Raw genomic sequence first — 461373 nt, forward strand, 5'->3', positions numbered from 1 at the left:
CCCCTCAAGATGAGATTTCCCAATTAGTAAGACCCCTTGAAGACGACGAGGTAGATAGGTTGGAGGTGGAAGCACAGTAATGTGTGGAGCTGACCAATACTAATCGGTCGAGGGCTTATCCTATTTGATTCAGAGCACGACACTTTCGCATTCAGTTTTCAAGGTTCAAACCTTGTAATTGTATCATGAATCGCGTATAATACGGTGGACAAGCGTATTGCGCACCTTAACGAATTGGAGAGATACCCAAGAGGCCGAAGGGGACGCTTTGCTAAAGCGTTAGGGTGTAACAGCCGCGAGGGTTCGAATCCCTCTCTCTCCGCCAGTTATATTCTGGTGATACAATTGATGATAATATGGCGGTGTAGCTCAGCTGGCTAGAGCGTACGGTTCATACCCGTGAGGTCGTGGGTTCGACTCCCTCCGCCGCTACCATATTACCTTTCTTACAACAACATGGACGCTTAGCTCAGCTGGGAGAGCATCTGCCTTACAAGCAGAGGGTCGGCGGTTCGATCCCGTCAGCGTCCACCATAATATGCCGGTGTAGCTCAGTTGGTAGAGCGGCTGACTTGTAATCAGTAGGTCGAGGGTTCGACTCCTTTCGCCGGCACCATTTTAACCATCCTGGAGCTGTGGTGTAGAGGCCTAACATGCCTGCCTGTCACGCAGGAGACCGCGGGTTCGAATCCCGTCAGCTCCGCCATTTTTATTTCAAGTAAAAGTGGAGGTCAATCCCCACTTTTTTTAATTGAATACGGCTTGGTAGCTCAGTCGGTAGAGCAAAGGACTGAAAATCCTTGTGTCGGCGGTTCGATTCCGTCCCAAGCCACCATGTAAATGCGGAGGCTTAGTGAAGTGGCTAAACACGGCAGACTGTAAATCTGCTCTCTACGAGTTCGGTGGTTCGAATCCATCAGCCTCCACCATTTGCGAGCCATTAGCTCAGTTGGTAGAGCACCTGACTTTTAATCAGGGTGTCGAAGGTTCGAGTCCTTCATGGCTCACCAGTTTATTCAATCAATCTCAGCGGAAGCTGAGGTTTTTTTGTATGTTCACAACTATACCGAATGTAGGTGAAGACAGCATGAACAAGTGGATCATACGAGTGATTGTGTTTATGGCAACTACGTTTATTGGCTTTGGTATTGCAAAATGTTTTGACGCAATCGGGAAGCCAAGGATAGCAGGTATTATTTATGCGTGCAGTATAGTGGCCGTGTTGGCTGCAGAAGAATGGATGAGAATGAAACAAAACAAACAGGCTGCTAAACAACGCATATAACACTCATCATACATAAGTACCGGACTGGGATTAGCCAGTCCGGTTTTTTTGTATCTTGATATGGTACAATGGAAGTAATTTATGCTGGATGAAATGGGTTGAGAGCGATGATGGATAAGCAAGCATTACAACTGCAAATCGAGCGACTAACAGGTATGCGCTTAGAGTCGCAACACATATCAACGGCACGGTGGGAAGATTGGATATCAGCAGCTGTGGGAGTGAAGGATGGAACTCCATCTCTTCGTACGATGGTGAAGCATGATGAGGAATGGTATTTGTTATGGAAGCCGGGTAAGACAACCACCGAAGTCATGAAGCTGCAAGGGAAATCGCTATCGGGACAAGAGCTGCAATGGCTTGAATTAGTGCTGTTGATGCAGCATCAGCCGAAACCGGCGATGGATACGGTTCATGTCACGGATGAGCAGCAGGCCTATCTAATCGGTCAATGGATCATCGAGCACATGCGAGATGGAGATACGGCCGCGGAAATTCCGGACTCCTTCTCATGGAAGACGAAAATGTTCACACAGACAGTGCCTTTCTTGCTTGTTGCGGAACATGCTCATCGAGATGGGCCAGGGTACAAGCATTTATATAAACTGCTCAAGTCTTATTTTGGCGGAGAATTGATCCTCCTTCCTTTATCGGATAAGGAGTGGCTGATCTTATGTCCCGAGCAACTGATTCAAGTTAGTGAGGCAGATGAGGATGTAGAAACGAAGGAGACGATGGAAGAGCAACTTACTTCTTTTTGTCTGGGACTGTATGAGCTGGTGGCCAGTGAATGGGTAGGTGACAGCCAGCTGTCCATTGGGTATCCTTTTGCACCGGTGAAGGGTATGCCGTCGGTCGTTAGCCAGCTGAGAGAAACGATGTACTTGGGGCGGACGTTTCATGTCACAGACAATATTCATCTTCCATGGGAGCTGCATCTAGAACGGCTTGTCAACAGTATACCAGATGCGGTTCGTAAGCAGTTTCTGCAGCGTGTCGTTACGAAGGCAGACAGCTTCAATGATGTAGAAACACTGTCTACGCTGGATACGTTCTTCCAGCATGACTGTAGTGTAAGCGAGACAGCCAAGCGTCTCTATATCCATCGTAATACGCTATTATACCGATTAGATAAGATTAAACATGAGACCGGGTTGGACGTTCGTCAATTTACGGATGCTGTGTTGGTAAAATTGATATTGCTATTGTACAAAGTAACAAAATAGGCCATTCATTTTTTGTGCAGTTTGTGTATGGTCATTTGTACAGGGTTCCGGTAAGATAAATGTATCGAAAGTAACCGATTACATTGTATCTAACTATAAGGGGGAAACGCACATGGCAGGCGTACGTTTAGAACATATTTACAAGAAGTATTCAGGTTCAGATAATCCAACAGTTAAGGATGTTAACCTGGACATTCAAGACAAAGAGTTCCTCGTATTGGTAGGCCCATCTGGTTGCGGTAAGTCGACAACACTGCGTATGATCGCAGGTCTTGAAGAAATCTCTGAAGGTAAATTGTTCATTGGCGACCGCCTTGTGAATGACGTTGCTCCTAAAGATCGCGATATCGCGATGGTATTCCAATCTTACGCGTTGTACCCGCATATGAACGTGTATCAGAACATGGCATTCGGTTTGAAACTGCGTAAGTTCAAAAAAGAAGATATCGACAAGCGCGTTCGTGAAGCAGCTCGCATCTTGGACATTGAGCACTTGCTTGATCGCAAGCCTAAGGCTTTGTCCGGTGGTCAGCGTCAGCGTGTTGCCTTGGGTCGTGCGATCGTTCGTGAACCACAAGTATTCTTGATGGACGAACCACTTTCCAACTTGGATGCAAAATTGCGCGGTCAAATGCGCGCGGAAATCTCCAAGCTTGCTAAGCGTTTGCAAACAACTGTTATCTACGTAACGCATGACCAAATCGAAGCGATGACGATGGGTGACCGTATCGTTGTTATGAAAGACGGTATCATTCAACAAGCAGCTTCCCCGGACGTATTGTACAATCATCCGGTTAACATGTTCGTTGCAGGATTCATCGGATCCCCTACAATGAACTTTATTACAGGTGTATTGTCTGAAGAAGGCGGCAACTTCCGCTTCAAGGCGACTGGCTTGGATGTAGCAGTTCCTGCAGGCCGTGCACAAATTTTGAAGGAAAAAGGATATGTAGGCAAAGAGGTTATTCTCGGCGTGCGTTCCGAAGATATCCATGAAGAGCCAGTATTCTTGGAAGCTTCCCCAAGCAGCATCTTCTCTGCAGCTATCGAAGTTACAGAGAACATGGGTCATGAAATGTTCTTGTACTTGACAGGTGTAGGCAAGGAAACGGTTATCGCTCGTGTAGACGGACGTTCTAACGCGAAAGAAGGCCAAAATGTGAAGCTTGCTATCGACATGAACAAAATCCATATTTTCGACAAAGATTCCGAGTTGAACTTGTTCGAAAGCTAATTGGATACAATAAATAGAAGGCTGGCCCTGAGGGCCAGCCTTTTTTGCATGTTTTTGTTTCGCAATCTGTATGTTCAGTGAATTATGGATGTTCGGATCGTGGAGGATTGAACCGCTTTTATTTTTGCTCAAAATCGAGACCTGTTTTTTGAATTTCTTAGATCCATAGTCCCCCAATTACTGCAACCCATTCAATGTGGTGCGTACAGGCTGGGAGAAGTTGTTTCCACTTGCTTGATCCCAGTTGATGGACCAGGTCATGACCCCACGGAAGTTGCGATAGCCTGAGGGTTTGATCAACTGATAAATCCCTCCGTATGCCGTTCCCTTGACGAGATATTGCAATGCCTTATCGATATTTGCAGGTGACGTATAACCGCCGCCTGCTGCAGCTGGAGCAGCTGGCAAGCCGATGGCGATTTGGTCTTCGCGCAATGCTGGGAAGCGGTTGGATGCGTTGCCGTTGACCGGGAAGCCTTGCAACAGCATTTCAGCCATAGCTACTTGGAAATCCGCTGTGCCCTGGCTATAGGAACGTCCATCCAGTGCGGTTATGGAGCCTGTATTGTAATGTTGAACATGAAGGATGTTCAAGCGATCTTTAAACGCATAAATTACAGGCAGATAAGCTCCCCATGGGCCACCGTATGCAACCATGCCACCCTGTACATATGCAGTTTCTGGCGCCATAGTTAGCATGAAGTCTGAGGATTTTCCTTGTAGAATCGTACGGATTGCGCTAATGAGATTAACAATCTTCGGTGTTGTTGGGTTTTTAAAGTCGGTATCGGCACCAGTCAAGGCAAGCGAGCTTCCTTCCAAATCAATGTCGATTCCGTTGAATCCATATTCTTGAATGAGATCATTCATAGAACGTACGAAGCTATCTCTAGCTGTGGTAGAGGTGAGTTCGACGGTTCCATTTGCCCCACCAATCGAAATAAGCACTTTTTTGCCTTGGGATTGAAGTAAAGCGATATCAGCCTTGAATTGTTCCTTCGTTGCGTTGTAAGGAGTGAAGGCCATCGTTACTCGATCGCCGATTGGCTCAGCGAATGCAACCTGGATGATATCGTAGCGCGGAGATATATCCTTTAAGCGGATATTGGTCGAACCATTATCGAAGTTATGCCAGTAGCCGATTAATTGTTTTGAGCCGCTGCCAATCGGAACTTGAGGGGTATCAGCAGTAAGAATGTTGCTGTCCGCAGAACGATTGCCGGCAGCGTCGTAGGCACGAACGAGAATCGTGTAAGAGGTGGCTGCAGTGAGCCCAGTCAATGTGTAGGTCGTGTTGGATGTTGAAACAGCATTGGTTCCGTTAAGGAGAACATCATATCCGGCGATGCCAATATTGTCGGTCGATGCATTCCACGAGAGGGTTAAACTGGTTGGTGTAGCAGACAACAGTTGTAATCCTGTTGGGGCAGTTGGGGGTTCTGTATCCACAGGGGCCGTATTCGTACGGACGGATAGACTGTTGCTCGCATCTGAACGGTTGCCAGCAGCGTCGAGGGCTTTGACACTGAATGAGTAGGCTGCGTCTGGGGTAAGCCCTTTGGCGGTGTACGATGTGGTATTCGTAGTGCCTGCCAGTTGCGAGCCCTTATACACCTCGTAAGATACGACACCCACATTATCTGTAGCTGGGTTCCAGGCTAATGCGACTTCAGTAATGCCAATCGAAGATGTGCGCAGATTGGTTGGGGCTGTAGGAGGTGTCGTGTCAACAGGATCATCTGCTGACAGCTTCCATAAAGCGGGGACATTCGATGGTTCCCAGCCGGTAAGTGAAGTATGCGGCTGAATGCAAGCATAAGTCTTGCCGCTGTAGGAGACGAGATCCCCCGTTTTGTAGGCGGTATTCGGTGACCATGGGGCTGCTGCCCCTAAAACAGTGGCAGGGAAGAGTGACAACAAGAGGATAAAAACGAGAGCAAGGGCTGGAAATGATTTTGGAAGCGGATTCATTGGCAGACGTAAGGAACCTCGTTTCATATGATTGCCTCCTTCGTTCAAATATAAGGTTATGGACGAATGGGCCTGACAAGGAAGTCGTCGTAGGTGATTTTGGATTCATCGTCCTGCTCGTTCAGCCTATTTGTCGGCTAGGACGGGAATCGGGATAAATATCATACACCTCCTTATCGATAGGTAGTTTGGAATATTCGTGGAGATAGGGTGATTTTCCTGCATCCCTTCAACAAATATGGAAAAAAATCGTGGAATATGCCAAGGTTGTGCTTGCGAAAGATGGAACGTTGAAAAAAGCTAGTTTTTCCTATACGATGAATACAAAGAGATACGGCATTATTGGCATCATAACAGGACGTAATCGATTGTGAGCAATGCCGGAGACGAAGGAGTGAACGACGATGGCCAAAAAGGTAAAGGTCTCCGAAATGGTGGAACAGTTCCACCTGGAGGTGCTGGCTGGCGATACAGGCTTGAAGCGAACAATTACTGTTGATGATTTACATCGCCCAGGCCTCGAGATGGCCGGATATTTCGAATATCACCCGAAGGAACGAGTACAGCTTCTTGGTAAGACTGAGCTTGCCTTCTTCGAAATGCTCTCCCCCGAGACGAAGCGAGAGCGTATGCAATTGTTCTGCTCGGAAGAGATGCCTTGCATCATCGTAACAAGAGGACTCGAGGTTCCGCAGGAAATTCTCGACGTATGTCAGGAGCAGGGAGTGCCTCTGCTGCGCTCGCGCACCGCAACAACGATTCTATCGAGCCGAATTACGAGCTTCCTTGAGAAAAAGCTGGCACCAACGGCTACCATTCATGGTGTACTGGTCGATGTATACGGTGTTGGTATGCTAATTACTGGCGGCAGCGGGATTGGTAAGAGTGAGACTGCCTTAGAGCTGGTTAAACGCGGACATCGTCTAGTAGCGGATGACGCGGTAGAGATCCGTCAAACTTCTGACAATGTATTGCACGGTTCGGCACCAGAGCTGATCCGCCATCTGCTTGAAATTCGCGGTATCGGCATCATCAACGTGATGACGTTGTTCGGGGCAGGTGCTATTCGGAACAATAAGCGAATCAGCGTGGTCATCTCTCTAGAGAATTGGCAGCAAGATAAGCAATATGATCGTCTTGGCATTGATGAAGAGACAACGAGAATTATTGATACGGATGTCCCTCTTGTTACCGTACCGGTTCGCCCAGGTCGGAACTTGGCCGTTATTATTGAAGTAGCAGCCATGAACTATCGCCTCAAGCGTATGGGTTACAATGCGGCATTGCAGTTTACGAACAAGCTGACGGAAACGATTGCCGAGGATATGGACGATTTCGATTGATCATCAATGTAGCCTAATATAATGAAGGAGTGTAGAGCATGGCAACGATGCTGCTAGACCCGATAGCCATTCAGCTCGGACCATTGAAAGTGCATTGGTACGGGATTATTCTTGGTACCGCTGCACTGGTTGGGCTGCTGCTTGCGATTCGGGAAGGGAAGAGATTTGGCATATCCCAAGATTTCTTTATGGATTTGGTATTGTTCGGTGTACCCTCCGCATTAATCGGGGCACGCGCGTATTACGTCGCGTTCAAGTGGGATGAATATAAGGACAATTGGGTAGATGTCTTTAAAATATGGAACGGGGGCATTGCCATCTACGGTGCTCTCATAGGTGCAGTCATCTGCGCGCTCATCTATGTCCGTAAGAAAGGATATACTTTTTGGCGGATTGCAGATATTTGTGCACCAGGACTTCTCATCGGACAAGCGATTGGACGGTGGGGGAACTATGTGAATCAAGAAGCATATGGAGGGCCGGTTGAGGAATCATTTTTGCGCAATAGCTTGCACCTCCCTGATTTTATTGTGAATCAAATGAACGTCCAAGGCACATTCCATCACCCTACCTTTCTGTATGAGTCTCTGTGGAGCTTCATAGGAGTGTTGCTGTTATTCGGCTTGCGACGTCTGCGTAGTGTTCGCAGTGGTGAAGTATTCATCAGCTACCTCATCTGGTATTCCATCGGCCGATTCTTTATCGAAGGCCTTCGCACGGATAGCTTGGCTTACCAAGGTTCAGACTGGGTAGTGTCGCTTATTGATGGATTGTGGTCGCCAATGACGGTTGTATTCGAGCCAGGCTTCCTTGATCCTGCGTATGGAAATGTACGTATCTCGCAGCTACTCGCGATCTTCTTGATTGTGGCCGGTGTAATTACGATTATCATTCGTCGGATGACTGGTGCCGCGCGAGTTCCTTATCATGCGCCGATTGTGTCTACCCTTCGTACGGAGGCTGCTGGTAGCATGGAAAAAGAAGTAACTACACAGGTGGATAAGGCCGAAGAGAATGTACATGAGGCAGGAGCATCTGCGGAAGAGCATTCAGACAATGCACAAACTGAAACTGTCAAAACCGAAACTGCACACACCGAAGCTGTGCAGGAATCATCAGACATTGATGATGGGAATGAAGCGAAAGATAATCAACAAAAAGATCATAACGAGAGCAAGAAGGAGTAATTAATGAAAATGATACGAACGGTACTGTTTGACTTAGACGGCACGATTATCGACACGAACGAGCTGATTATCGAGACATTTCTCCACGTTCTGCGGGACAAGACGCCGTCACCGTTCACTCGTGAACATATTATCCCGAGTATGGGATTAACGCTTGAAGAGCAGCTTCGAATTTTTACAGGGCAGGATCAGGTGGACGAACTGGTAGCAGCGTATCGTAAATACAATTTAGCACGCCATGATGAGCTTGTTCGTGAGTTTCCTTATGTGAAGAAAGTGATGGCGGATTTGCATGCATCAGGCATTCAGCTTGGTGTCGTGACGACAAAAATGAGGGCGACAACAGAGCGGGCGCTGCGTATGTTCGGACTCATTGATTACTTAAGCACGATTGTTACTGTACAAGATGTCAATCATCCGAAGCCGCATCCTGAACCGGTGCTGCGAGCCGTTGAAGCACTGCAGGCAAATCCAGCACAGACGATTATGGTTGGTGATAGTCCGGCTGATATTCTATCTGCGAACGCTGCCGGCGTAATATCATGCGGTGTAGCTTGGTCGCTGAAGGGAGAAACTGTCCTTCGCCAATACGAGCCACGCCATATTATTCATGACATGCGGGATCTGTACGCATTGGTCGGATTGGAGCGGAAATAGAAGTGAGAGATGTGGAGCGGCATCCTGTCGAAGGGCCGAACAGTCTATGGCAAATCTACCGAACCGTCAGTCCTTGGAAGGGAATGTGGAATTTCATTTGCATTCAGCTTGCACGATACAGCCCCTCCTTGCGTTTGAAGTTGTGGATATATCGCAAGCTGCTGCGCATGAAGGTAGGTGAATGCACAGCCTTTGGTCTAATGGCGATGGTGGATGTCTTTTTCCCTGAACGAATCGAGATTGGGGATAATACGATAATCGGCTATAATTCCACGATCTTGGCACATGAGTATTTGATACACGAATATCGGCTTGGAACGGTTCGGATTGGCAGTCATGTGATGATTGGAGCCAATAGTACGATCTTGCCGGGTGTCACGATTGGGGATCACGCTGTTGTCGCGGCGGGAACGGTCGTGCACAAAGACGTATTGCCTGGTCAAATGGTTGGCGGCAATCCCATGCGGGTTATTCGTGATGCAGCTCTCATGATAGAAGCATCCTCACAATAGAAGGATAAGCTGAGAAGTGGTAGGAAAGGGGCTCCCCACCTGCCACTTTTTTTGATATTTACAAACAATTTGAATATGGAAACAAAAATGACAACACTTGCGAAGTATGTTAGATTAAAATAAATGTAATGTTACTGGAAGAAGAGGGAAGTTCGACATGCGAAAGAAACGCACTGTAGGTGTCATATTGCTCATAGCTCTTCTAAGCAGCACGTTGTTCTTGAATACGGATGGGGTACAGGCGCTATCACATCGTATTGTATGGGACGGGTACAACGGTTCGGAAGAGCAGGCATTGTTAATGGGGAATGAATGGTATGTCCCAGCCGACGCCCTGAAGAATGCCTTCGGCATTCAAGTGCGTACGACAGACAAGCAATTAGACATGGCACCAACGGATAATCTGGACTCACAATGGGTGTATACACCAGTCCATTATCGTGATGAAGTAGTGACACTGATGTACCACAATGTTCAGAAGAATCCAGATAACGTCACATTTATTTCACCGAATCAGTTGGAAGAGCAGATTCAGGCTTTACTCCATAATAACTATCATTTCATTTCCATGGATCAGTATATGAACTTTATGCTTCATGGAGGGTCGGTTCCACCGAATGCGGTCTTGATGACCTTCGACGATGGGTACGAATCTTTCTATACAGAAGTGTACCCGATCATGCAGAAGTACCATATACCTGCGACGAACTTTGTCATTGTCTCTACGATTGACAACCGCAAGAGTGCCGGACGACCGAAGCTGACATGGGAACAGATGCGTGAGATGAAGCGAAATGGAATGAGCTTCTTCAGCCATACATACAATTCGCATGTATATACGGTGGTTAATGAGCAGGGTTCCTTGAGACCGATGTTGTCCAAGCCAGAATATTTGAAGAAGCTGCATCGCAAGGAGACACGCACGGAATTTACAGCGAAGGTTAAAAAGGATCTTAAGCGAGCTGAAGATCGCTTAAAGCAGATGCTTGGCAATACGTATAGTGTGGTTGCTTTCCCGTACGGGGCGTATAACAAGGATGTATTGGAAGTGTGCAAGCAGCTAGGTATTCATGTTACCTTCACGGTAAAGCCAGGTATCAATCAACGGACGACAACAAATGGATTCCGTATAAATGCAGGCAATCAGAAAATTCGAACATCAGAATTATTAGAACGCATGGGGAACAAGGGGAAAAATGTGCAGCTTGGGCGTGCAAAGACTTCCTATACAGTAAGTTGGGATCAAGCACCCATATATTCCGAGCTTACGCCGGTTAAAAAAAAGGACATTTGGTATCTGTCACTGCACCAGCTTCATCAACTATTCGGTATAAAATACGAAATTGACGACGTTCAACAAATTGTGAGGTTGTTTCCCGGGAAATAACCTCGAACGTTGTCATACGATAAACTTACTTATTATTTGCCGAGTTACCTCTTAGATTCGACACCCTTGATTCCTCGGTATGGGGAGAATAGATGACATGAGCAATAAGTCGAGCATTTCATCTTTATCGATATATAGAGCTATCGCGATGATGGCAGTTCTGTGCATCCATGCTACATCGCAGACGATTAAGGCGACACAGACAACCGATTCATTTGTTGTCTATAATTTTTTAAATGTGTTCAGCAAATTTGCTGTTCCTGCTTTTTTGCTGCTGACAAGCTTCGTCATGTTTTATAATTATTGCGACAAAGGATTAACCTCATGGAGCTCCTTAAAGGAATTCTACACCAAGCGATTAAAACTAATTCTTCTCCCTTATGTAATCTGTTCTACTTGCTATTTTTTGTTGAATCATTGGCTAGCCTATCGCAGTCGTGGTCTGGGAGATACCTTACAGGCCTATGTTGTCAGCTTAATTAAAGGAACAGCATACACACACCTATACTATGTCATTATTCTAATTCAATTTTATTTGATATTTCCGGTCATATTGTACTTCTTTCGCTCCGTAAAATCAGCGATATGGGCCATTCCTATTGGAATAGCCCTACATTGGGGCTTTGTCATTTGGAACAAGCTAGACCTGCATATTGTATACAAGGGGAGCCTGCTTGTGTCCTACTCGATCTATATCATGGTAGGGGCGTTCATCGGTGTGTATTGGAACCGCATACAAGGTTGGTTCAATGCACTAACCCCTGAAGGCATCAGACGTGATCGCTGGATTACAGCGCTGGTGTGGCTCGTGTGGATTGCAGCTTCACTCGGCCATGTTCAGCTATGGTATGCAACTTATAAATATGGTATGCGCTTCAATACGTTATGGTATGAGGCAGCTTGGAATGCCCACGCTTTGCTGTCGTGCGTCGTACTCATTCAATTATCTCAATACATTGAACGCAAATTCCCTGAGAGATTTGTGAAGCTAATTACTAGATTCGGAGATGTCTCATTCGGCATTTATCTGATTCATCCCGTGATCTTATATCTCTATCGCAAGATTCCGCTAGGAGGGGGAGACTCGATTAGTTATGCGCTGTATATCGGGGGAGGGTTCCTGTGTGCGTTCCTTCTGTCTTGGGCTATTGTAGAATTATGTCATCGCTATATTCCGTTCAGTTGGATGTTCTTTGGGGCGGTACCGAAAAAAAGAAGCGGGAATGTACAGAGGCAGAACCAACCAACACAGACGACAGTGCAGCCTCCCAATTAGGTTATCACAATACATACAAAGGCAAAGGTCTATCCTCATGAAGTTGGATCGTATAACGAACCCCACAAAGTGAATGGAGGGATGCAATAGTGGCACGGAAAGAACGGATTTCGACTCTTTCTATCGTGCGCGCACTTGCCATGCTTGGTGTTATCAGTGTTCATGCAACTTCGGAAACCGCAGCGATGATGAGGACATCAAGTTTATTTTACGGGTATACCTTTTTCAACATCTTTTTCAAGTACGGTACACCAACATTTATTTTACTTAGCAGCTTGGTGCTCTTCTATAACTATGGTGGTGGAAATAAGCTGCAGCCTCAGGTGCTGGGGAAGTTCTATAAGAATCGATTTCGCTATATATTCATCCCTTATCTAATCTGCTCTGTCTTCTATTTTATGCTTGTGCAGGTAACTTGGTATCCAGATCGTTCGTGGAGTGAAGCAGTGCCTATGTTCGTTACGAAGCTATTAACAGGAACTGCTTATACGCACTTGTATTTTGTATTTATTAGTATACAGTTCTACTTATTGTTCCCGTTGCTACTATTGCTATTTCGCTCCCGGCGAGTTGTCACTTGGGCCATCCCACTCGGCCTGGCCTTGCAATGGGGGTATGTATTATGGAACAAATATGGCGTGCAAATTCCGGCAAAAGGGAGTATTTCGCTGTCATACATAAGCTTTTATTTCGCAGGTGCTTACTTGGGGATTAACTTTCATAAAGTACGTCCTTGGCTTAATTCTTTGGGGCGAGTCTGCTCGGTACGCTATAAGCTGATAACAGGTTCAATCTGGTTGTTATGGCTTGGATTTGCGCTGCTGCATGTGCAGATATGGTATTGGACACGCTCCACGGGCAAAGAGATGAACTCACTTATTTATGAACTGCTCTGGAACGGACATACGTTGTTATCTGCAATTGTACTCATCCAACTTGCCTTCTATCTGGAACGTCGTCTACCAGAGCTCGGAAGAAGACTACTGTCTCAGCTTGGCGATCTATCCTTCGGCATTTACCTCATTCATCCCGCGTTCCTTGCCCTGTATCGACAGTTTCCGTGGCATAATGGGAGCGCATCGTTATATCCAATATTCATCTTTATTGGTTATGTGTTCGCTCTCGGGATGTCATGGATCATCGTGTATGGTGCACTTCGATTTATACCGGGCGCTTCATTTGGATTAGGAGCCCCGCCGCGCGATTGGATGCAGAATCGGAAGAATCCAGCCGCTGCATTTGAAATGATTAGGAGTACGAATGCTTCTTAAAGTCACTGGAAGAGTAGAAAATGAATACATCTACACTCAAGGAACACCCTGTTATCTTGCAGCTTGCAAGAATACAGGGTGTTCCTTTTCTTTTATGGAGGAAGCTCGGATGGGGATTGTGGGGGAGGAGAGAAATAAAGGGAATTGCGTTGAAAATGGATTGACGATGAGAATGTTACGTGATAATATTACCAGTAAAATTTCTTTGGTTTGCTAATAAGGTAACATGTTAATATATTAACTCACTAAAGCAACTAATTCCGAGGTGACGCAATGACAAAGCCGAGAATGTTCGAGAAGCCTTCGGGTGTTCGTGATTATTTGCCAGAAGCTGTGCGCCGGTTGCGTGCAGTAGAAAGGAAAGCACTTTGCACGATGGATAGCTGGGGCTACGCGCAAATTATTACACCGACAATGGAATATTACGAGACGGTAGGTACGGCGAGCTCTACCTCTGATCACAAGCTATTCAAGTTGTTAAATCAACGCGGCACAACAATGGTGCTTCGTTCTGATATGACTGCACCAATAGCGCGAGTTGTGGCATCCTTGCTCGGCAAGGAGCCGTACCCTATTCGATTGTCTTACCATGCGAATGTGTTCCGCTCAATGGAGGAGGAGGCGGGACGTGAAGCTGAATTCTACCAGACAGGAGCAGAGATGATTGGGGATGGGTCTCCTGACGCCGATGCTGAGGTAATAGCACTGTCGATTGCTTGCTTAGAAGCAACGGGGATTGAACGGTTTAAGGTCGCACTGGGACATCATGGCTTTTTGGAAGGGCTGCTCGAATATGCACTTCCCCAGCAGGACGAGGTACAGACACAATTGAAGCTGCGCCTAGTACAACGGGATGTAGTTGGTTATCGAGAGCTCATTCATAACTTGCCTATAGATCAAGAGCATCGAAGCTGCCTGGAGCAAGTGCTGCACTTGCGGGGAGGCCGAGATGTACTGAAGTCAGCTCGCGGTATAGCTGATGTGCCAGCGATGATGGAATCCATCCATCATTTAGAGAAAGTGTGGGATGTGCTGGAAGCCTATGGGGTGGAAGAGCATATTTTATTGGATTTAACGATGCTAGGTGACTTTTCCTACTATACAGGTACCATATTCGAAGGTTATGCGGCGGATACTGGATTCCCTGTCTTAAACGGAGGACGATATGATAATTTGCTGCAGCAGTTCGGTCGCTCGGCGCCCGCAACTGGATTTGCTCTTCAGACGACCCGTATTGTAGATGCCTTGTCCATTAATAGAGATGCAGCAGATGAAGATATAGCGATACTCACTATTCAATATGATGAGCTTCACCGTCAGGAGGCATTCCGGGAAGCGGCACGCCTGCGGAAGGAAGGTAAGAAAGTGGTGACGCAATATATCGATTCGGTAGGTGAGAAACGATTGGACGGAAGTGTTGAGGCGGGGGTGCAGCCCGATACATGTGGTGATCGAGGAAGCAAGGTGCTTGCTTTCACGAACCGTGCTTGACGACGAAGGAGGAACGACTTATGCAAGATTGGCTTAAGGTTGCAATGCCTAAGGGCCGCATTTACAAGCAGGCATCTGCCTTGTTCCGTCAAGCTGGACTCTATGTTCCAGAGGATGAGGATGAGTCGCGCAAGTTGATTATAGATGTGCCGGAAGCGAGCATGCAGTTCATTATGGCGAAGCCTGTTGATGTCCCGACTTATGTGGAGTATGGAGCGGCTGATATCGGCATCGTTGGCAAAGATGTATTAATGGAGGAAGACAAGGACGTATACGAGCTGCTGGATCTAGGGATTGCACGCTGCCGGATGTCGGTCATCGGATTGCCATCATGGAAGCCGGTCAGCCACTTGCGGGTCGCAACGAAGTATCCGAATGTAGCCTCTCAATATTTTCGTGAGCAAGGTCAGCAAGTAGAGGTGATTAAGCTCAATGGTTCCATCGAGTTGGCTCCCTTGATTGGTCTGGCTGATCGAATTGTGGATATGGTGGAGACAGGCAAGACACTGAAAGAGAATGGCTTGGTAGAGCTAGAGGAGATGTTCGGCATTACAAGCCGACTGATCGCCAATCAGGTAAGTTATCGCATGAAGAGCGAGGCCATTCAGAGCTTGTGCGAACGGCTTCAACGGATTGTGCCCCAGACATTGGAGAAGTCAGCGGCCATTCGTTAGGATGTTCTTAGTCATCAGTCTAGATGAGCAACGAAGTCTACTGCAGCAGGGGATTAGGAGGGAGAGAGTGAGATGCGGATCATACAAGCAGCGGATTGGAGCCTGGATCGGAAAATTGATTACGGTACCCCCGAGCAATTGAGCTGCGTAAAGCGGATTGTTAGCGATGTGCGGCATGAGGGAGATGCTGGACTTATCAAATATACAAGTGAGTTCGATAAGGTCGCCCTTACCCAAGGGCAGCTTCGTGTAGAAGAGTCGGATATTGCGCTGGCTTACGAGCAGGTTGATCAAGCGTTCTTAGTGGCCATTCGTCAAGCTGCAAGCAACATCAGACGGTTCCATGAGCGACAAAAGCGGACATCATGGATGGAGTTCGAACCAGATGGGACTCTGCTTGGACAGATTATGCGTCCACTGAAGCGCGTAGGTGTATATGTGCCAGGCGGCAAAGCTGCATACCCGTCATCTGTTCTCATGAACGTGATTCCTGCTCAAGTAGCAGGAGTAACGGAGATCGTAATGGTCACTCCTCCAGCTACTGGTGGGAGGGAAGGAATCAATCCATACATACTCGTAGCGGCTGCCGAAGCGGGTGTAAAGGAAATGTATCGGGTTGGCGGTGCACAGGCGATTGCTGCATTAGCTTATGGAACGGATACAATTGCCCCAGTAGATAAAATATGCGGCCCGGGGAACATCTTCGTAGCACTAGCGAAGCGTGAAGTGTATGGGGTCGTTGATATCGATAGTATGGCAGGGCCCTCAGAGATTGTCGTGTTAGCGGATAAGCAGGCTAATCCTGTATTTGTGGCAGCTGATTTATTGTCCCAAGCTGAGCATGACGAGATGGCATCGGCTGTCCTGGTGACAGACTCCATGGATCTGGCTCAAGCTGTGTCAATCGAGGTTGAACGTCAATTGAAGGAACTGCCTCGCCGTCACATTGCCTCTGCTTCTATAGAACAATATGGTGCAATTATCGTGGTTGAGGATCTGCGCGAGGGTGTCAAAGTCGTGAATCGATTGGCTCCTGAACATTTGGAAATTATGACAGAAGAGCCTATGGAGTGGCTCGGGCTTATAGAGAATGCCGGGGCAATCTTCCTTGGTGCTTACAGCTCTGAGCCGGTTGGAGATTACTTCGCGGGACCGAACCATATTATTCCGACGAATGGAACCGCGCGCTTCTCTTCCCCCGTCGATGTAGATATGTTTATGAAAAAGTCGAGCTTAATTCGTTACAGCAAGGAAGCATTGCTGACGAATGGGGCGGCCATTATCGAACTGGCTCGCCATGAAGGGCTAGAGGGACATGCCAGGGCAATTGAGGTTCGTCTGCAAGAGCAGTCAAGCGTGGGGTTTGAAGCTGCACATAGCGTCATAGAACAGTTGCGATAGCAGTAAGAGAAGGATTAAGAGAAACAGCTAGCAACAGAAATCTCAGGAGTTACAGCAGTACTATATCAATAACGATAGTAAGGATAGTGGCAATAAAAAGAGATAGCAGCGATAGTAGAAATAGTAACAAATGTCTGATTTGGCGGACATACCCGATTTGACAGACATACCTGATTTAGCAGACATAGTGGGGATAAAAATTTATAGAGATATTAGAAATCATAGAGATAGAGTGGAGAACATAAATAGAAACCTGGCGGAGCGGCACGGAAAGTAAAGAGAGACAGTGAAAGACAGGGAACAGTGGAGAGGGAACCGTGAGAAGCTAGGTGCAGTCAACGAGCTGCGAAGCTTATATCGGAATAGTGGATTCTTAGATCATAGAAAGTAAGAATAAAAACTGCAATCTTCAACAGAAGGGCGGAACTCTTAATGGTACAGGAAGCAATTAGCCATATACGGCAAGCAGATATTGCCCGCAAGACGAATGAGACGAATATTCAGTTGTCATTCTCGATTGATGGGACGGGAAAAAGTGAGTTGGATACTGGCGTGCCGTTCCTTACGCATATGCTGGATTTATTTACGAAGCACGGTCACTTTGATCTGAAGGTTGATGCAACCGGTGATATCGACATCGATGATCACCATACAGTTGAGGATATCGGCATTTGTCTCGGGCTTGCATTAAGAGAGGCTTTGGGCGACAAGTCGGGGATCAAGAGGTATGCGTCTGTGTTTGTTCCGATGGATGAAGCATTGGCTCAAGTGGTTATCGATGTAAGCAACCGACCTCATTTCGAATACAGAGCTTCCTATCCATCCGCCCAAGTGGGCACGTTCACCACGGAGCTTGTGCATGAGTTTCTGTGGAAATTAGCGCTGGAGGCGAGAATTACACTTCATGTCATCGTTCATTACGGTCAGAATACGCACCATATGATTGAAGCGGTATTCAAGGCGTTAGGGCGGGCGCTTGATGAAGCGACATCGGTTGATCCGCGGGTACAAGGTGTTCCTTCTACGAAGGGAGTGCTGTAGCTCATGATCGCCGTGGTCGATTATGGGATGGGGAACCTTCACAGTGTTAGCAAGGCAGTGGAGCGATTAGGATATGAGGTCGTCCTGACCAGTTCCCGTGAGGAATTGCTGACTGCTGACGGCATCATTCTTCCAGGGGTTGGGGCATACGGGGATGCCATGCAGGCGCTTCGGGGAAGCGGGCTCATTCCCACTCTGCAGAAGGTAGTTGAAGGAGGCAAGCCAATGCTCGGCATCTGCCTAGGCATGCAGCTGTTGTTCGAGGGAAGCGATGAACATGGCTACCATGAGGGATTAGGCATGCTGCCAGGGCGTGCGGTGCGTTTCGAGGGTGGATCTTATAAGGTGCCGCATATGGGCTGGAATGAGCTGATGTGGCAGCAAGCAGCACATCCATTGGTGGGAGAGGCGGAGAATGGTTATGTGTATTTCGTACATTCCTACCGAGTAGTTGCGGAAGAGCAATCAGATGTACTTGCGACGTGCAGCTATGGAGGCGTTGAAGTCGCGGCAATAGTAGGGCGCGCCTCTGTATATGGAATGCAGTTTCATCCGGAGAAGAGCGGAGCATTGGGACTGCGCCTGTTAGGGAGATTTTTGGCGCTGACTGGCTCGGGCAGGCAATCCATACAACTGGCCAGATCATAGACAGGAGAATGATGGGAGAGGAAGGCGAGGCAGATGGCAGCGTTCACGATATATCCAGCAATCGATATTCGCGGGGGAAAGTGTGTCCGGCTTGTACAAGGGGATTATGGGCAAGAGACGGTCTACGATGAGCGCCCTGTAGAAGTAGCGCAGCGTTGGGAAGCGAATGGCGCTTCTTGGATTCATCTGGTGGACTTGGATGGAGCGAAGGAAGGGCGCCCGATCAATGCGGACCTCATTGGTGAAATTGCACGGTCTGTAGCGGTTCCGATACAGGTTGGCGGCGGCCTGCGCACGCTTGAGGACATTGAGCAGCTGCTGGAAGCGGGTGTGGCACGTGTCATATTGGGCACAGCGGCAATAGAGGATCGTGGCTTCGTTGAAACCGTACTTGGCAAGTATGGCGACCGCATTGCGATTGGCATCGACGCCCGCAATGGATTCGTTGCCACACGTGGTTGGCTGGAGACCTCGGAAGTGAAGGCGGGCGTGCTTGCGGCTGAACTTGCTGCGGCAGGGGCGAAGACATTCATCTTCACGGATATCTCTCGAGACGGCATGATGAAGGGGCCGAATATCGAGGCAATTGTACAACTTGCGAAGGTCTCGGGGCAGACCGTAATTGCTTCTGGGGGCGTCAGCAGTATGGATGATATTCATGCTCTATCCAAGTATGCGGTTGATGGTGTAGGTGGAGCAATTATTGGCAAGGCACTCTATACAGGCAGCATTGATTTGGCAGATGCAGTACGGCTGGAGGCAGCCGTACGAAGCTAGCCATACGGAACGGGGGCGATTGCGGTGTTGGCGAAGCGTGTAATTCCTTGTCTAGATGTGAAGGATGGCCGTGTTGTAAAAGGCGTCAATTTTGTTCAGCTTCGTGACGCTGGAGATCCGGTGGAACTCGCTGCGCTGTATGATCAGGAGGGCGCAGATGAACTGGTGTTCCTAGACATCTCCGCGTCTATCGAGGGTAGGGCAACGATGGTGGAGGTAGTACGGCAGACCGCAGGAGAAATCTCGATTCCTTTTACAGTGGGTGGCGGGATCTCTTCTGTCGATGATATGATGCGCATGCTGCGTGCAGGTGCGGACAAGATCGGCATAAATACAGCGGCTGTGAAGCAGCCAAGTCTCATAACGGATGGTGCGCGGCGATTCGGGTCGCAATGCATCGTAGTAGCCATCGACGCCAAGTACAATGAGACCTGGGGAGAATGGGAAGTGTATATTCACGGTGGGCGTACACCTACTGGATTGCGTGCAGTGGCTTGGGCACAAGAGGTGGAGCGGCTTGGGGCAGGGGAATTGCTGCTGACAAGCATGGATGCGGACGGAACGAAGGATGGCTTCGATAATAAGCTGACACGTGCAGTAACCGATGCTGTCGGCATCCCCGTTATTGCTTCAGGCGGTGCAGGGCGAGCAGGTGACTTTGTGGAGGCATTTACGGAAGGACATGCCGATGCTGCGCTTGCAGCGTCAATATTCCACTATAAAGAAGTATCGATTGCAGAAGTGAAGGAGGCGCTTCACGCGGAGGGGGTTCGTGTACGATGATGCAACAAGCAATAGTAGATGGAGAACGCTTGGCCGCATCCATCCGTTGGAATGAATTCGGCCTCGTGCCGACTGTTGTGCAGGATTCCGTCACGAAGGAAGTCCTTATGGTGGCGTATATGAATCAGGAATCCTTGTTCTTGTCGTGCGAGACAGGAGAGACGGTATTCTGGAGCAGGTCTCGTCAAGAACTGTGGCACAAGGGCGCAACGTCAGGCAATACGCAGCGAATCGTATCCATAGCTGTGGATTGTGATCAGGACACACTGCTCGTGCAGGTCAGTCCAAGCGGACCGGCTTGCCATACCGGAAGCCGTACTTGCTTCGATAGTGGTCATATGGGATATGTGAGGGAAGAAGAGAATCATGCGCCAGTTGTAAATTCGGTGCTGGCAGAGCTGGAGAACCTTATAGGACAGCGGCAGATTGAGCGTCCTGAGGGATCATATACAACCTACTTGTTCGAGAAGGGTCTCGATAAGATATTGAAGAAGATAGGCGAGGAGTCTACCGAGGTTGTGATCGCAGCAAAGAGTGACAACAAGGAGGAACTAGTTGGGGAGATTGGAGATCTGCTGTTCCATATGCTTGTTCTGCTACGCGAACGCAACATTGCGCTGGGAGACGTGTTATCCGTACTGGAGGCGCGCCACCGTGGGTCTAGACGGGATACGTATAATCAGAATGGGAAAGTAAAGTCGTGAATACAAGCTGCATAGGATGGCGGGCGATGTCATGTGTTCCTTATAAAAGGTGCGCAATGAAATTGCCCGCCTATTGTTCGTTGTCTGCGTGGTTGTGAACATAAATATGAACATATCTAAATAGGGATCAACAGATTGCCTGTGTTCAAGATTTGAGTTATAATAAGATAAGAATTATTATTATATAAAAATAATACATCGAAGTTGATAATGTATTACCGATGTGCTTCTTCTGAATCTCCGGCCCTTGCGGTTATGGGAAATATAGAGGCTTGTGCCTGAATCTACAGAGAAACGCGAGGTTTGAATCTGTCCCTTGGAAAGACTTCGCGAAAGGGATGCAGGAATTGAGCGTCAATATGATATACTGTTGGGTATGTGTACAGTATATGAGTGTCAGGAGGGGCCTTGGCGATGGCAGAACAGAACAAGGTAGTTATGTTCCCGATGGATGCTGCTTCGTTCTCTGAACGTGCGGTACAATCGTTGGAACGACTGCACTACGACAAGGCGTTGACATATTTTCGCAAGGCGGTGGAGTGCGAACCGGACAACCCTATCCTGCAGTGCAATCTTGCAGGAACTCTTGCAGAAGCGGGACGGTTCGAAGAGTCTAACGATACATTGCACCACATCTTGCATGAACTCGATCCGAATATGAATGAATGCTACTATTATATGGCGAATAACTTTGCTTATATGGAGCAGTTCGAGGAGTCGGAGGCGATGCTTGAGACGTATTTATCCCGTGATCTCACAGGAATGTATACGGAAGAAGCGGAGGAAATGCTCGAAATGATTCGTTTCGAGGGGAAGCAGTCTTCTTCATCACAGCATCGCGGTGAGCAGAATGTGGGAGCTCAATCGTCAGCTGCGAAGCTGCCGTCAGCGCTGAGCGACGAAGAGATGGGAATCTCTGAGCAGGCAGAGGATGAGCATGCAGAAGCACGCATGCTGCTCGAAGCAGGCCGGTTCGTAGAGGCAGAGAAATTGTTGAAGCGGGTTGTGGATTCGGATCCAGATTATTTGGCCGCATGGAACAACCTGGCGTTAGCTTATTATTATATGGGGCAGTTCGATGAAGCGCGGGAGGCACTTGATGCCGTGCTAGAGAGAGATCAAGGGAATCTGCACGCATTGTGCAACTTGGCGATATTCGAGCGCCATGCCGGCAATGAAGCTGTCGTCCAGCAGCTTATTGCGATGATTGGCAAGATTCAGCCCTTCTATCGGGAGCATCTGTTCAAGATTGCGACTACGATGGGTATGTTGGATGAGCATGAGCTTGCTTATCAGCATTTGCGCCGCTTAGTAACAGGCCATATGCTGCGGGAAGCGAGTATTTACCATTATGCGGCTGTAGCGGCTTGCCGTTTAGGTCGATATGAGGAAGCATCTCGCTGGTGGGCAGTATGCCGCAGACTGGATCCCGATTCCGGCATTGCAACGTACTATATGGAACGATTGCAGCAGCGTGATGGGGGAGATATCGATCCTATGCCAACCTATCATTATCGTCTACCTTATGAGGAGGCTAGCCGCAGGGCTGCTTCGAAGGCTGCTTCAACTGATGGCAGTCGTTCGAGTCGTTCAGGGGACGGCAAGGATTGGGAGCAGCAGCTCAAGAAAGATCCGCTCGTACGAGCTTCATTATTCTGGGCACTGCGATTCGGTGAGCCGGATGTCAAGCTTCAGGCACTCCAAGCGATGAGCTTGCTCGGTGACGATGAGGCAAATGATGCGCTTCGCTCTATGCTGCTGGATCCAGATCAGGATGCATACATGAAGCAGGTTGCTGTATATGTGCTGCGTATGCATGGGGTAGAAGATCCAATTGAGGTAGAATGGAAGGGCGAGTACATTCAAGTTCACCGTAATCATATTGCGAATCGTCTGCCAGTCTGGGAGTCGCAATGGCAGCAGGTACTGGATATATTGCGTGATTCTATGAAAGAGCGGTACGATCTGTTTCAGATGCATGATGCAGAGACGCTTTGGATTGAATTTATTACGCACTTATATCCCGATGAGGTGCCACGAATTGGCAAGGCGGAAAGCTGGGCTGCAGCGATCGAATTCATTATCGCGAAGATGATACGCCGTGAGATGTCCTATCAGCTTGCAGCAGAGCAATATGGTGTATCGGCAACTACCGTTGCCAAGCATGTGAAACGAATGGAAGACACTTGTCAGGTAGAAGCTAAAATCAAGCAATCCTTTACATGAAGATAAAATAAATACTTGATTATAAGGGAGGCCAACCCCATGGAGAACAAAGTATATAAATCAGTTGTTATCGGCACAGGACCTGCTGGTTATACAGCAGCGATTTACTTGGCTCGCGCCAACTTGAACCCGCTTGTGATCGAGGGGCCACAACCAGGTGGACAGTTGACGACGACTACAGAAGTTGAGAACTTCCCTGGGTTCCCAGAAGGCATCCAAGGTCCTGAATTGATGGACAATATGCGTAAGCAAGCTGAGCGCTTCGGTACGGAGTTCAAGACAGGCTGGGTAAACAGTGTTGATGTGTCTAGCCGTCCATTTAAACTTCAAGTTGAAGGTGTAGGCGAGATTGTCACAGAAACGTTAATTGTAGCAACAGGCGCTTCTGCGAAATATATGGATATTCCAGGTGAGCAAGAGAACCTGGGTAAAGGGGTCAGCGCTTGCGCGACATGCGACGGATTCTTCTTCCGTGGGAAGAAAATCATCGTTGTCGGCGGTGGCGACTCTGCGATGGAGGAAGCAAGCTTCTTGACTCGCTTCGCTTCCGAGTTGACACTCGTTCATCGACGTGACGAGCTTCGCGCATCGAAGATTATGCAGGATCGCGCGAAGAATAATGAGAAGATCAAATGGGGCTTGAATCGTACTCCAATTGAGGTCGTATCTACAGGCATGGGTGTTACAGGTCTCAAGGTGAAAAACAATGAGACAGGCGAGGAAGAAATTCTGGAAACGGACGGCTTGTTCGTTGCTATCGGCCACAAGCCAAACACAGATTTCTTGAAAGGTCACATTGAACTGGACGATCATGGCTATGTAATTGTGAAGCCAGGTTCTACGGAAACGAGTGTACCAGGCGTATTTGCTGCAGGTGACGTGCATGATACGAAGTATCGCCAAGCGATAACAGCAGCAGGTTCTGGCTGCCAAGCAGCTTTGGACTGCGAGAAGTTCTTGGAAGGACATATTACGCAGGACTGGAGCCAGTCTTTGAATCAATAAGGTACAAAAGTACTCACTATTCGAAAGTTGGGAGCCAGTAGGCTCCCTCTTTGTTTTCGTACGATTAGTGCAGGAGGTCGAACGAGAAAAGTGGGGACAGCGAGCGTGTCGAATGGACTGGAATGTATGGCCGAAAATTAGGCCGCAGAAAGGGTTTATACGCGCTTCTGGCGCGGCTTAACAACGCTTGGCTAGGGGCTCCGTTCTCTTGACCTGACTAGTGGGTTCGCGTATAGTGGGTACTGAAAGTACCATAATTCGATTACGTATATAAAAGGTGGATGACGCATGTCTGAGCAGATCTACGTGGGTGTCGATTTGGGCGGTACGGCCATTAAAGTTGGAATCTGTGATGCGGAAGGCAAGCTTCTGCATACATTTGAGGGACCAACTGAAGTAGCTAAGGGTCCGGATACTGTCATGGATAATATCGAAAAATATGTTCGTCTCATTGTGGAACAATCTCCTTACGATTGGGCCCAAGTGGCTGGCGTCGGCGCAGGAGTCGCAGGATTTACGAATGTAAAGGAAGGCGTTATCATCTTGGCGCCCAACGTAGGATTCAAGGATGTGCCGATCCGTTCCATATTAGAAGAACGTCTAGGCAAGCCAGTTAAGATTGACAATGATGCAAATGTTGCCGCACTTGGCGAGGTGTGGAGCGGCGCAGGCAAGGGCATTGACCATTGTGTTTGCTACACGCTCGGAACGGGTGTCGGCGGAGGCATTATTATTAACGGTAGAATTGTACAAGGATTCTCAGGTCTAGCAGGAGAGCTTGGCCATATGGCGGTAATCCCTGATCTGGAAGCGATCCAATGTGGCTGCGGCAAGATGGGATGCTTGGAGACAGTATCTTCGGCTACAGGCATTATTCGAATGGCCAATGATGCAGTTGAACGCGGAGATCGCACTTCCTTATCCTTGGTAGAGAGCATTACAGCAAAAGATGTATTCGATGCGGCGAAGGCGGGAGATGAGGTCGCAGTACGCATTGTATCTCGTGCAGCTTATTACTTAGGCAAGGCGATGGCTGCTGTAGCAGTGACACTGAATCCAGAGCGGTTCATTATTGGCGGAGGCGTATCGAAGGCAGGCGAGTTCCTGTTCGAGCAAATTCGTGAAACATTCATGAAGTTAACACCTGACCCGGTTACGCGCGGCGTATCCATCATTCCAGCAGAGCTAGGCAATGATGCGGGTATGATTGGTGCGGCAGGCTTGTTCTTGCGTTCGTAGCCGAATCTTGTAAGAAGGAGAGGACGAACGATGATGGAATCGACAGAGATGACAGCTCTTGCGAAGCTGGTTATCATTACTGGGATGTCTGGTGCAGGGAAGACAATAGCTGTACAGAGCTTGGAGGATCTCGGTTTTTTCTGCGTGGACAATTTGCCACCAGTACTTATACCGAAATTTGCTGAACTCATCGAGCAGTCCAAGGGTAAGATTGGCAAGGTAGCGCTTGTCATTGACTTGCGCGGCAGAGAATTTTTCACGGCCTTATCAGAATCCATTAATTATATTCGGGAGCACTTTACCATTAATTGTGAAATATTGTTCTTGGATGCAACGGATGCTGTTCTCGTGCAGCGTTATAAAGAGAGCCGTCGTCGTCATCCTCTCAATCCAGGCGGCATGCCGCTTGAAGGAATTAAGCAGGAACGCACACTGCTGGAAGATTTGAAGGGTTGGGCGACACAGGTTATTGATACGAGCAATTTGAAGCCTGTACAGTTGAAGGAACGAATTGCGGCACGATTCACGCACGCAGATCAGAATATGATGTCGGTGAATGTGACTTCGTTCGGTTTCAAATATGGGGTGCCGATTGATGCGGATCTCATTTTTGACGTACGTTTTTTGCCGAATCCGCATTATGTGGAGCAATTGCGCCCGAGAACTGGACAGGATATTGAAGTATATGATTATGTCATGAAATGGCCAGAAACACAGGCTTTCCTTGCTAAGCTGCTTGATTTGCTGAATTTCCTTATGCCGCAGTATCGCAAGGAAGGGAAAGGTCAGGTTATCATCGGCATCGGATGCACAGGCGGCAAGCACCGATCAGTGGCCATTGCAGAATATTTAGGTCGTACAATCGGAGCGAGTGATACGGAGGTTGTCCGTGTCAGTCACCGTGATGCTGAGAGAGATCGGCATTAGTGGAGGGTCGTTATGGCATGTGAAAAAGAAGAGCGCGTAAACCCACGTATCGTAGTTATGGGCGGCGGCACAGGGCTGTCGGTCATGCTTCGAGGGTTGAAGGAGAAGCCGCTCGATATTACCGCAATCGTTACTGTGGCGGATGATGGAGGCAGTTCTGGCATATTGCGCAGCGAGCTGCAGATGCCCCCGCCAGGAGATATACGCAATGTATTGACAGCGTTGGCTGATGTGGAGCCATCGCTGTCGGAAATGTTGAAGTATCGCTTCAAGAGCGGATCTGGACTTGCAGGACATAGTCTGGGTAATTTGTTGTTGGCAGCGATGACGGACATTACCGGCGACTTCGTTGCAGGCATTCGAGAGCTGAGCCGCGTACTTGCGGTTCGGGGCCGGGTACTGCCTGCAGCCAATCAAGCAGTTGTCCTGAAGGCCGAGATGGAAGACGGGTCTATTGTGTCTGGCGAATCATCAATCCCGCAAGCCGGCCAGCGCATTAAGCGTGTATTCTTAGAACCGGAACAGGTGGAGGCGTTGCCTGAGGCAGTTGAGGCGCTCCGTCAGGCGGATGCCATCCTGATTGGACCAGGAAGCCTGTATACGAGCATTATTCCTACCTTGCTCGTACCGAAGCTGGCACAGGCAGTATTGGAATCAAATGCGGTAAAGATTTTTGTATGTAATGTGATGACTCAGCCGGGGGAAACGGATAACTATTCCGTGAGTGATCATTTGGAAGCTGTTCAGCTTCATGTCGGCACTCAATTGTTCGATTATGTTATCGTGAATAATGGGGAGATTCCGCCGCAAGTTCAGGATAAATATGCCGAACAGGGGGCAAAGGCTGTCCATTTGGATATGGAAGAAGTGACGAAGCGTGGATATCAGGTAATCGCGGATTCTTTAGTGCTGTTCCGCACCTATCTGCGTCACGACGCAGATAAGCTTAGTCATCATATTTATCAGCTTGTGGAAAATTGGATGTTACGAAAGAGGTGAGCCGCTATGTCTTTTGCAGCACAGACAAAAAAAGAATTAACCATGATCGAATCCGAGTCGTGCTGTGAGAAGGCGGAACTGTCTGCGCTAATGCGCATGAACGGTTCTGTGCAGCTCTCGTCCAACCGCAAGGTAATATTGGACATTTCTACTGAGAATGCAGCGATCGCACGCCGCATTTATACGCTTGTTAAAACGTATTTTCAAGTGCATACGGAGCTGCTTGTACGCAAGAAGATGCGCTTGAAGAAAAATAATGTGTACATTGTACGTATTCCGACGCGTGTGCAGGAGATTTTGCGTGACCTGCACATTGTATCGGAAGGGTTCTTGTTCACGGACGGCATTGACACGCAGATTGTTGAAAATAACTGCTGCAAACGCGCATATTTGCGAGGAGCGTTCATGGCAGGAGGATCGGTGAATAATCCAGAGGGATCTTCCTATCACTTGGAGATATCCTCGATGTACGAGGAACATTGCCGCGCATTAGTTGATCTGGCGAATGAGTTCCAGTTGAATGCAAGATTCATTGAGCGCAAGAAGGGCTTCGTCCTGTACATCAAAGAGGGCGAGAAAATTATTGAGTTCCTCAATATCATCGGTGCTCACCAGGCGCTGTTCAAGTTCGAGGATGTCCGTATTATGCGGGATATGCGCAATTCCGTGAACCGAATCGTCAATTGTGAAACGGCTAACTTGAATAAGACGATTGGTGCTGCTGTTCGCCAAATCGAAAATATTCGTTATCTGGATAGGCATCTTGGATTAGATAAGCTCCCAGATAAGCTGAGAGAAGTTGCCGAGGTCAGATTGGCACACCCGGATATTAATCTGAAGGAAGTGGGAGAGCTTCTGGGCGGTAAGGTTAGTAAATCCGGTGTCAATCATCGACTGCGCAAGATAGACGAGCTGGCTGAGCGAATGCGTAACGGATAGCGAGATAAACTTTATTCCTCGCTTAAAATCGTTTATAATGCTAATATGTGATGAAATAGAGCAAATTAGCGTAAATTTGTGTAATGTAAACTACATGGAATATAGGGGGTATGATTCGCATGGCTCAACAACCAATTGTCGTACGTTTGAAGACTGGACTGCACGCAAGACCTGCGGCCTTGTTCGTTCAAGAAGCGAATAAATATTCTTCGGATATCTTCGTTGAAAAAGAAGATAAGAAAGTCAATGCTAAGAGCATCATGGGTATTATGAGTCTCGCAATCAGCACCGGCACGTCAATTACCATTACTGCGGATGGCGCGGACGCCGATCAGGCTGTAAGCGCTTTAGTCGGGCTTGTAAGCAAAGAAGAATTGGACAGCTAATCTGTAGCTGACATCGTGTTCAATCATAGTGGAAGCAGCGAGCTGCCACTGTGATCAAGAGAAGAGCCATAATGGCTCTTTTTTTATTATGGTAAGCTTGTTGAATGGTGCATCAGATGAACGGTATGAAATGTGATACAGCCTGATCTCCTTCAAGAGATCAGGCTGTGTTTGTGTGCCGCTGTTACGATTAACTGTCGAGCGCACCTATTCTCTATAGACGTCAACAGATCCTTTTACATTCCCATTGATGCGCAGACGATATGTATTGCCTGGTTTGAGCTTATAGAAGTATACAGGTGCATTTTGATAACCTACACTAAGTTCGCGTGATTCTTCGATCATATAACCTGTCCATGGGTAGTACATCTCTAATTCGACTTTGAATTTAGCATTGCTGCCGGTATTTTTCTCTGAGCTGACGTTCAATTGGAGGGTAGTACGGAGAGTATCACTTGGGATCACGATGTCCTTCTTAATTTGTTGTTGGGTTGTCGTGGAGAAATCAGCTGACCATTCGTATACAGCGGTTAATGCCTTAAGAATGTCTTGCTTTTGGTATACATTTGAATACCCCGTTTCTGGTCCGTACTTCTGTTCGATCATCAATTCATCAGCAGATTTGGCCGATAATGATGCAGGAGCAAGCATGCTCAATGCAAGAGCAACAAGCAAAGCGTATTTTCCTTTGTTACGAATCACATGTATTCCTCCTCAGACGTCTTTTGATTGAAATTACAGCTCTACCATATCATGGTTTTTCACCGATAGACAGGTCGAAATAAGCATAAAATGACAAAAATTGTATAAAACTGCAGATTAATGATTATAAAAATGAATCTGCAGCGTTCATTTGTACCGACTCAATAACTGCAGAAAATACATCTAAAGTTATGACCGGACTTGCAACAATATTTATCTTATTAACGTTTAGAAGACAAGAAGCAAGTCAATCTTACATTCTATAACGTGATGGAGGAATGGATTATGACGCAATTGACAGGAAGAATGACATGGCGCCGAATGACGATGGCGGTTATGCTTACAGGAGCGCTGCTTGTGGGGACAGGAGTTGCAGCACCAGTGCCTGTTCATGCAGCTGCGGCAGAATTCAGTGTGAAGGATACAGTGAACGTGTCGGGCATGGGAGAATTGGAAGTAACGCCTGATGTGGCTTATGCGGAGCTTGCAATAGATACACGTGGGAAAACAGCGGCTGAAGCACAAAAGCAAAATGCAGTGTTGTTCGAAAAAGTGAAACAGGTGCTTACTTCGAAATATGGTGTTCAGGAAAAGGATCTGAAGACGGTCAATTTCTCGGTTAATCCTGAATATAAATACGTGGAAAATAAAGAGCCTCAAATCATAGGTTATCAAGCAACGCATGCTGTGCGTGTGACGTATCGTGATTTGAATCGACTAGGGAGCTTAGTAGATGCAGCTACTGATGCAGGTGTGAACCGAGTAGTCCGTATTCAATTCGATACGGAGAAGCGTGCTGACTATGAGGCACAGGTGCTGGAGAAAGCAGTACAGCATGCAGCGAAGAAGGCATCCGCACTCGCGAGAGCGGCAGGCCGTGAAGCAGGTGCAGCACTTACGATTACAGAGTCTGGGGCGGATTGGTCCCCGATACGCGTGATGTACGACGCAGCAAGCCCGTCGGATATGAAAAAGGATGCGCCTTCAACTTCTTTGCAGGGCGGCCTTATTAAGTTGAATGCACAGGTGCAAATTCAATATCAATTGAAATAAAGAACGCTGTAACAACTGAAATGAAGCGTGCAGTAAACAACGTCGGCATGGGTGAAAGCATTCTGTAAAAACAATGAAATATTCCCAATTAGGCAGGTAAGAGTACATCAGAAATGGCGCTGTATCAAGGGGCACTCGTGTCAGAAATGACATAGTGCCTTTTTGTATGGAGGCCATCTTGGATTAGGGGTTGTATTTTAGGGAACAAAGCCCTAGAATGTAACAGGGGAAATGAATATTATCGTATTCTCCGATAGTTCGAATGTAAATAAGTGCCTCATGGCCTGATTGCTATTGGAAATAGGTCGAACCGTTGAAAAGAAATGTATGTTTTTGTCGAAATTACGTTAAAATAAGTTGTATCGTCAGACAAAACGATGTATATTGGATATGCAAAAACGCCAACGTGAACGGGACGTAGAAGCCATACCAATGGATATGGCTTTTTTTGCTTAATGAATAAGAACGTATCCTATACACTGCGCGCATTCTTGTTCATCCCATTTGGGGTGGTGCTGCAGAGCGTGTTAGCTTGCCATTCGATGGCATGCTGCATGCAGGAACAGCTGCTCCAATTGGCAGACTGACGATGTAAGGGGTTGATGCTAATGATTGAACTGGTAAATGTGGAGAAGCATTTTGCCGGGCAACCCGTTGTGCATCCTCTGTCGCTTACGATTGGCGAAGGGGAATTTTTGACGCTGCTCGGTCCGAGTGGTTGTGGGAAGACAACCATTTTACGCATGATTGCTGGCTTTGAACAGCCTTCATCTGGCCATATCCGCCTAGATGGAGAAGATGTTACGAACTTACCTCCGAACAAGCGGAATTTGAATCTTGTATTTCAACATTACGCGTTGTTCCCTCATATGACGGTCGAGCAAAATATTCAATTCGGCCTAAAGATGAAGAAAATTCCGCAAGCTGAACAGCGCAAGCGTATTGATGAAGCCATTCGCTTGACGCAGCTAACAGCACTTGCTAAGCGTTATCCGCATCAATTGTCTGGTGGACAGCAGCAGCGTGTTGCGATTGCACGGGCAATTGCTAACAAGCCGAAGGTGCTGCTATTGGACGAGCCGCTTGGTGCACTTGATTTGCAGCTGCGCAAAAATCTACAGGCTGAACTGAAGCAATTGCAGCGGAGCTTGGGCATTACATTCGTATATGTAACCCATGATCAAGAAGAAGCGATGATGATGTCGGATCGAATCGTGATTATGAATAACGGACGTGTCGAACAGATCGACTCTCCTAAAAATATTTACGAACGCCCGGAGACGTTGTTTGCAGCTACGTTTGTAGGGGAGAACAACGTATTCCATGAAGAGAACCTCTTCACCGTACGTCCAGAGAAAATTCATGTGACAGCGGATGTGGAAGGTGCGCCTCGTACTGGAATTATTCAGGATATCGTTTATTTGGGGAACATCCACAAGCTGATCGTGCACTTGGATAACGACCAAACGAACGTATCGGTTGTGCTTGACTTCAAGGACGAGCGGACGTGGGAGATTGGCCAGCATATTGGAGTAAGCTGGAGTAAGCAAGATGAGGTGATGATCGGCTCATGAAACGCTCATTTGGCATCATTGCGCCGGTCGTATTGTGGCTGACGATATTCCTTGTTGTGCCGATGATCGCGGTCATCGCTGTATCCTTCATGCAGCGCGACGAGCTCGGCAATATCGTCTTTTCGTTTACGCTGAACAATTATGAACGATTTTTCGATCCCTTATACTTGGGTATTTATTGGGATACGCTGTGGCTATCCGTGCTAACAACGGCAATTTGCTTGTTGTTCAGCTATCCGCTTGCGTATTATATCTCGACGACGAGCCCGGCGAAGCAGAAGCTGCTGCTCATTCTCATTACGGTTCCGTTCTGGATTAACTTCCTGATTCGGACATACGCATGGGTACTTTTGCTGCGTACGCAAGGGGTCGTCAATCAGACGCTCCTTGATCTGGGATTGATCGCGGAGCCTCTGCAAATGCTCTATACCAAGGGAGCAGTACTGCTTGGAATGGTCTATACGTTCATTCCGTATATGGTGCTTCCGATTTATGTTTCTTTGGAGCAAATGGACAAGCGATTGCTAGAGGCATCCAGTGATTTGGGTGCTACCAAATGGAAGTCGTTCTGGCATATTACGCTGCCGCAGACGAAGTCTGGCATGATGACAGGCAGTGTGCTGGTCTTCGTGACAACAGCGGGGATGTTCGTTGTTACAGACATTCTGGGCGGTGCTAAGGCGCAAATGCTCAGCAATATTATACAGAATCAGTTCCTAGGTGCGCGTGACTGGCCATTCGGTTCCGCGCTGTCAGTCGTGTTCGTGATCAGTTCCCTAATTATTATTGGGCTGTTCAACCGAGCACTCCGCTCCAAATATGATGCATCGAAGGAGGCGGGGGCATGAAGGCAGCAACCAAAAAGAATCAGAGTCCGCTTCTTGCGCTCCATTCGATACTGTTAATTCTATTTATTTATATACCTGTATTTTTGATTATCGCGTACTCGTTCAACAATTCACGGATTAATTCGAATTGGAGCGGTTTCACGTTCAAATGGTACAGTTCACTATTCGACAACCGACAAGTAATGGAAGCACTTAGCAACAGCTTGTCGATCGCATTGATATCTACAGTCATCTCGACTGTACTTGGCACGATAGCCGCAATTGCTCTTCGCCGAATGACTGCCAAGCGCAAGCAAGGCGTAATCGGATTGTTGTACTTGCCGATTATTGTACCGGATATCATTATGGGCTTGTCCCTACTGGTGCTGTTCAGCCAATTTAAGATTGATCTGGGCAAAATGACGGTTATTATTGCACATATCACGTTCAGTATTTCATACGTGTATGTGATTGTTGCTTCTAGGCTTGCCAATATGGGTAAGCAGCTTGAAGAAGCGGCATCTGACCTTGGTGCTACACCATGGCAGACATTCCGCTACGTTACGCTGCCTTCGATATGGCCAGGCGTGCTTGCCGGAGCGATCATGGCTTTTACACTGTCGATTGATGACTTTATGATCAGCTTCTTTGTTGCCGGACCGAACTCGACAACATTGCCGATTTACATTTATGGATTGGTAAAACGGGGGATCTCTCCAGAGATCAACGCCTTGTGTACGCTAATGATTATCTTGAGCGTTGTGCTGATCGTACTGGCGCAATGGTTGTTGAACCGCGGTAACGGAGAGAAGAAAAGCTCTATGCTGCCGTTCTAATTCACTGTTCACCCGATGTGAGCAAGTGAATTTCAATCATAATAATTATTACATTCTAAGGATCTGTTGCAGGATCAGAGAGGGGTAACAAGAATTGAACAAAAAGAAATGGTTCGCGGTCGTATTGGCCGGGATGTTGGCACTTACTGCACTGGCAGGCTGCTCTTCTAAGCCGGAGCAAACATTGAATTTGTACAGCTGGGCAGATAACTTCGATATGGATATGATCAAGAAATTCGAATCGGAGAATAACGTAAAAGTTAACTATGCGATTTTTGCCAACAACGAGGAACTGCTGGCGAAGTTGAAAGCCGGCGGCGCGAATTATGATTTAATTCAACCGTCCGACTATATGGTGGCTAGCATGATTAAGCAAGATTTGCTGGAGCCGCTTGATTTAAATCATATTCCGAATTTCCAATACGTCACGGATCGTTTCAAAAACCCTGAATTTGATCCTGGCAACAAGTACTCTATTGTATATACATGGGGTGTTACAGGCATTGCCTACAACACAAAATATGTGAAGCAAGCTCCAACCGATTGGGCGGATTTGTGGAAGGATGAGTACAAGGGTAAAGTACTTCTTCTGGATGACAACCGCGAGATCGTAGGTATGGCGCTGAAGAAGGCAGGCAAGTCGAACAGTTCCCAAAATGAAGCGGAAATCAACGCGGCTGTTGATGACCTGCGCAAGCTTGTTCCGAACGTGCTTGCATTCGATACGGACAACATCAAGCAGAAGATGATTGCGGAAGAAGGCTGGATCGGTACGGTATGGTCTGGCGATGCATCTGTCATTCATGGTGAGAACCCAGATGTTGCATTCATGATTCCGAAGACAGGAAGCACGATCTTCTCGGACAACTATGCGATTCCAAAGGGTACGAAGAATAAGGAATTAGCGGAGAAGTTCATCAACTTCATGCTTGATCCAGAGAACAGTGCGAAGAACTATGAGGCTATCGGTTACAGCAATCCTGTGACGAAGGCAAAAGAGCACCATAGCAAAGAGTATCTGGACAACAAGATGATTAACTTAACTGACGAAGAACTGGGTCGAACAGAATGGCTCGGTGATGTTGGTAAAAATATCCAATTATATGATCGCTTGTGGACAGAACTGAAGAGCGGAAGATAATCGCATAGTATTGATTGAATAATAAATGCCCTTAATCCACACCTAATGTGGAGTAAGGGCATTTTTATGTGGATTACAGATTCAGGAGCAGCTTGGACAACGGTTCGGGTTGAGTCTTCATGAGCCAATGCCCTCCTTGCTCGAGACTCATATGGCGCCAGCCGGCATCCCGGGCGCGTAAGGCCATTGCGCGGAAAAAGGCAGCCATCGGCCAACTATCAGGATGATCCAGCGGTTCTATGTAGATGTGAGGAAGGGCAGCGGCACGCTCATTGGTAATTGATAGCTCCTGCATATACGAACGTGTCGGCATTGGCGATTTACGCGGATCTGTTAAGTTAGGTGGTGCAATAAACGCCGGTGTGTCGCCATCTGCAGTACTTGGATAGGGATTATCCAAGTACGGAGCTGAGAGGGTCGCCACAGATTCTCCATGGCGTGGAACCATGGCATCAACATAGACCAGCTGCTTGATTCGATCGGGTACAATTTCAGCTACCCCGGTGATTACCATTCCGGAGAAGCTGTGTCCAACAAGAATAACATCCTCGAGCTGTTCATAAGTAAATACCCCTACAATATCCTCAATGAAGGTATGTAGATCAATGTCTGGATGAGCTAGATGTGTTCGCTCTCCAAGTCCAGTGAGGGAGGGTGTGTACACATCATGACCAGCTTGTCGAAGCAGGGATGCGACTTCCCTCCATACAAATCCGCCATCCCATGCTCCGTGGACAAGAAGATAAGTAGACAATTGAATCTTTCCCCTTTCTTATACATGTGTCCAAGTATGTAAGTTTATAAATTCATTAGTTCTATGATTATAGAACTATCATACATCCTGATGCAGAATTCAGCAATAGATGGAAGGGTTGGAAGCTGAATATTAAGCGTTGTAATCAGCCTTGTTCGATATGTTTTTCCTGACAATGTGTAATATATGGTGTGTGATCGGTAACATCAAAATGTACCAATTTCGCCTGCAACTGAGGTAGTACCGACGCAGGGTGCGTGATCAAAAAACGCGCAGTGGCGCGGTTGTAAAGGATATGTTAACGACAATGCGGAATCGACATATTTACGATATTGGTAAAGGATGCCTAAAATGTTCTCATGAAAGCGTTAGCATGACTTCATGCACAGTTCATCGTTCATCAATGAAAGTGACTGTGAAGACCATGCCATCATTTGAAGGGAGGGAGTGGACACGATGCAAGGAAATGGACAGAGTGCCCTTTCAATGAACGTGGTTCCAAATAAGAAGAAACCGACGTGGAAGAAGATGCTTCAGAATTGGGAGTTGTATTTATTTATTGCTCCTGCATTTTTGTACTTCCTCATTTTCCATTACGGCCCGATGTACGGGATTCAAATTGCATTCAAAAACTTCATCCCAGCGAAAGGGATTATGGGGAGCCCATGGGTCGGATTCGACCACTTCGAGCGCTTCTTCAACTCGTACTACTTCTGGGATCTGCTGTGGAATACGCTGAGCATCAGCTTGTATGAGCTGGCGATAGGCTTCCCGCTGCCGATTATATTGGCGCTTGCCTTCAATGAAGTTAAGGATGGGGTATTCAAGCGGGCAGTACAGACGGTAACCTATGCACCACACTTCATTTCTGTTGTCGTCATGGCAGGTATCATTATTACGTTCCTGTCTCCTTCAACTGGTATCATCATTCATATTATTAAGTTCTTCGGGTTTGAGCCTGCCGCTTTCCTTACGGATCCGGCATGGTTTAAGACAATGTATGTCTTGTCTGGCGTGTGGCAAGGTACAGGCTGGGGGACAATCATTTATTTGGCAGCCTTGTCCGGTGTCGATCCACAGCTGCACGAAGCAGCCGTCGTGGACGGTGCGAACCGGTTCCAGCGTATCTGGCATATTAACATTCCGGCAATTATTCCAACGATTACAATCTTGCTCATTTTGAACATGGGCAGCATTCTTGGTGTCGGATTTGAGAAAATATTGCTCTTGCAAAACCCACTTAACAAAGAAGCGTCAGATGTTATTTCCACCTTCGTGTATCGATCTGGTCTAGTCGATGCGCAATATAGCTTCTCGACGGCAATAGGCTTGTTCAACTCAGTCGTGAACGCGATCTTGCTCATCGTAGTCAACCAAATCGCACGTCGCACGAGCGAAAACAGCTTGTGGTAGGAAGGAGGAGAAAAGCTCATGGCAGCTTCTGCAGTGAAAGAAACGAGAGCGGATAAAATATTCATCGTATGTAACTATATCTATTTGACAATTGCATTGATTTTGGTACTTTATCCAGTCCTATATATCCTTAGTGCATCAATCAGTGATCCGAAGTATGTAGCATCCGGCGAAATGTGGCTATTCCCTAAAGGAATCACATTCAAAGGTTATATCAATGTATTCGAGAATTCGAAGATTTGGAATGGTTATGGGAATACGATTCTTTATACGGTCATCGGAACTTGTGTGAATTTGGCTGTAACGCTTCCCGCAGCATATGCGCTGAGCCGCAGTGATTTTATCGGTCGCGGCTTCTTCATGGGGATGTTCCTGTTCACGATGTTCTTCGGTGGAGGTCTGGTTCCAGGCTACCTGCTCATGAAGGAGCTGGGGCTTATCAATAGCATGTGGGCCTTAATCCTGCCGGGTGCAGCATCGGTATGGAACATTATCGTTGCACGTACGTTCTTCCAGTCTACGATACCTAAGGAGCTCCAAGAAGCAGCAAGCATAGATGGTTGTACGAATTTGCGGTTGTTCCTGCGCATCATATTGCCGCTGTCAGCTCCAATTATTGCGGTTATGGCGCTCTTCTATGGAGTTGGACACTGGAACAGTTACTTTGGTGCCTTGATTTACTTGAATGATGAAGCGAAATATCCATTGCAAATGGTTCTGCGTCAAATCTTGGTGCTGCAAGAGATGTCGGCGGAGACAACGGGGGCTGCAGTTAGCAGTTCAGTAGCAACTGCGTTGAATAATAAGGCTGAGATTGCAGCTTTAGTGAAATACGCCGTCATTATCGTGTCGACCTTGCCGGTCATCATCGTATATCCATTCTTGCAGCGGTATTTCGTTCAAGGTGTTATGATTGGTTCTGTCAAAGGCTGATTACTAATGTGTATTGATTGTATGCCTCTATATAAGATTCATGTAAGCATGTCAGATGTACGGCTTGTTGCTGGTTGAATGCTTCAACGGTAATAATCGAAGGTGCCAACGCCTTTGTTTATTATAAACAGTAAGGACATTATACGAATCATCAAAGGGAGGATCATCGCCATGCAGAAATGGAAAAAAACATGTGCGCTGCTGTTGTCTATGAGCTTGGTCTTCACAATGCTCGCAGGATGCGGTTCATCGTCGGATAAGCCTGCGGCAGAGGCGAGCCAGGGTAATGTAGAGAACTTGAACAAGGAAGGCTATCCAATCGTTAAAGAAGCGATTACCTTGACGATGATGGGCCAGGATGTCGGCATTCAGAACTGGAAGGATATGGACTTCTTCAAGAAGATGGAGGAGAAGACAGGTATCAAATTCGAATTCCAAAATGCGCCGCTCGACAGCTTTGATACGAAGCGCAACCTGGTATTCGCAAGTGGGGAATACCCAGATGTATTCTTCTCAGGTACACTGAAGCCTTCGGATGAAGTGAACTATGGCGCACAAGGAGCCTTGATCCCTCTGGAAGGACTTCTTGAGCAGTATGCACCGAACTTGACCAAGATTTTGAATGATCACCCTGATATTCGTAAGTCGATTACAACACCGGATGGACATATCTACTCCTTGCCGAACATTGATTTGGATGCAGGCTGGTATCGGGGTCCGCTCTGGTATAACGGTAAGTTCCTGAAGAAGCTTGGCATCGAGAAGGTGCCATCGACAATTGATGAGTTGTACACGTACTTGAAGCGTGTTAAAGAAGAAGATCCGAATGGTAACGGCAAACAGGATGAAGTGCCATTGGCTTCGGTAAAATTGAACGATATTCGGATGTGGCTGCTTGGCTCTTGGGGCATTTATAAAGAGGACATCTATTCAGATAAAGACAACAAAGTGCACTACACACCTATGGAAGAAGGATACAAAGGCTACCTTACCTTCTTGAACAAGCTGTGGAATGAAGGTTTGTTAGATAAGGAAACATTCTCACAAACGGATGAGCAGAAGAAGGCGAAAGGGAAAAACAATCAAATTGGATTGTTCCCTGACTACCATGCCTACTTCACATTGGGCGGCGATCCTAGCATGACAGATCCAATGTACGCTCCAGTGAAGAGTGACTTCTCCGATCCTGTAGCTGCGAAGCACCCAGGCCTAGTTAGAGGCACATTTGCCATTACGAACAAGAATAAGAATCCAGAAGCGACAATTCGCTGGATTGATTATATGTACTCGGTTGAAGGCGCTGAATTGCTGAGCTTTGGCCCAGAAGGCGTACTGTGGGAGTATGTGAACAAGGACGATCACACGAAGAAGTGGCTGCCAGTTCCAGGGGGCGGCGATCGTGAAGAATACCGTGCGAAGCTGACACCGGACTATGGTACGGTTGTACCAAAGCTGGCTAGTGAAGAAGTGGGTCGCGGTTTCCAAGGCGACTTCGAGAAGTGGCTGAAGAAAGAAACAGAAGAGAAGATTAACCCAATCGCGAAAGTTCCATTCCCAAGCGTATACTTGTCCGAAGAAGATCAACAGCAAGTGAGCAGCATGCGTTCTGATCTCGATAAGTATGTTGAGCAAATGGAAGCGAAGTTTGTAACCGGCCAAGAATCCCTTGCGAACTGGGATAAATATGTAGATACATTGAAGAAAATGGGCGCTGAGAAAATCGTTGAGGTTTATCAAAAAGCCTATGACCAATGGAACTCAGGAAAGTAAGGGCACATCTTATTTAGTGTATACTCGTAAACAGTCCTATTCTAATCGAATAGGGCTGTTTTTGTTTTAGGTGTATTCGATGATCGTGTTCTAGACTAGAATGTTTCTTTATATTGGTTGTGATATAATAGTTCCAAAAAAAGGATGTAATCTCTTCATACTGAAATATTAAGGTGAGGTGATTGGAATGGTGTTATTAAAGGACAGTTTGAATTTAGAAGAACTCAGGGCTAGTTATCAGCAACTATGGGACGAACTACAAGATGTCGATGATGAAAGAGTGGAAGAAATTATTGAGAATGTAAGATACGAGCTAATGCCTTTAAACAGAAGAATAATCTATAAACTTCACATGATTAAGAGTCATTTACTTTGGATTATTCCACTGAGTGTAATTGGAGTCACTATTCTCGGATATGTATTATTTGTTTGGATCGCCCTGTTAGTCGAATAAACTTAAACCCAGTTTGACATTTAAAGGTGAACTGTCAAACGGGGTTTTTACTTTGGTTATTATCGATTTTTGTAAATATATCCTTTTACGAATACTCCGCTTATGCTACTTGCATTCTTTGCTTTTAAATATACACCTTTAGGTGCTGATGCTGCATCCGTAATCTTAATAGTAATATAGAATGAATTGCTAGAAGGATGTTCATCCGAATAATATCCGGTTAACGTTTTTTCTCCTTTTACGTCATCACTAAAAAAGCCTTTATCGACAATTTGGTATACAACTGTTCTATCATCTGAAAATCCGGGTTGATATTGCCATCCGGATACGCCGATGCTACTACCAACCATATCAAATTTACCGCTGTAGGTTGAATCAGCCTTTTTTAGCCACTCCTCATAATTACCTAAGTTTACGGAAGCTAATGGGCTAATAATGGCTTCATTCATTCCATCTAGTTTCTTTTCTATTTGTATTCTTTCTCTGACTGCGTTACTCATTGTTTCTGTTCCTTCAATTAACAGTTTCCATTCCCCATTGTCATTTACAACTGGAAGGGATATTTTGTTGAGCTCATTACTATCCTTCCGGACTAAATTAAGGATTGCAGTAAACGAGGAGTCTGAATTGGGAACGATACTTTCTAAGTACACCTTTGAAAAAGGATTTGTAGAGAGTGAATCTTGGTACTCAGCAATTTGTTCATCAATAGCTTTAAATCGAGAATCAATAACCCATTTCGTCGCTTCAATGATATCACCTGTTTGAACTGCCTTGATGTAATTGCTGACGGATCGCTCTGCTAATTCCTTTGCATTTGCGGAGTAGGCTTTTGACGTGTTTGGGAAGACAGTTACCAACATTAAACCTACTACTGCAATTAAACTACACAACCTTTTCACTGCACCAGTCTCCTTGATATTGGAATATTTATCAATATTAGTCTGCCATTTTTTCTAGTAATTTCAATATATAACACGAAAAACCTTAACATATTGATTATTTAATAGACAGTAACATGTTCTGCGCATATTTATTAGAATATGTTGTTGAGTAATCTGATAATGGGAGTTTTGTAAAATTGTAACTTGAGCCAATCTTAACGCTTGGAGTTGGCTCAAGTTACAATTTGGAGATAATATCCTATTTAATCGGAAGGAGAATAGAGGTGATATAAAAATAATTTATCTCAGTCTAATAAATTGAGTGTTTAAAATGAGAATGAAGTCAGTTAAAAATATTAATCTTTAGATTTGTGTTCATTGGTTATTATTCATCGTCTGCATCTGCTGCGGCTTTCGCTTGCTCGCTTGAAGCATGAAGCTTTCGGTATTGGCCTGGTGTATATCCCGTCTCTTTCTTGAACTTGCGAATAAAGTTCGGTGTATCCAAATATCCGACCCTGACGATGATGTCCTTCAGCGGATCACTAGTCGTCAGCAGCTGGCGAATGACCTCATCCATGCGGCGCTGCCATATATATTGAGAGAAGTTGCAGCCTGTCTTCTCCTTGAACGAACGGCTGAGATAAGAGGACGAGATAGAGAACTTCTGTGCGGTCGCTTCCAAGCTCAAGCTGTAGTCGGTATACTGTTGATCTACGTACGCAATGACGCTGTCCATTAAAGAGAGCTGTTCATTTTCCGAGTTGCGCTCTACTTGTTCGCAAATATGTGCGGCAAGGAGCTGAAGCTTCTTCTCAAGCTCCTCCAGTGACTCGAAGGAGGTGAAGCTCGGAATATCGCGAATTAACTCGTTCAAGCCGAGCTCAGACGCTGTCTTCAGCAAGGTATTTATAATATCGAAGCAAATACAGCGAAGGAGAGAGATCGATACGCGCTCTGCCTTCAGCTTGTTGAATATCGCTTCAATCATTTGCATTGCAACGGTATCATTGCCCTGCTTCAAGCTTTGTGTAAGCTTAAGCAGGGAGTCCTTAGCGATCCAGAACGTATCGTTTGGTGTATGGGACAGCTTGTTGAAATAAGTAATGCTGCCCTTGCCGTTCGCCATGCGATACTCCAGCGCAGAAGCTGATTCGATATAAGACTGATTCAAGAGCGCTGCATCCTCATAGGCATTACCAACACCAATGGATGGAATGAGGTGCGTGCTCTCCATCACGATGATTCGAAGAGCTTCGACGATTTGTTCTATCTGGTGCTCCACGGAGATTCTTGAGTCCTCATTCATACTGACGATGAGGGCGAATTGATCAAAATGCGGCAGCTCAATGCCATATGCGTGTGCACCGTATTCCGGAATTTCGATCTCTTCGAGCAGTTCTACAATCTGCTGACGATGCTGCAATGCATCTGCGACGCCAGGATACTCGTCCCAAGAGATTGCAATGATGAAATAGTACTTGCCTGTCAGTTCAATGCCGATCATCTCCATAATATGTGCAGATTCTGGGTTGTCCAGCTTCCCATGCTTAAGCAGCATGAGCAGGAATTGATTTCGGGCAAATGGCTCTTGAATATCGACGCGGGCACTATAGTCATGCAGAGTTTTACGAATCCACTCCAACTCATTGCGTCTCTTAGGTGCCGGCTGTGCAGCAGAGGCTTCTTCATTCAACAAGGCAAATTCCATAAGATCATGGATTGGATGGTATTGCTTGCGTGCCAGGATTATGGCTGCTAGAATGCCGGCGATGACCACTACAGCGAACGCAAGCATGAAGAAGGTCTGAATATGGAACACACGCCCGAAAAATTGCTCGCTCGGCATGGCCGTTACATAGGTCCATCCATTCATAGAAGATTTAACAGACACAATGGATTGCTGCATATTATCCAGCTTCAAGCTATGGATGCCGGGCCCGAGCTCTGACAGCAAGTGAATCTCATTCTTCGGGAGGGGTTCTCCATGATTATTCTGGGTAAGCACACGGCCTTTCTCGTCGAAGATGTAGGTATTGCCTTTGAATCCATTCAGAACGGTGTCCATAAGCCCCGTTAGCTTCGATTCCTCCATCAGGAACAGCACGGTTCCGTGTGGAGATGAACTGTTAGGAGTGATTGGGATCATGTACGCAAGCATGGACTTGGTAATATTCATGCTCAAGTTAACGGATTCCGCTGGTCGCACGACAGGATAGAGCTCACTTTCCAGCTCCTTAATAATATCCTTCTTGCTCCAGTCCTCGAAAAGATAGTATTGATCAAAGAGGACATCTACATTGGTCATCCCTTTTGACGAGTAGATGGCGTGGCTGTTCCTGTAGAAAAGGAATAGCTCTTCTAGAATGGAACTGTTCGCTTTATATTTGCCGAGCGCGGATATCGCATCGCGGCTGTAATAGGGATGCCGTATCATATAAGGTGTCAATTGTTCATCATAAGCGATGCGAGAAGCAATGTCTCGAAGCTCCGTCATGCGAGAATCGATGTTCAGCTTCACCTGATTGAGCTGGTTCACGTTCGATTGCTCAATTTCGGAACGAAGATTGTTTACGGCATTTTGATAGATAAAGATCGTGAGAACCACTAATGGGATGAGAAAAATCAATATATACGACCATATGTACTGTAATAGCAGCTTCGACCGAAAATAGTTCCAACTCATCCTAACAAGCCTCCTAGTAGTCTCTTGATGTAATCTTGCTATGAAGTGAATCTGGCAATTAGTAAGAAGACAAATTAATAGAGAAAAGATGCTGATGATTTGTAATTATTGTATACGTTTCGCTTCATCTGTAAAGCGAGAAATTGAAAAAAAGCGGCAATATTCATATTGTAAACGATTCCAATCGGAAATGGAATGACTTCGTAGTGTGTACAACAATTTCTGTAGAGTGGACATTGTAGGTGTATAGCCATTGAGGGAACTGCTTTTTATCTTATTTTAAGGTTCGGTTCAGTTTTCTTTAATGTAACTCTAGTATTCTAACAATGGACCGAATGACAGATGAGTTCTTGCGAAGGAGGGTTGCCGGCAGCGATTACTGGCCTTGGTCAACCGGAGTCTTCCGTTGCACAAGGTGATCCGTTTCATCTTTCTCATGGTTTACAGTTTACCCCTAGAACATATATAGACCGCATCGGCATTTGCGCGATGCGGTCCTTTTTTTTGTAGCTAAATGAATTGAATTCGGTATTTAACAGGTCGACCCGAAGTTGTTTCAGTGCATACAGGCCTAGGTCTATGTAGGTTATTATTTACATATATTAGTTTTAATGCAAGATATTATTTCGAATCCCTGTAAATCGAGGAAGAGTTGTGACTGAAGCTATGTTGCATGGTTAAGGAGGGGAGAGGTTGAATGATGAAATGGATTCAAGAGCATGAAGTGCTGCCATTATCTCATTACAAAACTATGCGATCAGAGAGTCCTTTGTTGTGGTCAGAGAGCTCTCTGTTGCGTTCAGAGAATCCTCAGCTGCTGGGGGGGACGTTCTGGCATGCGTACCGATACGATCATATTAAGAGGATATTTGCTGATTACAATCATTTTTCCTCCGAATTGCGAAGCGAAGACAAGCGGCCGATTGAATACAGCATCCTCCGCACCGATCCGCAGAAGCATAGCCAGCTTCGAACATTAGTCTCACAAGCCTTCACACCTAGATCCATTGAAAAGATGATTCCACGAATTGAAGCATTGGCGGATGAGCTTCTAGATAAGGTGGAAAGCAAAGGACGAATGGATGCAGTTCAAGACTTCGCAGTTCCGCTCCCGATTATTGTAATCGCAGAAATACTCGGCATACCGGTACATGATCGAGATCAGTTTCGAGAATGGTCGGAGGCATTAGTGAGTGGTGACATTGACCGCAATAGCAATTGCCAGAAGGAGATGGCTGTATATTTCGAGGCGATCGCAGAAGAACGCCGCCGTAATCCACAGGATGATCTGATCACTAGGCTTGTGCATGCAACGTCAGACGGAGAACCGTTATCCCCCTTTGAGCTCATTGGGTTTTGCATTTTGCTGCTTGTGGCTGGCAATGAAACGACAACGAATTTGCTCTCTTCTGCTCTAGCGTGTTTCGACAGTGAGCGCATCGCATGGGACGATATTAGATCCGATCGTTCTTTACTGCCTGGCGCTATTGAAGAAGTGCTGCGGTTTACCTCGCCGGTACAGTTAATGTTTCGCCGTGTGAAGAAGGATGTGGAAGTAGATGGCATGATGTTAACTGAAGGGCAGTTCGTCATGTTGTGGATCGGGTCAGCGAATCATGACGAATCTGTGTTCGAGCAGCCAGATCTCTTCCATATTCGTCGTCAGCCGAACCCGCATTTAGCGTTTGGTCATGGTATCCACTTCTGCCTGGGGGCCCAACTTGCACGGCTGGAAGCGAGGATAGCGTTGAATGCAATGCTCGATCGTTTCCCGAACTACCAATGTGATCATTCCAAGTCGTTGAAGCGCATCCAGAGCGAGTTTATGTTCGGTTTCGAGTCCTTGCCGATCATTCTTACCTAAGTAAACCTAGCTTTTCGTTATTCATGTCAGTTGAAATAAGCAATAAAAAACAGCCTCTCTACATGCAAAATAGATCGCATGAGAGAGGCTGTATCACGTTTACTGTTTACTCTTTGCCAAGAACCTTATCAACCAGACCGTATTCATACGCTTCTTGGGCAGACATGAAGTAGTCGCGATCCGTATCGCGCTCCACGCGCTCAAGTGGTTGACCTGTGCGATCCGCCAAAATTTTGTTCAACGTGTCGCGCATCTTCAAGATGCGCCGTGCGCGAATCTCGATATCGGACGCTTGCCCTTGTGCTCCGCCAAGCGGCTGATGAATCATAATTTCGCTGTTCGGCAGGGCGAAACGCTTGCCCTTGGCACCTGCATTAAGCAGGAACGCTCCCATGGAAGCTGCCAAGCCCACGCAAATCGTAGATACGTCCGGCTTGATGTGCTGCATTGTATCGTATATGGCCATGCCGGCTGAGATTGAACCGCCTGGGCTATTGATGTACAAATGAATATCCTTCTCCGGGTCATCTGCAGCCAAGAACAACAGCTGGGCGATAATCGAATTCGCCACGAGATCGTTCACTTCTGTTCCGAGGAAGATGATGCGATCCTTCAACAATCGAGAGTAAATATCATAGGATCTTTCGCCACGATTCGTCTGTTCAACAACTACGGGTACATAACTCAAGATAACCCCTCCTAACTAATATCATTACACATTCAATATAAAGGACTTGAAACAAAAAGTCAAAGATGGTCAAACTATGTAGAGAAAAAAACATCTATCGTTTCGCTTCTGCAAAATTCAAGATGTTACTTCCGTGCTTATTCACCTAAATATATGCGTAACGTAGCTTCTTATCCTGTACCAAATAAGGACAGGAGTGTAAATGGCGCGCCCGCAAGGAATCGAACCTTGATCTCAGGCTCCGGAGGCCTACGTCATATCCATTGGACCACGGGCGCATTCATACAAGAGCAAAATTTATTATATAAGAAAGCGTATAACAAAGTCAAGTGAGCGCCACTGAATATTTATTTTAAAATAATTCTTTCTATAATAAGTGGACGGTGCCGAATAAGGTGTATGTTGCCCGATCTAAGTGAGCAATGTCGATGTCTAAACTACATGGGGATGTGGAGAGCGAACAGGATGTGAAGGAAAGCTCAAAACTTTTGTTGTAAACACAGGTACGAGCAGGGCATGATGTCCGTCATTAATGTCTATACTGAGGAATGTCTAAAATTTTTGCGAAATATGTATTAACTTGTCGTATTTTGGGTTAATTACATCATAGGCAGTCGTATGCCCTTCTAGATATGTTGTCTGATAATGAATAACTTCGATATTGCTTGCTTATTATAGAAGTTGTTTATAGGCAGAGAATTCGCGGTTTTGGGCGCAAAATCAGGGGTTCAGGATACTTGCAAGTTGCTGCGTTATTCGGTAGAATAGTGGTGGGACAAAAAATGTAGAGATGGGACGTTTTTAGTCCAATGGTTGCTTATGGGAAGCAGGAGTGGAGAGAATGCGTGAGTGGTTAGAAATACAGAAGCGACTTCTACCTGAACTCATTGAACTGTTGAAGAAGCGTTACACCATCCTGCATCAAATCATGTTGTCCGACTCCATTGGGAGAAGAACGCTGGCAACGTCATTGCAGATGACCGAGCGTGTGCTCCGTGCAGAGACCGATTTATTGAAGGCGCAAGGCCTGATTGATTCGGATAACACGGGTATGCGAATCACTGATGAAGGCCGGCAACTTGTCCGGAAGCTGGAATCCGTGATGGGCGAATTGCTCGGGATGCGCCAGCTGGAGGAGAGTATCCGCCAAGCATTCGGTTTGAAGCAGGTCATTGTCGTACCCGGCAATTCGGATGTATCGCCTGCCGTGAAGCAAGAACTCGGGCAAGCGGCTTGTAGAGCGCTCAGCAGCGTAATGGACAAGGAAGATGTCGTGGCGGTGACAGGCGGCTCCACATTGGCTGCAATGGCAGATCAATTGACGAGTTCATCACCGTTGAAAGGCAATTGGTTCGTACCCGCACGTGGGGGACTTGGGGAGAGCTTGGAATACCAAGCGAACACAATCGCATCCACGATGGCGAAGCGCGTAGGCGCTCAGTATCGGCTCTTGCATGTGCCGGATTTGCTGAGTGAGGAAGCTTACCAGTCGCTTAAGCAGGAACCGAACATCCAAGACATTTTGCGAGTAATTCGCCAAGCACGCATTGTCGTGCATGGCATTGGAGAAGCTCTCGTTATGGCGAAGCGCCGCCGTGCGGATGAAGAGACGATCCAGCAGCTGCTCGAAGAAGGGGCGCTTGCAGAAGCTTTCGGGTATTATTTTGACCGAGACGGGCATGTCGTTCATACGATGCTAACACTGGGCCTTCGCCTAGAGGACATCTCTCGTATGGAGGTAGTCATTGCCATTGCTGGAGGTCAGAGCAAAGGTGAATCGATTACTGCAGTGCTTCGTGCAGGACACGAAGACATTCTCGTTATCGATGAAGCAGCAGCAGTTGAAGTATTGAAACATTGTGGTCTCGATGTGCCATACAGGCCGTCTTGAGATATATAAAAAAATTGCGAAGGAAATGGGAGGAATCATCAATGGTTAAAGTTGGTATTAACGGCTTTGGTCGTATCGGACGTAACGTATTCCGCGCAGCATTGAACAATTCAGAAGTAGAAATCGTTGCAATCAACGATTTGACAGACGTAAACACTCTGGCTCACCTGTTGAAATATGACACAACTCACGGCAAATTCGAAGCTACTGTAGAAGCTAAAGAGGGCGCTTTGGTTGTTAATGGCCGCGAAGTGAAAGTATTCGCTGAGCGCAACCCTGAGAACTTGCCTTGGGGCGCTAACGGCGTTGAAATCGTTGTTGAGTCCACTGGTATCTTCACAGCGAAAGACAAAGCTGAAATGCACTTGAAAGGCGGCGCGAAGAAAGTTATCATCTCCGCACCTGCTACTAACGAAGATATCACAATCGTTATGGGCGTTAACGAAGATAAGTATGATGCTGCAAGCCATACAATCATTTCCAACGCTTCTTGCACAACAAACTGCTTGGCGCCATTCGCTAAAGTATTGAACGACAAGTTTGGTATCGAAAAAGGTATGATGAACACAATTCACTCCTACACTAACGACCAAAACGTTCTTGACTTGCCGCACAAAGACTTGCGTCGTGCTCGTGCAGCAGCTCAAAACATCATCCCTACTACAACTGGTGCTGCTAAAGCGGTATCCCTTGTATTGCCTGAATTGAAAGGCAAATTGAACGGTATGTCCATGCGCGTTCCTACTCCTAACGTGTCTGTTACAGACTTGGTAGTAGAACTTAAGAAAGACGTTACTGTTGAAGAAGTAAACGCAGCTTTGAAAGAAGCAGCTGAAGGCCCATTGAAAGGCATCTTGAACTACACTGAAGAGCCATTGGTATCCAGCGACTTCAACGGCGACCCAGCTTCCTCCACTATCGATGCTTTGACAACGATGGTAATCGGCGGAAACTTGGTTAAAGTTGTATCCTGGTACGACAACGAGTGGGGCTACTCCAACCGCGTTGTAGACTTGGCAGCTTTCATCGCAAAAAAAGGTCTGTAATCGCATAGCACTTACAATCAAAGAGGAGTGACCGTTCAGGCCTCCTCTTTTGATCCTTATAGTGCCTAGAGCATGTCGAGAACCAGTGCGGACACAGATTTTTAGATATACAGAGATAGAGAGTACAGAGAGAAACCAGAACATACTAACGAACGATATACGATATATAGAGAGAAAGATTTAGATGGAACCCATACAGAACAAGAACACAGAACATACCGAACAACACACCAGAGAGAGGCGTGTGCCGGTGTAATCGACGATAGGAGGAACACGGGGATGAACAAGAAAAGTGTGCGTGATGTAGAAGTTAAGGGTAAGCGCGTATTTGTACGTGTAGATTTCAACGTTCCATTGGAGAATGGTGCAATTACGGATGATACACGTGTACGCGAAACGCTACCGACAATTAACTATTTGGTGGAACAAGGTGCGAAAGTTATTTTGGCAAGCCACATGGGTCGTCCGAAGGGCGAAGTTGTGGATTCCATGCGTCTGACACCTGCAGCAGTACGTCTTGGCGAACTGCTTGGTAAGCCCGTTAAGAAGCTTGACGAGTCAATTGGTGAAAACGTAAAAGCTGAAATTGCAAAAATGGAAAACGGCGACGTTGTCGTGCTTGAAAACGTTCGTTTCCACAAAGGCGAAGAGAAGAACGATCCAGAATTGGCTAAAGCCTTCGCAGAACTTGCGGACTTGTTTGTGAACGACGCGTTCGGCGCGGCTCACCGTGCACATGCATCCACTGAAGGCATCGCACATCACTTGCCAGCCGTGTCCGGTCTGTTGATGGAGAAAGAATTGAATGTACTTAGCAAAGCGCTGACAAACCCTGAGCGTCCATTTACGGCAATCGTAGGTGGTTCCAAGGTTAAAGATAAAATCGACGTTATCAACAAAATGTTGGAAATCGCCGACAATATCGTGATCGGTGGCGGCTTGACATACACATTCTTCAAAGCACAAGGCAACGAAATCGGGAAGTCGCTTGTCGACAACGAGAAGCTTGATGTTGCTTTAGGCTTCATCGAGAAAGCCAAAGAACTTGGCAAAAACCTCTACTTGCCAGTAGATATCGTAGTTACAGATGACTTCAGCGCAGATGCAAACACACAAGTGGTAGCGATCGACAGCATTCCTGCAGAATGGGAAGGCATTGACATCGGTCCGAAAACTCGTGAAATCTATGCTGATGTTATCAAGAATTCCAAGCTTGTTGTATGGAACGGGCCTATGGGCGTATTCGAAATCGAGCCGTTCTCTCATGGTACGCGTGCAGTAGCAGAAGCATGTGCGGAAACTGCTGGTTACACAATCATCGGCGGTGGCGACTCTGCAGCAGCGGTTGAGAAGTTCAAGCTGAAAGATAAAATGGATCACATCTCCACAGGCGGCGGCGCTTCCCTTGAATTCATGGAAGGCAAAGCATTGCCAGGCGTGGTTGCATTGAACGATAAGTAAGAGAGCAAGTAAGGGGATGGCGGCTTCGGCCGCTCCCTTATGCGTAAAGGAGTGAATCGTGTGAGACAACCGATTATCGCAGGGAACTGGAAAATGTTCAAAACGGTATCGGAAGCTGTCGCTTTCGTATCCGAAGTGAAAGGCAAAGCAGAAGTGGAAGGCGTAGAGAGCGTACTCTGCGCACCATTTACAAACTTGCCAGCATTGGTTGAAGCAGTGAAAGGCACAAGCATCAAGATTGGTGCGCAAAACCTTCACTTTGAAGATTCCGGTGCATTCACAGGCGAAATTTCCGGCGCTATGTTGAAAGACCTTGGCGTACACTACGTCATTATTGGTCATTCCGAGCGTCGTGCATACTTCGCGGAAACTGATGAAACAGTAAACAAAAAAATGCATGCAGCATTCCGTCATGGCTTGACGCCAATCGTATGTGTGGGTGAGTCGCTTGAAGAGCGTGAATCCGGCAAAACGAACGACGTGTGCAAAGTGCAAACAGAAGCAGCATTCCAAGGATTGTCTGCTGAACAAGCAAAAGAAGCTGTCATCGCTTATGAGCCAATCTGGGCGATCGGTACAGGCAAATCCTCCACAGCGAAAGACGCGAATGAAGTTATCAGCTACATCCGCAGCGTTGTGAAGGGCTTGTACAATGATGAAGTTGCTGCTGCTGTTCGCATTCAATACGGCGGAAGCGTAAAACCGGAAAATGTACGTGAATACATGGCAGAAAGTGATATTGACGGCGCATTGGTAGGTGGCGCAAGCTTGCAACCAGCTTCCTTCATCTCCTTGGTGGAAGGGGCGAAGTAAGATGTCCGCACCTAGACCGGTAGCACTTATCATCATGGACGGATTCGGACTTCGCGATACATTAGTTGGCAACGCAGTCGCGCAAGCGAACAAGCCAAACTACGACCGTTACATGAGCCAATTCCCTCATACGACACTGACAGCTTGCGGCGAAGCGGTAGGCTTGCCAGAAGGTCAAATGGGGAACTCCGAGGTAGGTCACTTGAACATCGGTGCAGGCCGCATCGTATATCAAGACCTGACTCGTATTACGAAATCGATCCGTGAAGGCGACTTCTTCTCGAACGAAACACTGCTTGCAGCAGTGAAGACTGCGAAGGAGAACAATAAGGCGCTTCACATTTACGGATTGTTGTCTGATGGTGGCGTACACAGCCATATCGACCACGCGCTTGCGATGCTCGATCTCTGTGAGCGTGAAGGCTTAAAGGACGTATACATTCACGCATTCTTGGATGGCCGTGACGTTGCGCCTGATAGCTCCCGCGGATATATCGAAAAGCTGCAAGCCAAAATCGCTGAAGTTGGCATAGGCCGTATCGCTACGGTTCAAGGCCGCTACTATGCGATGGATCGCGACAAGCGCTGGGAACGTGTTGAGAAATCGTACCGCGCAATGGTATACGGCGAAGGCCCGAAATACCGCGATCCAATTGCTGCAGTTGAAGAATCTTATTCCCAATCCGTATATGACGAGTTCGTTATGCCTACGGTAATTGTGGATGAGAACGATCAGCCGGTTGGCTTGGTTCAAGAAGGCGACTCCGTCGTATTCATGAACTTCCGCCCAGACCGTGCGATCCAGCTTGGCCAAGTGTTCACCAACGATGATTTCCGCGGCTTCGATCGTGGCGACAAGTTCCCTAAGAACTTGCATTTCGTTGCGCTTACGCTGTTCGCAGAAACAGTTGGCGGATATGTTGCTTACTCTCCAAAAGAGTTGGACAACACGCTTGGTGAAGTGCTCGTGCAGCATGGCAAGAAGCAGCTTCGCATTGCGGAAACTGAGAAGTATCCGCACGTAACGTTCTTCTTCAGCGGCGGCCGCGACGTTGAACTTCCTGGTGAGAAGCGTGTGCTTATCAACTCGCCTAAAGTAGCAACTTACGACCTGCAGCCTGAAATGAGCGCTTACGAAGTTGCAGAAGCAGCAGTGAACGAAATCAACTCTGACCAGTTCGATACGATTATCCTGAACTTCGCGAATCCTGATATGGTTGGTCACTCCGGTATGCTGGAACCAACAATCAAGGCCGTAGAAGCTACGGATGAGTGCATGGGCAAGGTCGTTGAAGCGGTATTGGCGAAAGGCGGCGTCTGCCTCATTACGGCGGATCACGGCAACGCGGATATGGTATTCGACGAGCAAGGCCGTCCATTCACTGCACATACGACGAACCCAGTTCCATTCATCGTTACTTCGAATGACGTGGAATTGCGCGAAGGCGGCATCTTGGCGGACATCGCTCCGACGATTCTTGACTTGATGAACGTTCCTCAGCCAGCAGAGATGACGGGACAAAGCATGATTAAGAAGTAAGTTTTACAACTTACTTAGATATATAGTAATTTATATATAAACAATCAAAAAAGGAGTTGTACACACCATGACAATGATTATGGACGTATACGCACGCGAAGTGCTTGACTCCCGTGGTAACCCTACGGTAGAAGTAGAAGTAAAATTGGAATCCGGCGGCTTCGGCCGTGCAATCGTACCTTCCGGTGCATCCACTGGTGCTCACGAAGCAGTTGAGCTTCGCGATGGCGACAAAGGCCGTTACGTTGGTAAAGGCGTAGAGAACGCTGTTAAAAACGTAAATGAAATTATCGCTCCAGAAATCATCGGTTACGATGCTCTTGATCAAGTTGCAATCGATAAAGCGATGATCGAGCTTGATGGCACGCCTAACAAAGGCAAATTGGGTGCTAACGCAATCTTGGCTGTATCCATGGCTGTAGCTCGCGCTGCTGCACATGCATTGGATATGCCTTTGTACACGTACCTTGGCGGATTCAACGCGAAGCAATTGCCAGTACCAATGATGAACATCATCAACGGTGGTGAGCATGCTGACAACAACATCGACGTTCAAGAGTTCATGGTATTGCCAGTAGGCGCACCTAACTTTAAAGAAGCACTTCGCATGGGTGCTGAAATCTTCCACAACCTGAAGTCCGTATTGAAGGGCAAAGGCTTGAACACTGCAGTAGGTGACGAAGGTGGATTCGCTCCTAACCTTGGTTCGAACGAAGAAGCGCTTCAAGTTATCATCGAAGCAATCGAAAAAGCTGGCTACAAGCCAGGCGAAGAAGTATTCTTGGGTATGGACGTTGCGTCCACTGAGTTCTACAAAGACGGTAAATACACATTGGCAGGCGAAGGCAAGTCCTACACATCTGCTGAGTATGTTGACCTTCTTGCTTCTTGGGTTGATAAGTACCCAATCATCACAATCGAAGACGGTATGTCCGAAGACGATTGGGATGGCTGGAAGTTGCTCACTGAAAAATTGGGCGGCAAAGTACAACTCGTTGGTGACGACTTGTTCGTTACAAACACGGAGCGTCTTGCTCAAGGTATCGAAAAAGGAATCGGTAACTCCATCTTGGTTAAAGTTAACCAAATCGGTACGCTTACAGAAACATTCGAAGCGATCGAAATGGCAAAACGCGCTGGCTACACAGCTGTTATCTCCCACCGTTCCGGTGAGTCCGAAGACAGCACAATCGCTGACATCGCGGTTGCAACAAACGCTGGCCAAATCAAGACAGGTGCTCCTTCCCGTACAGACCGCGTTGCGAAGTACAACCAATTGCTTCGCATCGAAGACAACTTGGGAAGCACAGCTCGTTACGACGGCTTGAAATCCTTCTATAACTTGAAAAAATAATTAGCTTGCCGCACAAGCGGCCTGCTGATCCGATAGAAGCCAGACTCCCTTGAAGGGGTCTGGCTTCTTTTTTATGACCCCATATCCATATGTGAGGAAGGCATATTGTGCTCTTCCTTTAATCTACCTTTTACTCTTGCTTGCCTTTCGTACTTGTCCTTCTTGTCTTCCCTTATTTCCCTTATTTCTCTTTGTTCTTACCCGTTCTGATCCTTGTGAAATTATGCTTCACTGCTTCATTCCGACTCTAGTTGGGTTTTACCTAGACCTGAGGCTAGTTTTGGAAATAACCTATTGTGGAACACTATTCCAGGGGATATAATCATCGTGTACTACTAATCAATATACAATACTGAATCATAAATTATAATTCATCACGTTATGGAGTGGGGGTGACTCGATTGAAGGAAATCGTTCAATTTAAAAAAGGGGTGCTCGGACTGTGTGTCATGGTTCTCATTAACCAGAGAGATCGTTACGGCTTCGAGCTGGCCCAGCAGATATCCAAGCATGTGGAGGTTGCCGAAGGTGCTCTATATCCAGTTCTGCGACGGATGGTTGCGGATGGTCACTGTACAACCTATTTGCAAGAATCTACCGAGGGACCGCCACGGAAATATTATAAGCTTACTTCAGTAGGCAAGGATTATATGAATGAACTCGTGACCGAGTGGGATAAATTTGTGTCGGGAGTAGCCAATCTGCTTACCGAGGCGGAAGAAGAAGAATCCAAGGAGAAGTGAGAGGTGAACAACATGCATAAGCAGTTATTTATGCTGCAATTGAAAATGGGCCTACTGTCGCTTCCAGAGGCGGAGCGCAATGAAATATTAGCAGAGTATGATGCACACTTTGAATTCAGCAAGCAGCAGGGACGAACAGAAGAAGAGATTGCTAGAGAGCTTGGCGATCCGGAAGAGCTTGCGGCCGAGCTGCTGTTAGGTGAGCGAGGGGATAAAGAGGTTGAGCGGGAGCCGGTGACAGAGCCAGGGTCGTTTATTCCTAGTCATCAAGGTCAAGCGTCACAAGTGCCTCCACTCTTCGAGGATCCTAGCTTCCTGAAGAATGCTGAGCAGCCGTTAGATTTGAATCGACACTATGGGGAACCAAATCGATATTCTCAAGAGTACGGCGGAATACCGAATACTGCTTACCCACCATATCAGCAGTCCGAAGGACGACGTCCCCGTTCAGCTATCGCCTACGTAGGTACGATTTTTATTAGCATTATGGTTGTCCCGGTTATGTTCGGGCTGTGGGCAACGTGGTTTGGGCTTGGTGTAGCGGCAATAGCGTTATTGGCAACTCCTCTTTTGTTCGCATTCAAAATTGGGTTTGGCGGAGAGTTTTATCGTGCAGAGTTGTCGATCGTAGCGATTGCGTTCGGCATCGGAATATTTTTAATACAAGCGATAGTTGCTGTAGGACGTGCATATATGAAATGGAACCGAATCTATTTCCATTGGGTCGCCTATGAAGGAAGGAGTGAGGTTAGATGAATTGGAATCGTGCAACTATGAACATGGTCGGAATTGTATGTATCGTGGCAGGTGCTGCGGGCTTGATGTATTACGGACCAAGTCAGTTATTTAAGTCACAACTGCCATCTTATGAGTACCGCATCTCTGCGGAAGGATCACAGAATGCATCTGGTCAGGAAAAAGGGGCAGATAAGACATCTGATTACGAATCTCGCATTGATGTAAGGGAACTTGAGAGTATAGATATCAAAGCGGATTATGGGGATGTTAAGGTAAGTTGGATCAATGATAACAAGAATATGATTGAGTTGAAGGGGCAGGCGCCAGAAGCGGTTATTAATCAAATCCGTGATGTACAGGCGGAGAATGGAACACTAGAGCTGAATTTTGAAGACAATACCAATACCAAAGCAGGATGGTTGAATATCAACTTCGGCATTACGCAGCGCCGTTACCATGAAATTATCATCCATACATCGGAAGATTTTGTGCTCGACAATTTGTCATCGATGGTGTCTGCTGGGACGTTTGAATTGACAGGTGGACATATTAAGCGGCTTGAAGCTTCAAGTAATTTGGGAAGGGTAAAGGTAAAGAACGTAACAGGGGATTTCGTTAGCCTCAGATCGGACTCAGGTCAAGTGGTAGCAGATAATGTCGATGCAGAGATCGAAGCAAGCTCTTCACTGGGAAGTGTTGACTTGAATCAGACGAAGAAGAATGTTCAGGCTTCAGCCGATGCAGGCTCCGTCTCGATTGTTCAAGCTGCGGCACATCCGATTGATGCGGCGAGTCAGCTTGGAAGCGTAAATATTCGTATTGTTCCTGAATACAACGGGAAGTTTGATCTGAAAACAGAGTTAGGAAGCGTCTCCGCACCGAATGAGAAACATGGAAGCGATATGGTTATTAAGGCGCGGACAGAAGCGGGCAGTATAAAGATTGTCGAAAAATAGTATTGGCTGTCTCGGAAGATTCATGTGAATCGGTTATAATGTACTTATCTTAAATTGTTGATATCAGGTAAAGGGGTAAGGATACATGAAACCGATTCATAAAGTGCTGACATTAGCTGGTTCGGATACGAGCGGTGGAGCTGGCATTCAAGCTGACCTAAAAACATTCCAAGAACGCGGTGTGTACGGCATGACCGCATTGACGACCATTGTAACGATGGATCCGGAAGAAGGATGGGCGCACCGGGTGTTCCCAATCGCGCTCTCTACGATAGAAGAGCAATTGAAGACAATCATGAGTGTCGGTATTTCAGGCATGAAGACCGGTATGCTGGGTTCTATCGATATTATTGATCTGGCAGCACGCACCATTGATAAGCATAACATTCCGAACGTCGTTGTTGACCCGGTTATGGTGTGCAAGGGTGCTGACGAGGCACTTCATCCAGAGACGAACGAGGCTTTGCGAGACATACTCGTACCGAAGGCTGTCGTGGTTACACCGAACTTGTTCGAGGCTTCACAGCTGGCAGGAATAGCGCCAATTCGTACGCTCGAAGAAATGAAGGAAGCCGCTGCCCTCATTCAAGAGCAGGGAGCGAAGTACGTATTGGTGAAGGGCGGCTCCAAGATTGGATTGCCTACTTCAGTCGATGTATTGTATGACGGCAAATCCTTCGAAATATTGGATGCTGATCTGATCGATACAACCTATACGCATGGCGCTGGCTGTACGTATTCAGCAGCAGTAGCAGCAGAACTAGCGAAGGGGAATGATGTACGTGAGAGTGTTCATAAGGCGAAGAGCTTCATTACGGAAGCGATCCGTCATTCTTTCCCACTTAATCAGTATGTTGGACCTGTGCGCCATAATGCACTGCGCTTGCTGCAGCATGGCGAAGAATAAGTAAGCGACGTATTCATGTAAGAATGCCTGGTAACCTGAGGTAGCTTTCCGGAAGAGAAAGGAAAGGGAGAGAGGATAAGCCTTGCCTGCTTCTTATTCGTGTGATACAATAAAAGTACTGTTTTTGGCTTTTCGAACGTGTATCACGCATTAGGAGGTGTAACTGTGGAAATTTTCTTGAAAATTTTGCTTGTCATTTTTTCTATCGGTTTGATTAGCATTGTGCTTCTGCAGAAAGGGAAAAGTGCCGGCTTGTCAGGTGCCATCTCCGGCGGTGCGGAACATCTATTCGGAAAGCAGAAGGCACGCGGTCTGGACTTGTTCCTGCAACGTGCAACGGTTGTATTGGCAGGAGGATTCTTTATCTTGTCACTGATCGTAGCTTATTTCCTTAAAGGTTAATTCCCATTCGTAAGCAAAGCGAGGACATGCTCCTCGCTTTTTTTTGTACCCATTTTTCCGGCGGAGACAAGAAACTTGTTACGATGTGGATCGAACGGAAAAAATGTAGGAAAAGCGCCGGGATGTAACGATTTTATTTCGTGTATACTAGGTTATATATTGTTATACTGTATCATGCAGGTCATGGCAAGGTGAGGTGAAGGAATGGTAACAGAACAACAGTTGTTGGACTTTATGCGTGAAACCGCTTATAAGCCGATGACCTATCAAGAGCTGGAGCAGCATTTCGATATTGAAGGCGCTTCAGAGTTCAAGGCATTTCTAAAAATGTTGAATCAAATGGAAGAAGAGGGTAAGGTGCTGCGCACTCGCACAGACCGCTACGGTGTGCCGGAGCGTATGAACTTGCTGCGCGGACGCTTGCAGGCGCATGCCAAAGGCTTCGCATTCTTGATTCCGGAAGAAACGGGGCACCCCGATGTATACATTCACGCAAATGATTTGAAGACTGCGATGCATGGGGATACCGTGCTTGTACGCGTGACGAATAAAGGCTTTGACGGCGCTCGATTGGAAGGCGAAGTTGTGCGCATTGTGAAGCGTGCAGTGGAGCGTGTTGTCGGCCTTTTTCAAAATTACGAATCATATGGATTTGTCATTCCAGATGACAAGCGAATCAATCGCGACATCTTCATTCCGAAGGAAGATATGCATGGCGCGGTTACCGGGCAGAAGGTCGTTGTCCATATTGTAAGCTATCCGGAAGGAAGAGCAGCAGCGCAAGGCATGGTGGCCGAAATTCTCGGTCATAAGGATGATCCTGGCGTTGATATTTTGTCCGTCATCCGTAAGCATCAGCTTCCGGAGGCGTTCCCTGATGAAGTGATGGCAGAAGCAGAAGCTGTGCCGGATTCCATAACCGAGGAAGAAATCATCAGTCAGCGACGCCGTGATTTACGGGGCATGAATATCGTCACGATCGATGGAGAAGATGCGAAGGACTTGGATGATGCGGTATATGTAGAGCAGCTTCCGAATGGACATTACAAGCTTGGCGTCCATATTGCAGACGTCGGCTATTATGTGAAGGAAGGTTCTGCGCTGGATCGCGAGGCATATGCTCGCGGTTGCAGTGTGTATCTGGTGGATCGAGTTATTCCGATGCTGCCGCATCGATTGTCCAACGGAATATGCTCTCTCCATCCACGTGTGGATCGTTTGACATTGTCCTGCGAGATGGAGTTCGACGAGAAGGCGAAGCTCGTGAAGCATGATGTATTCCCGAGTGTAATTCGTACCGTTGAGCGCATGACGTACACCAATGTACGGAAAATCGTTGAGGATGAGGATCCTGAGGTATCAGCACGCTACGCTTATTTGGTTGACAGCTTCAAGCTTATGAAGGAATTGGCGCTGAAGCTCCGCCAGAAGCGGATGAACCGTGGCGCAATTGATTTCGATTTTGTGGAATCGAAGGTATTGGTTGATGAGAAGGGTGTACCGACTGATATCATTAAGCGGGAACGTACGATTGCGGAGCAGATTATTGAAGAGTTCATGCTGGCAGCTAACGAGACGGTTGCGGAGCATTTCCACTGGCTCAGAGTTCCGTTCCTATACCGGATTCATGAAGAGCCGAACAGTGAGAAGCTGTTCAACTTCATGTCCTTCGCGGCGAACTTCGGATATGTTGTTCGAGGCAAGGGCAATTCGGTGCATCCTCGTTCCTTGCAGATGCTGCTTGAGGAAATTGAGGGAACGCGTGAGCAGACTGTGATCAGCACGATGATGCTTCGCTCAATGAAGCAGGCGAAGTATGATGCGGAGATGACAGGCCACTTCGGACTAGCTGCTGAATTCTATTCGCACTTCACATCACCTATCCGCCGTTACCCAGACTTGGTCATTCACCGAGTCATGCGGGAAGTGATGGATAATGGAGGAGCGTTGCCTGAGAAGCGCTTGGAGCAGCTACATGCGCGCATGCCGGATATTGCGCAGCAGTCCTCAGAGCGTGAGCGGGTAGCCGTTGATGCAGAACGCGACACAACAGCGCTGAAGAAGGCCGAATTCATGCTCGATAAGGTCGGCGAGGAATTTGACGGCATTATTAGCAGTGTGACAAGCTTCGGGATGTTTGTTGAGCTGGATAATACGGTTGAAGGGCTTATTCGACTAAGTGAATTGAATGATGATTATTACCACTTCCATGAGCAGCATATGGTGCTGATCGGGGAACGGACGGCAAATGTATTCCGTATTGGCGATGAAGTTCGTATTCGGGTAGCTCGTGTCAATATGGATGAGCATACGATTGATTTTGAGCTGATTGAGAGCAAGTCTCGCCATAACGGACGTGACTTCGGCTTCGACATCCGGAAAAAACGTGGTCGCGGATTTGGTGCCGAAGGACGCGGTGGAACTGGACGTAGCGACTATAAGGGCCGTAAGGATGGAAAAGGCGGCCGTCCAGGAGAACGCGACCGTGGTGGACAACCGCGAAATGGCCGCGATGCGGATAGAGGAGCAAGAGGCGGTCGTTCGGATCGATTGGGCGGTCGAGATAGTCGTCCGACAGAACGTTTCGATCGTGGTCGTCGTGCAGATCAGCCTGCTGGTCAAGGTGCACGTGGAGACGGTCGTGTAGATCGGCACGCTGGTCAAGGCATGCCTGGAGCTGGTCGTGCTGATAGACGTGTCACTGGCATAGATCCTGCGGAACAGCAAGCTTATGAACAGTATGGTGCTTCTTCGACCCAGCAGTTGCGTGGGGGTTACGGACGAGATCAGCACCAGCATGAGGAGCAATTGGAGCGGGATGCTCGTTATGAGCGTCACAACAATGGTGATGCTGTGGAGCATGAGGCCGACGCATTCGCTGGCGATTGGTATAACCAAGGCGAATTCCGTGAGCAGCAGAGGGGCCGCCGTGGACGCAAAGGACGGCGCGAAGAGCAGGGACGTGGATACAACCCATACGACAAGTCATCCGCTTCTTCTCAGCCGCGAGGCAAGGGAGGCATTAACTTTGGAGCGGGACAAGGGAATGCGGAGCGTCCAGCCCCAGCGAAGAAGGAGTATGATGACTCCAATTGGGTAGATCGTCTCATTGCAGATGCGGAACAAGAAGCTGATCGTCCACGCTCCTTCGACTTTGGCTCTGGCCGAGGCGGTTATGGTCGATCAGGTGGCAATGATCAGGGTGGTAGAAAACCAGGGCGCGATGGAGGCTCCTATCGAGGTAGCGGCACATCTGGCGGCAAGAAGGGGCGGAGAACGACGTCCGAAAGCGGGATCTTCATTGGAGAAGATGCGGCAAAGGCTCGTAATCAAGGCGAATCTGCCCACAAAGCAGCAAAGCAGAAGGGGAAAGCAAACAGCAAGACTGCAAAGTTTGTTCGTAAGAAGCGATAAGTTTTCCGTTTTCAACAAGTAAGAAATAACGGCTTTGGTTCCGCTTAAGAGCGGGACTGGGGCCGTTTATTATTTTCTGTGAGATGGAAGCTGGGGTTTCGATTTCAACGCTTAGGTGGGCGTACGGACAATCAAACGGAATACATATGATACAATGTACATATCTTAGGAGACGCTGCTTTTTACTTCATTAGAGAGGTGAGTAAGATGAGCCCTTCAGATATATCGATGTATCATGTTATGCTGCGTATGGTGCTTGCATTAGTGCTAGGTGGCTGTATTGGATTGGAACGGGAGAAGCGAAGTCAGGCTGCAGGGCTAAGGACGCACATGTTGGTGAGCCTCGGATCTGCGCTTGTCATGCTCATATCGGTATACGGATTCCCAGATTTAAGCGGTGATAATAAAGCCGCTGTGGATGTGGCGCGTATTGCGGCTCAGGTCGTCAGCGGTGTTGGCTTCCTTGGAGCAGGGACGATAATACGCAATGGAACTAGTGTGAAGGGGCTAACGACAGCTGCTTCCTTGTGGGTTTCGGCGGCGATTGGGCTTGCTTGCGGCTCTGGCTTTATTTCTGCGGCCTTATTCGGTTGTGCCTTATCTCTCGTCGCTTTGTGGCTGCTGAATAAGTATGATATTAAAAATCGGGTTGCACATCGAATTCACGAGTTGGAAGTCGTTGTGGAGGAACGTGAAGGATGGCTGTCAGAATTGACAAAGGTTGCAGAGGAGCAGGGACTTACGGTACGAAGCATTCGCATGCGGCCGGAGCGCAATGTAGGGAAGTCATGGACGAAGTGGCTTGGAGCGGGACAGGGCTCAGAACAGAAGGATAGAAGCGACCACTTGTCTGAAAGCGATATGGAAGTGGTCAGGGAGGGTGGCCACCCCGAAGACATGGATGACAAAGAGCGAAACTTGGCAAGTGCGAGACGTTTGCAAATTGAACTGAAGGTGCTGTCTGAGGATTTAAAATCGGTAGCCGTATGCTGCGAGACGATACTTCGATTACAGGGAGTCTCGGATGTTCATATGTTATCGTAATTGGAGTTACTTTACGATTACGAGATATGAATTGAAGAACACCTTAAGCCAAACATAGTCTGTGCTTATTCTTGCCTAATAACATTTGAATCCGATATGTTTCTTGCTTGAGTCGAGGGTGTTCTTTTTGGTACAATATACTTCTAAGCAACAAGCTATAGTGACGTGGTTCAAAGCAATTTTGCCTTGTTCACTTGGTGATGATGTCATTGTCGTAACGTTGGAGGGCAATCATGGGTAAGAAGAATGATAATAAAGTTTTAGCCCAAAATAAGAAGGCGTCCCATGATTATTTTATTGAGGACACTTATGAAGCGGGCATGGTGCTGACAGGGACAGAAATCAAGTCGCTGCGCATGAGCAAAGCGAACATTAATGACTCCTTTGCTACGATTCGCGGTGGTGAGGCGTTTATTCACAATATGCATATTAGCCCATTTGAGCAGGGTAATCGACACAATCCTACTGATCCGACGCGTGCGCGCAAGCTGCTGCTGCACAAAGAGCAGATTAACAAGCTGATCGGGCAGACGAAGCAGGAAGGGTACACGCTTGTTCCGTTGAAGGTATACGTTCGTAACGGATACGCGAAGCTGCTGATTGGACTCGGTCGAGGCAAGAAGAACTATGATAAGCGTGAAACGGCTGCGAAGCGGGATGCGGATCGTCAAATTCAACGTGCGCTGCGTGAGAAGCAAAAGTATTAAGGTTGGCTTGAGGGCATAATGCGATTTGCTACTGTTGCTAGCAGGTATTCCTTTTGGATCATTTGTACCAAGGAAATGGCATGTAACACTGGCAACAAGTTGACTAACAACTTTCGTTTGAGTGTGTTATAATAAACGTGTCGGTAACGAACAGAGCTGCACAGCATGGTATCGCTGCTGACCGAATACAAACATCATTGACAACTGAATAGTGTGGAAGGATACACTATCTGTGTCTTAACTAGATTCTCTTTAATTCAAGATTCTATTCCCCTGATGGGCGAGGTTCGCTTATCACTTATGGGGGCGTTCTTGGATTCGACGGGGATAGTTCGGGCTCGGGTAGCGGGTAGTGGGGACGCGTCCACTTCATCAACGCTAAAGCCATTTAAACGGCAAACAACAAACAAACTACGCTTTCGCAGCTTAATAACCTGTGAGCGTGCTTCTACTCTGCATCGCCCATGTGCCGAGATAGGGGCTCAACTTTTAGTGGGATACGCTGTCACATCTCCGCCTGGGGTGTGCTGAAGAAGACAATCAGGCTGACCCAAAGCATAGCCGGTTACGGGGCGATGCTCGGGTGACATCAAAACTGTGACTACACCCGTAGAAGCTCGTGTTGCGTTATCTTCGGACAGGGGTTCGAATCCCCTCGCCTCCACCATGAAAAACCCGACCGCATGAGGTCGGGTTTTTGTCATGCTCGCGAAATTGGGGATGAGAACCCCTGGGGTTCGTTCCGCGCGCAGATAGCGTAGGATTTTGCTTCGAAGAAAAGACAACAGCGGACGAGCACGGCATCGATATCCAACCGCTAAGAACGTCATCTGGGAATAATCTGCGAAGCAAAGTTAATGGAGATATCGATTATCCCCTCGCTTCCACCATCATTAAGCCGACCGCATGAGGTTGGCTTTTTGCGTTAGTGGTGTAGCATGGGAGACGCCATTGTCAGGGGTTCAGTCTCACGCAGGAGTGAGTAAGAAGCATCGAAGGGAGACTTCAACGTACAAACAGTTTTTTGCTGTTGCTAATAAGCACGTCCACATACAAAGTTTTCTTGCTATAGTTATTTATATAATAGTATTCATAGGTTAACGCCGTATCTTCCTCACATGATAGAATTAAATATATTAATTGATTGGTTGGTGAAATTTGAATGAGCGAAAAATTCTGGTTAGTGGTACAATATCCACTGAAAAGTGCCAAAGGCAGTCAACGTGATCACTGGTTAAGAGATAAAGTAATGGAATATTTGGAGATATCTCTAGCAGATGCTAACTTAGGCTATGTTGATGGCTCAGATATGGGGAAATGCATGTCCGACTCGAAAAAGTATGCTCTAAATATATTTTGTGTTGTTACGGAAGAAGAACGGAGTATTGCCCTGGTGAAAAGAATTTTAAAAGATAGCAGGCTTGATTATACTCGTATAAAAATCGCTACAATGCCCTATGGAAAAGAAGAAACATACACTCTGAAATATACATATAAGAAGGGCGTTACTAATTTTTCACTATAGTATGAGACACCGACACCCCTGTATGGCACGGCCAATGAATAACTGCCACTTGAACATATATGCTTGCAATTTCTTTCCTCACTGATAAGCGTGAGATACACCAAAGGATGAGAGGCAGGGATAACGATATTTTTTGTACTATTAATTACGTCTCAAATGACGTGATTTTCTAATTGTCGCGTTCAAATAAATCGGCAGATGAAAATAGGCACTATACCGATTTAAACCCCTTCATAATGAGATCCCAATGATGGTCTGAGCCTCTCCAATTTTTTCCCGGCGGAATTTTGACAGAAGAAACGCGCTGCAGTCCCCAATCGTCATAAATGACGCCTTTTCCCCACTGATTATGGAAATTAACGATAAGTATCCTGAAATCTTTGTTCGAAATTCCATATAGAGCTTGCTCCAGGAGCCGCGCTTCCGAGCTTGAGGTATCTGTACGCACGAAACAAATAGGGCCGGTCTTTATCGTTTTTAAAAATCTAGATACCCTACGATCCACTTGCTCTTTAAATTTGGGGTACAACTGGTTGGGATTATAAGGAACGGGGAAATCATGATACGAATCTACATGGTATTCCGTATCACGTAAAACATAATGATTATCGACTATGTTTATAAGACGCAAATTGTTTACTTCCATAAATCCATTGAACCTTGTCTTAAGGAGATGTGAAATTTTCGAGGAAGGAGAGGATATGAACCAATCAAGTGGGCCACTAAATTTACGGAGTTTTAGTCTTCTTAATTGATGCGCAGTCTGGCACGTTGCTCCAAGGCTGATAAATGCATGGTAAGTTCCTCTATTTTGATTCCAGTCCAAAGACCTTCACCTCAAATTTATATAATTGGGCCGATACATTAGCATTTCTCCTATTCTTTTCCTATTGTATGGGTATCTAGAGATTTAGCCTGTTCAAATGCCTAGATGAACATTTTACGCTACGCCCAAAAAAGGCGAACATCTAATGAAAAAATCAAAAGGGTTGGAAAAGATTCGTAATGGAATTAGGATTATTTCCTGACATTTGCAAGGCTTTTCTTGCTCTACAGGGGATAGGAATTAGGGATGAACGGCTGCAGAAAAAACTAAACAGCCTCAGCCCGTTGGAAGTACGAGCTAAGGCTACTTAATCATTGTATTCTAATGTCTACTGACGGGTTTAGTTCAGACCAGGTGGCTCTATTGTTATTTAAATATTTAGCCTTTTTTAGCTGTTTTAAATGAACTGCGTATTTGATCATACGTATCCGGAGCCGTGTTCTGTAGACTAAAATGCATGTAAACTTTATTTTCGGTAATCAGCGCAATCATTTCTTTATCGTCTGCCGATTGAATGAGTACTAATGATCCTTTTGTGTCTCCGTCATCATAATCAGCAGATTCTACAACCTTCGGATCCTTCAGCTGCTCGTCCTCCGGAAGCGCTCTCTTAGCACCAACACGGAATTTACCTTGCACATCAGGGTGTATACTCTCATCAACAAACTTCGTTTTGGCCTCTTTCGTCCCATTGTGGTAGTTTGTGACATAGGATAATGCCAGCTTTTCATCCGCAGATCGATCCTTCGAATCTGCAGCATTATTACTTGAGCATCCAGATAATATAATCACTGCGGCTAATAAAATAGATAGAAATTTTGTGATGTTCTTCATGTTTTCCCCCTTGAAATATAATACTATTCGTTAGTCTATCAGGTATAGGGGGTATTTGGTAGTAAAATCCAGGATGTTTCCATTAAATTAAGTATTAATTTGTAAAAAATGATAGAAATGACAGATTTAGATTCACTTAAAACGCTCCACTGCATCCATAAAACGCCCATCCATCAGTCGAACAATGTGGTTCACGATCACCTCACAGGGTGTTTTCATCCCATCCTTAATCCAATCCAGCAGCGTTCCTGCAAAGGCATGACTGTAAAATTGAACGATGAACGTTTTGTCCTCTTCCGAGATCACACGGGAATCCGAAACTTCATTGATAACATTGCTTAGAAGTTCAAACAAAACCTGATTTAAAAACATCTCCAAATGATCTTTTCCAAGGGAACGATATGTGTTCATGCAAAGCGCCTTGTTGCTTTCCACATATTCTAAAATGATCAATAGCCCCTGCTGCCAAGTCGCATAGGATTTGTTGTTCTGGATAGCGCCTAGTGCCTCCGTTTTATATATCCATCCAAGCAGATCATAAATATCCTGAAAATGATAGTAAAAGGTTTGGCGATTCAACTTGCAGTCTTCCACCAAGTCTTTTACCGTGATTTTATCTAAAGTCTTGGTGCCCAGCATATCCTTCAATGCATCAGCTAATGCATGTTTGGTGTACGGATGAATTGGAAACCTCTCCTTAGGATGCAATGTTTCTTATTATTTTACCATAACCTATGGATTTTTTAGACATATGGCACATGAAGTTTAAATTTTAGACACAGGGCTTTACTTGTCTATTTTTATTGCATTCATACTCCTATAAAGTGGAGGTGTCAGGACCACTAAAGGAGGTTGTAAGGATGTATTATAGCAATGGTAACTATGAAGCTTTTGCCCGTCCAAAGAAACCACTCGGTGTTGATCAAAAATCCGCCTATCTGATCGGCTCTGGTCTTGCATCACTGTCCGCAGCCGCATTCCTCATACGGGATGGTCAGATGAAGGGGGAAAACATTCATATTCTTGAAGAACTCGATATTGCCGGAGGTGGATTAGACGGCATCTACGATGACGGTCGAGGGTTCATTATCCGCGGTGGCCGGGAAATGGAGAACCACTTCGAATGCCTGTGGGATCTATTCCGCTCTATTCCTTCACTTGAAACAGAGGGGGCATCGGTATTAGATGAATTTTACTGGCTCAACAAGGAGGATCCGAACTTCTCCTTACAGCGTGCTATCCTCAATCGTGGTGAGGATGCACATACTGATGGCAAATTCACACTGACTCAAACCGCTTCGATGGAAATTATCAAATTGTTCTTTACTCCAGAAGAAGCGCTTGAAGATATGAAAATTACAGATGTCTTCTCTGAAGATTTCTTTAACTCGAATTTCTGGCTTTACTGGCAGACGATGTTTGCATTTGAGCCTTGGCATAGCGCGATGGAAATGCGCAGATATATCGCTAGATTCATTCATCATATCGGGGGATTGCCAGATTTCTCAGCGTTGAAATTTACAAAATACAATCAGTACGAGTCTCTTGCACTGCCGCTAATGAAGTATTTGCAAGGCCATGGTGTCACCTTCCAATATGCAACGACCGTAACGAATGTTGAGTTTGATATTACGGAGAACAAGAAAGTTGCTAAAAAGCTGGTCTATGTTCAACACGGACAAGAAAAATACTTTGACCTGACTGAAAATGATCTGGTATTCATCACGAATGGCAGCAATACCGAGAGCTCCACTTTAGGCGACAACAACACTCCTGCCATTATGAATACCTCCCTCGGGGGAAGCTGGGAGCTTTGGAAGAAGATTGCGGAGCAGGATCCTGCCTTCGGCCGTCCAGACAAATTTTGTGGCAACATTGCGGAAAGCAACTGGGAGTCTGCTACGGTTACAACGTTGGATGACCGAATCCCTCCTTACATCGAGAAAATTTGCAAGCGGGATCCATTCAGTGGCAAGGTCGTTACCGGCGGTATCGTGACAGTAAAAGATTCAAAATGGCTGATGAGCTTTACCTTGAACCGACAGCCTCACTTCAAATCGCAGCCAAAAGACCAGCTTGTCGTATGGGTATACAGCTTGTATTGCGACGTGCCGGGTGACTACATCAAGAAACCGATGAAGGACTGCACGGGTATCGAGATCACGAAAGAATGGCTCTACCACATGGGCGTACCTGAAGCAGAGATTCACGATCTTGCCGTAAACTCCGCAAACTGTGTCCCTTGCATGATGCCTTATGTTACATCTTACTTCATGCCAAGAGCTGCGGGAGATCGTCCGAATGTAGTTCCTGATGGTTGTATCAACGCTGCCTTTATTGGTAACTTTGCCGAAACACCGCGAGACACGGTATTCACTACAGAGTATTCGGTACGTACCGCTATGGAAGCTGTATACACGCTTCTTGATATTGACCGCGGCGTGCCAGAAGTATTTGGATCCGCTTATGATGTCCGTGTGTTGTTAGACTCTACAGCGAAAATGATGGACGGCAAGAAACTAACCGATATGGAGCTGCCACCAGCAATCCAATTAGCAGCAGTGACGGGTGTGCAAAAAGTTTCTCACACCAGAATCATGCAGCTGCTTAAAGAGTATAAGTTGATTTAAACGTAGACGAATAGATGTAAAGCGATGAGGCTGTTGCACAATGGTGAGAGATCAAATCACTGTGCTTCAGCCTCATTTTTATGTCCTACGAACATAGCTGATAGCTAGATGAGCTCCCGATTGTTGTCGTTCTCCGTATAGATGGATATTAGAACGATGGCAGTGTCATCACCGATGTTTTTCACCAAATGGGGTGTACATGCGTTCCAACTGAAGGAATCACCTTTTTCAAATTCGGCCGCGTCTTCTCCCTGCTCTGCGTAGATTCTACCTTCAATGACAATATGAACCTCCTCACCTTCATGCGCATGTGGAGCAATTCCCGTTGAAGCCCCTGGAGGGAACTCTACGACCATCATCCTTACGTTCTTCGTAGAGCTTAAGTGCTGCACTATTAACTTATCTGAACCGCTTGTCGTAATGCTTCGCTCATCTTTACGAACAATATTCATCCGATCTTCTTTCTTTAATAGCAAGTACGCTAAAGGTACTTTTAGTGCTTTTGCGATGTTTTCTAGAGTTGATATGGAAGGGGAAGTCTTATTTGTTTCCACTTGACTCATGAATCCTTGAGACAGACCGGTTTCTTCGCAGATTTGAGCAATAGTTATATTTTTTCGTTTTCGGATAGCACGTATTGTGGAGCCAATATCCATAGGACTGCACCTCTTTAATATTAGTGATAACAAATATAATTATATATTAGCAATTCTTTTGTTGACACGCTACTTGCTTTTGATTAGTATTACTAATATGAATTTTATTTCTTTATAACTAATATTATTTTGAGGGTGATTAGTGTGACGAAGACAGCTGCAGTAACAATTATTATGCGTGTAGTGCTGGGAATCATATTTATGTTTCATGGTATCGCGAAATTTCAAATGGGCATGACTAATGTTGAGGCGTGGTTCAGTTCCATTGGTATCCCTGGATTTGCGGCTTATATCGTGGCGCTGCTTGAGCTTGTGGGCGGTATTATGCTGATAGCGGGGTTGTTTACCCGTTATGTATCGGCGTTATTCGTAGTCATGCTTATTGGTGCAATACTGACTGCAAAACTCTCCGCCGGACTTCTTGGCAATGCTCAAATGGCTGGCTATGAGTTGGATCTTGGATTTATGATGGTTTCTTTATACCTTGCAGTGGCCGACCGGTCGCCATTCTCGCTTGACCGCATTATTATGGCAGGAAAAGCGTCTCAAAAAGGGTGGTTCAAATGACTCCGTTTTACCAATATGACGTTCACCTGCCTGCCAATGTAGTACCGAATAAGAAATACCCGGTTATTTTTACGCTGCACGGTAAAGGTTCTAATGAAGGAAATATGTTTGGCTTGGTAGCACCTATAAGTGATGATTTCATTGTCATTGGGATTCGCGGCAATCTACCGCTTGGTGCAGGATATCAATATTACGAACTGAAAAGTTTGGGCAATCCCATTCGAGAGATGTTTGATGAGGCGGTAAAACAGCTCGAAGCTTTCATTCAATATGCGATGGATAAGTATCCGATCGATCCGGACAAATGTTACTTGCTCGGCTTCAGTCAAGGCGCCATTTTATCCATGACGCTTGCACTTACAATGGGAGATCAACTAAAGGGAATCGTTGCGTTGAACGGATACATTCCTGACTTTGTAAAGACGGAATATTCACTTCGAAGTCTGAATAATGTATCGGTATTTGTCTCGCACGGTGAGTATGATTCCGTATTCCCAGTCAGGATCGTGCATGAAACGGCGACATATTTAAAGGAACACACGAAACGAATCACATTAAAGATATACCCGACCGACCATGGCGTTTCGGAAGAAAATCAACGTGATGTTCTGGATTGGCTTAGGCAGGATGCTGGTTTAACTATTAACAGGGTATAAAAGTTGTTTCGTTCACAATAAGACATAAACATTGGTTAAAAGAGGAGTTGTGTTAATGCCTGCTGTTAAGGAGTTTGATCCGAAAGTCATTTCTCTTCTACAAGAGAGAATTAAAATGATCAACACGGAAAACGGAGCCATTTATCTAGTCGGACCAATAAATCTTCCGATTAATTTGCGGGGGAAGACCGTTCAGTTTAAATGGTATTGCTGGTTGAATTGCAGCGAGGTAACGGAAGATTTTGAGCGTATTGTTGCCAAATTATCGAATGTGAATTTAGCTGAATTTCAACAATCGAGTGTGCTGGTGCACGGAGACTTCGAGAATGCAGATCATGCTTTAATCCGGTTCCATTCCATTTGCCACACCGGGGATATTTTCGGCAGCAAACGCTGTGATTGCGGATATCAGCTAGAACAGTCATTGGTGCATATTGCCGAGCATGGAACTGGCGCGCTGTTTTATCTTGCCAACCACGAAGGCAGAGGGATCGGGCTTTTCAGTAAAGCGCTGGCTTATATCCTTCAGCAAAATGGTTACGATACCGTAGATGCCAATCTTAAACTTGGATTTGTTGACGATGCCCGTGATTATAGTGATGCGATACAAGTATTAAATGTCCTTCGGACCAAACCGGTTACACTGATAACCAATAACCCCAAAAAGATTGATGCGCTTCGAAACGCAGGCATGGCAGTGGAAGATCGGGTACAGCTTTGGGGGGATGTATCGGAATTTAATGAAAAATACTTAAAAACCAAAATCGAGCGGTCGGGGCATATAAACGAAGGGAATGGCTCCTGCAACAATGATGAATAACCATGAATTCTATATGCGGCTGGCCATACAGAATGCAAAGGCCATGAAGGGGCAGACTGATCCCAACCCGCTTGTAGGGTCTGTGATTGTCAACGAAAACCGCATCGTGGGCATCGGGGTTCATATGAAGGCAGGCGAACCCCATGCCGAAATCCATGCGATCCGCATGGCTGGAGAGCTTACGCGGGGAGCGACCATCTATGTAACGCTTGAGCCTTGTTCCCATTATGGTAGAACAGGGCCATGCGCAGTTGCTATTGTTGAAGCAGGCATTAAAAAAGTGGTGATCGCAGCACTTGACCCTAACCCGCTCGTTTCGGGGAGAGGGGTGGATATACTCCGGGAAGCAGGAATCGAAGTCATCACGGGAGTATGTGAAGAAGAATCTTACCAAATGAATGAGGTTTTCAATAAATTCATTGTTCAGCATATTCCGTTTGTGACTTTAAAAACAGCTATCACGATGGATGGGAAAATCAATAGCTACTCATCCGATAGCAAATGGATTACTTCAGAAGCGGCTCGGGAAGATGTCCACGTTCTCCGCAATCAGAATGCCGCGATCTTAGTTGGCGTCAACACGGTGCTTACAGATGACCCCGAGCTTACAACAAGGTTGCCTAACGGTAGGAATCCGATACGTGTGGTTTTGGATTCCTCTTTACGGTTACCTTTGGATGCTAAGGTGGTTACAGATGGAGAAGCTCCTACTTGGGTGTTTACAACAACTTCCCACGACGTCGAGAAGAGGGAGGCATTAGAAAAGGCAGGCGTTAAAGTCTTTGTTACGGAACAGACGGGCAGGGTCAATCCAACCGAAGTTATTCAGCTTTTGGGCAGGGAGTTGATCTCTTCCGTTTTGATAGAAGGCGGTGGTGAAATCAATGCAGCCTTTTTTGAGAATAAACTCATCGACAAAGTCATTATATACATGGCTCCGAAGCTGATAGGTGGTCGGAATGCATCGTCCTTTCTCGGCGGGACAGGGATCGAAAAGATGAGTGGCGCTGTAGAGCTTCACAATGTCAGTGTGCAGCCATTAGATAAAGATTTTAAATTTGTGGGTTACCCGTATGCAAAAGCCCAGCACCGGTAAGGTACTGGGCCGCTATTTTCTTCTCTAAAAACATGTAAATGACACAATGCTTCTTAGATCGACTCCCGTAAACATCCATCCAAAACCGGTCCATCTAAAACCTGCAACGGATCTACGTCCTACAAAGGTTGGGAAGAACCAAAACGAGTTCCCATTTCTCAACCACACATACGTATTGCGGAATAAACAACCGGAAATAGCTCCGGGGTCGATGGCGAACGCTGTAGCAGCGGGTTGTGGCGGTGCAAATTGTGGTGGAGGGGAGGATGGTGCCTGCTGTATTCCTTGTGGTCCTTGAGGCGATACAAATGCCATAAGATTTCACTCCTTAGATTAGGCTTGATCAGGCCTATATTAATGAAATGGCGAGTAAATTGAACAGCACTAGGGGCAAGACAAAATCATTTTGGAAACCAGGAACAAAACCGCGACTAGCCCCATGGCTTGGAAGTCGTAAGTATAAAATTCCTCTTTCACAGTGGATAAGTACCCCTTCAAAAACATCGCCATCCATCGTCTCCACTAGAACATGTTTATTCATATGGTTGCGGCATATATGTCCTATGTGATCTTGAATGGATCTTACGTTATGCATAGTCGTTGGATCCATTCGATACAGTGTTTGTTCTTGTTGCCCCTGTTGTTGCAAGCTCATGGTCGTAACCTCCAATTTAGATTTGTTCATTTTCTCCATCGTATGCAGATGCCTATAGGGGAGTGACGATCTATTCAGAAGATGAGGGGTGATAAAATAAACAAATGTCCTAATGATCTGTTTTAGCACCTAAGAGTTCATCGTCATCCTTGCGTATCGTGATATCTATTATATGGATAGAAAATATCCTGCATTGGAGATTTTCAACTTTACGAATATTCGCTTATCAGCAAATTATTCAGCTTGTTGAAAGCAATAAAGGTACCTTGTACGATATTAATGAAGCATCTCTCACGTATATAAAATAAGGTGTACCTAAAAAACCCGACCTCTCAAGCGGCCGGGTTTTCCTATGTGTAAAGGGAAAAATTCTATTTTGCATTCTTATCTGGCTGATGAATCCCAAAAGTATTTCCCTCGGTGTCAATATAATACCCCTGCCATGCCATTCCGGGTAGTGCATGCTTCGGCAATGCGACTTTGCCTCCAAGATTCAGGATTTTTGTCTCAGTAGAATCGTAGTCTTCCACTCCCATTGTACATGCATAGCCATTCAAAGGCTGACCTGATTCAGGGGTAGTGCCTTTACGTTGCATCAAAGCCCCGTTAATGCCCAGTTCATTTGCATCCCCCGTCGTAGCTCCGAAATAGGGCATTCCAGCATAATCGCTCCAATCCTCAAATGTCCATCCAAATACCTCTCCATAAAACTTCTTAGCACGTTCCATGTCATCTACATGAATTTCAAAATGAACGATTCTGCCCATGATTACCTCCTACGTTTTGATTTTCTAAAATCCTATTATGCATGCTTTTTGTTTCCCCTAGATCATTATTGTAAATACGCAAAAAAATAATACATTTCATAATATGATCAGTTAAAGGAGAAGACTTACACATTACAGGTGTATAAAGAAATGTTAGAGGATCTAAGGTTGGTTTCTGTTCACTTTGTTATTAATAAAATAGGTGTCGTAAGATTCCTTGAACGTGTATCCCAGCTTTTTTGCTAGCTCAACAGACTCAGCATTCGCCGCATCCCAACTCGGGTATTTCCCTCTATCCAGACAATCTAAAATCAGTACAGAGGCAACAGTTGCTGCAAGTCCCTTTCTTCTATGGTTAGGGTGACTCGCAATTTCGATCTCGATTCCGTCATCATAGATGCTAAATGATGTTGCCGCAGAAACAACCTGCCCTTTATGTAAAATAGCATACCCGATTCCTCTTTCCATAAAATCATCAATCGAATCAAACTGACTGACAAAGTCTTCTGAGAGCTCATGGAAGGAAGGGGCGTTAGCTATCTCTTTATCAATTTTTTTAATTTCATATTCTTCAGGTAATGCAGACAGTAGATTCTGTATGTGTGCTCTATCCAAATCCACAGAATCTTTTTTAAATCTGAATCGCTGAAATTTCTCATAGGATCCTTTGTAAACCGTTTCTATCCGCTTTTTCCACCCATCCGAATCAACAATTGCAAGCGTAAATTCAGGAAGATTGTGAAGTAATTCTTCAGATTCTTCTGCGCTGGGGTTCCCCGCATAAAACACAAAAATCCCCACAGTGATTTGAGCAACAGTTGGATTTTCAAGGTTGTCTACCCAAGCGTCACCCATATGTCCTTGGAGATAGGAGAGAACAATCGTGCTATCCATATGTTCGAACATAGGTACCAATTTTTCTCTTACATTGTGATCTGCTTTATAAATCATTCAATTCCTTCTTTCTAATAATAGTTTCCTGTATTACCATATCATGCACCCACAGATATTACTATATTAGGATTCCGGCCATGGCCAGTTAAGCAGCTGCAAAAATACGAAAAGGGGATATACAGGTCATTTCACATGACTTGTATATCCCCTTTGTATGAGAACTGTTCAACTTGTTATGTACAAATTAGAACAGTTTCTTGATCGAATCAAAAACACCGCTGGCTTTATCTACGGTCAATTTCGCTTTTACACCCTCGATTAATGCATTGATCTGATCATTTGGCAGGTCAATCCCTATTACAGATTCGATCGCCGAGACAGGATCACTCATAAATTTAGATGAGAAGTCCGGATCGTTTTTGACTTTTGCAACGACTTCTTCAATTTTTGCTTTGATATCCATGTGCAATCCCTCCTTTGGATTTGTACTATTTTCATTCTTCGCTATTATACTAGAACTTATTCGTTAAGTAAAAAGCGGGGGACTGTTTGGAAAAAGATATGGCGCCAACTTCGCTGCAATCACTTGGTGGCCCCTGTTGTTCGGGTGTATCGGCAAAAATCCGCCCAGTGCATCTTCAATCTTTCCATGTTGAAATCCATAGATAAGCTCGGCCTGCTTCCCTTCAAACCACTTATGAGCGGGAGCTACCGTAACATCAAAATGACGGGAAATTTCACTGATTAGAAGATTTAATTTGCTTACCGCATCAACGGCAAGAGGGCTTTTGGGAAATGGATTGTATTGGGTGCAGCAAACGATTCGAGCACAGCTTCCTGCTTGAATTTGAGTGAAAATGGAACTTAAATTCCGTTCATAGTTTGCAATCATATGTTTTACTTCCGGTGCTGTTTTAGATCTAAGCGCGGCTAGTGCCGTGTTCGCTAAGTCCACCCCGCCAATCCATACCGAAACGACTGAGGAATGACTGATTACAGGGGCCCCGCGCCAAATCAAAGCATCCAATAGATCATAGCTGTTCCAACCAGGCTGAGCCAGAACAAAGCCTTGGGCCCTGCATGATTTTGAATGTAACGCAGAGACGATCAATCGGGGATAAGACTACGCTAGTGAAGAAGCATTTTCCCCAAATGTGATGGAGTCCCCAAGAGCCGTATAGATCATAATGATATCACCCGTTCCATTCTTTATCATAAAGACAACGTCAACCACCAGATGAAAACAATAACAATGATAACGTTTGACCGAATGCTCGTGTATTTTCGTCACATACAGCCTAGAAACATTATATTGCGGCTGCGTATTAGTTGTGAGTCAGGAATGTATGATTCGGAATGTAGAGGTAAAGGTGAGAGTGGTCTGTACCTTCCTAAAAATTAGTAGAGCTGAATGACCATTTTATGGTATCTTATTTTTGTGATTGATGTCATTAACTGGGGGATACCTAAGGATGATCGGGAACGCGACGGAGAAAGAACGTACTATTTTTGATCATGTCGGAAGCACAATTAAGACAGAAGATCGAGAGATTCGAATCCTTGCCAAATATGAGGAGCCCTTGGTTATGGTACTAGGAAATGTCCTTAGTAATGAAGAGTGCGATGAACTGATTGAACACTCAAGAGACCGGCTGCAGCGCTCCAAAATCGGAGAAGACCGTTCGGTCGATCAAATTAGAACGAGTAGTGGAGTATTTTGTGAAGACAGTGAGTCGATCGCAAGGATTGAGAAGCGAATCGCTCAAATCATGAATATTCCCATCGAGCATGGTGATGGTTTGCAAGTGCTGCTCTATACCCCCGGTCAGGAGTATAAACCGCATTATGATTACTTCGCTGAGACGAGTCGGGCAAGTGGCAATAATCGAATTAGTACACTAGTTATGTATCTGAATGATGTGGAGGAAGGCGGAGAAACGACCTTCCCTAAGCTTAATTTATCCGTGTTCCCTAATAAAGGCATGGCGGTCTACTTCGAATATTTTTACAGTAATCCTGAATTAAACGAACTTACCCTGCATGCAGGTACACCTGTAAGCAAAGGCGAAAAGTGGGTCGCCACGATGTGGATGAGAAGACAAACCTTTCGAATTTCATAGGTTTGGAAGGAATGCCCTTGCCCTTTGCCGAAATACTCCTTGATTACAGGTTATGGATATTTTTTCTTACGGTACAGTAATCCGGTTTTTGGATAGATGATGATGAAGACGAAATAGTGGTTGCTTTACAAAAGGCTCGACCTGATTAGGTCTGAGCTTTTTTAATACCCAACAAAAGCGTTAAGGGATACTTATTAAACCCTTCCATGTATTCAAACTTTTTAGGGCAAAAGTCCTTTTTTAATAGATTGGTTTATGTTAACATCTAACAGACAGGCAGTCGGTCTACTAAAGAAAGAGGTATATGGATGAGAATTGTAAAAGAAGCCGAAGAGCGTAGAAATGAAATTCTTGACGCAGCGGATGAGCTTTTTGGCCTGAAAGGCTTTGACGGTGCAAGTACAAACGATATCCTCGATAAGGTCGGGATTGCACGTGGAACCTTATATCACCACTTTAAATCGAAGGAGGATATATTAGACGCGCTGATCGAGCGGTACAATGTCCGCCTATTAGGTGCGGCGCAGGATATTGCTGCTGACAAGAGCATCCCTGTAGTCGAGCGTATTATCCGTGTAGTCATGGCACTGAACATAAGCGGCGGGAGCAGCAGGGAGATAATGGAGCATATTCACAAGCCGCAGAACGCACTTATGCATCAGAAAGTACAGAAGGTCATCATTAACGGCGTTACGCCGATACTGGCGGAAATTATCCGCGAAGGCATCCAGGTGGGCATGTTCCATACGCCGTTCCCATATGAATGCATGGAGATGATCGTGATCTATGCAAATACCGTGTTGGATGATGATGTGGTTGAATTGACGGACGAAGAGCGGATGTTACGTATGCAGGCATTTGTTTATAACATAGAGAGACTGCTTGGGGCTGCAGAGGGAAGTCTCATTCACACGATGAGGATGTTCGGAAACATAAACGGAAAACATGCCGAGTAGTTAAATAGAACTACATCATTCGGAAAAAAATGTGAATTTTTTCTTGAGATCATGAAGGTTTCGTATCCGACCAAAACGTCCTAGTTTCAAACGGAGCCGGAACATATAAGTTCTCGTTCTATCATCAGGGAAGATAGCCATATGACTAGTGACAGATAACAGGGAAGGGTTGCTTAGGTTACTTATGAACATCGCTGACTTATTGCTGCAATTTTGTTCTGCATGGCTTTTGTGATTCTGTACGACTTGAAATCGGCTAAGAAGTTCGAGGAACAGAGGTGACGTATGCATTTCAGGATAATCCGTAATGACATGTTGAAGAGCAAGGCAATAACCCTGACAACGATGATATTTGTTGCCGCTGCGGCAATGCTTGTCTCACTGGCGGCAATTCTCATCGTCAATCTAACAGGCGCGTTAGACACACTTATGATTCAGGCGAAAACGCCGCATTTTATGCAGATGCACTCAGGTGCACTTAACACAGCACGGCTGAATGCTTTTGCGGAGCAAGATGCTAATGTTGAAGACTTTCAGGTGCTTGAGTTTTTGAATATGGACGGCTCGCAAATCCACTTTGGCAATGGTTCACTTGCTAATAGTGTGCAGGACAATGGTCTTACTGTCCAGAGCGAGAAGTTCGACTTCCTCTTGAATCTTGACGGCAGTCCTATCCAAGCATCCGATGGAGAACTGTACGTTCCGATCAGCTACATCAAGGACGGAATCACGAAGATTGGCGACAAGGCGAACATAAGCGGGAAGGAGTTCACGGTTGCGGGCATGCTTCGAGATTCGCAAATGAATTCCTCGTTAGCTTCTTCGAAGCGAATGCTGGTCAGTAAGCATGATTATGAGGAGTTAAAACATGCAGGGAACGTCGAGTATTTGATCGAGTTTAGACTCAAGGATTTGTCTAAGACGAGTGAATTCGAAACGGCTTATGCCTCTTCTGGACTCGAAGCGAACGGGCCAGCGATTACATATTCTCTCTTCAAAACACTTAACGCGATTTCCGACGGGATGATGATAGGGGTGATCCTTCTAGTCAGCGTACTTGTTGTAGCAATCGCATTGATGTGCATCCGCTTTACACTCCTGGCGAAGATCGAAGACGATTACCGCGAGATTGGCGTGATGAAGGCCATAGGGCTTCGCATTTCCGATATCAAGGGAATTTATCTGGTGAAGTATGCGGCGATTGCAGCGGCAGGCTGTGTGCTCGGTTATGCACTTTCTTTTGTATTCAAAGGGATGCTCCTTGAAAATATCCGCATGTATATGGGAGAAAGCGAGAACACTTCTGTTGCTATGCTCTTCGGAGTAATCGGCGTACTGCTTGTATTTGGGGCAATTATTGCTTTTGTAAATGGAGTGCTAAGGCGCTTCCGGAAAATATCCGCCGCTGAAGCCATTCGCTATGGAACTTCTCAGGAAAAGGCCTCGGGCGCAAAACGCTTCAATCTGAGTAACAACAAACTGTTCCATACCAATGCTTTTCTTGGTATCAAAGATGTGCTTGCGAGGAAGAAGCTATACGTCACCATGCTTGCCGTGTTGGTGATTTCGGCATTTATCATCATCGTTCCTCAGAACCTCTACAACACCATTTCCTCAAAAAGCTTCATCAAATATATGGGGATAGGCAACAGCGATATGCGTATCGATATACAGCAGACTGACCATATGTCTGAGAAGGCGGCTGAAACGCTCAAAACAATGAGCAGCGATAGCGCGATCTCCAAGTATGCGGTACTCACAACCAAAACATTTAAAGCTAAGATGGAGAATGGCTCGGAGGAAAGGGTAAAGATCGAGCTCGGAGACCATTCCGTATTCCCAGTGCAATATTCGGAGGGTACGGCTCCACGTGTAGAAGATGAAGTGGCGCTGTCGGTCATGAACGCCAAAGAGCTCGACAAAAAAGTCGGCGATACCATGATTCTAGTGATAGAGGGGAAAGAAAAAAATCTCAAGGTAAGCGGCATTTATTCTGACATTACCAATGGAGGCAAAACCGCAAAGGCGGTGTTTACCGATCAGTCGGCAGAGATGATGTGGGTTGTGATCAGTGCGGTAATTGCTGACAAATCGCTTATCGGTAGTAAAGTTTCAGAATATGCGGATAAATTCCCTTTTGCAAAGGTGTCAGACATCGATGAGTTTATGGCACAGACATTTGGCTCGACAATCAGTGCTGTTGGCAAGGCATCCTATTCCGCAATTGCCGTTGCGTTGTTGATAGCGGTACTGGTTACCTTGTTGTTTATGAAACTGCTTGTTGCAAAGGATAGATACTCCATTGCCGTTATGAAGGCATTCGGTTTTACAAATTCGGATATTCAGGCGCAGTATGTGACGCGTTCCGTGTTCGTGCTGATTGTGGGCATTGTCCTTGGAACGCTTCTAGCCAATACGCTCGGTGAGATGCTTGCGGGGGCAATGGTCTCTTACTTTGGGGCGTCGGCGTTCCAATTTACGGTCAATCCACTGTCAGCATATCTGCTTAGCCCACTAATGATGATCGGTACTGTGCTTATCGCAACCATCATCGGTACATCGAGAGCAGGGCAAATCAAAATTTCCGAAAGTATAAAGGAGTAGGCATATGAAGAAGATCATTATCGGCGATCAACTCGTAAAATCTTTCGGCGAGGGTGATGAGAAGCGCAATGTTCTCGACGGTGTATCCGTTGAAATCAATGAAGGCGAATTCGTCGCGGTCATGGGGCCTTCAGGATCGGGAAAATCAACACTGATGTTCGCACTGAGCGGAACAGATGGCGTAAATGGCGGTAAAGTCATCATGGACGATAAGAATTTAGCGGAGATTGGCGAGAACGAGTTGTCTGATATACGCAGAACAAAAATGGGGTTTGTCTTCCAACAGCCGACGATGTTGAAAAACCTGAATATCCTCGACAATATCATTCTTCCCTCTATGAGGGACAATCGAAAGAATGCTGCACAAATTACGGAAAAGGCAAGGGCACTCATGAAGAGGGTAGGTATTGCGGAGCTAGAAAAGCGCGACATTACACAGGTGTCGGGTGGTCAGCTTCAGCGTGCAGGGATATGCCGTGCGCTTATGAACAGTCCCAAAATTATTTTTGGCGATGAACCTACGGGTGCGCTTAATTCGAAGTCGGCACAGGAGATTATGGACATCTTTTCTAAAATCAACGAAGCAGGTACTGCTGTCATGCTTGTTACTCACGACGCCAAGGTTGCGGCACGGACGGAACGGATCATGTTTATGCGTGACGGAGCGATTGTGAGCGAGTTGAGTCTCCCTAAGTTTACGGGGATAGATATGGACGGCAGGATTGAGCAAATTACAGTGAAGATGAGGGAAGTTGGCATCTAATTTGTCGGTTCTCGATAGACATCCAACGTCAATTGCATACTTATATATGGTAGTTACGGGAATTCACATGCATCAGAATTGAGTATAAAGGGGGCAGCTGCGTTGACGGTTATAGAAACGAATCGATTAATTCTTCGCAAGTTGACTTTGGATGATGCGGAATTCATGTTAAGGCTCTTGAATGATGAAGCGTGGCACCGATATATTGGCGATAGAGGGATTAGAACGGTTGAAGGTGCGCGTGACTATATTGTGAATGGTCCGATGGAGAGCTATGAACGACTCGGTTTTGGTTTGTTTTTGACGGAATTGAAGGAAGATTCGACTCCTATCGGATTGTGCGGACTTATCAAGAGGGACTCCCTGACAGATGTGGACATCGGCTTTGCCTTCCTCCCTGAGTTCCGTGGGCGGGGATACGCCTACGAAGCGGCTGCCGCAACATTGGAATACGGTCGAACGACGCTTGGTTTAGAACGCATAGTAGCCATCACCACGATAGACAACGAACGATCCGGGCATCTGTTAGAGAAGATAGGAATGAAGTTAGAGGGGCACATTGCTACAAATAAAGAGGAACTGAAATTGTATGCATCTTGCTTCGCGGGGAAGTCGGAGCAAGACGAGTAGACCTATTACGATTTAGGTAGATCAGAGTTTTTTTCATTCAAAAGGAGCTCATCCAAATGGACGAAGCTCCTTTTTGTATAAGAAGTTATTGATTTCATTTATTCTTATTTGGATCTGATCGCTTAGGACTCGGTGAATAATCATTCATTCTACAATGATGATGTTGATGACTAGACCGACCCAAATGTTGAGGTGGTGCTATATTACAGGGTTGATCCCTGGCAAAATCAAATAAAATGATGTCTTGATAGAGTAGGTAAACAAAAGTATACAAAAGTAATGATTAATCTATTTGAATAGGACAGAAAGTCTCTTATTTTAAAAGTAAGCGCTATCATATACGTGGGTTTTATCAGTTGAAAAGGGAGGGGGATATGAAACCGCAATAATATTCAGTCAAATTACATGCTTACCGAATTTGATGACATTCATAATCTTACATATAGAAAGGGAGTTCAATTAATGAAAAAGAAATGGTTATCCATCGTAATGTCTACGGTGTTAGCCCTCTCAATGATGGTTCCATTAGTACAGGCGGAGGAGGCGAATACGTCGTTGCCAGCGAGTGAGCAATATACGGCGCAGCAAGCTGCTGAACCTCAGCAAGGGGAGCGCAATCTCGCTCTAGGTCTTCCTTATGAATGGTCGCAAGCACCAGAAGCAGGGTATGCTGATGATGGCTATAAGCTGACAGATGGCAAGTACGGCAAGGTCACGAAGTCAGACCCGGCATGGGTTGGACATTTGAAGAAGAGAACGCGTGAAGTGGTGTTTGACCTTGGCGAGAACAAATCAATCTCTTCCGTTAAGGCTCATTTCTTGCAGGATTGGCCCAATAACAATGTCCTTCTGCCGTTAACCGTGTCCATTTATGTATCGGACGATAAGGAAAATTGGGGTTTGTTATCTCATAATGCACTCCAAACGTTATGGATAGACGGACAGCATGAAGAGACGTTTGAATGGAAGGGCAACAAAGAGGGAATCAAGGATCCGAACAAAGAAGGATTGGCGTACGGTGGCATCGCTTATGCACGCTATGTGAAGGTAAGCTTCATGATGCATAACAGGGCGATGACGTTAGTCGATGAAATTGAAATTCTAGGCGAAGACGGCAAGGTGCAAGGTGCAGATACTGTTCCTACGCAGACGCCAGCCTTCCAAGCACCGGGAGAAGCGACTGCCGGAATTAGCGATCTTGGGCTGCTGTACAACGGGCACTATGCGAATGGCAAGGGTGATTGGTCGAAGGAGCGCATCATTCCGAATATTAGCTACGTAGATGAGGCAGGCAATCCGAAGGATTGGCTGTTCGATGGAGTTCTCTATCTTGGATTAGATACGCCAATGGGTCGTAATTTAGGACTGAACAGCAAGCTGGACGACTGGAAATGGTACTTAGAAAAGACATTTGCAGCGCAAGGCGATATGTATCAATTAAATGAAGCGACCAAAGAAGTCGGGGCGAAGCTGAACGATCCTAACCGTAAAACGAAAGTCGTGTATATGATCCCATATCCAGCTGAAGGCATCGCTGACTTCGGTGATATTGGCGATGGCAACTTGAGCTTCAGCGACTCGATCGGTGTGGAACAGGCACTTGCTAACCGGGTGAAGGCTGTTCACTGGTGGCTGGATCAAGTGAAGCAAAAGTGGGCTGCTGCCAACTACTCCAATTTGGAGCTTGTCGGCATGTACTGGTTAGATGAGCAGATCAGCACACATAGCAAGGGACCAGATCTGCTACGTGCAACAAGTGCCAAGGTGCATGACATGGGCATGAAGCTGTTCTGGGTTCCGTTCTTCTCAGGATACAAGTCATTCATGTGGAAGGATGTTGGCATCGACAATGTGGCTTACCAGCCAAATTACTTCTTCGAGGATGACATCGACCCTGAGCGCTTGCCGGACGCAGCGTACTTAGCGAAACAGCACGGCATGGGCATGGAGCTGGAGTTTGATGACCGGATGCTGACGGATAACCATTTCCGTGAGAAGTATATCGAGTACTTGAACAATGGTGCAGAAACTGGGTTTATGCAAAATGGATATAATGCTTACTATCAGGGCAATGACGCTGTATATAATACGGCTGTAAGCAAGGATCCATCCAATCGAATCTTGTATGATTGGCTGTACCAATTCGTGAAGGGCACATACAGCGTGAATAGCGGCGTTCCTTCCGATGCTGACGTACAAATGAACGAAAAGCCGTTGGAGAGCCATACAACAGTGCCGGCCACAGAGACGGTGCAATTTACATGGCAGCTCAAGGATGACGACGGAAGCGGCATTACTAAAGTTACTGCGACATTCGACGGTAAGCCGTACACGGCAGGTACGCCAATTAACTTTGCAGGCAAGCTTGGCAAGCATGAACTTACGGTTACGGTGACTTCGGGCAAATCAAAAAAGACAACTTATATCATTGATGCAGGAACAAATGTGGATCTCATCAAAACATTAGTTGATCAATTCGAACAAGAGAACCAGTTCAAAAATCCGGGGGCGGCTCGCTCCTTGCAGGCTCATTTGGATAATGCGAAGAGATTCGAAGGTAATGATGAAAAGTTCAATAAGTTTATCAAGATGTTCAATGCAATGTTGGAGTTCCAAAAGATCAAAGGCCACATTGCAGATGGTGCTTACAACACGCTGAAGGATAATGCTTACTACCTTCTTGGCAACTTGGCGGAAAATAAGGCGGTTGAAGCTTCCTCGGTAGAGAGCAATAGCCCGAATTACGTGCCGCAAAAAGCTGTGGATGGTTCCCCTGCGACAAGATGGGCAAGCAATTATGTAGATGATTCCTGGTTCACGGTTGATCTTGGCGAGGTGAAGGAGTTCGATACGATCCGCATTGATTGGGAGTACGCTCGCGCCAAAACATACAGAATCCTCGTGTCTAACGATAAGAAAGAATGGGTAAATGTCACGACGAAGAACGATGGAATCATTACGGCTCAAGATGGGCGAGATACGATTCACTTCACGCCAGCAGAAGCGAGATATGTGAAGTTCGAAGGAATTCAAAGAAACACGGACTATGGCTACTCCTTCTATGAATTTGGGGTATACAATATTTTTGGAGCCGATGGCATGAAGACGCTGGAAAGCTTCGAACCTACAATGTAAAGCCATAACAGACAGAGAGGGCGAGTATCTCCTCACTGACTGTATACCATTTAGCAAAAAGCCACTCGGCTCATAAGAAAATAAGCCGCTCGAATGGCAGATGCATCTCTGCCATTCGAGCGGCTTCTTCACGTTAATTCCATTCGCTCGTCAAGTATTTCTCTGTCAGCACGGACAGCATATGAATGCCTACCTCGTTCTGACCGCCTTCTGGAATAATCAGGTCAGCGTACTTCTTAGAAGGCTCGATAAATGCATCGTGCATCGGCTTGACCGAAGTCAGATACTGGTTGTAGACCGAATGAATCGTCCGACCGCGCTCTTCAATGTCGCGAAGTACACGGCGTAGAATCCGTACATCTGGATCGGTGTCCACAAATACTTTAATGTCGAGCAATTGACGTAAATTTTCATCGAACAGCACATGAAGCCCTTCGATGATGATGATATTATTCGGCTTCAGCTCTACCGTCTCATCCGTGGAACGGGCATGAACGGTAAAGTCGTATACCGGTGCATAAGCAGTTTTGCCTTGCTTGAGCAGGTTCACATGCTCAAGCAGCAGCTCGTTGTCGAATACGAGCGGGTGGTCGAAGTTAATCACTTCGCGTTCAGCCATGCTGAGGTGAGAATGATCTTTGTAATAGTTGTCTTGGGAAATGAATGTGACTTTATCTGATCCAAGACGGTCAATGACGGACTTGGCAACCGTTGTTTTGCCGGATCCGGTGCCTCCGGTGATACCGATAATGAGCATGGTGATTCACTAAACCTCCCTAACAAAATAGCGGGTGCAATTACAGTATTTTAACACAGCTTTCTGTTTTTTACACCTTTGTACGAATTAACAGTGTGACCGGATATCCTACTTGCTAGAAATGTCTGAATTTTAACGGGGAAATCGCCAATATAACTAGCTAAGAATTGAAATTCAAAAGTTTTCATATTTGCCCAAGCTCTCTTGAAAAGATATAATTATATGGAGTATGCATACTTTATGCGGAAAGAGAGCGAGATACAGTATGGGGCGTAAATGGAATAATATTAAGGAAAAAAAAGCATCTAAGGACACGAATACGAGTCGTATATATGCGCGTTTCGGGAGAGAGATCTACGTTGCAGCGAAGCAAGGCGAGCCTGATCCCGAGCTGAACCAATCATTGCGATTCGTGGTTGAACGTGCCAAAACATACAATGTACCAAAGGCGATCATTGATCGCGCGATCGAGAAAGCAAAGGGCGGCTCTGATGAGAACTATGATGAGCTTCGCTATGAGGGCTTTGGTCCAAGCGGTTCCATGGTGATCGTAGACGCTTTGACCAATAACGTGAATCGCACTGCTTCGGAGGTCCGTTCCACATTTAACAAAAATGGCGGAAGTCTCGGCGTAAGCGGCTCTGTAACGTATATGTTCAGTCCGACGGCCGTTATCGGTCTGGAGGGCAAGAGTGCAGACGATGTTCTGGAAATCTTGATGAACGCCGATGTAGACGCACGCGACATCTTGGAAGAGGATGAAGCGGTAATCATCTACGCGGAGCCGGATCAATTCCATGTTGTTCAGCAAGCGCTGAAGAATGAGGGCATTACGGAATTCAGCGTAGCTGAAATTACGATGCTGCCCCAGACCGAAGTAGTCTTGGACGGCGATCAGAAGGCACAGTTCGAGAAGCTGATTGATGCGCTCGAAGACCTTGATGATGTGCAGCAAGTCTACCACAACGTGGATCTGGAAGGATAGTCAGCCGCAATACGATATGAATCATGAAAAAAGACACCCGAATGGTGTCTTTTTTCATTTCTGTGGAGAGAAAAACAGCCACCTACGTCGAGGTACCAATGGTCAATAAGTTATAACGCTTAAATTTTTGGCCGACACGAAATACGAGGTTACTGGTAAAAATGCTACTAGCTGCGTCACTTGATTGGGCAAAATGCCGGTATTTTACTCGCTTGTGCTGCTTGCGTCGCAGGATCAGGTACAGTAAATCCGCTGCTAGGCTGCCCCATCCATATGTACACGGTCATCATACTGAAGATCATAATGGTGAAGTGCAGCACCACGAAGAAGCTGCGTAGTTTGGGAGCGCGTCTGGAGAGCAGAAATGTCGTATAGCCGTCCCGGCCAACAATAAGGAAGATGAGCAGTATCGTATGCATAATCATATGGCCGATGATTTCGGTAAATCCGAATACAGTGGTTGTGACGAGGAATAATCCGGTTAATAGCAGAGCTGTGAATCGATTCATAATACCGACGATAAATGCCCACGCAAGGCCGAGCTCAATAAAGGCGCTAATCAGTACGAAGTCTTCAACGGTAAAGCCTAGTGACGGAATTCCGTATTCGTGCATCAGGGAGCACGCCAGCTTGGCGAGGGTCAGCTTCTCCATTGCAAGCCAAGCAAGAGACAAGCCGGTCCATACATAGAGGACAGGGATGCCAGAACGGCTCCACCTCGTGTTCGCAACAAGCAAATAATAAATGATGCCGAGGTAGAACATATAGTCCAGCATGTGGAACATTCCATAATCAGCGAGTGCCTTCACATATAAGGTGCCTAAAGTGATACCGCTTATAAACAAGGTCTTGCGATGAAGCAGGCCAAGCAAGCTGATAAGAAGAAGTGCATAGACCCACCATGTCTCGATTCGCAATGTGGGAGCCAGATAGGAGCCTGTGCTTATCTGCATCAGCAATGCAATGCCAACACCTACTCGCATAATCAATAGGTGAAAGCGTTTTAACTTATTGAGAAAAGAATGCACCTTCACAACGATAGGGACGCGCTCCAAAGCTGCGTTATACCTTGAAACAAGCAACAATACAACAATCGTGAAGCTAAACCAGAACAGAAAGGTAGGGGTGAGCACCTTGCTCATTGCTTGAGGTGTCCACTCGTGATCGGTAGCGAACCATTTAACATGCAAATATAGCCCACTCCCAGGCTGTATTCCAACATTCATCAATACTCCTCCTTCATTATCAGAACATTCCGTCTTCTAATCATGCGTAGAGCCAAGCTGGTTAGCTAAGATCCCTCCTTTTAGACACAGGTTGTAAGCCATCTATGTATTAACGGCGGTATCTCATACGTCCATATTCCGTGCATCAGGCAGTCGAGAGCACCTATCCGATTCTTTTATCCGATTTTCACAATAAGGAATTTGAATGTCGTGTGGATGAAACAAACAAGGGAAGAAGAAAGACTGAGGGTTAACTTGCAGGTACTGATGATAACCACTATTGTAGCGGATTTCTGTACTGATTTCCATATTGTAGTATAAGTCTTAAGCCCTGTAATTTTATGAAGATTTCACGCTTATCGGATGTAGATCCCATCTTCTGACATGAACCCGAGTAGATGGGGGCGCATAGAGTACTGTAGGTTACACCTAATTAATCAGGAGTACGATCCGCTTCATGTGTTCCGATTCCTACAAAGCGTTCGGTAATCAGAGGATTTAGGAGGGGAGTAAGGATGATCGAGATTGCAGGTGTTAACACAGGGCAGCTCAATACATTGGGATTATCGGAGCTGGAGAGGAATGTAATTGCGGCTAAGCAGAAGAGTCCTGTCGTTTATCGATATAATTCCCTTGATGACTTGAAATTCGAATTGAGAATGCGCTCCAATATCGTGAATGCGGCGAAGACACTGCACGATAGTGGGGTGGACTTTGCTGGATTCGACGATTCCAGATGCAACGAAAGGTATTGGATACGCACGGACAGAGGGGGATTTCAATTAAGAAGAGGTGTCTCGCCTTCTGCTGCCATCAACGATATTTTCCATAATGGTGGACAGTATGCATTTGAATGTGCGACAGCTATTATTATTGTTCTGTATAAGGCAATCATAGATACGCTGGGTGAAGCCGTTTTTGACCGTTACTTTCAGGATTTGCTTCTATGGGATTGGAATTATGACCGCAATCTTCGACTGGTGTCGAACTCGAACCTCGTTGAGGCATTTTTAGGGGATATTCTTTATTTTAGAAATCCAGACTACAATCCACGCACGCCGGAATGGCAGGGAGAAAATGTTGTGAAGCTGGGCAACGATCTCTATTACGGGCATGGAATTGGTATTACCTCTTCACAGGGTATGATCACAGCCTTGAATGGAGCGAGGAAGCCTGGAAGCAAGACCTCAGCTTATTTATCCAATGAGGTCATTCATCCGGATTTTGATGCCCTACAGCAACTTCAATATGGTCGTGACAATCGAATTGTGGCTATCTCCGAGCATCGTGGATGGGGTGTTAATGTTAGAATTGGTGCGAAGACATACAGAGATTCTGGCAGGGAGACTTAGTTTCGAAGGAAGGCGGCGGTATTGAAGTCTTGAAGCCCTATTAGAATGAATTGCTCTACTGCCGTCAATCGCCGCTAGGTTCGTTGTGCAATTTAGATTGTTGCTATAGAATGGTAGAGATTATGGACGATATGGATGGCCATGGTGTGCGATGAGTGATGCAAGTCATGAGCGAAGCTAGATAGAAAAATGGGGGACATCAATTTCATGAAAATAAAAGTAAGTATTCTGCTCAGCATCGTGATGATGCTAGGAATGGCTGCTTCCGTTCAGGCTGCAGACAAATCCGTAATGGCACGGCCGACTCAGGCCAATGTGAGCATTAATGGACAACCGATGAATCAGATGGATGCCTACAATATTGGGGGCAGCAACTACTTCAAGTTGAGAGATGTTGCAATGGCATTGAAGGGGACGAAGAGCAGCTTCGATGTAACCGTTGATACCACGAGTAATGCGATTCGTGTGCATACAGGACAAGCCTATACCCCAATCGGAGGGGAGCTAGAGCCTGCCAAGAAGTCTGCAAAGTCAGGCAAGGCAGCTGAACGACAGGCGATACCGACTTCCTCCAAAGTATATGTGGATGGCAAAGAAATTCAATTGACGTCTTATAATATCGGGGGCAGCAATTATTTTCAACTGCGGGAATTAGGGGAGCAGCTGCAAGTTCCCGTTCTGTGGCGGGCGTTGAGCAACTCAATTCATATCATTGCCCATCCAGAGATGACGATCTGCTCTATAGAAGGGATCACCCAGCTGCGTACAACCAATGATTATCATTATGGGAATTGGTTCGAGCCAGCTGCCCGTTATTTGTTCCAGAAGGATGGACAGCCGAATCTGCTGCAATTGGACTCGGATAAGCAGAAGATACATATTCAGCAATTCAATAAGGATTATACCGTAGCGGGAAGTAAGACGCTGAACATAGAGCTGCCCAAATTCGGAGGCTTCCATCAAGGTGAGGACGGCAATTATTATCTCGTATTCGGACAAGACAACATGGAGGAAGCCAGCACAAAGGCAGTATATCGCGTAGTGAAATATAATGCTTCGTGGGACAAGCTTGGTCAGGTAGATGTATCAGATGTGTACGTATCAGAGCCGTTCAGATCCGGGAACGTTACGATGGACAGCGCAAATGGCAAACTCGTGGTTCAATCGACTCGTCTTCGCTATAAGACTGCTAAGGATGGTTTGCGGCATCAGTCGAACATGACCTTTTCTATTGATATGGCAGCGATGAAGGTGCTTAGTAAGAGTGGTCAATTCCCGTCTAACCACGTGAGCCATTCTTTTGCCACTTATGTTCGCATGGATGGTGATCGCATCGTATATGCTGACCATGGTGATGCGTATCCGCGTTCTATTCTACTGCAGGTGGAGCAGGGTGGTAAGATTACGGAAAAAATTGACCTCATTAAAATACCGGGCAAGATCGGTGATAATTACACAGGCGCCTACTTGGGCGGACTAGAAGTATCTGCATCGAGCTACCTTGCCATTGGGGCGAACAGCAACACCGGTTCACAAGATGGGAAAGGCATAAATGTATTCCTTAGTGTCGTTCCAAAAAATGCGCAGGATCGATCAAGCATCAAGCCAATATGGCTGACACAGCATACGTCTGAGGCTGGCGTGTTCATCCGGGATACGTATATTCGCAAGATCAATGAAAATAAGTTTGTCTTGTTATGGACGGAGTCGAGCCGACTCGGAGAAGGAATGAAGTATGCGATCGTGGATGGCCAGGGAACGATGCTTAAGCAGCCGACCCATCTTGGGGGCGTTCCATCCCCTGGGAACATGATGCCGCTTGTGCAAGATCAGTCGATTACGTGGTACTATGCCAACCCAATGGCGGGTCAGATCACGAGCAAGCCTTCGGCAATCGAATTGTATACGCTGCGTGTCGAATAGCAGATGAGTGATAGTCGATAGAGTAACAATAGATAGAGAATGAACAGATAGAGTAACATTAGACAGAACAATAATAGATACTGGTAGAACGATGACAGGGTAGGTTAACTTGTATGAGGCGAGGGGCGAGGAGCTCTTCGCCTTTTTTAGTAGATATTAAAAATGGGCAAATGTTCCAAAATGCAGGAAAAAGAAGGTTGCTGTAGAAAACCTCATAATATGATGAACAAGAAAAAAATCATTGTGAGCACGTTATTGTTCGTGCTTCTGCTTGCTGGTATCCACGTAACGTGGCTTATGACTCTGGAAGCATCTCAGCATGTCAAGGTGGCTAATGGGGTTGCTGATCTGCGCGGAATGGAGCTAGACAACAAGCACACCGTATATTTGGATGGACAGTGGGAGTTCTATCCAGATGCATTGATATCTAATGAAAATGAGCTGCGTCAGTTCCAAGGCCAATCCAGCTATGTTCAGGTTCCCGGAGATTGGAGAGAGGGCTGGCGCCAGCATAAAAGCAATTCATATGGCTATGGGACGTACCGGCTTCGGGTATTGGTCGATCAACCAATAAATCAGCCCTACCATTTTTGGATAAGAGAAATTCAAGCGGCCAACGTCTTTCTAATCAATGGACAAATCAATGCGAAATCGGGAGTAGTGTCCACCGATGCGAAGTCATATCGACCCGTTCAGACATCCTTTACCACTTCCTACGAGGTCGAGGCAGAGGATCAAGGCGTCATCGAGGTTCTGCTTCAAGTCTCCAACTTCGACAACCCCTATAAAGGAGGCATCGCTCGCTCTATAAGATTCGGAACGCAGGCGGCGGTTGAATTTCAACGCTGGTATTCCATCGGTTTTCAATTAGTTACCTTTATCATTTTGATGCTGCATGGCCTATATGCTGTCATTTTGTATTGCTTTAATCCGCGAGAGAAGACTTTTATTATTTTCGGGTTATTAATGACAATGACAGGCACATTAGTCATAGCTGATAATGATTCGATCCTGCTGTTATGGCTTCCTATCAATTATACCTGGGCGCTTCGAATCAAGATTCTTGCTTATTTGTGGCATGCCTGCTTCATGATGATTATGGGAAGGAACTTTTCTGGATTTACACGGCGTGGGAAGCTATTCTACGGGTATACGGGCTTCTTAGTCTTGTTTACAGTATTTGTACTTGTTGCCCCTGCACCGTTTGTTTTCTTCACGACGACCTATAGGATTTTCAGCGTGCTCTATCTCTTCCCGATTATTTGGTTATCATCCCTGATTATGCAGATGGTCTATCAAAACCGTAGGGAAGCCTATATTCTGCTGCTTGCGGCTGTCAGTGTTATGTCAGGGATCACCTGGAGCGTTTTTATTTATAACGGAACGAAAAATATGATTTACTATCCGATCAACATCATCGCCTCGATCGTCGGATTTTCAGCGTATTGGTTCAAAATGTATTTCCGCAATGCTGAAGAGAATGCAAAATTGAACGATCAGCTGCGGGAGGCTGACGAGAAGAAGGATCTATTCTTGGCAAATACGTCGCATGAATTGCGCACGCCGCTGCACGGTGTCATCAATATTGCGCAGTCCGTTGTCACACGCGAGAAGGAACTGATGGATGAGAAGAGCAGGGCAGATATGGAACTGCTTATTACGATCAGTCGCCGCATGTCGCATACCATTAATGATTTACTTGACTTAACACAGCTCCGGGAAGGCAAAGTCATTTTATATTGCACTCCGCTTCATGTGCAATCGGTGGCGTCTGGCGTGCTGGACATGCTGCGCTTCATGATGGAGGGCAAGCCAATCCAGCTGGTTATGGCGATACCAGAGACATTCCCGCCTGTTATAGCGGACGAGAAGCGATTAGTTCAAGTTTTGTCCAATCTTGTTCATAATGCAATCAAGTTCACGGATGAGGGTTCAATAATGATTTCCGCAGAGGTTCGAGAAGGACGGGCCTGTATCTCTGTTGCTGACACAGGCATTGGCATGAATAAGGAACTGCAGGAGCGGGCATTCCATGCTTACGAACAAGGAACTGCAGATACGGATACAAGTGCTGGGGGAATCGGACTTGGACTTCGCATTTGTGAACAAATGGTGCAGCTGCATGGTGGAAGATTGGAAGTGGAATCGGAACTGGGGAAGGGATCTGTATTTTCCTTCACCCTGCAATTGGCCGAACTGGATACCATTCCGCTTGTGCAGGAGGAGAACCAGATAGAGGCGCTTGTATCTGCTCAGGCTGCAAGCGAGGTGAGCATGATCTCTGACGAGCTTCATGTGGTGCAGCAGCAGGCGGCCTCGGCCCTGTATAAGCCAATGGTATTGATTGTTGATGATGATCGCGTGAATTTAAAAATACTTGGGGACATCTTGTCCAGCGATCAATATGAGGTTGTGAGAGCAACGAGCGGCAAAGAGGCCTTAAGCAAGCTGGATGCAGCCAAGTGGGACTTGATCATTTCGGATGTCATGATGCCCCATATGTCCGGTTACGAGTTAACTCGTCTCATTCGCGAACGCTTTACGATTCTGGAATTGCCTATTCTGCTCCTAACTGCGCGAAGCAACGCGGAGGATGTGCACTCGGGATTTTTGGCGGGTGCAAATGATTATGTAACGAAGCCTGTTGATGCTATGGAACTGCGCTCCCGCGTACAGGCGCTGACGGAGTTAAAGCAGGCAGTGAACGATCGCTTGCGCATGGAGGCTGCTTACTTACAGGCACAGATCCAGCCTCACTTCTTATTCAATACATTGAACACGATTACGGCGCTCAGTGATTTCGACACGAACAAGATGAATGACCTTATTGAGGCATTCAGCTCTTACTTGAGAATCAGTTTCGACTTCTTGAACTCGTCGAAGCTGGTACCGATTGAACATGAGCTAGATCTCGTTCGTTCTTATTTATTTATCGAGCATGCTCGCTTCGAGGACAGATTGAATGTCATCTGGGAGATGGAACAGCACATTCGGGTGATGATTCCGCCACTGACAATCCAGCCGCTTGTGGAGAATGCCATTCGACATGGGGTGCTAAGCCGTGCTCGTGGGGGAACCGTGTGGATCAGGATTACGCAGGATGAACGGTATGTTCATGTGGAGATTCGCGACGACGGTGTAGGTATGGATGCTCATCGAGTTGATACTCTGCTTGAATTCCATGGGATTGAGGAGCGGGGAATTGGGCTGCTCAATACAGACCGACGATTGAAGCAGCTATATGGAGCGGGTCTCGTTATTCGCAGTAAGGTGAATGAGGGGACGAGTGTGTCCTTTGCTATGACGAAATAATAATGGATTGATATTGTGAAATGATTTATAGGGCTGCCCTAGGTCACCTTACTGACCTTTAGGCAGCCCTCCCTTATGAATATACGGGTGATTGCTGCAGAAATTGAAGAACAAGGGATTAGAATTGTCGAGGCTCCTCGATGAGGGCAGATTACCATTTTTCCATAAAAAGTGGTAGACGTCCACATGCTTATTGAATGACAAAAGGCGGGGGGATTGTCCCTCGCCTTAAGATGTATTGTTTACTATCTTAGCTTGCGACTTGTACGAACAATTACAAGTTCTTGCTTGCATAAATACGTATCGATATCATCATAGACACGATGCCAATGGCAAGCGCAATGATACCTGGAATCCACTGCTGAATCTCGTGTGGAAGTGGAAGCGAGATCGAAATGGAAACAGGCCGAGACTGGTACCACTTCATGATCACTGGAGTGATGAAGGGGGTCACGAATATGATCATCATAGATATGAACTTCGTTTTTTCATAACCATATTTGTACTGCAACGGAATCAACACGCCCAAGTACAGGCTGACGAGCAGCAAGGCCGTCCCTACGCCCAAGACACTCAACCGGCTTAATAGTTGTGGAACGACAAGGGATGTGATTGTATAAAGGCCGAGACTCACAATAAAGATGGTGAGAACGAGCAGATACTTAGCCTTGACTAGCGCATTGCGTGTATAGGGAGTGGCACACAGCAGCGAGGCCCCCTTATACTTTTCCTCCGATACAGACACGGTATTGAATAGAATAAACTCCATAAAGAGTACGGTAATAAGAAAGCTGATGTTTCCATTTCCGCTCAGTGGCATCCGATAAGATATAAATAGAGGTCCACCGATGGCGAATAGCAGCATGACCAGCAAATACTTTTTCGTAAGGATGAGATCTTTTTTGACCAGATTAATGAGCATGTCGATTACCTCCTATGTAAGCCAGCATAATGGACTCGATGGACGGCTTCTCCATATGCACGTTGCCCATCAACTGCCGCACTTTGGGAATGCTGCGCGTAATGCCTTCGAATCCGTATGCGGTAACCTGTAGAGATAAGAAGAGGGATTCTGTGCGCTCATTCAGCAGCTTCTTGTCTCCCTTCACAAGGGCATGTGAATCCAGCAATGCATCCTTGTCTTCGTGAAATAAGATGTCCCCATGATCGATCATCAACAGGGTATCTGCGATCTTCTCTAAATCAGACGTAATGTGTGTGGAGAAAAAGACACTCTTTCCTTCCTCGTTCATGAACTCCAATAGAAGCTCCATCAGTTCACTCCGGATGAGGGGATCAAGACCACTCGTGGGCTCATCCATAATGAGTAAATCGGCATGATGGGACATGGCGAGTGCAATGGCATATTTCATGCGCATGCCCTTGGACAAGGTCGATATCTTCTGATTCAGCTGCAGGTTGAAGCGCTGGATATAGCGCTGGAAGATGGCTTCATCCCAGTTCGTATAGGCGGGGGCGATGATGCTCTTCATTTCCGACAGCGTCATATCATCATAGAAATAGCCTTCATCAAATACGATGCCGATGCGGTTTTTCAAATCGCGCTCATGCTTGTCCATTTCCTTCCCCAGAAACGAAACGCTGCCCGCGTTCTTCTGAATGAGTCCTAGAATGGCTTTAATGGTCGTCGTCTTCCCTGAACCGTTCGTTCCAATAAATCCAGTAATACAGCCTTCTTGTAGGGCGAAGCTAATATTGTTCAGACGAAAGTGTTCAAATTGAACGTTAACATTCGTTACTTCCAATAGATTGCTCATTGCTCATCCTCCTCTACAAATAGCAGTTCCATCATTTCACGTAGTTCTTCCTTCGGAATATCTAGTGTCCGGGCTAGCTGCCATGCCTCCGCGAGCTTCGATTCCACGAGATGACGCTTGGACTCTGCCAGCAGCTCTTGGCTCTCTGGCGCCACATACGAGCCCTTCCCAGCCCTCGTCATGATAAATCCTTCTTCCTCCAACTCAGCGTATACGCGCTTGGTCGTTAGTACGCTGACATGCAGATCATTCGCAAGTGAGCGAATGGAGGGGAGCAGTTCGCCTTCCTTCAGATCGCCGCGCAGAATCGCGTCCTTGATCTGATCCTTGATCTGTTGATATAAGGGAACGTCGGACACGTTCTTAATAATAATGTTCATAAAATACCCTCTTTGCTCGAAACTGTGCATACTGTATATTAGATAGATACACAGTATGCACAGTTACTACTTTACTCGATCATGCCCGAAATATCAATCCTCTTTTGGGTGGAAGGGGATAGAAAAACCGACCCCATAAGTTGGGGTCGGTCTGGAATAGCTGCTATTAAGATTTCATCCATCTCTTGCGAATGGCGAACAATACGGATCCGAGCATGACAAGTGCCAGTCCAGCAAGCTGCATAGGCAGCGGACTGTCTTCGCCTGTTTTCGGCAGCACTTTGTCGGATTTATCTTGCTTCCGGTTTTGTTCACGGTTGGTGATGTTATCGCTTGTGCTCTTATCTTTTACTTTATCCGATGTTCCGTTATTTTCGGACTTCTCGTTCGACCCATTGTCAGTGGCGGTGTCATCCTTGCTATCGCCGGAGTCTTTGCCATCCGTTTTATCGGACTCTTTACCAGAGTCACCAGTCTCGTTGCCTGAATCCGTTTCTTTATTTGGCTTGTCGCCTGTTTCATTGCCCGTTTCTTTCTCAGGCTCTTTATTAGATCCTTCTTCTGTGATGTGGCCAGGAATGCTGCCGCTATCTTCAGGTTCTTCTAGCTTGTTTGGTTCCTCTGGATTGATAGGCTTGTCCGGCTTGTTGTTGCCATTGTCAGTCGGTTCCTTCGAATTGTCACCAGGATGTGATGGATCAACTGGATTAACCGGATCAACAGGATTGATTGGGTCAACCGGATCGACTGGATCAATAGGATCAACTGGATCAACCGGGGCAATTGGCTCGATTGGTTTCAGCGTATTCTCGACAGTAACAAGTGTTTCTTTCTCACTCGTAATCGTGAACATCGTCAGCTTTTTATCAATGAGATAGCCATCAGGAGCTTTAGTCTCTTCGACAAAGTAAGTGCCCGCCTTCAGATTCGGAATCAGAATAAGTCCATCCTTATCCGTAGTCTGAATTGGGTACGGCTTACCGTTCTTATCCAAAAGAGGCTGCTGGTTCTCGTCAAGGAGACGGAACTGAGCACCTTCAAGCCCTTTATCTATCTTGCCCGATTCAATCTTCAAGAGCTTCAAGGAGCCCGGAAGAGGTTCAAGAGTATTCTCGACAGTAACGAGCGTTTCTTTCTCACTCGTAATCGTGAACTCGGTCAGCTTGCTGTCGATGAGATAGCCATTTGGAGCTTTAGTCTCTTCGACAAAGTAAGTGCCCACCTTCAGATTCGGAATCAGAATAAGTCCATCCTTATCCGTAGTCTGAATTGGGTACGGCTTACCGTTCTTATCCAAAAGAGGCTGCTGGTTCTCGTCAAGGAGACGGAACTGAGCGCCTTCAAGCCCTTTATCCTTCTTGCCCGTTTCAATTTTCAAGAGCTTCAAGGAGCCTGGAAGAGGCTCAAGAGTATTTTCGACAGTAACGAGCGTTTCTTTCTCACTCGTAATCGTGAACTCGGTCAGCTTTTTATCAATGAGATAGCCATTTGGAGCTTTAGTCTCTTCAACAAAGTAAGTGCCCGGCTTCAGATCAGGAATGATAATGAGACCATCTTGATCTGTTGTTTGAATCGGGAATGGCTTGCCGTCCTTATTAAGGAGAGGCTGTTGGTTCTCATCAAGGAGACGGAACTGCGCACCTTTCAACCCTTTGGTCGCTTTACCTGTTCCAATCTTCAAGAGCTTCAAGGATCCCGGAAGCTTTTCATTTACAAATGTAAGTTCAATCTTGCTCTCATTTGTAATATCAAATTTCAATGGAGTTGTAATGAGCTTGTATCCCTTAGGTGCAGCCTTCTCGACAAATTGATAGCTTCCGATATCCAGGTTGCCCGTGCTCACCTTACCGTCTGTTCCGGTAATCAGCTTGCTGCGCACGACTTTACCCGATTTAGCATCTTGAATCTCGAACTCAGCCCCAGCAAGAGGTGAAGCAGGCTTGCCGTCATCTACCTTTGTCAGTTCAACAGAGCCTTTGATTCGGTTATTTGTCACAGTCCCTGTTTTTTGTATGGTTTGGTTTTCATCAATGGTAAATGGAATTTCTTTAGCTTCCTGCATATACCCAGCGGGAGCCTGAACCTCGACCAGTTTATATTGACCTGGAAGGAGATCCGTCAGCTTCAACTTACCGTACTTTTTCGTAGGAAGGTTCGTATACCCATTAACATCTGCATATCCGACCCCATCAAACCGCTGAAGCTTGAATACAGCGTCTTCAAGAAGCTTAGATCTATTTTCAGCATCTACTTTCGTGAGCTCAAAATCTCTTACGATTTTGATGTTCTTAATGGTAACGACCTGGCCATCCTTGCTCAGTGTAATGACCTGCTCCGGCTTTTGCGGCAGCAAGTAGCCTGGAGGAGGGGCCAGCTCTTTAATTTTGTATTGTCTAAATCGCAAATCAGTAAATGTTGCGATTCCGTCTTGATCCGTTACAGCTTCTTGCAGCAGGATCGTTCCCGATTTATCGTACAATCCGAATTTCGCGCCTTCCAGCAGCGCTGCTGTAGCTGCATCGACTTTTTTGATTTTCAACTCTCCGCGGCTGGAGGTGCTTGCTCCGCCTCCGGCTCCCGCGAATTCAACTTTGATGCTTGATGATTCATTGCCGTTTACCGTTCCGGAGGACTGACCTTCAAAAGATACCTTATTGCTTAAATTCTCGCCATTATCGGCATCAATAAAGGATTGATACTCTAAAACGTAAGCTTTATCCAGTTCTGCCTTGAAGGTAAGCGTAAGCTTGTTGCCATCGACCTTCAATTCCGCAACTTGCTCCAAATCCATTGGCGTGGAAGCTTTAGTCAAGGTTCCGTTCTGTGACACGGTCGTTTCGTACAGCTTAATCGACTCGGGCACAAGCTTTTGGCTGGCAGACAACGTATCTGTCAGGACCGAACCGGCCTTGATGTGCGATTGGCTGCGATTAATGTTGACGATCCAGAACGCGATGTCCGATTGTTCCCCTTTACCTTGGACACCTGTCTTGGATACATACTCATCGCCGTATTGCGGTGACACAGAAGCTGAGCCGTCAAATACTTTTTTGGAAGTCGATTTATCCTCCAATGTAGCGCCATTGCTGTAGGTTTTGACGACAGATTGATTGTTAAGGCTTGTCTTGTAGGTAATTCGGTAAGCCTTGTCAATTGGGTTGTTGAACGTTAATTCGAAGCCCGATTTATTATTTTCCGTTTTCTTTTCGAATGTATAATCGTTTGTAATGCTGCCTTCTTGAACACCATTTGCTCCACCCGACAAAATCAATTCGTGTACCGTCAAAGATCCGTCAACGAATGTCTGCTCGCCGGTATAAAAGTCGCGAAGTACGGCTTTATCGATATGGTGAAGGTTATAGTTGATATCGATCGTCCACGTAATTTCCTTCGTGCGGGCATCGTAAGTACCTCTTTTATTCCCGTTGTTCTTCGTATAGCCATCTGGTGTAACGGTATCCTCTTTCGTGATAGGCTTCTGAGATACGCCTTTTTCTTCCCAATTCAGAGTCGCACTATTTGTGTAGCTGGCGTTATTTAGAACTGGATCGAATGTAGTCTGATACCGAATAACTAGACTAGAAGTAATGTTCGATGTAAATGTAATCTTGAATCCGCTATGATAGCGGGAATTTGTAGGATCTACTACATAATTGATCGTATAATCCTTATCTTTGGTAAATCCAGCAGCCGTCAAGCTATCCTCAAGGCTTTTCTGATCAATGGTCAAACCTCTCGTCTTGAATATATCTTCTACGACGACATTTTCCATCACCTTGTTGTCTTGATTAAGGGTGAGGTACCAACCAATCGTTTTGTTGGCATAGTTAACATCGTCATGGCCCTTGAAGAAGATGACAGGGTAAATGTCTCTCGATGCCTCTTTAGAGGTGTTGTCATGCATCGTGACTTTATTGTTGATTTTTCCATTTTCATAAACCCGGTCAATGGATTTGGTCGAATATACGATGGAATAAGCTTTCGTTACTTTATTTTTGAATTGCAGCTTAAATCCATCGGTTGTTTTTACGACCGAATATTCATCTTTGCCCAGTTGTCTGACAACGGTTGCTTTTCCGTTATCGTCAATAGACATTTCGTTCACTACGAATGAATCCACATTGAGTTCTTGAACCTTCGTGTCAAAAACATCAGCAATCCAAGCCTTCGTTTGGTCAATTTCACGCTCGTTGTAATTGTATTCAATCTTCCAATTGATCGTTTGCGTGTAAGGATCATAGCCGGTCGATTGTTTCTCTAGCGGCTTGCTGAATCGTACATCCACACTCGAAGAGATCGTTAGAGGGTTATGATTATCTCCTGTGACCTGAACAGCATTGGTATAGCGTTTGTCTTCTGTCTTGGTAATTTTCGTTTTGTATTTCACTCGATAGGCATTTTGAATATTGCCCAGCTCGATTTTGAAGCCATTGGCTTCGCGTACGGGGAGGTAAGCTACTTGCTCAGCTTCTTTAACCGTTCCGTTCAATTGAACGTCAAGCTTATGTACTGTAATCGAACTCATATCGATTTCCAAGCCGTCTGGCAGCATGTCGGTGAAGATAGCGTTATTGATAATGTCTTCACTTGTATTGAAGTCTACAACCCATTCGATTTCCGTAGGATTGATTGTTCGATTGGCCGTGCCACGCTTCGTAATCTCTTTGCTGTTCGGATTTTTGTTGAAATGAATTGGGATTTCGAAGCTGGAGTTCCCTTGAATATCAAAAGATATCTCTTGCTGGGTTCCACCTTCAAACTTTTTCTCGTCGAAATATCTCCATACGAAGAAATCGCCGATCAGCTCTTGACCATCCTCAATTTCTTCATTGAACGTGAAGGTTACTTGACCGTCCGATGTAATGTCAAAGGTGCCGTATTCGATTCCACCTTTATTCAAAGGTTGATTCTTAATTGGAGCCGATAACTGGAACTTGTCTGGAAGTCGGAATGTAAAGGTCGAGCCAGCGCCGTAATGGTGACCGGCTGGAAGCTTCCAAGTATAGTCTATATTCACATATTCATTCAGATTTGGACGAATAGATGAAATATTATTCCCCTTCGCATCCGTTATAGACACGGAAGTAAGAATATTGTCTGTAATTGCCCCGTAAGTAACCTTCGTCACGCTGCTGGGATCCTGGCCATTGTTCGGATCCTTGCCGTAAGTGAGGTCGGTAACGCTTGTGGCATTACGATCTCCGGTATTGAACAATTGATTCGGCAACCCATCATACGCTTGAACAAGCGTGGGAGGCAGAACAAGATTCAACATAATAGCGACTACTAAGAGACCGTATAATGTCTTTCTAAGGTTGTTCATTCTTAGAATCTCCTATTTTTTAAATTTTTTTGCAACTGAATCATTGTCTACTAAAGGATTCAGTTTTGTCAAACCAAATGAAAGTTTCAGAAAACATTTCCTGACATGTGAAATTACCCAACGAAATGGTATGTTAAACAGATTTGCTTGACATTTTTTTGTGCGGAAATGAGAAAGGTGGAGGGGCGTACAAGGATTATATGGCGACTATATTAAAATGAAGAAACACAGTTTACACAAAAAAATCCCGATAGGTTATCGGGATGGGTAAGGCGTTGGTCGGTGTATGTGCTGAGCAGCTGCTAGATTACAGATCCATTAGCTTGCGCTGATTCCATCATCCATTGATGGTACCAGTCGATAATTTCCTTGCTAGGGGCCGTATCATACTCCTCTTCGAGCCTGCTTGTCAGATGATTGTACAGCTTGCGTACTTCGGCTGAGTGATTCAGAGAGGCATAAATGTTCATTAGCGCGAAGTAACCATGCTCCATATGAGGGAACTTGTCAATAATTTGGCGATAGATCAGAGTAGCTTCTGAGTACATTTCATCCGAAAGGTAGTATTGGGCAATTACCTCGGCATGGTTCAACCAGATCGTTCGTATGCGCTCCCATTCGTATTCAGCCCAGCCATATCGATGCTCTTCTAGGAAATCTCCTGTGTATGCATTCAAGATGGCAAGATGCTGCGCTAGGGTATCCCTCTGCAGTAAGGGAGCTTCGCGAACAGAGTTCTCCCATTCTTCCACGTCAAGTCGCAATGCGCCCCACGCCAGACGATATCCTTCGTCTTTATATTTGACTTCTATATCGAGTTCTGCGGTTTTGATCATTTTCCGAATTTGATAAATGGCCGTGTGCAGCTGCGTCGTAGCGCGTTCCGTATCATAATTCGGCCACAGCAGATCCATCAGCACCTGCTTATTCACGGTTTTCTCTCGGTAATAGAGCAGATACGCGAATAGCTCTTGGGCTTTCAGCGTCTTCCAAGGGAATCGCTGTGCAGCGCCGTTCGCATCGATATAGTGCAAGCTTTGCAGACAGCATAATGTCAGCTGGGGTGTACGCTCATGGCTGATTGCAGGAGCTGCCCCATTATGCGGATTCGTTGAGGTAAGCCGCTGCAAGGTCAATGCCAGCCGATTGTGGTGAACCGGCTTTAGTAGGTAATCAAGCGCATTAAGCTCGAATGCTTTGACCGCATATTCTTGATAGGCCGTCACAAAAATAATATGTAGCTGTGGATGAATTTGCAGCAGGCGTTCGGCTAATTCGAACCCGTTAATCTCCGGCATTTCAATATCTAGAAATGCTACGTGGAGCTGCTCCCGCTGTGCAATTTCAATTGCATCATAGGGATTATAGCAAGCCATTAATCGCTCAATTTTATTTCTTCCGGTCTGCTCCGTCAGCAATTTTTCCATTTTCTTTAGAGCGAGTCGCTCATCATCAACAATTATGGCATGCAGTCCCATTGTTAAGATAGCCCCCATTCTATTTCTATTTCTGAATACGCAGGGAGAATGTATGCTGCATATAAGCTTTCTACAAATAGCGAATAGCCGTGTTACGATTTCAAGTGCCTATGTTCCAGAATAGCCCGCATATTAATAGACTTCAAGCTTGGGAGTGATTCAACAAGTGTACAGCTCCGCCAATCTTCCATCAACAGGTAACCGCGCCGTACCAAGGCGAAGATCGTATTGGTGGTGCAATGCCATTCGGGGAATGCTTTGCTGTGATCATCCTCTTCTAAAATAGCTGCTCCCTCATATGTCCAACATCCTCCACTCCAGCGAATGAGCCGTCCTCCATGTCGTCTTGCCTGCTCAAGTGCTTCTTGTTGAATGATGGATAATAGCATGTTCGCATTCCTCCAGCAGTCATAGTCGTACTCGTTAGTTCTATTCAATCATATTTGGCTGAACAAAATCTGAATTCGACTGCTGAAATAGAATGAGCCGTCCCAGCTTGTCAGACCAGTAGGAAAAAGACCGACTCCTAGAGACCGGCCTTCCCTTCTTATTTAGCTGCTGGCAGCTGGATAACTGTCATGTCATGCCAAGGGTTAGAAATGCAGCATTAATCAAGATTCACCCATACCGTCTTCACTTCGGTGTAATTGTCTAGCGCATAGGAGCCCATTTCACGTCCGATTCCTGACTGCTTGTAGCCACCGAATGGAGCGGCAGCATCGAAAACGTTGTAGCAGTTGATCCATACGGTTCCTGCTCTAAGCTTGCTGGCAAGATAGTGGGCGCTCTTCAAGTCCTGTGTCCATACGCCAGACGCAAGGCCGTAGTCGGACTGGTTAGCCTGTTCAATCAAGTCATCCAGCGTATCATACGGCAATGCTGCAATAACTGGGCCGAAGATTTCTTCGCGAGCAATGGTCATCTGCGGATCAACCTGTGCAAACACCGTTGGCTCGACGAAGTAGCCTTGATTGTAGGGTACGCTTCCGCCCGTCACCAATTCAGCGCCAGCTGCTCTGCCTGCTTCGATGTAGCGCTGGACGACATCATGCTGCTCGGAGGACACGAGAGGCCCCATCTCCGTGTCTAAGTCCAAGCCAGCTCCAACACGAATGCGCTTCGCCTTGGAAGCGAGGTCAGCAACAACGTTATCATAGAGCTTCTTCTGCACGTATAGCCGTGAGCCTGCTGAGCACACTTGCCCTTGGTTGAAGGTAATGCCGCTGAGCGCTCCAGGGACTGCGCGGGACAAATCAGCATCAGGAAGAATAATGTTCGGCGACTTGCCCCCAAGTTCAAGGGTAACCTTCTTCAGGGAGTAGGCAGCTTCTTGCATGATGGATTTGCCTACTACTGTTGATCCTGTGAAGGCAATCTTATCAACATGTGGATGCTGGACAAGCGGAGCACCAGCTGTCTCGCCGAAGCCTGGAATGACGTTCACGACGCCCGGCGGGAAGCCGGCTTCCTGAATAAGCTGTGCGAGATAGAGTGCTGACAGCGGCGTCTGCTCAGCTGGCTTCAGGACAACCGTACAGCCAGTGGCCAGCGCGGCGCCCAGCTTCCAAGCAGCCATCAGTAGTGGGAAGTTCCACGGAATGATTTGTCCTACTACACCTACAGGCTCATGTCTCGTATAGGTGAGGAAGTTGCCGGCCGTCGGGATCGTTTGTCCAACATTTTTGGTTGCCCAGCCAGCATAGTATCGGAAATGCTCGATGGTGAGAGGAAGATCGGCAGCAAGTGTTTCACGGAGCGGCTTGCCGTTATCCAATGTTTCTAGCTCTGCAAGCTCTTGCTTGTTCGATTCAATCAAGTCTGCCAGCTTGTAAATAAGGCGGCTGCGATCAGCTCCACTCATGCGGGACCATTCACCATGATCGAAGGCATCGCGAGCAGCTTGTACGGCTCTGTCGACGTCTTCTTCCTGCGCTTCGGCAACAACAGCCAGCACTTCACCAGTTGCGGGATTCATAGAGGAGAATACGTTATTCTTCACGGATTCTGTCCATTCTCCATTGATGAACAGCTTTTTCGTACCTTGCAAGAATGCTTCTACCTTAGGACTGATCTGAATCTGTGACAAGATGCAATCACTCCTTCTATTTGGAATTGGTACAGTGGTTAATAACTTGTACATCTCATATGTATTCCGGCGGGCAGCGGATCATGCCCATTGAGATATTTTTGATGTAAATAGAGACTGATTTGCAGAAGTGGAGCGACAGGCTTGCGAATGGACTGGAACATTAAGGAAGTACAGGAATTCTATTGAGAAATAAGTTAAAATAGATCCGAATGAGAGAGTAATAGAGCAATCGCTCTCATAATCTTGTAAGAAATGAGGGAGCTTTCTTGAAAAAGCGATTTCTTATCTGTTCGCTGTTGTCTATGCTGTTGACCTCTACGCTGCTTCTTCCGCAGCAAGCAGGCATCGCAGAGGCGGCTGGGAACAGTCAATCTATGAAGACGAAGATTATGCTGGATAACTATCCGCTAGATTTTCAGGCAGAGCCCATTATTGTACAGGGGAATACGATGGTTCCATTCCGTGGAATCGCAGAAGCGCTCGGCATCGAAGTGCTGTGGAATGCGAAAGATAAGACGGTAACGGCGAATCAAATGGCTGCAGATGGGAAGAAGGTAGTCGTTCTGCAATTGAACCAGAAGACAGCCAAAGTGAATGGACAGGCCGTGCAGTTGAATGCAGCGCCGTTCGCCCGTACCGGAACGACCTATATTCCGCTCAGCTTTTTCAGTAAGCAGTTCGGTGCACAAGTATCCTGGGATCAGAAAACGAAAGTCGTCTCCTTGCAGTCACCGCCGAAGAAGATGTACAGTATGGCCTTTTATGCGGTAAAAGCTTTCGGCGAGCGCCAGTATATCCCTCAATTTGATACTGTGGGATTTGGCTGGGCAAGGCTTCAAGAAGATGGAACGATCACAACGAGCGGTAAAGACTTCTATTGGCCCCAAGCTGCAGGAGAAATAACACCTGAGGGGATAGTGGATCAGGCAAAGCAGGAAGGAACTAGTCCGTATCTCATGGTATTTGCTTCAGATCGGAAGAACGAGCTGACGAAAATGCTAGAGGATTCGGCGCTTCGCGATAAGGCGATTGCGGATATTGTGCAGCTTGCAACGGACAAAAATTTCTCCGGCATCGTGCTTGATTTTGAAGGGTTGGGCTTGTCTGGAGATATTGGGAAGGCAAAGCGGGACTTTAATGAGTTCGTTACACGTTTGGCCCAGAAGACTAAGGCATCTGATCTCAAGCTCTCTCTTGCGCTTCATCCATTGAATGGAGCCTATCAAGGATATGACTATAAGACATTGGCCACAGTAGCAGATGATCTCATTATTATGGCGTATGAATATACAAAAGGGAATGTACCAGAGCCATTGGATCAAGTAAATGGGGCGATTAAGCTTGCTCTGAAGGAAGTACCGAAGGAGAAGCTGGTATTAGGCATTTCTACTTGGAGTGAGAACGAGAAAACGATTAGCAGCGTGATTGGACTTGCGAAGCGTCATCAACTGAAGGGAACGGCATTTTGGAGATTAGGACTCATTGGGGAATCCTCTAAAGCACAGATCGACAAAAATATAATTCCGTTGAAATCGTAACAGGAAATCGAGCAAGCACTTATCATTTTTTATTGGAATAGAGCGTGTTGTACAACACAATCCTATAAATTCCTTATGGGGGTGTTCCGAAAGTCATGACTTCGGGGCACCCCTGTTTTTAATGATGGGTGTGCTTCCGGCATGTTGTGTTGTATGAAATGCAAGAATGTTGAGCTTAATAGGGCCGATTTCGGGTCAATGCTGCACACTGTGCAACAAGAGCCTTTTTGAGCGGGTCATATTTGTCCTCTGCCACGGAAAAATGCTGCATGCTATACAACATAACCTGTCTATTTCCTACGAACAGATTTCGTAAGTTGTATTCTATACAACTTATTGGCATTCTAACAACCAGCGTTACTGTGTGCCTCTCTTGTTACAAGTAGATCTGCTTCCACTTATCATGCCTCATTTGATCTTGTCGATAAAGGAACGAATAGATGCTGCCAGCCGATCAGGGCATTCTTCCATAAGAACGTGGCCGAATCCGTCATATATTTCTGTGCAAATGCCGGGTATTGTCTGTTCATATTGCCGGAACACCCGCATTGGAATCATCTTATCGGTTGAGCCATAGATCAGCATCGTGGGAGTGGCGATCTCCGAGGCTCGAGGCGCGATGGCGCCTGTATCGTCGTCAGCCAATGTCTTGGCAATGACATAAGGAATATTCGGATCCTGATAGGGCTTCGTCCAGCTGTCCATAAATGCAGGGGTCATATGCTCCAGTGGCAAACGAAGCATCCGAGCAAGCGTGCCCGGCTTCAACTGGCGCTTCATCGCCCCACGAAATATACCTTCCATCCAGCCTTTGCGGGCAGCCCATTTCACAGGTGAGGCTACACCGCGGCGGAAGCCGTCGGGAGCGACGAGGGTCAAGCTGCGCACCAGATGAGGAGCCTGCAAGGCTAAGTGTACCGCGATTTCACCGCCCATGGAGTGGCCGACAAGATGGACAGAACCGCAGTCTAGCGCTTCAATAACAGTCTGAATTCGCTTAGCTTGTGCTCGTTTGCTGTATGCGGCTGTCCGCGGCTTATCGCTGAACCCAGAACCAAGCAAATCAGGACAGTAGATGCGATATTGTGATGCTAACTGCTCGGCTACGATGCGCCAGCAATAATGATAGGCTGCGGTGCCATGGAGCAGCATGACAGGCTCCTCGTGATTCATGCCATAGGAAGCGATATGTATATGTCCATCAGCAACAGGAATACGCTGTGCATCAACCATGGTCATGTTGATTCACCTCCAGCCGTCCACTTAGATTCACCGGCCATATATGCCAATGTCCGCGCAATCATATGTTGCGCTCGCGCCTGCGGAGCAAGCGATGGATTGAGTGCAGTAACCAGCTCCCACCATTGCTGAACACGCTCTGAAGTCATTGCCTCCCCATGCTCGAGGAAGGAGCGCACTAGATCCAGTGTAATAGGCGGTGTGGATCCGGTGACGAGCGACACGTAATCAAGCGCGGCTTGCTGCATCTTTGTACTGCACTCGTTCTCTCCAGCTTCGATTAGGGCAAGGACTGTGTTCGTAATTGTCACATATTGCTCTCCCCACGGGGAAGGGTCAAGCTGTTGGCTTGATATCGCATCCCAATATGGTTTAAGCTTCTGATTTATTTCTTGGACAAAGGCAGGGTCGTCCAGCATGGCACTCATCCTTGACCATGCGTGAAGCTGATCCTCAGTCAGCTCCTGCTCCTTCGGGACGAACCCAATACAAGCGGTAAGAACTTGCTCTCGCCAACGATCGGGCAGCTGCTTCGCACTTAGTGCATGCTGCATCTTGCTAGCGATAAATTGCTGCCGCTGCCGACTGCTTTTATGGACAATGTCTGCAATGTCGTGCAGATAAGCAAGTGGAGCTCCCCGATGCTGCTGCTCTTGGGCATGAACAAGAATTTGCTTCATTCGTCCTAAATGCTCGATCTGCTGCTCTATAGCCTCCAGCTGCCACTGGATTGAAGTGGACACTGGCATATCATGCTGCAGCATTTGCTTGATTTCCTGAACAGCAAAGCCAAGGTATCGCAGTAATAAGATAAGCTCCAGCTGGGCGATATCTTCATCGTTATAGTAGCGATATCCGGTGGAGTTGAGCTTTGAAGCTGGCAGCAGTTGAATTTCATCATAATAACGAATCGTTTTAACGGTTGCGCCAGTCCGTTTTGATACTTCCCCGATTGAATAGTATCCTTCCATCCTGATGTCTCCCTTCTCTCTATTACGAGTATAGAGTCTCCCGTCACGGGAGAGTCAATCGTTTTCTTGGTAATGGATTCGGGATAGCAGAAAGAACAGACTCAGGAGAACATTGACGGAAGGCTGTGATTATGACATTATACTTATAGATACCAACGGTCGGTATTAAAATGGAGGAGGAAAACAGTATGGCAAGAAACAAATATCCAGAACAGACGCTGGAGCAGATTATGGCGGTATCTGCAAAACTCTTCATGGAAAAGGGTTATGACAAAACGAGTATTCAAGACATTATTAATGAAGTAGGAATGTCCAAGGGAGCGATCTATCATCACTTTACGTCCAAGGAAGAGATTTTGGAGGCGGTTATGAACCAGCGCTCAGATCGTGCAGCAGACATGTTCCAGACCTTAATACAGAGTACTCAAGCACCGAATGCCCGCGAGAAGCTCATTTCCCTATTGGAAGCTCTTGCAGTCGATCACGATGCGCACTCTCTTGATGCTCTCCTATGCTCACAGATCCATAATCCACAGTTTGTCGTAAATGGGATCAAGGATTGCGTACTGCAGGATGCGAAGCAGCTTGCTTCTATTATGAAGCAAGGGATGGAAGATGGATCGATTAGGACGGAATATCCCGATGAATGCGCAGAAGTGTTCTTGCTGCTGTTGAACGTATGGATGAACCCGGTACTGTTCATGCGAGACATCGAGGGAACCATTCGACGTCTCCAATTTCTGCAGCTAATGATGAAGCAATTAGGCGTGGATGTTGTCAGCGACAGCTTGATTCAGAAAGCGATGGAGCAATACAAGAACATGGGGGCTTTCCTGAATGTAGAGTGAAAGAGGAGATGACATTGCAAATGCATGTAGGATTTATAGTTGGATCTGTCATCGCGAGTGTGGTTCTAATAGCGGGAATCATCGGACTCGTGCTGAGCAAGCGGCGTGGCGATACAAGCACTTGGGCAAACTGGGCGGTTCTGTTTGGCGTATGTGCTTTAGCAAGTGCAGTTATTAACTTAGGAATTGCAAAGTGAGAATGAGGGGTGCCTGTGATGAAGATAAGGAAGAAATTGGAGATGGGGAGAGCGTGAAAATGAGAAATAAGAGGCTGCTTGAATCAACGAAGAGGCTGTCTGACAGCACCTACAAGAGAGCAATGAATCAGGCTTATCAAGCTGCACACCCATCTCGGAAGGCGGCATACAGAGGTGCTATAATAAGTGGTGGTATCGGACTGCTGCTGCTGACTGTAGGAGGAGTCGTACTTGGGCTTGGTCAGACGGGATGGGGATTAAGCTTGCTCGGCTCCGGAATTGTGGTTGCAGGTATCAATGTATGGAATGTCCGCCGAATTTCAAGTAAGGGGTAGAATAACTTTTTTTTTGCACAAATAGATACCAACCGTCGGTATATTACTTATGATTAAATCGAACTCTTACCCTGTAATTGATTTTTTATCTTCATTAGACTGGGGCCGGGAAGGGAAGGAAGACTGCCTTTCTCGGCCTAGTAGCATTACTATTGTGTATCAATGAAACGTAACTTCGGGATATTCACTGCTGGCGCCTTTCATCAGCGCTCCGCCAGTACCCTTCAGGTTCTTATTGAAGAAATCCAGAACATAGTGATTGACGACAGATGCCCCTCTGTACCCATCGATTGTTCCTGTAATACCGGCGTATTGCAGAAGATTCGAATAGAGCTGCAGGTCGGTGAAATTATAATGCTTCGCACCTTCCAATTGAATGATGCTTCCACCGTGCTGCTTTACTTTCTCCATGATGGCAAGCTCTTGTGCAATGATTCTGCTCATCTTCGCATCTGTAATAAGCCCCTTGCGCTGCTGCTCCTTCATCTCGGTGAACTTATCAGCCTTCAGGAACAGGGCGGGCTTGTCGGCTAGTCTATTGATGTCTAATTCATAGAGAGAGCCATCCATATTGACCGCCGCCTTGACGCGGGGGTTCGTGTTCAAGACGTTAAATGCGGTCGCCCCCCCGAAGGAATGGCCCAGGATACCAATCTTGTCCATATCGATGGCACCCGTAAGTGGGCTTGGCATGTGACCAGCATTCAAGCCATCCAACTGACGAATGACGAAATTCACATCCTCCGTCCATACAGTTCCGATGGATTTGCCTACCGTATAGAAATTATCCATGTTGAAAGTAGTTCGATAGTCTGTATTTGTGCCATCTGAAAAAGCTGTAGCTACTGTGCTGTACGGATGGTCGATGGAAGCGACAATATAACCGTGGCTGGCCAGCTGCTCGGCTTGAGACACATGAAGCAATCGGGTTGTCCCCATTCCATGATTGATGATTATTAATGGATAGGGAACGGAAGTAGGCTGTACTGCTGCTTCTTCATAGGCATTGCTGCGGATGTACTTCCAATAATCGAATATCGGTTCAGGGAGCCTGATAAATGATGATAATCCCTTTTTATAGGACGCGAGCATCTTTGGATCCTCAGGAAAGACAGGTACGGTCTTCTGCACATTATCTACTTGTGCGGGGTACCAGAATTGCACAAGGATTTTACGTTTATCTCCACCATTCTCCGTATAGATCTCCTCTCGACCTTCATCCGTTAGCGACATCGTAAATGTGCCTACTTGATAGGGGCCCTCCAGTTTCGGCAGCTGAAAAACAGGCAAGCATGATGACAACAAGGCGGACAATGTGATTACGACGCAGGATAGGCCAAATAAAGTATAGCGCACAGATTTCCACAGATTGAACGTGCTAGATGATCGTATACTTTTCCAACATAGACTCCCCGTTACTACGATAGTTAGGCTGTACACGCCGAACATCTGCCATCGATAACCCTCTTGCCACAAGTGCAGCGTGAGAATGTACATGCTGATTGTACTGGCTACGATGCCGGTTAGCCGGGGCAGTTTGCGTGTAAATAGAGTACTTATCAATAATGCAAAGCAAGAGAAAGCCAGCAATATTTCATAGAGCCGCATAACGTTCCTATTCCTCCCGTTCTTCAGAGCGTATTTGCCTCTGTCTATTGAGCGTAAAGGGTGAAGATTAAGGAGAGGTCGATCGTTCGTTTAAAATTCGTTTAAAGAGTGAACCGCGTATGTTTCAGTTTTTGTTCAGAATCATGGATTATTGTGTAAGTAGACTCTCGCCTAATCGTTGAAGCAGAAGCAGCCTATACATAGAGCCGGTAAGGAAGGGGGGAGCTGCACTTTATTAACCGATTACGGGAAATGAAGTTGAAGCTCGAACTAAAGCTGAAGAGGTGAATGTTACGAGACATGAAAGAACGTAGAAAGACCTTATATGTATTTTTAGTAATTGCATTGCTATTAAATCTTGTGTTCCCACCTACTATGGTGAGTGCATTTGATGGATTGCTAGATGATAGTTCTAATCGTACAGCGCAGAGTGTGACAGATGCGACTTACGGCAATGCCCCTAGTGTGACGAAGGCAACTTATGGAAAAATTAAGGAAAATATAATTACGGGTGTGACCCTATTGGATAAGGGTGACCGTGATATTACGGAGATTCGCCCGGAAATAGGTTCCGAGATAAAAATAAAATTTAACTGGGAACTGCAAAATGGTCATAACTATGGAAAAGATTCTACATTTACGTTCCGGTTGCCTGATAAATTTGGAGTAGATAGTGAAAAAGATGGTGAACTTACAGGTGATTCCGGGGTTGTTGGGACTTACTTTGTCACTACTGACGGACAAATAACGTTTACGTTCAACGAGATGATCAATAATGGCCAAGGTTTGACAGGGCATTTTGAAGTCTGGAGGTTATTTGACGAGGCAAAATTCGATGGAGGAACAAAGCAAGAAATAAAGTTTGATGATATCGGTTTTGCTTTTGTAATTAATTTCAAGAGCAAAAATGAAAATGATATAGCGAAATTCGGGGCTCCTAACCAGCCGAAAAATCCGAAATCAATTAACTGGAGTATTGAGGTTAATCGGAACAGTAAGAGTGTGACTAATGCCATTTTGGAAGATGATATTCAAGCAGGATTAGAACTTGATTCGAATTCCGTTAAGGTTTATGAAATCAATGTGCGCCGTGATGGAAAAGCTGCTGAGAAAGGGGACGAAGTTAAACATTTTACTATCATTCCCGATAAGTCAAAATTGAAAATCGAGTTTCATGATATTGATAGTGCTTATCTTGTAGAATACACTACCAAGATCATTGATTTTTCTGGATATACCGATAAAGGCAACGATTACGAAAAAGAATTTACAAACAAAGCGACTTTTACTTTTGATGGTCTTCCAAAGCCTTATGAGGCAACCAAAAAAGTGAGCATTCTATTTAACAAGCCGCTTACCAAAAAAGCAACTGGATATGATTCAAATACGCAAACCATTACGTGGCAAATTGAGTATAACTACAACAAACAGGCCCTTGAACAACAGAACGCATGGATAAAAGATACTTTTGATACGGTTCATCTTCAAAAATTGGATGAAGCATCATTCATTGTGCAAGAAATGTCGATCGACAGTTCAGGAAACGCCACAGTTAAGTCCACTCTTGACAAAGGCAAGGATTACATCGTTGCGGTTGAGGCTCTTGATAAGACTAAGGGATTTGAACTGAAATTCACGAAACCAATTAACAGCGCGTATCGAATCCAGTACAAAACAAAGTCTATCGCTCGTGTTGATGGGAAGTTTGATGTTTCGAACGATGTAGAAATGCATGGTGGTATTACTGCGGGCACGAAAAAGAACATTGATCAAGTAATCTTCCGTAAATCTGATGGAGCTGTGAATTTCAACAAGAAAGAAATTACTTGGACGTTGAAAATAAATTCTGATAATTATACGATGCACCAGATTAAGATAGAGGATATTTTCAATAAAGATGTATTGACCTTTGTAGAAGATCGATTTGAGATTAAGGAAGTAAGTACGGGGAATGTTCTAGTTAAGGGGAAGGATTACTCCGTAAAAGAAACAAGTACTGGTACTGGGTTTCAAATTACTATTAATAAGCTTACTACGGAGCATGAAATCACGTATGTAACGAGGTTTGATCCGAATAAATTCAAAAAAGAAGAGATAAATACTGCTAGATTACTGGATTGGACGGAAAAAGATTCGAAAATTGTTTATATCGAGGGCAAAGGTTCAGCCACGCCCGATACTTACACCGTCGATAACGGAGACAAAAAAGGAGACTATGATCCAGAGAGAAAAATAATTACTTGGACAATTGATATTAACTACAATCTCAATAAGATCAATGAGGCAGTCGTTCGGGATTTTTACTCAGCAGGTCAAGATTTTGTGGCAGGTTCCTTGAAAGTCAATGAATTAGAGCTAAATGGTGAGAAAAATGGAGTTAAATTAGGGCCGGAATTCAAACAGTTTGATTTTACAGAGTTAAATGAAATTGGGAAAAAAGGTCTCGAAGTTGCCTTTACGAAAAATCCTATCCATTCTGCTTATCGCATTACGTACGAGACAAGTTTGAAGGGGAAATCCGTTGGAGAAATCTACACTAATGATGCAGCCTTATATGAGAAAAGTTCTCCTAACCAATCTTTGTTCAAGAAATCCGCTGAGGTTCGTCCTAAGCTGGGTGGAGAATTCGTGCATAAAAAAGGCGAGCAAGGTAAAGGAGTCAACTCCGATATCGCATTGTGGGAGGTATATATTAATCGCAGCCAATCTTACATCGGGAAAGGTGCTGTTCTAACAGATACCTTATCTGCCGGTCATAAGTTGGTTGAGACATCTATTCGGCTTTATAAGCTCAATCCTGTGACGATGGGGAAAGAAAAGCTTGTTGAACCATTGGATCGTGTTGCAGATCTTAAGATCAGTGGTCAAACCTTTACGCTTACGTTTAAGGATGATCTGGAAACAGCATATCAATTGGAGTATCAGTCTTACATTGATGCAGAAAATGGGGAAACAATCTCTAACGATGTGTCCTTGAACGGCTACGTTGTGGATCAGGGCCAAGACAAAGTGAAGATTCAAGTTCGCCTTTCCGGAGCGGGAGGCGGGGCTTATCCGTCAGGTCGCGGCGATTTAATTATTAGTAAAGTAGATTCTAGTAATGCAAACATTAAGCTTGAAGGTGTCGAATTCGAACTATACGATCAATCAGGGACAATCCTATTAGATAAAGTTGTTACCGATAAGAATGGTAAAGCAACTTTTACGAATAAGGGATTTAGAAAGTATATGCTTAAAGAAGTTAACCCGCCGAATGGCTATATACTCCAGGGCGATGGATGGAGTTCGATCACATTTACTCAAAAGGGACAAATAGAAGTCATCAAAAACACGAAAGGCGTATGGGAATTCGAGTTGACCAAGGTCGATGCGGATTATCCATCCAAGGGGCTGCAGGGTGCCATCTTCAAGCTTCAATTAAAGGATGAACATGACGTGTATCAGGATGTTCCTGGTAGAACGGATGAGCAGACGGATAAAAACGGGAAGCTTAGGCTGAAAGAACTCCAACCCGGAGGCAAATACCAACTTATTGAGGTAAGGGCTCCTGAGGGATATAAGTTGGATTCAAATCCAAAGCCAATACAATTTGAGATTAAAAAGGATCAGACAACATTAGCAACACGTACGGTTGAGAACACACCACTTCCTGGCTCCATTACTGTAACTAAGAAAGATGAAGCTGGCGGTGCGTTGCTCTCTGGTGCGGAATTTGTCCTTAAAGATGCGAAAGGAAATATCATTGCTACGAAGCAAACTGTTGCAGATGGTATCCTGAACTTCGAAAATTTAAAGAGCGGCACCTACTATTTAGTAGAAAAGACAGCGCCAGAAGGGTATGTGCTCAATACTCAGCCGATTACAGTTGAAGTCAAGAACGGAACGGACACACCGGTTACCGTCTTGAACAAACTGGTTCCAGGATCGGTGAAAGTCATTAAAGTGGCGGCAGGCACGAATACAACACTCCCTGGTGCAGAATTCCGTATCCTTGACGCACATAAGCAGCCAGCCAAGGATCAAACAGGCAAAGAATTGACACAGTTGGTAACGGATGAACATGGTCAATTAATCATTACAAATCTGAATCCAGGCCAATACTTCGCGCAAGAAACGAAGGCACCGGTAGGGTATGTGTTGAACGGTGATTTATTCGAATTCACAGTAAGCAAGAAGGCAGTAGCTGAAGTGAAGGTACCGAATACACGTGAGCCTGAAGCGCCTAAGACCGGAACTGCTAAGTTGGTTAAAGTTGATGCAGCCAACGAAGAAAGGAAATTGCCAGGTGCGGAGTTCCGTTTGCTGGATGCGAATAAGCAGCCAGTCAAGGATCAAGCAGGCGCGGAATTGCCGTTGCTAATCACGAATGAGCATGGCGAAATCACGATTCCGAACCTGTATCCGGGCAAGTATTATGCAGAAGAAACGAAGGCGCCAGTCGGATATGTGTTGAACACGGAATTAATCGAGTTTGATGTGAATGCCGGCAAGGAAGCAGTAATCATGGTACGTAACACACTTGATTTGCCGCCAACGGGTTCAGTGAGGCTTATTAAGATTGCTTATGAGAATAAAGAGAAAAAGCTGTCTGGTGCCAAGTTCCGCCTTCTGGATACGGAGAAGCATCCGGTTAAAGATGAGTCAGGAGCAGAGCTTCCGATCTTAACGACGGATACAAACGGAGAAGCATCCCTTCCAGCCTTGAAGCCGGGGAAATACTTCTTCGAGGAAACAGAGGCTCCAAGCGGTTATATTCGCAACACTACATTGAATGGGTTCGAAATTACGAGAGGGCAGTTGACTGTCGTTACGGTCGAGAATGTTCGTTATACCGATGGAGGGGGAGGGGGCAAGACGGATCCTTACGAACCGTGGGAGCCAAGCAAGCCAGGCGACAAGACACCTCCTAAGACAGATCCGAACATTCCAACGATCCCTGGGCAGATCGTCGATCCTACAGATCCAAAGACGCCAACAACGCCTGGAACGACGACTGACCCTGATCAGCCTACGGTACCTGGTGAGACGACAGATCCCGATACAGGAAATACGACGGAGCCGGATGGAAGCATGGGCAATCCAGACGGTGACAAGGATGATGAAGGAAATCCTGATGCTGCAGATCTAGGAGGCAAGACGGATTCGAAGAAGCCGAATCCTAAGCCGGGCAGCAAGCTGCCGCAAACTGGTGAAGAAGCGCCTGTATCGCCAATCGTCGGTATGATTCTCATTACTGCCGCAGCACTCATGTGGATTGCTCGGAAGCGATTATTTGTAAGACGTTGATATGATGACCCGCCAAGGAGAGTTCCTTGGCGGTTAGTCTACTATTCTGTCCACATACAGAAGATTACAATCGTTCAGGAGTGTACAAGCAGTTCTGTTGCATGTTACCATAGACATATAACTGTTACATTTGGATAATGGCAAACCCTCGCGAAAGCAGGGGACGCAAAGCCACGGGTCTAATGCATTTACACAATGCGATGACAGCCGGGTTGCCCTAATTGCGACAATACGAGCGTCTATTTAAGTGCGCCGCCATTAGGGTGGCGCTTTTTTTGTATATACAAGAAGCGCCCCTGGTGTTCATCTCATTCGAGCGGATAACGTCAAAGAATGGGAGATGGTAAGGATGCGGACACGTTGTACGGAAACGACTGACAACAACGCAAACTGGCAAGTAGAAGAAAAACAATCATTGGTAGGCAGCAAGCGAAGAATTGCAATAGGGCTTAGTGCTGCATTGCTGTTCGGCATGTTCATGCCACAGCCAACCCTCTATGCAGCGGATGAAACAAGCGGAAGCGGAGTTGCTGCATCGGAATTGATGAATGTGCCACAGGCGGCAGGAGTCAAGATTCAGGGCATTTCGCTCGGAATGAGTGAGAAGCAGCTCTTCGAGCGACTGGGACAACCAGCACGCAAAGACGTAAGCGAGTACGGGTTCGATTGGTACATTTATAACAAGGACTATAAGCAATATGTGCAGGTCGGTGTGCTCAACAAGAAAGTTGTAGCTCTATACTCGAATGCTAAAGATGATTATGGAAGCATTGGATTTGGTTCGACGAAGCAGGAAGTCACAGCAGCCTACGGGTCTTCTATCAGCCGAATTAAGAAAGGGAATACCATCTACAATTACAAGGATAACGGCGGAGCATACAGTATGCACAAGGTGGGCGACGCTTATGCGACGGTGTTCTATGATTTGAATCAGCGCGGCACGGTAACAGCTGTCCAATTTATTGCTGAAGCTGTGGAATTGTCGTTCAAGGGCTACTTCGGAACGCCTAGCGAGCAATTGCGGACAAGCTTCGAACATCAAATATTCGATTTAACGAACGCAGTTCGCGTACGCAATGGCAAGAAGCCGCTGCAATGGAACGATAAAATCGCAGGAACAGCACGCAAGCATAGTGGTGATATGGGAGAAAGAAGCTTCTTCGATCATAATAATCCGGATGGCAAGTCGCCGTTCGATCGAATAAAGGCAGACGGAATCGTATATAAGTCCGCAGGAGAGAATATTGCCGCCGGCCAGACGAGTGCCATCTTCGTTCATGAGAACTGGATGAACTCGGAAGGGCATCGTGCTAACATTTTAGGAGATTATTCGCGAATGGGTGTGGGCGTATTTTTCGGAGGTAAATCGAAAGTCTACTACACGGAAAACTTCTATACACCACGAAGCTAGCAGGCCGTGGTATCGATGTGACAGAAGGGGATGTCCATGTCCCAAGTCATTTTCGAGACTTGGAGAACCCCCAAATAGGTAAGAACATGCATGAAAAAAGGCGCCTTCAACCCCACAGAGACAGTGGTGTTGAAGGCGCCTTTGATTGTTGCGGCGTTACGGAGTCTTCTCCATGACAGCCTTCACAATAAGCCGGTGTGTGGCTGTGTCGATTGGATCACAGGTGATGAGTGTCAACTCCCGATCCGTTGGATTCTGATCGAGAACGGACAGATCTTCTGGGGTAACGACGGATTTCGATTGCACCGTATACGTGTAGGTCTGATCTGATGTTTCTAATTGAACTTTATCGCCTTTTTTCAACTCGTCGAGTCTGTTGAAGTGTCTGCCGAATGTCAGACTGCGATGGCTCGCCAATACAAAGTTGCCGATCTCGCCCGGCATTCGGCCGGGGACAACGATTCCACTTCCAGCCTTGAGAGAAGCAGGTGTGGCTCCTTCTACCATAGGTTCTCGCAGATCGATTTTGTCGATCGATATTGCCCCATATACAAGGAGACCGTCAATGGATTTAGGCTCCTGTTTTTTTGGTGTGGTTGAATCGGTTTGTGTCTTGGAGGTTACTTGAATGCTGTCTTGCGGCAAGTTGTCCCACTCAGTAAGAAGCCGAAGCTCTCTTTGTTGTTCGTTGTATTGATTCCACTTCGGATATAGGATAAGAGCTAACCCAGCAAAGAGAAACAATAGAGCCGTGACACCGAGCAATCTGGACAGGATTTGATTCTTCTTCGTAATAAGAGGCACCCCCTTAACGCACTATGTCTGTGCCTCTATTGTACCGTATGCAGCAATATGTTTTCCATAACCCACCATGATGGTAGGTGCGGTTTCGTGTGGAATCGGATAGCAAGCCAGCGAACCCCCACGAACCCCCAAACTCAATTGCAGTAAGAAATTGCTTGAAGGTGACGTTAGTAGTTTAAGGTGACAAAGATCATTCCTTAGGGGAAGCCTGCTGAAGGATTGCTTTATGCATCCAAATGGCAGCTTGTGAACCTTCCGCCATCGCAATCGTAACCTGTTCCGAATGCACACACACATCTCCTGCCGCCCATACGTTGGGAACATTGGTCATTTTCGTACGTGGATCCACCATAATGTGTTTATTTTCATGCCGCTCTATCCCAAGCTGCTCTGCGAGGGAGGACTTCACCTCATTGCCTCCGAAGGCAACAAATCCACGCTCTCCATCAATGATCCTTCCATCGGAAAGTCTCACGCCACTGAAGATACCTTCTCCCTTACATACTACTTCTTCAATCTGTGCTTCAATTACTTCAATTTGCTGTGCGTCCAATTGGTGCATTTGATCAGCAGAGAGGGGCTTCTGCTCGTGATTCACATAGACGATGTCGCGAGTCCAATACAATAGCATCAGTGCCATATCAGCTCCGGTAGGGCCAGAACCAAGCACAATGGTTCGTCGATCGGTCACTTCATAGCCATCGCAATCAGGGCATACATACACCGTAAGGCCTAGGCAGGGCATGAGATTGGGCAAGGATGGAAGCCGATCCATGATTCCAGTGGCGAGCAGGAGTGTACTTGCTGTGAAGAGGCCGTTCTCTGTTGTCGTCACGGTGAAGCCATGCTCGCCATTAGGAGCGAGACTCGTCACGGTATCTTCAAGCAGATGTATGCCTAACGATGAGGCCTGCCGTTTACCCAAAAGACGAAGCTGAGTACCGGACACTCCCTCAGGCCATCCGAGCACATTATGGTAGGAACGGCATATCGTAGATCTGCCGTAACCACTATCGATCACCAGCACGCGGTGTCGGTATCTCCCCAGCTGAATGGCAGCTTGCAGCCCGGCAATGCCGCCACCAATAATAATGCTCTCATAGCACATAAGCAGACACTCCTACCGTTTCTGAATGATTATTTCATGAAATAATGCCTGGCATGCCAAGGAAGAGATCTTATCTTATTTTCCCTGCTGCCTCGTTAAATTCTCCTGAGCAAGGCGAATCATCTCCCGCACCATCGTGCCGCCAATTCGTCCGCCAACGCGGCCTGCATCTTCCGTTGACAACTGTCCATTGTAACCTTCTTGCAACGGCACACCCAGTTCCTTAGCTACCTCATATTTGACATCATTCGGCCGGTTCGGATCTACTGCAAATCCTTCGCGGCGCATGACCTCGGCTTTAAAAGCATTGACGCTGTTCTCGGCACCTGTAACAAGCAGCTTTCGACGACTTCTTCGGGACATAATGGTGTTCCTCCTGTGTCTTCAAAATAGATACTCTCCATACATTCCCCCTCCCAATCGAAATTATGTAAGAAATGAAGAGGAGTAGGAAAATACTATGGAGAATTAATCCAGTGAGTAAGTGTCTGTTTGGGTAAGCACACCATTCGAGAGGAGCTTGCAAATGGATTCGGAATATCAAGATGTACAAGTGAAGGAAGCAGAGTTGACTGTGGAGCAGCAGAGGACGAACACATCCGATGTGGTCTGGCATTCGCCGCTTGAAGCACCGTTTGCCATTGCTGGATTCCACTGGCTGTCTATGGAGGGAAGATATCGGCGACTCCCCATCTCGCCCGAACATAAGATTCCAGAGGGGGTCGAATGGCTGGCGAATCATACAGCAGGCGGTCAGATCCGCTTCGTGACGGACTCTTCGAAGCTGTTCCTGCGGGTGAAGTTATCTGGCCCACACGACATGTATCATATGTCGGCGACGGGGCAGTGCGGCTTCGATTGCTATGTGGAAGCGGATGGACATCTCCACTACCGAAGTACGACGGCAGGATGGAATCCTAGAGATTCTGAGTATGAGTCTGTCCTATTTTTCCGAGATGAAGCACAGAAAAGGCTTGTCGTTCTGAACTTCCCGCTGTATCAAGGGGTAGAGGAGATTATGGTCGGGTTGAAAAGGGATGCCATCGTGGAGTCCCCGCCTGCCTATGAGGATCCAGGCAAGGTTATTGTTTACGGAACCTCCATCACTCAAGGGGCATGCGCCATGCGTCCTGGAATGTGTTACACGAACATTCTTAGTCGAAGAATCAATCGTGAATTCATTAACCTAGGCTTCTCTGGCCATGGAAAAGGAGAGGCCGAGCTAGCTCATATTATTGCATCTATATCCGATCCAGCTTGTCTTATTCTGGACTACGAAGCGAACAGCGTCTCTCCAGAACGATATGCGGAGACACTGCCGCGATTCGTAAGGATTTATCGGGAAGCGCATCCAGAAGTACCGATTCTTATATTATCGAGACTTGCATTCTCCTTCACACGCTTCGATGAGGACGACTCCAGACTGCATCAAGTGCGCAAGCACATGCAGATGACATTAGTGGAATCCTTGCGGCAAGCAGGGGATCGTCATATCTACTTCTGTGATGGTGAACAGCTTCTTCCGCAGCATGCTCTTGAATGCTTCGTGGACGGCACTCATCCTACCGATCTAGGGTTTGTGCAGATGGCAGATGGACTGGAGCCAGTACTGCGAGAAATACTGGCAAGCAAATCTTAACATAGCCTTACACAATAAGCAGGGAACTAGTTGCATACGGAATGATTCAGAGGTGGCCCAACCAAGGGCCGCCTTTTTTATCGTATTAGCGTTGATGGAAGAAGCAGAAGCGGACAATTACGATGAAAAAAGGTATGTATGTAGGAACGATTATGAGAGGCTTCTATTATTTGAGATTCATATAGTAATAGGAAAAGGAGGTATGGAAAACATGAGAACCGTAATCTCTCACTTCTACAATGAGGAATATTTACTGCCTTGGTGGCTGAAGCATCATGCTTCACTTTTTGATCATGGAGTTCTCATCAACCGAGGCTCGACGGATCGCTCTGTTGAAATATGCCGAAAATTGGTTCCCCATTGGGAGGTTCGAGATTCCAAAGTCCCTACATTTGACGCAGAACAGGTTGATATAGAGGTCATGGAAATCGAGGAAGAGTGCATGGGCTGGAAAATGGCGTTGAATACAACGGAATTTCTATGCTTCCCTGATAAGAATAAGTTCTTTTCTTCGCTGGATGAGATGGGCAGCAGTATGTACTCTCTTCGTACGATTATGCTAATCGATGACCCTAACTACGGCTATGATGAACCGGATCCAGCCAAGCCTTTAGTAGAGCAGCGCCATCATGGTTTTATTTTGCCTGATACCGGCCGATTCATTCATAAGTACTCTCGGGGTAATTATGCTCCAGGAAGGCACTTCTCTTCCCATTCGTTTATCGATTACCCCTTCAATGATAATCCGTATCCAGCCATTGTTATCAAGTTTTTCTATAGCCCATGGACAGAGGAAACACGGCTTCGAAAGTTACAGATTGGACCAACCCTTTCGGAAGGCAGTATTTATCGAAGCATGGGGCTACAGCATCTCGTTACCCGCGAAGAATTAGAGCGGAGATATAACAGTTATGTGAATCAAGCGACCGATTTAAGTCATCATCCTGATTATCAGCGTCTATGGAGGTGAGCTGTATGAAGGCGGTCATACTTGCAGGCGGATACGGAACGAGAATTGGTGAGGAGACGCAGGTCAAGCCGAAGCCGATGATCGAGATTGGCCCCCAGCCGATACTGTGGCACATTATGAAGCTGTACAGCCATTATGGAATTCGTGAGTTTATCATTTGTCTGGGGTACAAGGGGCACGCCATCAAAGAATATTTCATCCATTACTATATGCGGCATACGGATTTCACGTTAGATATGGGTAGTAACACTGTTGACTATCATGGGGACAATACTGTTCCGTGGAAGGTTACACTAATCGATACTGGTGAGGGGACAGAAACGGGAGGACGGATTAAGCGAGTTCAAGCGTATGTTGGCGACTCTACCTTTTGCCTCACCTATGGAGATGGCGTTAGTAATGTAAATATTGCTGAATTGATTGCGTATCATCAATCCCATGGCAAATATGCGACAGTAACGGCAGTTCAACCCCCAGGAAGATTCGGTTCGCTTACCTTGGCGCAGCAGCAGGTCATTGATTTTACAGAGAAGCCTGCAGGGGATGGCGGCTGGATAAATGGAGGCTTCTTTGTATTGGAGCCTGACGTGTTCCCATATATTCTAGATGATGCTGCCGTATGGGAGACGGATGTCTTAACCGAACTAGCACGCCAGCGGCAGCTTATGGCTTATGAGCATCATGGCTTCTGGCACCCGATGGACACAATGCGGGATAAGAAGAAATTGGTGGACTTGTGGGAACGGGGACAAGCGCCGTGGAAGGTGTGGCAGGCATGATCAATGAAGCTTTTTGGCAGGGAAAGAAGGTTCTTGTTACGGGACATACGGGCTTCAAGGGATCCTGGTTGACGATATGGCTGTCCTTGATGGGTGCGGAGGTTGTTGGATACGCCTTACCACCGAGTACGAAGCCGAATCTGTATGATGCTGCCGATATTCAAGCAGTGTGTGTGCACTCCGTTATTGATGATGTGAATGATTATTCAGCTCTGCTGAAGGTGATGTCGGAGCACGAGCCGGAGATTGTGTTCCATTTGGCTGCACAGCCGCTCGTACAAGCGTCCTATGAACATCCAGTAAGTACCTTTCACACGAATGCAATGGGAACGGTGTATCTGCTGGAGGCGGTTCGTCATACAGCTAGCGTTCGTGCTGTAGTCAATGTAACGAGCGACAAGTGCTATCGCAATACAGGAGAATCGGTGCTTCCATTTCGCGAAGAAGATCCGCTAGGCGGTCATGATCCTTATAGTGCTAGTAAGGCTTGTGCCGAAATCATTGCAGCAAGCTATCGAGATTCCTATTTTCGCAGCGAGGATGGTCAAGGGCCTAGAATGGCGTCCGTTCGGGCAGGTAACGTCATTGGCGGCGGGGATTGGACAGAATCTCGTCTTCTGCCGGATGTAATAAGAACTTGTTCCGCCTCTGAATCACTACTTGTTCGGAACCCGAACGCGGTACGACCGTGGCAGCATGTGTTGGAACCCGTGCACGGTTATCTTCTTCTCGCGGAGAAGCTGTGGGATCATCCGCAGTACGCAGATGGATGGAACTTCGGGCCGCTGGAACAGCCAGACACAACCGTTCAAGATATCATTCAAATGGCAGCAGAGATCTGGCAGGTAGACATACAAGTGGTGCTAGAACAGGTAGCCTCTCGCTATGAAGCGCCTAGACTATCTCTGGATAGCAACAAGGCTGCACAGCTATTAAACTGGCATCCGAAGTTGTCTATCAAGGAGGCTGTAGCATGGACGATCTCCTGGCATCAGCAGTATCGTGCAGGAATGAACGCTAGAGTGCTATCAGAGCGGCAGATCGTCGACTATGTTCGCAGAGAAGGAGGGAGAGAAGGCAAATGAACTCACCTTGTCGGATATGCGGTACACAGCTTGTGCACACCTTTGTCGATTTAGGACAATCTCCACTTGCAAATGCCTTCCTAACACCAGAGGAATTGGGAGATGCCGAACCCTATTATCCGCTCCATTCGTATGTATGTGATACTTGTTGTCTCGTACAGCTTGATCAGTTCGCGAGCCCGGCTAGTATATTCAAGCATTACTTATATTTAAGCTCCTATTCTACGAGTTGGCTGAAGCATGCAGAACAATATACAGACATGGCGATTCGCAGATTTCAACTGAACGGTGATTCACAGGTCATCGAGATTGCGAGCAATGACGGTTATTTACTGCAGTATTTCCATCAGCAGGGTATAAGGACACTGGGCATAGAACCAGCAAGCAATGTGGCTCAACTTGCGAGAGATAAGGGAATTCCAACGAAGGCAGAGTTTTTCGGACAACGGCTGGCGGAAGAGCTCGTTAAGGAGGAGGGGGTTAGCGGGAATCTAATCGTAGCGAACAATGTGCTGGCTCACGTTCCGGACGTACAGGATTTTGTCGCTGGTCTGAAGCGGCTGCTCCATCCGGAGGGAACCATTACGATTGAATTTCCGCATGTGCTCAATCTTATTCGATATAAGCAGTTCGATACGATATATCATGAGCACTTTTCTTACTTCTCCCTGTTCTCGGCTCAACAGCTATTCTCCATGCATGGCCTCCAAGTAACAGATGTAGAAGAACTTTCTACACATGGGGGGTCATTGCGCTTGTATGTCATGCATGAGGACAAGGACAGATTGGCTGCAGCAGCTGTGCAGAAGGTTCTGGAACAGGAACGGCAGAACGGACTGCACGACTGGCGGGCATATACCGCGTTCGCCCAGCAGGTAGAACAGATGCGGGAGGATATTATCCGATTCATGATGGAAGCTCGCAATCAAGGCAAGCTGGTGGCAGGTTATGGGGCACCGGCGAAGGGCAATACGCTGCTTAATTATTGCGGGTTCCACACGGCATGGCTTCCATTTACTGTGGATCAGAATCCATATAAGCAGGGGTTGTATTTGCCTGGTTCGCGAATTCCTATTCGCAGTCCCGAGGAGCTGAAGCGAGTACGTCCAGATTATGTGCTTATACTGCCTTGGAATTTGAAAGAAGAGATTATGGGACAGTGCGCTTATATCCGAGAATGGGGCGGTAAATTCGTCATCCTTGTTCCAGAGATTGAAGTGGTGTGAAGGATGGATAAAATACTGGTTACAGGCGGCAGTGGGTGGATCGGCGGCTTCGTCGTTCAGATCCTGCTCCAGGAAGGGTACGACGTCCATGCTATATATCGGAGAGCGCATAGAGCGGATCTCTTCTGTACGTGGCATCAGATAGATTTATGGGATGAGGAAGAAGTGAAGGCCCTTATCGAACAGGTAAGACCGACACACCTTATTCACCTTGCCTGGGATGCGATTCCGCCGCAATGCTATACTTCTCTGAGCAACTATAACTGGATGCAATCCAGCAAGACGCTTATTGATCATTTTATTCAAAGCGGAGGACAAAGATTAATCGTTGCTGGCTCTTGTGCTGAATATGAATGGACATCGGGATTATTGTCAGAGGTCAATTCTCCATTATCGGAGAAGACTTTATATGCGGTATGCAAAAATTCGCTGCGTGCTTGGCTGGGGTCTTATACGGAACAACGGGGGATAAGCAGCGGCTGGGCACGTATTTTTCATTTATATGGCCCTTATGAGCAAGGGAACCGTCTCGTATCCTCCATCATTCGTTCACTGCTGGATGGACGAGAGGCGGCTTGCTCACTAGGCAAGCAGTATCGAGACTTTCTGTTTGTTAAGGATGTGGCGGATGCGCTGGTGTCTTTTCTCTTCAGCAAGGTGGAGGGCGCATTGAATATCGGTTCAGGGAAGCCGGTTCAGGTAAAGCAGATCGCCCTGATGATTGCCAAGAAGTTGGGGCGTGAACGTTTGCTTCGATTCGGGGCACTCCCTGATCCCGTAGATGAACCCTTGTATGTTGGCGCTCATGCTGGGCGTTTGAAGCAGGAATTGCGATGGCAGCCTCAGTATAGTTTGTCGGCAGGAATAGACGAAACGATCGAATGGTATAGGAACATCCAGAAGGATATTCGCTAAATTCACTTGATCGATTTATCGTAGTAGTGAATGGACTCCATGCATTCGCGCAGCCTCAATAAATTTTAAGCGAACACTCAGCTGTATTTCAGCTAATAATAGGATAATAGAAGGAACAGGGAATATATCGCAGCAGTGAGGGAGAGGCGTGGATGTATCGGAGCAGAGGGATTCGAATTCTCATCGTAGATGATGAACCGAATATTTTACAATTTCTTGAGCTGGGTTTGGTAAATGAGGGGTTTGATGTGCAGGCTGCACAGGATGGTGTGACTGCCGTAGCCCGATTTACCGAGTTCCAGCCTCATGTCGTTATATTGGATGTGATGATGCCGGGGATGGACGGGTATGAAGTGTGCTGTATGCTGAAGAAGTCAGAAGATGTGGCGGTTATTATGCTTACGGCGAAGGATGAGGTGGATGACCGTGTGAAGGGCTTGAATCTGGGGGCAGACGATTACATGGTCAAGCCATTCAGCTTCGCTGAGCTATTGGCACGAATTCAAGCACGGATTCGCAATCAGTTCCCGACGATGTTCGGGGATGTGCAGGTAGGGCCATTCGTGATCGATGACAAGCGCAAGGAAATGAAGTATAGCGGTAGTGTGCTGGCGCTCTCGCCAACGGAGTATGATCTGCTCAAGTTCCTCGTGCTGAATCGTGGCGTGGTATTGAGCAAGTCTGTCATCTTGGATCGGGTATGGGGTTATGACTTTGGGGGAGAGGACAATATTGTCGAGGTATATATCCGATCTTTGCGGGAAAAGTTGAACGACAAGGAACATCAGTTAATTCGAACGTTGCGTGGAGCTGGTTATCGGGTAGATATCCCATGAGGAATCGATGGCGTTCCGGTCTAGAGAGGATCGTAAACTTGTATTCACTACGTACCCAATTGCTGTATCGTTCTTTGCTTGTCATTGCTATCTTGCTGGTGATCGTCGGCATGCTGCAGTATATATTTATGCGCGAGGTTGTGTATCAGAATAAAGCAGCGAGCCTTCAAAGTCATGCAATGAGCATTCCTGGATTCGTCTGGAAGCGGGTGGGACAGTATCATCGTCAGCTTGAACAGTCGGGACAGCGTGTACCCGAACCCTCAATGCCGATGCTGCTTATGCCGGATACCCATGTGGCCTTCATTGATCAAGCAGGGGACTATCATTCACTGCCGAATGGGCAAGGTGAACTTGCCACCGTACAATTGAATGCTGAGGAGTATGAGAAGGCAAGAAGGGCTCCTCTGGGCAATCCATCCTACCACATTGCAAATGATTCGAACGGAAAAGAACAGTTGGTTGTACTGCATCCCGTCTTATCAGCTCCTGGCAGGGAAATAGGGACGGTGCAGATTAGTGCGCCAACGGCACCGCTTAACGACTTGCTCATGGGGCAGACGCTTACTTTCCTCATGATAGCGGCTATAGCGATGTTACTAGGGGTAATTGTGCTGCTTCCAGTTATCCGAAGGACGCTGCGACCGCTGTCAGCAATGGTGAATACAGCTGAACAAATTGATGCAGGCAATCTGGGTCGGCGCTTCTCCACCGCGCAGGGGCAATCTGAGGTGGATCGTCTAGCAGATTCCTTCAATAGCATGCTGGAGAGGCTAGAGACTTCCTTCGATGCGGAACGCGAGATGAAGGAGCAGATGCGACGCTTCGTTGCCGATGCATCCCATGAGCTTCGTACACCGCTGACTTCGATCCATGGATTTCTAGAGGTTCTGCTTCGTGGGGCGGCCCAGCATCCCGAACAGCTGCATAAGGCATTAACAAGCATGCATAGCGAGTCGGAGCGGCTAAGTAAGCTGATTCATGATTTGCTTCTGCTGGCGAAGCTGGATCGAGATGGGGCACCCTCCATTGAACTGGTTGAAGGATCTCTCGATGAAATCATTCGCAGCATGGAACCGCAGCTAGTAATGCTGGCAGGGAAGAGAACGGTGGCGATTACGCTAGAGCCTCAGCTGTTATGCAAGCAAGATTCCGATAAGATGAAGCAGGTCGTGCTCAATCTGGTGCATAATGCGGTTCAACATACGGATGAAGAACTAGGGCACATTCACGTCGAGGGTATGAATAAGGAGAATGGAGTTCAGCTATCCGTCTCTGACAATGGGTTGGGTATTGCTCCTGAGCATCTTCCTTATCTGTTCGATCGATTCTATCGCAGCGAATCTTCTCGGAATCGCAAAAGAGGAGGTTCCGGACTAGGTCTGGCTATTACGAGATCAATTGTTGAAGCACATGGTGGAACGATAGACGTTGTTAGCCGAATAGGCGAGGGCAGTACATTTCGGGTATGGCTGCCTCGGTAAATGGATATTGGACGGGGCTTATTGGTTGATTATCTAACTTGCCCTGCTTATTGAGCTTCAGTAGCGGCAGGATGGACTGATAATGATTAATTCTATGAAAAAAAGAAGCAGAATCCTCCGTGAAGTGCGTAGGAATTCTGCTTCTTGAGTTTGGGGAGCTAAGCTTACTGCTGATTCAGTACACGATACAAAATGATAGCTGCTTGTGCACGAGTGGAAGTTCCAGTCGGATTGAACGTATTGTCATCAGAACCTTTGATGAGCCCTTTGCTGACTGCATATGCAACGGCAGCCTTCGCATCTTGTGAAATACGAGCCTCATCTTTGAACCCAAGTGATGCATTCGCTTGGGAGAGATCGGTCTGTAGTGCTTGCGCTAGCAAGACGACCAGCTTCTCGCGTGTGATTGGATTCCGTGCCCCAGGCTCAGCAATTCGCTGCTCCCATGTCTTGCCGTTGTTCGTCAAGCGATCAAGCAAGGAGACAAATTCAGCCTGAGTAATGACATCGTTCGGTTTGAACGTGTCTAAGCTGTCTTTACCATGCAGCAGGTCATGGGCGGCGATTACTTCGATTTCATCCTTCGCCCAATGTGCAGCAATATCGCTAAATGGTCTTACATGCTCTGCGATGGTATAGGTACCGTATTGAGTTGCTTCGAACGTGACCGATTTTTTGTCGGCCGCTTGTGTTCCTGCCAATGTGTATTTCCAAGTGTTAGCCGTATCTTGCGCGAGTGCATAGACACCTGCCCTGCGAGTATCCTTCGCGGCATCTGTCAGCTTGAGTGTAATCCCAAGCGTCACACTCTTCGCATCTTTAGGGCCGCGGATGGTGAGCTTTGGAGAGGTGTAGGTAGCTTCGCCACGCTCTTTTGCGAACCCTTTATCCTTGTGGTCAGACAGGGAAAGCACAAGCTCAATTCCGTTCGAGCCGATAAGATCAGCTGCCGATTTATTCGGGATGATAATATCAAATTCAGTTCCTGACAGGAGCAAGTCCTTGCCTGAATCCTGCAGTTGCATCGCAGTCGACTTGTCCAGCGTGAACGCAACTTCACCGTATTCCTTCATGCGAACATCGCTAATATCGAGTTGAACCTGCTTGGCGTCCTTGTCCTGCAGCAGCTTTTTCACGGCATCTGCATTTATCGCGAACACCGCGTTTGCAACTCCATCCTTCTTCGTCTCCGTCAGTGATCCCGCCTTCAGTTGCTTGCCTGATGGAACCTGAACAGGCGCAGTTGAAGATGCAGAACCCCCTGATAAAGAAGATGAAACTGGCGGCGTTGGCCCTGGAGTCGGAGCTGGCCCTGGACTTGGATCTGGTCCTGGATCCGGCCCTGGCCCTGGATTCGGCTCGGATGGATTGGCGATTTCTATCTTAGAAGATAAGACCTTGTCTATTGGAATTAATTCGTTGTTCTCATTATACAGCTGCACATTTTCAAGGTTAAACCCATAAGTTCCTTCTTGATTGCCAGAGAAGACGAGCGTTGCAATATCGCCCTCTTTCTCAGACGCCCCCCCACTTAGGCTGACGCTGTAATTCAATCTGATCTTGCCTCCAGGTTCTTCAACTCTATCCTCTTTAATGATCAGAGGCGTACCTGGATAGTGCTTATCTTGATAAGTAGCCATCGTAACGCTTGGTTCCACACCCAACAACGTTACCTGGCTGTCATAAGTAAGACTGAATGAAGCAGAGTATACAGCTTCTGTAACGGAATAATTGATCTTGACGTCAAATGGATTTCTAGTCGGCACTTTAGAGCTGCTGCTTCCCGCATAGACGATATCTTTATTGTCGAACACGATACGCTCAGCAATATACCCAAAACCATTTTTTGCAGCGTCATATATCATTAGAATGAATTCATTGCTGCCTGGATTCAACGGAACCTCAATTGCAAATGTTCCATCACTGTTCATCTTGCCGATATGCTGCTTGTCCAATCGATCAAATGCAACTGTGGTAATATATTCATTAATCTTGTCAGGGAATAAATCTTTGAATAAGTCCTTCGTAATTTCCCCTCGGATAAATCCCGTGCCTGGATTCTCTTGGTTCCTGATAAGAGGGGGATCATCCAGAGTAAATTCCGGTGCTTCGCGATCAATAACGAAAAATGATTTCTGGTCTTCAAGCTTCTTATCGTTGATAGATGGAGTGAACTCGTACCGCCCATCCGGCAAGGAGACAGCTTTCCCGTCTTTCCATACCGTTCCATTCCAATTCCGATATCCATAGACACCCGGCTTGTGAAGTTTGCCTTGGCTGTCATAAAAATCACCCATGTATGTTCCATATACCGCGTCTGTTACTGAAATCTTGAAATCAGCCAGTTCTGTTGTTACATCGAAATAAGCATCTGCTGTCTGAGCAGGAGAAAATTTGCCGCCTGGTGAGAAGTACATAGGATCCGCAGTAAGGTTTGTAATTGGTGCAATTCCATAGTTATCCCCAACAAACAGGCTGACAGGAAGGTGCAGCTGGTGATGGGTTGTTTGCTCAGTTAAGGTGATGCTGCCTTCATAGCTGCCGGTAGTATTTTCTGGAACCGTTACCTTAACCCGTAGGCTTCCTGAACCATTTGCGGGTACAGTTACCGTATTCGAGGTGAACTGCAGGTTGATACCTTTGCTTGTTCCGCTCCAGGAGCTGCTGATTGTATAGGTTTGATCCGTATTTGCAATATCCTTAACGACAATTTCTTTGGAGTGGGTGCCTGCTGGAACCAATCCAAAAGATACACTTCCTGTCTCATACGGGATACTTTGGCCATCGCTTGTTGCATTGGTTGTTGCTTCAACGAGAGCAATGGCTGTAGCTTGAATAACTTGATTGAGATCCACTCGTCCAGCGCCCTGTTCGGTTACGGAGTATAATCTATGATCGCGGTCTTCTATGGTTTTAGAATTATTCATCAAGAGAGCTTTCAGTTCGTCTGTTTCTATCTTGTGATGATACTTCTCCAGCAGCAGGGCAGCGGCGCCAGCGATGTGTGGGGCGGCCATACTTGTACCATTATTAGCTTCGTAGCCTTTCGACGCATAGTCTCCATCCCACGCTGGTACGGAAGAACGTATCGCAACACCTGGAGCAGTGATGTCTGGTTTAATCATATAGTCCGGAAGAAGAGGCCCGCGGGAGCTGAAGTCCGCTAATAGATCCTCCTCTGGTACGGTATCAAAGGTAACCGTGGTTATCCCTTTATCAATGTTTCTCTTTAGTGCTTGACCCGCAGCTTGTGAGAGGGTGTAGGTAGGAACGTATTGATCTGGTAATTCAAGAGTTGCTCCCAGCTCCCCAGGTTCGTTGTTGAAAATGATAAGCGCTGCAGCTCCAGCCTTCGCTGCATTTATTGCTTTGTCCCGGAAACTAATATCGCCGCGCGAGACGAGCACAAGCTTGCCGGATGCTTTGATATATTTGTAGTCCTCAGGCTTGCCGAGGTTGGCATATACCGCCTCGAATGATGTGTTCTTATCAGTGATTTCTGGTGCATGCGTAGACAGTTTGGCGTACAGCAATTGTTGAATGCCTGGAGCCTGGAAGAAAGGTGTAATCATTGGAGGTGTAGAAGCTCCTACGGATATTGGAAGGTGAGCTCCGCCAGGCGAGCCAAGCGTTCCAGAATTAGGACCTTCGTTGCCTGCTGCCATTACAACGGTTACACCAGCGCGTACTGCATTGTTGACGGCCACTGAATCAGCCGTATAAGCGTTGTTGAATGTTCCGCCTAGCGACAGGTTGATGACGTCCATCTTATCTTTAATTGCTTTATCAATACCAGCAATAATATTCTCTGTATATCCACTGCCGTATGGTCCCAGTACCCGGTATGCATATAAGTCAGCGCCAGGAGCGATGCCTCTGACCCATCCAGTCTTGCCGTTCGGGTTGTTAGGGTCGCCACGACCCACAATCGTGCCGGCTACATGAGTTCCATGTGATGTATGGTATGGCTTTCCGTTTCTAGGCAGCTTCGAAAGATCAGGGCGGGTTTCCATCGGATCACTGTCGTTATCAACGAAGTCCCAACCACCCTTAAAGGCATCCTTTAAGCTAGGATGGTTATAATCGACACCTGTGTCTATAACCCCAACCTTAATGCCAGCACCCGTGACGCCAATGTCCCATAATACCTTCGTACCAATGTAGGGAGCGCTTACATCCATAAGTGGCTTGAATACACCCCCGTCGTCAACAGGTATATTATATTCCAAGTTTGGATAAATGGCTTTCACGTTAGGAAGCTTCGCTAAGCGATCCACTTCATTAGCTGGAATGCTCACCGAATATCCATTGAGTGCGGCCGTATACTCATGGCGGATTACCGCTTTCGAGTTTATCCGGGCTTGCAATTTAAAGGTGTTTTGCTCGAGTTTAATTTTCTTTTCTTGATCGTCAGCGGAAGGAGCAAAGCTTTGCCCTTGCTCCGCTTGGGATAAGGCTAGGGGTTCTGTGTTTAATTCGACGATGACGGTTATCGGCTTATTGCTGTCGGACTGAGGAACAAAGTTGTTGCCTGTTTTGGTTGGTGATTCGGGTTGGCCAGGAAGTTGGAGCTGTGGAGACAGGTTGGAATTGACCTTTGGTATAACCTGTTCTTTCGAAGTAATTTCTTGCGCATAAGTGTGTGATGAGGCTGGGAATAGCATGGCGGCTACCATGGCGATGCTAAGGATTCCCGCTAATTTTCGACGTATCGTATGTAATTTCAAGCTGCAACCTCCCTTTTGAAATGGTTAGTGCTGTGCCTGCGCTCTATCAATGATGCAAACGATCTGAATTCAGACCCCCTTATAAAAGTAATATGACCCATATGTTTCCACTAAGGTTAGTGACTATTTTACCTCACGATTCATAGTTTAAAAATGGGTATTTTGGCCTATTAAAAGAGGTTCAATATAGAAAAATAGTATTATAGAATTTGTTATTGGGCAGAGGTTTGTGGTAATTTGTCCCAATACACTCTTGCTTGATTGGTCTACGGGCCGTACTAGATTATGGTACACTACATAGTATAGTACCATCTAAACTATTGATAGCTAAGCAAGGAGATATAGAAGATGAAGCTTATATCCTGGAACGTGAACGGGTTGCGCGCTTGCGTGAATAAAGGTTTTATGGACTACTTTCAAGAGATGGACGCAGATATTTTCTGTGTCCAAGAGACGAAACTGCAGGAAGGGCAGATTGAGCTTGATCTTGGGGAGGAATATTCGCAGTATTGGAATTATGCGCTCAAGAAGGGATATTCCGGCACAGCTGTATTTACGAAGAAGAAGCCTCTGACGGTTCGCTATGGCATCGAGGAGAATGAGGAGCCGGAAGGCCGCATCATTACACTTGAATTCGAATCTTTCTTCTTAGTCAATGTGTACACGCCGAACTCGAAGCGTGATCTCTCCCGTCTGGAAGAACGACTAGAGTGGGAAGAGCGATTCCGCGGCTATTTGCAGCAGCTGGATGCGTGCAAGCCGGTCATCGTATGTGGCGACTTGAACGTTGCTCATCAAGAGATCGATTTGAAGAATCCGAAGTCAAACCAGGGCAATTCCGGATTCACAGCAGAAGAGCGGGAGAAGATGACCATCTTACAAAACGCAGGCTTCACAGATACGTTCCGGCATTTCTATCCGGATCGGACGGACGCGTACAGCTGGTGGTCGTACATGCCGAAGGTGCGTGAACGGAATATCGGGTGGCGCATTGATTACTTCCTCGTATCTTCGAGATTGAACGATTTCTTGGTAGATGCTCGTATTGACTCGGATATCTTGGGCAGTGATCATTGCCCGGTTCATTTGATAGTAGAGGATATGTAGCTGGATAACAAAAGCTAGAAGCAGGAATGAAATCATTGGAATCATAAATCAATAACAGAAGGCCGGAGACCCATACAGAGAGGGGATCCGGCCTTTTCCTATGTTGCGTGGAGAACACGCTTCGTATATTCCTCTGGGGTAGCGCCGATGATACCCTTGAAATCCTTGATGAAGTGGGATTGATCATAGTAGCCAAGATCTATGGATAGTCTCGTCAAATCTTGATAAGAACCGTAGTCGATTGTTTCTGCGGCATCGTGCAATCGATACAGTCGAATGACCCATTTAGGCGTCACACCCACATATTGCTGGAACAGTCTTTGCAGCTTGCGCTTATTCACCTCAAATTGTTCACATACATGATCGACCTTCGTAATATGGCGATCGCCCTGAATACGGTCAATGATGCGATTGAGATAAGCCACGTTGTTGTCTCTAGCGGGAAGATGCGCTAGGAAGAAGGCTTCTGCTGCCGCGACCATATGTTCATCCTCGTCCTCGGATAGGACAGCCTGTTCAAGTAGACGCGGATCAGCTTGGAACACATCTTCAAGACGCATTGAACGGCCCGTAATCTGGGAGATGGGCAGGCCCGCGAACGGATAAAATCCACCTGGCCTGAATTTGATGCCTAATACCTTTCCCTTGCCCTCCAGACGATGAGAATAGCGGTTCTGCGCAACTCCATAGATAGCCGTGTGACCATGCTCAATGACCATATTAACGCATGGGTTTGGAACAATCCCTTGTTCGTATGGAGGCTGATCGGTTAGATCCCAGCGAATGATCCAGAAGTGCTTAATAACATCACGCAATTGGTCAGAGGGCACATGGCGCGCAAGCGTGAATTTCTGTTCGCCTTGTTTCATGTTCAAAATGCCCATGCTAGGCTTATGGATTGTGGGTTGCATAAGTACGATGCGAATCACTCCCGAAATCAAGATTGAAGGACGATGGACTCGTTGATTGAGCAAGCCCCTGTTATGTGCCAACCGTTATAATGTGCCTAATTCCTGTGGACTGTCGCGTTTTTACAATACAAGTTTACGGGCAATATCTATAATCATAGTAGCAATAGATGGGAGTCACCGCAATGCTGCTTAGTACGGGAACGAGCAGTCAGTCATTTTGTGAAGGAGTGAAGGCAAATGGAAGCATTAAAGTATGAATTTTATATTGGAGCATCGCCTGAGATCGTATGGAATTCGATCGCGTCTCCAGAAGGAACGCGTAAAATTTTCTTCGGTTGTGTACTGAAATCGACCTTCGAAATTGGAGCTCCTTATGAATATGTAGGTCCAGGCAATGAAGGCGACGAGACGGTGCATGTGTATGGACGCATTTTGGCCTATGAACCGAACAAAGTGTTGAGCTATACAGAGCATCCGGGGCCCTCTTATCGTGAGAATCATGCGGAGCTGGAGACTCGAATTACCTTCACGATTGACGAGGTTGGCGGCTGTACACGGTTAACATTGGTCAATGACAACTGGACGGAAGGACATCCATCCTATGAGAGTACGAAGGGACATTGGTGGATGATACTAAGCAACATTAAGACATTGGCTGAAACGGGAAAGACATTGGATTTTGGCTGGTAGAATGGCAAAGAGAGTCGACGTTATGTCGGCTCTCTTTTGCTTTCCATAGGTTAGACGGATTCACTTTCCTGGTAGAGTTTTTCGATGCAATCCCAGCATATTTTCTCTGGCTTCATATTCACTTCGATGATCCATGGCTTTAATTGTTGATCGATGCCGATATCAATACCGAGTATCCTCACTCCGGGATATCTGGTCTCAATCACTTCACTTGTACGCGCACTGATCCGATTCAATTGCTCTTTCACATTGCGCAGACTGACCCAATTGGTATGCGAGGATAATAACTTCTCAATCGACATGGAGCTTCCGCCGCTGCGAATATTTGTCACAATTTTGTTAGGCTGGGCAACACGGCCGAGAATACCTTCGTTCTTCCAGCTATCGTCTTCCTGCTTCCTGACCATAATGCGCAGATCGAAGGGGCGGTCTTCCCATTTCATCAAATCAATCCCCTGCTGCACAATATATTTTTTGCTTGTCTTCTTCGCCAGAATGAAGGGATACAATTGTTCTTCCGAATGGAAAGTATGCTGCTTCGTTCCGTGATGGACATGGAACTGTTCTGATCCAGAGGAATCCATTGATTTGCTTACCTTCATGACCCCTTCACCGAAGGCGCCTTGATTCGGCTTCACATAGATTGTTGGATACAGCGATAGCATGAATGATAAAGAGTCCTTATCCAGCCTCAATGTCTCTGGCAAATGCCCGCGCAGCTCATGATCCTTCATCAATGAGAGATGATGTTCCCACTTTGGTCCCTTTGGTGCGACTAGAGAATGTGTTTTAGCTGCTGTCTTTCTCGCCTTTCTCTTCATGGAGTCTGATCCTCCTCTTGTAGGTGTTTACCCTATCCTATTCGTCTGACTGGGACCTTGCCCGTATTGTTCGCGTTTTTTTACACATTGTTGGGTAGCTGAATAAACTATGGGCAGGAAGGGGTGAGCGACTTGACGGTAATCAAGATTGCCGCGGTAGGAGATATATTGATGAAGAGTGAAATCATTGGCTCAGCGAAGCAGCCTGACGGCTATCGATTTGAACCGATTTTCGAACAAGTAGCTCCTTATATACAGGAGCATGATTTTGCGATTGGCAATTTAGAGACGACATTCTCGGGTGCAACCTGGCATGATGACGGCATCTTGAAACAGAAGGGGAGCAATCGTTGGAAGGAGCAAAGGCATCCTGTCACACGGTATCCGATCTTTAGCTGTCCAGATGAATTGGCACCTGCACTGAAGCGATCAGGATTTGATTTCTTCTCGACTGCGAACAATCATTGCATGGATGGAGGCGGGAAGGGGTTAGTCCGAACACTTGATGTTCTTGATCGTTATGAATTGAAGCACACGGGTACCTATCGTTCGAGGAGAGATGCGCACACATCCATGATCATACCTGTAAAGGGAATCAAGCTAGGCATTGCCGCGTATACGCTGGGTACAAATTCAATCCCTGTCCCGAAGGCGTGGCAGGTCAATCGCCTGAATCCGAGCAAGATGCTTGCTGATGTTAAGGCGTTGAGAGCGCAAGCAGATCTGGTCATTGCCTGTTTGCATTTCGGACAGGAATATCGAACAACGCCGACAGCAAGGCAGCGCAGGCTCATGCAATTGCTATTCCAACACGGTGTAAATGTGGTGCTGGGCGCTCATCCACATGTCCTGCATCCCGTCATCTCCAAGAAAATGAAGGATAGGTACGGTCGCACTCGGCTTCGGGTGGCGGCTTCTTCGCTAGGAAATTTCCTGACAACGAGATTGAAGAAGAACCCAAAGACGCTGCAAGGGATGATTCTATCGTTAACGATTGAGAAGAACAAACAAGGGATTACGGATATTACTAAGATCGATCAGAGACTGACAACCGTGCAACGAGTAGAAGAACAGGGACGAACCGTGTTCACGATCATCCCCGATTAATGGACTGATCCCTAAGGGGTGTGCAGATGAGGTCGAACGGTAAAATAAGAAGGGGCAATTTTTGCTCCTTCATTCGCGTTGCTGGACCATTAGCACAGATTCTCCTGTTTTCCTTTTAATACAGCCTCTTCCCGATTGCCAACATTCAGCTTGGAATAGAGGATGGAGCAATAGTTTCGTACAGTGCCTTCGCTTAAGAAGAGTTTTTTCGCGATTGACTTGTATCTAAGGCCCAATGATAGATGGTGCAATACTTGGTGCTCGCGCTGTGTAAGTCCATATGGATTGTCTTGAATATGACTTGCGCTATCTTCTATGTTGCTCGTCTTTGATTGCTTCATGCCTGCAAATACTTGCTCCGCAATGCCTTCCGCGATCCACGTCCCGCCATTGTTAATCAATTTAATGGCCTCAATCAGTTCTTTTGGATGGACGGATTTCAGCATATAGCCGTTGGCACCGTGCTTAAGGGCCGTCATCGCTTGCCCGACGTCTGGAAAAGTAGTAAGAAATGCAATTTTTAAGTCAGGCCACCGCTGCTTCATCGTTTGAAGGGCAGTAATCCCGTCCATTTTCGGCATTTTTACATCCATAAGCACTAGATCTGGATGGAACCGCTCGCACTGTTCAAGTGCTGCCCGCCCATTGGAGGCCACCCCGACCACTTCAAATTCAGGGTGCTTAGTCAATAACACATGTAAGCTGTGCAGAATCGATTCCTGATCGTCTACGATAAGAATTCGCACTACAGCGTTCGGTGCTGGCATGATGAGAGGCGCCTTACATACGACTACCGTACCTTCTCTTGGCACGGAATGAATAGACAGATTTCCGCCCAATGCGAGCAGGCGATCTTTCATACCCGAAAGTCCATAGCCGTATTGTACCTGCTCCATCCCTTGGCCATTGTCCTCGATATGCAGACGGAGCCATTCCTCATCGTAATATAGCGAAATATCTATAGAAGTAGCTTGTCCATGACGTACAGCATTCGTCAGGGCTTCTTGCAAGCATCGGTATAGGCAATGACTGACGTGCTTCGTTGCAGGATACTCTGTTCCCAACATGCGGAGCTTGACCTTGATACCTGTCGAGGTATAGAAGTCGTCCGTCAGCTGATTTATCGATTCGCTTAGGGTTCCATCCATCTGGTCGGGGGATAAATCATGCAGATGCGTACGTATATCATCGAGCCCTTTGCGAGCCCGTACTATTACTTCTCCATATTGCTTGCCGTGTGATTCAGGAATGGCGGGACGCATCGATTCCAATCCCATAATGATGGATGTTAACGTGTGCCCGATTGTATCGTGAAGCTCGTGGGACAGCCTGCTCCGCTCCTCGATCAAGGTAAGCTGCTCTACTTGGGTTACATGATGCTCGAGCACGCGATTTTGCTCCTGAATGATAAGACTTTGCTTATGAGTGAGTGCCAGCAATTGAAAAGCAAAGCCTAGAAAGTAGGCTAACCCGTTGTTTGGCAGGTACCGGAGTAAAATCTCATCCATCGCTGAATTAGCGGCCATGCCGAGACTGAAGGGAATACAGATCACGACCAGGGGAGCAGTCCACCATAGCGAATTGCGGCTGCTTAAGAAACCGAATACAAAGGCAGCCATAAGGAATTGCCATGAGGCTAGAGGCAAGTAGGCACTTATCCAAATACTAAAAACGCCGACAAGCAAGATTTCCGCAAGCATATGCCATTGTCTTCCGAAGCGCAGCAGCAATGGAAGAGGATAGACGAGCAAGGCTAGCGTACAGAGCATCCACATCGCGTGAGGGAACTCTTCACGGAACGCTAGTACGATGACTGACGCGCTGATCAGCCAATAGAATCGAGTGACAAGAATCGCCCAATCGTACCACGCTCGCTGCTTCGACCACGGTATTGCTATATTCAATGTTAGCACCTCATTTCATAGTCCCGATAGATTCTGCAATGTATTGATAACAACTATGACGACAGTCAAGAGGCAATTACGTCATCCATGTTACTAGAATTTAACGGCAGAACGGGATGATACAGCGCTTGTCACATCATGACATTTTGTCATATGAACCCCATGTCATGCCCCTTTGCGCGAGCATATTGCCTAGTAATTTGTCATAAGTGACATTTCGTTACTACGAAATATGACATTTTTCAGATAGCTTGAGATTAATTCGCGGGCATTAAGCTTCTGAATCTACCGAGTGCATGAGGTATGCCGCGATTCTACAAGAAAAGAAGAGGAGAGGATTCTATGTTATTTCAAAAATGTTTATTGGCGAGTTTCTCTGTACTGCTTGCAGGATCCATGCTGTTGACTGCTCCAGCAGTTCGGGCGCAAGAAGTGGAAAACAATCAGGCTCCGACGCAAGCAAGTCAAGTAAACCATCTACCAAATGAGAAGCATTCACTTGTCCAACAGACGATGGATGACCTTGTGAAGCGTAAGGAAGTTCCCGGTATCCTAGCACAGGTGGTAAAGGATGGACAGGTGTGGTCGTATGGGGCGGGCCAGGCAAGTATTTATAGTGATCGTAAGATGGATCCGGAATTCCATTATCGAATCGGCAGCATTACGAAAACGTTCGTCGCAACTGTAATGCTTCAATTGGCGGAGGAGAACAAATTGAGTCTGGATGATTCCGTGGAAAAGTGGCTTCCGGGCGTGGTTCAAGGGAATGGATATGATGGAAGCAACATTACGATTCGGCAGCTGTTGAATCATACGAGCGGCATTGCCAATTATACATCAGAAGACTTCATAAAGCGGATCGTAGTAGAGCATCCTTATCGAACGTATTCCGCGGATGAATTGATTCGGCTTGGCTTGGATCAGAAGCCGCTATTCGAGCCCGGCAAGGGATGGAGCTACTCCAATACGAATTATGTATTGGCGGGAGTTATTATCCAGAAGGTTACGGGTAAAACGTACGGCGAAAATATCGAGACACGCATTATTACAAAGTTAGGGTTGAAAAATACCTCCGTTGCTGGTACGAAATCCTCATTGCCAGATCCACATGCACGGGGATATATCACATTGGAAGGCAGAGGATACGTCGACATCACGGAGCTCAATCCTTCATGGGGGAACGCAGCGGGCGACATGATTTCGACCGCCAAGGATCTGAATGCGTTTTTCAGTGCACTGCTAGGCGGAAAGCTGTTGTCAAAAGAATTGATGACACAAATGCTGGATGGTGTGGAAACCCCTATCGGTCGGTATGGCTTGGGCATTTATGAAGTAACGAAGAGTCCAAATGGAGAGTCGGTGTGGGGCCATAGCGGGGGTATTCATGGATTCGGTTCACAAAGCGGGGGAACGCTTGACGGCAAGCATGTCATGAGTGCTAACGTCAATATACTTCAGTTTGCAGGATCCTCTACTAATCCTCATGACGAAATCTTTCGTGCCGAGTTCAATGGTGCCAATAAGCCCTAAATAATCATTGTCATGTCTGATAAAAAGGACAAAGAATACGGCCGTCTTAAAGACGGCTGTATTTCTTTATGTTACTGTCAGCATTGGCTGACAAGAAAGTTAGAATGTTTGACGATGTATGGCGTTAAATGATGGGTTGAAGATTTGTGAGATTCTATTTAAGGGTTTTTCTTAATGACAATCGACAGTCTGTAATTCGCATATTGATTCAATTCCACGAGAAATGCATCCAGTTCCTCATTGGAGGGGAAGCGGCACTCCATCAGATAGCAGCACTCGCCGCTAATTTTATAATTATGCCGAACATAGGTCTGCTGTGTCTCGACAAAGGACAGAAATGGACGATGATCCGGCTGCTTTGTATAGATTTGAATAAATGCTTGTACGGGGTACCCAGCCTTGGCTTGATTCAATTGAATCGTATAGTGTTCAATAACGCCTTCGTCTTCCAGCTTCTGTACGCGATTCGCCGTTGCTTGGCCTGTCATATGAATCTTCTGCCCCAGTTCCTTCATCGAAACTCGCCCATTGCGGGATAGTTCTTCAATAATGCGTTGATCCGTAGAATCCAGCATCGTAACAACCTCTTTCATTAATCAAGTATTTGACGCTTAACGCTTGATTCTGTATATGTCTTCCTATCTTCAATCATATTATCCTATTCATAGGAAGAGCAAAAGAGGCTCGCTTGCCACAGGAGGAATGCTGGATGAACATTACACAGATTCGCAATGCTACGATGATTATAGAGTACGGAGGTCAGAGGCTGCTGGTTGATCCATTTTTGGCCCCTAAGGGGACTTACCCAGCATTCCCAAATACACCGCATGCGGAGCTTCGCAATCCGCTTGTTGAGCTGCCGACTCCTATTGATGAGATCATTCAAGTGGATGCCGTCATTGTGACGCATCTTCATCTTGATCATTTCGACGACACGGCAAAATCGGTGTTGCCTAAGGAGATTCGCATTATTGCCCAAAACGAGCAGGATGCTCAATCGATTCGCGATGCGGGCTTCCATCATGTCGAGGCAATGAACGATCATACATCTGTTGGTAAAGTTCGTTTGCAGCGCACAGATGGTCGACATGGAACAGGGGTAATCAGAATGCAGATGGGCAAGGTGTCCGGCTTCGTCTTGTCACATCCGACAGAGAAGACCTTGTATGTCGCGGGAGATACGATATGGTGCTGCAAGGTGGAGGCTGCAATTCAACAGCACAAGCCTGAAGTGATTGTAGTAAACGGAGGTGCAGCTCAATTCCTTATCGGGGACCCAATCCTCATGACTAAGGAAGATATTTATCGGACGCATCAGGCATCGCCGGAATCCATTATCATTTCATCGCATATGGAGGCGGTGAATCACTGCTTGCTGTCGAGGCAGGAGTTGCGTAGTTATGCTCAAGAGAAAGGGATTGCGGAGCAAATCCTCGTTCCGGAAGATGGCCAGGTCATAACGTTGTGAAGTATATGATGATGTCATCGTGAGAGATTGAGAAATAATAGGGCAATTTTATACTGCAGAAGCTGCCGACTGGTTCGGCAGCTTTTTCGATTTTCTATACGTAAAATGGCGGTGGTGGTATCATTTTTATAGTCTATTTAGGTAAAAAGGGAAATTGTAATGATTTGTACCGCTCACGGGAGGGATTACATAAATGTACCGCATCTTAATAGTAGAAGACGATGAGAAGATCGCCTCCGTCATACAAAGGAATTTAGAAAAATATCATTTTGAAGCATTGTGCGCTTCACATTTTCGAGATTTGATGTCCGAACTGACCGCTTTTAATCCTCATTTGGTACTGCTCGATATTAATTTGCCGTATTTTGACGGCTATTATTGGTGCAGACAAATTCGTGCTCGATCTAATCTACCGATCATGTTCATTTCAGCGAGAGAAGGGGAGATGGATCAAGTAATGGCCATTGAGAATGGCGGCGATGATTATATTACAAAGCCAATCATGCTCGATTTGCTGGTTGCCAAGGTGCGCAGCGTACTGCGCAGAGTATATGGGGATTACGCCGACGTATCGGAGCTTCCCCCGCCGCCGGAACCGGACATAGTCGCGGAAGGATTAACATTAAGCCTTAGTCGCAATGAGCTTATATGGCAGCAGAGGAAAATCGAGCTGACGAAGAACGAGCAGCTATTAGCCGAAAGCCTGCTCGTACATTGTGGTACTGCCGTGACCCGAGATCAGCTGCTGGAAACGCTGTGGGACGATACTCAATTTGTTGACGACAATACATTGACGGTAAACGTGAAGAGACTGCGCAATAAGCTGGGAGAACTCGGTTTGCCGGATGCGATTCGTACGGTCAGAGGGATAGGATATAAGCTGGTGCTCGGCGAGGAAAGCGAGAGTCAGAAGGGGGAGCATGTTTATGAATAAGTCCCCCATAGTGTTTGTTCGGGATCGGCTGCTGTATCTGCTTGCGAGCGCCCTAATTATTGTGCTTGGGATCAGCCTGATGCTGCTGAAGCAGGCGCGTTATCCGGAAGCAATGGATGACGGCACAATCGTTTATTTCATCGTGCTTTCACTATTAATTCTAGTCTTATGGCTAGTCGTAGATTACATTCGGCAGAAAAACTATTACAAGCAACTGATGCAAGCATGCACAGATTCCGGAGACGTGAACGCCGCCGTGCTCGTTCAGTCTCCCGTCACAAGGGAGCAGACGCTCGTTGCGGACGTGCTGGAGCGCCAATATCGTATCTATTTGAATGAGCTTGGAAACTACCGCCGCCAGCAGGAGATGCATAATCATTTCGTGCTTCAATGGGTGCATCAGATGAAAACTCCGATATCGGCGGCGGACATGCTGTGCCAGGAAGCAATACAGCAGATTCCGGTATCCACGGGGGAGCAGAAGCAGTTCGCTGCCAGCATTCAGGAGGAGACAGACCGCATGTCCCGCAGCTTGGAGCTGCTGTTGTATACAGCACGACTCGATAAGTTCGAAATGGATCTCCATATACGAAGAATATCTCTGCATGATCTTGTTCGTTCGGTGGTGAACGGACATAAGCGTCTATGCATTCGCCATTCTACCTTTCCGCTGATCGAGGGTGAGGCTTGGGTGGAAACGGATGAAAAATGGATGCGCGTTGTATTGAATCAATTCGTCAGCAATGCAATCAAATACAGCAAGGGCAAGCCGGGGGTGAAGCAGCTTCGCTTCCGCATTGCGAATGACGATAGCGGCAAGTGCCGCTTAAGCATAACGGATGAGGGAACCGGAATTCCGTCGCACGATCTGCCTCGTATATTCGATCCATTCTTCACGGGGGAGAATGGAAGGGCACTTGGGGAATCGACGGGAATGGGACTGTATGTAGCCAAGGAAGTATGCAGCCGGTTAGGCCACGGATTGTCGGCATCTTCAGAGCTTCATGCAGGGACAACGATGACGGTGACGTTTCAAGCAAGGGGCATCCATTTACTTGAACGGCGCTGATGCTGACTGATGCTCAACTAAGCCCTGCAAGGTGACAATCTTGTAAGGTTGCTGAGCACCGCAATGTCACTTAAATCGATGGGATGCGTACGGTGGCAGGGCTATACTTGCGTTGTTGTGATAGATCAAGAGATTGTGCAGGGGAGGACCGGAGTGATGAGTACTATCAATCGGCGAGGAAATAAGGAAACCCTCAGGGTGAAGCGGTCATGACGATTCGAGCTCTGGCTTTGCGCAACATTCGCGGGAATTGGCGCTCATGCTGTGCCTTTTTCTTGAGCAGCGCATTTTCTGTTATGGTTTTTTACATGTTTGCCGCGTTTCGATTCCATCCTGATGTGATGAACGGCCGTATACTAGGAGCTGACTCAGTGAGGCAGGGCATGATGTTTTGCCAGTATATCATCATTATATTCTCGGTACTGTTCGTGCTGTATTCTAGTTCGGCATTCATCCGGACGCGACGGCAGGAATTCGGCCTGCTTACTTTATTCGGAATGACACGATGGCAGCTGTGCAGATTGATCGTGTACGAGCATGCAAGCATTGCCGTGTCGGCCATTGGGCTGGGCATCGGCTCAGGCATCGCATTCAGTAAGCTGTTCTTCATGACGTTGGAAGTGCTGCTAGATCGGGAGGTATCGATCATATTTACCGTACCTATGGAAGCGCTAGGCTTGACCGTTGTCTGCTTTGCATTGTTGTTCGCGGTTATATCTGTATGGGCTGCCTGCAAGACAGGCCATGGCGAGATCGTTGATATGCTTGAGGCTTCAAGAAAACCGGCAGAACAAGCCGACTTTTCTCATGGACTCGCAGCTCTGGCAGTCATCTGCTTAGGAACGGCTTATGGATTGGCACTTAGCATAAATATGAGGAATTTCCCGTTGTTGGCCATGCCGGTTATGATTTCAGTAACGATCGGTACGTACCTGTTCTTCACCCAGTTCAGCTTGTTAGTACTGCACTCTGTACAGAGAAGTCCAAGATTCTATTACCATCGTACCACGATGATTATCGTTGGTCAGCTGAGTTCCAGACTGAAGAGTAATGCAATGATGCTGTTTCTCGTGTCGATGCTGAGTGCGGTCATGGTGACGGCATCGGGTGCAATTTACATGATGAAGCGAGCCGTCCAGTTCGACGGCTATCGGACGCAGTACGAGAATGCGCAGAGCCTGATGGGTTTGACGATGTTCATTGGCCTGTTCATTAGCTTGTTATTTTTTATGGCGGCGGGCAGCGTGATTTATTTTAAGCTTTTTACCGAGCTTCGAGAGGATCAGGCACATTGCAAGGCACTGTCTCGGATCGGCTTGACGGAAGGTGAAATTCGAGGCATTGTTATGGCCCAAATCGGTATTCTCTTCTTTGCTCCCTGTATCGTCGGTACCATTCATGCCCTGATTGCTATGAAGGCATTGGACAATCTCCTGATGCTATCCAACTGGAGCTATTCATTTGCCGTTATCGGCATTTACCTGGTCATGCACACGATTTATTTTCTAATCACCTACCATGACTACACGAATAGCATACTGCGAGGTGCCTTTGGGCAAAGAATGGGGAGAAATTTATGAATACAGCACGAACTGGTTTCTGGGAAATGGCTGCCATTGTTGGTTGTGTGATGTTAGTCGTACTTGTAATGGCAACCTGTACACTGCCTTATGCTGCAGCGGAACAAGCGAAGGTGGAGCACACGTCCAGCACCAAAAAGATTGAGCAATTTATTGAGGAACAACGGGAGCGCAGTCAAATTCCGGGCATGTCCGTTGTTATTGTTGAAAAGGGAAAGACAGTGTTTGAAAAAGGATTTGGCTATGCCGATCTAGATTCAAAGAAGCCTGTGACAGAACATACGTTGTTCGAATTAGGGTCTACGACTAAGGCTTTTACGGGACTAGCCATTTTGCAGCTTGAAAAGGCAGGATTGATTAACCGGATGGATGACGTCAGAAAATACCTGCCGTGGTTCACCATGAATAATGAAGGAAAGCCGGCCGCGATTACGATTGGTCAGCTGCTGTATCACACAAGCGGAATATCGGCCCGGACGATAGCCTTAATCCCCGAAGACGATACGGATCGTGCATTAGAAAAAACGGTGCGGTTGCTGCTGGGACAACAGTTGGATCGTAAGCCGGGCAGCTCACATGAGTATGCGACGATTAACTATGATGTGCTGGGACTAGTTATCGAGCAGGTAACGAAGCAGTCTTATGAAGCGTATATAAAGCAGCATGTGCTTGAGCCGCTTGGTATGACAGATTCATTCGTCGGCATCCAGCCAGTTCTGCATAGCGAGATGGCGACCGGATACCGAGTGGGTTTTCTGAAGCCAAGAGAATATCAACCGCCAATTTATCGCGGCAATAACCCAGCCGGATATCTAGTAAGCAACAGTATTGATATTGCGAAATGGATGAACGCACAGCTCGGATATGGGTTGAATGAGCAGGTAAGCAAGGCATTAGTGCAAGAATCGCATATGCCCGACAAATCCGTAGCGCCGATCGATGATACCTACTATGCAAGCGGATGGAGTATCGGGGAGGATCAGAATCTTATTATGCATGCGGGCGCAAACCCTTCCTTCTCCTCTTATATCATTTTGCAACAGGATCGGCAGCTTGGCGTTGCTGTCATGGCCAATAGGATGAGCGATGCTACGGCTGCTATTGGGCAAAGCGTGCTAACGCTGTGGAAGGGGGAGAACCTCAGCGATACGGTGCCGAGTGATCGGATGCAGGCCATGGATCAAGCAGCCGTTATCGCAGTCGGGATTACAGGAGGGCTTGCCCTGCTGGGATGGACGGCAGGTGGATTGCTCGTCTGGAATATCGCGAAGCGGAAGCGTGTTTTGGTTTCGCTTGGTGTTATGCGAGTAATTGGATTTGTAGCCTTGCTGCTTGTGTGTGCAGGCGGGATTTGCCTGATGCTTGCGCTTCCGAAGTTATTCCTTGGGGGCATGCCATGGTCATTTATCGCCGTATGGTCTCCGCCGACAATTGTCTTTGTTGCATGCTGCTTGGCAGCGATGTTTGCAGGATGGTTTATCTACGGTGCCTTGAAAATCGTTACGAAGAAAACTGGATAACGGATTACGGATAAAGAGTGGGGAAAGCTGTCGGATACCGACGGCTTTTTTATTAGGGAAAATTTGTGGAGCACATTAGGAATATGATGCGGGCTCATTTATAATGAAAACAGGCATGCAAGTATCGATACGAATTAGGAGTGGAATGTTGGTGGAATACACAGCTCAGCAAGTAGCGGAATGGATGATCGATGAAATTAGAACGAAGGGTGTCGCTTATCAGAGCGATGTCATTGAATATGTGAAGGCGCACTTCGGGGAGCATTTCGTATATGTGAATGAGAATGGGAATGCTTCGCTCGACAAGGAAGTGAAGAAGGCGTTCCGTAAGCTGCATCGCGGCAAAGTCGCATGGGACAGAGATGGATTCTGCTGGGGATGGACGTAAGTTTGGCGTAAAGAGATGGAGCAACTAACGCTGGATCACGAGGAACAACATGTTCCTCTGTATTTCTGGTGGAGTGGCAGCTGTCGCTGTCAATAGAGAAGCAGAAGGTGAAGGAGCGGTACGAGTTATGGCGCAGCAGAAATACTATGTGGTATGGGAAGGCAATAAGCCAGGAGTCTATACGAGCTGGCCGGAATGCCAAGCGCAAGTGAGCAATTACAAGGACGCGAAGTATAAGTCCTATACCTCCCAGAGCGAAGCGGAGAAGGCCTATCGGGAAGGCTGGAAGAAGCATTGGGGTCAAGGCGCTGCGAAGAAGGGGGCTTCTGGGAAGTCCGCTGGGGCTGCTGCTTCCGTATCCAAATCAGAGATTGACTATAACAGCATTTCCGTAGATGTAGGGACGAGAGGGAATCCAGGGCCGATCGAGTATCAGGGAGTAGATACGAAGACAGGAGAAGTGATCTTTGCAAATGGGCCTATTCCCAATGGAACGAACAACCTAGGCGAGTTCCTTGCCATCGTGCATTCTTTGGCTTATCTCAAGCAGCAAGGCAGCAATAAGACGATATACAGTGATTCGCGAACCGCGATGAAGTGGGTACGCGAGAAGAAAGTGGCGACAACGCTTGTTCGCAATGAATCGACGCGGGAAGTGTGGAATTTAGTAGACCGGGCGCTTCATTGGCTGCAGACGAATACCTACAGCAATAAAATCCTGAAGTGGGAAACCGAGCATTGGGGCGAGATTAAGGCCGATTACGGGAGGAAATAGCCGCTTCTCAACAGAGCTTTTGTACAGGTTGATTCAGAATTGGAACGGAGATCCACTTTTTACACAGATTAATCTGGAAGTATGGTATAATGGAACCATACTGATTCGGCTGTAGTCGCAATATCGTGCCCCGAACGTGACGTTTGGGGCTTTTATATTTACAGTCGGCGTATCAACATATCATGTGAGGAGAGATGGGGTTTGTACAGCTCGCGGAAGAAATCACAAGAGGATGTGCCGATGGAAATAACATCGGTGTGGATATGTTCGAGTGAAGATTGCAATGGATGGATGCGAGATAATTTCACTTTTTCAAATGAACCGACATGCCCGCAATGCAAGTCTGCTATGGTCAAGGGTGAGAAGAAGATAGCCGTTCTTGCCAACACGAGTCCAGTTCAATCCTCCAAGTAAGGGTTGAAAGGAATGTTTTATAGCACGATGTAACGTTTTTTAGCTTCAGGGAGCACGGATTACGTGCTCTTTTTTTGTGCATTTCGCCATACGATGAATAAGAACTGGTCGAAAGGTGTAGAAAAATTAGATATAATTAGTAGAAAAATAGGTTCCTACATGGGGGTAAGACATTGAATAATAATGGTTCCTGGTCGGGCGGCTGCATTGGCCTTGCTGTTCTACTCGCTATGATGCTTGTTCTCTTTCGCTGGCTTGTGACAGATGGCCTGTTAATTTTATTATTAATAGCGCTATTTGTTGTAGGGTATGTTATTGTGCAGATGTCTAAAAGTCAAAAGGCAGCTCAAGACTTAGCAGAAGAGCATATGAAGCAAAAAGAGAAAATTGCGCTTCGATTGGCTGCTGAGCTCGGAGGCTATATTACAGCTGCGGAAATTGCGGTTCATAGCGAGATGACCTTGGATGAAGCCGCGCAGATCCTGGATCGTTTGAAGTCGCAAGGGGTATGTACACTGCGAATTGCTGATAATGGAACCTATGTATATCAATTTGAGTCTCTATTAAATGATCGGCAGAAGAGACAATCCGAACGAATTTAAGTGAAATGCAGCAAATACATAGAAGGCAAAAGAAGGAGAAGGCAGTTCTAACGAGGCGATGATGCTACGTTAGGAATGCCTTTTCCTTTTCATATTTGCTGTAGTTGATGCCAACAGCCGAATGCAGAAAGCAATACCTTTTTATTGCTGCCGAGTCATCAGATCACGAACTGCATCCGTAACCGATTCCTCCATGGAATAGAGGGTTTGAAATCCCTGCTGGCGAATTTGCGCATCGTCCCAAATGCGGTCGGTCGTTAATGTGTCCCATGCAAAAGGCGACATAGGATACGCTTTCCGTTGTTCCTCAGTCCGTTCAGCGGGGATATGGAGAAGGGAAGCGCGCTTGCCTGTAGCGGCATCGATGGCCTCTTTCAATTGCATCCAAGTCGTATCGAATCCTTTCAATACATAAATTCCGCTATTCCGCTCTGTCCCGCCGGATGTGCCGAGCCACTCCATTGCACGGCCGATATCGCGAGTATCGACAAGAGACACCTTAGCTGAACCATCTCCGATGATTGGATACTGATCACGGGCATGAGCCGCGAACATTCTGGCGAAGAATGAGGATTGATCGCGTACTCCAATCGTGCTTGCCGGACGTAATATCACCGTCTTCATTCCGCTACGGAGGCCAGCTTCTTGTACGATCTTCTCCCTTGCTAGTCCTAACTGCTGTATCGGGTATATCGGTTGAGTATTATATCGTTCATCAATTGGTTCATTGCTGCGGAAATCATAGACAACAATGGTGCTTAACTGAACGAAGCAGGCTACTCCTTGCGCGGCCGCAGTGTCTGTCAACCATTTCGTCAATTGAATTTCTACGGGTGCGTCTGAGCGTATCGCCGAATTCAGCTTCGCATCTGCTGTGCAGTTGTAGACCACATCATGTCCTTGGATGACAGAAGCCAGTTCTGTACGATCCTCCATATGGAGTTGGATGACTTGGGCGCCGCTCAGTTTGAGCCATGAGATATTGCTTGTATGCCGTGCGGCGGCGGTAACCTCATGCCCGGCATGCAGGAGCTGCTCTACGACATGGCTTCCAATGAAGCCGGTGCTTCCGAATACAATTGCTCTCATACGGTGTTCCTTCCTCCTAGGCCTTGCTCCATCACATTCCGAAATTATGAATTCAACATGCGCATGCTGTGCTGTTATCATAATCGAACTGCTTTTCTAATAAAAGTACGGTTATTTTATATAGTAACTATCCTGTTGAATAGTAATGGAAGCCATGCGAAAAAAAGGACAAGCCCAAATATGAATGATTGCAACTTAGAGCGAAACCTTTCTCTAGATTGCCACGTTAAGAAGGTAACAGGAAGACATATATTGGATTATCATGCTTGGTGAACGAGGAGGAGGAACGGGTGAAAAGGATACTGTCAGGGATTGTGGCAGTTGTCATGCTGCTGCTTGTCATTCCTACACAGCTGCAAGCAGCTGCATCCATCAGCATTTACATGGATGGGGTGAAGTTGGTTACGGATCAGCCACCGACAACGCTTCAGGGTCGAACGATGCTTCCGATGCGCGCCATATTCGAAGCGCTTGATGCCAAGGTGTTGTGGGATCAGAGAAAGCAAATGGTGACGGCCATTAAGGACGATACTACCATTGTGCTGAAGATTGGCTCCAAGGCAGCGACCATAAACGGCTCCGCTGTTGTACTTGATGTACCGCCGCAGACATTGCTAGGGAGAACCATGGTGCCTGTACGCTTCGTCAGTGAGGCAATTGGGGCAGAGGTAGGCTGGGATCAGCGATCACAGAGCGTTTATATTCGGACACTCCCTGCAAACAAAACGGTAGCCCCAGTAACAAGTGTCAGCGTGCAAACGGCTAGCAAGTATGGAGATGGCCGTGATGTGGAGGTCAGCTTCTTGAAATCGGCAACGGAATCAGCGGTGGATCACTATCGCGTATTTGTAGTGAAGGCCGCGAATGTCTATGGATTCACCTTGTCGCAAGCATTAGCTGTTCCTACAGGTCAATATACCGTGGCGTTCCCGATTGGCGGGCCACAACAAGTGCCGCTTACATCCAACACTCGCGATGTAGATGGAGACCTTCTGAAGAAGAGTCAATCCTACGCGGTGTTAGTGCTTGCGGTAGGTAAAGGCACGAACAAGTCGGCGTTATCTTCAGCTTCCCAAACCCTAACATTAACGAACACAACAGTGTCCGCTGTAAGCAATGTGCAAGTACGCGATGTTGCCGACTACGGAGATGGCCGAGATCTTCAGGTCAGCTTTGCACGACCGCAGTATGATGATTACATCGCGAATTATCAAATCCACGTTGTGAAGACAAGAGATGCCAATCGGTTTGACACGGCTGCTGTAAATGCTGTGCCTAACTCATTCTACACGACAATCTCCAAATCTGGTTCCAATTCTACGTTAGCGACAACGCTCTCCTCTTCCTCAAGAGATGTATCCGGTGATTATATTCGCAGCGATATTTCATATACCGTATTTGTACTCTCTGTAAGCAGCAATAGCAAGGTGACTCCGCATGCGTTGTCTGCAGGTTCATCCTCTATTACGCTGGATCGTCCGATCGCGGCGCCGTCCATTACAAAAGTGGATGATGTGGGCAATTACGGGGATGGCCGTGACTTGCAGGTTAGCTTTATTCGCTCCGGCGATGAATCGAAGGTGAGCTATTACCGGATCTTTGTAGTCAGAAATCGAGATGCCGGAAGCTTCGATCTGTCCGATGCGAGCCGAGTTCCGTCCGGCAGATATTATGATGTCGCGCGGAATGGATACAACATAACGACGACATTGCCGTCCAATGCCCGAGATGTACAGGGATCTTATATTGGCAATGGGGAGACGTACCGCGTATTCGTAATGGCAGTAGCCAAGGATGGCAATGCTTCTGCACTCTCCGCAGCATCTTCTGCGATCGTACTCAACAATAAAGGGAATGTTCAGGCATCTAAGAATGTAACGGTCAGTGATGTCAGCGATTATAATGATGGCCGTGATTTGCGAGTTAACTTCGAGCGGGCATCGGATGAGTCGGATATTAGCCAGTATCGAATTATGGTCGTAAAGTCCTCAGATGCCAATCGATTTACACTGTCCGGTGCAAATGAAATATCTAGATCAAATTATATCGCTGTCAATACAACGGGACGACATCAAAGTATTGTGCTGCCTTCCAATGCCCGTGATGTGGATGGCTCTTCTATTCGAAATGGAGTCAGTTATCAGGTATTTGTCTTATCTGTTGGGAAGGGCAGTTACTCCAATGCCTTATCCAATCCGTCTTGGCCGATTACACTGGAGAATCGTGCTGTGGTATACTCCGCTACGAATGTGGGTGTACAGGATGTTAGCGATTATCGTGATGGCCGAGATCTACAGGTAGCATATACCCGAGCAGTAGATGAGTCGAATATAAGCCAATATCGAGTGCTGGTCGTAAAATCGGCGAATGCAAGTCAGTTCGGCGTCTCTGCGGCTAGTGAAGTACCGCGATCCAATTACACAGTTGTCAAAACGAACGGAGCGAATCGTACTTTGACGTTGTCCCCGGATGCTCGTGATGTGGATGGTTCATCCATTAAAAATGGTGTTAGTTATCGAGTCTTTATTTTGTCAGTAGGAGACAATGACGGCGGAACAAATGCATTGTCAGCACCTTCCCCAAATATCGTCTTGGAGGATAACCTAGGGGCAGACACAGTTACGAATGTTGCTGTGCAAGGAACAAAGAACAACGGCAATAGCCGGGATGTGGAAGTGAGCTTCTCGGCACCTGCTAATGATTCCACAATTGCCGAATATCGAATTCTAATCGTTCCGTCGGAGAAGGCGGACGGCTATAAGCTATCTGCTGCAAATACCGTATCGGCAATCAATTATAAGAAGGTATCTAAGCAGGCGGGCGTTGTGAAGGAGATGCTGCCTGATGCTGCACGTGATGTGTACGGCAAGCAGCTCTCGAAAGGGATGGCATACCGAGTATTTATCTTATCTGTGTCCGAAGGGAGAGGTGCATCCAATGCACTCTCTGCTCCTTCCGAGGAGTTTAAGCTGCTTGATCCTGCGGTTCCGGCAGCGGCGAATGTAACTGCTGTCCTGGAAGGGGAAGGAGCAATCCTCAAAGTATCATTCGATAAGGCAGCAGATAGCAAGGGCATCGCCTATTACGCGATAATGGCAGTTCCTTCTGGATACGTAGATAGCTTTACATTGACGGAAGCCAATCGGGTACGCAACGGAGGATATCGTGTGGTGAAGGTATCGGAGGAGGGTATCCTGACGCTTACTTCTTCAGATAAGGACATTACAGGATCCGCACTTCGAAGTGGTGTTGCCTATCGTATATTCATTCTGTCGATTGCAGATGGCCGACAAGCAACAGCCAATAATTTGTCCAAGGCATCTAATGAAATCATTCCTGGTGAAGCCTTCTAGAGCATACGAAGTAAATCTATAGGCAGTGATGGAGTAGGTAGATTCATAGAGGAAGGGGCTCCGATTGTATCGGGGCTCTTTGTTATGGGACAATGCGACAAGTTCAGGCATAGGGAGGAAAAAGGACTCGATTTTCTTGTAAAATTTTGCCGTTGCCTGCTTGACTTTCGATTCTAGCAGCATTAATCTAGTGATATAGAACTAATAGATTTATTTTCCATTTCAATAGAGTCTATATTGATAAAGGCAAACCCATCGAAAGATGGCGACGCAAAGCTATAGGGGCTACGGCGAATCTCGCTAAGCCAGCCAGTTACCGATTATAGAGGAATAGCGGCAACGTCCATGTACGTTACGATCCCTTCTTATTTCGGTAAGTGGGGATCTTTTTTTATTGCTTGTAAACTTCATATCATGCACTCCGTATTTGCACAAGGGCAAAGCCATTGAAAAATGGTGACGCAAAGCTATAGGGGCTACAGCGAATCTCGCTAAGCCAGCCAGTTACCAATCATGAAGCAGGGCAGTGTTGAATCGGTTATTCAGCTGTTCGCTTCGGGAGGAGAATGTATTGTGAAATGGGACAAGCGTGTTGTCGCATTTATTCTTGCTGTTATCATCGTATGCCCATTATTCGCAGTTCCGGTTCAAGCGCAGGAGCAGACTATTCTGGACAAGCTGGTTGTATTGCCTAACGGCGATTACAATCGAAGTGAGGCAGCTGCAATGAAGCAGCGGCTGGAGAAGATTCCGACATCGGTCTTGAATGCTCTATATAGTAAAGGAGTTAAGATTAAGCTTACACAAGGAGCCATTACGGACGAGCCAGAACTTGCTTACCTGAAGGGAGTAGTACCAAGAGGGTGGGAAGGCACTGGATTGACATGGGATGATGTCCCTGGAGTGAGCGAGCGAGTTGTGGCGGTTCGCATCGGGTATAGCGAGAAAGGGAAGGGGCACAATTCGTTGAATCTGGAAATTCACGAGACGCTGCATGCGGTTGACCGACTCGTTTTCAATGAAATTAGTGGTACTGAAGAATTCAACACCATTTTCAATAAAGAAGCAAGTGTAAAATATAAAGGTGATGGCTATGTTTCGACGTATCCAACGGAGTATTTCGCTGAAGCTGCTAGCTTGTATTTGTTTAGCGATACGACAAGGGGCGATTTGAAGAGCAGCATGCCGTTAACTTATGAATTTATGGCTAAGCTATTTGCGAGCTAAGAGCCCTACATAGAAGAAGCGCCTCCTCGACATGCGTCGAAGAGGCGCTTTGCTGCATATTCGTGCTCAGTCGCGATTATGGGTACACGACATCAGCGTTTACTTTCTCCCACGATTCGAATTCATCCTTGTTGCGGTGGTAGTCATGGTAGTTCGTCGCTTCCATCACATCGGAATAGTACCAATCCGTAGGGGCGATATCCGGCCATTTCTTCGCGTCTTTGTGGACATCATCGTTGTGCACTTTTCGGTTCAGTACGCTGTTGATGAACGCCATTGCTTCGACACGAGTGATGTACTGATTTGGCTTGAACTTGCCATCTGGATAACCCTTAATCCAGCCTTTGTTGGCTGCCGATACAATGTATTTCTCTGCCCAATGACCGCTGATATCGGAGAACAGTGTATTCGTCTGCTCATTCAGCTTATCGAATCTGGAAGCAATTGCGGCGAACTCTGCTCTCGTAATCGGTTTTTCTGGCAGGAAAGTGCCATCTGGGTACCCAGTGATAATCCCTGCATTCTCCATCGTGGAGATGTGTCTGTTTGACCAGCGCTTTTCGGCTACATCCTTGTAAGAGTTGGTGCCCTTCAAGAAGTTGGCTCGTGTAGTGTTCTCCATTAAGCGGTAGAAGATAGCAGCCACTTCTTCGCGGCTGATCAGTTTTTTCGGCTTGATTTCCCCATCCGGATATCCATTGATGTAATTGTAATGATATTGCGTTTCTAACTTCGGCACCGGTGGCAATGGTGGAACTGGTGGCAATGGCTTGGAGCTTGGATAATAGGAGGTACTGCTGCCTCCACTGCTACTGCCTCCGCCACTTGAGTTTTGCGTGTAATAGAAGATATACTCTTGCCCTTCCTTATCGGTGAAGGTGTAAGTGTCAGTGGATTTCACAGGTGTATACCCCGATATGGACAGTGCCGTAAGTTCGACCTTCTCCCCAGCTTTGCCGCTCTTCGTCGTTGGATTTACGAGCTGCTTGCCTGTTCCTTGCTCCACATATTTAATCGTTACTTGCTGATCAGGCTTGCTGATTGGATTCTTGATGTAGAGGATCGTGAACGTCTGTGAAGCATCCGCAGTGAAGACATAGTTGTAAGTAGACTGTTCTGGATTATATACAGCGTCTGTCACTGTGATCGGTGTTGGCTTCAGTGTGATGTGCTCTCCGGCTTTGCCTTTCAACGAAGTTGGTTCTGCTACCGGTGCAAGAGTCTCCTTATCCAGATGCAGTACCGTCAGCAGCAATGCCTCTACAGGATCGCCCTTTTTGTAGTAAATCGTGTACTGTTGTTCTGGAGTTCCGTCAATCGTAATGTCATGATTGAACTTTAAAGGCTGATAGACAGCGTCTGCTACGGAGATTGGCTCTGCTGTTACATGAACGACTTCGCCAGACTTGCCGCTGACCGTAGTAGGCTCATGCAGCACTGCGTCAGTGCCTTCTTCAAGGTGATGAACAGTTACGAAATAGGTTGGCAGCTCTTTCTTGCTGTAGAAGAACGTATAGGATTGTTCAGCTTGCTCAGTGATTGTGTATTCATGCTGGTAGGAGTCTGGCACGTAGATTACACCATCAACTGTAATATCCTCTGCTCTCAGTGTGATGGTTGCTCCAACCTTGCCGCTAGTCGAAGTAGATTCCTTCAGAACTGTGCCAGTAGCTGCCTCTTTATAGTGGACGTGAACAGTACGTTCTACAGGGGCATTCTTGGTGTAGAAGAAGGTGTGCTCTTGGTTAGCCTCAGCAGTGAACGTGTACTTTACTTCTGGATTGACTGGAGTGTAGCCTGTGACTTCTAGTGCAATCAGTGTTATTGATTCTCCAGTTTTGCCGTCTTTCGAAGAATCTTTTGCGATAGGAAGCTTGGTGTCTTGGTCAATGTAGTGGATGGTTACTTTTTGTGGATTCGCGATGTAGAAGAATTTGTACGTGTCGTTTTTATCTGTGAATGTGTAAAGCTCTCTTTCTACCTCAGGCGTATAGCCAGGGATCTTCTTGGCTTCCAACCCAAGCTTCGTGCCGGTAGGTCTGTTAAAAGTATCAGAATCTGCAAGTGGTTTGTTGGTGTCTTTACTCAAATACTCGACAATCAATGTCTGCTTGCTCGGCGTATAGAAGAATGTGTATACATTGTCATTGGCCTTAAATGTGTAGCTGTCTTCCGTCTTGTCAGCTGTAAAGCCTGGAATGCTTAGAGCCTTCAACGTAATCGTCTGGCCAGTGACACCTTGTTCAGATGTTGGGGCAGCGATTTCTCTGTTTGTAAGACTGCTGACATGTTTGATGATTACTTTTTGAGCGTTCGCTTTGTAGAAGAAGGTAACCACATTATCCGCAGTTTTTACAGTATAGGTTACTTCCGTCTTCTCAGGCGTGTAGCCCGGGATGTCGATAGCTTTCAACGTAACAGACTCGCCAATTTTACCTGAATGTGAAGTGTCATCGTTAGTGATGGACTTGCCGGTATCCTTATCGACGAACTTGATGGTAATAGGGAGATCCGCCTTTTTGTAGAAGAAGGTAACCACGTTATCGGCTGCTTTGACAGTATAGGTTACTTCCGCCTTCTCAGGCGTGTAGCCCGGGATGTCGATAGCTTTCAACGTAACAGACTCGCCAATCTTACCTGAATGAGAAGTATCATCGTTAGCGATGGATTTGCCCGTATCCTTATCGACGAACTTGATGGTGATAGGGAGATCCGCCTTTTTGTAGAAGAAGGTAACCACGTTATCGGCTGCTTTGACAGTATAGGTTATTTCCGCCTTCTCAGGCGTGTAGCCCGGGATGTCGATAGCTTTCAACGTAACAGACTCGCCAATCTTACCAGAGCGAGAAGTGTCGTCGTTAGCGATGGACTTGCCGGTATCCTTATCTACATACTTAATCGTTAGCTTTTGTGGAGCTAGCATATATCCGAACCATACTGTTTTGTTAGGTTCCTGCAGTGTTAACGTTTCTTCTGTAGGGTCGGTGCCCTTTTTCAACACATAGTTATCAAGCTTCGGAGCAGGAACCTTGTACTTCGGCCCTATATCCAGCGCATCCTTCCCATTGACAGTGAAAGACTCGCTGTACAACTGCTCTGCAAGATCCACACGTTCGACAACCTTGCCGTCTGCGTTAATAGGCTCGCCTTGTTCATTAACCTTGTAGCCTTTCACAAGAATGGAGCCTTTGCCGAAGCTGACTTGTGGCACTTCAAAATCTTTTGTTGTACGTTGTCTATTCACATCTGTGTATTCCATGGTGGTACGTCCGTTTGTCGGGTAATTGACATCGGCACTCGGATTTTTAGAAGAGTCCATTTTGATGGTATATGTCAGGGTTGCCGGACTTCCCTCTACAATGTTGCCAACGTCCCATACAAACGTTTCCGAAGCTGCATCCCATTTCACCGTGCCTTGAGATGCTGTATAGTCTTGCTTTTCAACAGGTTCATTACCCTTGAAATTAAGGTTAAACATTTCACCCATCGGATCCTTGACTACAGCATTTTCAGCCGCGTAGGAAATTTTCCCTGCCAGTTCAGAGAAAACCTTCTCCAGCTCCGCGCTGTCAGATGGGTAATAGTTGTTTGCTGAAGCGCTGTTCTTTAATACATATACAGCGTTAGCATCATTGCCGACCTCAAGCCCAATCGAATAAATGGTGATTCCTGCATCCTTGGATGCTTTGGCTTGAGATATCGTAGGAATTCCATTGTCCTTAACCGTATAGTTATCTACCTTGTATCGATCCCCCAACAAGCCAGAGGATAATTCATAGCTGCTGCCGGATCCGATAGTCTTGGTGTAGTCAAAGTTGGACAGTACAAAGTTATACTTGTTGTTGGGCCATGAATAAGGAGCGGCCTTTTTTGCAGGAGAACTGAACGTTGGCGCACCGTCGCTAAGCAGCACAATAAATTTATTTTTAGCTGAACTCTTTGTAGTTAGTAACTGATGTGCTGTGTTGAGAGCGCCTTGTATGTTTGTCCCTCCGGAAGCCGAGATGCCCTTAATTTTGTTCAGGAGCTGCTGTTTATCATTCTGGCCAAGGAATCCAGATGATGTATCCTCTGCGCTGGTGCTAAACGTGACAAGAGCAATTCTTGTTTTGACGTTGGACAAAAGCAGTGTATTTGCAAATTTCTCCGCAGCTTTTTTGGCATTGTCTAACCGTTTGTAGCTTTTCATACTGTCTGACTTGTCTAAGACAAGTACAACATCGGTGTCACCGGCTTCAACGTTCTTCCCTTCGGCGGTCAGAGTAATCTGCCACTCTCCTGGCGTCCCGGTTGGCTTCGCTGTCTTGCTTAATTTCACAGCACCTGGCTCTGGCCAAATTGGATCACGTGCGGCTGCATCTGCACTTTGCAGTGTGTGAGGAATAAACCCGAAGAACACGGCAAATACGCACAGCCATGTTACGGCCAACTTTACTCTACGTTTCATTCAATTCGCCACCTCATTTTTTCATTTTATTCCTCCCCTACCGAAGTGAGTCCATGCCTCCTCATTCTTATTTATATAGCTCAACGGACAGTTAATTCCGCCAGAACTTCACATAAATAAAAAAAGTCCAGCTGCAAGTAACAGAATTGTTAGTTGCAGCCGGACTATCATAGGTCGTAGAACCGTTAGACTCCGAAGCTTTGCGGCCTAATCTTTCGATTAGTGTGCCCTATGTGATTGATCAATCATAACACCTCTTATCCAAGCGAAGATGACTGTAATCATAGGCATAGGGAACTATCAAGCTCAATATAGGTTACGAGGAACAATTTGTCAATGATAAGAAAATACTAGTTTGTATACATACTACAAGTATTAACCTACTAGAGTTGATCCATACCTGATAATCCATCTATATGCCTCCAACTTAATAACTATTCATCGCTATCAGAAGGAAATAACGGATTGAAACGCTCCAATGCCCGTACGATAATGAGTAGAGCAGATAATCTAGCAATTGGCTTCAGGAATACCAAGGTGTGTCGAGTGAGACTGAATGAAGAGCAAATAGAGCTTAAGATTTTTGTAAGGATTGAGTAAGGAATTAGAGAGGAATGCCTCATACAATAAAGTCATCGGGAAGCACGCATTGAGCGGGAGGAGATACTGGCATGACGTATTTATTACGTACACATCATTTGACGAAGACGTTCCTAGACAAAGAGGTTGTCTCGAATGTGAATATGAACATCCGTCAAGGAGAGATATATGGATTTTTGGGTCCGAATGGGGCCGGTAAGACAACAATTATGAAAATGATTACGAACTTAATTAAGCCTACAATGGGTCAAATTGAAGTATTCGGGGAAGCGCTAGCCCCTAAGTCGTATCATCTGCTGGCTCGGATGGGGACAATTATCGAATACCCTGTATTTTATGACAAGCTGTCGGCACGAGAGAATATGGAGCTGCACTGCGAGTACATGGGATATCACAACATGAAGGCCATAGATGAGGCATTGGAGCTGGTGAAGCTCAACCATGTGGGTGATAAAGCAGTTAAAGATTTCTCGCTTGGAATGAAACAGCGGCTAGGGATCGCCAGAGCGATCGCAACGAAGCCGGAGCTGCTTCTGTTGGATGAACCTATTAATGGGCTGGATCCGATAGGGATTAAGGAGATACGCGATTTGCTTCTCATGCTGAGCAGACAATATGGTACAACGATATTGATATCAAGTCATCTGCTGGGTGAAATTGAGCTTGTTGCAGATACGATTGGTGTCATTAATAAGGGTCGATTAATTGCAGAAGTGTCTATGGATGAGGTTCGTATGAAAAATAGCGAATATATTGAGATTGTGACGAATGATTGCACGCGAGCTGCGTTCCTGCTCGAAGATAAACTAGGCATACACAATCTACGAGTCATGGATGAGCGCATAATTCGAGTATATGATCCGAATATCCAGCAGGGAGTGCTGACGAAGGAACTGGTCGTGAACGATATTTTAATAGAATCGATCCATAAGAAAAACAGCTCTTTAGAGGAATACTTCTTATCTTTGTTGGATGGAGGCGATCATGTTGCGTAATTTGATAGCTTTGGAGCTTCGGAAGCATCACATAGGAGGGTATATTCGAAACGCAATTATTGCAAATATTATCGCGATTGCCATCTTATTCTTAATGTTATACAGTCCTAACATGATGGAAGAAGTTGTTTTCGCGGATTACACTGCCCTTTTTGTGGGTGTGGATTCATTTGTACGAATGATCTTTATCGTCTTTGCAGCAGTATTGATATCTCGGTTCATTATTGATGAATATAAATCAAAGACAATAAACATCCTATTTATGTATCCAATAAGTCGGAAAAAGATCCTCCTCAGCAAGTTGGCCATTATCGCCATTTTCACATTTAGCAATATTATTGTGTCTGAAATTGTGCTCAACGCGATCTTGTTGACAGCAAATGCAATTGTACCCATTATACAAGAGCCCCTGACTTTGTCGATAATTGGGGGAGGGGCATTGAAGTTGATCATGAATGCAATGGCTGCAAGCATTATGAGCCTCATTCCGCTATATTTCGGCATGAGAAAATATTCGACACCGACGACGATCATGTCTTCCTTGCTCATTGTTTCCATCGTGTGCTCGAATAATGGGGGAGTCTCGCTGAATTCAATCATTATCGTTCCGATCATCTTGGCGCTGATCGGTGCATTCGTAATGTACATGACAATAAAGAAGGTTGAGCACGTAGATGTGGTCAATTAGTTGAATACGCTGACGTTGTCTGAGCCTGAGAAGACTTGGACAACGGGAAATTAAAACAAATTAAAAAACAGGAATTGCTATTTGGGTAACCTTGTGGTAAGATGACTATATTCAAATTTGACCTGATTCACATATTGCAGAGGGTTATTTTGAAGCTAGAATAACCTTGTCCAATATGTGAATTTTATTTATTTATGTAAATAAGAGGTCATGTAAATTTTAGGAGGTATTTGTTCATGCAAACAGGTACAGTTAAATGGTTCAACGCAGAAAAAGGTTTCGGTTTCATCGAAGTTGAAGGCGGCAACGATGTATTCGTACACTTCTCCGCAATCACTGGCGACGGCTTCAAAACGTTGGACGAAGGCCAACGCGTTGAGTTCAACGTAGTTGAAGGCAACCGTGGACCACAAGCTGAGAACGTTGTAAAGCTGTAAGACACGAAATTACAATGCCCCAGACCTAAGGTTTGGGGCATTTATTAATTTATGCGGCAGAGATGCCGTATGAATAGCAAAGAGCCGCCCTCAGGGGCGGCTCTTTGTGTTTCCGCTTCGTTTTAGTTCTGTTCGCAGCCACGCCATTTATTTGTCGATCTTTTTTGTTGTGGAAGGCAGTATAGTGGGGATGAAGTATGTTATGCTATTGTTCGAAGCGAGCTTATGGCAGCTTCCATCTCGTATGACAATGGCAATCATATTGAGCAATTTTTGGACAGATAAATATAGAGGCTGGTGGATACGTACAACATGGAACTATCCGAGATAACTTCTTATTTTACAGAAGAGCATTTGAAGGCGTTGTTGGAGCAATTCCGTTCCTTCGGGCCGCTGCCGGGCATATTACTGACGTTCATGAAGTCCTTTATCCCGCCGCTGCCTACCCTCGTTATTGTAGGTGTGAATGCTGCAGTATATGGGTTGTGGCTCGGATTTCTCTATTCATGGATTGGAATTGTGAGCGGCTGCATGCTGACGTTCCTCATTGTGCGCAAGGCAGCAGGCCACCCGTTGCTCGCCCGCTGGGCTGAGAAGCCGAAGGTGAAGAAGAGCATGCTGTGGGTGCGTCATAATGCATTCAGTTATGTCTTCTTGCTTAGTATTTTCCCAGTAGGTCCCTTCGTTCTTATTAATATGGTCGCGGCTGTTGCGCGCATGCGAATCCGCTCCTTCTTCATTGCGATTCTCTTTGGCAAGGCGCTCATGGTATTCTCCGTATCCTATATTGGTCACGATATACAACGATTTATTGATCATCCACTGCAACTTATTTTTGTCGTCCTATTTATAGGCCTGTCTCTGTTGATTAGCAAAAAAATTGAAGCACGCTTCACACGGCATACTTCTGATGAAGAAGGGCATATAGACGCTGCCTTAGAACAGCATAAGCAGTCAGTGTAAAAACGGCGATTAGGGTCTCGGCTGGAGGTAGAATGATTGCGCCCTTCCGTCTAGTCAACGTCGCAGCTGCATGTGAATGATGATCCCCGGATAACTCCGGGGATTTTTATTTGCGACCATCTACAGTTGGCGTGAACCGTAGAGCCTGTATTATGTCATGAAGTGAAGGTGCCTTTTGCTTTGTTTACAATTTCCGTAATACGTGACTCGTGCTGCTCCAGCTTCTTTTTGGACTGATCGATTTGACGAATTAGGGAGACGAGGGATGTTAGCGACTGAAGTGAACTTTTGGCGTCTCCCTTCTTAATTGCTTGATTGAGCGATGACCATAGTGGCGTAGTGCGTTTCTGTAACTCACTAACCGTGCTTCGTTCTGATTTCATTTGGGCATTCACGGTATTGATGCCTGCCAGAATATCACGTACGCGTTTTACGAATTTTGATTTGCCCTCACGTGCCTTCTTTACTGCTTCTACCTTTGTTTTAATGTCCATTCTTGCTAATTGCACTGCGGCCTTCACAATATCGCGCTGCTTGCGCAGCATTTCTTTTTTGTCGTCTTTTTTGGAGCCCATGCGGGATAGCTGATCGTTCAGGAGCTGGTATGAAGCGAATAGCGGTTCGTAGCGCTGTCTTGTTTGCTTTAGAGAGGCGTCGAGCTTATTAATCTTGTCGGTATCCCAGTGTTGAAGCTTACTGCGTACATTGGTCAGGTTTTCTTTGTTCTTTGCTTGCATCCGCTTCAGAGTGCTGTCTCGCTGCAGGCTCTGATTTTGCAAGGAAATGAGCTCACTATACATGGAGTCTATGGAGCTGGATTGAGTTGGGGTAGCGGATTCAGCTATCTTCGTCAATGCGTTCTTCGCTGTGGGGGATAATTCCTTGTTTGCTGCATGCGATACAGCGGATAGCAATGGCTGTAGAAGTAACACGGCGAGCAGTACTGCTGAGACTTGCCAACCTCTCTGTTTCATTTGTAAACCTCCTCTTGGTCGTTAACTTCAGGACAACAAAAAAACCCGCAAGAAGGGCATGATTGCCCATTCCTACGGGTGCTTCCGTCGCAAGAAATTACGATATATTATTTACATGTAAAATATAACCAAACAAATAGAGTCTTGTCAAGGTAGTCTGGATATCTGATTGGACAGAGTAGAGGCATCAACAGATGCATGTTGCAAAAATGTAAGTAAATAAGGGCGGATTGTCATATTAATCAATAGGTACTGTGAATGGCTCGCTGTATACTGGATACTATAGAAAACAGTGAATGTATGAAGAACTTCAAGTTACCCTACCCTTAGGAGGAATGAAATGATGATCGTAACGACAACACCATCGATTCAAGGCAGAGAAATTGTAGAATATATAGATATTGTAACGGGAGAGACAATCATGGGAGCCAACGTCGTACGGGACTTCCTTGCCTCTGTGCGTGATGTAGTAGGCGGTCGCTCTGGTGCATATGAGAGCAAATTGAAGGAAGCGCGTGTCATTGCGATGGAAGAAATGAAGGATGCGGCAAGACGACTTGGCGCCAACGCAATTGTCGGCATTGACGTGGATTATGAAGTGGTGCGAGAAGGCATGTTGATGGTTGCAGTAAGCGGTACGGCAGTCGTTGTTCGTTAGTACAAGCGCTAGAACAAAATAAGAATAAATAAGAGGTCTGTGTCTCATTGTGAGCGCACAGACCTTTCGCTGTAAAAAAATGCGGCCAGCCTCAGTCCATAGACGGATGAAGCCAGCCGCGGACGTCGAAGCTGAGCGATTCTACTTCGTGTGGGCATAATTGGTGTTGTTCGTTAGTGTAGGGAGCATACGCGACGATTCAACCATTGTAGACTGGCAGATCGGGCAAATGGGGGTGTCGTCGAATGTGAAGTTCTCCCGCATCCAACAGGGGCAGCCGTCCTGACTGCATTGCCAGATGGATGTTTGCTCCTCGGGAACTGGCTCGGGTTGTTTTTTTGCATAGTACATGGTAGAACCCTCCTTTTATTTGTGCGCGCTGATGAGATGGGATAAATAAAAGCGCGGGCTGAATGAAAAGAACTGCCCCTATGGACAGCCCTTCTATTCACGGTTGACTCGGCAAGTTCCAAGTATGTCTGCAAGCGCAGTCGGTACAGTGAAAACGAATGTTATGCAGCTCACGAGCGTTTTCGCATGTTGCCGCTCTTCTATTATGTGAGTCGACTTCGAAAAATATGCGAAATTTTCTAATTTCTCATGATGTTGTAAATGAGCGAAGGAGGTCATGTCCATGGATTTCATTCCCGATCATCTTGCACCGCATCTGCGTATTGTGTTCGTTGGCTTTAATCCAAGCTTGAGATCAGGGGCGACGGGGCATCATTATGCGAATCCACGCAATCGATTCTGGCAGATCATTTATCGAGCAGGTCTGACTCCAAGGTTGTTCCGGGCAGAGGAAGATGGCGATCTGATTGAATTAGGCTATGGATTTACGAATATTGTTGCCCGTCCGACTAGAGAGGCTGCGGAGATAACGGCAGAGGAGTATGCGGAAGGGCGCCAGCTGCTTCGTCAGAAAATTGAGATGTATAAGCCGAGGGCTGTATGCTTTGTTGGTAAGGGTGTGTATGAGAAGTACAGTGGACGTGCGGGCATCAATTGGGGTGTACAGGCGGATCCGGTTGTAGAGGGCGTATATGAGTTCGTCGCCCCTTCATCCAGTGGACTTGTCCGTATGAAGCTGGATGAGATTGTAAGTATCTATGCAAGACTAACAGAGGCACTTAATCCCGGTGGGGAATGATGAAGAATGGGCTTATATTTGATGCAGGGGACTAATAGGGAGTAAAAGCGAGCATTATTACAAGCGAACCGTTCTGTTTCATGAAGATGATGCTTCTTGCGGTCAGATGCGGCAGGAAGAGGGAACACCACATTTTTCTAACAAGAGTCTACTCCTTATACTTAAATAGGCTTAAATTGTGCACGTACAACAAGCGAGGAGTGACTTCTGTTTGAGTTACGAACAAATGTTAGATAGACGAAATGAACTGTTAAAGCGGAATATCCAGCAATACATTGCACAGGACAATCAGCACGGACTGAATTCACAAGAGCAATACTTGATGAATCATATGATTAAGGAGCTTCATCAGAACATGCATGATCTGCATGCTAGCCATAAATAAGGCAGTATGTCGGACTGTTGATGATATACGGGAATCAGGAAGAGAGCGTCTGCGTGAGCAGATGCTTTTTTTTGTGCAGGTTATGTACGTTCGAGGGGGTTGTCTGCTGCTTGAATCCGATTCAGCTCTGTGGTAGACTACTGTCACAAAATAAGTAGTCGGCTAAATAAATGAATGGGAGTTTATAGGCAATGGAAGATACGTATTTGGATTCGTTAGAGGTGTTGCTGTCACAGGTTGTGCGGGCATACAACAATGAAATGATGAAGAAGGTGCAGGATGTGGGCATCCATCCTGGGCAGCTGCCGATGCTGTTTCTGCTTAGTGATCAAGATGGGCGGAGCCAGAAGGAATTAGTGGAGAAGGCGAAGATTAAGCCAGCAACGGTTACGGTGATGCTGAATCGTTTGGAGAAAGCGGGGCTCATCGAACGCCGTGCGGATGAGGAGGACTTGCGGGTTTCCCGCGTATATTTGCTGCCAAGAGGCAAGGATGCCGTAGGGCATGTGCAGGAGGCTGTGAAGGAAGTGGAACAGCAATGCTTCCAAGGATTCCGCGAGGAGGAGAAAATCCTGCTGCGTCGTTTCTTGCTGCATATGTATCACAATCTGTCTGCTCATGATGAAGAGAGGGTAGGCGAATAGAATAGCAGCCGCTGTTTGCTGTTAAAGGGTCTCTGCAATAAGGCTACGAGCCGTCCCCTCCTGCAGTTTGTATCATTAGTTAACAAACTAACGTGAAAGGTGCGCTGTATTCATGAAACAGTTATTTGCTTATATCTTGCCTTATCGAAAAGCGGCTTTATGCGCGATGCTCCTCATGCTCGTTGAGGTCATATGTGATCTGATGCAGCCGACGCTAATGTCCCATATTGTAGATTATGGTGTAGTGAATCGGGATATGGGATATATCGCAAAAACAGGGCTCATGATGGTCGGCATCGCCTTTGTCGGTATTGCGGGTGGAATGGGATGCGTTTATTTTGCGAGTATTGCTTCACAGCATGTTGGCGCAGATATCCGCTTGGCCATGTTCAAGAACATTCAGACCTTTTCCTTCGACAAGTTGGATCAATTCCATACTTCCTCTCTGATTACACGATTAACGAATGATGTCGTTCAGGTGCAGAACGTCGTGCTGATGATGCTGCGCATGATGACTCGCTTTCCGCTGTTGTTCATGGGTGGGATCGCGATGGCGTTCGCGCTGAACGCACAGATGGCTCTTATATTTGTTGTAACGGTTCCTTTGCTATTCGGGGCACTTATTCTTATTTTCCGCAAAGGTATTCCTCTATTCAAAAACGTCCAAACCAAACTCGATCGACTAAATGGTGTAGTGCGCGAAAATTTAGCAGGCATACGTGTTATTAAAGCGTTTGTTCGCTCTTCGTATGAGCAGGAACGATTTGAAAAGAGGAACGCTGACTTGTCTGAAGTAACGGTGAAGGCTGCTCGAATTATGGCGCTTATGATGCCTGTTATGATGCTGGTTATGAATTTCAGTATTGTAGCTGTTCTATGGTTCGGTGGAATCAAGGTGGACGGCGGCAGTATGCAGGTGGGAGAAGTCATCGCCTTTACGAACTATATGATGCAAATTCTGTTCGCGCTTATGATGGTGGGGATGATGCTTATGATGCTGTCTCGGGCTAAGGTGTCTGCAGACAGAATATCTGAAGTATTGAATACACAGACGGATATTTCAGATATCGCTGCTGTTCGTAACGTTGGACTGGAAGTGGAGCATGGGCCAGAGCATGCAATGGAACATCTAACAGAACATGAATCAGAACTAGCAACGGATTCAGCGGAGCACACCACAGCTTATTCTAAAGCACATGGCCAGCTTGTCTTCGATCAAGTTTCTTTCAGCTATACAGGTGGAGGAGGGCAACCTGTCCTGAAGCGGATTTCTTTCACGGCAATGCCAGGGGAACGGGTTGCGATTCTTGGCTCCACCGGTGCAGGCAAATCAACACTGGTGAACTTAATTCCACGATTTTATGATGTAACAGAAGGACATATTCTGCTGGGTGGGACAGATGTTCGGCATATCCCACTGCGCAAGCTGCGGCAGCGGGTTGGTATGGTGCTTCAGGAATCGATCCTGTTCTCCGGGACAATTCGGGATAATATTCGCTGGGGGAATGCAGCAGCTTCCGATCAGGAAGTGCAGGCTGCTGCTGAAGCTGCACAAGCGGCTGAGTTCATTCAGAAGCTGCCAGAAGGTTACGATACGATGATTGGACAACGAGGCGTCAATCTGTCCGGTGGGCAGAAGCAACGCCTGTCCATTGCGCGAGCGTTGTTGAAGCGGCCGTCCATACTTATTCTGGATGACAGTACAAGTGCAGTGGATACAGGTACGGAGGCTCGCATGCAGAAGGCGTTTCGAGAGCAGTTGGAGGGCACGACCTGCCTCATAGTAGCCCAGCGAATCAGTTCCGTGCTGGACGCGGATCGCATCATGGTGCTCGATGATGGATATGTGGTTGGCATAGGTAGACATGCAGAGCTGCTGGATAGCTGTGAAGTGTATCAGGATATTTATCGTTCCCAAGTCGGAGAGGAGGCGGTATAGCGTGTCAGAGCAGCATTCTCGCATAGGACGGGAGCAAGAACGCAGTTCCGCTGATCATTCTGTCAAAATGATGGGTCACAAAGGGCCTGGATCAGGGGGCATGCACCTTATGGGCCCTCCTAAGAAGGCTAAGCAATCCAAGGCGACTATCATTCGACTGTGGCAGTATTTGCGTGCGGAACGCATACCGCTGCTGGGAGTCTTCCTGCTTGTCGTCGCCAGCTCCGTGTGTGCACTGATTGGTCCTTATTTGATCGGCAAGTCTATTGACAGCCTAGGCATCGACTCAGGGACAACCGACTTCGCCTTGCTCGGATCACTTGTGTCTTGGCTGCTTATTGTGTATGCCCTAGGTGCATTAACCTCATGGATGCACACATATATGATGGCAAGCATCTCGCAGCGAACCGTTCAGGCGATTCGCAAGGATGTGTTCGTCAAGGTGCAGACACTTCCGCTCAAGTTCTTTGATGAGCGACCGCGCGGAGATGTGATGAGTCGTCTGACCAATGATGTCGAGAATATCAACAACTCTCTGTCACAGAGTACGATTCAGATTTTCACCAGTGTCATAACGGTAACTGGTGCTATCGGCATGATGATCGCACTAAGTCCTGTACTGACATTGATTAGCTTAATTGTCGTACCGCTGGGGCTGTTTGTGACCCGCAGCATAGCGAAGCGAACGCGTCGATTTTTTACGGATCAACAGCGTGAGCTAGGAGAAATGAATGGATATATTGAAGAGATGATTTCAGGTCAGCGAGTCATCAAGGCATTTGGCCGCGAGGAAGAAGCAATTGCAGCGTTTGAGAAGAAGAATATTCAGCTGAGACATGTGGGTATCCACGCACAAGCCTTCTCTGGCTTCGTTCCTCCTCTCATGAATGCGATTAACAATATTAGCTTCGCATTAGTTGCGGCGGTTGGCGGCTATATGGCAGTTCAAGGCGTCATTACGATTGGAATTATTACAGCATTTCTCAATTATTCGAAGCAATTTGCTCGTCCGATTAACGAATTGGCAAACCAATATAACATGTTGCAGGCAGCGATTGCTGGCGCAGAGCGTATTTTTGAAATCATGGATGAGCAGCCGGAGTATGCTGATCAACAGACAATATTGCCATTAGAAGGTATGAAGGGGGAAGTTGTCTTCCAAGATGTATCCTTCGGATATAAGCCGGATGTACCGGTGCTGAAGGAGGTTATGCTAACTGCACAACCCGGTCAGACAATAGCACTTGTTGGTCCAACTGGGTCTGGTAAGACAACGGTCGTGAATTTGCTCATGCGTTTCTATGATGTTGATCAAGGCTCGATCCTTATTGATGGGCAAGATATTAGAGACATGGACAAGGAAGAGCTGCGTACTTCGATTGGCATGGTGCTGCAGGATACCTATTTGTTTGCCGGAACCGTTAAGGACAATATTCGTTATGGAAGATTAGAAGCAACGGATGAAGAGGTGGAGCAGGCCGCCAGACTTGCCAATGCACATTCGTTTATCGTGCGTTTATCTGACGGATATGACGCTGTGCTGACGGAAGACGGAAGCAACCTGAGTCAAGGGCAGCGTCAGCTGCTGACGATTGCACGGGCTATCTTGGCGAACCCAGCTATTCTTATATTGGATGAAGCGACGAGCAGTATTGATACGAGAACAGAGATGCATATTCAGAAGGCGCTTCAGACCTTGATGAAGGGACGTACGAGCTTCGTTATCGCTCATCGGTTAAGCACGATTCGAGAGGCAGATCAAATTCTCGTTATCGAGCACGGTCGTATTATTGAGCGTGGAACTCATGCAGAATTGCTGAAGCGGGAAGGGTTCTACTATCGATTGTACATGAACCCCCTTATTCAGGAAGTATCCTGATACCGGTGATATCGAATGCATGACAGATAATGATAATGATAATGAAGGTGAGTTATAATAGTGGTTGGCAAATACAGTACAGATAGTCAAGATAGCTTAATCATTTGGGGGAGCTTCCTGATCCATCCAGGAGGCTCTTATTTGTATACATATATTATGGAAAATCGATTCGCCTATCTTTGGTAGCAGGTTGATCAAGGGCTCTAAGGATGATACGATCATACTTCCGAATCCATGCGAGGTGTGCGTAATGAGCAAGGTTCAAGATAAAGAATAAAGAAGAGGTGAGAAAGGTATGTTTACACATAGATTTGCACCCTATCAATATACAGGGTGGGGATCAGCAGCCCAACTGCTGTCCGAAGTGGAGCGTCACGCGCCGAAGCGGATATTGTGCGTGACGAGCAAGTCGGTATTTCGCAACGGTACGGTGGAGCGTGTACTTCAGCCGCTTCGTGAGGCAGGCTATGAGATTGATATCTATACGGATACGATGCCGGAGCCGCCGCTTGCGGCAGGAGAGGCACTCGTTCGCTATACACGTGAAGGTAAGTTCGATCTTGTCATTGGCTTAGGTGGGGGAAGTGCGCTGGATTTGGCTAAGCTTGCGGCAGTTCTATCGCAGCATGAGGGAGCAGTTGCGGATTATTTGAATTTGAGCGGGACTCGTCCATTATCTGTACGCGGCCTGCCGAAGATTCTAATCCCGACGACATCAGGCACAGGCTCGGAAGTAACGGATATATCCGTGCTGTCATTGGAGACAACCAAGGACGTTGTTGCTCATGATTACTTGCTGGCTGATGCGGCGATTATTGATCCAGAACTGACCGTGAGTGTACCACCGAGAGTCACTGCAGCGTCGGGCATGGATGCATTAACCCATGCAATAGAGGCTTATGTATCTGTACACGCCAGTCCGACAACGGATGGGGTGGCGCTGCATGCAATTCGCTTAATTAGCCGTTCGCTCGTTCGGGCAGTGAAGGATGGAACGAACAAGGAAGCACGGACTGAAATGAGCTATGGCAGCTATTTGGCTGGCCTCGCCTTCTTCAACGCGGGCGTGGGCGGTGTTCATGCGCTTGCTTATCCGCTCGGCGGACAATTCCATTTATCGCATGGCGAGTCCAATGCAGTTCTGCTGCCGTATGTGATGAATTATATTCGCGGTGCCTGTATGACGCGTCTTCGCCATATCGCAGAGGCAATGGGCGCGGATGTTCGTGAATTGACCGATGCAGAGGCGTCCTGCCTTGCCATTGAGCGGATGAAGCAGCTGATCGAAGAAACGGGAATCCCGCAGACGTTGGATGCCTTCGAGATCCCTCGTGACGCACTGGAGTCACTTGTGCAGGATGGCATACAGCAGAGGCGGCTTCTTGCACGCAGTCCGCTGCTGCTAACAGAAGATGATATTCGTCGTGTGTACCTGTCTGCCTTCGAAGGTGTGCTGGCCGAGGCGGCACCGCTTCAGCAGAGTCATGATTCGTAGGTAATTCATATTGCAAACTATAGGGTCTGCTTGTGAAGCTCACGCATATTGCGGGGGCTGCGCAAGCAGGCCTTTTTGCGATGCACTTTTGTCATGTACTTTTGCTGCCTTTATTTCCGTTGTGAGGAACGTACATGTACGCAACAGGCTGGACGTGTATAATAAAGATGATATGTTTACCAGGAATGGACACTAACTATTCTCAAGGTGGAACACGACCGGATACAGGGGGAGAGGGCATGACGATGAAGCGAATCGTAGATGTTGCAGCGCAATTGGGCATTCCGCAAGAAGATGTAGAGCAGTACGGGAAGTATAAGGCCAAGCTTGGACAGGATGTATGGAATCGCGTAGCCGATCAGCCGAACGGGAAGCTCATTCTCGTAACAGCAATGAATCCGACACCGGCTGGTGAAGGGAAGACATTGACGACGATTGGATTGACCCAAGGTCTGAATCGAGTTGGACATAAGGCAGTTGCGGCATTGCGGGAGCCTTCGCTTGGTCCTTGTATGGGAATGAAGGGTGGCGCCACGGGAAGCGGCAAGGCGCAGCTCGTGCCGGCTGAGGATATTAACTTGCATTTTACTGGTGACATTCACGCGGTGTCATCTGCACATAGTGTGCTTGCGGCATTGTTAGACAACCATATCCATCAAGGGAATGCTCTGCGAATACACCCTTCCCGAATCATATGGAAGCGGGCGGTCGATATGAATGATCGTGCCCTTAGAAGTATTGTCGTTGGTCTTGGAGATGGCAATGGAGTTGTTCGTGAGGATGGATTCATGATTACAACTGCTTCAGAAGTTATGGCGGTTCTATGCCTGGCGGAAGATATGGATGATCTTCGCAGTCGCCTAGGACGCATTGTAGTGGCATTCAACGAAGAGGATGAGCCAGTTACCGCTGCAGACTTGAATGCAGTTGAAGCGATGTGTGCATTGTTGAAGGATGCCATTCATCCGAATCTGGTGCAGACAGGCGAAGGGGATCCAGTGTTGGTGCATGGCGGCCCATTTGCGAATATTGCGCACGGCTGCAGCAGTGTTCGTGCTACTCGCCTTGCGTTGAAGCTGGCGGATTATGTAGTGACGGAAGCGGGTTTCGGCGCTGATCTTGGTGCGGAGAAATTCATGGATATTAAGTGCCGCCAGACAGGCTTGTTCCCGTCGGCAGCCGTGCTTGTTGTTACGGTGAAGGCAATGAAATATAACGGTGGCGTATCCAAGCAGGAGCTGGCCGCTGAAAATGTGGAAGCGGTTCGTGCTGGCTTCGTGAACGTACAGCGTCATATTGAAAATATAAAGCAGTTCGGCGTGCCTCTGGTTGTCGCTGTGAATCGATTTGCGACAGATTCGCCTGCCGAGCTGGATGCGGTTATCGAATTGTGTACACAATCGGGAGTGCGCGCGATCCTGTCTGAGGCATGGGAGAATGGTGGCGAAGGATGCCGCGCATTGGCGCAGTATGTTGCCGAATTGGCCGATTCCTCTGATGCTGAATCGCAATTCCAGCTGCTGTACCCGGATGAGTATTCCATTGAGGAGAAGATAGAAGCCGTCGTTACGCGTATATATCGCGGTGCGGGTGTGCATTATCAGCCTGCGGCGAAGCGTGCTCTGCGCAAGCTGGAGCAGCTTGGAGCAAGCCGCCTGCCTGTATGCATGGCGAAGACGCCTTATTCCTTCTCCGATCGAGCAGGCCTGCTTGGTGCACCAGAGGCGTTCACTGTTGAAGTGAAGGATGTTCGCTTATCTGCTGGAGCTGGATTTGTCGTGGTGCACACGGGGCAAGTGCTTACGATGCCGGGAATGCCGGCACGGCCTGCTGCTGAGCGCATCCATGTGGACCCAAATGGGTCTATTTCAGGTTTGAGCTAGGTTGGATGGGAACGAACCTTCGAATGTTCTCCTCTATCCATAGGAGAAGGGAGATAATTATTGTAGGAATCGTATTGAGCTCCCTTTCGTGAAGGGATATGATGGGGATAGGTTCAAGAAAGGGATGAACGTATATGGCGATAGCTGAGATTACTGTAATTCCAGTCGGCACAGGCTCTACAAGCTTGAGCAGTTACGTGGCGGGAATGCAGAAGGCGCTGGAGAGTGTTGAGGGCATAACCTATGAGCTAACTGCGATGGGAACCATTATTGAGGGGCCATTGGATCGATTGCTCGCAGCGGTGCAGGCACTTCATGAAAGTCCATTCGAGGCAGGAGCACAGCGTGTGTCAACTGTGTTAAAAATCGATGACCGCAGAGACAAGCCATCCTCGGTTGCTCAGAAACTGCAGTCCGTACGAGAGAAGCTGCAGGACTGATAGGCAAATCGTTCAAATAGAGATAAGAACAACACCCGGTAGGTAAGCGGATTTCGCTTCTATACCGGGTGTTTGTGTGTAGATGGGAATGGAGCTTTCTTGTTCTTGTTATTGCTCCTCGCTCTCTACCATGTGCAGTACATTAACGGTCTCTTTTGCATCAGTAGCAATGTCTGTAATGATACCGTCAGCTCCAAGGGTATAGAATCGCTCTACACTCTCTGTATCATTGACCGTCCAGACGTAAATGGGCTTGCCGCTCATTTTCGCTGAACGAATGAGTCTTGGTCGGGCAAATGATTCTTCGACAACGAAGAAATCTGCTTCGAAGCGATTAAGCGGAGCAAAAGTGGCGAATATGACATACCCGACCGTCAGATCCGGTGCTGCCTTCTTCACCTTCTGAACCAGTTCGTAATCTAGGCTTTGCACAATAATTTGTTGTTCTGCCTTTTGTTTGCGTATCGTGTTGACAAAGGTAGAGACCAAGTTCTTCTCATGACCATGTGTCTTGAGTTCCACGTTGAGCTTGATTTTCCCTTTCGTTCGCTCGAGTACCTCGTCGAGGGAAGGCACGAAGTCACGGAACTCCCCTGCGCGCAGCGGAATTTGCTGCAACTGAGCGAGTGTAAGATCGAACACATTTACATTTTTTCCGGATAACCGCTTCAAGTTCTCATCATGGATAACTGCCAGCTTGCCATCCTTCGTCTGAAGAATGTCAAGCTCGATATAGTCAGCCCCTGCTCGAAGGGCGCCTTCGAAAGCGCCCATTGTATTTTCCACACCGGCAGTCACATCGCCGCGATGAGCCATGATGATGAATTTATCATTAGCCTCTCCCCAATCGGTCAATAAGGTCGTTGCCCCCCAGCCGATGGCGATAAGAATAAGAAGTCCGAATGTCGCCAGTGCAGAGCGGTAACGCCGCACAAGTGAACGCTGCATGTCGCGACCTTCCCAGACAGTGGCATCGACTCCGTCTGTATCCAGGTTCACCTGGTCTTGGCCTTGGTATCGCACATAGAGCAGTGTAATGACGGTAATGAACAATGGTGTCATAACTAGCGTTGCAATATACAGGCCTAGGCTGAGTGTGATGCCGAGCGTAATAGCTATGGCAGCCCCCTCGCTATCTACATCAGGAAGCAGAAGCCCCACTAGGATGAGAATAAAGATCAGGAGAATGAATAGGAGTAAGAAGATAATGACCCATTCAATCACGGCTCTAACTAATGACCACTTGCTGCGCCAGAACAATCGGCCGCTCTCGCGGACAGCATTCCAGAATTGATTCTTGCCTTCCAATACCATAATCGGCAGGGCATAAATGCAAATCAAATTGAGAATGAGAACGACCAGCGCGACAATGACTAGGACGATGGTTCCGATACTTGTCTTCATTAACTCACCGGTAATAAAGTTCGGTATCGCAACACTTGGCAGCAGTGATCCTCCAATACCAGCATCAAGCAGTGGGAACAACAGCAGCAAATAAAGAGCCAGACCGAATATCCCGATGCGCCATAAGCCTGGCAAGCGAGAGATGGCTTTGAACAACACAGGCCTAATTCGTGCGCGCTTCTTTTGAATACCGTAATAGGCAATATAGACGAGAGCAGCAAATTCCGTGTAAATGAGCATCATGGCAATGGGGGCCATGAGCAGCAGGCTGATCAGGCCGTATCTGCTGAACACGAAGCGGAGCAGATCGTGATTCGCGGCCGCATTGAAGCCCCCGACATCTAGTATTTTGTTGAAAAGTATCGATAGAAGCGGGATGAATACGCCAATCGTCAGTAGTTTGTAAACCAATTCAAATAGAAGAAAAGGACGGTGAGCATATCTCCACACCCCTATAATATCCCTTGTCATTCGAAAAGGAATGAATCGAGAACGGCGCTTATTGGTACGCTTAGCATTCATGATTTATGTTTTCCTTTTATGTCAGTATCGTGATACACGTTACATTATAGACCATGATCCCGTTCTTACCAACAATACGGCTAGATGGGGAGTGCTGACAGTTAGAAAATATAGTTGATAGTGTATGTGTAATGAATATACACAATTCATGAAAATGGAGTTTTTATGTGTCCAATATACAGAATCAGCCCTCCCGTGCTTCCGGCTGGAAGTGGAGAGGGCTGAACTTATGTTGAAGGGTAAGGATATATTTGACCTTTAGCGCTTGGAATGGCTTATACCCAACCTCTTGCACGCATAGCTTCTGTAACGCGTTGAAGTGAAATCATGAAGGCTGCTGTACGAAGATCTGTAGCGTATTCTTTTGCCAGATCACGAACGGCATTATACGATTTCACCATGTTCACTTGGAGCTTCTCCAGAACTTCTTCTTCGCTCCAGTAGTAGTTCATCAGGTTTTGTACCCACTCGAAGTAAGATACGGTAACACCGCCGGCATTTGCCAAAATGTCAGGAATAACAATCGTTCCGTTCTTGTTCAGGATTGCGTCCGCTTCAGGAGTTGTTGGTCCGTTTGCTGCTTCCGCAACGATGCGTGCTTTTACGCGTGGAGCGTTCTCCTGTGTAATGACATTTTCCAATGCTGCCGGGATCAAGATATCTACATCCAGCTCAAGCAGCTGCTCGTTACTGATATGGTAGCTTGCGCCGTAATCGAGGATCGTTGCTTCGTCCTTCAACTGCTCTACACGATCCAGATCAAGACCGTTTGCATCATAGATACCGCCACGGGAATCGCTGACTGCCACTACTGTTGCACCGAGGTCTGTGAGCAGGCGAGCTGCAATACGTCCAGCATTACCGAAGCCTTGAACGGCTACCTTTGCGTTCTCCATCGGAAGTTTAATGTCTTCCAATGCAGATTGGATTGCATATACGCAACCTTGAGCAGTCGCCGCGTTCCGTCCAAGGGAACCACCGATGATGATTGGCTTGCCTGTAATAACGCCTGGCGAGTTGTGTCCACGCAAGCGGCTGTATGTGTCCATCATCCAACCCATAATTTGAGGTGTTGTATATACGTCTGGAGCTGGAATATCGCGCTCTGGTCCTACGATGTCGGCAATTGCCTCCATGAATGCGCGGCTGAGGCGCTCAAGCTCGCCTTTGCTGAGTGTGCGCGGGTCCACGATAACGCCGCCCTTGCCGCCGCCGTATGGCAAGCCAACAACACCGCACTTGAATGTCATCCACATGGAGAGTGCTTTAACTTCGTCAAGTGTTACATCCGGATGGAAGCGAATGCCGCCCTTTGTTGGTCCTACTGCATCGTTATGCTGCGAGCGATAGCCTTCGAAGATACGAATAGAGCCGTCGTCCATTCGAACTGGGAAGTTTACGGAAAGAACACGCTTTGGTCTCTTCAGTAATTCGGTGACATGCTCGGGCAATTGCAATTTAGCTGCAGCTGCATCAATTTGCTTCTTAACGATTTCGTATGGGTTAAGTACTTCTGTTTGTTCGCGTTGTATGGTTTCCATGGGATTACACCTAACCTCTCTGCAATATAGGAACACTTTTCACACATTATACTGACAATGTGCGCTTTTTGAAATACGATTTGTCGCAAAAACGCCCACATCCGTAAAAGAAGATTTTACACAGGGTGATAAATTTTATTACATTAATATAATCTTTTATGGCCATAAAACCTTTTTATAGAAAAATTTTAACAATTTGAAGTGGATGGTATGTATTTCAAGAGAGGACATTTTTCGCGCTCTATACGGGCGTATTTCAAATAAATATGATAATAACTAGGGGATTGTGCTTGGGGTGTCATTGGGGAATGTCTGTGTGAAGAGGACAAGCTATAAGGTGCTTTAAAGTTACGTTGGTTAATTAAACCATATTATGGTGGGTTCGATCCGCCAAAATGGGATTGGATAATGGAAGTGGTACAAATTTGTGATTGTTCGTCTTTTGGATAAATTACGTGGTTTCGGATAAAAAAGGAGGTGCCTGCTCGTCTGATTATTTCCGATCCGACGAAGAGGCACCCAATAAATGTATAAAAACGAGGATAGAGACCAAGGTTTACGCTTTACGATACATGTTCAGTAGTGGGAAACGAGCCAATGTACTTGGCATCGGGACGGTAGATGACATTGTCTTTCGCCTGTTCGATCATATGGGAGGTCCAGCCGACGGTACGGCTTGCCGAGAAGGTTGGTGTGAACAACTCACTAGGCAATCCAATTGCACGCATAATGGCAGCTGCATAAAATTCGACGTTCGCATACAGCTTGCGCCCAGGCTTATATTCAGCGAGTAGTCGTACAGCAGTATCCTCGACGAGCTGAGCCAAATCGAGCCAATGGTCACTTTCCTCCATCTGCGCAATGCGCATTTTCAATGCTTCTGCTCTTGGATCGCGTGTTCGATATATACGGTGTCCGAAGCCCATTAACAGACTACGATTCTCCAACTGTTCACGCAGCCAGTCTTCCGCTCGATCAGCCGTACCGATCGCCTCCAGCATTTCCGTTACACCTGAAGGAGCACCGCCATGAAGCTGCCCCTTCATCGCCCCAAGCGCCCCCGTCAAAGCGGAAACCATATCCGACTCTGTGGATGTGATAACGCGAGCGGTGAAGGTGGAAGCGTTCAGTCCATGCTCCATGGTAAGGATCATGTACGTTTCCAACGCGCTGGCATGGATATCGGTCGGAACCTCACCTGTCAGCAAATATAGATAATGGGCTGCATGGCCTAGAGATTCGTTACTCGGTATCGATTCCCATATAGGCAGCCCTTGCTGCTTGCGATACAAGTTCGCGATGATAGCAGGCATCATCGCCGTTAACGCCATCGCTTGTTCAATGTGTGGAGCCCCTTCGTATACAGTTGTTCCTAGTACAGAGACTGCGGTGCGCAGCTGGCTCATCAAGTTCATGTCTGAAGGAAGCTGGTTCAAGCAATGGATGACAGGCTCAGGCAGCTGTCTGCAGCGCACCCAGGCCGCTTTGAAGGATTGCAATTCTGCTGAGCTCGGCAACGAGCCGTACCAGAGTAGGTAAGCGACTTCCTCGAAGGAATGCCGAATGGCAAGTTCTTTAGCATCATATCCGCGATAAAGCAATATACCGGCATTGCCGTCAATGAAGCTCAATTCGGTTTCTGCTGCAACAACACCTTTTAACCCCTTGTCAACCATCATTTCCCTCCTCCTTTAATATGTATTATTATATACATGGTGTTTGATTAAAAATATTGAAACGTTTTTATTGATTTAATAGGGAATCATAATCAATAAGGAGCCGATGACGATGGATTTGAAATGGATACAAACATTTGTGCACGCTGCTGCGCATGAGAATTTCCGTCGCACTTCGGAGGAATTGTTCATTTCGCAGCCGACGGTAACGATCCAGATCAAGCAGTTGGAGCAATACTTGGGCTCGCCTTTATTTAAACGAGTAGGACGCAGAGTAGAATTGACCGAGGAAGGACGGCGATTCCTTCCGCACGCGAAACATCTGTTGTCCGTCCACGAGGAAGGCCTGCAGGAGCTGCATCGCTTCAAGCAGGGCTATACCCGCAGATTGAATCTGGCGGTATCGCCGCTTGTAGCGGCATATCTCATCCCACATGTCTTGAATCGCTATGTGCATGCTAATCCTGATGTAGAGGTTCAAGTTCAGGTGTTGGAATCGAAGCAAATTGCCGATGCGGTGCTGCAGGATCAGGTGGATCTAGGGTTATCTCGAATGTGGGCAAGTGATGCGCGGCTCACCTGTGATATATTGGGGGAGGACGAGGTGGTGCTTGTTGCGCCGCATGATGGGCATGATGCAGAGACTGCTTCTCCGCTCCAGCTCGGAGATTTGCTGGCGAATCATATGCTGCTCACTTATAATCATCCTGAATATTGGGAGCCGCTTGTGCAGGAGCTGCAGACGAGGTATCGATACATTCGCACAATGCTTGTTACCCAAGTTCATGTAACGAAGCGGTTCATTGAAGAAGGGCTTGGCATTTCGTTCTTGCCTGAGATTACGATTCGCCGTGAACGTACGGAAGGAAGATTGCTTCAGGTGGATTGCTCGGAATTGATGCTGCCTACCGCAAGAACGTATGCGGTTATGAAGCACAATGTTACTGAAGGGCAGCGTTTTCTGGAATTTTTCCGTGGATTCATGTAAACAGGAGAGCAGGCTGCTAGTGATTGCCGTTGAACCGGGACGGTATTTAACGGTATGCTAGTGCCAACAATGTTAAGAGTGGAAGCAGGAGGGTAATGGGTGTGACAAATATATTAATTGTCGACGATGATAAAGAAATCGCTGGCTTAATCGATATTTACTTAAAAAATGAAGGATATTGCACGCATAAGGCATACGATGGTGTGGAAGCATTGGACATCCTTCAGCATGAACCTATCGAACTGGTCATTCTCGATGTGATGATGCCGAGACTGGATGGGCTTGCGGTATGCCGCAAAATTCGGGAGAACCAAGCGACGCCAGTTATGATGCTGAGCGCAAAGTCGGAAGATATGGATAAGATCATGGGCCTTATGACAGGTGCGGATGATTATATGACGAAGCCGTTCAATCCATTGGAGCTGGTAGCACGTGTGAAATCGCTGCTCCGTCGTGCTTACTTATTGAACTCGCAGCTTCAGTCTCAAGCGCAGCCTGTGGATGTCATTCGCATTCAAACGATGGATATTAATAAGTCGACCCATTCGGTGAAGGTGGATGGACAAGCAGTACATTTAACGAGTGTGGAATTCGATATTCTCTACTTAATGGCGAGCAACCCAGGAAGAGTATTCAGTGCGGAAGAGCTGTACGAACGAGTATGGAAAGAGAACTTCAATGGATCGCACAATACGGTGGCGGTTCATATCAGCAAGCTGCGGGACAAGCTGGAATCAAGCGGTGGCAAACTCATTCAGACCGTATGGGGAGTAGGGTATAAGATTGAAGACACCATGGTATAGTAGCCTTCGATGGAAGATGCTGTTCACCTTCGTGCTGAGCATTATATTGGCATTGATAACAGCCTACCTCATGCTCGGTCTAGCTATGGTTATGTACAGTTACTTGCAAATTGATCTGCTTAATGTCTTGTTTCGGGCATTGGAGCGAATGTTCGGAATCGTTCCGCCGCTCATTGTCGTTGGGTTGGCGCTGTTCGTCGGTATCTATTTCTTACTGAATCGCAAATTAATCAAAAATATGGAGCAAATTACAGCAACGGTTCAGCGTATGGCGGATGGCAATCTGGATGCCCGCTGCACCGTCTCCACGGATGATGAAATTGGCAAGCTTGCGGATAACATTAATCGTATGGCCGAACAGATTAAGCTGTCGCTGGAAGAGGAGCGCCTTGCCGAACGTACCAAAAATGAACTGGTTACAAGCGTATCACATGATCTTCGCACACCGCTTACCTCCATCATGGGCTATTTAGGGTTGGTTGAGCAGGATCGATATAGGGATGAAGTAGAGCTGCGGCATTATACGAATATTGCTTATGAGAAGGCTCAGCGCCTGAACGTCATGATTAACGACTTGTTCGAATATACCCGCATGAATGGCGGGATGACGCTGCATACGAAGCCGCTCAATATTGTGGAAATGGCAGGTCAGCTATGTGTACACTATCGTTATCCGATGGAGCAGGAGGGACTGACCATCTCGATGCACAGCGATGAGGATCAGTACTGGATCGAGGCGGATCCAGATAAGCTGGTGCGTGTATTCGACAACCTGCTTACCAATGCGATGCGCTATGCGCCGCGTGGATCTGCAGTAGGAATATTCCTCCGCAAGCGGGGGACTCGAATTATGATCTCTGTGCACAATAGCGGTGATCCTATACCAGCTCATGATCTGCCGCATATTTTTGATCGATTTTACCGTGTGGAGAAATCAAGATCGGAGCATTCGGGTGGTTCTGGGCTAGGTCTTGCGATATCCAAGACGATTGTAGAGCTGCATGGGGGAACAATTGAAGCGATAAGCAATCAGGAAGGCACTTACTTTGTCGTTGAGATTCCAAGCTCCGTGCCTCCATTGTATGAATAAGAACCGAAGGCAGGTGAGCCTTCGGTTCTTGTTCTACTTATGCTTCGTTATGGCAGTTGTCGTTATTGCTGGAGTACTTCGACATATGGGAGTCGCTCGATCCGTGACGTGGTGATACATCCCTGTTCATATTGCCCATACGAGATTCACTCATTCGGGATTCACTCATACGAGAATCATTCATATGGGAATCACTCATATGGGATTGTTCCATATGGTGTTGTTGCATGTCGTGAGCTGATGCTGTGCCGGATTCTGTCTTTCCAGCACCTGGGAGTCCCTCGTATACGGTATTGCCAAGCAAGAGGCTTCCTCCCAAGATGAGAACAGCGGCTAAGATGTTGCGTTTCATAAGGTATACCTCCTCGATATGTTACATATTTCACAATCATATGTCTATTATACCTGTTCGAGCCGATTAATCCCCCCTACTAAGGTCTAGAATTAATAGATTTGTACATAGGGTATAAATTCCACATAACCTTTATACCGTCTTCTTCATATTTTCTTCATCTTTCATTCACTTTTCTTCATTTCTGCTTAGCACATTATTAAGTCCATTCGGTTATCCTGATACCTATCAGGGGAAGACATGCGAATGCATGATAACAGGATAAGGGTGGATAATCGTGAGATTGAATAGGAAAAGATGGCTGTTCGCAGGCTGCATCGCCGCTGCCGGTATTTGGTTCATACTGCAGCCTTACTCAGGACAAATCAAACAAAAGATATATAAAGTAGTGTCTAATAGCGTGAACACTGTAACTGGGCAGAATGTATTTGCTTCAGGAAGCCTGGATGCCCAGGCAGCGATCGTCATCAATCAAGATTCAGGTGAAGTTCTATACGGGATGAATGCTGATGATCGGCTCGCACCGGCCAGCACGACCAAAGTGATGACCGCGCTCCTCGCCATCGAGATGGCAGACATGAAGGAACAGGTGACCGTAGGGCAGGAGGTGCTGCTTGCCGATCCGGGGGAGAGCTCGGCAGGGCTGCGCTTCGGGCAGCAATTGTTGTGGAATGACTTGCTGGAAGCGATGATGCTGCCGTCCGGGAACGATGCGGCGAGAACGGTTGCCGTTCAATTGGGACGTCAGGTACGCGCCGATGCATCCTTGGATGCGGAAGAAGCGATCCGCGTGTTCGTTCAATGCATGAATGATCGGGCAGAGCAGCTCGGCCTTCGCAACACGCACTTTATGAATCCGCATGGATTGCACGATGCGAACCATTATAGTTCAGCACATGACTTGGCTGTTATTGCGAAGGAAGCGATGAAGAGCAAAGTGTTCCGCGCTATTGTAGGCCAAACCACTGCTGATGTGAAGCTCATGTCCGCAGATATGGAGAAGATCATGAAGTCGTATACGAATCGGAACCGGCTGCTGCAGCAGGAGAGCGAATATTATTATGAAGGATCGACAGGCATTAAGACAGGATTCACCGATGAAGCCGGATACTGTCTAGTCTCCGCTGCCGAGCGCAATGATCACCGAATGATTACAGTTGTTCTGCATTCCGGTTCGAATAGCGTCTGGACAGATGCGAGAGAACTGCTCGATTATGGCTTTGAACAATATGCAGGATGAATAAAGGAATCTCGTAAACAGGAGTGGAATCGAAAATGACAATGGTAGAAGTGAGGAACTTAAGTAAGACTTATGAAGGAAAGGTAGCCTATCAGGCATTGTCCAATATTAATCTAGGTATTGAGCAGGGGGAATTCGTAGGCATCATGGGGCCTTCTGGAAGCGGGAAGACCACCTTAATGAATATGATTGCAACCATCGATGCGCCTTCGTCTGGCCAAGTGTTGATTCATGGCAATAACCCCTTCCAATTATCTCAGGAGAAGCTGGCTCTATTCCGCCGGCGCGAGCTCGGATTCGTTTTCCAATCCTTTAATCTATTAAATACGTTGACCGTTAAGGAAAATATCGTACTTCCCTTAACACTGGACGGGGTAGAAGTGGAGAAATTGCACCGCAAGGCGAATGCACTGGCTGAGAGGCTTGGCATTACTGCATTGCTGAACAAGCGAATTTACGAGATTTCTGGAGGGCAAGCACAGCGCGCAGCTATCGCACGCGCCATTATTCACCAGCCGAAGCTGCTGCTGGCGGATGAGCCGACTGGAAACCTGGATTCGAAGTCATCGCGAGCTGTGATGGATACGATGTATCAGCTGAACAAGGAGGAGGGGACGACGATGCTGCTTGTTACGCATGATGCGATGGCGGCAAGCTATTGTGATCGCGTTGTCTTCATTAAGGATGGTCAGCTGCATCATGAAATTACTCGCAGAGGCAGTCAGTCCATGTTTATGCGCAGCATAATGGACGTGCTGTCCGTGATGGGAGGCAATCCGAATGACGTTCTCACAACTAGCTATTCATAATATCACTCGCAACAAGCGCATGTACGCTGCTCATTTCTGGAGCAGTACCTTCTCGGTACTGATGTTCTTCACCTATTCTTTGCTCTTGTTCCATCCCGATTTGAACGGCAAGATTCGATCTTCCAGTGAGACACTAAGCGAACTTGGGATGATGGGACTGCGTGTGTCGCAGGTTCTGCTGATCGTGTTTTCTTTCTTCTTCATCTTATATTCGGTAGGCTCATTTCTTAAGACACGGAACAAGGAATTTGGCATTCTCATCATACATGGGATGTCTCCTAAGCAATTTCGCAAGCTGGTGTTCATGGAAAATATGCTGATTGGCTGCGCCTCCATTGTGGCAGGCGTATTGCTGGGTGTCATTTTCTCGAAATTGATCCTCTCCGGGATATCTGAACTTCTGGCGATTGATAAAGGCTTAACGTTTTATGTACCATTGAAGGCGATAGGGACAACGTTTATCGCATTCTTGATCCTCTTCCTGCTGATATCGATCGTGACTACTCGGATGGTAAGGGTGCATCAACTCATTAATCTGCTCAAGGGATCGGACAAGCCGAAGCCTGAACCTAAGGCGTCGATAGGACTCTCGGTGCTAGCCGTCTTGCTCGTCGGAGCGGGCTATGCGACGGTGTTTTCCTTTGCAACTGGCATCACGTATTCGTTCCTTGTACTCCTGTCAGGGGTGGTGCTGACTGTAGTCGGGACGTATTTTCTGTTCACGCAATTCGCGGTATTTGCACTGCGAATGTTGAAGCGAAGCGAGCGGCTGTATTTCAAGAAGACGAATCTCTTGACGCTCTCTGAACTGGGATATCGGTTGAAGGATAATTCACGCTTGTTCTTTATCGTTGCTGTAATCTCGGCGGTTGCATTTACTGCGATTGGTACGTGTACGGCAATCGGCAATCAAGGGTTAGCGGAGATGACGAACCCGTTTGCATTTACGTATTATTCGTATCAAGGAAATAAGCAGGAACAGGCCCATGTGAGTCTGATTAAACAAAAACTGGATGAATCGCAATTGCCTTATCGAGTTGGCGCAGCAACCTTGAAATTTGCAGGTAATGATGTCACGGTCATGAAGTTGTCCGATTATAACAAGCTGGCGATAGCCCTTGGATATGAGCAAGAAGCGATTACTGCTGATAATGAAGCGTTCCTTGTGCCGACTTCAGTCATGGGGGAGCGGGTATATAGTAAAGAAGGCTTCGAAGAAGTTGTCCAACTGATAGAAGACACTACTCGATTTGCCTTTCAAGTTATGAAAGCTGTACCCCATCAAGTGCTCCCGCAGGATTATGGGATCATCCGGCTTGTTGTGGTAACGGATGATGCTTATGAGCAGATACCTGATCGGGATGAGTCAGGCCAGGGATCCTATACGGTATATGGATTTGCGGTAGAGCATTGGAGTAAGCTTGGGGATACAACAGAACAGCTAATGAAGCAACTGAACACAGATCAAGAAGGAGAACAGAGCGAATCCATGAAGTTTCAGTTTAGAGCGCTGTACCCACAGTGGGTAGCGGCCAAGCAGGCAAATGGATTGCTGCTGCTCGTGAGCGTACTCATTGGTGTGGTGTTCTTCACCTTCGCCGCAAGCTTCTTATACTTCCGATTATATACGGATCGCAGTCGGGATCAGCAGCAGACCGAGATGCTGTCCAAGATGGGGTTGACTCGCAAGGAACTGAATCGCGTCGTGACACGACAGCTGCTGGTTATGTTTTTTTTGCCGCTTCTCATCGCAATCTTGCATAGCGGGGTTGCATTTGCAGCGCTGCAGCAGTTGGTTCACTTCTCTGTGGGGGAAAGTACAATTAAAGTGCTCGTTAGCTTCACAGTAGTTCAAATTATTTACTTCTTCGTCATTCGATGGCGCTACGTGCAGCAATTGCACAATGCGATGGTGTAAGACTGTACATTCTAAATAATCGTAGACTTCCTTATTGCACATTTATTGCACAAAACCCCCTCGCGCTGGCCGCTTATTGCGATCAGATGCAAGGGGGTTTTGATCATAGGTATAGGGGTTGCAAAGAAAGGAAGAGCCCTGTAAGTCGGTGCTGCTCCCCAGCAGTCTTTGCTTACAGTATATCTTACTTCACGCGAGAATTATTCTTCACGAATTCAATAATCTCATCAACATAACCGAATGCAAGAGCAGTAACCGTGTCAGCTGCGCCATAGTAAATCGCGATGCGTCCTGTTGCTGCGTCCACAAGCGATGCGCAAGGGAATGCTACGTTAGGAACGTCGCCTACGCACTCGTACAATGTGGAAGGCTGCAGCAAGTATGGTTCGCTGCGGTATTTTACTTTCCAAGGCTCATCCAGGTCGAGGATCGCTGCGCCGAATGCGTATACGAATCCGTTACAGGAGTTCAGGACGCCATGATAGATCATGAGCCAGCCTTCGCTTGTTTCGATTGGAATTGGACCTGCGCCAACTTTCTTGCTCTGCCAGCCGCCCATTGGAGCCATTACGTGACGGTGACGACCCCAGAATTCCATATCAGGGCTCTCACTGTAGAAGATGTCGCCGAATGGTGTATGGCCTGTATCGGACGGACGGCTCACCATTGCATAGTTGCCGTTAATTTTGCGCGGGAACATAACTCCGTTGCGGTTGTAAGGCAAGAATGCATTTTCGAGCTGATGGAATGTCTTGAAATCATATGTGTATGCCACGCCGATTGTTGGGCCGTGGTAGATGTTGCACCAAGTTACATAGTAGCGGTCTTCGATCCAGCATACGCGTGGGTCGTAGCCTTCGATGAAATTGCCGATTTCCGGATCGTCACATTCAAATGTGAGAGGCTCATGGTTGATGTCCCAGTTAATGCCGTCTTTACTGAAGCCAGCATGCAAGCGCATGTAGCGATTGCGATCGTCGCAGCGGAATACGCCAGCGAATCCGCCTTCGAACGGAACAACAGCACTATTGAAGATACTGTTCGAGTTAGGCAGCAAATCGCGTGGAATTACTGGGTTCTGGCTGTAGCGCCACAATACGTCGCGATGTCCTTCAGGACGTTCTTCCCAAGGCATGTTCGGAATATCTGGACCGATGATCTTAATTTGGCTCATGATGCAAACCTCGCTTTGCGTAGTAAGTATGAAACCTGTGCTGTTCAAGTGCAGGTGACAGATGTTGAGACCAAAAGAATAGGTGAGAGCCTTGTTCTTTATTGATGTCGTGTGCAATGTCAACTGAACTTGTAACACAGCATGTGTCAATTGTCTCTCGAAACGCAATGACAGCGTTTCCGAATAACTAAAGAGTAAAACACTAAGGTTACAATGTCAAGTAAATATTGTGCATTTACTGTGCAAATAATGTGCAAAAATGTGTTATATACCGAATGTAGATGTGCAAATGTAAACTATATCAGACTGTGTACTGAATCGCGCCATTCTACCTCCACGCCGATGCGAATAAGCTCCTTCGGACGATGCGGGTGGTCAATGCGCCATACGATCTGTTCTCCGGCGCGCATGCCGAGCTCTTCCTTCGGTACATGCACGGTCGTGATGGCGGGATGAACAAGCACCGATTCGGCGATGTTGTCGAATCCGGTAATGGAGATATCCTCAGGTACGCGCATGCCGCTTGCCTTCACAATTTGCATGAAGTCGACAGCAATATTGTCATTCACACATACGAAGGCCGTTGGCTTATCCTCCATCCGGGAATAGGCTGCGGACAGTTCCTCTTCATTAAAATAATGACGCTTCATGGAGTTGATGATGCACCAAGATTCATTGACACTGAGCCTTGCTTCAGACAGCGCACGATTGAAGCCTTCCCACCGTTCGCGGTAGCTGAGGCAGGAGCCGATATCGCCTACAAAGCCGATCTTCTTATGTCCACGTGCAATTAGTTGTTGCGTTAGGGCATATACGCTATGGGCATTGTCTACGAGCATAATATCGCTGCCCAGCATGCCGAAGTTGAAGTCCGCATACGTATCGATGAACATCGAGGCAATGCCTGAACGTTCGATTAGTTCATAGTACTCCCTCAAGAAGGGGCCGATCATAATAACGCCAGCAGGCCGCTGCTGCACGAATAGAGAAGGCAGCTTCTGTTCGCGCTCTTCTTCCATATCAATAATCGTCATCGCCAGGGAGTAGCCAGCTTCCTTCAAGGTTGTATTCAGTCCTTTGATGAAGCTAGACCAATAGTGGTTGCCCATATAATCCGAATGAGTAAGCAGGGACACGATACGATTGGTCGAGCTGATTCCTTCCGCCGCTTCGAATTGATGGAATTTGGTATAACCGAGCTCGACGGCCTTCTTCATGATGCGGCGTTTCGTGTCATCGCGCATGTCAGGATCGTTGTTCAACGCCTTCGATACGGTATTGCGGGACAAGTTCAGCGCGTCGGCAATATGTTGTTGAGTTACTTTGGATTGTGACATCTATAAATCGCTCCGATTACGAATGGATTGTGTCTAAATTAACGTTGTTACAAGTATATAGGAGGTTTACATTTATGACAAATGTAAAGTTGCAGCTGTGAGGATGGTTGGATAGCGGCATAGACTGCAACTAAACCGACAGAATATGAGTATATATTCATATATAATTGGGTCGTTGGAACGAATTTTGAAATAGGGAGTTGGCATTACAAGCGATCGTTTTTACAATGAGACAGAGAAGTGCGATTTCAGAAAATAACTCTCTGTTTTCATGGCTTTTTTGAAAAAAGATTTTTGTAATCATTCCTTTACCTGTGACCGATAACAAATTATATAAATATTTACATAAAGGAGTTACAGGGAAATGCATATTTCGGTGAAAAGCGAACAACAGGTGCAGCTGTATCGATCCATTTGGACAACAGTCTGGAAGGAGATGGGCTTTGAACTGGAATCCGCTGCACATCCGTTGGAACAGGTCATCGTATTTAACGAGGAAGGGGTTGCTGTAGGAACATTCGAACTGAAGCTGTACAGGGAGAGTGCGCGTATGTTGAACGAGGTCGCGCCATTCGCGGAGCAGCCGGAGGTGATGAGCGCCCCGGAGCAAGTGGCTGAAGTGGACAAGGTAGCTTTGCTGAAGGAACATCGCGGTCATAATATCGATCGGCTGCTATCTTCAATCGTTCATTACTCGCGCAAGCATGGGATCTTGCAATGCGCTTGTCTGCTGGAACCGGTATTCGCGCGTGCGCTGCGCGTATCATTCCATGTACCGATGCGCAAGGTGGGGAAGAAGATGTTCTATAAGGGAGACGATGTCATTCCTACTCTTATTCATGTCGGTGCAATCTGGCAGAATCCAGCCAAGTTCGACTGGTTAATCCCAGAACAGGAACAAGTGGAAGTTCACTCAATTCCTATCACCTGTTAGCCGATATAATAAGGTGTTGAAGTTAACGGAAATGCAGAAATGTTAAGGAATGGTTAACGAACTGACTAGACAAGCTGTTAACGACGATCACTCGATACATAGAAAGTTGGTAGATGACGTGAATGAACTAACGATTCTTGACAGGCGCAACCGCCTGTTTGTCAAGATCATATGGACAATGCTTGCGATTGGAATCATCGGGGATTTGGCTGCAGGTATTGTCGGAACCATGCTGTATGTGCTGATTGGTTTTGGCGCGGTAGCTTGTGGATTAGCAACGTTCTTAACCTATAAGCGCATTGGCGTAAAGTATGTGATGTACTTAATTCCGGTGTTTCTGTGTTCGCTTGTCCTGCTGCTGATGAAGTCGGATCCGAATCCGATCTTCAGCACGTATTTGTTATTCTATGTCGTAATCAGCTTGATGACTTTATATCAGAATTATCGTCCTATCATCTTTACCGGCGTTGTCAGTATGCTAATGACGGTGTACATATTCTATGATCCATTCCTGAATGAGAAGCTGTTCACGCGCGAGCCGCTCCTCTATTTGCTTATGTATCTGCTCTTCGTGACGATTGCACTCAGTGCTTCGGCGGTGTTCAGTCAGAACTTGCAGCGGCAAGTAGCAGAACGGGGATCGGAAGCGCTGAAATCGAAGGAGCAGGCGATAGAATTGCTTGGACAAATTCAATCTTCGGTTACGATGCTTAATGAATTCAGTCATGAGCAGAAGCTGCGTGCAGAATCGACAGGAACGATCTCGCGTGAAGTTACAGAGACATTCGCGCAAATATCGACAGGCTTCGAACAGCAGACGATTAGCCTGCAGCATATCGGAAGCTCTGTGGAATCCGTGGAGCGCTCCGTAAGTCACGTTGCGAACGGGACGAATCAATTGGAGCAGGTTGCATCAATTACACTGCAATTGGCCGAGCAGGGCAGTGGTCAGATTGACACCCTTGTCGGTGAGATTGACCGTGTGAAACGTACAGTGGAACAGACTGTGCAAGTGATGGACGCACTGAATGCGCAGACGGAGCAGGTCGGCGATATTGTCAGTACCATTAGTGATATTTCCGCACAGACGAACTTGCTGTCCTTGAATGCGGCGATTGAAGCTGCGCGAGCAGGCGAGCATGGCAAGGGCTTCGCAGTGGTGTCGGGAGAGGTTCGCAAGCTGGCTGACCATGCGAAGAAAGCGACTGAGGATATTGCAACTATATTGGAAACGATACGAACTCAGATCAGTGCCGCAGCTGAGCAGGTACAGCGTGGACAATCTGCCGTCGTATCCAGTGTAGAGGCTACGGGGCAAGTGGAGCGGATTATGCGTACGATTACGGATAACACCGACCAGGTGAACCGTCAGTCGGAAGCGATGCATGAAGCCGTTCGCGACCTTCAGACACAGTACTCCAATATGGCACACGGTGTTGTGACGATTACGAACAGCACGGAGGAGCATATGGCTTCTGTAGAAGAAGTATTGGCGAATATGGAGCAGCAGCATATGGATATTCAGGTGCTTGTTGATGGATACAGCCGATTAGACAAGCATGTCAGTGATTTGAAGCGTCTGTCCGAAGAAGAATAAATAGATGAAAAAAAGGGCCTATCAGAGAGTACAATCTGATAGGCCCTTTCTGTATGATTAAGGGAAAGCAGGTAGGTATAATCTTCCGCCCAGATTGATGGAGGTCAGGTATGGAGAGGGGAATGCAAGTATGTGGATGAAGCATCGGGGAGAGGCGAGCAGGATTAGAGTCATGCTGTTCAAAATGTATACGCTTACAACGAGTGGGTTAGCTGTTGTGCTGCGACCGATTCTTGTGTACAAGAAAGGCGGGATGATGGCAGGAGCTGTATGCTTATTGCTGCTGATTGGATGCAGTGGGCAGGTAGGGCAGTCGAAGGTGGCGGAACAGCGTTCCTTGCTGCCTAAGGTTACGGTTGTATTGAATAGTCTTGGCATAGGGTTCCCAGAACCGTTGACGGAGAACGACAATCCGTATGTAACCGACATCGAGGTGAAGACGGGTCTTCAAGTAGAAGTGATCATCCCCCCATCACATCGGTATGAGGATCGCGTCGGTGTCATGATGATGTCGAACCATATACCAGACCTGATCAGCATTACGGATGCGAATTGGGTCTCCTTTTACGCACGGAAGCAGATGCTAACACCGCTCGACCACTTGCTTGCCCGATACGCGCCAAAGCTGAAGGAACGGATTCCTCCTGAAGTGTGGGAGCAGGTGTCCTTTAACGGCCAAATATATGCGATTCCGAGCCTGCATGAGGGAAGGGGGCAGGAGATGATGTATATTCGCAAGGATTGGCTGGAACAGCTCGGACTTGAACCACCAGCTACTCTTGCGGAGATGGTAAATGTGATGCGTGCCTTTACTTCGCTCCGTTCGGACGACAATGGGTTGCACGATATTTATGGTACCAGCTTCATTGAAGAGTTGGGCCGCACCTCACCGTGGTTCGGTGCATATGGTGTGCAGCTCAATCAATGGATGGAACGGGATGGCCAGCTCGTATATTCCAATGTGCAGCCAGAGATGAAGGAGGCCCTTGCCTTCATGCGCATGATGGTTCAGGAGGGGCTCGTAGATCCATTGTTCCCGATTCAAACACAGCGTGGACTGGAGAGGCAGGTTGTGGATGGGAAGCTGGGTCTGTTCACGGGAACATGGTACGATACCCGTGGTGTGCTGGAGAGGAGCAAGGCGCGGGATCCGCGTGCAGAATGGATCCCCCTACCTTTCCCGAAGGGGCCTGGAGGAAGTGGAACCTTTGCGCTGCCTCAAGTACGAAGCTATCAAGTAATCCCTGCTACCAGCTCTCACGCGGTGGAGGTGCTGAAGCTGCTTAACTATATCGGCGAGGAGGGGAGGGATACCCTCAAGCTTGGATTCGAGGGAGACGTGTGGGCTTGGAAGGAGGGGAAGAGGGTGACCAATATGGAGCGCCATAATCAGGATCATTATCGCGGACTTTATGCTAATTTGGCAGATATGCCTGATGAGGATTACACCCGATACCGGCTGGATTCGTTAGGAATTCAATACCAGTTGTACGATAATCTTCGATTTACATCTATGCATGCACGTCCGAGCGCTTTCCGTTCTCTGCCGACACCAGCGATGACAAGATATGCACCGTTATTGTTGAAGAAGAATGATATGCTCATCGACATTATTCTTGGCAATCGACCACTTGAGGAGTTCGACAGATACGTGTCGGAATGGATGAATGAAGGCGGGCGTGATATGACGAAGGAGGCCAATGACTGGTATCACTTCAGTCGCAACCAGATTGGAAGTGAGCCGCCATTCATTCAGTCTGAACGCAGTTCGAAGCACGGAGGATGAGTGCTAATATGCTGAAAATGATACGTGACCAAATTCGCCAACGGATTCAGTGGCGATTAACCATCTATTTTGTACTTATTCTGATCCCTCTGCTGTTGACCGGCTGGTTCTCCAACAAGCGCTCTCAGGAGCTGCTTCTGTCAGAGACGACCGCTCGTACCGAAAGTGCAATGCATGCCCTCATGGACAATATTGAGCTCGTGCTTCAGAACGTGGAAGAGCTGTCCGCAGTGCTATCAACCGATACGGAGATGAACGATGCGCTTGCACATGCGAAGCGGAAGCTGGAGCCGAAGAATGTCATGGCATTCGCCGATCTGAAGCATAAGCTGGCCAACTTTCTATCGATTCATCCAATGTTCTCGCAAATTGCTGTATATCACGATCATTCCAACTCCGTGATTTCTACGCTCCATGGCGTGCTTCCGGTTGATCGTGCGGATGAACGCATTTGGCTTCGACAGCTGCTTAATGGACTGGGGACAGGCATTGTATTCATTCAGCCGGACGAACGAATAGGGGCGGGGAAGCCGTTCGGCCAAGCGTTTGGAGCGGATAGTCTGGCAGTCGTTCGAGCGATGGATATTTACAACCCGAATCGAGAACGTCATGCGCTTATTATTAGCCTGAACATGGGGCGCTTGCAGCAATATATCCGTTCTGTTACACCATCGCCACAGGCAGAGCTGCATCTATATACGGCAGATGGGAAATGGGTCACAGGCACGGCTAAGCAGCCTGAATCGTATCAGAATTACTTGACACGTGCAGAAGCGAATGATCAGGTGTTAATTCAAGCAGCCTCGCCTTATTACGGCTGGACACTGACACTGGCTCAGCCGAAGAGGGAGCTGTTCGCCCAGTCCTACCAGCTGGAGTATTACGCGGTGTTTATGATTGCGCTGAGCATTGTCATTGCCCTCGTTATGGCTTATAGCATCTACACGAGCATTGCTGCTCCTATGCGGAAGTTAGCTCGGGGCATGAGGGCGATGACGAGCGGCAACTTAGATGTGAGGCTGACTTCGACGCGGCAGGACGAATTCGGTATCGTGACCCACCTATTTAACCACATGGCATCGCAGCAGCAGCACCTCATTCACGATCACTATGAACAGAGCTTGCGGCTTGCCAATACAGAGCTGAAGCTGCTCCAATCCCAGATCCATCCCCACTTCTTATACAACACCTTAGATTCGATCTATTGGATGGCCCAGCATGCTGAAGCTGAGGATATTTCCGAGATGGTACTTCACTTATCTCGATTCTTCAGGCTAAGTCTGAGTAAGGGCAAGGATGTAATTACCGTGAAGGACTGTCTAGAGCATTTGCATGCTTATATACGAATCCAGCAAATCCGGTTCTTAGACCTATTCCATATGGAGTACGATATTGAATCGCGCGCAGAAGAACTTCCGCTCGTGAAGCTGCTGGTGCAGCCCATTGTCGAGAATGCCATCATACATGGCTTGGAGAAGTCCTCGCAGCAAGCAGAGATGTTGCTGCGCATTGTAGTCCGAGTAGAGGAGGACACAGAAGGGAGAAGACTTACAATTAGGGTCATCGATTCGGGAACGGGTATGACGGAGGACATGCGCGCCCAATTGCAAGCGGAACTGTCTGCTGTATTGCGGCAGCCGACAGAGCATGGTGTGGTGGCGAGCGACCACACAGGTGCTGGTTATGGACTTCGAAATGTCGCGGCACGAATCCGGTTGAATTACGGTCAGAACGCGAACATTCATATTGATAGTGTATGGGGTGGGGGGACAACGGTAACGCTCGTGCTTCCCTTGTCCGAGCCATACGTGGGGATACAAATTGAAGATCGGTCGAGGACGGCAGGTTAATGCTTAATAAATTGATGCTTAATGCTTAATGCTGCTAGGCAGCCTTCAGCTGCCCCTTCGCCAGTTGATGAAGTAAAGAATGCCTTCATTTCGAATCGTCACCGAGGAGGAGATAAGATGAACCTATTGATTGTGGAGGATGAGCTGCGGCTCCGTCAAAGCTTAACTGAGCTTATGCCTTGGGAGAGGGCAGGGATCACGGAAGTAACGGCAGCCGCTACCCTAGAAGAAGGGAAGCGGTGGCTGCAGTTGAAGCGTCCGGATATTCTGCTTGTAGACATACAGCTGCCGGACGGAGATGGCTTATCCCTCGTGAGGCAAGCGTCGGAGTGGAATGTTGAGGTGAAGGCGGTGGTGCTCAGCGGTCATGATCACTTCCCTTATGCTCAAGAGGCGCTATCCATGGGAGTGAAGCAGTATCTATTGAAGCCAGCGGGACAGGATGCCATCCTACAAGCAGTTGCCGCTGCAGTCTCGGAGCGCCGCCAAGACATTCAGCGGCGGCATGATGCCGATATGCTGCGTCAGCAATGGCACAACTACTTGCCGATACTGCGTCAGCGCATCTTGCGCCAAGGGCTGGATGGCAGCTTGTCGACGGCCTCGCTGCTAAGGAGAATGACAGAACTCGGTATCGACTTGCAGGAAGACGAGCGCTACGCAGTGATGGTAATCGATCCTGATCCTTACCCGCAGGAGCGGGTGCAGGCATTTGGAGGCGATCAGGGTCTAATGCACTTCGCGGTCGGCCAAGTCGTGGAGGAAACGATGACAGGGATGGAATATGGCTCTATGCTATTATGCCGCGAAGCAGACGGTCCGCTCGCCATCCTATTTCGCTATCCGCCAGCTACGTTCTCTAGGGGCATGGCTGAGGAGAATGGAAGGGTAGAGGCATCTCAAGCAGCAGAAAGTCATTGTGAGAGATCGGATGGAGAACTGATGATTGGCATTCATGCACTGGCAGGCAAGATGCTGGAGTATATTAAGACTTCATTGAAGCTTACGGCGAGTGCGGGCATCTGCTCGGCGTGCGGGCGGCTGGCTGACGTGCCGCGGTTGTATAAGGAAGCGGACTTCGCGCTCCGTCAGCGGCTCGTTCATGGTGGCGATATTGTCATTCCGTACCGCAATCACGGACTGAGAGCGGCTGAAGATGCTTCGGCCGTAACGATACATACGGAGCAGTGGGAACGGGAACTGGACATTGCCTGGAACACTGCCGAAGAGCAGCAGGCAGCGGAACTGGCCGAAGCTTGGATTCGCGCAGTATGTGCGATTCCAGAGGCAGAGGCATTTAAGGAGCAGATGATGTTCCTGCAATCGTGGATTATTATGTGGCTGCGCAGGCAGGGGTGGTCGATGGTGGAGGTAATGGGAGAGGATGCAAGATGGTTCCGTCACACCGCCGAACTGCGAACGAAGCAGGAGTGGAGTGAGTGGATGCGAAGTGTCATGCGGCGCATTGGCGCGGAAGCAGGCATGGTGCGTCGTCGCGGCGGCAATCGCTTGGTATCGGAAGTGAAGGAGCTAATCGAGAATGAACTTCATACAGAGCTAACCCTGCAGGAGGTGGCGGATCGGCTGTTTATTAATGCCTCGTACTTGAGCAGGCTGTTCAAGCAGGAGATGGATCAGCCCTTCTCGTCTTATCTCCTTATGCGCCGCATGGAGCGAGCCAAGGAGGCACTCTTTCAAGGGGAGCGGGTATATGAGGCAGCACAGGCGGCGGGATTCCGCGATGTCAGCTACTTCACGAAGGTATTCCGCAAATATTGGGGGGTTACGCCGAGTGACTGGAAGCGGGGTTAACGGGCTGCATAGGCTCAGTTGAACCTGACCTCACGATGGAAATCATTTTACCAGAAGAAGTCATGGCTCTCCCGTGTTCGATTGCAGCCAGATGCCGTAGGCTAGTAGAAGATGCAGCAAACAATGAATGCCAAGTGCTCATGCCACGGAAAGGATGGGAGCTATGGATAAGCTGGAATTGGACAATGCTCCACGTTTGTCTTCACGATCATACGGGCGAAAGTTGTGGAGCGACATTCGGAAGGACTGGGACTTATACATTGCACTTTTGCCAGGGATCGCCTTTCTTCTCCTGTTCAAGTATACGCCGATGTATGGGGTCGTGATTGCGTTTCAAGATTTCAACATTTTCAGCGGAATAGAGGACAGTCCTTGGGTAGGGTTCTCGCACTTCGAACGACTATTTCAATCGCCGAAGTTCGTTCAAGTATTTTGGAATACGATTATCATTTCGGTTCTGAAAATTGTACTTCTCTTCCCACTGCCAATTCTGCTGGCAATTCTGTTGAATGAGCTTACGAAAATGTGGTTCAAGCGTCCGGTACAAACGATCATTTACATGCCTCATTTCCTGTCATGGGTTATCGTTAGCGGACTCTTTATGGATCTGCTCTCCATCAATGGGGGGCTTGTGAATCGAATCATTGAGTGGTTCGGCGGAGAGCCGATCAAATTCTTCCTCGATAACAGTGTCTTTCGCTGGCTGCTCGTCGGCACGGCGGGCTGGAAGGAAGCAGGCTGGGGGACAATCGTATACTTGGCAGCCTTAAGTTCTATCGATCCACAGCTGTATGAAGCAGCCAAGATCGATGGGGCAAATAAGTTCAGACAAATTCTGCATATTACACTACCAGGGCTTGTTCCCGTCATTCTCCTTATGTTCATCCTGCGGCTCGGGAATATGCTGGAGGCTGGGACGGAGCAAATTCTCGTCATGTACAATCCCGTCGTCTACAATGTGTCGGATGTTATCGGCACGTATGTATATCGTACGGGTCTAGGCGAGCAGAATTACAGCTTCTCAGCTGCTGTGGGGCTGTTCGAATCCATCGTAGGCTTCGTGCTCATTATTGGTGGAAACGCTCTCAGCCGGCGCTATTTGAATCGGGGGATCTGGTAATGAGAGAAGTTCAGCATACAGCTCTCTTGATGTCGCAAGTCGCCGCTTATTTGGAACCTGAATGTAAGAAGGAAGGAGGTCTGGCATAACATGAGGCACCAATTGACTGCTTCGCGGAGAACAAGAACGGCCATTCGAATGTCGGTAGGGGAGCGCATCTTCCATGTGTTGAACTATCTGTTTTTTGCCCTTGTGTCGTGGACGACATTGTTCCCATTTCTCAATTTGATTGCGAAGTCGCTCAGCAGTGAGGAAGCGGTTATGTCAGGGAGCGTGTCCTTGTTCCCGGTTGATATTCAGTTCGGAACGTACTTATATGTGCTGCGCGACTCTCAATTCATGAATGCTTTCCTCGTATCGGTCACAATTACCGTGGCGGGAACGGCTCTCGGTCTGTTCATGACCGCATTGGCCGCATATCCCTTATCCAAGCCGCGTCTGCGCGGACGCAAAATATTCATCTTGATGTATGTGTTCACCATGCTGTTCAGTGGTGGTCTTATTCCTACGTATTTGCTCATGCACCGATTGAATCTGATCGATACACTGTGGGTGCTCTTTCTGCCGAGCATGGTTAGCGTGTTTAATATGCTGATTATTAAAAACTACTTCGAGTCTCTGCCCGATGAGCTGGAGGAATCGGCCAAGATGGACGGAGCATCGAATTTGACAATCTTGTTCCGCATTACGGTTCCATTGTCGCTGCCGGTGTTCGCTACCATTGCACTCTTCTTTGCGGTAGGCTTCTGGAATGATTACTTTGCCTCGATGATCTATATCAATACGGCAGAGTTGAAGCCGCTGCAATTGTACTTGAAGGAACTGCTTGCGCATTCCAATATCACATATCAGGATGGCGGGCATGTAACGAATATTGATGCGGTCATGAACACGACGCCTCAGGCTATACAGGCCGCTTCGATTCTTGTTGCAACCTTGCCCATATTGCTGGTATATCCGTTCCTGCAAAAATACTTCGTGAAAGGGGTGCTGATTGGTTCCGTAAAAGGGTAATGCGGTGAAGATATTTCGGGGGACATCCAAAAGAGCGGAGGTATGTTCATGCAACGTAAACAGGTATGGATATCATTGATTTCGATTGTAATGGTCTTGTCACTTCTCGGCTGCAACAGCGCCGGTTCAGGGCAGGGTGCGTCAGGAGGAGAAGGCGGCAAGCAGCTCCGTCAGCTGATGCAGTTCGATCGCTTCGAGCCGAATAGCGATCCGGTAGCCGTGTACTTGAAGGAGAAGACGGGATATTCCGTGAAGTATGAGATGCTTCCTGCGGAAAATGCCGACGAGAAGCTGAACCTGCTCATGGCGAACAAGGAGTCTTATGATATTATGAAGCTCGCTTCGGCCCAATACTATCAGCTTGTATCGTCTGGTGCGCTGGAGCCGCTGGATGATCTGATTGAGAAGTATGGAACGAATATGAAACAGGTTATCGGCCCAGATTCTTGGAATGGTGCCCGTTATGACGGCAAAATTTACGCTATACCAGAAACGGGCGGAGGCGGAACCTCATCGAATGCGCTCGTCGTCCGCCAAGATTGGCTTGATGAACTGGGCTTGAAGATGCCGACGAACCTGGATGAACTGGTGACGGTGCTGAAGACATTCAAGGAGAAGAAGAATGTAATTCCGCTGACGGGAGGCAAGATCCCTGTACATCCGGATATCGCCAGTGTGTTCGGCTTAACGACGGCTTGGTTGGAGCGGGAAGGCAAGATCATTCACGCAGTTGAAGCTCCCGAGATGAAGGAATATTTGAAGTTCATGAATACGCTGTACAAAGAGGGACTAATCGACTCCGAGTGGGGCATTAATACGGCGGATAAATCGATTGAGAAGATGGCAAGCGGCAAGGCTGCCATGTATAGTCCAGGGTGGTGGATTGCTCCGAACTTGGAAAATGCACTTGCGAAGAATTTCCCAGATGCGAAGCTTGCGATTGTGCCGGTATTGAAGGACAAATCGGGGAAAGCGCGTGTAGGCACGCCGGGCAATACGATTAATTATTACATTGCAATTCCGAAGTTCGCGAAGAACAAGGAAGAAGCGGTGAAGTGGCTCGACATGAAGTTCGATAAGGATATTTTCAAGGGGATCGCTATCGGCGAAGAAGGCGTACATCACAAGTTTGAAAATGGAGCCTACTCGCCGATTCTGCCGAAGTTCGCAGATGAGCGTACAAATGCAAGCTCATTCTTGACGGGTGTGGACGAGAAGAACTATCCGATCTACTGGCAGGCGAGATTGAAGAAAAACCCAATCGTTGAGAACTACTTCAACACATTCCAGAAAAATGCGGAGGGCCTGTTAATCGCTGATCCACTCGGTTCAGCGCCTCCAATGCCGGATATCTCGAAGAACGTGCAGCGGTTGAACAAGTATCAAGAGGACACGTTCATTAACTATATTAGCGGAACGGAATCGCTCGACAATTATGACCAGTTCCTCGCGGAATGGCATGCACAGGGTGGGGCAGATATGGTGAAGGCCGCGAATGATTGGTATGCGAAGCGTTAAGCATGAGCAAAAAACAAGATAGGTATGCTGAATGCAGATATCGTCTGCAAGATGTGTGCACAGCAAAGGGGATGGCCCGAGATTCAAGGGCCACCCCTTTTGTGGATGATGGGGAAGCTTATTACTGCGTCCTCACGATGTGAACGAGAAATCGATGAGGAAGGAAGTTCATCGACCGAAGAAGTTATTTCATTCATTGAAGGAAAATGGATTAATACATGAATCAAAGAAATACGAAGAAAACAGGAGATCGTAAATGTTGCGATTCGCCCGTTTTTTTGATGTTCCACGGAAGCGAAATTGCCGCTCAAGGCTGAATTTGGCCGAATACGGCGGCCTAGGGGCTGGACTGTTGCACAAAATCCTAGATTTGGTACATATAAGAACAAATATCGCCACTAAAAAAGATAGAAACCCTTCCATTTTTTTGTTGGGTGGCATTAACTTTATTTACAATAATTTGAATTTCTTAATTGAATCCGAGGTGAAAAACAGCTATGAAAAATAGAAATGTAACAGGTATAGTATTGGCCATAATTTATTGTATTGTCCTTTTTGTGATTTTAACTGATGCACCCCCTGGTGAAGCTCCAAATAATCCGCTATGGGTATACTCAATGATTCCACTTGGAGCTGTTGTAATTACCTTCCTCTTTGATTATGTCATCAAGTTCGATTTGTTCGATTTCTTCAAAAAAAAGAATGAATGGAAGAAAAAAATGATAGAATCAAAAATTTCCAAAACATTTTTTGCAGGAGTTCTGCTCTCTACATCCATTTCAATTCCAGCCAAAGTAGATGCTAATAAAGTAAAGTATGAAAACCTGCAAACCGGCCAATAAAAGAACCCTCCAAAACTAGAATTCTGGAGGGTTCTTTTATTTATGTCATTAGGTTGATTAAGTTCTGGTTCCTATGCTGCGGGAAGAATCGATACATGCTTCCTTTATACGGGTCTTGTAGAAGGCCATTGCAGTACAATGCCGAGCTGCTGCAGCTGCTTCTGAAAGGCGCTAAGATGCTTCTCGTCACTTCGCACAGCGCGCGGGACTATCCCTTGATTCAGTGCATATGCAGCCAGTGCGCCAGCTGATTCGCCAATGTTCCATTCTGCTGGATGCACACGGTAACAGCCATTGGTAATATGCGTTGTTCCGATATTTTTGCAGGCGGGAATCAGATTGTCCATGCGAACCGGAAGCAAGCTCCCTAACGGGATTTGGAACGGCAAGGAGGAGATATCGATATAGTTTTTGCCTCCGGTCGACGGATGAAGGTCAATCCGATAGCATCCGATGCCGACGGAATCAGCAAATGTCTCAGCAGGCTGACCAGGACGACAGTCGGTGGCAATGTGCTGCTCGAGCACAGTGAATTCCGCTTGAATCCGTCTTGATTCCCGTACATAAGGATACATGGCGAATCCGTCTGCTGTGCCGGCGACATCCGGCCGCAATCGTAGGCCCGGATAGCCGACGCCTCCGTCGGGACGCGGTGCTTCTGTCTGCAGCCAGTACAGAAGCGATAGGCTGAGCTGCTTGGCATCGAATAGGCTCCGCTGCTTCTCTTCTTCGCTTACATCGATAATCGAACCAAGCCAGTAGTCATTCTGCGGCCAATTGACGACCGACACCGGAGTAGGGAGTACGCCAGAAGTTTGATCATACAGCGACGGGTTCGTAATTTGCCGATAATGGAACAGTGGGAACTTCCCTGTCTCCCAGAAGAGGGAGTAGGTGATGGGTTCCAGCGTCGTTGGCTTGACTGCCGTCCAGCTTAGAAGACGATCCGGCCAGAACGAAGGCTGATATTGGCTCCAGAAGTCATAGCGTGCAGGCTTCGGAATCGTATAATCTCCGTCCTTGTCGTAATCAACGGCGTAGCAGTAAGTGAAGCCCTGCATATTCTGCGGTTCAGGGTCGCCCGGCACGGCGTGCGGTTCGCCGGTATCACGCTGCGATTCTGCACCTGTGACATACTCTGTGCCCGAGAGGGCAAGCAAGTCTCCGCATTCGGTTGCGTCGAGGAAATACGCCCCAGTTAGGACATATTCGTTGCCCGCTGCATCCTGAGCGGTTACCGCACGGATGCGGTCGCCATCAACCTCGGCATTGGTGGCGCGGCATTGCATAAGAATGGTAAGCTGTCCGTTGTTCACATAAGGGAATAACATCGACTCCAGCACAGACAGAGCTACGCGTGGATCATGGCAGAGGCGGCTTACAAGGCCGCTCCCGGGGTTCAGCTCCGGGTTCGAGCGGGCGTTCATGGCCAGAGGGAGATGTTCCCGGTAGTAGCGGCGTATTTCATTGCGGAATTGCCTGTATGTCTGCGTGCATCCGAATTGTTCGATCCACGGGTGCTCGTCTGGCGGAACCAGTTGGCTTGTCAATTGGCCGCCGATACGGGCGGTCTCCTCCGTCAGTACCACTGTCTTGCCTAATCGACAAGCGGAGAGAGCAGCTGCACAGCCTCCTACACTTCCACCAATAATAACGAGCTCGGCGTTCTTCTCCATATTCGGTGAGGGTGACACTCGATCAGCTCCTTCGCAATATTTTCCAATTAATACTTACCCCAATCAGTATAGGAAAGAATCATACTGCTTCCCATAGAATCTGATTGCTATTGTTGGTAGATTGAATGCTAGTTGACTGAAGTAGGGAGAGTATGCGGATTGGTGTCTAATTTTCCAGGCCGGTTCGTTGCATAAAAAAGTAGACACGCGAGGCGGAAAGAGGGATGCGCCAATACGTGTCTATGTTCAGAAGGGGGGATTCCTCATGCCATAAGAAATCCGTAATTTCGTTATTGCTTGATACGTTGTTCGATCTTCGCTGTAATGTCTTTCTTCTCTTTCATGTACTGCTCCACGACTTCGTAGAGGGTCACGCCTGTATCAAGTGACTTCTTATCCTTGAACATGGCATAACCGTCGCCACCGGCGATTAAGAAGTCATTTACTGCTACGCGGTACGTTTTGTCAGCCTCCACCGCTTTACCGCCAACCTTCACATCCGAGACACGGCTTCCTTTTGGCTTTTTGATGTCGAAGGAGAATGTGATACCAGCAACTTGAGGGAAGCGGCCGGAACCAGCTTCGATCTCACTAACGCCATTTTCCAAGGCTGCTGTTAAATCACTGCCCTTCGCTTCAACAACAGCAAGTGTATTCGGGAATGGGAGCACATCATACAAGTTGCGCTTCGTAATATCACCCTTCATGATGGTTGTACGAATACCGCCTGAGTTCGTTATGGCCAGATCGGCTTCGAATCCAGGCATTGTACGCGTGCGCGCCAGCATGGCATCTGCTACTAAGTTGCCCATAATCGTCTCCTGCTTCCGCACTCTGGCACGATCGCCATCCAGATCTACGCTTGCAGTAGCAATTTTTTCGTTCAACAAGGAGTCGGTTTCTTTCTTCAGAGATTCTACAATGGCAGCTACTTCTGGGTCTGGCTTCGTCGCTTCATCGTACTTGATCAGTCCGCCAGAGAAATGAACCAAATCCTTGCCATGGTAGTACAGATCAACACGGCCGAGCGATTTCGCGTATTCCCAGTCCTGCACAATATACGTGCCGTTAACGAGTTCAGGCTGATTTACTGGTGTATGCGTATGTCCGCCTACAATGATGTCGATGCCTGGAACCTGTTTGGCCATTTCACGGTCATAGGATATTCCCGTGTGGCAGAGGACGATGACATGGTCAGCTTCCTCGCGCAGCTTCGGTACCCATTCCTTCGCGACTTCGATTGGATCCTTGAACGTTAAGCCCTTGACGTTGTCAGGATGCGTAACAATTGGTGTATCTGCAGTGACCAATCCAAGAATCGCGAATTTCTTGCCGCCGATCTCTTTCATGACGTACGGCTGCAGGAGGTTCTTCCCTTGTGCATCGAATACGTTCGCAGCGAGTACAGGGAATTTGAACATCTTCGTCAGTTTCGTAAGCTGCTCGTAGCCGAAGTCATACTCATGGTTGCCGGACGCCATAAAGTCATAACCAAGTGCGTTAGCCAGCTTTGTTGCGGTTTCCCCTTTGGACAGGTTCACATAAATTGTACCTTGAATCATGTCGCCTGCATCCAGCACCATGGAATTCGGGTTCTCTGCACGAAGCTCCTTCATCAACGTAGCGAGCTTAGCGTAGCCCATTTCCTTCGCTTTCTCGTCTTCTAACATATGTCCATGCGTATCGTTCGTATGTCCGAGCGTAATATGTGTCGTAATGGCATCGCCGAGTGCTGTGAAGAACTGCTCGCGTGTCACCGTATCTCCTGTCACTGCTACATCAAGCCCTGCCTTCTTGGCTACAGCTTGCAGTGTCGCAGCAGGAACCGGACGATGGAGCTCTTTCCATTGCGCTGCATCCACGATGTTGTTCTGCTTCGCCCAAGTGAGTGCTTTGGCTGCCCAGCCTTGGATGGAAGGATCAATGGCTTTCACTTCTTTTTCCTTGTCTTGTACGCGGGCAATCATCGCCACTGCTTCAGCAAGTGTGACTGGGCGATCAAGCGCCAGACCATCATTGGATCCGGTTATGTAGCTTTTCGATTGCATCCATTCCAGGTGGTTAATTGGGTTCACAGGTGCTGCAAATAATGATCCAGCGAATAGAGTACTAATCAATGTTGTCAGAACTGCGGCAGTACCTAGCTTTTTCTTATTCATAAACGGACCTCCATGCTTGCTTCATATTTGAAATGTATATGTAATAGATATGAGTGATATATGTATCGTAGGACACGGGGGTTGGGAGATTGTTAACTAGAACCTAAGAAATTGTAAATTTCAACTTCGTCGATGAAGGGGGACTTTGGCGTTGTTATGTTGCACGTTGGGCAGCCCGATGGGCTTAATTTCCCCCAAATCAAAACAAATGATTGGATATGCTTGAATAGAATTCATTTCGTTCGAGGAGTGGATGTAGATAGATGCATGCTGAAATCAAATTCATTCATCACGTCGGCCATGTAGTCTCCGATATGGAAGCTGCGCTTGAGCTGTACAGAAAACTGGGATTTGTGTGTTCGCCGCCGTCCTATCCGGTGATGTCCGAAAATGAAGGAGAACCGTCGAAACCGTTCGGAGCTGCTAATGCGCATGCCGATTTTTTAGGCAGTTTCATCGAAATCGTAACCGTTGCCCAACAAGGCGCGAGGATTCCTGACAATGCCCAGCTCATCCCGCTGCAGGCATCGCCGGACGTGCTGCAAGCAATAGTCGAGAAAATCAGACGGACTGTCGATACCATCTCTAGATGTCTGTCTCGTTATGAAGGAGCGCATATTCTTAGTTTCGGTACCGAGGACGCTGACAAGACAGCGCATCGTTTCAAAATGAGAGGAATCGGGCATAGCGGCGTTAACACCGTGCAGCGGCCTCTTGAGATATCCAAGGGAGAGGGGACTCAAGTGGTTCCCGTTCGTTATTTGGAAATCGACGGGGACAATGCACTTGAAGGGCGTCTGGTCGTAGCGGAAAATCCACCCTCAACCATTATGGAAAAGCAAGTGCACCCCAGCCATCCGAATGGAGCCACGGATCTGGTCGAATCAATCCTATGCGTAGACGATTCCGAACTAGACGAATTTACTCGGCGATATGGCCGGTACTTGGAATGTGAGGCTCAGACAGATGGAGTGGCACATTTTTTTAATTTGGAAAAGGCTCGTATCACGATTGTCCCCGAATCGAGGCTATCAGAGCTTCTGCCGGGAGAGACGGCACCCCCAGTTCCGGGATTTGTCGGGTACGTAGTAGCAGTACGCGATATCTCCCACACCAGGCACTATCTTGAAAGAAATGGTTTGCCGGTAGTCGAGACGGCGTCAGGTGACCTCTTCGTACCAGCAGCTTTGACACTTGGTACTGCTATCGTGTTTAGGAAGGAGTAGCCGCGGAGGGGGAGTCAGGATATTCGTTCACAAAAAACCGCCCCCATCTCATGATACAGATAGGGGTGGTTTGTCATAGAATTCAAAGGAATAGTCTATTGAGTCTTCAAAAAACCTACAGCTCGTCGAAGCCGTTGTCATCGCCGACCTTGCCGTAAGTGCGGGACTTCGCTTCGAAAAAGTCGGTCTTCGTGGCATTCAAGGCTTCGTCCGAGAAAGGCTTAATCCACGGCATGCAGTTTACGTCAACGCCTTCATATAGCTTCTCCATACCGATAAGGCTTAACCGGCGATTGGCAATGTGCTTAATGTAATCCGACAATTCACGCAGATCAATGCCGCGTACCTGCTTGAGCGTATAATGGGCCCAGTTGGTCTCCAATTGTACAGCACGGTCAATCGTATCGTACACAAATTGGCGGTTAGCCTCGGTATTCAGCTCTGGGAAGTCCACAAACAGCTGTTTGAATACCTCACCGAAGAAGTAGCAATGCTGGTTCTCATCACGTTGAATGTAGGAGATCATTTGGCTCGTCGCCATCATCTTCTGATCCCGGGCTAAATTGTAGAAGAAAGCGAACGTACTATAGAAGAAGATCCCTTCCAATATCAGATCCGCTACAAGCGCTTCAAAGAACGTCTGAGGTGTTGAATTATCGCGGAATGTCTGATAAATGTCCGCAATGAATCGGTTCCGTTCGAGCAGCACACGATCATGCTTCCAATATTCGAAGATATCCTTCTGCTCTTGCTCGGATACAAGAGAGGACAGTACATAGGAATACGATTGGTTATGCACGACTTCCTGTTGCGCAATGATAGCCGATATGGCTTCTAGCGATGAGTCAGTGAAGTAGTTCTTCACATCACCGACGAACATCGTCTGCATGGAATCGAGCACAGCAAGCAGCGAGATATTGATTTTAAATGCATGCTTCTCTTCTTCGTCTAACAGCGGGAATTGCTGCGCATCCTTCGCCATCGGAATTTCATCCGCAATCCAATGATTTTGAAGGAGAACTTTGTACAATTTATACATATGCGGCATACGAATGTCGTTCCAATTCAATATGCCGGAGCATTCGCCTAGAATAATTCGTGTCGATTGATTCGGTGCTTCTGTATTGAAGATGAGCTGCCGATTCAGCTCACGATCTAACAATGTCATAGAACTCTTCCTCTCTATACGCCTGATTCCCCGTGCACAATCATGCACAAATTGGTTGCTGTCAAAGTCAACCAGTAGGAAAGGGCTGTGGTGCTGTATGTAACGTTCAGTAGCCCTTCCCGATCTTATAAACGGATTTCCGTAACAGTGCGTGTTCAAAAAGGCCACTTCATGATTTACGTCGTGATCAAAAGCGGACTTTTTGAACAACCTCTAACAGTGATTCGAGTCCGTCGCTGGACAATGGGTGCGTTACGAGCTGCACGCTTCGCATTCTTCCACGGTTAATGCTTGACTGCGCACGTAATACGTTGACTTCAGCCCAGCCTTCCATGCATGAAGATGGAGAGAAAGAAAGTCTACAGCGCGAATATCCGGACGTACATATAAGTTGAAGCTCTGTGCTTGATCGATATGGCGCTGACGTGCCGCTGTCATACGAATGGACCAGTTCTGGTCGAGACGGAAGGCTGTCTTGTAATACCACATTGTCTTCTCCGAAAGATCCGGAGCAGGATTGGCAATCTTGTACGTCGTCTTCTCCTCATAGCTAAGCAGGTCATAGACTGGATCAATGCTTGCCGTTGAGCCCGCAATAATGGAAGTAGAACCGTTCGGAGCTACCGCCATCAGCCATGCATTGCGCATGCCGTTCGCCTGTACCTTATCCGCAAGTTCTTGCCACTGTTCGGTCGTCACGAATTTGCCTTGGCGGGTGCCTGTTGTATATTCTCGATCGGAGAAATAGCGGCCGTTCTCCCATTCCGATTGAGCGAAGAGCGGATATGCTCCTTTTTCCTTAGCAAGCTCCATGCTGGCCTGAATCGCCAGGTAGTTGATCTTCTCATAGAGCGCGTCATTATATTGCACGGCTTCTTCGGACTCCCAAGCGATGCCCTCTAGGGCAAGCAGGTGGTGCAGGCCGAAGGTTCCAAGTCCAATTGCGCGATAGCGGCGGTTCGTATGCTGCGCCTGAAGCACCTCAATGCGATTAATGTCGATAACATTGTCGAGCATGCGAACCTGAATTGGAATAAGTCGCTCCAGAATATCGGCACGCACAGCACGTGCTAGATGGACTGAGTTCAGATTGCATACGACAAAATCACCAGGGATCTTGCTAATAATAATGCGAGACTGTCCATCCTGAGTGGTCAGCTCCTCTTGCTCAACGAGGGTAGGCGACATATTCTGCATGATTTCCGTACACAGGTTGGAACTGTAGATCATGCCATGCGCCTTGTTCGGATTCGCGCGGTTCGCGGCATCCTTATAGAACATGTACGGTGTTCCTGTCTCTAGCTGCGACTTCAAGATACGCTTCATAATGTCGATCGCAGGCAGTGTAATGCGTGGCAGGTTTGAATTCGCAACTGCCTCGGCGTATTTATCACGGAACTGGCCTTGACCACGCTGCTCGTCGTAGAAATCCTCAAGTCCAAGTGGGCGTCCATGGTTATCCTTCCAGCCCATGATCTTCTTCACTTCGTGAGGACAGAACAGATGCCAATCCTCCCGGTTCTCCACCGCCTCCATGAACAGATCCGGCAAGCTCACCCCGTGGAAAATATCATGCGCCCGCATGCGCTCATCCCCGTTGTTCAACTTCAAGTCGAGGAAGGACAGAATATCCTTGTGGAACACATCCAAGTATACGGCGATCGCGCCCTTGCGTGTGCCCAATTGGTCGACACTGACGGCTGTATTGTTAAGCTGGCGAATCCAAGGGATAACGCCTGAACTTGTATTTTTATGTCCGCGAATATCGGAGCCGCGTGCCCTGATCTTGCCGAGGTATACGCCGATACCGCCGCCCATCTTGCTGAGGCGGGCTACATCGGTGTTGGACTCGAAGATGCCCTCCAGCGAGTCGTCTACTGTGTCGATGAAGCAGCTGGATAATTGTCCGGCCACCTTCTTGCCTGCATTCGCCATCGTCGGTGTAGCAGCGGTCATGTATAGATTAGCCATTGCCCAGTATGCTTCTTTAGCCAGCTCTACTCGGCGCTCTGCCGGCTCCTTGTGCATCAAGTACATAGCAATGATCATATAACGTTCCTGCGGCAGCTCCATCGTGCGGCCTTCGAAGTCAGTGGCGAGATACCGCTCTGCTAATGTCAGAAGTCCAATGTAGTCGAAGATAAGATCGTGCTCCGCTTGAATGGATTGTCCAAGTTCTCGAATTTGTTCAGGTGTGTAAGCTTCCAGCAATTCTTGACGGTAAATACCTAGATCGCATAGACGAGAGATAAGCTTGTAGAAATCTCCGTAAGGCTTATCCGGATATGCCTTATAGTTGCGATGGAGGGCGGCCTCCTTATATAGCTTCGTTAATAAGGAATGTGCGGCAACGAACTTCCAATCCGGTTCTTCCTTCGTCACCAATTCCAACGCAGTCATCATGCTGGCTTGAGTAATATCTGCAGCCTGTACGCTGCTGCTGCGCAGCTTCGACAGCAAACTGCGGTACCAGCGTTCACGATCAAGCTGAGGGTAGGGAGCCATCATTCGCTCTCCGTAGCGCTTAATGCGTTCCGTATCGAAGGCAAGGGAGCGATTGTTAGGCTTGTGAACGGTGTGGACGATAGGTGTAGTCGTCTGCATTCGTGAGTATTCCTCCTCGAATATCGAATTGAGATGGAGCTTAGCTATCTATGTCGGAGTCGTTCAGAAGAAATAAAACTTCAAGTTGAGTGCTGGTTATGTATCCAAGATAAAGGGCTGATAATAGGCCTGAATGAAGCACTCTTCTGTCTAAGCGCATAAGAACAGCGCGTGCGCCATACATGGACGCACACCTTCATCATTCTCGACATTCCGATATGGCTTATACAAGTTGTCATCTACCTAGCGATTGTTAACAAGCCCCAAAAACGAACCTCGAATACAGCGTAAGGGTTATCCGTTGCTGCTGTTCTCGAGGTCATTTGCACTTTATGCGTATTGGTAGTAGTGATTTCTTAACAATCACAACATGTAGATATTCTTTTGTAAATATACTACAACATATAGGGTAAGTAAATAGGCGCAAGGTGATAAATGTCACTGGTTTTGGAGTGTTACATTGGCAAAATTCCTTGCCAGCAAGCTTGTCCGAGGGATGTAAGCGGGGGGCAAAAAATATTTTTTTACTGCGATTCCTTGCTGAGGGAAGGATGGAGGGAGATGTTGTGATCGCATATGGTGAAAACCCTGTTTGTCCACGTACAGTGGACAAAACAGATTGCCAGTTGATGTCGAATAAAGAGGGGAAAAGGGCGGCAGCCAGAGTTTGTGCGACATTTCATTTGAATGCATTATCGATGTACTGGCTGCACGTATGTATGGGAAGAGGGTGGAACTGTACTCTCTTTTTTCCGCTGAATCGATCACGGAGTAGAGGCACATTCGATATAAAATACATATAGAAATTTTCTTAGATTTAGTTTGCAGGAAGTGGACTTGCGGGACTCCTCCAGCTCTCGCATGCGCAGGCGTACTTCTTGAAAATCGAACAACCGCGCCGCGAAGTATTCAAAGGTGGGGTTGCCGTAATCGCTCAATCCGATAGAGGACAAGTTAGTAAGCGCTTGCAAAGTTAATCGTCTAATTCGCTGTTCTGTTGCACGCACATCGCGCTTGAGATGATCTCCTGCAGCTTGACCGTGCGATGTTACTTGTTCGTAGATCGTTTTAAGTGGCGGCAAATCTTGAAGCAGTCGTTGTTCCTGTTCTTGTCCCTTCAGCCATTTTACAATCCGAATCATATCAGGAGCACCAGCTTCCCCGACAACCCCTAGTTGCAGGAGCAGTGATCTGGCTTGCTGTTCTATATTCTTCTCCTGTTGCACAGGTGCTTGCCCCTGCCATGCATGCAGGGCTTCCGTCCCAGATACTTCGAAGACGCGAAGTGAATTTCGGATAGATTGCATGGATTTCTCCAATCGCAAATGGTCGGATACGCGCCGAAGAACAGACAACACCTCCAAGCGATTGATAGGCTTTTGGATGAATGTGTCCACCCCTTGTTGGTAGGCCTCGCCGATCATTTCTTTGTTTTCGACTTGGGAGATCATGATGAAGCGGCCGTTGTAATCATGTTCGCGCAGTGACTTTACCGTCTCAATTCCATCGCGGCCCGGCATAAGCAAGTCAATGATGACAATGTCTGCATGGCTGACAACCTCTGCCGATACATAGGATCCGTCACCGGCCTCGCCGACGACTTCGCCAAGACCACTTTCGCTAACGATCCGCATAAGCATTTTACGAATAGCAGGGTCGTCCTCGACAAGATAGAATTTTAACAAGTGAACACCCTCCTCTCAAGTTAAATGCTCTACAGGAATCCGAATTTGAAAACATGTATGTCCGGGAGTGCTGGTTACGTCAATGTCGCCCTTGAATAGCTGGACGATGTCAGTGGCATGCGATAAGCCAATGCCTGTTGAAGAGTTACCCTCAGCATCGAATTTAGTTGTATATCCGGGATGGAAGATCAGTTCAATATCGTCTGCCGAGATGCCAGGCCCGTCATCGATGATAGAGAACAAGAGGAGCCCGTCATGCAAATCAACCTGCAAATCGATTCGACCTTCCTGTGGTATCGCTTCAACAGCATTGGATGCAATGTTGTTCAACACAGAGAGAAGCGGATAGATCTCGGTGGTAGAGAGATTCATGTTGCAGCTGGAATGTAAATGGATCTGCTTCCCGAGCAGCAGGCCGTAGTTGGTATTCGCCCGTACGACCATGGCGCATAATTCGGCAATCTGAATGCGTTTGGAGAGCATGCGTTCCTGATGAATGATTTTGAATAGGCCGGACAGAATGCGCTCGGAGTCTTTCTTCAGCTCATGTACATGCTTGGCAATCTGCAATGCTTGTGCTGCATCTGCATAGAGCCGCTGCTTGAGCGATTGATACAGCCGATAGCTTTCGCGCGTAATTTCTTCAATATGTGACATGGACTTGCGTAAATAGAACGCTTCTTCGAACAGATCGGAATTGATCATCATGAGACGTTCCAATTCCAGACGACGCTGTTCTGCCTGTGCCCGAACTTGTCGAATGGCCAGCATATTGCACAGACCTACGGCGAAGAAGCTGCGCAGCAGGCCAACGAGAATGATGAGCAGGTATTCCTGATAGCTCATGTTGGACGGAGTGCCCGAGGCAATGCGAACGAGCAGTTCCACACCATTGGATGCCATATCGGCAAGTGCGCCGTATATCGCGACCTTCACATGATATTCCACATTCGCTTTCAATTTGAGCAGGGAGATGATGGCGGCGAAGGTGACGTAGTAAAAAAATACAGGCATGTGCTGTGCAAATCCAAGAGGAATGGGGATATCATAGAGCAGCAATCCAAGCGCGATCCGGAATACTACAACGAATGCCCCTACTGAGATACCCGTGGCAAGCACGGGAACTGAGAACCACAGCAACCCGAAAAAGAAGGCCATGATGCCGAGCGAAAAGCGAAAATCACCGCCGAATGGGGTGATTTTCATCTCACCGAGCAGCCCTGTGGACAATAATATGATGCTCCAAATAAGCAGCCTCTGGTCACGCAATCGAATATGAACACTCCTTTCCGCAAGCTCCGATACTGCACGTGTATGCTGATGCCTCTTCTTATCGTACCGGAAAAGAGGGTATGTTGTCTTGTAGAATTATCCATATTCAGGAATGTTTGTGCTCCAGCCTGCGTGAGGCGAGGGATAACAAGTAATTAACTATGCAATAGAGCAGGGCGGCAAACAAGAATGTTGGAATGACGTAATTGATATTTTGCCCATTAATGATCTGCACATGGTTCATCAATTCCGGCAGGGCAATGACGACGGCGAGTGAGGTATCCTTCAATAGCGAGATAAATTGGCTGACGATGGGCGGAACCATTCGCCGAAGCGCGATGGGAAGAACAATATGCCTTAGCGTCTGAGTCATTGTCAGCCCGGATGAGCGTCCTGCTTCGAGGAGTCCTTTTTCAACTGAGTTCAACCCACCCCGCACGATTTCAGAAATCATGGCCGATTCAAAAATAACAAGAGCGACTATGGCCGCTGTAAATTTATCAAGCTTAATACCGATCTGCGGCAGGGCAAAATACGTAAAGAAGATGATCAGCAATAGGGGCAGGTTACGAATGATCTCCACCACGATGGCAAATAGCTTGCCTAGAATGGGGACTTGGGCATATCGAACGGTTCCGACTATGACGCTGATGATAAAGCTAATGATAATGGACACTATGGCGACTTCTAAGGTGATAATGGCGCCTTGCAGTAAAAACTGCATATTAACAGGGGACAACGCTCCAATGAAATCCATTATGCTTCGACTCCCTTCACACCTTGATATTTAAGTTCCAAATAACGAATACCGAAGCTGAGTGGAATCGTCAGCACCAAATAAAACATCGCGGCAAAAATATAGGTGCTAAACGTGTCGAATGTATCGGAATTGATTAAATCAGCTTGATACATGATGTCTGTAGCGGATAGAACAGTGAAGATGGACGAGTTTTTGACCAAGTTCAAAAATTGGTTGCCGAGTGGCGGAATAACCAACTTGACGGCCTGCGGCAGGATGACATGCCACATTGCTTGCGTATAGGTCAGTCCAGAAGATCGAGCAGCCTCCATCTGTCCTTTGGGGATTGCTTGAATTCCAGCACGAATCACTTCCGCGATGAAAGCAGAAGTATACACGGTCAAGGCGGTAAGACCCGCCACAAATGGGATAAGGACGGTGCCAATTACGAGCGGAAGCCCGACCAGCGTAAAAAAGGCAATGAGCATCAGTGGGATGTTGCGAATAAATTCAACATAGATCGTACCAAGCCATTGAAGCGGCTTGACGGGTGTGATGCGAAATACCGCGATGATTGCACCTAGGATAAAGCTTGCCACGAGTGAAATCAGGCTGGCAGCCAGCGTGCCTCCCAGCCCGATCAAGTAGCGATCCAGATGCTCGCTCAGAATCGAAAAGTTGATAAACATCAATGTTCCTCCCTCGTTGATAGGCTGGATGAACCCGAAAGAGGGGATGAGCGGCCAGCGCTTATCCCCTCACCGGAATCCGTACGGACATGACGGTCTGTTAGTTTGGCTTTTTGCCGATCCATTTCTCGTATATTTTGTCGTATTCACCGTTCTCCTTCAGCTCTTTCAGGGTGTCGTTCACGGCTTTAACTAGTTCTACTTCTCCCTTGCGAATGCCGATGCCATAAGGCTCCTCTGTAAATGTCTCATCTAAGACACGGAAGTTGCTGTCCTGCTGAGCCATTCCATACAGCAGGGCGTTGTCAGTCGTCAACGCATTGCCCTGCTTAGCCTTCAAGGCTGTAAATGCTTCTGCATAATTTTCAAACTCCAGAATTTGCGCGTCAGGTGCAGATTCGCGAATGTTTTTGGCGGATGTAGAGCCTTTGGCTGTGAGTACCTTGGAATCATTGGTCAAATCCTTAATGGAGTTAATGGGGCTGTCAGCAGGGACAAGCAGGGACTGGCCAGCTGTAAAATATACATCCGAGAAATCAATCTCTTTTTTGCGCTCGTCGGTTATCGTCATGGTTGCGATAATGAAGTCTATGTCGCCATTTTTGAGCATCGGAATCCGTGTCTTCGATGTCACCTCCATGAACTCGATCGCATCCTCATTGCCCAGCACCTTTTTGGCAATTTGTTTCGCAATATCAATGTCCAAGCCTTGCACTTTTCCGGTGGCAGGGTCTTTCAGTCCAAATAGGTTCAGGTCATACTTTACGCCGGCAATAATTTTGCCCCGATTTTTGATTTTTGCAAGGGCGTTTTCTCCTTCAGAGGCTTGATTGCCGCAAGCGGATAAAGCGCTTACAATAAAGGCGGCTACAATTGTCATGCTCATCAATTTCATCCAACGTTTCATGGGATATACACTCCTTTTCATCGCTTATCATTTAGTGATTCAGTATCCGGCTAAGGAATAGCTGGGCACGCTCTTCGCGCGGTTTTGTAAAAAAGGAAACAGGCTCTGCTTCTTCGACAATCCTTCCCTGATCCATGAACACGATGCGATCTGCTACTTCCTTGGCGAAGCCCATCTCATGGGTAACGACGACCATCGTCATGCCTTCCTTCGCAAGCGTCCTCATAACGTCGAGTACTTCTCCGATAGTCTCAGGATCGAGTGCCGATGTAGGCTCATCGAACAGCATAATTTTGGGCTTCATCGCGAGTCCTCGCGCAATGGCAACACGCTGCTGCTGACCACCAGACAGCTGAGAAGGGTAGGCGTTCGCCTTATCAGCAATGCCAACTTTGTCCAAATACAGTCTTGCTGCTTCCTCTGCTTCTTGCTTAGACATGCCTGCTACCTTTATCGGGGCGAGTGTAATATTTTGTAGCACCGTTTTATGCGGATACAGGTTGAAGTGCTGGAAGACCATGCCGATATTGCGCCGCAGTCGATTAATGTCAGTAGACTTGTCGTTTACGCGTATCCCGTCGACAATGAGCTCGCCGTCGGTAATCGTTTCGAGTCGGTTAATGCAGCGAACCATCGTGCTTTTCCCCGAACCGCTTGGGCCGATGACGACAACGACTTCCCCTTGCTTGATCGATAAATTAATGTCCTTAAGCACATGAAAGCTGCCGTAATGCTTATTGATTTGGTGGAAATGTATCATGGGCCTCCTCCTTTCGCCGATCTATGGATTCGGATGCGGTATAGCACACAGCGTAATGGAAAAACAACTGAAAACGACGGAATCCTACAGCATGAGTGTAGAATATTTTTTTGAGTTATGCGGTTGACAAATGAGAAGTGCCGTAATACATTGTATGAGGAAAAACAAACAAGCTTTGTTAGGTGAGGCTCCTATACGAACAGAGGCCACTGCCCAGAAATATCGAGAGATGCCCATGGGTAGAACAGGAATTGTCGGATTAAGGCTCTTCTTAAGGTGGCTAAGGGAATGAATCCCTTTACGTTGTATAGTGCTGAAGCTCGACGAGGAGGGCTGGAACGGGATAGGCAATATCCCAGTTCTTTATTTGCGCATGCGTAACCCTTCGGCGAGCCGAAGGGTTTTTTTCGTATGATGAATCAATTAGACAGGAAAAGGCGGTGATTACGCATGGACGGAAGCCCGAGTCCGAAGACACAATTGCATAGCTTTGTGAAACCTTGGAACGGGAGAACCTTGATTCTCCTTGCTTTCCTATGCGTTATTCACTTGCCGACACCGATACATGGGATGGCTTATTTCGTCATGTGAGGAAATGGAAGTGCCATTCAGAAGTACTGCACTTCCGTTGCTCCGCGATGAAATTCGTTCAGCCCGACCGTAACCGGCTATATACTTGTGGAGAATGACAGCTTTGATTGGTGATCGAAGATCATGTCATATCGGCAGCAGGGTACTCGTATGTGCGTTTGTACATGGAGTATTCAGACTTTGGATAGTCGAGGTCTGCTGGTATGAACCATATCCACAAGCGAGTGACATCCGTGAAAAGATGAGGAATTTCCCCTCTTGTGCGGAAGAAGTATGCGCATGCAGACAGCAAGGAAATGAAGGTTCGGGTCATGCAGACCTCCCTGTAGGCAGGGAGGTCTTTTTGCGTACTTTGGTGCATGAGAAGGAGGAATTCACTATGGAAATGAAGGTTAATCAAACTAAACGTAAATGGCCTAAATATGTGTCGCGCAGAGATGCAGATAAGGAAAATGCGAGGCTGGAACAGCGTCTCATCGAGGCATCGGAGTCTCATGTCGATGATGTGCTGGAAGAGTTGAAGACGAAGCCGTACGGCTTGGACGAGATGGAGGCAATGCGCCGCTTGGAGGAGTACGGCCCTAATCAGGTTGCGTATGAGAAGCCGCCTGCTTGGTACATTCAGCTGCTACGATGCTTCAAGAATCCATTCATTCTTGTTCTGCTCGGTCTGGACGTATTCTCGGTGCTTACGGATGATACAGAGGCCGTTATTATTATTTCGACAATGGTCACGATAAGCATTATCATTACGTTCACGCAGGAATTCCGCTCTTTGCGCACAGCGGAGAAGCTGAAGGCGATGGTGAAGACGACAGCCGCAGTTATTCGCGGCGGGCAGAGCCGTGAGATTGATATGGAGCAGCTCGTTCCTGGGGATATGATAAGGCTCGCGGCAGGCGATCTCATTCCTGCAGATATACGCCTTCTGTCTGCCAAGGACTTGCTTGTTATGGAGTCGGCGCTGACGGGAGAAGCGATGCCGGTAGAGAAGCGGGATATTGGGGTCCTGCCTGAACAGCGCCGCATTAAGGCGATTAAGACAGCTAAGCAGGCGTTGGAGCTAGATAATATGGCGTACATGGGGACGACGGTTGTCAGCGGATCCGCGACAGCAGTTGTCATTGCGACAGGCTCGCAAACGTACTTCGGCGCGATGGCGCACAGCTTGGTCGGAGCACGGCCCATGACGAGCTTCGAGCGCGGCATCAACAGTGTCAGCTTCGTACTTATTCGCTTTATGCTGGTGATGGTGCCGATTATCTTTTTTATCAACGGATTCTCGAAGGGCGACTGGTGGGATGCGCTGTTCTTCGGATTGTCAGTCGCTGTAGGATTAACGCCGGAAATGCTGCCCGTCATCGTGACGTCGAATCTGGCGAAGGGTGCGATGGCGATGTCGCGCCAGAAGGTAGTCGTGAAGCGGCTTAATGCGATTCAGAACTTGGGCGCGATGAATGTGCTGTGCACGGATAAGACAGGAACCTTGACGCAGGACAAAATTATACTGGAGAAGCATTTGAACATCCATGGGGAAGAAAGTGAACAAGTGCTTCGGTACGCGTACTTGAACAGCCGATATCAGACAGGGCTCCGCAATCTGCTCGACCATGCGGTCGTAGAGCGGGCAGAAGAGCAAGGCCTTGCAGGTCTGGATCTGGATTATACGAAGGTTGACGAGATTCCATTCGACTTCAATCGCAGACGGATGTCTGTGGTCTTGTCTAGAAAGCAAGGGGAACATGTTCTGATCTGCAAAGGCGCAATGGAGGAAATGCTCTCAATCAGTGATTCCATGCTAGATGGCAAACAGGTCGTTGGCTTGGAGCAGGATATGAAGCAGCAGTTGCTGCGCAAAGCGAATGAAATGAACGAAGATGGGCTTCGCGTCATTGGTGTAGCGATGAAAGTTCTGCATGATGGAAGTTCCCGTGAATCCTACAGTGCTGCTGATGAGCAAGGGCTTGTATTCGCTGGCTATATCGGCTTCCTCGATCCGCCGAAGGATAGTGCGGCCCCTGCAATTGCAGCGCTGCTTGAGCATGGGGTAGCTGTGAAGGTGCTGACTGGAGATAACGATGCGGTGACGCGCAAGGTGTGCCGCGATGTGGGCATCGACACAGGTCGTATTGTGCTAGGCAAGGAAATTGATGAGTTGAGCGATACGGCGCTTGCGGAGCTGGCTGACAAGACGACGGTATTCGCGAAGCTGAATCCGATGCAGAAGGCACGGATCGTTCGTGCCCTGCAGGCGAAGGGGCATACGGTCGGATTTATGGGGGACGGCATTAACGATGCAATCTCTTTGAAGGAAGCAGATATTGGCATATCGGTTGATACTGCGGTGGATATTGCGAAGGAGTCGGCAGATATTATTCTGCTCGAAAAGTCCCTTATGGTGCTGGAGAAGGGGATCATCGAAGGTCGCCGCACGTTCGGCAACATGATCAAGTACATCAAGATGACGGCCAGCTCGAACTTCGGCAACGTGTTCAGTGTACTCGGCGCGAGCTTGTTCCTGCCGTTTCTGCCGATGCTGCCGCTGCATCTGCTCGTGCAGAACCTGTTCTATGATGTGTCGCAGCTGTCGATTCCGTGGGACAACATGGATAAAGAGTTCTTGAAGAAGCCGCGTACGTGGGACGCGAAGTCGATTGGCCGCTTCATGCTGTTCATTGGGCCAACAAGTTCAATCTTCGACTTCCTCACTTATGGATTGATGATGTTCGTCTTCGCTGCGAATTCACCTGCAGATCAAGCCCTATTCCATTCCGGTTGGTTCATTGAGGGGCTGCTGTCGCAAACCTTGATCGTGCATATGATCCGTACGGAGAAGGTACCATTTATCCAGAGTCGGGCGAGCCTTCCTGTCATGCTGCTGACGGGGCTCATTATGCTGGCAGGCATTATGATTCCGTTCTCCGAGTTCGGAGAAGGGATTGGCCTAGTGCCGCTGCCATTGTCGTATTTCCCTTGGCTGGCTGCTATTCTGCTCGGTTACTGCATTTTGACGCAGTCCGTCAAGAAATGGTATATCCGCCGCTTTAATGACTGGTTGTAAGGATCGAGAATGTAAGGATTGACTGTAAGAACTGGCTGCAATTCAATTATCGATTCAATCTCGAACCTTGCTATCCTTTTCGATAAAAGCAAACAGATCGAGTTCAGCAGCTTCAATGCTCGAACTCGATCTGACATCATACCATCTACGATTTCTACAAGGGAGGCTATCAGACTAACAGCTAACGCTAGCTAACCATTTATGCGATAGCCCTCTATTCACTTCGTCTAACGCTGTAACATTACTGCATATTGTTTACGGTCTTCACGATATCCGATCCCGTGCCAAGCTTGTAGCCTTGGAGCTGGTAACGGATGCGGTGCTGATGATCCACGACAACAACGAGCGGGTATTCTTGCCCGTTCCATTCCGGCAAGGAAGGAAGCAGAGCTTGCAGAGCCCCTCCATCTTCATCCACGCTGTATGTTGTATGCTCCGGCATGCCCTCAAGCCTGAATTCGCCGCGATTGCGCTGCGTTTCTACCATAAGCGCAATCCGGCCTCCCCATTGATCGAGCTCTGCCTTGAGCTCGCGCAATTCTCGTGCGAGGTGCTTGGATGGCTCCCGTTCTGGATCGAGCCATGCAAGGACGATTCCTTGCTCGGGAATATTGAGATCCGCCTTCGCGGTCATGAGTTCCCACTGATTTGCCGTCACTGTACCGAGTACCGGAACATGAATCTCTTCCTTGCGGAACACGATAGGCACCGATGTTGATGTGCCTTCTTGCACCGAGAAGAAGGTTTGGCGAACTAGCACCGTTCCGTCGCTAAGGCGAGTTCCCGTTGTCATTCGATAGTCGCCGCTCGGCACCTCGTAAGGCTTGTCGTACATATCTTTTTCCCCATATGGGAAGGTCAAGGTACGGTAACTACCCTTCTCGAATCGAGAAATGGTGAAATTCAAGTAATAGGCAGCTTCTTGATCTCCTTCTCCTCGTGTAAATACGACGGAACCAGTAGCGGCAGCTTCCATAGGCGTCTCGACGGCATCCTGATGGAACAGGGCATCTTGCCACGCGCCATCCATCCAGAATTGCGGACGTGTATTCAGCGGCTCAAGTCGCGCTGGGATTCCGATGCTGCGCGCGATCGCCACGAAGCATACATCCCGGCTTACGCGGTCAGCCAGCTTCAATTGAAATGAGCCGACTGGCGTAATCATGCCATTGTAGCGATCGATCCGGCCTTCAAGTGTTATGTCATTGGCCAAGCGCTCAACCAGCTGCTGTGGATTGACTGTATAGGCAGCCTTCTCCTCAGCCGTTAGATTGGCTTGGAAGAATGCGCGATAAGGCTTGATCATTTCATAATAGGCACGCGGACAGAGCACATAGGTTGCGAATAGCTCTTCATCCTTCACCTGCTGCAGATAGGGAAGGGCACCCTCCAAATGATCGCACAGTGTCTCGCACATCGTGTCTTGTGTATCCTTCTCGTGCAGCGATTCGAGCAGTCGCAGCGGCCATTCGCCATGCTCCGGTGTGCAGGATTCGAGGAAAGACGCTATTTCATGACTGTTCCCACGTGCATGGCGAACTACCGTCCATACACGATCTGCAGGCAGGGAGAGCTTGCGCGCCAATTCCCCAGCCTGTTCTTCATTCATAAATGTAGCTTCGTATACGGCGCGTGTTGCTGTACCGTGCTGGACGCGGTTATCGTTCGCCTGACATTCCTCGTCTGTCATCCGATCTTCACTCTTGTCTGGAATCTCTGGCGGCGGCACCATATTGAATTCTAATACTTCGTGCTCCGGTGGCTCAGACTGGAGCGTTACTGTGAAAATATCCGCATCTCCGACCGAAATATGGCGGAAGCCGTAGCCTTGCTCGTTGCGTACGTGGATAAGCAGGTCGCCATATCCCGTTGTGAATGCTACTTGTCCATCCGCGTCGGTTGGCAATGTCGTAACAGAGTAGAATTCAGCGAAATTGTACATTTGGAAATGAACTTCGGCCGGTGTTGCTTCTCCTTTCTCATTCACGACTTGTATTGTAATGGTCTTGCGCGGCGCATAATTGCCGAGCAGGTTGATCTCGGTATACCAAGGGTGGCTGGAACACGTTTCCTCGGGCCCGTTATAATCAGCAGGAACGCGCGTATGCACAAGCATGGCGCGGCGTGAAGGAGCCTTGAACCAGCCTTCGTTCAGGCGTCCCTCCGGCTCACATGCACCGAGGAAGTACCATGTGCCATCAGCCCAAGCTTCCACCCATGCGTGGTTCGAATCACAATGCGCCCAGCGCGGCGTGTAGCATTGGCGCGCCGGAATGCCGACACTGCGCAGTGCGGCGACGGCAAGTGTCGATTGTTCCCCGCAGCGGCCTAGAGCCGTACGCATCAGGGTCAGTGGAGATACGGTACGCTGATTCGTGCCGACATAGGTTGCTTTCTCATGACACCAGTAGTTCGTTTCCAAAATTGCATCAACCATGGATTTATCCTTCACGCGATCAACGAGCTCGTGATAAATCACTTCGCGATTGTCGTCGATATTCTCATTGTTGACCCGGTAGGGGAGGACAAAGTTCATGAAGATGTAATCTGGAATGTCTTTTCCCCAAGGAAGCGCCTGACGTGTTGCTAGAGTGTGGCGCACATGAGCTAGGAAGAAATCCCCGTTATAGTCAGCCAAGTCGTGAATTGGCATGTAGGCGTACAAGTATTTCAAGAGTAAGCGTTCTTCCCCGGTCAGTTCTTGATTGAATACACCGAACAGCTCTGCTGAACGGTGCTTGGCTAGTTCTTGTTTATAATGAAACTTATCTTCGATCTGTTGAAGGAATGTGCTATCTGCGTAGCCAGTTGTACTCGTCATCTTGTTCATCAACTCCGTGTGTGGAATGTCTGTGATGCAGTGATGGTTCATGTATGATTGTTAGTCCGGTCGAACTTGGTCATTGGAACATCGGTTACTAGTTACTGGTTATGTTATCGATAACCACAAGAAATGCAGAGAACGGATGTGCCGAAGGCTTGGAGCATGCATGCTGCAGCAGCAAACCTATTCGCGCCACACCTTCCCATCCTCTTGAATGCGAATCCACTGCAGTCCGTCCTGTGACTTGGCAGACATGAGGAAGGTTCCGCTTGTTGTCTCAATGACAGGTTCAATGCTGCACACCTCTTCGTTCGTTAACACCGACAAGGTGGATGCATAATTTCCATGCGCTGCATAATGCTGACGCTGGCGGTAATAGAGCTTACGCAGCTCCCACTTGATCAGCTCATCTTGCGTAAGTTGGAAGATGGGTTCTGGCTGATTCGCCTCGGCGAAGACGACGAAGCCCCATAGCTCTGGATAATGCATATTAATAATGCCTTGCGGGCTCCATACCCAGTTATACTCTGGATAAGGGGCGTTCGTATCCGGATTGATTGTCTTCACGTACTTTCCGTGCTGCACTTCAGCACGCCACTCGACACGGGAGAAGTTAATGCGCCAATACTCTTCATGACGCGGCAAGCGTCCCTCTGGCGCACATTCCTTCAGCACGCTCCAAGGCATGGCCACTTCAATGCTCCAACCCTTGTTGTCTGCATTCGGATTGTTCACTTCGCCATCAATATGAACGGCAGTGCGAATGCCGCGAATATCCCAGGAATTAATAGGCGGACCGCCATCACGATATGGCTTCGGCAGCAGCAAGTCCCATATCGTGTTGAAGGCGTTCATTTCGAACTCATAGTAGTTATGCGTGTCGCCGTCGGGATCAATGAAAATCTCGAAATCATTATCGTAGAAAATGACGGAATCTCGCTCCGTCAATGTCGCCCATATCTGATCTTCTTCCATTTCGGCACCGAAGTATAAATACTCGTCATCCCATAACATTTTGACCCGTGTGCGCTTGAACGGCCGTGGCTTCAAATCTCCCTCAATATCGACAAAGTCGTCTGTCCACGGGGCATTCGCCCAAAAAGGCTTATCCAATCGTCCATCAAGCTGTAACGGTTCTGCTGTGCGGTGGCAAATGTAATGCTTTGGCTCGAATACGATATTCGGTTCAGGAACGCCGCTTCTATCCATCTTCCATCCTCCTCTAGATGAATGCATGTGGTAGGTGTTGGAGAACACACAAATACGCAAATATGGCAATGAAGATAAAACTTATCCTTATACTAGATGGATATAATCGGATATTCAATAGGGAAAAGCGATTTTCGGCGAAAAAAAGTTATCGGTATCACAAAATGTCGAACATGTCGGTTTTGCTGTTGTATCTGAAGATAAATAAAGAGAGCATCCATGAAGAATGCCCTCTTCGTAACTGAGTATATTTTCTATCCATAGTAACAACGATTGCTTATGCTTGCTTCATGAAGAAGGCAGCAGGCTGAGTTAGAAAATGCCACCTTTTCTATATCGGGGCACTATCTATGTTATCTTGCGGTTTACCAAGCGCGTTCGTAAGACTTCGGCTTAGGCAGTTCAGCACGAAGTGCTCGTGCGGCCCGCAGCGGCCAGTATGGGTCACGCAGCAGTTCACGTCCGAGAAGGACCAGATCCGCACGGTCATTACGGACGATCTCTTCTGCTAGAGCTGGCTCGGTAATAAGGCCGACTGCTCCCGTAGCTATGCCAGCCGACTGACGAATGGCATGCGCATAAGGCACTTGGTAGCCGGGGAATACATCGATTGGATGCGGTACTACCGCGCCGGAACTGCAGTCAACGAGGCTGACGCCTTGATCCTTCATGCGGCGTGCATAGTCGATATAAGCTTCCAGAGAGTTGCCTCCATCTGCATACTCATTGGCCGAAATACGCACGAACACGGGGCCTTCCCAATTGAGGCGCACTGCATCGATTACATCGCTTAAGAAGCGATATCTTCCTTCTGTGCTTCCACCATACATGTCCATGCGCTGGTTCGTAAGCGGGGAGAGGAATTCATTGATCAGGTAGCCATGAGCACCATGGATTTCTACGATATCGAAGCCTGCTTCCTTCGCTCTACGAGCGGCTTCTGCGAATGCCTTCACCGTCCGGCGAATCTGCTCCTGCGACATTTCTTCAGGCACTGCGTAATCCTCACTAAATGCAATTGCCGATGGAGCAATTGCGCCTGGAACGGTAGCCTTGCGGCCTGCATGGGCAAGCTGGATTGCGATCTTGCTGCCATGGGAATGCACCAGATCAGTAAGCTTGCGAAGGCCCGCAATTTGATCGTCGCTCCAAATCCCTAAATCACGAGCACTGATACGACCTTCTGGTGTGACGGCAGTCGCTTCCACGATAATAAGCCCGACTTGCCCAACTGCACGAGAGGCATAATGGACCAAGTGCCATTCCGTTACTTTGCCATCTTCATCATCACATGCATACATGCACATCGGAGACATAGCAATCCGGTTCGGGATTGTAACTCCTCCGATCGTTATCGGTTCAAACAAGCGAGACATGTGTAAGTATCCCTCCATCTCCATTGGAACTAGATCATTGATCATTCACTCATGACTATTATACGCCCGTCCAGACAGCAGGCACAAATGACGGACTGTTGAACCTTTATTTATTGACAAGCTTAGAGGCTTGCTTTGTTTGCTTCGTTAGCCATGTCAGGCAATCCGCGGTGATCTCGTCGCGGTTCGTTTCATTGAGCAGCTCATGGCGCGCACCCGCATAGAGCTTGCATTCGACTTGTTCCAGCCCAAGTTGTCCATATAGATCCGCCAGCTTGCGGACACCCTTGCCGTAGTTGCCTACCGGATCTTTATCGCCTGCAATAAGCAGCACAGGCAGCTGCTTCGGAATGCGGTTCATGGCCTCGGGACGATGGATATTGCGCAGCAGCTTGAAGAAGTCGCGATAGAATCCGACCGTGCTTAGAAATCCACAGTAAGGATCTGCAACATACTTATCGACTTCCTTCGGATCACGGCTTAACCAGTCTACCTGTGTGCGTGCTGGCTTGAATTTGCGATTGAAGCTGCCGAACGCCATCTTATCGATGAAGGTACTGCGATGGCGAGATCCCTTCATGGAAGCGATCAACTTCGTAACACCGACACCTGCTAGCAGCTCAGAACCGCGAGGGCCATTGCTTCCGCATAGGATGACGCCGTCTATCAGGCTCGCATGTTCTGTTATATATTGCTGAGCGAGGAAAGAGCCCATGCTATGCGCGAACAGAAACAGTGGAATATCGCCATTCTGCTCTCGAATCATCTTGGTGAGCTGCGCCATATTGCGCACCATCCACGTGAATCCGTCCTCGCCAACATAGCCCAAGTCTTGCTCTGTTGCTGCTGTAAGGCCATGACCGCGATGATCATTGGCGTATACAATATAACCTGCAGCCGTAAGCTCTTCGGCAAAGCGCTCATAGCGAATCGCTGTTTCGGTCATCCCATGAGCGATTTGTACCACGCCTCGAACCTCAACTGTGTCCTCGGGCATCCAGTGGTAGACATGAATCCGTACTTGTTCTTCATCTATAAATTGAAAGGTGTTCGTTCTCATCAGATTGCCTCCTCATCGGCATTTGTTCCGTTACCCTTTTCTTACATTATATCGAGAGCTTTGAATCGAAAGCTACGTTATTTTCTAACTGCATCATACACGGAATTCATTCCACTATGGTATGATACATTACAAATAGGACTGAGGGAGGCGGTATAGATGTTCACACCGACACTATATACTGGCGATAGAGCCAAGGATTATCCCGTTATCAATGGACAGCTGTCCGCATTAATCGCAGGAGAGCCGAATTTCATTGCGAATTTGTCCAATGCAGCTGCGCTATTGTGGCATGGGCTTAAGGATATTAACTGGGCTGGATTTTACTTGATGGATGAGGAGAAAGGGGAGCTTGTGCTCGGGCCGTTCCAAGGACTGCCTGCATGTGTAAGAATTCCGCTTGGCCGCGGCGTGTGCGGAACGGCGGCGAAGGAGCAGCGTACAGTAATTGTGCCGGATGTTCATGCATTTCCCGGACATATTGCCTGTGATGCAGCGTCACGCTCCGAAATTGTTGTCTCACTGATAAAGGAAGGCAAGCTCATCGGGGTACTGGATATCGATAGCCCGATTACGGATCGCTTCAATGAACAGGATCAAGAAGCGTTGGAGAAGCTGGTCAGTGCGCTTTTAGCAGAGAGCCAATTGTAGACGTTTCGATTTGATGCGGAAAATAGAAGATGGTGCTGCATGAAGGGAAGGAATATCGTTCTAGAATACCTCTACAGCACCATATAGTAAATATAGGTAAATTTATTTTAGTGTTGAAACAATAATTTGACTTCTCTATAATATTTGGTGTCAACAAAATTTGCTGGTGTAGCTCAGGGGTAGAGCAACGCATTCGTAATGCGTGGGTCGGGGGTTCAATTCCCTTCTCCAGCACCATGTAATGTCGATAACGGCGCGGTTTCCGAGCAATCGGAGATCGCGCTTTTCCCTTTTTTAGGGGCAAAATCCCCTCTTGTACGACAACTCCAACGCCAGATTCCTTTTTGCTTCAAAAGGGAAATACTCATGTAATGTATGTGCTCGTCACATTGCCACAGCATTAATAATTACTTGTACCTGGTGAGGTCATCCAACCAAATACGCTGAATAACATAAGCCATTGCACAACGACTAGCAAGTAGATAGACCGCAAAGTCTTGCGTTGTTGACTTGAAACACGTTCATGCCATAATCCGCCGCTCTTTTCCAACTTCATTATTTGATAGAGATACACATTTAGTCCGAACCATAGTACGATTCCGATTGATCCCCAGCCTACTGAACTTTCATATTTATATAGGAGATAGGATATAGAGAGTTGAGAGATCGCGATGATGGTTGCCCAGATGATAATAAGTGCTGTATCAGTGGCCATGCTCTTCTCCTTTGCTTATGGGAAACAGTACATAAATAATAATCTGCAGGATGAACATCCATAGGATGAACAGCATCGAGTTTATGTTAATAGAGTTCCACACCATGCCTATCACGGAAGAAGGCTCCGTGAAGATATGGATAGAATGGAAGCGCAGAAATCTGCCTATATAGATACCGAGACTGCAGAGCATCATAAATACTACGATGCATAGTTTCCTATATTTCACTGTTGCTAATAAAAGATTGAGTTGGTTGATGATAAGCGTGTGATAGTATACGGCTAACAATACTCCAGCGATCAACACGGTGAAGTTCCACCATTCTTTAATGGCCAGCCCGTCCATATAGTTGAATCTGAATATTTTTAAGTGGATTAAGTCTGTAATGACATACAGAATATTAGGCGCCATCAGAATAAAAAGGGTGTATATGAGAATCGTTCCAGGAATCTCGCGTCTGCTTTTTACCTTGAATAGCGGCAGTAAGAAAGAAAGCTCCAAAGCAGCGAACGCTAAAAACATGTTCAAAATCATAAAAGAATACTTCGTATCGAAGAACAGAAGTACGAATAAATAGAGGAAAAACCCAATACGTGCTTTTGAACGGTTACTCATGTATCGACTCCTTGATAGGGAAGTAGGTTTAGATAACAGTATAATGCAGCATAGGGAGGGGGACAACTAGCGGCGAGCAAGCAAACTTGTTGCTTAGATTGGATTGCTGAGTGGGGGGAGAACTAAAGCATGTTGCTTAGCGATGAACGCTTCTCACCGAGTAACGTTCACCGCTTTCCTTTTAGCAAAATCAATTCTTAACAGGCGTAAACACACCATTATGATAGGTTCCAAGATCATAGTTGTTAATCGTAATGGTATGCGTAAGCTCATTCCAATCTGGTGCAACGGCATCCATGCTGTACATTTCCAGACACCACTCATATTGATCTCGCGCTGCTTGCATGAACGTGGTTACAACATTGTTCAATTCTTTATCAGATAGAGTGAACTTCCCAGACCCCGCATATTTAGTGCTAAATTTGGACTGAGTGCGAACGTCTATGGTCGTGCCGCTCGTTCCTTTGCGATAGACGATATCGTCGAAGTAGATTTTATCTAATATCAAATGATCGGATACAACGTTTTCCTCCATGTCATGCTGAATATTTGCATACAAGAGATTGTTCTGCAGTTGATTGATCGTAAATCGCTGTTTGCTGCTGTCTCTTTTTAGTTCCTCATAGTCCGCTTGCAATTTAGAGAAGGATTGCTGCAGCTTCTCTGTGGCTTCGTTGACTTTATTGCTCTGTACCCATGCGTAGATAGATATGGCGATTGCACAGCAGGTTGCAAGTATAGAGATAACTACAATGCTGGAAGAAAGGAATCTTCCATTGGCTGTAGACTCCGATTGCTCAAGGATCCACTTATCATCCATTTCTGTTTTCTCCTATCATGTAACTTCCTTTGTGAGATGACTGACTTCGATTACAGGAAAAAACCCGTAGGACAGCTACGGGCGCATAAATCGATATCATGATCTATAATTATTTTGGAACTTCATTGGTGACTACTATGAGATGGGTGAACGTCCCGCCAACCTTGTTATCAACTTCCATCCGTCCCGTTACTAGCCCAGAAATCGTAACCTCGTCGCCAACTTCGATATCTCCGCTTGGAACAAGACTCAAAAAGTCAACAATGACTTCATCTTCGGTGACAATAATAATCTCCGAACGAAGAGGAACTTCGTCGCTAGGTGGATAATCGGTGACTAAGCTCACTACACCAGTGAATTTTACCAATTTCCCATAATAATCCCACGGAGTCTTATGTACCTTAGCGGGTACAGCTTTCCCGGATGCTGGAAGCTTCTTGCCAGTCAGCAGCAAGTCCGCTGCAAACTCTATATTGCCATTTGTCTCCGCATCTACATCGGTTACGTTCCAAGTTGTATTGGCCTCAGATTGTTCCGTTTCTGCGGCTTGAGCTGCTTCCTCAGCAGCTTTTTTTTCTGCGGCTTCTTTATCGGACTTTTCTTTTTTTAATTTGTCGGCTTCTGCTTTTAATTTTTCATTCTCTTCTTTTAGTTTCTGCTGCTCAGCAGCCGATTCTTTCGGAGCACTTGCGTCTTTTCCACTGCAAGCAGTGAGCATCATAAAGCTGGAGGCGATTAGTAAAATGACAGCTAATTTCTTCAAGCGTGCATCTTCCTTTCGTTATTCCCTTGAAAAGGGAGAGTAGCGCCGAAGCAAGTCGCTAGACTTATTCGATTCTATGAGTCAATTGTACCATCTTCCATTTCTGGGGCGAACTTATTTAATGTTTATTTCACTATAAACTGGGAATATGCATTCAATTTCTAACCTATTTTCTATCGATTCGACATTACTATGAAGGAGTGATGATAGGTGAGCAGTGTACCTTAGTACAAATGGCCTTATTGGCGTTAGCAGCAGAAGAACTTCAAAGCTGTTTATTGTAATGTGTCTCGGACAAGCTACAAGCCGCATGTATGAAAGAATCAGCAGAAAATTTTATATTGATTATAATTTGCGAACCGAAATAGTAATGTCGTGAACAACTAGCCTAATACATAACAAGAGAAAACAAGCTATATCAGCCGGACAATTGCCAGAGTCAAGCTTCTATGAAATTACGTATGTTTTACTATAGAAGATTTGCGACGGCACTTCTAACTTAGGGTGATTCTCCTATATACAATCCATATGCGGCAATGATCCAAGCGGCGTTCAACTCCTTTGAACGCTTTTTGGTGATAGATCAGCTCTCGCAGCATGCAGGGCAAGTCTTCTAGGAGCAACACATTATGCAGAAGCGAGATGATGAACCATGAGCATCGTCATTCAACAACGCCTGATTCCGGATGGCAGTCCGAACAAGCCGAGCAAGCCTATGACACCACAGTGGATTACGATCCACAACACAGACAATACAAGCGGAACAGCGGAATCGCACGCGCGCTACTTGTTAGATGGAAGTGGTGGGAGACAAGCATCATGGCACTATACGGTGGATGACAAGGATATTTATCAGCATCTGCGTGAGAATGAGCAGGGATGGCACGCGGGCGATGGCAATGGACCAGGCAACACGACAAGCATTGCTATTGAGGTATGCATGTATACGGGCATGAATCAAGATGTGGCTTGGAATAACGCAGCGTGGCTCGTGGCAACACTGATGTTGCGCTATAAGCTTACGATTGATCAAGTTGTGCCGCATAAGAAATGGTCAGGCAAGCAGTGCCCTTCGCAGATTCTCCCGTACTGGAGCCAGTTCATTATTTTAATTAAGGGGCAAGTACAGCAACTTCAGAATGGAATTCGCATTCTAGTCAATGGACAAGAAGCAGCGCAGGGAATAATGAAGGAAAATGTCGTATACGGTCCGATTCGTGATATGGGTTCAGCATTGGGTCTTTCTGTTGGATGGGACAATACGAAGAAGGTCGCGTATCTCAATAATATCTCTCAGCCAAATAGCATCATTCTGAATGGCAGTGCCTATGTACCTGTTCGAGCAATTGCCGAATCCATAGGGGCCAGCGTCACATGGAATGGAACAGAGAGAATTGTCAGCATCCAGCGCTAGGATAAGAAGGAAGGGGAGCGTAGAAGATTTGCGTTCGTATCTCGTGTACCATAGGTTAATTTATTGGAGTAAAGTGGTAAAGGGGCGGATGTCACCCCTTTTTTCTTTCTATATAGTCTTTTAAAAAAAGTTATCAGAAAAATGAAAAATATAATTGCGAATTATAAATATTTTCCATCATTTTACTACCTGTAGGCTGATTCAAATGATACAATGTTTAGGAAAATATATCCTTCACAAAAAAATCGAAAATGAGAGAGGGGAATTATGTGGCAAAAAAGAAATGGATGTCATTTATGCTGCTCTTGGTACTAATGGGATCGCTGTTATCAGCGTGCGGTGGTTCAAGCACAACGACGAATCCGCCGAAGGATGAGCCCAAAAATACCGAACCAGCGAAAACGGAAGAGCCAGCGAAGGAGAATACGGCTCAGACCCCGAAAGATGGAGGTACAATCACGTTAGGTACCTTCTCGGATATCGTTTCGGTGAACCCATTGTACGTAAGTGATACTTCATCCGGGGATGCTGAAATCTTGATCTTCTCCAGCCTGTACGATCTTGACCGTCAAGCGAACGTAGTCGTAGAGCCTTGGTCTCTCGCGGCTGAGCCTCCTCAAATCAGTGAAGACTTGAAGACCTACACGGTCAAATTGAAGCCAGAAGCCAAATGGAGCGACGGCCAACCAGTAACAGCGGATGATTTGATCTTTACCATTAATACGGTACGCAACCCAGAAGTAGGTTCCCCAGGTATTAGCCAATTCGAACATGTTGAATCGGTAACGAAGATCGATGGACACACTGTTCAGATCAAGTTAAAGCAAGTATTTGCCCCATTCCTCTACTCTCTTAGACTTAAACCAGTGCCATATCACATCTTGAAGGATGTTCCGATTACAGAATTGAAGAAGCATCCATACGGTTCCAAACCAGAGCAGACTGTAACGAACGGTCCTTGGAAATGGACTGAATGGAAGCAAAAACAATACTTAAGCTTTGACGCAGACCCGAACTACTGGGGAGCGAAAAAACCTCACATCCAGAAAGTCATCTACAAAATCTACGCAGATCAAAATACAGAAGTGCAAGCTCTCATCAAGGGAGATGTCGACTCTGTATCAGCGATTCCAGTCACCCAACTAGCAGCTGTTCAAGCTCGCGACAACCTCAACGTCATCTTGGCACCAGGACCACTCTACGAATACATGGGCTTCAACTTTAACAAAATGAACTTCGATAATAAAGAAAGCTTCTTTGCTGGACAGAAGACAAGACAAGCGATCGCTCACGCGCTTAACCGCCAAGGCATGGTCGACAATATCCTTAAGGGAACAGGTAAGTTGATGAACTCGCCATTCCTGCCAGGTTCATGGGCAGATCCAGCCGAAACTGCAGTAGTTTATAACTATGATGTGGAATTGGCGAAGAAGCTGCTGGCTGAAGATGGATGGAAGGCTAGCACTGAAGGTGGAATTTTAGAGAAGAACGGCGTCAAGTTCTCCTTCGAACTTCAATACAATACAGGTAATAGCCGCCGCGAACAGGTTGCTGCTGTTATCCAACAGAACTTGAAAGATATCGGCATTGAAGTGAAGCCGAGAGGCGTTGACTTTGCTGCTTGGCAAGAGCAGAACATTGTACCGGGTAAATTCCAAGCTATTTTGGCGGCATGGTCATTAAATGATCCAGATCCGAACGCAGAAAGCATTCTCTCCTCAAAGTTCTTCCCGCCGAACCAAAATTCGGGTTGGTATAAAAACGAAAAACTCGATCAATTGTGGGTAAAAGGTTACTCTGTCGCTGATCAAAACGAGCGTAAGAAAGTTTACGCAGAGATCGGTAAAGAAATCACAACGGATCTTCCTTATGTATTCATGTATCAATATGGTACACCACAGGGCTTGAACCCTCGTGTGAAATATGCGGAAGAAGACAGACCTGAACCAGGACTCGCATATGGATACATGTTCCGCATGATCAACTGGTGGGTAGAATAAAATACCAAGCACAGGTTGAATATGCATGATGAGGGGAGGGGGTTGCTTGCCCCTTCCTCTTTTATATGGATGTGCTAATACATGAATTCACACGATACGATTTAGGAGGATTTCCTATGACGGAGTATCTGATCCGCCGTGTACTACAGTCACTCTTAGTGCTGTTTTTGATCTCCATCGTTACCTTTGGACTCATTCATGCAGCACCAGGAGGTCCGACGCAAATCTTTCTGTCGCCGGGACTGTCTCAGGAAGCGGGTAAAATACAAGCGAAAAATCTCGGCTTGGACAAGCCGATTCATATCCAATATATTCGCTGGGTGGGAGACCTGTTGAAGGGTGATTTGGGGAAAACCTTCAAGAATAATCTCCCAGTAGGTGATATACTCTGGCCGACGGTGAAGAATACGGTTGTTCTGATGAGCGTTGCATGGCTGCTCTCCTTAATCATTGCGATCCCCTGGGGGATATACAATAGTACGAAGGAGTATGGGTTATCCGATCAGACAGCTTCATTTATTTCGTATGTTGGGTTTGCAATGCCGCATTTCTGGTTCGGTATTCTTTTGCAGAGTTATTTTTCTATTAAATTGGACTGGCTTCCCTTATCCGACATGTATTCGATGGGGAAAGAGGGAGATATTCAGGATTTATTCATGCATCTGATTCTGCCTGTAACGGTTCTTACATTAGGTTTCTTGGCTTCTTATGTGAAATATTCCCGATCCAGTATGCTTGAGGTGCTAGGACAGGACTACATTCGAACAGCGAGAGCGAAGGGAATGAAAGAGAGAAGAGTCATTGCCCGTCATGCTCTGAGGAATGCACTCATCCCGATCATCACAATTCTTGGCTTGGATCTGCCAATTCTCATTGCGGGAGCAACCATTACGGAGAGTGTGTTTAACTGGCCGGGAATGGGGCGGCTGTTCGTCGATATGGCAGTGTCACGCGAGTATTCCGTTCTTATGGCGATTACTCTTATTACAGCGGTTATCGTCGTTATTGGCAACTTGATAGCGGACATTCTGTATGCCATTGTTGATCCGCGCGTTCAATTGGGCAAAGGGGGCATGTCGGCATGAGTACAGCGAGTTTGCAGGATGCTCAGCTCGAACCGGATAAGACCCGTGGGACAGGCCCTCATAAGTCGGAGAAGCCGACAAGTATGACCTTAATGGCATGGAAGAAATTTTTGAGCAATCCATTTGCAGTGGTTGGAGCCATCGTCCTATTGTTCTTTGTCGCCATTGCTGTATTTGCCAAATATATTGCCCCGTATGACCCAGCAGCGATCGATATGTTGAAGTCAAGTTTGCCATCGGGCACTCCTGGTCATCCACTTGGAACGGATGAATTGGGAAGGGACATCTTGTCACGGCTTATCTATAGCAGTCAAGTGTCGTTATCAGTCGGCTTTTCTGTTGCCTTTATCTCGGTTGTCATCGGAACGATCATCGGCTCGATTTCCGGATATTTCGGTGGCTGGATCGATACGATTTTCATGAGATTTGTTGACGTTATGAACTCTACTCCAACCTTGTTCCTGAATATCTTGGTACTCGCCATCTTCGGCGCGAAGTTCAGCTACATGATATTGATTCTGAGCTTTACAAGCTGGATGGGCTCGGCAAGACTTGTAAGAGGAACATTCCTGCAACTGCGGGAGATGCAGTATGTGGAAGCGGCAAGGGCGATCGGTGTGTCCAGTTGGGGGATTATCGGCAGGCATTTGCTTCGCAATGCTACGGCCCCTATTATCGTAAACGCTACCTTAATGGTAGGCGGGGGAATCCTTGCTGAGTCAGGACTATCTTATCTCGGTTTAGGGGTACAGCTTCCTGATACGAGCTGGGGTTTGATGCTTAGCAACGCACAGCAATTCATGCTTGTCGATCCGACGCAAGCGCTTTATCCAGGAGCATGTATTTTTATTGTCGTGCTGGCGGTCAATTTTATTGGTGACGGAATCCGTGATGCATTTGACCCACGCAAGAAAGAGAAAATTCCACGTAGGAGGGTGCAGCAATGGCGGGAAAACTTCTTGAAGTCCAAAATCTGACCACAGGCTTTGTGACGGAGCAGGGCATTGCGAAGGCAACAGATCGGATATCTCTTAGCGTGGAGAAAGGTAAAACACTCTGTATTGTAGGTGAATCCGGCAGTGGTAAGAGTGTCGCTTCCCTTTCGATTATGCGATTGATCGACTATGCAGGAGGAACTATTTTCGAAGGCAGCATTCGTTTTAATGGCGAGGATCTGTCAACCAAATCGCAAAAGGAAATGATCAACGTTCGCGGGGAAAAGATTTCGATGATCTTCCAAGATCCGATGTCGGCGCTTAACCCGGTATTTACGATTGGCGATCAAATTGCAGAAAGTTTGCAGCTTCACCAGAAGCTAAGCAAGAAGGAATGTTGGGATCGGGCGATTGACATGCTGCGCATGGTCGGGATTCCGGATCCGGAGATGCGAGCGAAGCAATACCCGCACGAGATGTCCGGAGGTATGCGGCAGCGGGTTGTTATCGCGATGGCACTCGTGTGCAAGCCAGAGCTGCTTATTGCGGATGAGCCGACCACTGCGCTGGATGTTACCGTTCAGGCGCAAATTCTTGATCTGCTGCAGCGCCTTCAGCAAGAACTTGGCATGGCGATTGTGCTGATTACCCATGATATGGGCGTGGCAGCGGAGATGGCTGATCGTATTGCGGTTATGTATGCCGGAAAAATTGTGGAGGAAGGCAGCGTTGAAGAAATATTTGATCGTCCTTCCCATCCATATACAGTAGGTCTCTTGAATTCGATTCCGGGTTTGGAAGGAGCAAGAGGCGAGGAGTTATACACGATTCCAGGAACAATCCCGAGTATCAACAACCTGCCTTCGGGCTGCCGCTTCAATCCACGCTGTGCGAAGGTGGAGGAGAAATGTCGGCATCACGAGCCTGTGCTGGTGGAAATTCGAAGTAATCATCAGGTGGCATGTTGGCTATACGACAGCGATAATGACGGACAATCCGAGGTGAAGCGCACATGATGGATCAATCATTGATTGAAGTTCGCAACCTGAAGAAGTATTTCCCGATCAAGACGGGTCTCTTCAACCGGGTGGTTGGTCATGTTAAGGCTGTAGACGATGTTACCTTCAGTATTACTAGAGGGGAAACGTTCGGTCTCGTCGGCGAATCGGGCTGCGGCAAATCAACACTAGGTAGAGCTATTCTTCAATTACAGAAGCCAACAAGCGGTGCTGTATTCTTTGACGGGAAGCAGATACAAGGGATGAATACGAAGCAGCTGCGATTGATGCGACAGGATATGCAGATTATATTCCAAGATCCGTTCGGTTCCTTGAATCCCCGTATACACATTCGAGATATTATTGGAGAGCCGCTTCGTGTGCACCATAAGGCATCTTCCAGTGAAATCGATAAGCGTGTAGTGGAGCTGATGGAACTGGTCGGATTGGATCCAGTCCGACGCAACCGTTATCCGCATGAATTCTCAGGTGGTCAGCGCCAACGGATAGGCATAGCTCGGTCGATTGCGCTTAATCCGAGCTTTATCGTAGCAGATGAAGCCGTATCGGCGCTGGATGTGTCCGTTCAATCCCAGGTGCTGAACCTGCTCATGAAGCTGCAGAAGGAACTGGGACTGACCTTCCTCTTTATCGCGCACGGTCTGAATGTAGTACGCCATATTTCCGATCGAATCGGGGTCATGTACCTTGGCAAGTTAGTCGAAGTGGCTCGCACAGAAGATTTGTTTGCGAATCCTAAGCATCCGTATACCGCGGCACTGTTGTCAGCGATTCCTAGACCGAATCCGCACTATAAGAAGGAGCGAATTGTCCTGCAGGGAGATGTGCCATCTCCGGCGAACCCGCCTTCCGGGTGCCGCTTCCATCCACGATGTGCATTCGCTCAAGAGAAGTGCCGGCTCGTAGCGCCGGAGTTGGAGACGGTTGGCTCAGACCGGCAAGTGGCTTGCCACTTCCCGTTGGAAGCAGCTCCAGCATCGATCTTGGCATAATAGAATATACCCATAAAGGCCGGGCCAATGTACCGTGTGGTTATTATGGCATTGTGGGGGACTTATATAATGCTTCTTTCTTGCTGCGATATGAGAACACGATTCTCTGCAGCAGGAAAGAGGCTTTATTCTTTTTTCGATGCTCGATTTAATCCTGTCAATGTTATGGACGTATGGTCACTCTTGTATGGATGGGGACAAGAGCTGCCAATTGGAGGACATCCTCATTGTACATGCGGATACAGCCGTGAGATACGTAGTGCCCAATGGAGGAAGGATCATTCGTTCCGTGAATGCCGTAATGGGGCTTCGACAAGCCCATCCAGAAGACGCCAAATGGGCCGCCCGGGTTCGGCTCTTTGTTAATGATCGTATATTCCCCTGTAGGGGTTTGGGTTAACATCTTGCCGACGCCCACAGGATATTCCCTTACAACGACATCTCCGTCCAGTAGGTATAACCTGCGATCAGACAGATCGACAATAATTCGATATTGTGGCATACGCCCAACTCCTCTTGAACAGCATATGCGATAGCAGGAATGGGGGTTCATCGAATGAATAAGCGTGCAGTGGAAGTGCCTGTCGGCGGTTCACGGTACGCTTATTCTGATTCATGTCGTCTTATTGTATCGAACTCATTGCTCTTTTGAATCCATTGCTTTATTGAACGATCCTGGCTTATTTGCTCTGTGTGAGAGAGTTGCATTAGACTAGATATGATGACTGCTATAAGAAAATCATGACGTAGAAGTGCAACTAAGCGGGGGCAACGGTGTTTAACAGAACAACTATTAATGCGGATCGTATTTCATATCGATCATATTTAACAATGTTCATTATCAATAGAGATCCTAATCTATAGGGTTCATATTTAATAGAGATCATAGTTACCGAAGGAAATTGAGATAGAAAGCGGTGATAAGGCAACGTAGCAATCGTCAATCATTTACATAGTCGAAGAAAAGGAAAACATACAGGATTGGAATTTTGCCACCAAAGGGGAACAAAGGCATGGAACGGGCTAACATATTGCTGGTCGATGATGAGGAAGAAATGACGGTGTTCGTACGTGATTCATTGGAGGATGACGGGTATTCGGTACGCACGGCACACAATGCGGATCAGGCGCAGCGGCTTATTACGGAACAGTCGCCCGACCTAATTGTACTCGACGTTATGATGCCTGGCACGGATGGAGTGGAATGGTGTAAGCAGGTTCGAGAAGCGGTTGCTTGCCCGATTCTATTTGTCAGTGCGAGGGTGAGTGAAGCAGAACGTATATACGGTCTAGCGGCAGGGGGCGATGATTATATTAGCAAGCCATTTAGCTTGCGTGAGCTGAAGGCGCGCATTGAAGCGCATCTTCGAAGAGAACGACGCTATGTGCGGCAGCAGGATAATCATGAGCAAGTACTCATATTTGGAGCATTTACAGTGGATGTGAAGGGGATGGAGCTTCGTTATGAAGGCAAGCGATTGCCGTTAACAAGCAGGGAGTTCGCGATCGTAGAACTGCTTGCTCTCCATCCGGGACAGGTATTTGCACGCGAGCATATTTACGAACAGGTATGGGGTATGGACGCCCTTGGAGATGATACGACAGTTACGGAGCATGTGAAGAATATTCGGGCGAAGATGGCAGCAGTTCACACGCCATCGCGCTGGATTGAAACCGTATGGGGCATCGGCTACAAATGGAAGGTGCAGGAATGAGCATGCACTCCTTTAAACGTCAGTTTATTACATACTTTGTGTGGGTAATCGGTACGAGTCTGGCACTGACGATTGTTGTATGGGGAGCCTTCATATGGATGCAATCGTATGACGACGGCGTGCTCAGACCTGCCAATTACTATGAGAAGCAGATTCCGCCCATACGCAAGTTAGTAGAATCAGAAGGGGAACGCTTGCTGGATAAGGAAAATCAATCGCTCATCGAACGATTAGTAGATGAGAAGGGGATACGTTACGCAGTTGTTGATCGAACAGGTCAATATAGATATGGATCGCTGCCTGATCCGAACATACGTGGTGGGCGCGAACTGATTTCCCTACTCAATGCAAGCGGGATGACGGGAATGGGGCGTGCTCGCAACGTATTGCCTATCGTCAATCAGTCAGGCGAACTGCAGGGAGCTGTAGTCATCAACTACACACTTTCTGTTGGCGTCACTGTGCGATCGAAGCTAGGCCCTTACTTCGGACTGTTAGTCATCGCGGTCTTATTTTCACCTTTTCTATTTGTCATTCTATTTGCATGGCTGTTCGGTCGAAGGTTCGGCCACAAGCTGAGCCGCCCCATCGAGGAATTAATAGAGGGCACGAGACGGGTTCAGCAGCGGGATCTGGATTTTAGCTTCTCCTATGAAGGTACTTCGGAAATGGCTCAACTCATGAAGGCATTCGACGAGATGAGGCGGGAGCTATATTTGTCTCTGCAACGTGAGTGGAAGATGGAGCAGCGGCGGCGCGAGATGGTAGCTGCGCTCGCACATGATCTGCGTACCCCGCTCGCAATCGTGCAAGGTCATGTAGAGGGTTTGCTGGATGGTGGAATGAATCGTCCGGATCGTCTGCAGCGATATTTGACGACGATTGATAAGAATACAAAGCGGGCCATTCGGCTCGTGCAGGAAATGAATCAGGTGTCGGAAATGGAGTCACCGCAGTTCCGTTTGAACCGAAAGCCAGTAGAGATGAATCGATTTATGGAAGAGATCGCACAGGATATGCAGCAGTTGTGCGCGGAACAGCAGATTGAATTCCATTGCATCCCACCTGCAGATCAACAAGCAGAGGGAGCGCTGCTTCTCGATGGGGATCGTCTGAGACAGCTTATGGACAATCTGCTCGCTAATAGCTTACGCTTCACACCTTCAGGCGGCACAATTACGTGGAAGGCGGAATGGAAAGCGCATGAGCTGGAGATGTCGATTACAGATACGGGAACTGGATTCCCAGCACATATGCTGGATTCCGTATTTGATAAGTTCGTTCAAGGCGACGCATCACGTTCGCAATATCAAGGGCATGCCGGACTTGGGTTGTATATGGCGAAGCTCATTATGCGTAAGCATGGGGGAGGCATTCAAGCAGCGAATACGCCTGAAGGAGGGGCACGTATCACACTCAGTTTCCCATTACGTAGATAGCAAAAGAGTTGACAGCTGAAGAGCAGTAGCAACAGAATGCAACAAGTATAGCGAATAATCTATGTCATTTTGTGCAAATCTACTTTATATATTATACTAGTCCATGATTTTAGAAATAGAGAGGAGCAACCTCATGTCATCTATTCGTATAGGTATTGTAGGTTACGGTAACTTAGGCAAGGGCGTAGAGAAATCGATCCGCCAAAATTCAGATATGGAGCTCGTTGGCATTTTCACACGTCGCAGCCCAGAATCCATACAAGCAGAGGTTCCTGTCTTTTCACTCAATGATGCGGAATCTTACAAAGATAAAGTAGATGTAATGATTTTGTGCGGAGGCTCTGCAACGGATCTTCCAGAGCAAGGTCCTGAGCTTGCACGTATGTTCAACACGGTGGATAGCTTTGATACACATGCGCGTATACCTGAATATTTCGCATCTGTCGATGAAGCTGCTCAAGGAAACGGACATGTTGCAGTTATCTCGACAGGTTGGGATCCAGGCTTGTTCTCCTTGAACCGCTTGTTGTTCGAATCTGTTCTACCAGAGGGCAATGAATACACATTCTGGGGACGTGGCGTGAGCCAAGGTCACTCCGATGCAATTCGCCGTGTAGAGGGCGTTAAGAACGGTGTACAATACACAATTCCTTCCGAGGAAGCTGTTGCGAAGGTACGTCAAGGGGAGAACCCTGAATTGTCCACTCGCGAGAAGCATTTGCGTGAATGCTTCGTTGTAGTAGAAGAAGGGGCGGACAAGGCTCGCATTGAGCAAGAAATCAAGTCCATGCCGAACTACTTCGCAGACTACGACACAATCGTGAACTTCATCAGCGAAGAAGAGCTGAAGACGAATCACTCTGCAATGCCTCACGGCGGTCTTGTATTCCGCAGCGGCGTGACTGGTGAAGGCACATCGCAAATTATGGAGTTCGGTCTGAACTTGGGCAGCAACCCTGAGTTCACAGCGAGCGTTCTCGTTGCTTATGCTCGTGCTGTATATCGTCTGGCACAACGCGGCGAGTCCGGTGCGCGCACAGTATTCGATATTCCATTCGGCCTGTTGTCTCCGAAGTCTCCGGAGCAGCTCCGCAAGGAATTACTGTAATAAGGTAACGTAAATAAGTCGGATCGAACCCTTGATATTTCGGGGCTATTCGTTAATAGGAAGGGGTTGTCCCAAGTCGCTCTAGACTTTTGGGACAGCCCCTTTTTATTCGAATGTTCGAGGCTGTTAGGAATAAGTGATGCCTTCCCCTTCTGCTACGAAGCCTTCGATTACCTCTTGGCAGAGGCTGTCGATTCGCGTACGATGAGCTTCGTTGGTAGCAGTAATTCCATATATGGCTCATGCTTGTGTTCCATGCGCCAGAAAAGTCGTTCGACAGCTTTGCGACCAAATTGGTTGAGATCAATCCCCATTGTGGTTGTCATCGGCGTGGCTAAACGAGACAACTGGCCATTGTCAAAACTGCAAATAGATATGTCTTTCGGCACTTGGAAGCCGAGCTGATGAAGAGTTGAGTTAAGGAGAAATCCAAGACCATCGTTAACACAAAACCAAGCAGTCGGTTGAGTACCTATAGATTTCATCGTCTGCATTACATATTTGGGTTCCTCGAGTGCATTCTTCACAATCCACTCCGGATTCGCGGCGATGCCCTTATCGTGAAGTGCTAATCGATATCCATCTAACCGCTCATGATAGCTCGGCGAGAAACTGATATTCCCCATAAAGCCGATATGCCGGTGCCCTAAATCGTATAGATGCTGAACGGCTTCGTAAGCGCTGAAGCGATTGTTTGTTAGGATGCAGTCCGCATGAATAGCGGGATGGTGGTGATCAATGAGCACTGTCGGTATTCCAGTTGCAATAACCGCATTGGTATAAGATGTGCTGAGGTGTGACAAGATTATAATACCATCTACATCCTTATTTTCCAAAAAAAGAGGCAATACAAGCTCGCGTTCCGTTTCTTCATTTATGGATTGAATAAGCAGATGTTTGCTTCGTCTCCTCGTTTCCTGTTCTACACTCAAATATATCTCCCCAAAGAAACTTTTTTGCGCAAATGCGAAATCCGAAGCAATGAGTGCGATGTTGCCGGATTGTTCAGATAGCCGTTTCTTGCGTGCAGAAGGATACTCATAACCCATTCTTTCCGCTGTTTCAATAATCAGTCGACGCGTTTCTTCGCTGACGCCATCTTTCCCGGAAAGAGCTTGGGATACGGAGTTTTTTGAAATATGGAGAAAATCAGCAATATCCTGCATCGTTATTTTCGTTCTCATAAATAGGTTCGCCCTTCCTTTCATTCATTATCATAACTGTAAGGTATCAAAATATTTAAGAAAAACTTGAATGATTTTGTAATAAATAATCAATTCTAGCGAATAGATGGTTTATTCATGAGATTGGCTATATGAAATTATGCCAGAAATCAATCCAAAACAATACAACATTACAATTTGTATTATAACGTTACAAAATAATTTTGTTAAGTTGAATAACTCATGTGAAGAAAGATGGTTGTACATAATATCCATTGTTTGTAGATTGACAAGGGTATTTATTTGAATAATAATGTTAATACAAACGCTTTCATGCTGTTATTGTAACCTTATTTATTAACATTACAAAATATTTTGTAATGTTAAATTTGGTTATTACACCATCTACAGGAGGTTTTTTTCAATGAAAAAGAAACTGTCAGTATTGCTGATTCTTACGATGGTCTTCTCTCTCTTGGCTGCTTGCGGAAGAGGGACAACGAAGGAAGGCGCAGACGGAGTAACTACGATTGAACTTTGGGCGGCACCGAATCCGCCACAGCAAGCTTACTGGATGGAAATGGCCAAGGAATATGAGGCTGTTAATCCGAAGATTAAAATCAATGTATCTGCCATTAAAGAATCGCCAAGCTCGGAAGCGAGCATTCAGGCGGCAATTGCAGGAGGGAACGCTCCGGCTATTTCGGAGAACATCAATCGCGGATTCGCAGCTCAGCTAGCGAAAAGTAAAGCGCTTGTTCCGCTGAATTCGTTACCGCAGTTCAATGATATCGTGTCGAGCCGCAATATGGAGAAAACGCTCGAGCCTTGGAAATTTGCTGACGATAATCAATACGTGCTTCCGATTTACTCCAACCCGATGTTGTTCGGCTGGCGCATTGACATTCTAAAGGAGCTTGGCTATAACGAGGCGCCGAAGACGTATAGCGAAGTGTTGGATGTAGCGAAGAAGCTGAAAGCGAAATACCCGGATAAATATGTATGGGGCAAAGGTGCAGATTTAGTGGATCCTACCCCTTGGAAACGCTGGTTCGACTTCTTTATGCTATATAACGCATCATCTGACGGCAACAAGTTTATTGACGGCAACAAATTTGTCGGAGATGAAGCAGCAGGCGTCAAAACGCTGGAGTTTGTAGACAATCTGCGCAAAGAAAACGCAATTCTCTCGAAAAACGTAACTGATCCGTTTGAAACAGGAACAGGTATCTTTACGGATCTTGGACCATGGACATTCAACTATTGGGCTGAAAGATTCCCGGAAATGAAATTCAATGAGACGTATACGCTCACTCTTCCTCCCGTTCCGGACGGAATGAATCCTGCGGAAGCGAAGACGTTCTCTGATGCGAAAGGTCTCGTTATTTTCTCCAGTGTGCCGAAGGAGCAGCAGGAAGCGGCTGCCGAGTTCCTCAAATGGGTATACTCCGATGCGAAGCACGACGCGACATGGTTCGAGAAGACGAACTTGCCTCCGGCGCGCGACGATTTGGCTGAGTTGCCAGAATTCAAAAATATTATGCAAAAATCGCCTGGACTTGAATTGTATGCAAAATCCGTTCCGCATGGTGTTCCGGCAATCGACAACCCACGGTACAACGAATTACAGACAATTATTGGACAAGAGGCTTTCAACAAGGTAGTTAGAGGCGAAATCGATCCGAAGACTGCATGGGATAATATGAAAAAGGCAATTGAAGGGGAACTTCAATAATGGTTGATAAGCAAAATAATCGGTTGGGCTGGTTATTCACCAGTCCCTACCTCATTTATGGTCTTGTATTTTTCTTGGGACCGTTAATATGGTCCCTCTTTCTGTCATTCACGAACTGGGATTTAATCGCACCAGAATACGATATTGTCGGCTTTAAAAACTTCATTAAGGCTCTGTCATCGCCAGGTGTAGTATCGGCATTTTGGGTAACGTATAAATTCATGATTGTGTTCGTGCCGCTCGTTACCATAATGTCACTCGGAGTAGCCGTGCTTGTACAAGGATTGCCGAAGTTCCGCAGTCTTTATTTAATTGGCTTCTTTTTGCCGTACTTATCATCGGGTGTCGTGGCATCGCTTATCGTGAAGGGCTTCCTTTCCTTTAACAGTCCGGTGAATGTTTTTCTACGCAACAACTTTGAACTTGACATCAACTGGCTTGGCTCACCGCTATCGGCGCTGTGTATCGTAGCGCTCATCATCGCTTGGAAATTTACCGGATATTATGCGCTTATTCTTACATCCGGACTCGAAAGCATTGATAAGGAAGTATATGAAGCAGCAGCGATCGACGGAGTTACGGATCGACAGCGCTTCTGGAAGATCACGTTACCGTTACTATACCCTGCAATGTATACAACACTGATTCTGGCGTTTGGCGTTACCTTCGGTATTTTTACAGAGGTTTACCAATTGACGGGCGGAGGACCGAACTTCGCTACGAACACTTGGCAGATGGAGATTTATACCCAAGCGTTCAAGAACTTGCAGGCGGGCTACGCTTCTGCAGTTGCGATACTGGCATCTGTAGTTACGTTCATTTCAATTTTCATCATTAAAAAACTGCTGGAAACGTGGGGTAAACGAAATGGTTGGGTCTAAACAAAACAACAAATTCCGTTTGACGGTTCGTTACATCGTAGCAACGCTCCTGCTTCTGGTCATGGTATATCCCTATTTGTACATGGTATTAAACTCGTTCGCTGATTGGTCGCAGGTTGACCGAAAACTTATACCGGGCAGCTTCTCTCTGAAATCGTACGAGTGGCTATTTACCGGCGGCGAGTCTGGAATTGCTCGTCCATGGCTGAATGCTTTCCTGAACAGCGTGATCGTTTCGGTTGTATCGACGGCACTCATGATGCTCTTCGGCGTCATGGTAGCTTACGCGTTGTCGAAGCTGAATTTCAAGGGGCGGGACACTGTGAACAATTTCGTCTTGTTCCATATGTTCTTTCCGGCGATCATCCTGCTCATCCCGAACTTCCTCGTCATCCAGAAGATCGGTTTGTATGATACGTACTGGGCAATGATTATTCCCAAAGCGATCAGCCTATGGGCAATTTTCATGTATACGAACTTTTTCAAGGCAATTCCAACGGTATTCATCGAGGCGGCGAAGCTGGATGGAGCGTCCGACTTCAAGATTTTGTATCGCATCATGATGCCAATGTCGAAGTCGATTACTGCGGTTATCTTCTTGTTCCTGCTCATGGAGCGCTGGACAGAATTGCTGTGGGATATGATCGTTGTACGCAGTGACAATATGCTGACGCTGAACGTGCTTTTGTCGCAAATGTTCGGCCCTTATGGCGGTTATCCAGGTCCGCTGTATGCCGCGTCGGTGCTGTTGACGCTTCCGATTATAATCATGTTCCTCGTGTTCGGCAAAAAGTTCAAAGAAGGTATGCAATTCAGCCTGAAGTAATCGTAGCAGATGGACTACGCAATGGGAGTGGAGAAAATGGAGACACCCTGGTGGAAATCTGCCGTGTTTTATGAAATCTATATGCCGAGCTTTTGTGATGGAAACGGTGATGGAATAGGAGACTTTGCTGGTATTGTATCCAAGCTTGACGAGCTTCAGGAGCTCGGCGTCGAAGGCTTATGGCTGACGCCTTTCTATCTATCGCCTAAGGTGGACAATGGCTATGATATCGCCGATTATACGACCATCGATCCTGACTACGGAACGATGGTCGATTTCGACACTTTCATTCGTGAGGCGCATGATTGCGGTTTTAAGGTCATCGTTGACCTTGTACTGAATCATACGTCTGTGGAGCATCCGTGGTTTAAAGAATCTCGATCATCGCAGACGAATCCGAAGCGCGATTGGTATATATGGAAAGATCCAGTCGAAGGGGATGTTCCTAACAATTGGGAATCGTTCTTCGGCGGGCCCGCGTGGGAGTATGACGAATCGACGGGACAATATTATTACCATGCATTTGCGAAGGAACAGGTCGACTTGAATTGGGCCAATCCTGACGTACGCACGGCGATGAAGGAAGTTATGGGTTTTTGGCTTGATAAGGGCATCAACGGTTTCCGTCTCGATGTCATTAACTTCTTGAAAGTATCCGGAGAATTTCTTGATAATCCGTACGATGCGGCAGGCGAGCAGCAGCATTTGCACGATAAGGACCAAGCCGGCATCTTGGATGCGATTGCCGAGATATGCGCGTACGTGCATGAACGGGAAGGGGCATTCATGGTTGGCGAGATCGGCTCGGAGGATATGGACGTATTGAGCCGTTATAGCGGCAAAGGGCTGCTTGACGTCGTATTCAACTTCAATCTAGGCAGTCAGGAGACATTCTCGTTCGATCGTCTCTATACAGAGTTGCAGAAGATGGAAGAGGTTCATGCATCTGATCAAGTGCCGACGCTATTCTTTAGCAGCCACGACATGCCGCGGCACATTTCACGGTTCGGCGATGGAAATCCAGAGCTGGAGGAGAAACGTGCGAAGCTGATCGCCACGCTGATGTTGACCGCAAAGGGTGTGCCGTTTCTCTATTACGGTGACGAGATTGGGATGCGCGATTTCGTGGCTGAGACAATCGAGGATATGCGTGACGTTCAGGGGCTGACCGCGTATCAGCTGGCGCTTGCGAACGGCAAGTCCTCCGAAGAGGCGCTGCATATGGCCAATGCGAAGTGCCGGGACAAATCCCGTACGCCGATGCAATGGACGGAGGAGAAATTCGGCGGCTTCTCGGAGGCTGAACCATGGATTGGCATGGGGCCGGAGCATCGTCTGTTGAACGTGAGAGCAGAAAAGCAGCGTCCAGATTCTATTTATCAATTTTACCGGAAGTTAATCGCACTCCGGCGCCGGCATTCGGCACTTTATAGAGGCGATTATATCTATATGGAGCGGCGTGAGGATACGTTGCTATACGTCAGACGCGCAGATGGCGAAGAAGCGCTCGTGGCGCTTAACTTTGGCGCGAAACCGTTGGCGCTGTCGTCCGGCGTTCAAATTGCAGGTAACTCGTACTTGGCCTTATCGAATTGTCGCGAAACGGCTGAAGATTTTGGTTCGTTCATCCTTCGTCCGTACGAAGCGGTCGTCTGGATAAGCGAGACTATTTAATGAAGGAGATGTGTCCGTCATGGAATTAATCAAAGGCAGTGTAAAGACATGCGAAATCCTATTGCAGGAATATATGGCGCATAAACCATTGGCACAGAACGCAGAGAAGCTGTCGTTTACCGGGGTTGGCGACAAGGACGTATACAATATTACGGCTCCATTTGAAGATGCAGGCGAGCTTGTCATTGCTGGACGCGTCGAATCACGTGACAGTGAATTTTCCGAAGTTCGTTTCTTTGTTGAACGGAACGGGGAATGGGCGCCGCGTGAAGGCGCACCAACATTCGAGCTACAAGATCCGTTTCAAACGCGATTCGGCGGCGAGCTCGTACTCGGCGGCGTGCAAATTTATCCGCATCCGACACAGGAGAACGCCCTTATGTGGCGCACGGTGTTCTACAAAGGGAAGAGCATCGCGGAGCTGAAGCCTTTCTTCAAGGGGCCGGACGGAATGAAGGATTTGCGTCTTGTTGAGCTTCAAGATGGCAGCGTTGGCGTCTTTACCCGCCCGCAAGGAGAAAAGGGCGGCCGTGGAAAAATTGGCTTTGCTCGTGTGAATCGCTTAGAGGATCTATCCATTGAGCTTGTTAACAATACTCCGCTGCTTGACGGACAATTCATTGACGAAGAGTGGGGAGGCGCTAACGAAGCGCATCTGCTAAGCAATGATCGAATCGGTGTACTCGGTCATATCGCTAACTTTGATGCACAAGGGGATCGTCACTATTACCCAATGGTATTCGTTCTCGACCCGGCAACGGGCAAGTATTCCGATATCAAGCTTATCGCTGTTCGTGATAAATTCCTGCCCGGTGCCGCGAAGCGTACTGACCTTGTAGATGTCGTATTCAGCGGTGGACTCGTACGCAACGGCGATGGCACGGCAGTGCTGTATGCCGGCATAAGCGATGCAGAAGCACACCGTTTGACGATAGATGATCCGTTCCAAGAGTTTGAACAGGCATAATAGTATTTACTATTTTACAGCTTAAGGAGTCTACAACATGAATATTTATCGTTATGAAGAAAATCCAATCATTACGCCGGTCGACGTCAAGCCACACCGTGATGACTTCGAAGTCATTGGCGCGTTCAACGCGGGCGTTGCAACCTATAATGGCGAAGTGCTGTTGCTTCTGCGTGTAGCGGAGCGTCCGATCAGCAACGACCCGAACATCGTGAAGGCTCCTCTGTTCAATCCAGTAACGAAGAAATTGGACATTATTGATCTTCGCACAGATGATGAACGCTATGACTTCTCGGATCCGCGTGTGATCCGCAACAAGACACAGAACGCGACTTTCGAATATTTGACTTCAATTTCTTATGTTCGCATTGCGCGCAGTAAGGATGGGCATAACTTTACGATCGATGAAGCACCATTCGTATATCCGTCTACGGAATTGGAGATGTTCGGTATTGAAGATCCGCGGGTAACGCAGATTGGAGATACGTACTATATCTATTTCTCCGCCGTTTCCCCGGTTGGAATCGGTGAATCCATGGTATCGACGAAGGACTTCGTGAACGTAACGCATCACGGTATGATTTTCGGCCCGGATAATAAGGATGTACTTATTTTCCCGGAAAAAATCAATGGAAAATATTATGCGCTGCACCGCCCAACAATGAAGAGCATCGGCAACCCGGAAATCTGGATTGCGGAATCGGATAATTTGCTATATTGGGGCAATCATCACCATCTGGCTGGCTTGCGTCCAGGCATGTGGGATGGCGGCCGTATGGGCGGCGGCGCTGTGCCGTTCAAGACAGAGAAGGGATGGCTGGAGCTGTACCATGGAGCGACGAAGGATCATCGCTATTGCATGGGCGCCCTTCTGCTGGACTTGAATGATCCGACGAAGGTTATCGCCCGTTCCGATAAGCCAGTGATGGAGCCGGAAGCGGATTATGAGAAAAATGGCTTCTTTGGCGATGTCGTCTTCTCTTGCGGAGCTATCGTAGAAGGCGACACGGTGAAGATGTACTATGGTGTAGCAGATACATCGATGGCCTGCGCTGAGTTAAGCGTCAAGGAAATTTTGGACAGCTTAACGTACGTATAGACGAATATAGAACAAAGAGACGTGAAAACGCCAAAACCAGAAGGTTTTGGCGTTTTCTGAATAGGAGTGCGAGATGAGATTAACTGATAACTGGAAGCTGCGCGATTTCAATGTTGGCGAAGCACGTGACTTAGAGGTAGCCTCCCCTGATTATATCGATTATTTCTGGATGACGACGCAGGTGCCTGGCGATGTGCATACGACCCTAATCGAAAGAAACATTATTGAGGATCCGTTCTATGGGCATAACGACCAGAAGTGCCGCTGGGTCGAGGAGAAGGTGTGGTGGTACCGCACGGTGTTCACTTGGGACGGCGAACGGGAAGCCGGAGAGCGGATGGAGCTTCTGTTTGAGGGGCTTGATACGTTTGCAACCGTCTATCTGAACGGAGTCGAATTAGGCTCGACAGACAATATGTTCATCAGCCATTCGTTCGAGGTAACAAGAGAGCTTAACAAGGGCAAGAACGTGTTGGCGGTTAAGATCGATCCGGTTCATTTGCATGCCAAAGACAAAATTCAGTATTACTGGTCCGGGTTCAGCAAAAAGCGGATTTGGACACGGAAAGCGCAAAGCCACTATGGTTGGGACTGGGGGCCGCGTCTCGTCTGTGCAGGCATTTGGAAGGACGTTCATCTCGTCAAGCGCCGCCATGGCTATGTAGACAACGTGTTTGCACGTACGTTGGAAGTGAAGGACGGGGAAGCAGTCGTAGACGTGACTGTCGATGCGCGGATGTTCGACCGCAGCGAGGCGTGCCTCGCAGAAGTAGAATTGCTTGATGCGCAAGGGAATCTTGTCGCGTCGCAATCGATTCCGTTTGATCGCAGCCTGGGCTTCGTACAAGACGGCGCCATTTGCGCGCAAGGACGATCCGGTGACGTGCGTCTGCATGTCCCGAATCCAACGCTATGGTGGACGCATGATCTGGGCGAACCATACCTGTACCAGTTAAAGGTGACACTTCGGAGCGGCAGCGAAGCAGTTGACACATGGCAGCAGCAGTTCGGTATCCGCACACTGGAATTGATGCTGCACGACGAAGCAGGTGAACATGCCTTCACGTTCGTGCTCAATGGCGTGAAGCTGTTCGCGAAGGGCGCGAACTGGATTCCGATCGACAGCTTCATTGCGGCTGTGCCGGATGACCGGTATACACGGCTAATTCGCATGTCACAAGAGGCCAATATGAATATGCTGCGCGTGTGGGGTGGAGGCATCTACGAGCGCGACATCTTCTATGATGAATGCGACCGGCTTGGCCTGCTCGTCTGGCAGGACTTTATGTTCGCCTGCGCGCTCTATCCGGACTATAACCGCAACTTTATGGACAATGTACGGCGGGAAATCGACCAGGTCGTCAAGCGGCTGCGTAGTCGGACATGCCTCGCGCTGTGGTGCGGCAATAATGAGAACGACTGGCTGTATGAGGCGCTGTATTCAATCGGTGAAATTCCGCACCCATTCTATGGCGAGAAAATATATCACGAATTGATGCCAGCTATGCTGGAGACGCTTGATCCGACGCGCACGTTCTGGCCGAGCTCGCCATACGGGGGCAACGATCACAATTCCCGTGAGGTTGGCGACACTCACAACTGGCAGGTATGGCACGGCAACATCGAGCCGCGTGTGTTCGGTCAGCCGCAGGTGCAGGACTATAGCATAGAAGGATTGTCATTCAAAAAGTTCAAAGGCGACACGACCAAGTTCGCTAGCGAATTCGGGATGCATGCTTCTTCCAACCGCTACACCTTGCAGCGCAATATTCCGGAGAACCAATTCTTCTGGGGCAGTGAAGAGATGATGTACCGGAATAAGGATATCCATCAGCCGAAAGGCATTCTGCTTATGGAAGGATATACGGGCGCGCCTACAAATATAGAGGAATATATGAACTACTCCATGCTGACGCAGGCGGAAGGCTTGAGATACGGCATTGAACATTACCGCCGCAATAAGCCGGATACGAGCGGTGCGTTGTTCTGGCAGCTGAATGATTGCTGGCCGGGTACGAGCTGGTCGGTCATCGATTACTACGGACTACCGAAGGCTTCGTATCATTACGCTCGCAAATTCTTCGCGCCCGTGCTGCTGACAGCGGATCACGACGCTGGTCAGGATCTGCGATTGTGGGTGCTGAACGACCGATTGGAGGCCTATGTGGATACAGCCCGCCTGACCGTGTATATGATGGATGGAACGGTACTAAGTGAATTTAATCTGGATGTATCCGTACCGGCGAATAGCAAGATAGAGGCTGCTGTGCTGACTGAAGCGGAGCTGACGAATGGGGCCGATCCGACAGAGGTCGTATGCGTCTTGACCTCTGCGAATGGATTGCTGGAGGATAATTTCGTTTATTTGCGCGATTACAAGGATATGCGCTTCGACGCCGTGAAACTTCAGGTTGAAGTGGATGAGGCAGCAAGCGTTATCCGGGTGAGCGCAGAACGGGTTGCGCGCATGGTCAAAATCGAGCTCGATGAGGAATGGATCGTGATGAGCGACAACTTCTTCGATCTGCTGCCTGGACAGGTTAAGGAAATACAAGTCTCGCAATCCGAAGGAAAGAGCATTCCGTGGAATACGCTGCGCGTATCTGCGTTGAATGAAGTTGTAGATAGCGCCAGATAACGATGGCGAGAACAGCGTGGCTAGTAACAGTATTACGACATTATTTTGTGAAAAGGGATGAGGAGCATGAAGGCGGCAGTTCTTCGTGGAACAAAAACCATAGAAGTTACAGAATGGGACGAGCGCCAGCTTGGCAAGGATGAGGTATGGCTGCGGGTCGCTTGCTGCGGAATTTGCGGCACCGATCAGCATATTTATCATGGGCATCCGGGATCAGCGGAGGTAACGCCGCCGATCGTGCTCGGGCATGAGCTGGCCGGAACAATTGAGGCTATAGGTGAGAATGTAGCGAATTTGCAGCCAGGCGATCGGGTGTCAGTCGATCCGAATATGTATTGCGGTTCGTGCGAATATTGCCGCGGGGGCCGTGCTCATCTGTGTGATCATTTGCAGGCGGTTGGCGTGACACGGGACGGCGGAATGGGGGAACGGTGCGTCGTTCCCGCCGCCAACTGCTACAAGCTGCCGGAACAGGTCAGCTTGATAGAAGGGGCGATGGTCGAGCCGCTCGGCTGCGTGCTGCATGGGTTCAAGAAGCTGGAGCTGCGGGCGAATCAGCACGTGATCATTGCGGGTGGCGGCTTCATTGGCCAGCTGTTCCTGCAGCTCGTCCAAGCTGCGGGTGTTGCGCACATTACCGTGATAGAGCCAATCGTGCATAAGCACGATTCGCTGCTGGCAATCGGTGCACATGCTGTTGTATCGCCTTTTGATGGAGGATCAGTCGGACTGGAGAACTCCGCCGACGTTGTTATCGAATGCGTTGGCCGACCCGAGTCAGTCGAATTGGCGTGCGCAGCCGCGCGCAAGGGCGGACAGGTGCTGCTCTTCGGTGTCGCTGCCCCGGAGGCACGCGTGAGCATTTCACCTTTCGAAATATTCAGCAAGGAGCTGCGCATTATGGGATCGTTCATCAATCCATACACACACGAGGAAGCAATTACGCTTATTGCGCAAGGAATTGTACGCATCGAGCCGCTTATCAGCCATCGCTTCCGTATGGGAGAGTTGCCGGACATCATGTCGCGCTATCCTCAGTTGAATGTGACAAAAGGTGTTATCATGCACGAATAGCAAGTAGCAATTGTTCAACCTATATAGATGCCTGCAATATGGAATAATCGAAACAGCCGCCCCGGCTCTTTGCTTGGGCGGCTGTTTCAATCTGAGAGCGGAGGCCAAAGTCTAATGTGTTCACCTCGTTATATGTGGTTAGGGGGAATACCTTCCTTTAATGCAACATAGCTCTAATTGGACATGTTCCAGTGCTGAGCAATGAATTCGTCATGACCAGACTTGGCACGATCAGCCTTATAATGTTCCGGCTCTTTGCGATAATAGTCCTGATGATAGTCCTCCGCGGGATAAAATGGAGTGGCATTGCGAATAGATGTGATAATGGACTTATCGAAACGGCCGCTTGTATCCAGCGCGGCCTTGGATGCCTCCGCCAAGCGGCGCTGCTCATCGGTATGCGTGAAGATGGCAGTCGTATAAGATTCCCCGCGATCGTGGAACTGACCTCCATCATCCGTGGGGTCGATTTGCATCCAGTACAGATCGAGAATAGTCTCATAAGAAATGATGTCTGGATCATACGTGATTTGTACGGCCTCCAGATGGCCGCTAGTCTGCGATTTAACTTGTTCATAGGATGGATTGGAAATGTGTCCGCCCGTATATCCGGATACGATGCGATGCACGCCCTCCCACTGATCAAACGGCTTAACCATGCACCAGAAGCATCCTCCTGCAAATGTAGCGGTTTCGATTCTGTTGCTCTGTTCATTCCGCCCATTAACTTTGAGAGTAGTGGGTTGTCCCGCAGGTATTGACATCGTAGTTGCCCTCCCTGTTCACAATAATAGATAATATTCTATATTCACGGCTACCTATCTACATAAATTCAGATACATGATCTACATGAACGCTTATCTGACGCATTCAGAAATGGGAATACCGCTTTTTAACAGTGTACCGCGGGAAGACTCAACTGCCAAGGAGTGATATGAATATGAACTTCGGTCTCGATCCATTGCCGCTCTATTTGCGGCATATAACATTGCTGCGCGAACAAGTACCATCCTTTCATGAATACCCCTTTGCCCTCGCTGCTATCCGCCCTTTTACCCAGCTTTCTTTTCGCAAGCCCGTAACCTTTATTGTCGGGGAGAACGGAACAGGAAAATCCACATTGCTGGAAGGAATGGCAATTGCCTGGGGATTTAATCCGGAAGGCGGATCCTTGAATTTTTCATTTGAAACCTCAGCCACGCATTCGGTGCTGCACCGTTATCTCCGGCTGTCACGGGGAATACAGCGTCCACGAGACGGATTTTTCTTGCGTGCGGAAAGTTATTACAATGTAGCGACGAACATAGAGGAGCTTGATGCAACCGAGTCGCCAGGTCCAAAAATCAAGGAGTCGTATGGGGGGGAATCGCTTCATGAGCAGTCTCACGGAGAATCGTTCCTGAATACGTTCCTGCACCGTTTTGGCGGTCGGGGGATGTACATGATGGACGAGCCCGAAGCCGCATTATCGCCGCTGCGGCAGATGACGCTTCTTGCACGGATGCATGAACTGGTTGGCAAGCAGTCTCAATTCATTATTGCAACCCATTCTCCCATTTTAATGTCCTATCCCGACGCGGATATATGGCAGTTGGATGAGGAGGGCATTCGTCAGGTTGCGCTGGAAGAGACGGATCATTACATCATTACCAAGAGCTTCATGAATGATCGGGATGCCATGCTTCGGACGCTGTTCAATGATTGAGATGCATTACGTTATCACATTGCGATCAGCTTGGACAGGTACGCGGCACGTGACAACGGGGATGTTGATTGGCTGTCCACGGATCAAGATTACGGGTATGTCCTATTGTAAGATAGATACGCTCATTATGGGGTGACACACCTATGATTAAGTGCTAACGTTCGGTACATACACCCCTACGAGGACAAAGAGGCTTATGTATTGACGACGAATCGTAAATGGCACGACAACATCACACGATGCGCACGTTCCAGTTGCTTGGAACGCACAGCTATTCAACTGGTCTAGTAGAGCTCCGTTATTCCAAATAAAATCCGATACCATAATAAGAGCGCAGTCGTTGTTCAGATACAACGTTCTGCGCTCTTATTAAATCGATTTCGTTTACATGTTGCCGATTTGGTTTAAAAAATATCGTTACGAACGCTCTACGATCGTGTTGTACGTTGTGCGGTCAGTATGCTTCACCAATTGAACAAGAAGTTCCTTCGCTGCGTCGATATCATCTGTATGAACGATCGAAGCAGGTGTGTGGATATATCGTCCGCATACGCCGATGACCGTCGAAGGAACACCCTTGTTGCTCAAATGCACTTGGCCAGCATCTGTCCCGCCTGGAGATACAAAGTATTGATACGGAATGCGATATGTATCCGCAATATCTTGGATGAACTCCACGAGACCGCGATGTGTAATCATCGTAGGATCGAGGATGCGAAGCAATGCACCTTTGCCGAGATGGCCGAAGGAATTCACGTCACCCGTCATATCATTCGCTGCGCTGCAATCCAGTGCATAGAAGATATCGGGCTGAATCAAGTTGGCAGATGTACGGGCACCGCGAAGACCAACCTCTTCTTGAACAGTTGCACCGCAGAACAGTGTGTTTGGAAGCTTGAATTGTTCACGATGAAGTTCCTTCATCAATTCAATGGCAAGTCCAACACCATAACGGTTGTCCCATGCTTTGGCCATAATTTTCTTCGGATTAAGCAAGGGAGTGAACTTGCAGACTGGAACGATTTGTTGTCCAGGGCGAACGCCTGCCTGTTCAGCTTCTTCACGGCTGTCCGCACCAATATCGATGTACATATGCTTCACGTCTACAGGCTTGTTCGCTGTAGCTTCGTCAAGCAGATGCTTCGGAATGGAGCCTACAACACCTGGAAGCGGGCCGTTTGGCGTAATAACTTCGACCTGTTGGGCAAGTACAACTTGTCCCCACCAGCCGCCAAGCGGTTGGAACTTCAGCATCCCATTTGGTGTAATTTGCGTGATCATGAAACCAACTTCATCTAGATGGCCGGCTACCATAACGCGAGGGCCTTGCTCGTCGCCACGCATAACGCCGAAGACACTGCCGAGTGCATCATGCACGAATTCATCTGTATATTTGGATAATTCGGTTTTTACCAAGGCACGCAGTTCCCGTTCGAAGCCGGGAGCGGAAGGGAATTCCGTCAGCGTGCGGAATAATTCTAACGTTTCCTGTTGCATGGGATTGCTCCTTTCATCACTAAAGCCTGTTCATCATTTTAGTATGAACCGATTTGATGCAGGATGCAAGCATGATAACGCCGTCCTGTAGAGAAAGCCAGGACGGCGTAAAATATATCTATTTGATTAACACAATAATGAATATTAAGATTGCGCTTGAATAAATGCGTCAATGCGAGACATTACGTCTTCAGATACGCGCTGCAAGCGTGCTGCAGCATGTTCGCCAGTAGAGCCCTTCACGGCGAAGTACATCTTAATCTTCGGTTCAGTTCCGGATGGACGGAGGCAGAACCAGCTGCCATCCTCGAGGTGGAACTTCAGTACATTTTCCTTTGGCAGATCATACAGACCTTGTGCGAAGTCTTCCGTTAAGGTGATAGCCACACCGCCTGCTGTGGAAGGAGCATCTTCACGCCAATTATTCATAATGCCTTGAATGATCGCTACACCTTCCACACCTTTCAACGTACGTGTTTGCAGTCCTTCGAGATAATGACCATGCTGCGCATACAAATCTTGTAGAATCTCGTACAGTGTCTTGCCCTGTGCTTTGTAATAAGCACCAGCTTCACTGATGAGCATAGCTGCGATAACAGCATCCTTATCGCGTGCATAGTTGCCTGCCAAATAGCCATAGCTTTCTTCGTAGCCGAAGATGAAGGTATGCTCGCCTGTGCGATCAAATTCTGTCATTTTCTCGCCGATATATTTGAAGCCAGTGAGCGTGTTAAATACAGTCATGCCGAAGGATTGAGCGATTGCTGCACCGAGCTCACTCGTTACGATCGTTTTGATCACAGCTCCGTTCGCCGGCAATGTCCCCTTGGTCTTCATCGCGTCCAGCAAATAATGCACCATAATCGCTCCGGACTGGTTGCCGGTCAGCACGACATATTCACCGTCCGCATTCTTCACAACAGCACCCATGCGGTCTGCATCCGGGTCTGTACCCATGATAATGTCCGCATCCCAAGATTTAGCCTGCTCGATGGCAATGCTGAATGCCTCGCGCTCTTCAGGGTTTGGCGACTTCACGGTAGGGAAGCTGCCGTCTGGCAGCTCTTGCTCTGCCACGACTCGAACCTGCTGGAAGCCGATGCGATCCAATACGGCGCGTACGGGCTTATTGCCTGTACCATGAAGCGGCGTAAACAGTACACGGAACGAATCGCTAGATGAGCGAATGATATCTTCATTTTGGCTGACAGAAGCCACGGCATTTATATATGCTTCGTCCATCTCTTGCCCAAGCCACACGAGGAGTCCCTGTGCTTCTGCTTCCTCGCGGCTAAGCTTCTGAATGCTCGCGAATGATTCGATGCCGCGAATTTCAGCAATGACGCGTGATGCTGTATGTGGCGTGATTTGTCCACCATCGTTGCCGTATACTTTGTACCCGTTGTACTCTGGCGGGTTGTGGCTTGCCGTTACCACGATGCCTGCGCTTGCCTTTAGGTTCCGCACAGAGAAGGACAACTCAGGAGTAGGGCGCAGACTTTCGAACACATATGCCTTTACGCCATTGCCCGCTAGCACCAAGGCCGCTTCAAGCGCGAACTCTGGAGAGAAGTGGCGAGAGTCGTAAGCGATCGCGACGGAAGGAGCAGCTTCTTCTGCCTTCAAATATTGGGCAAGACCTTGAGTTGCTTTGCCTACTGTATATACATTCATGCGGTTGCTCCCCGCGCCAATCACGCCGCGCAAGCCACCTGTACCAAATTCCAAGTCTTTATAGAAACGGTCTGTAATTTCTCGTTCGTTGCCAGCAATCTGCTGCAATTCTGCCTTCGTCGCCTCATCGATGTGCGCATCGTTCAACCACGCATCGTAGGCCTGCTGTGCACGCAGTGCAGTGTCCATTCGTGAAATCCTCCTTCAACAAAATCATTTACCTAACGGTTACTTATCCTATTGTACTGGATAATGAAGCTACCTGCATGTGTAAAAATCATAGATTCCTTTTTATTCCCGAATGTGTGTAGTCTGTTGAACAATGAAACAAATATATGATTCACAAAGCGAATTGATGCTTTCGTACATGCTTCTACACCTTGCGGCAGATGACGATCATTGATGATGAAGCTTGCAACGGCTCGGCAGACCAATTTCCATATAAATGGAGAAGTTCAAACCCGTTCAACTCCAGAAGTCTTGCCAGCTCTTGTGGATACGTGTATCGAAGATGAATGGTCGATGTACGTTCCATCACTGTCTTCTCTCCTTCACGGAAGCGGCGGATTATCGTATAATGCTGAATTTGTGTCACAGGGTCGTATACCGCTAGCGTATACACATCGCATCGCTGCTGCGATCCCATCGGGATGGAGTGCCAAAACTCCTCCTCTTGTAGTTGAAGCAGTTCGTCCGCGGTCGGGAAGCGTGTATCAAAGACAAATATCCCGTTATCCGTGAGCAGGTGGTGAACAGACTGCAAGAGGCGATTTTGCAGCTCATTGGTTAAGAAGTGTTGGAACGAGTTGCCCACCATATAGGCGAGAGGCGCTCCAGTTGTTAGATTCAATGCAGTTAGATCTTGCTGCATCCATTGGATATTCAGGTCCGAACGAGACGCTGCCTTCGCACGGGCTTGTTCCAGCATTCCTTCATGAAGATCGATACCGATCACGGCATATCCGGCCTCGGCAACTGGTATTGTTAATCGCCCTGTACCACAAGCTAAATCCATAATAGGGCCAGCATTCACTGCTTGCTGTTGAATCCAGGTGAGAAGCAGGGAAAGTTCTGGACAGCCCTGATTTTCAATATCATACAATGCAGGATCCTCGTATTCAGATAAATCCCATTCAGTTAAGTTCATAATATCCTCCTTGATATACGGAATATAGCTATAGCTGGATTGTAATTCTTGGTAATGGGTGTGTCAATTTTGATAGTATAAGAGGCAGCAATAACAATGAAAGCGCTGCTGTAGCCACTTTCTCCAAGAAAGTGGCTTTTTTCTTTACCCGATCTTTATCTCATCTTGATATGAGGCTAGTAAACTAGTTTCATCAACCAGATTGATAGAGAAGGGAAGAGGTAGTCTACGAATGAAAAGATTGACTATGGTATGTTTATCGGCGCTCCTATTCTTGGGGCTCTCGACTTATGTTTATATGCAGGATGTACATGGCTCACAGGAGGAACATGTCCTACTGCACTCACCTGAGGGCGGAGGACAGCAACTAGTAGGGAAGACGATCGTCCTTGACCCCGGCCATGGGGGACAGGATTCAGGCTCGGTTGGCCAGCAGGGCACACTGGAGAAGAATGTGACGCTGCAGACCGTTCAGGCGATTAAGCGCGAACTTCAGCGACGGACAGGCGCACAGGTCGTGGTCACAAGAGAGCAGGACGAGACGGTATCTTTGCAGCAGCGAATTGACGTCGCTGAAGAGAAGTCAGCAGATCTCTATGTGAGCGTTCATTATGATGCTTTCGATACGGGAGAAGCAGAAGGAATGACGACCTACTATTACGATGATAACAATTGGCAGCTTGCCAACACGATGCATGAGCATCTGAAGCAGAGCTTCAATATGCGAGATCGCGGCGTTCATGTAGGAGATTACATGGTGCTGCGGGATAATTCAAGACCGTCGATCCTACTTGAGCTTGGATACATCTCCAATCATGATGATGAGAAGCGAATGAAGTCGCAGGCTTTTCAAGAACAAGCGGCTAAGACAATTGTTGATGGAATCATAGACGTGCTGCGTTAATACGGAATGTAAGAGAGCAGGGTACAAATTGAAATGTAGATATAAAAAGAACAAGGGGTGCACTTCAGTGCATCCCTTGTTCTTTTTATTATATATGAATTGGGAAGGGGGCAAAATAGAGAAAAATGATTAAGGCAAATCGATGACCATCACATGAGTGCCTGGTCTGAAGTGGAACTTCATCGTATCGGCATTCTTGATACGAGCTGCATCACGACGATGTAGTACTTCACCGTCCTCGAAGCCAACTTCGCCTTCCATCACGAATACATACAGGGAGCGGTTCGGTCGTAGTTCGATAGTCACTTCTTCTCCCTCTGGGAATTGGCCCAAATACATCGTCATATCTTGATGAATATGGGCAGTTCCAAGCTCTTCTGCGTGATTGGATACGACCGGAAGCAGGCGGTTCTGGATAGATTCCAAGCCGTAAGTATGCGTCTCATAGGATGGGTCGATCCCGAGTCGTTCCGGCATAAACCATAATTGCAGCAATTCAAGCGGCTCAGAGCTGGACGCATTCGCTTCACCATGGTAGATCCCTGTTCCGGCGCTCATGCGTTGAATTTGACCAGGCACGATAATTTCGCGGTTGCCTGTGCTGTCCTTATGCTCCAGTTCACCTTTCAAGACGACGGTTACGATTTCCATGTTTTTATGGGGATGTAGACCAAAACCAGTACCCGGCGCAATATGGTCATCATTTAGTACACGCAGTTCGCTGAAGTGCATATTTTCTGGATCATAGTAATCAGCGAAGGAGAAGCTGAAGTATGTCTTCAACCAACCATGGTTGTTATGATAGCGGTCTCCAGCCCGTTGGATGGAACGTTTCATTGTCGTGTTCATTGTAGAGTCCTCCCACTATGGTTCATATTCTGTACGATTAGGTTCGGCAGTTGTATGCCTTGATGAACAGAGTCTTTGATTAATTGCGTTAGTGAACGATTAATAATTGGATAATGCTGAAAAGTTACAGCAGTGCGTCCAGAGACAAGGAGCCTGCGCCAATCAGTGCAACACCGATGGCAGCTGCAATCAGCATCACGTTGTATTCAATCCCGTTCGACGTTACCCAGTAGCCGTTCGCCCCATGGACCTTCACAATCGCAACAAGCATAGTACCGACAATAAATGCTGCGCCAAGCCATGTGAGGAAGCCGAGCCCGAACAGTAAGCCACCGGCAAGCTCAGTCAACCCAGCCATCAGCGCCATGAGTGGGCCAGGACGCATTCCGATAGACTCGAACCAGCCGCCTGTACCTTTAATTCCGTAGCCGCCAAACCATCCGAACAGCTTCTGTGCTCCGTGTCCCATCATCGTCAATCCAATAACGAGACGAATAATCAATAAACCGTAATCTGCCAACATATAATATTCCTCCTAATAGTGTAAGGTAAGAACGTTCTTCTTACCTGTTTATTTGTTAAAGTACTTGACTGAGAATCTCGAATTCGAGATATTAGTTCAAAATGAAACCCTTCTCTGATGAAAAGGGCTATTTCGGTGAAGGGACGCTCTGCCCCAATTTTTTCAATAAGCTAATGAGTTGCTCCTTGTCCTCTGAAGACATTCCATTCACGGCTTCGTGAAGAGCCTCCGCGTGCCTTGGGAATATGTCGCCAATGACGGCTTCTCCTTCAGGTGTCAGTTCAGCGTATATGACGCGACGATCTTTCTCGCAAGGTCTTCGCTGCAGCAGTCCCTTCTTCACGAGCTTGTCGATCACATAGGTCATTGTGCCGCTTGCCAGCAAAATCTTGCCGCCAATCTGCTGGATAGGGGTAGAACCCTTATGATAGAGCAATTCCATGACCGCAAATTCGGACGGATTGAGCTCATAATGCTTCATATCCTGCTGGGCGTAATCCATTAGTGCCCTAGATGCGCGGGATAGGACAACGAACAGCTTCAATGATTGTTGAATCTCGGGATCGAATGCATCCGTACGAGGTCTGGTCATCTGTCATTCACCACCTTTATGGTAAGGAGTTTTGATATCTTGAAAATTAATATCTCCAATTCGAGATAAATATATCATGCCCAAAACTCTTTGTCAACTCATAATTTTCAGTTGAACATGTAATCCTATATTGGGAGAAGACGGAGACTCGGTACAGAGTCAGTATTCAGTGTAGGGAACTTCGAAGGAGGAGGGGTTATATGCCTACAACAGAAGAGCAGCATAACGGAACTGCACAAGCAGGTATGCCGCAAAATGTAGAATGGTCCTCCTATGGAGAGAACAATGTTGTCTTCTTGAAGGATTGCTTTCATCAGTGTGAAGACATGATTTTTTACACCTTCGAGTTGCAGGGAGGCAAGAAGGCTACCTTATGTTATCTGGATGGGCTGACGGATACGGCGATGCTGGATGAACATATTATTGAACCGTTGAAGCAGCGTTATCCGGATCAGACAGACTCCGCTAATGTCCTGGTAGAGGATATTCTGCTAACCGTCACGGCTGTGAAGGTGACGCCGATTTATTCTATGGAGACTGCGATAGAAGCGATCCTATCAGGCTTGGCGATTCTCATTCCTCATAGGGCTGCAGCCGGCTTCACCATAGATGCTATAAAGTTTGACAAGCGTGGTGTATCAGAACCGACTGCCGAATCCGTCATTCGTGGCCCGCGTGATGGGTTTGTAGAGACATTGCAGACAAATGTTGCTTTGCTGCGTCGCCGTATCAGAACACAACAATTAAAAATGGAGTCATTAAAGCGCGGCGCGTTGACCCACACCGAAATCCGGTATGCCTACATCGAGGGGATTGCTGATCCCAAATTAGTGGAAGAGGTGCGTAGACGCTTGCAACGCATCTCCTTGCAAAGCGTGCTGGACAGCGGGTATGTGGAAGCGTGTCTGGAGGATAAGCCTGCTTATCTATTTCCCCAAATCGTAACGACCGAGCGTCCGGATGTAGCTGCCTCCCACTTGTTGGAGGGACGGATTGTTATCATTGTGGATGGTTCGCCTGTCGTTCTCATCGCTCCTGGGTTGTGGGCTTCTTTCATGCAGTCGCCAGAGGACTACTACCATCGTCACTACTTCGGCACTCTCATCCGTTGGTTGCGTTATGTTTGCTTTCTTATTTCAATGCTCGGGCCATCCCTTTATGTCGCTATTATTACGTACCACCAAGAGATGATACCCACCGAGTTAATATTAACGATGGCGAGGGCGCGTAGCCAGATTCCATTTCCAGCACTTGTTGAGGCGTTGTTAATGGAAATCATGTTCGAAGCAATTCGCGAAGCAGGCGCACGTCTGCCTCAGCAGGTTGGATCTGCGGTCAGCATCGTGGGTGCGCTCGTCATCGGTCAAGCGGCAATATCGGCTGGACTTGTATCTGCACCGATGGTAATGGTCGTATCCATTACGGGCGTATCCTCGTTCCTTGTGCCTCATTACAACATGGGCATAGCGGTTCGGATGTTGCGTTTTCCGATTATGCTATTTTCGGGATTTCTCGGCTTGTTTGGGTTGATAATGGCAGTTATTTTGCTTGCGACGCATCTGTTGAAACTCAAATCATTTGGTGTTCCCTATTTATCGGGCATTGCTCCTATGCGTAAAAACGAGCTGAAGGATATTCTGCTCCGTGTTCCCGTGTGGAGTGAGGATACGCAGATCGAGCGTATGTCGTCGGCAGGGATAAATGAGGGAGTAGATAGGTTAAAGTCATAAGGGAGGTTTATGAAAATAAATCAAAAAGCTTGCTATACAGCGGCGATACGGAGAAAAGAGGTAGAAGTATGGGCTTGAGCAAGGACTCTCGGAACATAGTCAGACTGGTCGTTCTGTGTTGGTTATGGATACTCTTGGCAGGTTGCTGGGATCGGACAGAAATTGAGCAGCTTTCGATCATTCTTGCCGCTGGATTGGACAAGGACGGAGATGGCGATGTAAAGATGACCTTGCTGGTGTACATTCCGAAAGAAGGAGGAGGAGGAGGTGGCGGAGCGACGCCTGGCGACAGTAAAAAAAATGGCGGCGGAGGCACGACCACTGTATTCTCTGCTAAAGCAAAGACACTGGGTGAGGCGGTATTTAAGCTGCAAAATAAGATGCCGCGATATATTTTCTGGGGTCAGACCGAAGTGTATGTCATCAGCAAAAAATTAGCTGAAGAGGGATTACTCAAACATTTCGACTTTTTCCTTCGATATCAGAATCCACGGGAGAATGCACTACTGTTTATTGCGGACGGCAAGGCAAACGAAGTCCTGAAGTCATTGCCGCAGCTTCATCACGATGTCGCTGAATTGTTCAAAGATTTGGGGAAATCGCGATCCGTATGGAATGTGACGCTGCTTGATTATATGAAAATGATGGCTGGAGACTCGACTATGGCTTTTGCGCCATACACTGAATGGAAGGAGAGCGAGCTTGGCATTCAGGCTCCTTCTATTGAAAAGTTGGCCGTTTTTAAGAAGGATCGCTATATTGGAGAGCTTGGCGGCCAAGACATGATTGGCGTGATGTGGCTGCGTGGTGAAAAGAAGCGGTTAACTGTTTCCTTTTGTAAGGAAGGAGATAGCAAGGACTGTTTGTCCCTGCGCGTTCATCGTAATTCCATTACAATTGACCCCTATTGGGACGGTAAGCAACTGACGATACGCGTGAAGCTAGTCGCCTTTTTGGACATGATCCAGAATAACACGAAGCTGGACGTATCGGATGCGGATCAGACGAAACAAGTGGAATCAAAAACGGAGGCGAACATTGAACACCTCATCAAACAATCCATCAAGACGACGCAGCAGAGACTGAATACGGATGTGCTCGGATTCGCATCTCGTATACATCGGAAATATCCTGCTCAGTGGAAGAATCAAATCCGATCCAATTGGGAAAAGATTTATGCCGATATGAGGACAGAAGTACGCGTACATGCCGTTATTGAACGTCCGGGTAGTATCACAAGTACGATCGAGCAGAAAGCAGGGTTTCAATAATGGGAGTCTATTTTTTATCGGGTATGGGGTTTCTGCTTCTCGCAAATTTCATATTTGAATGGAGAATTCGAAGCAGGACGTCTATTCGAGAAAAGCGGGTATTTGTTATTATTTGGAGTCTGGCGTGGCTTGTCGTGCTGTTGGTCAGTGAATTCCCGCAACGGACAACTCCACGCCAATGGATAGATTTCATCTATAAGCCGCTGCTGTTGTGGTTGAAACATCCGTCTTGATTCTAAGGAAAAAGGAGGTTGCAGGGGGATGGAACAAGGGAAAATAACATGGCCGCAGCTATGCATGCTGATGTACTTAATGGTATGCGCTACTGCAGTGCTCGTGATTCCGACGGTAGCCTCTCAGATAGCCGGACGCGATGCGTGGTTAACTTCAATCATCAGTTCTTTAGCGGGATTTATTTCGCTCTATGTCGGTATGCGGCTAAATCGATACTTTCCCGATAAGACTATGGTAGAATATGGGCCGATTCTCATTGGCCGTTGGGCAGGGGCGTTGGCAAATGGGATCCTGATGTTCTATCTGCTGCATGGGGCGGGAACCATACTTCGAGAGTATGGGGAGTTCATCGTGGGATCGCTGCTGCTGCGTACACCGGAGATGGTCATTAGTACGGTACTCATTTTCGTATGCGCGGTAGCAATTCGAGGGGGAATTGAGGTCATTGGCAAATTCGCATTGATTATTGCACCTTTGTTCATGGTCTTGCTGCTGTGCATCCCGTTGTTCCTTCTTCCCGTATTGAACGGTACAGAGATGTTTCCCATACTAAATAATGGGTGGGAACCGGTCTTGCATGGGTCGATAACGCCGGCAACCTGGTTTCTGGAATTTGTGCTGATTGGCTTTTTCCTCCCCTTTGCGATAGGTAAGCGCAGCCGTTGGAAATGGAGTGTAGCCCCTGTGATACTTATGCTAATTACGATGGTCGTTACGAATTTATTATGCTTGTTCTTATTCGGTCCGTTAACGTCGATGTTTACATTTCCGGTGTTTGTGGCATCTCGTTATATCAGTCTTGCCGACTTTTTTGAGCATGTAGAAGCAATCGTGGTCGTGTTGTGGGTGCTGGGCGGCTTCGTGCAAATTGCTACCTGGTATTACATGCTCGTGCTTGGTACCACCCAATGGCTGAAGTTAAAAGATTATCGGTCTATCATATTTCCACTCGGTGTGTTGATCATTGCGATGAGCTTTTGGACTGCAGATAATTTGCAGGATATGGTCGATCTTTTCATGACGACAGAGCCATTATTCGCGGCAACTGTGCTGTTGTTGTACCCGCTGCTGCTTCTGATTATCGCATGGTGGAAAAAGAGACGGGCCATACATAAGGAAACACGAGATTAATGCCGTAATTTCTAACTAATTAGCGAATGTTTCTCTTTGAGGTGGATCGTGCCGCTGGGATGTTGAAATTTCGGTGCTGCAACGCGGCAGTCTCGATTGACGATGATGGTGCTTGAAGGTAGAATGACGGTGATTTCACAAAGTAACCGCTTTCGAGCGGTACCTGACACGTACAAGGAGTGTGCATCGTCATTACTACTACCAGGTCTCGTCATAAGCGCAAATTTTCCGATAGTCGGAAGTGTTTGTGGATAGGCACACTGGAGGGAGCTAACGCGGTCGTTACCCTTACTTTGCTCGGCGGCCCGTTCCTAACCGGATATTTATTGTATTTAGGCGCATCCTCAAGTCAGATTGGATTTATACTGTCCATCACGACATTTGTGAATGTCCTGCAAATTGCGATTGCTTACTTGCTGCAGCGGGTGCATTCGCCGAAGTGGACGCTGATTGGGTTAGTTGCTGTGCATCGACTTACGTGGGCGGCAACGGGATTGATTCCGTTTCTGTTCGACAAGGGCTTATGGATCACGGTGTACATGATCATGTATACGGTGGCGTTCGTTGCCAATGCGGGAGCGGGTATCATATGGACCAACTTTATGGGGGATATGGTTCCTGCTTCGGTTCGAGGGAGATACTTCGGTATTCGCAATACGATTGTCAACGCGGTAGGGAGCTTAACGCTGTTTATTGGCGGGCAGATTCTGAGCGCCTATCCTGGAGGAAAAGGCTTCGAAATTATATTTATGATTAGTTTGGTATTTGCGCTGTGCAATATCGGCGTGTTCTTCTTCTACCCGAACTTGCCGATGACGCGATCGACAGAAACGAACCTGATATCGATGGTGAAGAAGCCGCTGCGTGATCGTGCTTTTATGATGCCAGTGCTGTTCTTGTCAGTATGGCTGCTGTTCCAAAATATGATATTGCCCTTCTTCTCCTATATGATGCTGGAGTTGCTTGGGGTTGGTTATGATCAAGTATCGATCATAACAGTCGTACAGACGGTAGTAGGCATGTGCAGCCTCTATGTATGGGGCAATTTGAACGCGAAGTACAGCAATAAGTTTTTGCTGTTGTGTACGCTGCCGATCATTGCTGTGTCTTGTGTGGCTTGGTCGCTTACGGCATGGATTCCGACGTTCGCGGCGCTGCTCATCGCACATAGCTTAGTTGGGATTGGGGTAGGCGGCTTCAACCAAATGGCATTTAACTTCATTATTGGCGATACGCCGAAGACCGAACGGCCGATGTTCATTGCTATGTATTCGGCGATTACAGGACTGGCTGCTTTCGTTGGTCCGATAGTTGGCGGCTTGCTGTTTGACGGGATCAAGGGGCTGCCGATGTGGTTTCAGACGTGGGGACTTGCGATGCTTCTGGGCGTATGTATGCTGCTTCTTGCGGGGACGCTTGGAAGGAACGTGCTGCTTCGGGAAGGGCGGCATGTGAGCCACCAATCGGAGAAACAAATTGGCTGCTGAATTGCTTAGAATGTAGGTTGTGTACATAGCTGATTAGGTGCATAGCATAGCTATGCACCTAGAAAATAGCTGTGTTTTCATAATAAAAGATGGGGCGTTCTATGAGGGTAGCTTTCGCTTCTATTCATGGGACGCCCCTGTTCTGCAATATAGTACGGTTACGGATTCATTTGCTGCTTGCGATATGTGTTTGGTGACATGCCTTGTGTCTTCTTGAATACTTTACTGAAATATTTCTCATCCTGATACCCAACCATCTCGGCCACCTGAGCAATGCGCAGGTGAGGGTTGAGCAGCAACCGGAGTGCCTTGTCCATACGAATATTCGTTATATAATCAGACAGGTTAATGCCGAGCTGCTGCTTGAATTTGCGAGAGATGTATTCGCGGCTTACATAGAAGCGCTGCGCGATATCCTGCAGCGATACCTCCTCATGATAGTGCTGCTCCACGTACTTGGCGATATCATAAATGATGTGCTGTTCTTCCTTCTTTTGCTGCATCAGCAGGCTGGACAGCTGAGTAAGGGAAGACAGCCAGGCCTGCTCCCAGTCGCTCCATGAGAAATCATCCACACATTCGGGACAATGGAAGTGAATAGACAGCTGATCTGGTGTACCAGCGTGCATCTCCTCAACTGAAGCGGCATCTGGAGCGGCAGCTTGCTCCATCCGCACACGAAAGGCTTCCCACTCCTTCATCCACCCAATAAGCATATCCGGGGTTAGCTGCGACAGCTGCTTCTGTGCTTCGATGAAGGTGTGCACGGCCTGACGGAGCTGTTCTTTATGCCCGCTTAACAGAGCAAGTCTCCATTCCTCCTCGAAGGAGGCAAGTCGGATCTGCTTGGAGACTCCCGTATGCTGGGGGGGAGAAGCGATTCGTGCGGTCTCATCCGCTAATGATTCCGTTGTAACCTTAGACTTATGGATATGCGTACTGTGCATGAGCAAATTGCGATGCATTAGCGCATGTTTGGCTTCGGCATATCCGGCGGAGATTCCTGCGGGTAGGGAGAACAAACTCGATACACCGAAGTGCAGTCGGTGCTTGAAGGTCTGTTCCAGCCCGGCATTCAGTTGATCCAGCACAGCCTCCAGCCGCATGGGAGAATCCCACATGACGATAATAAGCTCGCCTTCCGGTGCGCCATAGCGGAAGGCGGCGCCGCAAGTCGATACGTGATTACGCTGCCCATCCGATGTGTAGGTCTTACCGTTCAGCAGTTCATCGGCAATATTGACAAGCGAGTAGAATAGCAGATGTCTATTCTCGCCGAATTTCCCGCGCCAATTGACGTGTCCTGCGTGAATTCGAGCTACAGCAAGCCGAGCGCACGTGATGGATTCGGGGAGATAGAACTCGCGCTGCAATCTGCGCACATTTCCTTCATAGACACAAGGATTGTCCAATAAACCAGACCACAGCTTCTCAGCCAGCATTGGCTTGAATTCGTTGGCTTGCATGCGCTGCTGCTGGCTTGATTGGCGAACGTCCTCTTCTTGCGTCCATGCGGCGATCGCCTTTCCGATGGCGTTATTAACTGCATCGGGGTCGATTGGTTTCAATATATAATCCATGCCACCATGCTGCATAGCATGGCGAACGAGTGAGAAATCATCATGCCCGCTGATGGCAATGATCTTGCTTGAAGGAGCATGGCGGCTCATCCACTCCATAAGCGCTGTTCCGCTCATTGTCGGCATCATCATGTCGGTCATGACCAGCTGAGGCTTGTGCTGTTGGATTAGTTCGACAGCCTGCTCGCCGTCCGCAGCCTCCATAATCGTATCAATTCCGTGTGTATCCCAATCTACAAGCAATCGGATTGCATCCCGTACGTGCTTCTCATCGTCTACGATTAATGCCTTCATCATGTTAGTTATCACGCTCCAATTCCAGCTCTATCACAATACGAGTGCCTTGTGGATACTGCTCCTCGACTCTCATCGTAGATTTGCCGTCGGTGAACAGCTGCAGCCGGGCGAGCACATTGACCAGTCCAATGCTGGACGGCGAGCCAGAGGAGGAATCCGAGACGAATTCGTCCCGTGACAAGGTATGGCTTGTTCGTGTGCCCAGCAGCTCTGGATGTACCTCCTTCAGCCTCTCGTTCAGTTCGATTCTACGCATCAAGGTCATGCCTCGACCGTTATCTTCAACGATTAGCTGCAGACAGGGGACAACTATGCCTTGTGCTTGTTCTGTCCGCTCAATATATCTGGTGCGAATGGCAAGCTGCCCACTCGGTACGGAACGGTCTATTCCGTGCTTGAAATAGTTCTCGACGAGAGGCTGCAGCGTCATCTTTGGCACTTGAGTGTCCAACGTTCGCTCGTCAATATCGAATACGGCTTGGAAAGTGTCTTCGAATCGCTGTAATTGCAGCTGCAAATAGGCCTTCACATGTTCGAGCTCTTCTTGCACGGTTGCTGTGCTCTTGTCCGTATACATGCTGTAGCGCATCATCTTACCCAGCGCGGTGACAAGCTTATAAATATGCGGCGCATTATGCTGCAGCGCCAGTGTTCCAATCGATTGCAGCGCATTGTTCATGAAATGCGGGTTAATCTGGGCCTGCAGCGCTTTGAGCTGGTTTGATTTGTTCGCAAGCTCAAGCTGATATTCCCGCAAAATAAGGTTGTTGATCATATCCATCATATTGCGGAATCGCTTCAGGACGACGCCGATCTCATCGTTGCTGACAGGTTGGATATTTACGCGCAAGTTCCCCGTTTGCACTTGGTTGATGTAGCGGACGAGCTGACGTATCGGCTTTGTAATGCGGAACGATACGACGATCGTAGCAATAATGATGACAATCAGCGACAGGGCGATGAGCATCATGTTAATGACTGCGGCCTGATTCGCCTCCTGCAGCAAGTACGATTTCGGTATCTTCTTCACGAGCGTCCAATTCGCCAGCGGCGTCGCAACGCGCTCATGAATGAAAATGGCTCCATCCTGCTCGAAGTGGCCACTTTCTTTCTTGTTGATTTGTTCGCGGTCGTACCAGCTTGCTTCGAGCTGCTGTCCAATGATTTGTCGGTCATCTGCGTAGAAGACGTGTCCGGAGTCATCTAGCAGATAGATGCTTTCCTGCTCCTGCGTGTACAGCTGATCCATAATTTGGGCGAGTGATTCAAGCTTCACATCGACTGACAGCATCCCAATGCGATCGTTGGCCGGGATGCGGTAAATCGGTCGGTGCAAGGTGAATACCTGTACACTCGGGAAGTAGAACGGTGACGAGGAGAACCCGTACGTATGGCTTAAATGTGTAGGCTGCATCTGAATGCCGTTCTTCGCATAGCGGGCTGTATCCTCATAGAGCTTCGCATCGTAGATGCGCCGAGGCACGCTCTGAATGACCAGCGAGGCGCGCTTCGTTTCGGTGCGATAGAAGTACACCTGCCATATTCCGTTCATGGATGATGCCATATTTTGCAGCGTGACATAGGTGTAGGAATCGAACGTGTAATCGTCATAGCCTCTGTCCAGCTGGCGATAAAATTCATAGTCGGTATAGATCGTTAAGGAGGCACGGTTCAAATTGTCCACGAAATTCGCTAAGTTCGTCTTCCCTTGGAACATTAGCTGATGGCTTTGCTCAATGGCGCGCTTCTCTAGTGAATCCGTCGTATAGCTGTATGAAATGATCATCGTCGCTACAGTCGGGACGATAGTGGCAATGAGCATAAATAAAATAAGTTTGGTACGGATACTGTTCCAACGCATACATTCGCCCCCTCAGATTCACAGTGTAACGCTTACATTGGGAGAGGGTCAATATATTCCACCTTTTCGTTCAAGACCATCTGTGGTAACCGTTTACATTCGCGTGCATACTGAAAGCAACAAGAACGAATAACCTCTATTATTTCTGTTGAAAAGGAGAGAGTCGGATGTCGCGTAAACGATCATCTCAAGCCCTGCAGCAAGTCTTTTTCATCGGACCTGCGGCATTCTTTTTTACCCTTATCGTCGCAATTCCTTTTGTGCTCGGCATGTACTATTCCTTCACCGATTGGAATGGAGTCGCGGGTACTGTGAAGTGGGTAGGGCTCGATAATTTCATTCAAATATTTGCGAAGGACTCGGATTTCTTCCCAGCCTTCTGGTTTACGACACGCTTTACGGTCGTCGGCATTATACTAACGAACTTATTCGGCTTCGCGCTGGCTTATATTTTGACCCGACAACTGAAGCTGCGCAACGTGCTGCGGACGGTATTTTTTATGCCGAATGTCATCGGGGGGCTGCTGCTTGGCTTCATCTGGCAGTTCATTTTCATTAAGGGATTTGCAGCGGTAGGAGAGATGACGGGGATTGAATTTTTCAACCTGCCATGGCTCGGTGACGAGACAACGGCCTTCTGGGGAATCATTATCGTATTTGTCTGGCAGACTGCCGGTTACTTGATGGTTATCTATATTGCAGCAATGATGAATGTGCCCAAAGACGTGCTGGAAGCCGCAGAAATTGACGGGGCAACCCGGGGACAGGTGCTGCGCAACATTATCATCCCGCTGATTATGCCGGCTGTAACGGTATGCTTGTTCTTGGCGATCTCTTGGTCGTTCAAGATGTTCGATCTGAACTTGTCCCTGACGAAGGGCGGCCCGTTCAAATCAACAGAATCGGTTGCGCTTAACATTTACTTAGAAGCATTCCAGAACAATCGATACGGCCTCGGCACAGCGAAGGCGCTCGTATTCTTCTTGATTGTCTCTGCCATTACGCTCATCCAAGTGCGCATCACGAAGAGCAAGGAGGTTGATATGTAATGGAAGCCATTAAATCATACAATATGCGAACCTTTATTTTAGAAGTCCTGATGGTTATTGTGGGACTTGTCTTCCTTGTCCCGTTCTACTTCTTGCTCGTGAACTCGGTGAAGTCCTTCGGAGATCTGCTGTCCAACGCGGCAAGCTGGCCGGCATCGTTCGAATGGGCGAACTATCAGAAGGCATGGGAAATGACGAAATTCCCGCAAGCATTCACCAATTCATTGCTTATTACGGTAGTAAGCGTTCTGCTTGTAGGCTTAACGAGCGCTATGGCGGCATATCGGATGGTGCGCCACAATACGCGCTTCAACCGAACGTTGTTCATGCTATTCGTTGCGGCAATGGTCATCCCGTTCCAATCGATCATGATTCCCCTCGTGAAGGTAACGGGAACGTTGAAGCTAACCGATAGTATGCTAGGTCTGGTTGTATGTTATCTTGGATTTGGCGCGCCGCTGTCGGTATTCCTGTTCCACGGCTTCATCAAATCCGTTCCGCTTGAAATTGAAGAAGCTGCTGTCGTGGATGGTTGTTCACCCTATGGCGTGTTCTGGAAGGTTGTATTTCCGCTGTTGAAGCCGATGTTCGTTACGGTTGCGATTCTGAACAGCTTATGGATCTGGAATGACTACTTGCTGCCTTCACTTATGCTGCAGAGTGCCAGCCTGCGGACGATTCCGCTCGCAACATATGCATTCTTCGGACAGTTCACGAAGCAGTGGGATCTCGCACTGCCAGCGCTCGTGCTTGGTATAACGCCGATCGTGATCTTCTTCTTGGCGATGCAGAAGTATATTATCGAAGGGATTACTGCCGGTTCGGTCAAAGGGTAATTAGAGTACACGAATCGATCAATGAATTCCACCTGATCGGTCAATTCTCTCTCTGTAACCGTTTGCAAAACAAGAGCTATAATCAAGATGCAGCAAGCGATAAGAGCCACTGGCAGTTCACCTTAGCCACTTATGCTGCTGGGTTGTTGATGGCTCCGACGGATGAGTTGTGGAACATGTGGAAATGGTACAGTGAGGAGATTGGTATAGCAACCGAATGAATGAAAAGGGAAACAGACAAAGGGAGGTCTTGCAATGAAGCGAGTTGCGAAATGGTCTTTGTTAATGATGTTGGCGGTATCCGTCATGCTGGCGGGCTGCGGATCGAAGGGCGATGGAGGAACAACGAGCTCTGGCGGCGATCAAGGAAAAGGCAATCAAGAAGTAAAGACAGTTAAAATATTTCAGTTCAAAGTCGAAATTGCTGAGGCACTCAACCGCCTAAAGGGCGAGTTCGAGAAGACTCATCCGAATATTAAACTCGATATTCAGACAGTGGGCGGCGGTGCGGATTACGGCGCAGCATTGAAGGCGAAGTTCGCAAGCAACGATGCTCCTGATATATTCAATAATGGCGGCTATCAAGAGATGATTACGTGGTCAGATCATCTAGAAGACTTGTCTGCGGAGCCATGGGTGAAGGATGTCATTCCTCTTGCTAAGGAGCCTATGACGAAGGACGGCAAGCTGTACGGCATGCCGATGAACTTAGAGGGATACGGCTTCATCTACAATAAGGATCTATTCCAGAAGGCAGGAATTGCAGAGATGCCGAAGACGCTGACTCAGCTTGAAGACGCAGCGAAGAAGCTTCAGGCAGCGGGCATTACACCTTTCTCGAATGGTTATCAGGAATGGTGGATTCTCGGTATTCACAACTTGAACGTGCCGTTTGCACAACAAGCAGACCCAAATGCATTTATTAAGGCGCTTAGTGATGGCAGTGCGAAGTTCCAAGGCAACCCGGAATTCGAGAAATGGGTGAAGCTGCTCGATCTGACGGTGAAATACGGAAATAAAAATCCGCTCACTACGGACTACAATACACAAGTAACGCTGTTTGCTAAGGGTGAGACGGCGATGATGCAGCAAGGCAACTGGACACAAGTTCAAATCGACAGCATTGATCCAAAATTGAACTTGGGTGTACTCCCAATGCCAATCGATGATGATGCAGCGAAGAACGATAAGCTCCTCGTCGGTGTACCGAACAACTGGGTAGTGAACAAGAACTCGAAGGTGAAAGAAGAGGCGAAGACATTCTTGAACTGGATGGTATCTTCTGATATCGGCAAGGAATACATTGCGAAGCAGTTCAAGTTCATTCCTGCGATGTCGACGATTCAGGCGACAGCGGATGACCTTGGCGACATTGCCGCAGAAGTGGTGAAGTACAGCCAGGACAACAAAGTGCTGAGCTGGAACTGGTTCAAGTATCCGGACGGCGCAACACAGGAATTCGGCAATGCAATTCAAGCCTATATTGCCGGCAAGTCGGATAAGGACAAAATGTTCGCTGACTTCCAGAAGGCTTGGGATAATCTGAAAAAGTAACAATAAATGCGGCGGCCTCTATCCATGTAGAGGCCGCTTTGCTGTTGCCACAGGTTAGCGTTTTCATCACAGGTTTGACTTAAAAGGCAGTCAATTTGGGGCAGGTGATCTCACAATACTTGCATTTCGAGGTTTGTCACACTGGTGTAACAGAGGGACGATATGATGTGGCATGCATTCAATTCGCTACCTTCGTGCCCGAGGGAATACTTCTGTGTTCTATTGATGGTATGGGGGAGTAGCGGTAATGAAGGAGGCATGCACACAGATGAGAAGAGGATTACTAACAACGATTGCAGCAGCTATGGCTGTAAGTATGTTCACAGGCTGCAGTCAACAAGAGGTAGCCAAGGCGGAAGATAGTGCAGTAGCGGTATCCAACCCGGTTCAAGCCATACAGGCTGCTTATCGTAAATTCACGTACCAGGTTGACCCGGCAACATTTGATATCGTGATCGAGCATGGCGGCGTTAAGGAACACGCTTCTGTCCCGATCAAGCCACGGAATGTACGTGATATGAAGCAGATGATTGACCGTACAGAATGGACGTATCCAGATGATAAGGTCAAGGTAATTCTACAGAAGAAGGAGGGGTATCTGGACATTCGCATTCAATCGATCGGAGCGGAGCAATTCGCATGGCCGACGGTACAAGCAGACAGCTACATGCTGCCGCTATGGGAAGGCAAGCGAATCCCTGCCCAAGATCCGAATTGGAAGAAGTTCCTTCACGAAGAGACGATGACATGGGGCGAGTCCTTCTCAATGAATTTCATGGCGCTCAAAAAGAGCAATTTCGGCCTGCTCTATGTGGTCGAGAATCCCTTTAACAATGAAGTCTCGTTCCATACAGAACCGAGCATTGAGATGGCGTTTACGCATGAGTTCCCATCGATTAATCCAAACAAAGAATATGGATTCCGCTTATATGTAACGGACAATGATCCGGTAGCTGTTGCGAAACTGTACCGGGAATATGTGAAGGAGCAGCAAGACTTCAAGACACTTGCGGAGAAGGAGAAGGACAATCCGGACATTGAGAAGCTATATGGCGCTCCGCATATGTATATGTGGAACAGCCAAGCGCTGGATGAGACGAATATCCATTGGCCTATCATGAAGAAGAAGCTTAATGATCCGATATGGTCATGGATTGCGAAGCTGGCGGATCAATTTACGGAGGATGGTGGTCAAGAGCTGCGTAATGCGCTGTCAGAAGGCAGGCAGGATGGTATGTATGCATACCAGAAGCGGGTCATGGTCAGAGCCTTGAACCAGGTGATGAAGCTGGAGCAGTTGTATCAAGCGGATCAATTCCCGAAGCTGGATGCCGAATCACAGCAGCTTGTCTCTGCTGGTGTCAGCAAGCTAAGTGAACAGAAGCTGTATGAACTGAACAAGCGCTTATTGAAACATGCATTCGGAGAAGCGCTGGACGATCCTTCAGCATGGGGGCAGGATAAGTCTAGTGCGATCATTTCTGAGATGAAGCAGACCGGTATTGCTATGGCGTGGATTGGATTGCCGAACTGGGCAGATGGATTAATGAATCCAACTTTCGTCGAGAATGCTTCGAAGTTTGGATACTTAATAGGGCCTTATGATTCGTATCATTCGATCCAGAAGGAAGAGAACAAGGACTGGAATACAGCGTACTTCCCAGATGCCTCGCTGTATGAAGAAGCTACGATTACCAATAAGAAGGGGGTCAAGATCGGGGGATTCCTGAATCGCGGACGCAAGTTGAATCCGACCTTATCACTTCCTAGTGTGAAGCAGCGCATGGAGCTGATTCTGCAGGATCACATTCTGTATAATACGTGGTTCATTGATTGTGATGCAACAGGGGAAATTTATGATGACTACACACCTGGACATATCACGACGCAGGAGCAAGATCGGAAGGCACGCCTTGAGCGCATGAATTATATTGCGAAGGAGAAGCATATGGTCATTGGCTCCGAGGGTGGGAACGACTTTGCCAGCAGCGTGATCGCTTTCGCGCATGGCTTGGAAACCCCGGTCATCAAGTGGAACGATAAGGATATGCGCGAAGATAAGAACAGCCCCTACTATGTAGGAGCCTATTGGTCGCCGGACGGCGGTATTCCGGGCAAATATGCGAAGCAGGTCCCGATTAAGGAACTGTACCAGCATATTTATATTGATCCGGTGTACTCCCTGCCTTTATTCAAGCTGGTATACAACGATTCGGTCATTACAACCCATCACTGGGAATGGGGAAGCCTCAAAATAAAGGATGAGGTGGCAGCACGCATGCTGTACGAGCTGCTGTACAATGTTCCGCCGCTGTATCATCTTGATAAGCAAGAATGGGACAATCATAAAGGTTTGATCACATCATATCTGAGGGTATGGTCACCTTTCCATGCGAAGGCTGTGCAGAGGGAGATGACCGCATTTGAGGTGCTGTCATCGGATCGCCTTGTTCAGTCGGCTCAGTATGGGGAGGATTTGAAAGTCGTCGTTAACTTCTCCGATAAGGATATTTCCTATGGTACAGATACAGTGAAGGCAATGTCAGCGCTTATTCTCGATGGGAAGCAGCGCGTTGTCTTCGAGGCAGGTTCAGTTTTTATGGCGAAATAATCTATTAGCAAAGTAACGAAGAAACGTAGCACAGGAGTAGTATGCTTGCTGCCATGCGTAAGTTGTATGCCAACTGCCATGCTCATGCTACTGATCCTGTGCTATAGGTGCAGGTGAGTTTGGAAGGGTGATGGGGGATGCGCGGAGAATAGTTATGTGTCTTTCTATTCGTTGGGAGTATGGTTGGCATAAGACTTGGGCGGCAGCTACCGACTTTCAAACAATGCAACTCGTCGATATAAGGGAGAGATATTCATGAGCGTGTATCCAATCGAACCACTTATTGAATCCTTTCGTGCAAGTGCCGATCCAGATAGAGCGTCAGCAATGTCCGCTTATATGCGAGATCAGTTTCCGTTTCTGGGCGTCCCTCAGCCTGTGCGCAAGCTATTGATTAAAGAGCATACGCAGTTGTACGGCAAGCCGCAGTCTGCAGAAGAGATATTGCATGCAGCCCAGCATTTATGGAATCTGGAGGAACGGGAATTTGCTTATGTTGCAATGGGACTATTAGAAGGTGGAGTGAAATTTTTCAATTTGGCACATATACATAGAATCGAGCAATTCATTGTAACCCGATCTTGGTGGGATACGGTTGATGGACTGGCAACCTGCACAGTGGGAGGGGTGGTGAAGCGATACCCTGAGGCTTGGGCGGAATATGCCGATCGCTGGATTCATTCGGATCAGATGTGGCTGAACCGCACAGGGATACTGTTTCAGTTGAAATACAAAGCTCAGACGAATACGAACTTGCTGCATCTGGCGATTCATACGCATATTGCATCGAAGGAATTTTTCTTGCAGAAGGCCATTGGCTGGGCATTGCGTGAGTATGCGAAGACAAATCCAGAATGGGTAAGGGATTATGTAGAGCTGCATGCGCTGATGCCGCTAAGCCGGCGTGAGGCATTGAAGAGATTGGAGAGCAGGTAATACAGCAGTAAGTGCGGCAGTGTGGCAAGCGGCTTGGTCTAGTTGTACAGATCCTTGGAGGCAAGTTTGTTCATATCTATCCACTAATCCATTTATATCCAACAAATCCATTCATATAAAAAAAGTATTGACGAGTTCCGTCCCCGTTTCTATAATACCAATTAAACAACTAGGGATTATTAGAATAAATAGACGAAGGGGTTGTAACGATGAAGGAACAGAACTGGATTACCCCGCAAGACTGGAATGTCTATGCGAGCTGGGGGGCTGCACTGCTGCTCGTCATCTTGCTGTGGTGGCTTGCGAAGAAGAAGGTTGGGTTCGGCCTTCGCGTACTGCTGGCCATGGCGCTTGGCTTGACCCTTGGAGCCATATTCGGGAAGTCTGCGGCAGATGTTAGTATTCTAGGCTCTATCTATGTCAGCTTAATTAAGATGGTTGTCATGCCGCTCGTATTTGCTGCGATTATTTCAAGTATTACCTCTGTGAAGGATCCGAATGTATTGAAGAAGCTTGGAACGAAGACCATTGCGTTGTTCCTGATTACGACTGCTATCGCGGCTGTTATCGGTCTCGGAACAGCTCTCGTTATTGATCCTGGTTCTGGTATTGCTCAGAGCTCGGAAGCGGCGCAGGGGTTCGAACAACGTGAGATCCCAACTTTCAAGCAAGTGCTGCTTGATCTCGTACCTTCCAACCCGATCAATGAGATGGCACAGGGCAAGGTCGTGCCGGTTATCATATTTGCGGCCTTCATTGCAGTGGCGATTACACTAGAGGGGCTGCGCAATCCCGAACGAGTACAGCCGATTCGCGCCTTCTTTCAATCTTTCTCCCATGTTATGTTCCGTGTGACGAAACTGGTTATTAAGCTTACTCCATACGGTGTGTTCGGGCTTATGACCTCGATGGCCGCCAAGTATGGATTATCGACCTTGAAGGAGCTTGCATGGTTTATTATAGCGGTCTATGTGGCGTGCTTGATTCATATGATTGTGACTTTCGGGTCGCTTGTCACCTTCGGTGCGCGTGTAAATCCAATTCGTTTCTTCAAGAAGGCGTATCCGACCATTGCAGTTGCTTTTACGACCCGCAGCAGCTACGCAACACTGCCCGTGAATCTAGAAGTGATTACGAAGCGAATGAAGGTGTCTGATCGAATTGCCAGCTTTGTGGCTCCGCTTGGCGCTACAATTAATATGAACGGGTGCGGTGGAATCTATCCGGCCATAGTTGCTGTGTTCATTGCCCGCGTATACGGTATTGACTTGAATATTGCCGATTACTTGCTCATCATTGGTGCAGCAACATTAGCGTCTGTTGGTGTAGCGGGTGTTCCCGGTCCAGCGTCCATCTCGACGACTGTCGTTCTCGTTCAGGCAGGCCTGCCGATTGAAGGATTTGCACTTGTTCTTGGTGTAGATGCAATCGTAGATATGGCGCGTACGGCAGTTAATGCGACAGGTACGACGGTTGCGTCCCTGCTGGTTGGCAAAAGTGAAGGCGAGTTCGATCGTGAGGCCTTCAATCGTGATGAGGATGATGATATTGAAGTTGGACGGGAAGCGAAGAACAGTCATAACACTGTAACCGTATAGCATCGAGGAAGAGGAGTGTCTTCTAGTCTGCAGCTAGAAGGTACTCTTTTTTTTATGAGGGCCTTAGGAAGGTTGGGTTGCTGTCGGTCGCAGTCGTTCCTTCACATCGCCAGTCATCCCACTAATTGGCTTATTGGAAGATGTGCCGCCTCTCATAGGAGTGCCACTAGATGCTTGCGTAATTCCATTCCTAAGTTATACCTGTATGTCACCCCAAAGGAGAAGCTTTATAACCCTCGCAGATGACTTTATAAAGAGCATCTGTATCACATCTGTACTATTCGCAATACCAATTCTATTGCGATATAATAGACTCTCAATCTGCAATTGATAGATTGGGAGAGGGGAAATACCAATGAGTCAGCATAGTATGACTGCGAAGTGTCTTGTATTTGCTCTGGGAACAGCAATTCTGCTCAGCGGCTGCCAAAGCCCGGACAAGACAGCAGTAACATCCGGACAAGAACAAGTTGACCCGGCATTGACACCAGCGCCGGATAATAATAAGCAGGGAGAAGGAAGCGGAGAGGGTCAAGGAGAGAAGGGCTCAGCCAATACCGATGACACAACATCCGTTACAGCCAAGCTAAAATCGGAATACGGACTCAGCTCCACGATTGAACAGCAAGGCGATAAGGCGGTTGTTACGAATCCAGAGTCCATCCTCGTTGTGGTCAATAAGGAGCGTTACTTGCCAGATGGTTATGAGCCGCCGGATCTTGTGGAGCCGAATGTGAAGTTCTCCTTCGAAGAGGCACATGAGAAGCGTCATATGCGCAAGGAAGCGGCAGAGGCGCTTGAGGAGATGTTCAAGCAGGCGAAGGAAGAGGGCGTGACGCTGCATGCCGTATCGGGTTACCGTTCTTTCAAGCGTCAGGAATCCCTATTCAATCATTACGTGAATACGCAAGGGAAGGAATATGCGGCCCGCGTTAGCGCAGTTCCTGGAACGAGCGAGCATCAGACGGGCCTCACGATGGATTTATCGAGTCCAAGCGTAGGCGATGTACTGGAAGAGGTATTCGGTGATTCGGATGAAGGGAAGTGGGTGGCTGAACACGCTCACGAATTCGGATTCATGATTCGCTATCCGAAGGACGGGGAGAGCATTACCGGTTATGTGTACGAGCCATGGCATGTCCGCTATGTTGGCAAGGAAGCAGCCAAGGCAGCTTATGACGGAAAATTGACGTTAGAACAGTTACTGCAATAATACAAATTATATTACTTAATACGAGAGGCTGAGCTTGGATTTCAAGCTCAGCCTCTCTTCATTCGATTCATCTGTCAACGATTGGGTGCACTACGAGGAAGCGTTCGATTGCTCGTCACGCTTCTCAGCCGCAAACCCTTCGATGCTGTGGCGGCGGCGCTCATTCTTGGCTTGCAAGTTATGGCGCTCTGTCGCGCTAATCTCTTCAGCATGCTCAGTTAAATACTGCTCAGTTTCATGCAGTTTGCTCGATGTGTTATCAATTGCATTCTGCAGACGAGCTGCGTTGTTAGAGCGATCATCGGGTTTGGCCATGTTCGTGGTCCTCCTTCGTGATGACAGTTATCGGTTGACGCCGGTGAACATGACAGATCAAGTCCTCCGACGTCATCGTTACGATGTGCAAATGGTGCGTGTTTTATCCAACCATTTCTCATCCCAGAGATGAACATCATCACTGCCTATGGGGAGCATTAGCACTATTGAGCATTCTCCCAAGGCAAGCCCTTCTGAATCGTGTTCGCCCAATCCTCGTGATTGTACGATAATATTTCTTTGCGCAGCTCCAGCATCTTCCGATCCAACTGATCGACTGCTCTTGCGGCCTCGGTTAACTCTTCTGTTACATGAGCCGGAACCTGCTGTTCGAACTTGTAGTAAATAATGTGTTCCAGACTTGCCCAGAAGTCCATGGCAAGCGTACGAAGCTGAATTTCAACATAGATCCAGCGTGTATCCTCGAATAATACGAGCGGCACTTGAACGATGACATGGAGACTCTGGTACCCATTGCTCTTCGGATTTTTGATATAATCCTTGATTTCCACGATACGAATATCTTCACGAGTCTTTAAATGTTCGAGTATGAGATAAATATCCTTAACGAAGGCGCAGACGATACGCATGCCTGCTACGTCATATATTTTGTCCACGATGGAATCCAGCGTCAATGGGAAGCCCTTGCGCTGCAGCTTGCTGAAAATGCTGTTAGGCTCCTTCAGACGCGTCTTAATATGTTCGATGGGCGGATAACCATTGCGTATTTTCCATTCCGCTTGAATGACCTTGATCTTAGTCTCCAGTTCTTCCAATGCAAGCTGATACAAGGTAGGCAACTGCTTTACCTGTTCGTATTGCTTCATAATCATATCGGTTTTGGACATGAAATATCCCCTCAATTTAGCACGGTATAGTAATCGGTTATTCGTCGTTTTTCTTCTATTCCTAAATAACAACATAGCATCTGATCCTATTGTACTGGATAAAGGGTGTGTATTTCAAAACTCAACTTTCGGGCGCAACCCTATATGACGATGTTCCAAGCATCCATGAGCAGTTGGCTTACTTCAGCCTTCTGTCCATGCACGATTGCTGGGGAACTGATGTACAACTGCTCGCGTGCCCTCGTTACGGCCACATAAGCAAGCCTGCGTTCCTCTTCAAGGAGCGTATCATTCGTAATTGCGTTTTCCGCCTCAGGACGGGAGATGTCATGCATCTGTTCTGCTCGTGGTCCTGTTCGCAGTGCCGCCGAGCGGTCTGGCGGGGCCCCCTTGCGAAGTGCTGTGCGGTGAGGGAGAATTCCATCGGCCGCACCGATTAGGAATACTTCAGGGAACTCCAGGCCCTTGGCGCGATGAATGGTCATGCAGGTGACGGCATCCTCCAGATCCCCGTCCTCTGCACGTTGCATCGCGGAAGGAGCTCTTGTCCCTGCCTGCATTGGTGCTCGTCCAGAAGGCAGAGAGCTGCCTGTTCGATGCTGTGCCCCATACTCGGGGTTCATCGCAACATACTTCTCCTTCAACTCGTCAATATGCTTCAGGAAGGCCTCGACAGTATCGAAGCGCTTGGCTGAGGACTCCAATTCCTCAAGCGTATCCGCTGCCCCTTCTTGATGAGCGGTTGATCGTTCTCCAGAAGATGCAGCCGTGAACTTGTCATAGAATTCGCGCCGCATCTCTCGTAGCGCGATATATGGCTTCATCGCAGCCAGCTTCTTAATAAGCTTAATGCGTGGCTTGACGGCCTCGCGCTGGAAGGAGGGCAGCTTGTCCCAGCTCTGCAGATGGATAAGCGGATATTTCTTGGCCTTGCTCCGCTCTGCTCCCATCAGATATTGCATGCCTGTCTCCCGCGGGATATATAGTGCGGCAACAGCGCTGTCCAGTGCGCTGAACTCACGCGGGGCAAGCGACAGCCGAAGATGGTCGATAAGCGGGCGAACAAGATTATGGTCATAGAAAAACGGCTCAGCTCCGAACTGGCGAAATGGAATGCCCTGTATCGTCAAGCATTCAATGAGTGCGCGGCTGGTATTCGCTGTTCGGTACAGGATAGCGAAGTCTCTCCACGTATGCGTACCGGCATTAACAGCCGCTTGAATATGATCGGCGATAATCTGTGCCTCTTCCTCCGCATCGCGGGGGCGAAGATAGCGCGGCGCACTTGGTGCATGCTCCTTATCTGTCACGACATGAACGCCAGTTGGAGTTCTCATCTGCTTCGGCAGCCGCTCTTCATTATGGGCAATGACCGCATTGCCTAGGCCAACAATGGCTGGTGTAGATCGGAAGTTAAAGTCGAGCGTAACCTGCTTCGCTGCAGGGTATTGATTTTTAAATTCCGTGATATAACGATGGCTTGCTCCATTAAAAGTGAATATCGTCTGATCGTCGTCACCGAAAACGGCTAAGTTTTGGTGCCCGTCGGTAATTCGTTGAAGTAGTTCATACTGCACAGGCGTCGTATCTTGAAATTCATCTACAAGCACATATTGGAAACGGCGGCGGAGACGCTCAAGCAAGTTAGCGTCTTCCTCCAGCAGCCGTAGAAGATCGATTAGGAGATCATCGAAGTCTTTGCACCCTTGCTGCGCTTTCTGTTCTTCGAAGCGAATAAGCGCACGTCGCATATCGAGTTCACTTGCATTTGTTGTTTTCCAATCAGTAGGCATCAGGCGGCGCGACTTGAGCGAGGAGAGCGCAGCGAGCGCCGTCTCGGCTTGCAGGGTATCATGCAGCCCGAGCTCTCGTAGTATGCGCTTCATCAAGCCATGCCGTCTGCGTTCCTCTGCCATCAGTTGGAAGGGAGGCGCATAAGCCTGCAGCAGCTTGAGAGCGAAAGAATGAAAGGTGCGTGCCTGAACCCTGCGAGCCATATCGCGTGTAACGCCGGGCAGCTTAGCAAGGCGCACTCGCATCTCCTGCGCAGCTTTATTTGTGAAGGTGACCAGCCATAGCGACTCCGGTGATACTCCACCGACGGTCATCAAATAGGCAGCGCGTGCAGTCAGCACGGATGTCTTGCCAGATCCGGCTCCTGCCAAACAGAGCAGGGGCCCGTCTATATGGCGCACTGCATCCCGCTGTGCGTCATGCAGGCGTATCCCTTGTCGCTCTAACGCAGCGAAGAAGTCTGCAGATGCAGGAGGCGCATCGTTGCCGTCATTGCTTGATTGAACGCAATCATGGCGAGAGACTGTGTATGGGTCTGCCGATCGCGCTGTAGGTACGGGTTGTTCCCTCTTTATACCAACTGGACGAGAGCGCCACTGGGCCCTGACCGTTTCTGATGAAGAAGGAGTGGTCATGATGGTGTATCTCCTTTATGATAGAAATAAGCGTTACATGATATTATACATGTTCTAGCAAGGCAGTGGACAGGGATACATGTTTTGCCTGAGCCATGCATACGTTGTTGTTGAAGACGTTGTAATGACAAGTTCAAGGCAGAGAATAGCGCATGGTCGTGGCGATGGGTTTCACATCGCTAATACTGCGTTTATTAGTTTAACAGAGGAATTTTGCCGTAATGGCAGTTGAAAGGAGATATTGGGATGAACCGCTTTATACAAGTAATTAAAGATGGTGCTTCCAAAGCATCGGAAAAAGCGCATAACATGATGGAAATGAACCGGGTTCAAGCCCAAATAGTAGCTAAGCGCAAAGAATGGAAGCAGAATGTCTATGATATCGGCGAACTCGTATATGATGCCTATAAAAAGAATGACTTAACACTTGCGGAGGAAGGTTTGAAGGAAATTGCTAAGCTGAATCTGCTCGTTGAAGAAGAGATGAAGCTTCTGGATTGGAAGGTAAGCGAGCTGCGTAAGCAGAAGCGATGCGAATGCGGCGAAATTGCCCCATTTTCGGCTAATTATTGTTCGGTATGCGGACGCAAGCTGCCAGAGCCGCCACAAGTGGAGGAAGAAGAGATTGATGAGCTCGGCATGGCCTTCCTGAAGGCCAAGCGGGAAGAGCAAGAGGAGGCGGCTGCTGCTCAAGAGGCTGTGCGTTATCCGGAACATACCGATTATAAGGAGCATGACTATACGTACGAGGAAGAGGAAGAAGATGAGCATGTATTGGAGCCGCATGCGGAAGACTCTCAGAGCAGTGCATCTTCCGATCAAGGCCGGCTTAAACAAGGTGGAGCGGTCGATCGGGATCATGATGACTTGAACGTAACGGTCGGCGGTCGCCGAATTACCATTATGAAAGAAGAAGAAATAGCGGGTCGACGCTGTTCGAACTGCAACAGCACGGCAGACGAGGAAGCCAAATGGTGTGAACGGTGCGGGACGCCATTCGTATAAGCATCTGGTTCCGTTGCACCATTCACTTCGCGTAAGTTGAGGCAGTACAGACTGACAACAACCCAGCTGCAAGAAGTCTAAACTGGGAATGGGGAAATGTGTATCAGTCAGCTTATATGCATGGAATGACAATAGGGGCCTGCCATCTATGGAAATACGGCGGCCTCTTTTTCATTGTACGAGCAATACGAGTAAGGAGACATCTAGAGCAGGAGGAGTACGATGGAAGGTCAAGGCCTAATTACACATTTACGTTCATTGGGATTTACCGAGATGGAAGCTAAAATTATTGTCAGTCTATCCGAACAAGGTGCGATGACGGGGTATGAGGTTGCTAAGAAACTAGGCGTGTCGCGCTCTAATGTATATGCAGCATTACAGCGGCTCGTTGATCATGGAGTCATTCTGCATCGGGATGGAGAACCCTCTCACTATGCGGCATTGCAGCCGGAGGAATTGACGCGCATATTAGCCTCTCGATTAGATTCATCGCTTCACTATATTCGGGAGCACATGCCCGTGACAGAAGCGGTTGAGACTTCGTTCTACAGTATCGAAGGTGAGCGGGCGGTTATCGAGACCGTGAAACGCGTACTGCAGGAGGCTAAGCTGGAAATTATCGCAGATGTGTGGCCAGAGGATGCGACCTTAATTCGGGAGCACTTGGCACTTGCTGAGGCGCGGGGAGTGAAGGTGCTGTGGTCCATCGCGGGTTCGGAGGACAATGCAAGTATGCGGGTGCCTTCCTTGTTCGATGCAGATGGCATGCGTCACACGCGTCCTTTTGCATTTATTATTGATCGTAAGGAAGCATTGGTTGGGTCAATGGGGGAAGGTGTGGCAACGAAGGCACTGCTTACAGAGCATGCAGCGATCACCCGGCTTGTCTTAGGGAAGTTCGTACAGGATCTCGTATTGTACGAATGGCAAAGCGAGATGGGGGCTGAAGATGCAGAGGCATTTAACAAGCGGATCCAAGCGGTCATCTCATCGTATTTTGATTAACATCAATCGTGACAGATAAGTGAAAAATGACCAAAACCCGAAACCGGTCAAAGTATCTTTACGTATAGAAACATATCGGAACGACTAGTATACCAGCAAGCCAAATCGGTGTTTGACATAGATACATGTAATGGATGTTGAAAGACTTCATATGCATGTAAAGTATGTGCCGATCTTCTTTCGGAGAAGATACGAGGAAGGACAGCTTCGCTAAGAGACAGCAAGAGGAGGGCATCGTATGGAGTGCATTGTACATTTTGAAGTTGTTCATCACGGAACTGACGATATCGCGAAGCTTCGCGGCCTAGTTATGACACCGGATAAAGAGAAGCCAACTGTGGATGATATGCAGGAAATGCTGCGCATGATGGGGTATGAAGTTCATTGTACGGATGAAGCAGCGCTTCGCTTCGAGCCAGATCGCGCGGGTACAGATGTAGAAGAAATTCGGATTAAAAAAGTGGATATGGGCGAGGAAGTATATACGCCAGATATGCAGCTTCGCGCGATTGCGGAGCAGCTTATGAGCAAGCCGAACCGTTCCATATAGCAATGTAGTCTCGCTATATCCGATTGGACAAAAAAGGCCTTCTTCCTACAGACATCATCACGAGGATGGTGTGGTGCAGCAAGAAGGTCTTTTGTTGAATGATCTTAAATGGAGAACTTGCGGTACGTGCTCGTTACGCTTTGGCTTCGGACTCGTTCAGGATAGAAGTACAGTGTCCGCAGCGAGTAGCTTCCTTCGGAATTTCCGACAGGCAGTACGGGCAAGACTTTGTTGTCTCCTCTGCAGGTGCTTCGGGCTTCTTGCGATGAAGCGCATTGATCCCTTTAATAAGCAGGAACACAGAGAAGGCCACAAGGATGAAGTCGATAATAATACTAATAAATTGGCCGTATGCGATAACGGGAATTCCCGCTGCTTGTGCTTGCGCCAATGACGATACGTCTTGATCGCTCAAGTTAAGGAACAAATCCTTAAAGTTGACTCCGCCCATCAACAGTCCGAGTGGAGGCATAATGAGATCGTTGACAACCGAAGTCACGATCTTATTGAAGGCACCGCCGAGAATAACACCGACTGCTAGATCGATAACGTTGCCTCGCATTGCAAATTGCTTAAATTCTCCGAAAAATGATTTGACTTTTGATTCTCCCACGAATGGTTCCCCTTTCTCATGTAGGCATTACCATGTAATACTTACCCTTAATCGCGATACAGAAACAGTTTTTTAGACAATCTTCGATTCGTAATGATGACTTGATGAAGGCTGAAGCATGAGCAGCTTATGTCTACCAATTGCAGCTTGGAGCGGAGTAGTGCCAATCCGTTCCCCATCACCATAAGCAACGCGATCGTTCGATGAAGTGATATGAACATCATGTCCGCGCAGCATCGAGACATAAGGCAGATTCACATGCTTGCCGGAAAATACGGTCGGGAATAGCTTCATTAAGGTCCAACGGGTGCAGCTGTGTACAATGCATATATCCAGCTCTCCGTCATGTGGGTCAGCTTGTGGACTGATACGGATTCCTCCCCCGTAGGAAGAGGAGTTGGCGATAGCCGTTAGCCACACGTTGTCAAAATGATGTATGGTACCGTTGATTGTAATGGAGGCTCTTGCGGGCTTGAACGTGAACATCGCGATGACCGCGCCGATCAAATAGGCAGCGGAGCCTATTCGAAGTTGGTTGCACCAACGCTTATAACGGCTCTGGTTGACGGCTTCTGCTACTTCCGCATCAAATCCTGTCGCCAAAGCGGTCAATGTCCACTTGTCGTTGATCTCGATCAGATCGACAGCATTTCGCTGCCCGTGAAGAATGGTATGCAATGCTTGCAATGGTTCAGTAGGTATATGAAATCCTCGAGCGGTATCATTGCCTGAGCCAGCAGGAATAACTCCTAATGCAGCTTGGGTACCTGCTAGAATTGGCAGTAGTCGATGAATCGTTCCATCTCCGCCGAGTACCACTATCGTAGAACGAGGGTATTTCGTAAGATGAGCACTTACGTGCATCTCTGCTTCTTCGGGTGTTGCTGTCACGCAGGAGGTATATTCGATCTCTAGCTGCTGCATGCGCGACTCTATCAATTGCCATGTGCGCAGCCCTTTTCCATTGCCTGCATGTTGATTGATTACAAAGAGCATCAAGATTCCATCTCTCCCATGTTTGCCGAATCCAAGACGTTTCATACGGGCACTATATTAAGATTGCACTGACTATTATTCTGTTTACTGCTATTCCATAATAGCAGAACGTTCTCTGTTTGGGGTGATTTTCGGGCAGGAAGTTTATATCAAATGTAAATGTTTGTGAGAGAGATTCATGAACATCGTTCAAAATTGAGTATTTCTTGCTCGTGTCGAAAAGGGAAAATGGGGAAGCCGTCGAATGGATATAAGAAACATTTTCCATATTTGCTCATGTGAATAGTTCAGGGGAGGGACAAGGTAATGTCCATGTTCAACCGTTTCCTAGGGAGCATTGGTCTTGGCACAGCCCAGATCGATACGCTTCTGGAACGTGGAAGATATGCACCGGGCGAGGAATTGCGTGGAATTGTGAAGCTGCGGGGAGGCCATATCCCACAGTATGTCGAGCGCCTTGAGCTTGTATTAATGACGGAGTATGCGCGCCAATTGGATGGTCGAAGTGAGCGCAGTTATTGTGAGCTTGAGCGCTATACAATCTGTGAATCCTTCACGCTAAGTACGAGTGAGACGAAGGATGAGTCATTCTCCATTGTATTGCCGAATCGGGTTCCACTTACGATTGATAACACCCCTGTATGGCTGATGATAGAGCTAGGCATAGACCGTACTAGCGACATCGAGCCAAATGACCACGATCGAATCGAAATTATCCCTACGGTCGAGCAGAGCATTGTAATTGACGGTGTGAACCGACTTGGCTTCCGACTGCGGACTGCGGACTGTATTCATGCCCCACGAATCGGCGGTAAATTCCCATTTGTACAGCAATTCGAATTCATTCCTACCTCTTATTTTCGCGGAGAAGTTGAAGAGATGGAGCTCATCTTTTTGGCGGCAGAACACCAGACAGAACTACTCGTTTATCTCAATGGACGTGCGCGTAATGTGCGGGGGATACTTGTAGATACGGATACGACAGTTGATCATTTCCTTCGCTTTTCGCTTACGAACCTCGAATGGCGCAGCATGGGGGCTGAAGGCTTCGCGGGTGAACTGGCAGAAATGATCCGACAGTACTTGTAATTGCTCCAGATGTGCAAGGTAAGATTGCCTCACGCTTCAACCGATTGGCTATATGAATCGAATATACATAACGAAGGGAGAGATTCGGAGCTGTAGACAGCTTGGAATTTCTCCCTATCATTTTAAGGAAGTATGAACATATGCGGCTTATTTATCGCCACGGTCGGTATGCTTGCGCGGACTCGTTTGCTTGGACTGCTTCTGCCTTGTCTCATCTGATTTGGCAATAAGCCGCTGATCCGTCTCACCCGTGTGGTGATTGTCGAACAAATATTGCTGGAGCTCCCACTCCGAAGCACCAAGCTGAGGATCAGATGGGAAGGTCTGACCGCGGTGCAATACTTCCTCGCGTCCCCATTCATTGGCATAGATGCCGTCCACTTCAACATGCTCCCTCGATATCGGATTCATCTTATGGTCATTTTCAGTCATGCAGGTCATGAGCTCCTTTCGTTTGCTGCGTGCAAGCGGCAAGCTTCAGGTGATGGATCATCACCTCATTGAATGCTCTTATTAAGGTGCCCTGCCTACTTGAAAATATCCTGTGATGAATACAAAGGAAACGAATCAGTTATTTAAAGAATGAGCGATTCGATTCCTTAGTAAATGATGTCTACAGCTTCTAGAGTTGATAATGAGCTTCGAGCTTCTTCCCGCCGAGCCAGAGCAGGAACAGAACAGCAACCGCGACTAGAATGCGCCATGGCTGATGGATAAATCCCTGCCAGTCGTGGCCGATGAAGGCCATGATGAATATGACAACCGACTTCCCGGCAAATACGGCACAAATGAATGTACGAAACGGGATCGTGCTAATTCCTGCTGCGATATTGATTAGCGCTGATGGTGTGAATGGGAAACAATATAAGATGAACAATGGTGTGAATCCTTTGGTCTCCAACCACGAGAAGAATCGCTGCGATGAAGGCATGTTCTTCTGCAGGTAAGCGCTGAACCGGCCGCCGAACTTACGAGCCAGCCAGAATACAAGGCAAGCCCCAAGGCTTGCGCCAATCCAGGAATAGAGGAAGCCAAGCCCTAAGCCGTATGCTGCTGCATTTGCCATAACAAATACGATAAGCGGCAAGAAAGGCAGGATGGCCTCCACGAGCGGGAGCAATATGCCAGGTAACGGCCCCAAGTTCGAATATTGCTGCATCCAATGCTCGACTTGATTGATATCCAAATGTTTAAGCCAACTGATTGTGTTATGTATCCACTCCCACAAAACAAGTTCCTCCCGATGTTGAAACTACAGTTCCTTACGCTGTTGCTTAGTACATGTAACGTATGAGCGTTCTAATAGTTTCATTGTCTTGAATCTACAGCGGTTCATGAATTAGATAAAATAGAAACCTCATTACAATTTCCGGAACTCACCGAAACTCGCTGCATAATGGTTCGTTGAAGCTATTGCTCGGCAAACCAGCGTGATGGAAACAGCAAATACACGATGGAGACGATACCGAACAATGCCGCGCTAACCCATACGACCATGCTGGCAGACGTGGCGCTCGCAATGAAGCCCCCGAGAACGGGGCCGATGAGAACGCCAATGCCCTCCACAGTGGATAACAGACTCCATCCCAGTCCCTTCTGACCAGGTGGGACATAGAGGGCGAGCAGTGCATTCCACGCGGGAAGCACTGCTGAATATGACAGGCCAAGAACCACGGCAAGTCCGTAAGCCACCAACTTCGACGGGTGCAGTGACAATGAGGCAAGCGTCAAGGCGAATATGCCGAATCCAATCACAAGGAATGGCTTGCGGCTGCTCTTATCCGACCATTTGCCCATCGGGACTAGCCCAAGTACTGTACAGCCGCCGCCGAGGAGCAGAAGAAGTGAGTATTCTCTGTGCTCGGTGAATGATAAAGACTCTGCAACAAATGTGGGCAGAATCGGCACAAGCATGCTTGCTCCGAGTGTTTGCAGAATCATGCCGGGCAGCAGCGGCTTGATCGCCTTCAGCTTCTCGCGCAGTGCCTCCCACTGCTCACGAAATGGAACGGAAATACGTTCAGCTTGCTTGCCGCCTGCGACAAAAAAGCTAAGCAGCCAAGCGACAGTGGACAAGGCAACAAGCAGCCAATAAGAGATTTCAGGCTTATAGTCTAGGATAAGGTTCAACACGACAGGGCCGGCGCCCATCCCAACCAGCCATATCATATAGAGGAAGCCCATTTGGGCAGCTCGTTGATCTTCTTTTACCTTCGTTAAGCAGACAATCCATACGGGAGATATTCCAACGCCATATAAGGCAGCTGCCAAGATGAACACCCATGGAATATTTCCGTAATGGAACAGAGCAATCCCTGTCAGTGAAATAAGCAATCCTATATTAATAATCAATCTGGCGGGGAAACGATCCAGCAAATATCCGATAGCTGTCTTAAGCAGCGTATCCGTCAAGTAATGTGCGGTAGTCGCGGCCCCGATAATGGCAAGGCTAATGTACAGTATGTTCTGGCCATAGATAGGGATGAATGAAACGAGCGCTGCTCCTCGCACAAATTCAACGAAGAATAAGATGACGGCTAGCAGCACGATGTCCCTTCCCATGCCTAATGCACGAATTTTTTTCACATACAACGCCCCTTTCCTGATTGTACCATTATATCGTGCGGCACAAGCCCTCGCCAGCAGCGATAGTCGGATTGAATATTAAGAAAATGTAGCAGCAGACAACAGCTGCTCTTCCATCCAACGCTTCGGATGTCTCCACCGGCATACATAAGGATTGCCAGCGAACACGGCAGTAAGGGAGCGCGACGGCACTACATATATCACTTGTCCGCCATGACCAACTGCACAAGCTGCCTCCTCGCTGCCTAATTGGTGGAGCCACCATTGGTAGCCGTAGGCGCCAAAAGCCGGAATGCCAGGTGAATAGGGGCGATGCGATTCCGCAATCCATGCAGAGGGTATGACGTGAATGCGCTCGTCTGATCCTTCATTACCAGCAGGTTGGATGGAACCACCGTCTAGTATGAGCTGGCCGAATCGAAGCATATCTGGGCCAGTCAGCCAGAGCCCAACATGGCCTGCTGCATGCCCGTCAGGGGATAAGTCCCAGCGGTAATGATCGATGCCTATTGGAGATAGGAGATGCGCTCTTGCATATTCATCTGCACGTATCCCAGTGCAAGAGGTGAGCAGAACCGATAACAGATGGGAATCAATGCTCCGATATTGAAATTGTCCGAACCGTTCGGGATGGACGGGCAGTCGCAGCGCATACTTTACCCAGCTGCTGCTGTTATGGAAGCTGCGTATCCAGCGCTCTCCGAGTCGATTGCCTGTCTCCCATAGCAAGCCTGATGTCATTGTAAGCAAATGCTTGAAGGTAATGCGGTGCCACCAAGTATCTTTCTGGCGTTTGCCCACGATGTCTTGCGGCAAATAGTCAGCAATTGGTTCATGCAGCGAAGGCATGTCCCCACGATGAACGGCAATGCCCACGAGTGTTGAGATAAAGCTTTTGGTAGCGGAACGCAGATCATAGAATTGCCCAGGTCTTACCCCTTCGGCATACACCTCTGCGATTACTTGTCCATGACGCGCACACGCGAAGTAATACATACGGGGGAATAATTTAGGCAGCGTACCCAATGCCTGCTGCAATTTACCATGGTCAAATCCAGCCTGTTCCGCTGCGTAAGCTTGAATTGGACTTGAGGGATGCTGATTCATTTGAGATTGCTCCTGTTTATTGTAGTAGTGATGGAATTTAAGCCTTACGACAGCATGATTACGCGTTGTATGTTAACTCTAATGTTGTTACTAGCATACCCAATGGAGAAATGATTAAGATATGTTGGTGTGATTTTGCAGCTCGGCTGAATATGATATACTAGAACTAAAAGGTTGCAAATTCCAGTAAGTGAAGCGATAGTCCAATTGGTTCTCCGTTGCGGGGCATGATCTACAACGCTTTGGGAGGGAATTTTCATGGCAACAAAAGGTCACAACGAAGTGAAAGAAAGCTTGTTGGAGATGACACGTATTTTCCGTCCGAAGAATCCTCGGAAATTCGTGAAGGAGTACATCCGGAAGTACCGGATTATGGGTGGCTATGAAGATGAATTAACTCAGCTTGTAGAATTGGAAATGTGCAAAATGGATTCCAGTGTGTCGTAACGTCATAACCGTCTCTGATCAGACATTACGAGGAACTGAAGTGCTAACCTGCGAATGTAAGGAATAACTGAGAATACGTACAGAGTAGGCGCGCCGGTAAATCGGGGCGCCTTGTTTGCGTATGTATGGGTTAAATGAAGGGGTTCCAATAGTGCTTCTATAACAGATGATCCCGTGCATATACTTATCATTGGGACATGTAACGTTGGGGGAGTAAGCGATGGAGAATACGAAGACTGCTGCGCAGCTAGAGCTGATGCAGAAGGCAGGATACTTGGCAGCCCGCTGTCATCGTGAAGTGGCGTCAAGGCTCGCACCTGGCGTTACAACGGTGGAAATTGACCAGTTCGTAGAGAGCTGGTTATTGCAGCAGGGAGCAACTGCTGAGCAGAAAGGGTATTATGGATATCCGTATGCAACATGCGCATCAGTGAATCAGGTTGTATGCCATGGATTCCCGTCTGCAAAACCTCTTAAATCAGGTGACCTCGTTACGATAGATTTTGTGGTGAATTACAAAGGATGGCTCGCAGATATGGCATGGACCTATGGAATTGGCCACATACAACCTGAGGCCAAGCGTCTTATGCAACAGACACTTCATGCATTACGATACGCAGCGAAGCTGGCGACCCCTGGAAGGGCGGTTGGGGATATAGCGGCTGCGATCGGACGAATGGGGCGTGATGCGGGCTATGGAGTCGTTACTGCGCTTGTGGGGCATGGTATTGGGCAGTCTATTCATGAACCTCCTGAAATTCCGAATGATGGATGGCCTGGACGTGGGCCTAATTTGGAAGAAGGGATGGTCATAACGCTTGAACCGATATTTACGCTAGGTACATCTGGTGATGTGATTCTGGGTGCAGATGGATGGTCTGTTGCTACATGTGACGGTTCCTGGGGAGCGCACTTCGAGCATACCGTAGCGGTGACTGCAGATGGACCGCGTATTTTGACTTGTCTTCCATTTACACCAGGGGGAAAGAATAATTCGTCATGGACTTAGGATAGGGCAAATCAACTATATACCCATAATTATATAGGTAGAAATATGAGGGAGCGATGCGGCCTGCATCCCTCCCTAAAACTAGTGCAAGTAACACTCATCATTCTCATCGTCAGTTAGAGTTGTTCGACGTCTCATGAGTTGTTAGTGCATTGTGCGGTGTATAAGCTTCATAATATCCGCCTCTGCGAATTGCAGAGAATCTCCTGGATAAGCGTGCATGACATAAGGAGTTAATCCGTTGAATAAGTCCATATTGGCGCTAATTCGAACATGTTTCACCCCAGAGGTCTGACTCCGAACCGTCTTGTCGATGGTGTGAAGGAGCTCATCTGATAATTTGTCGCTCTGCTTCACTGTACGTACCGGACTATCCGATGTAATGAAGCGCGGGGGCCAGCGATTCGCCTCGCGTTCCATATGTCCAGCTGTATTTGGGGCGCCGATTCGGGATTGCTCATGCTTGCCTCCGCTGCCGATTGTACCTAGGCCTGTGCCATCAAGCGTGAGCGCGACATAAGCGGTATCCTTATGCTGCAAGACATAGGCTACACTGATTCCATCCAGGTGTCCGACAGCATCGCTGACAGATTGATTGATGAACAGGGGACGCGGATTAGACAATGCCTGCGGCTGAGATGTGGAATGGGACTGCTTTGTGTTCTGTTTCGTACGATGGTTGCTTTCGGTGCCCATTTGGGGCAACGGGGTTCCAGAAGGTGCTGATTGCTCCTTAACCTTCCGATCTGCATAGTTCGCCTTCGTGTTGCCTCCCGGCGACCTTGACTTCTCAGCCTCCATCCCAGCACAGCCGGAAGAGATCAGCATGACAGCGGCAATTATAAATGTGACAATCCAGTGAACGTGATTTGCGTTGTTGTGAACATCATTTGACAACTCCATTCAACCTCCTTATTTACTTCCATTAGTGTTCAAAAATCAACATGCGAGTATGCGGAATATAGATTTTTGTGATCAAAACAGGCAGGAAACTGCCAGAAATTGAGTGGTTTCGACAAAGGCGAGCAGTCTCATTTTGTATTTTGTAACCGTTTACAAATACTGATATAAAGCCGTTTTTCAGAGTATTTGAACACTTTGTGAACTGACCGGGAAACATTGACAAATAAATATATGGAAATTATATTTAGGTAAGTGATTGTAGTAATTGACAGGATTACGACATCCGTGTTTAAACCGGGGCCTGCCTGAAGGCATTCGAACATGAGAATGACTTCTGACGAAGGATTCTTACCGGTCTGAATTCGAATATGCATGCGCCTTCATTGCGCAATGGATTCTCTGCGTGATGAATGATTGGTTAATATTGGCTTATTTGGATGGACGGCAGCTTGTACTCACTTCTAAGCCATAGGGGCACTTGCATTGAGATTTCGACACAGCATGCGATGGGGTAATCAGCGAAAACGTACAAAGTGGGGTTGATCAATGATGAATCGGTGGCACGCAGTGAAGCGACTACTTCCACTGTTCGCCGGACTCGTCCTGCTCCTAAGTGCTTGCGGTCGTGCTGATATATCGGCTCTCAATCCGCAGGGGCCCATTGCAGACAAGCAGTTCGGATTAATGCAGTTGGCGATTACGATTATGACGATAGTCGTTGTTGTCGTATTCGGTATTTCCATTTATGTCGTCCTTCGCTATCGCAGACGACCGGGACAGAACGAGATTCCGAAGCAAGTCGAAGGGAACCACAAGCTTGAAGTGATTTGGACGGTCATTCCGATCATCCTCCTCATTATTTTGGCAGTTCCAACGGTGAAGTATGTATTTGCCTTCGCTGAGGACTATAGCCAAGACAAAGATGCAATTAAGGTTAAGGTAACAGGTCATCAATATTGGTGGGAATTCGAATATCCTGAGTATGGGATTACAACAGCTCAAGACATGATTGTTCCGAACGGGAAGAAAATTGCTCTTGAGTTGAAGACAGCTGATGTCCTTCACTCCTTCTGGCTTCCATCCATTGCGGGCAAGATGGATACGAACCCATCCGGCAACGTCAACAAGATGTATATTGAGACATATGTAGAAGGCGTGTATCGCGGGAAGTGCGCTGAGCTATGCGGATACTCCCACGCATTTATGGAATTTAAAGTGAAGGCGGTCAGCGAAGACACGTTCACGGCTTGGGTGAATGAGATGAAGGCTGAACCAAAACCGTTCGAAGGTGACACACAAGTTGCAGAGAGCTTCAAGCAGAATTGCTTGTCCTGCCACGCTATCGATAATAAGCCGTCCATGGGACCTAACTTGAAGGGGTTTGGCAGCCGTGAAGCAGTTGCTGGTATTATGCTTAACCGTGAAACTGCTGATGAGCCATTGGATCAGAAGAAGGTTGAGGAGCAACTTCGTCAATGGATTCAGGATCCTGAGAAGGTGAAGCCTGGCAATAAGATGCCAGCATTCAAAGATAAGTTGTCTGAGCAAGAACTCGATGGCATCGTGAAGTACTTGGCAGAATACAAGCTAGATTCCTTGAAAGCAATCAATAAGCAGTAGATTTCAGCATCTTCTAGGGGAGGTAACGACCTTGGCTCACACGGTGAAGCGACATCGCGGCCTGATGGATTGGCTGACGACGGTCGACCATAAGAAGATCGGCATTCTGTACCTTATCGCCGGGGCTCTTTTCTTCGGTATTGGCGGTATTGAAGCCATCTTAATCCGGATACAATTGATTCAGCCTATGAATGATTTCGTAGACGCAAAAACTTTTAATGAATTGATTACCATGCACGGCACAACGATGATTTTCCTCGGCGTAATGCCGATTATCTTTGCACTTATGAATGCCATTATCCCGCTGCAGATCGGGGCTCGTGACGTTGCGTTCCCGTTCTTGAACGCACTCGGCTTCTGGACATTCTTCTTCGGCGGCTTGCTGCTGAACTTGAGCTGGCTGATGGGCGGTGTGCCTGATGCAGGCTGGACATCTTACGTACCGTTATCAAATACGGATTATAGCCCAACGCACGGTGTGGATTTCTACACCATCGGCTTGCAGATTTCTGGTTTGGGTACACTCATCGGGGGCATTAACTTCTTGGCAACGATTATTAACATGCGCGCGCCGGGAATGTCCTTCATGCGCATGCCGATGTTTACATGGGCGTCCTTTATTACGTCTGCATTAATTCTGTTCGCTTTCCCTGCTGTAACGGTAGGATTGATCCTGCTCATGTTCGACCGCTTGTTTGGAGGGAACTTCTTCTATGTACCGAATGGAGGAAGTGTGGTGCTCTGGCAGCACATCTTCTGGATCTTCGGTCACCCGGAAGTGTACATTCTGATTTTGCCGGCGTTCGGGATTATCTCTGACGTCATCAGTACGTTCTCTCGCAAGCGCCTATTCGGGTACAGCTCCATGGTATTCGCAACGATCCTGATCGGTTTCTTAGGCTTCATGGTATGGGCTCACCATATGTTCGCAGTCGGTCTTGGGCCAGTAGCGAATGCGCTGTTCTCGATTGCAACGATGCTTATCGCAGTACCAACCGGTATTAAAATATTTAACTGGCTATTCACGATGTGGGGCGGTTCGATTAAGTTCACCGCGGCCAATCTGTACGCAGTAGGTTTCATTCCAACATTTGTTATGGGTGGGGTTACGGGCGTCATGCTGGCATCTGCGCCTGCTGACTTCCAGTTCCATGATACGTACTTCGTCGTAGCGCACTTCCACTACGTTATTGTTGGGGGCTTGGTGCTCGGCTTGTTCGCAGGGCTCCATTTCTGGTGGCCGAAGATGTTCGGACGCATGCTTCGTGAAGGACTAGGCAAAGCTACCTTCTGGATGTTCTGGATTGGATTCCAATTGACATTCTTCGTTCAGCATTTCCTTGGTTTGATTGGAATGCAGCGTCGGGTCTTTACGTACTTGCCGAATCAAGGCTTCGACCTCATGAACTTGGTAAGTACGATCGGGGCAATCATGATGGGCATCGGGGTTCTTATGTTCTTGTACAACATTGCAATTACATCAAGAGATCCGAAGAACCTGGGCAACGATCCTTGGGAAGATGGACGTACGCTGGAATGGACAATTCCATCTCCACCGCCAGAGTACAACTTCAAGCAAACTCCGCTTGTGCGCGGCTATGATGCTTGGTGGAAAGAAAAGATGGAGGGCAACACGGAAATGCCGGCTGCAGAGCCGATTGGTTCCATTCATATGCCATCGCCATCTATTCTCCCGTTCATGATGTCTGTTGGCTTGTTCGTGGCAGGCTTCGGCTTCATGTTCGCGAAGGATGATTTCAATAATGCACTGCTGAACGGTTTGTTCAACAATCATATCGTGGCAGGTTTCGGCTTGCTGATTACATTCGGCTGTATGTTCCTGCGTTCAATTAAGGACGACCATGGATATCATATCGAACCGGAAGAGTTGGAGCAGAAGGGGGTTAAAGCATGAGTGCACATGCACATCACGCAGAAGGCGAATGGCCACATGAGCCGGAAAAAGCAACCCTAGAAGGCCGCAATAAGGTCGTCGGCTTCTGGTTGTTCCTTGGCGGAGAGGCGGTATTGTTCGGTACGCTGTTCGCAACATTCCTTGCGCTGCGCAATCAAATCGGTGATGGTCCTGCCGCTTCCGAGCTGTTCAAGCTTCCAATGATTGCGGCTGCTACAATGATCTTGCTGACCAGCTCCTTGACGAGCGTGTTCGCTATTCAAGCGATGCACCGCAAAGAAGTCAAAGCCATGCTCAGCTGGCTCGCAGTAACGGTTGCATTGGGACTAGGATTCTTATGTCTTGAAATATACGAGTTCGTAGAATATGTGCATGAAGGTCACACGTTTACGACGAGTGCGTTCAGTTCATCCTTCTACACCCTGGTCGGCTTCCATGGTGCGCACGTTGCCTTTGGTGTCGTATGGATCACACTTGTTATTTTGCAAACAATGAAGAAGGGCTTGAATTTGGTTACAGCACCGAAGATTTACGTCTCCGCACTGTATTGGCACTTTATCGACGTTGTGTGGGTATTCATCTTCACAGTTGTATACCTCATGGGAAAGGTGGGTTAACCAAGTGACAACACACCAAGTAACATCAGACAACTCGAAGCGTCGACATAAGCATGAGGGCAAGCAGAAGCATATTATTGCATTCATCTTCTCTATTGTGCTTACGTTGATCGCATTTGCTACGGTAGGTTCAGCGGGTGAAGTAAACCCAACGTTCACGGTTATCATCCTTCTCGTCATGGCAGTCTTGCAGGTTGTCATTCAGATGGGGTATTGGATGCATATGAAAGATAAAGGACATATGATTCCGATACTGTTCATGATAGGTGGAGCCGTCATTGCTTTCACAGCCATTATAATGGCTGTGTATTGGGTATGGTGGTAAAGTCGGATAAGTGAGAAGAGGGGACGCGAAGAGCGTCGCCTCTTTTTCCGTAATAGGGCTAAATGTGGCGAAATGGTGGCGCCTCGGGTGTTGCAGGATGAGGAGGGCTGAACATTTATGTTCGGATTGACAGAATACTTCAGTTTCTATGATGTGTGGAGTCCGTTGTTCCTTGCAGCAACGGTGCTTATCAATGTGTTATATTTCGGGCTGACAGGGCCTTTTCGCAATCGATTCTCATCTTCTGAGCCAGTGCCTGCGTCGAAGAAGCTAATGTTTGTAATTGGGACAGGCTTGCTCTACCTAGCTCAAGGCGGGCCTATTAATATGATGAGTCATATGATGTTTACCTTCCATATGGCGATGATGGCATTATCGTACATCATTGTACCGCCGCTTCTATTATTAGCTATTCCGTCCTGGTTATGGCGATATCTATTGGATCGCAAGCCGCTGAAGCGTTTGAAGCTGTTGACGAATCCGATTCTTAGCGCTGTTCTATTCAATACCTTGTTCTCTTTCTATCATGTGCCGGCAGTGCATGATTATGTCATGACTCATTATACGGAACATATTATTTACTACATTGTATTGTTCATTGCTGCTATGCTGATGTGGTGGCCGATCGTCGTTCCGGTACCAGAGTGGAACTCGTTGACAGATGTGAAGAAGATGGGCTATGTTTTTTTGAATGGCGTTCTAATTACTCCTGCTTGTGCATTAATCATCTTTGCAAGCGAGCCTCTCTATGCTACGTATGTGGACAAGGAAGCCTGGGTGCAGGCAATGGGCTATTGCATATCCGGGGATCCTGTAAAGATGCTCGCCGCATTTGATGGGCCTAGCTTCTTTAATTGGTTCACTCCGATTGAAGATCAACAGCTCGGAGGCATTCTAATGAAGCTGATTCAAGAAACGATGTATGGCTGTATTCTCTTCTACGTATTCGTCCACTGGTTCAGACGTGAAAGTAAAGATGATGACGATTTTGTGGACACCACAGCAGAAGGGCAGTTGAATTCGTAAAAATGCTCTATAATGGGTAGCGTAAGCAGAAGCAGGAGAGTTATTGGCTGCTTCGTTGCCGATGTATATGAGGAGGGCGTTTCATTCGTGGATCTGTACTTTATTATGCCAACTATCAGCACGACGTTCATCGTCGTCAGCGCCATATTGGTCGCTATCGGTTGGGCTCAAATTATTAAGGGCAAGCGGGAACAGCATAAGAAGACGATGCTGGCAGCGGCCGTAGCTGCGACAATCTTCTTCATTATTTATGCGTCTCGCACGGTTTTCGTTGGCAATACCGCATGGGGCGGCCCGGATGACCTTAAGGTATATTATCTGGTCTTCCTGTTGTTCCATATTGTCCTTGCAGCTGTAGCAGCTGTGTTCGGCTTGACGACACTGTATACAGGGTATAAAGGGAGTTATGCGAAGCACCGCAAGCTGGGTAAGTTCACCTCTGTCATCTGGTTCATTACTGCAATAACAGGGGCAACCGTATATCTTTTGCTGTATATCTTGTATCCAGGTGGTCATACAAAGCCAGTAATAGATGCTATATTTGGTCTGTAATCAACTAGTAGACGGCGATCTGTGAAGAGGATTTCCACGTCGCTGGTTTGTTCGTGAGTGCGATAGTTAGTTTAGAAGAAGCTCGTTCTTTCTGCACTTTAAGTGCGAAAGGCGAGCTTTTTTTGCATGCTTAGATTCTTCAGCATAGTAGGCTTTTAACGGTGCAAATAAAGATGAGTCTGGATAGGGTAATGTTTATTTTTCCTAATGATGGATTGACAGGGAAGTAGTCACTCATTATACTGTGTATAAAGATATATACAGTAAGCACAGTGATGAGCGAGTAAGCACAGTCGATTTAGTGGGCTATGGTGGATCACGTTGAGCATAAAGGGGGCTTTAAAGTGCACAGACCATATAGAGAAGCGTGGATGCTTGTAAAGAGCGATCTTGTTCGATTCAAGTGGGGCTTGTTGATGACGGTAGCGTTCAGTGTTTATATGGCCACGATGAGCGGTCTGGTGTTGCGGGATTTATTTCGTGGCGACGAGGTCTTGACGAGAGCTTTCAAGGGGGTTGCGGATTTTGTGTTTCTTTTTACGATCCCGAATCTTGGTTTCTTTTTCTCTCGAAGATCAATGCGATATATGAAGGATGACTCGTATACGAAATGGATGCGGAAGCTGCGCATACTCCCAATCGATGCGAGAACCATAGTGTATTCACGTACGATGCAGATGTGTGTGGCTCTGCTGATTAATATGAGCATTGTTATCGTGGGGCACTTCTTACTCAGTGAGACACTGAGAAGTCTTGACTGGATCAGCATCTTATCCTATGTATTCATGCTGGTAGCGTACGCTGTTGCTGTTAATTGGTTGTATATCTCGTGTGAGCTGAGCATGAGCGGACGATTATATATGAGGTATACATTTATTCTACTAGGCGTTATAACCGTTGTGTCCGTCCTGGTAGGGGTAGCGGACGGAAGTATTTTACAGACTGTGGTAGACGTAGCGCGATCGTACCCTTGGATGGGTATCGTGTTGTCCATTGTTATCATCGTCAATTCGATGGTAATAGGAATGAATCGACTGCGTAAGATCGTTTTGAAGCGAGATTGGATGTAATGAAGCACAGAATGAATCAGGAGGTGATGAGAAGCGGTGTTTATACCGATTCAAATTAATACGAACAGTTCTGAACCGTTGTATGCCCAAATTAAACACCAGCTTCGTGCACTCATCCTGAGCGGGCAGGTAGAAGAGGGAACGCTGCTTCCGTCCATACGTGAATTCGCAAATCAGCTCCAATGCAGTGTGATTACAGTCAGAAGGGTATATCAAGACTTGGAGAACGAAGGGATGCTGCGGACGAAGCAAGGCACGGGGACATTTGTGACACCGGTTCAAGCGGCAGATCGCGACAGGTATCGCAAGGAAGCGATCGAGCAGGCACTCGAGCAAGCCGTAGAAGCTGCAATGCATGTGGATGTATCCACTGAAGAACTCATGCAGATGCTTCAGGAAATCATCCAGCGTAAGCACAGCGGGAGCTAGCATTTGGTGCGTACAAGGGGGGAGAAGCATTGGACAATCAACATGTAATTGAGATGAAACAGGTAGTGAAGCAGCGTGACAACTTCCGCATTGGCCCGTTAAATATATGCATACCACAAGGCTGTGTCACCGCAATCATAGGTACGAATGGGTCTGGCAAGACGACGATGCTTGGAATGTGCCTGGGACTTGTTCATCCTGATGAAGGTAAGGTAACTGTGCTGCAGGAGAAGACAGAGCCAGAGCTAAGCACACTTGTGAAGGCGCGAATTGGCTTCGTAGCGGAGAACTCTGATTCGGAGGAGGACGATATGACAGCGGAGCAAGTCGTATCCTTTGTTTCACAGTGGTATCCTTCATGGGATTGGCAGCTCTACCACCAGCTTATGGCGAAGTATGAGTTGCCGCCGAAGCAGAAGCTGAGTAAGCTGTCGAAGGGAATGCGCCGCAAGCTGGATTTGATCGTTGCGATATGTCCGCAGCCAGAGCTGCTGCTGCTTGATGAACCGTCCTCCGGGTTCGATCCACTATCTTGGCGCATGATGATCAATGATTTGCATTCGTATTTAAAGGATGGGAAGCGGACCGTCTTAATCGCGACACATATCGTGGATGAGGTGAAGCGGTTGGCCGATTATATTCTGATTATGCATAAGGGCAAGGTGCTTCATTTTACGGAAAAGGACACCCTGTTCGATGCTTGGAAAGTGTTCGTCGTGGATGGCGAGGCGACAGATTACGAAGGTGCGCCAGGATTGATGAGAGCTGAATCAGAACGATTTGGAGCAAGACTTATTGCATATGGTGCATCTCGCTTAGGACGCTTTTTACATGATGAGGGGATTGAAGTTGTTCAGACTCATGCATTGGAGCTGGATGACATATTGGCATATATGATTGAGATGCATATTGAGGGGAGCGTATACGCGTAATGAATCCATTACAGTTGCAGCAAGTCGTGAAGCAGTACGGTGACAAGACAGCCGTGAATGGTCTTAGCTTTAAGGTAGAAGAAGGGGAAATCTACGGATTGCTTGGCGCGAATGGTGCGGGCAAGACGACGACGATGCGGATGGTACTCGGTCTTATTTATCCAGATGGCGGTTCGATTACGTATCATGGCAAGCCGTATCATGATGGGCTGACTCGCATCCTCGGGTATTTGCCGGAGGAACGGGGAATGTACCCGAAGGTGAAGATTAGCGAGCAGGTAACGTACTTGGCGCAGCTGCGCGGGATGAAGCGTGCGGAAGCAGACAAGAACCTAAAGTATTGGCTGGACCGGTTCAATGTACCGGAAAACTACAACAAGAAAATTGAGGAGCTTTCTAAGGGAAATCAGCAGAAAATCGGCTTCATTGCAGCTATTGTTCACAAGCCGAAGCTGCTCATCTTGGACGAAGCGTTCAGCGGCTTGGATCCCGTTAACGTCGAATTGTTGAAGGAGACGGTTAAGGAGCTGCGCGATCAAGGCACGAGCATTCTGTTCTCTACGCACCGGATGGAGCATGTAGAAGAACTGTGCCAGAACCTGACGATTTTGCAAAAGGGTAATGCGGTGCTGCAAGGGTCGCTGCGTGAATTGAAATCTCAATATCCACGAGAGCATGTCATCCTGCGCACGAGTGGAGATGTGGATGGTTTGGATCGCATCGCAGGCGTCCAATCCGTTTCCCGAACAGGAGACGGTTATAAACTGCACATTACGAATGAAGTGGCCGCACAGGATATCCTGCAGCTTGCGATGGCACAATCGACAGTTCAGCAGTTCGAGCTGAAGGAGCCGACATTGAACGAGATCTTCATTAAAGCAGTTGGAGGCGAATCTAATGCATAACCTGGGGACGGTCATTCGATTCACATTGAAGACGAAGATGATGACGAAGTCGTTCATCATTACGACGATTATTTTAGCACTCATTATGTCAGTTGGGGTTAATATTCCGTATCTGATCTCGCAATTTTCGAGCAATGAACCTACATCAATCGGTCTGGTACAGGGTGGAGAGTACGCGGACATTGTGAAATCATTTGAAGATCAAATGACGAAGCATGGAGGCAGCGACTTAAAGCTTGTTCCGTCCGCTTCAGAAGAGGAGCTGCGCAAGAAAGCGGAGTCCGGCGATCTGGAAGGATACTTGAAGTTCGAGCCAAAGAAGGACGAAGCGGGCAATGTGGAGAAGCAATCGTTCCCGCAGGTTGTGTTCCATGGCAAGGATGAGCTTGGACATGGCGATGAGGCGACGGTTACAGGTGCATTAAGTGCAGTGAAGACTGAGTGGCTCGTGAAGGATTCACTTACCGAACAGCAGAAGGCAGAGCTGAGCAAGCCGGTTACGATTGATACACAGAAGATCGTGAAGGAAGGCGAGAAAGCGAAGGAAGAAAATCCGATACAAAAAACGATTTCGATTATCGTCGTTATGGTATTGATCATTCTGTTCTTCATGACGAATACGATGACAGGTAACATGATTGCATCCGAGGTTACGCAAGAGAAGAGCTCGCGTATTATGGAAATTCTCATTACGAGCGTATCGCCGCTCGCGCAAATGTTCGGGAAAATTATCGGCATGTTCATACTTGGGCTGATACAAATTATTGTGTTCTTCGTTGTGGTTATGATTAATCTGCTGCTGCCGCATAATTCAGCCCCACTGAAGGCACTCAACTTCGATATCTCGATGATTGATTGGACAGTGGTTGGTGGTGGATTGCTGCTCTATGTGCTTGGCTACTTCCTATATGCAACGCTGTTCGCAGCAGTAGGCTCGCTCGTTAGCCGGACTGAAGACTTGGCACAAGCGATTATGCCGATTACGATGCTATCGTTGGCGGCATTCTACATTGTAATGTTTAGCGTGTCGTCACCGAACACCTTGCTGGTAAAAGCGACATCCTTTGTTCCATTCTTCACACCGACCTCGATGCTGCTACGGATTGGTACGGGAAATGCAGCATGGTGGGAATTCTGGGTGAGCATTGCGATCTTGATCGTATCCATCCTGTTCTTCGGCTGGCTTGCTGCGAAGATTTACCGCACGGGCGTACTGATGTACGGCAAGCGCCCATCGTGGAAGGAACTTCGCAAGGCGATGAAGGCGTACAAAATTTAGTACGAGCTTCAAACCACATGTGAGTAACAGTTATAATTGAGACGGATACCACAATATTTGAAACAAATGAAGGCATAGATTTAAGAAGATGTATATTGCCTGTTAAGCCATACCTTGGTTTATCAGGTTTTTTTCTATTCAACCAGCTTACTTTGAGTGTGTTTCATTCAATTCATTACCACGTAGGTAGTATGAAAATTGAGCGTTATTTGTCGCTCTATCCATGACATTCTCTGATTGAGGTGAAAACATGAAAGGCGCTGCGCGGACAGCGTCTTTTTCTTGGGCTTTAGCGGTTACCGTGTAGTGTGGTGCCCTTCTTTTTAACTGCTGCAGCAATCGTGATATGATAGAGGCAAGCAAGAAAGGTTAGGACGGAAGCATTATTGGGGGTTAGTTATAAAGATGACTACAAGTAAGCTATACATGACCATTTATGAAGAGATTAAGGGAAAGATTGCTTCAGGTGAGTATGCACCGGGAACAAAGCTTCCTTCGGAGCATGAATTTTGCGTTATCTATGACACGAGCCGGGGAACGATTCGTAACGCGCTCGATCTGCTTGTCGAGGAAGGGCTTGTCAATCGCCATCCTGGCAAGGGTGTATATGTGCTAGACAATAATGCCATCGCGTTCTCATTCGGCGGATTGGTCAGCTTCAAGGAAGCAAGCGAGAGCAGCGGGCAGAAGTTCGAGACGACCGTACCTTATTTTGAGGAAATAACGATTACGGACAAGCTGCATGAGCGGACTAAGCTGCCATTGGGCGCAACAGCATATTGTCTGCATCGGGTGCGCGAGCTTGACGGAGAGCGCATTATTTTAGATATCAATTATTTTTTAAAGGAGAAGGTGGAGGGCCTAACGAAGGAAATTGCTGAGCGCTCGATATACGACTATATCGAACAGCAGTTAGGGCACAAAATAGGCTTTGCCCAGCGCGTGATCCAGGTGGAGCCTGCGACGGCCAAGGATCGGGAACACTTGATCATGAAATCGTACGGCTTCGTCGTCGTTGTGAAGAACTATGTATATATGCATGATGGTGAGTTGTTCGAGTACACGGAATCGCGCCATCATCCTGAACGATTTGTGTTTACTGACTTTGCGCGGAGACGCTGACAGGGTTCTAAGTAACTCCGGTAATGGTAAAAAGGATAATTTCAAGCGCTAAAGCAGCCTTAGCTATACGGAAGGACGTACGTTTAAATTTATTGGGAGAAGTGCGAGATCGAAACTCCGATTCAAATGATAAAACCGCCCGATTTTACGAATTTTATATTGGACGCAACCAAACTATAAGAAACAGCAGCAGTCTTGGATGAGAAAAGAAATCCTAGAGTGACCGCTGTTTTTTACGATCTCCAAAGCAACTTGTCTATACAAGTGTTTACAAACCTGTCTATACAAGTTATAATAATCTCAACAAACGTGGAAGCGATTCCATTGGGGAGGTACATCGATATGGCAGTTGATCAACGTTCGGTTGAGCAGATTTTAGAAGCCATTGGTGGAAAAGAAAATATTTCTGCGGTTACGCATTGTGTAACTCGACTTCGCTTTGCATTGAACGACGAAAGCATTGTTGATCAGCAAGCATTGGAGAAGAATGAACTTGTCAAAGGATCATTTGCAACGAATGGGCAGTTCCAAGTCATTATCGGTCCAGGACTTGTACAGAAGGTGTACGAAAAGCTGCTTGAGATTAGCGGTGGGGAACGGGCGTCTACGCAGGACATCAAGAATGTGGCATCCAAGAAACTAAACCCATTGCAGCGTGCAGTGAAGGCGCTTGCAGATATCTTCATTCCGATTTTGCCTGCTATTATTACGGCAGGTCTATTGATGGGAATCAACAATATATTGACTGGCAAGGGCATCTTCTTTGCGGATCGAGCCTTCATTGATGTATATGCCCAGTGGAAGGGTTTCGCGGAGATGATCAATCTGATCGCCAATACCGCCTTCGTCTTCCTGCCGGGGCTGATCGGCTGGTCAGCGGTTAAAAAGTTCGGCGGCAGTGAACTGCTCGGGATTGTACTTGGCTTAATGCTTATCCATCCGGATTTGCTGAATGCTTGGGCATATGGGGATGCAGTTGCGAATGGTACGGTACCGCACTGGAACTTGTTTGGTTTTGAATTCGAGAAGATTGGCTATCAAGGGCAAGTGCTTCCTGTACTTGTATCCGCTTTCTGCTTGGCGAAGATCGAGGGCTTTCTGAACAAGCGTGTGCCGGATGGCTTCAAGCTGCTGTTGGTCGCTCCGACTACGCTGCTTCTTACCGGGTTTTTGTCCTTTATCGTGATTGGACCGTTGACCTTCACAATCGGCAACGCCATCACATCGGCTTTCGTTGGAATTTTCGAGCATGCGGCTGTACTGGGTGGACTTATTTACGGCGGCTTGTATGCGCTGCTTGTCGTAACAGGTATGCATCATACATTCCTGGCAGTCGACCTGCAGCTCATTGCAAGCACGGGCAGCACGTTCCTATGGCCGATTCTCGCCTTGTCCAACATTGCGCAGGGCTCGGCGGCGCTTGCGATGGTGTTCGTTACTAAAGACGAGAAGCTGAAAGGGATGTCCGTGACCTCGGCGATATCTGCTTACTTGGGCATTACTGAGCCTGCGATGTTCGGTGTGAATCTGCGGCTGCGGTACCCGTTCATCTCAGCGATGATCGGCTCTGCATTAGGCGCAGTCGTTATCTCAGCATTTCAGGTAAAGGCCGTGTCTATCGGCGTTGGCGGATTGCCAGGCTTCCTATCTATCTTCCCGCAGCAGTGGGTTCCATTCTTCCTCGGCATGGCGGTGGCGTTGATTGTACCGTTCGTCATTACGCTTATTATCGGGAAGACGAAGCGTCAGGCATAATTAGGGCATTCATAACGATACACAGAGCGATTCCTATATCGTACTAAAAATAAGAACTACATGGTGGTGCAAGACAATGACACAACAATTGGAGCAGGAGTGGTGGAAGAAATCTGTCATCTATCAGATTTATCCGAAGAGCTTCAACGACACAAACGGTGACGGAATTGGGGATTTGCAAGGGATTATCGACAAGCTGGACTACTTGAAGGAGCTCGGAATCGATGTCATTTGGTTGACGCCGATTTACGAATCCCCACAGAAAGACAACGGCTATGATATTAGTGATTATTACCGTATTCAGCCGGAATACGGCACAATGGATACATTCGAGAAATTGTTACAGAAAGCGCACGACAAAGATATCCGCATCATTATGGACATCGTCGTTAACCACACCTCGACGGAGCACGTCTGGTTCAAGGAGGCTGCAAGCAGTACGGACAATCCGATTCGCAACTACTATATTTGGAAGGATGGCGTGAACGGAGGGGAGCCGAACAATTGGCAGTCTAAATTTGGCGGCAGCGCCTGGGCGTATGACGAGAAAACGGAGCAATATTATTTGCACTTATATGACGTTACTCAGGCTGATTTGAACTGGGAGAATCCGGTGCTGCGGGATAAAGTGTATGATATGATGCACTATTGGCTGAACAAAGGCGTTGATGGATTCCGGCTGGACGTTATCAATGTGATTTCCAAGGATCAGGACTACCCGAATGATACGCTGGCAACGGCTACGGCCGATGGACGTAAATATTATACGGATGGACCGCGTATTCATGAGTTTCTGAAGGAGATGAATGCGCGCGTATTCTCGCAATATCAGCACATGCTGACGGTTGGCGAAATGTCGTCGACGACGATGGAGAACTGCATCAAGTATACGCACCCGGATGAGCGCGAGCTGAGCATGGTGTTCAACTTCCACCATCTGAAGGTTGATTATCCGAATGGGGAGAAATGGGTCAAGGCTGACTTCGACTTCCTCCAGCTTAAGCGGATCATGAGCGAGTGGCAGGTTGGCATGAATACAGGCGGCGGCTGGAACGCCTTGTTCTGGTGCAACCACGATCAGCCGCGGGTAGTATCTCGCTTCGGCAATGACAGCACTTATCGCGTGCAGTCGGCGAAAATGCTCGCTACGACGCTGCACTTGATGCAGGGCACACCGTACGTGTATCAAGGGGAAGAGCTCGGCATGACGAATCCGCATTTCTCGCATATTAGCGAGTATCGGGACATCGAATCGATCAATGCGCATCGCCTGCTGCAGAAGCAGGGCGTTCCTGAAGCGGATATTATGGCTGCACTGCAGCAGAAGTCGCGCGACAATTCGCGCACGCCAATGCAGTGGGATGCTTCGCATCACGGAGGATTCACGACGGGTATCCCTTGGATCGGCTCGGCTCCGAATTATCAAGACATCAATGCCGAGGCGGCACTGCGCGATCCGGATTCGGTCTTCCACCATTATCGCCAATTGATTGCACTGCGCAAGCAGTATGACATTATCGTGCATGGCGACTACTGCCTGTTGCTGAAGGACGATCCGCGCATATTTGCTTACATGCGCACATACGGAGCAGAGCGATTGGTCGTCATCAGCAACTTCTATGGCGAGGAGGCGGAGTTCACGCTTCCAGTGGAAGTATCACTACACGGTGAAGCGCATATCCTTATCAGCAATTATAAGGATACACCGAGTACGATCCAACAGCTTACACTCCGACCTTATGAGTCTGTGGCCTTTCTTATCGGGAATCATGACTAGAGAAAATAGAAGCAATGCTTGGCAGAATCCTGCCGGGCATTGCTTTTTTTAATGGGAGAGACAGAGGGGAAAAAAGAAAGCAGACAGCTTCTTCTGACATCTTCTAATGAAGACAGAATCTTGTCAGTCGGCTGTCTGCTTGCTGGCTTGAAAATTAGGTTGGTAACGGCCTATTTTTAATATCCTCTATATCCTGTTTGGGGAGTAGTGTTTACTTGTGAAACGTAATGTTGCGTATCGCTCACCTGTGGATACGTATGAGCCACATACCCCGCTGCATAACTGGTTGGTGCAGTATGTGATTGATGGGCGAGGCTGATAATTTGCTGCAATTGTTGTACAGCTGTTTGATGACCTTGAAGCGCAGTCTGAATCACATGGGCCGCATGCTGTTCGATTTTAGCAAGCTCCTGTAATCGCGCAGCATTTTGCTGCTCTTGATGCAATAGCTGCTGGTATTTTTGCGTTGCTGCATTGGTTTGTTGAATCAATTGTTGCGCTAGTTGTTCGATTTGCACGGTATTCGTATGTGTCATTGGGCAGACTCCTTTTTATCCATAGTTTCGTATGGTTTCATCTTCCTTATATTGTCTAGCTTGAATGTTATTTATGCACAATGACTCCAGATGCGGAGATACCTAAGTTATTAATTTTTATCCTCCTTCATAAACCTTTGTTAGGACGATAAAGGAGGTCATCCCGTTGAATCAACCAGCGTTGTTTGAGCATCGCTTCTGGCTGCAAATTTTAGGCGATCATGCAAGATTCATCTTCAATGCGCTCTCCCCGAAAGAAACGTCAGATATACAGACTGCACAACAATTTATTCAAGCGTTCGATCAGCTTCTGCAACAAGCACGAGAGCTGCAATCGGATACAGAGATCGGAACACTGAATCAGCAAGCCTACACGCTAACCATCAACCTGCGGCAATTTAAGCTAAGCATTCTTGAGCGTCTGTTGCTTGGGCGTGTTACAATTGCGTTCACTCCAACCTTTATCAATCATATGGTGAATGAACTTGAGGAATACTTACGTATTTTAACCAACCTATTGGAAGGAAAGCCGGTTCCCCAATTTGATGCACTGCACCACGATTTCCTTTGGTTGCCTGACGCAGCGGGTCATGCTGCATCTATTTCCAGCGATTTGGATTTTGTAGAAAAGCGATTGATTCAGAAAAGTAAGGATTTTGAAGAGCATTTTCAACAGTTCTATTTAAAGAGTATCGAAATGGCAGGGTACATGCGGACACAGCTTCGGGATTTTCCAGCGTTCCGCAGATTTCATACTGACGTCGATATGGAGATGAATTTGTTCAGAGCCTTTTTGAAGGAACTGGAGGATCTAGAATTGTCAGCCGAAGTGCTTAGTCGCATTTCCCCGCTCATACCAGATCATATGATGAGGGAAGAGTGCTATTATTTAATGAAGCTAGCACAATTAGGCTTAGTACCCGATCCGGAATGCAATCCAGATCATCCGAGGATAGATGAGAAGGTGTAATACGCCGCTGCAAAGCGGTTTTTTTACGTTTCTCGAACTTCATTACGATTAGCTATGCGCAACTCTTTCGGCTACTGATTCGTCTAACCAAGTAACTAGATAATGTAGGAGGCGATTACATGAAAAAATGTATAGCTTTACTTATGTCTGTTATGCTGGCAATTGGTAGTGGATCGAGTGTTTTTGCTCAGGAGTCAGCTCCGTCAGCCCACACAAAGAATGAGACGCTTGATGTAGCCAAGATGTATCGTGTTTCCCATGAGCTTATTATGGATGTTAACAGCGGACAAGCCGTGTTGGATGGGAGAAACTTATCTCTTGATAAGCCAATCATGAAAAACGGGCGTGTTTTTGTGCCTTTGCGCACACTGCGTGCAATTGAAGCTGTTAACCTATTGATGTTTGACGCTTCTACCCAGCAAGTCCAGGTCATCATGAATAGCGAACTGAAGCCCCCCTTTGAACAGCTTTTCTTTCGGGTAGGCTCTGATAAGGTTTATATGGAAGACGGATCTGCCTTGCCTGGAGCAACCATTGCTAAGCCGTTCATTGCCAAAGGCGTCACTTACATACCGATTCAAGCCTTGACTTATGTGGGCATCAGCCCAGCTACTGCGAAACAGAAGGTGACGCTGAAATGGAGCAATAAAGTCATCGAACTTCTACAACCAAAGCGGAAAACGGACAAGGACAGCACAACCTTTACGATGCTTTATCAAAAGGATATGAATACGCCATCAGTCGTGACCGCCTTGAGCGGAGGAGGATGGTTAGGAGGCAATGATCATGCCAAGGTCTTGAAAAAAGACATTTCGCTTGATGGTCGGCATTATAATCGAATCGAGTTTACTCTACCGCTCCGCCCCGGACCAAATGCGTTGAAAATTACAGCCGTGTCAGGTGGTGAGAAGTCTATTTCGGTTATGCGGAAAGTTTCGAGTGAAGGTGCCACCCCTGTTCGTCTGTCTGATGAGGGGAAAAAGTACATCGCTTTTGATCAATCTGCATCGGGTTATGTTCGCACACCGCAGGGAGGTTCAATTGACATTTCCGGTCGGATGGTTGCTGGTAACGAGAAGCTTGGAGCGCTTAGTTTCACCGTGCAGCAATATGATGACGAGCAAGCTGTAAAATCTAATCCTTATAAGGACATCAAGGAAGGAAAGATGCCTATCCAAGAACAAGCCTTTAAAGGATCGGTGAAGCTTCAGCACAAAGGATACTATCTGATTACACTGTATAGCGCCGACAATGTTCCAGCATTTGACCGCGGAGCTTGGGCAGAAATCGTTGTTGAAGTGTATTGATGATAATTGAAAAAACCCTTGATTCGGTTATACTACCGAATCAAGGGTTTTCTGCTTATTCTGCTTTTTCTTTTACTCCGATCCAGATTTCGGTGTATACCTGATGAGGATCGGACATATCTCCGGTAAAGCAAATTTCAGGCACCTCGATTAACTCATAGGAAGATGAAGGCAGCCATTCAGCGGTGATTTTGCCCCATGTCTCCTGCAGTGCGCGGGGGTAGGGGCCTTCTGAGCTGAAAATTGCCCATGTGCAGGCAGGCACTTCCACAACCTCGAAGCCATCAAAATCAGCATCAAGCGTCGTAATCGATCCGATGAGCTGGTCCAACTCGCCTTTTTCCTCATAACGCCCTTCGCTGAAATGATAAGACGCATTGATCACAGTGGTGACTTCGGTGTTTCGATAGCTTTGCAGTTTTGTCCGCTGTTCTACGGTAATCGATTGAGCAAGCTTCAGAATGTCAGCATTCTCGCCCTCAAATACGATGGGCACGCGGCGCTTCACACCCACAAGCTTAAAGGCGTCTTTCCGTTCGATCCGATAATTCATGTCGATTCCTCCTCGAATAGTGAGCTGGAAGGTCATGCGCGGGAATACCTTCAGATGCTTCAGACCTCTCACTTCCGAAGGAGCAACCCCAAGCCAATCCTTGAATGCTCTCGTGAATCCGTCCACCGAATGGTAGCCATACTTGATCGCGATATCAATTACTTTAACGTTACTCTTGTGTAATTCCTGACCGGCTTGAGACAGCCTACGGTTGCGAACATACGTGTTCAGAGACATACCGGCCAAATACGAAAAGAGTCTTCGAAAATGATACTCCGAAGTTCCTGCAAGCTGAGCTACCTGGGCGTAATCGATGTCCTGATCCAAATTGTCTTCGATATAGGCCAAAGCAAGATTCATATCCTTCAGCATATCCATGTCATGCCCTCCTCTCCTCTTCATTGTATCGAGGTTGAATAATCGACATCCGACATTTCGCATATGGAAATGGTCGTTACGTATGATTTAGAATATCCTCAATTATCCAAGCATAAAAGTTCAGTTACTCTAGAGTAGGTTGTTCTTATAAAAAAATCCCTGGGCATTCAATAGAATATGGAGTACTAAATATAGTTTTTCTGCTTAACAGTAGAACTGATTTACATTTGATGCTGCAAACAACATAGTTCGCACTGTTTGGCGTGAATAGGCGGAATAGAGTAATAAAAGGTCGAAGTACCTACAATGTATTCTAAAATAATATATAATCTAATGCGTCCCTTTGGAAAAGGTCCGTCTCGGAACAATTCAAATCCCTATACAGATTCATCTGGTCATTATGCTACTCTATAGATAGATTAGTCGAAATTACTGAGAGAAGGTATACGTGTAATCTTCAACGATTGAGGGGGATCTACGATGAATATGGAACGTATTGGGGAGTTAGAAAGTCTGATATGGGATGAAATGAAAGTGTTGTTACCTCATCTTAGGATAAAAAAAGAAGTATTAATACCTCAAATTACTGTTATCTCACAATATATTAAAGAGTTGATAGATTTGCTCGAAGGTGAGGTATTATTACCGAGGAGTTTGGTAGATAAACTCTTTAGGCTATACACCTTTCTTCAAGCAGAGAGTGGGTACTTGTCCGAAGAGGAGTCTGCACGATGTGATGAAATAGTTATCAAGGTTCTAAATGAAATACGTGACATTATGAGTGTTGAAAAGCGTTACCAGATGTAATGAATGCGAAGAATTTTATGCTACTAGCATGACTTAGAGAAGGCTACCTCTATAATATAGGACTATGATCGCTCAAATGAATTGTATTATTCGAACCCAATGGTTTAAGCTGGTTTCCTGGGTCATGTTTTGATATATTGTGAGGAAAATGAAATTTGGAATATAACTCTGACTAAATTGAGGTGTGACTCTGATTAGTAAAAGATTAAAATATTATTTTATATTTTATATAGTTGGCTATCTCATTTCTTTATGTGGAACAGGCATCCCGGACTTGAGTTACTTGATTCCATTTAAGCTAGTTGCTTTCTGTCTCATGTTAGTTGGTGGGAATGGTGTGTATTATGTGGCAGAAGAAAATGAAAACGTACTGATTGCTTTCTATCGAATTCTTAAGTATATTCTAATATCTTTTTTGCTTCTGTTTGTTTTTGCTATTTTACAAAAGGTACTAAATCAAAACGTAATAAATTTAGCACCTATCGTCGGGATATAATCTAACCATTACAGTTCTACCTTGAAGGAGTGGGGAAATGCCCAAGCTAACTTGACGAAGAACCATCTGAATATGTACTGGCATCTAAATAAGATTTAATTAAACCTTGAAGGGCTATAGCCTTTCAAGGTTTTTTAATTTTACGATCATTGAATTCGCCACTCTTCATCTGCCTCATCATCTTCCACGAAATGCATACTCAGGAAAGAGCGGGGCATATTACGGGAAGGTGATGAAAAATGTGGCAGGCGATTGCGCCTTATATACCAAGCTGGCAAGCATTCGTGCAAGCGGCGATTGCAGGCATTGTTCCTTTTGTATTATCGAAAATTATGTCTTTCACGATGAAGGAGGAAGGCGATCAGGGGCAGAAAAAGGCCGAAACAGCTTACGAAGGGTTTGTTGGCCATTTTGAGGAGGATCTCAATAAGGTCAAGGAAGATATCGGCCAGATGGAGGATGTGAACATACGATTGTTCCGTCTCGGCTATACGACACAGCGTGCAGCGCTGGTGTTCGTTGGAGGGATATCGGATCGGGATTTCATCGATAAGCACCTCTTGGAATGCTTGATGGGTGATTTACAGCCGCCATCTGAGGGGGAAGCAGTTGCTTCTACTGATTATATGTATACGAAGGAATATTTGATCGAGCATATTCTCCCTGTCGGATCGATGAAGGAGAATCGAATTGTTAATGACTGTACGTACGATGTGTTGAAGGGCGATACGGCTTTGTTCATTGAAGGGCATATCGGAGCCATTATGTTCAATACGAGGAAGGTGAAGGTGCGCGGCGTGGACGAGCCGCCATCTGAGGTGCTCGTACGCGGACCAAGGCTTGCCTTCAATGAATGCCTCGTTGACAATATGACGCTGCTCAGGCAGCAAGGTGAGAACAAGAAGCTCACTTTCATTCATCGCCGTGTCGGAACCCGGGTACAGCGTGAGATGGTTCTCGCATACATCGAGGATATAGCGGATAAGCAGCTCGTTACCGATGTGCTGGATCGCATTAGCAAGATTGATATCGATGATGTTCCGGATTCAAGCTATATCGAACAGCTGATTGAGGATAATTACTTATCTCCTTTTCCGCAGCTGCAGAGCACGGAACGGTTGGATCGAACCTTTTGTGCCTTGATGGAAGGACGGGTGGCGATTTTTCTTGAGGGAAGCCCGTATGCTGTGCTTGCACCGGCGACGTTCACCATGCTGCTTCAATCGCCGGAGGATTATTATGAGCGATGGATGGCGGGGACGCTAGTTCGTTGTCTGCGGTATTTTGCGGCCTTTGTATCAACTTTTGGCCCTTCCTTGTATATTTCCTTGATCTCGTTCCATCAAGGTCTGATCCCAACGAAGCTGGCATTGTCCATTGCAGGCACCCGTGTTGGCGTTCCGTTCCCTGCAATCATCGAGGTGCTCATTATGGAGGTGGCGCTGGAGATCTTGCGCGAAGCGGGTCTTCGCCTGCCGAAGCCGATTGGGCAGACGGTCGGTATTGTGGGCGGTCTCGTTATCGGAGATGCCGCGGTTAGAGCGGGTATCGTCAGTCCGTTCACGGTTATCGTTGTTGCAGTAACGGCGATATCCTCCTTCGCTATTCCGCAATACAGTGCAGGTATTTCTTTGCGCATTTTGCGGTTCATCGCGATATTTTTTGCATCGATCCTTGGCTTGTATGGAGTTGTTCTGTTCTTCTTAGTGCTATGCAGTCATCTCGTTAAGCTGAAGAGCTTCGGTGTGCCATATATGAGCCCTGCTGTGCCTTACCGTTTGTCAGATTGGAAAGACTTCATTTTGCGTGCCCCGCTAAGGCTGATGAAGAAGCGTCCCAAGATGCTGGACACACGTAATCCGACCCGTGAGGAGTAGCAGATAGGAGGAGCTGTAGAGAACCATGAGTCAACCAATTGGATCGAGTGAGAAAATTACGACACAGCAGGCGGCTGTATTTGTAGCCAATTATATACTGGGAGTGGGGATTCTAACGCTCCCCCGAGCAGCAGCGGAGAAGGTGAAGACACCGGATATATGGCTGAGCGTCATTCTCGGCGGCCTTGTTGCTATGATAGCAGGCATTATTGTAGCGAAGCTCAGTCAGCAATTTCCAGGTAAGACCTTTTATGAATACAGTCAGCTTATTGTAGGGAAATGGCTAGGGATCGTGCTGAATGTGTCGATCATTATTTATTTCATCGCGACATCCGGCAATATGGTGCGAGCCATGTCGGAAGTAATGAACTTGTATTTGCTTGAAGGTACTCCACGCTGGGTGGTGATTATGTCCTTCCTGTGGGTGGGCATATATATCATGGTCGGTGGGGTAGCTGCAATTGCTCGCTTCTTCGAAATTGTATTTCCGTTGACGGTCCTGATTATTACGGGCTTGGCTCTGCTAAGCTTTAAAATATTTGACGTCAATAATTTAAGGCCAGTGCTAGGGCAAGGGATAGGTCCTGTATTGAATGGTGTGAAGACGACAGGACTTTCTTTCTCCGGCTTTGAAATATTGCTCGTACTGCAGGCCTATATGTCAACACCGAAGAAGGCTGTTCGTGCAGTTGTAATTGGCATTCTCATTCCGATGCTTTTTTACGTGGTTACTGTAGTGATGACAGTTGGATCTTTATCCATTGCTGGTGTTGTCAGCCGCACCTGGCCTACGATCACGCTGTTCCGCAGTTTCGAATATCCGGGGATCTTATTTGAACGATATGAATCGTTGCTTCTGGTCATTTGGGTAATTCAGATCTTTACTACATATGTGATTACACATTATGCGGCTGCGCTTGGCATGGCACGAATGACAAATAAGAATATTCGTCCGATGCTGTACTTGCTTATTCCGGTTATCTATATTGCCTCCATGTCTCCCAGAAATATTAATGATCTCTTCTCTATGGGAGATCGAATAGGTGACGCAGCCATGGTGATGTTCGGGATATTACCTATTATTCTGTTAATGATTGTGAAGTTGAGAAGGAGAATGGCAAGCGATGAGCAGGAACAGTAAGTGTCAGAACGTATCCAATCGTTGCTGCAATGTTGTCTTAGATGCTGCACAATCAGGTGGGCATTCGCGGGAGGATAAGCCAAGGAGATGCAAGCTGACAGCCATGCGCATTGCGATCATCTCACTTAGTATTCTGCTGCTCAGTGGGTGCTGGAGCCGAAGAGAAATAGAAGATTTGAACATTACAGTAGCTGCAGCGTTGGACATTGGCCACATCTCGTCAGAGGAGCAAGAATTTGAGAAAAAAGGTGCAGATTATCCGCGTAATCAGAGGATTACATTAACGTATCAAATGGCGAAGCCAGAGCAGTCTTCAGGGCAAGGGGCATCAGGAAGCAAGAAAAGATATCGAAATGTGTCCTTGTCTGGGGATTCTTTATATCAGATTTCGAGAGAGACTTCCTTGAAGGAAACGAGTCCAATATTCGGACAGCACTACAAAGCGCTGGTCATCGGTACTGACTTGGCGCAGCAACTGAATTTGCGAGATGTACTGGACTTCTTTATGAGGGAGCAGGAATTTCGTCCTAGCTGCTTGGTTTATATTAGCCGGGGAACAGGGAAAGAGGTATTAGATGTAAATCTCCCGGGAGACGTTCCAGCCTTTCGCTTGTTAGGGATATCTGATAATCACTATCGAACGAATCGTTTATTGAAGCCCTTGTCTCTCACCAACTTGCTGGAGAAGTTGAATTTGATGACCAGTTTTATGATACAGAATGTCGTCACGGCCAAAGGGGAGCTGAAGCTATCGGGAGCTTCCATTATATCAGGCAGTACAGGCAAGCAGCTTGGCTATCTTGACGAAGAGGATATGGAAGCGGTGAACTGGGTTCTGGGCGGTAGCAAGGGCGGTGTAGTAAAAAGTAAGGACATCATCACTAACCAAGTATCTGTATATGAAATTACCAACGTGAAAAGTCAAATTACACCGCATGTTGAAAATGGCCGCATTTCTTTCGATGTAAAAGTAAAGTCGGACGGTCGGTTAGGCGAGCAGATGATTAGCGATGGCAATGACTTTGACAATAAGTTTATTCGTCGCTTGGAAGAAGATGCTGAGAAGCAGATTAAAGAACTGGTGACCAAATTGCTGGATAAGCTGCAAAAGAAATACCACGCAGACGTGCTAGGGTTTAGCGATAAGCTGCGCATCGCATATCCTCGCCTGTGGGAGCAAGAGAAGAAGACATGGGATGAAACGTTCGCGACGACACCGATACGTTATGATGTCCAAGTAACGATTAGAGAATATGGAACGACGAATATGAGAGAGCGGCAAGTAGTAGGGCAGGAGGGTTAGTCGGGTTCTATCAATTCGTAGGTTGGGTATTATATACAGTGAAAATCCTGCTCTCCAATTGTTACAATGAATGCACATATAGTCTTTCGGATTCAAAATACATGTTTACACACATGATTTGCCGCAGCACGTGCATTGGGGGAGAGAAGATGCAAATCATTCAAGGGACAGCCTTGCTGTTGCTTGTCCTTTCTTTATTTAGCTTGTTCAGCTTCAAAGCACCTAACGGAATGAAGGCGATGGGAGCCTTAGCGAACGCTGCAGTTGCCAGCTTCTTGGTTGAAGCGTTTCAACGCTATGTTGGCGGTGATATGCTGCAGTTGGAATTTTTAAGAGAGGTAGGGGTGACAGCCGGCGGCATGGGAGGCGTGGCTGCTGCTGCACTAGTGTCACTGGCAATGGGAGTGTCGCCTGTGTATGCGCTTATGCTGGGTGTTGCGTGTGGCGGACAGGGGCTGCTTCCTGGCTTCATTGCGGGATACGTCGTCTCGTTCCTCGTTAAGGCATTCGAACGGAAGGTGCCGGCAGGACTTGATCTTATCGCCTGTATTGTGGTCGCAGCGCCACTGGTGCGTTATTTGGCGAAGTTCGTAAGTCCTATCGTAGATGCAACGCTGCTCAACATTGGCAGCATTATTTCGGCTACGGCTACCGATAATCCAATTATTATGGGCATCATTTTGGGCGGTGTGATAACAGTTGTTGCGACTGCACCACTTAGCTCGATGGCCTTAACGGCTATGCTCGGCTTAACAGGATTGCCGATGGCAATCGGAGCTTTGTCCGTAATGGGGTCATCATTTATGAACTTCGTGTTCTTCCACCGCATGAAGTTCGGTGATCGTCGTACAACACTTGCAGTCGCTATTGAACCTTTGACACAAGCGGATCTGATCTCAGCCAACCCAATCCCGGTGTATGTCACGAACTTCATTGGGGGGGCAGCCGCTGGGGTGGTCGTGGCGCTTTTCGGGCTGGTCAATGATGCGACAGGGACTGCAACACCGATTGCGGGACTTATGGTGATGTACGGTTTCAATGATCCAGTTATGGTTACGATTACGGCCGTGTTATGTGCATTAGCCGGAGCTGGAGCAGGATTCCTTGGCTCGATTCTATTCCGCCATTATCCGATTCGTACGGTGGCTGAGGTTCGGGGCACACATCCTATTCAGACTGATTCAACCAGTGAATCAGCAATATAAATCGGGGAGAAGAAGGATCATGATAATCTGGGCATATCCCCAATCTACAAGGCATGCATATACGTTAATCAGGCGAGGGCGGAGCTTGCGGATCTGATCGATTGAGAGTGTTTCCACATGGGAGACGCTCTTTTTCTTCTATATTCCCGTTTTTTTGTGTAAACTGAAAGGATACAGAATTTCGCGGATGCTTGCGATCGGACAGGTCTTGGAAGAGCATTGCCGCAGTAATGGAGGGTATTGAAGTTGCAGCAACCGGACGTATCTGTGGACGACATCAACCGCTTAGCCGGTCAAATGAAGGAGCACTATTCGTACGCGACGCTGGAGCAGGGATGGCGCTATTACCGCAAGAATGCAGTATCCCATGTGCATGAGGACGTGGGGAAGGCTCGGGTGATCAGGGCTGAAGTGCATGAGACGGAACGCTATCATGTGAGCCTCCATATGAAACGTGTCGAGGCGAGTACTTGCACTTGCCGAACTGGGAATGAGTGCAAGCATAGGGCGGCGCTGTTCTTCCAATTATGCGAGGCAGCAGGGAAGAAGCCTGAACTGTACCTGTCTGATTTCCGTCAAGCCTTCATTGAGCTTGAGAGACAACGTACTGCTGCTCGCAAGCGTGAAGAACAGAAGGCCGAACGGGAACGCCGCGTTAGAGCGAGTCAGATGACCTTATCAGCAGATGCTTCCGCCAAGGACTGGCATCTCTTATTTCATAGAAAATATGCACGGCCGTTTACAGACTTCCAATCCTCTGTAGTGGATATTACCAAGTGGGTTAAGGAGCAGCTGTATCGTGACAGCGAAGCGATGGCTGAGCCGGTGCGGACGCTGCTGCGCATGCATGTGCAGTTGTTCTTGATTCAGCAATTGGCTGAGCGCTATGCGCAAGCTGCACGAGGCTACCATTCTCGCGATATATCCGCGGATGATGCTGTTCGTCCCTGTATGGAGGAGCTAACAGAATTAAGCCGCCGCTTCGCAGGCTCAAAGCTACCAAAGGCCTTTAAGGAGCATCTTCGTCACTTAGGTGTCGTGGCAGAGCAGGTGGCGCTATCTGAAGAGGAGTCCCCTGTAGATAGACTAGCTGCCTTTGCACTCGTGTGGTCGTGGGTATTGAACGATCCCGAAGAGCTGCAGCTTGAGCGTACACGGCTTAAGGAGAGGTTGAAGCCGTTATCCGAGCTTCGTCCCCGCCTGCGTGATTCAATTCGGGTCGCGCTTATCCATATTGAATCGTTGCTTGGCTGTGACGAGGATGCAATCGCTCATGTGCATTCGCTTACTTTCTATAATGAACCTGAGCGCTTTGTACAGTATGCTAACGATCGAATGCACAGTGGAGATCACGAGAAGCTGCTGATGTGGTTGAAGGCGCTAGCTCCGATGGTCAGCCAATCCCGCCAACGAGAGCATTTGGAACGGTATTGGATGCTGTGGAAACAGGCTTATGATGCACACGTAGGTATGCATCAAGAACTTGATTCGCTGTTGCTGGCACTGCTGCCTGGTATATACCCGTATCTGTCTTCTTTCCTCCTAGAGCAGGGAAGATATCGTGATTGGGCTGATATTCAGATCGCACGCCGCATATCGCCGGAGGAGGCAGATGCGGCTGAATGGAGGCAAGTCGCTGCCGCGGCGCCAGACATGCTGCTGCCGTTATATCATCAGGCCATTGAACGGCATATTGAGGAACGCAATCGCGATCAATACAGGATAGCGGTTACCTTGCTGCATGAGCTGCGTTCGATGTATGAACGCAAGGGCTCTCTTTCGACGTGGGAGCGGTACATGGATAACTTGCTGGAACGGTATTCTCGGTTAAGAGCATTTCAAGAAGAGTTGAGAGGAGGGGCACTGCTTACATGATCGAACAATCGCCTTGGAACGTGGAATGCTTGAGACGAAGCGACGGTACATTCCTGGTATTTCATAGTGGAATGAGGCGGGACGTGCGAACACTGAAGCATCTGTTGTTCGGTTGGCATGCTCCTTCCTTCTACGGTACGATGCTCCCTGTAGAGGGGGAGGGGCGTATTGAAGGGATTGTTGTTACCGCGGCTGAAATGCTGGAGGTGATAGCGATGACGCCGCACGTAGGTTGGACAGAGTTGAAATCAGGAGACAGCTTCCGCATTCTAAGTGAGACGGCTAAGCTGTATATGGCTCTGCTGCAAGAGGGGCGATATGAGCCGTCTTACGACAAATGGAAAGCGGGTGCATTCGGCTGGGAACTGCTGCTAAGCGAATCCGAGCAGAAGCAGCAGCGCGAATTGCTTCACCAAGCGCAACAGATCGAGCATCCCGAGCTTGTCCATTGGTTCGATGTGTTGATGAAAGAACTGCTAACGGATAATCAGGAGCGAGACTCATTGCGCGCTGCCGCTCTGCGTGCACGCCCGGAACTGGAGGAGCTGCGCATTCCCCTGCAATCATTGCAGTGGACGGGGGAGCAAGATTGGCTCGAAATGATAGGCTGGACCCGAGATGAGACACCCTTCCGTGTTGTGCTTCGTATTGATGAGCCGGAACAGGACCGGATGCCTTGGGCGCTTCGCATCTTGCTGCAGGACAAGATGGATCCGAATGCTCTTATTGGATGCGTATTGAGCGAGTATAGGATTGATGGCGCGATCAGGAGCCAAGTGAAGGCAGCTGCTGGAGATTTCCCGGAAGAATGGAAGCCATTCCTCCAAGAAAGGCTAATTCGAGATATCGGAAAGGTGCTGCAAATCGCCCCTTGGCTTGAGGATTCCGGGGTTAGCCGGAAGCTTCTATTGGAGCAGCCGGAACGCCCCAGTATGCATGAGACAGAAACAGGTTTGAAAACAAAGCAAGAAGATCAAGAGGACACAGAGAGCTGTTCTCTCCGATTGAAGACGAAGCTTGGCGAAGAGGATGCTTGGCGCTTCTTAGCTGAGGGAAGCCTTCAGCTAGCAGAGGCTGGGTTCCGGGTCATTGTGCCTGCTTGGTGGCAGCGTGTGCGGCAGATGAGAACTCGGTTAAAAGCGAGGGTTCCTTCTTCCGCAGGTTCCTTCTCCGCTTCTGCGATGGGATTGAATCAGATGATTCAGTTCGATTGGAGACTCGCGGTAGGTGACGTGAACTTAAGTGAAGCAGAATTCCGTCAGCTCATCGAACAAGATCGCAGGCTTGTTCAACTACATGGCCAATGGATTCAATTGAATCCGGATGACGTGAAGGAAATTCGCCGCTTGATGAAGCAAGTCGATGGCGGTGGGATGACATTCGGCGAGGTGCTTGAGCATCATATGGCCATGGAACGGAAGCGTCTGGAGGAAGGGCTGCTGGATGAAGATATTGAGCGTGACAATAGCCTACAGCTTGAACTGGAACTGAATGAGCAGTTGCAGCATTGGCTAGGCATGCTTCAGCATCATGAATCGATCCCACCTAGTGAGTTGCCGGTAGGATTGCAGGGAACACTGCGGAAGTATCAGGCTGATGGATACTCATGGCTAATGTTCCTTCGTCAATTCGGCCTTGGCGCCTGTCTTGCGGATGATATGGGGCTTGGCAAGACGATACAATGGATAGCCTATGTTCTGAGAGTAAAGGAAATAGAACCGGCGTCGGGAGCTTCTCTATTGATATGTCCAACCTCGCTCATTGGGAACTGGCAGAGAGAGTTGGAACGATTTGCGCCGGATGTTCGAGTGTATTTGCATTATGGTTCTGACCGAATTCGGGATGAGCGATTTGCAGAGGAGATTCGCATGGCTGATGTGGTCATCACAACATACACGTTGGCCTTGATGGATCGTGAGTTATTATGGCCAATCATGTGGAACTCGCTATGCTTGGATGAGGCGCAAAACATTAAGAACCCTTATGCGAAGCAGTCTGCGGCCATTCGGAAGCTGCGCGCGAAGCACCGGATTGCCTTGACCGGTACGCCAATGGAGAATCATTTGACGGAGCTGTGGTCGATCTTTGATTTCGTAAATCCAGGATATTTGGGTACGTTGGCACAATTCCGAAGAACGTACGTGAATCCGATCGAACGCACTCGAGATGCAGAGTGGACGAAGCTTGTGCAGCGACTAGTGCAGCCATTTCTGCTGCGCAGGCTGAAGCGGGATCCTGAGATTCAGCTTGACTTGCCGGATAAGAATGAATCGAAGGTCTACGTTCCTCTGACCGCGGAGCAAGCTTCGGTGTATGAGCAGACGCTGCAGACACTGTTCGATGATCTGGATCGACTCGATCCAATGGAACGAAGGGGCAGAGTGCTCACTGCGTTGACGAAGCTGAAGCAGGTATGCAATCATCCATCACTTGTGCTGCGAGACCGAGTATCTGGACGGGATTCCGCTCGTTCAGGCAAACTGACACGCCTGCTAGAGATGCTGGATGAGTTGCAGTCGACGGGAGAGCGGAGTCTCATCTTCACACAGTATGCTGAGACGGGCAAGCTGCTGCAAGAGGTGCTGGAGCGAAACATGAAGGAGACCGTCCCGTTTCTGCATGGCGGTGTGCCGAAGGCAGAACGGGATCGCATGGTTCAGCGCTTCCAGGATGAGTCACTTCCAGCAGAAGAACGTCCGCGCATCTTCATTCTGTCGCTAAAGGCTGGTGGAACGGGACTGAATTTGACAGCTGCCAATCATGTGTTCCATTACGACCGCTGGTGGAACCCAGCGGTGGAGAATCAGGCTTCCGACCGGGCATACCGAATTGGGCAGACGCGGAATGTGCAGGTGTATAAGCTGATTGCACTCGGCACGTTGGAAGAGCGAATTGACGATATGATTGAGCAGAAGCAAACTTTGAATGAGCAGGTAATTGGCGGTGGAGAGAAGTGGATTACAGAGCTGTCCCCAACCGAATTGAGAGAGTTGTTCGCCTTAAGGCGGCATGTCATGGAGTAAGGGATTTGTCCTCATTCTTTTGCGCGGAGTTGTCTGCATAATTTTTCTAATTATACAGACAATAATGTCCATGAGGAGGATGATGGACATGTGCAGGAGACTTTCGATTTCCGCTAATCTATCAGAGATTGAACGGGCATTTGGCATTGAGCAGGTGCTCTACCCCTATCAACGGCGCTTCAACATTAGTCCGACGCAGACGGTGCCGGCTATTAGGGAGCTTGAGGGGAGACGTGTGTTGGATGAATACCGGTGGGGGATGGTACCCTTCTGGGGCAAGGATTCACTGAATGCTGATATTTATTCCATTCATACGAATTCAGCATACTGGAAGCTGACAGAGCGACAGCGGTGCATCATTCCGTGCAGCGGGCTCTATTATTGGCGGCAGGAAGGCAAAAAGAGTTACCCCGTTCATGTGGTGCTTCGCAAGCAAGGGATCTTCGGCGTAGCGGGATTGTACGAAGTATGGCGCGACGCACAAGGGAGAGTGCAGCAGACTTGTACGATGCTAATGGCGCGTTCCAATGAGCTAATTGCGGAATTCGAGACACGTATGCCAGCTATATTGGATCCTGAGGAGGCCGATGCGTGGCTTCGCCCAGTCTCGACTGAGATTGAGGCGCTTGCCAGACAACTGAGGCCCTATACTTCGGAACGGATGAGACTATACCCGGTTACTTCGCTGATTGAGAATGAGCAATATGATCATTCGGACTGCATTCAGGAATTGGATGTAAGGCTTGGTCGAGTTAAGGCCTGACAGCAGGGGGAAATAGGGTGTCTGCTGACGGTTCAGGATGCAGATGAACAATATCGCAAGAAACAACAAGGAACAATGCTCTTTGTGCAGCCTTGACTCGAACAATCGGGTCGAGGCTGTTTTGCTGAGCGGCGCTTATGGCGAAGTGGTTGCAGCTTGACATAGAGATACAGCAGGTATAGGATAACTTCTCCCTTTTATGTATGGTGAGCATGCTATAATAGCTTTTACAACTGAAGTTCGGTGAGTGAATTGGAGAGGGGAGATTTCCATGCAGCGTAAGCCTTACCCGGAATGGTCATGGTCGCCGTCGCGTCATGTGCTGTTCGAAGAGTGCAGACGCAAGTATTTCTATCATTATTATGCCTCGCACAATGGATGGTTTCGAGATGCGCAGCCATTGGCAAGGCAGGCCTATCAGCTGAAGCAAATGACCAACCTGCATCTTGTATTCGGAGAAGCGATGCATAAGATGGCAGAGGCTGTATTGATGCAGATGAACCAATCCAGTCGGGTGATGGACGCTGAGGACATCGTTCGGCGAGTAAGAAACTTGTTGAATCAGGCGTATACGGACTCGCTTGACGTGGAGGCATGGAGAGAACTTCCGAAGCAGCGCACAATGCTGCATGAAATGTACTATGGCAAACAACTGCCAGCCCGCACCATTGAAACGATTAAGGCTCGGATCCCGATACTGGCCGACCGTTTTCTGAACAGTCTCAGTGTGCAGCATTTTAGACAAGATTCGGGTGTCCGGCTTATGGAACTGGAACGCTTAAATACAATATTGTTAGCAGATACGAAAGTATATGTGAAGCTGGATGTCATGTTCCGTCAGGATGATCAGTACATTATTGTAGATTGGAAGACGGGGCAGGAGGATGAGCGCAATAAGACGCAGCTGCGCCTGTATGGATTATATGTGCACCGGGTGTACGGGGTTCCCTATGAGAAGCTTGATATTCGTACAGAGTATCTACTCAGCGGCAGCTGTGTAGAAGATCATGTACATGAAGAAGAGATGGAAGAGTTAGAGCGCCACGTCATAGATAGCATGCTGCTCATGCGTGACTACTTGGAGGAGCCGCTCCGCAATCAGCCGCTCTCGATTGAAGCATTCGAGCCGACCGAAGAGACTAGACGTTGTCGTCGTTGTCCTTTTTTGGAGATATGCGAATACGGGAACCGTAATGAGGCCGTATCGTAGCCATATGAATATAGACGCTTCCATCTCCACCAGTATAGTGGTTTTGGAAGCGTCTTTGCATTTTTTGTGGAAGACGGACCTGTTTGCTACTGACGAATACGAATTGGGGCAGTATGTGAGAGGGTTGAGGCTAGGTAGGAGCGTATTTTGGCAGAACATTAAAATAATCGTTTGAATTTATGAATGGAACCGTGTATACTACAACTACAGAAACATTCAAACATTCGTTTGATTATTGTAATGATTACGATTAAGCAGATAAAACACCTTCAATGCAATCATTCGAAATTAACGTGCTTAATCTTCAAGGAAATTAACAACAATATAGGTAATGAGGTGAATGCAATGGTTGCACAACGTTCAACGGAAGATCTGGAGAACATTCAATCGCATACGCTCGATAAAGAAGATGTATGTGAAATTGTATGTTATGACGCTGTTAAAATTAATGCTTTAAGGGGTCGGGTTGAAGACAACGAGGTACAGGGCATGGCTCAAATGTTCAAGGCGTTATCTGATCCGACACGGATGAAAATGGCATGCTTGCTGGATGAAGGGGAAGAGTTGTGCGTATGCGACATGGCGATATTGACAGGCCAATCGATTGCGACAACTTCACATCACTTGCGAGTGATGAAGAATCTAGGCATCGCGAAATCACGCAAGGATGGTAAAAATGTGTTTTACACCTTGAGTGACCATCATATTCGGTTGCTCGTTCGAATGACACTAGAACACTTGAGAGAGGAGCATTGTCATGACGACGCGGAGCACAGAAAAGGCTGATGAACGAATTGCATATCGGGTGCAGGGATTGTCGTGCGGCAACTGCGCTAGGGAAATGGAAGGCGAGATTCGCCGGTTGAAGCATGGCGAGGATGCCACATTAAGCTATAACAGCGGTACACTCAAGATGAGCAAGGACATTGATGTGGCTGCCGTAAAACGGATATTGCGTACAGATGGCGCCAAGCTGGTCGAATCAGGCGGAAGAGCTGCCGCAAGCGCTGCAAGTGCTCCAGTCCAAGGTCACATACAATGCGCTTGTGACGGTCATGACCATGAGCATTCCCACGAGGGGCATAGCCATGCAGGACATTCGCGCAGTCATTCCCATAGCCGCTCAGGTGGCAAGGCGCATCAACATGACCATGGGCATGACCACGGAGCCGAGGGTCATGGACACGATCACAGTCATGGGGATATGAATCGAATGAAGTGGCTGCTGGGCATCTCAGGCTTGCTCTATGTTGCAACATTTATTTTAGATAGCTCGCTGCCGAACGGTGTTCTGATAGGCATGTATCTGCTCGCGATGCTGCTTAGTGGATATGGCACCTTCATGAAGGGACTTCGCAATCTGCTGCGGCTGCGCTTCAATATGGACACTTTAATGACCGTGGCGCTTACCGGGGCAGTTGTTATCGGAGAATGGAAGGAAGCAACACTCGTTGCCATCTTGTTCGGATTGAATGAGATGCTGGAAGGCTACGGCATGGAGCGTGCTCGTCAGTCAATGGAAGCTCTGCTGGCGGTAGCTCCGAAGCAGGCAACTGTACTCCGCGAGGGGCAAAGTATTACCATTCCGATTGAACAGCTCGTTGCAGGAGACATTGTACTCGTTCGGCCGGGTGAGAAAATTCCTTCAGACGGTACGGTCGTTGAGGGGAACAGTGCTGTAAACGAAGCAGCCATCACTGGTGAATCGCTGCCGGTAGCCAAAGCGGCTGACGATGTTGTGTTCGGGGGCAGTGTGAACACGGACGGCATTTTGAAGGTTCGTATTGATAAAGCCTATGAAGATTCCTCATTGGCGAAGATTCTGCATCTTGTGCAGGAAGCTCAGGATACGAAGACGCCAACAGAGTTGTTCATCGATCGATTCGCTCGTATCTATACGCCAATTATCATGATTATTGCAGCACTAGTAATGCTTGTGCCTCCTCTTCTTATGGGTGGAGAGTGGTATAAATGGTTCTATCAAGGGCTTGCTGTTCTTATCGTCGGATGTCCATGTGCACTTATTCTTTCATCGCCAATTGCAATCGTCAGCGGAATTACACGCAACGCTCGCAACGGAATTCTGATCAAGGGCGGCGTCCATTTGGAGCAGCTCGGCAAGATTGAAGCACTGGCTTTTGACAAGACGGGTACGTTGACGAAGGGAGAACCTGCTGTACAAGATGAGGCAATTTATGATGAAGAACGCTTCTACCGCGTAGCTGGTTCTATTGAACAGGCTTCTCTTCATCCACTTGCGAAAGCTGTTATGCGTCATCTGGAGGCCAAGGGACGCACTTCCTTCGAAGAACCTACGCATAGTGAGACCATACCGGGAGAAGGCATACGGGCTGAAATCAACGGTGCTGTATACTGGGTAGGCAGCGAACGCGTCATTGATAAGCTGCAAGGCGGTTCTGCTGATCGAATACAGCAGGCGCGAGAGGCTGCAGAGCAGATGAAATCACGTGGATTAACCTTGGTAGTGGTTGTGTCTGAACAAGATGGTGAGCCGCTGGGTGTGTTCGGATTGGCCGATGAGATTCGTGAAGAGAGTAAACGGACGATAGCAGCACTGCACGCCGCTGGGGTGAAGCATACGGTCATGCTGACTGGCGACCACGCTCAATCTGCGGAGCAAGTAGCGAAGAACGTAGGCGTGACAGACTGGTATGCGCAATTGTTGCCACAACAGAAGGTCGACAAGATTAAGGAGCTTGGCAAAAAGTATCCGGTCGCCATGGTGGGTGACGGCATTAACGATGCACCTGCACTTGCTTCGGCTAGTCTAGGTATTGCGATGGGCAAAGGAACGGACAGTGCCGTTGAGACGGCAGATATCGTCCTGATGCAAGATCATCTTGGCAAGCTGCCAAGCGCCATTCGAATCTCGCATAAGGTCAACCGTATCGTACGCTGGAATATCGGACTTGCGCTGGGACTGAAGATCATTGCCCTGCTGCTTACGATTCCAGGTTGGCTGACACTTTGGATTGCCATCCTTTCTGATATGGGAGCAACCATTGTTGTTACCTTGCTCGGTATGACGGTACTCCTTGGACGAGATCGTGAGGAATAACGTGAGAACGTAAGAGATTGTTTCTATTGGGAAAAAGTAATCACCAGAAACCGTATATACCGCCTGTCTTCTCCATTTTCGGAGGGGCAGGCGGTTTTTGTAATTGAGGTTCTCTCTTACAAGCTTCAGGATGCGCGTGAGGCGAAATTTTTCTCAAATAGAAGATAGTTGTTGTCGGTTCTTCCTTGGTACACAAAGCCTGCCCCTCGATAGAATGATTCCAGTGCGGCAACACCAGCAAGGCAGTCGAGCCGGATGTTGTGCTTGTCTGGGAAATCAATACCGCTCTCGACCCAGGCCAATATGTCACGTCCGATCCCTTGACCCGCATAATGGCGGTTCACAGCCAGTCGGTGCACATATACAGCATCCTCCAATGAATCATTCCCCCATAGCATACGATCCCAAGGACTTGGCGTTGTTAACAGCATCACCATACCAGCAAGCTGCTCTTCCTGTTTGAACAGGAAGACATCGCCATTCAAAATTGCGTTTGCAGTCTGGTGAGAGTCTTGTCCCTCAAGCAATGGATTCCATTGCGTAGAGCCTTGTTCGTGAAGCCATCGTGCAGTATTATGCAGCAGCGCCATTACGTCCTCCGTGTCAGCTGGGAGTGCGCGAACAACGCGGAGCCCGTTAGGCAATGACTGATTTTGAATCAATCCTTCATTCACAACAATACCCCTCCATTTTTACGCCCTATGTCCATAATAGTTATTCGTGCTAAGGCGGTAATTATATTGAAGCTATTGTATCGCATCCACCTCGATTTTTGCACTGCTGATACGGAACACGGAAGCAGAAGCATTTCTAGAGTAAGAATGGGATCAGTCGGGCATCCTTACAAGATATGGATGGAGCAACTGGAGGTATATGTTCATGAATGAGGCATGGATGCCAGCACGGCAGATGAATAACAGGGATACAAGACAGAATAGGGATGCTGCGATGGCTGCGCAGAATGGGAGCATGGGAAATCGAAAATATGTCATGCGAGCGATATGCTGGGGAGTACTATTCTCATGCTTGCTGCTAGCAGGATGTGGATCTACGATGACCGTCTCCTCGGGGGAAGCAGCGTTTTATGCTGGAGAGCCATTGGTTAGTGAACAGGCAGTGCATTCCCCTTGGATCGCAACGAAAAATATGACTCGTATCAATACAGATGATCATGTGAAGGCAGCTGTCACCATATCTCGCACAGTATGGCCTGGGCACATCGATGAGCAGCGACCGAATGGCGTCGTGCTTGTGCCTGATGAGCAGTGGGCGACTGCGATGGCTGCGGCTGATTTGATTCATTTCCCTAACAATGGCCCTCTTCTCTATATCAAGACAGATCGATTGCCAGAGGAGACACGAGCAGAATTGCAGCGCTTGAAGCCTAAGGGAGCTCCTGATAATAAAGGGGTTCAAGTTATCGTTGTAGGCAAGGTAGATGGGGCAGTTATAAATGAAGTCAAGAAGCTCGGATTCAAGATGGACGTTATTGCTGGGGATAAGCCGGCAGAAGTGGCGGCAGCGATTGATGATTATTATGCTAGAGTGAGCAAGGAGCGGCCGATGTCGGTAATAATCGTCTCCTCAGATGAACCAGCTTATGCACTGCCTGCGGTCAATTGGATTGCACATATGCAGGAGCCTGTCTTGTATGTGAATAAGCAGGGAATTCCACAGGCTACGGCTGATGCGCTTGCCAAGCGCCGCAAGAAGGCGGTTATGTATATTCTTGGCTCGGAGAACATTATTCCACGGGAAGTGACCGATGAACTTGCAGTGTTCGGAAGGGTAGAGCGGATTGCTGCTGCGACGCCAGTCGAGCAGGCAATTGCCTTTGCGCAGTATAAGGACAAGAAAACGGGGTTCGGGTGGGGAATAACCACGCCAGGCCACAATTTCTCCTTCGTGAAGGAAGGAAATGAGTGGCTGGCGATCGCACAAGCCCCTTTTGCGCATCTGGGCAAACATGCCCCGCTGCTCTGGGTACAGGGGGATCAGGTGCCAATGGCGGTGTATGACTATGTGCAGTCGATCAGACCCTATTACGAGCATAGTCCAGTAGAAGGGCCATATAATGCAGCCTGGTTAACAGGAGCAGAAATGTCCGTTGTCCCACGAATTCAAAGTGAGCTGGATGCTTTGCTTGAAATTCAAGCGAGGAGCGGGGCAGGACACGGATCTACGCATCATCACAGTTCGTGATTCAGAATAACGCAGCATGCAAGCTTCCTTCCCCGACGCTGATTGTTTCGGAAGGAAGCTTGTTATATACGGAACGTTAGCTGAATAACGTGCAGGTACACGCTGACAAGCTATTCAAGGAGGTTGTTATCTTGCCCTCAGTTGTTGTAACATGCTGGGTGATTTCAAGCTGGTTGAGACGGCTTACTAGCTACAATTCGGAGCCGCTTATAATCGCCAGTCCACTCATCGTTATGATACAGAGCAGGTCGGCATTTTGCTTGAACCAATTCCATAAAGTCTGGAATATCCGCCGATGATAAGGATGAAGTAAAATCATGCGTGAAGGCATGCAGCCAATGGAGCAGACCGTTCTCACCGTCAGTCAATAACGTGGGGCGTTCGAAGTGAATCGCAGAGGTGACTTGAAATCCGGCCTGCTCAAGAACAGTGCTGTATTCGCCAATAGTTGGATAATACCAGGGATGAAGCGGCTTCGGATCGATACTGAAGTGTTGCTCTAGAACCTCCTCGATGGCTCGGACAATAACTTCCACATTCCCTTTGCCTCCAAGCTCTGCGACGAAGCGCCCGCCAGGACGTAGAGCGGTGTAGATATGGCGTGCGGCTGCTTCAGGCTTCTTTACCCAGTGGAGGGCGGCGTTCGACAATGCGGCATCAAATGATCCTGCGTAATGTCCGGGGCATTCGGCGGTGATATCCATGGGGATGAAGGTGAGGGAGGGATATTTGTTGCGTGCCTGCTCAATCATGTTGACGGATTGGTCGATTCCGACTACTCTGGCCCCTGCCTCTGCCATGTTAGCTGCCAAATCGCCCGTCCCGCATCCCGCATCAAGAATTCTCTCTCCTGGCTGTGGCGAGAGCCATCCTACTACATCTGTGCCATACTGCGATACGAATTGAAGCTTGCTGTCATACAGTACAGGATTCCAATGATGATCGGTTGACATTAGGCAACGCCTCCTCTTTTGTTACTTTCGATAGGATTGATCCACTTCAATTAGTATGACAGATGGGATGTATATAGGTGAAATATATAATATCTATATACTTTATAGTTTTTAATTATTAAAAGGCTAGGTTGTTGCTAAGTGATGGCAATCTTTGATAAATAATCTTTCATTTTGCACAAAAGAAATGGAAAAATGGACGGCTTTCCATTACATTTAAGGAAGGTGAAAAAAAGTTAGAAGAGGTGAATAGATTGGGTAAATCTTCAAAATCCAAACGTGCGAAGCAGCCTGGTCAGACTAGACCTTCAACTTCAGCATCCACTGCTGGACAATCCCGGCCAACGTCAGCTTCACGCAGCAATAAAAAGCGTAATGACCGCATCTTCATGTTCATGATTCCTGTGGCAATTGTGGTTCTGCTCGGACTTATATTTGTATTGAACAAGCAAGGGGAGCAGATCAAGCAGGATGAAGTCTTGAACAGACCTGCCGTTCAGTTCGATCTGACTGGACAGCCGACACTTGGTTCTACAGAGGCGAAGGTGTCAATTGTCGAATTCGGTGATTACAAATGCCCTGCATGTAAGGACTGGGAAGAAACGGTGTTCCCGCAGTTGAAGAAGGACTTTATCGATACGGGAAAAGTGAAGTTCACCTTCATTAATTACCCGTTCATTGACAACTCCTATTTAGCGGCGAATGCAGCAGAGGAAGTGTTCCGTCAGAAGCCGGAAGCATTCTGGCCTTATCATGAGGCAATTTATCATGCGCAGGGCAAAGAGCAAGACAATTGGGTGACAACCCCATTGCTCGTAGACCTAGCCAAGCAGGTGTCGTCAGACATCGATGTAGCGAAGTTGGAAGATGCAATTGAGAAGCAGGCGCACAAAGACGCTATCGCGCAGGATTTGAAGTTAAAGGATCTTGCGAAGGTATCAGGTACGCCATCTGTGTATGTGAATGGCAAAGAGTTTACAGGTCAATGGGACAGCTACAGTGAATTGAAAACGTTCATTGAGAACGTATTAAATGAAGCGAAATAGCATCTACAACGAGTATACAAGCGGTAAGTGATTCGTTCGTTATTAGTGTTATTCTTTTAAATCAGGAGGTAACGATATATGTCTGTAATCCGGCGTTATGCATTATATGTTGCTTGGATCATCTCCCTGATTGCAACTTGTGGAAGCTTGTATATGAGTGAACTATTGTTGTGGGAACCGTGCAAATTGTGTTGGGTTCAGCGGATATTCATGTATCCGCTCGTCCTTGTGCTGGGGATTGCCGCATACCGCAATGACCGCAGTATCGTTCGGTATACACTCCCGCTATCGATTATCGGCGGGTCAGTATCAACCTATCATTATTTGCTGCAGAAGGTACCGGGGATGGCAAGCTTAACTCCTTGCCGCTCTGGGGTTCCGTGTAATTACGATTATATGGAAGGCTGGATTACAATTCCGTTGTTGGCGTTTATTGCATTTCTACTCATCACGATTCTGCTGATCATCGCACGCAAAAACGAGCCAGAGGAATAAGGCGTAGGGTTGTCGACGAGGTGGGGGAGAAGGAAATGATGAAATTCGGATTGCAAATGAAAATGGTAGTTGGCATGCTGGTGGTGTCGGGCGTTACCTATGCGACAAGCGGATTTTTCATCTTCGTGCTGAAGCCGTACTTAGCACCGGGAATGAATGAACTGTTGTATGACGGCATCATCTTCATGCTCGGCATATTCTGGACCTGCTTGCTAGGTTGGCTTGCAGCACGCCTCATTGTGAAGCCGATTATTCAATTGACGAAGGCGGCAGACGAGGCGGCGCAGGGAAAGTTGAATGTGAGCCTACCGTCGTACCATTTCCATGATGAGGTCAATGTTCTGATTGCTTCTTTTGGCCAAATGGTACGCAATTTGCAGCATATGATTACGGAAATTAAAAGCAGTGTTGATATTACGACGCAAAATACTTCAACATTAAGCGGTGCCATGACTCAAGCGGCTCACCAGATCGAACAAATCTCCTGCGCGGCTGACGAGATGAACCGTGGAGCGGAGCAGCAGGCGATGTGGACTGCCTCAGCAGCTGATTCGGTGGAACAGATTCACGCCTCAGCTGCTGCCGTTCAGGCAAGAGCGGAAGAGACGGAGCGTATGACTCAAGATATGCTCGGAACGCTTGCAGACAGTGAGGAGATGTTGAAGTCGATCATTGATGGCATGCTGATGGCGGCTGAATCTGGACAGGCCTCGATAGACACGGTACAGCGGCTCAGCGAGCAGGCGGAACAGATTGGAGATATTTCGACTACGGTGCGAGAAATTGCTGATCAGACGCATTTGCTTGCCCTGAATGCTTCGATTGAAGCGGCTAGAGCAGGAGAGCATGGTGCTGGATTTGCCGTCATCGCATCCCAAGTTCGGAAGCTGGCGGAGCAGAGTGCTTCTGCGGTGAACAATATTAATGACCGTATCGTTCTGATGCAGTCTCAGGTGGAGCAGGCTGTTCGCTTGATTACGAAGCAAGTCGACATCGTAAGTGTTGAAGCGGCGAAGAAGGATGAAGCTGCAAATGCCCTGAGTGCTATCGCACATGTAACGAAGCAGGCTTCGAAGGCCGTTCATGATATTGCAAGTGAAGTAGAGCAGCAGACAGAGCGCTTCGCAACTACGCTGGAGCAGACACGGAGGATGGCTTCCATTGTCAATGAGATGGCGGAAGGCACTCGTCAGGTAGCGAGTGCGACACAAGAACAGACAGCTGTCATGGAAGAAATGGCTGCCTCCTCTGATGTGCTACGAGATCAAGCGACTCGTTTGCAGGCGCAGACATCGGCATTTAAGAATTAAAATAGGAAATCACCTAATTAATGGTGATTGAACGTAGACTTGCATCAGCCAAATGGATGCAAGTCTTTTCTTGTGACATTTGTTCATAAACTGGTATGTAAAATACATGTTCATTTGCGGCGAAATTGATATGATGGAGATATAAGTGCTTCACAATAAACGGTATAAGGCAGGAGGAGAACAAATCTTGACAACGCTTTCATGTGAAGGTCAGAAATTTATGCTTCAAGGCAAGCCTACACTGCTTATTTCTGGTGCTGTTCATTATTTCCGCATTGTGCCTGAATACTGGACAGATCGGCTTCGCAAGGTGAAAGCGATGGGCTGCAACTGCGTAGAGACATATATTGCTTGGAACGTGCATGAGCCGCGAGAAGGTCAGTTCAACTTCAAAGGAATGGCTGACATTGCGGAGTTTGTCCGCATTGCAGAGCGCGAAGGTCTGTACGTTATTGTGCGCCCAAGCCCTTACATATGTGCGGAATGGGAGTTCGGGGGGCTGCCGGCTTGGCTGCTGAAGGAAGATATGCGGCTGCGCTGCAGTGATCCTAGATTCCTAGAGAAGGTTTCCGCATACTATGATGCCCTTCTCCCGCAATTGAAGCCGTTGCTTGCGACAGCAGGGGGGCCAATTATTGCCGTGCAAATTGAAAACGAGTATGGCAGCTATGGCAATGATCAGGCTTACTTGCAAGCTTTGCGTGGCATGTTGGTAGAACGTGGAATCGATGTCCTATTATTCACTTCAGATGGTCCTGGCGATGATATGCTGCAGGGTGGGATGGCCGATGGCGTGCTCGCGACCGTCAACTTTGGTTCGAGACCGAAGGAAGCGTTTGACAAGCTGAAACAGTATCAGTCAGATGCGCCGCTTATGTGTATGGAGTATTGGAACGGTTGGTTCGATCACTGGTTCGAAGAGCATCATACGCGCAGCGCAGAAGATGCAGCGCAGGTGTTGGATGAGATGCTGGGAATGGGCGCATCGGTGAACTTCTATATGCTGCATGGGGGTACGAACTTCGGATTTGGCAGTGGAGCTAATCACGGGGGACGCTTCGAGCCAACGGTAACCAGCTATGACTATGATAGTGCGATTAGTGAAGCAGGAGATATTACACCGAAGTATCGGTTATTCCGAGAGGTAATCGGTAAGTATGTATCGCTGCCTGAAGGTGACCTGCCTGAGAATACGCCGAAGACAGCGTACGGTGAAGTCACAGTGAACCGAGCTGTGAAGCTGTTCGATACGCTTGCGTCTATGACGGATGTGAAGATGAGTATATGCCCGGAGCCAATGGAAATGTATGATCAGAATAATGGCTTTATCTTGTACTCCACTCAAGTGTCTGGTCCACGCACAGAATGCACGCTTACGATTCAGGATGTTCACGATCGTGCTCATGTATTCTTGGATCAGAAGCTAATCGGCATAGTGGAGCGCTGGGATCCCCAGAAGCTGGCGGTGACGATTCCAGAGGGTGGAGCGCGGCTTGATATTTTTGTAGAAAATATGGGGCGTGTCAACTATGGATCAGAGCTGTATGATCGCAAAGGGATTACGCATGGCGTTCGATTGAATGGGCAATTTCTGTTCCATTGGGAAGTGCGCAGTTTGGAGCTGGAGAATCTGAATGGCTTGCAATTCAATACAGCTGATTCTGGGTTGGAGGGAGAGCAGCCGGCATTCTACGAGGCTACGCTATCGATTCAAGAGCAGCCGCAGGATACATTCCTTCGCTTGGATGGATGGAAGAAGGGTGTAGTGTTCGTAAACGGCTTCAATCTCGGACGTTACTGGGAAGTTGGTCCGCAGCAGACACTGTATGTTCCAGCACCGATACTCCGCCAAGGAGAAAACCAAATTGTCGTATTTGAGCTGCACACACCGGGGGACAAGCTTATTTTTGAAGCGGTTCCGTCCTTATAATGCCATATGTAGATTGTCGGAAATACAGAGCAGCCTTTCTTCTTCCGAGAAGGGCTGCTCACTTATTTTGTTTCACAACAAGGTTGATAAAAAATAATTGCCATTCGAACAGCACAACATGTTGTGCAGTGTGTGAATAAGGTTAATTACGCCTAAGTCGATCAAAGTTAATCAAATGACCGGAAGCATGTTGTCGGCTTCAGCAGGAACGAGATCAGGAATGAGATCGATCCCGGGTTCCAGTACGGAACTAGGTTCTTCTACCACTTCGACTGTATCTTGAACGGCATCGGACAATGGTTCTGCCACTTCTTCATGATTTGGAGATCCAACGGTTGTCTGTATGAACGTTGTTACTCCTTGCCGGTAGCGTTCTTGATCGACGGAATAAGCCGTACCATGGCCGGCTCCCTCAATGAGGATCAAGGAAGATGTATCATGCTTCGCTTCATGCAGTTGCTCACTCATCCATGTCGGTACGAAACGATCCTCCTTGCCATGAATGAATAAGACGGGAAGGGGGCACGTCTTCATAATTCGTAATGGACTTACTTGCTCCATGCGGAATCCTGCCTTGCTCAGAAGCAATCGATTAATGAGTGCCATAGTAGGCCATGCAGGCATTTGATTCAGCTTCGTTACTTGATAATGAATGAGCTGTGTCAAATCGGAGTAGGGGCAGTCAGCCACAATGAATTGAACCTGTGGCCTGCGGATTGCTGCGTATTCGAGCACGGTTCCCCCACCAAGTGATTGACCATGCAATCCAATGATGCAATCCTTCCCCTTCCGTTCAACAATCCAGTCCACCCACATTTGCACATCGTATTTTTCTTTGTAGCCAAAGGTTGTGTACTTGCCTTCACTCTGACCATGCCTGCGCTGATCAATGAGTAGTACATTAAAGCCTTGCTCGGTGAACATATCCATAAATTGAGCTGACCAAGGAAGAGCTCCTGTATAGCCGTGAACAATTAGCGCAATCCGGCGTGAATTCGGAAATTTCTCCATATAATAGCCGTGCAGCTTAATGCCATCATGGCTTCGGATAGTGACTTCTTCTTTGCGGCAAGCTTCAAATTGTTCACGAGTAAAGACCCCTTGCTGTTCAAGCATCTCCAGACAGCGATCGTAGGTGGAACATTTGGAGCGCGTCATATAGTGAACAGCATAATGGGGAATGAGCCAAGCAGACAGTAACAAAAAGATAATAATGCCAAATGCAATCGGTGTCAGCATTGCTGTCAGACCTCCAATCACGTATACATTAGTCAAGCATGTTGTCCGCGGATACGGATTAGGATGTGCAGATTGATGTCGATTTAACCGGACTCCAAGCAACCGTTGCAAGTAATGCTTCTAGTACTGAAGCATTGACCAAATAGCTAAGGGAAGATTCGTGTAATGCCTGAACGGGTAATGGGCTTATCAATATAGACTATGACCATATATGCCTGTGTGTGAAGTGGTATGAATTGCAGGAGCAGGATGGATTGGATTTCGGAGCCATTGTCCGTTACAATGGAACGGGGTAAGAGAAAGAACGAACTCGAGGGTCGAATAACATTCCAAAGCGGAATTATATACATAAGAAAGCTTGAACAATGCGGCAATACAAATGGCTGCAGGCTGATTATTCGTACTTTCATGAACATTACACACAGAAATGCCGCTGATTTAGCTGCAAGCCTGTGTCGCATTTCGTCAAAAACGTTTATAATGATTGCATAGACAAGCCCCGCCTCTGCGGGGTGTTGCCTTGTTCTGAGCGGGAACTGAGTACGTTCTACGCCATATGCAACGAGCGAAAGGATTTGGAACAATTATGTGTGGCATTGCTGGTATATATCATTTTCATGATCAACAACCTTCTGAACAAGTAGTACGCTCGATGATGGACTTGATCCACCATCGCGGACCGAATGACGCGAAGCTGTGGATTGGCGATCGTGTTGGACTAGGCTTCCGCCGTCTGTCCATTATCGACGTCGCAGTTGGAGCGCAGCCGCTCAGCAACGAGGATGATTCAATTTGGATTATTTTCAACGGGGAGATATACAATTATCAAGAGCTGCGTGAAGATTTGATCCATCGCGGGCACCAATTCAAGACACATACGGATACAGAAGTAATTATTCATCTGTACGAAGAGCATGGTTCGAAGTGTGTGCATCATCTTCGTGGTATGTTTGGCTTCGCCATCTGGGATCGCAACAAGCAGGAGCTGTTTATTGCGCGTGACCATTTCGGGATTAAGCCTGTATATTATTATCAAAATGACGAGATGTTCGTCTTTGGTTCGGAAATTAAAAGCTTGCTGGCGGTTCCAGGTGTTCAACGCCAAGTGAACATGAACAGCTTCTATAATTATTTAACATTCCAATACGTACCTGATCCGAACACGATGTATCAAGGGATTCATAAGCTGCCACCTGCGCACTCTATCACAATCCCGTTCGGTGGAAAGCCGATCATTGAGAAGTATTGGGATCCAATGTTCGAGCCTGTGGATCGTCCATTGACACAAATTATCGAGGAAATTCGCGATGTCATGCGCGACTCCGTAGAGCACCATCTTCATAGTGAAGTGGAACGCGGCTGTTTCCTCTCCAGTGGGATTGACTCGACGATTACATCTACTTTGATGCGTTCGATGGAACCGATCAAGACATTTAGTGTCGGCTTCGAAGGCGCGAATAATGAGACGATTATTGCTCGGGATACGGCTAGACAGCTGGATACGGAGCATTATGATCGCATGATTACACAGGAGATGTACTTCGACGCAGTACCGCGGGCGATCTGGCACTTGGACGAGCCAGTAGCGGATCCATCCGCGATTGCTTTGTATGAGGTTGCTCGCTTAGCGAAAGAGCATGTCACAGTCGTATTGTCAGGTGAGGGCGCGGATGAATTGTTCGGTGGATACCGCATATATCGCGAACCGCATTCCCTTCGTTATCTGTCATGGATGCCTGAAGGCATGCAGCGTGCGATGCATAAGATGGTGCAGTCCGTTCCGTTCAACTTCTATGGCAAGAACTACTTGCTTCGTGGAACGACGCCGCTTGAAGAACGCTTCCTCGGCAACGCGAACATTATGACAGATGATGCGAAGGTAGAACTGCTGCGTGCGACACAGTCCGAGATTGCTGACTTCACGAAGCCGTTTGATATCGCACGCACCTATTATGACCGTACACGCCACCTGGATCCTGTATCGCGGATGCAGTATATCGATATGAATCTGTGGATGCCTGGCGACATCCTGATGAAGGCGGATAAGCTGACGATGGCGCATTCGCTTGAACTGCGCGTTCCGTTCTTGGATCGCAAAGTATTCGACGTGGCCCGCAGCATCCCAGCCCATTACCGCATTGCAGACGGTACGACGAAATATGCGCTTCGCAAAGCGATGCAGGGCATTATCCCAGATTCGGTATTGAACCGTCCGAAGCTTGGCTTCCCGGTACCAATGCGCGACTGGCTGCGCACGGAACGTGCAAACATCATGTGGGAAGAGTTGTCCGCAAGCGGTATTGACCACCTCGTCAATTTGACGGCTGTTGAAGATATGTTCCGCCGTCACAAGAATGGACAAGGAGACTACTCCCGCAAGATTTGGACATTGCATGTGTTTGCCCTCTGGCACCGCACATACATGAAACAGCAATAAAATAGTGGATTTAGATAAGCAGCTCCTGTTAAGCAGGGGCTGTTTTTTTGCGTTTAGTTGAAACTGGGAAAATGCAGGATATTGTAATTCCGATTAGGCAGCATGCATCACATCTCATCTCATGAAATCAACTAATAGGCTCATTAATGAAGAACGCGATTATTATCGAAAAAGGGAGAATTTTGAATGTAAGCTGACAGGTTTAACAAAACTTGTTTGGGATTATTTTCATATCCCCATTACAATCATAGTGAATCTATAAAAATTGGAGGTTTTGAACCATGCGCAATAAGTTTGTCGCGTCTATAATCATGGGACTCGTATTCCTATTAGTATTTTCAGTCTCGACAGCATTTGGAGCAAGCAGCATAGGTGATCCATCCTATAATCCAGACTACGGCTGGAAGCGTTACACCCAGTATTCTTCCGAAATTATGTATAGCGGAAATTGGTGGAATAGTGGTAATGCGAAACTAACCAGCTCCAGAAGCGCTTCAGTAAAGTTCAACTTTGTCGGCAGCTCGGTTCGCCTCATCGCACAAAATTATGGATATGGCTCCTATGATATTTCCGATAACATTACAGTTATTGTAGATAAAAAACCTTACACCACAATTTCAATGAGAAATATTCCTTCTGATTACTACAATCCACGTCTGGCTTATGAATTGACAGGATTATCGAATAGCGAGCACAGTATTGAATTTATCAACCAGACCGACAAGCTTATGTTCATCAGCGCCGTGGATGTACCATCTGACGGTCAATTGCGCCCATACAATCCAGACGCCGTGTATACGCCGAAAATGAGCGTAACTTCTGTGACGTATACAGTGTACTTGAATCAAACGTTTGACGTCCAAATTAAGCTGGATAATGTCAAAAATATTTATGCAGAAGATGTCAGCTTAACCTATGACAAAACGCGGTTCGAACTCGTTGATGCTTACGCTGATAATAAGCTGATGATCGTCCATCAGAAGGACTCCGATGTTCTCCGCTTCATTACAGCAAGTAAGGGGCGCTATAACGGTATTAATGGCAGCAGTGTATTGTTAAATTTGAAGTTCAGAGCTACTAATTTAGGACGCGGCAAGGTTGATGTTGTAAAAGCAGTTGTTGCGGATAACGGACAGAATGAAGTAAATGTAGCTCGCGAGAACATGAACTCTTGGACATTCACGGTGGTAGGAAGCCCTAAGTTCAGCTTGAAGCATATCGGTAAGCTTGCCTATCACTATCAAGAGGACAAGTCGGTATTGTCAAGCAATATTCAAAATGTCGTGGGCGACAACGGTCCAATCGAGCAGGTTGACCTGAAGCAACTGGTCAAATCAGTGTTATCCAACCCTTTGTATAACTAGTATCCAAATGGCAACAAACGTTTATCAAAATGCTAAAAAAGCAGCAAGCTGATTCCCGTGATGGGAAAGGCTTGCTGCTTTTCATCTTTTATCTATTTCGCATGTTGGCGAGAATTATTTCGAAGAAGCTTGTGGCTGTGTCATTGTATCGTCAGAGCTCTCGCCTGGCTTGCGCTTCTGCATCGCCTCACGGGAAATGCGTCCGTTGCCGATCAGCAATGCAACGAAGATACCGACCACGATGAAGCCGAGACCTGTCAAGAAGACAGTGGAGAAGGAAGCAGACCAAGCATCCTTGATCGTATTCAACACGTTCACTTTCAAGTCCTCAGGAAGCTGTTTCAGCAAATCGCTGTTAATCAGCAACTGATACAGCGTATTGGAATCTGTACCGGTCTTGCTCAGAACGGCTTGCGTTCCTGGATCAGCACTAGCAGTTGCATTCGCAATATTTGTTGCAATGACGCTGTTCATAATAACGTTGAACAAGGTTGCCCCGATCGTCGATCCGATAGAACGGAAGAACGTCGTAGCGGAAGTGACTGTACCCAGCTTTTCGCGTGGAAATGCATTCTGTACAACCAGCGTAATAATTGGCATAACCATACCGATACCAAAGCCAAGTACAACCATGAACGAATAAGCTATCCAAGTTGAAGTGCTGACACCCATTGTACTCATGAGCCAGAAACCGATGGACGTAATGATCATGCCCATGGTCATAACCGCACGATAACGCATGCGCAGAACCAGCTGTCCAGCCAAGATGCTTGCAATAATCAAGGCAATCATCATTGGTGTCATCGTAGAGCCTGCTTGTGTCGGTGTTACGCCAAGCACCCCTTGCATGAACATCGGCACGAACATAATGGCACCGAACATGCCAAGACCAACGAGGAAGCCGAGTGCTACAGATACGTTGAAGATACGGCTTTTGAAGAGTGACATATCAATAATTGGTTCTGCTGCTCTGCGCTCAACGAAGACAAACAGAACGAAGAGCACCAATGCACCAGCAAACACGAGAATGCTTGTTGGAGAATCCCATGCATACTTGTTATGGTCGAGTGACAGCCCAAGCAGCAATAAGACGATACCCGGGATAAGAGTGAAAATTCCGAGCCAGTCGATCGAGATTTTTTTGCTCTTGTCTCGAGGCTCATCAATTGATTTCATGCCAATAAAGATTAAGATCGTTGACAATAAACCGAACGGAACATTAATAAGGAAAATCCAGTGCCAGCTGATATTATCAACAATAAATCCGCCAAAGAACGGACCGATGACGGAACTGAGACCGAAGATGGCCCCGAATACCCCTTGCCACTTGGCGCGTTCCTGCGGACTGAACATCATACCAATAATTGTCTGGGACATCGGCATCAGCATACCGCCGCCGATACCTTGGATCGCCCGGTAAATAATTAACTGCTCCATATTCACTGCCGTTGCGCATAAGCCTGAACCAACAACGAAGATAAGCCATCCAGTCAGGTAGATGAATCGGCTTCCGAACAAATCCGCTAATTTCCCAGCAAGCGGGATGACTGCTGTAGAGCAGATCATATAAGCGGTTGTTACCCAAGCGAAGATGGCGAACCCATTGAGATCCTTAATTATCGTTGGCATGGCCGTGCCGACGATCGTCTGTTCCAGGGAACTGAAGAACATCCCCATAATCAGACCGAATAGTACCATATTGCGGCGAGATGCCGTATGGTCTTTCACTGTGGCCATTTATTAATCACCTTTCTTTCATGCTCGTTTATATGTTGTGTGAACGACTGACCTTCGGGTCAAAAAATAGCATGTTGATACTATAATCCCGATTGACCGCGAAGTCAATTGTTTTGGAACTAAAATATTTTTCATAATATTATGTTTGTGGTATGGTAGGAATAACGTAACAAACGATGCTGACTAGGCGGTCAAAAAGGGCTGAACCGAAAGTCATGACATACGGAGGACGGAACATGGAAGAGAAAAAACGTCTCATCATGGAAACAGCGCTCTCGCTGTTCGCTGAAAAGGGTTATCATGAAACCTCGATTCAAGAAATTGCAGAACGTATCGGAATTGCCAAGGGATCAGTCTATTCCTTCTTTCGTTCGAAGGAAGAAATATTATTCACAATATTCGACCATTATCACCAGATGATGTATGAATTAGCACGGGATACACTCGCTGACAATTTGCCAGCTCGCCAGAAGCTGAACAAGCTCATTCACATTTCTCTGGAGCAGTTCGGCAGATTCAAGTTGTTCCTTACCCTGCAGCGCAAGGAAGCACACCTATATAAGAAGCGGGAAATTCGGGATATGGTTTTCGATTTCCGTGCAAAGCGCTTCTTTACCTTCCGCCAAGTAGTTGCTGAAGTTTACGGTCAGGAAGCGGAGCCTTATTGGATGGACTTAGCGACAATTATTAGTGGTATGACCATTGAGTTCATGAGTTATGCGACATTTGACCGGAAAAATGTGGACTTCGATCAAGTGTGCACCTTTATTGTAAATGTTCTGGATGCGACTGCAGAGTCACTTGTTCACAAGCATGCCGAGCCTGTACTTACCATGGCGCTTATGAATGATTTTATGCGTTCCGGACACGTAAGCATGTCCAACTCGCAGCAACAATTGCTGGATCAAGTGTGGCTGCTGAAGGATGCAGTGATGAGTGCACCGTTCAGCTTGAAGCAGCGTGAGGAAGCGGAGCAAGCGTACACAGCTCTAGAGTCAGAGATATTAAGGGGAAGCGGCAAAACGGTTAATGCGAGAGCAATGACACTGTTCCTCTGCTCGATGCCGGACGATACAATTGAGCAGGCGGCCAAGCGGATTCTAACCTTGCTGGAGCACACTTGCGAGTCAGAAGGGGATGAACGAACATGCAAGCGTGGCTGAACAGAATTGATCCGATCACGAAGGGGATATGGCTGTTCGGCACCGGTCTTGCCGTTATGATTAGCATGAAGCTGAATTGGCAGCTTGGCTGGTTCTTATCCCTGCTTATCATCGGAGTGACGGGAGCGGGGTGGTCAGGTGCGCGATGGAGAACGGTGCTCATTATGCTGCTTGGCTTCGCACTGCCGCTCTTTCTATTCCAGTGCCTAGTCCTGCCGGGTACCAAGATTCGGCTTACGATTCTCGGATTGAATCTGACCGAGGAAGCGTGCCGTACTTCACTCACGCTGACGCTGCGTGCATTGACGCTGTTTCTGTCGTCATTGCTATACGCTACGACTACAGAGCCGCGTGATGTTGTCACGGCGTTGTCCCATCATCTAAGGCTGCCGAATCGCTTCGCGTTCGCCGTTGCCATCGCGCTGCGCTTCGTCCCTCTTCTCGCTGAAGAAGCGCGCAATATTCGTGAGGCACAGCGGATGCGTCAGCTTACCGCGCCGCAGGGGATTGGTGAGCGAATGCGTCTAGCGGGGCAATATGTCGCTGCGGTTACGTCCAGTGCGATGCGCCGCGTTCAAAATGTAGCGACAGCAATGGAAGTGAAGCAATTCGGGGCAAGCATTGCTCGAACGTCATGGAGAACTTTGCATTTTACTGCGCTTGGGATCAGCTTTGCGACTGCGACTGTAGGAGCTATGACTGCGACAATTCTTTTGGGTTAATAAAAAACGCACACTATATTGATAGATTTAACTTGCATTTCCATGCCATCCCTTGTAACGTTAATGGTGGTTTATCTGTTGTGGGTTAACATATACTAGTATCACAACGTTACATAAGTAGAAGAATTGGGGATGAGTCATCTATGAGAATGGGAAATGGAACAACTACAATGAACGAATCTCGTTTCTCGCTCCGTTCCCTTACACTAGCGGACTGGGTGCTGATGGCACTGCTTGCAGCTGCAAATGGTGTAATGACGACCGGGTTATCTTGGGTAAATAAGCTGCTGCACTCTGTTGGTGGACCAATGCTAACATCAACGATCGTCGGCTTGTACATGATATATGGTCTGCTTGCGATATATGTTATCCGTAAGCCAGGGGCAGCGTTGGTAACATATTCGCTTGGCGCTTGTGTGCAAATCTTAATGGGAAGCGCATATGGGGCTTGGTCTTGTATTGCTGCGGCATTATGCTATGCGGTTGTGATTGAACCGTTGTTTTATGTATTCCGTTACCGTCAATACAATTGGTTCACCATGCTGTTCGTAGGTACAGCAGCAGTACCGCTGTGGTTTGTGGTTTCGGCCTTTATGTTCGGTTATATCCAATATGAGATGTGGGTACTTATTGCAACCTTAATTATCCGCTGTATAAGCGGGATGCTGCTGTGCGGTGCTCTAACCAAGATGATTGGGGATCGGATTGCTTCTACAAGAGCAATGCGCCCATTCGCACTAGGAAGAGAGTCACGCGGGCAGTAGTATGGTAGGGGGCCAGTTTAATATGAGAATCCTACAATCTAAGGAGGTCATGCGCGCTGAGCGTGTGGCCTTTACTTATTTTGGCGAGTCTGAACCAGTATTGCAGCCATGCAGCTTCTGTATCAAGTCTGGATCTGTTGTGCTGCTGGCAGGGGGGAATGGGAGCGGCAAGACAACGCTCCTCAAGCTGATGGCCGGTGCAATGCAGTCGCATGAAGGCCAGCAGCAAGGTGTATTGAGCTGCGGCATGGTGAAGGATGGACAGGCGCCAATCAGGGGCTTCATCCTGCAGGAGGCCAAGGAGCAGTTTGTGATTGGTACGGTTGAGGATGAGTTAGCCTTCGCACCCGAGAATCTTGGCCTGCCGCGAGAGGTCATCCATAGTAGAGTAGAAGAGCAGCTTGATAAGGCTGATTTGCGTCAACTGCGCTTGCGTCAGGTTCAGCAGTTGTCAGGAGGCGAACAGCAACGTACAGCTGTTGCTTCTGTATTGACGATGGAGCCGGATGTGCTGGTTATTGATGACGCGTGGAGTCAGATGGATAAGGAATCTCGACGCAGTCTGTTAGAGCAGCTTCAAGCTTGGCATAGTCAGGGTAGGACGATAGTATTAGCCGCATCGCGCCTAGACGAGCTGTCAGACGAGTGGCAGCATGGCTGGATACAAGATGCACAGCTTCTTCTGTTGCATAATGGGAGAATGGTGTATGATGGAAAGATGCCTGTATATCCCGCAAGGGGCGGTTTGAACGGTCTATCCAGTCCGAAGGACGAGCTTCGCTGCTTGGAGCTCTGTTATGAGGCAGGCATTATACCTCCGAAGTGGGAAGGGAACGCTGAGACAACTATTATGTCCATGCAGGTGCCAGCCATTGTAAAACAAGGAAGTGCTGGAGACGATGCTGCTGTACGAGCAGAGTCTGCTGGGGGCGAGTGTAGTAGAATACTCGAAGAAGAAGTCCTTCTGCACTTATCGAAGGTGAGCTATCGGTATCATCCTATTGCTCATCGTGATCAGAAGCGTCGGCAGACAGAGGACGCGCTTCATAATGTTACCTTCCAGCTTAAGGCAGGGCGATGTATGCTGCTGACGGGCAAGAACGGGTCGGGGAAGTCAACCTTGTTCCGCCTTATAACCGGCGGCTTGTCGAAGCGCTCCGGCAGCATGGAAGGTGAATGGTGGATTGCAGGCCAATTGGGGCAGAAGCTGCGATCCTGTGAAGTGGCAAGACTTATTGGATTTACAGCACAGCAGCCCGAATCGGGCTTCTTTGCAGCGTCCGTGCAAGAGGAACTGCGAGATGCTCTCCATGCAGCGAATCAATGCGGGCGATTGCGCATAGAAGGACAGTCTTGGGAAGGCCACGCTGTCTACACGCATGAACAGGTGGAACGGGAAGTGGAGTCTCGATTGCAGCAATATTGTCTATGGGAAGTGAAGCATCTGCATCCGCATGATATGCCAACTGGATTGAAGCGGCTGCTCAGTCTAGCAATTGCTTCCGCGCACGAACCTGAAGTCATTCTGCTGGACGAGCCGACAGCCTCCTTGGATGCGGTACATGCAGCCTTCGTTCGCGACTGGTGTCTGCGCCAAGCGGAACAGGGACGCGCGTTGATTGTTGCCACACATGATCGCATGTGGGAAGAGGTAGAGCACCCGCGATTGATGCATGCTAATATGGATCGGGGCTCACTGCACATCAATCTAAAGTGAATCATGAGCTGCGGAAGCTGTACGAGATTGAGAAACGAAGGAAGGGTATTTATGGGGAACGAGGCTTCTATGCAAGCTGGACGAAGCCGCAAGCTTGTCACACTTGCACTACTATTGTCGACCTTTCTGGCGGCAATCGAAGTAACAGTAGTAAGTACAGCAATGCCGAAGATTGTTGCGGATTTAGGCGGATTATCCTTGATTAGCTGGGTATATGCCGCTTATTTGCTTACTACGGCAATCTCAACACCATTGTTCGGGAAGATGGCTGATTTATATGGCCGTAAGAACATATTTATTATCGGCTCCGCTCTGTTTGTAGGGGGATCGATGTTGTGCGGTCTATCGGGCACTATGACGCAGATGATTATATTCCGTGCTCTTCAAGGAATCGGAGCAGGCGCAGTAATGCCTGTTACCTTCACGATGGTAGCGGATATTTACACATACGAGGAACGAGCCAAGATTCAAGGCTTATTCAGCTCTATTTGGGGAATTGCTGGGTTGGTCGGGCCGTTAGTCGGCGGGTTCTTCGTCGATTCATTATCATGGCACTGGATATTCTACTTCAATGTGCCGTTCGGCATCGTATCGGTATGGATGATCATGGTGTGCTTCCATGAGAAGGTGGAGCGCAAGGACAAGCCTGTCGACTATGCGGGGGCAGCGACATTCTCCATCGGGATGACCGCATTCTTGTTTGCGATTATTACAGGCGGACAGGGGATCGCGTGGAATTCTCCATGGATGTTCGCACTGTTTGGGACTGCGGCTGTGTTCCTTGTTCTCTTCTTCCGGATCGAAGTGAAGGCAAAGGAACCGATGGTGCCGCTCAAGTTGTTCCGGATTCGCGACATCGGGGTGTCAAACCTTGTCAGCTTCCTCGCAAGTGCAATCGTGATGGGGATCAGCTCCTATATGCCGCTCTGGACACAAGGTGTGCTGGGGCAAAATGCCTCCAGTTCAGGCCTGTCACTGACCCCAATGTCAATTGGCTGGCTGATCGGATCAATTGTAGGCGGCCGTATGCTGATTAAGATAGGGGCACGCGTGACATCGACGCTAGGGATGATATTGATCGTGATCGCTTCCATATGGCTGTCGACGATTTCGGATACAACTCCGCTTATTTTGATCGTAATCATTATGTCATTGTCAGGCCTAGGTTTCGGCCTGTCGTTCACGGTATTTACCGTCATTGTCCAGTCTTCTGTCGATTGGAGCATGAGAGGTGCTTCAACAGCATTGAACACGTTCGTACGGTCGTTGGGGCAGATGCTTGGCATTGCCGCGTTCGGGACATTCTTAAATGCGAGCATTGCATCGATGGTATCGGATGCGGGGCCTGACGTATCCTCGCGTGTCTCGAATGAGGATCTGAGCAAGCTGTTGAATCCAGAAAGTGCAAGCTCGCTGTCGCCTGATTTAATGGGTACACTGCGCTCTTTCCTGGAGTCAGGGCTAGGGCAGGTCTTCCTGATAATGGCTATTATCGCGGTCGCATGCTTAGTAAGTATGTTGTTCATGCCTAAGTCGACAAATTCCGGGGGATCATCCGGTCAGGATGAAGCTTCTCCATCTCATTAAGGACAGGTGCAATGATACTTCTTTACGTAACTTAACCTAAAACACTAGATAATCAGGTCGTTTTTCCGGCAGTAGAAACTGCTTGGGAGGGCGGCCTTTTTCTTATGGGGATTGTTTCTCTTGCAAATAAATCACTCTACATTATCCTGCACAAAAGTAGGAAATTTTGGATTTGTGTCGAAGTATTTCGAAATAAGAGAAATGTACTGCTTCCATCTGTAAAGGAGTCACTCTGCCATGTCACGTACGTTACACCCATTGGCTTCGCTGCGTACAAGTATGCTGTTCGTGATACTGACCGTTCTCACTGCAGTGTTCTCTGTAATTGGACTCGAATTTTCATACGGTGCAGAGTTCATGCTGTGCGGGGCCACTCTGCTCATTATGCTTGTTCTGTATGGTTCGCACTGGGCGGCAATTATGGCGCTTATAATTGGACTGGGATATTATTTTTCAGGCTACGGTTCGTTTATATTGCTGCTTATTGGATTGGAAATGATATTGGTTGGATATATGTATGAACGGAAAAGAGGGTTCCTGCTTCTCTGGGACAGTCTGTTCTGGTTCGGAATCGGAGCCCCACTTGCAGCGGTTTTATTTTGTCTGCAGACCAACGAGTACAATGCAGAAGCACTACTTCAATATTTTATGTTCGCAATGAGCGGACTATTGAATGCTCTGATTGCTGATGTGGTCGTTACCTATATGCCATGGAAACGGCTGCTGCCTGATCTGCGAACGAAGTCCGTGTATCTCAATCAGCTTCTGATGCATCTCTCCGTCGCAATCGTGTTCATTCCGTTTCTGCTGAATATGCTGATTGATAGTCGCGATATGCAGCAGGACATCGAGCGGGATTCTTTAGCCAGAATTGAATTGCAAACCGCTCAAATTACAGACGCACTTCTGGAGATGGACAGAAAACAGCGCCAAGGGCTCAATCTCGGATCGATTATGGAGACAGGGAAGCTTCACGATAATTTAAAGCTCCATTCCCAGAATGGCTTATTGAAGTTGGCTGCATTCAATCATAAGGGCCAATTGGTCGCATCGAGTGATGAGGTGTGGTTCGAAAGCAATGCAGTGTACATGGAAGATACTGTACCTAATAAATCACCTGTTCGCATGGCCGCTCATCATTCACAAATTCGGATGGATGCTTACGGGGTGAAGTCCTCTTTTTCCCGTATTCTGCCCCCTGACAGAAATTATGATTATGGAACAAGAAGGTGGAATGACGGTTATTATGTTTTGGAGGACAAGCTGACCGATCATCCGATCGCTAAGGTTGTTGGCTTTATTCCAATTTCCTATTTTCTACAAACGACGATTGACGTCTATTTGCGCAAGTTCCTGATGTTGTTCATGGTCTGCTTGTTGGCTACCGGGGTATCACTTGCGGTAAGCCGCTTCATTGTTCGCTCTCTTCGTGATTTGGAGGAGGCGACCGCGGGAATGCACCATAAATTGTTGAAGGACAAGACTGTCAAATGGCCTTGCATTCGAATCGGAGAGATTCGTTTACTTGCAATCAATTTCCGGGCAATGAGTGATCGGTTAATGGAAGTATTCAAGGAAATGCTGCGTATGAATGAGAAGCTGCTTGACCAGACGAAAATGCTAGAGCTGTCGGAAGAGAAGCTCCAGCATATTGCTTATTATGATACGCTGACCCAGCTTCCCAATCGGCATTACTTTACGATGAATGTAGAGCGGGCGATGGAAGATGCGGATAACAAGGTTAGTTCATTGGCGTTAATGTTCATAGATATAGATCGGTTCAAGCATATCAATGATTCGCTCGGCCACAATGTAGGAGATATGCTCCTTGTACAAGTTGCCCAGCGCTTGTCGGATTGTCTATCAAAACTGTCCGGCCGGCATTTGAGCTCTCGATATGGTGGGGATGAGTTCATCATTATGCTCGAAGATAGCTCCAGAGAGGAAGTGAACGCGGTTGCTAAGCGGATTTTGCAGCGGCTGCGAGAGAGCTTCCTTGTACAGGCTCATGAACTATTTGTCTCCGCTAGCATCGGCGTATCCTTATATCCGGATAACGGATATGTATATACGGATCTGCTCAAGCAAGCAGATACAGCTATGTATGCCGCTAAGGACAGCGGTGGCCATTCAGTGGTCTTCTATGATGAACTACAGCCGACCTTGCAGCCTGAACGCATGTTTATGGAGACACGTTTGTACAGAGCGTTAGACCGTAGAGAGCTGCTGCTTCACTATCAACCGATCGTAGATGCCTCGGGAAAAGTCACGGCCGCAGAGGTGCTGCTTCGCTGGCTTTCCGGTGATGAAGGGTTTATATCGCCGACACAGTTCATTCCGGTCGCGGAAGAGACCGGACTAATCGTTCCTATTGGGGAATGGGTGCTTCGATCTGCATGCATGCAATACCGGATGTGGGCTGATGCAGGGATGCCTGCCTTCCAGCTGGCTGTGAATGTCTCGTTAAGGCAATTGCTTACGAATGACTTCGTCGCGACAATTGATCGAATTATTCGCGAGTGTGAGTTCAATCCGAGTGATTTGATTTTGGAGATAACGGAAGGATACGTTAACAAATCCACCGAGCAGGTCAACGAGGTATTGCACAATCTTAAGAAAAGAGGAGTTCAGGTAGCGATCGATGATTTTGGAACGGGCTATTCCTCGCTGCACCGCCTAAAGACTTTGCCTGCTCATGTGCTTAAAATTGACCGTTCTTTTGTGCGGCATTTGTTCGCGGATAAAGTGAATACTGCGATTGTTCAAGCGGTGATCCAAATGGGAGACAGCATGAATCTTAAAGTGACAGCTGAAGGGGTTGAAACACCTCAGGAGCTTGAACAGTTGCTCACACTTGGTTGTAGGCAGTTCCAAGGCTATTACATTAGTCCCCCGCTGGCAGCCGATGAATTTGCTGCTAGGTTCCCTGACTTTTCAAGCAAGCTAAGAAGCAATTCAATTGCAGCATATGGAGGTTAATTTGTGAAAGGGAAGGGCTTGCCATTTCGAAGATTAATTGTATTCGCAATGATGATCATCATGATATTTTCTTCAACCGGATGTGATGGAACCACGATCCCACCGCAATTGCAGGACGATGAGCGAGTCGTAGAGTCTAAGCCACCTTCCGCCATAACCGTGTGGTGCTTCGAACAACAGTATGCAGACTATGCCAAGAAATTCGAAATCGAGCATCCAGGCGTGAAGGTAAATGTAAAGCGTTTTTCTTATGAAGACCATGTTGATGCTTATTTGGATGCCTTGGAGCAGGGGGATGCTCCGGATGTTATGGAGGTTGGCCATGAATTTCTAGGGGAATTTACGGGGATACAAGGGTTGATGGACTTAAATGCCGCACCTTTTCTCGCGAACACGCTGAAGCCGGATATTTCTCCTGACTTATGGGATACTGGTCTATCCTTTGACAATAAGCGTCTTATCGCTCTCCCAATTACAACTTCGCCGCTTGTCACCTTCTATCGCAAGGACATTATGGAGCGATACGGATTTCCGTCAGACCCAGAAGAATTGGCTGTCTACATGGAGGATCCGAACCGCTGGCTGGCAATGGCGGAGAAGCTGAAGGAGCATGGCATTTATTTAATTCAGTGGGATCGGGAGCCCATGCAGTGGTTTGAGTCCATGTACCCGCTACTTAACAGCAGGCTGCAATTCAACCGGAATAATGCCATGATCGCGCAAGGCATGTTGTTGTCTCAGCGTGTTAATGTGCAGGGGCTGGATGCAAATGTCGGATTGTGGACGGATGCGGGGAATGAAGCGCTGCGGAACGGGAAGCTGGCAATGGTGTATCTTGGTTCCTGGGGAGAGCTGCAATTGGAGGAGTGGGTTCCGCATATGAAGGGATTGTGGAGAGCGACTCGCTTGCCAATGAAGTTGTACGGCTACTCGACAGGCGCATCGCTTATTATGTCTGAACAGGCCCAGAACAAGGAGCTGGCATGGTCGTTCATGAAGAGCGTGTTCTTTGGGGTGACCGATGATGCAACGGTTGCGGCGTATATGCCTTCTCGCAAAGTATTACTGGATAAAGCGCGCAGAAGCGAGTTTCTTGGGGGACAGCAGTCAGATCGATTATATATGGAGCTGGCTTCGAAGATGAAGGAGTTCCGTCCAACCCCGCTTGATAAGCTGGCTGTCGAATGGTATCGCAGTACGAGGCAGAAGGGGATCGAGAATAACTCTCCGCCTGGTGTAATACTCAATCAGATTGAGAAGCTCATTGAGCAGCAATTGCAGCAGGAGAGGCGCGTGTTATTGCGATATTCGCGTGCGACATTCAGAACGTTGGACTTGTTTTCATGAAGAGAAATAACAAGGGCGGAAGAACATGTTCTTCCGCTCTGTGCGTTAATTCAGCCTTGTTGGAAATTTAAGCGTATTAACTAATGGATTTGCTACGAGCCCTTTTTCGTGACAAGGCTTAACTTCTCTGCTTGGATCCCGAGCTTCTTGAGCAATTGAATAGCCTCTTTTTTCTCTTCGAGTGTCAGCCCACTCATGGCACGCTTTAGGAGTAGAGAATGCTTGGGGAACAGTCCCTGCATTTCTTCACGGCCTTTATCTGTCAACTCGGCGAAGATCACGCGACGATCCGTCGCGCAAGGGTGGCGGCGCAGCATGCCGTTACGTTCGAGCTTATCAATGACATAGGTTACGTTTCCGCTCTGTAGAAGGAGCTTGGAACCGATTTGTTGAATGGGTTGAGGCCCTTTATGATAAAGCATTTCGAGTACGGAGAAATCAGTCGGGTTATATCCTTCTATTTTGCAACCAGCAGCCGAGTGATCCGTTACGCTCTTGAATGCCTTAGAGAAGACACGGAATAAATGCAAGGCAGCTTCGGTCTCATGATCGATTCGTTCAGACATACGAATCCCCCTCATTTCTTGATTTACTCTTTTATCGTATATCGAAGGAGATAGGAGATTAAATGTCTTTTGTCACACTTGTGAAACAATGAACAAAAAAATTTTGAATTATTCAAATTTAGAAAGGGCAATTCGGTAACATTTGGTTGAACCTGGCATTCAGTACATTGAAACTGCCCAGCTCTGTGCAAGAATAGATACGATAGAGTAAACTAAAAGTTAGAAGAACGGTTAGGTACAGCAGCTTGGCTATGCCTAAGATGAAGGGGGAGATCCGCATGGTTGTTCTTGATGCAAGGATACAATCTGCAGGATATGAGAAAGGCGAGTCTAAAATACATAATATCGAATTTCAAGTAGAAGCGGGTCAATTGGTAGGGCTAATCGGTCCGAACGGTGCTGGGAAGAGCACGACAATCAAGTCCGTGCTGGGCATTATGCGAGATGTTGCTGGCAGCGTTCAGATTGGGGATGGCAATGGAACTTATGCATACGTGCCTGAACAGCCTGTCCTCTATGACTCCATGACATTATGGGAGCATTTAGAACTCGCTGCATCTGCATATGATCTGCCGCAGGAACAGTTTGCCGAGCAGGCGAATTATCTGCTCACCGAATTTCAAATGACAGAGGTGAGGCACCATTTCCCAACGAGCTTCTCGAAGGGGATGCAGCAGAAGCTGATGCTTATCATTGCCTTCATGCTCAAGCCGTCATTATACATCGTGGATGAGCCCTTCATTGGCTTGGATCCACGAGCAACGCGGAAGTTCCTCCGTATGCTTGAGGAGGAACGCAAGCGGGGAGCGGGCGTCCTCATGAGTACGCATGTACTCGACACGGCTGAGCGCGTCTGCGACAGCTTCATCCTGCTTCATCAGGGAAGCGTGGTTGCAAGAGGGACGTTTGATGAAGTGCGTCAAATAAGCGGGTTGCCGGATGGAACCCTATTCGATTGTTTCGAGGTGTTGACCTAATGGGGAGCGAGGGACAGGTTCGTCCATTGTCGACGATGAAGGTAACATCCCCGCAAACACTTGCCTTCCGCCGCTTCCAGACGAATATGGTGTATCAATGGCGGGCACTTCGTATCGCATTGGATTGGACGGTATGGTTGTATATTGTCGTACCGCTATTGCTCCTAGGAGTTAAGTTCTATTGGGGATGGTGGGTAGAACCCTTGGATGCTGCATGGTTGAAGCTGCCTATAGCGGTCTGGCTGCTTCCCTTGCTGCTGCCTATCATAAGTGGATCACTTCGCACTTGGGTGGAAGGCGGGGATATTCTCTTCCTTCGTCAGCAGCCGCATTGGTGGAAGCCGCTTGTTCGATTCGGGTTAATTCAATATGCACTGCGAGGAACGATCATAACGGCCATCATACTGTTACTGCTTGCTCCATGGCTCATACGCGGGTATTCATTGCATAGTACGGATTTACTCGCGATCGGATTTGCCGTTAGCTCCTTATCCTACTTAGCAGGATTAGTACGGAACTATAATTTGGCTGCTTTCTCAGGTTGGGCACGTTGGATGATCCGCTTTGTCACAGGGGTGGCAGCTCTTGGCTTGTATGGAGTTATTCTTTACTTGCTCGGTATTCATGTGAGTTGGGTGCTCGTCTATGGCTCGATTATATTGGTCAGCTGCTTCCCCCTTATTCGCTGGCGAGACCATGTTCAGCATACATTTGAGCATGATGTTGAACGGGAGGGCGAGCTCAAGATGCAATTAACGGCGATGCTGCTGTCGCAGAGCGTGGATAGAGCACAACGGCGCAAACGGACACGCCCAATGTTGTTCCCGAAGTCGGGCTACTTCATGAAGACGAATGAGTCAGGCCGCCTTATTGGAGCTATCGCGGTCAAGTCATTGCTTCGAAGCAGCACGCATCGCAAGTTTTATTTGCAGCTCCTCTTTATTGGAATGAGTGCTTCTTATATCACTTCACTGCATGGTCTGTTCATTCTTATAGGGCCGGTGCTAAGCGGTATTCTCGGATACTGGCTGAGCACGTATTGGAAGGAATTCATCGATGGTGATGTGGCGTCCATGTTCAGCTTCCGCTCAGAGAGTTTGCAGCAGGCCTCGGCGCATATGACGCGTGTCTTATGTGCAGGGCCAGGCGTGCTGTGGGGGTTGTCTGCAGGTATTGCTGCAACACCTATTATGATTCCGCTATATGTAGCGGGAGGTGGTCTGATGGCTGCCTTCATCGGCAATACAATCGTTACGCTGCGTGGGTGGAAGCAGAAGAAGCAAATGGAGGAGAGACAAGAACAGTCACATTTGTCCTCTACTGAATAAAGTATTCGGCAACTGCTCGTACAACCAATTGCAGGACAGATTGTGTGTATGTTCCTCCTGTCTGGCGGGTATATTAACGTAAGCTTATTCGAATAGGAGGAACGAGGATGCAAGATACGACTGCGATTCGGTTCCGATTCTCGGATCCTGCAGGTGCAAGATTGGCGTTCGATACGTTGGAGGAGCTAGGATATACGCCTGCTTACGACAGCGCTAGTGAGACAGAACTGCATATCCATGTAGACAAGCGAGATTTGACCTCTGCGCTTGAGATCGCAGAGGCGCACGGCGGCCAGCTTCTAGAAGAAGCGAGTATGACGGAGATGTCCGTTATGGATCAAGCCTATGGAATGAATTATATCCCTATCCCGGCCCATATGGTCAATGAGGATTGGGCAGATGATGACCGCTATGCGTCTGCTAGGCACAATCCGAGTCATGATGACTTGTCGCATCGTGATGAAGAAGCATACGGGATGTTTGATGATGAGACGACGAATCACTTCCCTGGCGGCATCCATATCTAATGATAGAAGACAAACAGCCTGCTCTGTGAGCAGGCTGTTTGCTTGTTATGCTTGATGTAGGGTCTGCTGAGCAGCATGCATCCCTGCCGTATAGCCAGTTGCGAAGGCAGCTGTAATGTTATAGCCGCCCGTATAGCCATGAACATCCAATATTTCTCCGCAGAAGTAGAGTCCATGCGCCTTTTTGGAATGCATCGTCTTCGGATCGATTTCCTTAAGATTTACACCGCCGCCTGTAACAAAGGCTTCCTCAAGCGATAACGTGCCGTTGACCTTCACAGGAAATGCCTTAATCAATTGGCACATCTCCTGCCATGGCTGCTTCGGAATATGGTCGTATGTGGTACCTTCATCGATGCCAGACTGTTCAAGCAGAAGCGGGATTACTCGTTCAGGCAGCAGATGCTTCAGTACATTCTTAATAGCTTTCTTCGGTTCTTGGGCACAAATGCGAAGCGAATCTCGAACAAGCTCATCCAGTGACAGATCAGGCTTCATATCGATGGTGACCTGTACGGTCTGAAGGCCGGAACGCTTCAATTCCTTCACGACGAATTGGCTGCAGCGAAGTGCAGCAGGGCCGGACAGGCCAAAGTGGGTAAAGAGCAGGTCGCCTTGATGCTCAATGATCTTCTTCCCCTTGCTGTTCCATACCACGATCCGAATATCGCGCAAGGACAATCCTTGAAGCAGCTTTTCACGAATAAAGTACGTATTCGAGGTTAGAGGTACTTCCGTCGGATACAGATCCGTAATGGAATGTCCGGCAGCCTCTGCCCAAGCATAGCCGTCTCCTGTTGAGCCCGTATGAGGAACAGACTTCCCGCCGGTAGCCAGTATGACCGCTGGGGCATACAATGCGGATCCATCTTTGAAGCGCACACCTTGGACGGAACCATCCTCGTACAGCAGATGTGCGACAGGCTGATTGACACGAATCGCTACTCCTAATCGGCGTACTTCTCCTAGAAGTGACTCAACGACCGTCTTCGCCTTGTCTGATACGGGGAACATACGGCCATTGTCCTCTTCCTTCAATGCAATACCGAGATTCTCGAAGAACTCGATTATATCCTGATTGTTAAAATGATTGAACGCGCTGTGCAGAAATCTCCCATTGCCAGGGATATGCTGAATCAGCTCGTCCAGTGGTTTATTGTTCGTTACATTGCAGCGTCCTCCGCCAGATATAGCAAGCTTGCGGCCAAGTCGGTCTCCCTTATCCACGAGAATTACCTTGGCTCCGTTGCGTGCAGCAGAGATGGATGCCATAAGTCCAGAGGGGCCGCCACCTACGACGATAACATCGGTTCGTTCCATTTTGTACTCCTTTGACAGGTCTTTGACAGGGTTAGGATACGCACTGCGCATCCGTTACTGATGCCTATTGTATCGTAAAAACTAAAACTTCGCTAAAACGTTCGGCTGTTCCATTGAAAAGCCCTCATTTTTATGCTTTAATCAAGCCAATCTTACCATTTTCTATCCTGACAAGAGGAGAACCGTATGTACGTAGCACTTAAGGAAGTCTTACTGCAAAGCCTTATTGCCTGCATACCAGCGATTGCCTATCAAGTCTGCTCCTTGAAGCCAGAGCGGGTGTCCCGCGCCCCTCTCGTCATAGGATTGTCTTCTGCTTTTTCTATGCTGTTATGCATCGTATTTTCCTTCTATACAGAAATGCCCCAGCCTTTTGATTTTCGATTTTTGCCATTTATGATAGGAGTAATGTATGGTGGATATCGGGTTGGGTTCCTCATGATTGGATTATATTTAGGTATGCTTGGTTTTTTCTATCACGATGGGCATCCCCAGAAGCTGTGGAGTGATGCACTCCTTTATATGATCCCGCTATTGTTTGCTTTTATTAATTCTTTCCGTCAATCCGGATTCCGCCAACGTGTCACTATTATTTTGTCCTTCTCCTTCGCGGGTATTGTTCTCTATTCCTTGGTTTATGGAGTGCTGCTGTGGAGGCATGAACGAGTTATTGATGGCAGTATGCTTCTATCGATGCTCATGCTAGGAGCAGCCTTTTTCTTAACCGCTTACTTAGCTGTGTACTATATGGAGGAGACGAGGGAGAAGCTATTCCTTGTACAAGGATATGAAATCGTCTCTACGAAATATCGTGAAGAAGCAGAGAAGCTGAATCTATTAATAGACACGACACCGCTCGGTGTCATCGCGGTTGATGCACAGACCAATATAACCGCTTTAAATGATATGATGCTGCGCAGTATGCAGAATGCAGCACCTCATGTGACAAAGGGAGACATTCTCGGCCGCCCTTTTCGCTGCCTGTTGACACAGGTGGGGGATATTCCAACTTTGTACGACGGCATGTATCGTGCACTCGCGGGAGAGAAGATGGAAGGCGTAGTAGTGAAATTGGACGAACGAGAGTACGTCGTTAGTACAAGTGCGATTCGAAGCGAGACTACTGGAGCGATAACAGGGGCTGTCGGCATGCTGCATGATATTACGGAGCTGTCGAAGCTGCGTGCAGAGCTGGGCAAGATGGATCGCTTAAGCTTAGTCGGGCAGATGGCGGCAAGCATCACGCACGAAATTCGTAATCCAATGGCGGTTATTCGTGGGTTCATACAGCTGCTCCAAGAAAAGAGTCCCGCGCATTTGAAGGAATACTATCGAATCGTAATAGAAGAGATCGATAGAGCAAACAGCATCATTAACGACTTTCTCGCTTTAGCGCAAAATCGTATTATTGAGAAAGAACAGGTTCACCTTCATGACATTATTCATCAGTTATCACCGTTGCTTTGGGCTGATGCAAATATGAGAGGTCAAGAGATTGCGTTGAAGCTTGCGGAAAATGTGCCGATTTTCCCTGTCAATGTGAAGGAGATGAAGCAGCTTATTCTGAATCTGTCGCGCAACGCCATGGAGGCGATGGAAGCGATGGACACAGAGGCCGTGCTTACGCTCGAAACAAGATTTGTTGGAGGGCAAGTGCAGCTGCGTATTCAAGATACAGGGTCTGGTATTCCCGCCGACATTGTGGAGCGGCTATTTGAGCCATTTTACACAACGAAATCAAAGGGGACGGGCCTTGGCTTGCCATTGTGCTTGAGTATTGTCGAACAGCATGATGGAACGATAGAGGTGCATACGGGGGAAGATGGAACGGTGTTTGAGGCAGCCTTTCGCCTAGAACAGACGAGCCAATCTCCGGTTCATGTCCCGACAGCTGCATGGGACTCTTCACTTGCACAGCATCCAGTACAACTAGGGAATATGCAGCCGGATAAGGAGGAAGCATTGAACCAAGTCTAGTCTTTCGCTAATATGAAGCTTGGAGGTGAATAGGGTGAGCGTCATGCAGCTTGGCAATTTTACAATTCATTGGGGCCTGCTCGTTAGCCTGCTCTCCTTGCTTCTAGCAGCTGGGGCGGTGGCGCTCCGGGCACGCGCGGAAAGTGGAATCTCGCGCCGTTATGGAGATTGGGCAATGACGGTTATTCTAGTCGTCATACTCAATGAGAAGTTCGGATTTCTATGGGACACGCCCTCAATTCTGTGGCGGCAGCCGCGTTCGCTGCTGTACATGACAGGCACTTCCACAGAGGGGAATATCCTGCTTGTGCTTGGCATTATTGTATGGACGACCTTATACATACGCAAGCATCAATTGTCTTATCCCGTGCTCATTGATCTATTGTCGCATAGTATGTTGACTTACGTAGCGGCATATGGGTGGCTCTATACGCTTAATGGTGGACAGGCCCCGGGATTTACACCGCTGCTTCAGATTAGCGGATTCCAGGTGTCGGGGATACCGCCCGCTGAGACGCTAGGTTGCATCGTTCTCCTTGCCTTGCTCTGGTCTCGTCAGAGAAGGCTCGGAACGCTTGTTGACGCACAGATCACTTTTGTTGTATGCGGTGTGGTTGGCATGCTCGGGAGTTATGCATATGGCGATGGTTCTACATGGATGTATTTAACAGTGGAGCAGTGGATCTACAGTGTAATGCTAGCGGCGGGTTATATGGTAACCCGGAGTAGAGAGCGGGGAGTGGCGCATAAGAATGCGCAGGACGAGGCTGCAATGCCTGTAGAGCCTCCTGCATCACAAGGATAGGTCAGTTGCTGCCTGAGCATAATAGAACCGACTTTGTGAAAAGGAGGCCTATGCGATGAGCCAAGATTCAAAGGAACAGCGCAAGCAAGACAAGCAAAACAGCGCTGCGAATGATACCTGCGGAGTCGATAAGAAGTTGAATGGTCCGAATCGCCCTTCTACGTAGAAGGATGCGATATTCGGTCATGGAGCTTCCTCAGTAATGAGGGCCTAACTGGTAGAAGTCAGTGAGCCGGAACCGTTATCGGTTTCGGCTTTCCCTTGCTTTACTTCACTACAAATGGTTACAATAGTAGCGACAGTGTCCGATGGTACTCATCCATCACTGACAACGGAATTATTTATAGAGTAGGAGTGAAGTACGGATGTCCATGTCTTTTGAGCAATATATGCGTGATATGGTTCAACCTATGCGTGACGAGTTAACTTCCATCGGCTGCGTTGAATTGCGAACACCAGAGGAAGTGGAAGAGAAGCTGGCTACAGCGAAGGGGACAGCACTTGTTGTTGTCAATTCAGTATGCGGTTGTGCCGCTGGACTGTGCCGTCCAGGCGTACGCAAGTCATTAGAGAATGATGCTACACCTGACCACTTGTTCACCGTATTTGCTGGGCAAGATAAGGAAGCAACGGCGAAGGCTCGCGAATACTTCGCGCCATATCCGCCTTCTTCTCCATCGATCGCTTTGATGAAGGATGGCGAGCTGGTGCATTTCATCGAGCGTCATCAAGTAGAGAATCGTTCAGCAGAGGAGATTGCTGCTGATCTGACGGCTGCATACGATAAGTTCTGCCGCTAAGTTAACTATGCCCCGCATCTTGTGATGCGGGGATTTCTATAGAATTGTAGGCCAAGCACGGATGCTTGTAGGAAGGGGACGAAATAATGAGTTTACAGCAAGAGATTATCAAGCGCTTCAACGTGCAGACACAGATCGATCCAGATGCTGAGGTGCGCAAGCGGGTCGACTTCTTGAAGCAGTATGTGTTGAATACAGGAACGAAGGGGCTTCTGATCGCGATTAGCGGCGGGATTGACAGTGCGGTTGCGACGGGATTATGCAAGCAGGCGACGGATGAATTGACTGCAGAGACAGGCAAGGAGTATATGACGCTTGGCGTGTTCCAGCCTTATGGTACTCAGGCAGATATTTCTGACAGCTATGCAACCGCGCAAGCATTCAATCTGAAGCATACGGTAGAAACGAATATTGCTAAAGCGGTTGATGAAGCCGCCCAAGAGGTAGAAGCTGCGCTTAAGCAGCTGCCGGAAGCACGTTCCTTAAGTGTTCCGAATAGAGGAAACATGAAGGCTCGTACTCGGATGGTTGTGCAATACGCGCTTGCCTTTGATCTGAATTTACTAGTTGTAGGTACTGATCACGCTTCTGAGGCGTTGACTGGCTTCTATACGAAGTGGGGAGACGGAGCAGTGGACATTACGCCATTGTCTTCTCTGAATAAGCGTCAAGTGCGCCAACTCGCGAAGCATATTGGTGTCCCTGCTAGCGTCATTGATAAGGCACCAACAGCAGGCCTGTGGGAAGGCCAAACCGATGAGAAGGAGCTTGGCATTACGTACGAGCATAATAGCGACTATCTCGAAGGTAAGAACATACCGGATGACGTGCGCGAGAAGATCGAGCGCCAATATCAGAAGACGGAACATAAGCGTTCCCCGATTCCCGGCATTTAACAGAACGAAATAACAGGTACACCGCTGAAAAGCAGTTACCTATGACAGAAGGCAAGCATCGCACTGGATGCTTGCCTTTTTGTATACATTGGGCGTTTTCTGAACTATTCGGTATCATGCATGCCAGCTTTATTGCGCCTTCACTTCCGGTTATACCGCGCGAGGATGTGCATCTTGGGATACGCCCTGCCAGAATATTTCTTTTAAGCGAGGGCGTGCGGCCTGCGGCCGTACTGCGCACTGTTCCTCAAACAGGCTGCCTAGTTTCAGGCAAGCTGTAGACAATGCAGATTCAGAGCCAGCGGCAACGAGCAATCCGCGGGATTCTAAATAGGCGATGACAACTTCATCTTCCTGAAGCTTGCGTTTCAAACGGAATGGGGATTCTGGATGATTAAGCTGCTGTTCTGTATATATGAAAATCGAATGTTCAGGATACATCGTATGCTCGATGAATGGGAGATGACATGTGATGACCTCTTGCTGAGTAAGTGACGCTAGGAGATGCTGGAGTGTAGAAATAGAATGTTTGACATTGGCATTCGTGCGTAAGTCCGAATATAGAGTCGTCATAGGTATCCTCCTTGCTGACTGTGTCTGCGTACAGCATGAGTGCGCTGCCGCGCTGAAGAATGTTATTCTGAGAATTACTCGTATTCTATCAGATTGAACCGAAAAAACAAGTGAACGGACTGTGACGGCTAATGCAATCTAGTGAAGAATTCAATAGCCCATTTATTCCACAATATGTATAATATAAGTGGCTAGTTTTGTATTTTTCTGTTATCTGTTCAATATCAAGGTACTTATTTAATTGAATGGAAAGAGGCGATGGAATGGCAAAGCAGCGTTTTAAATTGGAGAATGGTTATCGCGTGTTGTCGGTATGGCTAGCGGTTATTATGCTGGCAGTCTCCAGCATGAGCTCTGCTCGCGCGGAGGAAGAACTGAACGTGTCTGCAAGTGCAGAGATTGTGGCTAAATGGGAATTTGCAAACCTAAAGAACGATCCAGGCATCTTCTATGCTGCATCCGGTTTATCCAAAGATTCCGCTACGCTTATCCAGGAGGTCGGTGGGAGTTCCAGAATAGGATTTACATTCGATGAGAGCGAAAAGAGCATCCGTTATCAAGGTTGGGATAAGGGCAAGGGCAAGAAAGCTTGGCTAGCCGCCTTGTCGACAAAGGGACTGGAGCAAATTACAGTATCTTCGCAGCAGAAGTCCTCCAGTACTGGGCCTAGAGACTTCAAGCTCCAAATTAGCACGGATCTGGCTAAGTGGACGGACGTTGAAAAAGGCACACTTGTGCTAGGCACGGAATACAGTTCTGCCAGCTCGTTAAACGGTATTGGGCTGCCAAGCGGTGCAGCCGATCGGGAGCGATTATATATTCGTTGGGTCGTAAACTCTGATTCAAAAGTGTCAGGCAGCGGCTCGATAAGCGATACCGGCTCAAGTCGAATCAAGGATATCGTTGTTCATGGCGTACCCAAAACGAACAGCTCACTCAAGGCGCCGCAGTTGTTAAACATGACCTTCAATGGAGATACCAAGACAAGCCTGGCGTTTGCCTGGTATACGCCGAAGGAGGTAACCGGCACGAAGCTGCAGGTGGTGGAAGCCTCCGAAATGGAGAACGGCACATTTCCGGAAGCTAAGGCGACTACTTATACGGGAAGTTCCGACATTATCGAGACATTCATGGTAAAAGGCGATCGATCCTCCAAGAAAAAAACGAAATTCGCCAGTCATAAGGTCACAGCTGATAATCTCAAGCCGGGGACGTCATATCGTTATCGGGCTGGAAATGGGGATGCGGATGGATGGGGAGCTATCGGCTCATTTACTACGGATCACGCAGACAATCGAGATTTTCATTTTATCGTAGGATCGGATTCGCAAGCCTCTAGCAAATCCACATTCGAACTCTGGCAGGATACGTTCCGCAGAGCGATCGAGCATATCGGGGATCCGAAGTTCTTTATATTAACCGGGGATTTGGTCGACAATGGTGATTTGGAATCACAGTGGCAGTGGTTTCTGGGCCTCCCTCAGCAGGAACTTGCCCGAGTGCCGCTCGTGCCCGTGCTTGGCGGCCATGAGGTGAGAGATTACGATGGAGACGAAACTACGGAGAACAATAATTTCTACAACCATTTTAACTTGCCGAAGGATGTAGTGAAAGGTACTCATGACGGTTCCGTGTATGCGTTCGAATATGGGGACGCGCTCTTCATGCAATTCAATTCCCAGTTCGAGGGCGGATTGAATAAAAAAGGAGAACTAGAGTGGGTGGATCCTGAATTCAACGCTCAATTGGAATGGATGAGAAATCAGGTTGCGAAGACTGATAAGAAATGGAAGTTCGTATCGCTCCACAAAGGCCCTTACTCGGCAGGAGACAATGCGGGACAGTGGGAAGATGGCCGTATCCAGTTCTACAAAAAATACTTGGTACCCGTATTCGATGAGCTGGGAATTGATATTGTGTTCGAAGCCCATGACCATATGTATATGAGATCCTACCAAATGCTCAATGATAAGCCGATCAAAAACGTGGTGAAGGATAAAGAGGGAAATGTAGTCGATCCGAAAGGCTCTGTGTACCTCATGACAAACTCAGTAGGCGGGAAATTTTACGAAAAACATCCGGGGTATGACGATTATTTTGCAGTCATTGACGCACAGCCGTTCAAAAAGATGTTCACTGATGTTTCGATATCGAACGATGTTTTGAAATTCACGTCCTATACGGCGGCAAAGAACGAAGAGGTTAAGAAATACGACGAGTACAGCATTAAAAGAACGGACGGCAAGCCTGGCAAGGTGGAGCAAGCCAACCTGAAGTTCGAGAGCAGAGATGCGATTCTGTCGTGGAGCCGTCCTGCCGTTGGATCGGAGCCTGTTAGAGGTTTCCGAATATATGAGCAGGATGATAAGGTGGGGAAAAATTGGAGTCTGTATGTCCCAGCCCTTCCAAGTCAATCCGAATATAGTTATGTGCTTAAGAACATAGATTCTAAGCAGAGCTATCGCTTCGTAATTAAGGCGGTAGGAGCAAGGAATAATTCGGATCCCGTTCAGGTTGCTCATGGCAAGCAGTAAGCTTGGCGAATTGGCGACATCGGGAAGCTTCGGAATTACGGTTTGAAAACAAGAAGAGTGCGCATCAGCAGTAGTCTGGCTGCGTCACATATTCGATATAATACTGTATAGAACCAAAAGCAGAAATAAATAAACCGGTTCCTACTGCATAGTAGAACCGGTTTATTTATATTGTTATCGCTTTTAGATGATTCACTTCGCCATGATCTTAAATTGGAGTCTCGGTTATAATCCTTGCACCGTTGGAGCAGGTGCCGGTTTCAGCTTGCGTGTTCGTCTGTGGCCAATTACCCATGATACGAGCAGTGTCCAGATTGGAATAACCCAGAGGAAGACTGCGAATGGTGCATATTGATGAACGGGAATACCCAATATTGTGCCGCACAGTACCGCAAGCAGGTTCCAAGGAATAATAGCGGCAAAGACGAGCGCGCTGTCCGCAATCACCCTTGCAAGCTGTTCTTTCGGGAAACGCTCCGACCACAGCGGCATCACGCTCCGGCCTGCCATCATAATTGGCAGTGTCTGCGTACAGGATACAAGGGTTAATGATAATCCGAATAAACCGACACGGACGGTTGCTCCTGGCAGTGCGCTGTTGCGCCCGATAAAGGCAGCGATATACGGCTCCAGCGAACGAGTAGCCTCCAATATGCCATTAAAAGCACCCGCGATCATAATAAATAGGACAAGCTCAATCATATGCAGTACTCCCTTCGTATGAAGGGAAGGGAGCTCGGCATTTTCATATCCGAACAAGAAACCATTCACCCATTCGACTGGCGTCGCTCCTTGCAGCCATGTACCGATCACGAGCGCAACAATAATGGACATGGTAAAGGCGATGCGAGCCTGTAGTCGGAATAAGATTGCGATAATCAAGACAGCAGCAGGAGCGAACAGCCAAGGACTGAAGGTGAAGTGGCTATCGAATGATTCCATGCGCAGTGCTTGTTCCGGTACAGTCCACCTCCCCTGTGTATCGAACCACATGAAGAATGCAGTCGCTGAAGCCAGTGCGAGCAGTGTGGTAGGCATGAGAGCCGGGTATTGCCGACCGACACTCGTCCCTGTAGAATCCGCTACAAGACGATGCGTGCTGGAGAATGGCGATGTCCGGTCTCCGACAAATGCACCGGAGACGAGTGCCCCTGCCATAAGCGGCAATGGAACGCCCGCAATCGCAGCTACCCCCATCATAGGGATGCCTACAGCGCTAAGTGTTCCGGTTGAAGTCCCGAGCAGCATGGAGAAGACCGTGGAGAACCAGAACGTGAGTGTTGTCATATAAGCAGGATCAATCCAGGACAAACCCTGTTCAATAAGATAGGGGATCGTTCCGCTTATTGTCCATGCGGGAATCATAAGTCCCACCATAATAAGTATCCAGGTTACCCCAAGTGTATGCTTGGCTCCATCCCTCATATAACGAAGCAGAGAAGTCCATGTATTGCCTTGGCGACGAGATAAGATGGTGAGAACGATGAAGCCGAGTGCAAATCCAATAAGGAGTGGGATATGAAGCAAGTAAGCTGCAGTTAGTCCTGCAATGGTAGTCATAATGACCGTAATCAGCTGTTGTTTCGATAACATGGCAATTAGGCAACTCCTGTCTTATACTCTAATGCTGCATCTATCATGCAAGCAATAATCATCACGATGGTTCAAGCAGATTACGTTCAGGTTGTACTGTCGTTCTTCGCTGGCAGTTAATGTGGGTGGTGATGAAGCCAGTCCGAGGTAGCCTCGATTGCAGCTTCAAGTGCTGGGGTCGTGCCTTGGAAGGGATGAACCGTATTAAAGGTGTGTCCGGCATTATCAATGGTTATCCATTTCGCTGCAGGATAGTTATCAATTAGCTGTGCCGATCCCTCGCGGAATCCAGGCAAATCATCGGAGCCTTGAACGAGAAGCAGGGGGAAATGAGCCTTCTTCATACGTTCAATCAATGCATATCTCTCCACATTAGCCCCCAAATCCTCCAGCATAACTCGATCTAATGGCAATGCCTCTTTGGTGCGGGCATTAATAACGGCAGAACGCCCGGATTGCCTCATCTCCTCCTTCTGTTGTTCCGTGAACAAATCCATATTCGTAACACCATTCCACGAAATTACGCCACTTACCGCATCCGGGTGGTCGAGTGCATAGAGCAGACTGCTTGCGCCTCCACGGCTATGTCCGAGCAAGTAAATGGGTGTCTCCGGCAATACATCATATTCGATTCCCTCAGAAATTATCCACTGGCCAAATTTATCTGAACGTACCCAGTGGAAGAGACGATCTATATCTTCCTGCTCTCGCTGATAGGTGTTAACGGCAAATCGATCAGGTTCATCGAAGCGATCGAGCGAAGGGCCGACACCGTTATATGTGAAGTTGAAGGTTAGGGTCAGGAGTCCGCTGCGTTCAGCTAGCTGTTCACCGACATAAGGGAACATGCCCCAATCCTTGAATCCCTTGTAGCCGTGGGCTACAAGAAGCACACCTGTCTTTGGCTTTTCCTTTGAATTGAAGGTGCTGCCAGGGGTGAAGGCATCGCCTCGCAAAATGCGTTCTTGCCCTTCCCATGTGAGCGTAAATGAATGTCTCATTAATCCGACCCCCTTGGTCTGATAATATCCAGCCATATTGTAACACAGAATAAGAAAAATGGTGCATGGTATTCCAATAAATGTATTGACATATTTAGGTTCACAGGTGTACTATGTGTACTAGTTGAAGTAGTACACTTGTGAACGAATCTATTTGAAGCTGCTACGTAATTGCAAATGTGAAAGGAGGCTGCCATGTTTCGATTACATGAACAGAGCGCTATGCCGATTTATGAGCAAATCGTCGAACAGATGAAGGCTCTAGTTGCGCAGGGAGCGCTGCAAAGCGGAGACAAGGTGCCGTCCGTGAGGGAGTTGTCGACAATGCTGTTAGTAAATCCAAATACAGTGAGCAAGTCTTATCAGGAATTAGAACGCCAAGGAGTAATTGTGACGGTTCGAGGCAAAGGAACATTCATTGCGGATACACCTGTCCCTCGCATGGCGAATGAACGAATGACGAAGCTGAAGGATGAATTGAACCGCATCGCCGTTGAAGCGAAACATTTGGGGCTGGAGCGGAAGGAATTTATAGAGATGGTGGAGCAAGCTTCGGAGGAATGGTGGAGGGATGAATCATGATGCGAGTGACGGATGTCCATAAAGCAATAGATGGGAAACCGATACTTCGCGGAGTAAGCTTTACGATTGAACCAGGGAAAATCATTGGACTCGTAGGACGGAATGGAGAGGGTAAGACCACCTTACTGCGGACGTTGGTTGGGGTATACGACCCAGATCAGGGCAGTGTATCGTATGACAGCAAGGATATTCACACGCACACACATGCGGCATGCAAGCAGGATGTTGTATTCGTACCCGATGCTCCAACTGCGCTAGAAATGCACACGATTCGGGAATGTGCTGCGTGGTACGGAATGATCTATCCCAAATTCGATTTGTTCTTCTTTACGTCGGCGATGGAGCGGTTCAAGCTGCCGATGCACAAGCGAGTTCGCACCTTGTCCAAAGGGATGAAGATGCTGTTCAGTACGGCGCTTGGTCTTGCAACGAAGGCTGGGTTGATCCTACTCGACGAACCGACGAATGGCGTCGATGCCGTTGCTAAGAAGCAGCTTCTCAGCTTAATTGTCGACTCGCTCCATGAGAACAATTCCATTGTCATCTCGTCACATATGCTCAGTGAGCTTGATCGGATTGCCGATTCTGTGGTTCTGCTGCGAGATGGGAGAACGGATGATATATGGGAATTGGAGCTTTTGCGCGAGCAGATGAAGAAGCTGCAGATTGTATTTAACGGGGATAAATCTCCGATGTGGCTGCATCGGGAAGATGTGTTCGTTCTACAACAGGTCGGCCGTGTATATACGGTTATCCTAGAGTCGAATGAAGCAATGACAGAATTGCAAGAGATGAAGCCGCTGCTCGTCGATGAGCTCCCATTGACGCTAGAGGATTGGTTTATCGGGAAGGCGGGAGGTAACGATGATGAAGCATAAGCTGTTCGTAAAGGCGCTCTGGTGGAAGGAGTATCGTCAGACACGCGTACTGCTGTGGCTCATGCTGCTGGCGAGTTTTTTTCCTATCGTTTATACGCATATGTGGAAGTTGTGGTGGGCTTCTAAGTCGATGAGGGATACATTTGTTAAGAATGTTACCTATGTAAATCAAGATGGCCGTGCAGGCGATAATCTGTATAACGATTATGGCGGTGGTTTGATTTTTATCATCCTTGGTAGCTTTGTATTGTCTATTTGGCTATTAGGTCAGGAACGGCGAAATCAGGTGAATGAGCATATGTTTGCCCTGCCTTATCCAAGATGGATATTGTATTTGACCAAATGGATGGTAGGTATTGTGTACATTGTGAGCACAATTGTTATTACACTGGGATTAGATTTCGTGGTGCTCGCATCCTCGCATGTAAGTGAATATGTCTCTATAGGGGAGATAGTTGTACGAGGACTCCATATGATTTTTGTAGCAGTATCCATATACACGCTTACCATGTTCCTAGGATCCTTTACAGGAACATGGTCAATGCAGGCGTTGTTGTTTCTGCTTTGCATGACTCTATTTGATTTTCTGCGGTTTGTAATAGGAAAATTCGTTCATATATTCATGATCCCTGTGTCAGAATCCGCTCAATCTGTAATTGATATTGGCGTATGGGACAGATTTAATGTAGGGAATTGGGTCACGCATGAAGGGCCTGGATATTCGTATGGGTTTATAAGTATCGTTTCGATATTGTTATTACTCGCTGGCATGTGGCTGTACTCCCGCAATCGTACGGAGAATAACGGCAAACAGTTTGTATTCCCTGCTATAGAAAAGGCTTATATTGTGTTAGGTGTCATATTTGCAGCGCTGTACGGGGGAACTGTGGGTTATGACTTTTTTTCTCCGGGAAGGATTGGATATGTGTGCGGAGCAGGGGTTGGAGCTGTTCTTTGCTATCTGATTATTCGAACCTTGACACATATGCGCCCGCGTCGATAGAAATATAGATTTTGCTGTTGGTTGAGAGAGTCGTCCATATTTAATGTTCAGGGGATGTAGGTTCAGAGGGTTATTTTCTGTTGGGAGGTTCGGATTTTATGAGTTCAGAAGCAGTCCTTCAGCTTCGCAATGTCACCAAACAAATTGGCAAGCGCACGATTGTGGATCAGATGTCATTTGATGTTCCGGCGGGAGAAGTATTTGGATTTCTGGGTCCCAATGGGGCGGGCAAGACGACAACGATTCGGATGATTGTGGGTTTAATTTCGATGACATCTGGTGAAATCTACGTGAAAGGAATTCCTGTGCACAAGGAGTTCGAGCAGGCAATGACCCATATTGGAGCGATAGTGGAAAATCCAGAGATGTATAAGTTTTTGACAGGGTATCAAAATCTCGTATATTACGGACGAAGACATTCGGGCATAACGAAAGAGCGGATTGACGAGGTCGTGAAGCTCGTTGGGTTGGAAAATCGCATTCATGAGAAAGTAAAGCGCTATTCACTGGGTATGCGGCAGCGGCTTGGTGTCGCTCAAGCGCTGTTGCACAAGCCTTCCGTATTAATTCTCGATGAGCCAACGAATGGGCTGGATCCAGCGGGGATCCGTGAGCTGCGAGATTATTTGCGCAACTTGGCGCATCAAGAAGGCATCAGTGTCGTCGTATCCTCTCATTTATTGTCCGAGATGGAGCTGATGTGTGATCGAGTTGCGATCATCCAGACTGGCAAGCTGATCGATGTTCGCTCGATGAGGCAATTGAAGGAGAAAACGGATACGCAGCATATCGTGATTGATGTCGACAACCCGAGGGCAGCTTGGGAGATGCTATCTGCAATGATGCCCGATCTTGATATGCATGTTGATGAAGGCCAGCTTCATATTTCGGCAGGGCGCAAGCGGGTGCCTGACCTGACAAGGGCGCTCGTGCATGCAGATATCGATGTGTACGGCATTCAAGCGGCGAATCTGTCATTGGAAGATCAATTTTTGGAGCTGACAGGAGGGGAGCGTATTGTCTAGCTACTACAATCTCATTCAGAACGAGAATATGAAGATATATCGGCGCCCTCGTACATGGATTATGATCGGAATACTTATGGCTGTTATTGTGCTGCTAACCAGTATTATGGAAATTGACAAAGATCCTCGCAAGGGTGAGGGATGGCAGCAATATCTTGTCCAATCCAATGAACATTTGAAGCAGCAACTTACAGACACCAGTGGAAATATTGGGCTGGACGCGAAGCAGGAGTTAACGAACCGGATCCAGCTCAATGAATACTACATGGAGCATAATCGTAATCCGCATGCCTTGAACATATGGAGCATCGTGAATCTTTCTTCGAAGCTGATGCTGGTTGTTATTCTGTTTACTGTTGTTATTGCAGCGGATATGTTCGCTGCCGAACATTCGTGGGGGACGATCAAGTTATTGCTCGTTGGGCCAGCCTCACGCACCCGCATATTACTGAGCAAGTATGCGGCTACCCTCCAATTTGCATTTGTTCTTACTGCAATCAATATTCTATTCTCCTTTTTGGTAGGAGGGGTTGTTGAGGGTTTTGGAGGTTTCTCACAGTCACTCATAGGTATCGGAGAAGACGGTGCAATTGTAGAAAGTTCGAGGCTGCTTGCGCTGCTGAAGGATTATGGGTTCAGTATCATTGAGCTAGTTATGTTTGTGACATTGGCCTTTATGATATCGGCGGCATTCCGCAGCTCGTCTATGGCTATCGCATTTTCCCTGTGCTTTTTGCTCATTGGCGGAAATATGGCAGCGCTCTTCGCGCATTATAGCTGGGGGAAATATATACTGTTCGCCAATATCGACCTCCGTCCGTATTTCGAGGGAACACCACTCCGCCCGGATATGACGCTCGGATTCTCGATTGCCGTGCTGATTGTTTACTTCCTTGCATTTCACGTTGTTTCTTGGCTTACCTTTACAAAGAGAGATGTAGCAGGATAATAGAGCTGGGCCGCCTACTTGGATAGGCGGCTTTTGTTGCTTCTGAGACATTCACACCTTCTGCGCCTTCCGACTTCCTATTTCCTAGTAATGACCTTGGACCATGGATGAAGAAATGGACATTCGTTGAAAGCATTCTTGTAACCGTACTATGCCACTGTATGGAACGAGCGTATTTCAATTACCAAGACAACTTCGATGATAAGGTCTCAAATCTTATTTATGCTTGCATGTTACGTAGTGATGAATCATCTACCTCTTTGATTCAATTTATGTTTACATGTAACACACCGAAGAATCATTTACCTCTTTGATTTGGTGTCATCTATTTATGTTTGCATGCAACACGGCGAAGAATCATCTACCTCTTTGATTTGGTGTTATCATTTATGCTTGCATGTAATACAGCGAAGAACCATTTACCTCTTTGATCCGGTGTTATCTATTTATGTTTGCGTGTAACGCATTTGCGAATCATCTCTATCTTTGATTGAGCGGCATCAGCAGAGCATTCACGCCGTTTCGAATCAGTTGCATCTTGATTGCGTATCATCAGAACTTGTTCTTATTTGCATGTAACAGTCTTTTGCATCATTTGCAGCTTCGCTATCAATGCGCCGCCCTCACTATTGTTGCCATTCGCCCATGTTCGTGCATATGTTGGAGTAGTGGCCCCACGTACTGATTATCTTTCATGAGACTAGGGGCATACATGCGGGCTTGGACAAGGGGTGACTTTTGCCATCTTAATTGTCTGAGAAAATTTGATATACTGGAATGTATGCAAGGGAACGTCCATACAACGATAGAGAGCTTCACATAGGCGAACACTCTCGTATTGGTATGGCTATAATGGATGTTAATGTGAAATGAATGTAATGGTAAGGTTGAATGAATAAGATAAGTAAGGATGGAATAGCATGCATAACCTCTCAGAACGGTATCATGAATTATGTAAACGGATTGCGGAAGATTCGATAAAACAAGGTGAATGGCTCAAAGAACATACTTATACCCGAATGGGTGGCAAGGCCGATTTGTATGTAACGCCCGATAATTACGAAGGGCTGCAAGTTGTCATTGATTTCGCACGTCAGCATGAACTGCCGCTAACGATCCTTGGATTCGGCTCCAATCTAATCGTGAAGGATGGCGGAATTCGAGGAATTGTTGTCAATTTGAACAAGTTGAACAAAATCGAACGCCACGGAGATCAGATCATCGCGCAGAGCGGTGCGGCAATTATCGACGTATCGCGTGCCGCGCGGGAGCATCATTTGTCGGGACTTGAATTCGCTTGCGGCATACCGGGTTCTGTAGGTGGAGCATTGTACATGAATGCTGGTGCATACGGCGGAGAGATTGCGGATGTATTAGAAAGTACGCTGGTGCTTACGCCGGAAGGGGAGCTAGTTCGGCTTACCAAGGAGCAGCTTGAATTAGGATATCGCCGCAGCAACATCGGTCCGAAAGGATATATGGTGCTGGAAGCAACGTTCTCACTTGTGCCGGGAGAATATGATGCAATTAAGGCGAAGATGGATGAACTCACATTTTTGCGTGAATCGAAGCAGCCGCTTGAATATCCATCTTGCGGCAGTGTCTTTAAACGTCCTCCGGGGTATTACGCGGGACAGCTCATTCAAGAATCCGGTCTGCAGGGAACGCGTTTGGGTGGTGCTGAAGTATCCACGAAGCATGCAGGATTCATCGTTAACGTGGACAATGCGACTGCAGGCGAATATATCTCTCTTATTCGCCACGTACAAAAGACAGTTAACGAACGATTCGGCGTCGAGCTCGAAACTGAAGTTCGCATCATTGGCGAAGACGAATAATCACATCCTCAGATCTTGTAAATGGTTTGAGATAAACGGAGCAGCATACAATTCAGACTAGTTGCAAAAGTTATAGAGCCCTATGGAGGCCAGAACCTAATTCCAATATTGATGGAATTCCTCTGGTGTATCCACAGGGCTCTTGTTGTTTGTGTTGTTTGTCTAGAGATAGCATTTGGGTGTGTAATTTGTCCTCTTACGGAGGAAAAAACACTGAAATGTCTTTCGAATAGTGGACACATTTTCGGAGGAGAGGTATCTTCCTCGAAGCCCTTTTCATCTATATATGGTGATGTATGTTCATATTTGTTTCTATATATAGAAATTCAGGTGTGGAGGACATACTATTGTCTTTGTCCACCTTTGTATAGACATTTCTCTTTTTTGTCCATTCACATTGTACAAAATAGTAGTACGTGCAGATAAGTGTGTTCAATTAGTTGCATTGATCTCACCAACGCCGTAAAATGCTGTCGGTTGAAGCCAAAATGCCAAATGCCGAAGCAAAAACCAAGACCAAGATCCGAGACCGCAAGACCAAGACCGAGACCAAGACCGAGACCGAGACCGCAAGACCAAGACTAAGACTAAGACTAAGACTAAGACTAAGACTAAGACCGAATCCGAATCCCCAGCCTAAGCCACAGTCATCTTTCTATGATTTGTTTCTTTATGTTTAACTGGGCTTAATTTCTCCGCTGGTTCCCTGTTTACTCTAAGCACGCTGGCGCTTGCAGCTGCAGAACGCGGCGGAGCACCCGGATGGTGCGAGCGGCGATGTCATGCACATCGTCTGGCGTGGCGCATAGCGGCAGCCAGAAGTAGAGGGTGTCCCCGAGCGGGCGGAGGATGAGTCCATCCTCGAAGCCCGCCTCGTACATTTGCGCCCCGATGCGCTGCTCGGGAGCAAATGGTTTGCGGTGTTCGACATCCTCATATAGGTCGAACGCCGCAACGAACCCGAGCTGCCGCACATTTGCAACGTGTGGCAGCTCGGCAATGCCGCGCATCGCCGAACTGAGCGCGGCAATGGTGTCCTGCGCTCGTTCGAGTGTATGCTCCTCCTCGAACAGGCGCAGGGAAGCGAGGGCCACGGCGCACGCCACCGGATTGCCGGTGAAGCTGTGGCCGTGGAAGAATGTCTTCTGCGCCGCGTAATCATCGTAGAACGCGGCGTAGATGCTGTCGCGGCACAGTGTAGCCGCGAGCGGCATTATGCCTGCGGTCAGCCCCTTGCTGAGACACATGATGTCGGGGCTGACCCCGGCGTGCTCACAGGCGAACATCTTGCCCGTTCGCCCGAACCCCGTTGCGACCTCGTCCGCAATAAGGTGGACATCGTACGCAGAGCACAGCTCACGCAAGCCTTGCATATAAGCGGCAGGCGTCATGATCATGCCGCCAGCGCCCATCAGCATCGGCTCGACGAGGATGCCCGCGATTGTATCACCCTCGCGTTCGAACAGCTCGCGCACCGGCGCTAGTGCCGCCTCCGCGACCTCCCGCTCGCCAATAGGGCCGGATATGCGAGTAGTGCGCATATCCGGCGCAGGCACGCGGTGGGCATGGAACAGAAGCGGCTTGAAAAGTGAATGGTAGAGCGGAACTCCGCCCACACTTACCGCGCCCAATGTATCACCATGATAGCTGCCTTCCAAATAAACGAACTTTGTCTTCGAAGGGCGGCCGGTCTGCTGCCAGTATTGGAAGGACATCTTAATAGCAACTTCCACAGCAGTCGATCCATTGTCCGAATAGAATACCTTATTTAGCCCCTCGGGGCTAAGCTGGACAAGCTTCTCCGCCAGTTCTATCCCTGGGGCATGAGTTAAGCCGCTGAACATAATGTGATCGAACTGATCCAACTGCTCGGCAATCGCGGCCTTAATGCGTGGATGCCCATGTCCGTGAAGGTTACACCACCAAGAAGACACGGTGTCGTAATAGCGACGCCCTTCTGCATCGTATACATACATGCCCTCCGCACGTTCAATTAACACATGATCACGATCGGCATACTCCTTCATTTGTGTAAAGGGATGCCAGACATACGAACGATCCTTATGTAGAAGAGATTCCCGTCTTTCTGTTTCCATCTCATTCCCAGCTCCTTTGTAAATGACGAACGCTCTGAATCTTCAATGTTAACCAATAATATTAAATAAAGGTTAACATTAAAGATTCGGCAGGGCAATAACTTTACACGAGGGGGAGTGCAGCAATTTTCATCAACAGGAGAGCATTGTCTGAAGAGAGACACTATCCGCAGGGAAACTTCATCAACAGGAGGGCATTGTCTGAAGAGAGACACTATCGACACTATCTGGGATTTCCTCAACAGGAGAGCGTTGCCTAAAGAGAGACACTGTCTACAGTGAAACTCCACTTATTGAGGACATTGTCAGCAGGGAGAACGCCGTCTATAAGTACTCCGTCTACGGACGGAGCAGCTTATTCACCTGGAGAACGAATATAAGATCCATCGATGGTCGGTTGTTGATACCAAACCTGTTAGATATTATTTACCATATAGGGAGGGGTGGAACGTGAATCCTGTTATTTATGAACTCGACCATGTGAGTCAAATGTATAAACGCGGCAAGGTGAAGGCGAATGTAGATATTTCGCTGCAAGTGCAAGAAGGTGAAATATTGGGGGTGCTTGGCCCCAATGGAGCGGGCAAATCAACCCTGATCAAGCAGATGATTGGACACCTGAAACCTACAGAAGGAAAGGTGCTATTCAAGGGTATGGATGTATCGCGCCATACGAAATATGTGGCACAGCAGGTTGCCTATTTCTCGCAGGATCCGCATGTTTTGTCTGTGTTGAAAGCACAAGAAGCGCTGGAGTTTACCGGGCGCCTGCGAGGGATGACAAAATCGGACGCCGTAAGACAGTCAGCGGAGTTGCTGGAGATGGTGGGATTGTCTGACTTTCGCGATAAGCAGCTAAAGCATTTGTCTGGAGGGCAACGGCGGATGATTGGCATCGGGACTGCATTGATCGGCCGTCTTCCAGTCCTTATTTTCGACGAGCCAACGAATGAACTGGATCCCACGAACCGCCGCCTCGTATGGAATTTAATTAAGGAACGCAATCGTGAAGGGGCGACCATTATCCTAGTTACGCACAACGTGCTTGAGGCAGAGCAGGTAGTAGATCGGGTTGCAGTGGTCAATCATGGACGCTTGCTAGTAATTGATGCGGTCGCCAAGCTGAAGCAGAAGGTCGATCAGCGGCTCAAATTCGAGCTGACCACGGAGTTTGGCCGCCGTGAGGCTGCCGAGCAGGCTTTGAGACAGTGGGGGCAGCTTCATATTGATGGCGAGAACCGGCTTCGTTTGCTCGTAGACAAATCAGAAGCGAGCCTTGTGCTCGATTATATTGTTCGTTCTCCTCACTTGCCGATCGAGGAATACGCGGTAAAGCCGCCAAGTTTAGAGGATGTGTATTTCCATATTGATCGTCAAGCAGAGCAGGAGGTGCAGGATGTATGAAATCAGAAGCAGCAAGCAGATCTGATATCGTTAGCCAGTCTGCAGTCAAATCAGCAGTCCCATTCGCAGGTACAAGAGGAATTGGGCGGAAGTTGACAGAGTTTATAATCCTAACCCGAATTCAATATGCCAACATTCGAGACACATGGGTGTGGGTTCTGTTGATGTCAACAATGTTTCCATTTACAACCATGCTCTTCATGATTTCTTTTACTGACAATCCGAGTCATGAAGCATTGATCCGGGTCATTGCCGGCAACCTCATATTCGGTATTATCGTAACGGGGATGAACTCGATGGGGCAGGAGATATCGTGGCAGAAGCATCAAGGTCATTTTACGTACTACTTGTCATTGCCGATATCCAAGCTGAACTTCGTAATTGCCAATATGCTGAAAGGCTTAATGAGTGCCCTTCCGTCCTTTGTATTGCTTGCATCATTTGGGAAATGGGGATACGGCATTGATTTTCATATTACATGGGCGCTGCCGATTGTTGTGCTATTGTCCTTGACCAGTGTTGTTGGCGTCGGTGTAGGCATCGGGTTCTGGTCGCCGAATCATCAGCTGACAAATATGCTTGTGCAGGCGCTGATGATGTTCGTTACATTTCTGTCGCCCGTCATGGTTGATATGCATCAGCTGCCATCATTATTGCAGTGGGTGGCCTATATTTTTCCGACCACATATGCGGCAGAGGCGATGCGGGGAGTACTTTTGACTGGATGGACAACAGATGTCATGCTGAACAGCATCGTACTGCTGGGGTACAGCATAGTATCGATTCTTGTGATTCATTTCTTGGTGAAATGGCGTGTAGGCGAATAATTGATTCTGGAGCGTATGTGGGCGCTGTCAGCCGTTATAGGTTGGGCAGCGCCTCTTGCATGTGATACAATTACCGCAAGATTAATTTCATGTATATATCTGGAAGCGTTGATCTGCAATTGATCGGCGAAGCCGCATGGAAGGAGAGGATCAGGATGATACATGGATTAGGGCATGACATCATCGAAATTGAGCGTGTCAACAAGCTGCTGCATGATCATATCGGTGTACGATTTATCGCTCGTATACTAACAGAACGCGAACAGGCCGTATATGCGACCAAGGGAGGAAGGCAGGTCGAATTCGCCGCTGGCCGATTCGCTGCCAAGGAAGCGATCGTGAAGGCGTTTGGAACGGGAATCGGAGAAGTGATCTCCTTCCAAGACATCGAGATATTGCCGGATCAGCTCGGCAAGCCGATTGCCCGATTGAGCAAAGCTGCTTGGAAGCGGCTCGGCTTGTCCAGCAGCGAATATCGCATTCATCTTAGCATCTCGCACCAGCCAAGCATTGCGTCGGCACAGGCTATTGTAGAATGGCGTACGTCAGATACATAGTGGAATGGGGGAGTAAGATTATGGCGCCGGAAGAAGTGCTTCTGGAGGTATGTGACTACATCGGGTGCGACAGGTCGGAATTGCATATAATTGGTGGTTACGATCTTAATGTTTACGAGGCAGCTATTGTAGGGAGAAGTCCTGTCATTATAAAGTTATATGAGCATGGAATTCATAATACGGCACATATTCAGTCTGAAGTGGAATGGGTGCAATATCTTCATGAATACGGTATTCCGGTTGCAGCACCGCTTTCTTTAAGAGGTCAACTTGTTCATTCCCTGCCAACTCACTTTTTTACGATATATGAGAAGATATTAGGCCAACGAATCCAGATCCATGATGAGCAAGTGTGGAATGAACGCTTATTCAAGGATTGGGGGGCAGCCCTTGCGCAGATGCATGCAGCTTCAGAAGCTTACGATGGATCTCCTCTTGTCCGTCCGCATTGGAAGGAGCATGCACTGTACCAGCAAGAGCATCATCAGCTTGATCCGACTGTGCGGAGCAAATGGGAGCAGTACTGCAAATGGTTGTCTGAACAGACGGTTACCCCCGCAGAGTATGGAATTGTTCACGGCGATCTTCATCAGGGCAATCTCCTGATTAAACAGAATACCCCAGTTATCATTGACTTCGGAGACAGCGAATACCATTGGTACGCATATGATGTGGCGATCGCCATCTATCATGCTGTCTCCACTGTGCAAGCTCCAGAAGAACGGCGCAACTTCGCCGAGCGCTTCCATGATGCAATGATGGAAGGCTATGCGAGCCACCGCTCCACGAGGCTTATTACACCACGTTTGAATGACTTCATCGATTTTCGACATGTATTTTCCTATGTGTATCACCATACCTATGCAGACTTTAACAAGTTGACGGATCAGCAAGTACTCTTTATGCAAAATATGAAACAGTCCATCATCCAGCAGGATCATTTTTTAGGATTTTCACTTGTGTAGCAGGTAAGCGGGGAGTTCGGAGCGTGCATGTATATTCGCCATGTCCATGCACAGACCCTGGTTGTACGTCCGCCCTTATTTGCCAGTTCGAACGTTGAGGAAGTTCAGGCGTCGGGCAACCTTCAGCTAAGCTTTAGTGGCTATACCGAGGATGTGGTGAATGAAGGGTTTCGAAGCAGTTTGTTCACTCTTGGTGAGCGTAGGGAGTCGCGTGTTCCATTACTAAGCGAGATAGGGGAATCGGCTGTCGACCATTGGTATGATAGGCAGCATGTGAGCGGGAGCGGAACCTTGTCACCAGGATAATAATGAACAGCGTAAATAGAAAATGGGGTCCCGACAAGGGTACCCCATTTTTATGTAAGAGTCTGCTAAATACTGATAAGCATGAAGCGTTCATTAGGCCTCAAGAGCGTCTACATATTGCTTCGCCTCTACGAGCGACATGCCGAGCACTTCTCTCGCCTTTTTGACTGCAGCTACTTTCTTGCCTTCGCGTACAAGCTGAAGCACCTCGTCTTGAACAGGGTGTCGAGGCAGGCCGTATTCTTGGGCGATGTGGTCATAGCTTACCTGCATTGCCTTGATGCGTGCCTCCATGGCGCTTACCTTGTTGTACACAGATAAGCATACGAATAACGTGATGAGTGATAAAGCGATAGATAAGTATTCCATTCGCATATCCCCTTTCGAATCCTATATATCTATTATAACTGAAAGGATAAGCCCTTCCAAAGCAAAACGGCTTATGCTGTCCTTGCTTATCATGAGGTGTTCGTATGTTGGTACGTACTCATCGAGCAGTTATCTTGTACGGCTTACGGCATCAAGGGAGGAGGCTACTTCTTGTTGGCGAGCCAGTCAGCAATTTTGTCGATTTCTTCTTTTTCCAGACGTCCGCCTTGGGCAGGCATGAGTTTGCCGCCATTTTCAATCGTATTTGCAATCTCTTCCTTCGTCAGCTTGCTGCCGATCTTTTGCAGGTTTGACTCTGGCCCCATCATCCCTTGCATTTCATTGCCGTGGCATTGCATGCAATTGTTTTTATACAGGGTGACAACTTCTTCTGGGCCTTCTAGTCCAGCTGATTTTTTGGCGTTTCCTGAGCTGCTCTCATTGCTGCTACTTGCTCCTCCGCCGCATCCGGCAAGCAGTCCTAGCAAGGCGATACCGGCGACAATTGGGATGAAGCGTGTGAACATTCGACGTTGTGGCACTGATGATGCCCTCCATTCTATTGGGACATTTCTATATGAATAGTATAGAAATTCCAGCACCTCTCTTGCAAGCGCTGGTGTGGATTGTTGGCAGAACGTTCACAACTGGTTCCCTTCATGTATAATGGGCAAGGAGACTGCGCTTATAGGATGAATACTAACTACTAGAGACAAATCAATAGACAAGAGACAGGAGGCCGTCATGGACGAGCAAAAGAGATATTTCAGCCGCGAGCTTCTGCTCTGGTATCGGGCGAATAAGAGGGATCTGCCTTGGCGGCGTCAATCGAATCCCTACTACACATGGGTATCCGAAATTATGCTGCAGCAGACGCGTGTGGAGACGGTAAAGCCGTATTTCGAACGCTTTATTGGGAAATTCCCTACCGTTGAGGCGCTGGCAGATGCACCTGAGGAAGAAGTGCTGAAGGCATGGGAAGGGCTCGGATACTATTCCCGGGCGCGTAATTTACAGACTGCAGCACGAGAAGTGAAGGAACAATACGGCGGACAAGTCCCTAATGACAAGGCGAAGGTGTCCGAGTTAAAAGGCATTGGGCCATATACATCCGGTGCGATTATGAGCATTGCCTTCAATCGGCCGGAGCCGGCAGTGGATGGCAACGTAATGCGGGTGCTGTCGCGTTATTTCCGCCTGCATGATGATATCGCAAAGCCAGCAACGCGTGTTCATATGGAGCATTTGGCACAGGAGCTTATTCCGGAGGGCTGCGCATCCGATTTCAATCAGGCACTAATGGAGCTCGGCGCGCTCGTGTGCACGCCAAAATCCCCGTCATGTCTGCTCTGCCCAGTTATGGAGCATTGTGAGGGACGCATGGCAGGAGAAGAGCTTATCCTGCCGATCAAGACAAAAGCGAAGCCGCCGAAACCGGAGCTTCGGTATGCGGCATTGATTGAGGGAACTGGAGAACATGAAGGCAAGGTGCTTGTCCGTCAACGTCCGGATACCGGCTTGCTGGCGAAGATGTGGGAGCTGCCGCATATTCTCGTACCGAAGCAGGTGGGCATCGTCGGGATGAGCGACGCTGAGTCGTATGCGATTCTGCATCATTCCTTGCAAGCGGAGGGGGTAGACGTTGCGCCCGTTGAACACTGGATGGATGCAGAGCATACGTTCAGCCATATTCATTGGCAAATGCGCGTGTACCGCTGTAATCTTCGCAATCTGCAGCCGAAGGACAATACCGTATACAAATGGGCAGGTCCAGAAGAGATGGAGGAGCTTGCCTTCCCGAATGTATTCGTGCGATTGTTAAAAATCCGCTTTCAGTAATCCATTTAGTTACTTTCGTGACATTTATTCTGGTGTAGATTTTAAAGATTTACTAGACAAATTAAAGGGTGCTTGCCGTTTAGTCGGAAGTTCCCTTTTTTTCTATTTCGTAAACGTTTACAATGGTCACGACAACATTGTGGAAGCGTTACCAAAGTTAGGAGAGACTTCGGATACGCTTGTTGAGGCATTGGATTTGTCTATACAACATCAAGAGAAAGTCGTCACTTTGGAGGGGATTCTAATGAAACGATTGAAACCGACTATACTTTCCCGAGGTCAGATAAAACGCAAGTTTGCCTTGATGCTCAGCACAGCGATGATTGCTGGATCGCTTGCTGGCTTCGCTGGCCAGGCAGAGGCTGCGCAGCCGCATTCCTCGTATTGGTACCCGGATACGCTATTGTCGTGGTCGGCACAGACAGACAAGGATGCGGCATTCAACCGCAGCTCCGTGAAGCTGGACACTTCTCGTGTACAAGGAGCGAAGGTGAACCCGAATGCGAAGTCAGACGCCAAGGTCATGGCGCTTGCTTCGATGTACAAAAGTACGAGCGGTGCACCATCGCAAGGCAATGACAGCTTCCATGGCTACGCGTTCAGCTACTGGCAGTATGTTGACAAGCTGATTATGTGGGGCGGATCTGCCGGGGAAGGCTTGATCGTTCCTCCAAGTGCGGACGTAATTGATGCAGCGCACAAGAATGGCGTACCGGTATACGGCACCGTATTTCTTCCACAAAAGGAGCACGGCGGTAAAATCGAATGGATGCGTGATCTGATCCAGCAGCGTGAGGACGGTACGTTCCCTGTTGCAGACAAACTGATTGAAGTCGCGAAATACTATGGCTTCGACGGCTGGTTCATTAACCAGGAGACACAGGGCGGCACGCCGGAAGATGCGCAGAATATGCAGAAGTTTTTAAAATATTTGCAGAAGATCAAGCCTTCCAATATGGAAATCATCTGGTATGACTCCATGGTGAAGGATGGCCCTGTAAAATGGCAGGGTGGACTGACGGACAACAATAAGATGTTCTTCCAAGATGGGGAGGAGCGAGTAGCTGACAATATGTTCATCGACTTCCGCTGGCAGTTCAAGAAGGATGGCAAGTACGACTACGTAACGCCATTCCAGAACTCGCCGAAGGCAGCTGAGCAATTGAAGCGGGATCGCCATGAGCTGTTCGCAGGTATGGATTTGGAAGGCGGCGGCGGTTATCAAGGGGAGTACAACTTCCCGGTATTGTTCCCGGAAGGACAGGACGCGGTGACATCGCTTGGCTTGTATCGCCCAGACTGGGCGTTCAATACAACCAAGACGAATGACGAATTCATGAAGAAGGAGCAGCGTCTGTGGGTAGGCGATAGCCTCGATCCGTCCAAGACGAAGGCGAACGATTGGGCATGGCGTGGCATTGCGCATGATATCGTAGATAAGACGGTCATTACGAAGTCTGACTTCGTGACCCATTTCAATACAGGTAACGGTACGCAGTTCAGTGTATTCGGCAAGAAGGTTCGTGATCGTGAATGGTTCAACCGCAGTCTGCAGGACGTTCTGCCGACATGGCGCTGGATGGTTGACGAGTCTGGACAGAAGATTGCACCGAGCTTCGACTTCTCGAACTCCTTCTATGGCGGCAGTTCCTTGAAGCTTCAGGGCGAGGTTGCGGAAGGCGCTTCTTCAAATGTGAAGCTGTACAAGACTGATGTAGAGGCGACAGCTGCTATGCAAATGACGTTGACGTACCATTCGAATGCACCGAAAGCTGCTGATCTGAACATCGGTGTTGCGTTCGAAGGAGCACCGGATACATATACGTTTGTGAAGCCTTCTGATACGAAGGCAGCTGGCGCGAAGGGCGACTGGACACAGGCAACTTATGACTTGAGCCCATATGCGGGCAAGAAAATTGTTGGCGTATCCGTTCAAGTGGAAGGCAAGGCCAATGATAATCTATACTTGGCAAACGTAGGGGAGTTTGCGATCCGCGATAAGAATGAGAAGACGGCTCCTGTAGGTCAAGTATCGGATGTACGTATAATTGAAAACGATGTCCGTGACGGCATTTATGCAGACGCTCGCTTGACGTGGACAGCGCTGGGCGACGATGTGCAGTATTACCAAGTCTATCGTGTGAAGCCGGACGGTTCCCGTGAATTCATGGGCGCAACAGGCAACAACTATTACTATGTGTCAGAAATGAAGCGCGGCGGCGACATGGAGAAGACGACGCAACTAGCAGTCGTTCCGGTGAATCGTCACTATGAGGAAGGCCGTGTAGCAATGACTTCGTTTGACTGGCCTGAATATCCATCTCCTAAGGCAGACTTCGAGGCGGATAAGACGTTCGTGGCGCCAGGTGAGGAAGTACAGCTTACAGATAAGTCTTCGGAAGTGACAACAGAATGGGAATGGAGCTTCCCAGGCGGAACGCCTGAGACAAGCAAGGAGCGCAATCCGAAGGTAAGCTTCGCGAAGGAAGGCACGTATGAAGTGAAGCTGACTGCGAAGAATGCAGTTGGTGAAGATGTAATGACGAAGTCGCAGCTCATTACGGTATCCAAGGAAGCAGCGTTCCGGGCAGAGGATTTGGCTAAGGGTGCGAAGACAGAAGCGTCCAGCTTCGTCAATGACAGTGAAGCGCCGCAGTTCGCTGTTGACGGCGAGATGCATACGAAATGGTGTGCAGTCGGCAATGAGAAGCACTGGCTGAAGGTGGATCTGGGCAAGGCGTATGATGTAACGCAGTTCATCGTACACCATGCAGAGGCTGGCGGTGAATCGGCTGCCTTCAATACACGGGAGTTCACGATTCAGCTCAGCATGGACGGAGAGAATTGGATGGATGCTGTGAAGGTGACGGACAACGAGAAGGGCACGTCCAAGCACGCGATTGCTAAGACCAAGGCTCGTTATGTTCGCCTTAACGTTGAGAAACCAACCCAAGGCGGAGATACAGCAGCTCGTATCTACGGATTCGAGGTGCAAGGCATTAAGAATGTAGCTGCTGAATAATCGAAGATTCGAAGATGGATAAGAGGGTCTTCCCCTTAGGCGACGATGGTCGGCGAGGGGGAGGCCCTTTTTTATGGTTATAATGATTTGTTGGGTGGACAACGACAACCTCTACTTCGATTGCTTCCGTTGCCAAGCTAGAGGAAGATAGAATAGGGAGAATTGTTGGTTCATAATGTGAAGGAACAGGTATGCAACAGGGTGAAAAAATAATGACATTATATTTATGTTATATTGGATAGGGAAGACTCCAATGAAGATGACATGTACTTTAGGGAGCAGCGTAAAATGAAGCGAGAAGCTTCCCAATAGAACGTAGGGAAATAATAGCGAGTAGACCGTGATTGTTGATTTCAAAGAATGTGTAAACCATCTGCCATTAAGGCGGTTGATAGCAATTGCCAGAGAGAAAGGAGTGAGAGAGATGGCTGAACGCATCATTTTACCTTTTGGAGATCCGATATTGCGCAAGCGCTGCAAGCCAGTTACAGAGCTGAATGCGCGTACGATATCGCTGCTTAATGATTTGAAGGATACCCTGTATGCTGAGAAGGGGAGAGCAGGACTTGCGGCACCGCAAATTGGGATTTTGCGACGTGTTGTAGTCATGGATGTCGGAGAGGGCTTGATTGAATTGATTAACCCGGAGGTCGTTGAGACGGCTGGCGAGCAGGAAGGGATGGAGGCTTGCTTGTCTTATCCTGGGTACTACGGCAGAGTGAAGCGTCATCAATATATTAAGATAACAACGATGAACCGGGATGGTGAGACGGTTACATTGGAGGCCGAGGATTTCTTTGCCCGCTGCATCCAGCATGAGATGGATCATTTGGACGGTGTGCTATTCATTGACCGTGTCGAGGATGATTATCTTGTCCATGGAACGAATCATCAGCATTTGCCGCTGTTTCATGCACTTCGACTGACATCCCCAGAACAGCGTACCTAAGTGTGGAAGAAGCAGTTCCTCCATTTATCTCCGTATGTACCTGTGCCTCATAGACTTGAATACACGAAAGGTATTGGATGTTGGCTGAATCTTCTTTTTGTGAGGAAATAATCGGGAAAGTGTTCCGGCGCTTGGGGTCGAATGATAGAAGTAATCATTTAATCGATAAGTGGAGGTACAGAGGGATGGAGGAGCTACATCAACGATTTCTGGAGCAGCAGCTTCCCCGTAGGTATACGAATCTTGCTGCCGAGAAAATGCTTGTGGAGAAGTACCGCGCGATTGAAATCCCAGCAGAGGTGCTGGCTGATTTGCAGCGCGATCCACTGGCGAATTTTGAACAGGTATTCAAGTGCTTCAAGATTGAGGATCGTGATGTTCTGAACCGGATATATAGTGATACGGAGAAGGGCATCCAAGAAGAGCATAAGGCCAGATATGAGGAGCGGGAAGCTGAAGATAGGCCCTGGAACCATCGGAGAAGGAATGGATTCGGATTCGAAATGGGGAGCTGCTTCGAGTTGTACTCACTAGTGAAGATGGGGAGCATATGCTCGGATTTACCGTGCAGGGATTGTGTTATGCATTAGTTGATGATCTTATGATTATGAAGGGGATTCCTCAAGGGGAAGAATGTTCACTGAACAACGAGTATTATGTGCACTATCTTCAATTACTACAGCGGCAGGGTCATTTATAAGGCGATGACGAAAGGGGAGGTCGGTGCTCAGCACTGCCCTTTTTTTGTATAGGCGGTCTTCCACTTACACAATTCGGCATGTATGTACAGAAGCGCAAGAGAGTCCATGGAGTGAGCAATTATTATCGAATGAAGAGTGAGGTTCTGCAGTGAGCAGAACCTCTATTTGTTCGCCACCAGCACTCTGATTATATGCCCTAGTGTCTAGTGTCTGGCCTTATGCATTCTTATGCAGTGATCTTGTCCAGTATCATGAAGGCGGCGCCGATCGCAAGCGCCTCGTCACCGTAGCTGCCCTTGCTGAACATGACCTGATATTGCGGATAATGATAGGTTTTGCGAATAGCTGTTTGTGTTGCGGTATAGAAAAATAAATCATTCGCGTTCATGAGCGGTCCGCCAAGCACCACTTTCTCTGGATGGAGAACGTTGAGCAGGTTGGCTAACCCAATGCCGAAATAAGTAGCAGCCTGCGTTACAATCTCGGTCGCCAGTGGATCACGCCGCCGCAGCGCCTCCATAATATGCGCATATGAAATGTCGGAGCTTGCCCCCGCGATTTGCTCAAGCAGACTGCGGCGACCCATTCGGACGAGTGCGTTCGCTTCACGTTCTATGGCGTATACGGTGGCATATGACTCCAAGCAGCCGTAGTTGCCGTTCCCTGTACGTGGGGGAATGCCATCTGCCTGAATGATCATTTGCCCAAGTGAGCCCTCCATGTCGACAGCCCCATAGATAAGCTTGCCTTCGGACATCATCGCGGAACGGAGCCCAATGCCGACATGTACGTACAGCATGTGCCGGACATCTCTTGCTCGATTGGCCCACGCTTCTGCCCGAATTGCGGTGTTCGCCCCATTATCGAGCATGACAGGCATGTTCAATTGTCGTTCCAAGTCATTGACGATCGAGACATTCTCCCAGCCTGGAGAAGGGAAGAAGCTAGGCTGCAAGATGACACCTTCGAATCGATCCAGCGGACCGACGGCGCCGATTCCAAGACCGAGTACCTTATCTGGGCTGAGCTTATGCTTGCCCGTCCAGTGCTTAATCTGCTTCGTTACTTCTGCCAACAAGTATTCCGGTGTCATGAGTGCAGTCATTTCCCATTCGCATGTATCGAGCTTATTTCCGGCCATGTCCAGAATGACGAGGCGGGAAGAGGTGCGGGAGATATCAAGGCCGAATGCATAGCCGTAATCAGGAACGACTCGGTATAGAATCGGTCTGCGTCCGCCAGTCGAAGCGCCAAACCCGCATTCAGCGATGAGTCCAAGCGCAGTTAGCTCCTCCAATACACGAGTCAGTGTGCTGACCGTAAGCCCGCTGTATTGGAGCAAGTCCAGCTTCGAGATTTCATCGGTGCGTCGAATGAATTGAAAGATTTCCTTCGCTTTGGAGGAAGGAATGTGTTGATCCAATGATTTATCCATATATAACAATCCCCGCAATTCCTGACAATAGGATGACGGCTATCGGATGGAGCTTCAGCTTCATCAGCGCAAGCAGTGCACAGGCGAAGATTGCGACTGGAATGAATGATGATAATGTCCACTTCGCCGTGAGCCCAGAATGCATCGCCATGTTGACCGCCGCATAGGCGATCAGTGCGATTACGGCTGGCTTCATGCCGTCAAGTGCAGACTGCACCCACTGATTATCATACACGCGGTAGAAAATAGTGGCAATAAGCAGCATGATGATTGCAGATGGCAGGATGACTCCAAGCGATGCAGCAATACTGCCGATCAAGCCAGATGCAGTATACCCAACATATACGGCGCTGTTCATTGCAATAGGGCCTGGAGCCATGCCAGCGAGTGTGATTGCTTCCGTATACTGCTCTGCCGTCATCCAGTGATGAGACAATGCTTCGTGTTCAATAACCGGAAGCATCGCATATCCGCCTCCGAAGGAGACAAATCCTAGTTTAAAAAAAGTCCAAAAGAGTTCCCATAACATGGTGCATCCATCCTTCTTGTTCGATTATGGGAGGCTAACCATATCTATTCCATCAACCTAGACCGCTCTATTGTTGTGCTGCTTCGCTTGGCGGGAGTGGGTGGCGCTATTGCTTGTGCGCGGTGGCTTGGAACGGTCGTGTGGATGGTCGCCCATAAAGCTGCTGCGAGTGATCCAATTCAGTACGAGACCAGCGGCTGCTCCAATGGCTAACATGATAACGGGGTGGAGTGAAGTCCAGAACAGCAGTGCTAATGTGGTCAAGGTGATGGTCCATGTGAACACATTGGTTAAGGTGCGCGTGCCCAGACGCACGGCTGCATATACAATAAGTGCAACGATAGCAGGTTTAATACCGGACAATGCTGCCTGCACATACGGTTGATCACGTAGTCCTGCTGCTCCTGCGCATAATAACAGCATAATGGCAATAGTAGGCAAGGAGATGCCGATGACTGCTGCGGCGAGTCCGGATAGGCCGGCAATGCGATAGCCCACGAGTGCGGCGACATTGACACCGATTCCGCCAGGGGCGGCACCAGCTAGTGCAGTGATTTCCCCCATATCATCTGCTTCTAGCCATTTGCGCTTTTCGGCGATTTCCCGTTCGATGACAGGCAAGATTGCATAACCGCCGCCGAAGGTGGTCGGTCCAATCTGGCTAAAGGTCAGAAACAATTGAAGAAGAAGGGTGCGCTTCTTTATTCGCTGCGCGGGACGGAGAGCATTTTGATTCATGGTGATTATCATCCCTTCCGTTCAGTGGTATGGTAGCTTCAGTATAACGCACTTAATTCCATTTTGGAATAAACTTTTAACTAATAGATGTAAATGATCCGTAATATGAAGAAGTTGAATTGCAATTTATTGTATTTTAGAGGGAGTTTCATCTATATTGGAATCATGTTGGCATGCATCTCGATTCGTTTACACGAAGAGGTGGCATGATTGAAGAAATTAAGAAGATTACAGGGACATAAGTGGGAGTCATTTCCCATTACTTATTGCGAAGGCAGTTGAAGAAGGTAGCAAAATGCCAGTGAGCTTGTGGCGGAGGGCTTCTATATATTAATATGGAATTATTAACGTAAGGAAGTAGGCAGCGTTTGCAACCGGAAGCGGAAGCCGATGCCAGAGGAGGTACATTGGATAAGCGAATATCTCTCGGGCTGTATGTTCTCGCTGCTGTACTCATCTTGGTGTACCATGAGAAGCTGCTTGCTGTACTGCGTCATATGGAGCCTGGAGCAGGTGCGCTCATCATTATGTTTCTTGCTGCTGTCGCTATATCCCTATTTCCTGTCATTCCATTCGGTCTAGTGGCAGGGATTATAGGCGCTACTTTTGGCTTCTGGATTGGTGGCTGGATGAACGTGGCGGCTTCGACGGTAGGGGCTGCTTTGATGTTCCTTGCTGTTCGAAGCGGGATATCCAAGCAGGGCAGGTCGTATATTGAGCGTATCGGCTTACTTCGAAGCTTTAATCAATTAATGGAACGAAATGCATTCACTGCTGTGCTTATCGGACGGATGATTCCCATTGTCCCAGCTGTAGCGATTAATGCATATGCGGCCATGCTGTCTATCCCTCTGCGCACCTTTATGGTGGCAACGGTATTAGGGAAGCTGCCGGTTATGTTCCTGTTCGCCTATGTCGGCGAGCAGTTGCTTCAAGACTGGACAAGGATACCGGTCGTCTTGCTTCTATATGCCGTGTACGTGGCTGGCATTTATGGAATACATCGAGTCGTGGAGCGATGCCAATCAAGGCGTGGCCGCACGTAGCGACACAAGGAATTGCGATAATATCGTTATGGAGGAAAAGTTGAATATGTCCAACATTGCATCAAACATTACACAGCTCATTGGCAACACACCCCTAATGGAGCTGAACAACTACAGTCGCAAGCATGGCCTCGGAGCGAGGCTCGTTGCGAAGCTGGAAGCATTCAATCCTGGTGGAAGCGTCAAGGATCGTATCGGATATGCAATGCTTAAGGCAGCCGAGGAGCAAGGTGTCATCGACCGCAGCTCGGTCATTATTGAACCGACAAGCGGCAACACGGGGATTGCATTGGCGAGCGCTGCTGCAGCACTTGGTTATCGTATTATTATTACGTTGCCAGATACGTATAGTATGGAGCGCATTAAGATGATGAAGGCGCTTGGTGCGGAAATCGTGCTCACGCCTGGATCAGAAGGGATGCAGGGTGCAATTCGGAAGGCGGAGGAGCTTGCTGAGAGTATTCCAAACTCGTTCATCCCACAGCAGTTCCATAATAAGGCGAACCCAGAAATGCACCGGAATTCGACAGCACAGGAAATATGGCGCGATTCGGACGGAGAAGTGGATATCTTCGTGGCAGGGGTCGGCACTGGTGGGACAATTAGCGGTGTAGGCGGTGTATTGAAGGAGAATAAGCCATCGGTACGAATTACAGCAGTTGAACCTGCTGATTCACCTGTTTTGTCAGGAGGCAATCGCGGTCCGCATATGATTCAAGGTATCGGTGCTGGCTTCGTGCCGAGCACATTCGATCGCAGCATCGTTGATGAGATCATCCGGGTTACGAACGAAGAAGCATTCACTGCAGCGCGCGAGCTTGCGAAGCAGGAGGGCTTTCTAGTTGGTATTTCCTCAGGCGCAGCCTTGGCAGCTGCAACACAGCTGGCGAAGCGCCCTTCGAATGCAGGGAAGATGATTGTTGTGCTGCTGCCGGATACAGGCGAGCGCTATCTGTCGACGCCGTTGTTCGAAGGCTAAGCGGCAGGCGCTGTCAGCTGCAGGGAAGCACATGAATCTCTGTAAATAAGAAGCCCTGATCCTGTGCAAAGCAGGTCGGGGCTTTTTGCATATGAATAATGTGTTAACATCATAAGCGCTGCTAACAAAAACAGCCGTCCTCCGAGCAGAAAGCCTGCAAGGGGACGGCTGTTGCCAATGCATGAATTACTTGTTCAATGCATCTTCGTAGCGTTTTTCAACTGCTGACCAGTTCACAACGTTCCAGAACGCGGAAACGTAGTCAGGGCGCTTGTTTTGATATTTCAAGTAGTATGCATGCTCCCATACATCCAAGCCGAGGATAGGCGTCTTGCCTTCCATAATCGGGCTGTCTTGGTTAGGCAGGCTGTATACGGACAATTTGCCGTTAGCATCTACTGCAAGCCATGCCCAGCCGCTGCCGAAGCGTGTAGCTGCAGCTTTAGCGAAGTCTTCTTTGAACTTATCGAAGCCGCCAAGCTCATTGTTGATTGCATCAGCCAATTTGCCGGAAGGCTGGCCGCCGCCGTTTGGTCCGATGATTTCCCAGAACAGGGAGTGGTTCGCATGGCCGCCGCCGTTGTTGCGCACAGCTGTGCGGATGTTCTCAGGAACAGCATCCAAGTTAGCGATAAGTTCATCCAGGGATTTATCTTGCAATTCTGGAGCAGATTCCAAAGCCGCATTCAAGTTCGTCACGTAAGTGTTGTGGTGACGATCGTGGTGAATCATCATTGTTGTTTCATCGAAATGTGGTTCCAAAGCGTTGTTGGCATAAGGAAGAGCTGGTAATTGATGTGCCATTGTGTCATACCTCCTAATAATTATGTAGCATCTTATCTACTTCTAACCTAATTAAACATGAAGCGAACGAATAAATCAACATAAATGTTGCGAAAGTCTACATTGAAAGTAAAGCCTTCGCAATTCTTCACAAATAGATGAATAACAGCCTGTCATTCAACGCTATCATATTACCCGAAAATGGTTCTTTTCAAACGAATGCTCCATTGGAGAACGATGGATCAGGGCTAGCAATGAATACGAATTCTTTACAATTTCTATAACCTTTTCTTGTATTGGGCAATGTAAACGCTTTAAATAAAGCGTTTACAAGAGGAAACGAGAGATTTTCCGATCTTTTTTATGGAAGTTGAAAGATAAAGAAGGATTTTCGCGATTTTTGTCGTATTTGTAAAGGTATTGCACAATCTATGTAGATAACCACAAGATACAGATTTAATGTAAAGGCGTAGAAAGGTGTTAGACAGAGAGACAACCGATCACGAAACCAAGCTCAGGATGAGGGAGAGTAAGTCATGAATGTTCGTTCCTTTCGTTTGTCGGATTATCTTCCGGCAACCCAGTTGTTGAAGGAATCACTGTCAGATGAATGTTGTGAGAAGACGCTGGAAGCATTCGCGCGTCAGTTATCGTTGGACGGAGAGCTGGTGCTCATCGCAGAACATGAGGCATCTAGTGGGGAGCAGGCTATTGTCGGACTTGTCATCGGAACCGTTGATCGTAACAACGGCTACTATTACCGCCTTGCCGTACACCCAGATTATCGCAATCAAGGAGTAGGCAAAGCACTGGTAGCGGGATTGGAACAGAAATTCCAACAACGCCGCGTCAAAAACATTATGATTGCTGTGGACGAGCATACAGAAGTCGTATTGCCATGGTTTGAGGCATTGGGGTACGGAGCGAAGGATATGCTGCGCTCCCTGTCGCAGCTGCGCATCGTTGCAGGGTAACGGCGCGCAATCCTGTATTGCAGATGTATTGCAAGGTCGCAATCGGCCTCACTCGGTAAGAGTGGCGATACACGATTTACTATAGCCAAACATTGTACAAGGAAGCATATCTTCTCAACCGTTGCATTCGGGGAAAAGATATGCTTTTCTATTAGTAAAGCGAATTGAACGTAAAGCCGAGGAATTAGCATGAATCGTTATGAGGAAGCTCTTGTGAAAAGTTTCAAGCACGATGGTCACCTGCATCGGGTATGGCTCGAGAACTGGCTTGTGCCCTCCACAATGCGGCATCCTGATCATGTGAAGGAAGACATGTACGTCCTTATCAATAGTCAGACGCCGATTCGGGAGTCGGATGGGAAGCAGTGGGTCAGCAAGATTCCTGCTGTCACCTTCTTCATCCCGAAGCAGTGGTTCAACGTTGTTGCTCTTATCGAGGAATGCGGTGTTCGGTATTATTGTAATATAGCATCGCCTCCATATCGGTGCGGCAATACTTTCACTTATATTGACTATGATTTGGATGTCATTCGCATGACGGATGGGCAAGTTCAAGTAGTGGATCAGGATGAGTATGAGCACAATCGCTTAACCTATCATTATCCGGAGCTTGTTGAGCAGAAGGTGAAGCTAGGCCTGGATCAGGTGTTGGAGTACATTGAGCAGGGTCGTACTCCATTCCATGATGGCACGGTACGTTGGTATTACGAAGAGTGGAAGCGGTTGTTAAACGAACCTCATGAACAGTAAGCAAGTAGACATGAAATCGGTGAACGGCGCCTGTTCCAGAACTTAGTTCCTGGATGCATGGTGCCGTTTCCGATGTTGGCGGATTGTGAACAGGCTTTTTTTTATTTAGTAATAGCGCATTAGCGAAGTAAATGGAATATGAAAATACATCATGAGACGACAAGGAGGTGAATGGGATGCTTGATTCGAAGAAGCTGAATGGACAACAAAATCATGAAGAGCGGGCGGTATCTGATCAGGGTGCTTCCAAGGATCGGTGGCGCCAGCTGAAGCAGGATATTATAGAGGCCGCCCCGGCACTCGGAATTGATCAGGTCGGCTTTACAACGGCAGACCCATTCATTGAATTGAAGGCGAGACTGCAGCATTCCATTGACCAAGGCTATGCCTCGGGATTCGAAGAGCCTGACTTGGACAAGCGTACTCGCCCCGAATTGCTGCTGGAGGATGCGCGCTCAATCATAGCCATTGCTGTGGCCTATCCTTCCAAGCTGGAGGAATCGCCGAAGTCGAAGGCAGGCTCCTATCGGGGAATGTTTGCGCGGACTGCATGGGGACTTGATTACCATCATGTTCTGCGTGATCGCCTCGCGAAACTGGAAGCATTCTTACGTGAGCGCGTGCCTGAACAGGAACTACGGGTACGAAGTATGGTGGACACAGGAGAATTAAGTGATAGGGCCGTAGCAGAGCGTGCAGGTATTGGGTTCAGCGGCAAGAACTGCTCGATTATTTCGCCGCAGTGGGGATCGTGGATTTACTTGGGCGAAATGATTACGAATATTCCGTTCCCGTCTGACGAGCCTGTAACAGAAGACTGCGGCGAGTGCACGCGCTGTCTTGATGCTTGTCCGACAAGTGCCCTTGTCGGCCCTGGGCAGTTGAACGCGAACCTGTGTATCTCCTTCCAGACGCAGTCGAAGGACATCTTGAGCCATGAGATGATGACCAAGATGGGGAATCGGCTGTATGGCTGCGACACATGCCAGATCGTTTGTCCCAAAAATAAAGGAATGAATTGGACGCACCAACCCGAAATGCAGCCTGATCCCGAGAAGGCGAAGCCTCTTCTCGTTCCAATGCTGCAATTATCGAATCGTGAATTTAAGGAGCAGTTCGGCTCATTGTCGGCTGCATGGCGCGGCAAGAAGCCGATCCAGCGCAATGCGATTGTGGCGCTTGGGAACTTCCGTGATCGAAGCGCGGTTGGGGAGTTGCGTGCCTTGCTGCGAGAAGATACGCGTTATGATATTCGTGCGACAGCCGCTTGGGCGCTTGGTCAGATTGGCGGTACTGATGCGAAGCAGGCGCTGCTGTCAGCCTTGAATCGTGAGAAGGAGGATGCCGTTGTGCAAGCGATAGATGATGCCCTGCAGCAGTTCGACAATCATGTGGAACCTATTTATGTGCAGGAGATGGAGTCGCCGATAGGGATGCTGACCGTTGCCTCATCGGCGACAGGACTGTGTTCTATTGAATTCGGCAGTGTGTTGGATACCTCTGCGCGTCTGAACGCCTGGGCGCAGCGCACATATGGTCGGGCTGCCCTCCAGCGTCATCCGGAACGGCTGCAGGAGGCAATTCGCCAATTGGAGGAATATTTCAGAGGGGAGCGGCAATCGTTCGATTTGACGCTTGATTTCCAAGGAACGCCATTCCAACGTGAGGTGTGGCGAGCTCTAATGGATATTCCGTACGGGGAGACGAGATCCTATAAGCAGATCGCAGAGGCAATTGGACGTCCGCAGGCAGTACGAGCAGTCGGTGGGGCGAACAATCGCAATCCGATTCCGGTTATTGCGCCATGCCATCGTGTCATTGGAGCAGATGGCCGACTAGTCGGGTACGGCGGGGGGATGGACAAGAAAGTTACTCTCCTTAAGCTGGAAGGCATGCAGGCGAATGAAGAACGGATGCTGACTGCTCCTTAATGGAACAGGGGATATTTGTCACGATTGATGGTACGTGCTATCATAGTGGCGGTACGGTATATTCGAAATCGAACGGCACATCGATCTCTTTTCGTTTTCTATGTGAAGTTTTCGGTGGATCATTCACGGAATCTGTACCCTACTTGAATATAGAAGCAATGAGCTAAACTTGACGATGTTGGGGTGACCATGGGAAGATGTGGACAGTAATTACGGCAATCGTAACACTAATTGTAGGCATTATCATCGGCTTCGCTGGCGGCGTGTACTACTTGCGTAACCAAATGACGAAAATGCAATCAGACCCTCAAATGCTGCAGAAGATGGCGAAGCAAATGGGCTACAATCTGAATTCGAAGCAGATGCAGCAAGCACAGCAAATGATGAAGAACAAGAATTTCAAGAAAAACCGCTAAGTTAACGAGATCATGCTCACAAGCGCGGCGGAAGGAGGGACGTTCGTGGCTGGTTTGAAGGATTATGTGAATACACAGGTTGGTACGAACCGCGAGAAGATTGAGCATCATATTAAGGAAATCTTGAAGCTCGTCGGAGAAGATGTTGAGCGCGAAGGATTGCTGGATACGCCAGCACGCGTGACTCGCATGTATGAGGAAATCTTCGCCGGTTATGAGGTAGATCCTCGTGATGCGCTCGGGGTAGCATTTGATGAAAATCACGAAGAGCTTGTCATTGTGAAGGATATTACGTATTATAGCCAATGTGAGCATCATATGGCGCCCTTCTTCGGGAAGGTGCATATCGGATATATTCCAAGCGGCAAGATAGCAGGACTTAGCAAGTTCGCCCGCTTGGTGGAAGCAATCTCCCGCCGCTTGCAGGTGCAAGAGCGGATCACTACCGAGATTGCCGACATTATGGATGAGGTACTCATGCCACACGGCGTGATGGTCGTTGTGGAAGGCGAGCACTTGTGCATGTGCGCCCGTGGTGTGAAGAAGCCGGGAAGCAAGACGGTAACGATGGCAACACGCGGCAGCTTCCGGACGGATGCGGCGCAGCGCGCGGAATTTTTGTCACTGATTAAGTAGTAATGTGATGTATGTGGGTGAACTATGAACTGATGAACCCCGTTCCGGGCATGGGACGGGGTTTTTTTCGGACAGAGCAGGGAATTTGAATAGGAGGAGTTACAAGTCACATGACAGAAGCAAAGAAGAAGTCGGAACAGAAAAGTACGGAACAAGAAGTAGAATTGACAGCGGAACAGAAGCTGTGGGCGAGATTGTATGAAGCAGCTTCTGCGTTCAAGAAGCAGGCGAGCTGGGAGTGGATGCCGGAGAACGTGATCTTTGGCGTGAGCAATCCCGAAGACGGAGAAGTGGGCTATTGCACGATTATGAATGGAACAGACTACTTGTTCGGTCTGGCGTTATTCCGCGGCGGTGAAGGATTAGAGAGCCTGAACAGCATGATGCTGGACAATCATGAGCAGAATGCATGGCTGCACCGCCAAAAATGCATCATGGTAACGTTTGAAGACCGTACGGATCTGGAAAAGCGCGATTTGGCACAGATCAAGGAGCTCGGGTTCCGCTTCCGCGGCCGTAATGCATGGCCAATGTTCCGTGCATACGACCCGGGGTTTGTTCCATGGACGCTTGACGAGAAGCAGGTCAGTTTCTTGGCGATCGCCTTAGAACAAGCGATAGATCTGGCAGCGCGCGTGAAGAAGGACAATGAGGTAATGATAGCACCGCAATCCGGTCAAGTGTTGGTTCGTACTCCGGACAACAAGAAGTGGGTAGATCGCTGGATGGATCCTGACTTCGTATTGGAGCGTCCTGTGAAGGTTGAAATCGAAGATCGGGATCGTCTGAATGATGTTATGAATCGTTTCCCGAATAAGAAGGGCCAATGGGAGACAGAATTTTTCTATGCGCCTGTTGCTGTGAAGGGTGAAGGCGAGCGTCCGTACTATCCGCGTCTCTGCTTGTGGGTAGACCGTACGACACGTGCAGCTGTAGGCTTCCATGTCGCGTATGATGACAACTTTGAGCAGGAGTTCCTGAATCATTTCTTGCAGCTTATTGAAGAGCAGGGGGTACGCCCACAGAAGCTCATCATTCGCACGAATGAATGCGTGGATCTGTTCGAGAAGACAGCACAGCGTCTGAAAATTCGCATTGAGCGCGAGTCGCACTTGGCATACTTGGAGGAAGCGCGCGGAGACTTATTCGATTATTTCTCCAAGCAAGAAGGGTAGAAGGAATCTATTTACGTTATAAATGATATATGTCCTTAATAAATAGGGAATGAGGAGAAGGCATGGCTTCGCTGAAAGGCGGGTCGTGTCTTCTTTTTTAATATACTGCTCACCCGGGAAAGGAGGGTGTCTTAATGAAATCGCTGCATGTATAATGGGAATAAAGATGTTTATGCTATCTATGGAAATAAAGGAGTGCTGCTATGAAGCTTTCAATGCATATTACAAAGGAAGACTATTGGAAATTTAATAAATTCGTGATATACAGCATGCCGAAATACCGTAAAGTCATGCTAGCGAATATCATCGGCCTGCCCTTGTTTTTAAGCATCATTCTTAAAGTTATCGGAAAACCATGGGTGTACTCGATTGTAGTTGGGGTAGCGCTGGGGGTGCTTTTGAACGTATTTATGTATTTTTCGATTAAGAGAAAGGTTATCCGTTGGTCTGCTTCCACAGAAAATGCAGCATGGCTCGGAGATCATACGGTGGAGATTACGGAGCAGGGAATTGATGAGACGACGCCGGTCGGCAGCGCTCATTACAACTGGGATGCGATACCGGAAATCAGAATGACCAAGGACTACATCTATATCTTCATCAGCTCGATGCAGGCACATATTATCCCACTTGCTTGCTTGTCTAACTCGTCCGAGCAGACACAGCTTATTCAGCTTCTTGAGGAGCATCATAAGAAAAAGATTATCGTACATTCCTAACTGGTGATCACATATTTACATTCAAGCAAAAAGTCCTCTGCTTACAAAAGTTGACAAGGAAAAAGCCTAATCAACGTCTTGTAAGCAGAGGACTGTTATGTTAAGATCTAATGTACGATATGAGTATATTTTTAAAATGCATTACTATCCAAATATATAATACCATATCGAATCACAGGCTGTCAACCTTGATTTATAAATTTCTAAAGAAGCGGGTGGTTAGATGAGTACGAAAGAAGAACAATGGCGTCTAGAAGAGGAACGAGCGGTTCGGGTGATGGAAGCTATTGAGCAGCATATTGAGCCCCTGCAGCAGGATATTGGCGACATCAAACACGAAGTAGTCGAATTCCGCAAGGCATTCTGGGACGATGTCAAAATCAACATGGACGATATAAATGAGGCGATAGAGACCTTCGCCAGCATGAAGCAGCAGGCAGAGGTGTTAACCGAGCGCGAGCATAGACACCGCCATGCTGCGCGTCAGTTGGATGTATTAACTCGCATGGCGAAGTCTCCCTACTTTGCACGAATCGATTTCAAGGAAGATGGAGAAATGCGTGGTGAGGAGATCTATTTAGGCATTGGCTCTTTCCGCAATGAAGAAGGCGAATTTTTCGTATATGACTGGCGAGCTCCGGTGTCGAGCTTGTATTATGATTTCCCTCCAGGCCCTGCGCGCTACACGACTCCTGTAGGGGAGATAGAAGGTACGATGGAACTGAAGCGTCAGTTTCTTATTTCGGAAGGCCGGTTCCGTGGAATGTTCGATACCGGGGTTACGATTGGAGATGAATTGCTGCGTCAAATGCTTAGTCAGCCGTCAGCCGAGCATATGAAGAGCATTGTAGCGACCATACAACAGGAGCAGAACCGCATCATTCGCAATGAACGGAGCGGCGTGCTGATTGTGACGGGGCCAGCAGGCAGCGGTAAGACGTCGACAGCTTTGCAGCGTATTGCATACCTGCTCTATCGGTATCGGGAAACACTGCAGGCGGAGCAGATCGTATTATTTTCCCCAAATCCTCTGTTCAACCGTTATGTCTCGACAGTGTTGCCAGAGCTGGGAGAACGAAATATGGAGCAGACGACCTTCCAGGATTATTTGGAGCACCGCCTAGGCAGCAGTTTCAAGCTTGAGCATCCGTTCGAGCAAATGGAATATTCACTGACAGCTGCAGAAGAACCGGGCTATAGCGCTCGTATGGAGGCGATCCGCTTCAAGGCAAGCCGTAACTATATTGATATGATCCATGCGTACGTACAGTGGTTAGGGACAGAAGGCCTGCAGCTACATGATATTTGCTTCCGCGATGAGGTAATCGTAACTGCAGAGCAAATTCACAGCCAGCTCTACCGTTATGATGCATCGCTTCCGCTGCCGAACCGTTTGCGCTTGCTGGCCGAATGGCTGCGTGGGGAACTGCATCGCGCGGCGAAGCAAGAACACAAGAAGCCGTGGGTGGATGAGGAAGTAGAGATGCTGGATGATGATGCATACCACGAAGCTTATATGAAGCTGCAGCGCAAGAAGCAGTTCTCGGAGGAAACCTTCGATGACTTCCAGCGTGAACGCGACTGGCTTGCTGCATCGATTGTGAATGAGCACTTCAAGTCTCTCTATTCACAGGTGAAGAAGCTTGGGTTTATTGATATGGAGGGGACGTATCGTCAGTTGTTCGCTATGCCGGATGTATCGGAGCGATGTGCGGCAGCCGGAACGCTGCCTGCGGAGTGGAGAACCATATGTGCAGATACGGAAGCACGCCTTCTATCAGGGGAGATGCCATTTGAGGATGCAACGCCATATCTGTATCTGAATGAATGCATTAAGGGGTTCCGTGTGAATACCTCTATTCGCCAACTGTTCATTGATGAGGCGCAGGATTACTCACCGTTCCAATTCGCATTGTTAAGACGAATGTTCCCGCGCTGCAGCATGACGCTGCTTGGGGACTGGGAGCAGGCGATTTATCCGCATGCTGGGGAACAGGATATCAACAGCAGTTGGCTATCTTCGGATATGCGCGGCGATTCATCTACGGAAACTTTCCACTTGACACGAAGCTACCGCACAACTCGTCCGATTATGGAGTTCGCCCGCTATCTGGCTATGGATGGCGATCGTATTGAACCGTTCGATCGGGCTGGGAATCTGCCGACAGTTACCGTTGAAGAGGACAGAGCGGAGCGTGATCGACTGGTCGCGGATCGCATACGTCAACTGCTGCAGGAAGGGCATCGCAATGTAGCCGTGATTTGTAAGACGGCTCAAGAGAGTAAGGAAGCATATGAGGCGCTGCAAAATGAAATTTCGATTTACCTTGTCGAGCAAGATACGGCCTCATTCCATGAGGGTGCGCTGGTTATTCCTTCGTATTTGGCCAAGGGAGTAGAATTCGATGCAGTTGTCATCTATGATGCATCGGAAGCTGCCTATGGGCGTGCAAATGAACAGAAACTGCTGTATGTATCCTGCACGCGGGCCATGCATGAGCTTCATGTATTCTGTGTCGGCAAGCCGAGTCCATGGCTGGCTGCGGTGCCGGCGGAGACATACCTTTCTCTGTAAGATCCCAATAAAGCTGATAGGGAATAGAACAGAAATAGAACAGATCTGTCTTATTCGATTAGCCGGTTGTAGTAATCTTAGGCAAGGGAGGTATGGACATGAAGGTATACATCGTAGATGCTTTTACAGATGCGCCATTCCGCGGCAATCCGGCTGCGGTCTGTCTCGTTGAACAGGAATGGGATGAGACGATGATGCAGCATATCGCATCTGAAATGAATTTATCCGAGACAGCATTTGTTCATGTAGATGCGGAGTGGGAAGAGGGGGCTCAGAGCCCTTTCGGCCTTCGCTGGTTCACGCCTGAGGTTGAGGTTGATCTATGCGGACACGCAACGCTGGCTACGGCTCATGTATTACGGCAATGCGGGATTGTAAGCGGGGACAGAGTCTCCTTCGAGACGAAGAGCGGCATTCTCCATGCTGCATATAAGGAAAGCGGGGGCCAATGCGAGATCACGCTGGATTTCCCAGCATCTTCGCTAATGCTCGTAGAGGATGAGGCGCTGCGAGTACGTCTGGAGGAAGCGCTAGGCTGCTCGGTGCATGAGGTACTTAGAAGCCGAATCGAGTTAATGGCCATCGTGGATTCAGAACAGACTGTACGGTCGCTGGAGCCAAATTGGGAACAGCTTAAGGCATGCGATCAAGAAGCGATTGGTGTGCTCGTTACAGCGAGAGCAGGAGAATCAGCCCATGACAGAATTGACTTCGTGTCTCGCTGTTTCTTCCCAGCGCTCGGTGTGAATGAAGACCCGGTTACGGGATCTGCTCATTGCACGATAGGGCCATATTGGGGAGCCAAGCTCGGCAGGTTGTCTCTAACTGGACGTCAATGTTCTGCAAGAGGAGGCGTTGTGAAGTTGGAGCTGCATCAGGAGCGGGTGTACTTAACCGGCACGGCTGTCACAATTATGGATGGCAAGTTCACTTTTTCGTAGATTAGTGATTTCAGTTTAGGAGGGAATAGAATGGGAGTTTGGATGGAGATGACCATTCTCATCTTGCTCGCCTGCAATCTACTGCTCCTTCTGCACATCAACAGTAAGCTTCCGAGGCGGGATCGCGCCCAGGAAGCTTACGATCGTGCGAAGAAGAAGTATGGGATTGACTGATGCCTGCACTGCCTATAGGGTTGTACAACCAATGCCTGCATATCCACGTTTCGTCTTACATGTCAATAATTCATAATAATGACCTCGTTGATCACACCACGGCCATCACCTTTGGAATTAATGCTTCGCCTCGCTTTTACCGTATGGATTCGATATCCCTCATACAATTGATGAATATAGTCTGTCGCATGATTGGACAGCATGACATATACACCACGTTCACTAAGTTCCTTAAATACATTGGCTAGACGCTGTTGTTCCGGTCGGCCGAAGCCCCCCTTGGCATACGAAGTGAAGGCGGCAGTTGGCGTCAAGGTGTCATAGGGAGGATCAAAATAGACGAAGTCGCCGGCGCGTGCCTCCTGCACAGCCTCAGCAAAATCTCCATCCATCATTCGAATATTGGCGCGGTTCAAATAGGAGGACATACTGCGAATAGTTGTTTCTCTTATGATGTTCGGCCGCTTGTATTTCCCGAATGGAACATTGAATTGGCCGCCTGCATTGACTCGGTATAAGCCGTTATAGCATGTCCGATTCAAATAAATAAGCCTGGCGGCGCGGTCGATAGGGGATAAGGCGGCGTAGGCTTCTTGGTTCCGATCCCATGCCCGGATTTCATAATAGTATCCTTCGTCGTTACGATGCTGGCGAAGGGTTTCAATAAGTTGGTCTGGCTGCTGCTTTATCATTTGGTACACGTTGATGAGCTCTGGGTTGACGTCGTTAATGGCCCCGTTGTCTGGCGTTAATGCTAACAATAACGCCGCTCCGCCGATGAACGGCTCGAAGTAGGCTGCTCGCGTCCAGTCTGCTGAAGGCAGAAGGGAACGGATGCTGGGAAGTAGTTGGCGTTTGCCGCCAGCCCATTTCACAATAGGTCTGAGCAATTCGCCTCACCCCTTTCGAAGTCGATAACTCATTGTTCTGGTACAAAAGGAAAGCGCGGCACAGAACCGCACGTGATCCAGCTATTTCCATTTATTATTGTATAGAACGAAAAGGGTGCGGCGCAACGGCGAATAAGCTCGAAAAATAGGAAGTAAACACCTCATTCATCGAATGATGTTGTAAGCTTAGAAGGGAGTCCATTTCAATTTGCGAGCTTGCTCGAATCGTTCGGATACAGCGGGCCAATTGATGACATTCCACCAATCGGCAATATATTTCGGCCGTTCATTTTGATGCTTCAAATAATAAGCATGTTCCCATACATCAAGCGGCAGCAGCGGGACGACATCCCATTGGGACAAGTTCTGATGCTTCTCTGCTTGCAAAATCTCCAATCTTCGGCTGCGCGGACTCCAGACGAGTATCGTCCAGCCACCACCCTCAACCTTCTCTGCTGCGTTCGAGAAATGCTTCCGGAAGGCATCGTAGCTGCCAAAGTCATGCTCAATTTGGCGCAGCAGACTGCCTGTAGGCCTGCCTCCGCCCTGCGGACTCATTACATCCCAGAAGATGGTGTGCAGATAGTGACCAGCCCCATTGAACGCAAGCTCGTTCTCCCAATATTTCACCAGATCGAACTTATTGGTGCGCCGTGCTTCTGCTAGCGCCGACTCGGCCTTGTTCAAGCCGTCCACGTAGCTCTTGTGATGCTTGTCATGATGAATGCGCATCGTCGTCTCATCGATATAAGGCTCAAGCGCATTATAAGGGTATGGAAGCGGAGGAAGCCGGTGTCCGCCAATTGGAACGAAGGATTCCCCATCTGTCTCATCATCCTGTTCCGGCTGCGCGCTGCGCGTATTGCCAATGTGAGCATGAATGCCTTGAATGGATTGTTGTGGATAGGGATACTGATGTTGCTGGGGCTGATACTGATGCTGCGGCCAATGCGAGGAAGGCTCGTTCCCCGCAGCGTGAATGCGAGCTGGTGGGGAGGAGCTGCTGCTAGAACGAGTGTTATGATTGCTTCCCGGGGGCTCTACTGCTGGGTAAAAGACAGGTTTAATGGCTTTCAGAAAGTACTGGGATCGCTCCGTGATATGATCGAATACGACAGGGGCGTGCTCCGTATGCTGCACGGCTTGGCTGTTATGCTTAATGGCATCAAGCTGCTGAACGAACTGCTCGGATTGATATACAGAAGCGCGGAGCAATTCTTGAAGCTGTTGAAGCTGATCTGGCTGAAGGACATCTGGCTGCTGCAGGGCGGTGCGCAGCTGTCCCCTCGCTGCATCTTCCGTCTGTGACAGAACCTGTTCCCATTGGGCAAGCAGCTGCACGTATTCAGGCTCCAGCTGGGGCACAATTGCGCGAATGACCTCTGTATGCTTCTTCTCCTGCTGCTTCCAGTAGGCACTCTCTTCCAGTACACGCACAGGCATAAGTGGCCCGTATATGAGCTGCAATGTTCTCCCTCCTTGTGATTGAAATGGTTCTTTTTATTGTATTAGCTTCATAGGTTGACCTATGTAAAATGGCACAAAAAAACCGCAAGCGGGGGCTTGCGGTTCTACTTCGACTTATTCCATCTCGTATTCTGTGAAACTTCCTTGCCGAATTTATGAACGTCTCAATCGGCGTAGCAGGGGAGTTAGTTCTGTGCAATGAACAAACCGCGATCAGCACGATAGGCTGCATTCAGAAACGCGGATGTCTTCGACAAGTATTCTTTGCGCTGTGTGCGATAGATAAGCTCATGCTGTGTATTAGGGACGATCCATGCCTGCGAGAGCTTATTGGACTGATGGGCGGCAATGCCTTCTGCAATTCCATATGGCGCCTTGGAGTCCGCTGTTCCATGAACGAAGAGAATCGGCATCTCATAGTTCGTTGATTTCACTTCATTGTATGGAATTTGCTGTAGGCTCGTGCCATTGACAGCAGGGAAGAAGGTACGCAGCAGATCAAGCGATGGATGCTTCGGCAGTGGAGCGTACTGCTGCAAATTATGATATAGCGTATCTGGCTCCAGCAGGAAGGTGCTGTCCAGAATCATGGCATTAATATCATGAGTAAGCAGTGCTGCTTGAAGCGCCGTTCCGGCACCCATGGAGAAGCCCCATACGACGACGTGCTCAGCACCGCGTTCCTTCGCGAGCTTGACTGCGCCTAGCAGCTGTTCCTTCTCCAGACGGCCGCCTGTTGCTTTGGTCGGATGCTGTTCGGAAGCAAATCCATAGTCGAACATGATGACATTGTAGTCGAGTCGATGTGCGAATTTGGCAAGGTCATACATCGGCACCCAATATTCTTCTCGATTGGCCCCGTAGCCATGGCTGAAGATTAAGGTGCGCTTGGAAGGCTTATCAGATGGAATGTACCATCCGTCTACCAGCGTATGCCCATCGCGAGCGGGAAAGGATACCGTCTCGTACTTCATCCCTTTGGCCTCCATTGGATTGGAGAACAGCGGAGGTACTTGCGGATTAGCGAACATCCATGCGATGAATCCGTGCAGGGCAAGGAAGATGACAATTGCAGCGAAGAAGGTCGATAGGGATAGCGCAATGGCTACATGCTTCACTCGTAGTCTCCGCGCTGCCGCAGGGGCTGCTCCAGATGGGCCGAGCCATTCAGGCTGTAGTGCGGGAGATGTAATAACAGGTGTGCTCATGTAGATGACCTCCTTCGATGATGTAATGCAGAATGGTGTCGAGCCCAATACATTCATATAGAACAAAAGTCCCGATGGGAGCTGATTCGTGTAAACGTTGTCTTCGTATCATTATCGTATGCGGGAATCCGCATAGGGTCAACGGATTTGCGCGATTTGTAAGGTGATTGTAATCGTCCCGTAACATTGCAATCTCCCTGTAAAAACATGTCGAAACAAGGGACGTTCGTAGGATGCGGGAGAATGGTGCTAGTATCTTTACGAAAATAAGGAAGAGAGTTATACTAGTTGTAACGATGTTCCATACTATGGAACCGAAGAGGGAGATACATGGTGGAAGAACGAGGAAAGCTAACCGTACGCGCCGTAGAGCGTGCACTCGATATATTAATGTGTTTTGCCAATGAGCGAGATATCAGCTTGACGGAACTTGCAACCCGCGTTGGGCTGAATAAGAGCACTGTTCATCGTCTGATGACAACATTGGAGGATCGCGGATTCGTACTTAAAAATGGCGATAAGTATCGCCTGGGATATCGGGTATGGGAGTTGGCGGCGAATTTGACGCAGGTCGATGATCCTGCTCAGCTGCTGCAGCCGGAGATGGAGCTCCTGCGCGATCAGTTGGATGAGACGGTGAGTCTATATGTGAAGGATGGCAACGACCGGATACGGATTCAGGCCGTGCAGAGCAATCAGGCGATCCGTAGAGTAGCGCCAGTAGGCGTTCGTTTGCCGTTGTTCGTGGGGGCATCCAGCAAGGTGCTGCTTGCCTTTGCTGAGACGCACGAGCTAGAGGCTGCATTGCGCGATTCACGCTGGCCGTCCTCCATTGACAAGGACAGCTATATGAAGCAGCTTGAGGAAGTGCGTCGACTCGGATATGCTGTGAGCTTGGAAGAACGCGAACTTGGAGCGGCGGCTGTATCTGTGCCGATCATGGATCGGAATCAGCGGCTGGTCGCAGCCTTGTCGGTATCGGGGCCTGTCAGCCGGATGTCGGCAGATACGCTTGTATCCTTTGCCCCGCAGATGATGGAGACTGCCCGCCGAATGGGCACGATGCTGCTGACGATGCAGTAACAGTCAGTCTGCTGTAATCGACGGTTAAGATTGTCTTTTTGCTAGATTCTGTGCATTGTAAATAATAAGTCCTTCGGCCCCTCTACTGCGGCAAGCAGTGGAGGGGCCGAAGTTGTAAAGACCTATGAAATGCGCCTGACAGCACCCATCAGAACGGAGATCGGAATGCCAGCCATGATCTGCAGTGATGTATAAGGTTATGCTGAAGTTATTGCTCCAATTGCGACATCCTGCTATAGGGTTTGTGAGGAATGACGCTGGCGATATTGGCCGGGAGTTATTCCTTCGAGCTTCTTGAACATACGATTGAAGTAGGGGGCCTGGTAACCGGCCGATTCAGCGATTTCATTGATCTTCATATCCGTGGTCAGTAGAAGCTGCTTGCAATAGTTCATTCTTATCGAGGTAATATAATCGACATAGTTCGTTCCTGTCATTTGCTTGAACGCTTTGCTCAGTTGGGAGATGCTGACGCCATTACTTTTCGCATAGGTTTCAAGTGCAATCTCTTGACCGTTGCTTTGTGCAATCTGTTCGAGCAGATTGTCTACAATCTCCTTCATAGATGCATTGAAGCTGCGAGAGAGCGAATGAATGTAAGGGTGGATCACCTTCTCTTGGAACCAGGACAAGGATGCTTGTGGATTGCGCAGCATACGAAGCTCTTCATACAGCTGGGCGCTGTCATAGACGGCATACGGATTATGGCCGGCCTGAAGCATAGCGCGATGGATGCTTCCCATTAGTCGCAACAGCGCTTGATGGACAAGCCATTCTGCCGCGTGGCTTGCTTGCAGTGCCTCTACATACTGCTCCAAGGCTTGCGTCGCTTCCTGGGCCAGACCCATATTGAGAGCGTAAATAAGCTCCTGCTCAAGCACAAGCAGAGGGGCTTCAAGCAGCGTATTCGCTCTATCCAGCACTTGATCGGCCTGAAGCAATTGGCTCGTTGCGTCGAAGGTGCGGCACCGAAGCGCACGCTGAGCCTGCTCCATGGCATGGGGAATATCCATCCACGACGAAGTTGGCCCGTTATAGACGATGGTGGCCTGGATGCGCAGAACCTCATGCAGGACGTTGATATAATGGGAACACAGACTGTGCAGCTCCTGTTGTGCTTCTGCTTGAGCATGATCCTGTGTGGGGAGTATGAGCACAAGTCCGAACGATCCATCTAAGAAATTAATCGTGTGAACATGTTCCGCTGCGGATTGGGATAGCTCTGCCACGATATTGATGGCTGCGTACGTTAATAGAACATCGTCTTTATCGGACAGCGGCTTATATTCTTCATCGGTTGGATGAAGTTGTAGAACGATCGCTGCAAATGACCTGCCTTCAATGGCGACCCCCATCGTATGAAGCTTCTCCATCATCTCCCTCTCTGTCCAGTGCGCTGCCTGCCCTGTAATGAATTGATTCATAATTGCCTCGCGCATGGACGGCACGGCCTGATTCAGCCTCCGTTCCAATGTTTCATTTGTAATTCGATAATGCTGCCACTCCCGTTCAATATAATCAAGCTCATTGTGAACATCCGTATCCGGGGAGCGCCAGCCTGTAAGCAAGTTCATCATCCGGCGTATCGGTCGATACATACGGTGGGAAGCGAACCAGCTTAACGCTAACGCAGCCAGCAGGGCAAATATCCAGCACACAATGAGGATATGTGTATAGGGTCGTGTAGGTGCCGTAATGATGGATTGAGGGGTAGCCGATAAGTAAGTCCATTTGCCGCCCATTTTCTCCAAGGTTACGGTGTTTATGAGCAATGTATCCTGATTCAAGGGAACCTTGCTGCTTCCGCTAGGTTGATTCAATGCCTCTGTATGTTGAGTCTGATGAGATTGAATAGCGGCGAATGCCTCAAGATTCTGTCTGCTTGCTTCGCTTTGCCCAATAATGTGTCCTTCCTCGTCGAGCAGGTAAGCATATCGGTCTGGGTTCGCAAATACGAACAGCTTAGACGGATTGATGTAAATCACGATAGCCCCGTAGGATGCGTTTCCATTGAACGGCAGCTTCATTACGACGGCATGGGACGAGCCTCTACTGAAGGGACGCTGCAATTCATGTGTCCAGAAGATGCCCTGCTCGGCCGATATAAGCTCCTTCCAGCGAGATTCTTCTGCCTGCTCCAATGTCCGAAGACCAATCGAGGGCTGAAGTACTTTGTTCTGCTTCGCCACGTACAAATACACCTGATCAATAATCGGATCGGCATTCTCGATAAGCGTGAGCGTATCGAGCAATTGGTTCGTTTCCTCGAACTGCTGTGCGAAATCCATATCGGAAATCGTCGGCTTGAAATGCGGCTTCACGACCATATGTAGAGCGTAATTAATAAGCTGCCCAAGCTGTTTATCGATTTGTTTGGCTGCTTCAATCATCTCGCTGTCGTTCTTCTCTTGAAACTGCTTCACAAGCTGCTGGTTGCCCATATATAAATAAGCCGCACTGATGATCGTGATTGGCAGGCAGGTCAGCAGTACGGCGAGCGCGAGACTTTTCCAATAGAAGATTCCCTTGGAAGAGGGACGTAGTATATCATGCAGCTTTCCCATGAATTCCTCCTGTGTGGCAATGGATGATGAAACGGAATACTGGAGTAATCATTGATATTTGATATTGGAATAGAAATTGTAATTTGCTCGACTGCACGAAGCTGTTCATACAAGAACGATAGTATGGAATGTTCTGGTATGGTGATCGATTGTATTTATCATACTGAATGGCACAACGGATGAAAAGGCTTACAGAAAAAAAGTGCAGCCTCAGGAAATCGGGAAAATGCTGCATCGAATCTCGCAGCAGGTGATTCTTTGCGGGGCTTGCTTGTGCGTTCATCGAGCGATGAATAAGCGCGGTTATGCAGGCAGGCAAGATGCTTCAGCAAAAAAGTCAAATTGCATGAAATAATGATAGCGTTTACATTGATAAAAAAATCCTAGCAGACACTGCGATACTCGCTGTCTCAATTGAACATGCAGAAGAAAGTGAGGTAGTACTGATGAGCATGGAACCATCAACATCTGCATCTGCAGCCCAGTTAGAACGGAGGACATCATCTAAGCGAAGAGCGCGCACACGTGTATGGGTAGATGTGAAAAGGGATAGATACTTGTATTTGTTGGCGCTGCCAGGACTTCTCTTCTTCCTTGTCTTCAAGTATGTTCCGATTACGAATCTTGTGATCGCCTTCCAAGACTATTCGCCGTATTTCGGTGTGTTTCAAAGTCCATGGGTAGGATTCGAGCATTTCAGCCGCTTCTTTGCAAATGAAGATTTCTACATTCTGCTGCGCAACACACTCGCTATCAGTTTTCTGAATCTGTTGTTTTTCTTCCCGGCGCCGATCATTCTTTCTATCATGCTGAACGAGGTTCGGCATTCGATTGTGAAGCGAACAGTACAGTCTCTCATTTACATTCCGCACTTCTTATCGTGGGTGCTCATTTCGGGGTTGACGTTCCTCATGTTCTCGCAATCGGAAGGGTTGTTCAACAAGCTGCTGCTGTCTATGGACAAAGAGGCTTTTGATTTGCTCACGAATCCAAGTTATTTCTGGGGAATGTTGACGGCACAGTCGATCTGGAAGGAGGTCGGTTGGGGGACGATTATCTTCCTCGCTGCTATCGCAGGAATCGATCCTCAGCTGTATGAGGCTGCGGTGATGGATGGAGCAGGGCGGATGCGCCGCATTTGGCATATTACGCTGCCGGGCATGCGCAATGTGATCATCATTCTGTTTATTTTGCGGTTAGGCACTATTATGGATACTGGATTCGAGCAGATTTATCTGATGATGAATGCAGCCGTCTCCAATGTAGCGGAAGTGTTCGATACGTATGTGTACAGGGTTGGGATTAAGCAAGGGGAGTTCAGTTACAGTACAGCCATCGGATTATTCAAATCGGTAGTTGGCGTCATTCTTGTCGTGGCGGCCAATCAAATTGCTAAGCGCTTCGGACAGGACAGTTTGTATTAATTAGGGAGGGAGACAAGTGCTATGAGAGATAACAGTGTGAGAGATCGCTTATTCAATATCGGGAACATAGCCATTCTGCTGCTCATCAGCTTGGCGACCGTCTTTCCCATTTACTATACAATCGTGCTGTCGTTCACGGATCCAACGGAATATTACACGAAGCCGCTTATTTTGTTCCCGGCCAAATGGTCACTGGATGCCTATCAGTACTTGCTCGCAAACGGCTTGTTTGTCAGCGCACTCGGTGTGAGCACCTTTCTGGCTACAGTAGGAACAGCGTGCAGCCTCATCGTAACCGGGGGCATGGCTTATGCGCTCTCTCGGAAGCGACTGCGCTTCCGGAAGGCCATTCTGTTTCTTATTTTGTTAACCTTTCTGTTCCAGCCAGGACTTGTGCCGCAGTATTTAATTGTGCGCAATGTCGGACTTATCGATAATATCTGGTCGCTCATTATTCCGTCGCTGACCAGTGGGTGGTACGTTCTGCTTATGAAGGGATTCTTCGACAGTATTCCCGATAGTCTGGAGGAAGCGGGACGAATTGATGGGTGTAACGAGATCAGCGTATTTTGGCGCATTATATTGCCCTTGTCACTTCCAGCGCTGGTCGCATTCGGCTTGTTCTTTGCGGTAGGGTATTGGAATACCTATTTCAACGCGCTCATGTACATCAACGATCAGAGCATGTGGCCGCTGCAGGTGCTGCTGCAAAACCTGCTGGTCGATCCGGCGGCAATGGGCGGCGGGGCAGGAGGGAGCGGTGCGGATTTCCGTATGAATCGCCAGATGCCGTCTGAGACGTTAAAAATGGCTGCAGTCGTTATTGCTACCGTACCGATTATGCTGGTGTATCCATTCTTGCAGAAGCATTTCGCAAAAGGTGCGATGGTCGGCTCTGTCAAAGAATGAGTAGATATAGATACACATTGACAGCCTGTAGCGCTCGCATATCAAAAAGGAGGGTTCAGAATGGTTCACAATTCATCACGTAAGTTGTCATCCTTGCTCAAGACAACAATGCTTATCATGCTGGCATGTTCACTGCTGCTGACTGCATGCGGCGGTGGAGGCACAGGCGGTGCCTCTGGGGGAGAAGGTCCGACGAAGATTACACTGCAAACGTTGAATTATGCGCCCGACATGGTGAACAACAGCAATCCGATGTGGAAGGAACTAGAGAAGAACACGAATACACAGCTGGACATCACATGGCTGACACCAACGACGATTGAAGATAAGGTCAATGTGATGCTGGCGTCCGGTGAGATGCCGGATGTTACCTTTGTGGAGTCGCTGAACAACTCGCAGCTCCAGAAGATGATTAAGCAAGGCGTGTTCTGGGATTTGACGCCTTTCATTACGGATTATCCCAATCTAACGGAAGGCGTTAAGGCGGCGATGTGGGAAGAGACGAAGATCGAGGGCAAGAACTATGCCATTCCACGGTACTATCCAAGCTTTGGCGGCGGTGTATTCCCGATGCTGCGTAAGGATTGGCTGGATGAGCTGAATCTGCAAGTGCCAAATTCCATGGATTCGCTCTTCGACGTACTGAAGGCATTTAAGGAGAAGGCGCCCGGCGGGAAGACTGATATCGTTCCGTATGCGGCATCCCCAGACTCGCTCGGTTTTGTATATAACGTCTTCAATGAAACGCAAGGCGCATGGAAGTTGAAGGATGGCAAGCTGGCGCCGATCATCACTGAAGATGCTTCCCGTGATGCGCTGCTGTGGATTAAGAAAGCCTACGATGCAGGACTGTTCCCGAAGGATTTTGCCATCTTAAAGTTCTCGCAAATTATTGATATGGTTCGTGGCGGCAAGGTAGGAGCGGTGGGCTTATCCATGAACCATGTCTGGATCCAAGGGGAAGTGCTTCGCCAGATTGATCCGAAGGCCGACCTCATTCCGACCTCTTACCTGGCGAATCCGCAGGGGGCTAAGTATGTCCCTTCCGGTGAGTCCTATTATGGCGTGTATCTGATTCCCAAGAAGGTGCCAGAGGAGAAGGTGAAGAAGATTCTGGCGCTGTTCGATTATGGCAATAGCCCAGAGGGCAATATTCTGGAGTACTATGGTGTGAAAGACGTACACTACAAAGAAGAGAACGGCAAGCGAATTGCGACTGAGCAGGCGAAGAAAGATCTGACGGGAGACGGCAACATGTCGAGCTTGTTCCACTTGATTAGCGACGATATGGCTATTGCTGCAGTGGGGATGCCAGATGAATTGTATGAACGCAACGTGAAAATTGTAAATGAGCGCAAGGAGCATGTTGTACCAGATCCAGGACGCGGCATTTATTCGGAAGCCTATAATCGGTTCTACCCGGAAATTAAAAAGAAGGTAGATGATATGCGGACGAAGGTGATCATTGGGAAAGAGACGATTGAAGCCTATGATCAGTTTATTGCGACCTTGAAGCAGGATAAAGAGCTGCAAATGATTACAGATGAAATGAATAAGGCTTACCAAGCAAAATAATGAGAGGCCAAGGAACGCTGCTGCTTGCGGGCGTTCCTTCGCTTCATTAGAGGGGAGAAGCAACATGAAGCCTATCACTGCGGTTGTGATTGGAGCAGGGGATCGGGGAGCACGTGCATATGCTCCATATGCTTTGGAGAATCCGCATGAATTTCGTATTGTAGGTGTCGCTGAACCGAATACAGAACGACGACGCAAATTTGCCGAGCAATTTGCACTAACCGCTCAGCAGCAATTCAATTCTTGGGAGTCGCTGCTTGGCAACGAGAGGCAGGCAGAAGTTGCAATTATCTGTACATTGGATCGAATGCACCTCCAGCCAACGCTCCGGGCACTTGAGTTAGGGTATCATGTTCTGCTGGAGAAGCCGATGTCGCCTGTGCCGGCAGAGTGTGTGGAGATGGAGCTTGCGGCCAAGCGGCACAATCGTCTGCTCACGATCTGCCATGTGCTGCGTTATACGGCATTCTGGTCATCTTTGAAGCGGGAAATCGACCGAGGTGCGATTGGTGATATCGTCTCGGTACAGTTAAATGAGAACGTGGGCAATATGCATATGTCGCACAGCTTCGTACGCGGCAATTGGCGCAATAGCGACGAGTCGAGCCCGATGATCCTGCAGAAGTCATGCCATGATATGGACATCTTGGCGTACGTAATGGGGGAGCCGTGCACACGCATCAGTTCGTTCGGCTCGTTAATGCATTTCCATGAAGGGAATCGACCGGAGGGAGCACCGCTGCGCTGTATCGAGGGATGTCCGGCAGAGCAGATCTGCCAGTATCATGCGCCGCGTTATTACTTGGGGGAAGGCATTGGATGGGCGCGTAAAATTACAGACAATCATACGAAGGAAGGCATTATTAAGGCACTGTGGGAAGGGCCATACGGCAAATGTGTCTATCAGACGGATAATAATGTTGTGGATCATCAGGTCGTCAATATGGAATTCGCCAGTGGCGCAACGGCGACCTTCAGCATGTGCGGCTTCACACACGACAATACCCGCATTGTGCAGGTGATGGGCACGAGAGGAGATATTCGCGGCAATATGGAGGATGATGCTTTCACGATTTATGATTTCGTAACGAAGGAGAAGCGGGTTGTCCATATTCATGCATCTGCTGCGGGGCATGGGGGTGGAGACGCGGATATAGTCCGCTCCTTTATTAAGGAAGTGCGTGATTTCGGGGCGGGAATGGTGACGGAGAGCAGGTCTTCTGCCTCTGTCTCCGTACGCAGCCATCTAATGGCATTCGCAGCTGAGGCATCACGGCTGGATGGGGGCAGATCGATTGATCTGCAGGCCTATTATGATGAATTGGCAGGAGCAGCGGTACAACCGCATGTTCATGAGAAACATTGCTAATCATGTCGTAATGCATGCATACTGATGAACTTAAAAAAGCCAGCGATCGCTGGCTTTTTGCATTTGTATAGATAAGTGCACTGTGTTTGGATAGGTATATAAATGTGCAACTGTATAGTGCACACTTGAATGATACGAGCCTTGCACGAGTAAAGGCAAATACCAACATCGTTCTACTACGAGAAAAGAAACACTAATTACGAACTAGTGGCCATACGCTGGCATGTATCATAAAAGACGGCTTCCAAGGAACGATGTCCATTTTCTGTACGGCAAAGTCTAGCGACAGAATCGCATGCGACCATGACGCCTTCATTCATGAAGGCGACAGTATCGGCCGTGTCCTCCACGACAGACAAAATATGAGTCGAATAGAGGATTGTTGTTCCTTTCCTGCGTTCAGCATGGATTAGTTCCTTGAACGTATGCACCCAATAGGGATCAAGTCCGTTGGTGGGCTCATCCAGAATGATGATCGGAGCTTCAGGCAGCAACGCTTGTGCGAGCGCGAGCCGCTGCTGCATTCCCTTGGAATAATGGCTTACCTTCTTATGCTTGTCTTGTTCCAACCCAACGAGGCAGAGCAGCTCATCGATGCGACCTCGCGGCACCTGCAGCAGCTTGGAGAAAAAGTGCAGCACCTCGTATCCCGTCAAGGAACGGGGAAATACCATATTGTCAGGCATATAGGCGAATGTGGATTTATAGGCGCTGTCCGTGGACGATACCTTGTGCCCATTCAAGTAAATGCTGCCCGACGTTGGCTTCACAATGCCGATCATCATCTGAATGATCGTGCTCTTCCCGGCGCCATTGCCTCCACATAAGGCGAAGCATTCACCTTGGCCGATTGAGAAGTGGATATCGCGCACCTGATTCTGCTTGGAATAAATCTTGGATACATTATCGAATCGAATCATCGCATTTGTCGTCATTCGCGGATGCGCCCCCCCTGCTTCACAATGATGATGGATAAGGCAAGCGGAGCAATGATCCATGCCGCAGCCGTCAGACAGAAGGCAATTTGTCCGGTGCTCCCCTCGGCCCATATCGTAAAGTCATAGAGCGTCGGCCCGAATATCATGCCGCTCTTCATTTGAACGATGCTCCACACCCGTATTAGCTCAACTGGGTTGAACAGGATGGATGTGGTTAAGAGTGTAATAATCCAATGAAAAGGGACAACACTGGAGACGCCCATCACGATATATTCGTACAGGAGCACGCTGAGCGCCCATGTCAGAATGCTGATGCCAAGCGCTTGGAATCGCGTGCTGGCATACACGCCGATGACCGAAGCTATCGCCAGGAAGATAGCCGCAAGCAGCAGGGTCAAGGCGATAAAGAGAAAAAACAAGGAGGCGGCGAACATGCCAGTGCGGTTCGTGATCCACAGCATAGTTCCGACAATACCGTAGCCGAGCAGGATAACGGCTGCAATGGCCGCCAGCATGCCTATGTATTTGCCAAGGACAATGGAAGTGGGCGATACCGGGTAGGTGAGCAGCAATTGATAGCCCCCATCCTCTTTATCTCCCGCGAGCATGGTACTGCCCATTAACAGCGTGAGAAGCGGAACGAGGAAGAGGGAGAGATTCAGAAGTCCTGCAGTCATTCTCGTAAACCCTTCGTATCCTGCCTGATAGCCGGTGCTGCCGAAGAATACGATGAACAGCGCCAGTAGTGTAAATAATATGGAGAAGCTTGCCAGCCAGCGGCTGCGAATGATCAGCTTCATTTCCTGCTTCGCAATCGAACCTATGTGCTTCATTGATGACCGTCCCATTTATGCTGCTTCAGGTCAGAGAACGACAGAACGTTTCCTTTGCCCTCTTGTGCAACGTATTGCTCTGCTTGTTCCTTGTTCGGAAAGGCCAGCACGCCATTCGCCATTGGCGTCCAGAAGTCTTGGTGGTAGGCGAACCAGGCCTGCTCCAGCTCTACCCAATTGCTTGCGGTGTATACATAGGACTTGGCAATCGGATTGTCTGCATTGTGATACGATTGGATATAATCCATCATGCAGCCGATATCATCGAAGGTCATAATCTTGCCGTCCGTTAATACAACCTCTGTTGCGTAGTCTTCGTTCGCTACGCTCATATTGCATATGATGCATACATCGATATCAGGGTTAATCGGGCGCGGCTCATAGCTTGGCTTGCCGCAGGATGTGGCAAGCAGGAGGCTGACTGCCGCTACGACTGTTCCGAATCTCCATGTCATTTCTGAATCCTCCCTTGTGCAAGAATGAATATGCCGCCAATTAGGAACAAGCATCCTGCGATGCCGATAAGATGGCGATTGTCTGTAGGATGTTCCGCTTCTAGGACTGATTGTGCAGGATCATCTACAAGTGGTTGAAGGGTGGGCTGCTGCGTAAGCGGGAACCGATCTGCTCCGCTCGTTGCGTTAGCGGAAGGCAGCATGCGATTAACTGCATTCCATAGCTGTATGGCAGGGCTCTCGAAGTAGAATTGCAGCTGCGGCTGCTTCGGCAGCAGCTTGTCATAGATGGAGCCTGCGTAGTAAGGTAGTTCCCCGATGCCGTCGCCGGTAATATCGAAGGAAGAGTAGTCGTCCCAATAATTGCCCGATGTGCCGTTATCAATGGCCTGCTTCGCATCCAAGCTACGTGCTTGCACGACATTGCCGATGAACTGGTTCCCCGATATGGTAGTTCCGGTATTGCCCTTCAGCAGACTAAGGCCAAGATGATTGCCCGAGATGACATTGTCTGTAATGATGCTGTCTCTCGCTTCCTCCAGTGCGAGACCGTTGCTGTTGTACATCATGCGGTTGCCCCGCATCGTGATGCGATCGGTGTCATAGAGCAACACTCCATAGCCGCGATAATCAAGCTGCTTCTGCATGATGTTCTGCTCAATCCGAAAGGAGGAGGAGCTCATGGCCATCATCCCGTTAATGTTGTACATGAATTGATTGCCCGATACGAGACCTCCTTCACCGAACATGAGATGAATGGCGTAGCGTGAATTGGATATCGTGTTGCTGCTTAGCGTACTGTCGGCTGCGAAGTCGATGTAAATGCCGTCCTGAACATCATAAATGTCATTGCCACGTACAACATTACCACTGCCATAGAAGAGGTGAACGCCGTTGCCTCGCTTAGAGATACGGCTGTTATTGCTCGTTATCGTATTGTTCTCGATCTGATTACGGCTTCCTTTGTTGACATAGATGCCATTCTGTACGCGGGACAGCGTATTGGACATGATCAAGTTGTCCGAGGAGGCGATATAAATACCAGCGTCCTGCTTTTTGCTGCCGCTCTGGATAATCTGAAATCCGGTTAGGGAAACGCCGGGGGCGGTAATCGTGACGACATGTCCTTGATTATTGCCGTTCAGCGTAACCTTAGCACTGCCTGCAGCTTGGAGCTTCAGCGGCTTATCAATGACAAGCTGTTCATGATAGCTGCCTTCTTGTACGGTAATGGTTGCGCCTACTTCAGCCTCATTAATTGCCTTCTGGATCGAATCTCCGGCACGAACGATGAACGCCTTCCCATTAGCGTTGGCGGCATGCAGCTTGCTTGTACCTGGGAAGCAGGTGAGGAGAGACAATAGCAAAGCTAGAGCGGCCAGCAGCATTTTTCTGTTGACTTGTCTGCAATTGGTCACAATTGGCACCATCCTGTCCCCGTTTTCATTTTCTTTGGCTCCTACATTACGACACAATTGTGTGCAAAGATGAAAGAATGTGTGAACGGATCATGACAACCTACAAGTCTTTATGTCTCTCTGTATCGCGGCAGCGCAATCGCTACGGTCGTCCCCTCATTCTCGATGCTGTGAAAGGTCAGCATTCCGCCATGCATAGCAACAATATTGGACACAATGGCAAGCCCCAACCCTGTCCCGCCATCCTTGCGGGTTCGCGCCTTATTGGCTCGATAGAACGGCTCGATTATATGAGGAAGATGCTCAGGGGCAATGCCGATGCCGGTATCGCTGATGCTCAGCTCACAATGGGTGTCCGAGGTTGCGCGCAATTCGACGCTGATCGTTCCCTGTTCCGGCGTATACCTTATGGCATTGTCCAGCAGGTTATGGAGCACCTGTTCGATTCGATTTTGATCGGCTTCAATAATAAGCTCGGGATCAAGATCGATCGCCAATGCAATTTGCTGCTGGACAAGTATGTGTCTGTATGTCATCAGCACGTCCTCAATAAGCTGAGCATATACCAGATGGGTGATGGCAAGCGGATAGGCATTGTTCTCCAGCTTAGCCAGCTCTAGCAGATCATGAACTAGCCGCTGCATGCGGCCGGCCTCGCGGTGGATCAGGCTGATATAGCTTCTCTGATCTTGTTCGGATTCGATAACCCCATCCAGAATCGCTTCGCTGTACCCCTTCACATAGCTGATAGGGGTCCGCAGCTCATGAGACACGTTTGCGAGAAATTCTTTTTTGCGCTTATCTTCCTCGGCAACGGCACATGCCATCTGATTGAAGGCTTGTCCCACCTTGCCGATTTCATCATGTGTTGTAATCGGAACACGTTCCGTATAATTGCCATGTGCCATCTCATGGGCAGCGGACTCCAAGCGTCGAAGGGGCTGCGTGATGCGGTTGATTAATGTTCTGCCCACCACAAGGGATAGGAGCACGAAGCATACGGTGATCGGAATGAAAATGCTGGTCAGTTCCTTGTTCATCTCCATAATGGTTGCAAGCGGGATGTACAGGAATAAGATGCCTTGCAAGCGATTGTCGTCCAGCAGCGGGATGCTGACAGATAGAATCGTGCGGCCGAAGCGTTCCTCGAACCCGGACTTGGTGACGGGGTTGCCCTGAAGGAGCTGCTGGCGATCCTGCTCGCTGATGAGGGAGTCATATTCGACTTCGAAGGGAAGGCAGGCGCTTAACTCGCGCGGGTTCGTGACAAGAAACACCTCCGAGTCAGACATCTTGTTGTACCAATCGATCTGATCGCGCAGCTTGGCGGTGACCTCTCCACCGCTATAGTTGCTTGCAAGGCGAAGCCCTTCCAGCCGCAGTCCTTCATCTACCTTTTCGACATAGTATTTTTCATAGAAGTAGTGAGTGAGCGCATACGAAAAAGACACGGTTCCGATAATCGCCGCGCATACGATAAGCCACATTTTCTGTGCTAAGGTCAGCTGCTTCATGCCATTTACACCTCTAGTTTATATCCGATGCCCCACATCGTTTGTATGAATTCACCCACATTGCCGAGCTTAATGCGCAGTGTTTTGATATGTGTATCTACAGTTCTAACACTGCCCTCGTAGTCGATGCCCCACACGTGCTCCAGAAGCTGCTCGCGGCTGAGTGCTTGTCCGCGGTGGCGGCATAAGAAGAGAAGAAGCTCGAATTCCTTCAAGGTAAGAGCTAAGGACTCGCCGCATACCTTGACCGTTCTACCTCGTTCATTGATCTCGATTTGACCGTATAGCTGAACCGTTTTGTCTGCTGCAGATTCTCGATTAACCCTGCGCAGAACCGCGTCGATGCGGGCGATCAGCTCGCTTGGACTGAACGGCTTCACAATATAATCGTCGGCACCGATTTTCAGGCCATAGACACGATCCCATTCTTCTCCTCTTGCCGTTAAGAAGACGATTGGCACGTTAGAGGACTGGCGTATGTTCAGACAGAGCGTGAAGCCATCCAGAACTGGCATCATGACATCGGCAACAATTAGATCGATGGACATGGCAGACAGAATCTCTAGCGCTTCCTCGCCATTCGCGGCTTGGTACACCTCGAATCCAGAGCTTTTCAAATACATATGCACGAGGGCTCTCATATCTTCTTCATCATCGATAATGAGCAATCGAGACTGGTTCATGCTTGCTCTCCTCCTTGCGCTTATGAGTTGGATATAATCTGGAATGGGCCATGGCCCACGGGAATGATTGAGCTGACGGTGAGTGAGTTGGGATCAATGACATAGATCTCATTGCTATCATAACTAGCGATGTATAGATTTCCGCCAATTTCCTTCATCTCGAATGGGTTGGCGCCAATTTTGATCGTGCCAAGCTCTGCGCCGGTGTTCCGCGCGAACTTGCGAAGCGTGCTGGATCCGTGGCTCAGTGCGAATATGCCTGTATCCGTCTGTGCGAAGCTTACGGGCATATAAGGAGCTGGGATGCGCCGAATAAGCGAACCGGTATCCATGTTGTACACATGGATGTCCGACTCGACTTCAGCCCCGCTTCCGTGGCCGCCAACCCACAGCTCACGCCGATCATCCAACAGCAGACCGCCAGCCGAAGATTCGTTAATGTCGAATGTTTGTACAACTTTTTGCAATTGAGTATCTATAATGGACATTGTCGTATCGTCGAAATTGATGACGTACAGCTTGCTCCCGTCCTTCGCCTCATACATATGCAACGGCTGCTTGCCTACAGAAACCTCGTACTGAAGCGTGCCGTCCAGCCGGAAAGCGCGAATCGATTTATGATGCTGATCAACAAAATAGACAAATTGCTTCGAATGGGACAGCAGCGCATTGGCCGCTCCTTTGCCTACGTCCCATGTCTCGATCTGCTTTCCCGTAGACAATTGGTAAATGAGAGCCTTGTCCGCCTGCTTGCCGTAGACGAGCAATTGATCCTGCGCAAGGAATAGGGCGCCGCTAAGCGGGAAATCGAGCTGCCATGCCGCCGACACCTTATTGCGGACAGGATCAAGGAAGGAGAGACTATGGTCCTTCACATTGACGCTGACGATAATAGGCTGCTGCTCTAGAGGCTGGAAATCATTTTTGCCGCACCCGGTAAGAACAAAGGCAAGAGTGAGCAGAACAAACAAAGGCAAAAATGTGCGTAAGAAAGGTGCAAGGCGCATAAGGCGCTTCCTCCTGTATTTCAAAAAATGGAATATAGCAACATTATAGCGGCTTTAGACACAAAATCTGATCAAATCTATGAAGTTTCGTACTTCTTTTTGGAAAATTGCAACATAAAGTTCAACAATTCATTTCACTTCCTTCACAATCTCCTCACAATTGCTTGCTAGCATTTGTTCTGTCAATGAATTCCATCGTGGAGGGTGTTATATGAAAAAGGGGTTAGCTATTTTTATTTGTTCGATCATGATGCTGAGTATTCTTGCTGGATGTGGCGGTGCAGACCATGCGGGAGAGAAGGGCGAACAAGCTGCGGCGCCAGTTGAGGGGGCAGCGGCTCCGAATACGGGGAAGGAACAAGTAAGCCAAACGGCTGAGAATAAGGCACAACTCAAGCAGGAATTGGCTGCAGCGCATGCGGAGGAGCCAACTCATGAGGACTTATGCGCCTTTTGCCAAATGAAAATCTATTTGAGAGAAGAAGATATGGGGATGTTTACAGCGCAAATGCAGACAGCAGATGGTCAGCATCTCTATTTTGACGATGTCGGCTGCTTATTGAATTATGAGCGAGATATGAAAGAGAAGCCGGCTGCATCCTGGGTGAGAGATTATAGTACATTAGAATGGGTGACAGCAAAGGATTCAACTCCGGTAAAGGCGGATATTAAGACACCGATGAAATATGGCTACGCGTTGTTCGCTACGCAGGATGCAGCGCAGAAGTTCGTGTCGGACAATCAAGCCCTGAAGGGCAAGGAAGCATCGTGGAAGGAAATTGATGAAATCTCCCACCAACGTTATTTGAAGAGAAAAGAGAAAATGAAAAACGGCGGCATGCACAATGGGAGCATGAACAAACCAATGGATCATGGCAATAATGGGGACGACAAACACAAAAGCGATGATAAGCAAAAAAATGATGGCAAACACTAAAGTGATAACAAATACTAAAATGATGGCTCTGAAGGATAACAAACACTAGTGATGAGGATTAAAGAAAATCTGTCAGACATAGTCGTTATAAGTTGAAAAGGTGTCAAGGTAACCATAATAATGATGGATGAATCAAAACAAGTCCCACCTGTTGCAAAGCAGCGAGCAGGTGGGACTTGTTGCTACAAGAGAAGCAGCAGCATTGCGACGAGTGTCGTGACGGTTAAGCCGATGATCACCGGGACAAGGTTGCGGCGTGCCAGCTCGAACGGGCTGATGCCACAAATAGCTGCTGCTGGTATGAGCGCCCATGGGATTAGTGTTCCCCCGCCGACCCATATGGCGGCAACTTGACCGAGTGCAGTCAGGGTATCTGTCCCGCCGCCAATGGCGGCCCCGAACAGGGATGCTATGGAGCCGGCAAGCGAGATGCCGGAGAATCCTGACCCATCCAATCCTGTAATAGCTCCTACAATGGTGAGGGTAATTGCACCGATGGCAGGGTGGAGTGGAACGCTGTGTGCAAGCGCCAACCCTAGATCATTCACAATCCCATGCGATGCCGCGGGCAGAGTTTTGCCGAAGATTTCGAAGAAGGCAGAGTCTCCTAAATAGAAGAATGCGGCGATTGGAATGACAGGGCCGAATACTTTGAACCCAAATAGAAAGCCGTCCACGAGGTAGCTGGTTGTCTGTTCAAGTGCTTGCTTGCGATGGGTGAGCATGGTAACGACGATGAGTGTGATTGCAGCGGTTCCGCCGATAAGCGCCGTTGCTTCCCCACCCTGAAGATTCAGTTGGAACAGCATGATGACGTCGATGACGAAGAGCAGGGGAATGAGAATGGCTAGAGTTGTTTTGGCAACGGGAGATAAGGGAATACGGGGAACATGGAAGCTGCTGCGGTCGTCATTTTTGGCAAGACCGGTACTCATGGTCAGAAGACCACGCCCCATATCGCGGCGCATCATCCAGAACGCTACGACCGTGGTGACGACACCCATGACCAGCACAAGCGGGATGCTGGCTTCCAGCACGCTCTTAACGGGCAATCCGGCTGCATCCGCGGTAAGCTTCGGTGCGCCCTGAATGACGAAGTCGCCTGACAATGCGATACCATGTCCGAATAAATTCATAGCCATCGCAACAGCAAGAGGAGGCAGCCCTACGCGAATTGCTGCTGGCAGCAGCACTGCACCAATAAGAGCGACACCTGGCGACGGCCAGAAGAAGGTGCTGATGACGACCATAACAATCCCAAGTGTCCAATAAGCCATCGTGGGACCGCGCATTAGCTTGGTGAATGGAAATACCATCGTTTCATTAATGCCGGACGCGAGCAGCACACGGCTCATCGCGACAATAATCGAGATGATGAGAATGGTGCCAATCAACTCCTTAATGGCATAAATAAAGCTGGTAAATATACCGCTGACCGCTGAACTGACCGAGGAAGTTGCCAGCAAGCCGAGCAGGAATATCCCTGCCATACATACAATGGTCGTATCTCTCCGCATGACGAGGAAGCCAATAATTAACCCAATGAACAGCAGATACACCCAGTGTATCCCGACGAGTGTAACGACCAATGGAATCGCCTCCCATAATGTAAGCGTTAACATAGGTTTCGGAAGCGTGGAAGCTCTTCGAATTATGTGCTTCATACTATGCGGATACCTATCATTTGGTCATCATCAGGCGGATGAGAGAGGATGCGAGTCGTTCACATTTGCATGTAACCGGAAGATACAGCCAGCAAGCGGCGTGTCCTTGCATAGCCCTGTGCTAATCGCTACATATGGCAGGCACAACTAAATGCCTGCCATATGAAGGACGCGCTTCAGCTTGTCGATGTCGACGATCAGGTTATCAAAGCCAGCGAGCTGCTTTGGCGGCTGCTCGATATTACATAGAACCTCATAGTAATTCATACCTGCATAATTGCTAATTTTCCAAAAGTAACTATCCATAACTGTTAACGGCGTCAGTTCGATCAATGTAGAGCCTGGATTGCAGAACACGGTATTAATGCTCCCGCTTCCGAACGGCGCAACGATAACTTGCGCTGAAGAATAAATTGCAATCTTTTCGGCCGTGGACAGTGGTGTAAGCACAATGCGGACGAAGCCCTTCTCGGCCAAAACTTGCATGACTTCTTCTTCATTAATGACGTGTCGAACAAACGCATCTTGGCGGCTAACGTAGATTCGCTCATAGCCAGGACGAGGAGCAATGGAAGCATTTTTCAGACGGGTGCGAATGTATTGACTGGCCCAGCTCGGGCATCCGCCAATAAGGAATGGTACGGCCGGCACGACCAGCTTGTTTGCGACCAAATGGAAATCGTTACGGTCAACTTGTATTAACTTCTCCATCGGAAAGCCGAGCATTTGCAGCGATTCATATTGGAAAGAATGTGTCAGTTGGCCAACCAAATATTTGTCGATAGCTATTCCGCTCTGCTCCAGCAAATGAATGCGGGTCAAATAATCAAAAAACCAGTGCCCGAAAATAGCTTGGTGATATGCATAGCCGGGAATATTCCAGCCCCACATTAATGTGGCTACAGTTTCTGATGTATATTGCGGCTCAGGAAGCTCATTGAACGGGTAAGGATAAGGGGGGAGTTCTACGTCTTGAAGCCGGCGGTGGTCAGGCGTTACCACATGACCGCTTCCAGTCATGACCCTTCCCCCTGGTATAACGGCCACGAATGCTTCATCAAAGTGACATATAGATCCCCATCGAGGCGTGTCTACTCCTTTGGGAGGAGGAAGAATAATCGTTTCTGCCGGGTAAAGCACACGATATCGTTCTTGAAATTGTTGAGGGTTAACAGCGGCTCCGGCAGCCCAGTCTCGTGTTCGTTGATAGGTCTGATTCGGAAATATATTCATCACTCCAGCCCTCCTTTGCAAATTGCTACAGTTGCATATGCCACGAATAGCAGAACTCTATGAATAGAGTATGCAACAGAATAAGGGGCAGCAAGGGCAAGTCAGAAGGGGAAGATGCACATTTCACATATACATCCAGCTTGAAAGGAGAAGCACTGGCCGGAAAAGGGGAGTTCCTCGCCGGTACAGCGGCTTTTTTAGCTTTTTTCGATGCTCTATGTTTCTGCTCGGTACGTCTTGCCGAGCTCAGTGCCAAGTCCGAAGTAGTGGCGGAAGTTATAAATAAGCGGACTCCATTTCCGCGGATCAATATGGTTATCCCCGATGAGAATATCCTCATGGGCATGAACGTGAACGGCTTCCGTCTCGACAATCGCCATAAACGAAGTATGCTCGGGGATACGAATATGTCTCACCTGTGCTTCGATTTGAATAGGGCATTCTGCAATGCGGGGAGGCTGTACGGCAACTGACTCAGTCGGTGTCAGATCACCCGCTTCGTACTTGTTCTTATTATAAGAAAAACCTAACGGCAGTTTCCATTCTGGAACCTGCTGCTTTCCTGTGTAAGGCGCCAGCTTTTCGACATTTCCCCACAGATCAGGGCTTGGCACATTGATGACGCATTCTTGATGACGCTGTAGATTTTCAAACGTTTTGCTTCCTAGTCCGATTCCAAGCACGATGCATTGCCCTAACGCCCAAGAGGAGGATAGGGGACTTATATTGACAGTTCCATCCTCATTTAAGGTGCTCAATAAAATAACGGGCGTTCCATAATAGAGGATTTTCGGTTGAATGTGTTTTGTTGCGATTTTTTGTTTGCTCGTCTCCATAGGTGCTGCCTCCTGTTATGTAGGTATTTATTCCTTCTGCCTCATTGTAATACGTAAATAATTCCATTATCATCGAAGTATGGATTACAAATTGGGGAGGGATATTGGATGTCCAGAAAATCGAATCCAAATGCAGCCGTAATTGCTTCGCTTGTCAGCGATTGTTCTCGTGCCTCTATGCTGACGGCTTTATTGGATGGCCGCTTCCACCCGGCTAGCGAGTTGGCTTCAATGGCGAACATCAAGCCGCAGACAGCTAGCTTTCACCTCTCCAAAATGATCGAGGCGGTCGTCATAATGATGGAGAAGCAGGGGCGCCACCGCTATTATGGCATTCGAGATCAAGAGGTAGCGCGTGTTATGGAAACCTTACTATCTATCGCGCCACCGGTTCCGATTCGCTCGTTGAAGCAGCATGCTGAAGATAAGAAGCTTCGCTTTGCACGCACCTGCTACGATCATTTGGCTGGATACGCTGGAGTTCTGGTGACAGAGTCGCTTATACGGATGGGCATGATGGAGGATGACGGAGAGGCTTTTCGAATTACGGAAAAGGGAGAGGCTTTTTTCGCAGAGTTACAAATTGATCTTACAGGAACGAAGAAAAAGCGTCGTGCCTATATCCTAAAATGTTTGGATTGGAGCGAGCGTCGCCACCATCTGGCAGGAGCATTAGGCAACGCGTTATTGGAAAGAATGCTGGAGCTGGGCTGGATGAAGCGGCTGCCGGATACAAGAGCCATTCATATAACGGAGATGGGTATAGCAGGCTTGAAAGAAACGTTCGAAATCGACCTAATGATCCTTGCGGAGTTGTAATGTGAACTGCTCTCCCTACAGAATGGACTTGATGAGGCAGCCAGTCCTGTGTGAAGAGCGTGTCATTGTCGTGATATGACTTGCTTTTGTTAACGTAGAAGGTAACCTCCATCAGGATACAGCGTGCTTCCTGTTGTATAGCCGTTCGTCATTAAGTAGATAACCGTATGCGCGGCTTCTTCGACGTCTCCTACCCTGCCGAGCAGGTTAAGGCGCGCAGATTGCTCATAGGCCTGCTCTCGTCTGGCCTGTTCTGCACCTTCCCAGTTGAAGGGCGTTCGAACTGTCCCCGGAGAGATGACATTCACGCGAATGGGTGCTAGCTCTACGGCTAAGGCTTTGCCAAGACTTTCGATGGCTCCATTGCAAGCGGCGTATGATGCGCCGTCGGCAAGGGGACGTTGACTGAATGCACCTGACATCAGCACGATGGAGCCGCTGTGGTTCAAGTACGGCAGCCCGTATTTAACCGCATGGTATTGTGGCCAGAACTTGGCGTCGAAGCAGCTGCGAGCTACTTCAAGCGTTGATGTAATCGGGCCGCGAACATACGAAGCCCCAGGCGTGAATAAATGATCAAATGGGCCAACCGTTTCAAAGAGGCGCTCGAGTTGATACTCATCGCGATTATTCAACGTATAAGTCTCTGTCACATCTGTCCCTAATAGCTGACGGGCTTGCTCCAATTTATCTGCGGAACGGCTGGCAAGCACGATGGAAGCTCCTTGTTCAGCGGCTTGCTTGGCCGTCTCCAAGCCAATTCCCGAGCTCCCTCCAATAATGACAACACGTTGCTTGTATAATGAAATCGTAGACATAGTTCTTGACTCCTCTCACTTGTAATTCGACGTTATTATGGAACAAGTAGAGAAGGGTGCCAAGTAGACACTTTCATCGTACTTAGTACGAAAAATCGTACTTTTTTACAGGCTAAGGAATTGGAAGACAGAACAATTATTTAATAAGATAGGACAACATATCCCTTGCGAGGTGAATGAAGCGATGGATTTGCAGGAGCCGCGATTACTTGGCGTGATGACGACGCTTGAGCGAATCGGAGGCAAGTGGAAGCCTCTCATTCTATTTATTCTAGTAATCAAGGGCACCCAGCGATTTGGAGAATTGCGGCGGATCATTCCAGATGTCACCCAAGGCACGCTGGCCAAGCAGCTGCGGGAACTGGAACAAGATCAACTTATTGAGCGGATCGTCTATCCGGAGGTGCCGCCTCGGGTGGAATACCGTCTCTCGGAGCATGGCCAGTCCTTGGTTACGGTTCTCGATAGTATGTGCAGCTGGGGAAGAGAGCATTTGAAGTTCGTCCAAGGTCAACAGCTGGTCGAAGGAAGCGGCGATGGCCTGGGTTAAGATTGAGTGTGGGCAGAGACAGAGGCAGCAACAGTAACACTGACAGAGGAAATAACAGTAGCAGAGTCTGAGGATTCAGCTAGCCTTTTCTCGCCATACATTACGTCTCGTGAATTACAGGTACTTCTTTTTCATACATGTATAAAAAAGTCCCCCTTATACCTTTATTAGAGGAACACATTAGGTGTCCAGCCAATATCGACGATAAGGGGGCTCTTCATGTTGACCATGTTGGTTCGAGATTAATTATAGTTACGCGTGCGAGCGCTCTTGCGCGATCATTTGACGGAGAACCGTTTGCAGGATGCCGCCGTTATGGTAGTAGTCGACATCGACCATGCTGTCGAGACGAACTGTTACCGGGAATTCGAATTGCGTACCGTCTTCGCGAGTTGCCACAACTTGCAGAGATTGACCTGGCTCCACGTTGTTGGACAAGCCTACGATGCTGAATGTTTCCGTTCCAGTCAAGGCGAGAGTCTGCCAGCTGTTGCCGTCTTGGAATTGAAGCGGCAGAACGCCCATGCCGACCAGGTTGGAACGGTGGATACGTTCGAAGCTTTCGGCGATAACAGCTTTTGCGCCGAGCAGGTAAGTGCCCTTCGCAGCCCAGTCGCGGGAGCTTCCTGTACCGTATTCTTTACCAGCGATTACGATCAGGTTCGTACCGTCTGCTTGATACTTCATGGAAGCATCATAGATGGACATCACTTCATCCGTAGGCAAGTACTTCGTTACGCCGCCTTCTGTGCCTGGCGCGATTTGATTGCGGATACGGATGTTTGCGAATGTACCGCGCATCATGACCTCATGGTTGCCCCGGCGGGAACCGTAGGAGTTGAAGTCCTGACGAGTTACGCCATTATCGATCAAGTATTGTCCAGCAGGGCTGTCGACCTTAATATTGCCGGCTGGCGAGATATGGTCAGTCGTTACGGAATCGCCGAGCAGCGCTAATACCTTCGCGTCGCAGATATCTGCAATATCGTTCAAATCAGAACCAAGGTTCGAGAAGAACGGAGGATTCTGAATGTACGTGGATTTCTCATCCCACTCGTACAACTCGCCTTCTGGAACCGGAATGGAGTTCCAGCGCTCGTTTTGAGTAAATACATTTTCGTATTTATCACGGAACATATCCGGTGTAATCGCTTGAGCAACAGCTTCCTTGATTTCTTCGGATGTTGGCCAGATGTCCTTCAAGAATACAGGTTCATTGTTGCTGTCATAGCCAAGCGGCTCGTTCGCAAGGTCAATGTTGACTGTACCCGCAAGTGCATACGCCACAACCAGTGGAGGAGAAGCAAGATAGTTCGCCTTCACCTGAGCATGGACACGGCCTTCGAAGTTGCGGTTACCGGACAAGACAGCGGCAACGGTCATATCCTCATCTGCGATTGCCTTGCTTACTTCGTCAGGAAGCGGACCGGAGTTGCCGATACATGTTGCGCAGCCGTAGCCGGCAACATGGAAGCCGAGCGCTTCCAGCGGCTCGATCAAGCCGGATTTGTTCAAATATTCGGTAACGACCAGGGAACCAGGCGTCAAGCTGCTCTTCACGTAAGCAGGCTTCTTCAAGCCACGCTCTACCGCTTTCTTTGCAACTAGACCTGCACCGATCATTACGCTAGGATTGGACGTATTCGTACAGCTAGTGATAGCCGCGATTACGACAGCACCTGTCTTCAGCTGTGTTGTCTCGCCGTTCGGATGAGTAACCGCAACTTGCTGTTCGATCTTCTCGTCGCTCAGACCATATCCACCCTTATCGATCGGCGTGCGCACGTTATCAAGGAAGGATTGCTTCATGTTCGTCAGCTCTACACGGTCTTGCGGACGCTTCGGACCAGCCAAGCTTGGTACGATCGAGCCGAGATCCAATTCAATGACATCTGTGAATGCCGGATCTTCGGTAGCCTCCGTGCGGAATAAGCCTTGGGCTGTATAATAAGCCTTCACGAGCTCGATTTGCTCTTCGGAGCGGCCAGTCAAACTCATGTAGTTCAATGTCTCTTGATCAACAGGGAAGAAGCCGATCGTTGCTCCGTATTCTGGAGCCATGTTCGCTACAGTTGCACGGTCAGCTAAGCTGATGTTCCCAAGGCCTGGACCGAAGAATTCAACGAACTTGCCGACTACGCCCTTCTTGCGCAGCATTTGAGTAACTGTCAGTGCAAGGTCAGTCGCCGTAGCGCCTTCCGCCAAGCTGCCTGTCAGCTTGAAGCCGATAACCTCTGGTGTAACGAAGTAGAGCGGCTGTCCGAGCATGCCTGCTTCTGCTTCAATACCGCCAACGCCCCAGCCTACAACGCCAAGACCATTGATCATCGTCGTATGCGAGTCTGTACCAACGAGCGAGTCAGGATATACTTCAGTAACGCCGTCAACCTGCTTCGTAGCCGCTACGGAAGCGAGGTATTCCAAGTTCACTTGGTGAACGATACCTGTTGCAGGTGGTACCGCACGGAAGTTGTCGAACGCCGTTTGCGCCCAGCGAAGGAAGCGGTAGCGCTCTTCGTTGCGCTCAAATTCCACGTTCATGTTATATTCGAGTGCATCCTTAGTGCCGAATGCATCAACCATGACAGAGTGGTCAATAACGAGATCGACCGGAACAAGCGGATTAATTTGCTTCGGATCTCCACCGGCTTTTTTCACCGTATCCCGCATCGCTGCCAGATCGACAACAACGGGTACGCCTGTGAAGTCCTGAAGCACGATACGTGCTGGAATGAATGGAATCTCTTTATTCTCATCACGGCCATTCGCCCAATTGGCGATCTGGTTTACGTGATCCTTCGTAATGGCGCGGCCGTCGAATTGGCGCAGGGCTGCTTCAAGCAGCACCTTGATCGAAAATGGAAGGCGGGAAATATCGTTGCCTTGCGCCTCGAACGCTTCCAAGCTGTAGTAGCGATAGGAATGATTACCGACGGTTAACTCGCGTGCTGTAGAAAAAGCATCTGTTCTTGCCATAGAGAAACCTCCTTCTTGGTTCTGTGTTCATCTCTTGCTTGGTGATGCATCTGATTCACGTGTGCTGGCAGGTATGCAGGTAGTTAATTTTTTTCTATTAGTTCCACTAGATGAAACGTTATTTCATAATTGCTTCACATCTCCAGTATAGCGTGTTCCCGTATGAGCGTAAAGAGGTTTTTCTGCATAAAAATGCCTAAATGTACGTGCTTTTCGCACATATTTGTGATGTCTGGTCGTTTGTTCGATAAAGAGCAGATTCGTAGCCCTAAGCACACAATTGATAACCGTGCTTCCCAAGGCCATTCCACAGGACATGAGCGATGTGGATGACGCATATATATGGTAGCAATATTCCGCGGCTTTCAAGGACGGTTGTCCGCCGGAGGCGCGCCCGTACAAGGAGGCAGTAGCATGCGGCAAGATTGGAAAAATACGCTGTATCTCTATGTAGATCAGCACAATCGCTCAGAAGTGGATGATCGGAATTATGCGGTTCAGGCACCTATCGAGGATATGGAGTATGTTATGAAGGCCAGCGAGCGGGCCAGAAGATTGAAATTGTGGTATCGCGAACGCGGAACAACACCGCTTAAGAGCGAGACAAAGGCTAAAATCGTACGCAAGCATGAAGGCGATGGAGAAGTGGCTGTCGACGTAGAGTTCCACGTCCAGCGCGAGTATGACCAGCAGGGTGTGTCCTTGTTCGATGAGCGAATTGACATCGAGCGATTGACACTGAACCGAGACGGTGACAGCTGGATTATTACACGAGTAGAAACACCGGCCCATGAGCGTCATGGCAGCAAGCTGGATGACGAGAATCATGAGGCGCAGCATTATGCTGAGAGGCAGAACCGCTCGATGCCCCTATTGAATTATGATGTGCTAGGCATGAATATGCGGCCGCAGAAGTCTTCCCCCTATCGGCGGGAGAGAGCGGTACAATATGCAGAACAATGGTGGAACGAGCCTAATCCCCGTTTTCTGTCGTTTGAGGTCGATTGCACCAATTATGTCTCCCAATGTCTCTTTGCAGGGGGGGTGCCTATGAACTATACTGGTAGAAGAGAAACGGGCTGGTGGTATAAAGGAATGGTCAACGGTCAGGAGAGCTGGAGCTACAGCTGGGCGGTCGCGAACAGTCTAGAGCGCTTGCTTGCTAATAGCGCATCTAGCTTGCGAGCAGAGCTGGTTGCACAGCCAACTGATCTGCAGCTTGGCGACGTCATCGCCTATGATTGGGATGGAGATGGCCATTTCCAACACACGACGATCGTAACTGCATTTGATGCAAACGGCATGCCGCTCATTAATGCGCATACGACGAACAGCCGTCACCGTTATTGGGACTATCAGGATTCCTACGCGTGGACTGAGGCTACGCAATATCGCTTCTTCCATATTATTGATGCTCTGTAGAGGAGCAGCATGGACAGCGTAGGGGGGACAACAGGCGCTTGATGCGCTGACGGAGGGAATTATGGGACAACAGGAGAAGATGCGCGTCGGCTTGGTGTACGGCGGCAAATCAGGAGAACACGAAGTATCATTATCCACGGCATTTGCCGTGATGGGAGCAATGGATTACGAGAAGTATGATATTATTCCATTCTATATTACAAAGACAGGGGAATGGCGCGTAGGAGAATTGCGTCATCAACCATTTAGCGATAAATCAGAGCTGACATTAGAAGGCGCTGCCGGTTACACGAAGGACGCAATGGAAATGCTGTTCGCTCGAGTCGACAGCACCGGAAATGCGGGGAACGGCATCGATGTTATGTTTCCGCTTATTCATGGAACGAACGGGGAAGACGGAACGATCCAAGGCTTGTTCGAAATGGCGAATGTGCCTTATGTCGGCGCAGGTGTATTGGCATCATCCGTAGGTATGGATAAGGCTGTCATGAAGCAGGTATTTGCGCATGCCGGCTTGCCGCAATGCAAATATGTTCACTTCATTCGCAGCGAATGGGAGCATCATCAAGCTGATGTGATGGCCAATATTGAATCAGAACTTGGCTACCCATGCTTCATTAAGCCAGCTAACTTGGGTTCGTCGGTAGGCATTTCGAAGGCGCGCAATGATGCCGAGTTGAAGCAGGCAATCGAGGTTGCGCTTCGCTATGACCGCAAGGTAATTGTAGAAGAGTTCGTAGACGCTCGCGAAGTAGAAGTCAGCGTGCTTGGCAATGACGAAGCAGAAGCATCCGTGCCAGGCGAAATTGTGTCTTCCGGTGAGTTCTATGATTACAAAGCAAAATATATCGATGGCAAATCGCAGATCGTTATCCCAGCTCCGCTGGACGAAGAGCTTCTGGATCGCCTGCGCGAGATGGCGGTACTTGCATTTCGAGCGATTGACGGCTCAGGCTTGTCTCGCGTTGACTTCTTCGTACGGCGTTCGGATATGCAGGTATTCATCAATGAAGTGAATACGATGCCCGGCTTTACGCCTTTTAGCATGTATCCGCTCATGTGGAAGGAAACAGGGATTGCCTACGGAGCGCTGCTGGATCGTTTGATTCAATTAGCGATGGAACGCTACAAAGTGAAGCAGCAGCTTTATTTTGAAAATGTATAAGCAGAAGGCGCTGCTTGAGTTATTGCAGGTTACGAACACGGAATTAGTGTAACCTAATTAATAGGAAGAAATAGAATGGGCTGTCTTGTGAGTAGAGCAACTACTTGCAGGGCAGGCCTATTTTTTATGTAATAACTAGGATGCATATGGTCTATCCAATTGCAGTCGCTTTTATAAAGAAAGTATGAAATCCGAAGGATGCAGCTTAGGAACAATTATAATGTGGGCAAGGAGCGAGGTACACATGAATGCGAACATATTACTTGTCGAAGATGATAGAGAAATCGCGAGAATTATTAGAGATCATTTGCGTCGGGAAGGATACGAGGTCACCTGGTCTTCCACAGGAATGGAGGGGTGGGAGGACTTCCGCATTGGTACCTATGACATGGTTATCGTAGACTTGATGCTGCCGGAGATGGATGGGTTCACCTTGTGTAAAAATATCCGGCTGTCGAGCAACGTTCCGCTTCTTATAGTAAGTGCGCGGCTGGAGGATGAGGTCAAGGTACAGGGCTTGAAGCTCGGGGCGGATGATTACGTGACGAAGCCGTTCAGCTTGTCCGAGCTTACGGCTAGAATCGATTCGCATCTGCGAAGATTCAAGCGTTATACGGATGGGGCAGAAGCCTCAGCGGACAGCTTGTCCTTCGAGGGTGGGCTCGCTATTGATGAGAAGCACCAACTTGCAAGCATGGGAGATCAGTCCATCACCCTAACCGCCAAGGAATGGGCACTTCTCGTACTTCTTGCTCATCACCCGCAGCGTGCGTTTACGAAGAAGGAGCTATATGAGCATGTATGGCAGCAGGCCGATGCGGAAGGCAACAACACAGTCTCTGTTCATATTAAGAGTCTGCGCATGAAGCTTGGAGATGACGTACGCAATCCCACTTATATACAGACGGTGTGGGGAACGGGCTATCGGTTCATTGGTGAGCGGCTCAGATGAAGATTACACATTGGCTGATGATCACTTGTCTTGTCGTTATGATCCTGCCGCTCGTGGCATTCGCTGCTTTGTTCGGGCTGCTGCAGTCCTATGATGAACGGGAAGGACTAGCTGAATATATGGATGTGATGAAGCGTCTAAGCGAGGTCGAGCAGGTTATCGATACACCCTCGTTGTATAATATTCAGCCGCAGGAGAAGTTCCAAGTGGTCAGTCGAGTCGCAGACCATTCGCTCAAAATCACGCTGTATCGAGCAGATGGCGTTCAAGTATTCACTTCGATGGAGAACAAGCTGCTTCCATCCATGTTTCGCGTCAATCCGGAGCAATTGTACGAGAATCTGTACAAGCTGGAGCAAAGCCATGATACGTATACGTCGAAAAAGCCCGTGTTCGAGAAAGGAACACTTATTGGGTTCTATGAAGTCACGATGGTGCGCGAAAAATGGCTTAACGCCTTCCAATATCGGACGTATATCGTCATTGGTTGTGCTGTGCTGTTCTTTATTGCCCTGTATGGCGCGGCGCTCATTGTTATTCAGCGGAAGCTGAATCTTCCAATGAAGCAGTTGATGCGGCAGATGACCGCCTTTGCCCGTAATGAACCTGTACCCGACACGAGCCGCAGCTCCAAGGATGAGATGGGAACCCTGATTGCCCATTTTTACGACATGAGAGAGCAGGTTGGGCAGGCCAGAGCGCAAATTGCTGCGGAGCAGCAGGAGCGGGATTACATGGTCGCATCGTTGTCCCATGACCTGAAGACGCCGCTTACCTCCATTCGAGCATATGCGGAATCGTTGCAGCAAGATAAGCAAGTAACAGCGGATGAGAAGAAGGAATACTTCGGCATTATGCTTGATAAAATCGGCTACATGCAGCAGATGCTGGACGATCTGGCGACCTACACAGCCCTTCGTTCTACGGAGAACGGGGATGGGCAAGAGCAAGTCCTCGTGGACGGGGAAGAACTGTTCGATATGCTGTTCTCGGGATATGATGCGGTTTGTGCGCAGCGAGGCATTCATCTCGACATTCGAAATGAGGTGGCCGGCGTCTATCCATTCCATGCGAAGCAGATGATGAGACTCGTGGATAATTTGATGGGGAATGCAATCCGGTATACGCCGTATGGGAAAACGATTTGGCTGGGGGCTTTTTCAGAGAATCAGCCGCTGCCGGAATGGTTGTTCCCGGCGTTTGTCGACCGTGTTCAGGCTTGGAGAGGGAATGCGCTAGTGCTGCTCGTTCAGAATGAAGGCGAAGAGATAGAGCCACAGCATATCGAGAAGCTGTTCCAACCCTTTTACCAGGCTGATCAGTCGAGGACGAAGTCTCGTACTGGCGGAGCATCAGGACTAGGACTTAGTATCGCAAATATGATCGCGGAGCGGCATGGCGGGAGCATCGGCGTATGGTCGGCTGCGGCGCATGGCACATTATTGGCCTGTCGATTTAGTTACGAACAAGGATCAGACAGAGAGGATGAATGAAGATGCTGTTCCGATTTGCAGGCAGTCTATTACTAGCAAGCAGCTTGATCTTTACTGGCTGTACCAGTTCGGTGAAATTGAGCGGGGAACAACTCGTGAGTCAAGCGCTGGAAGCGGGTAAGAAGGAAGTCTCCTACTACGCGGAAGGTGTTACGGTTTCTTATGAGAACGGCAAAGAAACTGAGCGTTATATCCTGAAGGAATGGTCGGATGCAGAGACGAAGAAGAAGCGGGAAGAAGTAATTAAGGACAATGAGCGAGCCATATCTGTGAGTGACGGCAAGCTGATTACGGTATGGGATGAGCATAATCGGCAAGCGTTCAAAATGGACGTAGGTGACGGGATGCGGCCGATGACGCAGCGGGAGCAGTTGAAAAATATGCTGGAACATTTGAACAAATCGTATCGTATTGAATCGATGGGAGACGAAAAAGTAGGCGAACATCAAACGGTTCATATTAAGGCTTCATCCAAAAAGAAGGATGCCCTGCTGAAGCAAATGGAGTTATGGGTCGATCAATCTACTTGGATGGTGATAAAGAGCAAAATCGATAGCGGTGCGGTCAAATCCACTTTCGAATATACGAAGCTGGATATGGCGCCGAAGTTCACGGCAGATACGTTCCAGTTGAGCATACCGAAAGATATTCCGGTGCGTGACATCAATGAGCTGAACCCGGCGAAGCAGGTATCACTGGAGGAAGCGAAGAAAGCGGCAGGAGCTCCATTTCTACAAATAACGGATAAGGATTTTTCGTTGAAGAAGATAGAGCTGGCGCAGTTAGAGGGAGAGATGAAGCGTACGGAAATCTCTTTGGAGTATGACAAAAACGGTATATCTTATGTAAATATCAGTCTGTTCAAGACCCCTGCTGACGCACAAAGAGATTTGGGCACGGCAGTATCGGTGCGAGGAAAATCAGGATGGTATTGGGACGAAATACACTCGCTTACGTGGGACGAGGATGGATTCCGTTACACGATGATTCCGTCGAACCCAGATGTTACGCAAGAAGAACTAATCAAGATTGCAGAGGGCATGAGTAAATAAGTCCCGATGGTTGGAGGGGGATGTAGAATGGAGAGTAAGCTGGGGCAAAAGTTGCATCCTGACTATAGGAAAGCATCTCGCATTGCAGGCGTCATTGCACATGGCATTATGGCTGCAGTCATTATTGCCTATGTTATTATCGCTTCTGTACAAGGTTGGATACAGTCCCCCGCTTGGATTGCATCAGGATTATGGGCGGTATCTTTCATTTGGTTCGTATGGATTGAACCGATACTAACTTATCGTTATTTTGCATTCGAAGTGTTCGAGGAAGAGCTGCACATTCAATCAGGAATTATCTATTTGAAGCATACGATTGTGCCTATGAATCGCGTACAGCATGTAGAGACAGAACGCGGGCCGCTGCTGCGCAAGTATGGGCTCTCGCAATTGTCCGTCGTCACTGCGGCGACGACTAATCGAATTCTGGCAGTCCAAGAGGAAGAAGCGGAGCGGCTAAAGGCCAAAATTGCAGAACTGGCGAAGGTGGATGACCATGAAGAATAAGGAGATGCGCCTTCATCCACTGCACATGGGATTTTCGATTCTGCAGGTAGCCAAGGCCATATGGCCTTTCCTCATTCTCTACGCATGGAAGGCTAAGGATCACTCGTGGATGCAGATTCTTTTTGCCGCCATTGTTGTCTATGCAATCGTAGATGCGGTGTTGGATTGGAGAAGGTTCACCTTCCGCTTCGAGGAAGATAAGCTCGTCATTAATAAAGGGATTTGGATTCGGGAAGAAAAAACAATCTTCTATCGGCGCATTCACTCGGTACGCTTGGAGCAGTCCTTCCTGCAGCGTGTAAGCCGGACAGCTCAGTTGAAGATTGAGACGCCTGGTGGAGAGGCGGATGGAGATGGCGTGCTGCCTACATTGTCGCTTGCACATGCGGAGGAATTGCGAACTATTTTAACGCAGCGCAAGCAGAGTACTCCGCAGATCGGCCTAGAGAGCGGCGATATACCTAAGACGGCAGGCGCTAATCATATGCTGCCTAGTAACAATGTCCATGCGACAGCAGGCGCGGATCAGAAGGATCAGGACAAACCGTCAGAGGAGGCGGGCTTGTCCGCACGGGACATAAGGCTGAAGGTAGGAACATTATTCCTATCCTCGGCGACAACGATCCATTTAGGCATGCTGCTTGCCTTCTATTTGGCGATTACGAACTTCGCAGATGACCTGCTGAAGCTGATTCTGCCAGATGGGCTGATGCAAAGACTAATGGATCAGATGATGTCCGCGATCCCAAGCCATCTGACTTATGTCGTGCTCGGAGCCGGTGGTCTCATACTTGCATGGCTCATCTCAACGCTGTTGTTCGTCGCGAAGTACTATCGATTTACAGCGGTGGTGCAGGGGGACGAGATTGTCATTTCCTACGGACTATTCGAGAAGAAAGTGAACGCCTTCAAACCAGGCCGAGTGCAGGAAATCATTGTGAAGGAGGGCATGCTTCGTCAGCTGCTCGGGTACGCACAGGTGGAGGTCGGAGTGCTGTCAGCAGATAAGAAAGAATCCTTGCTGCTGCATCCGCTTATTCGGGTTCGGGATCTTCCGCATTTGTTAGCCCATTTTGTACCGCAGGTTGAATTGGCGGACGATGCTGTGCAGCATCGTCCGCCTGGTCGGGCCTGGTGGTACTATGTTCGTATGGAACTGCTGCTCTTCCTTACCACTTACGGACTGCTCTATTGGTGGCAGGGGAATATGGCCCATTGGCTGTGGCTCCTAATGCCGATATTGCTCGGGATGGGGACACTGCGACTTAAGGACGCGGGAATTGGTATCCAGAATAAGCAGCTAATGATACGAAGCCGCGCGATCGCTAGAAAGTCCTGCTATATGTTGAGACCGCATATTGTCTCGCTTTCAACGAAAGACAGTTACTTTCAGCGTCAGCGAAATATTCGCTCCCTACATGTTACGATTATGAGCGGACATTCCTATACTGCGACATGTTTCGACGACCGCGACGTCGCACATGTATGGCAATGGTACAGCCGTCACAAACCTGAATAACCAAACAGGAGGGGGAATCCTCCTGTTTTTTTATGTTCTGTAAAACTATGGTGCAAAACGCTCAGGCGAAGGGTGACCATAGTCCGATAAATATACATTTTATTGGTAAAATGGTTACAAAAACGCAACTTTTCCGACGTATTCGCGTCAAATGATGACAAATGATATCGATTTACAATTTCTCCAACCTAATCGTTCGCGTAATCAGAAAAGGAGTGATCAAATCGCTTTGCAGCAGGCTTTTTCTTTGCTTCAGCGCTGCAATAACCAGCAGAAAATGAGGGTCCTAGTTTTCAAAACGCGACTATCTAACCATGTTATTCCAGAAAAAAACTTGGTTAGATAGTATAAGAGGTTGCGGACAACACTCACAGAAAGGGTGAACAGGTCACATATCTATGAACCGTAGGAAAAAGCGAAATCTCGTTATAGGCATACTGATGCCGGTCATAATTATATTTGCAGGCGGATTGTATTGGATGCCGGAGTTGCTGTCTTCCAAGCCTGTCGCCTACGCTGGTGAGGATGGCATCAAGCTGAAGTTCAAGACGGAGGGCGACCGCATCCTAGAGTACAAAGAAGATGGCTTCGAGCCAATCTTTGTTAAAGGAGTCAATCTGGGCGCTACACTGCCTGGATACTTCCCAGGGGAGTTCCCGATACAAGAAGAAGATTATCTGCGTTGGTTCCAGCAGATACATGATATGGGCGCGAATGTGATCCGGGTGTACACCGTGCACAATCCGGTGTTTTACGAAGCGCTTGTGAAGTTTAACCGCGATAAAGCGGAGCGGCCGCTCTATTTTATTCAAGGCATATGGTCGCCTGAGGAAGAGCTGATCGAATCGCAAGATGCATACTTGCCCGAGATCAAAGAGAAGTTCAAGCACGAAATTGAGAAGGTTGTACGAGCGGTATACGGCGATATTACGCTGCCAGATCAATCCGGTACAGCGAGAGGGAAGTATAGGACGAACGCCAGTGATTACTTGATGGCTTGGCATATTGGGACGGAATGGGACCCAGTGATGGTTGATAAGACAAACAAGAAGCATAGCAAGGTATCGGCTTACACAGGTTCCTTTTTCAACGCGACTGGGCAAGCAAGCCCATTTGAGAACTGGCTCGCCGAAATGCTTGATCACGCTGCCGCGGTGGAGAACGAATATGGGTGGCATCACCCGATGACGTTCACGAACTGGGTAACCACAGATGTGCTGAAGCACCCGGGAGAGCCACTATTCCAAGAAGATATGGTGAGCGTCGACGCAAGAAAAATTCAGCCGAAGGCTTGGAGCGCAGGATATTTCGCTGCTTATCACGTCTATCCGTACTACCCGGACTTCTTCCACTTGGATACTTCGCTGCAGACGATTCGCGACAAGCAAGGGCAGTTCAATACGTACAAGGCGTATCTGCGCAAGCTGAAGGCGGAGTTCAAGGATATGCCGGTCATGATCACGGAATATGGCGTGCCATCTTCGATTGGCATCTCTCATCTGGGTATGGGAGGACGCAATCAAGGCGGTCATAATGAGCGTGAGCAAGGGCGTATCGATGCATCGCTCACACAGGACATTTACGATGAGCATTATGCAGGAGCAATTCTGTTCATGTGGCAGGATGAGTGGTTCAAGAAGACGTGGAATACGATGAAGATTGAAGTTCCTGCTGACCGCAGGCCATATTGGCTCAATGTGTTAACGAACGAGAAAATGTTCGGACTCCTGGGCATGTACCCGAGCAAGGCGGATGCCATTGTTATCGATGGGGATTCCAAGGATTGGGATGCTATTCCAGACGATGAGAAAATGCTGCTGAAGTCAGATTTGCCGGGGATTCGTGAGATGTGGATCACCCATGACGAGGGCTATGTCTATACAATGCTTAAGCTGGATAAGCCGTTCGATCCTGACAAGCAGACGCTATACATTGGGGCGAATACGCAAACAGGCGGCAATCGCACCGTGAAGGAGCTTCCGGGTATTAAGCTGGACGAAGGGCTGGAGACACTTACGGTCATCGGCAAGGACAGTGAGGTTCGCATCGCTTCGAATTATGACTTCAACAACAGGCTGTATGGCCCATCCGGTTATTGGATGGTTGAACCGAAGCCGCAGGAAATGAAGGATAATTCAGGATTGTTCAATCCATGGAAGCTGGCAGTTAGTCTGAAGATGGAACCCCCGGATACAAGATCGGCGCATCCATTTCAAGATATTGTTGTAGGCAAGCTGCATCGAGGGACGAGCGACCCGAACAGCAAGTCATACAACTCGCTTGCAGCTTGGGAGGCGAAGGGCGACACCGTCGAAATTCGAATTCCGTGGATGCTGCTTGGTTTCGCAGACCCGAGTACGAAGCAAGTCATTTCATATGGCGACGTGGAACGAAAGCGAGATCTGCCGACGATTGCAACAGAAGGGATACGATTCTTGCCTTGGGTTGTGGAACGAGGAGGGAATTCATCGACAGGTGCACAAACTCGTGCATGGAAGAACTACTCTTTACACAATATCCAAGTATACACATGGAAACAGTGGGATAAAGTTGGCTATACAGAACGCTTGAAGCAAAGCTATTACGACATGAAGGAAGTGTTCCATCGTCTTCCATGACACATGCGGCCACCCATAGGTGGCATGCGACTTCCGAAAGCGGTTCGGCAAGTTCCTTGCTGATTGCAACATTGATAGGTGCTTGAAGAACTGCCACTTCTCATGGAACAAAGGAGGCACACGTTACATGTATACAAAGTTAGACCTTGCTGTGTCTTTCATCTACGTCTGTCTGGGCCTGATTGGCTTCGGCGTATTGATACTGCTCATCATGAAAGCCCGAAATATAAGGCTGATGCAGCAACGGGACGCGATCATGAAGAAATATAAACCTTATTTTATCTATTTGCAGCGTCATATCGGTGACGAGGGTTCCTTTCAGCCGCCGAAGGGGGCAGTTGCACCATTGGAGGCCAGGGTTATCCAAGACAAGCTGATCGAATGGATCGAGAAATTCCGTGGGACTCAGCGTGACAAGCTAACGAAGCTGTGCGAAGATATGGGGCTCGTTCAATTGGATATGAAGAATCTGAACAGCATGTTCTACGCGAAGCAGATGCAAGCGGCTTTCCGCTTGGGAGGAATGAGATCGTCCAGAGCGGTTCCGCAGCTGCTGGAACTGCTTAAGCAGGAGAAGTCGGCAGAGCTGATTCGAGTTATTGCCCGAGCTGTTGCGAAATGCGCGGACGATACGGCATCTCTGGGGGTAATGCTGGATGAGCTGGCGAGCCGTGAGCAGCACAATGAGCTGTTTGCTGCAGAGATATTGGAGGAATCAACGTTAGACGTGACACCACTTCTTGTTGGATGCTTAGCGGATAGCAATAATCGTCTGGTGAAGACTGCTCTGCTGGCGCTGCGCGGGCATGCTGGTGCAGAACTTACGCCTGCGTTGTTCAAGCTTGCTGACAACAAAGACAAGGATATACGCTCCTTAGCGATTAAGCTGCTGGTGTGCACCGGCAATGTGCTTACGAAGGAGACATTGTGCAGTTGGTTCAAGGATCCTGAGTGGGAAGTGCGGGCGGCTGTTGCAGAGTCGCTCAGCACGTACAACCATACTGCCAGCATTGTCATCTTGAAGGAAGCATTGACGGATTCTAACTGGTGGGTTCGGTATTACAGCTCGAAGAGCTTAGCAACGATGGGGGATGAGGGCTTTCGTGCGCTGTGTGAAGCAGCGCTTGAGAGAGATGATCCTTACAAGTCGGATATGGCCAAAGACCGTATTCAAGAGGAGCTTCTGCGCGAGCATTACAATACGAATCGGCGGAAACACGTGTCCAGCCAAGCAACGAAGCGGCTTTTATATGAGCAGTATTTCGGCAAGGCTGCCACAGCACCGATATTTCGAAGCGTAGGAGGCGATTATTCTGCTTAGAGACCTGCTTCTCATGTACGGCTTATTCGCCATGTACTATGTGATCGTCGTCAATAGTATTTACTTCGGCATCATGCTCTTCTCGTTCAAAAGCATTTTCTCGATCGTTCGCCGAAAACGTTACGCACTAAGCGGGACGATAGCGGGTTCAGAGCATGTCCCGCCGGTCTCGCTGTTGGTACCATCCTACAATGAAGAGCTGACGATTATCGAAAATGTAAAGTCATTAATGACGCTGAATTATCCAACCTATGAGGTTATCGTCATCAATGACGGCTCCAAGGATGAGACTTTGAACGTGTTGATCGAGGAGTTCGCCCTATATCGCATGGATAACTTGTCCATTCGGTATGCCGTGAATTGTACCAAGATCAATGCTGTCTATCATAATCCAGAATATCCATTCCTCTATGTCATTGATAAGGCGAACGGGGGGAAGGCGGATTCCTTAAATGCAGGCATCAATTTCTCGCATTACCCGCTTATCTCGTCCATTGATGCGGATTCGCTACTGGAGAAGGATTCATTAATTCAAATGACAACCATGTATATGTCCGATCCAGAGCGATATGTGGCGATCGGAGGCAATGTACGCATCGCTAACGGCTGTTCGATTGAGAATGGAACGGTGAAGGAAGTGCGCTTGCCGAAGAAATGGTGGCCGATGTTTCAAACGCTGGAGTACTTAAAGGCGTTCCTCGGCGGTCGAATCGGCTGGAGTGCGATCAATGGACTAATTATCGTGTCGGGGGCATTTGGGCTGTTCCGCAAGGACTATGTCATTAAGGTCGGTGGATACCGCGATGGCTATCCAGGCGAGGACATGAACATCATTATTAAACTTCATCGCTATATGCTGGAAAATAAACTGCCTTACAAAATTGCCTTCTGTCCGGAGGCAGTATGTTGGACGCAGGCGCCGGATACGTACCATATTCTGTCCAACCAGCGTAAGCGTTGGGGGCGAGGGAACTTGAAGAATATGATCGAGAACTACGATATGACGTTCCGTCCGAAGTACAAGGTGTTCGGTCTGTTGTCACTGCCGTATACGATTATATTCGAAGCACTCAATCCTTATTTCAAAGTAACGGGATTGATGTCCTTAATCGGTTATGCGCTGTATGACATGACACATTGGGAAATTGTGCTGGTATTTATGCTCATTAACTTCTTATCGGGTTTATTGCTAGCTGTAGGCTCGCTTCTGCTGGAGGAGATTGCGTTCAAGCGCTATCCGCGCGTTAGTGATCTCGTGCGAATGCTTGCATTCAGTGTGCTGATGTTCTTCGGTTATCGGCAGCTTGGCAGCCTATGGCGCATTCAAGGGCATATTCAATTTTTCCAGAACAACAATTCATGGGGAGCCATGACGCGTCAGAGTTGGAGTGAAGAAGGAGAACAAACGAAAACCGCCTAAACGGCGCAGGGAAGGTGGAGACTGCACATGCTTCAAGTAATGGAACAGAATGCAGAGTTCGAATTTGTACCGACTTTCAAGCAAACGGTGAACCATCTGGTGATGAGTTATCCCGGACATAGCGTAGGCATTATCTTTATCCATGCGAAGCCGCTTGGCCGTACGTGGGAGGCTGAACTCAGGTCAACGCTGGAGAGAGAGCAAATTCCATTTGAGCTGATGAATGCCGAAGCACAGAATGTAATTGCCGTTATGCTGCCGCGCGTTACTCTGGATCAGACGCACTATTACGCACTCATGCTGAAGAGCATGGTGGAAGAGCGTTTGGCAGGGGCGCCAATCGTATGTGCAGTCGCCGCAGTGGCAGATTCGCAGGAGGCAGAGGATATTATTCTCGGTCGTTGGAACGACTGGCCGGCTGCAGATTCCTCCCATATTCGGGTTCTTCATGATCACCTTCAGCTCGAAGGAGCGAAGCGCATTCTAGTCGTGGATCACGATTCTAGCGTAAGAGAGTTCCTGAATATTTGGCTGACGTCGCAGGGGTATGAGGTTCACGAGGCGGAAGATGCCTTGACAGCGCTCAATGTTATTCATGCAGGTCAATTTGATTTAATCTTAACGGAGCTGAATTTATATGGGATTAATGGTCTGCCGTTCATTTCGCAAATTCAGAAGATGAATTTGGAGAAGCAGCCGAAGATCGTGATTCTGTCCGAGCAACGGGTAGGAAAGACGATTGATTACTGCTTCGAGCAGGGCGTTAGCGACTATATTACGAAGCCATTCTCGCCGGTAGAACTTGATGAACGGCTTAGCCGCTGTTTGTCATAACTATACACAATTATCTAGTGGATGGAAGGGTGAACAACTGTGAACATGTATGCTGCCAATTTAGAACATGCAATCGAACACAAAACTTCTGTAATCGGAGTCATCGGGTTAGGCTATGTCGGTCTGCCGCTTGCCATTGAGATGTGCAAGCAGGGCTTTCAGGTCGTCGGAATTGATGTTGATTCACGCAAGATCGAGAGTATCCATAACGGACATTCCTATATTAAGGATATCAGCGATGAGACGTTGACGCAGTGCATGAACACAGGCCGGTTGTTCGTGACGACTGACTTCAGTCATATTCAATTGCTTAATGCGGTCAGCATTTGCGTGCCGACTCCACTTAGCGAGAATCAAGATCCAGATACATCCTACATTACGCGTGTTGTGGAACAAATTAAGAAATATATGCGGAAAGGCCTGTTGATTACGCTCGAGAGTACAACGTATCCAGGCACGACAGAAGAGCTGATTCAACATGAAATTGAAGCCTCCTTGGGTTACCGAGCAGGAGAGGACTTCTTCCTCTGCTTCTCACCGGAGCGCGTGGATCCGTCCAATCCAAAGTTCAATACATTCAACACACCGAAGGTCATTGGCGGGACGACACCAACTTGCCTCAAGCTGGGAGCAGCACTGTACGACAATATCGTAGAGAGCGTCGTTCCCGTCACTTCGACGAAGGTAGCAGAAATGTCGAAGCTGTTGGAAAATACGTTCCGCAGTGTCAACATCGCCTTCATTAATGAGATGGCGATGATGTGCGACCGGATGTGCATCGACATCTGGGAGGTCATCGATGCTGCAGCGACGAAGCCGTTCGGATTCATGCCTTTCTATCCGGGACCAGGTATCGGCGGCCACTGCATTCCGCTTGACCCCATGTACCTGTCTTGGAAAGCGAAGGGGTATCGTTTCTATAGCAAGTTTATCGATATCGCACAAGCTACCAATGCCAATATGCCATACCATGTCATGGAGAAGACATCACGAATTTTGAATCAAAGCTCTAAGTCGATTAAAAACTCGAAAATATTGATTCTGGGTATGGCCTACAAGCCAAACATCGACGATTTGCGAGAATCCCCGGGTCTTGAAATCTATGAGCTGTTTAAGGCGAGCGGTGCTCAGATCGATTATTATGATCCGCATGCGACACACTTCAAGAACAAGGCTGGCAAGACGGTGCATACGATCGATTATGATTTGCCGGCGTTCCAGACATATGACTGCATGGTGCTGATTACGAACCATCAATCGTTCGATTACGAACAGCTCGCGGATTTGAATATCCCGATATTGGATACGCGCAATGCATTCAAGGGCATTCATCGCCCGAACATTCACAAGCTCGGTTATACCGAACAAGAAAGCGTCCGAGAAGTAGAAGAGGCGGTTCTTGTCTAAATCGGGTACGAATCCCATGCGTCCTCAGGATAGCAGGATAGGGAGATTTCTACGATTCTCTCGAGGTTCACGGGGGGTGTTAATTACGCTGCTGCTATGCTGCTGTGTCGCAGTCCTATTCTCGCTTCGATCTGCGGATACGGATCGGACGAAGGCAACATGGTTGTGGGATACGGAATGGATTCGCGATTCGGGGGAGGATATCGTCTCGTTCTGCCGCACGAATGGCGTGAATCTCGTCTATTTGCAGATAAGTGACAGAGTAGAGCAGGCCACCTACCGTGAATTTATTCGGAAGGCGCACAAAGCCGGGATTGACGTTCATGCCTTGAACGGTGCGCCGGAATGGGCGAAGGAACGGCATGAGGAGGAAGGGAAGTCATTCATTCGGTGGGTGAGTGATTATAATCGGCAGGCCGCAGAAGGCGAGCGATTTGCTGGTGTTCATCTGGATGTAGAGCCTTATTTATTGCCAGAATGGAAGCAGGATGAAGCTAGCCTCATCCACAGCTGGCTCGACAACATGGAGAGCTGGCTGGAGGAAGGGCGGGGGGCAGGCCTGTACATGGCTGCGGATGTTCCCTTCTGGCTGCCGCGCCTGAATATGCCGACTGGGAACGGCAAGGTGAGCAGCTGGATGCTGGAGCAATTCGACTCCTTGACAATTATGGCATATCGGGACAACTCGGATTCGATATATGAATCGTCCAAGAAGCTGCTCTCGCAGGCGGACAAGCTTGGCAAACCGATTGTCATTGGTCTTGAACTGGGCAAGACCAATGAAGGAGGCTACTTGTCCTTCCACGGCAAGTCGCTGGACTACTTCGAGGATCATCTGCGCGATGTGAAGGAGCTTGGTGCAAGTCATTCCTCCTTCGCAGGAGCAGCGGTTCATCACTTGCGCGTGTGGTATGACCGAGTGAAGTAAAGAGAGCTGCTTCGCGGTTCAACAAACGTCGGCCTTCGGGAAGATATCCTCCGGCGCAATCAACCCCTTCTCTTGTGAGAAGCTCCATGAGAGGGGGGATAGAACCTTCATATTATCGAAAACGTAACGAGCCTGTGGATGTGCATCCACAGGCTCGTTGCTGCGTAAGGTGGAAAAGTTGTAACGTCTACTTCACTATCGTCTCCCTCGAACCGTGTGTCGCGTTTGTTCCACCCACCAGATACACTGCGTTTTTGTCAGCATCCAATGCAGCTCTCAGCTTCGTTGCGACTACCTTCCCGACCTTTTTGTCCGTATAGTCATTGTGGAAGCGGTATTCTTTCAGTCTGTTATCCCACTCCACTTCACATCCGCTAATATCGACACCCAGCACCTTTTGGGCCAGTGGAGCAATCACTTCTTTTGCAACTTTTGCCGTAATCTCCTTGTCGGTCGTTACCTTTTCCTTTAGACGCGATTTGTGAATGACTTCTATTGCCTTTCCCGACTTTGTGTCTATTTCAACGTAAACACCGTCACCTTGCAATATCCACATCGGTATGGCAAGCACTTTTTCATAGTCAAAATTACCATGTCTGAGTGTTGCCTCCGTCACTTCTTTCAATTCGTGATTGAACGCTGTTTTCACTAATTCTGCTGCTGCTTTTGTCCATTTTGGATCAAGTTCTTTGGCATCAACTTTAATCGAGAACCCATTGAGTTGATCTTTTGCTTTAGACCCGGCACCTGGTTTATAGAGCGAGATATAGAAGTCTTCCTCTTTGAAAAAATAGTTCGTATCTACAAATTTACCCTGTTTGTCGTCATATCGTCGACGCATTTCCACTTCATTACTCAGCACATAGGTTTTGTTTGGATACAACTCTTTTAATCTTTTAAGGACTTTATTCCGATCCTCTTTACTGACTTCATCGATCGAGATTTTTGCAAAGCCCCACCCTATTTCACCTGTTTTCGGATTAAAGTCAATTGAATATTTGTCATCCACAGATCGGATTGTTGCACTCCCACCCGAACCGGAGTAGCTCTCGCCAACATCCTGCATCTTGACCTCTTTGCCTGCCAATTCCTTCATTGCTTTTTTAAGCTTGTCGGCCATCTTCTTGTCGATCTGAACCTTCACCTTCTCCGGTTGCTTCTGCTCTTGTGCAGCCGCAGCTTCGACAAGAATCGGTCCTCCCAATGAGGCTAGCATGCCGGATACGACCATTGTTGCGATGATAGCTTTTTTCATAAACATGATCATCCTCCTATGCATCTGTTTGTGTTTTTAATTCCCTGCGGCCGCTCTGCTTCCGGACTTTATATACACGACGTTTTTCTCGGCATCCAATGCCGCTCTCACCGCCGTAACATCATTTTTTTCGATGAAGCGGTAATCTTTAAATAAGCTGTCCCATTTCACTTCATATCCCGTAATGTCGATATTGAATAATTTCTTCGCGAGCGGGGCGACCGCTTCTTTGGCTTCTTTTTCGGTCATCTCTTTGTTCGTCGTGACCTGATTGCCTTGTTTATTGATCAGGCTGATTGCTTTCCCCTTCTCCATGTAAACCGTCACTTTGTCGTCCTCAAGCACCCACGTACGTTGCTCAATCTGCGCCTTCGTCACGTCGAATTGATGATCGAACGCCGTTTTGATCGCTTCCGTTGCCGATTTCAGCAAATTCAGATCAAGTTCTTTTTTGTCAATATCGATTGTCGCAACGGGGATGACATAACCTTCTGAAATATTAGCATTTACTGAAACAGTAAAATCCTTCCCGGAAAACTCATAAAACATATAATCTCCAAATTTGCCCTTGCTATTATCGTAGGATCGTGACTGTGTAACGTCTTTGTTAAATACGTATTTCTTCTTTGAATAGGCGTTCTTTAACTCTTTTAAAGCTTCGTCTTGAAATTTTTTGTCGACTTTGTCGATTGTCGTCTTGTTGGAAACAAACCATATATTTCCGCTTTTGGGATCAAAGCCAACACCGTAATTTCCATCTGCAGATTGAACCGTGACCAAACTCTCATTGTTATTGATATGTTCACCGGTATCCTTAAGCTTAACCTCTTTCCCCGCATATTGATTTACCGCTTTTTGCAGCTTGGGAGCTAACTTCTTATCGATGGGAACCGTCTTATTATCGGATTGCTGCTCTTGCTGATTCTCTTGCGCTGCCTCCGCTCCGGCAGGAATTGGGCCGGCCAATGTGGCCAACATACTAGATACGATCAGGGATGCTAGAATGACTTTCTTCAAATTCATACAAAATCCTCCTATGTTTCATATTCTCATTTTGTACCACTGTTGTATCGCCTACTATCGCATACAGTATATAACAATATCAATCCACTCATTTGTGACATCATCTCTATTATTTTGTCTTAGAAGGGGGTTGTGCTGCGGACTGTTCCGATATTCTTCAGCTTGATCCCTATCCCCGTGATAATACGAATGATATAATTTTGTTATTCCAAAAATAGGAATATGGACATTTATCTTGCTAGTTTAAAAAGGAGGATGACGATGAAGAAAATTTATATCGTGATACTATCGTTCTTACTATTAATAGTCGGATGTACTAACTCTAAAGAACAAAATGAGCAAGAAGTAACACTTAAAGTGTTAGCGTTTAATAGAGATGTTTTTAATCAGAAATACGGTAACTTTTTCCTCGCCACGCACCCTGCATACAAGCTAGAAGTTATTTCTCTATATGAGCTATTGTCGCATGATCAGAATTATTATCAATCTTTGGAGAGGGCAATTCAGAAGGAACAACCAGATATTATTGTGATTTCTATGGATCATTACTTCAATTTAAGCGAGAATCAGAAGTTGCAACCATTGAATAGTTGGATAAAGAGAGACGGTTTTAATCTAGCAGCGATAGCGCCTGCAATCGTCAATTCACTCACAAGTGAGCAAGGGGACATATACGGACTGACTCCAACTTTTAATGCTTCTGCACTTTATATGAACAACACCATCTTCAAAGAGAAGGGAATCCCTATTCCAAACGACCCACTCACGTGGGATCAAATTTTCCAACTTGCCCAACAATTCCAACATCAAGATAAAGAGAACAAGCAATATGGGCTTTACACGAAATATTCAGAAAATCCTTATATGATGGCACTTCATATTGGAGAGGGAAGTGGATTGTCCTTCTTTCATGCGAGAAATAAGCAGTTCGCGCTGAACGCGAAGGGCTGGGGGGATGTTTTCGAGAACGTGTTAAACTGTGTGAGAACTGAAGTCTGCTTTGATTTAAAATCTTCGGAAATAAAAACAACTGCGAAAAAAGAAGAGGCAATGAAAACCTCTTATCAAAAAAATCATCCTTTTCTGATAGGAAACATTGCGATGGCGGTAGATGACTCAACACTGTACAGCGCCCTTACAGGAAACAACAGTCTGTTCAAGGATTTGGATTGGACAGTATTGCCGTATCCTACAAGTGCTGACTTCCCGACGACGGGGAATGGAATCAACATGGAAGAAATCTTTGCAATTCCAGTAGGAGCGCAGCATCCAGAAGAGGCATGGGAGCTTGCTAAATACATTAATGGCGAGGACTATGGACGGATTTTTACTCAAATTAACCCAGGTGAGCTGCCAGCAAGAAAGCCTGCGAGCAATGAGGATAGTAGGTTGGAAGTGTTTTATAAATTGGACAAGATTAACAACAATATGATCAATACATTAAGAGGATTTCCAGATCCGGTTCTAGCCAAGATGGATCAACTCTCTCAAACCTACATGGCTGATATGCTCGATGAAAAAACTACGGTTCGTGATGCGCTTGACCAGATGCAGCGCGAATTGCAGGCGACTCTTGTAATACCGTAAACGAACGAGGCTGTGGATGTGCATCCACAGCCTCGTACCGTCTCGTTACGGTGTAAGGTAAAAAGGTTGTAACGTCTACTTCTCCATCGTCTCATTCGAACCGTGTATCGCGCTTGTTCCACCCACCAGATACACTGCGTTTTTGTCAGCATCCAATGCAGCTCTCAGCTTCGTTGCGACTACCTTTCTGTCCTTTTTATCCATATAATCATTGTGGAAGCGGTACTCTTTCAGTCTGTTATCCCATTCCACTTCACATCCGCTAATATCGACACCCAGCACCTTTTGGGCTAGTGGAGCAATCACTTCTTTTGCATCTTTTGCCGTAATCTCCTTGTCGGCCGTTACCTTTTCCTTTAGACGCGATTTGTGAATGACTTCTATCGCCTTTCCCGACATTGTATCAATTTGAATGTAAACACCGTCTCCTTGCAATACCCACATCGGTATGGCCAGCACCTTTTCATAGTCAAAATTACCATCACGGAGTGTTGCTTCCGTCACTTCTTTCAATTCATGATTGAACGCTGTTTTCACTAATTCTGCTGCTGCTTTTGTCCATTTTGGATCAAGTTCTTTGGCATCAACTGTAATCGAGTACCCATTCAGTTGATCTTTTGCATCAGACCCGGCACCTGGTTTATAGAGCGAGATATAGAAGTCTTCCTCTGTGAAAAAATAGTTCGTATCTACAAATTTACCCTGTTTGTCGTCATATCGTCGACGCATTTCCACTTCATTACTCAGCACATAGGTTTTGTTTGGATACAACTCTTTTAATCTTTTAAGGACTTTATTCCGATCCTCTTTACTGACTTCATCGATCGAGATATTGGCAAATCCATTCCCTATAACCCCTGTTTTCGGATTGAAGCTAATCGAGTATTTCCCATCCACTGATTGAACGATTACACTTCCAACAAAACCCTTGTATGTCTCGGCAGCATCCTGCAGCTTGATTTCTTTTCCGGCCAATTCCTTTATTGCTTTTTTCAGCTTGTCGGCCATCTTCTTGTC

General features: G+C 47.8%; 385 protein-coding genes, 10 tRNA genes, 1 rRNA gene, 1 other RNA gene and 5 riboswitches (1 of these 402 only partly in view). Of the genes, 274 read left to right on the top strand and 123 right to left on the bottom strand.

The genetic code is table 11. The features are described from left to right. The 12 genes from ABN764_RS11675 to ABN764_RS11730 form a co-directional block, all read left to right on the top strand. A 23S ribosomal RNA gene (locus ABN764_RS11675) occupies positions 1–123 on the top strand; the annotation flags it as partial. Between the two features lie 113 nt (positions 124–236). Beyond that, positions 237–325 (top strand) — tRNA-Ser (locus ABN764_RS11680). A 33-nt stretch (positions 326–358) separates the two neighbouring features. Next, positions 359–435: transfer RNA gene (locus ABN764_RS11685), tRNA-Met, on the top strand. A gap of 23 nt (positions 436–458) precedes the next feature. Next, positions 459–534 (top strand) — tRNA-Val (locus ABN764_RS11690). Between the two features lie 6 nt (positions 535–540). Beyond that, positions 541–616, top strand: a tRNA-Thr gene (locus ABN764_RS11695). Between the two features lie 13 nt (positions 617–629). After that, positions 630–706 (top strand) — tRNA-Asp (locus tag ABN764_RS11700). Between the two features lie 53 nt (positions 707–759). Beyond that, a tRNA-Phe gene (locus ABN764_RS11705) sits at positions 760–835 on the top strand. A gap of 9 nt (positions 836–844) precedes the next feature. Further along, a tRNA-Tyr gene (locus tag ABN764_RS11710) sits at positions 845–929 on the top strand. Positions 930–934: 5 nt separating this feature from the next. Beyond that, positions 935–1010, top strand: a tRNA-Lys gene (locus tag ABN764_RS11715). A 77-nt stretch (positions 1011–1087) separates the two neighbouring features. Continuing rightward, complete coding sequence (locus ABN764_RS11720) at positions 1088–1285, top strand: hypothetical protein (RefSeq protein ID WP_174808538.1); 198 nt, start codon at positions 1088–1090, stop codon at positions 1283–1285. A 107-nt stretch (positions 1286–1392) separates the two neighbouring features. Further along, the gene (locus ABN764_RS11725) at positions 1393–2511 is read left to right on the top strand and encodes a PucR family transcriptional regulator (RefSeq protein WP_446672244.1); all 1119 of its coding nucleotides are present in this window, start codon (positions 1393–1395) and stop codon (positions 2509–2511) included. 112 nt (positions 2512–2623) lie between these two features. After that, positions 2624–3745 (top strand): ABC transporter ATP-binding protein, encoded by a 1122-nt coding sequence (locus ABN764_RS11730; RefSeq protein ID WP_021252862.1) that lies wholly within the window; start codon positions 2624–2626, stop codon positions 3743–3745. Between the two features lie 177 nt (positions 3746–3922). Here the strand turns inward: ABN764_RS11730 and ABN764_RS11735 are convergent, their stop codons facing one another. Then, on the bottom strand, positions 3923–5743 hold the full coding sequence (locus tag ABN764_RS11735) for a fibronectin type III domain-containing protein (RefSeq protein ID WP_446671986.1): 1821 nt from the start codon (positions 5741–5743) through the stop codon (positions 3923–3925). 377 nt (positions 5744–6120) lie between these two features. Here ABN764_RS11735 and hprK point away from each other — a divergent pair, with 377 nt between their 5' ends. The 22 genes from hprK to ABN764_RS11845 all read left to right on the top strand — a co-directional run bounded on the left by hprK (position 6121) and on the right by ABN764_RS11845 (position 28589). Continuing rightward, positions 6121–7059: an HPr(Ser) kinase/phosphatase gene (gene hprK / locus ABN764_RS11740; protein ID WP_021252860.1), complete on the top strand. Its 939-nt coding sequence runs from the start codon at positions 6121–6123 to the stop codon at positions 7057–7059. Between the two features lie 38 nt (positions 7060–7097). Further along, on the top strand, positions 7098–8246 hold the full coding sequence (gene lgt, locus ABN764_RS11745; protein ID WP_268626259.1) for a prolipoprotein diacylglyceryl transferase: 1149 nt from the start codon (positions 7098–7100) through the stop codon (positions 8244–8246). A 9-nt stretch (positions 8247–8255) separates the two neighbouring features. Continuing rightward, positions 8256–8903, top strand: coding sequence for a pyrophosphatase PpaX (gene ppaX / locus ABN764_RS11750; RefSeq protein WP_268626266.1), 648 nt, complete (start codon positions 8256–8258; stop codon positions 8901–8903). 2 nt (positions 8904–8905) lie between these two features. Continuing rightward, the gene (locus ABN764_RS11755) at positions 8906–9415 is read left to right on the top strand and encodes an acyltransferase (RefSeq protein ID WP_446671987.1); all 510 of its coding nucleotides are present in this window, start codon (positions 8906–8908) and stop codon (positions 9413–9415) included. Positions 9416–9572: 157 nt separating this feature from the next. Next, the gene (locus ABN764_RS11760; protein WP_446671988.1) at positions 9573–10802 is read left to right on the top strand and encodes a polysaccharide deacetylase family protein; all 1230 of its coding nucleotides are present in this window, start codon (positions 9573–9575) and stop codon (positions 10800–10802) included. A 97-nt stretch (positions 10803–10899) separates the two neighbouring features. Then, a complete protein-coding gene (locus ABN764_RS11765; protein ID WP_268626256.1) occupies positions 10900–12078 on the top strand; it encodes an acyltransferase in 1179 nt (392 codons plus the stop codon). 89 nt (positions 12079–12167) lie between these two features. Then, positions 12168–13349 carry an acyltransferase gene (locus tag ABN764_RS11770; protein WP_446671989.1) on the top strand — a complete coding sequence of 394 codons (1182 nt, stop codon included), beginning with the start codon at positions 12168–12170 and terminating at the stop codon, positions 13347–13349. Positions 13350–13622: 273 nt separating this feature from the next. Continuing rightward, the gene (locus tag ABN764_RS11775) at positions 13623–14840 is read left to right on the top strand and encodes an ATP phosphoribosyltransferase regulatory subunit (RefSeq protein ID WP_446671990.1); all 1218 of its coding nucleotides are present in this window, start codon (positions 13623–13625) and stop codon (positions 14838–14840) included. 20 nt (positions 14841–14860) lie between these two features. Then, positions 14861–15514, top strand: a complete 654-nt coding sequence (gene hisG, locus ABN764_RS11780) for an ATP phosphoribosyltransferase (RefSeq protein ID WP_065292222.1) — start codon at positions 14861–14863, stop codon at positions 15512–15514. 72 nt (positions 15515–15586) lie between these two features. Then, positions 15587–16915: a histidinol dehydrogenase gene (hisD, locus tag ABN764_RS11785; RefSeq protein ID WP_446671991.1), complete on the top strand. Its 1329-nt coding sequence runs from the start codon at positions 15587–15589 to the stop codon at positions 16913–16915. 432 nt (positions 16916–17347) lie between these two features. Beyond that, complete coding sequence (gene hisB / locus ABN764_RS11790; protein WP_326848359.1) at positions 17348–17956, top strand: imidazoleglycerol-phosphate dehydratase HisB; 609 nt, start codon at positions 17348–17350, stop codon at positions 17954–17956. A gap of 3 nt (positions 17957–17959) precedes the next feature. Next, the gene (gene hisH / locus ABN764_RS11795; protein WP_446671992.1) at positions 17960–18604 is read left to right on the top strand and encodes an imidazole glycerol phosphate synthase subunit HisH; all 645 of its coding nucleotides are present in this window, start codon (positions 17960–17962) and stop codon (positions 18602–18604) included. A gap of 33 nt (positions 18605–18637) precedes the next feature. Continuing rightward, the gene (gene hisA / locus ABN764_RS11800; RefSeq protein ID WP_446671993.1) at positions 18638–19381 is read left to right on the top strand and encodes a 1-(5-phosphoribosyl)-5-[(5-phosphoribosylamino)methylideneamino]imidazole-4-carboxamide isomerase; all 744 of its coding nucleotides are present in this window, start codon (positions 18638–18640) and stop codon (positions 19379–19381) included. Between the two features lie 24 nt (positions 19382–19405). After that, positions 19406–20164 carry an imidazole glycerol phosphate synthase subunit HisF gene (hisF, locus tag ABN764_RS11805; protein ID WP_446671994.1) on the top strand — a complete coding sequence of 253 codons (759 nt, stop codon included), beginning with the start codon at positions 19406–19408 and terminating at the stop codon, positions 20162–20164. Continuing rightward, positions 20161–20868, top strand: a complete 708-nt coding sequence (hisIE, locus tag ABN764_RS11810; protein ID WP_446671995.1) for a bifunctional phosphoribosyl-AMP cyclohydrolase/phosphoribosyl-ATP diphosphatase HisIE — start codon at positions 20161–20163, stop codon at positions 20866–20868. Before hisF ends, hisIE begins: the two co-directional genes overlap by 4 nt. A 414-nt stretch (positions 20869–21282) precedes the next feature. Then, entirely contained in the window at positions 21283–23094 is a 1812-nt protein-coding gene (locus ABN764_RS11815) for a tetratricopeptide repeat protein (protein WP_446671996.1), read from the top strand. A 39-nt stretch (positions 23095–23133) separates the two neighbouring features. Beyond that, positions 23134–24099 (top strand): thioredoxin-disulfide reductase, encoded by a 966-nt coding sequence (gene trxB / locus ABN764_RS11820; RefSeq protein WP_021252843.1) that lies wholly within the window; start codon positions 23134–23136, stop codon positions 24097–24099. 288 nt (positions 24100–24387) lie between these two features. Beyond that, complete coding sequence (locus ABN764_RS11825) at positions 24388–25338, top strand: ROK family glucokinase (RefSeq protein WP_446671997.1); 951 nt, start codon at positions 24388–24390, stop codon at positions 25336–25338. A gap of 30 nt (positions 25339–25368) precedes the next feature. Further along, complete coding sequence (rapZ, locus tag ABN764_RS11830) at positions 25369–26265, top strand: RNase adapter RapZ (RefSeq protein ID WP_138188860.1); 897 nt, start codon at positions 25369–25371, stop codon at positions 26263–26265. A 12-nt stretch (positions 26266–26277) separates the two neighbouring features. Then, positions 26278–27264, top strand: a complete 987-nt coding sequence (gene mgfK / locus ABN764_RS11835; protein ID WP_021252840.1) for a gluconeogenesis morphogenetic factor MgfK — start codon at positions 26278–26280, stop codon at positions 27262–27264. 6 nt (positions 27265–27270) lie between these two features. Then, positions 27271–28203 carry a DNA-binding protein WhiA gene (gene whiA, locus ABN764_RS11840; RefSeq protein WP_021252839.1) on the top strand — a complete coding sequence of 311 codons (933 nt, stop codon included), beginning with the start codon at positions 27271–27273 and terminating at the stop codon, positions 28201–28203. Positions 28204–28322: 119 nt separating this feature from the next. Beyond that, positions 28323–28589, top strand: a complete 267-nt coding sequence (locus tag ABN764_RS11845; RefSeq protein WP_005545782.1) for an HPr family phosphocarrier protein — start codon at positions 28323–28325, stop codon at positions 28587–28589. 207 nt (positions 28590–28796) lie between these two features. Here the strand turns inward: ABN764_RS11845 and ABN764_RS11850 are convergent, their stop codons facing one another. Continuing rightward, positions 28797–29291 carry a hypothetical protein gene (locus ABN764_RS11850; RefSeq protein WP_174809108.1) on the bottom strand — a complete coding sequence of 165 codons (495 nt, stop codon included), beginning with the start codon at positions 29289–29291 and terminating at the stop codon, positions 28797–28799. Positions 29292–29576: 285 nt separating this feature from the next. Here ABN764_RS11850 and ABN764_RS11855 point away from each other — a divergent pair, with 285 nt between their 5' ends. From ABN764_RS11855 to ABN764_RS11875, 5 genes are all read left to right on the top strand, one after another. Then, positions 29577–30344, top strand: coding sequence for an SIMPL domain-containing protein (locus ABN764_RS11855; RefSeq protein WP_446671998.1), 768 nt, complete (start codon positions 29577–29579; stop codon positions 30342–30344). Positions 30345–30946: 602 nt separating this feature from the next. Further along, the gene (locus ABN764_RS11860; protein WP_028533457.1) at positions 30947–31918 is read left to right on the top strand and encodes an ABC transporter ATP-binding protein; all 972 of its coding nucleotides are present in this window, start codon (positions 30947–30949) and stop codon (positions 31916–31918) included. After that, complete coding sequence (locus ABN764_RS11865; protein ID WP_021252835.1) at positions 31915–32766, top strand: ABC transporter permease; 852 nt, start codon at positions 31915–31917, stop codon at positions 32764–32766. Before ABN764_RS11860 ends, ABN764_RS11865 begins: the two co-directional genes overlap by 4 nt. Continuing rightward, positions 32763–33581 carry an ABC transporter permease gene (locus ABN764_RS11870; RefSeq protein ID WP_072730299.1) on the top strand — a complete coding sequence of 273 codons (819 nt, stop codon included), beginning with the start codon at positions 32763–32765 and terminating at the stop codon, positions 33579–33581. The genes ABN764_RS11865 and ABN764_RS11870 overlap by 4 nt, the downstream gene beginning before the upstream one ends. 94 nt (positions 33582–33675) lie before the next feature. Then, positions 33676–34722 (top strand): ABC transporter substrate-binding protein, encoded by a 1047-nt coding sequence (locus ABN764_RS11875; RefSeq protein ID WP_072730298.1) that lies wholly within the window; start codon positions 33676–33678, stop codon positions 34720–34722. A 73-nt stretch (positions 34723–34795) separates the two neighbouring features. On the opposite strand, the gene ABN764_RS11880 is transcribed toward ABN764_RS11875, so the two are convergent. Beyond that, on the bottom strand, positions 34796–35476 hold the full coding sequence (locus ABN764_RS11880; RefSeq protein WP_268626242.1) for an alpha/beta fold hydrolase: 681 nt from the start codon (positions 35474–35476) through the stop codon (positions 34796–34798). Positions 35477–35932: 456 nt separating this feature from the next. Between ABN764_RS11880 and ABN764_RS11885 the strand changes: the two genes are divergently transcribed. The 4 genes from ABN764_RS11885 (at position 35933) to ABN764_RS11900 (ending at position 40046) form a co-directional block, all read left to right on the top strand. Further along, a complete protein-coding gene (locus ABN764_RS11885) occupies positions 35933–36889 on the top strand; it encodes an ABC transporter permease (protein ID WP_174809113.1) in 957 nt (318 codons plus the stop codon). Positions 36890–36907: 18 nt separating this feature from the next. After that, positions 36908–37822, top strand: coding sequence for a carbohydrate ABC transporter permease (locus ABN764_RS11890; protein WP_268626241.1), 915 nt, complete (start codon positions 36908–36910; stop codon positions 37820–37822). A gap of 171 nt (positions 37823–37993) precedes the next feature. Beyond that, on the top strand, positions 37994–39592 hold the full coding sequence (locus ABN764_RS11895) for an extracellular solute-binding protein (RefSeq protein WP_142545145.1): 1599 nt from the start codon (positions 37994–37996) through the stop codon (positions 39590–39592). A 187-nt stretch (positions 39593–39779) separates the two neighbouring features. Further along, positions 39780–40046: a hypothetical protein gene (locus ABN764_RS11900; protein WP_268626240.1), complete on the top strand. Its 267-nt coding sequence runs from the start codon at positions 39780–39782 to the stop codon at positions 40044–40046. A gap of 59 nt (positions 40047–40105) precedes the next feature. Here the strand turns inward: ABN764_RS11900 and ABN764_RS11905 are convergent, their stop codons facing one another. Together ABN764_RS11905 and ABN764_RS11910 are read right to left on the bottom strand one after the other, a co-directional pair. After that, positions 40106–40948 (bottom strand): hypothetical protein, encoded by an 843-nt coding sequence (locus ABN764_RS11905; protein WP_446671999.1) that lies wholly within the window; start codon positions 40946–40948, stop codon positions 40106–40108. A gap of 367 nt (positions 40949–41315) precedes the next feature. Next, the gene (locus ABN764_RS11910; protein ID WP_446672000.1) at positions 41316–43616 is read right to left on the bottom strand and encodes a helix-turn-helix domain-containing protein; all 2301 of its coding nucleotides are present in this window, start codon (positions 43614–43616) and stop codon (positions 41316–41318) included. Positions 43617–44313: 697 nt separating this feature from the next. Here ABN764_RS11910 and ABN764_RS11915 point away from each other — a divergent pair. Next, entirely contained in the window at positions 44314–45480 is a 1167-nt protein-coding gene (locus ABN764_RS11915; RefSeq protein ID WP_446672001.1) for a cytochrome P450, read from the top strand. A 106-nt stretch (positions 45481–45586) separates the two neighbouring features. Here the strand turns inward: ABN764_RS11915 and clpP are convergent, their stop codons facing one another. Further along, on the bottom strand, positions 45587–46168 hold the full coding sequence (gene clpP / locus ABN764_RS11920; protein ID WP_021252826.1) for an ATP-dependent Clp endopeptidase proteolytic subunit ClpP: 582 nt from the start codon (positions 46166–46168) through the stop codon (positions 45587–45589). Between the two features lie 203 nt (positions 46169–46371). After that, positions 46372–46446: transfer RNA gene (locus tag ABN764_RS11925), tRNA-Arg, on the bottom strand. 563 nt (positions 46447–47009) lie between these two features. On the opposite strand from ABN764_RS11925, the gene ABN764_RS11930 reads away from it, so the two are divergent. The 16 genes from ABN764_RS11930 (at position 47010) to ABN764_RS12005 (ending at position 64709) form a co-directional block, all read left to right on the top strand. After that, a complete protein-coding gene (locus ABN764_RS11930; protein ID WP_065292240.1) occupies positions 47010–48059 on the top strand; it encodes a sugar-binding transcriptional regulator in 1050 nt (349 codons plus the stop codon). A gap of 41 nt (positions 48060–48100) precedes the next feature. Next, on the top strand, positions 48101–49105 hold the full coding sequence (gene gap, locus ABN764_RS11935; protein ID WP_021252824.1) for a type I glyceraldehyde-3-phosphate dehydrogenase: 1005 nt from the start codon (positions 48101–48103) through the stop codon (positions 49103–49105). A 279-nt stretch (positions 49106–49384) separates the two neighbouring features. Continuing rightward, complete coding sequence (locus ABN764_RS11940; protein ID WP_138188875.1) at positions 49385–50566, top strand: phosphoglycerate kinase; 1182 nt, start codon at positions 49385–49387, stop codon at positions 50564–50566. Positions 50567–50626: 60 nt separating this feature from the next. Then, positions 50627–51379, top strand: coding sequence for a triose-phosphate isomerase (gene tpiA / locus ABN764_RS11945; RefSeq protein WP_021252822.1), 753 nt, complete (start codon positions 50627–50629; stop codon positions 51377–51379). A gap of 1 nt (position 51380) precedes the next feature. Continuing rightward, positions 51381–52919 (top strand): 2,3-bisphosphoglycerate-independent phosphoglycerate mutase, encoded by a 1539-nt coding sequence (gpmI, locus tag ABN764_RS11950; RefSeq protein ID WP_021252821.1) that lies wholly within the window; start codon positions 51381–51383, stop codon positions 52917–52919. 67 nt (positions 52920–52986) lie between these two features. Beyond that, positions 52987–54273, top strand: a complete 1287-nt coding sequence (gene eno / locus ABN764_RS11955) for a phosphopyruvate hydratase (RefSeq protein ID WP_021258213.1) — start codon at positions 52987–52989, stop codon at positions 54271–54273. Between the two features lie 401 nt (positions 54274–54674). Next, the gene (locus ABN764_RS11960) at positions 54675–55016 is read left to right on the top strand and encodes a PadR family transcriptional regulator (RefSeq protein ID WP_094183167.1); all 342 of its coding nucleotides are present in this window, start codon (positions 54675–54677) and stop codon (positions 55014–55016) included. Positions 55017–55028: 12 nt separating this feature from the next. Then, positions 55029–55772: a DUF1700 domain-containing protein gene (locus tag ABN764_RS11965; protein ID WP_446672245.1), complete on the top strand. Its 744-nt coding sequence runs from the start codon at positions 55029–55031 to the stop codon at positions 55770–55772. Then, complete coding sequence (locus tag ABN764_RS11970; protein WP_446672002.1) at positions 55769–56710, top strand: DUF4097 family beta strand repeat-containing protein; 942 nt, start codon at positions 55769–55771, stop codon at positions 56708–56710. Before ABN764_RS11965 ends, ABN764_RS11970 begins: the two co-directional genes overlap by 4 nt. 85 nt (positions 56711–56795) lie before the next feature. Continuing rightward, entirely contained in the window at positions 56796–57617 is an 822-nt protein-coding gene (pdxK, locus tag ABN764_RS11975) for a pyridoxine/pyridoxal/pyridoxamine kinase (protein WP_446672003.1), read from the top strand. A gap of 165 nt (positions 57618–57782) precedes the next feature. Further along, entirely contained in the window at positions 57783–58019 is a 237-nt protein-coding gene (secG, locus tag ABN764_RS11980) for a preprotein translocase subunit SecG (protein WP_021252815.1), read from the top strand. A 204-nt stretch (positions 58020–58223) separates the two neighbouring features. Further along, entirely contained in the window at positions 58224–61433 is a 3210-nt protein-coding gene (gene rnr, locus ABN764_RS11985) for a ribonuclease R (RefSeq protein WP_446672004.1), read from the top strand. A 207-nt stretch (positions 61434–61640) separates the two neighbouring features. Next, complete coding sequence (locus ABN764_RS11990) at positions 61641–62477, top strand: MgtC/SapB family protein (protein ID WP_446672005.1); 837 nt, start codon at positions 61641–61643, stop codon at positions 62475–62477. Positions 62478–62710: 233 nt separating this feature from the next. Further along, positions 62711–63184, top strand: coding sequence for an SsrA-binding protein SmpB (smpB, locus tag ABN764_RS11995; RefSeq protein WP_021252812.1), 474 nt, complete (start codon positions 62711–62713; stop codon positions 63182–63184). Positions 63185–63486: 302 nt separating this feature from the next. After that, positions 63487–63851: a transfer-messenger RNA gene (gene ssrA, locus ABN764_RS12000) on the top strand. Between the two features lie 495 nt (positions 63852–64346). After that, on the top strand, positions 64347–64709 hold the full coding sequence (locus ABN764_RS12005) for a hypothetical protein (protein ID WP_268626231.1): 363 nt from the start codon (positions 64347–64349) through the stop codon (positions 64707–64709). A 211-nt stretch (positions 64710–64920) separates the two neighbouring features. On the opposite strand, the gene ABN764_RS12010 is transcribed toward ABN764_RS12005, so the two are convergent. The 3 genes from ABN764_RS12010 to ABN764_RS12020 form a co-directional block, all read right to left on the bottom strand. Beyond that, positions 64921–65535, bottom strand: coding sequence for a DUF1796 family putative cysteine peptidase (locus tag ABN764_RS12010; RefSeq protein WP_268626230.1), 615 nt, complete (start codon positions 65533–65535; stop codon positions 64921–64923). A 378-nt stretch (positions 65536–65913) separates the two neighbouring features. Next, the gene (locus ABN764_RS12015; protein ID WP_268626229.1) at positions 65914–66369 is read right to left on the bottom strand and encodes a hypothetical protein; all 456 of its coding nucleotides are present in this window, start codon (positions 66367–66369) and stop codon (positions 65914–65916) included. Positions 66370–66501: 132 nt separating this feature from the next. Next, the gene (locus ABN764_RS12020; protein WP_446672006.1) at positions 66502–66948 is read right to left on the bottom strand and encodes a TetR-like C-terminal domain-containing protein; all 447 of its coding nucleotides are present in this window, start codon (positions 66946–66948) and stop codon (positions 66502–66504) included. A gap of 281 nt (positions 66949–67229) precedes the next feature. On the opposite strand from ABN764_RS12020, the gene ABN764_RS12025 reads away from it, so the two are divergent. Continuing rightward, positions 67230–68999, top strand: a complete 1770-nt coding sequence (locus ABN764_RS12025) for an oleate hydratase (protein WP_446672007.1) — start codon at positions 67230–67232, stop codon at positions 68997–68999. A 104-nt stretch (positions 69000–69103) separates the two neighbouring features. On the opposite strand, the gene ABN764_RS12030 is transcribed toward ABN764_RS12025, so the two are convergent. Next, positions 69104–69655: a helix-turn-helix domain-containing protein gene (locus tag ABN764_RS12030; protein ID WP_174808691.1), complete on the bottom strand. Its 552-nt coding sequence runs from the start codon at positions 69653–69655 to the stop codon at positions 69104–69106. 174 nt (positions 69656–69829) lie between these two features. Between ABN764_RS12030 and ABN764_RS12035 the strand changes: the two genes are divergently transcribed. Genes ABN764_RS12035 through ribD form a run of 4 tightly spaced genes read left to right on the top strand, consistent with a single transcriptional unit; the run spans position 69830 to position 72794 of the window. After that, complete coding sequence (locus tag ABN764_RS12035) at positions 69830–70222, top strand: DoxX family protein (protein ID WP_446672246.1); 393 nt, start codon at positions 69830–69832, stop codon at positions 70220–70222. Then, positions 70219–70878: an alpha/beta hydrolase gene (locus ABN764_RS12040; RefSeq protein ID WP_446672008.1), complete on the top strand. Its 660-nt coding sequence runs from the start codon at positions 70219–70221 to the stop codon at positions 70876–70878. The genes ABN764_RS12035 and ABN764_RS12040 overlap by 4 nt, the downstream gene beginning before the upstream one ends. Positions 70879–70933: 55 nt before the next feature. Continuing rightward, the gene (locus ABN764_RS12045) at positions 70934–71698 is read left to right on the top strand and encodes a GTP cyclohydrolase II (protein WP_446672009.1); all 765 of its coding nucleotides are present in this window, start codon (positions 70934–70936) and stop codon (positions 71696–71698) included. Next, positions 71691–72794 carry a bifunctional diaminohydroxyphosphoribosylaminopyrimidine deaminase/5-amino-6-(5-phosphoribosylamino)uracil reductase RibD gene (gene ribD, locus ABN764_RS12050; protein WP_446672247.1) on the top strand — a complete coding sequence of 368 codons (1104 nt, stop codon included), beginning with the start codon at positions 71691–71693 and terminating at the stop codon, positions 72792–72794. Before ABN764_RS12045 ends, ribD begins: the two co-directional genes overlap by 8 nt. Positions 72795–73143: 349 nt before the next feature. On the opposite strand, the gene ABN764_RS12055 is transcribed toward ribD, so the two are convergent. From ABN764_RS12055 to ABN764_RS12075, 5 genes are all read right to left on the bottom strand, one after another. Beyond that, positions 73144–73449, bottom strand: coding sequence for a hypothetical protein (locus ABN764_RS12055; protein WP_268626225.1), 306 nt, complete (start codon positions 73447–73449; stop codon positions 73144–73146). A 371-nt stretch (positions 73450–73820) separates the two neighbouring features. Continuing rightward, a complete protein-coding gene (locus ABN764_RS12060; protein WP_021252798.1) occupies positions 73821–74216 on the bottom strand; it encodes a VOC family protein in 396 nt (131 codons plus the stop codon). Positions 74217–74378: 162 nt separating this feature from the next. Further along, complete coding sequence (locus tag ABN764_RS12065; protein ID WP_446672010.1) at positions 74379–75167, bottom strand: GNAT family N-acetyltransferase; 789 nt, start codon at positions 75165–75167, stop codon at positions 74379–74381. Between the two features lie 187 nt (positions 75168–75354). Beyond that, positions 75355–75573: a hypothetical protein gene (locus tag ABN764_RS12070; RefSeq protein ID WP_028533469.1), complete on the bottom strand. Its 219-nt coding sequence runs from the start codon at positions 75571–75573 to the stop codon at positions 75355–75357. A 63-nt stretch (positions 75574–75636) separates the two neighbouring features. Continuing rightward, positions 75637–76221, bottom strand: coding sequence for an SGNH/GDSL hydrolase family protein (locus tag ABN764_RS12075; RefSeq protein ID WP_446672011.1), 585 nt, complete (start codon positions 76219–76221; stop codon positions 75637–75639). Between the two features lie 361 nt (positions 76222–76582). On the opposite strand from ABN764_RS12075, the gene ABN764_RS12080 reads away from it, so the two are divergent. From ABN764_RS12080 to ABN764_RS12105, 6 genes are all read left to right on the top strand, one after another. After that, a complete protein-coding gene (locus ABN764_RS12080) occupies positions 76583–77230 on the top strand; it encodes a 2OG-Fe(II) oxygenase (protein ID WP_446672012.1) in 648 nt (215 codons plus the stop codon). A 308-nt stretch (positions 77231–77538) separates the two neighbouring features. After that, entirely contained in the window at positions 77539–78186 is a 648-nt protein-coding gene (locus ABN764_RS12085) for a TetR/AcrR family transcriptional regulator (protein WP_174808704.1), read from the top strand. Positions 78187–78471: 285 nt separating this feature from the next. Further along, a complete protein-coding gene (locus ABN764_RS12090) occupies positions 78472–80790 on the top strand; it encodes an ABC transporter permease (RefSeq protein ID WP_446672013.1) in 2319 nt (772 codons plus the stop codon). Between the two features lie 4 nt (positions 80791–80794). Then, positions 80795–81553: an ABC transporter ATP-binding protein gene (locus tag ABN764_RS12095; protein ID WP_021252791.1), complete on the top strand. Its 759-nt coding sequence runs from the start codon at positions 80795–80797 to the stop codon at positions 81551–81553. A gap of 102 nt (positions 81554–81655) precedes the next feature. After that, positions 81656–82183 carry a GNAT family N-acetyltransferase gene (locus ABN764_RS12100; protein WP_446672014.1) on the top strand — a complete coding sequence of 176 codons (528 nt, stop codon included), beginning with the start codon at positions 81656–81658 and terminating at the stop codon, positions 82181–82183. A 462-nt stretch (positions 82184–82645) separates the two neighbouring features. Next, on the top strand, positions 82646–85318 hold the full coding sequence (locus ABN764_RS12105) for a DUF4855 domain-containing protein (protein WP_446672015.1): 2673 nt from the start codon (positions 82646–82648) through the stop codon (positions 85316–85318). A gap of 133 nt (positions 85319–85451) precedes the next feature. Here ABN764_RS12105 and udk read toward each other — a convergent pair whose 3' ends face one another. After that, a complete protein-coding gene (gene udk / locus ABN764_RS12110; RefSeq protein ID WP_021252782.1) occupies positions 85452–86075 on the bottom strand; it encodes a uridine kinase in 624 nt (207 codons plus the stop codon). A gap of 265 nt (positions 86076–86340) precedes the next feature. Between udk and ABN764_RS12115 the strand changes: the two genes are divergently transcribed. Beyond that, entirely contained in the window at positions 86341–87060 is a 720-nt protein-coding gene (locus ABN764_RS12115) for a YebC/PmpR family DNA-binding transcriptional regulator (protein WP_174808708.1), read from the top strand. Between the two features lie 176 nt (positions 87061–87236). Here ABN764_RS12115 and ABN764_RS12120 read toward each other — a convergent pair whose 3' ends face one another. Further along, positions 87237–88286, bottom strand: coding sequence for a hypothetical protein (locus ABN764_RS12120; protein WP_446672016.1), 1050 nt, complete (start codon positions 88284–88286; stop codon positions 87237–87239). A gap of 384 nt (positions 88287–88670) precedes the next feature. Between ABN764_RS12120 and ABN764_RS12125 the strand changes: the two genes are divergently transcribed. The 4 genes from ABN764_RS12125 (at position 88671) to ABN764_RS12140 (ending at position 94873) form a co-directional block, all read left to right on the top strand. After that, positions 88671–88775: a BBE domain-containing protein gene (locus ABN764_RS12125; RefSeq protein ID WP_174808710.1), complete on the top strand. Its 105-nt coding sequence runs from the start codon at positions 88671–88673 to the stop codon at positions 88773–88775. 26 nt (positions 88776–88801) lie between these two features. Next, positions 88802–89638, top strand: coding sequence for a spore coat transglutaminase TGL (gene tgl, locus ABN764_RS12130; RefSeq protein WP_446672017.1), 837 nt, complete (start codon positions 88802–88804; stop codon positions 89636–89638). A 207-nt stretch (positions 89639–89845) separates the two neighbouring features. Beyond that, the gene (locus tag ABN764_RS12135) at positions 89846–91561 is read left to right on the top strand and encodes a hypothetical protein (RefSeq protein WP_446672018.1); all 1716 of its coding nucleotides are present in this window, start codon (positions 89846–89848) and stop codon (positions 91559–91561) included. 219 nt (positions 91562–91780) lie between these two features. After that, positions 91781–94873: a hybrid sensor histidine kinase/response regulator gene (locus ABN764_RS12140; protein ID WP_446672019.1), complete on the top strand. Its 3093-nt coding sequence runs from the start codon at positions 91781–91783 to the stop codon at positions 94871–94873. Between the two features lie 274 nt (positions 94874–95147). Here the strand turns inward: ABN764_RS12140 and ABN764_RS12145 are convergent, their stop codons facing one another. The 7 genes from ABN764_RS12145 to ABN764_RS12175 all read right to left on the bottom strand — a co-directional run bounded on the left by ABN764_RS12145 (position 95148) and on the right by ABN764_RS12175 (position 105918). Further along, entirely contained in the window at positions 95148–95795 is a 648-nt protein-coding gene (locus tag ABN764_RS12145) for an ABC-2 transporter permease (protein WP_021252776.1), read from the bottom strand. After that, positions 95785–96651 (bottom strand): ABC transporter ATP-binding protein, encoded by an 867-nt coding sequence (locus ABN764_RS12150; RefSeq protein ID WP_446672020.1) that lies wholly within the window; start codon positions 96649–96651, stop codon positions 95785–95787. Before ABN764_RS12150 ends, ABN764_RS12145 begins: the two co-directional genes overlap by 11 nt. Then, positions 96648–97031, bottom strand: coding sequence for a GntR family transcriptional regulator (locus ABN764_RS12155; protein WP_021262161.1), 384 nt, complete (start codon positions 97029–97031; stop codon positions 96648–96650). The genes ABN764_RS12150 and ABN764_RS12155 overlap by 4 nt, the downstream gene beginning before the upstream one ends. Positions 97032–97197: 166 nt before the next feature. Next, entirely contained in the window at positions 97198–102354 is a 5157-nt protein-coding gene (locus tag ABN764_RS12160) for a SpaA isopeptide-forming pilin-related protein (protein WP_446672021.1), read from the bottom strand. A 302-nt stretch (positions 102355–102656) separates the two neighbouring features. After that, the gene (locus ABN764_RS12165) at positions 102657–103832 is read right to left on the bottom strand and encodes a response regulator (RefSeq protein WP_175560755.1); all 1176 of its coding nucleotides are present in this window, start codon (positions 103830–103832) and stop codon (positions 102657–102659) included. Positions 103833–103924: 92 nt separating this feature from the next. Next, the gene (locus ABN764_RS12170; RefSeq protein ID WP_021252770.1) at positions 103925–104221 is read right to left on the bottom strand and encodes a hypothetical protein; all 297 of its coding nucleotides are present in this window, start codon (positions 104219–104221) and stop codon (positions 103925–103927) included. A 218-nt stretch (positions 104222–104439) separates the two neighbouring features. Then, positions 104440–105918: an aldehyde dehydrogenase family protein gene (locus ABN764_RS12175; RefSeq protein WP_446672022.1), complete on the bottom strand. Its 1479-nt coding sequence runs from the start codon at positions 105916–105918 to the stop codon at positions 104440–104442. Positions 105919–106223: 305 nt separating this feature from the next. Between ABN764_RS12175 and ABN764_RS12180 the strand changes: the two genes are divergently transcribed. Continuing rightward, entirely contained in the window at positions 106224–107459 is a 1236-nt protein-coding gene (locus ABN764_RS12180) for a stalk domain-containing protein (RefSeq protein ID WP_446672248.1), read from the top strand. Positions 107460–107867: 408 nt separating this feature from the next. Here ABN764_RS12180 and ABN764_RS12185 read toward each other — a convergent pair whose 3' ends face one another. Together ABN764_RS12185 and ABN764_RS12190 are read right to left on the bottom strand one after the other, a co-directional pair. Beyond that, the gene (locus tag ABN764_RS12185; RefSeq protein ID WP_446672023.1) at positions 107868–108698 is read right to left on the bottom strand and encodes an alpha/beta fold hydrolase; all 831 of its coding nucleotides are present in this window, start codon (positions 108696–108698) and stop codon (positions 107868–107870) included. Then, positions 108695–109669 carry a MerR family transcriptional regulator gene (locus ABN764_RS12190; protein WP_315746221.1) on the bottom strand — a complete coding sequence of 325 codons (975 nt, stop codon included), beginning with the start codon at positions 109667–109669 and terminating at the stop codon, positions 108695–108697. The genes ABN764_RS12185 and ABN764_RS12190 overlap by 4 nt, the downstream gene beginning before the upstream one ends. Positions 109670–109857: 188 nt before the next feature. Here ABN764_RS12190 and ABN764_RS12195 point away from each other — a divergent pair, with 188 nt between their 5' ends. The 3 genes from ABN764_RS12195 to ABN764_RS12205 are packed head-to-tail and all read left to right on the top strand — an operon-like array spanning position 109858 to position 111049. Next, positions 109858–110517: a TetR/AcrR family transcriptional regulator gene (locus ABN764_RS12195; protein WP_083545220.1), complete on the top strand. Its 660-nt coding sequence runs from the start codon at positions 109858–109860 to the stop codon at positions 110515–110517. A gap of 20 nt (positions 110518–110537) precedes the next feature. Further along, entirely contained in the window at positions 110538–110714 is a 177-nt protein-coding gene (locus ABN764_RS12200) for a hypothetical protein (protein WP_446672024.1), read from the top strand. A gap of 59 nt (positions 110715–110773) precedes the next feature. Next, positions 110774–111049, top strand: coding sequence for a hypothetical protein (locus tag ABN764_RS12205; protein ID WP_139295376.1), 276 nt, complete (start codon positions 110774–110776; stop codon positions 111047–111049). A gap of 159 nt (positions 111050–111208) precedes the next feature. Here the strand turns inward: ABN764_RS12205 and ABN764_RS12210 are convergent, their stop codons facing one another. Then, positions 111209–112657, bottom strand: coding sequence for an alpha/beta hydrolase family protein (locus tag ABN764_RS12210; protein WP_446672025.1), 1449 nt, complete (start codon positions 112655–112657; stop codon positions 111209–111211). 300 nt (positions 112658–112957) lie between these two features. Between ABN764_RS12210 and ABN764_RS12215 the strand changes: the two genes are divergently transcribed. Then, positions 112958–117943, top strand: coding sequence for a SpaA isopeptide-forming pilin-related protein (locus ABN764_RS12215; RefSeq protein WP_446672026.1), 4986 nt, complete (start codon positions 112958–112960; stop codon positions 117941–117943). Between the two features lie 129 nt (positions 117944–118072). Then, positions 118073–118163: riboswitch (cyclic di-GMP riboswitch) on the top strand. A gap of 129 nt (positions 118164–118292) precedes the next feature. Beyond that, the gene (locus ABN764_RS12220; RefSeq protein ID WP_446672027.1) at positions 118293–119354 is read left to right on the top strand and encodes a CAP domain-containing protein; all 1062 of its coding nucleotides are present in this window, start codon (positions 118293–118295) and stop codon (positions 119352–119354) included. A gap of 156 nt (positions 119355–119510) precedes the next feature. Here ABN764_RS12220 and ABN764_RS12225 read toward each other — a convergent pair whose 3' ends face one another. The 3 genes from ABN764_RS12225 to ABN764_RS12235 form a co-directional block, all read right to left on the bottom strand. Beyond that, positions 119511–120158 carry a class D sortase gene (locus ABN764_RS12225; RefSeq protein ID WP_446672028.1) on the bottom strand — a complete coding sequence of 216 codons (648 nt, stop codon included), beginning with the start codon at positions 120156–120158 and terminating at the stop codon, positions 119511–119513. Between the two features lie 190 nt (positions 120159–120348). Then, complete coding sequence (locus ABN764_RS12230) at positions 120349–121266, bottom strand: NAD(P)/FAD-dependent oxidoreductase (protein WP_446672029.1); 918 nt, start codon at positions 121264–121266, stop codon at positions 120349–120351. Between the two features lie 75 nt (positions 121267–121341). Further along, a complete protein-coding gene (locus tag ABN764_RS12235; RefSeq protein ID WP_446672030.1) occupies positions 121342–121629 on the bottom strand; it encodes an alpha/beta-type small acid-soluble spore protein in 288 nt (95 codons plus the stop codon). A gap of 163 nt (positions 121630–121792) precedes the next feature. On the opposite strand from ABN764_RS12235, the gene ABN764_RS12240 reads away from it, so the two are divergent. The 8 genes from ABN764_RS12240 (at position 121793) to ABN764_RS12275 (ending at position 130200) form a co-directional block, all read left to right on the top strand. Beyond that, entirely contained in the window at positions 121793–122905 is a 1113-nt protein-coding gene (locus tag ABN764_RS12240) for an SGNH/GDSL hydrolase family protein (RefSeq protein WP_446672031.1), read from the top strand. 211 nt (positions 122906–123116) lie between these two features. Further along, positions 123117–123875: a glycosyltransferase family 2 protein gene (locus ABN764_RS12245; protein ID WP_446672032.1), complete on the top strand. Its 759-nt coding sequence runs from the start codon at positions 123117–123119 to the stop codon at positions 123873–123875. A gap of 5 nt (positions 123876–123880) precedes the next feature. Continuing rightward, on the top strand, positions 123881–124654 hold the full coding sequence (gene rfbF / locus ABN764_RS12250; protein WP_446672033.1) for a glucose-1-phosphate cytidylyltransferase: 774 nt from the start codon (positions 123881–123883) through the stop codon (positions 124652–124654). Further along, positions 124651–125739: a CDP-glucose 4,6-dehydratase gene (gene rfbG, locus ABN764_RS12255; protein WP_446672034.1), complete on the top strand. Its 1089-nt coding sequence runs from the start codon at positions 124651–124653 to the stop codon at positions 125737–125739. The genes rfbF and rfbG overlap by 4 nt, the downstream gene beginning before the upstream one ends. Continuing rightward, complete coding sequence (locus ABN764_RS12260) at positions 125736–126965, top strand: methyltransferase domain-containing protein (RefSeq protein WP_446672035.1); 1230 nt, start codon at positions 125736–125738, stop codon at positions 126963–126965. Before rfbG ends, ABN764_RS12260 begins: the two co-directional genes overlap by 4 nt. A 3-nt stretch (positions 126966–126968) precedes the next feature. Next, positions 126969–127880, top strand: a complete 912-nt coding sequence (locus tag ABN764_RS12265) for an NAD-dependent epimerase/dehydratase family protein (protein ID WP_446672036.1) — start codon at positions 126969–126971, stop codon at positions 127878–127880. Positions 127881–128032: 152 nt separating this feature from the next. After that, positions 128033–128716 carry a response regulator transcription factor gene (locus tag ABN764_RS12270; RefSeq protein WP_174810657.1) on the top strand — a complete coding sequence of 228 codons (684 nt, stop codon included), beginning with the start codon at positions 128033–128035 and terminating at the stop codon, positions 128714–128716. After that, complete coding sequence (locus ABN764_RS12275) at positions 128713–130200, top strand: sensor histidine kinase (RefSeq protein WP_446672037.1); 1488 nt, start codon at positions 128713–128715, stop codon at positions 130198–130200. The genes ABN764_RS12270 and ABN764_RS12275 overlap by 4 nt, the downstream gene beginning before the upstream one ends. Positions 130201–130364: 164 nt before the next feature. Here ABN764_RS12275 and ABN764_RS12280 read toward each other — a convergent pair whose 3' ends face one another. Then, entirely contained in the window at positions 130365–134927 is a 4563-nt protein-coding gene (locus ABN764_RS12280; RefSeq protein ID WP_446672038.1) for a S8 family serine peptidase, read from the bottom strand. Positions 134928–135275: 348 nt separating this feature from the next. Here ABN764_RS12280 and ABN764_RS12285 point away from each other — a divergent pair, with 348 nt between their 5' ends. Next, positions 135276–136034, top strand: coding sequence for an exodeoxyribonuclease III (locus ABN764_RS12285; protein WP_090511790.1), 759 nt, complete (start codon positions 135276–135278; stop codon positions 136032–136034). A 98-nt stretch (positions 136035–136132) separates the two neighbouring features. On the opposite strand, the gene ABN764_RS12290 is transcribed toward ABN764_RS12285, so the two are convergent. Further along, entirely contained in the window at positions 136133–136903 is a 771-nt protein-coding gene (locus ABN764_RS12290; RefSeq protein WP_268626193.1) for an AraC family transcriptional regulator, read from the bottom strand. Positions 136904–137182: 279 nt separating this feature from the next. On the opposite strand from ABN764_RS12290, the gene ABN764_RS12295 reads away from it, so the two are divergent. Next, on the top strand, positions 137183–137635 hold the full coding sequence (locus tag ABN764_RS12295) for an SRPBCC family protein (RefSeq protein ID WP_028533498.1): 453 nt from the start codon (positions 137183–137185) through the stop codon (positions 137633–137635). Between the two features lie 50 nt (positions 137636–137685). On the opposite strand, the gene ABN764_RS12300 is transcribed toward ABN764_RS12295, so the two are convergent. After that, positions 137686–138456, bottom strand: coding sequence for a YheC/YheD family protein (locus tag ABN764_RS12300; RefSeq protein WP_446672039.1), 771 nt, complete (start codon positions 138454–138456; stop codon positions 137686–137688). 132 nt (positions 138457–138588) lie between these two features. On the opposite strand from ABN764_RS12300, the gene ABN764_RS12305 reads away from it, so the two are divergent. Next, positions 138589–139563 (top strand): CapA family protein, encoded by a 975-nt coding sequence (locus ABN764_RS12305; protein ID WP_446672040.1) that lies wholly within the window; start codon positions 138589–138591, stop codon positions 139561–139563. A gap of 89 nt (positions 139564–139652) precedes the next feature. On the opposite strand, the gene ABN764_RS12310 is transcribed toward ABN764_RS12305, so the two are convergent. Then, positions 139653–141467, bottom strand: a complete 1815-nt coding sequence (locus ABN764_RS12310) for a response regulator (protein ID WP_446672041.1) — start codon at positions 141465–141467, stop codon at positions 139653–139655. A 342-nt stretch (positions 141468–141809) separates the two neighbouring features. Between ABN764_RS12310 and ABN764_RS12315 the strand changes: the two genes are divergently transcribed. After that, positions 141810–142997: a serine hydrolase domain-containing protein gene (locus ABN764_RS12315; RefSeq protein WP_446672042.1), complete on the top strand. Its 1188-nt coding sequence runs from the start codon at positions 141810–141812 to the stop codon at positions 142995–142997. A 158-nt stretch (positions 142998–143155) separates the two neighbouring features. Here the strand turns inward: ABN764_RS12315 and ABN764_RS12320 are convergent, their stop codons facing one another. Beyond that, positions 143156–143572 carry an Lrp/AsnC family transcriptional regulator gene (locus ABN764_RS12320; protein WP_446672043.1) on the bottom strand — a complete coding sequence of 139 codons (417 nt, stop codon included), beginning with the start codon at positions 143570–143572 and terminating at the stop codon, positions 143156–143158. 134 nt (positions 143573–143706) lie between these two features. Between ABN764_RS12320 and ABN764_RS12325 the strand changes: the two genes are divergently transcribed. The 9 genes from ABN764_RS12325 to ABN764_RS12365 all read left to right on the top strand — a co-directional run bounded on the left by ABN764_RS12325 (position 143707) and on the right by ABN764_RS12365 (position 151747). Next, entirely contained in the window at positions 143707–144465 is a 759-nt protein-coding gene (locus tag ABN764_RS12325; RefSeq protein WP_446672044.1) for an MBL fold metallo-hydrolase, read from the top strand. Between the two features lie 193 nt (positions 144466–144658). Continuing rightward, positions 144659–145399: a response regulator gene (locus tag ABN764_RS12330; protein WP_446672045.1), complete on the top strand. Its 741-nt coding sequence runs from the start codon at positions 144659–144661 to the stop codon at positions 145397–145399. Further along, positions 145392–146468, top strand: a complete 1077-nt coding sequence (locus tag ABN764_RS12335) for a sensor histidine kinase (RefSeq protein WP_268626184.1) — start codon at positions 145392–145394, stop codon at positions 146466–146468. The genes ABN764_RS12330 and ABN764_RS12335 overlap by 8 nt, the downstream gene beginning before the upstream one ends. 209 nt (positions 146469–146677) lie before the next feature. Continuing rightward, on the top strand, positions 146678–148048 hold the full coding sequence (locus ABN764_RS12340) for an FtsX-like permease family protein (protein WP_446672046.1): 1371 nt from the start codon (positions 146678–146680) through the stop codon (positions 148046–148048). Further along, a complete protein-coding gene (locus ABN764_RS12345) occupies positions 148045–149568 on the top strand; it encodes a serine hydrolase domain-containing protein (RefSeq protein WP_446672047.1) in 1524 nt (507 codons plus the stop codon). Before ABN764_RS12340 ends, ABN764_RS12345 begins: the two co-directional genes overlap by 4 nt. A gap of 151 nt (positions 149569–149719) precedes the next feature. Further along, a complete protein-coding gene (locus ABN764_RS12350; RefSeq protein ID WP_021252737.1) occupies positions 149720–149956 on the top strand; it encodes a DUF6953 family protein in 237 nt (78 codons plus the stop codon). A 127-nt stretch (positions 149957–150083) separates the two neighbouring features. Continuing rightward, on the top strand, positions 150084–150731 hold the full coding sequence (gene rnhA, locus ABN764_RS12355; protein ID WP_072730325.1) for a ribonuclease H: 648 nt from the start codon (positions 150084–150086) through the stop codon (positions 150729–150731). Positions 150732–150932: 201 nt separating this feature from the next. Beyond that, complete coding sequence (locus ABN764_RS12360; RefSeq protein WP_021252735.1) at positions 150933–151145, top strand: cold-shock protein; 213 nt, start codon at positions 150933–150935, stop codon at positions 151143–151145. A gap of 173 nt (positions 151146–151318) precedes the next feature. Beyond that, positions 151319–151747 (top strand): hypothetical protein, encoded by a 429-nt coding sequence (locus ABN764_RS12365; protein WP_174809919.1) that lies wholly within the window; start codon positions 151319–151321, stop codon positions 151745–151747. Between the two features lie 141 nt (positions 151748–151888). Here the strand turns inward: ABN764_RS12365 and ABN764_RS12370 are convergent, their stop codons facing one another. Further along, positions 151889–152836, bottom strand: coding sequence for an NAD-dependent epimerase/dehydratase family protein (locus ABN764_RS12370; protein ID WP_446672048.1), 948 nt, complete (start codon positions 152834–152836; stop codon positions 151889–151891). Positions 152837–153126: 290 nt separating this feature from the next. Between ABN764_RS12370 and ABN764_RS12375 the strand changes: the two genes are divergently transcribed. Beyond that, positions 153127–156189: a copper amine oxidase N-terminal domain-containing protein gene (locus tag ABN764_RS12375; protein WP_446672049.1), complete on the top strand. Its 3063-nt coding sequence runs from the start codon at positions 153127–153129 to the stop codon at positions 156187–156189. 235 nt (positions 156190–156424) lie between these two features. Further along, positions 156425–156510, top strand: a riboswitch (cyclic di-GMP riboswitch). 105 nt (positions 156511–156615) lie between these two features. Further along, a riboswitch (cyclic di-GMP riboswitch) is annotated at positions 156616–156701 on the top strand. 61 nt (positions 156702–156762) lie between these two features. Continuing rightward, complete coding sequence (locus ABN764_RS12380; protein WP_446672050.1) at positions 156763–157416, top strand: anthrax toxin lethal factor-related metalloendopeptidase; 654 nt, start codon at positions 156763–156765, stop codon at positions 157414–157416. Positions 157417–157492: 76 nt separating this feature from the next. On the opposite strand, the gene ABN764_RS12385 is transcribed toward ABN764_RS12380, so the two are convergent. After that, complete coding sequence (locus ABN764_RS12385) at positions 157493–161863, bottom strand: MucBP domain-containing protein (protein WP_446672051.1); 4371 nt, start codon at positions 161861–161863, stop codon at positions 157493–157495. 151 nt (positions 161864–162014) lie between these two features. After that, positions 162015–162102: riboswitch (cyclic di-GMP riboswitch) on the bottom strand. Between the two features lie 432 nt (positions 162103–162534). Here ABN764_RS12385 and ABN764_RS12390 point away from each other — a divergent pair. The 4 genes from ABN764_RS12390 (at position 162535) to ABN764_RS12405 (ending at position 165546) form a co-directional block, all read left to right on the top strand. After that, complete coding sequence (locus ABN764_RS12390) at positions 162535–163458, top strand: ABC transporter ATP-binding protein (protein ID WP_021255718.1); 924 nt, start codon at positions 162535–162537, stop codon at positions 163456–163458. Beyond that, positions 163448–164146, top strand: coding sequence for an ABC transporter permease (locus ABN764_RS12395; RefSeq protein ID WP_174809225.1), 699 nt, complete (start codon positions 163448–163450; stop codon positions 164144–164146). The genes ABN764_RS12390 and ABN764_RS12395 overlap by 11 nt, the downstream gene beginning before the upstream one ends. Positions 164147–164382: 236 nt before the next feature. Next, complete coding sequence (locus tag ABN764_RS12400; RefSeq protein ID WP_005543633.1) at positions 164383–164583, top strand: cold-shock protein; 201 nt, start codon at positions 164383–164385, stop codon at positions 164581–164583. Positions 164584–164895: 312 nt separating this feature from the next. Beyond that, positions 164896–165546 carry a TVP38/TMEM64 family protein gene (locus ABN764_RS12405; RefSeq protein ID WP_021255720.1) on the top strand — a complete coding sequence of 217 codons (651 nt, stop codon included), beginning with the start codon at positions 164896–164898 and terminating at the stop codon, positions 165544–165546. A 155-nt stretch (positions 165547–165701) separates the two neighbouring features. On the opposite strand, the gene ABN764_RS12410 is transcribed toward ABN764_RS12405, so the two are convergent. Further along, positions 165702–166520 (bottom strand): hypothetical protein, encoded by an 819-nt coding sequence (locus ABN764_RS12410; RefSeq protein ID WP_174809226.1) that lies wholly within the window; start codon positions 166518–166520, stop codon positions 165702–165704. A gap of 343 nt (positions 166521–166863) precedes the next feature. Here ABN764_RS12410 and ABN764_RS12415 point away from each other — a divergent pair, with 343 nt between their 5' ends. Then, complete coding sequence (locus ABN764_RS12415) at positions 166864–167178, top strand: YbjQ family protein (protein WP_021255722.1); 315 nt, start codon at positions 166864–166866, stop codon at positions 167176–167178. 141 nt (positions 167179–167319) lie between these two features. Here ABN764_RS12415 and ABN764_RS12420 read toward each other — a convergent pair whose 3' ends face one another. Then, complete coding sequence (locus tag ABN764_RS12420) at positions 167320–167529, bottom strand: cold-shock protein (RefSeq protein ID WP_174809227.1); 210 nt, start codon at positions 167527–167529, stop codon at positions 167320–167322. Positions 167530–167812: 283 nt separating this feature from the next. Between ABN764_RS12420 and mug the strand changes: the two genes are divergently transcribed. The 8 genes from mug (at position 167813) to ABN764_RS12460 (ending at position 176993) form a co-directional block, all read left to right on the top strand. Further along, the gene (gene mug, locus ABN764_RS12425) at positions 167813–168328 is read left to right on the top strand and encodes a G/U mismatch-specific DNA glycosylase (protein ID WP_446672052.1); all 516 of its coding nucleotides are present in this window, start codon (positions 167813–167815) and stop codon (positions 168326–168328) included. Between the two features lie 211 nt (positions 168329–168539). Next, positions 168540–168713, top strand: a complete 174-nt coding sequence (locus ABN764_RS12430) for a hypothetical protein (protein WP_005543625.1) — start codon at positions 168540–168542, stop codon at positions 168711–168713. 191 nt (positions 168714–168904) lie between these two features. Beyond that, a complete protein-coding gene (locus ABN764_RS12435; RefSeq protein WP_174809229.1) occupies positions 168905–169357 on the top strand; it encodes a MarR family winged helix-turn-helix transcriptional regulator in 453 nt (150 codons plus the stop codon). A 112-nt stretch (positions 169358–169469) separates the two neighbouring features. Beyond that, positions 169470–171296, top strand: coding sequence for an ABC transporter ATP-binding protein (locus tag ABN764_RS12440; protein ID WP_446672053.1), 1827 nt, complete (start codon positions 169470–169472; stop codon positions 171294–171296). A 67-nt stretch (positions 171297–171363) separates the two neighbouring features. Then, entirely contained in the window at positions 171364–173175 is a 1812-nt protein-coding gene (locus ABN764_RS12445; RefSeq protein WP_446672249.1) for an ABC transporter ATP-binding protein, read from the top strand. A 295-nt stretch (positions 173176–173470) separates the two neighbouring features. Further along, positions 173471–174670 carry an iron-containing alcohol dehydrogenase gene (locus ABN764_RS12450; RefSeq protein WP_446672054.1) on the top strand — a complete coding sequence of 400 codons (1200 nt, stop codon included), beginning with the start codon at positions 173471–173473 and terminating at the stop codon, positions 174668–174670. Positions 174671–174915: 245 nt separating this feature from the next. Next, positions 174916–176553 (top strand): formate--tetrahydrofolate ligase, encoded by a 1638-nt coding sequence (locus ABN764_RS12455; RefSeq protein WP_446672250.1) that lies wholly within the window; start codon positions 174916–174918, stop codon positions 176551–176553. A 134-nt stretch (positions 176554–176687) separates the two neighbouring features. Continuing rightward, positions 176688–176993, top strand: a complete 306-nt coding sequence (locus ABN764_RS12460; protein WP_021255730.1) for an MTH1187 family thiamine-binding protein — start codon at positions 176688–176690, stop codon at positions 176991–176993. Between the two features lie 108 nt (positions 176994–177101). Here the strand turns inward: ABN764_RS12460 and ABN764_RS12465 are convergent, their stop codons facing one another. From ABN764_RS12465 to ABN764_RS12475, 3 genes are all read right to left on the bottom strand, one after another. Beyond that, entirely contained in the window at positions 177102–178919 is a 1818-nt protein-coding gene (locus ABN764_RS12465) for a glycerophosphodiester phosphodiesterase (protein WP_446672055.1), read from the bottom strand. Between the two features lie 275 nt (positions 178920–179194). Then, the gene (locus tag ABN764_RS12470) at positions 179195–180460 is read right to left on the bottom strand and encodes a Glu/Leu/Phe/Val family dehydrogenase (RefSeq protein WP_044356511.1); all 1266 of its coding nucleotides are present in this window, start codon (positions 180458–180460) and stop codon (positions 179195–179197) included. A gap of 563 nt (positions 180461–181023) precedes the next feature. Then, a complete protein-coding gene (locus tag ABN764_RS12475; RefSeq protein ID WP_446672251.1) occupies positions 181024–182136 on the bottom strand; it encodes a citrate/2-methylcitrate synthase in 1113 nt (370 codons plus the stop codon). Positions 182137–182248: 112 nt separating this feature from the next. On the opposite strand from ABN764_RS12475, the gene ABN764_RS12480 reads away from it, so the two are divergent. The 3 genes from ABN764_RS12480 (at position 182249) to ABN764_RS12490 (ending at position 185017) form a co-directional block, all read left to right on the top strand. Beyond that, positions 182249–183124: a LysR family transcriptional regulator gene (locus ABN764_RS12480; RefSeq protein ID WP_021255734.1), complete on the top strand. Its 876-nt coding sequence runs from the start codon at positions 182249–182251 to the stop codon at positions 183122–183124. A gap of 95 nt (positions 183125–183219) precedes the next feature. Next, positions 183220–183927 (top strand): response regulator transcription factor, encoded by a 708-nt coding sequence (locus tag ABN764_RS12485; protein WP_036667607.1) that lies wholly within the window; start codon positions 183220–183222, stop codon positions 183925–183927. Then, positions 183908–185017 (top strand): sensor histidine kinase, encoded by a 1110-nt coding sequence (locus ABN764_RS12490; protein ID WP_446672056.1) that lies wholly within the window; start codon positions 183908–183910, stop codon positions 185015–185017. Before ABN764_RS12485 ends, ABN764_RS12490 begins: the two co-directional genes overlap by 20 nt. Positions 185018–185054: 37 nt before the next feature. Here the strand turns inward: ABN764_RS12490 and ABN764_RS12495 are convergent, their stop codons facing one another. Beyond that, positions 185055–185369: a hypothetical protein gene (locus ABN764_RS12495; RefSeq protein ID WP_446672057.1), complete on the bottom strand. Its 315-nt coding sequence runs from the start codon at positions 185367–185369 to the stop codon at positions 185055–185057. A gap of 277 nt (positions 185370–185646) precedes the next feature. Here ABN764_RS12495 and ABN764_RS12500 point away from each other — a divergent pair, with 277 nt between their 5' ends. From ABN764_RS12500 to ABN764_RS12510, 3 genes are read left to right on the top strand one after another with little or no spacing between them, the layout of a single operon-like run. Continuing rightward, complete coding sequence (locus ABN764_RS12500) at positions 185647–186609, top strand: D-alanyl-D-alanine carboxypeptidase family protein (protein WP_446672058.1); 963 nt, start codon at positions 185647–185649, stop codon at positions 186607–186609. Positions 186610–186644: 35 nt separating this feature from the next. Further along, entirely contained in the window at positions 186645–187418 is a 774-nt protein-coding gene (locus ABN764_RS12505) for an ABC transporter ATP-binding protein (protein WP_044354417.1), read from the top strand. Continuing rightward, complete coding sequence (locus tag ABN764_RS12510; protein WP_446672059.1) at positions 187390–189336, top strand: ABC transporter permease; 1947 nt, start codon at positions 187390–187392, stop codon at positions 189334–189336. The genes ABN764_RS12505 and ABN764_RS12510 overlap by 29 nt, the downstream gene beginning before the upstream one ends. Positions 189337–189520: 184 nt before the next feature. Here the strand turns inward: ABN764_RS12510 and ABN764_RS12515 are convergent, their stop codons facing one another. After that, positions 189521–190510, bottom strand: coding sequence for a glycoside hydrolase family 130 protein (locus ABN764_RS12515; protein ID WP_021256311.1), 990 nt, complete (start codon positions 190508–190510; stop codon positions 189521–189523). A gap of 296 nt (positions 190511–190806) precedes the next feature. Then, the gene (locus ABN764_RS12520; protein ID WP_021262624.1) at positions 190807–191847 is read right to left on the bottom strand and encodes a LacI family DNA-binding transcriptional regulator; all 1041 of its coding nucleotides are present in this window, start codon (positions 191845–191847) and stop codon (positions 190807–190809) included. 364 nt (positions 191848–192211) lie between these two features. Here ABN764_RS12520 and ABN764_RS12525 point away from each other — a divergent pair, with 364 nt between their 5' ends. The 10 genes from ABN764_RS12525 to ABN764_RS12570 all read left to right on the top strand — a co-directional run bounded on the left by ABN764_RS12525 (position 192212) and on the right by ABN764_RS12570 (position 204320). After that, positions 192212–192781, top strand: coding sequence for a hypothetical protein (locus ABN764_RS12525; RefSeq protein WP_315746257.1), 570 nt, complete (start codon positions 192212–192214; stop codon positions 192779–192781). Between the two features lie 49 nt (positions 192782–192830). Continuing rightward, positions 192831–194378 carry a methyl-accepting chemotaxis protein gene (locus ABN764_RS12530; protein WP_446672060.1) on the top strand — a complete coding sequence of 516 codons (1548 nt, stop codon included), beginning with the start codon at positions 192831–192833 and terminating at the stop codon, positions 194376–194378. A 130-nt stretch (positions 194379–194508) separates the two neighbouring features. Further along, positions 194509–196164 (top strand): extracellular solute-binding protein, encoded by a 1656-nt coding sequence (locus ABN764_RS12535; protein WP_446672061.1) that lies wholly within the window; start codon positions 194509–194511, stop codon positions 196162–196164. A gap of 8 nt (positions 196165–196172) precedes the next feature. Continuing rightward, complete coding sequence (locus ABN764_RS12540; RefSeq protein WP_446672062.1) at positions 196173–198014, top strand: cache domain-containing sensor histidine kinase; 1842 nt, start codon at positions 196173–196175, stop codon at positions 198012–198014. A gap of 117 nt (positions 198015–198131) precedes the next feature. After that, a complete protein-coding gene (locus tag ABN764_RS12545) occupies positions 198132–199826 on the top strand; it encodes a response regulator transcription factor (protein WP_446672063.1) in 1695 nt (564 codons plus the stop codon). A 163-nt stretch (positions 199827–199989) separates the two neighbouring features. Further along, positions 199990–200946 carry an ABC transporter permease gene (locus tag ABN764_RS12550; protein ID WP_021256304.1) on the top strand — a complete coding sequence of 319 codons (957 nt, stop codon included), beginning with the start codon at positions 199990–199992 and terminating at the stop codon, positions 200944–200946. Positions 200947–201036: 90 nt separating this feature from the next. After that, a complete protein-coding gene (locus tag ABN764_RS12555) occupies positions 201037–201960 on the top strand; it encodes a carbohydrate ABC transporter permease (RefSeq protein WP_021256303.1) in 924 nt (307 codons plus the stop codon). 48 nt (positions 201961–202008) lie between these two features. Further along, the gene (locus tag ABN764_RS12560) at positions 202009–203478 is read left to right on the top strand and encodes an extracellular solute-binding protein (protein ID WP_446672064.1); all 1470 of its coding nucleotides are present in this window, start codon (positions 202009–202011) and stop codon (positions 203476–203478) included. A 256-nt stretch (positions 203479–203734) separates the two neighbouring features. Next, on the top strand, positions 203735–203986 hold the full coding sequence (locus ABN764_RS12565; RefSeq protein WP_446672065.1) for a hypothetical protein: 252 nt from the start codon (positions 203735–203737) through the stop codon (positions 203984–203986). Further along, positions 203976–204320: a hypothetical protein gene (locus ABN764_RS12570; RefSeq protein ID WP_446672066.1), complete on the top strand. Its 345-nt coding sequence runs from the start codon at positions 203976–203978 to the stop codon at positions 204318–204320. The genes ABN764_RS12565 and ABN764_RS12570 overlap by 11 nt, the downstream gene beginning before the upstream one ends. A gap of 104 nt (positions 204321–204424) precedes the next feature. Here ABN764_RS12570 and ABN764_RS12575 read toward each other — a convergent pair whose 3' ends face one another. After that, a complete protein-coding gene (locus tag ABN764_RS12575) occupies positions 204425–205996 on the bottom strand; it encodes an FAD-dependent oxidoreductase (protein WP_446672252.1) in 1572 nt (523 codons plus the stop codon). Between the two features lie 290 nt (positions 205997–206286). Beyond that, positions 206287–208155: a bifunctional metallophosphatase/5'-nucleotidase gene (locus ABN764_RS12580; protein WP_174809658.1), complete on the bottom strand. Its 1869-nt coding sequence runs from the start codon at positions 208153–208155 to the stop codon at positions 206287–206289. Between the two features lie 263 nt (positions 208156–208418). Between ABN764_RS12580 and ABN764_RS12585 the strand changes: the two genes are divergently transcribed. Further along, positions 208419–209381, top strand: coding sequence for a VOC family protein (locus tag ABN764_RS12585; protein ID WP_446672067.1), 963 nt, complete (start codon positions 208419–208421; stop codon positions 209379–209381). Positions 209382–209496: 115 nt separating this feature from the next. Here the strand turns inward: ABN764_RS12585 and ABN764_RS12590 are convergent, their stop codons facing one another. The 9 genes from ABN764_RS12590 to ABN764_RS12630 all read right to left on the bottom strand — a co-directional run bounded on the left by ABN764_RS12590 (position 209497) and on the right by ABN764_RS12630 (position 220109). Next, positions 209497–210528, bottom strand: coding sequence for a ribonucleotide-diphosphate reductase subunit beta (locus tag ABN764_RS12590; protein ID WP_446672253.1), 1032 nt, complete (start codon positions 210526–210528; stop codon positions 209497–209499). A gap of 273 nt (positions 210529–210801) precedes the next feature. Continuing rightward, positions 210802–213153 carry a ribonucleoside-diphosphate reductase subunit alpha gene (locus ABN764_RS12595; protein ID WP_446672068.1) on the bottom strand — a complete coding sequence of 784 codons (2352 nt, stop codon included), beginning with the start codon at positions 213151–213153 and terminating at the stop codon, positions 210802–210804. 764 nt (positions 213154–213917) lie between these two features. Then, entirely contained in the window at positions 213918–214838 is a 921-nt protein-coding gene (locus ABN764_RS12600; RefSeq protein ID WP_021256294.1) for a response regulator, read from the bottom strand. 15 nt (positions 214839–214853) lie between these two features. Then, entirely contained in the window at positions 214854–216107 is a 1254-nt protein-coding gene (locus tag ABN764_RS12605) for an ATP-binding protein (protein ID WP_174811212.1), read from the bottom strand. A gap of 109 nt (positions 216108–216216) precedes the next feature. Further along, complete coding sequence (locus tag ABN764_RS12610) at positions 216217–216867, bottom strand: amino acid ABC transporter permease (protein WP_174811501.1); 651 nt, start codon at positions 216865–216867, stop codon at positions 216217–216219. Then, complete coding sequence (locus ABN764_RS12615) at positions 216867–217538, bottom strand: amino acid ABC transporter permease (protein WP_021262607.1); 672 nt, start codon at positions 217536–217538, stop codon at positions 216867–216869. Before ABN764_RS12615 ends, ABN764_RS12610 begins: the two co-directional genes overlap by 1 nt. A 100-nt stretch (positions 217539–217638) precedes the next feature. Then, the gene (locus ABN764_RS12620) at positions 217639–218445 is read right to left on the bottom strand and encodes a glutamate ABC transporter substrate-binding protein (RefSeq protein WP_446672069.1); all 807 of its coding nucleotides are present in this window, start codon (positions 218443–218445) and stop codon (positions 217639–217641) included. A gap of 31 nt (positions 218446–218476) precedes the next feature. After that, positions 218477–219205, bottom strand: coding sequence for an amino acid ABC transporter ATP-binding protein (locus ABN764_RS12625; RefSeq protein ID WP_268626539.1), 729 nt, complete (start codon positions 219203–219205; stop codon positions 218477–218479). A 167-nt stretch (positions 219206–219372) separates the two neighbouring features. After that, positions 219373–219544, top strand: a riboswitch (M-box (ykoK) riboswitch). Positions 219545–219917: 373 nt separating this feature from the next. Then, the gene (locus tag ABN764_RS12630) at positions 219918–220109 is read right to left on the bottom strand and encodes a hypothetical protein (RefSeq protein ID WP_028533527.1); all 192 of its coding nucleotides are present in this window, start codon (positions 220107–220109) and stop codon (positions 219918–219920) included. Positions 220110–220175: 66 nt separating this feature from the next. Here ABN764_RS12630 and mgtA point away from each other — a divergent pair, with 66 nt between their 5' ends. Next, positions 220176–222857 (top strand): magnesium-translocating P-type ATPase, encoded by a 2682-nt coding sequence (gene mgtA, locus ABN764_RS12635; RefSeq protein ID WP_446672070.1) that lies wholly within the window; start codon positions 220176–220178, stop codon positions 222855–222857. Positions 222858–223098: 241 nt separating this feature from the next. On the opposite strand, the gene ABN764_RS12640 is transcribed toward mgtA, so the two are convergent. The 4 genes from ABN764_RS12640 to ABN764_RS12655 all read right to left on the bottom strand — a co-directional run bounded on the left by ABN764_RS12640 (position 223099) and on the right by ABN764_RS12655 (position 229326). Continuing rightward, the gene (locus tag ABN764_RS12640; RefSeq protein WP_446672071.1) at positions 223099–225678 is read right to left on the bottom strand and encodes a transglutaminase-like domain-containing protein; all 2580 of its coding nucleotides are present in this window, start codon (positions 225676–225678) and stop codon (positions 223099–223101) included. Positions 225679–225864: 186 nt separating this feature from the next. Then, positions 225865–226890 (bottom strand): carbohydrate-binding family 9-like protein, encoded by a 1026-nt coding sequence (locus ABN764_RS12645; RefSeq protein ID WP_446672072.1) that lies wholly within the window; start codon positions 226888–226890, stop codon positions 225865–225867. Between the two features lie 365 nt (positions 226891–227255). Continuing rightward, on the bottom strand, positions 227256–228266 hold the full coding sequence (gene namA / locus ABN764_RS12650) for an NADPH dehydrogenase NamA (protein ID WP_021256284.1): 1011 nt from the start codon (positions 228264–228266) through the stop codon (positions 227256–227258). Between the two features lie 106 nt (positions 228267–228372). Next, complete coding sequence (locus ABN764_RS12655) at positions 228373–229326, bottom strand: alpha/beta hydrolase (RefSeq protein WP_446672073.1); 954 nt, start codon at positions 229324–229326, stop codon at positions 228373–228375. A gap of 159 nt (positions 229327–229485) precedes the next feature. On the opposite strand from ABN764_RS12655, the gene msrC reads away from it, so the two are divergent. Continuing rightward, the gene (gene msrC, locus ABN764_RS12660; RefSeq protein ID WP_446672074.1) at positions 229486–229977 is read left to right on the top strand and encodes a free L-methionine (R)-S-oxide reductase MsrC; all 492 of its coding nucleotides are present in this window, start codon (positions 229486–229488) and stop codon (positions 229975–229977) included. 162 nt (positions 229978–230139) lie between these two features. After that, positions 230140–230214 (top strand) — tRNA-Thr (locus ABN764_RS12665). Positions 230215–230377: 163 nt separating this feature from the next. On the opposite strand, the gene ABN764_RS12670 is transcribed toward ABN764_RS12665, so the two are convergent. The 4 genes from ABN764_RS12670 to ABN764_RS12685 form a co-directional block, all read right to left on the bottom strand. Next, positions 230378–230692, bottom strand: coding sequence for a hypothetical protein (locus tag ABN764_RS12670; protein WP_446672075.1), 315 nt, complete (start codon positions 230690–230692; stop codon positions 230378–230380). Then, positions 230682–231308 carry a DUF1361 domain-containing protein gene (locus ABN764_RS12675; RefSeq protein WP_446672076.1) on the bottom strand — a complete coding sequence of 209 codons (627 nt, stop codon included), beginning with the start codon at positions 231306–231308 and terminating at the stop codon, positions 230682–230684. The genes ABN764_RS12670 and ABN764_RS12675 overlap by 11 nt, the downstream gene beginning before the upstream one ends. 190 nt (positions 231309–231498) lie before the next feature. Next, positions 231499–232128 (bottom strand): hypothetical protein, encoded by a 630-nt coding sequence (locus ABN764_RS12680; protein ID WP_446672077.1) that lies wholly within the window; start codon positions 232126–232128, stop codon positions 231499–231501. Positions 232129–232237: 109 nt separating this feature from the next. Continuing rightward, complete coding sequence (locus ABN764_RS12685) at positions 232238–232891, bottom strand: hypothetical protein (protein ID WP_174809316.1); 654 nt, start codon at positions 232889–232891, stop codon at positions 232238–232240. A gap of 652 nt (positions 232892–233543) precedes the next feature. Here ABN764_RS12685 and ABN764_RS12690 point away from each other — a divergent pair. The 6 genes from ABN764_RS12690 (at position 233544) to ABN764_RS12715 (ending at position 240336) form a co-directional block, all read left to right on the top strand. Continuing rightward, positions 233544–234305 carry an N-acetylmuramoyl-L-alanine amidase gene (locus tag ABN764_RS12690; protein ID WP_446672078.1) on the top strand — a complete coding sequence of 254 codons (762 nt, stop codon included), beginning with the start codon at positions 233544–233546 and terminating at the stop codon, positions 234303–234305. A gap of 296 nt (positions 234306–234601) precedes the next feature. Further along, positions 234602–236305 (top strand): peptide-binding protein, encoded by a 1704-nt coding sequence (locus ABN764_RS12695; protein ID WP_175460771.1) that lies wholly within the window; start codon positions 234602–234604, stop codon positions 236303–236305. Between the two features lie 116 nt (positions 236306–236421). Then, positions 236422–237390: an ABC transporter permease gene (locus tag ABN764_RS12700; RefSeq protein ID WP_142545255.1), complete on the top strand. Its 969-nt coding sequence runs from the start codon at positions 236422–236424 to the stop codon at positions 237388–237390. Continuing rightward, a complete protein-coding gene (locus ABN764_RS12705) occupies positions 237387–238367 on the top strand; it encodes an ABC transporter permease (protein ID WP_021256267.1) in 981 nt (326 codons plus the stop codon). Before ABN764_RS12700 ends, ABN764_RS12705 begins: the two co-directional genes overlap by 4 nt. Next, on the top strand, positions 238334–239341 hold the full coding sequence (locus ABN764_RS12710; RefSeq protein WP_446672079.1) for an ABC transporter ATP-binding protein: 1008 nt from the start codon (positions 238334–238336) through the stop codon (positions 239339–239341). The genes ABN764_RS12705 and ABN764_RS12710 overlap by 34 nt, the downstream gene beginning before the upstream one ends. Continuing rightward, positions 239338–240336 carry an ABC transporter ATP-binding protein gene (locus ABN764_RS12715; protein WP_446672080.1) on the top strand — a complete coding sequence of 333 codons (999 nt, stop codon included), beginning with the start codon at positions 239338–239340 and terminating at the stop codon, positions 240334–240336. Before ABN764_RS12710 ends, ABN764_RS12715 begins: the two co-directional genes overlap by 4 nt. Positions 240337–240499: 163 nt before the next feature. Here ABN764_RS12715 and ABN764_RS12720 read toward each other — a convergent pair whose 3' ends face one another. Continuing rightward, positions 240500–240838, bottom strand: coding sequence for a L,D-transpeptidase (locus tag ABN764_RS12720; protein WP_021256264.1), 339 nt, complete (start codon positions 240836–240838; stop codon positions 240500–240502). Positions 240839–241349: 511 nt separating this feature from the next. Between ABN764_RS12720 and ABN764_RS12725 the strand changes: the two genes are divergently transcribed. The 3 genes from ABN764_RS12725 to ABN764_RS12735 all read left to right on the top strand — a co-directional run bounded on the left by ABN764_RS12725 (position 241350) and on the right by ABN764_RS12735 (position 244598). Next, positions 241350–242051, top strand: a complete 702-nt coding sequence (locus ABN764_RS12725; protein ID WP_446672081.1) for a response regulator transcription factor — start codon at positions 241350–241352, stop codon at positions 242049–242051. After that, positions 242048–243490 (top strand): sensor histidine kinase, encoded by a 1443-nt coding sequence (locus ABN764_RS12730; protein ID WP_446672082.1) that lies wholly within the window; start codon positions 242048–242050, stop codon positions 243488–243490. Before ABN764_RS12725 ends, ABN764_RS12730 begins: the two co-directional genes overlap by 4 nt. 133 nt (positions 243491–243623) lie before the next feature. Further along, on the top strand, positions 243624–244598 hold the full coding sequence (locus ABN764_RS12735; protein WP_021256261.1) for a diaminopimelate dehydrogenase: 975 nt from the start codon (positions 243624–243626) through the stop codon (positions 244596–244598). Between the two features lie 170 nt (positions 244599–244768). Here the strand turns inward: ABN764_RS12735 and ABN764_RS12740 are convergent, their stop codons facing one another. Continuing rightward, the gene (locus ABN764_RS12740; protein ID WP_251485709.1) at positions 244769–245782 is read right to left on the bottom strand and encodes a LacI family DNA-binding transcriptional regulator; all 1014 of its coding nucleotides are present in this window, start codon (positions 245780–245782) and stop codon (positions 244769–244771) included. Positions 245783–246185: 403 nt separating this feature from the next. Between ABN764_RS12740 and ABN764_RS12745 the strand changes: the two genes are divergently transcribed. From ABN764_RS12745 to ABN764_RS12780, 8 genes are all read left to right on the top strand, one after another. After that, positions 246186–247496 carry an ABC transporter substrate-binding protein gene (locus ABN764_RS12745; RefSeq protein ID WP_446672083.1) on the top strand — a complete coding sequence of 437 codons (1311 nt, stop codon included), beginning with the start codon at positions 246186–246188 and terminating at the stop codon, positions 247494–247496. Further along, the gene (locus ABN764_RS12750; RefSeq protein ID WP_446672084.1) at positions 247496–248377 is read left to right on the top strand and encodes a carbohydrate ABC transporter permease; all 882 of its coding nucleotides are present in this window, start codon (positions 247496–247498) and stop codon (positions 248375–248377) included. Before ABN764_RS12745 ends, ABN764_RS12750 begins: the two co-directional genes overlap by 1 nt. Then, positions 248364–249203, top strand: a complete 840-nt coding sequence (locus tag ABN764_RS12755; RefSeq protein ID WP_044354158.1) for a carbohydrate ABC transporter permease — start codon at positions 248364–248366, stop codon at positions 249201–249203. The genes ABN764_RS12750 and ABN764_RS12755 overlap by 14 nt, the downstream gene beginning before the upstream one ends. 36 nt (positions 249204–249239) lie before the next feature. Further along, positions 249240–250877, top strand: coding sequence for an alpha-glucosidase (locus ABN764_RS12760; protein WP_446672085.1), 1638 nt, complete (start codon positions 249240–249242; stop codon positions 250875–250877). A 19-nt stretch (positions 250878–250896) separates the two neighbouring features. Beyond that, positions 250897–251844, top strand: a complete 948-nt coding sequence (locus tag ABN764_RS12765; protein WP_446672086.1) for an MTP-1 family protein — start codon at positions 250897–250899, stop codon at positions 251842–251844. Between the two features lie 37 nt (positions 251845–251881). Then, complete coding sequence (locus ABN764_RS12770; protein WP_446672087.1) at positions 251882–252943, top strand: BtaManbiosPhlase; 1062 nt, start codon at positions 251882–251884, stop codon at positions 252941–252943. A 73-nt stretch (positions 252944–253016) separates the two neighbouring features. Next, a complete protein-coding gene (locus ABN764_RS12775) occupies positions 253017–255581 on the top strand; it encodes a beta-mannosidase (protein ID WP_446672088.1) in 2565 nt (854 codons plus the stop codon). Between the two features lie 66 nt (positions 255582–255647). After that, complete coding sequence (locus tag ABN764_RS12780; RefSeq protein WP_446672089.1) at positions 255648–256655, top strand: zinc-dependent alcohol dehydrogenase family protein; 1008 nt, start codon at positions 255648–255650, stop codon at positions 256653–256655. A 173-nt stretch (positions 256656–256828) separates the two neighbouring features. Here the strand turns inward: ABN764_RS12780 and msrA are convergent, their stop codons facing one another. Next, positions 256829–257419: a peptide-methionine (S)-S-oxide reductase MsrA gene (msrA, locus tag ABN764_RS12785; protein WP_446672090.1), complete on the bottom strand. Its 591-nt coding sequence runs from the start codon at positions 257417–257419 to the stop codon at positions 256829–256831. A gap of 176 nt (positions 257420–257595) precedes the next feature. Here msrA and ABN764_RS12790 point away from each other — a divergent pair, with 176 nt between their 5' ends. Beyond that, entirely contained in the window at positions 257596–258360 is a 765-nt protein-coding gene (locus ABN764_RS12790; RefSeq protein ID WP_446672091.1) for an AAA family ATPase, read from the top strand. 417 nt (positions 258361–258777) lie between these two features. Here ABN764_RS12790 and ABN764_RS12795 read toward each other — a convergent pair whose 3' ends face one another. The 3 genes from ABN764_RS12795 to ABN764_RS12805 all read right to left on the bottom strand — a co-directional run bounded on the left by ABN764_RS12795 (position 258778) and on the right by ABN764_RS12805 (position 262678). Next, positions 258778–259857, bottom strand: coding sequence for a M42 family metallopeptidase (locus ABN764_RS12795; RefSeq protein WP_021256256.1), 1080 nt, complete (start codon positions 259855–259857; stop codon positions 258778–258780). 144 nt (positions 259858–260001) lie between these two features. Then, positions 260002–261720 (bottom strand): phospho-sugar mutase, encoded by a 1719-nt coding sequence (locus ABN764_RS12800; RefSeq protein ID WP_446672092.1) that lies wholly within the window; start codon positions 261718–261720, stop codon positions 260002–260004. A gap of 184 nt (positions 261721–261904) precedes the next feature. Further along, positions 261905–262678 (bottom strand): class I SAM-dependent methyltransferase, encoded by a 774-nt coding sequence (locus ABN764_RS12805; protein WP_446672093.1) that lies wholly within the window; start codon positions 262676–262678, stop codon positions 261905–261907. Between the two features lie 232 nt (positions 262679–262910). On the opposite strand from ABN764_RS12805, the gene ABN764_RS12810 reads away from it, so the two are divergent. Beyond that, positions 262911–263582, top strand: a complete 672-nt coding sequence (locus tag ABN764_RS12810) for an N-acetylmuramoyl-L-alanine amidase family protein (protein WP_028533547.1) — start codon at positions 262911–262913, stop codon at positions 263580–263582. A 129-nt stretch (positions 263583–263711) separates the two neighbouring features. Here the strand turns inward: ABN764_RS12810 and ABN764_RS12815 are convergent, their stop codons facing one another. The 3 genes from ABN764_RS12815 to ABN764_RS12825 form a co-directional block, all read right to left on the bottom strand. After that, positions 263712–264431 (bottom strand): pirin family protein, encoded by a 720-nt coding sequence (locus ABN764_RS12815; protein WP_174808102.1) that lies wholly within the window; start codon positions 264429–264431, stop codon positions 263712–263714. Between the two features lie 124 nt (positions 264432–264555). Beyond that, entirely contained in the window at positions 264556–264954 is a 399-nt protein-coding gene (locus ABN764_RS12820) for a DoxX family protein (RefSeq protein ID WP_090511878.1), read from the bottom strand. 127 nt (positions 264955–265081) lie between these two features. Then, positions 265082–265546, bottom strand: a complete 465-nt coding sequence (locus ABN764_RS12825; protein ID WP_021256250.1) for a MarR family winged helix-turn-helix transcriptional regulator — start codon at positions 265544–265546, stop codon at positions 265082–265084. A 200-nt stretch (positions 265547–265746) separates the two neighbouring features. On the opposite strand from ABN764_RS12825, the gene ABN764_RS12830 reads away from it, so the two are divergent. The 5 genes from ABN764_RS12830 to ABN764_RS12850 all read left to right on the top strand — a co-directional run bounded on the left by ABN764_RS12830 (position 265747) and on the right by ABN764_RS12850 (position 271399). Beyond that, positions 265747–267276, top strand: coding sequence for a spore germination protein (locus ABN764_RS12830; RefSeq protein ID WP_446672094.1), 1530 nt, complete (start codon positions 265747–265749; stop codon positions 267274–267276). Between the two features lie 68 nt (positions 267277–267344). Beyond that, a complete protein-coding gene (locus ABN764_RS12835) occupies positions 267345–268547 on the top strand; it encodes a Ger(x)C family spore germination protein (RefSeq protein ID WP_446672095.1) in 1203 nt (400 codons plus the stop codon). Then, positions 268547–268780, top strand: a complete 234-nt coding sequence (locus tag ABN764_RS12840; protein ID WP_446672096.1) for a hypothetical protein — start codon at positions 268547–268549, stop codon at positions 268778–268780. The genes ABN764_RS12835 and ABN764_RS12840 overlap by 1 nt, the downstream gene beginning before the upstream one ends. 28 nt (positions 268781–268808) lie before the next feature. Continuing rightward, positions 268809–269912 carry a GerAB/ArcD/ProY family transporter gene (locus tag ABN764_RS12845; RefSeq protein ID WP_446672097.1) on the top strand — a complete coding sequence of 368 codons (1104 nt, stop codon included), beginning with the start codon at positions 268809–268811 and terminating at the stop codon, positions 269910–269912. A 245-nt stretch (positions 269913–270157) separates the two neighbouring features. Next, positions 270158–271399 (top strand): MFS transporter, encoded by a 1242-nt coding sequence (locus tag ABN764_RS12850; protein WP_446672098.1) that lies wholly within the window; start codon positions 270158–270160, stop codon positions 271397–271399. Between the two features lie 158 nt (positions 271400–271557). Here the strand turns inward: ABN764_RS12850 and ABN764_RS12855 are convergent, their stop codons facing one another. Continuing rightward, positions 271558–273276: a response regulator gene (locus tag ABN764_RS12855; RefSeq protein ID WP_446672099.1), complete on the bottom strand. Its 1719-nt coding sequence runs from the start codon at positions 273274–273276 to the stop codon at positions 271558–271560. Between the two features lies 1 nt (position 273277). Beyond that, complete coding sequence (locus ABN764_RS12860) at positions 273278–275137, bottom strand: cache domain-containing sensor histidine kinase (RefSeq protein ID WP_446672100.1); 1860 nt, start codon at positions 275135–275137, stop codon at positions 273278–273280. A gap of 167 nt (positions 275138–275304) precedes the next feature. Between ABN764_RS12860 and ABN764_RS12865 the strand changes: the two genes are divergently transcribed. The 7 genes from ABN764_RS12865 to ABN764_RS12895 all read left to right on the top strand — a co-directional run bounded on the left by ABN764_RS12865 (position 275305) and on the right by ABN764_RS12895 (position 284934). Continuing rightward, positions 275305–276186: a carbohydrate ABC transporter permease gene (locus ABN764_RS12865; protein WP_021256243.1), complete on the top strand. Its 882-nt coding sequence runs from the start codon at positions 275305–275307 to the stop codon at positions 276184–276186. Next, complete coding sequence (locus ABN764_RS12870; protein ID WP_021256242.1) at positions 276186–277022, top strand: carbohydrate ABC transporter permease; 837 nt, start codon at positions 276186–276188, stop codon at positions 277020–277022. The genes ABN764_RS12865 and ABN764_RS12870 overlap by 1 nt, the downstream gene beginning before the upstream one ends. Positions 277023–277277: 255 nt before the next feature. After that, positions 277278–278576 carry an ABC transporter substrate-binding protein gene (locus tag ABN764_RS12875; RefSeq protein WP_446672101.1) on the top strand — a complete coding sequence of 433 codons (1299 nt, stop codon included), beginning with the start codon at positions 277278–277280 and terminating at the stop codon, positions 278574–278576. Positions 278577–278844: 268 nt separating this feature from the next. Further along, complete coding sequence (locus ABN764_RS12880; RefSeq protein WP_446672102.1) at positions 278845–281187, top strand: glycoside hydrolase; 2343 nt, start codon at positions 278845–278847, stop codon at positions 281185–281187. Positions 281188–281442: 255 nt separating this feature from the next. Further along, positions 281443–282123, top strand: coding sequence for a DNA alkylation repair protein (locus ABN764_RS12885; RefSeq protein WP_446672103.1), 681 nt, complete (start codon positions 281443–281445; stop codon positions 282121–282123). Between the two features lie 209 nt (positions 282124–282332). Then, on the top strand, positions 282333–283721 hold the full coding sequence (locus ABN764_RS12890; protein WP_174808097.1) for a dicarboxylate/amino acid:cation symporter: 1389 nt from the start codon (positions 282333–282335) through the stop codon (positions 283719–283721). A 355-nt stretch (positions 283722–284076) separates the two neighbouring features. Continuing rightward, positions 284077–284934 carry a M15 family metallopeptidase gene (locus ABN764_RS12895; protein ID WP_446672104.1) on the top strand — a complete coding sequence of 286 codons (858 nt, stop codon included), beginning with the start codon at positions 284077–284079 and terminating at the stop codon, positions 284932–284934. A 90-nt stretch (positions 284935–285024) separates the two neighbouring features. Here the strand turns inward: ABN764_RS12895 and tlp are convergent, their stop codons facing one another. The 3 genes from tlp to ABN764_RS12910 form a co-directional block, all read right to left on the bottom strand. Further along, on the bottom strand, positions 285025–285249 hold the full coding sequence (gene tlp / locus ABN764_RS12900; protein WP_021256236.1) for a small acid-soluble spore protein Tlp: 225 nt from the start codon (positions 285247–285249) through the stop codon (positions 285025–285027). Positions 285250–285413: 164 nt separating this feature from the next. Continuing rightward, a complete protein-coding gene (locus ABN764_RS12905; protein ID WP_021261278.1) occupies positions 285414–286097 on the bottom strand; it encodes a GTP pyrophosphokinase in 684 nt (227 codons plus the stop codon). 140 nt (positions 286098–286237) lie between these two features. Continuing rightward, positions 286238–288526, bottom strand: a complete 2289-nt coding sequence (locus tag ABN764_RS12910; protein WP_446672105.1) for an ATP-dependent helicase — start codon at positions 288524–288526, stop codon at positions 286238–286240. A gap of 246 nt (positions 288527–288772) precedes the next feature. On the opposite strand from ABN764_RS12910, the gene ABN764_RS12915 reads away from it, so the two are divergent. From ABN764_RS12915 to ABN764_RS12925, 3 genes are all read left to right on the top strand, one after another. Then, entirely contained in the window at positions 288773–289531 is a 759-nt protein-coding gene (locus ABN764_RS12915; RefSeq protein WP_174811573.1) for a zinc ribbon domain-containing protein, read from the top strand. 222 nt (positions 289532–289753) lie between these two features. Continuing rightward, on the top strand, positions 289754–290536 hold the full coding sequence (locus ABN764_RS12920; RefSeq protein WP_446672106.1) for a TrmB family transcriptional regulator: 783 nt from the start codon (positions 289754–289756) through the stop codon (positions 290534–290536). A gap of 238 nt (positions 290537–290774) precedes the next feature. After that, positions 290775–291086 (top strand): hypothetical protein, encoded by a 312-nt coding sequence (locus ABN764_RS12925; RefSeq protein WP_028533563.1) that lies wholly within the window; start codon positions 290775–290777, stop codon positions 291084–291086. Between the two features lie 133 nt (positions 291087–291219). On the opposite strand, the gene mscL is transcribed toward ABN764_RS12925, so the two are convergent. Beyond that, the gene (gene mscL, locus ABN764_RS12930) at positions 291220–291699 is read right to left on the bottom strand and encodes a large conductance mechanosensitive channel protein MscL (protein ID WP_021256230.1); all 480 of its coding nucleotides are present in this window, start codon (positions 291697–291699) and stop codon (positions 291220–291222) included. 72 nt (positions 291700–291771) lie between these two features. Beyond that, positions 291772–292695, bottom strand: a complete 924-nt coding sequence (locus ABN764_RS12935; protein WP_051250017.1) for a diacylglycerol/lipid kinase family protein — start codon at positions 292693–292695, stop codon at positions 291772–291774. A gap of 306 nt (positions 292696–293001) precedes the next feature. On the opposite strand from ABN764_RS12935, the gene ABN764_RS12940 reads away from it, so the two are divergent. Further along, positions 293002–293784 carry a sporulation protein gene (locus ABN764_RS12940; RefSeq protein ID WP_174810685.1) on the top strand — a complete coding sequence of 261 codons (783 nt, stop codon included), beginning with the start codon at positions 293002–293004 and terminating at the stop codon, positions 293782–293784. A 147-nt stretch (positions 293785–293931) separates the two neighbouring features. On the opposite strand, the gene ABN764_RS12945 is transcribed toward ABN764_RS12940, so the two are convergent. From ABN764_RS12945 to ABN764_RS12960, 4 genes are all read right to left on the bottom strand, one after another. Next, a complete protein-coding gene (locus ABN764_RS12945; RefSeq protein ID WP_021256227.1) occupies positions 293932–294216 on the bottom strand; it encodes a hypothetical protein in 285 nt (94 codons plus the stop codon). Positions 294217–294406: 190 nt separating this feature from the next. Further along, positions 294407–295012: a TVP38/TMEM64 family protein gene (locus tag ABN764_RS12950; protein ID WP_021256226.1), complete on the bottom strand. Its 606-nt coding sequence runs from the start codon at positions 295010–295012 to the stop codon at positions 294407–294409. Positions 295013–295194: 182 nt separating this feature from the next. After that, positions 295195–296370, bottom strand: coding sequence for an MFS transporter (locus ABN764_RS12955; RefSeq protein WP_446672107.1), 1176 nt, complete (start codon positions 296368–296370; stop codon positions 295195–295197). Between the two features lie 78 nt (positions 296371–296448). Then, entirely contained in the window at positions 296449–297477 is a 1029-nt protein-coding gene (locus ABN764_RS12960) for a serine hydrolase domain-containing protein (protein ID WP_446672108.1), read from the bottom strand. A gap of 258 nt (positions 297478–297735) precedes the next feature. Here ABN764_RS12960 and ABN764_RS12965 point away from each other — a divergent pair, with 258 nt between their 5' ends. Together ABN764_RS12965 and map are read left to right on the top strand one after the other, a co-directional pair. Further along, the gene (locus ABN764_RS12965; protein WP_021256223.1) at positions 297736–297924 is read left to right on the top strand and encodes a hypothetical protein; all 189 of its coding nucleotides are present in this window, start codon (positions 297736–297738) and stop codon (positions 297922–297924) included. 220 nt (positions 297925–298144) lie between these two features. Further along, positions 298145–298933, top strand: a complete 789-nt coding sequence (gene map, locus ABN764_RS12970) for a type I methionyl aminopeptidase (RefSeq protein WP_021256222.1) — start codon at positions 298145–298147, stop codon at positions 298931–298933. Positions 298934–299077: 144 nt separating this feature from the next. On the opposite strand, the gene ABN764_RS12975 is transcribed toward map, so the two are convergent. Continuing rightward, positions 299078–299836, bottom strand: coding sequence for a hypothetical protein (locus tag ABN764_RS12975; protein WP_174811172.1), 759 nt, complete (start codon positions 299834–299836; stop codon positions 299078–299080). Positions 299837–300382: 546 nt separating this feature from the next. Here ABN764_RS12975 and coxB point away from each other — a divergent pair. The 14 genes from coxB to treC all read left to right on the top strand — a co-directional run bounded on the left by coxB (position 300383) and on the right by treC (position 315160). Beyond that, the gene (coxB, locus tag ABN764_RS12980) at positions 300383–301456 is read left to right on the top strand and encodes a cytochrome c oxidase subunit II (protein WP_446672109.1); all 1074 of its coding nucleotides are present in this window, start codon (positions 300383–300385) and stop codon (positions 301454–301456) included. Positions 301457–301520: 64 nt separating this feature from the next. Then, complete coding sequence (gene ctaD / locus ABN764_RS12985; RefSeq protein ID WP_268626619.1) at positions 301521–303371, top strand: cytochrome c oxidase subunit I; 1851 nt, start codon at positions 301521–301523, stop codon at positions 303369–303371. Next, complete coding sequence (locus tag ABN764_RS12990) at positions 303368–303988, top strand: cytochrome (ubi)quinol oxidase subunit III (RefSeq protein ID WP_021256218.1); 621 nt, start codon at positions 303368–303370, stop codon at positions 303986–303988. Before ctaD ends, ABN764_RS12990 begins: the two co-directional genes overlap by 4 nt. A gap of 4 nt (positions 303989–303992) precedes the next feature. Beyond that, on the top strand, positions 303993–304313 hold the full coding sequence (locus ABN764_RS12995) for a cytochrome C oxidase subunit IV family protein (protein ID WP_021256217.1): 321 nt from the start codon (positions 303993–303995) through the stop codon (positions 304311–304313). 117 nt (positions 304314–304430) lie between these two features. Further along, positions 304431–305339 carry a cytochrome c oxidase assembly factor CtaG gene (ctaG, locus tag ABN764_RS13000; RefSeq protein WP_174808740.1) on the top strand — a complete coding sequence of 303 codons (909 nt, stop codon included), beginning with the start codon at positions 304431–304433 and terminating at the stop codon, positions 305337–305339. An 87-nt stretch (positions 305340–305426) separates the two neighbouring features. Continuing rightward, positions 305427–305891 (top strand): DUF420 domain-containing protein, encoded by a 465-nt coding sequence (locus tag ABN764_RS13005; protein WP_021256215.1) that lies wholly within the window; start codon positions 305427–305429, stop codon positions 305889–305891. A gap of 344 nt (positions 305892–306235) precedes the next feature. After that, the gene (locus ABN764_RS13010) at positions 306236–306961 is read left to right on the top strand and encodes a hypothetical protein (protein WP_446672110.1); all 726 of its coding nucleotides are present in this window, start codon (positions 306236–306238) and stop codon (positions 306959–306961) included. 36 nt (positions 306962–306997) lie between these two features. Beyond that, positions 306998–307390 carry a GntR family transcriptional regulator gene (locus ABN764_RS13015; RefSeq protein WP_021261259.1) on the top strand — a complete coding sequence of 131 codons (393 nt, stop codon included), beginning with the start codon at positions 306998–307000 and terminating at the stop codon, positions 307388–307390. Positions 307391–307419: 29 nt separating this feature from the next. Further along, the gene (locus ABN764_RS13020) at positions 307420–308322 is read left to right on the top strand and encodes an ABC transporter ATP-binding protein (protein ID WP_446672111.1); all 903 of its coding nucleotides are present in this window, start codon (positions 307420–307422) and stop codon (positions 308320–308322) included. After that, positions 308322–309227, top strand: a complete 906-nt coding sequence (locus ABN764_RS13025; protein ID WP_446672112.1) for an ABC transporter ATP-binding protein — start codon at positions 308322–308324, stop codon at positions 309225–309227. The genes ABN764_RS13020 and ABN764_RS13025 overlap by 1 nt, the downstream gene beginning before the upstream one ends. Further along, positions 309220–310506 (top strand): ABC transporter permease, encoded by a 1287-nt coding sequence (locus ABN764_RS13030; RefSeq protein WP_065290181.1) that lies wholly within the window; start codon positions 309220–309222, stop codon positions 310504–310506. Before ABN764_RS13025 ends, ABN764_RS13030 begins: the two co-directional genes overlap by 8 nt. A gap of 405 nt (positions 310507–310911) precedes the next feature. Further along, positions 310912–311628 (top strand): trehalose operon repressor, encoded by a 717-nt coding sequence (gene treR, locus ABN764_RS13035; protein WP_446672113.1) that lies wholly within the window; start codon positions 310912–310914, stop codon positions 311626–311628. A gap of 342 nt (positions 311629–311970) precedes the next feature. Next, the gene (gene treP, locus ABN764_RS13040) at positions 311971–313383 is read left to right on the top strand and encodes a PTS system trehalose-specific EIIBC component (RefSeq protein WP_174808746.1); all 1413 of its coding nucleotides are present in this window, start codon (positions 311971–311973) and stop codon (positions 313381–313383) included. A 76-nt stretch (positions 313384–313459) separates the two neighbouring features. Further along, entirely contained in the window at positions 313460–315160 is a 1701-nt protein-coding gene (treC, locus tag ABN764_RS13045; RefSeq protein WP_446672114.1) for an alpha,alpha-phosphotrehalase, read from the top strand. Positions 315161–315336: 176 nt separating this feature from the next. Here treC and ABN764_RS13050 read toward each other — a convergent pair whose 3' ends face one another. Beyond that, a complete protein-coding gene (locus ABN764_RS13050) occupies positions 315337–315696 on the bottom strand; it encodes a hypothetical protein (RefSeq protein ID WP_021256206.1) in 360 nt (119 codons plus the stop codon). A 166-nt stretch (positions 315697–315862) separates the two neighbouring features. Between ABN764_RS13050 and ABN764_RS13055 the strand changes: the two genes are divergently transcribed. Both ABN764_RS13055 and ABN764_RS13060 read left to right on the top strand, forming a co-directional pair. Further along, entirely contained in the window at positions 315863–316666 is an 804-nt protein-coding gene (locus tag ABN764_RS13055) for a DUF2935 domain-containing protein (protein ID WP_446672115.1), read from the top strand. Between the two features lie 119 nt (positions 316667–316785). Then, positions 316786–317973 (top strand): stalk domain-containing protein, encoded by a 1188-nt coding sequence (locus tag ABN764_RS13060; protein ID WP_446672116.1) that lies wholly within the window; start codon positions 316786–316788, stop codon positions 317971–317973. Positions 317974–318028: 55 nt separating this feature from the next. Here ABN764_RS13060 and ABN764_RS13065 read toward each other — a convergent pair whose 3' ends face one another. Beyond that, positions 318029–318904, bottom strand: coding sequence for an AraC family transcriptional regulator (locus ABN764_RS13065; protein WP_446672117.1), 876 nt, complete (start codon positions 318902–318904; stop codon positions 318029–318031). Positions 318905–319384: 480 nt separating this feature from the next. Between ABN764_RS13065 and ABN764_RS13070 the strand changes: the two genes are divergently transcribed. From ABN764_RS13070 to ABN764_RS13120, 11 genes are all read left to right on the top strand, one after another. Then, on the top strand, positions 319385–319711 hold the full coding sequence (locus ABN764_RS13070; protein ID WP_268627473.1) for a hypothetical protein: 327 nt from the start codon (positions 319385–319387) through the stop codon (positions 319709–319711). A 735-nt stretch (positions 319712–320446) separates the two neighbouring features. Then, positions 320447–322084, top strand: coding sequence for a spore germination protein (locus ABN764_RS13075; RefSeq protein ID WP_446672118.1), 1638 nt, complete (start codon positions 320447–320449; stop codon positions 322082–322084). Between the two features lie 25 nt (positions 322085–322109). Beyond that, on the top strand, positions 322110–323225 hold the full coding sequence (locus ABN764_RS13080; RefSeq protein ID WP_446672119.1) for a GerAB/ArcD/ProY family transporter: 1116 nt from the start codon (positions 322110–322112) through the stop codon (positions 323223–323225). Then, positions 323209–324528 (top strand): Ger(x)C family spore germination protein, encoded by a 1320-nt coding sequence (locus tag ABN764_RS13085; protein WP_446672120.1) that lies wholly within the window; start codon positions 323209–323211, stop codon positions 324526–324528. The genes ABN764_RS13080 and ABN764_RS13085 overlap by 17 nt, the downstream gene beginning before the upstream one ends. 149 nt (positions 324529–324677) lie before the next feature. Further along, positions 324678–325733, top strand: coding sequence for a PTS sugar transporter subunit IIC (locus ABN764_RS13090; protein ID WP_446672121.1), 1056 nt, complete (start codon positions 324678–324680; stop codon positions 325731–325733). A 246-nt stretch (positions 325734–325979) separates the two neighbouring features. Continuing rightward, on the top strand, positions 325980–327608 hold the full coding sequence (locus tag ABN764_RS13095; protein ID WP_446672122.1) for an SWIM zinc finger family protein: 1629 nt from the start codon (positions 325980–325982) through the stop codon (positions 327606–327608). Further along, positions 327605–330631, top strand: a complete 3027-nt coding sequence (locus ABN764_RS13100; protein WP_446672123.1) for a DEAD/DEAH box helicase — start codon at positions 327605–327607, stop codon at positions 330629–330631. Before ABN764_RS13095 ends, ABN764_RS13100 begins: the two co-directional genes overlap by 4 nt. A gap of 88 nt (positions 330632–330719) precedes the next feature. Then, positions 330720–331394 (top strand): SOS response-associated peptidase, encoded by a 675-nt coding sequence (locus tag ABN764_RS13105; RefSeq protein ID WP_446672124.1) that lies wholly within the window; start codon positions 330720–330722, stop codon positions 331392–331394. A 271-nt stretch (positions 331395–331665) separates the two neighbouring features. Next, positions 331666–332604 (top strand): PD-(D/E)XK nuclease family protein, encoded by a 939-nt coding sequence (locus ABN764_RS13110; protein ID WP_021256196.1) that lies wholly within the window; start codon positions 331666–331668, stop codon positions 332602–332604. A gap of 345 nt (positions 332605–332949) precedes the next feature. Then, positions 332950–333390, top strand: a complete 441-nt coding sequence (locus tag ABN764_RS13115; protein ID WP_446672125.1) for an ArsR/SmtB family transcription factor — start codon at positions 332950–332952, stop codon at positions 333388–333390. Continuing rightward, positions 333362–335683 (top strand): heavy metal translocating P-type ATPase, encoded by a 2322-nt coding sequence (locus ABN764_RS13120; protein WP_446672126.1) that lies wholly within the window; start codon positions 333362–333364, stop codon positions 335681–335683. The genes ABN764_RS13115 and ABN764_RS13120 overlap by 29 nt, the downstream gene beginning before the upstream one ends. Before the next feature lie 125 nt (positions 335684–335808). Here the strand turns inward: ABN764_RS13120 and ABN764_RS13125 are convergent, their stop codons facing one another. After that, on the bottom strand, positions 335809–336357 hold the full coding sequence (locus tag ABN764_RS13125; RefSeq protein ID WP_072731051.1) for a GNAT family N-acetyltransferase: 549 nt from the start codon (positions 336355–336357) through the stop codon (positions 335809–335811). Positions 336358–336562: 205 nt separating this feature from the next. Between ABN764_RS13125 and ABN764_RS13130 the strand changes: the two genes are divergently transcribed. Beyond that, positions 336563–337885: a cell wall-binding repeat-containing protein gene (locus ABN764_RS13130; RefSeq protein ID WP_446672127.1), complete on the top strand. Its 1323-nt coding sequence runs from the start codon at positions 336563–336565 to the stop codon at positions 337883–337885. 164 nt (positions 337886–338049) lie between these two features. Here ABN764_RS13130 and ABN764_RS13135 read toward each other — a convergent pair whose 3' ends face one another. Then, a complete protein-coding gene (locus tag ABN764_RS13135; protein WP_446672128.1) occupies positions 338050–338838 on the bottom strand; it encodes a class I SAM-dependent methyltransferase in 789 nt (262 codons plus the stop codon). 245 nt (positions 338839–339083) lie between these two features. On the opposite strand from ABN764_RS13135, the gene ABN764_RS13140 reads away from it, so the two are divergent. From ABN764_RS13140 to ABN764_RS13155, 4 genes are all read left to right on the top strand, one after another. Next, positions 339084–339884, top strand: a complete 801-nt coding sequence (locus ABN764_RS13140; RefSeq protein WP_446672129.1) for a DsbA family protein — start codon at positions 339084–339086, stop codon at positions 339882–339884. Between the two features lie 78 nt (positions 339885–339962). After that, positions 339963–340379 carry a disulfide oxidoreductase gene (locus tag ABN764_RS13145; RefSeq protein ID WP_021256189.1) on the top strand — a complete coding sequence of 139 codons (417 nt, stop codon included), beginning with the start codon at positions 339963–339965 and terminating at the stop codon, positions 340377–340379. Between the two features lie 35 nt (positions 340380–340414). Further along, a complete protein-coding gene (locus ABN764_RS13150; RefSeq protein WP_446672130.1) occupies positions 340415–341689 on the top strand; it encodes a methyl-accepting chemotaxis protein in 1275 nt (424 codons plus the stop codon). A gap of 187 nt (positions 341690–341876) precedes the next feature. Then, complete coding sequence (locus ABN764_RS13155) at positions 341877–343619, top strand: glycoside hydrolase family 35 protein (protein WP_446672131.1); 1743 nt, start codon at positions 341877–341879, stop codon at positions 343617–343619. Between the two features lie 171 nt (positions 343620–343790). Here ABN764_RS13155 and ABN764_RS13160 read toward each other — a convergent pair whose 3' ends face one another. Further along, a complete protein-coding gene (locus ABN764_RS13160; RefSeq protein ID WP_446672132.1) occupies positions 343791–344858 on the bottom strand; it encodes an alpha/beta hydrolase in 1068 nt (355 codons plus the stop codon). A gap of 586 nt (positions 344859–345444) precedes the next feature. Here ABN764_RS13160 and asnB point away from each other — a divergent pair. Next, the gene (gene asnB, locus ABN764_RS13165) at positions 345445–347295 is read left to right on the top strand and encodes an asparagine synthase (glutamine-hydrolyzing) (RefSeq protein ID WP_021256184.1); all 1851 of its coding nucleotides are present in this window, start codon (positions 345445–345447) and stop codon (positions 347293–347295) included. A 281-nt stretch (positions 347296–347576) separates the two neighbouring features. Then, positions 347577–348659 carry a cohesin domain-containing protein gene (locus ABN764_RS13170; protein WP_446672133.1) on the top strand — a complete coding sequence of 361 codons (1083 nt, stop codon included), beginning with the start codon at positions 347577–347579 and terminating at the stop codon, positions 348657–348659. 114 nt (positions 348660–348773) lie between these two features. On the opposite strand, the gene ABN764_RS13175 is transcribed toward ABN764_RS13170, so the two are convergent. Continuing rightward, the gene (locus ABN764_RS13175; RefSeq protein ID WP_090511973.1) at positions 348774–350396 is read right to left on the bottom strand and encodes an MDR family MFS transporter; all 1623 of its coding nucleotides are present in this window, start codon (positions 350394–350396) and stop codon (positions 348774–348776) included. A gap of 236 nt (positions 350397–350632) precedes the next feature. Here ABN764_RS13175 and ABN764_RS13180 point away from each other — a divergent pair, with 236 nt between their 5' ends. The 7 genes from ABN764_RS13180 to ABN764_RS13210 all read left to right on the top strand — a co-directional run bounded on the left by ABN764_RS13180 (position 350633) and on the right by ABN764_RS13210 (position 360675). After that, positions 350633–351559, top strand: a complete 927-nt coding sequence (locus ABN764_RS13180; protein WP_174808276.1) for a TetR/AcrR family transcriptional regulator — start codon at positions 350633–350635, stop codon at positions 351557–351559. Then, entirely contained in the window at positions 351544–352281 is a 738-nt protein-coding gene (locus ABN764_RS13185) for an energy-coupling factor transporter transmembrane component T family protein (protein WP_446672134.1), read from the top strand. The genes ABN764_RS13180 and ABN764_RS13185 overlap by 16 nt, the downstream gene beginning before the upstream one ends. 170 nt (positions 352282–352451) lie before the next feature. Next, on the top strand, positions 352452–353045 hold the full coding sequence (locus ABN764_RS13190) for an ECF transporter S component (RefSeq protein ID WP_174808284.1): 594 nt from the start codon (positions 352452–352454) through the stop codon (positions 353043–353045). A gap of 22 nt (positions 353046–353067) precedes the next feature. Then, positions 353068–354762 (top strand): ATP-binding cassette domain-containing protein, encoded by a 1695-nt coding sequence (locus ABN764_RS13195; RefSeq protein WP_446672135.1) that lies wholly within the window; start codon positions 353068–353070, stop codon positions 354760–354762. A gap of 51 nt (positions 354763–354813) precedes the next feature. Continuing rightward, entirely contained in the window at positions 354814–356349 is a 1536-nt protein-coding gene (locus ABN764_RS13200; RefSeq protein WP_072731060.1) for an MDR family MFS transporter, read from the top strand. A 237-nt stretch (positions 356350–356586) separates the two neighbouring features. Continuing rightward, positions 356587–359328, top strand: coding sequence for a putative bifunctional diguanylate cyclase/phosphodiesterase (locus ABN764_RS13205; protein WP_446672136.1), 2742 nt, complete (start codon positions 356587–356589; stop codon positions 359326–359328). A gap of 3 nt (positions 359329–359331) precedes the next feature. Further along, a complete protein-coding gene (locus ABN764_RS13210; protein ID WP_446672137.1) occupies positions 359332–360675 on the top strand; it encodes an ABC transporter substrate-binding protein in 1344 nt (447 codons plus the stop codon). Between the two features lie 92 nt (positions 360676–360767). Here ABN764_RS13210 and ABN764_RS13215 read toward each other — a convergent pair whose 3' ends face one another. Beyond that, positions 360768–361241, bottom strand: coding sequence for a MarR family winged helix-turn-helix transcriptional regulator (locus ABN764_RS13215; RefSeq protein ID WP_021256175.1), 474 nt, complete (start codon positions 361239–361241; stop codon positions 360768–360770). 278 nt (positions 361242–361519) lie between these two features. Between ABN764_RS13215 and ABN764_RS13220 the strand changes: the two genes are divergently transcribed. From ABN764_RS13220 to ABN764_RS13230, 3 genes are all read left to right on the top strand, one after another. Continuing rightward, positions 361520–362218: an ABC transporter ATP-binding protein gene (locus tag ABN764_RS13220; protein WP_446672138.1), complete on the top strand. Its 699-nt coding sequence runs from the start codon at positions 361520–361522 to the stop codon at positions 362216–362218. After that, entirely contained in the window at positions 362218–363546 is a 1329-nt protein-coding gene (locus tag ABN764_RS13225; protein WP_446672139.1) for an ABC transporter permease, read from the top strand. The genes ABN764_RS13220 and ABN764_RS13225 overlap by 1 nt, the downstream gene beginning before the upstream one ends. Positions 363547–363653: 107 nt before the next feature. Further along, the gene (locus ABN764_RS13230; RefSeq protein ID WP_021256172.1) at positions 363654–364073 is read left to right on the top strand and encodes a hypothetical protein; all 420 of its coding nucleotides are present in this window, start codon (positions 363654–363656) and stop codon (positions 364071–364073) included. 45 nt (positions 364074–364118) lie between these two features. Here the strand turns inward: ABN764_RS13230 and ABN764_RS13235 are convergent, their stop codons facing one another. Then, complete coding sequence (locus tag ABN764_RS13235; RefSeq protein WP_446672140.1) at positions 364119–365393, bottom strand: BaiN/RdsA family NAD(P)/FAD-dependent oxidoreductase; 1275 nt, start codon at positions 365391–365393, stop codon at positions 364119–364121. Positions 365394–365579: 186 nt separating this feature from the next. Between ABN764_RS13235 and ABN764_RS13240 the strand changes: the two genes are divergently transcribed. From ABN764_RS13240 to nadE, 5 genes are all read left to right on the top strand, one after another. Then, a complete protein-coding gene (locus ABN764_RS13240; RefSeq protein WP_446672141.1) occupies positions 365580–367370 on the top strand; it encodes a two-component system sensor histidine kinase NtrB in 1791 nt (596 codons plus the stop codon). A gap of 43 nt (positions 367371–367413) precedes the next feature. After that, positions 367414–368175, top strand: coding sequence for a hypothetical protein (locus tag ABN764_RS13245; protein WP_268627477.1), 762 nt, complete (start codon positions 367414–367416; stop codon positions 368173–368175). Positions 368176–368230: 55 nt separating this feature from the next. Further along, positions 368231–368341, top strand: a complete 111-nt coding sequence (locus ABN764_RS13250; RefSeq protein WP_005543361.1) for a hypothetical protein — start codon at positions 368231–368233, stop codon at positions 368339–368341. Positions 368342–368540: 199 nt separating this feature from the next. Beyond that, positions 368541–368975 carry a BrxA/BrxB family bacilliredoxin gene (locus ABN764_RS13255; protein ID WP_021256168.1) on the top strand — a complete coding sequence of 145 codons (435 nt, stop codon included), beginning with the start codon at positions 368541–368543 and terminating at the stop codon, positions 368973–368975. A gap of 86 nt (positions 368976–369061) precedes the next feature. Then, positions 369062–369871 carry an NAD(+) synthase gene (nadE, locus tag ABN764_RS13260; protein WP_090511995.1) on the top strand — a complete coding sequence of 270 codons (810 nt, stop codon included), beginning with the start codon at positions 369062–369064 and terminating at the stop codon, positions 369869–369871. 150 nt (positions 369872–370021) lie between these two features. Here the strand turns inward: nadE and ABN764_RS13265 are convergent, their stop codons facing one another. Further along, positions 370022–370444, bottom strand: a complete 423-nt coding sequence (locus tag ABN764_RS13265; RefSeq protein ID WP_446672142.1) for a hypothetical protein — start codon at positions 370442–370444, stop codon at positions 370022–370024. Positions 370445–370707: 263 nt separating this feature from the next. On the opposite strand from ABN764_RS13265, the gene ABN764_RS13270 reads away from it, so the two are divergent. Next, a complete protein-coding gene (locus ABN764_RS13270; protein WP_446672143.1) occupies positions 370708–372978 on the top strand; it encodes a fibronectin type III domain-containing protein in 2271 nt (756 codons plus the stop codon). A 225-nt stretch (positions 372979–373203) separates the two neighbouring features. On the opposite strand, the gene ABN764_RS13275 is transcribed toward ABN764_RS13270, so the two are convergent. Further along, entirely contained in the window at positions 373204–374571 is a 1368-nt protein-coding gene (locus ABN764_RS13275; RefSeq protein WP_174808799.1) for a Na+/H+ antiporter NhaC family protein, read from the bottom strand. Between the two features lie 116 nt (positions 374572–374687). Continuing rightward, positions 374688–375572: an alpha/beta hydrolase family protein gene (locus ABN764_RS13280; protein ID WP_174808798.1), complete on the bottom strand. Its 885-nt coding sequence runs from the start codon at positions 375570–375572 to the stop codon at positions 374688–374690. A gap of 195 nt (positions 375573–375767) precedes the next feature. On the opposite strand from ABN764_RS13280, the gene ABN764_RS13285 reads away from it, so the two are divergent. From ABN764_RS13285 to murB, 6 genes are all read left to right on the top strand, one after another. After that, a complete protein-coding gene (locus ABN764_RS13285; protein ID WP_021256162.1) occupies positions 375768–376154 on the top strand; it encodes a GntR family transcriptional regulator in 387 nt (128 codons plus the stop codon). Next, positions 376151–377032: an ABC transporter ATP-binding protein gene (locus tag ABN764_RS13290; protein WP_268626349.1), complete on the top strand. Its 882-nt coding sequence runs from the start codon at positions 376151–376153 to the stop codon at positions 377030–377032. The genes ABN764_RS13285 and ABN764_RS13290 overlap by 4 nt, the downstream gene beginning before the upstream one ends. Next, a complete protein-coding gene (locus tag ABN764_RS13295; RefSeq protein ID WP_268626350.1) occupies positions 377019–378035 on the top strand; it encodes an ABC-2 transporter permease family protein in 1017 nt (338 codons plus the stop codon). Before ABN764_RS13290 ends, ABN764_RS13295 begins: the two co-directional genes overlap by 14 nt. 98 nt (positions 378036–378133) lie before the next feature. Next, the gene (locus tag ABN764_RS13300) at positions 378134–379060 is read left to right on the top strand and encodes an ABC transporter ATP-binding protein (protein ID WP_174808796.1); all 927 of its coding nucleotides are present in this window, start codon (positions 378134–378136) and stop codon (positions 379058–379060) included. Next, a complete protein-coding gene (locus tag ABN764_RS13305; protein ID WP_446672144.1) occupies positions 379053–380009 on the top strand; it encodes an ABC transporter permease in 957 nt (318 codons plus the stop codon). The genes ABN764_RS13300 and ABN764_RS13305 overlap by 8 nt, the downstream gene beginning before the upstream one ends. Before the next feature lie 920 nt (positions 380010–380929). Beyond that, on the top strand, positions 380930–381847 hold the full coding sequence (gene murB, locus ABN764_RS13310) for a UDP-N-acetylmuramate dehydrogenase (RefSeq protein WP_446672145.1): 918 nt from the start codon (positions 380930–380932) through the stop codon (positions 381845–381847). Between the two features lie 710 nt (positions 381848–382557). Here murB and bioA read toward each other — a convergent pair. Then, on the bottom strand, positions 382558–383943 hold the full coding sequence (bioA, locus tag ABN764_RS13315; protein WP_446672146.1) for an adenosylmethionine--8-amino-7-oxononanoate transaminase: 1386 nt from the start codon (positions 383941–383943) through the stop codon (positions 382558–382560). Positions 383944–384393: 450 nt separating this feature from the next. On the opposite strand from bioA, the gene ABN764_RS13320 reads away from it, so the two are divergent. The 5 genes from ABN764_RS13320 (at position 384394) to ABN764_RS13340 (ending at position 388002) form a co-directional block, all read left to right on the top strand. Then, on the top strand, positions 384394–385347 hold the full coding sequence (locus ABN764_RS13320) for an ABC transporter ATP-binding protein (protein WP_028533598.1): 954 nt from the start codon (positions 384394–384396) through the stop codon (positions 385345–385347). Then, positions 385344–386174 (top strand): ABC transporter permease, encoded by an 831-nt coding sequence (locus ABN764_RS13325; RefSeq protein ID WP_083545264.1) that lies wholly within the window; start codon positions 385344–385346, stop codon positions 386172–386174. Before ABN764_RS13320 ends, ABN764_RS13325 begins: the two co-directional genes overlap by 4 nt. A gap of 155 nt (positions 386175–386329) precedes the next feature. After that, entirely contained in the window at positions 386330–386731 is a 402-nt protein-coding gene (gene acpS, locus ABN764_RS13330) for a holo-ACP synthase (protein ID WP_028533600.1), read from the top strand. Between the two features lie 20 nt (positions 386732–386751). After that, a complete protein-coding gene (locus tag ABN764_RS13335) occupies positions 386752–387696 on the top strand; it encodes a phosphotransferase enzyme family protein (RefSeq protein WP_446672147.1) in 945 nt (314 codons plus the stop codon). A gap of 27 nt (positions 387697–387723) precedes the next feature. Then, a complete protein-coding gene (locus tag ABN764_RS13340) occupies positions 387724–388002 on the top strand; it encodes a hypothetical protein (RefSeq protein WP_446672148.1) in 279 nt (92 codons plus the stop codon). Between the two features lie 93 nt (positions 388003–388095). Here the strand turns inward: ABN764_RS13340 and ABN764_RS13345 are convergent, their stop codons facing one another. Then, positions 388096–388371: a hypothetical protein gene (locus tag ABN764_RS13345; protein ID WP_446672149.1), complete on the bottom strand. Its 276-nt coding sequence runs from the start codon at positions 388369–388371 to the stop codon at positions 388096–388098. Positions 388372–388535: 164 nt separating this feature from the next. Further along, positions 388536–388913: a c-type cytochrome gene (locus ABN764_RS13350; RefSeq protein ID WP_446672150.1), complete on the bottom strand. Its 378-nt coding sequence runs from the start codon at positions 388911–388913 to the stop codon at positions 388536–388538. A 202-nt stretch (positions 388914–389115) separates the two neighbouring features. On the opposite strand from ABN764_RS13350, the gene mutY reads away from it, so the two are divergent. The 4 genes from mutY (at position 389116) to ABN764_RS13370 (ending at position 394771) form a co-directional block, all read left to right on the top strand. Beyond that, positions 389116–390210 (top strand): A/G-specific adenine glycosylase, encoded by a 1095-nt coding sequence (gene mutY, locus ABN764_RS13355; protein WP_446672151.1) that lies wholly within the window; start codon positions 389116–389118, stop codon positions 390208–390210. A 244-nt stretch (positions 390211–390454) separates the two neighbouring features. After that, on the top strand, positions 390455–393232 hold the full coding sequence (locus ABN764_RS13360) for an endo-beta-N-acetylglucosaminidase (protein WP_446672152.1): 2778 nt from the start codon (positions 390455–390457) through the stop codon (positions 393230–393232). A 424-nt stretch (positions 393233–393656) separates the two neighbouring features. Further along, a complete protein-coding gene (gene def / locus ABN764_RS13365) occupies positions 393657–394181 on the top strand; it encodes a peptide deformylase (RefSeq protein ID WP_446672153.1) in 525 nt (174 codons plus the stop codon). A gap of 185 nt (positions 394182–394366) precedes the next feature. Continuing rightward, positions 394367–394771, top strand: coding sequence for a hypothetical protein (locus ABN764_RS13370; protein ID WP_446672154.1), 405 nt, complete (start codon positions 394367–394369; stop codon positions 394769–394771). Between the two features lie 337 nt (positions 394772–395108). Here ABN764_RS13370 and ABN764_RS13375 read toward each other — a convergent pair whose 3' ends face one another. The 3 genes from ABN764_RS13375 to ABN764_RS13385 are packed head-to-tail and all read right to left on the bottom strand — an operon-like array spanning position 395109 to position 397584. Further along, on the bottom strand, positions 395109–396317 hold the full coding sequence (locus ABN764_RS13375) for an ROK family protein (RefSeq protein ID WP_446672155.1): 1209 nt from the start codon (positions 396315–396317) through the stop codon (positions 395109–395111). Then, positions 396310–396846: a chromate transporter gene (locus ABN764_RS13380; RefSeq protein ID WP_021256143.1), complete on the bottom strand. Its 537-nt coding sequence runs from the start codon at positions 396844–396846 to the stop codon at positions 396310–396312. The genes ABN764_RS13375 and ABN764_RS13380 overlap by 8 nt, the downstream gene beginning before the upstream one ends. Positions 396847–396903: 57 nt before the next feature. Beyond that, on the bottom strand, positions 396904–397584 hold the full coding sequence (locus ABN764_RS13385) for a chromate transporter (RefSeq protein WP_446672156.1): 681 nt from the start codon (positions 397582–397584) through the stop codon (positions 396904–396906). A 368-nt stretch (positions 397585–397952) separates the two neighbouring features. On the opposite strand from ABN764_RS13385, the gene ABN764_RS13390 reads away from it, so the two are divergent. After that, entirely contained in the window at positions 397953–398630 is a 678-nt protein-coding gene (locus ABN764_RS13390) for a TVP38/TMEM64 family protein (RefSeq protein WP_446672157.1), read from the top strand. A gap of 46 nt (positions 398631–398676) precedes the next feature. Next, positions 398677–399609 (top strand): cysteine synthase A, encoded by a 933-nt coding sequence (cysK, locus tag ABN764_RS13395; protein ID WP_268626365.1) that lies wholly within the window; start codon positions 398677–398679, stop codon positions 399607–399609. A 186-nt stretch (positions 399610–399795) separates the two neighbouring features. On the opposite strand, the gene ABN764_RS13400 is transcribed toward cysK, so the two are convergent. After that, positions 399796–400413, bottom strand: a complete 618-nt coding sequence (locus ABN764_RS13400; RefSeq protein ID WP_446672158.1) for a superoxide dismutase — start codon at positions 400411–400413, stop codon at positions 399796–399798. A gap of 515 nt (positions 400414–400928) precedes the next feature. Between ABN764_RS13400 and ABN764_RS13405 the strand changes: the two genes are divergently transcribed. The 10 genes from ABN764_RS13405 to ABN764_RS13450 all read left to right on the top strand — a co-directional run bounded on the left by ABN764_RS13405 (position 400929) and on the right by ABN764_RS13450 (position 410683). Then, positions 400929–401366: a GNAT family N-acetyltransferase gene (locus ABN764_RS13405; protein ID WP_021256138.1), complete on the top strand. Its 438-nt coding sequence runs from the start codon at positions 400929–400931 to the stop codon at positions 401364–401366. Between the two features lie 189 nt (positions 401367–401555). Further along, complete coding sequence (locus ABN764_RS13410; RefSeq protein WP_174807701.1) at positions 401556–402116, top strand: DUF402 domain-containing protein; 561 nt, start codon at positions 401556–401558, stop codon at positions 402114–402116. Positions 402117–402292: 176 nt separating this feature from the next. Further along, the gene (gene queG / locus ABN764_RS13415; RefSeq protein WP_446672159.1) at positions 402293–404047 is read left to right on the top strand and encodes a tRNA epoxyqueuosine(34) reductase QueG; all 1755 of its coding nucleotides are present in this window, start codon (positions 402293–402295) and stop codon (positions 404045–404047) included. A gap of 197 nt (positions 404048–404244) precedes the next feature. Continuing rightward, a complete protein-coding gene (locus ABN764_RS13420; RefSeq protein ID WP_021256135.1) occupies positions 404245–404463 on the top strand; it encodes a YneF family protein in 219 nt (72 codons plus the stop codon). A 45-nt stretch (positions 404464–404508) separates the two neighbouring features. Then, the gene (gene folE, locus ABN764_RS13425) at positions 404509–405099 is read left to right on the top strand and encodes a GTP cyclohydrolase I FolE (protein ID WP_021256134.1); all 591 of its coding nucleotides are present in this window, start codon (positions 404509–404511) and stop codon (positions 405097–405099) included. Between the two features lie 110 nt (positions 405100–405209). Further along, positions 405210–406274, top strand: coding sequence for a DUF7309 domain-containing protein (locus ABN764_RS13430; protein ID WP_268626367.1), 1065 nt, complete (start codon positions 405210–405212; stop codon positions 406272–406274). Positions 406275–406477: 203 nt separating this feature from the next. Continuing rightward, positions 406478–406993, top strand: coding sequence for a YcxB family protein (locus ABN764_RS13435; protein ID WP_072730597.1), 516 nt, complete (start codon positions 406478–406480; stop codon positions 406991–406993). A gap of 223 nt (positions 406994–407216) precedes the next feature. Beyond that, positions 407217–409568, top strand: coding sequence for an RNA polymerase recycling motor HelD (gene helD, locus ABN764_RS13440; RefSeq protein WP_446672160.1), 2352 nt, complete (start codon positions 407217–407219; stop codon positions 409566–409568). 98 nt (positions 409569–409666) lie between these two features. Further along, a complete protein-coding gene (locus tag ABN764_RS13445; protein WP_446672161.1) occupies positions 409667–410509 on the top strand; it encodes a PhzF family protein in 843 nt (280 codons plus the stop codon). Between the two features lie 30 nt (positions 410510–410539). Beyond that, a complete protein-coding gene (locus ABN764_RS13450; RefSeq protein ID WP_174807698.1) occupies positions 410540–410683 on the top strand; it encodes a hypothetical protein in 144 nt (47 codons plus the stop codon). A 62-nt stretch (positions 410684–410745) separates the two neighbouring features. Here the strand turns inward: ABN764_RS13450 and ABN764_RS13455 are convergent, their stop codons facing one another. The 3 genes from ABN764_RS13455 to ABN764_RS13465 all read right to left on the bottom strand — a co-directional run bounded on the left by ABN764_RS13455 (position 410746) and on the right by ABN764_RS13465 (position 414248). Further along, positions 410746–411573, bottom strand: a complete 828-nt coding sequence (locus ABN764_RS13455) for a DNA adenine methylase (protein WP_021256129.1) — start codon at positions 411571–411573, stop codon at positions 410746–410748. A 186-nt stretch (positions 411574–411759) separates the two neighbouring features. Then, positions 411760–413040 (bottom strand): Fe-Mn family superoxide dismutase, encoded by a 1281-nt coding sequence (locus ABN764_RS13460; RefSeq protein WP_446672162.1) that lies wholly within the window; start codon positions 413038–413040, stop codon positions 411760–411762. A gap of 185 nt (positions 413041–413225) precedes the next feature. Further along, positions 413226–414248, bottom strand: a complete 1023-nt coding sequence (locus ABN764_RS13465) for an alpha/beta hydrolase (protein ID WP_021256127.1) — start codon at positions 414246–414248, stop codon at positions 413226–413228. Positions 414249–414581: 333 nt separating this feature from the next. Between ABN764_RS13465 and ABN764_RS13470 the strand changes: the two genes are divergently transcribed. Beyond that, the gene (locus ABN764_RS13470) at positions 414582–415331 is read left to right on the top strand and encodes an IclR family transcriptional regulator (RefSeq protein ID WP_028533615.1); all 750 of its coding nucleotides are present in this window, start codon (positions 414582–414584) and stop codon (positions 415329–415331) included. Between the two features lie 233 nt (positions 415332–415564). Here ABN764_RS13470 and ABN764_RS13475 read toward each other — a convergent pair whose 3' ends face one another. Further along, positions 415565–417895: a helix-turn-helix domain-containing protein gene (locus ABN764_RS13475; protein WP_446672163.1), complete on the bottom strand. Its 2331-nt coding sequence runs from the start codon at positions 417893–417895 to the stop codon at positions 415565–415567. Positions 417896–418341: 446 nt separating this feature from the next. Between ABN764_RS13475 and ABN764_RS13480 the strand changes: the two genes are divergently transcribed. The 4 genes from ABN764_RS13480 to ABN764_RS13495 all read left to right on the top strand — a co-directional run bounded on the left by ABN764_RS13480 (position 418342) and on the right by ABN764_RS13495 (position 423172). Continuing rightward, on the top strand, positions 418342–419319 hold the full coding sequence (locus ABN764_RS13480; protein WP_446672164.1) for an ABC transporter permease: 978 nt from the start codon (positions 418342–418344) through the stop codon (positions 419317–419319). Between the two features lie 21 nt (positions 419320–419340). Continuing rightward, positions 419341–420228, top strand: a complete 888-nt coding sequence (locus tag ABN764_RS13485) for a carbohydrate ABC transporter permease (RefSeq protein WP_446672165.1) — start codon at positions 419341–419343, stop codon at positions 420226–420228. Between the two features lie 60 nt (positions 420229–420288). Continuing rightward, positions 420289–421803 carry an extracellular solute-binding protein gene (locus ABN764_RS13490; RefSeq protein WP_446672166.1) on the top strand — a complete coding sequence of 505 codons (1515 nt, stop codon included), beginning with the start codon at positions 420289–420291 and terminating at the stop codon, positions 421801–421803. A gap of 64 nt (positions 421804–421867) precedes the next feature. Then, positions 421868–423172, top strand: a complete 1305-nt coding sequence (locus tag ABN764_RS13495) for a Gfo/Idh/MocA family protein (RefSeq protein WP_446672167.1) — start codon at positions 421868–421870, stop codon at positions 423170–423172. Positions 423173–423369: 197 nt separating this feature from the next. On the opposite strand, the gene ABN764_RS13500 is transcribed toward ABN764_RS13495, so the two are convergent. The 7 genes from ABN764_RS13500 to ABN764_RS13530 all read right to left on the bottom strand — a co-directional run bounded on the left by ABN764_RS13500 (position 423370) and on the right by ABN764_RS13530 (position 430020). Then, positions 423370–424107, bottom strand: coding sequence for an ABC transporter ATP-binding protein (locus ABN764_RS13500; RefSeq protein ID WP_446672168.1), 738 nt, complete (start codon positions 424105–424107; stop codon positions 423370–423372). Beyond that, positions 424104–424943 carry an ABC transporter permease gene (locus ABN764_RS13505; protein ID WP_446672169.1) on the bottom strand — a complete coding sequence of 280 codons (840 nt, stop codon included), beginning with the start codon at positions 424941–424943 and terminating at the stop codon, positions 424104–424106. Before ABN764_RS13505 ends, ABN764_RS13500 begins: the two co-directional genes overlap by 4 nt. After that, the gene (locus ABN764_RS13510; RefSeq protein WP_446672170.1) at positions 424940–425398 is read right to left on the bottom strand and encodes a nitrous oxide reductase accessory protein NosL; all 459 of its coding nucleotides are present in this window, start codon (positions 425396–425398) and stop codon (positions 424940–424942) included. Before ABN764_RS13510 ends, ABN764_RS13505 begins: the two co-directional genes overlap by 4 nt. Beyond that, positions 425395–426816 (bottom strand): nitrous oxide reductase family maturation protein NosD, encoded by a 1422-nt coding sequence (gene nosD / locus ABN764_RS13515; RefSeq protein ID WP_446672171.1) that lies wholly within the window; start codon positions 426814–426816, stop codon positions 425395–425397. Before nosD ends, ABN764_RS13510 begins: the two co-directional genes overlap by 4 nt. A gap of 110 nt (positions 426817–426926) precedes the next feature. Next, positions 426927–428330, bottom strand: a complete 1404-nt coding sequence (locus ABN764_RS13520; RefSeq protein WP_446672172.1) for a sensor histidine kinase — start codon at positions 428328–428330, stop codon at positions 426927–426929. 5 nt (positions 428331–428335) lie between these two features. Further along, positions 428336–429013 (bottom strand): response regulator transcription factor, encoded by a 678-nt coding sequence (locus tag ABN764_RS13525; RefSeq protein WP_446672173.1) that lies wholly within the window; start codon positions 429011–429013, stop codon positions 428336–428338. Positions 429014–429033: 20 nt separating this feature from the next. Further along, complete coding sequence (locus ABN764_RS13530; protein WP_446672174.1) at positions 429034–430020, bottom strand: YncE family protein; 987 nt, start codon at positions 430018–430020, stop codon at positions 429034–429036. Between the two features lie 211 nt (positions 430021–430231). On the opposite strand from ABN764_RS13530, the gene ABN764_RS13535 reads away from it, so the two are divergent. Then, a complete protein-coding gene (locus ABN764_RS13535; RefSeq protein WP_065291576.1) occupies positions 430232–430957 on the top strand; it encodes a nitrous oxide reductase accessory protein NosL in 726 nt (241 codons plus the stop codon). 182 nt (positions 430958–431139) lie between these two features. Here ABN764_RS13535 and ABN764_RS13540 read toward each other — a convergent pair whose 3' ends face one another. From ABN764_RS13540 to ABN764_RS13550, 3 genes are all read right to left on the bottom strand, one after another. Further along, positions 431140–432546, bottom strand: coding sequence for a hypothetical protein (locus ABN764_RS13540; RefSeq protein ID WP_446672175.1), 1407 nt, complete (start codon positions 432544–432546; stop codon positions 431140–431142). A 222-nt stretch (positions 432547–432768) separates the two neighbouring features. Further along, the gene (locus ABN764_RS13545; RefSeq protein WP_446672254.1) at positions 432769–433854 is read right to left on the bottom strand and encodes a glycosyltransferase family 61 protein; all 1086 of its coding nucleotides are present in this window, start codon (positions 433852–433854) and stop codon (positions 432769–432771) included. A 215-nt stretch (positions 433855–434069) separates the two neighbouring features. Further along, positions 434070–434690, bottom strand: a complete 621-nt coding sequence (locus ABN764_RS13550) for a flavin reductase family protein (protein ID WP_446672176.1) — start codon at positions 434688–434690, stop codon at positions 434070–434072. 108 nt (positions 434691–434798) lie between these two features. On the opposite strand from ABN764_RS13550, the gene ABN764_RS13555 reads away from it, so the two are divergent. Continuing rightward, positions 434799–435509: an ArsR/SmtB family transcription factor gene (locus tag ABN764_RS13555; RefSeq protein WP_446672177.1), complete on the top strand. Its 711-nt coding sequence runs from the start codon at positions 434799–434801 to the stop codon at positions 435507–435509. An 89-nt stretch (positions 435510–435598) separates the two neighbouring features. Here the strand turns inward: ABN764_RS13555 and ABN764_RS13560 are convergent, their stop codons facing one another. Then, on the bottom strand, positions 435599–436327 hold the full coding sequence (locus tag ABN764_RS13560) for an SDR family oxidoreductase (RefSeq protein WP_446672178.1): 729 nt from the start codon (positions 436325–436327) through the stop codon (positions 435599–435601). 184 nt (positions 436328–436511) lie between these two features. On the opposite strand from ABN764_RS13560, the gene ABN764_RS13565 reads away from it, so the two are divergent. After that, positions 436512–436877 carry a winged helix-turn-helix transcriptional regulator gene (locus ABN764_RS13565; protein WP_268626382.1) on the top strand — a complete coding sequence of 122 codons (366 nt, stop codon included), beginning with the start codon at positions 436512–436514 and terminating at the stop codon, positions 436875–436877. Positions 436878–437129: 252 nt separating this feature from the next. On the opposite strand, the gene acnA is transcribed toward ABN764_RS13565, so the two are convergent. Further along, a complete protein-coding gene (acnA, locus tag ABN764_RS13570; RefSeq protein ID WP_446672179.1) occupies positions 437130–439853 on the bottom strand; it encodes an aconitate hydratase AcnA in 2724 nt (907 codons plus the stop codon). A gap of 414 nt (positions 439854–440267) precedes the next feature. Between acnA and ABN764_RS13575 the strand changes: the two genes are divergently transcribed. From ABN764_RS13575 to ABN764_RS13635, 13 genes are all read left to right on the top strand, one after another. Further along, complete coding sequence (locus tag ABN764_RS13575) at positions 440268–441275, top strand: amidase domain-containing protein (RefSeq protein WP_072730579.1); 1008 nt, start codon at positions 440268–440270, stop codon at positions 441273–441275. Between the two features lie 61 nt (positions 441276–441336). Further along, positions 441337–442440 (top strand): D-alanine--D-alanine ligase, encoded by a 1104-nt coding sequence (locus ABN764_RS13580; protein ID WP_446672180.1) that lies wholly within the window; start codon positions 441337–441339, stop codon positions 442438–442440. A 244-nt stretch (positions 442441–442684) separates the two neighbouring features. Next, positions 442685–443392, top strand: a complete 708-nt coding sequence (locus ABN764_RS13585; RefSeq protein ID WP_446672181.1) for a response regulator transcription factor — start codon at positions 442685–442687, stop codon at positions 443390–443392. Further along, positions 443389–444885, top strand: a complete 1497-nt coding sequence (locus ABN764_RS13590; protein ID WP_446672182.1) for a sensor histidine kinase — start codon at positions 443389–443391, stop codon at positions 444883–444885. Before ABN764_RS13585 ends, ABN764_RS13590 begins: the two co-directional genes overlap by 4 nt. A gap of 2 nt (positions 444886–444887) precedes the next feature. Further along, positions 444888–445937 (top strand): LolA family protein, encoded by a 1050-nt coding sequence (locus tag ABN764_RS13595; protein ID WP_446672183.1) that lies wholly within the window; start codon positions 444888–444890, stop codon positions 445935–445937. Between the two features lie 27 nt (positions 445938–445964). Next, on the top strand, positions 445965–446444 hold the full coding sequence (locus ABN764_RS13600; protein WP_446672184.1) for a PH domain-containing protein: 480 nt from the start codon (positions 445965–445967) through the stop codon (positions 446442–446444). Next, positions 446434–447963, top strand: coding sequence for a PH domain-containing protein (locus ABN764_RS13605; protein ID WP_446672185.1), 1530 nt, complete (start codon positions 446434–446436; stop codon positions 447961–447963). The genes ABN764_RS13600 and ABN764_RS13605 overlap by 11 nt, the downstream gene beginning before the upstream one ends. 398 nt (positions 447964–448361) lie before the next feature. Then, entirely contained in the window at positions 448362–450581 is a 2220-nt protein-coding gene (locus ABN764_RS13610) for a hypothetical protein (protein WP_446672186.1), read from the top strand. A gap of 127 nt (positions 450582–450708) precedes the next feature. Further along, complete coding sequence (locus ABN764_RS13615; RefSeq protein WP_446672187.1) at positions 450709–451902, top strand: HEAT repeat domain-containing protein; 1194 nt, start codon at positions 450709–450711, stop codon at positions 451900–451902. A 31-nt stretch (positions 451903–451933) separates the two neighbouring features. Then, positions 451934–453322, top strand: coding sequence for a glycosyltransferase family 2 protein (locus ABN764_RS13620; RefSeq protein ID WP_446672255.1), 1389 nt, complete (start codon positions 451934–451936; stop codon positions 453320–453322). Between the two features lie 27 nt (positions 453323–453349). Then, positions 453350–454156, top strand: coding sequence for a response regulator (locus ABN764_RS13625; RefSeq protein ID WP_446672188.1), 807 nt, complete (start codon positions 453350–453352; stop codon positions 454154–454156). A gap of 45 nt (positions 454157–454201) precedes the next feature. Further along, positions 454202–455563: a nucleotide sugar dehydrogenase gene (locus ABN764_RS13630; protein WP_065291603.1), complete on the top strand. Its 1362-nt coding sequence runs from the start codon at positions 454202–454204 to the stop codon at positions 455561–455563. Between the two features lie 76 nt (positions 455564–455639). Next, a complete protein-coding gene (locus ABN764_RS13635) occupies positions 455640–456491 on the top strand; it encodes an SGNH/GDSL hydrolase family protein (protein ID WP_446672189.1) in 852 nt (283 codons plus the stop codon). 187 nt (positions 456492–456678) lie between these two features. On the opposite strand, the gene ABN764_RS13640 is transcribed toward ABN764_RS13635, so the two are convergent. Together ABN764_RS13640 and ABN764_RS13645 are read right to left on the bottom strand one after the other, a co-directional pair. After that, positions 456679–457752: a hypothetical protein gene (locus tag ABN764_RS13640; protein WP_446672190.1), complete on the bottom strand. Its 1074-nt coding sequence runs from the start codon at positions 457750–457752 to the stop codon at positions 456679–456681. Positions 457753–457782: 30 nt separating this feature from the next. Continuing rightward, positions 457783–458769: a hypothetical protein gene (locus ABN764_RS13645; protein WP_446672191.1), complete on the bottom strand. Its 987-nt coding sequence runs from the start codon at positions 458767–458769 to the stop codon at positions 457783–457785. 261 nt (positions 458770–459030) lie between these two features. On the opposite strand from ABN764_RS13645, the gene ABN764_RS13650 reads away from it, so the two are divergent. Beyond that, positions 459031–460356, top strand: coding sequence for an ABC transporter substrate-binding protein (locus tag ABN764_RS13650; RefSeq protein WP_446672192.1), 1326 nt, complete (start codon positions 459031–459033; stop codon positions 460354–460356). A 75-nt stretch (positions 460357–460431) separates the two neighbouring features. Here ABN764_RS13650 and ABN764_RS13655 read toward each other — a convergent pair whose 3' ends face one another. Next, positions 460432–461373 carry the 3' portion of a hypothetical protein gene (locus ABN764_RS13655; RefSeq protein WP_446672193.1) on the bottom strand. The gene runs 132 nt beyond the window's last position, so 942 of the gene's 1074 nt are visible here — the last part of the coding sequence; the start codon falls outside the window, past its right edge; its stop codon occupies positions 460432–460434.

It is taken from the genome of Paenibacillus wuxiensis (genome assembly GCF_040195695.1).
Classification (GTDB): Bacteria; Bacillota; Bacilli; order Paenibacillales; family Paenibacillaceae; genus Paenibacillus_B; species Paenibacillus_B suaedae.

Excerpts from the sequence above, each read along its gene's own strand:
- ABN764_RS11720 (WP_174808538.1), top strand. The coding sequence starts at position 1,088 with ATGAACAAGTGGATCATACGAGTGATTGTGTTTATGGCAACTACGTTT.
- ABN764_RS11725 (WP_446672244.1), top strand. The coding sequence starts at position 1,393 with ATGATGGATAAGCAAGCATTACAACTGCAAATCGAGCGACTAACAGGT.
- ABN764_RS11730 (WP_021252862.1), top strand. The coding sequence starts at position 2,624 with ATGGCAGGCGTACGTTTAGAACATATTTACAAGAAGTATTCAGGTTCA.
- ABN764_RS11735 (WP_446671986.1), bottom strand. The coding sequence starts at position 5,743 with ATGAAACGAGGTTCCTTACGTCTGCCAATGAATCCGCTTCCAAAATCA.
- hprK (WP_021252860.1), top strand. The coding sequence starts at position 6,121 with ATGGCCAAAAAGGTAAAGGTCTCCGAAATGGTGGAACAGTTCCACCTG.
- lgt (WP_268626259.1), top strand. The coding sequence starts at position 7,098 with ATGGCAACGATGCTGCTAGACCCGATAGCCATTCAGCTCGGACCATTG.
- ppaX (WP_268626266.1), top strand. The coding sequence starts at position 8,256 with ATGATACGAACGGTACTGTTTGACTTAGACGGCACGATTATCGACACG.
- ABN764_RS11760 (WP_446671988.1), top strand. The coding sequence starts at position 9,573 with ATGCGAAAGAAACGCACTGTAGGTGTCATATTGCTCATAGCTCTTCTA.
- ABN764_RS11765 (WP_268626256.1), top strand. The coding sequence starts at position 10,900 with ATGAGCAATAAGTCGAGCATTTCATCTTTATCGATATATAGAGCTATC.
- ABN764_RS11775 (WP_446671990.1), top strand. The coding sequence starts at position 13,623 with ATGACAAAGCCGAGAATGTTCGAGAAGCCTTCGGGTGTTCGTGATTAT.
- hisG (WP_065292222.1), top strand. The coding sequence starts at position 14,861 with ATGCAAGATTGGCTTAAGGTTGCAATGCCTAAGGGCCGCATTTACAAG.
- hisD (WP_446671991.1), top strand. The coding sequence starts at position 15,587 with ATGCGGATCATACAAGCAGCGGATTGGAGCCTGGATCGGAAAATTGAT.
- hisB (WP_326848359.1), top strand. The coding sequence starts at position 17,348 with ATGGTACAGGAAGCAATTAGCCATATACGGCAAGCAGATATTGCCCGC.
- hisH (WP_446671992.1), top strand. The coding sequence starts at position 17,960 with ATGATCGCCGTGGTCGATTATGGGATGGGGAACCTTCACAGTGTTAGC.
- hisA (WP_446671993.1), top strand. The coding sequence starts at position 18,638 with ATGGCAGCGTTCACGATATATCCAGCAATCGATATTCGCGGGGGAAAG.
- hisIE (WP_446671995.1), top strand. The coding sequence starts at position 20,161 with ATGATGCAACAAGCAATAGTAGATGGAGAACGCTTGGCCGCATCCATC.
- ABN764_RS11815 (WP_446671996.1), top strand. The coding sequence starts at position 21,283 with ATGGCAGAACAGAACAAGGTAGTTATGTTCCCGATGGATGCTGCTTCG.
- trxB (WP_021252843.1), top strand. The coding sequence starts at position 23,134 with ATGGAGAACAAAGTATATAAATCAGTTGTTATCGGCACAGGACCTGCT.
- ABN764_RS11825 (WP_446671997.1), top strand. The coding sequence starts at position 24,388 with ATGTCTGAGCAGATCTACGTGGGTGTCGATTTGGGCGGTACGGCCATT.
- rapZ (WP_138188860.1), top strand. The coding sequence starts at position 25,369 with ATGATGGAATCGACAGAGATGACAGCTCTTGCGAAGCTGGTTATCATT.
- mgfK (WP_021252840.1), top strand. The coding sequence starts at position 26,278 with ATGGCATGTGAAAAAGAAGAGCGCGTAAACCCACGTATCGTAGTTATG.
- whiA (WP_021252839.1), top strand. The coding sequence starts at position 27,271 with ATGTCTTTTGCAGCACAGACAAAAAAAGAATTAACCATGATCGAATCC.
- ABN764_RS11845 (WP_005545782.1), top strand. The coding sequence starts at position 28,323 with ATGGCTCAACAACCAATTGTCGTACGTTTGAAGACTGGACTGCACGCA.
- ABN764_RS11855 (WP_446671998.1), top strand. The coding sequence starts at position 29,577 with ATGACGCAATTGACAGGAAGAATGACATGGCGCCGAATGACGATGGCG.
- ABN764_RS11860 (WP_028533457.1), top strand. The coding sequence starts at position 30,947 with ATGCTAATGATTGAACTGGTAAATGTGGAGAAGCATTTTGCCGGGCAA.
- ABN764_RS11865 (WP_021252835.1), top strand. The coding sequence starts at position 31,915 with ATGAAACGCTCATTTGGCATCATTGCGCCGGTCGTATTGTGGCTGACG.
- ABN764_RS11870 (WP_072730299.1), top strand. The coding sequence starts at position 32,763 with ATGAAGGCAGCAACCAAAAAGAATCAGAGTCCGCTTCTTGCGCTCCAT.
- ABN764_RS11885 (WP_174809113.1), top strand. The coding sequence starts at position 35,933 with ATGCAAGGAAATGGACAGAGTGCCCTTTCAATGAACGTGGTTCCAAAT.
- ABN764_RS11890 (WP_268626241.1), top strand. The coding sequence starts at position 36,908 with ATGGCAGCTTCTGCAGTGAAAGAAACGAGAGCGGATAAAATATTCATC.
- ABN764_RS11895 (WP_142545145.1), top strand. The coding sequence starts at position 37,994 with ATGCAGAAATGGAAAAAAACATGTGCGCTGCTGTTGTCTATGAGCTTG.
- ABN764_RS11900 (WP_268626240.1), top strand. The coding sequence starts at position 39,780 with ATGGTGTTATTAAAGGACAGTTTGAATTTAGAAGAACTCAGGGCTAGT.
- ABN764_RS11910 (WP_446672000.1), bottom strand. The coding sequence starts at position 43,616 with ATGAGTTGGAACTATTTTCGGTCGAAGCTGCTATTACAGTACATATGG.
- ABN764_RS11915 (WP_446672001.1), top strand. The coding sequence starts at position 44,314 with ATGATGAAATGGATTCAAGAGCATGAAGTGCTGCCATTATCTCATTAC.
- ABN764_RS11930 (WP_065292240.1), top strand. The coding sequence starts at position 47,010 with ATGCGTGAGTGGTTAGAAATACAGAAGCGACTTCTACCTGAACTCATT.
- gap (WP_021252824.1), top strand. The coding sequence starts at position 48,101 with ATGGTTAAAGTTGGTATTAACGGCTTTGGTCGTATCGGACGTAACGTA.
- ABN764_RS11940 (WP_138188875.1), top strand. The coding sequence starts at position 49,385 with ATGAACAAGAAAAGTGTGCGTGATGTAGAAGTTAAGGGTAAGCGCGTA.
- gpmI (WP_021252821.1), top strand. The coding sequence starts at position 51,381 with ATGTCCGCACCTAGACCGGTAGCACTTATCATCATGGACGGATTCGGA.
- eno (WP_021258213.1), top strand. The coding sequence starts at position 52,987 with ATGACAATGATTATGGACGTATACGCACGCGAAGTGCTTGACTCCCGT.
- ABN764_RS11965 (WP_446672245.1), top strand. The coding sequence starts at position 55,029 with ATGCATAAGCAGTTATTTATGCTGCAATTGAAAATGGGCCTACTGTCG.
- ABN764_RS11970 (WP_446672002.1), top strand. The coding sequence starts at position 55,769 with ATGAATTGGAATCGTGCAACTATGAACATGGTCGGAATTGTATGTATC.
- pdxK (WP_446672003.1), top strand. The coding sequence starts at position 56,796 with ATGAAACCGATTCATAAAGTGCTGACATTAGCTGGTTCGGATACGAGC.
- rnr (WP_446672004.1), top strand. The coding sequence starts at position 58,224 with ATGGTAACAGAACAACAGTTGTTGGACTTTATGCGTGAAACCGCTTAT.
- ABN764_RS11990 (WP_446672005.1), top strand. The coding sequence starts at position 61,641 with ATGAGCCCTTCAGATATATCGATGTATCATGTTATGCTGCGTATGGTG.
- smpB (WP_021252812.1), top strand. The coding sequence starts at position 62,711 with ATGGGTAAGAAGAATGATAATAAAGTTTTAGCCCAAAATAAGAAGGCG.
- ABN764_RS12005 (WP_268626231.1), top strand. The coding sequence starts at position 64,347 with ATGAGCGAAAAATTCTGGTTAGTGGTACAATATCCACTGAAAAGTGCC.
- ABN764_RS12015 (WP_268626229.1), bottom strand. The coding sequence starts at position 66,369 with ATGAAGAACATCACAAAATTTCTATCTATTTTATTAGCCGCAGTGATT.
- ABN764_RS12025 (WP_446672007.1), top strand. The coding sequence starts at position 67,230 with ATGTATTATAGCAATGGTAACTATGAAGCTTTTGCCCGTCCAAAGAAA.
- ABN764_RS12030 (WP_174808691.1), bottom strand. The coding sequence starts at position 69,655 with ATGGATATTGGCTCCACAATACGTGCTATCCGAAAACGAAAAAATATA.
- ABN764_RS12035 (WP_446672246.1), top strand. The coding sequence starts at position 69,830 with ATGCGTGTAGTGCTGGGAATCATATTTATGTTTCATGGTATCGCGAAA.
- ABN764_RS12040 (WP_446672008.1), top strand. The coding sequence starts at position 70,219 with ATGACTCCGTTTTACCAATATGACGTTCACCTGCCTGCCAATGTAGTA.
- ABN764_RS12045 (WP_446672009.1), top strand. The coding sequence starts at position 70,934 with ATGCCTGCTGTTAAGGAGTTTGATCCGAAAGTCATTTCTCTTCTACAA.
- ribD (WP_446672247.1), top strand. The coding sequence starts at position 71,691 with ATGAATAACCATGAATTCTATATGCGGCTGGCCATACAGAATGCAAAG.
- ABN764_RS12055 (WP_268626225.1), bottom strand. The coding sequence starts at position 73,449 with ATGAGCTTGCAACAACAGGGGCAACAAGAACAAACACTGTATCGAATG.
- ABN764_RS12060 (WP_021252798.1), bottom strand. The coding sequence starts at position 74,216 with ATGGGCAGAATCGTTCATTTTGAAATTCATGTAGATGACATGGAACGT.
- ABN764_RS12065 (WP_446672010.1), bottom strand. The coding sequence starts at position 75,167 with ATGATTTATAAAGCAGATCACAATGTAAGAGAAAAATTGGTACCTATG.
- ABN764_RS12070 (WP_028533469.1), bottom strand. The coding sequence starts at position 75,573 with ATGGATATCAAAGCAAAAATTGAAGAAGTCGTTGCAAAAGTCAAAAAC.
- ABN764_RS12080 (WP_446672012.1), top strand. The coding sequence starts at position 76,583 with ATGATCGGGAACGCGACGGAGAAAGAACGTACTATTTTTGATCATGTC.
- ABN764_RS12085 (WP_174808704.1), top strand. The coding sequence starts at position 77,539 with ATGAGAATTGTAAAAGAAGCCGAAGAGCGTAGAAATGAAATTCTTGAC.
- ABN764_RS12090 (WP_446672013.1), top strand. The coding sequence starts at position 78,472 with ATGCATTTCAGGATAATCCGTAATGACATGTTGAAGAGCAAGGCAATA.
- ABN764_RS12095 (WP_021252791.1), top strand. The coding sequence starts at position 80,795 with ATGAAGAAGATCATTATCGGCGATCAACTCGTAAAATCTTTCGGCGAG.
- ABN764_RS12105 (WP_446672015.1), top strand. The coding sequence starts at position 82,646 with ATGAAAAAGAAATGGTTATCCATCGTAATGTCTACGGTGTTAGCCCTC.
- udk (WP_021252782.1), bottom strand. The coding sequence starts at position 86,075 with ATGCTCATTATCGGTATCACCGGAGGCACCGGATCCGGCAAAACAACG.
- ABN764_RS12115 (WP_174808708.1), top strand. The coding sequence starts at position 86,341 with ATGGGGCGTAAATGGAATAATATTAAGGAAAAAAAAGCATCTAAGGAC.
- ABN764_RS12120 (WP_446672016.1), bottom strand. The coding sequence starts at position 88,286 with ATGAATGTTGGAATACAGCCTGGGAGTGGGCTATATTTGCATGTTAAA.
- ABN764_RS12125 (WP_174808710.1), top strand. The coding sequence starts at position 88,671 with ATGAACCCGAGTAGATGGGGGCGCATAGAGTACTGTAGGTTACACCTA.
- tgl (WP_446672017.1), top strand. The coding sequence starts at position 88,802 with ATGATCGAGATTGCAGGTGTTAACACAGGGCAGCTCAATACATTGGGA.
- ABN764_RS12135 (WP_446672018.1), top strand. The coding sequence starts at position 89,846 with ATGAAAATAAAAGTAAGTATTCTGCTCAGCATCGTGATGATGCTAGGA.
- ABN764_RS12140 (WP_446672019.1), top strand. The coding sequence starts at position 91,781 with ATGATGAACAAGAAAAAAATCATTGTGAGCACGTTATTGTTCGTGCTT.
- ABN764_RS12145 (WP_021252776.1), bottom strand. The coding sequence starts at position 95,795 with ATGCTCATTAATCTGGTCAAAAAAGATCTCATCCTTACGAAAAAGTAT.
- ABN764_RS12150 (WP_446672020.1), bottom strand. The coding sequence starts at position 96,651 with ATGAGCAATCTATTGGAAGTAACGAATGTTAACGTTCAATTTGAACAC.
- ABN764_RS12155 (WP_021262161.1), bottom strand. The coding sequence starts at position 97,031 with ATGAACATTATTATTAAGAACGTGTCCGACGTTCCCTTATATCAACAG.
- ABN764_RS12160 (WP_446672021.1), bottom strand. The coding sequence starts at position 102,354 with ATGAACAACCTTAGAAAGACATTATACGGTCTCTTAGTAGTCGCTATT.
- ABN764_RS12165 (WP_175560755.1), bottom strand. The coding sequence starts at position 103,832 with ATGGGACTGCATGCCATAATTGTTGATGATGAGCGACTCGCTCTAAAG.
- ABN764_RS12170 (WP_021252770.1), bottom strand. The coding sequence starts at position 104,221 with ATGCTATTATCCATCATTCAACAAGAAGCACTTGAGCAGGCAAGACGA.
- ABN764_RS12180 (WP_446672248.1), top strand. The coding sequence starts at position 106,224 with ATGCTGTTGACCTCTACGCTGCTTCTTCCGCAGCAAGCAGGCATCGCA.
- ABN764_RS12185 (WP_446672023.1), bottom strand. The coding sequence starts at position 108,698 with ATGACCATGGTTGATGCACAGCGTATTCCTGTTGCTGATGGACATATA.
- ABN764_RS12190 (WP_315746221.1), bottom strand. The coding sequence starts at position 109,669 with ATGGAAGGATACTATTCAATCGGGGAAGTATCAAAACGGACTGGCGCA.
- ABN764_RS12195 (WP_083545220.1), top strand. The coding sequence starts at position 109,858 with ATGGCAAGAAACAAATATCCAGAACAGACGCTGGAGCAGATTATGGCG.
- ABN764_RS12200 (WP_446672024.1), top strand. The coding sequence starts at position 110,538 with ATGCATGTAGGATTTATAGTTGGATCTGTCATCGCGAGTGTGGTTCTA.
- ABN764_RS12205 (WP_139295376.1), top strand. The coding sequence starts at position 110,774 with ATGAGAAATAAGAGGCTGCTTGAATCAACGAAGAGGCTGTCTGACAGC.
- ABN764_RS12210 (WP_446672025.1), bottom strand. The coding sequence starts at position 112,657 with ATGCGGCTCTATGAAATATTGCTGGCTTTCTCTTGCTTTGCATTATTG.
- ABN764_RS12215 (WP_446672026.1), top strand. The coding sequence starts at position 112,958 with ATGAAAGAACGTAGAAAGACCTTATATGTATTTTTAGTAATTGCATTG.
- ABN764_RS12220 (WP_446672027.1), top strand. The coding sequence starts at position 118,293 with ATGCGGACACGTTGTACGGAAACGACTGACAACAACGCAAACTGGCAA.
- ABN764_RS12230 (WP_446672029.1), bottom strand. The coding sequence starts at position 121,266 with ATGTGCTATGAGAGCATTATTATTGGTGGCGGCATTGCCGGGCTGCAA.
- ABN764_RS12235 (WP_446672030.1), bottom strand. The coding sequence starts at position 121,629 with ATGTCCCGAAGAAGTCGTCGAAAGCTGCTTGTTACAGGTGCCGAGAAC.
- ABN764_RS12240 (WP_446672031.1), top strand. The coding sequence starts at position 121,793 with ATGGATTCGGAATATCAAGATGTACAAGTGAAGGAAGCAGAGTTGACT.
- ABN764_RS12245 (WP_446672032.1), top strand. The coding sequence starts at position 123,117 with ATGAGAACCGTAATCTCTCACTTCTACAATGAGGAATATTTACTGCCT.
- rfbF (WP_446672033.1), top strand. The coding sequence starts at position 123,881 with ATGAAGGCGGTCATACTTGCAGGCGGATACGGAACGAGAATTGGTGAG.
- rfbG (WP_446672034.1), top strand. The coding sequence starts at position 124,651 with ATGATCAATGAAGCTTTTTGGCAGGGAAAGAAGGTTCTTGTTACGGGA.
- ABN764_RS12260 (WP_446672035.1), top strand. The coding sequence starts at position 125,736 with ATGAACTCACCTTGTCGGATATGCGGTACACAGCTTGTGCACACCTTT.
- ABN764_RS12265 (WP_446672036.1), top strand. The coding sequence starts at position 126,969 with ATGGATAAAATACTGGTTACAGGCGGCAGTGGGTGGATCGGCGGCTTC.
- ABN764_RS12270 (WP_174810657.1), top strand. The coding sequence starts at position 128,033 with ATGTATCGGAGCAGAGGGATTCGAATTCTCATCGTAGATGATGAACCG.
- ABN764_RS12275 (WP_446672037.1), top strand. The coding sequence starts at position 128,713 with ATGAGGAATCGATGGCGTTCCGGTCTAGAGAGGATCGTAAACTTGTAT.
- ABN764_RS12285 (WP_090511790.1), top strand. The coding sequence starts at position 135,276 with ATGAAGCTTATATCCTGGAACGTGAACGGGTTGCGCGCTTGCGTGAAT.
- ABN764_RS12290 (WP_268626193.1), bottom strand. The coding sequence starts at position 136,903 with ATGAAACAAGGCGAACAGAAATTCACGCTTGCGCGCCATGTGCCCTCT.
- ABN764_RS12295 (WP_028533498.1), top strand. The coding sequence starts at position 137,183 with ATGGAAGCATTAAAGTATGAATTTTATATTGGAGCATCGCCTGAGATC.
- ABN764_RS12300 (WP_446672039.1), bottom strand. The coding sequence starts at position 138,456 with ATGAAGAGAAAGGCGAGAAAGACAGCAGCTAAAACACATTCTCTAGTC.
- ABN764_RS12315 (WP_446672042.1), top strand. The coding sequence starts at position 141,810 with ATGTTATTTCAAAAATGTTTATTGGCGAGTTTCTCTGTACTGCTTGCA.
- ABN764_RS12320 (WP_446672043.1), bottom strand. The coding sequence starts at position 143,572 with ATGCTGGATTCTACGGATCAACGCATTATTGAAGAACTATCCCGCAAT.
- ABN764_RS12325 (WP_446672044.1), top strand. The coding sequence starts at position 143,707 with ATGAACATTACACAGATTCGCAATGCTACGATGATTATAGAGTACGGA.
- ABN764_RS12330 (WP_446672045.1), top strand. The coding sequence starts at position 144,659 with ATGTACCGCATCTTAATAGTAGAAGACGATGAGAAGATCGCCTCCGTC.
- ABN764_RS12335 (WP_268626184.1), top strand. The coding sequence starts at position 145,392 with ATGAATAAGTCCCCCATAGTGTTTGTTCGGGATCGGCTGCTGTATCTG.
- ABN764_RS12340 (WP_446672046.1), top strand. The coding sequence starts at position 146,678 with ATGACGATTCGAGCTCTGGCTTTGCGCAACATTCGCGGGAATTGGCGC.
- ABN764_RS12345 (WP_446672047.1), top strand. The coding sequence starts at position 148,045 with ATGAATACAGCACGAACTGGTTTCTGGGAAATGGCTGCCATTGTTGGT.
- rnhA (WP_072730325.1), top strand. The coding sequence starts at position 150,084 with ATGGCGCAGCAGAAATACTATGTGGTATGGGAAGGCAATAAGCCAGGA.
- ABN764_RS12370 (WP_446672048.1), bottom strand. The coding sequence starts at position 152,836 with ATGAGAGCAATTGTATTCGGAAGCACCGGCTTCATTGGAAGCCATGTC.
- ABN764_RS12385 (WP_446672051.1), bottom strand. The coding sequence starts at position 161,863 with ATGAAACGTAGAGTAAAGTTGGCCGTAACATGGCTGTGCGTATTTGCC.
- ABN764_RS12390 (WP_021255718.1), top strand. The coding sequence starts at position 162,535 with ATGACGTATTTATTACGTACACATCATTTGACGAAGACGTTCCTAGAC.
- ABN764_RS12395 (WP_174809225.1), top strand. The coding sequence starts at position 163,448 with ATGTTGCGTAATTTGATAGCTTTGGAGCTTCGGAAGCATCACATAGGA.
- ABN764_RS12400 (WP_005543633.1), top strand. The coding sequence starts at position 164,383 with ATGCAAACAGGTACAGTTAAATGGTTCAACGCAGAAAAAGGTTTCGGT.
- ABN764_RS12405 (WP_021255720.1), top strand. The coding sequence starts at position 164,896 with ATGGAACTATCCGAGATAACTTCTTATTTTACAGAAGAGCATTTGAAG.
- ABN764_RS12410 (WP_174809226.1), bottom strand. The coding sequence starts at position 166,520 with ATGAAACAGAGAGGTTGGCAAGTCTCAGCAGTACTGCTCGCCGTGTTA.
- ABN764_RS12415 (WP_021255722.1), top strand. The coding sequence starts at position 166,864 with ATGATCGTAACGACAACACCATCGATTCAAGGCAGAGAAATTGTAGAA.
- ABN764_RS12420 (WP_174809227.1), bottom strand. The coding sequence starts at position 167,529 with ATGTACTATGCAAAAAAACAACCCGAGCCAGTTCCCGAGGAGCAAACA.
- mug (WP_446672052.1), top strand. The coding sequence starts at position 167,813 with ATGGATTTCATTCCCGATCATCTTGCACCGCATCTGCGTATTGTGTTC.
- ABN764_RS12435 (WP_174809229.1), top strand. The coding sequence starts at position 168,905 with ATGGAAGATACGTATTTGGATTCGTTAGAGGTGTTGCTGTCACAGGTT.
- ABN764_RS12440 (WP_446672053.1), top strand. The coding sequence starts at position 169,470 with ATGAAACAGTTATTTGCTTATATCTTGCCTTATCGAAAAGCGGCTTTA.
- ABN764_RS12445 (WP_446672249.1), top strand. The coding sequence starts at position 171,364 with ATGATGGGTCACAAAGGGCCTGGATCAGGGGGCATGCACCTTATGGGC.
- ABN764_RS12450 (WP_446672054.1), top strand. The coding sequence starts at position 173,471 with ATGTTTACACATAGATTTGCACCCTATCAATATACAGGGTGGGGATCA.
- ABN764_RS12455 (WP_446672250.1), top strand. The coding sequence starts at position 174,916 with ATGAAGCGAATCGTAGATGTTGCAGCGCAATTGGGCATTCCGCAAGAA.
- ABN764_RS12460 (WP_021255730.1), top strand. The coding sequence starts at position 176,688 with ATGGCGATAGCTGAGATTACTGTAATTCCAGTCGGCACAGGCTCTACA.
- ABN764_RS12465 (WP_446672055.1), bottom strand. The coding sequence starts at position 178,919 with ATGAATGCTAAGCGTACCAATAAGCGCCGTTCTCGATTCATTCCTTTT.
- ABN764_RS12470 (WP_044356511.1), bottom strand. The coding sequence starts at position 180,460 with ATGGAAACCATACAACGCGAACAAACAGAAGTACTTAACCCATACGAA.
- ABN764_RS12475 (WP_446672251.1), bottom strand. The coding sequence starts at position 182,136 with ATGGTTGACAAGGGGTTAAAAGGTGTTGTTGCAGCAGAAACCGAATTG.
- ABN764_RS12480 (WP_021255734.1), top strand. The coding sequence starts at position 182,249 with ATGGATTTGAAATGGATACAAACATTTGTGCACGCTGCTGCGCATGAG.
- ABN764_RS12485 (WP_036667607.1), top strand. The coding sequence starts at position 183,220 with ATGGGTGTGACAAATATATTAATTGTCGACGATGATAAAGAAATCGCT.
- ABN764_RS12495 (WP_446672057.1), bottom strand. The coding sequence starts at position 185,369 with ATGAAACGCAACATCTTAGCCGCTGTTCTCATCTTGGGAGGAAGCCTC.
- ABN764_RS12505 (WP_044354417.1), top strand. The coding sequence starts at position 186,645 with ATGACAATGGTAGAAGTGAGGAACTTAAGTAAGACTTATGAAGGAAAG.
- ABN764_RS12510 (WP_446672059.1), top strand. The coding sequence starts at position 187,390 with ATGACGTTCTCACAACTAGCTATTCATAATATCACTCGCAACAAGCGC.
- ABN764_RS12515 (WP_021256311.1), bottom strand. The coding sequence starts at position 190,510 with ATGAGCCAAATTAAGATCATCGGTCCAGATATTCCGAACATGCCTTGG.
- ABN764_RS12520 (WP_021262624.1), bottom strand. The coding sequence starts at position 191,847 with ATGTCACAATCCAAAGTAACTCAACAACATATTGCCGACGCGCTGAAC.
- ABN764_RS12525 (WP_315746257.1), top strand. The coding sequence starts at position 192,212 with ATGCATATTTCGGTGAAAAGCGAACAACAGGTGCAGCTGTATCGATCC.
- ABN764_RS12530 (WP_446672060.1), top strand. The coding sequence starts at position 192,831 with ATGGTTAACGAACTGACTAGACAAGCTGTTAACGACGATCACTCGATA.
- ABN764_RS12535 (WP_446672061.1), top strand. The coding sequence starts at position 194,509 with ATGTGGATGAAGCATCGGGGAGAGGCGAGCAGGATTAGAGTCATGCTG.
- ABN764_RS12540 (WP_446672062.1), top strand. The coding sequence starts at position 196,173 with ATGCTGAAAATGATACGTGACCAAATTCGCCAACGGATTCAGTGGCGA.
- ABN764_RS12545 (WP_446672063.1), top strand. The coding sequence starts at position 198,132 with ATGAACCTATTGATTGTGGAGGATGAGCTGCGGCTCCGTCAAAGCTTA.
- ABN764_RS12550 (WP_021256304.1), top strand. The coding sequence starts at position 199,990 with ATGGATAAGCTGGAATTGGACAATGCTCCACGTTTGTCTTCACGATCA.
- ABN764_RS12555 (WP_021256303.1), top strand. The coding sequence starts at position 201,037 with ATGAGGCACCAATTGACTGCTTCGCGGAGAACAAGAACGGCCATTCGA.
- ABN764_RS12560 (WP_446672064.1), top strand. The coding sequence starts at position 202,009 with ATGCAACGTAAACAGGTATGGATATCATTGATTTCGATTGTAATGGTC.
- ABN764_RS12565 (WP_446672065.1), top strand. The coding sequence starts at position 203,735 with ATGTTGCGATTCGCCCGTTTTTTTGATGTTCCACGGAAGCGAAATTGC.
- ABN764_RS12570 (WP_446672066.1), top strand. The coding sequence starts at position 203,976 with ATGAAAAATAGAAATGTAACAGGTATAGTATTGGCCATAATTTATTGT.
- ABN764_RS12575 (WP_446672252.1), bottom strand. The coding sequence starts at position 205,996 with ATGGAGAAGAACGCCGAGCTCGTTATTATTGGTGGAAGTGTAGGAGGC.
- ABN764_RS12580 (WP_174809658.1), bottom strand. The coding sequence starts at position 208,155 with ATGAATAAGAAAAAGCTAGGTACTGCCGCAGTTCTGACAACATTGATT.
- ABN764_RS12585 (WP_446672067.1), top strand. The coding sequence starts at position 208,419 with ATGCATGCTGAAATCAAATTCATTCATCACGTCGGCCATGTAGTCTCC.
- ABN764_RS12595 (WP_446672068.1), bottom strand. The coding sequence starts at position 213,153 with ATGCAGACGACTACACCTATCGTCCACACCGTTCACAAGCCTAACAAT.
- ABN764_RS12610 (WP_174811501.1), bottom strand. The coding sequence starts at position 216,867 with ATGGATTTCATTGGAGCGTTGTCCCCTGTTAATATGCAGTTTTTACTG.
- ABN764_RS12615 (WP_021262607.1), bottom strand. The coding sequence starts at position 217,538 with ATGTTTATCAACTTTTCGATTCTGAGCGAGCATCTGGATCGCTACTTG.
- ABN764_RS12620 (WP_446672069.1), bottom strand. The coding sequence starts at position 218,445 with ATGAAACGTTGGATGAAATTGATGAGCATGACAATTGTAGCCGCCTTT.
- ABN764_RS12625 (WP_268626539.1), bottom strand. The coding sequence starts at position 219,205 with ATGATACATTTCCACCAAATCAATAAGCATTACGGCAGCTTTCATGTG.
- ABN764_RS12630 (WP_028533527.1), bottom strand. The coding sequence starts at position 220,109 with ATGACCCGAACCTTCATTTCCTTGCTGTCTGCATGCGCATACTTCTTC.
- mgtA (WP_446672070.1), top strand. The coding sequence starts at position 220,176 with ATGGAAATGAAGGTTAATCAAACTAAACGTAAATGGCCTAAATATGTG.
- ABN764_RS12640 (WP_446672071.1), bottom strand. The coding sequence starts at position 225,678 with ATGACGAGTACAACTGGCTACGCAGATAGCACATTCCTTCAACAGATC.
- ABN764_RS12645 (WP_446672072.1), bottom strand. The coding sequence starts at position 226,890 with ATGGATAGAAGCGGCGTTCCTGAACCGAATATCGTATTCGAGCCAAAG.
- namA (WP_021256284.1), bottom strand. The coding sequence starts at position 228,266 with ATGTCTCGCTTGTTTGAACCGATAACGATCGGAGGAGTTACAATCCCG.
- ABN764_RS12655 (WP_446672073.1), bottom strand. The coding sequence starts at position 229,326 with ATGAGAACGAACACCTTTCAATTTATAGATGAAGAACAAGTACGGATT.
- msrC (WP_446672074.1), top strand. The coding sequence starts at position 229,486 with ATGTTCACACCGACACTATATACTGGCGATAGAGCCAAGGATTATCCC.
- ABN764_RS12670 (WP_446672075.1), bottom strand. The coding sequence starts at position 230,692 with ATGGCCACTGATACAGCACTTATTATCATCTGGGCAACCATCATCGCG.
- ABN764_RS12675 (WP_446672076.1), bottom strand. The coding sequence starts at position 231,308 with ATGAGTAACCGTTCAAAAGCACGTATTGGGTTTTTCCTCTATTTATTC.
- ABN764_RS12680 (WP_446672077.1), bottom strand. The coding sequence starts at position 232,128 with ATGGATGATAAGTGGATCCTTGAGCAATCGGAGTCTACAGCCAATGGA.
- ABN764_RS12690 (WP_446672078.1), top strand. The coding sequence starts at position 233,544 with ATGAGCATCGTCATTCAACAACGCCTGATTCCGGATGGCAGTCCGAAC.
- ABN764_RS12695 (WP_175460771.1), top strand. The coding sequence starts at position 234,602 with ATGCTGCTCTTGGTACTAATGGGATCGCTGTTATCAGCGTGCGGTGGT.
- ABN764_RS12700 (WP_142545255.1), top strand. The coding sequence starts at position 236,422 with ATGACGGAGTATCTGATCCGCCGTGTACTACAGTCACTCTTAGTGCTG.
- ABN764_RS12705 (WP_021256267.1), top strand. The coding sequence starts at position 237,387 with ATGAGTACAGCGAGTTTGCAGGATGCTCAGCTCGAACCGGATAAGACC.
- ABN764_RS12710 (WP_446672079.1), top strand. The coding sequence starts at position 238,334 with ATGGCGGGAAAACTTCTTGAAGTCCAAAATCTGACCACAGGCTTTGTG.
- ABN764_RS12715 (WP_446672080.1), top strand. The coding sequence starts at position 239,338 with ATGATGGATCAATCATTGATTGAAGTTCGCAACCTGAAGAAGTATTTC.
- ABN764_RS12720 (WP_021256264.1), bottom strand. The coding sequence starts at position 240,838 with ATGCCACAATATCGAATTATTGTCGATCTGTCTGATCGCAGGTTATAC.
- ABN764_RS12725 (WP_446672081.1), top strand. The coding sequence starts at position 241,350 with ATGGAACGGGCTAACATATTGCTGGTCGATGATGAGGAAGAAATGACG.
- ABN764_RS12730 (WP_446672082.1), top strand. The coding sequence starts at position 242,048 with ATGAGCATGCACTCCTTTAAACGTCAGTTTATTACATACTTTGTGTGG.
- ABN764_RS12735 (WP_021256261.1), top strand. The coding sequence starts at position 243,624 with ATGTCATCTATTCGTATAGGTATTGTAGGTTACGGTAACTTAGGCAAG.
- ABN764_RS12740 (WP_251485709.1), bottom strand. The coding sequence starts at position 245,782 with ATGAGAACGAAAATAACGATGCAGGATATTGCTGATTTTCTCCATATT.
- ABN764_RS12745 (WP_446672083.1), top strand. The coding sequence starts at position 246,186 with ATGAAAAAGAAACTGTCAGTATTGCTGATTCTTACGATGGTCTTCTCT.
- ABN764_RS12750 (WP_446672084.1), top strand. The coding sequence starts at position 247,496 with ATGGTTGATAAGCAAAATAATCGGTTGGGCTGGTTATTCACCAGTCCC.
- ABN764_RS12755 (WP_044354158.1), top strand. The coding sequence starts at position 248,364 with ATGGTTGGGTCTAAACAAAACAACAAATTCCGTTTGACGGTTCGTTAC.
- ABN764_RS12760 (WP_446672085.1), top strand. The coding sequence starts at position 249,240 with ATGGAGACACCCTGGTGGAAATCTGCCGTGTTTTATGAAATCTATATG.
- ABN764_RS12765 (WP_446672086.1), top strand. The coding sequence starts at position 250,897 with ATGGAATTAATCAAAGGCAGTGTAAAGACATGCGAAATCCTATTGCAG.
- ABN764_RS12770 (WP_446672087.1), top strand. The coding sequence starts at position 251,882 with ATGAATATTTATCGTTATGAAGAAAATCCAATCATTACGCCGGTCGAC.
- ABN764_RS12775 (WP_446672088.1), top strand. The coding sequence starts at position 253,017 with ATGAGATTAACTGATAACTGGAAGCTGCGCGATTTCAATGTTGGCGAA.
- ABN764_RS12780 (WP_446672089.1), top strand. The coding sequence starts at position 255,648 with ATGAAGGCGGCAGTTCTTCGTGGAACAAAAACCATAGAAGTTACAGAA.
- msrA (WP_446672090.1), bottom strand. The coding sequence starts at position 257,419 with ATGTCAATACCTGCGGGACAACCCACTACTCTCAAAGTTAATGGGCGG.
- ABN764_RS12790 (WP_446672091.1), top strand. The coding sequence starts at position 257,596 with ATGAACTTCGGTCTCGATCCATTGCCGCTCTATTTGCGGCATATAACA.
- ABN764_RS12795 (WP_021256256.1), bottom strand. The coding sequence starts at position 259,857 with ATGCAACAGGAAACGTTAGAATTATTCCGCACGCTGACGGAATTCCCT.
- ABN764_RS12800 (WP_446672092.1), bottom strand. The coding sequence starts at position 261,720 with ATGGACACTGCACTGCGTGCACAGCAGGCCTACGATGCGTGGTTGAAC.
- ABN764_RS12805 (WP_446672093.1), bottom strand. The coding sequence starts at position 262,678 with ATGAACTTAACTGAATGGGATTTATCTGAATACGAGGATCCTGCATTG.
- ABN764_RS12810 (WP_028533547.1), top strand. The coding sequence starts at position 262,911 with ATGAAAAGATTGACTATGGTATGTTTATCGGCGCTCCTATTCTTGGGG.
- ABN764_RS12815 (WP_174808102.1), bottom strand. The coding sequence starts at position 264,431 with ATGAACACGACAATGAAACGTTCCATCCAACGGGCTGGAGACCGCTAT.
- ABN764_RS12820 (WP_090511878.1), bottom strand. The coding sequence starts at position 264,954 with ATGTTGGCAGATTACGGTTTATTGATTATTCGTCTCGTTATTGGATTG.
- ABN764_RS12825 (WP_021256250.1), bottom strand. The coding sequence starts at position 265,546 with ATGACCAGACCTCGTACGGATGCATTCGATCCCGAGATTCAACAATCA.
- ABN764_RS12830 (WP_446672094.1), top strand. The coding sequence starts at position 265,747 with ATGCCTACAACAGAAGAGCAGCATAACGGAACTGCACAAGCAGGTATG.
- ABN764_RS12835 (WP_446672095.1), top strand. The coding sequence starts at position 267,345 with ATGGGCTTGAGCAAGGACTCTCGGAACATAGTCAGACTGGTCGTTCTG.
- ABN764_RS12840 (WP_446672096.1), top strand. The coding sequence starts at position 268,547 with ATGGGAGTCTATTTTTTATCGGGTATGGGGTTTCTGCTTCTCGCAAAT.
- ABN764_RS12845 (WP_446672097.1), top strand. The coding sequence starts at position 268,809 with ATGGAACAAGGGAAAATAACATGGCCGCAGCTATGCATGCTGATGTAC.
- ABN764_RS12855 (WP_446672099.1), bottom strand. The coding sequence starts at position 273,276 with ATGATGAAGGCATTAATCGTAGACGATGAGAAGCACGTACGGGATGCA.
- ABN764_RS12860 (WP_446672100.1), bottom strand. The coding sequence starts at position 275,137 with ATGCGTTGGAACAGTATCCGTACCAAACTTATTTTATTTATGCTCATT.
- ABN764_RS12865 (WP_021256243.1), top strand. The coding sequence starts at position 275,305 with ATGTCGCGTAAACGATCATCTCAAGCCCTGCAGCAAGTCTTTTTCATC.
- ABN764_RS12870 (WP_021256242.1), top strand. The coding sequence starts at position 276,186 with ATGGAAGCCATTAAATCATACAATATGCGAACCTTTATTTTAGAAGTC.
- ABN764_RS12875 (WP_446672101.1), top strand. The coding sequence starts at position 277,278 with ATGAAGCGAGTTGCGAAATGGTCTTTGTTAATGATGTTGGCGGTATCC.
- ABN764_RS12880 (WP_446672102.1), top strand. The coding sequence starts at position 278,845 with ATGAGAAGAGGATTACTAACAACGATTGCAGCAGCTATGGCTGTAAGT.
- ABN764_RS12885 (WP_446672103.1), top strand. The coding sequence starts at position 281,443 with ATGAGCGTGTATCCAATCGAACCACTTATTGAATCCTTTCGTGCAAGT.
- ABN764_RS12890 (WP_174808097.1), top strand. The coding sequence starts at position 282,333 with ATGAAGGAACAGAACTGGATTACCCCGCAAGACTGGAATGTCTATGCG.
- ABN764_RS12895 (WP_446672104.1), top strand. The coding sequence starts at position 284,077 with ATGAGTCAGCATAGTATGACTGCGAAGTGTCTTGTATTTGCTCTGGGA.
- tlp (WP_021256236.1), bottom strand. The coding sequence starts at position 285,249 with ATGGCCAAACCCGATGATCGCTCTAACAACGCAGCTCGTCTGCAGAAT.
- ABN764_RS12905 (WP_021261278.1), bottom strand. The coding sequence starts at position 286,097 with ATGTCCAAAACCGATATGATTATGAAGCAATACGAACAGGTAAAGCAG.
- ABN764_RS12910 (WP_446672105.1), bottom strand. The coding sequence starts at position 288,526 with ATGACCACTCCTTCTTCATCAGAAACGGTCAGGGCCCAGTGGCGCTCT.
- ABN764_RS12915 (WP_174811573.1), top strand. The coding sequence starts at position 288,773 with ATGAACCGCTTTATACAAGTAATTAAAGATGGTGCTTCCAAAGCATCG.
- ABN764_RS12920 (WP_446672106.1), top strand. The coding sequence starts at position 289,754 with ATGGAAGGTCAAGGCCTAATTACACATTTACGTTCATTGGGATTTACC.
- ABN764_RS12925 (WP_028533563.1), top strand. The coding sequence starts at position 290,775 with ATGGAGTGCATTGTACATTTTGAAGTTGTTCATCACGGAACTGACGAT.
- ABN764_RS12935 (WP_051250017.1), bottom strand. The coding sequence starts at position 292,695 with ATGCTCTTTGTAATCAATCAACATGCAGGCAATGGAAAAGGGCTGCGC.
- ABN764_RS12940 (WP_174810685.1), top strand. The coding sequence starts at position 293,002 with ATGTCCATGTTCAACCGTTTCCTAGGGAGCATTGGTCTTGGCACAGCC.
- ABN764_RS12945 (WP_021256227.1), bottom strand. The coding sequence starts at position 294,216 with ATGACTGAAAATGACCATAAGATGAATCCGATATCGAGGGAGCATGTT.
- ABN764_RS12960 (WP_446672108.1), bottom strand. The coding sequence starts at position 297,477 with ATGAATCAGCATCCCTCAAGTCCAATTCAAGCTTACGCAGCGGAACAG.
- ABN764_RS12965 (WP_021256223.1), top strand. The coding sequence starts at position 297,736 with ATGGCAACAAAAGGTCACAACGAAGTGAAAGAAAGCTTGTTGGAGATG.
- map (WP_021256222.1), top strand. The coding sequence starts at position 298,145 with ATGGAGAATACGAAGACTGCTGCGCAGCTAGAGCTGATGCAGAAGGCA.
- ABN764_RS12975 (WP_174811172.1), bottom strand. The coding sequence starts at position 299,836 with ATGGAGTTGTCAAATGATGTTCACAACAACGCAAATCACGTTCACTGG.
- coxB (WP_446672109.1), top strand. The coding sequence starts at position 300,383 with ATGATGAATCGGTGGCACGCAGTGAAGCGACTACTTCCACTGTTCGCC.
- ctaD (WP_268626619.1), top strand. The coding sequence starts at position 301,521 with ATGGATTGGCTGACGACGGTCGACCATAAGAAGATCGGCATTCTGTAC.
- ABN764_RS12990 (WP_021256218.1), top strand. The coding sequence starts at position 303,368 with ATGAGTGCACATGCACATCACGCAGAAGGCGAATGGCCACATGAGCCG.
- ctaG (WP_174808740.1), top strand. The coding sequence starts at position 304,431 with ATGTTCGGATTGACAGAATACTTCAGTTTCTATGATGTGTGGAGTCCG.
- ABN764_RS13025 (WP_446672112.1), top strand. The coding sequence starts at position 308,322 with ATGAATCCATTACAGTTGCAGCAAGTCGTGAAGCAGTACGGTGACAAG.
- ABN764_RS13030 (WP_065290181.1), top strand. The coding sequence starts at position 309,220 with ATGCATAACCTGGGGACGGTCATTCGATTCACATTGAAGACGAAGATG.
- treR (WP_446672113.1), top strand. The coding sequence starts at position 310,912 with ATGACTACAAGTAAGCTATACATGACCATTTATGAAGAGATTAAGGGA.
- treP (WP_174808746.1), top strand. The coding sequence starts at position 311,971 with ATGGCAGTTGATCAACGTTCGGTTGAGCAGATTTTAGAAGCCATTGGT.
- treC (WP_446672114.1), top strand. The coding sequence starts at position 313,460 with ATGACACAACAATTGGAGCAGGAGTGGTGGAAGAAATCTGTCATCTAT.
- ABN764_RS13050 (WP_021256206.1), bottom strand. The coding sequence starts at position 315,696 with ATGACACATACGAATACCGTGCAAATCGAACAACTAGCGCAACAATTG.
- ABN764_RS13060 (WP_446672116.1), top strand. The coding sequence starts at position 316,786 with ATGAAAAAATGTATAGCTTTACTTATGTCTGTTATGCTGGCAATTGGT.
- ABN764_RS13065 (WP_446672117.1), bottom strand. The coding sequence starts at position 318,904 with ATGGATATGCTGAAGGATATGAATCTTGCTTTGGCCTATATCGAAGAC.
- ABN764_RS13070 (WP_268627473.1), top strand. The coding sequence starts at position 319,385 with ATGAATATGGAACGTATTGGGGAGTTAGAAAGTCTGATATGGGATGAA.
- ABN764_RS13075 (WP_446672118.1), top strand. The coding sequence starts at position 320,447 with ATGTGGCAGGCGATTGCGCCTTATATACCAAGCTGGCAAGCATTCGTG.
- ABN764_RS13080 (WP_446672119.1), top strand. The coding sequence starts at position 322,110 with ATGAGTCAACCAATTGGATCGAGTGAGAAAATTACGACACAGCAGGCG.
- ABN764_RS13085 (WP_446672120.1), top strand. The coding sequence starts at position 323,209 with ATGAGCAGGAACAGTAAGTGTCAGAACGTATCCAATCGTTGCTGCAAT.
- ABN764_RS13090 (WP_446672121.1), top strand. The coding sequence starts at position 324,678 with ATGCAAATCATTCAAGGGACAGCCTTGCTGTTGCTTGTCCTTTCTTTA.
- ABN764_RS13100 (WP_446672123.1), top strand. The coding sequence starts at position 327,605 with ATGATCGAACAATCGCCTTGGAACGTGGAATGCTTGAGACGAAGCGAC.
- ABN764_RS13105 (WP_446672124.1), top strand. The coding sequence starts at position 330,720 with ATGTGCAGGAGACTTTCGATTTCCGCTAATCTATCAGAGATTGAACGG.
- ABN764_RS13110 (WP_021256196.1), top strand. The coding sequence starts at position 331,666 with ATGCAGCGTAAGCCTTACCCGGAATGGTCATGGTCGCCGTCGCGTCAT.
- ABN764_RS13115 (WP_446672125.1), top strand. The coding sequence starts at position 332,950 with ATGGTTGCACAACGTTCAACGGAAGATCTGGAGAACATTCAATCGCAT.
- ABN764_RS13120 (WP_446672126.1), top strand. The coding sequence starts at position 333,362 with ATGACGACGCGGAGCACAGAAAAGGCTGATGAACGAATTGCATATCGG.
- ABN764_RS13130 (WP_446672127.1), top strand. The coding sequence starts at position 336,563 with ATGAATGAGGCATGGATGCCAGCACGGCAGATGAATAACAGGGATACA.
- ABN764_RS13135 (WP_446672128.1), bottom strand. The coding sequence starts at position 338,838 with ATGTCAACCGATCATCATTGGAATCCTGTACTGTATGACAGCAAGCTT.
- ABN764_RS13145 (WP_021256189.1), top strand. The coding sequence starts at position 339,963 with ATGTCTGTAATCCGGCGTTATGCATTATATGTTGCTTGGATCATCTCC.
- ABN764_RS13150 (WP_446672130.1), top strand. The coding sequence starts at position 340,415 with ATGATGAAATTCGGATTGCAAATGAAAATGGTAGTTGGCATGCTGGTG.
- ABN764_RS13160 (WP_446672132.1), bottom strand. The coding sequence starts at position 344,858 with ATGCTGACACCGATTGCATTTGGCATTATTATCTTTTTGTTACTGTCT.
- asnB (WP_021256184.1), top strand. The coding sequence starts at position 345,445 with ATGTGTGGCATTGCTGGTATATATCATTTTCATGATCAACAACCTTCT.
- ABN764_RS13170 (WP_446672133.1), top strand. The coding sequence starts at position 347,577 with ATGCGCAATAAGTTTGTCGCGTCTATAATCATGGGACTCGTATTCCTA.
- ABN764_RS13175 (WP_090511973.1), bottom strand. The coding sequence starts at position 350,396 with ATGGCCACAGTGAAAGACCATACGGCATCTCGCCGCAATATGGTACTA.
- ABN764_RS13180 (WP_174808276.1), top strand. The coding sequence starts at position 350,633 with ATGGAAGAGAAAAAACGTCTCATCATGGAAACAGCGCTCTCGCTGTTC.
- ABN764_RS13185 (WP_446672134.1), top strand. The coding sequence starts at position 351,544 with ATGCAAGCGTGGCTGAACAGAATTGATCCGATCACGAAGGGGATATGG.
- ABN764_RS13190 (WP_174808284.1), top strand. The coding sequence starts at position 352,452 with ATGAACGAATCTCGTTTCTCGCTCCGTTCCCTTACACTAGCGGACTGG.
- ABN764_RS13195 (WP_446672135.1), top strand. The coding sequence starts at position 353,068 with ATGAGAATCCTACAATCTAAGGAGGTCATGCGCGCTGAGCGTGTGGCC.
- ABN764_RS13200 (WP_072731060.1), top strand. The coding sequence starts at position 354,814 with ATGGGGAACGAGGCTTCTATGCAAGCTGGACGAAGCCGCAAGCTTGTC.
- ABN764_RS13205 (WP_446672136.1), top strand. The coding sequence starts at position 356,587 with ATGTCACGTACGTTACACCCATTGGCTTCGCTGCGTACAAGTATGCTG.
- ABN764_RS13215 (WP_021256175.1), bottom strand. The coding sequence starts at position 361,241 with ATGTCTGAACGAATCGATCATGAGACCGAAGCTGCCTTGCATTTATTC.
- ABN764_RS13220 (WP_446672138.1), top strand. The coding sequence starts at position 361,520 with ATGGTTGTTCTTGATGCAAGGATACAATCTGCAGGATATGAGAAAGGC.
- ABN764_RS13225 (WP_446672139.1), top strand. The coding sequence starts at position 362,218 with ATGGGGAGCGAGGGACAGGTTCGTCCATTGTCGACGATGAAGGTAACA.
- ABN764_RS13230 (WP_021256172.1), top strand. The coding sequence starts at position 363,654 with ATGCAAGATACGACTGCGATTCGGTTCCGATTCTCGGATCCTGCAGGT.
- ABN764_RS13235 (WP_446672140.1), bottom strand. The coding sequence starts at position 365,393 with ATGGAACGAACCGATGTTATCGTCGTAGGTGGCGGCCCCTCTGGACTT.
- ABN764_RS13240 (WP_446672141.1), top strand. The coding sequence starts at position 365,580 with ATGTACGTAGCACTTAAGGAAGTCTTACTGCAAAGCCTTATTGCCTGC.
- ABN764_RS13245 (WP_268627477.1), top strand. The coding sequence starts at position 367,414 with ATGCAGCTTGGCAATTTTACAATTCATTGGGGCCTGCTCGTTAGCCTG.
- ABN764_RS13250 (WP_005543361.1), top strand. The coding sequence starts at position 368,231 with ATGAGCCAAGATTCAAAGGAACAGCGCAAGCAAGACAAGCAAAACAGC.
- ABN764_RS13255 (WP_021256168.1), top strand. The coding sequence starts at position 368,541 with ATGTCCATGTCTTTTGAGCAATATATGCGTGATATGGTTCAACCTATG.
- nadE (WP_090511995.1), top strand. The coding sequence starts at position 369,062 with ATGAGTTTACAGCAAGAGATTATCAAGCGCTTCAACGTGCAGACACAG.
- ABN764_RS13265 (WP_446672142.1), bottom strand. The coding sequence starts at position 370,444 with ATGACGACTCTATATTCGGACTTACGCACGAATGCCAATGTCAAACAT.
- ABN764_RS13270 (WP_446672143.1), top strand. The coding sequence starts at position 370,708 with ATGGCAAAGCAGCGTTTTAAATTGGAGAATGGTTATCGCGTGTTGTCG.
- ABN764_RS13275 (WP_174808799.1), bottom strand. The coding sequence starts at position 374,571 with ATGTTATCGAAACAACAGCTGATTACGGTCATTATGACTACCATTGCA.
- ABN764_RS13280 (WP_174808798.1), bottom strand. The coding sequence starts at position 375,572 with ATGAGACATTCATTTACGCTCACATGGGAAGGGCAAGAACGCATTTTG.
- ABN764_RS13285 (WP_021256162.1), top strand. The coding sequence starts at position 375,768 with ATGTTTCGATTACATGAACAGAGCGCTATGCCGATTTATGAGCAAATC.
- ABN764_RS13290 (WP_268626349.1), top strand. The coding sequence starts at position 376,151 with ATGATGCGAGTGACGGATGTCCATAAAGCAATAGATGGGAAACCGATA.
- ABN764_RS13295 (WP_268626350.1), top strand. The coding sequence starts at position 377,019 with ATGATGAAGCATAAGCTGTTCGTAAAGGCGCTCTGGTGGAAGGAGTAT.
- ABN764_RS13300 (WP_174808796.1), top strand. The coding sequence starts at position 378,134 with ATGAGTTCAGAAGCAGTCCTTCAGCTTCGCAATGTCACCAAACAAATT.
- murB (WP_446672145.1), top strand. The coding sequence starts at position 380,930 with ATGCATAACCTCTCAGAACGGTATCATGAATTATGTAAACGGATTGCG.
- bioA (WP_446672146.1), bottom strand. The coding sequence starts at position 383,943 with ATGGAAACAGAAAGACGGGAATCTCTTCTACATAAGGATCGTTCGTAT.
- ABN764_RS13325 (WP_083545264.1), top strand. The coding sequence starts at position 385,344 with ATGAAATCAGAAGCAGCAAGCAGATCTGATATCGTTAGCCAGTCTGCA.
- acpS (WP_028533600.1), top strand. The coding sequence starts at position 386,330 with ATGATACATGGATTAGGGCATGACATCATCGAAATTGAGCGTGTCAAC.
- ABN764_RS13335 (WP_446672147.1), top strand. The coding sequence starts at position 386,752 with ATGGCGCCGGAAGAAGTGCTTCTGGAGGTATGTGACTACATCGGGTGC.
- ABN764_RS13340 (WP_446672148.1), top strand. The coding sequence starts at position 387,724 with ATGTATATTCGCCATGTCCATGCACAGACCCTGGTTGTACGTCCGCCC.
- ABN764_RS13345 (WP_446672149.1), bottom strand. The coding sequence starts at position 388,371 with ATGGAATACTTATCTATCGCTTTATCACTCATCACGTTATTCGTATGC.
- mutY (WP_446672151.1), top strand. The coding sequence starts at position 389,116 with ATGGACGAGCAAAAGAGATATTTCAGCCGCGAGCTTCTGCTCTGGTAT.
- ABN764_RS13360 (WP_446672152.1), top strand. The coding sequence starts at position 390,455 with ATGAAACGATTGAAACCGACTATACTTTCCCGAGGTCAGATAAAACGC.
- def (WP_446672153.1), top strand. The coding sequence starts at position 393,657 with ATGGCTGAACGCATCATTTTACCTTTTGGAGATCCGATATTGCGCAAG.
- ABN764_RS13370 (WP_446672154.1), top strand. The coding sequence starts at position 394,367 with ATGGAGGAGCTACATCAACGATTTCTGGAGCAGCAGCTTCCCCGTAGG.
- ABN764_RS13375 (WP_446672155.1), bottom strand. The coding sequence starts at position 396,317 with ATGGATAAATCATTGGATCAACACATTCCTTCCTCCAAAGCGAAGGAA.
- ABN764_RS13380 (WP_021256143.1), bottom strand. The coding sequence starts at position 396,846 with ATGTTATGGGAACTCTTTTGGACTTTTTTTAAACTAGGATTTGTCTCC.
- ABN764_RS13385 (WP_446672156.1), bottom strand. The coding sequence starts at position 397,584 with ATGAATCAAAATGCTCTCCGTCCCGCGCAGCGAATAAAGAAGCGCACC.
- cysK (WP_268626365.1), top strand. The coding sequence starts at position 398,677 with ATGTCCAACATTGCATCAAACATTACACAGCTCATTGGCAACACACCC.
- ABN764_RS13400 (WP_446672158.1), bottom strand. The coding sequence starts at position 400,413 with ATGGCACATCAATTACCAGCTCTTCCTTATGCCAACAACGCTTTGGAA.
- ABN764_RS13405 (WP_021256138.1), top strand. The coding sequence starts at position 400,929 with ATGAATGTTCGTTCCTTTCGTTTGTCGGATTATCTTCCGGCAACCCAG.
- ABN764_RS13410 (WP_174807701.1), top strand. The coding sequence starts at position 401,556 with ATGAATCGTTATGAGGAAGCTCTTGTGAAAAGTTTCAAGCACGATGGT.
- queG (WP_446672159.1), top strand. The coding sequence starts at position 402,293 with ATGCTTGATTCGAAGAAGCTGAATGGACAACAAAATCATGAAGAGCGG.
- ABN764_RS13420 (WP_021256135.1), top strand. The coding sequence starts at position 404,245 with ATGTGGACAGTAATTACGGCAATCGTAACACTAATTGTAGGCATTATC.
- ABN764_RS13430 (WP_268626367.1), top strand. The coding sequence starts at position 405,210 with ATGACAGAAGCAAAGAAGAAGTCGGAACAGAAAAGTACGGAACAAGAA.
- ABN764_RS13435 (WP_072730597.1), top strand. The coding sequence starts at position 406,478 with ATGAAGCTTTCAATGCATATTACAAAGGAAGACTATTGGAAATTTAAT.
- helD (WP_446672160.1), top strand. The coding sequence starts at position 407,217 with ATGAGTACGAAAGAAGAACAATGGCGTCTAGAAGAGGAACGAGCGGTT.
- ABN764_RS13445 (WP_446672161.1), top strand. The coding sequence starts at position 409,667 with ATGAAGGTATACATCGTAGATGCTTTTACAGATGCGCCATTCCGCGGC.
- ABN764_RS13450 (WP_174807698.1), top strand. The coding sequence starts at position 410,540 with ATGGGAGTTTGGATGGAGATGACCATTCTCATCTTGCTCGCCTGCAAT.
- ABN764_RS13465 (WP_021256127.1), bottom strand. The coding sequence starts at position 414,248 with ATGAGCACACCTGTTATTACATCTCCCGCACTACAGCCTGAATGGCTC.
- ABN764_RS13475 (WP_446672163.1), bottom strand. The coding sequence starts at position 417,895 with ATGGGAAAGCTGCATGATATACTACGTCCCTCTTCCAAGGGAATCTTC.
- ABN764_RS13480 (WP_446672164.1), top strand. The coding sequence starts at position 418,342 with ATGAGCATGGAACCATCAACATCTGCATCTGCAGCCCAGTTAGAACGG.
- ABN764_RS13485 (WP_446672165.1), top strand. The coding sequence starts at position 419,341 with ATGAGAGATAACAGTGTGAGAGATCGCTTATTCAATATCGGGAACATA.
- ABN764_RS13490 (WP_446672166.1), top strand. The coding sequence starts at position 420,289 with ATGGTTCACAATTCATCACGTAAGTTGTCATCCTTGCTCAAGACAACA.
- ABN764_RS13495 (WP_446672167.1), top strand. The coding sequence starts at position 421,868 with ATGAAGCCTATCACTGCGGTTGTGATTGGAGCAGGGGATCGGGGAGCA.
- ABN764_RS13500 (WP_446672168.1), bottom strand. The coding sequence starts at position 424,107 with ATGACGACAAATGCGATGATTCGATTCGATAATGTATCCAAGATTTAT.
- ABN764_RS13505 (WP_446672169.1), bottom strand. The coding sequence starts at position 424,943 with ATGAAGCACATAGGTTCGATTGCGAAGCAGGAAATGAAGCTGATCATT.
- ABN764_RS13510 (WP_446672170.1), bottom strand. The coding sequence starts at position 425,398 with ATGACATGGAGATTCGGAACAGTCGTAGCGGCAGTCAGCCTCCTGCTT.
- ABN764_RS13520 (WP_446672172.1), bottom strand. The coding sequence starts at position 428,330 with ATGAAGCAGCTGACCTTAGCACAGAAAATGTGGCTTATCGTATGCGCG.
- ABN764_RS13525 (WP_446672173.1), bottom strand. The coding sequence starts at position 429,013 with ATGAACCAGTCTCGATTGCTCATTATCGATGATGAAGAAGATATGAGA.
- ABN764_RS13530 (WP_446672174.1), bottom strand. The coding sequence starts at position 430,020 with ATGCGCCTTGCACCTTTCTTACGCACATTTTTGCCTTTGTTTGTTCTG.
- ABN764_RS13535 (WP_065291576.1), top strand. The coding sequence starts at position 430,232 with ATGAAAAAGGGGTTAGCTATTTTTATTTGTTCGATCATGATGCTGAGT.
- ABN764_RS13545 (WP_446672254.1), bottom strand. The coding sequence starts at position 433,854 with ATGAATATATTTCCGAATCAGACCTATCAACGAACACGAGACTGGGCT.
- ABN764_RS13550 (WP_446672176.1), bottom strand. The coding sequence starts at position 434,690 with ATGGAGACGAGCAAACAAAAAATCGCAACAAAACACATTCAACCGAAA.
- ABN764_RS13555 (WP_446672177.1), top strand. The coding sequence starts at position 434,799 with ATGTCCAGAAAATCGAATCCAAATGCAGCCGTAATTGCTTCGCTTGTC.
- ABN764_RS13560 (WP_446672178.1), bottom strand. The coding sequence starts at position 436,327 with ATGTCTACGATTTCATTATACAAGCAACGTGTTGTCATTATTGGAGGG.
- ABN764_RS13565 (WP_268626382.1), top strand. The coding sequence starts at position 436,512 with ATGGATTTGCAGGAGCCGCGATTACTTGGCGTGATGACGACGCTTGAG.
- acnA (WP_446672179.1), bottom strand. The coding sequence starts at position 439,853 with ATGGCAAGAACAGATGCTTTTTCTACAGCACGCGAGTTAACCGTCGGT.
- ABN764_RS13575 (WP_072730579.1), top strand. The coding sequence starts at position 440,268 with ATGCGGCAAGATTGGAAAAATACGCTGTATCTCTATGTAGATCAGCAC.
- ABN764_RS13580 (WP_446672180.1), top strand. The coding sequence starts at position 441,337 with ATGGGACAACAGGAGAAGATGCGCGTCGGCTTGGTGTACGGCGGCAAA.
- ABN764_RS13585 (WP_446672181.1), top strand. The coding sequence starts at position 442,685 with ATGAATGCGAACATATTACTTGTCGAAGATGATAGAGAAATCGCGAGA.
- ABN764_RS13590 (WP_446672182.1), top strand. The coding sequence starts at position 443,389 with ATGAAGATTACACATTGGCTGATGATCACTTGTCTTGTCGTTATGATC.
- ABN764_RS13595 (WP_446672183.1), top strand. The coding sequence starts at position 444,888 with ATGCTGTTCCGATTTGCAGGCAGTCTATTACTAGCAAGCAGCTTGATC.
- ABN764_RS13600 (WP_446672184.1), top strand. The coding sequence starts at position 445,965 with ATGGAGAGTAAGCTGGGGCAAAAGTTGCATCCTGACTATAGGAAAGCA.
- ABN764_RS13605 (WP_446672185.1), top strand. The coding sequence starts at position 446,434 with ATGAAGAATAAGGAGATGCGCCTTCATCCACTGCACATGGGATTTTCG.
- ABN764_RS13610 (WP_446672186.1), top strand. The coding sequence starts at position 448,362 with ATGAACCGTAGGAAAAAGCGAAATCTCGTTATAGGCATACTGATGCCG.
- ABN764_RS13615 (WP_446672187.1), top strand. The coding sequence starts at position 450,709 with ATGTATACAAAGTTAGACCTTGCTGTGTCTTTCATCTACGTCTGTCTG.
- ABN764_RS13620 (WP_446672255.1), top strand. The coding sequence starts at position 451,934 with ATGTACTATGTGATCGTCGTCAATAGTATTTACTTCGGCATCATGCTC.
- ABN764_RS13625 (WP_446672188.1), top strand. The coding sequence starts at position 453,350 with ATGCTTCAAGTAATGGAACAGAATGCAGAGTTCGAATTTGTACCGACT.
- ABN764_RS13630 (WP_065291603.1), top strand. The coding sequence starts at position 454,202 with ATGTATGCTGCCAATTTAGAACATGCAATCGAACACAAAACTTCTGTA.
- ABN764_RS13640 (WP_446672190.1), bottom strand. The coding sequence starts at position 457,752 with ATGTTTATGAAAAAAGCTATCATCGCAACAATGGTCGTATCCGGCATG.
- ABN764_RS13645 (WP_446672191.1), bottom strand. The coding sequence starts at position 458,769 with ATGAATTTGAAGAAAGTCATTCTAGCATCCCTGATCGTATCTAGTATG.
- ABN764_RS13650 (WP_446672192.1), top strand. The coding sequence starts at position 459,031 with ATGAAGAAAATTTATATCGTGATACTATCGTTCTTACTATTAATAGTC.